This is a genomic window from Hoyosella rhizosphaerae, assembly GCF_014643175.1.
In the GTDB taxonomy this organism is placed as follows: domain Bacteria; phylum Actinomycetota; class Actinomycetes; order Mycobacteriales; family Mycobacteriaceae; genus Lolliginicoccus; species Lolliginicoccus rhizosphaerae.
In genome coordinates, this window is the sequence record NZ_BMJH01000001.1 from 1,384,117 (window position 1) to 1,776,402 (window position 392,286).

Consider the following 392,286-nt stretch of genomic DNA (forward strand, 5'->3'; position numbering starts at 1 on the left):
CCCAAGCGGCCAGAACTTGAGGTTCGCCCCGCCCATGATGTGGTTGCGGGGAAAATCATTGCGGGCGAGAAAATCATTCAGCACGAGTGCGTCTGCGTAAGACCTATGCGACGGGAGAAACACCAAGGGGTGCTTCCGGTTAAGCTGGCGAAGCGAGTCGAGTTGGGCGCTATCTGCGTGCACGGTCCACGCCGATGAATGCAAGGGCCGCATTGTTTGGGCAAACAAGTCAGTAGCGAGCTTGCTTTGCACAGCCACTAGTTCTTTCAGACAACTTCGAGCGCGCTGCAGCGCTTCTGGGTACGGAATGTCATTGGCACTTGAGATTTCTTTGAGCCGTGCCCTGAACGTGGCGGAGTCCATGATCTGTTCCACCACAAGTCGTGGGATCTTGTATCGATCACCAGTCACGACACGTTCGGCACGTTCTAGCGTCACGATCGCTGACCGGTGAATGTACCGCGCGAGCGAATCTGGGCTTGTGTCGCCGACTTCACGGCGATGGCGCCGCCTGAGGTCTTCGAGCAACGCTGGGGTGCCGAGCAGCACCTGGGCCCGCTCGGGCGATTCCTTAACGATCTTGCGTTGCGCGATAATGTTGGGGCTTCGAGGGTTGTTCAAAGTGAGAACGTCCGCCCATTTCACGTGCCGCCCGCCTTCGCGTTCGGGCGGTAGCCACGCGACGCGGACCGGTACCACAAGCGGGTTGTCTTGACGACCCGACAACGCACCGGCGATACGGGTGGCGTCAAGCAGCAACCGTGATGGTCGCTCCCCCGTTTCGCTGACGAAGTGGTCCGCGTTCCCCTCGTCGAGCCATTGAGTTATCAACTCACGCTCAATTTTGGAGCGGGCATCGGCAAGAAACACAACCGGTCCCATTGATGATTCGTTCTCGCCAGCACTATCCACAGTTTTCATTGTGCTTAATGCTCGCCGCGCTCGTGGGAGAACTAGTCTGACAATCGTGGAGAGTCAGCCGAACAAGAGTGACAAGCCTGCGAAGAACCCTTTTGACCGCGCCCCGGTAGGGCATGGGCACAGCCATGGCCACGATGGAGCGCCAGCGCCGCTAAGCCCAGTGGCGGCGCGCGTCGTTGTAGGACTCCTGGTCGTCATCGGCATCATTGTTGTTATTGGTGCTGCGCTTCTGTGGCCTGGTCAGCACCGCGTCGACATCCCGCTACCTTTCCAAAGCGCCACAGGTGAAGCGGTGCAGACTGAAGCCGGAACCGTGGTTGAGTCTGAACTAGGACCTTGCGGTTCACCATCGGCATCATTGGTATTCAGTGGCGCACCACAACCGCCACCAGGTGCCGGGTATGAGTGTTTTCGCAGCATCATCAGCATCGACTCCGGGCCGGACCAGGGCGCGTTCACCCTGCTCGAGCACGTATCAGGGCCTGGTCAACCAGACTTACAAGCTGGCGAATCAATCAGGCTCGTTCGGGGCACTGACGCCACAATGAACACCAGGTACGGGTTCTACGACTACGAACGTGGCGCACCGCTGGCAATCTTGGCGCTGGCTTTTGCCGCCACAGTCATCATCGTTGCCCGTTGGCGTGGCCTCCGGGCGTTGGTGGGCATCGTTCTCGCCTTCACGATTCTGGTGGTGTTCCTGTTGCCGGCGTTGCTGGACGGAAAACCTGCCGTCCCTGTGGCTCTCGTTGGTGGCGCATTAATCCTCTACGCCGCGTTATATCTCGCGCACGGAGTGAACTTGCGAACGAGTTCGGCACTCCTAGGCACCCTTGCGTCGCTGGTTCTCGCTGCGGTGTTGTCGTGGGTGGCGATCGAAACCGCCACCCTCACCGGTTTATCGGAGGAGGACAACAACCAGATTCAGCTGTACCTCGAACACATCAGCATTAGCGGGCTGCTGCTCGCGGGGTTCATCATCGGGTCACTCGGTGTGCTCAACGACGTCACCATCACCCAGGCGGCTACCGCATTCGAGCTCGCACGGTTGGAACCGAGCGCGAATCGGATGCAACTGTTCGGCGCGACGATGCGTGTTGGGCGCGACCACATCGCGAGCACCGTCTACACCCTGGTGCTTGCCTACGCTGGTTCAGCGCTGCCATTGCTGTTGTTGTTCTCGGTGGCGGGACGATCGTTAGGCGATGTGATTACCAGCGAAATTGTCGCTATCGAACTGGCGCGATCGTTTGTGGGCGGCATCGCGTTAACACTGTCAGTGCCGCTCACGAGCGCGATCGCGGTGATCCTGGCTCGTCCCCCGGGCTACACGAGTGTGGACCAGTAGTACCAGAATCGTTCCAGAATGAGGAGCAACACCGCGACGTACCACAGCGCGACGAGATTCCAACGCCACGCCACCAACCAGGCAACACCCCGGTAGTTCCGGGCGTTGGGAAACGCTGCTGACATCGCGACAACGGTGATCGGCAATTGCACAACCCACACGACCATGCAGTACGGGCATAGTGCGTTAATGGTGTACAAGCTGTGGAAGATCAGCCAGTGCACAAAGATGAGGCCGAGGGTCGAACCCGCCGCGAGCCCCAACCAGTACCACCTGGGCAAAACTGACCCGGCGAGAACCACGATCGCCGTGGTGACAACCACCGTGAAGGCAACCAAACCGAGCAACGGGTTGGGGAACCCGAACAGTGATGCTTGCGGGCTTTCCATCACCGAACCGCACGACAACACTGGGTTGATGCTGCACGACGGCACATGGGTCGGGTCAAGGAGAAGCAAAAATCGCTCGTAGGTGAGCGCTGCGGCGGCGGCAAGTCCCACAACGCCAAGGATGAGCAACGCCCACCCCGTGGCTGCGCGGCGCGGCGCAACCACGGGGTCGGTCGATGGCAACGTAGGTGTCACTGATCAGTTCCTAGGTTTCACTCAGTTGCGGCGGACACTGCGGCAAGAATGCCCGCAGGAGTGACATCTTCGAGTTTCTCACCGTTGACATGAACGGTCGGTGTCTGGTTTATGCCCTGCTGGCTCAGCTCGTTCGTATTCTGAATGACGAACCCCTGATAGGTGGCGTCAGTGATGCATTCTCTGAGTTCATCAGAGTCAGCTCCAAGCGATGCAGCGAAGTCCGCGATATCGGAGTTCGACATGCGGGCCCCGAGATCCTGCGGCTGGTCGGCATACATTCCTTCCTGGAAAGCAGGCCAAACATCTTTGTTGTATTCAGCTACGCAGACCGATGCTGATGCCGCGCGGCTTGAGTATTGAGTCGGTGAGCGGGAATCAAGAATTGTGATGGGGTGGTAGACCACCGTAGCCTGCTCAGAATCCGCGAGGTCACGCAGAGTTTCGCCCGACAGCTCTTCGAACGCCGCACACGCGGGGCACAAGTAATCCTCGTACACATCAATACGAACTGGACCGTCGGTAGCACCGAACGCAATACCGGCACCGTCTACGAAGGCATCCGACGGTGGTTGCGTGATTTCCGAATTCGTATCGTCTGTGTCGTTGCCCCGCTGCGACAGGACAAACATCACGCCAGCCACACCGACAACTACCACAATTGCAGTAATCACCACGCGAATAATGGTGGCGCGACGCTGATCACGCACTGTTTGTTGGGTCACAAACCCCGGTTTGGGTCGCTGACTCATTGGACTCCTCTTTCGTAAGTTCACAAGCCCGTTAACGGGCGGCCGATAAAGTCACCTTGCTCGCATCCGGGAGGTATCGCGAAGACCGCAGACCCCACGGGTGTCGTCCATTCATTGAGTACGTCAAATTCCGCAAGTCGCCGCTGAATCGGTAAAAACTGCTTCTCAATGTCAGCTTGGAAGGTCGCGAAAATTAGTCCGCTATTGCTCACCTGCCCTGGCGATGGCGGGTCGTCGTAGTTGTATGCCCGCCGAAAGAACTCTTCATCGGGGTGAAGCGCACGCGCTCGGGCAATGTGCGACGACGGCGGAATAACGGGTATTCCAAACCTGTCTTTCGCATCGAAATCAGGCTCGTCATGTTCGTCCTTCCCCGTCAACGGTGCACCGTTGACGAGAGTACGCCCCATCGACAATTCTCGGTCGTTACGACCAAGTTCGTCCCACGTATCGAGTTCCATTTCGATGCGCCGCACCACCATGGAAGTACCGCCGTTCAGCCACGCGTACTGGGTGCTGTTGTGCCACACCAACCGACCAAAATCAGGCTCCTTCGGAGACAGATTGTTGGTGCCATCGACCTGCCCCATGAGGTTTCGCATGGTCGCGCCTTCCGGCACACTTCCACGAGCATCTCGGAATCCTCGTTGCACCCACCGCACGGTTGCTCGCGTTTTTACACTGCGTGACAACACTCGGATGGCATGCGCCATGGGAACGGGGTCGTCCGCGCACACCTGGAGGAGAAGATCGCCGCCAGTGAACTTTTCATCAAGTTCATCGATGTCAAAAGAGGGCAACGGGGCGATCCACGGTGGTCTGTGCTGCTCCGTTCCAGTGACCGCAAATACTCGTGGCCCAAGCCCGATCGTCACCGTTAGACGTGACGGGTTGGCAGCGAGTTCGGGTTCAAGGTCCGCTAGTCCCGGTTTCCCTTGCGTCAATCGTGCAGCGTCCTCCGTCCAGGCTGTCAGCACACCAACCACGTCACCGCGCTGAGCCTGCGATGGCAGGTCAAACGCAACAAAGGTTCCCCATGCCTGCGGGGGTGTTGCAATACCTGCCTGGTGTTCGCCGTAGAACGGAACTGTTGAGGAACCCTGTGCGGTATCGACATCATTGGCACGTGCGACGACGTCCCGGGTTCCCCACCCCAGCCCCGCGGCACCGGCAGCCAGAGCTCCCGACGCTAAGATGTGTCGACGAGAAACCCCGGACGAGTAGCCGGGGTCACTGCGTCTCATGGTCGCTGTGATCCTCGGTAGTGCTGTGATCCATCGGCGCGTAGTTTTCGTTCCCGCCAGCAAAGTTACGCCCAGAGAATGACACATCTTGGGTAGATCCGTCATCGAACTCAAGGATGATGACAACCTGACTGCCGGGCGTAATAGGGTCACTCAGCCCCATCAGCATGAAGTGGTCAGAACCCGGCTCCAGTACGTGGGTGTGGCCTGCAGCGATCGTGATTCCGTCAGGTTTTTCTTGCATCACTGGTTGCCCCCCGAGGGTGACTACCTCGTGGATCTCAGCTACGGGACTCACCGTCGATGACACCCCAGTTATCTGAACGTCGTCACCGCCCTCGTTGGTCAATTCAGCAAAGGCGGGAACCATCCCGTCATCAGCGGCCCGCACCCAAGCATCAACAACAGTCACTTTGTCGGCATCGGTCGTGGCACCTTGTGTGACCGCGCTGTCTTCCCCAGTGGAACATCCCACCGCTGCGACGAGGGCCGTCGCAGCGAAGACTGAAATCGTACGAAAATTCCTCATGAAAACTTCCTGGTTGTGCGCGCAAAAACTGCACGCGGAGAAACCTCTGAGTGCGACTGCGGTCGCATCATTCAGAGCTAGGAACAAACGCCACTAGTGCGCGTGATGAAACGCGGCAACCGGCGGGCCGCGTGTCCCAGTTCCCGATACCAGGGTGAAGTTGCACCAGCGGTCTGAATAGTCCCGGTGCAAGAGCGGCAACACATTATGGTGGGCCGCTTGGGGTACGCAAAGCGAACGGAGCGCATTGTGCACCGCCGTCCGCACGCACCTGCAGCCTTGTTCGCCGCCATAGATTACAAGGGCGGCAACGACCACAGCGGTTGCGTGAGCCAACACCATTGCTCCGCTGTGATGCGATGAACTACTAAGTGAACTGTGCGCAGCATCCCCATGCAGAGACACCGGAGTAGCCCACATCAAGGCGACGTGCGCTACAACTTGCCCTGCTGCGAGAACACCGACCAGCGCCCGACGCCCCATAGTGCGGTTGTGGGCGGCAGCTGCACCGAATGTGCCCGCGATGAGAAGGATGAGCATCATCATCGCTGTGGGCGGATACCCACCTCCAGCCGTACCATGAGCGGCAATGGCGACACTCGCGGTAACTGCCCCCACACCAACACCACGAAGGCGCTGCGAGGTGGCAGTTGATGGCATACGAACCACGATAGCGCTGATCAGACACCTAAGTGTCAATCAGTTTCTGTGACAGCGCTCTCAGCTAAAGCCGTCAGTATCGGTATCGCGTCCGCAAGTTGGGTCCGAACATCATCATCGAGCATCGCAATTCGCTGTGAGAGCTGCGTTGCTTGGCTTTCTGCAACCGACCGCAATGCCGCCCGGCCCAACTTTGTTAGCGTCACCAAGATCGCGCGTCGATCATCCTCGTCTTGGATCCGCTCGACAAGGTTCGCATCCTGCAAGCTATTAACCACAGTGGTCGCGGTCGGTTGAGAACACGGAACGTAGGTGGCAAGTTCACCGATACGGGCTGCCCCGTTGTCTTTCAAGTAGGCAAGGATGACGAGTTGCGTTGGTGTCAACCCTCGTGTGGTCGACGAGCGCCGAATGCTCCGCACGAGTCGGTGCAACGCTATGACTAAGTCCAAAGCATCAGCATTGCTTGCTGATGACTGAGTGCTCACCTGCCACTACCCCCTGCTAGTACAACTTGCGCGGCCGATAGTTCGGTGCCTCACCCTTCATCCGTGCCTTGCGCGCTATTTTGCTGTTCTCACCGGTGAGCAGCCGAAGCTGAATTCGACGCTCGGTGGCGAAAGCCTGTGCGGGTGAACCCGACCACGCGGCATTGAAGATCTTTTTTGCACCCGCGACAGCGTCAGGTGACTGCTGCACAAGAATGTCGATCAGGTCCTGCGCGGCCGCCTCGGGGTCATCAGAGGCGTGGGTCACGAGACCGATGTCCTTGGCTTCCGTGCCACTGATCATTTTTCCGGTCATGGTGAGAAGTTTTGCGGTGTCGATACCGACGAGTTCCCGCAGTGTCGCGGTACCCGTCATATCCGGGATGATTCCCCATTTCGCTTCGAGGACCGAAAGTTCAGCGTCGGCAGCGGTAAACCGAAAATCGGCCGCAAGCGCGAGTTGCAGCCCGCCGCCGTAACAGTGGCCCTTGATGACGGCGACCACGGGCACAGGAAGTTCACGCCATGCCCAGCATGCACGTTGGAACATATTTGTTCCACGGCCCGGCAACGGCACAAACGATGGCACGGGGACGAAGTACTTCGCGATCCGTTTCGGTTCTTTCGTTGCGGAGGGGAAGTCAAGCCCTGCACAAAATGAAGACCCCTCACCGGTGAGAACTACCGCGCGCACATTGCGGTCTTGCTTGATCCTGCCCGCAATGTCGACGAGTTCCGCCAACATGTTGAGCGTCAGACCGTTGAGCTTGTCCGGTCGAGACAGCGCAACGTGCGCAACAGGGCCATCAACACGGTAGGTAACACTGGACTCCGACATGATGCTGATGCTAGCCGAAACCAACCCTCGATGCTTTTCACCGCACCCACCCGACCGTCGGATCGGGTGGGCAGGTCCTCAGCTTTGAGCGGATATGTGGCGTGCCAATAGCGGGCCGATGATATCGAGCGCGGCCGGTTCCACCATTTGCTGGTGCGTCACTGGAACTTCATGGACCACTAGTTCACCTGTGGTAATTGCTTCCCACTCCTGCGGTGTGCGCTCGTTTCCTGAAGGATCGACCGTGTTCTCCGCTGAGAAGAACACCAACTCGCCGTCAAACTCCTTCGGCGTGAACTCTGTAAGAATCCGCGCGGCGTCAGCGAATCCACCGTGAATGCGTTCCATATGCATTGCGGTGAGCCCTGTGGGCTGGCCGAAGGCATCATCAATCAACGATGCCGCGTCTTCGTAGGTGATTTCGTCGCTGGCGGGGAGGTCGACCCCAAAGCTGCGCACGAGTTCGCCGATACCTGGCACTTCCGTTTCAGCCACGACATAGCTGTCAAGAAGAGCGAGCGTGACAACTTCTTCACCCGCCTCGCGTAGTTGCACAGCCATCTCCTGCGCGATGACACCGCCGAGCGACCAACCCAGCAGATGATAAGGCCCCTGCGGTTGGATATCGCGAATGTGTCGAATGTAATCCTCAGCGAGAACTTCAATCGACTCGGCTGGTTGCGCCCCCGTCAGCGACGGCAATTGCAGTCCGAAAACAGGGTGGTCCTCTGGTATATGAGCGGTCAGGCCGGTATAGGCCCATGACAGCCCCACACCTGGGTGAACACAGAACAGCGGCGCTTTTCGGCCATGTGGTCGGAGGCGAATCACTGGTGCGAGCAGTTGCCCAGCAAGCTCGCTTGGCGCTTCGTCCGGACGCTGCATACGTTCAGCCAGCCCCGCCGGTGTCGGATTAAGGAACACAGCTTGCAGCCGGATTGTGCGCCCGGTCGACTTTTCCAGAGCGCCCACCAGTGTGGTGACGCTCAAGGAGTTACCACCAAGGTCGAAGAAGCTATCAAAAGCGCTCACTCGCTCGATGCCGAGGACATAGGCGAACGCGTCAGCAACGGCTTGCTCTAGCTCGCTACGCGGCGCAACGAATTCCTTTCGTAGCGATTCAAGGTCCGGTGCGGGCAGCGCCTTCCGATCAAGCTTGCCCACAGGTGTGAGCGGGACCTGATCGAGCAACATGATCACAGACGGCACCATGTAGCCGGGGAGGAACTCGCCCAGGTAAGCGGTGAGTTCTTCGGGCGTTGCTGTTTCGCCCTCGTGGAGCAGCACGTACGACACCAGGAGCGTGTCGCCATTAGCTCGCTGATGCCCTGTCGTCGTCGCGAAGCTGACGTTGGGGTGGCCCGCCAAAGCCGTATCAATCTCACCGAGTTCAATACGTAGGCCGCGGACCTTGACCTGGAAGTCAGAGCGCCCCACAAATTCGAGTTCGGGTTGAGGACCACGATCGACCCAACGCACGACGTCGCCTGTGCGGTACATCCGCTCGCCTGGTTCGCCAAATGGGTTGGCGACGAATCGTTCACTCGTTAGCCCTAGGCGGCCGCGGTAGCCGCGTGCCAGCGCAGGCCCTGCCAGGTAGAGCTCTCCGGCAACGCCAGCCGGCACCGGCTGGAGGCGTGCGTCGAGAACAAGGGCACTAAAGCCGCGCGTAGTTGCACCGATGGTGATGGGCTCGCCGACCTGCATGGGTGCGGTGATGCTGCTCATGATGGTGGTTTCTGTCGGCCCGTATGCGTTGACCATGGAACGGCCAGGGGCCCACCGAGCTACTAGCTCGGGCGGACATACGTCACCAGCGACGAGGATCGACTGAAGTTCGTCAATGCCGTCGTCCTCGACTGAAGCGAGAACCGCTGGTGTGAAGAAGGCATGCGTAATTGCCTTGTCCTTCAACAGTTCCGCCATGTCACGGCCGCCGTACACCGAAGGCGGAGCAACAACAAGTGATGCTGCAGAGCCATACGCCATCAGCATTTCGAACACCGAAGCATCGAAGCTTGGTGACGCCGAGTGGAGCACCCGAGATTCGGGGGTGACAACAAGGTGGTCACGCTCTTCGGCAGCAAGGCTGGCGAGGCCGTAATGCGTGACCTCGACGCCCTTCGGTAGACCGGTCGAACCAGATGTGTAGATGAGGTAGGCCGGGTTACCGAGTTGGAGCGGTTGTGTGCGCTCAGCATCCGTAATCGGCGCTGAGGACTGGCTGGCGATCGCCGCAGCGGTAGGTGCGTCATCGAGTTGGAGCCAGGTCACAACATTGGTCAACGTCGTTCGATGCGTTGAGATCGTGACACCCGCTACCGCCCCAGAGTCGGTGAGCATGTGCTCGATACGTTCAGGCGGGTAGTTCGGATCAACGGGGACAAACGCTGCCCCGGTCTTCGCTACCGCCCACACTGACAGCACCGATTCGAGCGAGCGTGACAGCCCGAGTGCAACAACCTTTTCCGGCCCCGCACCAAGTGCAATAAGCGCACGGGCGATCTTGTTCGATTGCTCGTCGAGTTGGCGGTACGTCAAGGACGTCTCACCGAACTCAACGCCTGTCGCATCTGGGTTGCGTTCCGCAGCGGCTTCGAGGATCGCTGGCAACGACTGAGGCAAAAGTCCTTCTGGGCCGTGGACCGGCGCAAACCGGTCGCGTTCGTCGGTGCTGAGGAGGTTGATATCGCCGACCTTGCAGGTCGGCTCAGCCACCACAACCTGGAGGATGCGGAGGAAACGATCCGCAAACTCGCGCACCGTCGACGCGTCGAAGAGATCCGTCGCGTAGGTGAATGCGGCTTCAAGGTCGCCATGTGCACTGCCATCGCCCGCGAGGATTAGTTCGAGGTCATACTTGGCCACTGCTGTGGGGAACTCCAGCGGCTCAACACGAACCCCATCAAGTTCCACACTGACATTGCCGAGGTTCTGGAACTCGATCGTCGCCTGGAAAAGCGGCGCATGGGCGGTCGATCGTTCAGGTTTAAGCACCTCAACGAGCCGTTCGAATGGAACATCGGCCTGCCCGAATGCCTCAAGGTCCACTTCTTTTGCTTGTGTCAGTAGACCTTCGAAGGACTGATCGCCGTCAACCTGGGTGCGCAGCACCAATGTGTTGACGAACATTCCCACGAGGTCGTCGAGCGCAGCTTCACCGCGCCCGGCGATCGGGGTGCCGATCGCGATATCACTGGTGCCCGATAGTCGCGACAACAGCACTGCAAGCGCGGCATGCAGAACCATGAAGGGCGTCGCGCCGTGGCGTCGAGCAAGTTGCTCCACATTCTGATGCAACTCTGCTGGGATCGTGAACCGAACATCGTCTCCGCGGAGTGTTTGTTGCGCGGGTCGTGGTCGATCGGTGGGTAGTTCAATGACATCCGGCAAGCCCGCAAGCGTGCGCTTCCAGTACTCCACCTGCGAGTATGCGACGCTGTTGGTGTCGGTGTCGTCGCCGAGCACTGTGCGCTGCCACAGAGTGTAGTCGGCGTATTGCACGGCCAACGGCTTCCAACCGGGTTGCTGCCCGTTGCACCGAGCGTGGTACGCCGTGACGATGTCGCGAGCAAGCGGCCCCATGGAGAAACCATCCGCTGCGATGTGGTGCACGACCACAACAAGAACATATTCAGTACGCGACTTCCGGAACAAACGTGCACGCACCGGCACCTCTGCTTGCACATCGAACCCAGTACCTGCAATACGGATGATCCGCTTGCGGAGCTCGGCTTCGTCGGCCACGTCCTGTGGAATCAGGTCGGGAACGACTTCCTCCGACGGCACAATGACCTGTGAAGGGCCTTCTTCTGACCGAGGGAACACTGTGCGTAGCGCTTCGTGTCGCTCGATTACGTCACGCAACGCCGCAGAAAACGCGGCCACATCTAGATCCCCGGTGAGCCGCACCGCAAGTGGCACGTTGTACGCCGGTGATGCGGTGTCGAACTGGTTGATGAACCACATGCGTTGTTGTGCCAATGACACGGGCACGTGCACTGGTCGTTCCTGAGGCTGCAGCGGTGCCCGGTCTGACAGTGCCTCTCCGGCGTGTTCGACACGCACCGCAAGGGACTCCACTGTCGGGGCTTCGAACAATTCCCGCACACCCAATGCCGTTCCCAGAGCGTCGTTAATCCGTGCGATGACCCTAGTGGCGACTAGTGAGTTGCCGCCTAGGTCGAAGAAGTTTGCGATGACGCTAACGCGGTCGTCCCCAAGGACTTCCGCGAAGATGCCCGCAATTGCCTCTTCGACGGGGTTACGTGGGCCGACGTACTCGGGCTCGAGTGCTGCCATGTCGGGAGAAGGTAGCGCCTTGCGATCAACCTTTCCTACCGGCGTCCGCGGCATTTCGTCGAGCGGAATTATCAGCGATGGAACCATATGCGACGGCAACGACTGTGAGGCGTGCTCAGTCAGCACAGCGGTGTCGATGACCGCCCCATCACGCGGTGAAACATAGGAAACCAACATGGTTTGGCCGTTTGCCCTCTGGTGACCAACGGTGACCGCGACGCCGACACTGCTGTGCGCGCCGAGGACCGCATCAATCTCACCGAGCTCGATGCGGAACCCACGTACCTTCACTTGGAAGTCCGAGCGTCCCACGTACTCGAGTTCTAGTTCATCGCCAGTCGCAGACGGTACCCACCGCACGACATCCCCGGTGCGGTACATTCGCTGGCCGGCTTCGCCGAAGGGGCTCGCGATGAATCGTTCAGCGGTGAGACCACTGCGATCGTGGTATCCGCGTGTCAGCCCAAGACCCGAGACGTACAGTTCACCCGCTGCCCCGATCGGCACTGGTTGGAGACGTGAGTCCAGTACAACTAGTTCTGTCGCACGTAGTACACCACCGAGCCTGACCGGTCCTTCCGCAGTCATCGGAGCACTGACAAGGACCATGATGGTTGTTTCAGTGGGGCCATACCCGTTGTAAAGGTTTCGGCCCGGCGCCCACGTTTCGACAACTGATTCTGGGACTGCCTCGCCGCCGACCGTCACGTTGCGGAGTTCTTCGAGACCGGCTGGGTCCATGGAGCCGAGCGCGAGAGGGGTGATGAATCCGTGTGTGACGCGCTTGTCTTTGAGGATGGTTGCGAGTTCGTCGCCGCCATAAATCTCGGGCGGAATGATCACCATCGTCGCGTGGGCGCCAAATGCATAAAGGAACTCCAGCACCGAGGCATCAAAGCTAGGCGAGGAGAAATGCATCACGCGTGAGTCGCCCGTAGTTCCGTATCGACTCTGAGCTGCGATGGAGAAGTTTTCCAACCCGCGGTGGGTCGCCAAAACACCCTTTGGTTTTCCAGTTGAACCGGAGGTGTAAATGATGTACGCCGCGGAGTCGATATAGACCTGACCGCGAAGTTCGTCCGCAGAAATCGGCGCGGTCGATTGCGCCAGCACTTCGTTCTTGAACTCGTCGCTGTCCAGTGCAATCCACGGGATCTCACCCGGCAGCGTGTTCAGCCTGCGGCTTGTCGTGATACCGAAGGCTGCGCCTGAGTCGGTGAGCATGTGCTCAATACGGTCACGGGGGTAGGTGGGATCGACTGGCACGTAGGCACCGCCGGTCTTGGTTACCGCCCAGATTCCCAGTATTGACTCAATCGATCGTGAAATACCCAGTGCCACAAATGCCTCGGGACGAACACCGCGTGAGATCAGAACTCGAGCGAGCTGGTTTGAACGCTCGTCAAGTTCTCGGTAGCTGATCTGGCGATCCCCGTCGATGACGGCGATTCGATCTGGATTGCTCGATGCTGCATCGGTGAGGATTTGCGCCAGCGTCCGCGTTGTGACGCCTGGAGGTCCTGCCACTGGCACCAAGGCGCTGCGCTCGTGCGCTGTCAGCACGTCGACTTGTGCGTACGGCTTTGAAGGCTCAGCGAGGATCTGCTTCATGATCTTCGCTAGGCGCTCCTGCAACGCAACCATGTCAGCGGCACCGAAGAGGTCTGGGAAGTACTTCAGCTTCAGATGCAGCGCATCGTCTACGTAGGCCACCAGCGTAATTGGGTAGTGGGCTGCGTCGACGCCGTCGAACCCTACGATGCGCATTCCGGCGAGATCGGTGTCTTCCGTAGCTCCCGCTGTGTCGACGGGATACGACTCGAACACCGCCAGCGTGTCAAACGCCGCCCCTGCGCCAACTTCGCGTTGGATGTCAGCGAGCTGCACATAGTGGTGATCGAGCATGTCCGCTTGTTCCCGCTGAATCCTGGTGAGAAGTTCAGTCAGAGTTTCGGTGGGGTCGAGACGCACTCGCACTGGCAACGTGTTGATGAACAATCCGACCATCTTTTCGACACCACTGATGTGTGGCGGCCGCCCAGATACGGTCGTTCCGAAAACAACGTCGTCACGAGAGGTAATGGTGGATAGCGCTACCGCCCACGCGGTTTGCACCATCGTGTTCAGTGTGACTCCGAGATTCTTCGCCAGCGCCGCGAATTCCTCGGACTCGGCCACGGTGAAGTCAAAGATCAGTTCCTGCGAAGCAACATCGTGCTGTCGTGAACGATCAAGCGGGGCGATCGTTGTAGGTTCGTCCACCCCGGCAAAAGCATCCACCCACGCTCGCAATGACGCTTGTGGGTCGGTGTTGCTGAGCCACGCGAGGTAGTCACGATAGGAACGCACTGGCGGCAGCATGGTTGCATCACCATCGAGCAGGTACAGCCCTACTAAGTCGGTGAGCAACAAGGGGGTCGACCAACCATCGAGCAAGATGTGATGGTTGGTGATGACAAATCGGTACTCGCCACCACCAAGGTTGATCAGCATGAACCGAATCAATGGCGGTGCGGCCATGTCGAATTGCCGTTGGTGATCATCAGCCAGCACTCGCTGTAGTGCCGAATCCTTGTCATCCTCACCGGCCAAATCGACTTCAGTAAACGGCAAGGCAACATCGTCGACTACTACTTGGACTGCCTGCCCTGAGTTGTCGACCGCGTAGGCGACACGCAAGTTCGGGTACCGCACGAGCAGCGAATGGAGCGTGCGACGCATTCGGTTGGCGTCAACCGTGCCACGGAGGTGCAGCACGAGTTGCACCATGTAAGCGTCAACGGTTTCCTCTGCGAGAACGGCATGGAACAGCAAACCAGACTGCAGCGGCGCCAATGGCCACACGTCGGATATCGACGGGTAGTGCTGTTCGAAGCGGTCGATCGCGGTTTGGTCCAACTGCACCAGGTCAAGATCCGATGGTGTGAGCCCACCGGCATCCGGCTGCGATACGTGCTTCGCGATCGCGATGAGCGCATCGCGCCACAGGGTGGCGAATTCCTCGACTTCCGCCTGCGTGAGCAGCCCCGTTGGGAATCCGATCGTTCCTCGCAACACCGGCCCGGACGCGGTCGCCGAGGTAACGGTGTTGATGTCAAGCACGGCCATAGCGGCCATGTCGTCATTCTGCCGAGCGGACAGGTTGCTGACGTCTTCGTTGTCGCCGACGGGGAGCCAGCCGAGCGCACGAAGATCGTCGGAAATCTCACCAGTGGTGAATCGACCTAGGTAGTTGAAACTCACCTGCGGTCGGCTTATTGGCCGTAGTTCGTCGGCGGTGCTGGGGTTAAGGTAGCGAAGTTGGCCGAAACCGATGCCGTTGTCAGGCAGCGACCGCAGCAGTTCTTTCACCCTCTTGATGACAGCACCAGTCGCGGCGCCACCGGCGAACGCCTCGTCAAGGTTGATGCCGTCGGTGTTGAAGCGTATCGGGACGATCGTGGTAAACCACCCGAGAGTGCGCGAGAGGTCGGCACCAGGTACGGCTGTTTCTTCACGGCCGTGCCCTTCAAGGCCAACCAGTGGCGTTGTAGCACCGCGCCATTTGGCCAGCGCAAGCGCTAGAGCGGCCAAGAGTCCGTCATTGACGCCGCCGTGGAATGCTTCCGGCACCCGCGTCAGGAGCGCATCGGTGACGTCCGTCGGCACGGTGACGTCGATGCGTTCGACGGTTCCGTTTGTGTCGATCGTGGGATCAAACGCACGTGAACCGAGGTTTGGTTCCTGGCCTGCCAAGAATCCTCGCCACACATCAAGTTCGGATTCCCGGCTCGCAGCGTTTTCGGCAAGCCCGTGCGCCCAACGTCGGAACGATGTGCTGTTTGCCTCAAGCTTGATTTCCTGGCCACTGGCGATGTGGTTCCATGCGGTGGCGAGGTCCGGAACAAGTACGCGCCACGTAACACCGTCCACGGCAATGTGGTGGATGGCGAGAATGATTCGACCAGCGACACCACTGCGGGGGGCTAGCCAGACCGCACGCAGCATCACACCGCCGTGAGGGTCGAGCAAGTCAGCCGCATCGTCGAGTGCACGTTCTGCGATGGCTGTGAATTCCGCTGTTCCGGGGTCCGCCTCGACGTCCACACGGGTGATGAGGCTGCTTGCGCTGACGGCCCCTGGTTCGGCGACGACAAGTTCGTGGCCATCAAGTTGCGCACGCAGCAAGTCGTGGTGGTCGATCACTGCCTGAAGGGTCGCTTCGATACCGGCTGCATCGATGGTGCCCGGCAATGTCAGCATGGCGCACTGCGCGTAGCGGTTGTATTCGCCACCGCGTTCGAGCATCCATTCCATGACAGGGGTGAGTGGCATACGACCAACTCCGCCGCCCGGCAATTCATTGAGAACGATCTCGTCCTCGCCGTCTGACAACACTGCTGATTGAGCGAGCGCTGCCACAGTGCGGAGGTTGAATACATCACGCGGGCTGATGTGAATTCCAGCTGCTTTCGCTCGAGTCACCAGCTGAATGGACATGATCGAATCACCGCCGAGGGCGAAGAACGAATCGTCTACACCGACGGTGTCGAGTCCAAGAACCTGCGCGAAGACTTCGGCGAGTTTTTCTTCGATTGGCGTGGCTGGGGCACGACTTTCCGTGACGAGCGCGGAGAAGTCTGGAGCTGGTAGCTCGCGGCGATCGAGCTTGCCGTTCGCGGTAAGTGGGAACGAGTCGAGGATGAGCACAGCGCTGGGCACCATGTGAGCTGCCAGCGTTTCGCTGAGTGCGTCAATGATCTCCTGGGGTTGAAGTTCGAGACCCATTTGAGGCACAACGTACCCAACGAGGCGTTCTGACCCTGGTCCAGTGTCAGCGCGCATAAGAACGGCGGACTGAGCCACTCCTGGGTACCGAAGTAGCGCTGCTTCGATTTCTCCCAATTCGATGCGGAAACCGCGTAGTTGCACCTGGAAGTCAGAGCGACCTAGGTATTCGAGTTGGCCGTTCTTGTTCCAACGAGCGAGGTCCCCGGATCTGTACATCGCCTCGCCTGGGGCCCCGTACGGGTCAGCAACGAAGCGTCCTGCTGTGAGGTCTGGTCGACCGAGGTATCCACGCGACAGTTGCGGTCCGGAAACGTACATTTCGCCGATGGTTCCCGGCGCCACTGGCCGCAGTCGTGCGTCAAGAACCTTCACCTGGAGACCCGGGAGCGCTTGGCCAATCACCGAGGCGGAAGCATTTGCAGCGAACTCTCGGTCGAGTTCGAGATAGGTGACGTGCACCGTCGTTTCGGTGATGCCATACATGTTGACTAGTCGCGGCGCCGTGTCGTTGTGCCGCGTGTACCAGCGATCAAGCTGCGCGAGGTCTAGCGCCTCGCCACCGAAGATCACGTACCGCAGCGCAAGACTGTCATCGGCTGTTTCGGCTAGTCGGTCTGTTTCGGCTAGTTGGTAGAACGCAGATGGCGTCTGGTTCAGTACGGTTACGCCTTCGCGTACTAGCAAGCCATGGAACTGCTCTGGACTTCGTGCGGTGAAGTAGTCCACCACTACGAGGCGTCCGCCGTACAGCAGTGGCCCCCACAGTTCCCACACGGAGAAGTCGAACGCATACGAGTGGAACATCGTCCACACATCGTTCTCATCAAAATTGAACTTGGCGTGGGTGTTGGCGAACAACGTCAGCACTGTGCGGTGCGGCACCGTTACGCCCTTGGGTGTTCCGGTAGACCCAGAGGTATAGATAACGTATGCGGTGTTATCCCAGCTCAGAGGCGCTAGACGGTCGGCATCGGTGATTGGCTCTGCGCTGAGGTTCGAGATGTCGTCGTCGAGATAAATCAGTTCCGCACTCACTGCGGGTAGGACGGCCTGTTCGCTTCGTGTGGTGAGCACTGATACCGGTGCACCGTCGGCGAGCATGAACTCGATCCGGTCCGCGGGGTACGACACATCGATGGGAAGATATCCGGCGCCGGATTTCACGACGGCAAGCAACGCCACGATGAGGTCGGCGTCGCGTGGTGCGGCTACAGCAACGAGCTTTTCCGGTCCGGCGCCCGATGCAATAAGTTTGCGCGCCAGTTGGTTCGACCGCGCATCAAGCTCCCGGTAACTCAGAACTGTCCGTACGTCGTCGAGTTCAGAGGTGACAGCGGCGCGGTCAGCGAACGTGAGAGCTTGGCGGGTGAAAACATCCACGAGCGTGCTCTCACTGATGTGGACACCTGGGTGGTTCCACGCGGTGAGCATTGTGGACTGTTCAGCATCCGACAGCAACGCGATGTCGCCCACCGGGGTTCCGGGTTCGCGCAGTACAGACTGGAGGATTCGTTGGAAACGATCCGCAAATGAGCGAACAGTGTCTTCATCGAAAAGGTCTGTGGCGAAGATGAATCCTGCTTCGATCCCGTTGGGATTTCCTTCAGCGGTGGCATTTTCGCGCACGGAAAGTTGCAGGTCAAACTTCGAAACGTGGTCTTCGAATTTCACTGGCTCGACGGTTAGGTCCGGGAGTTCGAGCCGCGCTTCAGGGTTGTTCTGGAATTCGATAAGAACCTGGAACAGTGGTGAATGCGCCGTGGAGCGGTCAGGGCGGAGAATCTCAACGAGCCGTTCGAATGCAACATCCGCATGTGTAAACGCAGCAAGATCAACATCCTTTACTTGGTTAAGGAAACCCGCGAAAGGAACATTTTGGTCGATCTCCGTGCGCAAAACGAGCGTATTGACGAACATTCCGACAATTCCGTCGAGTTCCGCTTCGCCGCGTCCCGCCACTGGTGTGCCGATAGCAAGATCATCTTTGCCAGACAGTCGTGAGACCAGCAGGGCCAAAGCGGCATGCATAACCATGAACATGGTGGCACCGTTGGCACGCCCAATGTCAGCGAGCGCACGATGTGTTTCTGCGTCAATATCGAAACGAACAAGACCACCATGTAGCGAGGCGTTTAGCGGACGTGGACGATCCGCCGGAAGGTCAACGACATCGGGAAGGCCAGCGAGCGTTCGCTTCCAGAACTCTGTCTGCTGGGCAAGTGCCGAGGTGGGGTCAGATTCCTCACCGAGTATCTTCCGTTGCCATATCGCGAAGTCGGCGTACTGCACTGGCAACGGCGCCCACGAAGGGTTATCGCCGTGGAGTCGTGCATGGTAGGCGACCATCACATCCGTTGCCAGGGGCGACATAGAGAAGCCATCGGCGGCGATGTGGTGAACGACGATGACCAGCACGTGCTCGTCCGGCGCAAGCCTCAGCAGTTGCGCCCGAACAGGAACATCCTTGGTGACATCGAAGCCTTGAGCCACATATTGCTCAATGGTCCTGACAAGATCGTGCCCGGCAGTGTCTATGGGCTTGAGGGCAAACACCATCTCGCCCGGCGGCAGGATTACCTGCGCTGGCGTGTCACCCACACTTGGGAAAACTGTCCGCAACGATTCGTGTCGTGACACCACGTCTTGGATGGCGGTGTTGAGGACCGGCAGATTGAGTTGGCCCGAAAGTCGAATCGCCATCGGCACGTTATATGCCGCAGACGCGGTATCGAACTGGTTGATAAACCACATACGCTGCTGCGCGGACGACAGCGGAATGTTGTCCGGCCGTTCCTGCGGCACCAGCGGCGGCCGATTGTCGGTTTGTCGGGAATGACCCGAGATGCGGGTGGCGAGCTCAGCGACAGTCGGTGCATCGAACAGTTCTCGGACACCAATCTTGGTACCGAGCGCCATGTTTGCACGGGCAACGACTCGTGTCGCGATGAGGGAGTTGCCACCGACGTCGAAGAAATTGTCATCAATGCTGACGCGTTCGAGTGCAAGCACATCCGCAAAGATTCCAACCAAAGTCTCTTCAATTGGGTTGGTTGGTGCGCGGAACTCCGTCGAAGACAATGTGAAGTCGGGCTCTGGGAGTGCCTTGCGATCAAGTTTGCCCGTGACGGCCAGGGGAATCACGTCAATCTCCATAATGACGGACGGCACCATGTACGCCGGGAGGAACTCGGCGATGTGCTCTGTTAGTGCGTCCGTATCGACGACATGACCTTCGGCTGCGCGAACGTACGACACCAGCATGGTGGCACCCGACGGGCTTGTCTTGCCCAGGGTGGCAGCAAAATTGAGGCTTCCGTGGCTAAGCAGCGCCGAGTCGATCTCGCCGAGCTCGATGCGGAAACCGCGCACCTTCACCTGGAAGTCAGAACGGCCAAGGTACTCAAGTTGGTAGTCATCTACCCACCGCACGACATCACCGGTGCGGTACATTCGTTCGCCGATTTCGCCGTAGGGGTTGGCGACGAAACGGTTTGAGGTGAGGTCAAAGCGTTCGTGATATCCACGGCCAAGACCGAGCCCGGAGATGTACAGCTCCCCTGCCACGCCCTTGGGTACTGGTTGCAGCCGTGTATCGAGCACAACTGCGGTCACACCATTAAACAGCCGACCAATGCGCACCGGCTGACCTGGCTGCATCGCATCACTCAGGGTGGCAACAATGGTTGCCTCGGTGGGTCCGTAACCGTTGTACAAGTTGCGCCCGTGCGCCCACTCGTTGACGAGTTCCTGCGGTACCGCTTCACCGCCCACAACGACAAACTCAAAATGGTCGACTTGTTCGCGGTCAACGGACGCAAGGCCTAGAGGCGTGATGAAACCGTGTGTGACACGGTGGTCCCGAATTACCGCGGTGAGTTCCTCACCACCGTAAACATGCGGTGGAACAATCACGATCGACGCACCAGCACCGAACGCCATCAGCACTTCAAGTAGTGACGCATCAAAGCTAGGCGACGCGAATGAGAGCACCCGTGAGTGTTGGGTGACCGATGGGTGCGCGACCATTGCTGGCGTGAAGTTGTCGAGCCCCCGGTGGGTAACCACCACACCCTTGGGCTTACCTGTCGATCCTGATGTGTAGATGAGGTATGCGGCATTCTCCAGCAGAATGGGAGCCCGCCGATCCGCATCAGCAATTGGTGCCGCCGAGGTACGAGCGAGCCGGTCCTGGAACTCTGGAGAATCCAGGAACATCCACGGCACAAGGTCCGTGAGCGAGTCCCGATTGGCTGACAAGCTCAGACCCGCAACGGCGCCTGAATCAGTGAGCATGTGCTCAATTCGATCGCGCGGATACGTGGGGTCGACAGGAACGAACGCGCCGCCCGCTTTGGTCACGGACCATAGCGACACTAGCCATTCAATCGAACGGGAGAATCCCATCGCGACGAAGTTTTCGGTGGTGACACCATCTTCGATAAGGATCCGGGCGATCTTGTTCGACAGCTCGTCAAGTTCCCTGTAGGTAATCTGCTTGTCGCCGTCGATGACTGCCGGCGCATCGTAGTCGCGGATTCCCATTGTGAGGAGGTCCGGCAACACTTCGATTCGATTACCCGGACCACCGGTTATCGACGTGATTTCAGCCCGTTCTTCCGGGGTAAGAATGTCGATGCGGCTGACTGGCAGGTGAGGATCGCGGGTGGCGTTGTCGAGCAGCATGACAAAGCGCTCAGCGACCCCCCGCACAGTCTGGGCGGTAAAGAGGTCGGTTGCGTAGCGGATTCCTGCGCTTATGCCAGCAGGTCCGCCATCGTACTTTTCGGACAGCACAAATTGGAGATCAAAGTTGGCGATCTCAATAGGTATCTCAACGAAGTCGACACTCAGATCCGGCAGATCTAGGCGTGGTTTTTCGTTGTTCTGGAATTCAACCATCACCTGAAAGAGCGGAGAATGAGCTTCGGACCGATGCGGGCTGAGTTGGTCAACCACTCGCTCGAACGGGACATCAGCGTTACTGAAAGCGCCGAGGTCGACAGTTCTGGCCTGGTTAACGAGGTCGACAAATGTTTCATCAAGATCGACATGGGTGCGCAGCACCAATGTGTTGACGAACATTCCCACGAGATCGTCGAGTTCAGCTTCCCCACGTCCCGCAATTGGGGTTCCCACTGCGATGTCTTGGGTTCCGGAAAGTTTGGCCAACAGCAACGCGATCGCTGCGTGCATCACCATGAACACACTGGTGTTGTGTGCACGCGACAGGTCGATAATGCGCTGGTGGAGTTCTGCGGAGATCTCCAACTCCTCCACAGCACCGTGAAGTGATTGCTTTGCCGGCCGCGGCTTATCAACAGGCAGTTCGAGGACATCGGGAACCCCCGCTAGGGTCCTTTCCCAGTATCCCAATTGGCTAGCTAGCAGCGAGCCATCGTCACCCTCATCGCCGAGTAGGTCTCGCTGCCACACAGCGAAATCCGTGTACTGCACAGGAAGCGGTTTCCAGTCCGGAGCCAATCCCGCTGCTCGGGCCGTGTAAGCAACGACAACATCGCGAGCGAGTGGGGCCAGCGAGAATCCGTCCGACGAAATGTGGTGCACAACGACGAGTAGGACGTGCTCGGTGGGATTGATGCGAAACAGCCTTGCCCGCAACGGAATATCCGCCGCAACGTCAAACCCTTCAAAGGCAAAAGCTGCAGCACGTGCCTGCATATCGGATTCGTCGTCAACCTGAACTGGTGTGAGGTCAATCTTCACATCATCGGCGGACATCACGACCTGAATTGGGCCGTCCGCGCTTTCCGGGTACACGGTGCGCAGAGTTTCGTGGCGTTCTACGACGTCACGCAGCGCGAGCTCTAGGGCGCGATCGTCGACTTTTCCGGTGAGGCGAACTGGTAGTGGTGAGTTGTACGCAGCGCTGTGTTTATCGAGTTGGTTGATAAACCACATTCGTTGCTGCGCCAGCGACACAGGAACGACCTCTGGACGCTCGATGCTAGTAATACGTGGTCGGGTACGCCCGGAGCCGCCTTCGGCTCGGACAGCGAGGGCGGCAACGCTTGGGGCGTCGAATAGGTCACGCACACCGAGGTTTGATCCGAGCGCATTGTTGACTCGCGCGATCAGCCTGGCCGCGATGAGGGAGTTTCCACCGATGTCAAAGAAGCTGGCTTGCACACTGACTCGGTCGAGCCCCAGAAGTTCAGCGAATACACCGCCGATGATTTGTTCGATGGGGCTTCGTGGCGCGACAAACTCGCTATCGGCAGCCACCCATTCGGGCACAACCAGAGCTTTTCGATCGAGTTTGCCTGTCGCTCCGAGTGGAAATTCGTCGAGAACCACGACTTGGCTGGGCACCATATAGGCCGGTAGCGCGTCGGCGGTTGCGGCGAGTAATTGCGGCACATCTAGTGAAGGGCCGCTGGGAACAACGTAGGCGATGAGCCGGTCCCCTGTGACGTCGTCGCGGTGCACAACAACAACGGCTTGCGCGACATCTGCACTGTCAAGCAGAACTGCCTCGATTTCTGGCAGTTCGATTCGGAGGCCACGTAGCTTGACCTGGAAATCTGTTCGCCCGATGTAATCGAGTTCGGTGCGGCCGTCCGCCATGACGCGCCACCGAACAAGGTCACCAGTGCGATACATTCGTTGACCTGCATCGCCGTATGGGTTTGCCACAAATCGGTCTGCGGTTAAGTCACCACGTTCGACATAGCCGCGGGCGAGTTGTACACCTGCGAGATACAACTCACCTGGCACACCAATCGGGGTGGGGCGGAGTCGACTGTCGAGCACAAACACTTCGGTGTTCCACACTGGGGCACCGATCGGGACTGCAACCCGATCATCAGGTGTGTACTCGTGATAGGTGACGTCCACGGACGCTTCAGTCGGACCGTAAAGGTTGTGAATCTTGGCATCGCTGAGTGCGCGGAAGTCCTCCGTCACTGCGGGCGGCAAAGCTTCGCCACTGCAAAACACTTGGCGCACTGACGACATGATGCGACGCTGCTCTGCGGACAAGGCCGAAGCAAAAGTGGCAAGCATTGACGGCACGAAGTGCAAGGTTGTGACACCCGCGGAGTGGATCAGTTCCGCAAGGTAGGCGGGGTCGCGGTGGCCATCAGGTTTGGCGATGACGAGGCGAGCACCGACCTGGAGTGGCCAGAAGAATTCCCACACCGATACGTCAAAGGTGTAGGGCGTCTTCTGCAACACAACATCGTATGCTGTGAGGTGATACTCATTCTGCATCCACGCTAGGCGGTTTGCGATCCCGCGGTGCGGCACAGACACACCCTTGGGCCTACCGGTTGAACCCGAGGTGAAGATGACATAGGCAGGATTGTCGGGACGTAGCGGCTGATGCCGATCGCTGTCTGTGATGGGTCCTGTTGAATACCCGTCGACAGCACTGTCACCGATCACGATGACTCGCGTGCCATTGTCTGGAGTGAAATCGGCGCGGTCAGAAACTAGCGCACATATCGGCTTTGCCAGATCGAGGACATACTGGTTGCGTTCCGCTGGGTTGTCGGGGTCGACGGGCACGTATGCTGCGCCGGACTTAACAATCGAGTACATGCCGACAAGCATTTCCAGCGACCTGCGCATGACGAGAGCAACATGCGTATCAGGTCCGGCACCGAGCTCGATGAGCTGCCGCGCCCCAGCATTCGTAATAGCGTCGAACTCTGCGTAGGTGAGCGTTTTGCCCGCGTACTCAATCGCTGGTGCTTCAGGCGTACGTTGTACCTGCTGCGCAAATACGTCCGTGAGAGTTGTTGCGTCAACGGAGACCGCAGTGTCGTTCAACGAATAGAGAAGCCGTCGACGTTCAGAATCGTCCATCAACGCCAGGTCGCCGATAGGTAGCTCCGGTCGTTCGGTTACCTGTTCGAGCACTCGCACGAACTGCTGAGCGAGACGAGCAATCGTCGCATGCTCAAAAATGTCGCTGGCGTAGGTTATTGACGCGTTCATGAGCCCGGGGGCACCATCGTCGTCGAATTGCTCGGTGAGGATCACCTGCATATCGAACTTCGCGGTGGCCGTTCCAAGCGGTCGCACGTGGACGTCGAGCCCTGGAAGTTCGACGCGAGCCTCGCCAAGGTTCTGGAATTCCAACATGACCTGGAACAGTGGCGGGTGTGCGGTAGATCGTTGTGGTGCTAGCTCCTCCACGAGGCGCTCGAAGGGCACATCTGCGTGGCTGAAAGCGCCGATGTCTACAGATTTTGCTTGTGCTAACAGGCTGGCGAAGTCGCTGTTCCAGTCGACGCTTGTACGTAGCACGAGGGTGTTGACGAACATGCCGACGAGGTCGTCGAGTGCCGCTTCACCGCGCCCTGCCACGGGCGTTCCGATGGTGATGTCATCCGAGCCAGATAAGCGCGACAGCAGAGCCGCCAAGGCGGAGTGGACCACCATGAACAGCGTCGAGCTGCTGTCTGCTGAGATGGATCGCAGTTTGCTGTGCAACTCGGCTGGTACGGAGAACTGGTAGTCAGCACCGCGGAGCGACTGAACTGCTGGCCGCGGACGATCTGTCGGCAGTTCCAACAACTCTGGCGTCCCGGAGAGGGTCTCTCTCCAGTACTCAAACTGTTGCGCAAGGATGCTGGTGGGGTCAGTTTCGCTGCCGAGGTACTCCTGTTGCCACAACGCGAAGTCGGCGTACTGAACCTCAAGCGGCGCCCAATCGGGCTCCGCCTTAGCCGCCCTATTGGTGTATGCCTGCACAAAATCGCGGGCTAGTGGCTGCAACGAGAAACCGTCGGCGGAAATGTGGTGGACAACCAGTACGAGTGTGTGGTGTCGGGCATCACGACGAAATAGTGCGCACCGCAGCGGCAACTGTTTGGTGACGTCGAATCCTTCGGCGGCGAGGGCCGTGATCTCTACCGTGAGTTCGTCAATGTCTTTGACCGGGCGCGGCGCCAGCTCAGGAACACTGTCATCGACGTTGTGAATGACCTGGTAAGCACCGTTGTCGCCCAGCGGGAATGTGGTTCGCAGAGATTCGTGGCGTTCGACGATGTCCTTCATCGCTTGCGCCACCGCAGCGGAGTCAAGGTCGCCGATGAGGTCAACGGCCATAGGCACGTTGTACGCGGGCGAAGACGTGTCGTACTGGTTGAGGAACCAGATGCGCTGTTGCGCGTGCGACAACGGAATGATGTCAGGTCGAGGTTTGGCTTCGAGTTTCAGTCGGGTGCGACCGCCGAGGCTGTGCAGTTCGGCCCGCTGGGCGAGTCCACTTGGGGTGGCATACTCAAAAAGGTCTCGGACGGTGATCTCGGAGTTCAGTGCCGCATTGATGCGGGACACCGCACGGGTCGCAACGAGTGAGTTGCCGCCGAGGTCGAAGAAGCTGTCATCGACGCTAACCGCGTCAATGCCGAGGATGTCGGAAAACACCGCAACGATGAGTTCTTCCATCGGGTTTGTGGGGGCCCGAAAGCGGGAGCGACCAGTTCCTGTGAAATCAGGTTCCGGCAGCGCTTTGCGATCCAGTTTGCCGACCGGGTTTAGTGGGACCTCGGCAATCGGCACGAACACAGTCGGCACCATGTGCGACGGTAGGAACTCTCCGAGGTGTTGTTGAAGATCCTCGGTGGTGCTGGTCTCCCCGTCGCGGTATTTCACGTATGCCACAAGCACGGTGTCACCGCTGGGGCCCTCTACGCCCAGAGTTGCAGCGAACCCGATGCTGGGGTGCGCCGAAAGTACCGCGTCGATCTCGCCGAGTTCGATGCGGAATCCACGCACCTTGACCTGGAAGTCTGATCGTCCAACGTATTCGATGGTCAGGTTGTTCGTACGCGGCGCGTGTGCCCACCGTGCGAGGTCGCCGGATCGGTACATCCGAGCACCTGCGGGCCCATACGGGTCGGCCACAAACCTGGTCGATGTGAGGTCAAAGCGTTCGTGGTAGCCGCGGGCAAGGCCAAGGCCACTGATGTACAACTCACCTGGCACTCCGAGCGGGACCGGTTGCATACGCCCGTCGAGGATGACCATTCGCGTTCCGCGAATTGGTCCACCAATGGAGATCGGATCGTCCGCAGTCAGGGGTTCGCTGATAGCCGTGACGATCGTTGTTTCTGTGGGCCCGTAAACATTGTGGAAGACGTGGCCTTCAGACCATTTTGCGAGCAACTCGCGAGGGAGTGCTTCACCGCCGACAGCGAGCTGACGTAGGTGCTCAAGGCCGCCGTGCTCGACGGAGGCAAGCGCAAGCGGGGTGATAAACGCGTGTGTGACCTGTTTGTCTTCGAGAATGGCGCGTAGATCGTCGCCACCATACACAGTCGTGGGAACGAGGATCATCGTCACGCCATTGCCGAGGCTGAACAGCATTTCGTGAAGCGAGGCGTCGAAGCTTGGCGACGACAAGGCCAGCACGCGCGATCCTGGTGTGACGTCGAACGAGTCGCGCTCTTCTGCTGCGTAGCTTTCGAGCCCGTGATGCGTTACGGCGACACCTTTAGGTTTGCCGGTAGAGCCCGAGGTGTAGATGACGTAGGCAACATTGTCGAGCCGAACTGGGGACGGCCGGTCAGCGTCAACGACGGCGTCTGTCGGGTAGTTCGCAATCTCAGTCGCTACAGCGGGGTCATCGACGACGATCCACTCGATTGTGTCTGGTAAACGATCACGCTGCGCTGCCACCGTAAGTCCCACGACGCAACCGGAGTCGTCGAGCATGTGCTCGACGCGGTCTTTGGGGTAATTCGGGTCGACCGGTACAAAACCTGCACCCGTCTTGGCGATCGCCCAAGTGCACGTTACGGACTCAACTGATCGCGAAACTCCCATCGCGACAAGTTGCTCCGCCTGAACACCAAACCGATCAAGAATGTATCGCGCGATTTGGTTTGCGTGGCTATCAAGTTGACGGTAAGTGACTGCGACGTCACCCGAAATGATGGCGTCTACGTCGGGGTTGTCAGCTGCAACGTCGGTGAAGAGCTGTCCAAGAGTCCGTGTTGTGCGCGAGTGCGGACCGTTGACCGGCGCGAGTAGTGCGAGTTCGTCAGCATCGAGTATCTGGTAGTCGCCGATTGCAGCGGCAGGGTTCTCGATCGACTTCGTCAGTATTGACGCAATCCTGCGGCCCACCGAGTCAGCGGTATGGGTGTCCCCTGCGACATCAACCGAGAGAGCTACTGCTGCATCGTCGAAGCGCACACTGACGACGACTGGCACGTTTTTCAGGCCCGCTGGCACGCTGGCCGCGCCGTGCGTAGTCACCACCGCGTGACAAGGAGGAACAGCCCAGCCGACCGTCTTGCTGAGTTGCGCTACGGGCAGGGCAAACTGCGCACCAGCACGTGCCGCTTCGTCGGCGACACGGGCAATTGCGGACAACTGGTCGCCCGTATCGACGCCAAGCCGAATGACGTACGCCGACGCGTCGCTCTCACCGTTATCAGCCGGGACTGTGGGATTTGCGATCGAAATATCCACTGCGTCGCTCAGTCGAGCTAGCGTCGCGGCCACAGACGCGTTGAGGAACGCTTGTGTATCAACGCCCGCAGCTGCTGCAGCGCTATTTAATGTTGACGTGGTGATTCCGTGGAGGGATACCTCCGTTGCGTTCCGCAGCGAAGCACTAGGGTCGCTGCCGGAGTTGATTCCGGGAATATCAACTACGTGCGCAAGTCCTTGCAGCGCTGAAGTCCAGTAGCGTTCAGCTGCCCGTTCTTGAGCTATGGCGACGCCCAAGGCAACTGATTCACGGTGGATTTCGGCAAGTGGCGTTTCAGGGTCCGCGAGGAGGAATTCTTCGAGGAATTCCATGAACCGCCCATGGTGTTCTGCGAGCAGTTCGTCGGTGTACAAATTTGGGTTTGCCCGAAAATCGACGTGCGTCCGCGCTTCCGCACCGTGCGGGTAAATGTTGATAAGCAGATCTTCGACAGGCCCCGATGTCAGGATTGTAAATTCACCTGTGGCATCGCCGAATTGAACATTCTGGTCAAACAACATCGGGTTGACGATGGGCCCCAGGAGACGCCGGGGCGAGTCAGCAAGCCCGATTTCATTCCTAATTTGCTCAACACTGAAGCGTTGGTGACGCAACGCACCTAGCTGCTCACGCAGCACCAGCTGGAACAGGTCCGCCATGGTCGCGCCGCTGTCCACCGCGAGCCGCAAGGGCACAATGTTGGCAAAGGTTCCGCCAGATGCCCGCTGTTGACGGTTGACTCGCCCAAGCATAGTTGTGCTGACAGTAATGTCGGCTTCACCGGTCATGCGCGCCAAATAGGCACCGAACGCTGCCGTCAAGACTGCAGCCGCCGAAACACCGAATGATTGATCAGCATTTTCGAGACGATCCGCGGCCTCCGGCGTGAGGGGTGCCGTTTCGAGCTTCGTCCGCGGGACCGCCTGCGCCGAGCCTTCGACCAGGCTGGAGATGACTTGCCAGTCCTTAAGTCGCTCGATCCAGAAGTCACGGTCGACCTCATACCGATTCGATGTTCGGTACGCGAGGTCGGCGTCGTAAAGACTACGCAAGGTCGCGAACGGTGGCGGTGGCGGCTCAGTACCGTCAAGGGCGCATTTGTACAGCTCAGCGGATCGATTCATCCACCTTGTAGCACCGTAACCGTCGAGGGCAATGTGATGGATTCTGCCGTACCACAGCAAATGGTTGTCGGCGAGGCGGATGAATACGCTTGTACCGAGAGGGCCGTCAGTGAGGGTGATCGGTTGACTGTAGTCGTTGTGCATCCACTCAAGCGCAACCGCGAATGGATCATCTTCATGTGAGAGGTCAAGGTGATAGATGTTGCGGTGGTCATGCGTATCCACAAACTGCATTGGGGTGCCGTCGTGTTCGGCAATCCGCAATACACCTGATCCGAGCTCGCATCGCGCCTGGTCAAGGCTGCGTTCAAGCAAGTCAACGTCTATAGGGCCGTGGAACTCCATGTACTGGGCAACAACAACAGGAACTTCAGGTTCGAGTTGTTGCGCGAACCACATTCCGTACTGTGCCTGCTGCAGCGGAAATGGCTCAAAAGAATCTTGTTGCCCCGCAAGCCATGCATCCCAGTCACGGCTCGAATCGTCCGCCACACTCACCTTAAACCCCCTGTAAACAACGACCTCCTGGAAACGCGGCACCCGCCCCCTGGTGCAACATGCACACTTCGTTCATCCCGCGAAGCGGACCTCAACTGCGAATCCTTCTCTCCACCCACGACACCTCTAACTATTCGCCTCAAGGAGAGCCGACAGTTGCCGTGCTTCGTCCCATCGTTTACGCGTGCTAGCAGTGAATATTCGACAATTTCCTAATGCTACTAGTTGCTACTGACGTTCTCCGAAGATCCACCACGTGACAATGTCACTATATGTCTTTCTACCAATTCGATACGCCAGGCAAACCAGATTGGCCGAAGCACAATCTACTTAGTGTTGCGCGTCTCATGCACGCGGGCGAACTGTGGTCAATTCGGTCCACCAACTAAGTGCGGTCAAGAACTTCCGACAGACCGAATACGCTGCGGTAAGGCACGCCCTCAGCCTCTATAACTTCTCGGGCTCCAGTGTTTCGATCGACGATCGTCGCGACGCCAACAACCGTGGCACCGGCCTCTCGCAGTGCCCGCACTGCCGTCAACGGACTGTTTCCAGTAGTGGTCGTGTCCTCCACAACTAGCACGCGCTTACCCGCCACTTCTGGGCCCTCAACCTGGCGCTGCATTCCGTGCGCCTTAGCTGCCTTCCGAACTACAAATGCATCGACTGGCCGACCCGGCGCGTGCATGATTGCCGCCGCGACAGGATCCGCACCAAGGGTGAGTCCACCAGCGGCCGAGTAATCCCAGTCTTCCGTGACCTGCCGCAAAAGGGCACCAATCAGAGGAGCAGCTGCGTGATGCAGCGTCACACGGCGAAGGTCAATGTAGTAGTCCGCTTCCTGACCCGACGACAAAGTCACCTTGCCGTGAACCACCGCAAGCTCACCAATGATGGTCGCGAGCGTCGACTTCTTCTCTACATCGATAGCCATTGCTACTCCTTCTATTCGCCGGAGAACACTATCCCCCGGCACCTCATTGACTGCAAACAGAGATCGTGCGGGCCCGCATGAACAGGACCCGCACGTCTCAACTATCAGTCGCGTCTAAGTGACAAAACGTCACGCCGAATACACCTCGACCGCATGCGCTGGGGGCAGCACCCGCATCATCTGCCCAAATTGATACAGCAGCGCCTCCACATCATCCCACTGCGCCCAACCCATTCCCTTGGGAAAGCTGGCCAGAACCCAGTCTGATTCAACCCATACGGTGTCAACGTAATCAGGAATTACGTCAAGGAACGCCACCAACCGCATGTCCGCCGCACGGCGCGCAGCCTCCGCGTTGTCAGAGTAGATCGTCCACTCACCGACTGTTGCCGCAGCGAAAGTTCCCTGGCATGCGCGCGCCAACGCGGGATTCGGGGTGCGACCTTCAGGGTCTGTGCGCGCCAACTCAAACGAAATCGCTGATTCCCAGGTGAGTTGTTGCGCCATGATCGTCGCAGCGTCTTCGAGGTCAAAAATGACGTGTTCCTGAGCCTCGTCCTGTGCCACACGAGGAATCCCTCGGACGACATTGAGGCCGTCGGTAAGTGAGTGCCTACCGATCATGCCAAATCGCCACTGCACCGCAAGTTGCGGTACCTTGCGCGTAAATTCTAGACCTCGGCGGGCACCCCAGATACTGCGCACTTTTCTCTGCCATGCCCGTCGGCGACCGTCTATGCGCAGCAAAACAAGGGCCCCTGCTAGGGCCAGTACTCCTAGTAAAAACCACACCACAGCCATCGCCGCAATACTAGTCGCAGGCCGCACCCTAAGTGCCTGTCAAACGCTCGCGTCGCAATACATTCGCGACTGATTTGATATCAAACACCTAGGATGCGGTGGGGAAACACCTACATCGGCCTGGTCATCCCAAGATGAGCGACTCCCCGTCGACCGATACGTTGACCGGTACGGCATCTCCATCGTGGACTACGCCAGACAACACAAGTTTGGCGAGTTGGTCCCCGATCGCCTGCTGAATTAGACGCCGCAATGGCCGTGCCCCATAGAGCGGGTCATATCCGCGCTTGGCCAACCATTCTTCAGCGTTGTCCGATACCACCAGGTCGAGTCGTCGGCCCGCGAGGCGACGACGCAAAAGGTCGAGTTGAATCCGCACAATCGACGTCAACTGATCCGGTCCAAGCGAGTCGAAAACGACGATGTCATCGAGGCGGTTCACGAACTCCGGCTTAAACGCAGACCGAACCGCAGCCATAACTTGGTCCTCGGTTCCACCTGAGCCGAGATTCGACGTCAGAATGAGAATCGTGTTTCGGAAGTCAACCGTTCGACCTTGCCCGTCGGTGAGACGACCATCGTCGAGCACCTGAAGGAGAATGTCGAATACGTCCGGGTGTGCCTTTTCGATCTCGTCAAACAAGATCACACTGTACGGTCGGCGGCGAACAGCCTCTGTCAGTTGTCCACCTGATTCATAACCGACGTATCCTGGCGGCGCACCGACAAGCCGAGCCACCGAGTGCTTTTCTGAGTACTCACTCATGTCGATTCGGATCATGGCGCGTTCGTCGTCGAACAAGAACTCTGCAAGAGCCTTCGCGAGTTCGGTCTTGCCAACACCTGTTGGCCCAAGGAACATGAAGGATCCGGTTGGCCTGTCAGGGTCAGCCACGCCCGCGCGCGCACGGCGAACTGCATCCGATACGGCCTGCACAGCCTTGTCCTGCCCGATGACTCGGTGCCGCAGTTCGTCCTCCATGCGGAGAAGTTTGGCAGTCTCCCCTTCTAGCAACCGTCCCGCTGGGATTCCAGTCCAGGCCGATACAACCCCAGCTACATCGTCAGGGCCCACTTCTTCCTTGAGCATGACATCGCCGCCGTTGTCGCCGCCGTGCGAGAGCTGCTCAGCCGAGGCCAGCCGCTTTTCCAGTTCTGGGATGCGTCCGTACCGAAGTTCGGCAGCACGCCCCAGGTCACCATCGCGCTCGGCACGTTCAGATTCTCCTCGAAGGTTTTCGAGTTGTTCCTTCACCTCGCGCACCGACTCGATGGCATTCTTCTCGTTTTGCCACCGTGCGGTGAGTTCCGACAACTTCTCCCGACCGTCAGCTAGTTCCTTGCGCAGTTTCTCTAGCCGTTGCTTGGAAGCATCGTCAGTTTCTTTGCTCAGCGCCATTTCTTCAATTTCAAGGCGACGAACGACCCGTTCGATTTCGTCGACCTCCACCGGGCGTGAGTCAATCTCCATCCGGAGTCGCGATGCGGCTTCGTCGACTAGGTCGATAGCTTTGTCGGGCAGAAATCGAGCGGTGATGTAGCGGTCGGACAGCGCTGCCGCTGCCACAAGCGCGGAGTCGGTGATTCGGACACCGTGGTGAACCTCGTACCGGTCTTTGAGACCACGCAAGATTCCGACCGTGTCTTCTACGGAAGGTTCACCGACGAGCACTTGCTGGAAGCGACGCTCAAGCGCGGCATCCTTTTCGATGTATTTCCGGTACTCATCGAGCGTGGTCGCTCCGACGAGGCGAAGTTCACCACGCGCGAGCATCGGCTTGATCATATTTCCAGCATCCATCGCCGATTCGCCAGTAGCGCCGGCGCCGACGATGGTGTGGAGCTCATCGATGAACGTGATGATCTGTCCATCAGATTTCTTAATTTCGTCAAGCACTGCTTTGAGGCGTTCTTCGAACTCGCCGCGGTATTTCGCACCCGCCACCATGGACCCGAGATCTAGGGCGAGGACAGTTTTCCCGCGGAGGCTTTCCGGCACGTCTCCTGCAATGACGCGCTGCGCAAGGCCTTCTACGATTGCTGTCTTGCCAACACCTGGTTCGCCGATAAGGACAGGGTTGTTTTTGGTGCGGCGGGAGAGCACTTGGATGACTCGGCGGATTTCGCTGTCTCGGCCGATGACGGGGTCCAGCTTTCCTTCGCGCGCACGCGCAGTGAGGTTGGTGCTGTACTTTTCCAGCGCCTGATAGGTCGCTTCGGGGTCTGGGGTTGTCACGCGTGCGTTTCCACGCACCGTTGTGAATGCCTCACGCAAGGCTTTTGGGGTTGCGCCGTGTCGCTGCAATAGTTGTGCGACATCGGATTCGCCGGTAGCTAGGCCGACGACGACATGTTCGGCCGAGACGTATTGGTCACCTATTTCGACTGCCAGCTTCTGGGCTGTCGTGATGGCGTTGAGCGCGTCGCGTCCCAGCTGTGGCGTTGCGGCTTGCCCGGATACCACGGGGAGTCGTTCTGCCAACGTGGCGAGTTCGGCGCGGATTTGGTCAGGGTCAACATTGACTGCTTTGAGCAGTGGTGCCGCAATTCCGTCGTTTTGTTCGAGTAGCGCTACGAGGATATGGAGAGGGCGAATGTCGGGGTTGCCTGCGGCTGCTGCGCTACTGGCTGCGGCAGACAGTGCTGCTTGAACTTTTGTGGTGGGAGAAAATGATTCCATACGATCACACCCTTTGGTCTTTCTTGTTGCTGTACGAAGAGAGGCATGAGTTCGCGCAGCTCACCTTCGCTACGCAATCCTACTTACATCAACAACAAAAAAGTTGAGTGTGTTCCACTCAAGGTGTGTTTTTTCGACTGTGCTGAACGTCACCCAGCGACGCGCATGGTTCCCAATCCGCGTTCCGCCCGCGCTTCTTCCACGAGGGAACTGATGATGGTGTCAAGGTGCCCGACTGGACTGTAAGCGTCAACGACCCCGGGCCACTGCTCGCCAAGCTGGCGCGCCAAGGGGCATTCCGGCTTTCCCTCGTCACTGCCGACCGCTAGCCACGAGGTGCCTTCAGCAGCCTGGACTGTCGCATTGTTGACACGCATCATCACGCTACCTGCGATGAAGTTCCACACCGCGACAAAGACCTGGTCCGCTTGCGCTGCCGTGAGTTCAAGGTTGCGTGCGGCGCACAAGAATTCTTCCACCAAGTTGAGCGCATCCCATCCGAGGGCGGCGCTTGAACCGAGAATCTCCAACGACCACGGATACTGGCTTAGGATCGAGTGCAGAATCGTCGCCGACTCCACCATTCGCGTTCGCGGGTCGTCCGACAGCACGGGTCGTGGCATTTCCGCGCACAACTGCTGCAATACCGCCGACAGCAAATCAGCGCGACCATCAACGTGATGGTAGAGCGCCATCGGCGAACTGTTCACTATGGTTGCGAGCCGACGCATTGAGAGAGATTCGGCGCCTTCAGCTTCGATCAGCTGGCGAGCCGCGAGGACGATTTCGTCGCGCGACAATTTGGCTACCGCTCCACGCTTAGCGCCTCTCCGGCCGAGAGTCTGATTATTGGTCACGTGGGTATTGTGCACTACACACCTCCATTTGCCCCCATTTCTAGGGGCATACTGGTGCGAGTTTAGTGACATTGTTAACACTTTTGCAACACTAAACGGGCAATCCGGTCATAAAGGTCGCCGTTTCCAGACAACTAGGGCATTGCTACGAGGCACCGGAACCAGCTCGCCCCGCGATGGGCGACGAGCTTTTAGGTATTCCACTTCGTTGAGCAATTCGCCCACTCGCGCTTGCAAAGCCTCCACTTGATTCGTCAGTTCAATGATGCGTTTGATGCCCGCAAGATTGACGCCCTCTTCTTGAGAGAGTCTTTGCACCTCTCGCAGAAGTTCCACATCGCGCCTTGAGTACCGTCGCCCTCCACCACTAGTTCGGTGAGGAGTTACAAGACCCAACCTGTCGTACGTTCGCAAAGTCTGCGCATGCATACCAGCGAGGTCAGCGGCAATCGAGATCGCAAACACCGCTGCAGCCATATCGTTCGAGTCACCAGCGCTGGGCCCACGCCGTGGGGCACCATCTTCGTGTCGATCGTTCATCATGAACCTGCCCATTTAGCACGCGGGTCAAACCCGCTATCGCGCTCATACTGAGCGTACTTCTCCAAGGCTTCTGTCGCCTCAGCACTCAGAGATTCAGGCACGGCGAGCACGAGAGATACCAGCAGATCGCCCACCGGCGCATTCTTCTTCTGCACGCCCCGACCACGGACCCGAAATGTTCGTGTGGGAGATGTTCCTGCTGGAATCTTCAGACGAACACGGCCATCGAGGGTCGGCACCGAAAGTGTTGTACCCAAAGCAAGTTCGCTGTACGACACAGGAACAGACACCGTGAGGTCATTTCCTGACCGTTCAAAAACATGGTGTTTGTCAACGTGCACAGTGACGAACAAGTCACCAGACTGTGCACCGCGAACTCCCGCTTCGCCTTGGCCCGCGAGTCGAATACGTTGCCCGTCCTCGACGCCCGCAGGAATCCGCACACTAATCGTCCGTGTCCTCGTCATGACGCCCGAACCAGCGCAATCGTTGCAAGGGGAATCAATTAGAGATCCAGTTCCGTGGCATTCTTCGCACGGTTCACTGAAGCCAAAGGCACCCTGATTACGGCTTGTGACACCACTGCCATTGCAATAGGTGCACATTCGTGGGCTTGTTCCCGGCCTGGCACCAGTGCCGTGGCACGTTGTACATGCCGACGGCGAGGTGATTTTCAATGGGACAACGGAGCCCAACGCGGCATCTCGAAACGTCAGTCGCGTTTCGAACTCGAGATCACGACCACGCCTTGGCCCCGCAGGGCTCCCCTGCCCTGGCTTGTTGAACAAACCGCCGAACAGATCACTGAAGCCACCGCCTGCACCGCCGCCAAACACATCTCCGAAGTCGAAGCCCGCATCAGCGCCGTGTGAAGGCCCTGGCCCTGGACCTCGACCTTGACCGAAGCCGCCCCGAAGCCCACTGCCGAAATACTTGCGAGCGTCGTCGTATTCTTTTCGCTTCTGCGGGTCCGATAGGACGCTGTGCGCTTCGGATACTGACTTAAAGCGTTCTTCCGACACCTTGTTGCCAGGATTTGCGTCTGGGTGCAGATCGCGAGCAAGTTTGCGGTACGCCTTCTTGATCGCTTCTTGGGACGCGTCCGGGGGGACGCCCAAGTCCTTGTAGAAGTCTTTTTCCAACCACTCTTGCTGAACCATTGGGCGCCCCCTCCTTTCCTCAGATAACCCTATTCTTCGTTGATATTTTCTTTGTCGACGCTGTCAGTTGCTACGTCGGCTGACTGAAGATCGACCTGATCAGCCTCGGCCGAGTCATCGCCATCGACAACAGACACCATTGCGTTTCTCAACACACGGTCCCCGAACTTGTACCCCTTGCGGAGCACAGCCCCAACAACCTGCACATGTCCGGTCCCCTCATGCTGGACCGCTTCGTGGAGCGAAGGGTCGAACGTGTCGCCCTCGACACCAAACGCTTCGAGGCCCACGTTGCCTAAGACAGTGTGCAACTTGTCAGCGACAGCTTTCATGGGGCCCGATTGCAGGTCACCATGCGAACGCGCACGATCTAGATCGTCGAGTACACCGAGCAACTCTCCAGCGATTGAAGCTTTGGCCGCTAACTTTTCAACCTCGCGATCGCGAACGACGCGGCGTTTGTAGTTTGCGAACTCAGCTTGCAACCGCTGCAGGTCAGCCGTGCGTTCGTCTAGCTGCGCAGTGACGGCATCGAGTTGCTCACGGCCCACCAGTTCACCTTCAACTTGGCCGCTGTGAACTTGGCCGTCGACAACATTCTCGCTGCCCGTCGACGGATCTTGACCATCGACGTCACCCGCCTGTTCCTCCCCAGTTTCGTAGGAAGGAACAACTTCGGGTTCAACGGGCCGGGCAGCGCCAGTTTCGGGGTCGATTTTCCGCTTATCGGTTATCGTCACCGGTTCCTGATCACGTGCTTCGGCTTCGCTCACTTGGCGTCCTTTTCGTTTGGTTCGTCGACAACTTCGGCGTCCACAACGTCATCGGGACCAGCTGAACCGGCAGCGCCGTCGGCTCCGGGAGCATCCTGGGCGGCGGCTTCGTACATTGCCTGCCCCATTGCTTGCGACTCGGTGTTAAGAGTCTCGACAGCGGCCTTTACAGCCTCTGTGTCGGTCCCCGCGAGAGCGTCCTTGACGCCCTTCACTGCATCTTCGACCTTGCTCTTCGCATCAGCCTGAAGTTTGTCCTCGTTGTCCTTGATGAACTTCTCGGTTTGGTAGACAAGCGACTCAGCCTGGTTGCGCACCTCGGCATCTTCGCGCCGGTTCTTGTCTTCCTCAGCGTGAGCTTCGGCATCCTTGATCATCTGGTTGATCTCGTCGTCCGAAAGGCTGGAGCCACCTTGAATCTTGATGGTGTTTTCCTTGCCTGTGCCCTTGTCCTTCGCGGTGACGTGGACGATGCCGTTGGCGTCGATGTCGAAGGTAACCTCGATCTGCGGCACGCCGCGGGGCGCTGGCGGGATGTCGGCGAGGTCAAACGATCCGAGAAGCTTGTTGTGACGTGCGATTTCGCGCTCGCCCTGGTACACCTGGATCTGCACTGATGGCTGGTTGTCTTCGGCCGTGGTGAACACTTCCGACTTCTTGGTCGGAATGGTGGTGTTGCGCTCAATAAGCTTGGTCATAACACCGCCCTTGGTTTCAATACCCAATGACAGTGGTGTGACGTCAAGAAGGAGAACGTCCTTCACTTCACCGCGCAGCACACCTGCCTGCAGCGCTGCACCAACTGCTACGACCTCGTCTGGGTTGACGCCCTTGTTGGGGTCTTTGCCGGAGAGTTCGCGCACAAGGTCAGATACAGCCGGCATGCGAGTGGAGCCACCCACGAGAACTACGTGATCAATTTTCCCGATTGCAACGCCCGCGTCCTTGATGACTTGCTGGAACGGCGCACGGGTGCGATCGAGAAGGTCAGCTGTGATCTTCTGGAACTCCGCACGAGTTAGTTGCTCGTCGAGGAACAGTGGGTTCTTTTCGGCGTCGACAGTGATGTAAGGCAAGTTGATTGTGGTGCTTTGACCCGATGAGAGTTCAATCTTGGCCTTTTCAGCAGCTTCACGTAGACGCTGCATCGCCATCTTGTCCTTGGTCAAGTCAATGCCGTTTTGCATCTTGAACTTGTTGACTAGCCAGTCCACGATGCGCTGGTCCCAGTCGTCACCACCAAGGTGGTTGTCACCTGCGGTAGCGAGCACCTCTACAACGCCGTCGCCCATTTCGAGGAGCGAGACGTCGAACGTGCCACCGCCGAGGTCGAAGACGAGGATGGTTTGCTCTTTGCCTGCTTTGTCGAGCCCGTAGGCGAGCGCAGCTGCGGTGGGCTCGTTAACGATGCGAAGGACGTTAAGGCCAGCGATCTGACCCGCTTCCTTCGTGGCCTGCCGCTGTGAGTCCTCGAAGTACGCAGGCACGGTGATAACAGCGTCGGTAATTTCTTCGCCCAGGTATGCCTCGGCGTCACGCTTCAGCTTCATCAGCGTGCGAGCGCTAATTTCCTGTGGCGTGTAGTTCTTACCATCGATGTCTGTTTTCCAGTCGGTGCCCATGTGGCGCTTGACGGACCGGATCGTGCGATCAACATTTGTGACGGCCTGGTTCTTCGCTGGCTGTCCAACGAGCACCTCGCCATTGCGCGCGAAAGCCACGACGGAGGGCGTGGTACGAGCGCCTTCTGCATTGGCGATGACCACAGGGTCACCACCCTCTAGTACTGATACAACCGAGTTGGTGGTGCCAAGGTCGATACCGACGGCTCTCGCCATAATTTCCTCCTCATATTCAGTGAAGCGTTCATCAGGATTGAGCGATCATGACTCAACCTTGAGGCTTCCACTAATCCTACTGTAACTAGTTGAGCCTTTGGCACTCAACCTCACACCAGGGTTAACGAGGCGATTGCGTGATTTGTTCCCGCCGTGATCACGATCGCATGACCTTTGTATCTACGTGCTGTTCACGGCCATAAACGGAACCTAAAGTTAAGCCTTGAGGCTTGCCTACCACTCTCTGTGCAGAACCGAGACGGGGCACCAAGAAAGGGCAACGAACCAACCTATGCGCACGCTCACAATTCGACGCGCCGCCATCACCGGAATCGCCGCGCTCACCATCGCCGCATCCAGTGCCACGGGCGCAATGGGGGAACCGACAACAAACCCGTTGGCCGACACCCCGTTCGCCGATGCACCATTGATCAATGCACTGCCCAGCGAACTGGTCGAAGCGCTCGAACGCGACCTCAACATGTCTGCCGAGCAGTTCATAGAAGAGTCCGACCTAGCTCAACAACTCGCAGAGATTGCCAACACCTTCCGAGCGGACTTCCCCGACGAGTTTGGCGGCGCATGGCTCAACAATGGCGTCCCCACCATCGCAGTCACCACCGAGTCACTCGGCCAACAGGTCCGCGACATCGGCTTCGAAGTGAAGAAAGTGTCGCGCACAGAAGCAGTACTGCGATCAGATCTCGCACAACTGCGTGACTGGATCAGCACCCTACCCGAGCCCCTGCACAGCATTTTCCGCGACATCATGGTGAATTTGAGCGACAACACCATCATCGTTGGCCTGGCTGACACAGCTGTTGGCGACGCAATCGATCTTCCATCAGTGCTAGAAAATGCAGGCATCGTCTTCACCCCGGCAAACGAGGTAATCCCCGGCGAAGACCGCATTATCGAAGAACCCCTCCCTGGCGGCACGGAGGAACAACCAGTCTTCCCGCCTGCGAGCGCTACAGTCCCGCCGAACTTTCAGGTCATGGGCGGCGATCCGTTCCTTTCAGGGAGCAACGCTTCCCTGCGCTGCTCCTTGGGCTTCAACGGGGTAGATAGTGACGGCAATGCAGTCAACATCACTGCCGGTCATTGCAACCCCGACGGTCCCGGCGCAACTGGTGCGCCAACGCGGTTTCTCGACGGCCCCCTCGCCGGACAGGTGTTTGGCACATTCACCGAAACCAACATGGACGATGTTGACTACGCCATCATCACTGTCGACGACTCGCACAAGGACTGGTTCAAGACCGCCGGTGTGCGCGGCGGCAGCGACCTCCACATCACCGGCACTGCCGATCCCGTGGTTGGAATGCCAGTGTGCAAATCAGGAGTCACCACAGGATTCAGCTGCGGTGTGGTCACGTCAACAAACCTGAAGCTTGAGGTTGGTAACCGCACCCTCGGCAACGCATTCACCTCAAACATCTGTGCGCTCCAAGGGGACTCCGGAGGCGCCATTATCAGCGGCACCCGCGCCGTCGGCGTCTCAAGCGCTTCTGACGTGGGCGACTTCACATCGTGCTCAGAGGCTGTCCGCCAAACGGCAATATTTGGGGACACCCCGCTGCTGTACGCGACACCGATCAACGACATCCTTAACACTTCGACATACGTGCGCCTGAACACCCAGTAGGCATGTCAATCACCGACGGGCTGGCCATTCCTTGGCCAGCCCGTCTTGTTTTTGCTGGTCATATCCAACTTCGAGCGAGGTTAGGTTCGCCTGTGCGAAAGCAGCAATCATGGCTCGTAATACCGTTAGAGCAGACGAGTGTGCGCACAATTCACCTCACGAGGGATCCGCTGACAACGCGGGGGCAACGGGAGGCGGCATTGTGCAGGCCTCGCCGCGACAAAACCACAGTTCACCGGTTGTTACTAGCGAGTAACATAGCAGGCATTACCGGCGAGTAACATAGGAGACCTGTGCGACGGCTTACGGCTGGCGGCACACACCGCCACGACAGAAAGGCCACGACGACATGAGCGACGTGACGCCCGTTACGCTGACGCTCGGCACTATCGCCGCAGTCGTCAGTATTCCTGCCTGGATCATCTTCTGGTCCGGCGCATGGCGAATGGTCCAAACCATCAGGCTTGGACAACCCGACGGAACACGCCTGTTCCCGGTGCTACCGCGACTCAAACAGCTCACAGTAGAGTTCGCCGCCCACACCCGGATGAACAAATTCCGGTCAGTGGGCTGGGCTCACTGGCTTGTCATGGTCGGCTTCATGTTGGGGTCCGCCGCATGGCTCGCCGCATACGGCGAGATCTACAACCCCAAATTCCACTGGCCACTCATCGGTAACACGTTCGCCTGGAGCTTCCTCATGGAACTCCTCGGCATCGGTACCGTCGTCGGCATCACCGCGCTGATCATCATTCGACAGCGCAACCACCCCCGCCGCCCAGATCGCCAGTCCCGCTTCAGCGGTTCATCATTCTGGCAGGCCTACTTCGTTGAAGCCGTCGTCCTCGTTGAAGGCCTCGGCGTCATCTTTGTTCGCGCCGCAAAATACTCCACATACGGCGGCAGCGACGTTGCCCACTTCTTCACCCGCTGGGTAGCTGAAATCCTGCCCTCTGACCCATTGCTTATCTCCATCTTCGCGATGGTCAAACTGTTCTCCGGCATGATCTGGCTGCTCATCGTCGGCCGCTACATCACCATGGGTGTCGCGTGGCACCGGTTCTCCGCATTCTTCAACATCTACTTCAAGCGCGAAGATGACGGCGGAGTAGCACTCGGTGCAGCAAAGCCCATGATGTCGGGCGGCAAGGTACTCGAACTCGAAGAAGCCGACCCAGAAACCGATGCCTTCGGCGCCGGAAACATCGAAGACTTCAGCTGGAAAGCACTCCTGGACTTCACCACCTGTACCGAATGTGGACGCTGTCAATCACAGTGCCCAGCTTGGAACACCGGCAAGCCCCTTTCGCCGAAGCTTCTCATCCTTTCCCTTCGCGACCACACGTACGCGAAGGCTCCGTACCTGCTCGCGGGTGGCAAGAAGGACATGGCAGGCGAAGAGGTCGGCCTCGTCGACGCTGACGGCAACCCAGACGAAGCCAAGCTCGCGAAGATCCCCGAAGCAGCCCGAATCGAAGCTGGACGCCCGCTTGTTGGCGAAACCACCGGCGACATCGCCACCGACGGCATCATCGACCCAGAGGTGCTATGGAGCTGCACCATGTGCGGTGCCTGTGTCGAACAATGCCCGGTTGACATCGAACACGTCGACCACATCATCGACATGCGCCGCTACCAGGTCCTTATCGAATCCGCGTTCCCATCCGAGCTCGCCGGACTCTTCAAGAACCTTGAAGTCAAGGGCAACCCTTGGGGCCAAAACGCACAAGACCGCCTCAAGTGGACCGAAGGGCTCGACTTTGACGTGCCCGTCTATGAAGGTGAATTCGGCGACACCGAATACCTCTTCTGGGTTGGTTGCGCCGGAGCGTATGAAGACCGCGCCAAACGCACCACGCGTGCCGTAGCGGAACTACTTCACATCGCTGGCGTCGAGTTTATGGTCCTGGGCACCGGAGAAACCTGTACAGGTGACTCCGCCCGCCGAGCAGGCAACGAACTGCTGTACCAAACTCTGGCTCAGCAAAACATCGAAACCATCGACGAAGTGTTCGACGGCCGCCCCGAAAAGCAACGCAAAATCGTGGTGACCTGCCCGCACTGCTACAACGCGATCGGCAACGAATACCCACAACTCGGCGGAAACTACGAAGTTGTACACCACACACAACTGCTGAACCGCCTCGTTCGCGACAAGCGACTCATCCCCGTCGCCGAACCCGCAGACGACACCACTTACCACGACCCGTGCTACCTCGGACGTCACAACAAGATCTACGAGGCACCACGTGAGCTCATCGGAGCAGCCGGTGCGAAACTCACCGAAATGCCCCGACACGGCGAACGCTCGCTGTGCTGTGGCGCTGGTGGTGCCCGCATGTGGATGGAAGAGCACCTCGGCAAACGAGTCAACGTCGAACGCACAGACGAAGCGCTCGACACCAACACCAAGAAGATCGCGACCGGTTGCCCGTTCTGCCGCGTCATGCTCTCCGATGGTGTCACCGCACGCCAGGACGAGGGCAAGGGCGAAGGCGTCGAAGTTATCGACGTAGCCATGATGCTGCTCGACTCGGTCAAGCGTGGACTCCCCGAAGGCGTGACCGTTGGCTCCAAGCGCTCACCAGCACGGGTGGGGGCCACAGCTACAGCAACGGCCACGAAACCCGCTCCCGCGGCAGCAAAGACTGCAACCGCCGAACCAAAAGCGGAGCCAGCGGCAGACAAACCTGCTGCGTCACCTAAAGCTCCAGCCAAGGGCGGCCTGCAAATGAAGGGCGCAGCGAAACGCCCCGGAGCCAAGGCAGCAGCACCAGCGGCTGACGCACCAACCGCTGACGCACCAGCCAAGGCTCCAGCTAAGGGCGGGCTGCAAATGAAGGGCGCAGCAAAGCGCCCGGGCGCTCAGGCAACAGCACCAGCGGCTCCTGCTACAACAGAGGAACCAACGGCTAAGCCAGCTGAGTCCGCACCGAAGTCCGAAGCGGCTCCCGCGAAAGCTCCAGCTAAGGGCGGACTGCAAATGAAGGCGGCAGCCAAGCGCCCCGGCGCCAAGGCTGCACCAGCTGCGGAAGCAAAACCGGCCACCGCGGCCGAAGCTCCTGCTGCGACTGAGTCAACAACAGCTGACACACCAAAGCCAGCTGAGTCCGCACCGAAGTCCGAAGCGGCTCCCGCAAAAGCTCCAGCCAAGGGCGGACTGCAAATGAAGACGGCCGCAAAGCGCCCCGGCGCCGCAGCGACCCAAAAGCCAGCAGCTCCAGAGAAGCCAGCAGCTGAAAAGGCAGAACCGGCACAACAAGAAACCACCCCATCGGCCTCCCCAGCACCAGCGAAACCCGCTGAACCTGAGACCGAAAAAGCGGCAACTGACGCACCGGCGAAATCCACCGAGCCCAGCGACGCTGACACTAAACCAGCAAGCGACGCACCTAAGCCCAAGGGCCTCGGAATGAAACCCGGCGCGAAACGACCTGGTCAAGGCGCCCAATAAAAGTCGCCGAGTAAGTTCGTAAGGCAGTGTGGGGCCGGGATTACAAATCCCGGCCCCACACTGCTGTTCAACGGACTTCGCTGAAGATCACTCCGGTGACGGCACCAACTTTGCGCCCCGTGCAATATTCACTAGACACAAGTGGCACGATAAACGTGTGAGCCGAAAAGATCCCCTGCACCTGCATCACTACCATCCCCGCGTCCTGCAGCAATCCAGCAAACTGCAGAACGTGCTGTATGAGATCCGCGGACCCGTGCACGCGCATGCTGCACGACTCGAAGCGGAGGGGCACCGGATCCTCAAGCTCAACATCGGCAACCCTGCACCATTCGGGTTCGAAGCACCTGACGTCATCATTCGCGACATGATCGCCGCGCTCCCCAACGCACAGGGGTACTCCGACTCCAAAGGCATCCTGTCAGCGCGACGCGCCATCGTCACCCGATACGAACTGGTCCCCGGCTTCCCTGAGTTCGATGTGGACGACGTCTACCTCGGTAATGGCGTGTCAGAGCTCATTGTGATGGTCATGCAGTCGCTGCTCGACAATGGCGACGAAGTGCTCATCCCAGCACCCGATTACCCACTGTGGACCGCAGCAACAAGCCTCGCAGGCGGCACACCCGTGCACTACCGGTGCGCGGAAGAAGACAGTTGGAACCCCGATGTTGCTGACATCGAGGCAAAAATTACCCCAAAGACAAAAGCCCTCGTAGTCATAAACCCCAACAACCCCACGGGCGCTGTGTACTCCGAGCATGTCCTGAACCAAATCGTCGCCCTCGCCCGCAAGCACCGCTTGCTGCTGCTCGCCGACGAAATTTACGACCGCATTCTTTACGACGACGCCAAACACATCTCGCTGGCCACACTCGCACCCGATCTGCTCACTCTGACGTTCAACGGCTTGTCAAAGGCATACAGGGTGGCAGGCTACCGCTCCGGATGGCTCGTTATCACCGGCCCCAAAGACCATGCAGTGAGTTTCCTTGAGGGAATCAACCTACTGGCTTCCATGCGACTGTGCCCCAACGTGCCAGCTCAACATGCCATTCAGGTCGCCCTAGGTGGTCACCAATCCATCAACGACCTAATCCTGCCCGGCGGTCGACTGCTCGAACAACGCGACACCGCATGGGAACGACTCAACACAATTCCAGGGGTTAGCTGCGTCAAGCCGCAGGGCGCCCTGTATTGCTTCCCACGGCTCGACCCCGAAGTTCACGAAATCTACAACGACGAACAATTCGTGCAAGACCTACTCCTGCACGAAAAGATCCTCGTCGTGCAAGGAACTGGATTCAACTGGCCAGACCCAGACCACTTCCGCATCGTCACACTCCCCCACTCACGCGACCTCACCGTCGCCATCGAACGGATCGGAAACTTCCTCGCCAGCTACTCGCAATAGTCGGCGAGGAAGTGTGGGGTCTCCGACGCTAGTCCTAGCCGAGATCTAGCGGGATTTCCACGATGTCTTCGTCCTCGGGGATTGGCAGCGAAGCCTGCATCCGCCCTGAGGCCTCACGTGAAGAACTCGATTCGCCATTTGCATCCGGGGTGTCATCGACCGTGACAACTTCCTGTGGCGGTGCCTCGACAGGAGTCGGAGCGCGCGGTGCTGGTACAGGTGCTGGTGCCACAGGAGGTGGTGATACAGCGACCGGTGGTGCCTGAATTGGCTCTGGTTCCGCCGGTTCCTCAACCACTGGCGGAGAAACTGGGCTGTCAACGACGGGAACGACAGGCTCCGGCGCAACGGGCTTCGCTGGAGGAACAAACTCCACCACTGATGGTGAATCAAAGTCCGGTGCCCCAGCTACCGTCGAGTCGTCGATCACACCAGCTGACAGGTGAACACCAAGGCCGACACCTGACAGTGCGGCAATTAGTGCTGCACACGCCACCAACCGTCGACTTGTGCGCGATCTGCCATATGGTGCGGTTCGCAATCGCCGCGACGGACGCTGCGGCGGCGAATAGTCATCAGAAGCACCCGGAATCGTGCCTGCCACCGTCGACCGCGATACCAGCATCGCCGCACCAATCGCAGCAATCGCAGATGGATCCTCCGCAACAACAATTGGCACTGTTCGATAGTTGCGCGCTATAGGCGCAATAAGGACCGCACACGTACCCAGAAGCACGATTGATGACGCGTCGTACCCAAAGCCACCCACCACGCCGAGCGCATTGCGGAAGGACCTGTTCGTATCAGCATCAACGAGCTCGGTTACCATCTCACGGTCCACCGTTGTACGACGGCTCAGCGACACAGACGGGCGGTCCACCAAACTGCGCCGCACGGAGTCCACATCAAACCGCGAGCCAACTATTCGGCCGATAGCATCGTCGATGCGGCTCAGCCCCATTGACGAATCACGAGCGCGAGCAATACACGCACCACGAGATGGATCAATCAAGCTGAAAACCGCGCTCGACTGCGCCTGCCCGTAGAGAATGACGTTCCCCGAAGGGGTATAGACACCAATCTCTTCCAGATAAGCCCACTGCGCTTCGGCGAAGTCCACGAACGTCACCGAAATACCTGAAACTGACTCCAGGGCACGATGAATGGCCTGATTGTGCGCATCTGATGCACACGCAAGGACAACTTTTTCGAACTTTCCCGCTCGACTTTTCGCTACCCATTCCTTCATGCTCGTCACCGCGGCGACGACGGCGCCCGCGATATCACCCCCGGAGATCTGAACGACTTGCTCGTCGCACGACCCATCGGGGTACCGCAGCGCGGAACGCACGTTTTCTGCGTCGACCGCAATTCCCAGTACTGAACCCACCTAGCGTCCCTTCCGTAATGGCCAGATCGGCCAGCACGAGCATCAGAGATGAGTCTGACGGCTGTAGCTAAGTCGGTGTTGTCAACTTGTGGGGTTCGCTGTCAAATCGCAATACATCAGACACCGAAACGAACCTCACCGTTATTGAGGAAGTACCGAGACACTCCTACCAAGCGCCCTAAATGTCCAGCCAGCATCGATCCAGGTGTGAGGATTCAGGCAGGTCCGGCCATCTGCGATAATTTTCTGTCGAACCACACCGTCAAGGATTTGCGGGTCCAGGTTGCGAAACTCGGGCCACTCAGTCAGCACGAGAACAATGTCCGCCTTTTCGCAGGCGTCCTCAATTGATTCCGAGTAGTTCAGCGTGGGGAACACCTTGCTGGAGTTTTCCATCGCTTTCGGGTCGTACACGCTCACTGCAGCTCCTTTGAGCTGCATCATCCCCGCTACGTTTAATGCAGGTGAGTCCCGCACGTCATCTGAGTCTGGCTTGAATGCGGCCCCTAAGACTGCAACATTTTTGCCAATGAGGGTGCCACCCACAGCTTCCGTTGCCACCTCGACCATCCGGCTACGTCGACGCATATTGATGCTGTCAACTTCACGTAGGAACGTCAAAGCCTGGTCAGCGCCCAATTCACCGGCGCGCGCCATGAATGCTCTGATGTCTTTAGGTAAACATCCGCCGCCGAATCCGAGACCTGCATTTAAGAAACGTCGCCCGATACGGGCATCGTGGCCAATTGCGTCAGCGAGTAGCGTGACATCGCCGCCGACAGCTTCACACATTTCCGCCATTGCGTTAATAAATGAAATCTTTGTCGCCAAAAAGGCGTTCGCGCTCACTTTCACAAGCTCCGCAGTGGCGTAGTCCATTACCAAGAATGGTGTACCAGTACTAAGAGCCTTGGCGTACACATCGCGCAAAATTGTCTCGGCCTTACCACCTGGCTTAACCCCGGCCACAATACGGTCAGGCTCCAGAGTGTCTTTTACCGCATACCCTTCACGCAGGAACTCTGGGTTCCACACCAATTCGACATCGTCACCAGCAGGTGCGATCTCAGAAAGACGCTTGGACAAGGCCTGCGCCGTACCCACCGGAACGGTCGACTTACCAGCGATGAGCGCCGGACGCTTGAGCAACGGACCCAATGTTTCAATAACAGCGTTGACGTACTTCAAGTCGGCACTGTACTCGCCGCGGCGTTGCGGAGTTCCTACACCAATAAAGTGCACATCACCGAACTCAGCTGCTTCTTCGTACGAAGTTGTAAATGACAATCGGCCAGCTTCGATGTTGCGCTTCAGAATCTCGGGTAAACCTGGTTCATAAAAGGGAACATCGCCCGCTTTAAGACGCTCAATCTTTGCCGCATCTACATCGACGCCAAGCACCTCATGGCCCAGCTCCGCCATGCACGCCGCGTGCGTAGCACCCAAATAGCCGGTACCAAAAACTGTCATCCGAATCGCCATGCTCACACACTATGCAAAATTAGTTAATCAAAAGCATCTAGTTAGTAAAGTTCGGACGCTTATTCCGCATGAGGTATCTCACTTGTGTTTGTCACACGACGAAGAATTCGCCGGAACTATACTGCACTTCACTGAAAGTTCAGGTATGCCTTTGACGGTGTGGGACCACGTTGCCCCTGGTACTTCGAACCAGTCTTCGCGCTCCCATACGGATGCTCCGCAGGACTCGACAAACGGATCAAGCACAATTGGCCGATTTTCATCCCCGGCCACAGCGTGATCGGCAGGTTGGCTACGTTCGACAACTCTAAAGTGATGTGCCCGTTGAACCCTGGGTCGATGAACCCGGCCGTGGAGTGCGTCAACAAACCCAAGCGGCCCAAGGACGACTTACCCTCGAGTCGACCTGCCAGGTCATCAGGTAGGCCACACACTTCCAGCGTTGACCCCAGGACGAACTCCCCCGGGTGCAGCACAAAGGGTTCACCTTCAACGGTTTCGACCAGTGATGTCAGCTCGTCCTGCTGCAACTTCGGATCGATGTGCGTGTACCGAGTGTTGTTAAAAACCCGAAAGACACTGTCGAGGCGAACATCAACGCTCGATGGTTGCACGAGTGAATCATCAAACGGATCAAGCAGGAGCCTGCCCGCGTCGACTTCGGCCCGGATATCGCGATCTGAAAGCAGCACGCCTAGAGGCTACAGCGTGCACGCCCTCTCCCCCGCCCACACACACGGAACATGCCACGAGCGACACAGAACCCGCGCCGCCACCTCGGGCACAAAACCTTGCTACACTCGCTTACCGCAGCAAGCGCTGCAACGCCGATGTAGTTCAATGGCAGAACATCAGCTTCCCAAGCTGAATACGCGGGTTCGATTCCCGTCATCGGCTCTCATAGTCGTTGTCAAGCGATCGCGTTAGGCCGGACCCTCGTTGTATTGGGGGTTCGGCTTTTTTATGTTGAATCCGCGAACGATCATGCATTTGACCCGCATTGGAGGTCGAAATGCAGGCTTCTTCACCCGAAACCCGCCAACTGCGTGCTACAGCTGCGGAATGACATGCCGCGCAAGGGTGAGTGCGAGCTGTGGCGGTACGGCGTTGCCGATCATGGTGCGGATGGCGCCCCAGGTTCCGGCGAATTGGTAGTCATCTGGGATTGTTTGGAGTCTCATGGCTTCACGGATGGTGAGTGACCTGGTGTATTGCGGGTGGACGTTCCGGGACGCGGAGATCATTCCGAAGGTTGTGCCGATGGTGGATGCTGGTTCGTCCCACCGGAGGCGCTTGTAGGTGGTGTTGTAACCGCTTGGTGGTCGAAGGGCTGGGTCCGCGTTGTCGTGCGCCGATTTGCCTTCGGGTACGTCGCGGAGCCATGAGAGTACGTGTTCGGGGTGGTCGACAGCCCAGTGGAGTGGGTCGTTGGGGCATGCTTGTCCTGCTTCAAGCGGGGGCAGGTCTGCGGTGGCATCGCGGAATGTGCGGTGCGGCATCAGGTTTGAGCCATGGCTGGCGGGCGGAAAGTGGATTGGGTTGACGCGGGTGGCGATGATGAAGATGCGTTCGCGGTGTTGCGGGACGCCGTAGTCCTGTGCGTTTACGGGGTTGACTGTTGCGGTGTATCCGCGCTGGGTCATGCTGTCGATGATTCGGTCGATGACGTACGTCCCGTTGGGGTCTTTCATGCTGAGGAGTAGCCGGACGTTTTCCATGACGATGACACGGGGCTGAACCACGTCGGCGAGAGATAAGAGGTGGTTGAACAGTTGGTTTCGCGGGTCATCGTGGTTGCGCTTGCCTGCGAGGCTGAAGCCTTGACATGGGGGGCCTCCGGCGAGGATGTCGATGTGAGTACCACCCAAGCCGGTACCGCGTAGCTGATCTTCGACTTCTGCGGGCTGGATGGTGGTGATGTCAGTGCCAATGCTGCGGGCGCCTGGGAAGTTCCGTGCGAAGGTGTCGCGTGCGTCGGAGTTGCTGTCGACATATGCCTGGATAGAGCAGCCCGCTGCCCGGAATCCTTCTGCCATGCCGCCGCAGCCGGAGAATGCCGCCAATACGGTGGGACCAGTTTGTTCGAGGTTGGGGACGACGCGGTGCGATCCGCCGACGTGTGGGGGTGGCTTTTTCCCAGCTTTCCCGTTTGTGCGCCGTTTGTTGGGGTGAAACGCACCTGCGACCTTGTGCGCCTCGAGTTCGCGCAACGCGGTGGACACTGCGGTGTGTACTGCGGGGCTTGGGGATTTTTTGTTGAGCTCCCAGGCGGAAAGCGTCGCGGAGGTGATACCTACGCGTTGGGCGAATTGGTATTGGCTGATGCCGATGTTCTTTCGTCGCTGACGCAGTTCTGAACCGGGGATCATGTGCCGACTACCGTGGTGCCTTCCGTGAGACGTACCGATTCGTCAGCATAGTGCGGTTGTCGGCGCCGTTGCGGCACATGACGGTTGGGGTGGCCAATACACTGGATGGGTGCCAACGAGCGGTTCTATGAAGTGGGAATTGTCGCCGACACTGACGGCTAGTGGTCTGCCGTCGCGTCGCGTGATGCCCGCTGACGCACTGGCATCGCTGGTGACGGGGATTTTTGGCGCGCTGTTCACTGTGGTGTTTTGGGTTGCGGCTGCGTTCTTGTTCGACGTGAGCGATGTCGGTTATGCCGGGGTGATGATCTCGGCTGCGGTTGGCGTTGCGACGCTGTCGAATTTGGGTATTGGTGTGTTGGTTTCTCGAATTTTGCCGTTTTCTGGCCCACATGCGTTGCGGTGGTTCTTTCGGGGCAATTTTGCGGTCTTCGCACTGTCGGTGCTCGTGGGCGCGGCCCTTGTTGCAGTCGCGCCACGGGACATTGTCTTTGAATATCCGTGGCAGATGTGGACGTTTCCCCTTCTGGTGGGTGTGTTAGCGCTTTTTACTGTTTATGATCCGACAGTTTCGGGGTTGGGGCGCGCGCGGTGGGGTGCATTTGCCACTCTTGTGCATGCGGCTGCGCGCCTCATTCTTCTTCCCATTTTGGCGCTGTTCTCGTTGGGTTCCACGGCAATTGTGTTGGCGTGGTTCCTTCCCGTTGTCTTGATTGTTCCGGTGCTCAGTGCGGCGATCATTCGACGGATCGGGGTAAGTAGTTTCTCGAGTTTCGCGCCTCATCGCATCAGCGGCAAGCAGGTGTGGAGCGGCGTAGTTAGGTCGCATGGCCCGGCGGCTGTGGGCGCGCTACCGGGGACACTGTTGCCGGTTTTTGTAATCGCTTATCTCGGCCCTCATTCGGCTGGGTATTTCATTGTCGCTTTTTCGATCATTTCGATGTTCATGGTGACGTTGAACAGCGCCCTGGGTCCGTTTGTCAGCGCCGCTGAGCAGAGCACGTGGGATCTAGCAGGATTGACGTATCGGTTCACATTCCTGTTGTCATTGCTTTCCCTGGCGTCTGTGATGTTTTTGGCCGTGATTGTTCCGACAGCGCTGGGGCTGATCTCGCATGGTTATCAGCAGAACAATACGATGCTGATTTACGCGGCTGCCGCAGCAATTCCGTTGCTTGCTTTGCAGGCTATGTACGGTGCGTTGTCACGTATTGCCAATAAGTATGGTCGCGTGCTGTTGCTTCAAGTTGGTAGCACAGCGGTGTTGCTCGCTGGTGCGGCGATATTTACCAGTGCTCATGGGCTTGCCGCGATTGGCTGGTCGTTGTTGGTATCTGTGGCGATTGTGGCAGTTGTCATCGCGGTGCCGATAGTGCGCGCGTTTCGCGCGGCGTTGGCTACCGGTAGCGCCGACTAACGCCCTGGGGTCGCGTGCTGTGTCGGAGTTCGCATTTACGGCTATTGGCATGCCCGCAATTTGGACGTAAACTAGCGTAAGTTACTGGCGAGTAGTTTGTGCGGTCGACGATCTTTGGGTTGCTACCACCGCCAACGCCGCCGGTAGGAAATCAGACGAACATCTCAACGGAGAGAGCGTAAGAATGGGCCACTACAAGAGCAATGTTCGAGACCTAGAGTTCAACCTTTTTGAATTCCTCGGTCTTGACGACGTCCTCAAGTCCGGCGAATTTGGCGACCTCGATGTCGACACCGCACGCGATATGCTCGGCGAGGTCGTGCGTCTCGCAGAAGGCCCCTTGGCCGAAGGCTTTGCTGATGCTGACCGGAACCCGCCAGTTTTCGACCCTGAAACCCACGAGGTAACACTCCCCGAGTCGTTCAAGAAGTCATTTAAGGCTTTGTGGGATGGCGAGTGGTACCGCATGGGATTGTCCGAGGAAATCGGTGGAATCCCCGCTCCCCGCACTCTCGTGTGGGCAATCGCTGAGATGCTCCTAGGTTCACAGCCTGCGGCGTTCATGTACCAGGCCGGACCTTCGTTCGCGAATGTTCTTTTCCACTTGGGCACCGAAGAGCAGAAGAAATGGGCTGCACACGCCGTGGACAACGGCTGGGGCGCCACCATGGTGCTCACCGAACCAGACGCTGGTTCTGACGTTGGTGCCGGTCGCGCAAAGGCGATCGAGCAGGCAGACGGCACGTGGCACATTGAGGGCGTTAAGCGCTTCATCACGTCAGCGACGTCTGATGACTTGTTCCCCAACATCATGCACCTCGTTCTGGCTCGCCCCGAAGGGGCAGGCGCTGGAACCAAGGGCTTGAGCTTGTTCTTCGTTCCCAAGTACCACATCAACGACTGGGACAGCGCTGAGTACGGCGAGCACAACGGCGTTTACGTCACGGGTGTTGAGCACAAGATGGGCTTGAAGGCGTCTGCGACATGCGAACTTACCTTCGGTCAACACGGCAAACCTGCTGTTGGTTGGCTTGTTGGTGAAGTTCACGACGGTATTGCCCAGATGTTCGAGGTTATCGAACACGCTCGCATGATGGTGGGCACCAAGGCCATCTCTACTCTTTCCACCGGCTACCTGAACGCACTGGCTTACGCGAAGGAACGCGTCCAGGGTGCCGACATGACGAAGATGACAGACAAGACTGCACCACGTGTCGCCATCACGAACCACCCTGATGTGCGTCGCAGCCTCATGACGCAGAAGGCGTACTCGGAGGGCTTGCGTGCCGTCTACCTTTACACTGCTGCGCATCAGGATGAGGTAGCCGCGAAGCTTGTTTCCGGCGCTGACAAAGACCTCGCGTACCGGGTGAACGATCTGTTGCTTCCGATCGTCAAGGGTGTCGGTTCAGAGCGCGCTTACGAGAAGCTCACCGAGTCGCTACAGACGCTCGGCGGTTCCGGCTTCTTGCAGGACTACCCCATCGAGCAGTACATCCGCGACGCGAAGATCGACTCGCTGTACGAGGGCACGACTGCAATCCAGTCGTTGGACTTCTTCTTCCGCAAGATCGCACGCGACAAGGGCGTTGCTCTCGCCCACGTTGCCGGTGAGATCAAGAAGTTCATCGACGACGCTGAAGGTGATGACCGCCTCAAGAACGAGCGTGAACTCCTCAACTCAGCGCTTGAGGACATTCAGGCAATTCTTGGCACATTCACTGGTCACCTGATGGGTGCGGCTGAAGAGATCACCGAGCTTTACAAGATCGGCCTCGGATCTGTGCGTCTCCTCATGGCTGTTGGCGACTTGCTCATCGGCTGGTTGCTGCTCCGCCAGGCGGAAGTTGCGCTGGCTGCACTAGACAACGGTGCTAGCGAGAAGGACAAGCCGTTCTACGAAGGCAAGGTTGCTGTGGCGTCGTTCTTCGCCAAGAACATGCTGCCGGAGATCAACGGTATCCGTAAGGTGCTGTCCAACATCGATCTCGACATCATGGAGCTTGACGAAGCAGCATTCTGATGCAGCGTCACTTCTGAAACACAATCACTAGGGTGGGCGTGCTGAGAGTTATTTCTCAGCACGCCCACTTTTTTGAGCGTCAACCCACACTCAAATAGGTGGGATGTCGCGTACCACTATTCTTGGACTTTCAACTCGCCAGTCGGTAATTTCAAACATCGAACTAACTCCTCACACATCAGCGGTAGTGTCCACAACACGACGTTGTAAAAATCACCGATCGGGAGAAGCAATAGATGGGATCGGACACCACCGACGCCGCACCAGAAGATCGAGAGCCAGCCATCAGCGCAGATTCTCTCGCCCTGAAAGGAACTCGCGGCCCTGTCTACGGTCCTCATACCTTCACCATTCCTGAGGGCGGCATCACCGTGCTGCAAAGCCCACCGGGAACGGGGAGGACAGCACTGCTCCTCACGTTGACTGGCCGTATGCGCCCCACGTCTGGGTCACTCACCATTCTCGGACTGCCCTACCCGAAACGTGGCCACCGAATCCGAAAGCACACATCGATAGCCGGTTTCAGCACCATTGACGACCTCGACGACGCACTCACGGTGGGCGACGCTATCCGTGAACGCGACACATGGGCCACACCCGCATACAGATTCGTTGGTCGCACCACCAATGACCGCGTAGACGAGGTATGCGCGCTCATGTTCGATGACCGCCCCATCCCCACCGCGAAGACGGTTGTGTGGGATCTCAGCCAACTGGATCGCCTTCTACTCCAGGTATCCCTCGCCCTTGTCGACGATCCGCACATCCTTGCCGTCGATGACCTCGCACAGGTGGAAAACCTCACCGACCGTGCACACCTTATCGACCGACTAGCCGCACTTACCCCGCATAGAACAGTCCTCACCACAGCTGTGGAACACGTGACCCAAGACCCAACCGTGAGCCATCTCGGGCTCGCCACCAGCCGCTGAGTCCGGAGACACACAATGGTTGCAGCACTCTCATTCGGCACCGAACTCAAAAGGTTCAGCCGCGAAACGCTCCCCCGCCTCGCTATCGTCGCGATCATCTTCTTGCCGCTGCTGTACGGCGCGATGTACCTCTGGGCATTCTGGAACCCGCTCGGCAAGGTCGACAAGATGCCAGTAGCCATCGTAAACAGCGATAGGGGCGCCACCGTCGATGGTTTTACGGTGCGGTTCGGGGAGCAAGTCACTCGTGAACTCATCCAGCGCGGAGACTTAGGATGGGAACGCGTGAGCCAGGCCGAGGCCGAACGCGGAGTAAATGCAGGTGACTACTACTTCGCCGTCGAATTCCCAGAAGATTTCAGCGACGCACTCACCTCACCCGCGGGCGACGACCCACAAAAGGCCGTCATCAATGTCACCTACAACGACGCAACTAACGCCATCGGAACCACCATTGCGCAAACCGCCATGGCCTACATCCTCAACGTCATGTCGGACACTATCGGCGCCGAATCCGTCGACCAAGTGCTTATTGCTTTGCAGGACGTCAGGGGTGGGCTCGTCCAAGCTGCCGACGGAGGTCAACAACTCGCCGACGGCACTGGGGTCCTTCTCGACGGCGTCACTCAGCTCGACAGCGGTACGCAATTGCTCGCCCAAAATCTTGGCGAAGCTCGTGATGGCGCAACAGCACTCGCCGCGGGCACGGACCAACTAGCCAATGGCCTGACACAGCTCACCGACGGAATCGTTCCACTTGCGGATGGCCTTGTTGAGCTTCAGGGCGGCGCACAGCAACTCGGTGCTGGCGCCGACCAGATCAGTGGTGCGATCAACCAACTCGTCGCCCAACTCAACATCCTTGCTGAGCAACAGGCCATCATCACCGGCAAAATTACCGCCAAGGCCGAACTCGTGCGTACGATCCCCCACCCCATCGCACACGATGTTGCCCGCGACCTTGACAACCTCCGCGCCGAGATCGACCGCCAAGGGTTTGGTCCCGGCACCCAATCGCAGCTGCAACAGCTCCGCGACGGTGCTGCACAACTTGCCTTCCAGCTCAACGATCCGCAAAGCCCATTCCGGGTGGGACTCGCTATCGCTGCTGACGGCGGCGGCCAACTCACGGCTGGAGCGACCCAGCTACGCGACGGCGCAACTGAAATCAATAACGGAGCCCAAGCTCTGGCCATGGGGCTGGGCCAACTCGCTGACGGCGGCGGAGTTCTGGCCACAAGCTTCGGCCAACTCACCGATGGTGTATCTCAACTAGACGGTGGCGCAAACCTGCTGGCCACTGAGCTACGGGCAGGTTCGCAACAAATCCCCGCATGGGATGAACAACAACGACGAGCCCAAGCTGAAGTCCTAGGCGGCCCGCTGTCGCTTGATCAGCAGCATGTCGCATTCGCTCCCAATTTCGGCACAGGCGTCGCACCGTTCTTCATCTCGCTCGCGATGTTCATCGGCGGATTCATCGTGTGGATGCTCATGCGCCCTCTCCAAACGCGCCCTCTCGCTGCGGCCCTCGGTGGTTTCAGGACCGTCCTAGCGTCGTACTGGCCCGCGATGCTCGTCAGTGTCGCGCAAGCGCTCGTCACGTTTGCCGTCGTCCGCTACGCCATCGGAATGGAACCGGCGAACTCAGCCGGGATGCTCGCCTTCCTCGTCCTTGTTGGGTTGTCATTCCTCGCCTTCATCCAGACGATCTTTGTTCTGCTGGGGTCGTCGACGGCCCGTGTGGCAGTGCTTGCGCTGTTGATGATCAATCTCGTGTCCGCCGGTGGCCTCTACCCACCAGAAACGACCGGTCGGCTGTTCGAGGTGATTCACCAGTTCGTGCCGATGAAATATTCCGTTGACGGGCTACGGCAACTCATCATCGGCGGAGCCGACGGAAGACTGTGGACAGCCGTTGCAGTACTCATTGGGTTGCTTGTTGTGTCCATCGCAGTGTCCGCATTGTCAGCACGCAAGCAACAAGAATGGTCGATGAAACGACTACACCCCCCTATACCTGCATAAGGGAGGTGCAGTCGGACCTCAGTTTGCCGATCTATTCGTCGTTCTCTTCAGCAGGCGGGTCATCCGCAGGCGGTGGAGGCGGCGGTGGTGCGTCGTCGTCCCCTCCGCTGTCCCGCTGATCTGAGTCATCGTCGTCATCGTCATCGTCATCGTCAGACGGGGGTGGCGGTGGAACCTCACACACCACATTCGGTTGCGCTACATACCGGACGGTGCGAGTTTCGCGCGTGATCTCACGGTCTGTCTCAGCATCTCGGATGATTCTGGTGTCGCTCGTGGTGAACCCTTGGCCACCGGCACTCGGCTGGCAGTTCGGGCCCGCACGCAGAGTTATGCGCTGCGGTTGGGTGTAATCCCAACGGCCGCCGTTCACCGATTCGACCTCGACCGTTTTGGTTCCCCACATCCGGACCGTGATCGACGATGCATCACCGAACGATTGAATGAGCACGCCAGTGTCGTATTGGTTGCGGAATTTGAGGTCAATAGAACCTTCAAACACCGTTGCTTCTCGGCCAGCGGGGTAACGCGAAATAAAGTAGCTGTGCTCTGTGTGCTCAACGTCTTCGAGACCAGCAAAATACGACGCGTTGTACAGGGTTGTTGCGAACTGGCTGATGCCACCACCAACGGCGGTCGACGGCCGACCTCCAAGGATGATCCCGGAGTCTACGTACCCTTGCGCGTATCCTCGGGGACCCGTGTGGCCATTGAGAGAGAAGGTTTCACCGGGCTTGACGATAGCGCCGTTGACCTGTTCCGCAGCACGACGAATGTTCACACCCGAACTGGGGGCGAATCCTCCGGTGGTGTATTCCGCGATCACTTCGTTGATGCCGAGTGCTTCTGCATCCTCAGTGCTGAATTCGGCTTCGGATACGGTGTATTCGGCCTCGACGATTCGATTGCTTGTCTGCACCATCAACGTGGGTAGATCCGCGAGAGTGGTATCCCAGTCGACGGTGCGCCCAGTCTGATCTGGCACCACCTCGGGACCATCATCACCTAGTCGCACGGTTGCGTCGATGGCTGGGGTTTCTGTCTCACGCAATTGTGGCGCAAGAATGTCACGTGCGGCATCGATGTCATAGTTTGGGGTGAGCCCGCCATCGCCGTCAGGCGTAAAGCTAAGCACGCCACCGACTTCTTCGGTAGGAAATGTCGCTTCCACCCCGTCGGTGCCCCTGACGGTCAATGTGGACGCAACAGCGGGTTCCGCAAACTCGCGCAGCGCCGCATTGAGTCCTTCTTCTGTGACGGTCACGGCGTCAATGTCGACAGGGAGTTCGACAGGCTCTGGGAACAGCCACCGCTCGACGATGGTATTGCGCGCATCATCAGTGATGAGTGACAAGCCGTTGCGGGGCTGAATGAGCTGAGGGGAAGCCTCAACGAACACAATGTCACCTTCAACAGCTTCGCGGTCAACATCACTCTGGATGGTCGCTAGAACTTGGTCAAGGCTGTTGCTATCCACGGTGCTGACGAAGCCGATCTCCCGCTCACGGAAGAAGGCAAGCAACCGCGTAATGGGGTTGATTGGCTGCGATTCCGCGCGGGCAACCGAAGCGGAAACGTCGAGTTCAAGCCCCGCGTCAACTGGGTTGACTTCGTACTCTTCGCCATCTGCGGTGGTTACGAATGGTTCAGTTGCCCGTGGGCCGAGTTCGCTGACGAGTCGCTGCTGCGCGGCGTCCGGGGTGAGACCCCCAATGTCGACGGCTGCGACTGTGACGTTGCGTGCGACTTTTCCACTCGAAGTGAACCAGTCAACGGCATACAGGACAACGCCAATAAGAACGACTGCGATGATCACCACTAGGGCCACAATTGCTGGCCGTTTTCCTGACTTTTCCGCCATGTTGCCTCCCGGCTCCAAGTGCAATGTTGGTCAGCACCTCGTCTAAGGGTATTCGCTCATCCTCTGAACTGTGGAACCGGATGCATCGCGACGCCTCAGCAGAGAATCCCGCGCAAAGAACCGGGTCGGGGTTCGGGTCTCTGCGCGGGACTATAGACATATCGCACAATTCATACACCGTGTTACAGCTGAAGCTGAGATGCGAAAACCCAGGCCGCCCAAAAGGATGGCCTGGGTTTTCAGGGTTTACGTGTGCTGTCAGCCTTCGACGATGGCTACTGCACCCTGTCCACCTGCGGCGCAGACGGACACTAGTGCCCGGCCGCCACCGTTTTCAGAGATCATCTTCGCTACAGAAGCGATGATGCGTCCACCGGTTGCAGCGAACGGGTGGCCTGCTGCAAGCGAAGAACCGTTGACGTTGAGTTTGCTGCGGTCGATCTTGCCCAAAGCAGCGTCAAGGCCGAGACGGTCCTTGCAGTACTCCTCTGATTCCCATGCCTGGAGCGTGCAGAGAACGACTGAAGCAAATGCTTCGTGGATCTCGTAGAAGTCGAAATCTTGCAGTGTGAGTCCATTGCGCTTGAGCATGCGTGGCACGGCGTAGGTTGGCGCCATGAGCAGGCCGTCAGGGCCGTGGATGAAGTCCACTGCAGCGGTTTCGTAGTCGCGCAGGTAAGCGAGGACGGGCAGGTTGCGCTCTGCAGCCCATTCTTCACTCGAAAGCAGCACTGCCGAAGCACCATCGGTGAGAGGCGTGGAGTTACCAGCCGTCATCGTGGCATCGCCAAGCTTGTTGCCAAACACGGGCTTGAGCTTCGCGAGCTTTTCAGCTGTTGAGTCGGGGCGAAGGTTGTCGTCCCGAGTCAGGCCGAGGTAAGGCGTGACGAGGTCGTTGAAGAAACCTGCATCCCATGCTTTAGCCATGTTCTGGTGCGAGGCTGCGGCAAGCTCGTCTTGGCCTTCGCGGGAAACACCAAATTCTTTGGCCGTGATGGCAGCGTGCTCACCCATCGACAGACCGGTGCGTGGTTCACCGTTGCTTGGGATAGCCGGAACAAGCTGGCTCGGACGAAGGTTGCCGAGCAGCTTTAGGCGCTGAGCAGCGGTCTTCGCGCGGTTGAGGTCAAGAAGGGTGGCGCGAAGCTCCTCATTGACAGCAATCGGTGCGTCGGAGGTGGTGTCGCTACCGCCACCGATGCCGGATTCGATGCGTCCCAGAGCGATCTGGTCGGCAACAATGCTCAATGCGGTGAGGCCGGTGCCACACGCCTGCTGCACGTCGACCGCAGGTGTGTAAGGCGAGAGCGCACTGCCGAGCACTGATTCACGAATGAGGTTGAAATCACGTGAGTGCTTGAGCACAGCGCCACCAGCTACGAGGCCGATTTGCTCGTTCTGCAGGTTGAATCGGCTCGCCAAACCATCCAGGGTTGCGGTGAACATGTCCTGGTTGGAGGCCTTGGAGTAGGCCTTGTTGCTACGTGCGAATGGAATGCGGTTTCCACCAAGGATTGCTACCGGTTTGGTCTTGCGACCTTCGGGGGCTTTGGCCGCGTCTTTCGAGGATGTCACTTCAGTCTCCAAACAATTCGGGAGTGTTGGACTACCGAGTATTCTTACTCACCGGTAAGTTAGTTGTCGATACCGTGCACTCCGGCGTATGTTCCGGCAGGATACAACGCGACAGACGGTGTTGGTCGGATGTCGGCCGTTTCGGCGGCGCGCCGCAGGTCAACACCTGTGCGGTTGGAACAACTGCGAGAAGCAAAACTGCGACGAGTGATTACACTCACGAGAGGTGACCCGTGTCAGGCAAAAAGGGAAGCTCCGATCTTTACTCCACTTTGATCTCTTCTGGGCCAGGAGCATTCCTGGCAGGCAAGGTGGGACTCCCCCAGCCCGAGGAACTACGCCGTTACAAGGAGGGCGAACCAGCCCTTCCCGGCCCACTGGTTGTTGGCGGTTCCGGCCGCTTGGTGGAACCCATCCGCGATCTACTCTCCGACTACGACTTCGGCGATGACGACACCGAAAAGTTCGGTGGCCTGGTGTTTGACGCCACTGGCATCACCACAATCGAAGAGCTAAAGCAGCTCTACATCTTCTTCCAGCCGTTGATGCGCAAGCTCCTACCATGTGCTCGCGTTGTCGTCGTTGGCACGACCCCCGAGCTCGTGAAGAAGGCCGACGAGCGCATTGCTCAGCGCGCACTAGAGGGCTTCACACGTTCCGTGGCCAAGGAAGTTCGCCGTGGCGCCACCGCCAACTTGGTGTACGTCTCGCCTAAGGCAAAGACGGACTTCTCCGGGTTGGCTGCACCACTGCGGTTCTTCCTTTCGGCGAAGTCCACCTACGTTGACGCACAAGTTGTGCGCGTCAACGAAAAGTCGACCGAAGCTCCCGCCAATTGGGACAAGCCACTCGACGGCAAGGTCGCACTCGTCACCGGTGCTGCACGCGGCATCGGCGCCACCATCGCCGAGGTTATGGCCCGCGATGGCGCCAAGGTGATCGTTGCTGACATGCCACAGGCTGGCGATGCACTGTCTGAGGTCGCGAACAAGATCGGCGGCGTTGCACTTGCATTGGACGTCACCGCTGCAAACGCACCGGAGAAGATCGCGGAAGCAGCTGAGCGCTTCGGCGGACTCGACATTGTCGTGCACAACGCTGGCATCACCCGCGACAAGTTGCTCGCCAACATGGACGCAGGTCGTTGGGACTCCGTCATCGCGGTGAACTTGATCGCACCGAAGAACATCACCGAAGGTCTTGTCGCGAACGGTGGCCTTAAAGAAGGCGGCCGCGTTGTTGACGTGTCCTCCATCGCCGGTATCGCCGGTAACCGCGGGCAAACCAACTACGGCGCATCCAAGGCCGGCGTTATCGGCATGGTCGACGCCGAAGCTGCCGAGCTTGGCAAGAAGGAAATCACGATCAACGCTGTGGCACCGGGCTTCATCGAAACTCAGATGACGGCCGCCATCCCTCTCGCCACCCGCGAGGTCGGACGTCGCCTCAACTCGCTGCTGCAAGGCGGCCAGACGGTGGACGTTGCGGAGACCATCGCGTTCTTCGCTAGCCCCGCCTCATCTGCTGTGACAGGCAACACCGTTCGCGTGTGCGGACAGAGCTTGCTGGGTGCATGATGGCGAAACCAGAAAACATTCAGATCCTCGAAAAGCAGAGCATGCTCAGCAACTACGCGAAAGCGGTTGCTGGGATGCTGCCACTGCCTGGGGCAAAGTCTGAGGCACTCCCCGATCGGGTTCTGCGCATCGAGAACGTCACCATCGACAGTGACGCTCTTGCCGCGTACAACCGTGTTTGTGGTCTGCGTTTGCGGAACACAGTCCCCGCCACCTACCCGTTCGTTCTCAGCTTCCCCGCTGTAATGAACTTGTTGGTTTCCAAGGACTTCCCGCTGCCTGCAATGGGCATGGTCCACATGTCCAACACGATCGAGCAGATCAAACCGATCGCCGTCAGCGACACCCTGACGATCGATGTTCATGCAGCTGACCTGCGTGAGCACCGTAGCGGTCTACTCGTCGACCTGGTGACCGAGATTACTGTCGAGGGTGAGCTCGTTTGGCGTCAGGCCAGCACGTTCCTGCGTAAGCAGAAGACGAGCCTCAGCGGCGGCGAGCGCCCTGAAAAGGTCGACAACGCACCGGGAGCAGACGGGGCCACTCCGGCCACCACGCTCAAGGTAACGCCAAAACTCATCGGCAAATACGCCGACGTCTCAGGCGACCGCAACCCCATCCACATTTCCAAGATCGGCGCGAAGGCCTTCGGCTTTCCGTCCGTCATCGCACACGGAATGTGGAGTGCAGCAGCCATCCTCGGAACCATCGAAGGTAGCGTCCCGGACGCTGTCAACTACACAGTTGACTTCGGCAAGCCTGTTGTTCTGCCAGCAAAGGTCGACGTTCACACGGCGAAGACTGACGCTGGGTGGGAAATCGCATTGCGCCACCCCAAGAAGGGCTACACGCACTTGACGGCGACCGTCACGGCTCGTTAGTCCACACCGCTCGTTAGCTCGACCGCTTTACATTTTGGCCCCGGCACCATTGGTGCCGGGGCCAATGTGTTGCATCAGCTATCGGGCCGCTTGCCGGCGAAGCCACGCCAGGACAGGCCTGTCAGCAGCGCCACGGCCGCCTCTGTGTCCACAGCACCATTTGCGATGAGGTCTGCGACCGCCTCACCTGCACCGATCAGCACCGTTGCCATGAGTCGGTATTCGTCATTGCTTCGTTCTTCACGACTACTCGACCGCAAAATCAAAGCCGCAAGCTCAACTGAGCGTTCGCGACTGCTCAACACAAGTTCCGCAAACTCTTTCTGATACATCGCTTGCCGGTACAGCACACTCCACGCAGTCCGATTGTCATGCACGAAGTTGAGGAAAACCCGAATGCCGTGTTCGAGTTGTTCCTTCGGCTTCAGGTGCGGATTCGCGGCCCCAGTGAGCGCGTCAAGAAATCGTGTACTTTCCCGCCTTATGCAGGCGGCGAAAAGTTCGTCCTTGGAACCGTAGTAGAGGTACAACATCGGTTTCGAAATCGACGCTTCGGCAGCGATAGCGTTCATGGAAGCACCGTGATAGCCATGCGCTGCAAAAACTTCAATGGCGGCATCGAGCATTTGCTGCTCGCGAATTGCCCGAGGCAATCGCTTCGTCCGACCACTCATTTCCGCCCTCACACGTAGAACTTACCCGCCGGTAAGTTTACGGTGCTTAGGGAGTGGGTGCGAACTTTCAGCAGTCAAAAATGCCTTTTGCCTCACCAATTCGGACAACTGAGGCGTCCACTGTCGACATCTCAAGTTCCCCGTCTGCAACTGCGCGTTCCAATCGATCAAGCACATCAGTCACTCTGTCAGTGGAAATCCACAGCGCGATGTCCGCTCCCGCTTGCAGCGACTTCAACACAGAATCCGTGATGTCGAACAGATCTGTCACTGCTCGCATACTTCCAAGGTCATCGGTGAAGATGAGCCCGTCGAAGGGTTCCGCGCCATAGCCGACGCCGTCGCGCAAAAGCGACATTGTTGCCGGGCTCAAGCTTGTGGGAAGCCCGGGTTCGGTAAGCCCGGGGACAGTGAGATGCCCGACCATCACAGCCACGTCAGGAGCTGCGAGTTCGCGATAGGGAACGAGGTCCCACTCCTGAAGATCAGACAACGGAGGTGTTGTGACGCCTTCCAAATGCGAATCACCTGTTGCCCTACCATGCCCTGGGAAGTGTTTAATGACCGGCATAACGCCAGCATCCCGGAGCCCACGGGCGTAGGCGCCTGCGTACTCCGTCACCTGCTCGGGGGTAGCTCCAAATGAGCGGTCGCCGATAACCTCATTGTCGTCGCGGTCACTGATATCCACGACCGGAGCGAAATCGACGGTGATGCCAAGTTCACGCATCGCTTCGCCGCGTTGCTTTGCAAGCTCGTACGTCTGCTCTGGGGTGCTTGTGCGGGCCAGCTGCCGTGCAGAGGGTGCGGTACCGATGACGTGCGCCGCGCGACTGACCCGGCCGCCTTCTTCGTCGATGGTCACCATGACGGGCACGGGCGATTCTGCCGCAACTTCGGCAACCCGCCCACTGGCGAGGAAACTGGGATCTGCCCAGCTTGTGACAAAGAACCCACCGATTTGTTCTTGTTCAATAATGCGGCGCGCATCAGCTTCGCCGGTGACACCAACATTGAGCATCTGAGCAAGCTTTTGGCGGGTTGTGAACTGCGCGAGAAAATCTTGATGAGTACACGCACCATTACCCGCGTCGACGGTGGGCGTGTGCGCGACGGGAGATGTCGCAGGTTGGCCGCCGTCGGGGCTATCGGTAGCTGTACAAGCGGCGAGCCCAACGCTCATCACGGCACCAGCAACCACTGCAGTTGCCCTGTTTAGCCACATCATCGCACTCGTTTCCTTCCGCAGACTGACCCGAATCTTACTGTTCTTGACCGAAACATCCGGGCAGCAACAGGCAGGCGAGGGTAGTCTCATAGATATCGCCGGATTTGTCCGACGCTAGATTTCGACTTCTAGTTCCGACATGCAATTCAGATATGCAGCGACCTCAGTTCCGTTGGGAGGCAGTCAATGACGTCGGGGGCTTCGGATGTAGTGCTCATTGCCTACGACGGTTCCGAGAATGCCAAACGCGCCATTCGGCATGCGGGGCATTTTCTCAGCGCAAGCCGCGCCGTCGTGGTAACTGCGTGGGAGCCACTCGCTCGTCAGGCTGCCCGAATCTCGGGACTGAGCGGAGTCATGCAACCGGGCTGGGTTCCTGATGTGTCAGCCGAAGACGCCGCCCTCGCGGACGCCAAAATGATTAACGAAGAGGGCATTGACCTTGCACAGAAAGCGGGCCTCCAAAGTGAGGGTCGCTGCATTGAGACAATCACAACCGTCTGGGCCGCCATTGTCGATATCGCCAACGAACTAGACGTCAACATCATCGTCACCGGAACCCGCGGGGCAACAGGGTTGCGCGCACTGTTGCACAGCAGTGTCGCCGATCAGGTGTTGAAGCATTGCCATCGGCCCGTGCTCATTGTTCCCCCGTGTGATGACTAGACCTGCGTGAGCGCACAGAGTTCACGACGGGAATACTCACTATCCGTGGAGCCACTGCCGTTCGTTTTATCTCGACCGCATCGCACCGTTGTCGCACGGGGCGCCAGCACGGAGTGGGCCGATGTTGAGCAGGCGCAGCGCGCGTTACGGAACGGGTCGACCTCGATCGTGGTGGGTGCGATCCCCTTCGATATCGCTGCTCCTTGCGCACTGCGTGCCCCGCTGTCCGCTACCTTCACTGTCGGCCCTATACGTCCTAACGAGGCGGACGCAGTCTTGCCCACTGTAACGACGGTGGTAGCGGACCCATCCGGTGATGAACATGTTCGTCGTGTCCGCCGACTCGTGGAGCGGATCAAGTCCGGAGAGCTCGACAAAGTAGTTGCCGCACGGTCATTGCTGGTGACGTGCGAGGACACAATTTCACCGATGGCGCTTTTGCATCAGTTGGTGGCGTTGGACCATGTCGGAAACGGTTTCAGCGTCGACCTCGCCCCGGCCGGGCCGCACTGGGAAGGTCGAGCGCTCGTCGGTGCCAGCCCTGAAGTGTTGATTCGTCGCGAAGGCAATGAGGTGTCCTGTTGGCCGCTGGCCGGCACAGCACCTCGGTCCCACGATCCCGCAATCGACGCAGAGCGCGCTGACACGCTTTTGCAGTCGAGCAAAAATCTGCACGAACACGCCTTTGTCGTTGACTGGTTGCGGGAACAGTTGTCGCCGCTGTGTGAATCACTAATTGTTGCGCCACAACCTACGTTGTTTCCGACTCCCGCCGTGTGGCACTTGGGCACGCCCATCCGTGGAACATTGCGCGCCCCATCGATTTCTGCGCTCGACGTGGCGTTGGCAGTGCACCCCACTCCTGCGGTCGGCGGAACCCCTCACCAGGAAGCGTTGCGGGCTATTCGCGAAATCGAAGGTGACCGTGGGTTTTACGCCGGTGCGGTGGGCTGGTGTAACGCCGAAGGTGATGGCGAATGGATGGTGGCGATTCGGTGTGCGGAGGTATATCGCAACACGGCACGGGCATTCGCGGGCGGCGGAATCGTCGACGGATCCGATCCAGACGAGGAGCTAGCCGAGACGAGCGTGAAGCTACGCACACTGCTCGCGGCGATGGGTGTCTCGGACGCCACTGTTCGATAACGTGTATGTGTTTGACAACACGACCCGCGATTCAAGCGAATAGATTGTGTGTGCTGCCCTAAGCGGGCTACCCTAAGCACGGACTACGTGATGTGTACAGGCGAGGAGAGTCCGGATGAAGTTTCTTATCCCTGGTGCCATTGCTGCATTCGCGGGCACCACTTTCGCCTTTGTGCTGGTGATTGCAGGTACAAGCTTCGTTGAGCAGAACACACGGCCAGACATTGACCGGGCCGAGCAGGCGCAGGTCGCGTTACTCAACCAGCCTGAGTACGGCAGCCGCTAATTCCCCGCTAGGTTGTCTCCGAGCACCTCACCAATAGATTGTCGCCCGCTCCCCAGAAGCGGGCTTTTTGTCGTTTTCGCCATCTCACTTCTAGCGAGCTTCGCGCAGGCGCCGGGACTTATCGTCGCGGACACAAAACTTGATCTCACTGTCGACCCGCGAGGGTTCCTCGAACGCGCCTCACACCTGTGGAGCAGCCTCGCACCGTTTGGCCAAACCCAAAACCAGGCGTATGGATACTTTTTCCCACAAGGTCCGCTTTTTGTTCTCACCGAGTTGGTCAACATTCCTGCGTGGATGGCGCAACGCCTATGGTGGGCGCTATTGCTTGCCGCTGGGTACTGGGGTGTTATTCGCGTAGCGGAAGCCTTGGGGATTGGTAGTCGCACCTCGAGGATCGTCGCCGCGCTAGCTTTTGCCTTGTCACCCCGCGCGCTGACAACACTGGGGGCGATTTCGTCAGAAACCACGCCCATGATGTTGGCGCCCTGGGCGCTGCTACCGGTCATCCTTGCCTTGAATGGCAACTCACGACGCCCACTCTGGCAACTCGCTGCAGGGTCGGCTTTTGCCATTGCGTGCATGGGCGCGATCAACGCTGTTGCCACGCTATTCGGCGCTGCCGTGGCAGGTTTGTGGTGGCTCGCGCATCGGCCTAACCGCCGATGGTGGATTTTTTCGGCCTGGTGGATTCCGTTCAGCCTCGCGGCGACAGCGTGGTGGGTGGTGCCACTTCTGATGCTTGGTGCGGTCAGTCCTCCGTTTCTTGACTACATCGAATCCGCTGGTACCACTACGCGGTGGATGTCGCTGGTGGAGGTCTTGCGAGGCACGGACAGTTGGACACCGTTTGTTTCGCCCGACCGCATCGCTGGGGCCATCCTGGTGACACAACCGGTCGCGGTTCTCGCAACGGGAATTGTGGCAGCCGCGGGGCTCACGGGCCTGGCCATGAAGTCCATGCCCGCCCGAGGGCGCTTGGTATTCATCCTCATGGTGGGGCTTGTGGGCATTGGCGCGGGCTATGCCGGCGGTTGGGGTTCACCGATCTCCGAGCCAGTGCGAGCGTTCCTCGACGCCGAGGGCGCGCCGTTGCGCAACATTCACAAGATCGAACCGCTGATCCGGCTCCCGATTGTCCTCGGCATCGCACACCTGCTGGCGCACGTTGCGCTTCCCGGGTCCGCCCCTCGGCGGGAGTGGCTACGTTCGTTCGCCCGACCGGAACGCAATCCGTTTGTCGCCGTGAGCACAGTGGTGCTGGTTTCTCTGCTTGTCGCAACATCGTTGGCATGGACAGGGAAGCTCGCACCACGTGGGGCTTACGCCGGCATCCCCGACTATTGGTCGCAGACGGCTGATTTTCTCGCTGAGCAAGGTGGTGAGGCCGAAGGTCTCGGCTCGCGGGCGTTAGTCATTCCTGCGGCCCCTTTTGGGTCGCAAGTGTGGGGGCTCACCCGCGATGAACCGCTACAGCCGTTGGCGCGCACGCCGTGGGGAAGCCGAGACGTTGTCCCCCTCATTCCACCCGGCGGTATTCGTGCGCTTGACTCGGTGCAGCGCCTCATCGCCGCCGGAAACACGTCCGCGGGTCTAGCGCCAGCCCTCGCGGCGCAGGGGGTTCGTTTTATTGTTCTGCGCAACGATCTGGACCCTGTGACATCACAATCCGTCGCACCGGCGATCGCACGGCAAACAGTGCTCGGATCACCCGGATTTGTGAAGGTAGCAGAATTTGGTGGACCAGTGGGGCCTGAACCCGACGGCAACACGGTGCCAAGCGCTGGTTTGCGACCACAGTTCCCCGCTATCGAAGTATTCGAGATCGACGCGACCGAACCGGCTTCCGGTGCGTACACCGTCGATGTTTCTCGTGTCCCTGTGGTCAACGGCGGACCCGAGGTGCTTGTTCGACTTCACGAGCGTCACAGCCGCGGGGCAGCAACTCCGTATCTTCTCAGCGCCGACGCAGAGGGCGCAGGAATCGTTCCTAGCGCGATCATCGCGACAGACACCCCCCTCGCTCGGGAAGCGGACTTTGGGCGCGTCGACTTCCAACGCTCGCATGTTTTGAGCCGCACAGATCCGCGCCGCACCCTCAACCGTGTGCCCGACTACTTCACAGCTGAAACGATGATTTTCGCCGAGTCAGCTGGCGGTTCAGTGCAGGTGTCATCGTCGGCTGGCGACGCAACACAACTTGGTGTCGTGCAGCCAGGGAGTGGCCCCGCCGCAGCGGTCGACGGTGACACAGCTACCGCGTGGTTGAGCAACAGCTTCGAAACCGCGGTGGGTCAATGGTTGCAGCTCAACTTCGACGAGGCAGTCGACCAAGCTATTTTGCGGATCACCACAAGCCCCGCAGCGTCTGGCCCACCGGTGCGTTTCATGGAGGTCACCACTGCTCACGGTTCAACGTCAGTGTTTGTACCAACACCTGGTGAGGAAGTCGTCGCAGCCCTACCTCTTGGCGCAACAGACTGGGTGCGCATTACAGCGCGTTCAACCGCAACAGGTGAGCGCGGTTCCCAGTTCGGTATTGCCGATGTTGCCGTACGTGCGCACGGCTCGGATGTCGATATGCAACGCCGCATCACGGTGCCTAGTGCCGACGCTGCAGTGTCGTCGTGGGAACTAGGCCAGGAGTACCCCGGGCGGCTGCCGTGTATCGACGGCCCCACCCAGGCTTTATGTTCACCAGATCTATACATTCCGCCTGAGGAACGAAACCAATTCGCACGCACAATCCATGTCAGCGAACCTGCCGAGGCTACGGCTCGACTGTTTGTGCGCGCACGGCAAGGCAATGCACTCGAAGAGCTCCTCGCTGACCAGTTGGGTGTGCACGCAACGGGCTCGACAAGCATCGGGGATAGCCGCGGTAGCGCGTTCGCAGCAGCCGACGGCGACCCACGAACGGTGTGGTACGCCCCAGCCACCTCGAGTGTCAGTGAACGCCAGTTCCCCCAATTGACATTGAACCTCGCCGAGCCGGACGAGGTGCGCGGGGTGCGACTCACCCTGCCGCAGGCTGAGGTCCCAGCCACCCCCACTCTTGTGCGGATCGACACCGGGGACTCGCGGAAGACGGTCGAGATCACCAAGCAGGATCGTGAACGCGGGTTTGTTGACGTTTCCCTTCGTCCGTACGAAACGGACACCGTATCGGTGACGTTGCTCGACTGGGAAATCGTCCGGACAAACGAAAGCTTCGGACTGTTCAACACAGTGCCGCCGGGCATTGGAGACATTGCCGTCACTACCCGCGGTGGCGTGTATCCCACACCCAGCGATACGACTGAGCCCCGCACCTTGATGATCAGTTGCGACGATGGCCCGGCCCTCACCATCGGAAATCAGACTGTGCAGGCGTCTGTCGAAATGACCGACATTGAGTTCCGCACCGGCGCCATCGTCGAGGCCACATTGTGCACGGACGAACCGTTTTCGCTCAGCCCTGGCGCGGTGGCCATCGACGCTGATCCGGGTTCATTTTTTCACATCGATGGGGTGTCGGTTGCGAACTCAGATTCGGCTCCCGCGCCGAACATCACTGTGTCGGAGACAATGCAATGGAACAACACCCACCGCGCCATCGACATCGCACCAACGGACGACGACCAGTTCCTTGTGGTTCCCGAAAGTTTCAACACTGGTTGGGTCGCGCGAACCGAAACGGGTGAAGAACTCACGGCGCTCCAGATCAACGGATGGCAGCAAGCCTGGGTAGTACCAGCAGGCACTAGCGGGGAAATCTCGCTGACGTTTCCGCTTGACCGCGGATACCGCATCGCACTATTCGGCGGACTAGCACTTCTGCTGCCACTCTTTGTGCTCATGGTGGCCCCCACCCGTCGGCGGGTGTCGCCTCTGCCTCCTTCGAGGCCGATAACTATGCCACTGCTCGCAGGCGGTGCCGTCGTGTCTGCTTTAGCGATCATCGCTGGCATTCCCGGAATTGCGACGGGGGCTGTGGTTTTCGGTGGCGCGTGGCTCATCGGCCGACGATTCGGCCCACACCTACGCAGCTCAGCATTTCCGGTTGTCGCAGGCAGTGGCATCGTCCTCGCCGCCGCGGCCCTCTCTACTGGCCCGTGGCGTTCCCCCACCGGCTACATCGGTGACAGCGCCGCTGTTCAGGCACTTGCTTTGGTCACAGTCGCGGCGGTAGCTGTTTCTGCGTTGCCATTCTGGCGGCGGTAGCGCTCAGCGCGGGCAGTTTCCCACCGGAGCAACGCACGACGCGCCGGCTCCTCCACCAGCGCGTAGCTCACAGATGCCACCGCCACACTCAACACCACGGTGAGAACCAGCACCGGGAACATGTACCCAGAGAACTGTGGGACGCCCAGAATCGGGAACGTCACCATGAGAACAGCAACATGCCACAAGAACAGCGCATACGACCATCGTCCGAGCATCAGCGCTGTAGGGCTTGCCAGAATGCGATGATGCCGCCCAGGTTCAGCAAGAACAATGGGCGCGAGGAGTGCGTAACCCATCACGGCCCCGCACAAGATTTTCACCGCGTATTCCAGCGGTTCCAAATCGACGAGGCCAGGCGGCCCGGCCAGCGGAGATGCTGCGATACCAATGGCGCACACGGCAACTATCGGCATGAGCATCGGGATGCGGGCTAGTCGCACCATGCGTGGTGGTGGAGCCGTCGCGAACTCGGCAAGAATCATGCCCGCCGCAAACCACGACAAGTACCCGGGCAGCCAGTTGTCGTGGTGCACACCGTCTGCCGTTGGCACAGGAATGTACTTCCAGGCCAAACTCAACACCGCAATTGTGACAATCACGGGCACACGCCAGCGAGCAGCCTCCCCGCGTAAGCGCCATAAACCCCAACCAAATAGTGGTAGCAGCAGGTAGAACGCCAGTTCGACGGACAAGCTCCACATCTGTGTAAGGCCCTCGACAAGCGAATAGGGCACAAAAACTTGCATCAGCGTCAAGTTTGCCCACCACACAGTCGCCGAAGCGCCTCGCGCTTCATGCAGCAGAAGAAGTACCGCGCACACCACCACTATGTAAGCGGGCATGATGCGCACAATTCGGTGCCGCAGGTATCGCCCCGTTGAAGGCGATGCGCTCAACCCTCGAGCTGCTCTAGCGTGCTGGCGCCACAGCAAGAATCCCGATAACGCAAAAAACAATGCCACCGCGAGGTCGAAACGTCCCCACACCCGGCCCCAGAAACTCTCTGTCACGGAACCCGTCTGAAATGCCACATGTGTGAGGAGCACCCCGAGCGCCGCCGCGCCGCGCATACCTTCGCAGCCCGGTAGAAACCCAGAACTCCCCGCAACTGCGAGTGGGACTTTCGGTTCAACATTCTTCATTGCATTTCCAGTGTGCCGTTTCTCTGACATTCACATTCGATTGTGGTGCACCAACACGCCAAAACTGTGCGTGCAAGATATGTATTCCATAACACCCCGCCTCGCCCACCACGGATTTGTAGGTTCCAACTGCTAGTGTCGGGCGCACCGGCCATGGTCGCCAAGTTCAGCATCGAAAAGGGCGATCGCGCTGCAAATATCGGAGGAGTATTCATGCCCGCACGAACACTGAGTTCAGCACGCATCGTCGCATCACTGATGGTGGGTCTCGGTGTTTTCCTGCTCGCACTCGCCGTCCTACTTCCGCTGTATACGCTACCGAAGTTGCAAAAGTTGCCTCTTGCCTTCGAAGCGGTCCAGGTCATGGAGGGCGAGGGCATGCTTCTCAACACAGGCAAATTCCTCGCTGGCGATGACGACGCCCTCGAAGAATCGGTACCACTGCGTACGCAGCGATTTGTCACGGTGGAAGACCCATCAGATGATCGCAACGCCACTTTGCAAGGCGGATTCACCTTCATGCGCGCCGACACAAGTCCTGGTCGCGGCCTGCTAGGTGCACATATTGACCGTGTGACTATCGACCGTGAAACTGCAGTGCCGGTGAATGAGCCGATTGCTTCGTTGCAGACCGATCGCGAAGCACCAGCAGCACAACTACCTCGCGACGGCCTGCAATACCAGTTTCCTTACGGCACGGAAAAACGTAGTTACCCGTTCTACGATCTGACTGCGCGAAGCTCATTCGATATTGATTTTGTTGAGGAAACAACGGTCGATGGAATGACCGTGTATCGGTTCCGCCACACAATCGAACCTGTTGATCTTTTTCGCGCTACTCGCGATCAAACGAACCGTATCGGGATGCCGAAGTCTGCATGGGGAATTGCGGACGGAGCAGCGGATGCGGATGAGATCGTCTTCATGAGCCGTCACTACACAGTTGAGCGCGACCTGTGGGTTGAACCTGCGAGTGGAATGATCGTGGATTCGCGCGAACGGGTGAAGCAATTCTTCGGAATGAACCCTACCGATGAGGCAGTCACCGTCCTCTCGTACGACCTACGATTCACAAACGACACCATCAGCGCATTGGCATCGCAAGCGCAAGCAGAGCGCGACCGGGTGCAGTTTGCTGTCAGCGCTGGTCCAGTGACGATTTCGGCGGCATGGTTGCTCGCAATTGCTGGTCTGATCACGCTCGTCGGCGGTATCGTGCTCGGCACTCGCAAACCTCGCACGGACAACGACTCCCCCAGCGACGACTCGAGCGACGACCCCAGCGACGACTCGTCCAGCGTGACCGAGCTCAGCGATGATCCTGCGGTGAACCTATACACCCAGACCTACGCGAACTCTGACTCTGGCTCACGCGGCTAATCAACCCGGGTTTCTAGGAGACTGGGGCTTGCTCGGTCTTCGGCCTACGCAGTGCCCACAACACCGCGGCACTAATAACGACGGCGGTCACTGATGACACCGCGAGAGCGCACACAATAAATTCGCGCAGCGTTGACGGCACCGTGAGCAGAACTGCGATTTCGACCGCGAGCGCGACCCACGCGATACCTGCGACCGCCGTCCGGTCGCGGGCTACCGCAGCGAAGAGAACGCCTTGCAGCAAGCTCAGGACCGCTCCATGCGCTGCGAACAACCACAGCATGCCTACGACGGGGCGGTAGTCCTCCGACACGATCACGGGAATGATCGGCGCCGCAAGTGCAGCCCCGACGACCATCACGGCTCCGAGTGTGCCCACTACGAGCACAATCCTCCGCACGGCGTTCTGCGTCCTGGCCGGGTTGGCCATCTCGGGATACAGCACGACTCCGACCGCATACGGCAACCAAAACGCTACTTTCGTCGCCACTGCCCCTAGCGCGTACAAACCTGATGACGACTCATCGAGGACGGCGCGTACGAGCATCAAATCAATTGAGGTCAACGCGATGATGACTAGTTGAACGTGCGATGCGCGCACAACGGACAGCACATTTGGGACGTGGGAGTTACCTGCGCGCTCCTGCCCAACAATGACTCGTCGGTTCACGACGAGCCTGGCCACCCCCGCTGCAAGGAAAGCCCCGGCGGCACCGGCAGCCAAAGCGCCCGCAGCTTCACCACCAGCACCGAGAACCACCACTGCGGGTAAGACCCGACAAACACCCACGCCGGCGAGGACCCCTGCGAGTTCGCCAAAACGCTGTTGCCCCTGCAGAAACCCTTGTTCAGTGGCAAGCAAAACCAAGGCGGGGGCAGTTAACAACGCCGCGCCGGCGGCCACCATTGAGGTTCCTAGGGTGCCCGCCACGACAGGTGTCAGGAGTACCGCGACCGCCGCGACAAAAACTGTGTTGGCGTACCCCAACCGCCTCAGCTCAGCCGTGCGTTCTGTGCCGTCGAGGGTCGCTCTCACTACCTCGCGGGCGATAACCATCTGCAACGCCAATGCGGGTACCGCGATCAGCAACTGGGCCGCGAGGAGTACGGCAAACTCTCCGTAGCCCGCAGGTCCTAGCCACCGACTCGCAGGCAGGTGCAGGAGGTACGCGGCGATATTCGCGACCATCGCCCCAGCAGTCACTTTGGACACGCCAGCAACCACGGTGCTGGGCCGGGCGTTCAAAGTCACGACACCATCATGGCGTGCGATAGGGGTTCTCGGCGAACCCGCCGCAGCCACGTATCGTTCCGCACATGGTCACCGCACTCACACTGCACCGCAAGTTGCACTGGTGTGCACCCATTTACGGCATTTTCCTCAGCATCATCATCCTCTCCCCATTGTTGCGCCCCGGGTATCTCTTGCACCGCGATGCGGTATCGACCCCACGGTCTTTCGTAACCGATACCGCGCTCGGACTCGGTGATACCGCACCGCGGGCAGTGCCACAGGACTGGTTTCTCGCCCTTGCCAGCCAGGTACTTGACGGCGGAATAGTCGTAACTGGGCTGATAGTTTTTGCACTGATCGCCGCGAGCTGGGGCGCGATAGCGCTTGTACGCACGGTTTGGGCCACGCCGACTGGTCCGCGAGTGGGCGCGGAATCCGTTGCGGTAACGCTCACGGTGTGGAACCCCTACGTCGCGGAGCGTTTGCTACAGGGGCATTGGAGCCTGCTTCTTGGGTACGCCGCCCTGCCGTGGGTGGTGGTTGCGGTGGTCCGCGCAGGACAGGGCACACCCGGTTGGTGGGGGTTGCTCGCCGTCAGCATCGCTGTCGCCGGATTCACACCCACTGGTTTGGTCCTTGCATTCATTACTGGCATTGTGGCGGCACTCGCTGTGTCATCGGCCACGCGGTGGCGAGTCATTGGCCTCCTAGCCGGAGTTTCTACCGTTGTTGCGTCACCGTGGTGGCTCGCGGCAACGCTGACAGGTGATAGCGGCACCAGTACCCTTCTGGGTGTTGAGGCATTCGCTGCGCGCGCAGAAACCGGTCTCGGCACTCTGGGCAGCCTCATCAGTCTTGGCGGCATCTGGAACGCTGATGCTGTTCCCCTGACCCGCACCGCTGGTTTGGGTGTGCTGGCCACACTGTGGATTTCGTTCATCCTCGTCGTGGGTGGGTGGCAGTTGTGGAAAACCACTTCTCGCCGACTACCGCTTGCGCTGGGCTTCCTGGCGGCATGCGCCGTGGTTGGCCCCGCCATTGTGGCGACCGGACCGGGCATGCGCGTCTTCGCGCACGTTGTCGCCACCGTTCCTGGTGGCGGACTGCTACGCGACACCCATAAATGGGTGGCGTTGGCGCTGCCGTTTTATATTCTTTGCGGGGCCGCAGCAACATTGTGGCTGTGCACCATTATCGGCCGCCGAATGGCACCGACTGTGCTGTGTGTGATGCTCATCGTGGTGCTTCCCGATGCAGCTTGGGGCGTCGGGGGTGCGCTGCGCCCAATTCAGTACCCGCCAGGTTGGGCGGAAGTCTCCGCGCACTTCGCGGAATCAGCGCAAAAAGGTTCTGTAGCAGTCTTGCCTGCGGGGATGTTCCGCCACTACTCATACGGCACCGGCGTAGTCGCTCTTGATCCCACACCGCGTCTGATCTCGCGGGACGTTTTTGCCAGCGGTGATCTCCATGTCGCCGGAAGTGTAATACCTGGCGAGGGTGAGCGCGCCCGAACTGTAGAAGCCACACTGCTTGCGGGCGCTAAACCAACACAGCTCGCTGACCTCGGTGTTCAATGGGTCATCGACCAACCGGCAACACCTGGGGTGCGAGGCGAAGCACAACGCACCTTGGATCAACTTTCCGTCGTCATCGACACGGAAGACGTCGTGCTCTATGCCAACCCAGAGGTAGCTACCGACTTGTCTGCGTCAACGGTCGACCGCTCGCTCGTCATCGCCGCGCATATCGCATGGCTGCTGGCGCTCGTGGCCGGTGGACTCGCCGCAGTATGGCCTGGGCTACGCAGACTGGCGGCGGGTCGAGAAATCAACAACTGATTCCTCACACGACGCACCGCCGACAAGACCACACACTGCTTTACCAGCGGCGGCAGCCGAAAGCACCTCGGCGACCCCGTCAGCGCATTGCTGCCACGAAAACTCCCGCGCGCGCACGCGGGCCTTCTCCCCCAGCGTCACCCGCTCAGAATGGTTCGTGAGCAACCGCTCGACAGCGTCAGTGAGATCCGCAGATGTATCGACTAGCTGCCCTGTCACTCCATCAATGATCGAATCCGTCAAGCCTTTCGAAGCCCGGTACCCCACCGTCGGTACGCCATGCTGGGCCGCCTCAATCACAGCGAGACCCCAACCTTCCTTGCGGGACGGCAACACATGCAACCAGCTTTGCGACAACAGTTCATGCTTGCGTTCTTCGTCGACGTGACCATGAAAAGTCACCGACGACTCGATGGCCAACTCACGGACTGTTTTCTTCAACGGTTGCATCCACCAGCCGTCACCAATGACGTCGAGTTGAATGTTCGGCATCGTGGGCCGCACTGCTGCGACCGCATGCAAAGCATCTTCGATCTGCTTGTGTGGCACCAGCCTCGACAACACGCACAGGCGTGGGGTTTCTGACCGAGTTGCTGCGCTTCCAACTTGGATACGGGGAGGAATTGCATCCGCCCCTGCCCGCACCACGGCAACACGCCCGGCATCCACACCGAGCGTGGCGAGTTCTTCTGCCGACGGTAGCGACACCGTCATGTACTGATTACGTCGATGCACGCGAGGTGACAACCACGACTCGATCCACCAACCGAATGCACCGAGCGCGCGTCCAGCGACGGGCCACTGTTCGCGGTGACAATGATGCACGAGCAGAATGACAGGAACCGCCGCGACGAGCCGCGCGAAGAACGGCACACCATTTTGGGTGTCAATGACAACGTCCGGACGAGTGCCCTTGAGCGGGCCAAATCCGAACCGTGCAGCGAGAATTGCGCCCAGGGCTCGTGGGTATACCGTGTACTTGCCGCCTCCACGGCTGATGCGCATGCCGTCCCTGAACTCGGTGCGGTCGGCACCCTTAGAGCGGGAAGTTCGCAGTGTCACGCGCACGCCGCTCGCAGCGAGGGCAGCCCCTACCTCTTCTAGGTAGCGCTCACTACCGCCCCCGAGTGGATGGCTCGTATCTCGCCAACACAACAGCAAAACTTCGCGCACACGATGCTCCCTACCTCACAACGCCCCCGCGGTGCGTGCGGTCAGACCGCACCACCACCTACGGCACTTCTGCCACACGATAGACCTGATCGGTTCGAGCTGCCACGACTCCTCGCGGTGATGTCCCAATCTGTAATAGTCCGTACTCTGTATCGATGTGCGCACGCTACTTGTTACTAGTCCAGCCGCCCGGCGCTTTGCCCGCCGCGCCACGTTCCGGCGGTCACTTTCACTTCTGAGCGACTTCAAGTACGAACAGGCTCGGCCTGACCTGTTTTATGGTGCGATAGCTCGCGACACCGCCACCATGCTTGACGATCTGCACCAACAGGTAGCCGGGCACTCGATACAGGGCACAACCATTCTCGATGTTGGCGGCGGGCCAGGTTATTTCGCTGATGTTTTCCATGACCGTGGTGCCCAGTACCTGTCGGTGGAACCTGATCCAAGCGAAATGCACGCGGCCGGAATTTCGTTTTCAGGTTCTGTTCGCGGAAGCGGCATGGCGCTTCCCATTCGTACGTCGAGTGTGGATATCTGCTACTCATCCAATGTGGCCGAACACGTGCCAACTCCGTGGGCAATGGCGGACGAAATGCTGCGGGTGACCAAACCTGGCGGGTTGATGGTGCTGTCGTACACATTGTGGTGGGGGCCATTTGGTGGCCACGAAACCGGGCAGTGGCACTTCCTTGGCGGAGAGTACGCAGCCCGGCGCTATGCGCGGAAGAACGGCAAAGAACCCAAGAATCGGTTCGGCACCTCGCTCTTCCCGATTACTGCATCGGCGGGGCTTCGATGGGCACGCCAAGCGACCGCTCCAGGGGCGAACGCTGAACTTGTCGCTGCGTTTCCGCGCTATAACCCGTGGTGGAGTTGGTGGGCAACATCAATCCCGATTTTGCGTGAGCTCATGGTCAGCAATTTGGTCATCGTTGTCCGCAAGAAGTAAACCTAGCGGGGAGTCCTAGCTGGGGTCATCGAGGCGGAACCCAACCTTCATCCCAACCTGGTAGTGGCCAACCTTGCCGTCGACGATGTGTCCACGGATTTCAGTAACCTCAAACCAATCGAGCCCGCGCAAGGTTTGTGACGCGCGTGTAATACCACCTGAGATGGCATCGTCGAGGCTCTCTTTGGACGTGCCAACGATCTCGGTGACCCTGTACGTATGGTCAGACATGTGAGCTCCTAATAGTTGGGTGCTCCTCATTGTTTCTGGTCTGCCCCTTTTGCCGCAGCGGTTTCCGTCTGTTCAGTCTGGGTAGATAAAGCACGCATGATCTCTACCCAGACTTAGCACTTGTGAGGATTCGGCGATGCGGCATCTCAACCAAGGCTTTGGTTACTGTTCATGGCCAGCGCGGGTGCCCGCATGTGCTGAAGTTTGCATCGCCGACCGTAGACTTTTCGATGCATTTTTCTGCACGTGCGCAACCGATCAGTCCGCTTCAGGTGCGCGGCGAACGCCATCGCGCACGCACCATGAGATAGCACCTAGACACGGCGCTCATCACGACCACACCGACGTCCGAATGGGGCCTATTCCCACACTGGGTGGGCCCAGACAAGCCAACCTAGACATACCTGTGCCATATCTACCTAGACAGCACAGCAGCGGTTTCCGCGGTTCGGCACAGCACAAAGAGAGCGGGGCTCACCACATTGTGGTGAGCCCCGCACGCTTTGATGAATTACTTATGTGTTGAGGCGATCTTTCAGAGCCTCGAACTCGTCGCGAATGCCGCTAGGTAGCTTGTCGCCGACGAAATCTAGCCATTCGTCAATCATGGGGATTTCGGCTTGCCAGTCTTCGACGTTCACTGCCAACGATTCATCGACATCGTTACGGTTAGCGTCGAGGCCCTCAAGGTCGAGGTCTTGTGCGGTTGGAACGTATCCGATAGGCGTTTCTTGCGCACCGCCCTTGCCTTCGATTCGTTCGACGACCCACTTGAGCACTCGGCTGTTTTCGCCGAATCCTGGCCACAGGAAGCGCTTGTCTTCTCCGCGGCGGAACCAGTTGACGTAGAAGATCTTCGGCAACTTGTCTTCGTCAGCATTCTTGCCAACATCGATCCAGTGCTGCAGGTAGTCACCGACGTGGTAGCCGAGGAACGGAAGCATCGCCATTGGGTCGCGTCGCACCGAACCAACCTGGCCTTCGGCAGCGGCTGTTTGCTCGGATGACATCGTTGCGCCCATGAAGGCACCGTGCTGCCAGTTGAAGGACTGATTGACCAGCGGAACTGTGTTCTTCCGGCGACCACCGAACAGGATCGCGGAAATCGGAACGCCCTTGGGGTCGTCCCACTCCGGAGCCAGCGTTGGGCACTGCGACATCGGTGTGCAGTAGCGCGAGTTGGGGTGCGCTGCTTTACGGCCGGAGTCCGGAGTCCAGTCATCGCCGAGCCAGTCAGTGAGGTGGTCCGGCATGTTTTCGAGGTCTTCCCACCACACATCGCCGTTGTCGGTCATCGCGACGTTGGTGAACACGGTGTTGCCCGCTGCGATTGTCTTCATCGCTGTTGGGTTGGAGCTCCAGTTCGTGCCTGGTGCCACACCGAAGAATCCGAATTCTGGGTTGACGGCATACAGACGGCCGTCTTCACCGAACCGCATCCATGCGATGTCGTCACCCAAGGTCTCAGCGCGCCAGCCCGGAATTGTTGGGTGGATCATCGCGAGGTTCGTCTTACCGCATGCGCTCGGGAACGCCGCAGCAATGTAGTAGACCTTGTCCTCAGGCGAAATCAGCTTGAGAATGAGCATGTGCTCAGCGAGCCAGCCTTCGTCGTGCGCCATTGCGGAGGCGATGCGAAGGGCGTAGCACTTCTTACCGAGGAGGGCGTTTCCGCCGTAGCCTGATCCGAAGGACCAGATTTCCCGGGATTCAGGGAAGTGGGTGATGTATTTGGTGTCGTTGCAGGGCCAAGGAACGTCGTCCTGGCCAGGCTCAAGAGGCGCGCCGACTGAGTGAAGTGCCTTAACGAACGGACGATCCTCGCCGAGGATTTCCAACACCTTGCTGCCCATGCGTGTCATCACACGCATGGAGGCCACGACGTATTCCGAGTCCGTGAGCTCCACACCGAGTTTCGGATCATCCGAGCCAAGTGGGCCCATGCAGAACGGGACAACGTACATTGTCCGGCCGCGCATGCACCCCCGGTATAGCCCACTCATGAGATCGCGCATCTCATCTGGAGCCATCCAGTTGTTTGTGGGGCCAGCGTCTTCTTCGCGGTCACTACAGATGAAGGTGCGCGACTCTACGCGAGCCACATCTGACGGATCTGACTGAGCGAGGAACGAGTTCGGCAAGTTGTTGTCATTGAGCCGGATGAAGGTACCAGCCGCTACGAGCTGGGTGGTCAGTCGCTCCCACTCATCGTCGGAACCGTCGGCAAATACGACGCGATCCGGCTGAGTAAGTTCCGCGACTTCGCGTACCCACGCAAGCAGTTCTGCATGCTTCGTCGGGACCGTATCGCCCGTTCCGTTCAGCCCTGGAATGGTCGCTGCTGTCATCAGCCTCTCCTGGTTCGGGATCGACTACCTACGCTACTTCACGTCGGCGGCAGTGCTGGTTGCCGTATCCACTCAGTGTGGTGCATACGTTCAACGGCGGACCGGATTCGAAATATTCCGGTCAACCGAAAACACATGCTCCGGGTGTCCTAATAAACAGGTTAACGCCGACGCGAGGGGTTGTGCGCCAATGGCCTAGTTTGGCGCTGCACAGAATCGTTACAGTGAGCCCTTTGTGAGAGCAGACTCACAGCATCGAATCGCTGCAAACTCGCGGTCGAGTGCGTGGTGGCAGCACCACGGTGTCTAGGCTAGCAGCCCATCGTCGCCTCGCTGCCATCGTTGATGTTCACTAGCTGGTAATTCGGATATTCTCCACGCCTCAAACGCGTTATCCACCCCGATCTGGGTGATCGCGTCAACGAAACCATCTCCATTTGTGTCGGAGGCAAGGATAACGCTCTCGCCCACCAGCAACCGGGCACTGTCCAATCTGCCGTCGCCGCTGATATCGAGTCCTGGATTAGCCAGCTCAGCCCGGCAATAGTCTGCGGGTGCACCATCCCACAGGTCAGCTAAGCAACCGCCACCGAGAAGTTCGTCGGGAGTCCACATGTAGCGATAGACGCAACGCAAGCACACACGGTTCCCCTTGGGCCTATTTCCCACCGTGCCATTTTCGTCACAGATTCCAGGATTTCGGCCCCGGCGTTCCGGCTTCGTAGTCTTCAAGCGGGGTGGTGTTTGCGCCCCAGGCTTGCTGAACTGGCTCGACGATCCGCCAGCATTGCTCTGCAACGTCCCCACGAATCGACAAGATGGGGTCTCCGTCCAAGATCCCGCTCAATACCTCGCCGTAGGGGGACAGTGCTCCTTTACCGAATTCGGCTGACATCGTCACTTGTTCGAGGTTGAACGGATCTCCAGCACCATTAATGTTCAGATCGAGGTGCAGCCGGTCCGGATCGAGGACCACACGCAACCGCGGCGGCGACGCACAGCCGGTCAACCCTGTGATGAGGTGCGGCACATTCTTGAACGTGATGATGATTTCTTTCCGGGCATTGCCTACGGCTTTACCTGACCGGAGGGTGAACGGTACGCCCGCCCATCGCCAGTTTTCGATCCCAATCTTCACCTCAGCGAGTGTTTCAGTGCCTCGCTGAGGATCGACGCCGGGCTCATCGACATAGTTGGGCAAAGTTCGCCCGTTGATGGAGCCGGTTGCATAGCGGGCTCGTCGCCCTGCGGTGGCAGCATCTCCTTGCCACGGACGCGCTGCTCGCAACACTTGAGCCATCGCTCCTCGGAGGTCGTCTGGATGCAGGCTTGACGGCGTCTCCATCGCCACGAGCGCCATCACGAGCAGAAGGTGCGATTGGATCATGTCGACCAAAGCGCCAGCTTTGTCGTAGTACCCCGCGCGTTGCTCAAGTCCAAGTTCTTCGTCGTAGTAAATCATCACGCTTTCGACGGAGTCAGCGTTCCAGATCGGTTCAAAGATCCGGTTGGCGAAACGCAATCCGAGAAGGTTGAGCACAGTCGACTTTCCAAGAAAATGGTCGACTCGGTACACCTGCGGCTCTGGGACCAAGGATGTGAGCAGTGCGTTGAGTTCTTCGGCTGTAGCAACACTTGTTCCGAAGGGTTTTTCCAACGCAAGCACAATTCCGGCTGGCAGATCAACGTCGCGCAGCGCAGTGCAGGCCTCTATCGTCACCGCCGGAGGCAGCGCGAAATACACCGCTGGGGACGTCGGGCATTGCGCGAGGACCGCTGCCAAGTCACGTGAAGTGGTGACATTCGCAGTGAGGTAGCGCGACGCCTCGGCCACTGCTTTTATTCGTTGCCGGGCCGCGCTGTCTGCTTCGTCAACTTCGTGGAGCATGGCCTTGGAGGCCCGGTCGAACCATGTCTGGTCTGACAGTTCCGTGCGTCCTGCACCGATGAGTGCAATGTCGAGTTCTGGGTCGGCAGCAATCAGGCGGCCCAGCCCGGGGAGAAGCAAGCGGTGGGTGAGGTCGCCATTGGCGCCAAGGATGAGGAGCGTGCGCGTGTTCACATCACTACGCTAGGACGATTCTTCCGGTTCCGCTCGGTCTCGTGGTCCTTGCAGCAATTGTGTGGAGCGTTCCACAGCAGCAGTGATGTCATTTATTTCCGCTGTCAGCACGGCAAGTTCGCTGTCCCGTTGCCCAGTCAAGGCCCGAATTTGTGTTTCGATTTGAGCCACCTGTCGGTCAGTATCCGCAATCTTTTCGTCGTAGATGCGGGATATTTCGGCGGCGAGTTGCTGTTCAGCGTTGACCAAGTGAGATGCGGTGTGCCTTTCCATGTGGGCTCGCGCGTGCGCCAACTGTTCAGCCGTCCACTCACGAAGGCGTCCACGTGCGGTGACGTGCCGCCGTACTCGCAGCATCCACAGCGCGACAACGATGCCGAGGATGAGGGTCAACGGAATGGTCAGTAGGTCCAGGGTGGGCATCAACGACAGTGGACCAAATATGAGTCGCCCTAGGCCAACGCCGGCTGAGGCTCCGACCAGCGCGAAAATATAGTCTTCGCTTCCGCGCTTGGGAATCAGTTGGGGCGGCGTAGCGTCATCCGATTGTTCGCGTTCGGCGACATCGGGTGCAGGCTTCTCAGGTGCAGGCAACGAACGCTTGTCAAAGAGTGTTCCGACGTATTTCTCGGTGCGGGAGTTGTTCTGTTCGTGGCCGACACGGGTGAGCGAACGAACTCGTGCTGGGTAGTCGCCCAGTGCGGCCCCATCGAGAGCGTCGATTTCGCTGCGTGTAAGCCCGGCCGTGGTGCGCGCCCATTCATTGATGCTGTGGCCTAGTTCCACACGACCACGTTGAATATCTGCACGTACCGCTGTCAGGTCGTCGCTCCGCCCGACACCACGTTTGCGTAGTAGTTCAGCTCGGATGCGGTGCAACTTGTTGATCTCGGGGTTGTTTTGGATGTCGCGCCCGATGCGTTGTCGAGTAGCCTGCGCCTCTTGCAGGGCGGCTGTAATTCCCCAGAGGACGTTGCGGGCTACGTAATCCGTACCTGGCGCTGGAATGTTCTCGAGCACAGCTGCGTGCAGCGCGTCGACACCGGCGGATTCAGCAAGTGCCTGCGCGGCGTGCGGGTCTGCGTCTCTGCGGTCGTTCGCGGCGTGCACCAGCGGCGTTGCAACGGGGTGGATTTCGGCGCCGGTAAAGCGAGGTGTGTGAATGGCAAGCAATTGAGCGTCGCGGTCGCGCACCTGCCGCCAGTTGAGGTGCATGTCGGTTTTCGTTATCGCAAAAACTACTTTGTCGACGCTTTTGTTGAGGCGCCTAAGTTCACCAAGTTCGGTGCTGCCAATCGGACCGGCTGCGTCGAACAGCATCAACACGATGGGCAGCATGATTCCGTTGTCGTCGTCATGGTCCCACTCCCGGAAAACGACTGGTCCGTGTGGGTTTATTGCGTTGAGCGCCTCAATGAGCCCTGATGTCCCTGAATTTGCGCGTCCGGTGACAACAACTTCGGTGGTTGATTGTCCACGCGGCGCACGGAGTGAGCGGAGCCCCGACAATGTTGCGGCACTAGTGGGCTCGTACGTTTCGAGTGTGCGAAACACCTCGTCACACAGCATTCGGGTGGCGTGCTTTCCACCTAGCGCGGTGCGTGTTGTGTCGTATGTGCTCACGAGGCGAGCTCCTCCGCTGCAGCAAGTAGGTGCCGGTAGTGTGCGTGGGCTGCTCGCGCCTCGGTCGCAGTCGCTGCAGCGACCGCTGTTGCGCGCACTTGTGCTGCGGTGGCGAGTAGGTCTGTTCGCGTTGTCGGGCCTTCCGGGGCGCGTTCAGGCGCCCAGGCAACGTTGATCTTGGCGTTGTGACGCGAGGAAGAATTGGAGGCACGTTGCGTGGACAGCGCCCAAAGGGCATGTTGCAGCCAACGGTGCATTGGCGCTATTCCGCTGTGGTGGTGCATCAACTCCCCCATCTTTTTGAGCGTCATCGTGGGCGACTTCCTCAAGGCTTCTATTGCGTGGCGCATTCCGGGTAGGTCCAGCAAATCTAGTAGTCGTTCGCTCTGCGCCGAGCTCAACACATCAGTGTTGCGTCGAAACAGATCTGCCGAGTACCACCGCACTGCCCGGTTTGTGTGTTCGGATGTGTCTGCTGCTTCTTGACGCGCCAGCGATCGAAGCGCATCAAGATCACTAGTGTTTAGTTTTCGCGATGCCTGGGCCAGCTTTGCGCTGACGGGAATCACTTCCATTGTGCGAGCAGGTAGGGGCGAATGGGTGCGTTGACGCGCCGAACTCGGCGAAACATCGGTGTCGTCACAATGGTGGGCAGCAATCACGTCCGCTCGCCCTTGAACCAGGAGCACGTTTTCCTCCTCGGGCAACGTCTCCCTCAATCGCTGCACCGCAAGAATCTCTTCCTCACGGGGAATTGTTCCGAGAACAAAAACTATGGCCGCCGCGGGCTCATCCGAGGAACCGGGTTTCCACGTAACCCCACCGAACACGTCGACGACGCCCTCGCGCACTTCGAGCGCCCACTCATTAGCACCGTGAGCCCAGTTTTCGGCGATTTCTGTGGCCATAACAGTGACGCCAACTCCAGGGCAACCAACAACGCCGACAACCAGCGATCCGTCCGCACACAGACCTGAAAAAACCATTTCATTCCCCCGAAAACAATCTCGCACCAGACCACCACTGGAAACAGGCCCAATAGCACCCGCAGCGGCGTTCCCTCCCAACCTCAGTGTGACGACTCACCGGGGCAAATCCCAAACTCTTCACCACACGCGCACGAGCGCAGATCTGGACCCGAATCGACTATTGCCACCCCAATCAGGGACCATAGGGAGGTGTCTACTGACCCCACTGCAGCGCCGGATGACGCCAACGGCAACACTGAACCCGAATCCGACAAGCGCCTATACCCCCGTGTGACGAGTTACCGAACCCGCACCGGAGTTCTCAAACCGTCCCGCCAAGGCGCTTGGGAACGCATGTGGGACGAGATAGGTCGCAACGTAGACGACGACATTATTGATGTAGAAGCGTGGTTCGGACGCAGAGCTCCACTAGTCGTGGAAATAGGTTGCGGAACCGGAACGGCTACCGCTGAGATGGCCATGGCCGAACCGAACGTCAACCTCATTGCGATCGACGTCTACAAACCTGGCCTCGCCAAGTTGCTGCAACTTATCGAACAGAACAACATCACCAACATTCGTGTGATTCGGGGCGACGCGGTCGCAATCCTCGAAAACATGTTGGCACCTGGGTCTGTCGACGGTTTCCGAGTGTTCTTCCCGGACCCGTGGCCCAAGACTCGCCATCACAAACGTCGGTTACTCAAGCCTGAGATGTTTACCCTCATGGCGACCAGGCTTCGGCCCCGAGGCGTAGTGCATGTCGCGACAGATCACGCGGAGTATGCTCAGTACATCGAGGAATCAGGAAATTCTGCACCCTTGCTTGGAATAGTTACCGGGCCCTGGCCCATGAGCAGCGAACGTCCCGAAACTAAATTCGAGGGCCGCGCCGCACGCATTGGTAACGCCATATCTGACTTTGCATGGGAGAGAATTACAGAATGAGCATCATCCCCGACGCGACGTCTGACACCGAAGCTGAGTTACTTTCGGGACCGAGCGTGAGCGGTCGCCGACGCCGTGCGCTACTCATCTGGGATGCTCCAAACCTTGACATGGGACTTGGCGCCATTCTCGGCGGACGCCCAACGGCCGCATATCGGCCTAGGTTTGATGCTCTAGGTCGCTGGCTTCTACAAAAAACAAGCGAGATCGAAAAGTCCGACGGAGCCAACGCCACCAGTGTTGAACCTGAAGCCACCGTCTTTACCAACATCGCACCGGGCAGCGCCGACGTCGTTCGACCGTGGGTTGAGGCACTACGAAACGTAGGTTTCGCAGTGTTCGCCAAGCCAAAAATCGACGAAGACAGTGACGTCGATTCGGACATGCTTCACCACATTGACCACCGGGTCGCCACCGACGGCCTCGCCGGATTGATGGTGGCCTCGGCCGATGGACAGGCGTTTCGCGAACCGCTGGAGGCGCTCGCAGAGCAGGGCGTCCCCGTCACCGTCATTGGATTCCGCGAGCACGCTAGTTGGGCCGTCGCGTCCACACTGCTCGATTTCGTGGACCTTGAAGACATCCCCGGAGTGTTCCGCGAACCACTACCGCGGGTCAGCCTTGAGTCACTACCGGACGAAGGCGCGTGGCTGCAGCCGTTCCGGCCCCTTGCGGCGTTGCTCACCATGCGCTGACAACGTGGCCCACTATCTGCCACTGTAGATGTCACAGCCATGGGTACGGTTCCCATGGCTCTTCGACGCTGCCCTCACCGAATAGGTGTGCACAGCAACGCTGGCGTGGTGCCAGCAGACAAGTGTTAGAAGGAGCGCACATTGTTCGCCAAGGCGGGACAGTTCGTCTTTCACGCGCGGTTCACGGTGCTCGCCGTGATGGTTGGACTTCTTGTCGCAGCAGGTGCGTACGGCATGGGTTTGGGCGACCGCCTCAGCCAAAGTGGATGGGACGACCCAGGTAGCGAATCAGTAGAAGCTGCGTGGTTGGTCAACGAAAACTTTGGGCGCGACAATCGTGGCGACGTCGTAGCACTGTTCACCGCCCCTGCAGGCAGCAGCGTCGATGACCCAGATTTCGCCGAGGCCGCACAGTCGCTGCTCTCTGACATTCGAGACAACAACCCAGACGAAGTCCATTTTGTCGACTCCTACTGGAGCTTGAACCTCCGCGCGATGGCCACACCTGACCGCCAACATGCCATTGCCAGCATTGGGTTGCTGGGCGCGAACGACACGGAAGTGCTCAGCAACTTCCAAAAGATCGAAAACCAATTCGTCTCAGATGAGATAGATGTCCAACTTGCAGGTCTCCAACCTGTCGCCAATGCCCTAAGCAAGGGCATGGAAGACGACATCAAACGCATGGAATTGATCGCGCTCCCCGCAGTCGCAGTGTTGTTGTTTTTCATCTTCCGTGGTGTCGTCGCAGCAGCGCTTCCTGTCATCACTGGTGTACTCACAGTCGCAGGCGCATGGGGCGTCACACGCCTCCTTACCCACGTCGTCGAGGTGAATGTTTTTGCCCAATCAGTGATCTCCCTGATCGGCCTCGGTCTCGCGATTGACTACGGTCTCTTTGTGGTGAGCCGCTACCGAGAGGAGTTGGCTGAAGGGTACGAAGTGCGCGATGCGGTGCGAAGAACCGTGGCCACAGCGGGACGCACCGTCGTCTTCTCGGCCACGATCATCGCTATCAGCCTTGGCGGGTTGCTGGTCTTCCCGCAGGGGTTCCTCAAGTCAGTTGCCTACGGCGCAATTGCGGCAGTGACCATCGCAGCCATCCTCGCCATTACCGTTCTTCCCGCAATGTTGTCGATCCTGGGGCGCCGAATCGACGCGCTAGGGTTCGCGAAGCTTCGCCCCACGCTGCCCGCGGACCAAATGCAACACACGTTCTGGGGACGAATCGCACAGTGGTCGATCAAACGTCCACTCCGGGTTTCGATACCCGTCATCGTTGGACTGTTGTTGCTGATGATCCCTTTCAGCAACATTCAATTTGGCGGCATGTCAGAGAACTACCTACCGCCAGACAACCAAACACGCGTAGCTCAGCAGGAATTCGACGAGCTCTTCCCCACTTTCCGCACCAAACCGATTCAACTTGTTGTCACAGGCGACCTCAGCGGCACTGGCCAAATATTGCGCCAGGCCAACGAGGTATCAGGGTTTACTGGCCCGTTCACGCTTGAGCAGCGCAACGGTGACGCTGTCATGCTCAGCGCAGGGTTGATCACCGAAGCTGGTGCCGGCGAGGCCATTAGCGATCTTCGTAGCATCAATGTTCCCGAAGGAACCGAGTTGTTCGTCGGCGGTGGTCCGGCCATCGAGCGTGACAGCATCGACGCAATGATTGACACGTTCCCGCTCATGGCGATGCTTGTCATTGTGTTCACCACAATCCTGATGTTCCTCGCCTTCGGTTCACTCATCTTGCCGTTGAAAGCCGTTGTCATGACGGCACTGAGCTTGGGTTCCACACTCGGTATCCTCACGTGGATCTTCATTAATGGTCACGGTGCGGAACTGTTGAACTTCACCCCAGGTCCCCTCATGGCGGCTGTCGTCGTGTTGATCATCGCGATCATCTACGGGCTGTCGACGGACTATGAAGTGTTCCTCGTGTCGCGAATGGTGGAAGCGCGCGCCAAAGGCGCCAGCACCAACGAAGCCATCAAGATGGGAACAGCCCAAACTGGCCACATCATCACCGCGGCGGCCTTGATTCTCATCGTCGTCACAGGCGCATTCGGATTGTCGGAAATCGCGATGATGAAATACATCGCGTACGGCATGATTGCCGCTCTGATTATCGATGCGACCGTTATTCGCATGCTTCTCGTGCCGTCAGTTATGACGATGCTGGGTGACGACTGCTGGTGGGCGCCACGTTGGATGAAACGAATCCAGGAAAAGATCGGCTTGCAAGAACACGAGCTAGTCGATGAATTGACGGCGGACACTGGCAACGCAACACCCACGATTGAGCCCGGCGAACTAGCCACCAAGGCCTAGCAGGGTTCGGCTTATGTTTCGAGGTCAGGGCCCCACAATTGCGGCCGTAGCCGCAGGTGGGGCACTCGGCGCTCTAGCCCGGTATTCCATCACCATTATCGGCGGCGGCGCAGGCAACGGTTTTCCGTGGCACCTTGTTGTGGTCAACACCGTGGGATGCTTTCTCATCGGGGTGCTCCTGGTGGTCGTCAACGAAGTTTTGACTGTTCACCCAATCGTGCGGCCTTTTATAGGTACTGGTGTGCTCGGCGGGTTCACCACGTTTTCGATGTTCGCGGAAGACACAGTCGAACTTGTTTCGGCCGGTAACGTCCTCGCGGCGGGCGCCTACGTTGGGTTCACCCTTGTTGGGGCTTTCGGCGGGGTGTGGGCTGCTATGCAGATAACACGACTGCTCGCACCGAGGCGGGGGTCAGCGTCATGATGTGGGTGCTCGTTGCTGTCGGCGCCGCAGTCGGAGCGCCTCTCCGATACCTCACAGACCGCTGGGTAGGAATTCGCTTTCCATCGGTATTTCCGTGGGGAACATTCGTCGTCAACATCACGGGCGCCGCCTTACTGGGGTTTGTCGTCGCCGCGGCAGCCGCAAACCAACACCTAGCGTCTGGGTTTCTCTTACTCTTCGCCACAGGTGTATGTGGTGCATATACGACGTTTTCTACCTTCGCCTACGAGACGATGTTCCTAGCGGAATCGGGGTCACGTACGCTCGCCGTGGCAAACGTGGTCGGTACTGTCTGCGCGGGTATTGCGGCGTTCGTTTTTGGGGCGAGCGCCTACTCGCTTTTTTAGGAGCCTGCGCTTCTTTAAGAGCCGAGCATCTTTTTCCAGGTATTGCGTAGTGAGTACTTCGCTTTGAGCGTGCCAAACCGTAGTTTTCCGCGCACAACAATGTGCAAGTGCCCTGGCGGAGGCCCGGTCTGCACCTTGGACGAGACACTGCTTGCGAAGGTTTCCACCCCGTTGAGGTCGACCGTTGTGTTTTCGTTGACTATGAGGGTGATGGAACTCATCGTGTCGTCCACAGTTACGTACACCACAGGCCCGTCCACAATTGCATGCGTGAAGTCCAGTTTTGCAGAACTGCACAGGGTCTTCACGGTTACTTCTGTCGGCACATGCCACTGGCCCTTGCGGGTCAGGTCGCCGAACCGATCCTTCAGCACAAGCGGCGCTCCAGAAGTCCGCGCGGGCATACGCGCCTCGGAATATCCCGGCGCCAACTCCGGATTCACCTGCATACCAGGAAGATCCGCGACGACTGCGTTGAGATCCCCCCGCGTGCGTGCGGCCATGGCCTGATCCATCCGGTCGCCGAACTCCGCAATCGAGATCAATCCAAGTCCCACTGCCCGCTGCAACAACTGGGCGATATGCTCGCGCTCCGCGTCAGAAACCCGCAAGTCTTTCTCGTCCATCGCTACCTCCGCGCAGGGGGAATCTGTTTCTCAGGAACCTCTCACTACCGTATCCGCCCACTACTGGTGTTGCAGCGGGGGATGTGGCAGTACCGTAATAGCGGTGAAGCTCATTCCGGGATCATTGTCACGGACACTCAGCGTGCGCTGGGTGATGTATGCGCTTTCCATGATGGTCGCCAATGGCGCTGGCGCAGCGTTTGTGTTCAGCTTCATACGCTACGTGCTGCCCACAACTCCGGGCCCGGGGTTGATTGTGGAAAGCAAAGTCAGCGAACTTGCCTTGGCCGTGTACCTCGGCTTTTCCGGTGTCGTCATCCTCGGAACTTCCATCGTCATTTTGCGGTACCTGCTGCGCTGGTACGTGCGTGGCGGCCCACCAACCAAGCGCGAACAATTTGTTGCGATGCGTGGCCCCCTACTCCAGGCGTTTGTGCACCTGCTTTTGTGGGCAGTGGGCGGCGTTCTGTTTGTTGTGCTCGTGGGGCGAGAAATGCCCGAACTTGTCGCGGCTACGTTCGTCACGGTCTTCCTCGCCGCAGTAGTCGTGTTCGGCCTGTCCTACCTCGTGGGCGAACAGGCCATGCGCCCAATTGCTGCCAAAGCCCTTGCACTCGGTGTTTTCGACCGGCGCTTTGCACCGAGTGTACGACTACGTATGTCGCTCGGATGGGTTACTGGCACCCTTGTTCCCGCAGTGGGCATCACGTTTTTGAGTGCCACACAGCTGTCGACCCCTCACATGTATGCGCCCAGGTCGTTTGCTTGGGCCGTACTGATCGTTTCGGTAGTGATGATGATGGCGGCTCTGCTCACCACCATGCTGCTCGCGGGCCAGGTCTCCACACCACTGCGAGAACTAACCAAGTCAGTCACCGACGCTCACCAAGGTGATGACGTGCAAGTCGATGTATATGACGGCAGTGAGGTTGGCCTTCTGCAGGTCGGTTTCAACCGAATGATGGCCGACTCCGCGGAACGCCGGGTCCTCCGCCAACTTTTCGGCCAGCACGTCGGTGAGGACGTTGCTCGCCAGGCGCTGCAATTCGGTACCGAACTCGGCGGTGAAACACGATTTGTGGCTGTGCTGTTTGTTGACCTCGTTGGTTCAACTAAGGCAGCGTCAACGATGCAGCCAGCCGAAGTGGTGGCCATGCTCAACCAGTTCTTCAACATTGTGATTGGCGTTGTGAAACGGCACGGCGGGTTCGTCAATAAGTTCGTGGGCGACGAAGCCCTCGCTGTTTTTGGTGCGCCCCTATATCGCGCAGATGCGCCCACAGCGGCTTTGTCAGCGGCACGTGAATTGCGTGCGGAGCTCGATTCCATGCCTGGCGTCCGGGTGGGAATTGGGGTGTCATCAGGGACCGTGGTGGCTGGAAACATTGGGTCAGCGGAGCGATTCGAATACACGGTAATTGGGGATCCAGTTAACGAAGCGGCCCGCCTCACTGAACTGGCAAAAAAGCGTCCAGGCAATGTTCTGGCTTCGAGTTTCACTGTGTACTACGCCAGCGAAGAAGAACAAGAGCAGTGGGAACTTGGTGAGTTGGTCGGTTTGCGCGGACGCACTCGCCTAACCCAATTGGCCTGGCCTAGAAATTCACAGTTTGGTCCTGGTCATGATGAATTTGATGGGCCGATGGACAGTTCTTCTTTCAGTGACGCACAGATGCGATAACAAACTGTCACCGTTACCCCAAACCGTACGTTTACTCGATACTCTGGCGACGTGACACCGTCCGCACCTGACTCCTCCGGGTCTCCACTACCCGGTTCAGGTGAAACTATGCACACCGAATCGGACAAAAGTGCGAAAAAGGAAAAGCGGGCCGGGCGGATAAAATGGCTGAGGATTGCCGGAGTTACCGTACTTGTCACTGCTCTCATCGTCCAAGGCGTAGTCCTGTGGCCAACATTTAGCGATTCTTTCCGTGCGTTGAGGGAACTCCATATCGGTTGGTTCGCCGCGTGTGTAGCCGCAATGGCAGTGTCAATGTCCGGCTTTGGCGGCGTGCAGCGCACACTTCTTCGTGCCGGAAATGTGGCGGTGTCGCAAAGACGCTCTGAAGCCGTGATTTATTCAGCGACATCCATGACGTTGACCCTTCCCGCCGGTCAGGTTTTCTCGGCGGCTTTCACGTACCGCCAGACGCGCCGATGGGGCGCAACTCATGTCGTGGCGTCCTGGCAGCTAGCTATGGCCGGTGTGATCGCCACAGCAACATTGGCAGTCGTGGGTGCTGTAGGTGCGCTAGCGGTGGGAACAACAATCAGCCCCGTCACTCTTGCGGTGTCGTTCGGTGGGATCTTCGCGATCGTATTGACCGCACGCTTCATCCAAAAACACCCGTCACGGTTGGAAGCGATCAGCCGACGAGGCCTGATAGTTGTGAATCGGTTGCGTCGCCGTCCCCGCAGCCAAGGCGTTCACCGCATTCGATCAGTCCTTGACCAGATCGAAGCTGTGCGCATGAACAAATGGGATGCGCTGAGGACTTTCTGGTGGTCCATCGTGCACCGCAGCGCCGACGTTGCATGCATGGGATTCGCGTGCCTGGCGGTCGGTGCCGAACCTCGAATATCCGGTGTCATCATCGCTTTCGCGGCAAGTAAGGCTGTCGGTTCGGTGCCGCTCGCTCCGGGCGGGCTCGGCACAGTGGATGCCACCCTCTTTGCAACGCTCACCATTTCAGCCGGATTACCTGCCTCGCAGGCGCTTGCAACAGTGTTTGTGTACCGACTTGTCAGTCTCGTCCTCGTCAATATCGTAGGGTGGATTGTGTTCTTCTTTCTTTTCCGTGCTGATCAGGCTGAAGATGCACAACTGGATCACGACTTTGCTGAACAAGCCGTGCAGAAGGCGGACGAAACCATTGCCGATACACCATTGTCGTGTGACGGCACTGATCCGAAGCGAAACGATGAAGATCGGTCCTAGCCCGGTGAGGAGTGCACCGCTGAGATGAACCGCTGGGATGTGCTACGCCAGCTCGCGCACCCTATTGTGCTGACCTATATCTTCAGCGTCCTCCTCGTAACCATGATTTCGGCCATGACGGCGCTAGTTCTCATCGGCATGGTCCTTCCGATTCCAGTGCTTGACGACGCCCAACGGATTTGGGAGACAAACGTCGGCTGGGTTTTCATAGGGCTGCCGCTCATCACATTCATCGCTCCCCTGGTTCATTTGAAGATGAGTTGGCCCAACCTTCAGTGGTTGGCCCGCGGAGGACTACCACGCCCCTACGAAGCGAAGGTGGCGCTGGGGCAAACCACTAGGCAGGTTTACATCGAGGTGTCCGCGTGGTTTGTCGCACTCGTGGGATTCGTCATCATCAACCTTCATGTGGGATCTGTAGAGCTCATCATTCTCATCATCATCGTGACAAGCCTTACTGGCGCGGTGTCGGTTGCGTTGAACTACCTCATCGGTGAGCGGATGCTGCGGCCGCTCACCGCAGTCGCCATGTCAGTGGAAATTCCTGAGGGAAGATTCGCGCCAGGCATCGGACCTCGCGTAGTGCTCATTTGGGGGTTGACCACAGCGATCCCAACAGCGGGCATAGTCATCGTTTCTGTCTCGCAGATGATCACCGGTGACGGGCAAGTTAACCCAGAATTGAACTCCGCCGTTCTTGTTCAATGCTTCATTGCGGTAAGCATTGGGATGATTGGCATTGTGGCCGTGTCCCGGTCCATTTCGGATCCGCTGCAGCAAGTCAGCAGCGCCATGTCTCGTGTCGAGGCAGGCGACCTCGCGACGCGCGTTTCGGTATATGACGGATCCGAGATCGGTGAATTGCAGGCCGGATTTAACCGAATGGTGCAAGGCCTATCGGAGCGGGAACGCCTCGCCGACCTGTTCTCCAAGCACGTAGGTGAGGCCGTGGCTCGGGCGGCAATTGAAGACGGAAACAGTCGAGGTGGCGCGCTCCGCGAAGTGACGGTGTTGGTTATCGACCTAGTTGGATCCACGGCACTGGCAACAACGGAGGAGCCTGAAGTGGTCGTGGCGTCACTGAATGAGTTCTTTGAGCAAGTAGTGGACAGGGTTGCTACTCACGGAGGTTTCGTCAGCAAATTTGAAGGCGACGCCGCGATTGCGGTTTTCGGGGCGCCCCTCGAAATCGACCTCCCCCAGGCCCACGCGCTGGCGTGTGCACGGGACCTTAAAACCGCTCTAACAAGCAGTATTCCGTTGGATTTTGGGATCGGGGTGGCAACCGGAACTGCATTGGCTGGAAATATTGGCGCGACAAGGCGATTCGAGTACACAGTCCTCGGCGCGCCCGTTCTCATGGCGTCAGAATTGTCCGATGTGGCGAAAAAGCATGGTAGTCGAGTGTTGGCGAACGCAGATACTGTCCACGCTTCGGGCGATGAAGCTGCGCAATGGCGCATATTCGCAGTCGGCGAGAAACAACTCGCCGAGCCACTGAACACGACAAGCTCCGCTACCACGTCCACCAGCGACCTCGAGGACGCACAATGACGATGGACACCCAACCGCCACAACACAGACTTGTAATTCAGCAGTGGATTCTCATCCTCAACCAGATATTCAAACCGCTGACCCTTGCTTACGGTGCGGCACTCGTCTTCGTGAACGTAATAGGAATCGTGGGAAGTTTCATACTTCTGCGCTACGTGATTCCGCAGCCAGCCAACGCTGTCATATCGCCTGAGATTCGCGCCTCGAATACCATGCTTATCTCCACGATGGTTCCTCTTGCAGTCCTCGTAGGGATCACCGTCTCATTATGGTACGCACGTCCCATCCTTTTGTGGATGGTAGAAGGCGGAGTTCCGAATCCCCGGCAGTACGCCATCATCGTGAGCGCACCCGCTAGACAAACCGCAGTTATTGGCCTTCTTTGGGTAGCAATAGCATTGGTGTTTGGTGTCAGCGTCTTACGCACAGGAAGTCCCCAGTTCACCGCGATGGTGGTGGCCACTTTCCTTTCCAACGCCATCATCTTTTGCGCACTGAGCTATTTCATCGCCGAACGCATCCTGAGGCGAACCATCGCCGAGGCTATGAGCGGCCGCAGCGTGGATACCCGCACTGCCACCACCGTCACGCTGCGCCTCATGATGATGTGGCTTGTCACCGCCGCGATCCCCTTGGTCTGGATCGCGCTTGTTGTGTCGTTCCGATTCTTGTCATCGTTCTTTCCTGACACCGAACAAACGGCAAGCGCCGTAGCGATTCTTGGCATCTTCACGATAGTCGTCGGCTTTGTCGGTATGACCGTGGTCGCGAGATCGATTGCAGACCCGGTAAAGCAGGTGAGTTCCGCGATGGCCGAGGTTGAATCTGGTGATTACAGCCGAGCCGTTCCGGTCTACGACGGTTCTGAAATTGGGCGTCTGCAGTACGGCTTCAATCAAATGGTCACGGGTCTCGCTGAGCGCGAAAGGTTGAGCTCACTGTTCGGTGCGAGAGTCGGCAAGGACGTGGTGCAAGAGGTTCTCGAACGTGGTGGTTCACTAGGCGGGGAATCTAAAGAAGTTGCCGTCATGTTCGTCGACCTCGTAGGTTCGACGAAACTAATCGAGACGTGGCCTCCATACCGAGTCGTGGCGATGCTTAACGAGTTCTTCGAGGTAGTCGTTGACACAGTGCATGCTCACGATGGGATGGTGAACAAGTTCACCGGCGACGCAGCGCTAGCAGTGTTTGGTGCCCCCGTTCCTCTCAAGAACTCGGCCACCGCGGCGCTGAGCGCTGCCAGGGAACTTCGATCCCGAATACCAGCCACCACGAAACTCAACTTCGGCATTGGGGTTTCGATTGGCCAGGCTGTGGCCGGCAATGTTGGTGCACGGGAACGGCTTGAGTACACGGTCATCGGAGATCCAGTCAACGAGGCCGCCCGACTCACTGATCTAGCAAAGTCGTGGACCGGCCGGGTACTGGCAAACTATGACCTCGTCCAACAAGCAGACCCAGCAGAAGCAGGGAGGTGGCAACCAGCGTCATCTGTCACTTTGCGCGGACGGCCAACTCCCACAATCCTAGCGGTACCGCGATAAGGCGCTACTGTGGAGAGGTGAATTCTCCACGGGCCGTTACTCTTGCTGTCGTTATTGATGTCATCGCTGTAGTCGCATTCGCCATCGCGGGACGAATGCACCACAACGAAGCAGCGACCGTGTTTGGCGTCGCTGAAACCGCTTGGCCGTTCCTTATCGGGCTTGCGGCCGGTTGGATTACCGTGCTGAAGGCTCTGCAAGTGAGCAATGTTTTTGCCATCGTCCCTGCTGGCATCGCCGTGTGGGCGTGGACCATGATCGGCGGAGTCGTGATCCGATTCCTCACTGAGGCCGGAACCGCGTGGGCCTTCATTCTTACGGCAACCCTCATCACCGGCGTACTTCTCCTTGGGTGGCGACTCGTTGCGCTGCTTATTTTGCGCCTACGCACGCCGCGCAGCGTCTAGTACCTGCGTCAAGGCCCTACTCGGCTTCAGCGTCCACATCGTCGGCGTCAATTAGGGGTTCTAGGAACCGGTCGGCCGCAGCCACGGCAGGTTCCGACGATCCCGCGCTACCCACGAACACGGCGAAGGCAAGATCGCCGTCGATCCCAATGAACCAGCCATGTGGGGCTTGATCGGAATCCACTTCGGCGGTCCCTGTCTTCCCGATAAGACCTCGATAGCGCGCAAGCTCAGAGGCTGTGCCGCGTTCCACCACGCCACGCATCAGGTGCTGAATTGACCGAGTTAATTCAGCGGGCAGCGGTGGAACAATCTGGTCTGATTCACCAGGTTCGCCTTGGAGCAACATCGGTGCCGGGGTACTACCCCGGGCAATCGTGGCCGCCAGAAATGCCATTCCAAACGGAGACGCAACATTGCGTCCCTGCCCAAGTGCCGCTTCGACTCGGTCAATGCTTGATGTGTTTACCGGAACATCACCGGTGACCATGGTGAGGCCCGGAACTCGAAAGTTCATCCCGAGGCCTGTTTGCATCCCAACGTCATGCAACGCTTCGTCACTGAGTGACAACGCCAGATCAGCGAAGGTGGTGTTGCACGACTGCGCGAATGCCTCGTCAAAGGCGATGTCCCCCAGATCGAGGCCGTCAATGTTTGGGATGTATCGACCAGCGTAAATCCCGCTCGGTGGGCACGGAACGACACTGTTTGGAGCTACCTCGTCGATCATCATCGCTGCCATCGACGTGATGGGCTTAAAAGCCGAACCCGGCGGATATAGGCCACTGAGCGCAATTGGCCCCTCCGCATCCGCGGCTGCGTTCTGAGCGACGCCGAGCACAGCGCCTGTGCTGGATTTGACTGCGACAATCGCCGCTGGTGTGTCCAGGTCCTCGATCGCTTTTTGTGCTGCGGTCTGCACCTCGAGGTCTATCTCCGTGCGCACGTCGGGCAGCGGAATGCCTGGGGACTCCGCGAGAATATGCGAAGCCTCCGGACCGACGATCTCAACGGCCCATCCGGCTGACTGCTGCTGGCGCTCGTCCCACTCGTCTTGTAGCTGCCCAAACAACGGGGATGCGAGTTCACGGCTGGTGCTGAGCATCCGGGATTGTTGTTGCACGCTGACACCGGGTATTTCCTCAAGCGCGGAGGCTACGCCGAAATAATCCGAATCTCGCAGCACGACAACAGTCACTGTTGTGCCCTGCCCGGCGTTGATTGAGGACAGCAGCGATGCCGCTGTGATCTGGGGGTCGATGGGCTGCAATAGCTCTGCAAGGGATTTGGCAACTTCCCCGTTGCTGCGCGCTCGCGCGGGGGTGACGGAGACCAGGTGGACGGGTTGCTCCGTCATTATTACTTCCCCGTTGCGGTCAACAATATCGGTGGGAGCGGGCGGTTGCGGACGGAAACGTACCGTCGTTTCGTCCGTCAAATGGGGTACAACAACGTCCGGGCGCCACACCACGCGCCAGCCATCTGAGCTCCGTGTTGCAGTTCCGCTAGTGGAAAATGCCCATTCGCGCGGTCCATACGCACTATCGCCAAGGTCCCACACTGCGCCAAGCGTGAAAGTGGCCCCCTCGTCGCCCACGCTGAGCCCTTGAACAGCGAATTGCGCCCCATCATGCGTGAGCGATTCGTAAATGCCCTCAAGGTCGTCACCAGCACGCGCAGGGTCATCGGTGAGCGCGGCGGCCCCGGGCAGATCGCCATCGGTGAGCGCCGCAGTGAAATCTCTGATGGTGCCAAGGGGTGACGATTCTTCGACATGCGATTGACACGCAGTTAGCATGGCCGCGCCCAGCACGCCAACGATCAGCAACACCGCTGTAGCGGATCGCCTCTGAAGCGTGTTTACGGACCGACTTTGATGCACAGCACCGATTGTGCCTGGCAAACCAGTAGGCGTGCAGGGCGGAGCGTGATTCTTAATCGAATCCCAGGTAAGCAAAAAGCCACAAACACCCCTATCCTTGCAGACGTGGCTACTCCAGATGATGATCGCACCCCAACCAGTGCAGACAAGATGCTCGCGGCATTCACCAGCTACATCACCGAGAAGCTCACCGGCGACAACTTTGTCGAGCTAATTCACAGCGAAGTGGATTATGCGCTCGCCTCTGCTGCTCAACTCACCCTCGGCGAGGTCATTACGTGTGAGCAAGTCACCGATGTTGCCCTCAAATACGCCTCTGAGTGGCGGATCAAGGGAGCAATTCCCGAACTAGCGGGCGAAATCGCCACCCGCGTATACAAACGCACAGTCAATGAGGCTGACGAACAGATCGCTGACGTTGTCGACGACCACCATTTCGCTGACTTCGCCGAAAAACTCACGAGCCTGCCCGCATTTCGCCACCTCGTAGAAGGTATATACGAGAGCCCACTCACTGCGAACTGGGTCGCCTGGTTCATGTACCGCTTTGCGATCGACACCTTGCGTCACCAGCGTGACGTCGCTCGCCGAATTCCAGGTCTGAGCTCGTTGGTGGACATCAGCGGTCGTATCGGGTCAAGGGTTGCACCGGGCGTTTCCGACGCCGCCGAGTTGCGTTTTCGCGAGTTCACAGAACGAGCAGCGCACTACTTGATTTCACAACGCAAGAGCGCCGATGGGACCGTCGATCACGAGCCTATTGTCGACGCTGCTCTGGAAATGTGGGACGAGCACTCTCATGACCCAGTCAAGTCGCTGATCGCCACAATCAGCACAGACGATATTGAGGACTTCCTCATTCTCGGGTTTGAGTTTTGGCGCGACTTCCGACGCACCAGCTACTTCAGGCAAATCGTGAGCGAAGGTGTGGGCTACTTTTTCGAGAAGTACTCCGACGCCACACTGGCTGAGATTCTCGACGAAGTAGGTGTCACACGGGACGACATGATTGAGGAAGCACTGCGCTTTGCACCACGAGTTCTCGAGGTCACTATCGACAACGGGATGCTGCGGAATCTAATAGAACGCCACTTCGCCCCATTCCTTGAACAGGACGAAGTGGCTCGTTTGCTCCGCTAGGGCGTCGCTACCGAATTAGCGAGCCTCGGTGCCAACCACTCCGTGAAGTCACCGAGCACTTGCTTCTTCTCCGGCTCGTTAAACAATTCGTGGTAGAGGCCTTCGTAGACGTGCAACGTGCATTCCGTTTCTGTCACTAGGTCAGGAATCATTCGGCTGCCGTCTACGTCGGTCAACTGATCAGCGTTTCCGTGCAAAACCAGCGTCGGGACCTTCAGTGACGGCAGACGCGAGGGAAACGATTCCATCGTCAGTACGAGATGGCGTGCAATCCCGGCAGGAATCATGCCGTGATGCACCATGGGGTCGGCCTCATACTTGCGCACAACTTCAGGGTCACGGGAAACTGCCGATGCATTAACTTTCTCCACCGGAATCCACGGCAAAAACCGGCCTAGGATCTTCCCCACCGTGACGACAATTTTGGGAGTGCCCGTCGCCAACTTCACGGCTGGCGCCGAAAGCACTAGGGCCTTGAGATGACTTCCCTTGTCGAGGGCATACGACAGCGCGATAGCCCCACCCATGCTGTGGCCCAGCAGAAACACAGGAACGTCAGGAACCTGCGCCCGCGCGATGTCCACAACGGAATCCAAGTCGGTGGTGAGATCGTCCCACGCTTTTAACGCCATTCTTGGGCCACCGGACTTGCCATGCCCTCGGTGGTCCGGGGCGTAGACCGCGATGCCGTGCTGCGTCAGTTCCTCCGCGACATGGGCGTACCGCCCCGCATGTTCCCCAATGCCATGAGCGATCACCATCACCCCAGTTGGGTTAGTGCTTGGCTTCCACACCTGATAGACGATTTGCGTTCCATGAACACCATTAAATGACGACTCTGAATGCTCCACGTGCCCGATTCTAGGCGCGAAAAGCGCTGGACTCGATTTGCCGCACGGTGAGCGTGTGCGCAGCGACCGGTATCATCGCAACCACGCGTCCTGTAGGAGGCAATAGTGGCACGTGCGATAGCAGTATTCGGCAGCGGCGACCGTTTCCACACATCAACGTCCTGGCTGGATTCTTGGCACTCGTTTTCCTTCGGCCCGCATTACGACCCGACCAATACGCACCATGGTGCGTTGCTCGTCAACAACGAAGAGCGCATAACTCCCCTTGCCGGTTACGACTCCCACCCCCATCAGCACAGCGAGATCCTGACGTGGGTGCTCGAAGGAACATTGGTTCATCAGGACTCCAACGGAAACAACGGGGTGGTGTATCCGGGGCGTGTTCAGCGGCTCAGCGCTGGGAGCGGTGTCCTGCATTCAGAGCGCAACGACCCGTGGCCGTCCGACGGCGAAGCACCAGAGCAACCAGTACGACTCATACAGATGACGGTCACACCGGATGAGACTGGCACTGCGCCGGACTACGCGCACGCCGATGTCGACGACCAACTCGACGCGGGTGGATGGGTTGCCCTCGCATCGGGCCAGCCCAAACACGTCGACGACGCTGGCGTTCGGATCCGTAATACAGGTGCCACGCTTTTCGCGGCAAGACTCACCGCCAATACAGGATCAACTAGTGCACAATTGCTGTGCCCCGAAGGCCCCTTCGTTCACCTTCAGGTTGTTCGCGGATCCGTCGATATGGAAGACGTCGGCGCACTTTCAGTTGGCGACACAGTGCGACTGACCAACACAGGTGGCCACGCGATTACTGCAACGAGCGACGCCGAAGTGCTCGTGTGGGAAATGCACCGAGGACTGTGGAGTTAACTCATGAGAGTCCTCATCGAACCCGACGAAGCTGCTGTGGCTCGCACCGCAGCGAACGCCGTCGCACCGCTGGTGCGGCACGCCACCTGCAACCTCGGTGTCGCAACAGGTTCGTCGCCTGTACCCACGTACCGCGAACTTGCCCGACGCTGCGCCAGCGGCGAGCTGAACTTCTCCGGCGTTCATGTTTTTCTCCTCGATGAATACGCCGGACTTCCGCAACAACACCCGCAGTCCTATTTCTCGACAATCCGACGAGATTTCACCACCGCCGTTGGGATCCCCGACGACCACATCCACGGCCCAGACGGATACGCTGAAAATGTGTTTGAAGAGGCCGCCCAGTACGACCGGCACCTCACTGAAGTCGGTGGAATTGATGTCCAAATTCTCGGCATCGGCAGGAATGGACACATCGGGTTCAATGAACCCATGTCATCGCTGGCGAGCCGAACTCACGTCGCGGTGCTCACAAACCAAACTAGGCAAGACAACAGTCGCTTTTTCGCCGCAATCGACGATGTTCCTCGCCGAGCAATAACCCAAGGCTTGGCCACCATTAGCGAGGCTCGCTCGATCGTGCTCATCGCGACAGGACCTGCTAAATCATCGGCCCTAGCCGCAGCAATAGAAGGACCCCTGAGTGCGCGCTGCCCGGCATCGGTGCTGCAATTGCACCCCAACGTCACTATCATTGCCGACGAAGAAGCCGCACAGGACCTCGAATTCGCCGACTACTACCGGCAGCGATCGGCCCACTAGGGGAACCGTTATGTCTCGGCTGAGCCGCGCACGCGACCGTATGCGCACAGCGCTTCAGCAACACCACGGCACCCGAGCTCAATCGCGTGGGACAGTCCCCACTCGAACTTGAATATGCCCGCCCCGCAGGCTGACTGAATCCACGTTCGTGCAGCGTTGCTCAAGCCTGGTCCACGGGTGCGCGTGAATATCTGCGCCTCCAGCCCGGCACGCAGCCCGTGCGAGCGGAGCCCACACCGCTGACCGCCCCGTCGGCACCTGCATGTCAACCACTGCAACGCGGGCACCTGGTTTACACGCAGCAACCATCGTGTCGAACGCTGCGCGCCAATCCGCCATCAGGGACAGCGAATAAGTGGCAATTGCGGCGTCGAACTTTTCACCACCGAGGGCTTCACACAGTGCCTCTGCAGTTGTCCTTGTTGCGTCGGCTGTTGCAAGACTGACGTTGCTCCACTCATTGACGTGCGCTTTCCTGCTTGCCTGCGTGATCATGTCAGAACTGAGATCAACGCCCACGAGCCAACCATCTGGGCCAATACGGTGCTGAATGTGCCCGAAGTTAAGCCCAGTGCCGCACCCCATGTCCAACACCTTCGCCCCGGCACGTAAGCGCATCAACTTCAGCGCCGCTTCCCGGCCCGCGCCGTACACCGGCCATTCAAACGAAATCGCGTCATAGAACTGCGCCGACGCGGTGTACTTTGCTGGCATAAAGTTCCTTAGTTTTCTGAGGAAGCAATCCGACGACTCACCGGGTTACTAGTCTGTGGACCGCACAGTGCCATAAGTCAACGGTGTCATAGCTCAACGACGGGAGGGAAACTCAAGCCGATGCTCAGTGACATCACTGTGGGCACGCCGCACCCTGCCACCAGAGTCGTCGATTCAGCGAATGCACAAAGTCGTCAACCAACTCGCACAAGGGGACATACAGTGACGCAGCCACAACCGTGGGATTTGCTCGTAGTCGGTGGGGGTTCAGCAGGAATTGTTTCAGCCAAAACTGCCGTTAAGCTAGGGGCAAGTGTGCTGCTAGTGGAATCGCATCGCACAGGAGGAGACTGCCTGTGGACAGGATGCGTGCCGTCCAAATCGCTCCTCGCTGCCGCCCATCACGTCGCTCACGCTCGCCGTGGGGCCGAAGTCGGTGTTCACGTCGGTGACATCACCGTGGATTTTGCAGCAGTGATGGCGCACGTGCGCTCAGCAATCAGCACGATCGAACCGATCGACACTCCTGAGGCTCTCGAAGCTGATGGCATTACGGTTGTGTCAGGCCGAGCCGTCTTCACCAGCCCTCACACCGCTGACGTCAATGGTAAATCGGTGAGGTTCCGCCAGGCACTGATTGCCACCGGAGCCGCGCCCATACTTCCGCCCATTCCTGGCCTAAACAATGCGCTTACAAGCGAAACCGTGTGGGATCTTGATGAGCTTCCTGCTCGACTCCTTGTGATCGGAGGCGGCAGCATAGGGTGCGAACTGAGCCAAGCTTTCGCCCGTCTCGGCAGCGATGTCACACTCGTCGAAGCTGGACCACGGGTGCTTCCGGCCGAATCACCGGCCGCCTCCCGCATCATCAACGATGTACTTGAACACGACGGCGTCACCATCCACACAGGCCAATCGGTATCCCACATCGAGGGAACTCGAGCGGTTCTAAGCAACGACGACACAGTCGAGTTCGACCAAGTGCTCGTCGCTGTTGGCCGTGCCGCGCGAACAGATAAACTTGGCCTCGATGCCGCCGGTGTGCGCGTCAACGACCACAAACAGGTGATGATCGACCGTCATCTTCGCACCACAAACCCGCGTATCTGGGCCGCCGGGGACGTAACCCCATTACCGCAATTCACTCACACCGCCGGAACCTTTGGCAGCCTCGCAGCGAGCAACGCAGTTTTGGGAATTCGCCGAAAAGTGAACACAGCGCTGATTCCTCGCGTCACATTCACAGACCCTGAGGTTGCGTCAGTCGGCGAATCCACGCCCACAGTGAATTCGCGACTGCGCGAACACACGGTCACCCACGACCACCTCGATCGAGCAGTCACCGAGAATTCCACGAGAGGATTCTCCAGCCTCGTATTCGACCGTAAGAGTCGCCTTGTCGGCGCAACAGTTGTCAGCCCACGCGCTGGGGAGACCATCGGTGAACTCACCCTCGCAATGAAACTTGGCCTTCGATCACGCGACCTTGCCGGCACGATTCACCCCTACCCCACCTACAACGACGGAGCATGGAATGCTGCCATCGCCGATACACGCGACCAGCTAGCGTCGCCTGCGGCGAAACGCACGTTCTCTGTGCTCACTGGCATACGGCGGAAATGGCTTAAAACAAAAAATAAGTCCGTATAAGCGGAATGTCCGAATCACGCAAGCGGGTTCCCAGAGCGTACGGAGACTTTCTGGCGACTGCCAATTCCGTGTGACGACATTTCTGCAAAGGAGAAATCATGACCACCCACACGCCACATAGTTCAGGCCATGCTGTCGCAACTGCGGGTTGGGGTAAATGGGCTGTCACTGGTGCCATCGCGGGCATCATCGCGTCATTAGCGATGGCAGCCTTTGCCATGATCGCCGCCGCCACCTACCAGGGCGTTGGGTTCTTCACCCCGCTCTATCACATTGCCTCGTCCGTGATTGACGGCGAAGCCATGATGCAGTCGATGGAAGCAGGGATGGCAGGAGACAACTTTGTCTTCATCGTCGGACCTGCCATTGTCGGCGCGCTAGTACACATGATGGTCGGCGCTGGTTACGGCATCGTTTTTGCTGTTATCGCGAAGCTCGCACAATTGCGTGGAGCTATCCTCGTCGCTGCAGGCGCGGTGTACGGATTCCTGGTCTTCGTCGCAAGCGCATGGGTGCTGCTCCCGCTGACCGCAACCATCCTCGGCGGCGGCGACCCGATCCGCGACATGGCAACGATGGTCGGATATCCCACGTTCATCGCCGAGCACATCCTCTTCGGCGTCGTTCTTGCGCTCGTGCTGATTCCTGTTGCTGCACGGCGCGCAGCTCACCGCTGAGGTCCCCAAAGAAACAGGCTAGGCGGCGGCCCGACACGCCGCCTAGCCTGTTTTGTGCTTTTTGCACCTTAAACTCGCAGAAAGTGAGTAATTCAGAAATTAATTGAAGGGTGCACTAAATGGGCTTTGGGTATCGCCATCGGGGAAAAATAGCAGTAGCGGGAACATGCGCTATCGCCCTCGCAGTGACAGGTTGCCAATCCGAATCAAACGACGCTGGTACTTCCTACGAAGTGTGGGGGCTCGACCAGGCAGATACCCGCGAGGACGGCGGCGGGCACCTTTACATCTGGGCAGGCGCCGACATCAGCGAAGGCTCCCCCGGTAACGCGACACCCACAATTATCGACCTCGGTGACGCAGCTGAAGCCGCCGGATGCGATGTCGCCAAGCGCCCTCACATGGCCCTGACAAACAACACTGATACCCCAACGCACGCGATCATCTCCAACGTCGCGTCGGGCGACACCCACTTCATGGACATCGACACCCGCGAGATCGTCGGGTGCATCAGCACTGTCGACGGCTTCAACGGTGCTGGCGGATCACACGCCGCGCATGCATCAGTCGCAACACCTGACGACAGTATGGTCATTGTGGCCGACATGAACCACGGCCCTGACTCCGGTTACCTTCACAAAATTCGCACCGACTACAGCGCCAACGATTTCGAGCTCGTCGAAACGCTTCCCCTAGCCGAATTCGCGGATGCGCTCGGCACCGACACCGTCCGGCCCATTTGTCACGAGTTCACCAACGACGGCAAATTCGCCTACGTCACTCTCGCGCACGGCGGACTCCTCATCGTCGACGTCGGCTCCGCGGACGCCGAAAGTCCGATGCAGGTCACTCATGTTCACGAAGCATCAACCATGCCTGGCGCAGGTTGTGGGGCATTCCCCATCTCCGATGACCTCATGATCACCAACGGTGAAAGCGGCGCCTCTGGCGGCGATGACTTCATGTTCTTCCACGACACATCCCGCATCAGCGACGGCGAATTCCCCACACCAGAAGTACTGGAGCTCCCCGGCGACGACACTCACGGCACAGCCTTCTGCACCTCCACAGACGGCCGCGAATACGCCCTGTCTTTGATGCGCGTGAGCAACGACATCAACATCATCGACCTCGAATCACGCGAAGTGGTCCATACCACCACGATGGCAACCGAATTCAGTCCCAACCCAGCGCCGGACCTGGGGTTCATCCGCGGAAACCAGATGTTCGTCAGCTTGCGAGGAGCACAACCACTCACCGCAATCAATGACCTCACGGATGCCGCCCGCACGCCTGGCATCGCTGTCCTCACAGTCAGCAACGATTGTCACTCCTTCACATGGGAGGAAAGCGACCTACTCGCGATGGACGCCAACCCCAACACCGTCGACGTTGATGGCGTCGAAGTGTCAGCGTCAGACCCACACGGCATGAGCATCATCGAACGGTGATCTCGGGGCGGCACGGACGTTTAAGGCACCAGCGTTTTGCCTGCTGAATGCGTCAGAACTCCGTGCCGCCTTGTCGCGCGCCACGAATCGCTGCGAAAAACTCGTGAACCTGCGCGCGCTCGCTGAGCGGCACAATCAACTCGGTATATTCGCCACGGTCACTGATCCCCCCGTTAGGCAACCGAACCCCCACCTTCAGCAACAAATCTGGCTCCTGGACATTCGCCTCCACGCCCACCTGAGACACATGCCACCTCTTCGCCGGACCGCGGGCATCGAAAATCTCCAGCACAAAGTGATCGAGTACCAGAATGTACCGATCAGCCAGCGCACATTCCCGATACGTTCGATTCATCATCGCTTCCCCCTTTTGCCTCACTGGCACTGTCCCAGTGTTTCACCATAACCAGATCCGCGACGGCAGGAACCCACGATGGGACGCAGCACCCGCAATATGGGTACAGCCGGTGGAGGTAGCGCAGGCACTCGTTCCTCATGGCAACTTATGGCGTGTTTGATACATCTGGTGTATCGAAATCACCATAAGTTTGCCCTAGGTCGTCATCGCAGCGCGTGGTAGCCCGCGATGATGCGGTGCGCTGCACTCGTCCCGACAACAATCGCCCACACCACGGCGATGTACCACCCCAGCATGGGAAATAGCAGCCAGAGGCTGTGCACAACAATGGTTTCTGCGCCTTCAGCGAGTCCACCGAGGAATGACAATGATCGCCCGTCGTCGAGGGTGCGGTCGTAGCGTTCGGCGATCGAGGAGAACGCCAGAAACGCCGCCCCGTTGATGTAGTAGGCCAGCAAGACAAGCAGAAACGGCCACATCGGTGCGTCGTAGGCGATCCCCACACCGATTGCTACACCTACAACGGTGCTGCCGTAGACGACAAAATCCGCTGTGATGTCGTAAAACCCACCGGCACCGCTACTGTGCCCTGTTCGGGCGGCACGGCGGCGAGCAAGCGGACCGTCGAGTCCGTCCGCGATGCGCGACGCTAGCCACAGCAGCAGGGCGATCGTCCACCATTGCAGAGCTGCAGTGACAGCACTGCCTAGCCCCAGGGTCAGACCAACGGTGGTGATGCGGTCCGGGGTGATCCAACTGCGGTCCAAGTAGGCGGCAACCACAGCGAGCGGTTGTTCCAGCTTTTCCCGAATCTGTGCGTCAAACACGGTCCGGTTCCTGTCGTGAGCTAAGTTCTGGGCGCTTGTTCTGCATTCTCCTCGCCGCATACCCGCCACCCACAGTGAGCACAATGAACGCGGCAATCGCTGCCGCAAATGGCCACGACAATGGTTGGGTGCCGAAAGCGCCCAACGCGACGTAGCTCATCACTCCTGGGATTATGCCGAGCGCTGTGCCGAGGAAATAATGCCGGAACCGGATTCCACTGATCCCGCCCGCGTAATTGACCAGCCAAAACGGGAAAAGCGGCACGAGGCGGACGATAAGAACGGAGGCAAACCCTCGACGGCGCAGAAAGAGCACTGCAGTGGCGGTTTTGGGGCCCCCGTAGCGGCTCAGCGCATCAGCGCCGAGGTGCCTGCCGAGAATGTAGGCCAGTGACGCCGAGAGCATTGCCGCAGCAAACACCGCAGCGATTCCCCCCGCGAACCCGAACAGCACTCCCGCCGCAATGCTGAGCACACTTGCCGGGGTTGGTGTGAGACTTAGCCCCGCGTAGGCGAGAACAAACACCAGGACCCCCACAAGTCCGGCGGCGGCCACCCGGGCACGAATTTCGTCAGCACTTGGAATATCGACAAACCAAGCGATGACGGCACCGATAATGAGCAATGCCCCCAGGATGGCGAGCTTCACCAGAGGTGACAGCTTGCGCTCGTTGACATCTTCTTCAGGCACTAAGTTCTCCTCGTAGGGTGAAGCGCTACGGAGCAAGTCGATAAACCAGTCTCGTATCGGGAAGGCTCCGAACTACCCATAGTGTTCCCGCTTTACCGTGTCTCTGGCCACAATAGGGACATTGCGCTCGAATTTACCGAGGGAGTGAGCATGACATCGGCGAGACGAACACAGCGGGCTTTTGCGGCGGTGGCAGCGGGTGCGGTGTTGCTCACCGCCTGTTCCGCACCTGGGTCCGATGCCCCAGTGCCTGTCGAAGCAGACTGGGCCGAAGTGGAAGCAGCAGCGCAAGGCCAGACGGTGTCCCTATGGATGTGGGGCGGCGACGACCAGGGCAATACCTACGTAGACGACGTTCTCGCACCTGCCGTAGCCGAGGCTGGTGTGACGCTGCGCCGAGTACCCATTGCCGATACTGGCGAAGCGATTAACCGCATTCTTGCTGAACGACAAGCCAACATCACCGACGGTGACGTTGATCTGGTGTGGGTCAACGGCGATAACTTCGGCACCGGGAAGCAGGCTGGCGCATGGCTATGCGACTGGACTTCCCAATTGCCCAACATGGAATTCACTGACCCCGAAGATCCGCTCCTGCTGTCAGATTTTGGTACACCGGTGGACGGGTGCGAAGCGCCCTGGCACAAAGCCCAGTTCACGCTTGTGTATGACGCCGACAAGATCCCTGACCCGCCCTCAACGCTCAATGAAGTTCTGGAATGGGCCGAACAAAACCCAGGCCGATTCACCTACCCCGCGCCACCAGACTTCACCGGATCAGTGTTTATCCGTGAAGTTCTGACCCGAGTGGCCGACGATGTGCCCTTGGAATACAGCCAAGACGCGTACGCACAACTAAGCCCGGCACTTTTTCAACGCCTCAATGAATTAGCGCCGTCATTGTGGCGGGAGGGTCGCACCTACCCGCAAACTAGCGAGGAACTGAACCAACTCTTCGCAGACGGCCAGGTCGACATGACCATGACGTATGGCCCAGCGACTCTCACTGATTTGGTTGATCGAGGGACTTTCCCTGCATCAACGCGCGTACTCACGCTCGAGGAAGGGACGGTCGGGAACGCGAGTTTCCTCGCCATCCCGTCAACATCCGGCAACACAGCCGGTGCGCGTGTTGTGGCGAACATTGCGTTGTCGCCTGAGCAGCAACTCGCGAAAGCACAACCGAATGTGTGGGGGCAATTCACCGTCCTCGACATATCGCGTCTAAACGCGGAGGACCGGGAAGCGTTCGAGAACCTCCCCGCTTCACCAATCGTGCCAAGTTACGAAGAACTGTCCCGCAACGCCCGCCCCGAATTGGGCACCGCATGGGTACCAGCGCTTGACGAAGGTTGGCGGCGCAACGTGCTCGCGGGACGATAACCCACGTGAACACAACGACGCGCGGGACGTTGTTGCTTCTCCCTGCGGTGATACCAACATTTGTGGTGATCACCGCAGGGCTCGGCACAGTGACGTTGCAAGCGTTTGGTCTCATGCCGCTCGTCGGTGATCCCGAACTGAGTTGGGCTTCATTCGACAAGCACGGCGCGGACATCGTCCGTGGCACGGCACTATCGCTAGGAATAGCGTCCGCATCAACCGTAATTTCGGCGATCGTTGGTATGGCCGCAGCACTGGCAATCCTCGCGAATAGTCGTGTCGTCGCCGCGCTCGCCGCCCTGACCATCCCCGTGCCGCACCTGATTGGGGCGGCAGCAATGGGGTTACTCCTCGCCGATGCTGGGCTCCTCACACGTCTATTTGGGATCGATTCCGCAGCGTGGCCGCAACTCGTCGGGGGCACCTGGTGGGTGGCTGTCATTGCTGAGTTTGCGTGGAAAGAATCAGCTTTCGTTGCCCTTGTCGTGGCGGGCACACTCGCCACACGCGTGCACCACTACGGCGAAGCAGCCGCAGTTCTTGGGGCTGGGCGCGTACATCGATTTCTGTACGTGACCCTGCCCCTCGCAGTTCCTGCACTTGCCGCGGCTTGTTTGATCACTTTCGTCTATTCGTTCGGTTCTTTCGAGGTAGCACGGCTCCTAGGCCGGCCTTATCCAGAACCGCTCCCAGTCATGGCGGTACGACTGTTCGCGTCGATAGACCTTGCAGCGCGCGCCGACGCCGCCGCCGTCGCATTCGTTTCAGCAACCTTGTGCGTAGCCACACTCGTTGTTGCCTTGCGCTTTCTCCGCAGGTCCACGCTATGGCGATGAAACCATCCAAGCGGTTCGGCCGCGCATTCCTCGTTGTATGGTTCGCACTACCTTTCGTTCCGCTGATCTTGTGGGCAATGGCAAACCAATGGTCGTTCCCGGCCATACTTCCGCAGCAATGGGGACTTAACGGTGCACGCACCGCGATTAACGCCGGCGCCGCTGATGCCTTCGTCGCCTCCACGGTGTTGGGGTTAACTGTGGCAGCGTTGGCGACGCCACTGGGCGTGCTCGCAGGCAGAGCGTTAGCTCTCTATTCGGTTCCGTTCCGCGGTGCGTTCGCCATCGTGCTTCTCACACCGCTCGCATTTCCACCATTCGCCGTCGCAATGGGGCTCGATGTACTGCTGTTGCGCGTCGGAGTACCCGGATTCGCCGGTGTGGTGCTCATCCTCACCGTCATCGCAATCCCGTACACCACCTACATCATGCGGGTCGGGTTCGGTGCCTACGATGTTCGGTACGAAGAAGAAGCGCAGACACTGGGAGCGTCAAAGTTGTTCCTCATGCGCCACGTCCAGTTGCCGCTGCTGGCACCACCGATAGCCACAGCAGCGTTCTCGGCATTTCTCGTCGGCTGGACCGATTACATCGTCACATTGCTGATCGGTGGAGGAAGGCTCGTCACCGTTCCCATTCTCGTTGGCTCGTTCGCGGCTGGAACTGGCAATCAAGCCGTCACCTCGGCGTTGTCCGTGGCGGCAATCGTCCCACCGTTGCTATTGCTCGTTGCGGTACTGAAGTTTCGAGGAAAGGCCGTAACCCGTTGAGCACCACACTCGAACTACGTGACGTAACAAAAACGTATGCCGACACCGTCGTCATCGACGCCATCAACCTCACTGTGAACGCCGGGGAATGCGTCGCAATCCTGGGACCGTCTGGCGTCGGAAAATCCACCATTCTTCGGCTCATTGCTGGGCTGGACGAGCCAACCGCAGGATCAGTACGCCTCGGTGAGACAACGATCGACACTCAACCCGCCGAGGAGCGAGGCGTCGGTCTCATGTTTCAACAACCACTCCTTTTCCCGCACCTCGATGCGATCGATAATGTCGCTTTCTCGGCCCGCGCCGCAGGGAAAAGTAGGCGCCAGGCGCGTGAACACGCCCAAAAATATCTTGACCTCGTCCAACTCGGCGGCTACGCCCACCGCCGATCCACAGAACTATCAGGTGGCCAAGCACAACGTGTAGCACTTGCCCGTGCACTCGCCGCACAACCGCGAGTGCTTCTGCTCGACGAACCATTCAGTGCTCTCGACCCGCAACTTCGAGCTGAGATGCACTCCTTGCTACGCACAATTCGCCGTGAGCTCAACCCCACCGTGCTGCTGGTGACCCACGACCAACACGAAGCATCCGTACTCGCTGACCGCATCGCAATTCTTCTCGACTCCCGCCTCGCGCAGGTAGCAGCACCCCACGAGATCTACAGCCGACCCGCATCCTTGGAAGTCCACCGCATGATGGGCGGACTTAACGTCATACCAGGCGACCACGACGGCACCTACCACCACAGCAGCATGGGACGGCTCGAAGTGCCCACCTGCGAGGAAAACACACCGTCAACTCTTGTTTTTCGCCACGAATCCGTCACCGTCACACCGCCCCCAGGTGATGTCACCGCCCAGATCACCGAAATAACACACATTGGTGCCCGCCAACGCCTCACCCTCCGCGCCAACAACACAACGCTGCACGCCGACACACCACCAACAACCTCCGTGGCAGTCGGCGACACCGTAGGCCTGCACATCCCACTCGACGCACGGCACACCATCCGAACCACGCCTTGATGCGGGAATAACCGCCCCGATAACCGGTACCGAGGGCTCAGGGTCGGGCAGTGCAATAAACTTAACGGCGCCAATGGTGCGCGCCCGACACGACCACACACTAAGACGCCCCTTCTAGCGCAGCATTCGATACACGGGAGATCGATGAAGAGATATCAACACCGCCGAATCATCATCTGGTCGTCAGCATTGGCGCTCTACGTAGCGTGCGTTGTCGGTGTTTTTCTCGACAATCAGATTCTTGTGTGGCTGCTGGTGATCGGCGTATTCATTCCGGTGGTCATTCTGTATGTGCTTCTGGTTCGCCGGGAACATAAGTATGAGAAGCGATGGCTGATGATGCCTATCGGCGCCTCACCATCTGAACGCGGCGGTCTCATTGCCGACTCAGCATCTGTGCTCTCCGGCGTCGAACCGCGTAAGCCACCGCCAAAAAGGATCATCAAGGACACAGTCGAGGCGCTCGCCGCTGTGTTCTTAGCGGTTATTCTCGCGATAGCGACACTTGTCTGGGTTCATTGGCACCCGGAGGACGCGAATGAATTTAGGGCGCTCTGGACGAGATGCGACCGCGATGCCTCCCAGGTCACCACACTGCCAGTGGACCAGAGCGTGACTGCTAGCGGCGCGACAGTAGTCGTGCATAGAGTGACCTATAACGTGCCGCAAACCTCCAGAAGGCCGACGAGTGACAGTCGCGGGTACCGCTGCGAGAAGGCAACACTCATTGAGCTATCAGTTCATGACCCATCGCCGGATCGATTCAACCTCAGCCGGTTCGTTTTCCAGACCGACGATGATCCAGCAACCCTGTCCCCACGGTACAAAACTGACGAGTACGACCACTACATCGAAACCGAAGACTTACCGCTCCTCCAGTACACCCTCAGCGGCGGAACGAACCAGGAGCGCAGATGGCTCGTTTTCGCAGTAGCCGAGGACAACTCAAACGTGGGAAGCGTGCTCGTCTTCAACGAATACGAGGAAGATTTGGAGAAAGCATCCATCGCGCTTCCAGATCCACCTGAATAGCATCACGACCGCACAGAAAGTGGGTTGGGGCGGTGCGCCGCTGACGCTGCCATCCCCGCAAAAAGTTCCGGAATACGTTAGGCGCCCCACCGGGTTCCCCAACCGACCGCTCCCACATCCACTGGTGGGTGATGCTCAGCCCCGAAACCTGGTGGCGCTACCTAAAATCCGCGTTCAAGGCTAGGCAAGGAAAAATCACCGGGCACCCACTCCAAGCTCCAGGGCTTGCGATCCTCGGACGGGACGGCACCATCAACTACCTCCACCGCGGCCACACCCTCGGGCACTATCCACCCATCAAGGATGTTCTCGCCACCGTCACCAGTTAGCCCGATAAATCAATGGTGGCGGGTTACATACCGAACTCCACCCGCCACCAACACCGCCAACACAGCAACACCCGTCACCACAAAAATCGCCACACCAGGGTTGTTGCGCGCCACCCCACCCGCAACCGCACCAACCGTCACGTAACTACCCACCCAACCCGTACTGCCCGCGCCCCACCACACAAATAACTTACGAAACCGCACACCCATCGCACCCGCAGTAAACGGCGTAATGGCAAACAACACCGGCACAAACACCGCCAACATCATCGTCGGGCCACCAGCACTGCCTCGCAGATACCGCTCAGCCCTGGCCCACCGTGCTTCCCCGACCCAACGGCCCACCGCCGTCCCCTTGATGCGCCACCCCACCGTGTGCCCCAACCAGAACGACAACGAGGCGCCAACTAAACACCCCACAACCCCAGCAACCACCACGATCGCCCACTCGCCGAGGCCGGAAACTGTCGTCCCAGCAAGGAGGACTGACACATCTCCGGGCAAAAGCAACCCAATCAAAAATGTGGTTTGGACTATCAGCAAAGCGAATAACACAGCCCCAACAACCATTGGGTTTTGGCCAGCGAGCACATCAAACATGTCCGCTATACGCTGGCCACCGAAACCCGTCATATCCCCAATGCTTACACGGATCTTCGCCACATGCGCGCGGGAATCTAGACCTCGGGCGGAGTAGAAAACTTCCTATTCCGCAGAGTTTGCTCGCAATGCCGCTTCGATTCCGCCTACGCGATCGGCAAGCAAACCAACGGCCCCGACCGCGCGCGCCATCGGGTCGTCTTCGGCACCACCCAACGCTTGAGCACGCAGATAGCCCGCCTTCACGTCCGCCCACCGCTGCTGTTGTTGGTCCGTCAGCCGACCTCGCAGTTCGCCCAGCTTGAGCAGGTTTGCTTCGGCTCCGGCGGTGAGTGTTTGGGCTTCGCCCAAATAGTGGTCGTCGATGATCGCTTCGAGCTCTTCTTGATTCAGCACTGGCGAAATGCGTTCGGCTAGCTTCGCCATGTTGCGGTAGGAACCTTGCAGCTGGAATGGCGGTTCGGTGCGGTTGGCTTCCGCTGTCGCAGCCGAGGCAATGTATGTCTGGTTGACGGCCAGCAACGTCTTTTGGACGTGGATCATTTTTTGGAGCACGGCCAGGATTTCGTCGAGTTCAGTTGCGGAGTACGGGTGAGCCAGCTGGTCTGGCTGCACGGTGGTGTCGCCCTGCGCAAGCCTGATGAGCAACCCTAGGTCGCCACGTTCACGGGTAGAAAGTGGAGTGAGTACGGGGTTTGATGTGAGGGCGTTTTCTAGGTAGCTAAGGGCGAAGAGTTCTTCTTTGCCAGAGAGGACGTCGCCGAGGTTCCAGACGTCGGCGCGGTTCGCGAGCATGTCGGGGATGCGGAAGCGTTTACCCTGCTCGGTGTAGGGGTTACCTGCCATGCATACCGCGAATCGCTTGCCCCGCATGTCATAGGTGCGGGTTCGACCGTTCCATACACCTTCCATTCGCCGCTGAGCGTCACAGAGGGAGATGAACTTTTGCAGCAGTTCTGGGTTGGTGTGTTGAATGTCGTCGAGGTAGAGCAATACGTTGTTGCCCATTTCGAGGGCAAAGTTGATTTTTTCGACCTCTTGGCGGGCAGTCGCGTTGGGTGCGTCGGCGGGGTCCACTGAGGTGACATAGTGCCCCAAGGCAGGGCCGTTGACCTTCACGAACACGACCCCGAGCCGATTCGCGACGTACTCCATCAGGGTTGTCTTGCCATATCCGGGCGGTGAAATGAGGAGAAGAAGCCCCGATTGATCGGTGCGGCGGCTGTCGCCTGTGGTGCCGAGCTGTTTGGCGAGGTTGTCACCGATAAGCGGCAAGTACGCTTCGTCGAGGAGCCTGTTTCGAACGAAGCCACTCATGACGGTGGGTTTGTATTCGTCGAGACGCAGTCTGCGACGTTCAGCGGCAACGAGCTCATTGCGTCGCTGCTGGAAGTGCCGGAACCCTGGGACGCGATGTGCACGGAAGCTTCGAGTGCGGGCGAGAAGTTCATCGAGCCTGAAGGTGAGTTTCCGGCTAGCTATACGCGGGTGTGCGCCGAGCATCGGTTCGGCGGTGCCGTCGAGTGAGGCCGCGGATTCGTATCTCTCAGTGCTGGTGCCGCATACTTCGATCGCGATGGCTTCAGCGAGGTCATGTGCGTGTTCCGTGTCGCCTTCGGAGGCAAGGTAGGCGGACAGCCATGCACGGACGAGTTGGAATCGCGCTGTGGTGTCGTCACCGAGTGCGCGCAGGTCTGCGTCGTAGTCGTGGCGTGACTTCGCTGCGGATCCGCCTAATGCCCGGTGGAACCTGTCGACGAGTGTGCGAGCGCCGACGCTGGTGACGAATCGTGCGGTGCCGCTGGCTAATTCTTCGAGGAGGTACTCGCCGATGAGTTCGGTGTCCAACGCGCTGTAGGGCAATTCTGAGTCGGCGATGAACTGTTGAGCTGCGGTCGCAAGTTCTGCTGCGAGGGCGTCGATTTCTTCGGTTCGTCCAAACATGGCGCGAGCACGTGAGAGTGACGCCGCCCGCCTGGTCCACCGCGTTTGTGCATCGCTTTGGGCGCCGTATGTCCAGAATATTTGGGCGGCTGCTCGCGCTTCCGGCGGGTAACGCAGTAGCCCAGCCCCCGCGTAGAGACGCATGATTTCGGCGAGGATGCGGGTGGTGTCGTGATCGTGGACGCCTCGCTCGTATCCTTCGTCATATCGAGTTTCTGCGGCTCGCCGAACGACGTTGGATAGTTCATTGTCATCCACTGCAGTTTCGATGAGGGTGTCGACTGTGCCCGCCGACACTGCCTCGGCAAGCAGCAGTGATGCCAAGTATTCGCCGCGGTATACCTGCGGCGTTTCGGAGACCAGCAGCTGGTCCCAGTACGGCTTGGTGGCGGCGAACTCTGGGTCACCGACATCGGAGCGGTAGTCGGTTCCGGTGACGGCAAAGGACATCGCGGTAGAACCATCGACGGTGTGTGGCACGAGCGTGAGGTCGATGGCTTGGGTGTTGACAGCGAACTGGTGTCGCCCAAGCTTGATGGTGTCCCCACCTGCGCCGTAAAGGTCCTGCCGATCGCGAAGTGCGCGGCCCGCTTCCTGCCGCGCAGCCTTAATGCGGCCGTCGATTTCCTCTGCTCGGACAGTGTCGCCGATTCCTCGGAGCTCTCCCGCGAGGCTTCGAAGTTTGGCGACCATAGGGTCTGATGCGAAGTAGGTATTGACCTCGTCGACGGTGTCCATTCCCGACACTCGACGGGTGACGGACCCGAGGATTCGTTGGGCCGAGTCGACGAGGCGATCTGCGCGGCGTGATCGATCGTCAAGCAGGGCCTGTTTGCGGGAGGAGAAAGCCTCGTAGACGTCTTCGCGTTTGGTGCTGAGTTCGTCGAGAAAGTCGTCGAACTCACTGAAGCGCGATTCGAGGTTCTCCAGCTGGAGAAGGAGTCGTCCCAGCTGCTCGTCACAGGCGTCCGGGGTGTCCGCGACGGCAAGCGCCCCGGTGATTGCTTGTCCGAGTAGGCCAAACTCCGCGGCGAATTCCGCGCGCCCTTCCCTGGTGAGGAGTTCTTTCCTGCGAGACTCAACGGTGGCGCGGGCACGGTTTACACCGGCAATGACTTCGCTGATGCGCTCAAGAATGTTTGTTCGTACAACGGCATCGCCGATATCGAGTGACGACACAATCTGCGTGACGACACTGAGCCCGTCGGACTGCGCGGCAAGGCGTTCGGTGACTGGTTTCGCTTCCGCGACCGACGAGATTGTGTCCGCTTCGTCTATTAGTTCGTCGATGTCTCGGTGAAAGCTGTCGAACGCGTCCTCGCTGCTAAAGAACTCAACCGCGCGGCGTCCGGAATCGTCCAACGCTTCTTGTAGCTGCTCATCGAGGGTGTCCAATTTGGTGGTATTGACGAATCGGAGATCTCGCAGCGTTACGACGTGGCCTTGCTGCTTCCGAAGGTCAGCGAGGAGCGTCACCCACCCGTCGGCGGTGCGGGGCGCGCTCCCCCGGCTCATCCTGATGAGTGAGGCAATTTCCTGTTCCGACTTCTCCACTTGCTGCGCCGCTTGCGCAGTGAGAGCGGATACTTTTTCGAATTCGTCGATGACTCGCTCAGCTGTTGCCCGCAACGCCGAGAGTGGTTCGCCAAGGTTCCCAAGTTCGGGTTCAGACACCCAATGGTGATTGTCCGCAGTGCGGGCACACGCGGAAATCATGGCCTCAAAAACTGCCGTAGCAGGAGCCATTTCGTCCACCATGCGGGTGAGTGAAAGACAGTCCGAAATTCCGCGAACAAGTTCAGCGTTGCCGATGCGTTCAAGCGGTCCGGTGCCAACTGGTTGAGCTGCTGCGTACTCGTCGGACTGGAACGGGGTGTTCCACACCTGCATGGGGTGCACCCTGGTGGGTTCATCCGACACTGCTCGGAAAATCACCAATGTGCCGTCGTTAAAGAGTGAGTAGCCGTGGCATGGCAGCGGCGTCGCTACCTCTTTGCGAATGACGTTGTACGGCAATAGAAGGGTTCGACCTTCCTTGCGTGCGTGGAAGACATAAACAACATCTTCCCCGTTGCTCGACCTGATGACGCGTTCGTATTCGAGATCGGCTGTTTCGGTGTCAAAAGTACGAGCAACACCGGTATCGAGGTAGTACCCGCCCGGGAAGATGATTCCGTGATCTTCGGGGAGCCGACGACATGCCTGCCCAATGCCATCGAGGCGTGCAATGTCATCTGTTCGCGTATTGAAAACCAGGTAGCGCCATGTTTTTTCGTTGTATGGCTTAATCTTCAGCAGTATCAGCGGGCCGACGGTGGCATAGTGCACATCGGCATCAGCGAGACTCTGCAAGGGCTCATCGACTGGCTCGCGATATATCCCCTCACCAGATTCGGTGTTGTCTTCAATTTTGATGGTGAGATACCCACCAAGAGTTTCGACGAAGACTTTGTCCTTGATCGAGATGTGTGGGTGTCGACCGAGTACGTGGTTATCACGTGTGGTTTCGATCCATTCAAAATCATGCTGGGCTGGGAACTGGTGATCCCGTTCACCGCGATTGTCGTGGTACTTCAAAGTGCCATCGCTGGCAATGTTCCAGCGCAGAACCCTGATGTCTTCGGTACGCGCCCCGGTCTGGAAAACAGCGAGAAGCTTTCCCTCCACTCGCCGCAATTGCATCAGCCGCGTTTCCCGGTAGTACCGGTAAAGCTCAGAGAAGTGTCGAATAAACGAAGGATCGTCTAGCAGCCCCGGCGCTTCGTTAGTCGCATCGCTGAAGCTAAAGGTGTCGCCGTCGCGTTCAAAACGGTGAAGCGAGAAAACGTCGCTGATGGTGGTTTCAGGTTTGAGGCCAATAAAAACGTTGTAGCCAAAAAGCATCACCCCACCGTCGGCAGCACCTTTTGCTGGTAAAGCGACGATGTCACGGGGGATGCAGTTGTTTTCGGTGCGGATACGTTCGGCACCGACAAGTGAGAAGTCACTGCCACCGAAGACCTCGATCCGGCGCGTGTTGAGCGCCTGAGCGCGGCGTGACAACTCTGCTGCGTGCTCTGCCAGCCGCCCCCGGAGGACCTCGTACGTGCCACCATCGAGATTCGCGCTGCTCTCGTTGCTGCTGTCCTCGGAGTTGCTGTGTGCCGAAGTCATGGCTTCTTAGTCGATAGCGGTGTGTCTGCCACCCCAAGCTTCCGGGCGCCCGCGAGTAGTTCTTCGAACTTTGCTTTTTCCGGCCCGCCCGACTTAATAAGCTTGGCGAGTAGCGCCGATACAGTGAGGTTCTTGATGTCCTCGGTACCGGCTGCCGAGATTGCTTGCGCCATGTCTTCCGAGAAGCTTTGTGACCCGTCGAGCCAGTCGTGGCCCAGTCGTTGCGCCACTTCAGAGTTGTTGACGAAACCGTCGACGCTCTTGCCCATAGCGATCGAGCCCATCAGACGGTCGAAGAAGACGCTTTCACCACCAACAATGCTGATGTTCGCTTCTTTCAGCCCTGCGACCAGCACTGCAGCCTGGTGCTCTGCAACTTGGCGCTGAACATCGATGCTCGCGAGTTGGATGTCCTTCTCCATCTCCAGCCGAAGACGGTATTCCTCGTGCTCACGGGTGGCAGCATCAAGCTTGGCCATAGCATCGGCCTTCTCCGTAAGACCTTCAGCTTCGGCTTTGAGCTTTTCGCGGACTGCATCCGCTGAGGCGAGGGCTTTCTCCCGGTCGACCTGCGCTTCCGCACGGCCCACTTTCTCAATGGCCTCGGCGTTTCGTTCGCGAACCTGGACATCAGCAAGGCCAGAAGCCGCGGTTTCAGCTTGCGTGCCTTCAGCGAGGCGGATCTTTGCGCGGGCTTCAAGTTCAGCGGATTGCTGCGCTGCCTCTGCGAGGGTGAGACGTTCCTTCGCTTTGTGCTTCGCCGCAACTTCTGCGGCTTCAGCCGACTTGATGTCCTTGACTAGATTTTGCTGCGCTTCAGCTTCAGCCCGAATGATGATGGCCTGGCGGTCACGTTCAGCCGCTTCCACCGCACGCAGTCGATTGATACTTTCTTCCTGCTCAGCAACAGTTTTGTCCACTGCAATGCGTTCGCGCATTGCTTCGGAAACCCCACGACGTTCTGTCTCGACCTCTCGGTCTTTCGCGATCCGTTGCAGTTCCGTCTCACGTTCACGGTTAATTACCTCAAGCAGACGATCCTTCTCAATCCGCTCGGACTCAACGGCAATAACACGTTCGCGGTTCTTCTCCGCAACCGCGATTTCGCGGAACTGGTTCTCGGCTTGAACGCCAACCTGCTCGTCGGTGCGGATACGTGCCGTTTCGGACTTGAGGCGCTCTTCGGCTTGAACTCGCTTCGTCTCAGCTTCTTCGCGCGAAATAACGGTGTTGATTTCACGTTGCTGCTTCGCTTCAGCATCAGCTTGCTGACGCTCTAGTTCGAGGATCGCCTCGCGGGCTTCTACGTCCTGGCGCTTGATTTCTTTTTCTTCGTTGCGCCGAAAATCGTTCGTGCGAACATTTTCGATGGCCGTAAGCTCAGTGATCTTTCGGATGCCCTGCGCGTCAAGAATATTCTTGGCATCGAGCTGCGACATCGGGGTCTGCTCGAGGTAATCGATGGCAGCGTCTTCGAGGCTGTAACCGTTGAGGTCAGTGCCGATAACCCGGATGATTTGGTCACGGAACTCGTCACGTTTGGTGTAGAGATCTTCAAAATCGAGATGCTTACCAACAGTTTTCAGAGCTTCGGAGAACTTTGCGTTGAACAGGGTCTGCATCGTATTTTGATCACTCGCACGTTCGGTGCCGATCGCTTGCGCAACCTTAATGACGTCCTCAGCGGTCTTGTTCACCCGCACGAAGAAGGTAATACGAATATCCGCACGGATATTGTCGCGACAGATCAGCCCGTCATGCCCAACACGATCAATCTCCATCGTTTTGACGGAGATGTCCATCGTTTCGGCCTTGTGGAGGATAGGCAGCACAACAGCACCGGTGAAGGTGACATCGACTGTGCGCAGCTTCGAAATGATGAGCGCGCTGCCCTGGGGCACCTTTCGGTACATCCGCGTCACCATGAACACCACGGCAAGAACGATGAGTAGGATCGCGGCAAAAACCACGCCCACACTGGTGGCTATCACGTCCACAACGGCCCCTTCGTTAAATTTGTCCCGCAAAAAGTTGGCACTTGTTTAAGTAAAGCGCCCCAACGCTGGGTCTCCCATAGCCGGATCCACTGGGCAGACCCAAAAGAACTCCCTGTCAAGATCGTAGTCGTACACCAGCGCTGACGCACCGGACCGCAAAAGTCCATGTACTGCATGCTCACGCGACTGCCGGACCTGAATGAGCGCGGATGAACCGTCAGGTGAGGTGATCTCCGCTTGCCCAAAATCTGGTGTGACCGTACTGGTGCGAATTATGCAGATTCGACCAACAAAGTCAGCTCTCGACGGTGGTGGGGTGTGGTGGAAAACGTGCCGCAGCGGTGCGGCGAGCATCCTGGTGATCAACACTCCGGCACCAATGGCAGCGATCAGCACGACGAACAATAACGCCGCTAGGCCCCCGCCCGATATGCCGACCGAATCCAGAAAAACGTTTCCAACGATGCTGGTCAGCCACGCAAACACGACGAACAACGACAGCGCGACCGTCACCGGAACACCTTCGAGGCCTATGGCCTTCAACGCTCCCCCGCCGTCACCCCCGTCATCCACGGGGTCGCCGTCAAGGAGGTCGAGTGCGGCCCCGCCGACGAGGACGAGGACCCAATAAACGACGACGACAATCAGGGCAAAAGTAAAAATCACTGCCGGGAAACGCAACGTAGCGTCAAGAAAGTCACCCATGCCGCGTGCCCACCCCCTGATTCCCAACACCAAATTGAGCCGTCGCCGTATAGCTGCTCAGCAAAACTGTTCCACAACTACTGTGGTCCCACAACACGTACGCGGAAGTCCGTACTGCCTCGAACTGGACTAGTCGTCCCCGTAGTCGCGGACCGGCTTCATAATGTTTGTCGTATTGGTGACAACGCGAATCCACAAGTAGGCGAGCGCAAGCGTGGCGCCAAATGCTATGTACAGCGCAACAGAAGGCGTGCGCGCTTGAGGATGGGCGGTGAGTTCAGCCCACAACGCGAACATTCCAAACAGCACCCCAAGGCCTTGGGAAAACATCGTCGCCCAGGCTGCGGCCCACCGGTGCGTCACCAACGCAATCAGCGACCCACCGATCCCACCGACCACTGCGAGGACAATAAAGATTCGGAGGAAGAAGCTACCCGGAGCGTCAGTGGTCACCTCGGCGGTGAGGATGGTCCACGCTCGCGCCGATTCAGCGAGCGGAAAGAGCATTGCTACGGCAAGTATCACGACGAGAATCGCGATGGTGACGGCTCTTCCTCCTGTGTTGAACTCACGCTGTACGCGGTGTTCGATCTCGTCGAAATCGTGTCGGTACGCATCGAACTCATCCGGCATCCCTTGATCGTCCTCCATCAGAACGACACCGGCAACGGGACCCCACACAAATGTCGGCGAGTGCGGGTATAGATGTAGAAGTGACTAGTGCTGTGAAATCTGGCATCGACTTAGCCCATCGTGATGACTCTGTCCGGCCCCAGGATGATTTGTTCGAATACCTGAACGGCCGGTGGCTTGCGGAGCACACTATCCCGGCGGACCGATCGCTCGACGGCGCATTTCGAACACTGTTTGATGCTGCCGAAGAGAATGTCCGCGCCATCGTGGAAGAGGCCGCTGCCAGCAACGCAGCCCCTGGTACTGATGCCCAACGCATCGGTGACCTATACGCAAGCTTCATGGATACCGAGCTGATCGAATCAACCGGACTCGCACCGTTGCATGAAGAATTGTCTCTCATATCCGCAGCTCAGAGCGTCGACGAATTAGCTGGCATCATGGGCCGACTCCAGCGAGACGGCACCGGGGGTGCGATCGCTTACTACGTGTATACCGATGCAAAACAAAGCGACCGATACCTCGTGTACCTGTCACAGTCCGGAATTGGGCTTCCAGACGAGTCGTACTACCGCGATGAAAAGTTCGCCGATCTGCGCGCGAAATACCGGGAACACATTGCCCGCATGTGTGAACTCACAGAAGCCGATGCGGACTCCGATGCTGTGTTCGCGCTCGAAGAAAAACTTGCATCGGGGCACTGGGATGTGGTGAAACGCCGTGACGCCGAACTGAGCTACAACCTCTTGACCTGGGACGACCTGATTGATCTTGCTCCATCGTTTCCGTGGGCCGACTGGATTACCGGTGTGGGTGGAACAGCGGAGCAGTTTGCTGAGGTTGTTGTCCGACAACCCGACTTTCTACGCACAATCAGCGCCCTATGGACGTCAGAATCGTTGGACACCTGGAAGTCATGGCTGATGTGGCGCGTGATCAACACGCGTGCCCCTTATCTTCCCGAAGCGGTTGTTCAGGCGAATTTTGATTTTCACGGCACAACGATGAGTGGGGCGGAAGAAATCCGCTTGCGCTGGAAGCGTGCCGTGTCGCTTGTCGAACATTTGCTCGGCGAAGCCGTCGGTAAGCACTACGTTGAACGGCACTTTCCGCCCGGGTCAAAAGAAAAAATGGATGTGCTAGTCAGCAACATCATCGAGGCTTATCGCCAGTCCATTTCCACGCTCGAGTGGATGAGTCCGCAGACCCGTGAGGCTGCGCTGGAAAAACTTGGCAAGTTCACCCCAAAGGTGGGGTACCCGGAGGAATGGAAAGACTACTCGGACGTCCACGTTGATCGCGCCGACCTGTATGGGAATGTCCGTCGGGGTTCAGCTGCCGACAACGACCGTGAGTTCGCCAAATTGGGTGGCCCAGTTGATCGGGGCGAGTGGTTCATGACGCCCCAAACGGTTAATGCCTACTACAACCCCGGTATGAACGAAATAGTCTTCCCGGCTGCGATTCTGCAACCGCCGTTTTTCGACGCCGATGCTGATGACGCAGCAAACTACGGCGGCATTGGTGCAGTTATCGGCCACGAAATTGGACACGGTTTTGACGATCAAGGTTCCAGATACGACGGAGAAGGAAACCTCGTGAACTGGTGGACCGATCAAGATCGTGAAGAGTTTGGTGCGCGCACGGCGGTGTTGATTGCCCAGTTCAGTGAGTTCGAACCGAAAGAACTGCCCGGCAAAAAGGTGAATGGTGAGTTCACTATCGGTGAAAACATCGGAGATCTTGGCGGGCTGGGGATCGCGCTGCGCGCATACGAGCTGTCACTCAATGGTGAGGAACCGCCGGTGATTGACGGCCTCACCGGGTTGCAACGAGTGTTTCTAGGATGGGCTCAGGTATGGCGAACCAAGGTTCGCACCGAGGAAGCGGAGCGGCGCTTAGCAACAGACCCTCACTCGCCACCGGAGTTTCGGTGCAACGGAATTGTCCGGAACCTTGACGAGTTTTATGAGGCATTCGACGTAAGCGAAGGTGATGGCTTATACCTACCACCGGAGCAACGCGTGAAAATCTGGTCTTAGTGCAGTGTGCGCCCAGTTTCTGGGCGCACTACTAGGACTTAGTCGCCGTGGACTTTGCCGCCGTGGACGTAGTCGCCGTGGACGTAGACGCCGTGCCACGGAGTTTGGGCGGAAGCTCAAACAACCACGTCAACCGGGCAGCCATCAGCGCCTTATGCACATACAACGCCAACATCACCGTAGCGACGGTGAGGACTACCGGCGCGATGAACTGAACAACAACAAGACCGCCGACAATCGGGGTTTTCATCAACCCAAACACCAAAACGGCGATCAGAATGTCGAGCATCAAGTACACAGGTAGCGTGTTGCGCCCGACCTTGTTCAACATCTCGCCCAACCAGGTGCGGACCAGCGCGGAAGCCACAAGCACACCAGCAAGAAGGCCGAACGTGGTGAGGACAATTTTCATCCCAGGAACGTCGATGCTCGTACCGCGCAGAACAGCAAAAACTGCTGCGTATGCGGCAATTGCGGCCAAGACCCACGGCACTGAGTTCCGGTTGCTTACCTTGATGATCACGCTTCGGGCATGCAACCCAAGCAGGAAGTACACAAAGTACTCAGCGAGGTTGTTCCACGACCAATGCACGATTGTGTAGTACTGGGAAAACACGCTGAGTGCGATGGCTGCGGAAAACTGAACCCACAACGGCAATTTGCTCATCAACTTTGCGGCCACGGCAAAAACAGCGAGCCCGTATATAAACCACAGAGCACTGTTGGGCATATAAATTCCGCCGACAATGTTCTGCCAGGACGCATATCCCCCGTGGCTGACTTCTTGCGGCAAAACATTATGAACCGCAAAAAACACCACGAGCCACAGCATGTATAGGTAAAACAGGTGAGCTACGCGGCTTCGCAACATCGTCGGCCATGCCATCGCGATCATGCCCTGCGCAAACAGTCCCGACGCCACAAAAAACAGTGGCATCCGCACTGGCTGCAGGTATCCATTGATGGTGCGCCACACTTCGGGTGTCATATCGCGGCGCACGAGCATGTCGACAACATGCAGAAGCACCACTAGGACAATGGTTAGCCCTTTTGCGATATCCACCCATTCAACGCGTGTCTTTCGCGGCGTTGATGTGATTTGAGCGGACGGCGTGACATCGGTGCGATCATCGCCTGGCGTGCGGGCGGCTGACGAACTCGTGAGTGCCGACCCTTCCCATGACGATGCTTGCATCTGGACAACTCCCTGGTGTTTGAACGAAAGCGACTGAACAAACGCCACGAATTTGCTGTGAATTCCGTTAACGCAGCGTTGCGCTCCTCCTCCGTAGGGTAAGGGGTTCGCGGCGAAAACGGAATAGGCGTGCAGCAAACGTCACATGATTACCTATGCACTTTCGAGTCCTAATTGTTTCTCAAGTGACACGAGAGCATCGTCGAGGAATGTCAGGAGTTTTTGTAGGTGCGGCACAGCTTTACGGCACCCCACAATTCCGAAATCCAAAGTTTCGGCGTTACTCGTCAAGGTGATGTTCAACGCAAGCCCATCCATAGCAATGGACAGTGGATAAATACCGTCGAGCCGAGCACCGTCCCAGTACAGCGGCTTACGTGGACCCGGCACATTGGAGATCACAATGTTGAAGGCAGGAGGGGTGTGCGACACAAAACCCGGAACTGGGGCGAGGGCGAGCGGTGAGACCATAAACGCACCTACCGCCATCGCCTGGTTTGGACTCAATCCGGTAAGCATCCGTTTCGCCTGCTGCATCGAATTCGTGACACATTCGAGACGTTCAAGGGCGTCCGCTCGGTGTGTCCCGAGGCTTGTAAGGACCGCGGTAACGGCATTTCCGCCGTTTCCATCCTCCACCATGCTGTGCAGCGACACTGGCACCATGGCGATGAGGGGATCCTCCGGCAGTGCATTCTGGCTTATCAGGTAGTCGCGTAACGCACCGCCGCACATCGACAGCACAACGTCATTCATCGTGCACCCCGATGCCTTGCCTACCGCCTTTATCCGCGCGATTGACCACGACTGTGCGGCAAACCGGCGGGCCCCACCAATGGGCACGTTGAAGATGGTTTTCGGCGCGCGGAGCGGAAGCACCATGTCGCGTTCACGGATGGCCTGCCACCCAATGCGCGCTGCGGCCGGCACACCACCTGCAACATCACCAGCGATCCCGTAGCCGTACTTAGCCAGGCCAACAGGGTTGAATCGCGATCGCTTTCCTTCGAGTGCGCGGCGTTGACGTGGCGCAAACGGGGCCGGGCAATCTCGCGCTTCTGGGTCGTCCGACAGAACCGCTTGGAGCGTTTTTAGGGCTGTGACGCCGTCTATTAGTGCGTGGTGCACCTTTGTATAGACGGCAAACCGGCCATCTTCGAGGCCTTCGACGATTCGCATCTCCCACAAAGGTCGGTGCCGGTCCAGGAGAGAACTGTGCCAACGTGACGTCGCCGAGAAAAGCTCTCGGATGCGGCCTGGTTGCGGGAGTGCGGTGAGTTGGACGTGGTAGTCGAGATCAATCTCGTCGTCGGTAGCCCACAGTAAATTTCGTGGAGTGTTAAATGGAGTTCCCGGGCGGCGGCGAAACTTCTCCCCCACTTCAGGGGATTCGATAAGTTGCTCGTAGCGCTCTCGGATAAACCCCGGTCCCGCACCCTCTGGAGGCGTGAACAACTCGAGCCCCCCGACGTGCATGGGATGTTCCCGGCTTTCGATCGCTAGGAACATGAGGTCCTGCGGCGCCATCAAACCCATCTGCGTTCCTCCCCTAGTGTGATGGTCACTTTGCACGCTTTTCTGTTGAAATCTTAATGAAACAACTGTGTAACAAAGTGCCGTACGTCACGATATATAGATATAGATTACTGTGTACTATCGCGAACTGAGCCGAGGGGAAGTGCGACACGATGGACCGCAACTTGCATCACACCCGCTCATTGCGCCTCGTCGGAAGTTCGAGCAGCGCAGCAATGGCGCTCGCCCACCCACAACCGCAATCCATCGTTCGCGAAAACTACCTCGGCGCCAGCTTCCAGTCTCAAATCCTCGCCACGTCACTGCGATACAGCGTCAAGCCACTGCTGTCAGTATGGGCGAAATGGCCACATCTCCCTTGGCCTACCGGCGCTGTGGATCTGGCTGGATCCATGCTTCCTGCGGTCCCCGGAACCCGCTACCGGACGGTGCAGTTGCCCCACTGTCGCGCGGAATGGATCAAAGCCGAAGAAGTCAACGCTCAACGCGTCGTTCTCTACCTACATGGCGGCGCATTCTTGACCTGCGGGTTGCGCACGCACCGACGCATGGTTTCGCTAATCTCCGCAGCGTCACGTACCCCCGTACTCAGCGTCGACTACCGGATGCTGCCCCGCTACACCATTAACGATTCCGTAGAAGATGGAATCGACGCCTACCGGTGGCTCCTTCGTCGCGGATACCGGCCCGACCAAATCGTCATCGGCGGCGACTCAGCAGGCGGCTACCTGGCCTTCATGGTGACTCTCGCACTTCGTTCACAAGGCATCCCGGTGCCCGCCGGAATCATTGCGCTCGCACCGCTGACAAACCTCAATCCAGCATCCAAAATGGCGCACAGCAACGCCAAGACTTGCTCACTGTTTTCGGCCGACGTTATGAACGTCTTCACCGAATACGCCGACCGCGTCGAACAGCGACTGATGATCAACGGAGCCCCGGGGCCCCGCGTATGCCCCGTAGACAGCGACCTAAGCGGCCTTCCACCGACGCTCCTCCAAGTAGGGTCCACCGAACTGCTGTTGCCGGACTCCGAAATGATCGCGGACCGACTGGCCCACTACGGTGTTCCCTGCCAGCTGCAGGTGTGGGACCGACAAGTTCACGTCTTCCAGGCGGCTGCTGGGATCGTCCCCGAAGCAACACGTGCCATCAGGGAAATCGGGCGTTTCGTTCAAGACGCAGTACCAGCATCGGCCCGCCACAACGCACGATCACTCGCGTAGTTCACGATCCCGGCCTGTTCACGACCCCGGCCTGATCACGATCCAGACAGCGCATCCAGTGCAGACTGCGCCTCCGCGAGCTCCTTCCGTAGATCGGCAACACGCCTTTCCGCCGCCTGGCGCGCAGCATTAAGTGCAGCTTGAGCTGCACGCAACGCCCCCGGGTGGTCAAGCTGCTCAATTGCACGCAAGACCGCATCTGGTGAAACACTGGCAGGCTTCAACGACAGGCCACCAGGGCGATCCACTTCAATTGACCACGCGCCATCCGCGTCGGCACGAAGTGAAATCGCGCACTCCGCCGACTTTTTTGCCGTCTTGCTGGGGGCCGTTTTGCTCGGGGCCGTTTCGACGCTCCTTTTGGGCGGTACCGGCGCTTTTCGAGCAGCCTCAGCAGGCGCGGGCTGAGGTGTTGGAGCGGGCTGGGTGGCTGGGACGGGCTTGGGCGCTGGTGTCTGCTTCTTAGGTGCTGGTGCGCGCGAGGTCGAAACACTCTTAGCGCGGGGCTTCCGCTTCGGCGGCTCGGGAGCCTTGCGTGTGCGCCTCAACTCATGAGCCTCAAACGGGATCTCATCATCAACACCAGCCGGTTTAACCAGCACGCTTGAACCATCGACGGAAATCACGCGAGCAGAAGCCCCTGCCGCAAGCCCAAGTCCGACAATCGGTTCCCGCAAGAAGACCGTGACGCGTTTCCCTTCGGCCAACCCCGCAGCGATTTGTGCCAATTCCTCGCCGGTCAGGTGCTCATATGTTGTAGCCATACCCCACATTGTCCGGGATTTTGTCGTGTCATATCGCTCACGACTCAGGTTTGTCACATTCAGGGACTATGTTCGTGCTAACAGTACGCGCACGGGAGAAGGGGAGGCACCACATGCACGCGCGCCCCGCACAGCTACGCACTCGCAACTTTTGTCCGCCCACGTGGGCACATGGCGCCCTACTCGTGGGCGCGGTTGGCGCTGTGCTTTTCCACATTTTTGTCGTGCCCTTTGGTGCGCAACATTGGGGCCTTTTCAACAACATGCTGGACGTCAATGTTTACGCAGCAGGTGGGCTAGCAGTACTTGAAAATCGAACACTCTACGCCGGACCGGTTTATGGCCCGATGCCATTCACCTACCCGCCGTTCTCGGCGCTTTTATTCACTGGCCTGGCCTTAATGGATCAAACAGTGCTGCAGATCCTCTGGACCGTCGCCACTGTCGCGGCGCTCTACGCCACGGTCGTGCTGTGCTGGAAATCCCTGGGTTACCGCATCGGTCAGTCTTTGCTGCTGGCGGCCGTGCCAATGACCATCATTGCCACCGTCCTCGAACCAGTGCGCACGACGCTGTGGTACGGGCAGATCAACATCTTTCTGATGCTGCTCATTGTCTGGGATCTCACCCGCCCGCAGGGAGGACTCCTGCGGGGCATTGGCGTGGGTATTGCCGCCGGGATCAAGCTCACGCCCGGATTCTTCTTCGTATATTTGGCGCTCACCCGCCAATGGCGCACCCTTTACGTTTCGATTGTCGCGCTGCTAGGAACGATCGTCGTCGCGGCTGCGGTAATTCCCCGCGACTCCTGGACTTTCTGGCGTGGAACCCTTTTCGAATCCGAGCGCATCGGTCAAATTAATGCCCCAGCAAACCAATCAATAACTGGAGTGTTGGCACAGATTTTTAACACCACAGAACCACCGAAAGCGATCGTCGGAATCGTCACCCTCGCGGTGCTCGTCCTTGCACTTGTCGCCATCTGGCTAGCTCATCGCGCTGATCAACACCTGCTTGCGATCACTCTCGCAGGTCTCACCGCTTCCATGGTGTCGCCGTTCTCCTGGGGGCACCACTGGGTGTGGTTCGTCCCCCTCATCATCGCGCTCTGCCATTATGCAGTGCTGTCGCAACGACTGTGGGTGTGGTCCGCACCGGTTCTTGTCGCACTTCCGGTGCTGTGTTGGGTACAGGTCTTCACTGATCCAACACAACCGTCTGGCAGGTTCTACGCAATAGGCACTTTCATGCTGCTACCGCCTGATGCTGAACTCGTGCTGCTCGTGCGATCAGCATTTCCGGGAACAATGTTGATCGTCACCCTCACGACCATCGCCGTACTCGGTTGGCGTGAACTCGGGCGCACTCAACGGGCGCATAGACTTGAGACAAACACCGCCCTCTTAGTCGCCGCACATCAGCCAGAAACTGCTTCAGGTGCCATGATCAAATGATGTCGGAACTGCTAAGCCGCCTCACAACGATCCTCGCCCCTGTAGACGAACTGCTGCAGGAGCGCTTTCCATCGGTGAGTCGACTTCACCAACCGCCGCACACCGTGTACGTCAGTGCGGCTGACGCCAATGAGCAGACCATCGATCACTGGCGAACTGCAGCGCTTTCCCTTCTCGACGCGCACCGCACCGAACTCGTCGCACTTGCCTCCCCTCAGGCCGTGGCCAGGTCCGAACAACGACTGCGCGAAAACCCCATCGCCGATATTCGTTACGACTTCGAAGACGGCTACGGGTGGCGCAGCGACGCCGAAGAAGATTCGCATGCGCGCGAGGTCGGAAACTTACTAGCTGCGACAGGGAAACAACCCCAGTCGTGTGGTATTCGCCCCAAAGGGCTAGCTCCACACGAGCGCGGACGCGCAATGCGCACCCTCGAACTCGTATTTGACGCAGCCGGTGGTCCGCCTCCGGGCTTCGTGATGACAATTCCGAAACTGCGGCACCCCACCCAGGTCCAGGCCGTAAACACCGTGTGTGAGCACTTCGAACGCGCCCACGGACTCGTCGAGGGGGCTTTGAAGTTCGAACTTCAAATCGAATCACCCCAGGCGGTCGTCGGCGTCGACGGCACAACCCCCATCCCAGAAGCCATCGAACTGGGGGGTACCCGCCTTACCGGACTTCACTACGGCACATTCGACTACAGCGCCGCGTGTGGAATAGCACCGCAACACCAGTCGCTTGACCACCCCGTCGCCGATCACGCAAAAGCCGTCATGCTCGCCGCAGCCGCTCAAACAGGAGTGTGGGTGTGCGACGGATCCACCAACATTGTTCCCACCGGCAGCCCACAACAACGATCCGCGGCCCTCAAAACCCACTATGACCTAGTCATGCGGTCACTCTCCCGGGGCTACTACCAAGGATGGGACATGCACCCCGGCCACCTCGTCACGCGATGGCTCGCCACATTCGTATTCTTTGACACGTCACTACACGTTGCTCTCCCCCGGATCGCAACCTACCTCAAGAATCGATCCGGCGACGTTATGGACGAACCGGCAACGGCCCAAGCGCTTGCAACCGTGGTTCTTCGCGGACTCCACTGCGGCGCATACGGCGACCACGACATCACTGCGCAACACCCCGAATGCACGCCCGCCGTACTAACCGAACTCGCAGCAAGAGTAATCCCGAACACCAGCCGCTGAGATTTCACACAACGGCAACGTGTGACCAGTACTTTGACAATGTGACCCAACCTCGCGACTTCACACAACTGCCCGACCTCGCAGCACGAGCCCTCGGAGGTTCGGTCATCTGGGCCAACGACGAATCGTTTGCCGAAAAAGAAAACCTCATCCGCAGCGGCGTACCAGGCCATTCGCCAGCAACATTCGGCCACAAAGGCCAGGTATACGACGGCTGGGAAACACGACGACGGAGAGCGCCCGGCTCTGATCACGCCATCATCCGACTAGGCACACCCGGGATCATTCACGGCGTCATCGTCGACACCTCCTGGTTCGTGGGCAACTATCCCCCAGAAGTTTCGGTAGAAGGCACAAACGTAGCCGGATACCCCGACCCAAACACCATTAACGACGCCGCGGAGTGGGAAACGCTCGTTCCGCAAACACGGGTGGACGGGAACCTACCGAACAAGTTCGACGTCAGTAACCGCGCCCGATTCACCCATGTGCGGCTCTCCATGCACCCCGACGGCGGTGTAGCTCGCCTGCGAGTGCACGGTTACGCAAAACCCGATCCAGCATTGCTCGCTGCTGGCCCACTCGACCTTGCAGCAGTGGAGAACGGCGCATATGTGACGGACTGTTCAAACTTCTTCTACAGCTCCCCTAACAACCTGCTCATGCCAGGGTTCGCTCGTAGTATGGGTGACGGGTGGGAAACCGCGCGACGCCGATTCGGGAGCGAATCCTGGGAAGCACACAATGACTGGGTTGAGGTCAAACTCGCCGCACCCGGCACGATCAGCATGGTCGAACTTGACACGACGTGCTTCCTCTACAACTCACCCGGAAGTGGCAGAGTCCAAGGCAGGAACGGTTCGGGTGCGTGGCACGAAATCCTTCCCCAGACTCCGCTAAGGCCGGACACTCGCCACCGATTCCCCGTCGTCGCGTCTGAACAAGTCACCGATGTCAGGCTCGACATCTACCCAGATGGCGGCATGAGCCGACTCCGCGTGTGGGGCCAACTCACCGCCGAAGGGCATCGAGTTTTGCAAGGCGGCGACGAATGACATCTCCGCGTGATTTCGTCGGCTATGGCTCCCGTCCTCCACACCCGCAGTGGCCAGACGACGCGCGAATCGCCGTCCAGTTCGTTCTTAATTACGAAGAAGGCGCTGAGAACAATGTTCTCGACGGTGATGCCGCATCAGAGACTTTCCTCTCCGATATTGTTCCAGCGGAAGCATTCCCCGCTCGTCACATGAGCATGGAATCACTCTATGAATACGGCTCACGAGCAGGCGTATGGCGTCTGCTGCGAATCTTCGAGCAACGATCACTGCCACTCACCATCTTCGCCGTAGCACGGGCACTGCAACGCAACCCCGAAGCCGCTGCGGCATTCACTGAGCTTGGTCACGAAATCGCCTGTCACGGGCTCCGCTGGATCAGCTACCAGAATGTTTCCCGTGAAACCGAGCGGGAACACATGCATGAAGCCGTAGAAATACTGCGGGGCATCACCGGATCAGCGCCGCAAGGGTGGTACACCGGGCGCGACTCACCCAACACCCGAGCACTTGTAATGGAGCATGGTGGCTTCATCTACGACTCCGACTCGTACGCTGACGACCTCCCCTACTGGGTACCCACCCCCACAGGATCGTCACACCTAGTCGTTCCTTACACCTTAGAAACCAACGACATGCGGTTCTCGTCCCCCGCAGGGTTCGCCAACGGGGAACAGTTCTACGCGCATCTCCGCGACAGTTTCGACGTGCTCTACCGTGAAGGACTCGCAGGGCGCCCCGCCATGATGTCCGTTGGATTGCATTGCAGAATCGCCGGACGCCCATCGCGAGCCGCAGCCATCGAACGCTTCCTCGACCACATCCAAAGCTACGACAAAGTCTGGATCACCCGACGCATCGACATTGCGAACCACTGGCACACCGTTCATCCTGCACCGTGACATCGGTGTCGCCTTTTCTTCCACCGGGTGGGCGCGCGCATGCGTACGCTAAGTGGCAACATCATCGTTGCGGGGAAGGGATCACGATGAACCGCTTGAGAAGTCACGTCGCACGCAGTACCGCTGCCCTGTCGCTTGTGCTCGTTGGGGCACTAGCAACGGCAGGGTGCACCGCTGGGAGCAGCGCGGACCAGTCCGGGGAGTCTGCAGGAATCACCATGAGCGGCACTGGGACTGTGTCGGGCACCCCTGACACCTTGCGGGCAACTGTCGCGGCGATGGTGCTGCGGGACTCTGTCGAGGAAGGTCTCGATGCGGCCAATGAGGTGGCGCAACGGCTTATCGATACCGCCCGCGACGGTGGCGTCGCCGACGAAGACATTCAGACAGAGCAGTTCTCCATCAATCCACGGTTCGAGTTCGACGAAGGTACGCGGTCGCGCTCGATTTCCGGGTACGAAGTCACCAACCGACTCACTATCAAGATCCGAGATCTTGATAGTGCAAGTTCCATCTTGGACGCACTCGGCCGCACCGGAGGCAATGACGCTGTGGTCAACAGCGTTGGGTTTTCACTCGAAGACAATGCGGACCTCATCCGGCAAGCACGGGAACGTGCATTCGAGGACGCACGACAGAGCGCCGATCAGTATGCCGGTCTCGCAGGGCGCGACCTCGGCGACGTTGTCAGCATTGTGGAAGAACTAGCGCCTACCCCTCAGCCTTTCCAAGCTGACGATATGCTGCAACGCGCCGAAGGCTCTGTGCCGCTCGAACCTGGCACAGAAAATGTGGAAGTCCGCGTAACGGTTCGCTGGTTGTTCAACTAGGCGTCGCAGGGGTATTGCTAGGTACTGCACCTCAATTTTCTGTGCCTCGATTTTCTGTGCCTAAACGTGATGCGCACGAGGCAATACCCAACCAGGTGTGCCGGTTACCTGCCCAGCAAAACCCCAACTTCGGCGCACGTTTACTAATCCATAGCCCCGGGACCCTGCGATCGCCACACCGTGACGCAGGGGTCTGAAGGCAATGGTTTTTCTCCAGCGAGGCCGGGAACTGAAGCAGGAACGCAAGCCCCTCATTAATTGTGAGGGGACTGCGGTGATCCTTCTCGAACGACGCCATTGCTTCGTCGGGCGTCCAGTTCCGTGTGTCATCGCCACGGTCAACATCACAAATGGCGTAGATGTCCCCGTCAGGCACGACCACGTCGTCGATGGGGGTGAATTCATCAATGTCCGCGGTGTCAGGTGAGACGAATCCCGCGTTTTTTCCCAAACGGACGTGGGCGATCAACGTCGAGGGTGTGGCGATGCTCTTGCTGGGAACAAGTACAAACGGCACTCGCGCCCTAGTAGGTTGAACCAGTTCCGACGAGTAATTGGCAAGGAGGCGCTCGGCAATGTCCGCGGGCACAACCAGGTCTGCCACCCCTGTCGCGGCACGAAGAACGTCAACCTGCCTGTCGATTTCCCGGCGTGGGTCGAACGCTTCACTCATCGGCTCACCGCTTTCTTGTAGCGATGGATTGCTAGTGGCACAAAAATCACCAAGATGACAACCGTCCATCCGAGGCTTGCCAACACTGGGTTTTGCAGCGGCCACGCTTCGGGAGCAGGCATCGCCGGGTGGGTGTTGCCAAATAATTCTCGCGTCGCTTGCGTCACGGCAGAAACGGGGTTCCATTCCGCCACATGCCGCAACGCTGTGGGGAAGTTATCGCTCGGTACAAATGTGTTGGCGATGAAGGTAATGGGAAAGATCACGATGAATGAGGCGTTGTTGAACACCTCCGGAGTGCGAATCCACAGACCCACTACAGCCATCACCCACGACAGTGCATAAGCGAAGAACAACAGGATGAGGAAACCGGCGAGTGCCTCAAAGAACGACGTATTGATTCGCCAACCCACTAGCAAGCCGGTAAGCGACATCACGAACAGGCTAATCACGTTAATGAACACATCACTGGTGGTGCGCCCGACAAGCACCGCCGATGGGGACATCGGAAGTGACCGGAACCTATCAATGATGCCTTTCTGCATGTCCTCAGCCATGCCCAAACCAGTCCATGTTGATCCGAAAATTACGGTCTGGGTGAAAATTCCTGCAATCAGAAACTCGCGGTAGGAAATACCAGGCAGATCAATTACTGAGCCGAAGATGTACGCAAAAACAAGCACGAACATGATCGGAGACAAGGCGGTGAAAACGATCAAGTCTGGAACGCGCCTGATCTTGATCAGATTTCGCTTGGTAATAGTGACGCCATCACTAATGGCATAAGTCAACGCACTCACTGCTGTGCCCCTTCACCCTCATCCGCACCCGACTCGCTTCCGGCCTCATGGCCCGTCAAAGTCAGAAAAACATCATCCAACGTGGGTCGACGCAAACCAACATCCCGCAACGTCACCCCGTTGTCCTTCAGGACACCAATAACTTCCACCAGCGCCGATGCCCCACCGGTAACTCCCACACTGAGCTTTCCAGTGGCTCGGTCAGCACGGACTTGGCCCGGTGCATACGAGTTCAACGCCGTATTCGCCACGGACCACTCACTGTCATCCGGGATGGCGAGTTCGACGCGTTCCCCGCCGATTTGATCCTTCAGTTCGTCAGCAGTCCCCTCTGCGATCACCTTTCCGTGGTCGATCACGGCAATCTTGTCGGCCAGCCGGTCGGCCTCCTCTAGATACTGCGTAGTCAGCAACAGGGTTGTTCCACCGGCGACAAGTTCGCTGATCACCTCCCACAGTCCCAAACGCGCTCGGGGATCAAGACCGGTCGTCGGCTCATCCAGAAACAACACCGGAGGGTCAGCAACCAACGCACCAGCAAGGTCAAGGCGGCGCCGCATCCCACCCGAGTACCCCTTGACCGGTCGATATCCGGCATCGGTCAGGTCAAAACGCTCCAACAACTCGCGCGCACGCGCTTTCGCCCGTTTCCGGCCGAGGTGGTACAAGCGCCCCACCATCTCGAGATTTTCAAAGCCCGTCAAGTGCTCATCGACAGCCGCGTACTGCCCCGAAGCGCCAATGCCCGAACGCAATGCCGCCGCATCATTGACAACATCGAGCCCTGACACCGTAGCCCGACCCTCATCTGGCACCAACAACGTCGTCAACACCCGAACCGCAGTCGTTTTACCTGCGCCGTTCGGTCCAAGCAACCCCATCACAGTTCCTTCCGGAACCGATAAGTTCAACCCGTCAAGGGCACGCAAAGACCCATACGTCTTTACCAATCCCTCGGCCACAATCGCATCGCTCACAGCATCGCCTTCCGCACTCATTGCCCGCACCTCACGGCCGCACCGCGCACTAGAAACACTGTGCCACCGAAGTCTGACACTTTCGAGTCGGTTTGTGTCGGGCTGTTACGAAGCCTGTATGTCTGCCAGGGGTACGCGGATCGAGCCCCGATGCGCACGCTCCCACTTTGTTCAAACGCTCCCGCTTTTACCGTGAAAAAGTGGGAGCAAACGCACAAAGTGGGAGCGTCAAACCCTAACCACCAAGCCCTAACCGTCAAACCCTAACCACCAACCCAGTCCTAGCGCAGCGCACGCCACACACGCACTGGCGTCATGGGTTGCTCGTACAGGCGCACTCCGGTTGCGTCTCGGATAGCGTTCGCGAGGGCGGGCGCGACGGGGTTGTAGGGGGATTCGCTCATGGATTTCGCCCCAAGCGGTCCGAGCTGGTCGTAGGTGTCGGCGAAGTAGATCTCGGTTTCGGGGATGTCTGCTAGCTGCGGAATGTGGTAGTTGCGCAGCGTATTGACCGTATTGGCTCCCCCTACAGTGGGAACTTCTTCCCACAGCGCGGAACCGATTCCCTGGGCGATACCGCCCTCAATTTGTCCCCGGCATTGCTCGGGGTTCAGCACTGTTCCGGCATCGGCGGCATGCACTGATTGGAGTATTCGGACGATGCCGGTGCGGGGGTCAACGGCTACCCGGAAGGCGTGGACGTTGAAGGCGACGGAGCGCGGTGAGCCGTCTTGGCGCGCATGCTCGGTGAGGGGGCCGTGTGCTGCTGCAACTTCGCCAAAATCACCGCCTAGCTGCGCGATGCGGCGGGCCAGCACTGTGGCGGCCGCATGCACAGCTTTGCCCGCCACGACGGTCCCGGCGGAACCGAACGCACCGGTGTCATGCTCGACAGCGTCGGTGTCTGATTGGATGATGCGGACCTCAGAGGGGTCGATGCCGAGGGCTTGGGCGGCGAGTTGGGCGTGGACGGTGGTGGTGCCGTTGCCGAACTCGGCTGTTCCAACGCGCACGGTGATGGTGGCGTCACGCTCGAGGGTGACTACAGCGTCGGCGATGTGTCCTCGGGGTGGGATGGTGGCAATCATGGCCACAGCCATGCCCTCCCCCACTTTTTCGTAAGTCGCAGCCTGCACGCCCGCCGTGCGCCCGCGCAGGAGAGCTTCTTCGGCTAGGTCTATGCATTGGTCGAGGCCGTAGCTACCGAAGGTGAGGTCGTCGTCGTGGGGCGCGGCGTCGACGAAGTTATCGCCGGGAACCACGACGTTGCGGCGACGGAGGTCGAATGGTGAGATGCCGAGCTTGTGGGCTAGTTCGTCGAGTGCTTGTTCGATAGCGAACATGAGTTGGCCGAGTCCGTAGCCACGGAAGGCACCGGAGGGTGGGTTGTTTGTGTAGACGGCACGGGCGTCGACTCGTTTGTTTGCGCACCGGTATTGGGCGACGGATTCGCTGCATCCGTGGAACATCACACCTGGTGTGTGGTTGCCGTAGGCGCCAGCGTCGGAGAGAACGTCAACGGCGAGTGCGGTGAGTTGACCTTCTGGATTTGCCGCTACAGTGACGTCGATTCTCATGGGGTGCCGGTGGGCGGCACGGTCAAACTCGTCGGAGCGGGCGAATTCGTACTGGACGGGTCGTCCTGTGCGGAGCACTGCGAGGGCGACGATGTCTTCGGTGAACATTTCTTGCTTGCCACCGAATCCGCCGCCGACGCGGGCGGTGTGGACGCGGATCTGTTCGCGGGGCATTGCGAGGATGCGGGCGAGTTCGTCGCGCACGAGGAAGGGAACCTGACTGCTGGTGCGCAGCACAAGCCTGCCGTCGTCGTCGGTCCAGCCGATGGTGGCGTGGGTTTCCATGTGGACGTTTTGGACGCGGGCGGTGCGCCACGTTCCACGAACTACGGCTCCGTTGGCGTCCTGTGCTGCTTGGAGTCCGTGTGTGATGCTGCCGGTTTCGCCGTGCAGTTCGGCGACGATGTTGTTCGGGCTAACGTCTGGGTGCAGCGCGTCTGCCTCGGTGGCGCGTTCTGGGTCATGCACTGCGTCTAGAAGCGTGTACTCAACAGTGATTGCGGCGGCTGCGCGGTGGGCTTCTCGTGGGGTCTCGGCGATGACTGCGGCGACTCGTTGCCCGACGAATCTCACGGTGGTGTCGAGGATTCGGGTGTCATCCGGGTCGTCGGTGTAGTGGTGGTGGCGTGCGGTGGAGTATCGCGTATTCGGGCTGTCTGCGTGAGTGAGGATGGCGATGACGCCCGGCATTGTCTGCGCTGTAGTGGTGTCGATGCGGTCGATGCGCGCGTGCGCGTGTGGGCTAGCAACTATGGCGAGATGCAGGAGACCTGGGATGGTGGTGTCGAGGGTGTAGGGCTCATTGCCGGTGACAACGCGGTCGGCGGCTGGTGGTAGCACCGTATCGGCCGCGACGGATTGACCGGTGAGGGCGTCCCGGATGGAACGGTAGCCGGTGCAGCGGCAGAGGTTGCCTTTCATCGCGCGGGGTAGGTCTGATTGTTGTTCGGCGGTGAGTGCGGCGGCGGTCATGACCATGCCGGGGGTGCAGTACCCGCATTGGAAGCCCATGGCATCGCGGAAAGCTTGTTGGCTGGGGTGCAGGTTTCCGGGCTGGCCCAGTCCTGCGGGGGTGGTGATCGTCGCGTCAACTACGTGGTGTGCCGGGACGATGCACGAGTGGTGTGGCTTTCCATCTATGTGGACGGTGCAGGCGCCGCAGTCCCCGCTGTCGCATCCCTTCTTGACGTCGTAGTGCTCGTGCTCACGTAGGTAGGTGCGTAGGCATTGGCCAGGTCGGGGCACTGTGGTGATGTCGTGGCCGTTGACGTGCATGGTTAGTCCTTTGCAAGTTCGGCGATGATGTCCTGAGCGAGCAGGGTGGTGACGTGTTGGCGCCAATCAGCTTCACCGTGTGGGTCGGTGTACCAGCGTTGCTGGGGAATCCCGTTGACGGCGGGTTGTGTGGCTCCAGGACTGCCAAGGCCGATGAGGATGGGTCGATCGGTGGCGGCGGTGATGGCGAGGACGTATCCGGTTTCGGTGGCGCGCCCGATGAGAAGCGCCCCCGATCTTCCTTGCGGGGCCTGGGAGATGCGGCGAAAGACGACATGTTGGCGCAAGGCAGCGGCAGGCAAGTGCACTGAGCGCAGAATTTCCCCCGGCTGCAGGGTTGTTTGCTGTGGTCCGGTGACAAATTCCGTGATGGTGGTGGTGCGGTCACTGCCGTCTGGCCGCCAGATTGTAAGCGTGCCCTCGAGTGCTGCTGCGAGGGCGATCATGGAACCGGCAGGGAGGGCGAGACAGATGTTGCCGCCGACGGTGGCGGTGTTCCAGACCTTGATTGAAGCTGCGAGGGCGTCGGCACACTGACGAAACATCTTGGTTGCACCCCATTCTGCAGGGTAATCCGCCGATATGAGTTGTTCGATGGTGCAGGTGGCGGCGATATCCAGGCCGTGCTCGGTGATGGTGAGGGGGTCCCACTTGAGTGCGGTGATGTCGATCAGTCGATTGATCGCGGGTTGGGGTTCGGAGTAAATCCAGGTTCCGCCGGCGAGGATGGCGGCGGCATCAACTGGGATGTCGGTGCGAGTGCGCGGCGACAGGATGTGATCGATTGTGTGTAGATCCACGGGTGGTGTTCCTATCCGCCGTGCCCTCGTGCCATCACGAGTTGAGCCGTGAGCACTACCTTTGCGGCCTTCTCGACGTCGACAGTGACGACGTGGTCGTTTTCCACAATCGCGCGCCCGTCAACGAACAGACGCTCGAGTGGCGGTGCTGATCCCATGACGAGTGCGACTACGGGGTCGGCGATTCCGGTGTGTGGGAGGGTGTCGAGCCGCCACAGAGCAAGGTCGGCCAGTTTGCCTACCTCGATGGATCCGATGTCGTTAGCTCGTCCGAGGACTTTGGCGCCGCCGATGGTGGCAAGTTCGAGAGCCTGCCGTGCGGTGAGAGCTTCAGCGCCGTCTCGGGCGCGAGCAAAAAGCAGTGCATGGCGGACTTCCTCGATAAGAGAGGTTCCTTCGTTGCTTGCAGCACCATCAACCCCGAGGCCAACGGTGACTCCGGCCCGCACCATGTCGCGGAGCCGGGCGATTCCCGCTCCAAGTCGGGCGTTTGAGGTTGGGCAGTGCGCCACGGCCGTCCGGGTTGCGGCGAGAAGTTCGATTTCCCGGTCTTCGAGGTGGACGGCGTGGGCGAACCACACATCGGGACCTGTCCAGCCAAGTTCAGCCACGTAGTCGAGGGGGCTGCCGCCGAGATTCTGGTGGCAGAACTCCACTTCTTGCTGCGTTTCGGCTAGGTGAGTGTGTAACCGGGCGCCGTAGTCACGGGCAAGGGATGCGGTCTCGCGCATGAGGTCAGCACTGGCAGAGAACGGAGAGCATGGCGCCAAGCCGATACGGAGCATCGATCCAGGGGAAGCATCGTGCCACTCCGTGAGTGCTTTTTCGCTGTCTGTGAGGATGTCTCGCAGCGGCTCAACCAGCTGGTCTGGCGGCAGGCCTCCGTTCGAGCGGCCAAGGTCCATTGAGCCTCTGGTGGGGTGAAACCGCAAACCCACTGCGGCGGCTGCGGTGATCTCACTGCCGAGCATGTCGGCGCGTTTGCCACGGTCCCCGGTTGGTGGAAAAACGTAGTGATGGTCTGCGGTGGTGGTACAGCCGGTGGCGGCGAGCCGCGACAGCGAAGCGATAGCGGCTGTGTAGACCGTGTCTTTGGTGAGGTCTTTCCACTTGGGATATAGGGTGACGAGCCAATGGAATAGCTCGAAGTCTGCAGCTAAGCCCCTGGTAATCCACTGGTACAGGTGGTGATGGGTGTTAACGAGCCCTGGTGTGAGTACGCAACCACGCCCATCGATGATGGTGGCTTTCTCCGGGAGGTCGTCGGGTTCTTCGCCTACCGCAATAATGCGGTTTCCTTCAAAGACAACGCTGCCGTCAAATTCTCGTTTCAGCGCATCCATGGTGACAATATGCGCATTTCGGATTACTTTCACGGCCGCCATACCTTCAAATGTAGTGAAGAGATATTGCACAGGGGTGACGTTCAGGCTGCAACTCAACGCCGCTGTCATATGGAGGTCACATGCATATGGAAAAGTATCGAGGGTGCATGTTTACCGTGGCCACTTGCTACATATTTCGGGCAGTCCGACTGCTTCGACCGCACACCTTTCGTTGGTGAGTGAACCCAACGGCGCTCTTGTTGTCGATACGCATGGGAAAATTGTCTTTTCAGGTGAATTTACCGAAGTTCCGGCGGAGTGCGCCTCTGCCACCGTCACAGATTTCAGGCCCGGTTTTCTCCTGCCGGGGTTTGTGGATGCACATGTACATTTTCCTCAAGTTTTCACTACTGATGCTTATGGGGGCGGCGAGTTACTGAACTGGCTGGATCGGTGCGTTTTTCCGGCCGAGGCTCGATTTTCAGATCCCGATTTCGCAAGGGAGGCAGCGCGCGCGTTTTGCGCTGCACGTGTTGCTGCCGGGACGACAGCGGCACTGGTGTTCGGGTCAGCTTTTCCGGTGGCACAAGACGCATTGTTTGAGGAAACGCAGCGGATTGGTTTGCGCATGGTGAGTGGTCGCGGTGTGCAAACACGGGGACCTAAGTCAGCCTCGGCGTTGATCACGGATGATGCGACCGCGGAGAAGTTGTGTCGCAAAGAAATCGAAAAATGGCACTGTGCCGATGCGCCGGGGCGCTTCGATGAGGCGATGCTACAGGTTGCTCTGGTGCCGCGGTTCGCATTGTCTGTGACCCCAACGACCTTCCATTGGATGGGCGTTTTGTATCAGGAATGGCGTGATCGCGGCTTGTACTTTCATACCCACTTGAGTGAAAACGACGCCCCGGGTGTGGGTGAAATTGATTCGGTTATTCGAGATTTCGACATACCCGATTACTTGAGTGCGTACGACGGACGATTCTTACCAGGAGGCGCGAGTGGTGCCGAGTCGCTTTTGGGGCGGCGCACAATTTTTGCCCACGCGGTTCATTGCAGTGCTGAGGAATTGAACCGGATTGCCGCGACGCGTTCGTCGATCGCCCACTGCCCTACTTCGCAATTATTTCTAGGGTCGGGCACGATGCCGTGGATGCAGATTGCCGCGCGGGGAATCACAATTGCTCTTGGGTCCGACGTTGGCGCTGGCGATGAGTGGTTAATAAGCCGCGTCGCAAACGACTGCTTTAAGGTGCATATGAGCACGAAGGCCCCTGATGCCACTGCTCTCGACCCCGCAGCGCTGCTGTTTAGTGCCACATTGGCTGGCGCAAGAGCCCTCGACATGGAAAGCCTCTTCGGCAATTTAGATAGTGGCAAGGATGCGGATTTTATTGTCGTGGACCCTGCACTGTGGCCGCCGTTGGAGCGGTCGCTGTCGGGTGTGACAGATGTGTCTGGGCTGGTGTTTAGCCTCTTGATGTCTATGCGTGAACCGGCGATTGCAAGGGTGTTTGTCCGTGGCGCGGTTGTCAGCACTTGAGGCTCTGCAGCTTGCGGTTCGGCTAGCTTTCGGGCCCGTATGCGAGCGTCAGCGACGAAATATATGTGTAGTGCTAGGGCGGTTCCGGCGAGGGCGATGAAGGCGAAGAGACCGCAGGCAACGACGGCGAAGATGAGCGCTTCCTGGCTGGAGCCGACGCTGGCGGTTTGTTGCGTCTTTAGCACCGGTTCACCTCCGCGGTCTATTGTCAGGCTTTATTGCCCTATCAATAGTTGTACGGGAAAGTGACACTGTGGCGGTAAACGCCACACCGCCTATGACGTGTAGTTAACCTCCCAGTCACACGCCATTAACTACAACGGCGCTGACTTTCAGACGAACTACACCAACCACCCCCGCTGAGGCACCCACGCACTCCCTGCGTCCGGCGCGTCATCACGCCCCACCGTTGCCTGAATTAACCCGTACGGGCGATCGTCAGCGTGGAAGACCTCGTTGGCGTTGCTAATCCCGAATCGTCCCAGGTCATATTCAAAGTGATGTTTGTTCGGCGCCGACATTCGAACCTCAACAACCTCGTCATGCTTCGCAAGAATGCGCTTTCCAATCTCGTACAGCGTCTGCTGTAAAGCCAACGAATGATGCGTCGCAAAGGTCTCCACCACAATCTGACGAATCGATGGATACACGGCATCCCACTCCACCGTCGTACCTGCAAACCGCCACTGCGCAACTAGCGACGTCGCCATCACCCTGTCTGCCGTCGGCTCAAGAACTGTGAACTTGTCCGTGAGAAAGCCGCGAAACTCCGACCCCGACGACTTCAGCACCACAAGGTCTTTCACCCCGCCAATCACCCATTCACGCCGGTCGTTCCCGACGCCCTCCACGGTTACGGCAACAGTCCGCACCTCGGGGCCCCTGCGCACCCATGCATGGTTGTGCTCAACCCCATCAACGACAACTCGGTCCCAGTCGTACTGCTCGATCTCGATGCGAGCACCGCCCACGGGCTCGGCGTTGTCGACAAAATGCCGCGCTAGCGCCAACCCGTATTCCTCAACAGATCCCTCTCCGTGAGTCTTGGCGAACGCATACACAGTCTGCTTTTGCGTATCCGTCGGCAAGACAACACTCTGATCACCCTCTGTGTGCGCGACCCCAAAATCACCCCGTAGTGCAGTAGACACATTCAGGTCTCGAATTTCATGCCGAGGCTCATCCCGGTAAATGCGCACCACCCGGTTTTCCGCCTTGCCGTACTGATTTGACCCCAGAACGATTCCCACTGCTTAAACCCTCTCGTCGCCGAACAAATTGCGCAGGCGAAACTCGGTGATCTTCGCCAGTTCTAGCCTGGTGTTGCGCCACTCCACATCCGTGTCATTCGACATTCGCCGTTTCAGCACGGCCACCAACTCCTCAGCGCTCCGCCCATGCGCGAACACTAGGTACACATGGCCAAACGTCGCCTCATACAGTTCATTGAGCGCGATCAACTCAGACAGCACCTGGTCGTCCGCCGCCGAAACGCGTGCCTGCTCGTCAGCAGAACGCCCGCTCACACTGCGATCGCCAATGCGCGGATGCCCGGCAAGCGCATCCCGAATATCCCCGTCACCGAGTGCCCTAATCTGTTCTCGGGCACAGTGCGTAAGGTCTGCAACCGCCTGAAACGGGCGATGCGCGACAACACGTCGAGCCCACTTTGCTGATGAGCACGCTGACTCCAACAGTTCACGTGCGCAATCAGAATCCATTGTGTTGAAGTCGTCGAGTTTCATCACCGCAGCCCTTCGAGGCGGGCGAGGTAAGAGTCCGACGCCGGGTTTGCATCCGCCACTAGATCATCAAACCGGTAATTCAGAATTTTGGCTACCTCAATGAGTGCGAAGGATTTTTCACTTGAATCAGCATTGTCTAGCCGTGACGTACCGGCACGCAATACCGAATCAAATCGATCGACCTCACGCGCACAAATTATGAGGGGAAAACCAAAATGCATGCGATAGGCAGTCGCCAACTTGATTACCGTAAGGTTCTCTTCCTCGCTGAGCGTTGACAATGCGACATGGTCTGCGGCGACAAGCTGTCCACTTTCATCTTCCGAACCCAAGTCGGGGAACGCCCTCAGTAACTCAAGTTTTTCCTCATCCGTCGCGGTAAGCATCGATTCTTGGAAGGCGACTCGGAGATCGTGCGCATCAGCAAAAGGGCGCTGCGCATACGCCCGGCGAGTTACCCATTCCACGCCGTGAACCAACTGCCCAAACGTGGCGTGGAACTGTTCCGCCGTCATGCTGTTGATGTCGCCGAGGCGAATAGTTCCCCCTCCCGCTACCGCGTGGCCGCCACGACTGGTGTGAAAGAAAACGATATTGAGGAAGATCGCGGAGATTGCACCCATCGTAATTCCCGTTGTGAACAGAATTTCAAGAAAACCGGGCACTGCAGTCTCGATTCCAGGAATGACGGTGCCGTCGCTTTCCCGCCTGGTCTGCGCATGTTCTACGTAGAGCGCCAGTCCGAGTGATGTGCCCGCGATGATGAGATTGCGTTGATCAGTGAAATCGACCTTGGACAGTGTCTGAATCCCCACTATCGCGACGGACGCAAACAAAGTGATGGAAGCGCCACCGAGGACAGGCGCAGGGATCGCTTCAACAATTTGGGCTGCTTTCGGAAATAGTCCCAGCGCAATCATGATTACTCCGGCCGCAGCAACCACCCACCGCGACTTGACCCCGGTTAGGCGCACCAAGCCCACATTCTGGTTGAACGCGGTGTAGGGGAACGAGTTGAACGACCCCCCAACGACGGTAGCTACCCCATCGGCGCGCAACGCCGCTGCGATGTCCTTTTTTCCCACGCGCTTCCCGACGATTTCACCGGCAGCAAGTACTGAACCAGTCGACTCCACAGAGGTGATCAGTAAAACAATAATCATCGACACTATGGCAACGGCACTAAATTGTGGCCAGCCAAAAGCGAAAGGCGGAACAAACCCCACCCAGTTCGCCTCTCCCACCTCATTAAACGACGCGTCGCCCAAAACCCAGGCCACTGCGGTGCCTGCTACGAGCCCCATCAGTACAGCGATCGTGCCAAGAAATCCGTGGAAGAAACGTCGCACCACCACGATCAGCGCGATAGTGCCGAGTGCGTACACCATCCACCGAACATTGCCGGGGTCTTGCTGGCCTGTGTTCGGGTTAGTTACCGCGTTATTGATGCCGACTGGCAGTAGGGAAACGCCGATGATGGTGATGACGCTGCCAGTCACAACCGGAGGGAAGAATCGAATTAGTCGGGCGAAATAGGGTGCAATTAAGAAGGTAAATACACCAGCGACGATGACGGCGCCATAAACGTAAAGCAGTCCTTCGCGGCCGCCACCGTTGTCGTTTGCAATCTTGATGACTGGGGCGAGACTTGCAAAAGTTACGCCCTGCACGAGGGGCAGCCGAACGCCGATCTTAAAAACCCCAACCGCCTGCAAAATGGACGCGATACCGCAGGTGAAAAGGTCCGCCATGATGAGCATGGTGAGCGCTTCACCGTCGAGCCCTATTGCCATCGCAATGAGCAATGGAACCAGGACCGCACCGGCGTAAAACGCCACCACGTGCTGTGCTCCCAACACCGCGAGCGTTTGCACAGGCAACACTTCATCCACCGGGTGCTTACTACCCCGTCGAGAATGGTGGTGGCGACGCAGAGACGCAACAATGGACATGGGCTAAGAATGCGCAGCTACTGTTGCGGACACATTTCCTTAAGTCCCGTAAGCGAAGGAGCGACGTTGGCCCTCAATATCGTGGGTGTGCTGCTCGCAGCCGGTGCTGGGCGACGTTTTGGTGGGCCGAAAATCCTCGCCCATGATGGTGCCTGGCTTACCCACGCAGCCGCATCGCTGCACCTCGGAGGATGTTCACGGGTGTTTGTGACAACTGGAGCGGCTCGCCCGCCAATGCCTATCGGTTGTGACGAATTGTGGGTGCCTCAATGGCGCGAGGGGGTCAGTGCTTCAGTTCGCGCCGCCATCCACTCTGTGAGCGCCGCCACCAGCGAAAACGGCGAACCAGACATACTTGTTTTACACACAATTGACACCCCAGATATCGGCGCCGAGGTCATCCGCCGAGTCGTCAACGCCGTGTCCGGGAAATCATCATTGGCGCGTGCAGTTTTTGATGGAATCCCCGGCCATCCCGTCGCCATCGGACGAGCGCACTTCGCAGGCTTACTCGCCACCGTGCATGGTGACGCCGGGGCACGCCACTACCTCCACCAGCACCACACAATGCACGTGGAATGCGGCGACCTCGCCACGGGCGCCGACGTAGACACTAAAGGGCCCGCTTAACTACTTGATCAACAATTCTATCCAGCGGCTTCGGTGCCTTCGCCAAACCAGCCCCGAGGCGCATCACGTAATCCGACATCACTGTGGGCGAGACGGCATCGAGCAACACCGAACCGATCGCGTCAGCGCCAACGAGGTAACGCGACCGCGGATGACGCGCCGTCAGTGCCCGACGGATTGTCTTAGCGACGGGAGTGGGCGCAGGAAAGTCGGCAGATTTACTTTCGATCTGATCCGCAAGAGCGTAGGCATCCTTGTACGCCGAACTCTCCCGGTCCGGCAATGTCGAAAAGGCGCTTTCCCATACCCCGGTGCCGAAACTGCCTGGCTCAATGAGCACCACTTTGATACCGAAACCTGCGACTTCACGGCGGGCCGCATCCGATACTGCTTCCAGCGCATACTTACTCGCTGCGTACCAACCGAGAAACGGTAGCGCTACCCGCCCAGACATGGACGAAATGTTGATGATCCGCCCATCACCACGTTCCCGCATAGCCGGTAGGACAAGCCGCATCAACTGAGCGGGGGCGAGAACATTCACCTCCATTTGCCGCCGAGCAAGGTCACCAGTGACGTCTTCGATCGCGCCAGGCTGCGCAAGGCCGGCGTTGTTCACCAGTGCCCAGGGCCCACCGCCAGTCATCCCCGCGATTTCATCAAAAGCCTTAGCGGTCTGCTCAGGGTTGGTGACATCGCACAGCACAGTACGAATGGAGACACCTGCTTCCGCCGCAGCATCAGCAACGGCACGTGCACTAGTTTCCGTGCGTACCGTGCCAATGACGTCAAAATCGTGCTGTGCAAGTTCGATCGCGGTAGCCAGGCCGATTCCGCCGTTCGCTCCGGTGATGACAACGCTTTTGCTCACGCTGCTCCAATCCTTCTTCCTAAGTAGTCCTTGTTGCTAAGTAGTCGCGGAAGTCAGTGGCGGGATGCCCTGTCAACGCGGGCACAGAGTCAGTGACAACATCCAGCTCGCCGGTCGCTGCAGCCTCGTATGACGTCACCCACCCATCCAGTTCCCATTGCGCTGCGCCGTAGGACTCGCGGGATTGGTAGGCCTCATCCAAGGTCTCGGCGTGGTAGGTGATTGGCCTCCCCAGCACCTCGGTCATCATCGCGGCCGCTTCCGTGAATGTGAATGCCCGCGGGCCAGTGAGGTCATACGTCTGTCCATCATGCCCGTGTGTGGTGAGCACCGCTGCCGCAGCGTCGGCCACATCGTCGCGCGTTACGGCCCCTACTTTTCCGTCGGCAGCAGGACCCCGGATGACGCCATCGTCCCCTGCGAACAGCGGGATTACATCCTGGTAGAGGTTGTCACGAAGAAAGGTGAAATCAAGCCCAGACGCTCGGATGGCTTGTTCGGTGTGCCAATGGTCGCGCCCGAACGTGAATGTGCAATCAGGTGCCGCAGAAACGAAAGATACGTAGACGATTCGCCGCACTCCTGCCTGCGCTGCCGCATCCACAACCCGCCGCTGCACGTCCGCGCGGTCCTTCGATTCAGGTGCAGAAACGAAGAAGAATGTGTCAACACCTACGAGCGCTTGTTCCAAGGTGTCCGGGTGATTGAAGTCGCCAAGAGCGACCTCCACGCCAGGGTCCCGCAGCTTTCCAGGATTGCGTACGATGAGCCGACTCGGCAACTCATGGTGTGCAAGCCGTTGCGCTACTCGGCCGCCAATTTGTCCCGTTGCCCCACTAATTGCGATCACTCCGGTCATGTCGCATGAGGCTACTCTTGCCTTTTCATTTGCGTGCACTAAGTGGCACCCAGAAGTCCCTCCACGTATCGTCACACGTAAGCATTTCAATTGCAGAAAAGGACAAGTGTGGAGCGACGTTCTCAGCCTTCAGTGGCCATCATCGGGGCCGGTTTTGGTGGTATCGGGATGGCTATCCAGTTGAAAGAAGCTGGGTTTTCTGACATCACCGTTTTTGAGAAGGCAAACGACGTAGGTGGGTGCTGGCGCGAGAATACCTACCCTGGTGCAGCATGTGATGTCCCGTCACATTTGTACTCCTACTCTTTTGAACTCAAGAGCGATTGGTCCCGGCGATTTGCTGAGCAAGAAGAGATCTTGACATACATCCGTCACTGCGCTGAGAAGTACCAAGTGTGGTCACATATTCGGTTCAACACCGAGGTGAATGCTGCAGAGTTTGATGACGATTCAGGGCAGTGGACGTTAACGCTTTCCGATGGAAACACCGCTGTCGCTGATGTTGTTATTCCGGCGTGCGGGCAATTAAGTCGGCCCGCCTACCCTCGCATCGAGGGATTGGATGACTTCCAAGGCGAGATTTTCCATTCGGCGACCTGGAACCACGACTACAACCTCGACGGCAAGAAAGTTGCCGTCATCGGCACCGGTGCGTCGGCGATTCAGTTTGTTCCTCGAATCGCTCCGGTCGTGAACAAGCTCACCCTCTTCCAGCGCAGCGCCCCGCATGTCATACCCAAGTCGGACTACGCGTACCCCAAGCGAGTGCAGGCCTTGTTCTCACGATTCCCGTCGACACTGCGGGCAAGTAGGTGGGCAACATACTGTGAGCTCGAACCGCGCGCGCTGATGTTTACTAAGTTTCCGCAGATTTCCACCCTCTACGAAAAAGTCTTCCTCCGGAATCTTCGTAAGTGTGTTGCGGATCCAGTATTGCGAGAAAAACTCACTCCGAAGGACCCGATTGGGTGCAAACGAGTTCTCCTGTCGAACGACTACTACCCTGCTCTCACGCGGGACAATGTGCATGTCGAGACCGAAGACATCTCGCGTGTCACCGCTTCGGGTATTGACACCGTCGATGGAACGACGCACCAGGTTGACGCAATCATTCTGGGAACTGGCTTTACTGCCACGGATTTCCTAGCACCTATGCGCATCTCGGGCCGAGGAGGTAAGAGCCTCAACGACGAGTGGCGCGCTGGTGCCGAAGCGTATCTCGGCATAACGGTATCGGGCTTTCCAAACATGTTCATGCTCTATGGTCCCAACACAAACCTGGGCCACAATTCGATCATCTTGATGCTCGAATCGCAGATGCGGTACGTGCTCGAGGCAGTGAAGAAACTCCACGACAACAGTCTTCGCTGGATAGATGTACGTGATGCCGCCCAAGGCAATTTCAATGACGAGATCCACAAGAGAGTTAGCGCAACTATCTGGGATCGTGAGTGTTCCTCCTGGTACAAGACCGCGGCAGGTAAGAACACAAACAACTGGCCAGGTTTCACTTTTACCTATAACGCGTTAACACGCAGTGTGAATCTCGATGATTACGACACCACGCAGTTAGTGTCATAGAGTGCTTCATCGACCTCATCTAAGTCCCGGCCTGATGCGTATCGGCGTAAAAACTGTGCTGCGCCCCATGTTGAATCCGCGCTGGCCCGTTGGCGTTCAACGCAGACTCATTGATGCGGCAGGCTTGGTATCAGTCACAGCTGCCGATACAACGCGTACTGCCGTAACTCTGGGTGGGCGCCCCGCCGAGCGCTACGTCAGCGATTCCGGTGAGGCGGACGGTGCTGTGTTGTACCTGCATGGCGGTGGCTATGTGGTCGGTTCGCCATCCACACATCGCCCGATTTGCTCCCACCTCGCCGCATCTTCCCAGTCAGAAGTGTTTTCCCTCGACTACCGACTCGCCCCCGAATTTCCGTATCCCGCGGCGCTCGACGACGTGGTATCCGCCTATCAGGAACTCCTCGACAACGGCATTCCCGCGTCGAAAATCGTGCTGAGCGGCGATTCCGCTGGTGGTGGTCTCGTGTTGTCTGCGATGTTGCGGATTCGCGAAGCTGGTATCGAACTACCGGCGGGCGCAGCCGTCATTTCACCGTGGGTGGATCTGAGCCTTGCACAAACGCACGAATGCGATAACGACCCGATGTTGCAAGTATCGTGGCTCCGCCAAAATGCGGAGCGATACCTCAGCACAAGTGCGATCACCCCCGACCTCGATCCACTTGCCGCTGACTTAAAGGGGTTTCCTCCGCTACTTATACATGTAGGCAGCGACGAGATCCTGCTCCGCGACGCTGAACGACTTGCCGAGCACGCACGCCAGTGCGGGGTTGCGGTGGAATTCACTGTGCTCACAGGTTTATGGCACGTCGTACACCTGCATGCCGGGCTGGTGCCGGAAGCAACGACAGCGGTAAACGACATGGGCCGGTTTATCCACGCCGTGAGGGCTACCGGCACTTCTAGCTGAAGTGCTTCTGATACCGCTCAACCAACGAACCCCAGTAAGCCTCGGGCTCAAGCGCCTGGGGATGCGCGGCAGATCCTAAAGCAAGCGCAAGGTCATCAAAGCAAAGGTGCCACCCCGCGGCCGCTTGAGCTGCGTCTTCAACGTCATTGAGTTGCTGAGTGAGGGTGATCAGGCACCCCTCGAGCGTGTCCTGCACGTCCCAATCAAGCCGTCCCTCGCCCCATTTGTGGCTCAGCGAACGTGGCGGGGTTGACGAAATTACCGTCGCATCCAGCGCCTCGTCATCTGGGTCTTCAGTGAATGCGGGGCCAATCTCGGTGAGATCCCGGTCAGGAACTACAGGAGACCATTGGAGAAGTAGCGCCGGTTCGGTGAGGAACGACCACACGGTGTCGGGCTGTGCAGCAACCTCAGCGCGGATGGTAAGAGAAGCTTCCCCACTTGAGTTTTCAAGATCCACTTCACGCAGCGCATTCGACATCGACTGGTTCTCCTGACCATAGGTGCAGCCATGATTGTACGGCCACATGCACGGCACTGATATGGTCGACGAGTCGTGGTGGACGGGAAATCGGTGCAGAACCGGTGCGGCCCTCGCCACTGTGATCGAGCAGCACACGTTCGTTTCGCATCATCGATGCGAAGTCACTGAGGTTTCATCACCTTGGGAAGGCAGAACGTGCGCACCTAGCTCGTCAGCCAGGAGACCGGCCACGACCAGCGATATCCGATTCCACGAGGACCTGGAAGGCGGTCACCTTGACCACCCGTAATTTCGCCTACCCAAAAGTAGGCGCGCTCATAGCAGCAGCAATCACGATTGCTGGCTGCTCCACTTCTGACAATAATTCCGGCGACGGCTCCGCTGCGGCGGGCGAAACGACGACCCGCGAAAACTGCGGTATCGATGTCGCAGTCACCGAACCTCCGCAGCGAATTTACGCCGCGTATCAGCCTGCGATCGAAGTAGCGCATTCGCTTGGTGTGAGCGACCGGCTTATTGGAACGGCATACCTCGACGCACAGGTGTTGCCCGAATACGCCGACGCTCAAGCCACCGTCGACTACGTCGAGTCACTGCCTAGCCGCGACGAACTTCTCGGCGAAAATCCAGACTTCGTGTTGTCCGGGTTCAATGGGGTTTTCTCAGAAACCGCATCGAGCAGTGTGGGGACGCGCGCAAGCCTCTCCGCCCTCGGAGTGCAAACCTGGATCCTGAGCCCCCTATGCCCCAGCGCCGATGGGCTTGCCGACGCGGCTATCGACCCAGCCAGTGTTCGCATAGAAAACATTTACAGCGACCTCCGCGACCTCGGTGCATTGTGGGATGTCGAAGAGAACGCCGAAGCAGTGATCGCAGAGCTCACCGCACGCTTCGAAGCTCTGGCCAACGCGGTCGGCGATGCTGAGAAACCACGAATCGCTGTTGTCACACCGCGTGCAGATGGGACGTTGAGCATCGCGAGCGGCACCGACTTCGTCACTCAAATCATCAACGCAGCCGGTGGCGTGAATGTCTTCGAAGACCTCACTGAATTGCGCAACATTCAAATCAGCGAGGAGGAACTCATCCAGCGCAATCCGGATATCATCCTGACCAGCAAATGCTGCGATGCCTCGTATACCGATGATGACGCGCTTCCCGACGTCGAAACAATCCGCACCAACCCAGCGCTCGCCAACATCGATGCGGTTCGCAATAACCAAGTGTATCCGTTTCTCTTCGCCGACCGTGCTGCCGGAGTTCGAGCCGCCCACGCTGCCGAGAAGATCGCCGCGCTCATTCACCCTGACCTTGTGAGTGAGTAATGATGGTGAGCGTCGCAGCGTCACGGCGACGCACAACGCGCACCGCACCACCGCAGGAGTTAGCCCGGCGGGGATTACCTCGCTGGGTGGGCATCATTGTTGGCATTCTGGTTCTCGCCGCCGCCTCTGTCGTGTCAATCATGGTGGGCAACCACCCGCTGAATCTTGATGAGGCAGTTTCTGCGCTAACTCAGTACACCGGCAGCGACACCGACCGCGTAGTGCGATACATCCGGGTTCCGCGCACGCTAACCGGAATTCTCGCTGGAATCGCTTTGGGGCTTGCGGGCGCTGTCATGCAGGGCCTCACGCGCAACCCACTCGCTGGGCCTGGAATCCTCGGTATCAACGCAGGTGCGGCGTTCGCTGTCGTCGTAGCCATGAGCGCGTTCGGGATCACCGCTCTCACTGGGTATATCTGGTTCGCCTTCCTCGGCGCTGCCGTTGCTGCCGTGTTCGTCTACATGCTCGGTTCGCTTGGCTACGGCGGCGCGACGCCAGTGAAGCTGGCCCTGGCCGGTGCTGCCTTCGGCGCCCTCATTGGGTCCCTCACCACTGCGATTAGCTTGCTCGACAGGGCTACGTTCAACGAATTTCGGTTCTGGGTCGTCGGGTCGCTCGGCCGTGCGGATATTGAGTCGCTCCTGACGGTGAGCCCCTTCATTGCGATCGGCGCGTTGGCGGCCGTTGGGGTGTCTCGGGCCTTGAACTCGATCGCGCTCGGCGACGACATGGCCCGCAGTTTGGGAGCTCGGGTCGTTGCTGTGCGCATCACCTGCGCAATCGCGGTGATCTTGCTAGCCGGTGCCGCCACAGCAATAGCAGGGCCAATCGCCTTCATCGGCCTGGTGGTGCCACACATCGCCCGTGCCCTGGTGGGACCGGACTACCGGTGGATCATGGCGTGGTGCGTCGTCCTCGCACCAACGCTGGTGTTGCTGGCGGACGTTCTGGGGCGAATCGCAACTCAACCGCACGAACTCCAAGTCGGTATCGTCACCGCGCTCGCTGGCGCGCCGTTCTTCCTATATCTCGTGCGTAATCGAAAGGTCGCCAAACTATGAGCGTCCTCCCCCGCGGGACCGCCGTCATCCGGTCTCGTGGCACCACATTTCGTGTTCACAAGCGATCTGTCGTGATCGCAGCCGCATTGCTTGTCGCTGTTGCCGGTTTCAGCCTGTGGTCACTCACCCTCGGGAAGTACGGACTCACCGCAAGTCAAGTAGTCGACATCCTTCAAGGCGGGGGCAACCTAATTGAACGTGATGTCATCATCGGCACTCGACTCCCCCGCGTGCTCGTAGCAGTACTCGCGGGGGCCGCGTTCGCAATGTCGGGCGCAATTCTGCAACGCATCGCAGCGAACCCCCTGGTCAGCCCCGACGTTATTGGTATCAACACGGGCGCAGCATTGGGGGCACTCGTGGTGCTGACCATTATCGGCGGTTCAGCCTTAAGCACCATTGTCGGAGCACTAGTGGGGGCGCTGACCACAATCGGGCTCATCCTTCTGATTGCTAACAAGCACGGAATTAGCGGCTACCGGCTGGTCCTTGTCGGCATCGGTATGACCGCCATGTTGTCATCGTTGATTTCATTCATCCTGACCAGGGCCAACATCTACGAAGCACACAATGCGGCCGTCTGGCTAACCGGCAGCCTCGCTAATCGTGGTTGGCTGCACGTCAGCATCATCGGCACAACACTCGTGCTTGCTCTTCCATTCCTTGTCGTGTGGGGCCGAAACTTGTCGCTCCTCGAACTTGGCGACGAGCTCGCTAGCACGTTGTCAGGCAACGCGGCGCAACACAGAATCAACCTGACCGTTCTCGCGTGTGTGCTTGCCGCCATGGCCACAGCAGCGGCCGGACCCATCGGATTCGTCGCGCTCGTGGCACCACAGATCGTGCGCCGCCTCCTGCATGAGCGCAGCCCCGGCCTCGTTCCGTCCGCCGCCGCAGGTGCTCTCCTAATTGTGACTGCAGATCTAGCTGCCCGAACACTGTTCCCCACCGAACTTCCAGTTGGTGTGCTCACGGCTGTTCTTGGTGCACCAGTTCTGATCTATCTCCTCGCCCGAGCTTCCAAGATTGGACACGCAGGATGAATCTCACCACCCTCAATGTCACGTTCGGCTACGGTTCCGAGCCGATTATTCGCGAACTCACCACCGCTATCCCTGCTTCTGGATTTACCGCGATTGTCGGACCAAATGGGTGCGGCAAGTCGACGTTGCTGCGCGGGCTCGCCAAGCTTCTCAAGCCGCAATCGGGTGCAGTTTTACTCGACGGCACGTCCATTGCGGACATTCCTGCGCGCAGTTTCGCGCAAAATCTCGGGATGCTGCCGCAGCAACCCATCGCGCCTGACGGCATTACCGTGGCTGATCTCATCTCGCGCGGACGTCACCCCCATCAGCGGTGGTTTCGGCAATGGAGCGACGACGACGAGCGCGCGGTGTTGACAGCTATGCAGGCCACAGGAGTCGCAGAACTTGGGGAACGCAATGTAGATGAATTGTCGGGCGGACAACGACAGCGAGTGTGGATCGCACTCGCTCTGGCGCAGAATCCCGACATCATGCTGCTCGACGAGCCAACGACGTTCCTCGACCTGGCTCACCAGGTCGATGTGCTGGATTTACTGCAGGATCTACACCGTGACTCAGGTCGAACAATCGTTGCGGTGCTGCACGACCTCAACCTCGCGGCCCGCTATGCCGACCATCTCATCGTGATGAAGGGCGGAAAGGTTGTGGCTGCAGGCGCACCATCAAACGTCGTCACGTCGGAGATAGTTGAAGCAGTGTTTGGACTTCCCTGCATAGTGATTGATGACCCGTTAACGGGAACACCTTTGGTGGTGCCCGCTCCCCGCGCAGCACGCTCGGACACACTCGCACAAGCCCAGAAGGGGGCGTAGACGATGCACCCGTACGTGATCCTGGTGGCCCGGCCAACCCCATCGGGGGTGGATCTCCCCTCGGTTGAACGCCTTGCACGCACTGTTGGGGCGAGGTTTGCGTTGCTTGACCAGGGCGAACCATCTATACATACCGAACTCGATCTCGCTGTCGCTGCGGAGCAAGTTCCTCTCCTCGTGCCATTGGCTGTTCCACGGGACCGGTATTTGGAGACATGGATGGCGCGTTCGGTGTCGCATTGGCGCGAATCCCGCAAGAGTGACTTAGACGTCAGAGTCACCCACAATATCGCTGGCCACACGAATCTTGTGGACGCCATTCGAGACGTCATTGACACCGGTGGGCGCCCGGTTACTGCGAGCGCTCGGGCTTTTCAAAGCCCGGCATGGTCGGAAATCCCGCAACACAACGCACAGGTGCTCGTGTGTCGTGGCCCGCGCTGCACCGCATACGGTGCGGGAGAGGTGATGCGTGCACTTTCGGAAACTTTGGCCGAGGATCCCGTCATGGTCACCCCGACGGGGTGCCTGACACCGTGCAACCTAGGACCGCTCGTGGTGAGCCACCCGGGTGGTCGGTGGCACCGGAACGTAACGGTAGACGGTGTCAGTGCCGTTGCAGAATATGTACGAGACTGCAGTAACACGGCTTAATTTTCCGACAATTGGTTATATTTAAACCGCATTGTTGCCCCGCGCTCCCTTTAGCTCAAGGCCTTTTAACAGACTCAATGTTACCTTTTTCGGCACGTTCTACTTAACCAACCAGAAAGCATTCAAGCCCGTCCGGCGATAGGAATGTCGTTGCAGCTCAGGGGCGCTGAAACACGTATTTTCTATATGCTTGTCGAAAAATTACTTCGCAGAAAACGGCCAACTTTACCCGTGTGCCAGCATGTCGCTTTTTGTTAATCTTAATATGTGTGGCGATTCGAACTAATCCATTGTCACATTCCTTGGGAGGTGAAGAATTACAACCGCCAGTTGGCTTGATGCCAAAAGATTCTTCGCAACAGGAGGAAATATCGATCATGACCACACGCAGGAAGAATCGCACTAGGGCGAGCGTTGTCGCTGCAGGTGCGGCCGCAGTACTGTTCCTCAGCCCCGCAACGGCACTAGCTAGCGGCTTCTCATTCGGTGGCGGTGGAAGCGCTGGCGGCGGTGGAGGTTTCTCCTTCTCATGCTGCACATCCTCGTTCGGCGGAAGCGCCAGCGTAGGAGGCTCCACCTCGAGCGGCAGTTCAAGCGCTGAAGGCAATGTCTCTGCGGGAGGATCCTTCGGTAAGCCCTCGTTCGGCTTTAGCGGCGGAACGGGCCTTTCCTTTGGCTTCAACCGCTAACCACAACCGCGATGGCTCGTGCATAAGCACGGGCTTTCGCGTTGCCTGCCCCTCTGCTAGCGCGCTCACGCGTCCCTCAGACAACATCCCTGAGACACTAGGGTGACAACGAATCCAAGGAGCGTCGTGACACCTAGTGAGCCCAACAGCACCGTTTCATGGCCGAGTGTGTGGCCGGTACCTCAGGCGACTACGCGCGAGAAGATCATCTACGCAGTGCTTGGCATACTCGGCGTAAGCATGCTCATCACCGGCGCGGTCGGCGCACTGAACGGCAAGCCAACATTCCTCATTTACGGCGGGCTTCTGGCAATACTGTTCGGCCTTGGAATTGTTCATTTTCGGCACCACACCCGACCGCAGTTCGACCGGAACGACATCTCCATAGGCACTGACCGTGACGGAAATCCGGTCACCGTTCTTCAACGATCCCCAGTACTTTTCAACCTTCGAACCGCAATGATGGCGGTTGCGACTCTGCTATTCATCGTTTCGGCTATCGACCACTACTTCGATGAAGGAACCGAAGGCATTTTCGGGGTCATTATCTACTCAATAATTGCGCTCTTTTTTGGTTGGTACTTGCTATCCGTAGCGACGGGGTCGCTGCAGCGTGGTCACGTCGAACTCTCGCCTACCGGCATCCGGTTTCGCGGATGGAGCGTTGAAGCGAACCTTACTTGGCGTGAAATCATCGCGGTCTACCCTGAATACGAAGATCGAGTACGAAAAGTCCTCGTAGTTGGCGATCCTGAGCGAACGTGGCAGTTCGACTACACCGTCAAACTCTGGCGAATCGACAGGCTAACCGTTGTTCCCATGCTGGACATCGACACGCGCAAGTTCAGACTCCCGCCCCAGTTGCTGCGCGCGATCTTTGCTCAGTACTGGGAAAATCCAAGCTCGCGAAATGAACTAGGAACCCAACGCTCACTCGATCGCATCCACTCGTTATGGGATCGCTCGACACGGTGATAGTCAGAATTTTTTCGCATCAAAACCTCACGTTTCCACGTCCTCACGCGTCTACCTAGTGATGAACAAGAAAACGCCCTTCGACCGAGTCGTGACAGATCACGGCAACACGGTGCTGCGCGTGTGCCTGGCTGTGCTCAGTTCGTTGAGCGACGCCGAAGATGCCTGGTCCGAAACCTTCATAGCCGCGTTGCGCGCCTATCCAGAACTTGATGAGAACGCGAATCTAGAGGCGTGGCTTGTCACGATCGCTCACCGCAAGGCACTCGATGTGTTGAGGTCCCGTTCGCGCCGCGCTGTTCCTGTTGGTGACGTTCCCGAACCAATTCGCGCACCGCTGGCCACTATCGAGCCGGGACAAGAAATTTGGGAAGACGTGGCTTCGCTGCCGCCTAAGCAACGCCAAGTCATTGCCTATCGCTTCATTGCCGGACTTTCATACGGCGAGATCGCCAACATCATTGGCGGTACGCCAGAAGCAGCACGCCGAGCTTCATCCGACGGTATTGCTGCGTTACGCGCTCAACTCACCTCATCATGTCTAGGACAGCAATCATGACCTCACCTCTTGAAGACGCATTGCGAAACGCCCTGCTCAACGCGGATATACCCACAAGCAACAGTGCACTTCACCAACAACTATCGAGCCGGGCTTACGAGGCCCACCTGGTCGATGTGGCATACAACATCATCGAGACCCCTATCGGACGTTTGCTACTTGCACGAACTTCTCGTGGCCTTGTACGTGTGGCATTCGACAACGAGAATCTCGACAGCGTCCTCGAATCCCTCGCGGCACAACTCAGCCCGCGCGTGATGCAAGTCCCCAGAAAGCTCGATGACATCGCTGATCAATTCAGCGAATACTTCGCGGGGAATCGCACGAAGTTTTCGGTGACGCTCGACTTCTCACTCTCAACTGGGTTCCGCCAACAAGTCCAACAACAACTCCCCACCATTGCGTATGGACACACACAATCGTATAAAGAAGTCGCAGCTTCCGTAGGGAACCCCAAAGCGATCAGGGCCGTCGGCACTGCCTGCGCTACCAACCCGCTGCCCATCGTGGTTCCGTGCCACCGCGTCGTGCGAAGCGATGGATCGCTCGGCGGCTACCTCGGTGGTCTTGACACCAAAAGGACACTGCTGGAACTCGAACACACCAAGGCAACGGCACAATGACTGACGAACACGACATGATCGTCGGAGACGACGGCCTCCTCCGGCCACCCTGGGCGGCTCGTGATGCGCTCATGCGCCACTACTACGACACTGAATGGGGCGTTCCAGTAACCACGGAACGAGGCATCTACGAAAAGCTCGTACTAGAGGGCTTTCAAGCCGGCCTCTCCTGGGCCACCGTACTGCGCAAACGCGAAGCATTTCGCGACGCTTTCGACCAATTCCACCCCAGCGCAGTCGCAACTTACACCGACTCCGATGTCGAACATTTGTTGACCAACACCGCAATAATCCGCAACCGAGCCAAAATACGATCCGCCATCAACAACGCACGCCGCACCCTAGAACTCCGTGCCGACGGCGGACTGGCTGCACTCATCTGGGCGCACCAACCCAGCCACACCCCACAGCCGCGCAACCTGCGCGACATCCCGAATCAGTCCCCGGAATCCCAACAACTCTCAAAAAACCTCAAGGAGCGCGGTTTTACGTTTGTTGGGCCAATCACGATGTTCGCGCTCATGGAATCCATCGGCATCGTCGACACACACCATGTCGACAGCCACCGCCGAGGCATCTCCAACCTGTGGAACAAAGACGGATCACGATCAGTAAAAATGCTGCAGTTCCCCAACCACGAACGATGAAGACACCGCTATCGGCCAAGGCGCCGCTCTAATTCCTCCATCCGCGCATTCATTGAGCGGAGCAAATCAAGCATCTCCTCTCGTTCAGCATGAGCTTGCTGCTCCTGCGCTTCACGTTCACCACGAATCTCCATCTCATGAACCTCTTGCGTGGCACTCACAATGATCGCAATGAACAAGTTTAGGACCATGAAACTCGAAATCAGAATGAACGGAACAAAGAACACCCAAGCATAGGGATATTCCGCCATGACAGGCCGAGCGATGCCCATTGACCAACTTTCCAGAGTCATAATCTGGAACAAGCTGTAAATGCTACGACCAAGCGTTCCGAACCACTCAGGGAACCGTTGACCAAAAAGCTCAGTTCCCATAACGCCAAAGATGTAAAACATCATCAACAGCAAAGCTGCCGTCCACCCAATTCCAGGTAACGCCTGCATGAGTGATTCCACCAGCATGCGCAGGCGCTTCACAGTGGAAAGCAAACGCAGCACGCGCAGAATGCGCAGCGTACGCAAAATCGCAAGAGGACCCGACGTGGGAACGAGCGAAATACCCACGATAAGGAAGTCGAAAATATTCCATCCCGACTTGAAGAAACGCGGACCAAAAGCAACCAACTTAATCAGAATCTCAGCCACAAAAACAGCCAAGATCACCTGATTGACGTTAGTCAGCACAACACCAATCGACTCGCGGGCGCCCGCAGACGTTTCGATACCCAGCACAACAGCGTTGATAAGAATGAGCGCAGTAATGACGCCACGCACACGCTTTGACTCAATCCACTCGCCAAGGTTGCGACGCCACGCCGCACCACCACTACTGGTAACTGACGCAGCCTCAGACACATCCACAGCCATAGTTTTTCCACCTCTCACCCGCGCGGAGTGTATCCGTTTCACACACCTACGGTCATGTTGTGCCCCTCGCGAGGTACAGCACATCACGACTAGCATCAGCGGAATGGACCACACCGTTCTCCGTGAAACCATTGACCAGCGGTGGCGTGCCGCACTACCAGCCCTGATGGACTTTGTACGGATCCCGGCATTGTCGCCAGCATTCGATCCACAATGGGCCGAAAATGGCCACATCGATGCTGCGGTGACGCATCTTCAAACGTGGATTTCGGGCCGAAACCTCCCCGGTGCAGACATATTTGTCGAACGACTACCAAACTTATCGCCCCTGCTTGTCGTCGACGTTCCAGCGTCCGCTGGTGCCACATCAACAAAAACCGTGTTGCTGTACGGCCACCTAGATAAACAACCCGGGCTTGACGGGTGGACACACAGCGACGGACCGTGGGACCCCACAATAAAAGGCGACAGACTATACGGACGCGGCGCAGTCGATGATGGTTATGCCGGGTTTTCGGCGGTGACAGCACTCGAATCACTGCTAGCAGCCAACGGTGAACACCCTCGTTGTGTGCTGCTACTTGAAACAAGCGAAGAATCAGGCAGCCCCGACCTCCCCGCATACCTCACACACCTCACCGACAGGCTTGGCGACGTATCACTCGTAGTCTGTTTGGATTCCGGCGCAGGAGACTACGAGCGGATGTGGCTGACGACGTCGCTGCGTGGGCTTGCCAGCGTCTCACTCACCGTTTCGACACTGAAGTCAGGCGTACATTCCGGAATGGCCGGAGGACCGGTGGCGAGTTCATTTCGCATCACCCGGCAGCTACTCGACCGAGTTGAGGACTCCGCTACAGGGCGCATCCTCATACCTGAATTGAATGTTCCCGTCCCCGCTGATCGTCTCAAAGAAACACAAGGTGCCGCAGAAACCCTGCCCGGTGCGTGGCGCTTCGTACTACCGCTGCAAGACGGTGTTGAACTCGACAGCGCGGATGAAGTGGAGCAACACCTGCTCAACACCTGGCGTCCCGCCCTAGAGATCATCGGCGCGGAAGGATTGCCACCCGTGGCCGATGCCGGAAATGTGCTGCGACCCTCCACAACGCTTCGCCTCAGCTTCCGCCTACCCCCTACTGTCGACGCCGATCGCGCAATCGAGACCATCGTTGCCACCCTCACCACCGATGTGCCCCGCGGCGCCGTCGTAACAGTCACCGACATTGAAGCCGCCAACGGCTGGAACGCCCCCACCACAGCACCATGGCTCCATGATGCTCTCACTGAAGTCAGTGACACCGTCTTCCACAACCCTTGGCGTGCGATGGGCGTGGGCGGTTCCATTCCATTCATGGGCCTGCTTCACGAGGCGAACCCAGACGCCCAATTCGTCATCACCGGAGCGTTGGGCCCAGACAGCAACGCTCACGTTCCCGATGAATCCTTGAACTTTGACTTCGCAGGAAGAATCACGGAAGGAATTGCTGTCATCCTGCACCGAGCTGCCCAGCAGCCGTGAACATGTGATGGCGCTTACGCTGCGGAGAATGTTGCGTCGCTGCAATCTTCGTGTCACCTAGCGGGGGCAGACTCTGCGAAGATCCTTAGTTCAAGGATATGGCAGTTCGGGGATGTGAAGTTTCCGGTTTGTGTCGGAGCAAGGAGAATGACTCGTGGGCAGATCACGCACCGCAGTGGCGCGCCGGAATGCGGACCAGTACTTCGGATTGTCCGCGGCTGGCACCACCGTGCGCACAGAAGTTGTCGGCGGTGTCACCACCTTCCTTGCCATGGCGTACATCTTGTTCGTCAACCCCCAGATCCTGGGCACAACCGGCATGGATATCTCGGCGGTGTTCGTCGCCACCGCACTCGCCGCAGCCCTTGGCTCACTCGTCATGGGCCTATGGGCGCGCTACCCCATAGCGTTAGCGCCAGGGATGGGTCTGAATGCGTTCTTCGCGTTCACCGTGGTGCTCGTAATGGGAATTCCGTGGGAGACAGCCCTGGCGGGCACGTTTGTGTCTGGCATTCTGTTTTTCATTCTCGCGGTAACCGGTGTGCGTGGGGCGATCGTTAACGCCATCCCTCTGCATTTGAAATTTGCCACTGGGGCGGGCATCGGTTTGTTCATTGCGTTTATCGGCCTGAGAAACGCTGGAATTGTCGTGGAGAGCGAAGCGACACTCGTTGGGCTGGGTGATTTGCGGCGGCCTGAAACATTGCTCGCAATTTTCGGTGTTTTGGTTACTGCCGCATTCCTCATTCGCGGATTCAAAGGCGGGGTCTTTTACGGCATGATTTTCACAGCGGCCGCAGGAGTGGTGACAGGCGTCATCGCTGCTCCGGCCGGTGTAGTGAGCGCTGTGCCAAGTTTGGCTCCCACCTTTGGTGCCGCATTTGGATCGATTGGCGAACTGTTCACCGCCCAAATGGCAGTTGTCATCCTGACGATGCTTTTCGTGGACTTCTTTGACACATCGGGAACTTTGATAGCCGTGGCCAACCAGGCGGGATTCTTGCGCAACGGGGAACTACCGCGGGCCAACAAGGCGTTAATGGCCGACTCGGTGGCAACCATGGGCGGCGCAGTTCTCGGCACATCGACTACTACGTCCTACATCGAGTCATCGGCGGGTGTTAGCGCAGGCGCGAGGACCGGCCTCGCTTCAGTGGTGACAGCGGTGCTGTTCGTGTTGTCAATCTTCTTCTCACCGCTGTTGGCGGTGGTGACACCGGAGGTTACGGCACCCGCGCTGATTCTTGTGGGCGTATTTATGGCGACGGCGCTCGGCGATATTGAGTGGTCAAAGTTGGAATATGCGATTCCGGCGTTCATGACAGTCGCCGCGATGCCATTGACATACTCGATTGCGAACGGCATCGCGTTCGGGTTGTTTCTGTATCCGATTCTTATGGTGCTTAAGGGACGATGGCGCGATGTTCACCCCATCACTTACGCCCTCTTCGTCGTTGTCACCGCATATTTCATCTGGCTCATGTGATGCGGGAGCTGCGGTGAACTAGCTTCGGTGCTCGATTTGGCAGTCAGCACCGGGGAACATCAACGATTCGTGGCCGTCATCGAATCGGACTCGGTATGGAGGTTCTCCTTGTTGCCCTTGCACTTCGACGATTTCGCCTTCGAGCTCATGTTGGCCGACAGTCGGGCTCTTGATGTGGACGTGGTCCCCCACTACTGCGTGCATTCGAACCTCCTGAAATTGTGATTGCCATCACACACCATTGTGGTTGGCGCTCCACGCGCAGCGCAATGCTTCCAACCACATTTAGTGGCATGACCAACGATTCGGCGGCACACTCGATAACGATGAAAAGAATCTGGATAGGCACGCTAGTGGCGCTAGCCCTCGGCGCTTCGGGGTGCGCAGGATTCCTAGACGATATCCGGGAGCATCCGGACTACTCGCCTGGGGCCGTGACGTCAGGTTTTAATGACGAGTACCGAGAGTGGATCGTTCGGGCGGCCGAGCAATGCGACGCCGTGACACCGGAATTACTTGCAGCGCAGATCGAAGCCGAGAGTAGTTTCCGAAGTGACGCGCTGAGTAATCGCGGTGCCATGGGTCCCTCGCAGTTCATTCCAGAAACGTGGGCAACGTGGGGTGTTGATGCTGACGGCGACGGGATTGCAAATCCATATAGCATTCCCGATGCTGTAACGGCACAGGCTGCGTTCATGTGCGAAAACATTCGACTATCACATGCGGGAGTGGCCGCAGGATCACTTGAAGGCGATCCTCTCAACCTTGCACTTGCGGCATACAACGCCGGGTTTGGGGCAGTTCAAAGATTCGGTGGGATGCCCGAGGGCGGCGAGTACAGCAGCCAGACGCAACCGTATGTCCAGAAGATTCTTGACCGCAAAGAACACTACCGCGAACTGCTATAACAATCCTGTTGTATTCCATTGGTTCGGTAGCGTGACGCGTTCAGATTGGTCACTGTGAGAAGTGCATCGCAAGCCGTCTGATGGCGCGCTGTTGCCGTAGCATCATAACCGGAATCAACCACTTGGCATGGAGGCCGCATGTTGTCTATTTTTGACCTTTCCACCGTTGGCGAAGACCAGCTTGGCTTTCCCCCGTCCGAGCTGTACGCCATGATCTTCGATGGCCTGCTCGCGGCGGCAGATTTCTTTGGCGGCATTATCAGCCTGCCTGGCCTCTGAGACAAAAACTAGTTGGGCCCCCGTGGAAACACGGGGGCCCAACTGGCATTTCTGGCCAACTAAGGACTCGGCTGCCGAATATCGCAACCTTCGATCGCTGGATTGACACCCATGTAGTTCAAGGGGCCAGCCACAACTGTCAGCGCCAAGGTCCCGATCCCAGCGCAGTCTGGGTCAGTGTTGGAGTAATAGCCACGTTGTCCTGCTGCGATTGCGCCGACGATGAGCCATATGATCACGATCAGGGTCAGCAGTCCGCCGATACCACGCATATCTTTCACCTTTCACTTGGACCAACCCCACAGAGAGAGAAACCCCAGGTGGGCTAATACCAGTACCTGCGACCACCAACTGGCCGACCGATGGAACCGAGCAGGAGCAGCACCAAGCCAACGACAAGTGCCACGATACCGATGGTCCACAGGATCTGGATTCCAGTGAGCCAACCAATGACGAGCAAAATAATCCCGAGCGCGATCATGAACATTCTCCTGTTCTTTGCGTCATACCTTGACGGCGCAGTGTCACGATCTCTTACCTTGCGAACACTGATTGTGACGCTGCATCAGTGGATTACCCACCCGGATGATGTTGTAAACATTGCGACGCTAGTCCCCCGCTAATTGCTCACGCAATGTTGCGAGGCCTTGAGTGAGTAGGCGTGAAACGTGAACTTGCGAAACTCCGATGGAATTTGCAATTTCTGTTTGCGTGAGGTCTTCCACAAATCGAAGGCGGAGTATGTAGCGGTGGCGGTCAGGAAGCTGCCCAATAACCTTTTCCAGCCACAGCCTCTCGTCTGACTGAGAATCAAAATTCGAATCGATGGGAAAATTTTGTTGGTGGATGTCGTCGAGGTCTTCTGCTCGATATACGTATCCGGCTGTCATAGCGTTGGTAATCTCATCGACGGGGACTCCCAGAGCCTCGGCGATGTCGCGTGGGCGGGGCGTACGCGCGAGCTTTTGAGTCAGGTCGGGTAATTCCATTGCGAGGCGAACGCGCAATTCTTGCAGGTTCCGGGGCACACGCATTTGGCCCACGTGGTCGCGGAGGTGGCGCCGAACTTCACCCATGATTGTGGGCACCGCAAAGGAAAGGAACTCGTATCCGGACTCGGGGTCAAATCGTTCGATCGCTTTGACAAGTCCCACTCGCGCTACCTGTAAGAGGTCGTCCGGATCTTCGCCGCGGCCTTGGAACCGTCGTGAAATGTTTCGGGCGAGGGGAAGGCAGCGAACGGTAATTGCGTCGCGCTCGTGCAGAAATTCGGCGGAACCTGGAGTTAGTGAGTTGAGCCGACTGAGAAGCGCTGGCACATCGGAGTAGTCGTCATCGGCCATTGTTACGCGGCACTGCAACGCTTGACGAATGAGATTGTGGCTGTGCCGCCAGCGCGGCCATTTGTGGTAGCTAGGTCGACATTGTTCACGACCGACGATAGGACATGCCAGCCGATCCCTACAGGGGAAATCGATTTTCCTGGTTCCGGGTTACCAGTAATCCCGACGCTTATGGCTTTGTCGGAAATATCGAACGTGCAATCAAGCTGACCGTTGGCGGTAGAAATATTTATCAGTTGCGTGCACGCCTCATCCACCGCAAGCCGTATGTCTTCCATGTCATCAACAGTGAAGTTCGTGTGTGATGCAAGAGCTACGCCCATCAGGCGACCAAGTTGAAGAAATTCAGGAGATGCCGGGATTCGCAACTCAATGCGACGAGGTTCGCTGTCTATTGTTGCGCTGTCCATGTGGGCTCCGTGGGTTGTGGCGCTGTGGGTTAGTTCTCAACCCTGTCATCTCGGAGGGTACCCACCATCGTCTCGTTCTAGCCGCCCTGCGGACAGTCACCTGCGATTGAGTCGCGAATAGGACATATCTCCGTTCCGGCTGATTTTATTATGAGGATTGGTGTGACGCAGGTAATATAAATATTGGTTGAGCCAACAGCCTGTGGGAAGCGCGCACTGACGTATCGCGGACCTGGTTGTTTCTAGATTCGATGATCAGCGCTCGCTCCCACCCATCTGTCAATGCAATGGGAGGCCGCAGCCATGAGTCACCGCTTCAACCATTCACCTGCTACATCAAGCATGTCACCTCTCCTTGTCACTAGCGAGCACACTTCGTACGGCGCCACAGTCGTTCGAATCACAGGGGACGTTGATATCGCCAGCGTCTCGTCGCTTCGTTCGCAACTCGAGTCTGATCTATTTCTCTCCGATGGTGTCTACGTTTTTGATCTGACAGCGGTGTCATTCCTTGGTAGTGCCGGGATTCGCGCCCTCGCCGACATCACTACACTCCTGCGCAAGCGTGGTGGACACAGTGCCGTTGTCGGAAACCCATCAGTCCGTCATATTCTGTGCGCCGTGGGCTTTGATGAAGAGTTAAATCTTCAGCGCACGGTGGCTGATGCAGTATTGTCGCTGTCCCAAAGCTTCGTACGAACGTAACGGTGCACCTTGGCTCTGAGGAGTTGTGTTGACGGATCTGCCACAACCGCGCGGTATTGCTGCCCGGCTTGCCGACGCGGCCTTGTCGATGGGGAGCGAACCCAATTTCGCGGCAACACTTGAAGCGATTGTGAGGGAAGCGCAGAAAAGCATCCCCGGCACGGATCATGCCGGACTATCCCTAATAGTTGATGGAAAAATTGAAACGGCTGCACCCACTTCGCCGCTGGTCGAGCAGATAGATGAATACCAGTACAAGTTCGGTGAGGGCCCCTGCGTTGACGCGATTTTTGAAGCTGAGGTGTACCGAACTGGCGATATGAGTGCAGAGCATCGCTGGCCGGACTTCTCCACAGCCGCCGCCGATGCGGGGGTTGCATCCATGTTGGCGTTCAGGCTTCACCTCGACGGGAGGACGCAGGGCGCCCTCAACTTGTATTCGTCACAGCATGATGCATTCGATGACGCTGCCGTTCATACAGGTCAGCCGTTTGCTGCACATGCCGCGATTGCGCTAGCGCATTCCAGGGAAAAGTTGCAGCTCCTTGATGCTCTTGACTCACGAGATGTCATCGGCATGGCGAAGGGGATCATTATGCAGAAATACTGCATTGATGATGAGCGGGCATTTAGCGTTCTCGTTGCACTGTCTCAACACGGTCAGGAAAAACTTCGCGACGTCGCAGGGCACATTGTCGAGGAGTGTCGCGCTGAGGCACGAGACTCACTGCCTAAGTCTTAACAAGATTGGGGGTTTCGTTTACGAAGACTTTGGGTATTGCTTCGTTTGAAGAAGGCACCGTCGTTTAAATGAGGCGCCATCGCCAAATCCACCATCGCAATAGTGAGGGAATAACATGAACCGACGTTTCCGTACCATCGCCGCGAGCATTGCCGTTGCAGCGCTACTCACCGTCCCGGCATGTGCCAACGGTGATGACGCGTCTGACGCATCAGAGACCACCACCAATGCGGCCGCTGGAGCTGTTGATGCACTTATTGACCTTGCGTTTGTTTCCGCGCTTCGCGGACAGTACCCCGACATCGCAGCTGACAAGACCGATGAAGAGTTAGTTTCAGGTGCCGAGTCCGTGTGCGAAGACGTGCGCGACGGTGATGACACCGACGACTTACGTGACTCTGTTCGCGATGAATTTGAATCCGATGGCGTGGAGATTGACGACGCTCGCGCTGATGCGATCCTCAACCTGATTCAATCCGCAGGTTGCTAACTCCTTTTACCAACTGAAGGCACCTCCTCAACCTCGTGGGAAAGTGCACAACTGGGCTGGTATTCGAGAAGTTTTGCTGTTGCATCTGAATCCTCAGGTTAATCTAGGGTTAATGCCAGTAAAGATGTCGTAGCCTGGTAGTACTTTCCATCGTGACGCCGAACTTACGCGTCGGGTTGCAACGCGAGGGAGGAGTGCCTGTGTCAACGAGTTCGCGGCTCATGAGTCCGCTACGGCGGCTCCGCGTGGCGATGAGTGCTGCCCTCCCAACGCGATACTCTTTTCCTTCCCTCGACGAAGTGCGCGAAATACTGTGGGCCGGAATAGGTCAACACCCAAGCCGCGGCAACAATGCACCCTCTCATGACCCCGCACGGCATTGGTATGGAGTTGTTCGAACGTTCAATTCCGAGGAACTTATTGGCGGAAAGCCTGAACCGGTTGCGTGTGCCATTGCTGTCATCAGTGACGGCTTCTACTCAGCGTTCCAGTTTTTCGTGAGGCAACAACACGACCAAACCCCTAAGCGACGTGAAGCGACCCTGAGCCTGGTCGGTGTGGATGCTTTCGAGTATCTGTATAAGACGGTGGAGGGACATCAGCGGACGTTGTCCGTGTACGTGCACCAGCCTCAGTTACGAAACCTTCTATTACCGTCCCTGAACGCGTTCCCACAATGCGCTGTAGACCTCGATCCTGTCGATGCCAGGCTGGCGAAGCTCAATGCCATCGCGGGTACCCAAATTGACTTGAAAGTTCATCGCCAGCAGGCCGAACTTGCCGGGTTGCCGCGCAAGGACACAGGACGCCTCGTCGTGGCGACCGACGCATCGCTTCGCTCACGTCATCGGGGTGCTGGAATTGCGTGCGTCAGCGACGAAGGTGTGGCGCAGTCGAGGTTCCGCGCACAGATTGGCCGCATTGACGTTGCTGAACTTGCAGCCATTGAGCTGGCACTTGATACGTTCAACGATGGCCGGTCGTTGCATATCCTCGTGGATAGCCGCGACGCATTGTCGTGCCTCGTTGCCACGAATCGGGTCGTACATCACGGCATCGCCGCGATCGTGGACCGCATCAATATGAAGCGCGCTTCCCGCCATGTGACCTTTGAGTGGGTGCGTGCGCACAACGGGCATCCGCTTAATGAAACTGCTCACCGACTGGCCGTTGCGGCCAGGCGGTGCTACACGAGCCAGGTCACACCCGATACGCAGCAGCGAATTGTGTCAGGAATCCTCGCAGATCTTGCCTGATTGCTCGTCTAGCCTGATTGGGCACTCATGTGGCGTACGAATCAGCTATCTTAAGCACCTGATCAAGGATTTCGAGCCCTTCACGAGCCTCATCCGCTGTGATTGTGCACGGTGGGGCTATATGAATGCGGTTTGACACCATCAGTGGCAGCATACCGAGTCGTTTGCATTCCGCCATCATTTCGACCATCGCTTGGCTGGTTCCCGCATAGGGAGCGAGAGGCGCTTTGGTGGATTGATTTTCCACCAATTCCACAGCCCAGAACACACCGCGACCACGCAAGTCTCCAACACTGCTGTGGCGTTGCGCCATTTCCCTAAGCGCAGGTTCAATGACCGTTTCCCCGATAATTCGAGCGTTGTCGACGACTCCGTCATCTGACATGGCGTTGATGGTCGCCACCGCCGCAGCGCACGCCAGAGGGTGGCCTGAATACGTCAAACCGCCAGGGTAAGGACGGTCATTGAATGTTGCGGCAATGTGCGGTGCGATAGCCACACCTCCGAGTGGCACGTAGCCGGAATTGACGCCCTTGGCGAACGTCAACAAGTCGGGCACTGTGTCGAACTCGTCGATCGCAAACCATCGGCCTGTTCGACCAAAACCGCACATCACCTCGTCTGCGATCATGACGATGCCGTGCTTCGTGCACAGTTCCCGCACTCCGCGAAGGTAGCCAGGTGGGGGCGGAATGATGCCGGGCCCGCCCGGCACCGTTTCCAAGATAAGCGCCGCAATTGTGGCGGGACCTTCAAGTTCAATTACCTGCTCAAGGTGCTCGAGTGCTCGCTGCTCTTCCTCCGCCTCGTTGGTGGAATGGAACGCCGAACGGTACAGGAACGGGCCAAAGAAATGAACAGCACCTTCCGTGCCTCGGTCATTTGCCCACCGCCGCGGATCACCCGTCACGTTGATCGCGAGCGCCGTAGCCCCGTGGTACGAGCGGTAGCGCGACAGCACCTTGTTTCGCCCGGTGTGCACCCGGGCCATGCGAATGGCATGCTCGACCGCTTCAGCACCACTGTTGGTGAAGAAAACCTGGTTAAGGTCGCCGGGGGTGCGCTCACTAATGAGCCGCGCCGCTTCGCTGCGCTGATCATTGACATGGTGCGGAGCGATTGTGGTGATTCGTTGCGCCTGCTCCACAATGGCCTGCACAACTTTAGGGTGCTGGTGTCCAATATTGGTGTTAACCAATTGGGACGAAAAGTCCAGCAACTTGTCACCGTTGCCGTCCCAAACGTAGGAACCTTCCGCTGCGGTCACCACCATCGGCTTGAAGGAACCCTGCGCCGCCCAGGAATGAAACACGTGTTTGCGGTCCAGTTCATACGCCCGCGCCGCAACAGCCTTGGCCTCATCAACGCTGGTGTAACCGGGGACTGTGTACTGCTCCACGTGGGTAATTCCTTCCGCGAACCTAAGGGGCAACCCGGTCACTGTATTACGGAAAACCACTCACCAATACTAATTCGCCATTGACGTGTTCCAATGTGCAGCTTTCACCGTCGGAATTGTGCAAACCAATCAACGAGTTCCGGTGAATCGACAGCGCTTCTATCTACCGCTCGGCCAGGATCACCGCCTTGCAGGATTTTCTTCAGAGGAACCTCAAGCTTCTTGCCTGTTCGCGTGTGCGGGATCGCGGGAGCCGCAATTATTTCGTCAGGGACGTGCCGTGGTGACAATTGCTCACGAATTGCTGAAACGATGCGGTGTTGAACTTCGTCGGTGAGTTCGACTTCGTCGGCGAGGTGCACGAAGAGCGGCATCCAGTACTCACCGTCTGGGAGTTCAACACCCAAAATGAGCGCTTCAAACACGTCCGGGATTTGCTCTACGACCTGGTAGATGTCTGCGCTTCCCATCCGCACACCGTGCCGATTCAGTGTGGAATCACTCCGGCCGTGCATGAGGATCGTGCCGTGGTCAGTTATTGAAATCCAGTCACCATGGCGCCATATGCCGGGGTAGGTGTCGAAGTATGCGTCGAGGTACTTGCTGCCATCAGGATCGTTCCAAAAAGCCACTGGCATTGATGGCATGGGGGCCGTAATGACTAGTTCACCCACACCGTTGCGCACTGAGTTTCCTGAGGTGTCGAAAGAATCAAGTGCGACCCCGAGGCACGGCCGGGTAATCTCTCCCGCCCACACGGGCGTGATGGGCGATGGTCCGACGAACGCTGACACGACGTCGGTGCCGCCGCTGATGGAACAAATTTGCACATCTTCACCGACGTGGCGATGCATCCACCAGGCTGATGATTCAGGCAATGTGGCGCCGGTGATTCCGACTGCCCTCAGCGCAGATAGGTCGTGGTCATGCCGTGGTGAACGTTCCGCTTTGGCGCAGGAAAGCACATAGCCGGGGCTCGTACCCACAACGGTGACGCGGTGGTCGGCCGCCAGCTTCCACACGGCATCGATGTGCGGTGATGCGGGGCTGCCGTCGTAAGTGACGACCGTGGACCCCACCATCAGTCCGGCGATGAGGAAATTCCACATCATCCAGCTCGGGCTGGTGAACCAGAAAAAGGTGTCATCGACACCGAGGTCAAGGTGCAACCCCACCTGCTTGAGGTGCTCGATGGCAACACCGCCATGGCCATGCACGATCCCTTTGGGTAGCCCAGTGGTCCCCGAAGAAAACACGACCCACAGCGGGTGATCGAACGGCACATCAGTGGGTGCCCATTCTGCCTCGTTGGCGATGGCAGCTGCCCAGTCCATCACTCCGTCGCGGGTACCTTCAGCCTGTTTATCTGCACTAGTACTATCTGCGCCGATATTGGGAACCAGAATTGTCGCAGTGATGCTCGTGAGCGCCGCGCTCAGTTCCTCGACCGTGGGCCGTTTGTCGTGGACTTTCCCGCCGTACCGGTAGCCATCAGCGGCGATCAGTACCACCGGGTTAAGTTGCGCGAGGCGAGCGACTGCGGCCGGCGCTGAGTAGTCCTGTCCGCAGGCCGCCCACACTGCGCCGAGACTGGCCGTCGCTAGAAACGCGATGATCGCCTCAGGAATGTTGGGGAGGTAACCCACAACCCGGTCGCCCGGTTTGACGCCTGCCTCACGCAACGTCGCTGCAAGTGCTGCGGTATCGCGCTGCACCTGGTCCCAGCTGATGTGTTTGGCTGGGCTGTCTTCACTGAGCGCCAGAATCGCGGGTCGCTCCGCCTGTGGGCGGCGCATCACCACGTTGGCATAGTTGAGGCGCACACCTGGAAACCACTGAGCCCCGGGCATCGTGCGGGACGCGAGTACAGGGCCAGGAATCTCGCCGAGATCAAAGTAGCGCCATAGGCTTCCCCAAAATGATTCGGGATTGTCCACACTCCACCGCAGGAGTTCGTCGTAGCTGTCCTGTGGTGCACCAGAGGTGCGAGCGAACCTCGCGAAGTCAGTGATGCGGGCTCGGGCAGCGCCGTCGGGCGTCGGTTCCCACATCGGTGCTGGCTCGTTCGTCATTGTTCGGCCCTTCCCGTCCGTCGGAGCACTGCTTCGGCATGCCGCAAAACTGGGGCATCCACCATTCGCCCCTCGAACGTAAACACACCACGTTCGCCTTTCGCCGCACTGAGAAGTCGTTGTGCCCAGTCGATCTCCTCTACCGTCGGCGTGAATACGTCGCGGATGACAGTTACCTGCGAGGGATGAATCGCAACCTTGGCATCGAACCCGATTGCGACACCATCGCGGGTTTCTGCGCGTAACCCGTCAAGATCAGCAATGTTGAGAAAAACCGAGTCCAAGGCAATTCGGCCATGGGCCTTCGCGGCCAGCAACGTGGTAGATCTGACGTGCTGAGCTACATGTCGATACGCCCCATCGTCGTGGCGACTTGCCGTTCCTCCCATGGCCGCGATCAGATCTTCCGCGCCCCACATCAGTGCGCGGACAGGAGCTGCCGAGGCGATGTCCGAGGCACGGAGCGCGCCGAGAGGAGACTCAACCAGCGCGATGACATCAAAGTTCGACAACGCTGCGGCATGGTCTGCGCCTTCACACTTGGACAACATCACCAGTGTGTAGGGAGTCTGCGCTAACGCTGCGAGGTCGAGATCGTGGTCTGGGGTTCCGTACGGATTGATCCGAACAACGGTCATGGCTGGGTCAAGGGCACTCGACACTAGAGCTTCGCGAGCGGCTGGTTTGGCCGCCGGAGCCACCCCATCTTCGAGGTCGAGGATGACAACGTCGGCGATGCTCGCTGCCTTGGCGAACCTTTCGGGCCGATCCGCCGGACAAAATAGCCACGCGGAGCCCGTTGGAAAACGACTGTTGCCCGTCATCACGCATCCGTCCTACGCCGCGCGGAGCCGGGAACTGGTGACAACATTGGCACCAGTTCCGCAGCCCACCGTCTGCAACGGGGATACGTGACATCGCTCTGGGTTAATCTATGCCCTTGTGAGAGGTACATCACGGTCATTATTGGACTCCTTATGGTGAAATTCGGACAAGATCGCATCCGAGCGATCACTTACCAGCCGCCGAGTCTTGCCGCCCGCCACGGCATCGAGGTAACGACGCTGCGCCACATGCGGGACCGCGTGGGACAAGCCGAGTTTGCCGACCCACAATGCCCCCACTTCCACCTGCTCACCCTTGTGACGGGTGGCAACGGCCGCCATGAGATCGACTTTATGTCGAGCGAATTCACCTCGGGTGCCGTGTGGTGGGTGCACCCAGGGCAGGTTCAACGCTGGGGCGATGTTTACGCTTACGATGCAACGGTTGTGCTGTTCGAAGACGCGGCTTTGGACTCGACCACGCAGAGTTTGCTGTCCACCAGCGAGGTGCACCGTCAATGCTGCTGGCATGAAGTCGACCCGTCGGTCTTGGCTCTCTTTGAACATCTGGCCTGGTCTTATGGCAACCAATCGAGTAGTCGGCCAGGAGCGTCGGCGGCGTTGCTGCGGCACAACCTCGCCACCATCTTGCTCACACTGCGGGCGCTCACCCCGGACGGAAAAGATCCTGCACGCGGACATGCGGACGCGTCCATTGTTGAGTTGTTTTCCGCGGCCGTGGAGCGCGGGTTTGCGACCACACGGTCGGTTGGCGACTACGCTCACGAAGTCGGATATTCGGAGAAGACCTTGACGCGATCCGTTCGCGCCGCGACCGGTTTCACGGCAAAGCAGTACATCGATGCGCGAGTGATGTTGGAGTCGAAACGACTCCTGGCTCACACCCGAAGCACCACGAGCAGCATCGCGACTCAACTCGGTTTTACTGACGTGTCCAACTTCGCCAAGTTTTTCGCCACACGTGCAGGGATGTCCCCTAGCGACTTCCGCACGAGCCTTGGTCGCACCAACCATTAGCTCAAGGAATCGTCTGGAGCCGTGTCACCGGTCGTTGGACGCATCCGCACCAGGGTTGAGCGTTCAGCGGTCGCAACAATGTCTCCGTGCTGATTGCGGCCAGTGTGTTGGAGGGTGACGATCCCCTCCCCTGGCCTCGACTTTGTTTCGCGCTTGCCCGCAATGAGAGTCTCGGCATAAAGCGTGTCACCGTGAAACATCGGTGCTGGAAAAGCGATTGCCGAAAAGCCCAAGTTCGCCACGATCGTGCCCTGCGTCAGTTGCGCCACCGACAATCCCACCAGAGTCGATAACGTCATCATCGAGTTGACGAGCCTTGCATGAAACGGCTCTTGCTCCTCGCTCCATGCAGCGTCAAGGTGCAACGCCTGCGTGTTCATCGTCAGGGTTGTGAATAGAACATTGTCGGTTTCGGTGATCGTGCGGCCGGGGCGGTGTTCATACACCGCCCCCACCTCAAACTCTTCGAACCAGAGGCCACGTTGGATAATCCGCCGCGCAGTCATCGCTATAACCCAAGTTCGCGAGAAATAAGCATCAGTTGCACCTCGGTGGTTCCTTCCCCAACTTCGAGGATCTTGCTGTCCCGGTAGTGGCGGGCGACGAGGTACTCATTCATGTAGCCGTATCCGCCGAATACCTGGGTTGCGTCGCGAGCGTTGTCCATCGCAGCTTCACTCGACACCATTTTTGCGATGGCAGCTGCCTTCTTGAACGGCTTCCCAGACAACATCAGTGCTGCAGCGTCATAGTAAGCGGCACGCGCGGAGGCTGCACGTGCCTCCATCCGGGCAATCTTGAACGCGATGGCCTGGTTCTGGCCGATCGGCTTTCCGAACGCCGTGCGCTCCTTTGCATACCGAACGCATTCGTCCACGCACCCCTGCGCGACACCAGTTGCCAGCGCCGCAATAGCGATGCGCCCTTCATCAAGAATGCGAAGGAAGTTCGCGTATCCACGTCCTTGCTGTCCAAGTAGGTTTCCCTCAGGGACGCGAACGTCGTCGAATGTCAGCGGATGCGTGTCCGATGCATGCCAGCCGACTTTCGAGTATCCCGGTTGGGCCGTAAAACCTGGGGTGTCGGCAGGCACGATGATTGTGGAGATTTCTTTCTTGCCGTTGCTGTCTACCCCTGTCACCGCGGTAGCAGTCACGAGCGCGGTGATGTCTGTGCCTGAGTTCGTGATGAACTGCTTGCTTCCGTTTATTACCCATTCGCCGTCGACGAGTTTTGCCGTGGTTTTCGTTCCACCGGCGTCACTGCCAGCACCCGCTTCGGTGAGGCCAAACGCGCCGATCCGTTGACCGCTGGCCAGTTGTGGCAGCCACTGTTGTTTCTGCTCTTCGGTTCCGAAACGGTAGATGGGCATCGCGCCGAGAGATACTCCTGCCTCCAGCGTGACGGCAACAGATTGATCGACCTTGCCTAGCTCCTCCAAGGCGATACAGAGGGCAAAGTAGTCGCCACCCATGCCGCCGTATTCCTCTGGAAACGGAAGCCCGAACAGTCCCATCTCCGCCATTCCGGCTACTACCTCGTATGGGAAAGTTTTCGTTTCGTCGTGATGGGCCGCGACCGGCGCAACGACGTTTTTGGCAAAGTCGGCGACTGAACGGCGTAGTTGTTCGTACTCGTCGGGGAGGTTTGCGCTTGAAAGAAAGGTTGTCATCGAAGAAAAGTCCTATTCTTGTGGTGTTTCAGCAGCAGTGATGCGCGCAAGAAGTTGATCTACGGTCACCTGATCGCCAGGTGCAGCATGAAGAATGACGGTGCCGTCAACAGGCGAGGTAAGCGTGTGTTCCATCTTCATTGCCTCGACGACGACCACCGGAGCCCCGGCTGCGACATCGTCACCGTTGGCGACATGGACGGCGATAACCGAACCCGGCATAGGGCTGGTGATGTCAGCGTCCCCTCGATGAGCCTCATGCTGCCGGACGCTGGCTTCACGGACTACCTGCACTGACCACGTTCCGTCTTCAGTTGTCACCCATACGTGGTGGTGGTCTTCGCTGACCGTCAATGTGAAGCGCTGCCCGTCGAGGGTCAATGCACATTCGGTTCCATCGACAACGATGCGCAATGAGCTTTCAGGTCCCTCACCCACGGATGCCTGCGCGTTGAGGGGGCTTCCAACCAGGTTCACGATTTCAGTTCGGTCGCCTCCGGTGAGCCGGACTCGATACGGAACGTGTTCGCCCGGACGCCATCCGTTGGGTACTTCCCACAGACTGTTTGGTCTGGTGGGCCAATGCCGCACCCACCGAAATGCTGCGGCAGCAATAAACACCACGTCTGGTACCGGTGCAGGGGCATAGTCCGGCAGTCGTCGATCAAGCAGATCAGTGTCTAACCGACCGGCTTGGACGTCTGGATCCGCCAGGAGGAACCGAAGGAACTCAACATTGGTCCCCACACCATGCACGGCTGTGGTTCCCAACGCACGATCAAGTTTGTCGAGTGCAGCTTCGCGGTCGTCGGCGTAAGAAATGACCTTCGACAACATCGGGTCGTAGTCGCTTCCCACAACTGTTCCGACGATGAGGCCCGAATCAACTCGGACACCGCGCGGTTCTTGCAGTGCCAACACGGTCCCACCGGTGGGGAGGAACCCTCGGCCTGGGTCTTCCGCGTAAACACGGGCCTCGATTGAATGCCCAGACATCGTGATATCGGACTGGGCGAATGCCAGGGGCTCACCTGCTGCCACTCGCACCTGCCACTCCACGAGGTCGATGCCGGTGACGCATTCGGTCACCGGGTGCTCAACCTGCAAGCGGGTGTTCATCTCCATGAAGAAGAATTCGTCGGGTTTATCTGCCGACACGATGAACTCCACCGTGCCTGCCCCTGTGTAGTCGACACTGCGCGCGGTGTTGCACGCTGCTTCACCGATCCGTGCACGGGTGGCCGCATCTAGCAGCGGCGACGGAGCTTCTTCGATGACTTTCTGGTGCCTGCGCTGCAGCGAGCATTCGCGTTCGCCCAGATGCACAACATTGCCGTGTTTGTCTGCTAGGACCTGCACTTCGATGTGACGTGGACGGGTGACAAAACGCTCGATGAACAGCGTGTCGTCGCCAAAAGCAGATGCCGCTTCGCGGCGCGCCGACCGCAATGCTTCCGGTAGCTCCGCAGGATCAGTGACCTTGCGCATTCCTTTACCGCCACCACCAGCGGATGGCTTGACCAGGACTGGGTATCCGATGTCGACCGCAGCAGCGATGAGCGCGTCATCAGATAGTCCCGGCTCCGCAATTCCGGGGACTACTGGGACACCAAATTCCGCGACCGCATTCTTCGCGGTGATCTTGTCACCCATGACTTCGATCGCGTGCGCGGATGGCCCGAGGAAGGCAATGTCGTTGTCCGCGCAGGCTGCCGCGAATGCCGTGTTTTCCGACAGGAAGCCGTACCCGGGATGGATCGCGTCGGCTCCCGCGCGCTTCGCGGCTTCGATGATCTTGTCGATCCGAAGGTAGCTCTCACGTGCAGCCGAAGGGCCAATGTGGACTGCGGTATCCGCTTCGTCAACATGGCGGGCATTTTGGTCCGCGTCGCTGTACACCGCGACTGTTCGAATGCCGAGCGCACGCAATGTGCGCATGACGCGGACCGCTATCTCGCCGCGGTTGGCTACCAAGATTGTGCTGAAACTAGTTGTGCTCAAAGGAGCCCCTCCACCCATGCCACTACGGATCAACTGTGGATCACCTATTTTAGGTTAATCGTCATTCACTGAGTTGTCTAGGTCACACCGAGCGTCGGGATAAAACCGATAGCACGAACAGCGCCACCGACTGCGCCCCACGTTGTGTCGAAAACCGCACCTACGGTGGCGTAATACTCCGCGCTATACCAAAATGTGAAGCAGTTCACGTCACACCCCTGGGGAGCCACGCAGATGTCACCGAGCACCGCGATCCACTCGTACGTCGCACTAGGCGACTCCTTCACCGAAGGGCTAGGTGACCCCCACCCCCAGTACCCCCGCGGCTGCCGGGGTTGGTCCGAACGTGTCGCTGAAGAACTCGCGGTACACAATCCACGGCTTCGATATGCCAACCTCGCCGTTCGTGGGCACCACATCGCTGACGTCAAAGCACGGCAGCTCCCCCAAGCGATCGCAATGAAACCGGACATCGTCACCATCTACGCCGGGTACAACGACCTTCTCACGATGCGCGTGAACTTCACCGAACTCGCAAAAGAGTACGATTCCGTCATCGCACGCCTCGTCGACTCCCACGCCGCTGTCATCATGTGGACAGCCCACGACATTGGGTGGGCACCTGTCCACCGCCACATGCGTGGACGCGCGGCCATCTACTCGGAAATTGTTCGCGAGATTGCCGATCGGCACGGCGCGGAGGTAGTCGACTTCTGGCGCATGAACGAATACAGAGACCTGCGTATGTGGAACCGCGATCGCATTCACATGTCACCGCTGGGCCACCAACGGATGGCTGAGGCAGTACTCGACACCATCGAGGCAGAACATTCCGTTCACACCACACCACTGCCCCCACCAAACCCATCCACTGCGCTGCACGAATACGCATCGACCCTAGAATGGCTAGGTAAATACGTTGCTCCGTGGCTTGGTCGACAAGTGCGGGGCAGATCCAGCGGTGACGGAATTCAGCCCAAACGCCCGGAGTTGAAGATGGTCAGACCTGCTGCGTAATCGCCGAGCACCATGGAGGTGGCAGGTGTGGGATCACGATGATGGCTGGCGGAATGGCACAGTGTCACCGTCACGAAGGTGGAACTGGCTAGTCGTCAGCGTGGCGGTCGGAGGAATCATCCTCAGCGGTTTTTTACTGTGGAGGGCAATGGTGGCGCTACCGACGGTTAAAGGGCAATTCCCCGCAGGCGAATCGACAACTGTCACATTGGAAACCGAGGGCATCACCGTCTTCGCTGACAGGGAAAACACCCGTTTTGACTGCATAATCACCGACCACCGCGGTCAAACAATCCCGTCGAGTCGACCCACAACGTCGGAGACCATCACAATCAATCAAGATTCGTGGCACGCGATACTTCGCTCCGATACGCCTGTTCGCCCCGGCACATTTACAGTGGCCTGCGCCGACAACGCTGGCACTGCGGTGTGGTTTGCCGTTGGCCCGCACGCCTCATTGTTCGGCTTTCTCGGAAACCTCTTCGGCGCAATCTTTGTGTTCATAGCCGGGATAGGCGGCGCGATCTTTCTCGCGATCGTCCTCAAGATAATGCGAGAGCGCAATCAAACCCACTGGGACAGCGCTTAAATCTGCCCGGCCGCCCGCTTGATGGCTTCCCGAATGCGCGGGTAGGTTCCGCAACGACACACATTCAGCATCTCGTCGATATCGGCGTCGGTAGGGTTTGGGTTTCGGCGCAGTAGGTCGACGGCTGCCATGATTTGCCCTGGCTGACAGTAGCCGCATTGGGCGACGTCGAGGTCAATCCATGCCTGCTGAACAGGGTGGAGCTGGTCACCATTAGCGAGACCTTCAATCGTGGTGACTTCACGGCCCGACACGTCTGCCAGTGTGGTGACGCAAGGTCGGATTGCCGCCCCATCAAGATGGGATGTGCACGCCTTACACACATCGATCCCACACCCAAACTTAGGGCCGGTGATGCCAAGTTTGTCGCGGAGTACCCAGATAAGCGCCAGGTCAGAATCGGCGTCAACAGTGACTGTCTTGCCGTTGACCTTGAAGGTGAAGTTCGGCACGAGGTACAACCTTTCATCTAGCGTCGCTACCTGGGGAATGGCTCGAAATCGACATCGAAGTTGATCGGGAATGACCGAGGCCTAGTGCCAGTGGCGCGCGCATACGCATTGGCAACGGCACCCGCCGCAGCGGGGACGCCTAGCTCGCCTGCCCCACCCGGGCGGTCCGACCCGGTGAGGATGTGAACTCGGACGTCGTGTGGAGTATGTGCTTGCCGCGTGTACTTAAACTGCGAATAGCTGCCTTCAAGCGGCAGCCCATCGACAATATGCAAACCCGCCTGCAGGGTGGTCGCGATGGCATCGCTGAGCGCACCATGCATTTGCGCTTCGAGACCGGTCGGGTTGATGACTTTCCCCACGTCGACAGCGATGACAGCCTTGGTCACCCGCGGCTTTTTCGGGTCCCGCGCATCGATCTCGACAAGGTAAGCCACGGCCGACAAGTACTCCTCGTGAATACCCACGCCTTGCCCGAATCCCGCTTGCATGGGGCGTCCCCAATTACCTTCCTGCGCAACGGTGTCTAGCACTGCACGAACACGGGAATCCTTAATAATGGTGCGCCGGTATTCGACGGGGTCGCGCCCGAGCTTCGCGGCGACCTCATCGATAAAGATCTCTTCGCAAGCCCGGGTGTTTCCCGAATAAACTCCCCGCCAGCTGGCCGTAGGCATCCGAAGCGGAATTTCGAAAAGTTCATGGGTTTTCGCCCCGACGTTGTAGGGCAGAAACTGAGTGAGGTGGAACAAAGTTTGGGCAAAAACAGGGTTTCCAACTACGGGTAATTGCGTGTACGCGGCGCTGAGGATCTCGCCGAGCCCATGTCTGAAATCCGTTTCCACAAAGCCAGCTCGGTGGTGGTAGGCAGCGACGGAGTTTCCGGCTAGTCGGGCACGAATACGGTGGTGGCTGGCCGGTCGGGCTCGCCCATGGCGCATATCGTCGATGCGGCTCCACATCAGCTTCACTGGCTTGTTCATTGCCCGCGACACCCGCGCTGCTTCGAGTGCACCGTCGTAATGCAAGCGTCGGCCGAAGCTCCCGCCCGCTTGAGTGACGTGAACGGTGACACGATCGAGCGGCAACCCCAGTTCTAGGGCTATGTGTTGCTGCGTCACGATTGGTGATTGCAGCCCGGACCAAATTTCTGCCCTGTCGTGTCGCACGTCCGCCACCGCACTATTGGTTTCTAGCGGGGCGTGGCTCACGAATGCGAAGCTATATTCGGCGTCGAAGACATCCGGAGTAAAGGGTGGATCGTCGAATCGCGGTACGGCCGCCTGCAGTTGCCGGTGAATATCGCTATCAGACATATTGTCGACAGTTCCCGCATTCCAGCGGACGGTTAGTGCTTGCGCCGCAGCATGAGCCTGACCGAAGGTCTCCGCCATCACCGCAACACCCGTTGAAATCATCGCAACATCGATGACGCCCGGCATTCTGCGTGCCGCGGCTTCGTCAAACCAGGCTGGGCTGCCGTTGATGGTTGGGGGTCGCCTGAGCATCACCGGCTTTGCCCCGGCGTAGTCGCCGTCGAGCGTGTATTTGAAGGTTCCCGTCACCATCGCTCGGGCATCGATTCGGCGCGTGGGTGTCCCCACTATGGTGTGGTTTGTTTTTGGGCGGGCAGTGACATCCGCGAGGGATGGGTTGGCGGCATCACGCGATAGTTCGCCGTATGTCAGCGACCGGCCTCCGGGGGCGATCACGCGACCGTTCTCGGTGCGCAGATCGGTAGGCAATACCGCGAGCCTTACCGCAGCCGCTGCAATGAGCCGAGCTCGCACCACTGATGCGACCGTACGCAGAGGGTCCCACAGGGATCGTATTGTGTTCGAGCTCCCGGTGAATTGATTGAAGAACAGTTCGGGTTTTGCTGGGGCTAGCCGCACATCAACGGAACTGACGGGCACGTCAAGTTCATCGGCGACAATCATCGCTGTCGCCGTGGTGATGCCTTGGCCTTTTTCGGCGCGCGGCAACTCGAAGCGGATTCTGCCATCAACCGTGACCTCGAGAGCCAAGATCAATGCGGTAGGGAGCCCAACCAGGATCAGTAAGTCGCCAATATCAACTACCTGCGCTAGTTCGGGGTTGCTCGGGATTACCGAGCCTTCGGGGTTCGCGTGGGCTGTTTGCGGATTACCTGCAACCCACTGAGCACCGACAGTGAGCACTGGCGCAGCGAGAAGAAAGGTAAGGAACTTGCGCCGACCAATGTCACTGCTCACGGATCACCTATGCCTTGTTGTGTTCAAAACGGAACACTAGCAATGTGATGGCGGTCACGTATGGAGTTTGCGAACCCCGAGGCGGCGGAGCTACATCCGGAATACCCCGTACGAAACTGGGTCGAGTGGGGCGTTGGCACATGCGGACAAAGCGAGGCCTAGCACGGTTCGAGTGTCCGCCGGGTCGATGATCCCGTCATCCCAAAGTCGAGCGGTTGAGTAATACGGGTTTCCTTGTGATTCGTACTGCGCACGGATTGGGGCCTTAAAGGTTTCCTCATCTTCGGCGGACCATTCACCGCCAGCCCCTTCGATCTGCTCCCGCCGGACGGTGGACAGCACCGATGCGGCCTGTTCACCACCCATGACGGAAATACGAGCGTTGGGCCACATCCAGAGGAAGCGCGGCGAGTAAGCGCGACCGCACATCGAGTAGTTCCCGGCGCCATAGGATCCACCGATCACCACTGTGAGTTTCGGGACTCGCGCACAGGCAACAGCGGTGACCATCTTGGCTCCGTGTTTGGCGATACCCCCTGCTTCGTAGTCGCGCCCGACCATAAACCCGGAAATGTTTTGCAGGAAGATCAGCGGGATCGACCGCTTGTCGCACAGTTCGATGAAGTGGGCGCCCTTGAGTGCCGACTCCGCGAAGAGCACGCCATTGTTGGCGATGATTCCGACGGGGTGACCGTGAATGTGGGCGAATGTCGTAACCAAGGTCTTGCCGTATTCGGCCTTAAATTCTTGGTGCTTGCCACCATCTACGATTCGTTCGATAACTTCCCGGACGTCGTATGGGGTGCGCGAGTCGACTGGGACTACGTCGTACAGTTCGGTTTGGTCCCGTTCCGGTCCGCTGTATGGCGTCAACGGCCACGGTTGTTCCGTCTTTGGGCCAAAGGTTGAGACGATGTTCCGAACGATCCGCAGAGCGTCTTGGTCGTCGTCGGCAAGGTGGTCTGTAACTCCGGACACCTTTGAGTGGAGGTCGCCGCCGCCGAGTTCTTCTGCTGTAACAACTTCGCCGGTTGCTGCTTTGACCAGTGGAGGGCCGCCAAGGAAAATTGTGCCCTGGTTGCGGACGATCACCGTTTCATCGCTCATGGCTGGGACATACGCACCGCCCGCGGTGCATGAACCCATAACTGCGGCGATCTGCGGGATGCCCCGGGCACTCATATTCGCTTGGTTGTAGAAGATGCGGCCAAAGTGCTCGCGGTCGGGGAACACTTCGTCTTGCTTGGGCAGGAACCCACCGCCCGAGTCGACGAGGTAAATGCACGGCAGGTTGTTCTGTGAGGCGATTTCCTGAGCGCGAAGATGCTTCTTAACGGTTATTGGGTAGTAGGTGCCGCCCTTGACCGTTGCATCATTGGCTAGAACTACGCATTCGCGCCCGGCGATTCGGCCGATACCCCCGATGACTCCTGCGCCAGGCGCGTCATTGTTGTACATGCCGTTTGCGGCGAGAGGCGCTATTTCAAGGAATGGGCTGCCGTGGTCGAGCAACCGGTTTACGCGCTCGCGTGGGAGGAGTTTGCCGCGTGCGATGTGTTTTTCTCGCGCTCGCTCGCTGCCTCCGAGGGCTGTTTCCGACAGCGTGCGCCGGAGTTCGCTGACGAGACGTTGGTGTTCTGCACGGTTCACTGCCCTATCGAAGGCCATCCCACACTCCAACTTGAGTTAATCGTGAATAACTGAGATGAGCCTAGCGCGAACGCGAACTGTTGTCTACATCACCACCGGGCCTGCCGCCAAGCCGCGAGAGAGACAGCACCGAATAACGGTTGCTGAGTTGAAACCCGAAAAAAACCAGCGCCACACCAATTTTTTACAACCTGACAGTTTTGCCGACCGAAGATCACAAAGGGGATTACGAAAGAAAACTACCGAAACCCCGAAAGGTGATCACCGCTAACACGGCCACCCGCGCGACAAGGGGAAACGGTGAAATTAAGGTCACACAACGCGTACGTTTAACTTTTTTTACGAAAACTGTAACAATCACAACTGGGTACGCGATGAAATATATGCCAGTTCAACACTGCAGAGTCTACGCCGAAGCTTTAATGGCATGAGACACTAGAAACAACTGATCACAAACAGTTCTCAGGAGGACTACAGAATGAAAGCTTTCAAACGAGCAGCAGCAGTTGTTGCGACCTCAGCTGCCCTCACCATCCCATTCGCGGGTGCTGCATCTGCACAAGAAGGTGACCTCAACCTAGGCGGCGGACTTGACCTCGGCAGCCTGAACCTCGGCGTTGACGGCGGAGCCGGCGGCGGATTCGACCTCGGCGCGTTTGACCTTGGCGCACTTTTCAACCTTGACCTCGGCGCTGGCGCAGAAGGTGGAGCTGAGCTCGACTTCAGCAGCCTCGACGCATTCTTCGGCGGCGGCGTCCAGTTCGAGGGCCCAACCTTCGACCTTCAGGCTGAAATCGATCGCATTGAAGCTGACTTCCAGGCATTCATCGAAGCCAACTTCGGTGGCGACGTTAACGGTGGCGGCGCCGGCGGCGAAGGCGACTTCACCTTTGAATTCAACGCTGAGCAGGCATGGGCCGACTTCGTAGCCCAGGTTGAAGCAGACATCGCAGCAGCCTTCGGCGGCGGCGCCGGTGGCGGCGTCGAAGTTGACTTCAGCAGCATCGAACTCATCCTCGGCGGCGGCGTCGGTGGAGAAGCTGGTGTCGGTGGCGACCTCGGTGGCGCACTGAACCTCGGCGACCTCTTCAACCTTAATGTTGACGGTGGCGCTGGCTTCGGCAGCTGAATTACCTGACGGTCACATGATCGTCACTTAAGAATTACGCCGGTGGGGTTGAGTTTTTTCTCAGCCCCACCGGTTTTTTTGGCACTAATTGCGACAAGTTCCGCAGCGACGGCAACCGCGACCTCTTCAGGGGTTGCGCTACCGATATTGAGACCCACCGGGGATGACAACGCACAAAGCCGCGCATCGGGCACCCCGCGTTGGCGAAGCAGGTTTCTCTTCCGCACTGCACTGGCTGGTGATGCGAGCGCGCCCACAAACTTGGGGACCCAACGCCCTCCCAACGCAAGTTCGAGAATCTCAAGGTCGACACCATCGCTGTGAGTCATGACAAGCACGACGGTGCGATCATCTACTTGGCCAGCAGCAAGTTCTCGGAGCAGGTATTCGACCGGTCGTGCCACAACAAGCCCGTGTGCGCCCGGCAACCGCTCGGGAGTTGTGAAGAGGGGGCGTTCGTCGCAGACAGTCACCGCATAGCCAAGCAACGCGCCCTGCAAAACCATTGCAGCAGTATGGGGGCTCGAACCGAATAGCAGCATGCGCGGGCGTGACGGTAAGTCAACGGTGAAGGCGGATACTAACTCTGGGCCGTAGTGGAGAATCCCTGATTGGGATCTGATTGTGGTACTCCTCATCCCCAATGCCGCACCGTCACCGATGCTGACGCTCGCAGATGCGGGAACGTCCGCTTCGACCGCGTCCGCAAGTTGCTGGAGCGCTGGAAACGACTTCGCAGTGACGGATTCGATGAGTACCGACAACTTCCCACCGCACGTTAACGACACAGCACCGAAAGACACGTCCGGCCCGTACGTCACGATTTCTGGCATTCCCGTATCTAGGACAAGCTGAGCTCGGGCGTAGACGTCTGCTTCGACACAGCCTCCAGAGAGGCCACCACGTACCTCACCACTACGTGCAACAACCAGCGAAGCGCCTGGTGATCGCGGTGCAGAACCGTGAGTAGCTACGACGGTGGCAAGGGCAGCGGTGCCATCTCGTTCCACACAATTGGCCAGCCAGCGCACAATGTCTCGCATATGGCCAGGGTAACCCGGTCATGGGACGCGCCACATCGGTTAATGTCGATTTACCAGTCAAAAGGTTGCGGAGGGCAAAATCGAATGATTAGTTCAGCTTCAACGGATCACGCGGCACTTACCCGCCGCAGCCAATTGAAAGCCGATCGCCGTCAACAGATTCTCACAGCGGCCGCATCCCTCATTGCTGACCGAGGCTTCAACGGAGTGCGTCTAGAGGATATTGGGTCCGCCGCGGGCATCAGTGGGCCTGCGATTTACCGCCACTTCGCCAACAAAGACGCTCTTCTCACGGAGCTCTTGACCGGGGTCAGCGACAAACTCCTCAACGGGGCGACCTTAGTTGTGGAGTCGACATCGGTACCGAGCGCCGCCGTAGAACAACTTATTGACTTCCATCTAGATTTCGCCCTGAATCAGTCGGACTTGATCCGTGTACAAGATCGCGATCTGCACAGTTTGCCGGAACAAGCGCGGCGTGAGGTCAGAAAGATGCAACGCCACTATGTCGAACTGTGGGTCAAGGCACTGATGAGACGAAACGCGTCCCTCGACGAAACAAGTGCGCGAACACAAGCCCACGCAGTTTTTGGACTCATCAACTCGACCCCGCACAGCCGAGGCGAGTCGCCGGCACGCACGCGAGAGTTGCTGCGATCCATGGCAATGTCCGCGCTGGATCTCTAAAGGCGCTGGGTCTCTAGCTTTGTTCCACGTGGAACAGTGCCAATAGCCTGGATCAGCGCCGCTGACCTGGGAAACGTGTCGAAGGTTACGCCTCTGAATGTGACCTAGCTGATACAGAATGTAGGGCGCGGAGAATTAAAGTTTCTTTATCCAAATCATTCACCGCCCACCCCGGAGAATTTAATGCCTGAATCAGTTGCTCACGTCGCCACAGACCGAGCTGATCGGTTTTTAAAGCAGCTTGTAAGCCATTTTGGTCAGCAGATTCCCGTGGTGCAAGAAGGGCCTCGTGCGGAATTCTTATTCGATTTGGGACACGGCGCATGCGAAGCGAAAAACAATAAGTTGAATCTGGCTGTGACTGCCCGATCAGCGGAAGATCTGAGCACGCTTCAGAAAATTTTCACACACCACATCGAACGCTTTGGGCAGCAAGAAAACCTTAGCGTGAGCTGGAAAACCAAGGCAACTGCGTAGCAAATAGCGCTAACCAGCAGCGAGTATGTGCGTTGAGCTAGACACGGTGACGAAAAGTCGAGGGGTCGATATCGTGTTTAGCTCACGCACATATCTCGCGTGCTCATCTAATGGATCACCACAGATTAGCGCCCATTAGGCACCCATCTGTTGAGTTGCTCGACTCAGGAACCAGTCGGCACCCGACTGTAGCTCCTATTTGTCGCATTTTAATGTGATGTGAATTTCACAACACAAATATGGTGAGCAGTCTCTCGCAAACATAATTGCTAGCTGAACAAAGTTTGCCTTGTCATTTCTTACACTCAAATAAGGAGAGCCACGGCCACGCCTCGGCGCAGAAGCGTGCGCATCAACGTGACACTGAACTCCGTCCCCACTGGAAAGGTCAACGTCGCTCTTTCTGAGAAAAGCCCCTGGTGCGGTTTCGATTCGAAACACGCCCCAGGGGCTCTTTTAGTCATCTCGTCATCGCCGACGGACCACACTGACGAAGGTATCCACGACGACAAACGCCACCAGCGACGCCCCGAACAGTGGCACTGCGTACCCAACGACAACAGCCGTCACAAGTACGGCACCAATCCCCACCGGCGGGAGCGAACGCAAAGCCCCCCGCCGAGGAGCCTTGCCCACCGCGTATCTCGATCCGCGAAGGGGGCGACGTTGCCACCACATCACATAGCCCCTAACAATTACGGTGACGAGCCCTATTGCTACGGCTAGCAGTGCAATTTGATTAGCTAAACCAAAAAGAGTGCCCATGTGCGCCCGAATGCCCCACGTAGTGAGCTTCGCCGCCACGGAGTAATCCTGTTGGAAGTTCACCGAATCGGTCACGGTCAACGTAGCCGGATCAACTGCGACAGAATCTCGTGTAAACCGCCAAGCACGAACAGATTCAGCGACAGCAACCGATTGCCCCGCCTCGGTGGGCAGCGTGACTTCTAGCGGTGCATTGATGCCTTCACTTTCTGCGACATCGATGATGGCATCCAAGTTCGGGACAGTCGTGGACCCGCCACCATGATCATGTGCATCTGCGGGGGCGCCAGTATCAAGTGCGGGTGTCGTCCAGTTCAAGGCACTACGCACTTCTCGGATGTTCTCCCCCGCATAGTTTGACCAGGTGAGACCGGTAGCCGACAGAAAAAGTAGCCCCAGGAGTATCCACACTCCGGTAACTCCGTGCCAGTTGACGTTTTTGCCTCTCCCCTGAGCAGACCGGTCGACGGTAAGAAACCGATTCTTTCGGCCTTTGCGAACGCGAGTGATCCACAGCGCAAGCCCCCCGAGCGCCACGATCCATAACCACGAGGCGGCAAGTTCACTGTAAAGCGCACCGGCATCCCCGAGGTGAAGGTTTTTGTGCATCGCGCCCAACCAGGCGCTAAGAGGCAGGGCCCCGTGATCAACGGTGAGGATGCCCACCACATCAGCCGAATACGGATCAACAAACACCGCTTGTTGCCCATCATCGGTGTTCATGATGATGCGCGTGGTGTCCCGTTCGGCGCTTCCTGTCACTACCGAGTGGACCGCGGAGTTGGGAATGGCCGCGACGGCGGCCGCGACCTGCTCGTCGACACTGGCAGGAAGTCCGTCGGGCTGAACGGCGAGGTACTCGCTATAGACGAACCTCTCGATTGTTGGCGCAATTGCGTAGGCCCCACCTGTGACGGCGGCTACCAGGAGAAACGGAGCAATAAAAATGCCTGCATAAAAGTGCAACCGCAACAACAACGGCAGAAATGACCGTTTGGATGCAGTGCGTCGACTGGGCGGTTGGCCTGCTCCAGGCACGACTGTGCCAGTAAATAGAGACACGGGAATCTACTTTCGTGTGTAGGAAATATGGAGCTGACCACCAGGCGAACGGGGCCTGGTGGTGTTAATGGCATTCAGGGAATGCGGTGCCTACACGGCGAAAGGTGGAGCTCTAGTCCCTACTGCGGTGATAAGAACACGGTCCGTCGCCCACAATCTGTACGGAGTGATGACGAGAATGGGCGGTTCGGAGTTGGCTGCGCGTACTAGCGCACATGTGGCCACCCGAAGGGCAGATGTGACGACGGAATAGGCGTGGTCTGCCGTCAAGATGACACTGGCAAGCAGCACCGCGGCAATAATGTGCGCGGCAAGCATCGGGAGAGCGGGAAATGTCGCGTGCCCACCCATGCCCACGACCATCGCCCCGTGGCCGACTATCTGCCCCACAACGAGAGTGCCAACCATCGGCGCATACGTTCGACTCAGTGCCGGTACGGCAGCCACGGTGGCTCCGAATCCAGCGCAAGCGATCGACACGAGTATCACCGCGGCAAACGGCAGGTGCGGTGTGGCAGCTACAGCGCCGTGGGCGGCAATGCTCGTAACTCCGGATACAGCGCCCACACACGCACCACGCCTATAGCGCTGGTGCACCTGTGGGCCTGTCATGGGAGGTGAGCTTACCTGCGCCATCGCACACTGCAGCGGCGGACTAGGGGGCACAATGAAGGTATGACCGAACCGACCCTCGACGACGATAGGCGCATCCACGAGGCCGGTGCGGCAGTTGCATGCGTTCCCGATCTGGATTACTGGGCCCTACGGTTCGATTTGTTGTCTGACGCTAATCGATTGCGGATTCTGCTGGCGATGCACAGAGCACCGGGCATCACCGTTAACGGGCTGGCCGAAGCGTTGGAGATGTCAAGCTCAGCTGTGTCGCACGCCCTGCGGCTACTTCGGCACCACCAGTGGGTCCGTGTGCAGCGCGACGGAAGGAATATGCGGTACTACCTAGACGATGCGGTCGTGCACACGATTCTGCATAGTATCGGCGGTACGCACGCAGAGCCGGGGCATGGCGATCACGACGTTTGAGGACTCATCGCGCTGGTTTCCCCGGGCACGAGGCTGCGGATTGCGTAAAACGCACGAGAGCTTTGGGTCGACAATGCAACAAGCACGGTCGTGGGTACGCCCGCGAAGGTTATGAGCGCCGCTAGTTCGGGAAGTATTTCCCACACAAATGGCCACACGTACGGCCCGTTGAGGAAGATTGAGGCGAGGAAGCTACCCAACCCAATCGCGATGAGGGATAGCGGGAGAGCCCAGTAGATTCGGTGTTCGCGATCTGCGAGTACTCCCACTGTCGCGACAACTGCGGCAAGAGCCAACACGCCGACGGCTAAGAACGTCACCGGCCCGTCAATTCGAGACCACACATCAGCCATCATGGCAATACCGTTCATGTCCTAATCCCAACCGTCACTAGATCTACTGTCTATGCAGGTCGACAGTAGTATTTGACTTTTGTTCTGGACATCGACCCAAGGTCTGATCTTGTTACCGCATTTGTGGTCCTATGGGATGAACGTCACGTTTCGTTATCCACCTTGGGGCGTACAGCGGCAAATGCGAGGCATACGAGGTTTTATCGTCGACCATGGGGAGGAACGTATTCTCGACAACACTCATCCACATGCAAGGGTTGCACTAGATGGCTTCGTTTGACGATCTCGCGCACGCGAATGCAAATGCGCCCACAGAGCCCCTGTTTATCCCGCCTCGGCGCACGAAGAGCGGTGATGAGACGACAGAGCCGCGCCCCCTCATCATGCGGCTCATCCAATCGGAAGTTGAGAAAACTCTGCTGGGCGAGGCCCGTCGATATACGCGCACTCAAGTCGCCGAACGTGCTGGTGTCAGCCCGGAATATGCGCAGACATTGTGGCGGGCACTCGGTTTCGCTACCGCCCCAAACGCTGATGCAGTGCTGTATACCGAAAGTGATATCAACGCCATTCGCACCCTTGCGGGCCTTGAAGCTGCGGGGATTCTCGACAAGGATCTTGCCGTGGGGATGACACGGGCAATGGGGCAAACATTCTCGCGCCTCGCTGAGTGGCAAGTTCCACTCTTGAACGAACGTGTCCTTGAACTCGTCCAGGTTCGGATGGCGGCTGATCCACCACTGTCACCGAGCGAGCTGCTTGACGATGCTGCTGATTTGGTTGCCGATTGGGTACCTGTAGTTCACGCGATGCAAACGTACGTGTGGCGGCGGCACCTTGCTGCCCGTGCGGGGCGGTATCTTGCAGGCCCCGACGAGGACACTTCAAGCCAATCCCTCGTTGTGGGTTTCGCCGATATGGTCGGCTATACCGACCTCACCCGCCTGAACAGCATTTCTGGTCTCTCCAGCTTGCTTAATACATTCGAAAATACCGTCACGTCGATCATTGCCGCACACGGCGGTTCGGTCATTAAAAATGTGGGCGACGAGGTGATGTTCTCTGTCGACCAACCTGCGGCAGGTGCCCGAATTGCATTGACGTTGCAGGAAACGATCAAGACTGATGACTCTTTGCCGTCGCTGCACATTGGACTCGCATACGGTGAAGCGTTAGCTCGGTTTGGTGACCTTTACGGAAACGTAGTTAATACAGCTGCGCGATTGACGAGCGCTGCGCCTGGTGGCGACATTCTTGTCGACGGAGCACTTGCCGATATTCTGCGCCGTCACCCCGCATTTGCGGTGAAGCCGGTGAAGTCAACGCGTTCGCGTGGTTTTTTGAAGTACAAGCCCCACGAACTGAAGCGTGCCACCCTTTCGTAAGCCCAACCCGTCATAGGTTGCAGCGCTAATCAATAAGCCCGAACTCAGCCACTTCTATCAATCCCTCTAGGGCGTCAGAGAGCACCTCAGCGCGTTCTTTCACTCCGGGGGCACTGAGCATGCGGTATCGATCAACTTCGCCAAGTGGGAGGCAGTCGGCAAGTTGGTAGAGGTGCAAGGCGGGCGTCTCAGACACTCCACCAAGGGTGGGTAGTTCCGGCACAGGCATGTCTTGTCTTCCCGCGAGCTGTTCAAGTAGCCCATATAGTTCTGCAATGCGTGCAGCGAAGTTGTGAAACCCCGGCTCTACCGGGCCGTCGTTGGTATCGGGCCACAATTCGATTTCTGCGCGCGGGTATGGATCGTCGTCTAACCAGTTAAGGATGCGGATCCGCTCTCTGCCTCGGCAGTCGAGCGCGTGCTGCCCCTGGCCCACTTCGACGTGCGCAACGATTTCAGCGAGTACACCGACGCCATGCCGAGTGTCGCCGCCGCCAACTTCCCTGCCCCGCGCGATGAGAACCTGGCCAAATTGTGGTGCTGAATCGCTGTTGAGGCAGTCGGTGACAAGTTGTTGATAGCGCGGTTCGAAAACATGCAACGGTAGGGCGCCCCCCGGCAGAAGTACTGAACCGAGGGGGAACATCGGCGTGATGGTCATTGTTCCAGCATCCTCTATTTCACGCTGCGAGCCCCACGTGAGCCCTCAATCTCATCCCAGGATGGAGTCGATGGCATCAAGCATAGGTTCACCCACAAGCATTGCGGGGTCGTTGTGGCCTACCCCTGGTAGCACAACTCGTGAGTGTAGGTTGCGGGTGGAATCTGCCACTTCGGCGCTCATCGCCGGCGGAACAACATCATCAGCAGTTCCGTACACAACGACCACAGGTGGAGTAATTCTGCGCACCGCGTCGCCCACCCTGAACCGGTCTCGCATGAGCCCGTGAACTGGTAGGTACGGATAGTGCAGCCGTCCGACGCTAGGAAGATCAGTGAACGGCGAGCGCAACACAACACCGCCTGGTGGGTACCTCAGCGCGAGGGCCGACACAACGCCACAGCCGAGGCTTTCACCGAAGTAGATGAGTCTCTCGGGAGGCACCCCATGATTGTTGCGCAAGTACCAATATGCCGCCCGGGCGTCGAGCTCTAGCCCTTCCTCTGACGGCGAACCTGGGTTGCCACCGTACCCGCGGTATTCGAGCAAGAGACTGTTGTATCCGCGATGCGCAAGCGCTGCCGCAAGGGGCGCTCGGTCGGCTCGGTTGCCCGCGTTGCCATGGGCTATCAGGACGGTGGCGTTTCGTGGTGGAACAGAATCAGCCGCAGGGACATACCAGGCATCGAGAACTAGGCCGTCATCGGTAGTGAACTGCACATCCTGAGCATTGGGGATTACAGAACCTGCACGTGGAACAGGCAAGCTGTCAGGATAGTAAATGAGCTTTCGTTGCATCGCCCACGCGACTGAACCTGCAGTTCCTGCCACCGCCAGACTGATGCCACCTACCGCGAGGCCTCGACTCCACAATCCACCTGATCGACCCACAGTTCTTCACCTTTCGGGTGCTAATACGCGCCTGTGTTGAACGTACACTGCACTGTAGGCAGTTACAGCAGCACTACGAACTAGGTTCAGGCAGACTGGGTTGCGTGGTACGCACAAGCCCGCTATCGACAGGTTTCCCTTCCCCGGAAAAGCTGTACGACTGTCTCGTAATCGGCGGTGGACAGGCAGGTCTCGCCTGTGGCTACTACCTACGCAAAGCTCATCTAACATTCGCGATCCTCGACGATCAGAATGAACCGGGTGGGGCCTGGCAACATACTTGGCCGTCCCTGACACTGTTTTCACCCGCCGGGTACTCTTCGCTTCCCGGTTGGATGATGCCCGAATACACCCAGGGTTTTCCGCCAAGCGAGCACGTCATTGCTTATCTTCGCGCCTACGAAAATCGGTATCAGCTTCCGGTGCACAGACCAGTGGCTGTCACAGAAGTGCACCACGATGGATCTGTATTCACAGTAAAAGTGACGCACGGCGGGAACTCCGAAGTCTTGCGCGCGCACAACGTTATTAGCGCTACCGGAACGTGGAGCCAACCACACTGTCCGTCGTACCCTGGGCTAGCTGATTTCACCGGCACTCATGTTCATAGCGCCCACTACCAGGGCGTAGACGGGTTTCGTGACCAACGTGTCGCAGTGGTGGGCGGCGGAAACTCCGGTGCGCAAATTGCTGCCGAACTGAGCGCAGTGGCGAGTGTGCGATGGCTGACAATGCGCACACCCAAGTTTCTGCCCGACGATGTCGACGGTCGAGTGCTATTTCAAGTGGCAACTCAGCATGCACGGCACCTGGCGGCGGGGACCACCAGCAGCGGAGGCATAGCGAGTTTAGGTGACATCGTTGCGGTGCCAGAAGTGCGTGAGGCTCGCGATTCGGGCCGTCTGTTCGCCGAGCCGATGTTCACAAGCCTTACGCCCAGTGGTGCCCAATGGGCCGACGGCACGACCGATACTTTCGACCAGATTGTGTGGTGCACCGGTTTTCGGCCAGCATTGCGTCACCTTCAGCAACTCCGCATTCGGGACGCCGCCGGACGGATCGGCACCAACGGCACTGCATGCGAAGCCATCGACGGGCTGTTCCTCGTGGGATACGGCGATTGGACAGGACCCGCGTCGGCGACATTGATCGGAGTAGGAAAAACGGCACGGGACACTGTGTACGCGATTCAATCGAGAATGAACTGACAACAGGAAGCAGACGAATGTCACTCAGAGTAGTTATTGCTGGTGGTCACGGAAATATTGCCCTGCATTTGACGAAGGAATTGTCAGGCCGCGGCGATACCGTTATTGGGTTGATTCGAAACCCAAGCCATGTTCATGATGTCCATACCGCTGGTGGCGAGGCATTGCTGCTCAATCTTGAGCATGCTCCTCAAGCAGACGTAGTGGAGGCTTTGGAAGGCGCTGACGCCGTCGTGTTCGCGGCCGGAGCAGGACCCGGTAGTGGTGCCGCCCGTAAGGACACTGTTGACCGGGGTGCAGCGGTGTTGCTCGCCGATGCTGCGGAAAAGGCGGGCGTGCGACGTTTCATTCAAATTTCGGCGTTTGGGGCAGGGGCACCTGTGCCCGACGGCGCGGACGAAGTGTGGGCCGCATATTTAACGGCAAAAACGGAGGCTGAGCAGGACCTAATGCAACGCGCCACACTGGATTGGACAATCCTTCGACCGGGTCTACTCACCAATGACGAACCGAGCGGTTTGGTCTCGTTGTCATCAGAATCCATCCCGAAAGACTCCGTGTCTCGGGCGGATGTCGCCGCAGTGCTCGCCGCTTTGCTGCACACAGACCACACTGTTAATCAGATTTTGCACCTGACGCAAGGCACCACTGAAATACCTGAGGCCGTGGCAAACTCAGCCTAGTGCCGTACTTGTCGGCATAGCCGAGGAAGGATTGCACACCGTGACGCCGGACTTCCGCATCTTCACTGAGCCGCAGCAAGGCGCAACGTATGACGACTTGCTTGCCGTTGCGAAGAAAACTGAGCAACTGGGATTTGATGGGTTTTTCCGATCAGACCATTTCCTGAAAATGGGTGGTGTCAGCGGTCTACCTGGACCAACAGACGCGTGGACAACGCTTGCTGGTTTGGCTCGCGAAACGTCAAGAATCCGTTTGGGCACCCTGATGACCTCGGCGACATTTCGCCATCCCTCAATCCTTGCCGTGCAGGTCGCGCAGGTCGACCAGATGTCCGGCGGGCGCGTCGAACTTGGCATTGGCTCTGGTTGGTACAAGGAGGAGCACACAGCGTTCGGGATTCCTTTCCCCACAAAATTGTTTGACCGCTTCGAGGAACAACTCGCCATCGTCACGGGCCTGTGGGACACCCCGAAAGGTGTCAACTTTTCGTTCAAGGGCGAGCACTACGAACTCACCGACTGCCCTGCGTTTCCGAAGCCGGTCCAGACACAACTACCGATCATCATTGGTGGTAGCGGACCAACGAGAACTCCTGCATTTGCTGCCCGTTTCGCCAACGAATACAACGCCGCGTTTCCGGCTCTCGACGGGCTAGCTCAGCGCTTCCAGACCATTCGCGACGCATGCGAAGAATACGAACGCAACCCTGCAGACTTGGTTCATTCGGCTGCTTTGGTGGTGTGCGTTGGCCGTGACGAGGCCGAGTTCAGACGGCGTGCCGAACGAATAGGGCGTAACCCTGGCGAATTGCGTGAGCACGGCATCGCAGGTACACCAACTGAAGCGATTGATCAGATCGGTCGGTTCAGTCGCGCCGGTGTGGAACGGTTCTATTTGCAGGTATTGGACCTGCATGATCTCGAGCACATCGAATTGATCGCCAGTGACGTAGTGGCACAGTTGTGACATGAGTTTTTTAGCGCCGTTCACGTCGATTGCGCTGTTGGCCACGGGTATTGCCTTGGTGCTCGGTGTCGTGAACGCGCGATGGCCGCAGACCAATGGCAGGCGAGTTGTAGCGAGTTGGCCCGCTGCGTGGCTATTCAATGAATTGACGTTGCACATTCTGGTTCTCAACGCGGCCGCGGTTGGCGTGCTGGCGCTGCTTGGTGGCCTGCTTGCCCCTGCTGGCTGGGTGGGACTCCTCCTCAGCGTTGCAGCGTGGGCATTCATGCTCCGGCTCTACGGTGCCTCACGAAAGACGACGATCTCACCAGACCCGAACTTTCCCCCACCGGAAGCAAAACTTTCCCAGGCATATCCGACTTCACATGTGTTTTTCCCCTGGCGTGCCTGGACTCGGTCAGACGTCATTCGGACCAATGACATCACCTATGCCACCATCGGGAATTTGCATCTCAAACTCAACGTCACAGCGCCGACGCAACCTGCGGCGGGATTACGGCCTGCGATCATTCAGGTCCACGGCGGCGGGTGGTCGATGGGCAGTCGCAGGGACCAAGGTGCACCGCTGCTCGGGCACCTAGCAACCAATGGGTGGGTTGGTTTCAATATCGATTATCGGCTCAGTCCTCGTGCGACGTGGCCGGACCACATCGTCGACGTGAAACGAGCAATCGGGTGGGTACGCAGCCACGCCGACACTTTCGGCATCGACCCTGAGTTCATTGCTATTACTGGTGGGTCTGCGGGTGGACATCTCAGCGCCCTTGCTGCACTCAGCCAAAATGATCCTGCGTTCCAGCCCGGATTCGAGGACGTAGATACGAGCATTTCTGCCTGTGTCCCGTTTTATGGCGTGTACGACCTGCTGGACGAGGACCGCCACCACTTCCCCCCTGTCCGGCATCTACTGCAGCGGAGTGTTTTCAAACATCGCCGATCCGACGCAGCAGACTCATTTCGCGCGGCTTCCCCATTCCATCGAGTCTCCGCCGACTCGCCCCCGTTCTTGGTTGTCCACGGCGACCTTGATTCCCTCGTCACAGTGGAAGAGGGCCGCCGGTTCGCTCAACGGTTACGCGATGTGTCTCACCAGCCTGCGCACTACGTCGAAGTTGTGGGAGGACAGCACGCTTTTGATGTCATTCCGTCGTGGCGCACACTACGAACCGTGGATGCGGTGAGTGAGTTTTTGGCGACGACATGGGCTACCCACAAAACTCGGCGATAGTCGACAGAGCAGTTGCGCGTACGCGTGCGGCATGGTGTGATCTTGAAGTCGGAAGGAAATAGATCGTGCCATACATCATGCTGGTCACATTTGTCGTGCTCGTTGCGTGCCTAATCGACATCATCCTGACCGATAACACCCGAGTGCGGAACCTGCCCAAACCACTGTGGATCTTGCTTGTGATCTTCCTGCCCCTCGCGGGGTCAGTAGTGTGGCTCGTCGCGGGCCGCCCATACAGTGACGATGCCCCTAGGCGCACGACAGGTTTCCCCGAATACGAACGTCCGGGCAGGCATATCGCTCAGCGTGCAGAGGACGACGACGAGTTCCTGCGCCAATGCCGTGCCCGCGCTGAGGAACAGCGCCGCCGCTACAAGCAGCAAAACAAGGACGACAACCCGGCGAGCTAGGCCTGTTTCGCCAGCGTCGCTTGATGATGTGTCTCGGCGAAAACACCCTCTAGAGAGTTGAGCATCGGCGGAAAATGGGTTCGGAAACGGCGCAGGTTGCGGTTGCCCTCAAAACCGCCGAACCAGTAGATGCCAGATGCGCCATTAGATTCCGGATCAAGGTCGCCGAAAGTGTCGATCCAATGATCGGTTTCTCCGAGCACAACCGCGTAGGGCAGCGATCTCGAGAAGACGGTTTCCCTGTCCTCTTCTGGGATGCTGTGCTCATCCACGGTGTGGAGGTAGTGCAACATTCCTCGAACATCGCTGACGAGTTGCTGCCCCTTGGCCGTGCGTGGCGGCAAGAATTGTGGTGCGACCACGGCCACAACACCAAGGAGCACTAAAGCTGCGCCGAGTACCGCGTGGCCAATCGTCAATGCCAGCACCGGAATCGCGATGACGCCGACTGCCGCTAGCGCTACGCCAGCCCACCACAATGGAGATTGTGTGTGTGAGTTGCGGAGCCACCCCTGCACACTCGCGTCATGACGCAGCGCTGCACGAACCGGTTCGAGGTTCAGGTCTGGTCTGCGGTGCAGTTCTGACATCGTCGTCGAGTCGGTGCCCTCCGGAAGCACAGCGGCAATAAGGCGACTCTCAAACTCATGCAGTGCGCTATCGGGGTCATTGCGGCGGCTTACCTGCCAGTCAGCCGTGTCATCTGGCCCGTCGACTTCAGACAGCCATAAGTACTGGCGAACCGCAAGGTCCACAACTGTCGAAGCAAGGTCAACGGGGTCCACAGTTTCGTCAAATACCACTCCCGCGTGCCCTGGGAGAATGCCGTCCGGGGAAGCAAACTCCACGGCTGTACCGGTGCGGATGAGCGTCCCTGAGAACGGAGCTTCGCTGTTCAACGCCGCCCTGTCTCGCCGACGAGCGCCCGCCACAGCAAGCGCCGCCACGATCGCAATCAACCCCACGATTCCCAGCCCGACCAGCACTGGTTGTGTGAACGCAAAGGCGCGATTGAATGTGAGAATGTCGCGGAATTCCGTATTCGCCGCGACGGTCCCAGTCGGCAGGGCCGTTACAAGTTCTATTCGCTGACCTGCATTGAGGTCGGTGTGCTGCGCCCGGATTCCGCCGGAATGTTCCACCCCAGCGAGTGTGCATCGTTGTGTCGATCCCGCGTTTCCGGCGTAGCAGTTAACAATGGCTTGTCGGGGCGACGGGGCCACAATCGTCGCCGAAAAGCGCTCGATCGGGCCCTCTGTTGTCCCTGAAATTGGCCACAAAACGAGCTGCTCTGCCGTCGCATCAGAGACGGCGCCGTGGAAGGAGTAGTACACGGTGGATTCGCCCGCAGTGGCCACGATGGTTGCCAGATCGCGGTCCACGTCCACCGTGACAGGACCGTCGGTGGTCACATTTGTGATGTCAAAACGGCGTTCTATATCGGCGGCAACCTGCGTGCGGAGCGGAATAGTTCGCGTTACCTGCTGCCCTTCGGGGACCGTCAGGATTTCCCGAACCGTGAGCACGCCACTACTGAGCACTTCTGCGTCCGCGTGGACAGCGATTCCACTGACAGGGGCTAACTCCCCGTGGTCATGTACCGGAGATTTAGGTGCCGACATGGCTGGCGCAGCAGTCGCTGCCACGAGGAAAAGGGCAACGAGGAGTAGAGCACTGCCCACGGACTTGAGTGCACCGATCACCATGATCGCTGACTTTAGACGATCAGCTAGCATTCCCACAGAGCGAATCGTCACCAGGGGAGGAACCGATCACTATGACGTACCCCCCGCATCGCTACCGACCGGTTCCGTCCGGAGGGTCTCCACTTCCCCCGCCCGCGCAGATGCCGCGGGATCCGCGACAGCAACGTGCATCGGGGTATGGGCCACCGCCTAGCGCGCAATTGCATATGCACCGCCAGAACCCGATGATGCACGCGCGCTCAGTACCGCCCTACAGCGCGGTATCGCCCTACCGATCGCCTTTACCTCCACCGCGGCGCCAACCGACAGCGCCACGCAAAAAGGGCGGCGGGCGCTCCTTCGTGTCGCTGCTTGCCGTCATCATCATCGGCTTGTTTCTGCTGAGGCTGCTCAATGAGTGGGCCGAAAATCTCGAAAGCGAACGCACTGCCGGCGGTGGATTCACCGCCATAGAACTCGATCCAGCTGGACCAGGAAGCACACCTGATGCGTCCACTCCCCCACCTCGCACCGACCCTGGCACTGCCCAACCCGTATACGAACTGGAAAGCCACCCACTATTGGCGACACCCAATATTGGGTTGCCCTCCGCGAGCTGTCCACTAGCCCCCTGGTCAACCGCACCGGAACAGGCCTTCGCGCACCTGGTTTCAGCATTCGAATGTTTCGAGACCATGTGGCAGCCAGTACTGCAAGCACGCCAACTACCCACCACTCCCGCTAACCTCACAGTGATCAGCGAAGCGTCTAGCGCTGTATCCCCGTGCACTAGTTCTGGGCAGGATTTTGCGGCGTTCTACTGCCCAGTCAACAATATGATTTACATGCCCCTCGACACTTTGGGTGTCGCTGTTCACGGTGACCGATTTGGCATCTACCTCGCTGTTCTGGCCCACGAGTACGGCCACCATGTTCAAAACGCAGCCGGCCTATTGGATGCCCAATGGCAACGACGCCAGAGCGTTGGACACAATTCCGCTGAAGCGTTGGAGGTGTCGCGCCGAACTGAGCTACAAGCGCAATGCTTCTCTGGCATGGCATTCGCATCCGCTCAAGAAGGCGGAACAATCTCGGTGCAGCGGGCGCAAGAAGCTGGAGCGTCAATGTATCGAAGCGGTGACAGCAATGGTCCTCGTACGCACGGAACTCCAAGCAACTATGGCAGCTGGTGGGAGCAGGGATACCAACTCAACAGCACCGCTATGTGCAACACGTGGCTCGCGGAATCGTCAGACGTGTCCTGAACAATCGCGCCTATGCCCACCGCTGATGAACTAATTAGCCCCAGCACTGTCCGTGACCTAGCCGGATGCGTCCAACGCACCGTTCGCAGTGACGCGCGTGCGTTACTTGACTGCGCGGCTTCGTTGGACGGACTGAGGTTTGGGGACCGCGTGCGGGCCGTCCGCGACGCTTTTCTCGCCGATGTTCCTGGTGGGTTCGATGAGCTGCAGGCGACGTTGCGCCTCGCTCTGCGGGATGACCGCTTTACCGGTTGGATGATCTTTCCCGTCACCGAGGCGGTGGCAGCCCGCGGCCTTGGAGAGTTCGAACCAGCCTTAGCACTGCTGGCGGAGCTGACGCCTAGGCTCACAGCCGAAACGGCAGTACGCCCGTTCATCATGGCCGACAGCACACGTGCATTAACTGTCATCGAGAAGTGGGTGCGGCATCCAGACGAACACGTTCGCCGACTAGCCAGTGAAGGCACCCGTCCGCGGCTGCCCTGGGCGCAACAAATTAAGGCTCTGATAGCAGACCCGTCGCCAGCCCTACCAATCTTGCATGCGCTGCACCGTGACTCGTCCGAATACGTCCGCAGGTCTGTGGCCAACCATCTGAATGACATAAGCCGGGACCACCCTGGGGTAGCCGTCGCCGTCGCACGGGAGTGGATGGATGATCCTGATGCAAACACCGTGCGCGTCGTTCGGCACGGTTTGCGCACGTTAGTCAAAGCGGGCGACCGCGACGCACTTGGGGTACTGGGTTTCAGCGCCAATGCGCAGATGTCAGTCACAGTCCCTGAGCTTGAAAACCCACTAGTAAATCTGGGGGCTGCTCTCGAGTTTCGTTGCACGGTGACCAACTACGGCGAGGCTGCAGCTGACGTCGCGGTGGACTACGTCATCCATCACGTCCGCGCCAACGGTTCGCGCACCCCGAAGGTCTTTAAGCTCGGTGTTCGCCAACTAGAACCCGGCGCGCAGTGGTGCATCACCAAACGTCATGCCATCAAACCCATCACCACCAGGCGCTACTACAGTGGTGAGCACCTACTGGAAGTTCAGGTAAACGGAGTCCGGTCCGCCGCGGTCCCCTTCATACTCACCACACCATGACCAATTCCGTAGTGACCGGCGGGGCTAGCGGCCGAACATTCGGGCGATGAAACTTCCTTGCCCTACGCCTTGGTCGGCGTGGCCTTCGCACCGTTCGTTCTTGGGGATCCCCCGCATGACCTGATCAACATGCATTCCGCATCCCGACCAGGTCGTTTTTCCGCATTGACGACAGTTGACTGGATAACACATGATGCCTCCTTCGTGGACTGAAACTCAATATACCCCCAGGGGTATAAAAGAGTCCACAGTGAACGCTCTTCATGGAAATTGCAGATACGACCTAAACGGCCCTATTCGGCGGCAAAAGTGACGTCAGTGCCACGCAACACGGGCGCACCAACAAGCGTGACCCAACCCGGGATGTCATCAGGCGCAAGGCCCGTCGTCGCCGAGTACACCATGCGGAGCGAATCAACTTCGTCTGCGTTACCGAACAAACCCCCGCCATGCCCAACGCTAGCTAGAGGTGAAGGCAACTCCTGCAGATTCTGCGGACCAGGATTGCGTGAAGGAACCGCATACGCACCTGTATTAAATGCCCCGCCTGGATGTTGCGGGAAGTTGCCATCAGCCGGGTGGACCGGTTCGTAACAGATCGGCCCACGTGTGTCGAAGAATCGAGCCTCATCCTGATTCGGAATGTATCCGCCCCGGGGGTTTGCGAGTTGAATAGTCAGATGCAACCCGGGACGATCTATCCCGCCACCGAAGACCCGGTCAATACGAGGTCCCATGTCAGCGAAATACTGTGCTGTGCACCCAAACATCGGCGAGTATTGCGCCAATAGTTCCAGGGTCTCTCGAGAGTCCGCGGCGATGCGCACAATGCGTTCGCCGTTGGTATCGAGAAAACCACGCATGTCCGCCGAGGCGAGACTCAGCGAATCAAGCATCCCGTCGACCGCCGAACGCGACTCGATCAATGTGGCATTCGTCGTGCGATACGTGTCTAAAGCCGCAACAAGGTCGGGCACAGCATCGGCATACACATCCGTCACGTCACCTAAATCACGCAACTGCTGTTCGAGGTTCGGGAGTTCGCTGTTAATCTCCTCCACCATCGGCCCAAAGCGATCAACCATGTTTCCGATGGCTTCCCCTCGCCCAGACAGGGCCTGATTGAGGGCACCTAAAGTGACGGCAAGATCTTGGGGCGGCACGGCGTCCAGAAGATCAAAGAAAACGTCATACATTCGAGCTGCGTCAATGGCGTTTCCCTCGTCATGCTCAACGATGACTGCACCTGCCGCAATGATGCCGACCGGGTTCTCGGGCGCCACGATTTCTACATATCGTTCGCCAAATAGGGTTTTCGGAATAATTCTGGCGGTTGCATTAGCCGGGACAAAATCAAGCCGATCAGATCGAAGTGCGAGCTCAATCTCTACGCTGCCGTCAGGCGCGAGTTGTAAGTCGCGAACTTCGCCAACAACTGCCCCACCTATTTTTACGTCGGCTTCGCGCGACAGCGAATTCCCCACCGTCTCAGTCACAAATGTGACGGTCGTAGTTGGTGTGAATTGCTTCTTGAACGACAGGATGCATACGGCGATCAACGCGGCGACAATCGCAACAAACGCAAGGCCGAGCAGGATGAGCTTTAGCGAATATTCTACTTCGATTTCGTCGTCATCCATGAGGGCTGCTCCTGTATGTGTCCCAGGCTTTAGCAAGCGCAGGGATGAGAAAAACGATCGCTACCCAGTGCCTACACTTGGAGCCCCAGCACACAGACTCAAGCACACAGAGCAGCGCCATCTCGGTCACCAGCGGACACCAGCAACCAGCGCCAAGCCCGACGGACCATACAAGGTCAACTTATGTGATACACCGCGGTCAACTTACTGCGCGGAATAGTAAGCAAGAACACCTAACTCACCATGTTTGATATAGAACACTTTTCTGCTCGAAAAATGAGGTGGATCCGCCACAGCAACGTGCGAATCAGACTTTTCCGACTTCTTTTGCGACTGGTTGGGCAACTACAGCTACCGGCCTAGGCGCCGATTCTGGCTTAGGCGCGACGCCTCGGATACGTGGGTGCAACTCGAACAAGAAGTTCATCCGCGCCTTCAAGAGCAGCGAGTGACCTTGGAGCGCAAGAGCGACCACCGCTGCCGTGACCACAAGTGGGAGAACGATTCCCACACCAGGCAAGCCCGTGAGCATCGGGACCTGCAGTAGTCCATACACAACAATGGCGATAAGGATGTCCATCATCACGTACACAGGAAGCGTTCGCGTCCCGATGGATTGGAATATGTTGCCCAGGTGACTACCAACGAGCCACGTCGCGACCAGAACACCGAGGCCAAGGCCGACAGTGGTGACGATGAGGCGCAATTCTCGAGCGTCAAAAACAGCGAATTTGACGATCGGAAAGTACACCGCAGCGTATATACCTAGCGCAATACCGATTCGCCAAATATTACTTAATTGACTGAACTTCACGATCAAAGGCCGGGCATGAACTGCGAGAAGGAAGTAGACGAAATACATTCCAAGGTTTCGCCAGCCAAATCCAACATCGGAGAACACCCCGTAGCGGCCATAAGCGGCGATTGACAACACTATCGCGAAAGAAAATTGCACACTCAGCGGAAGCTTGTAGATAAGCTTCGCGACGATTGCGAAAACAGCGAGGCCGTAGATGAACCAAAGGGCACTCGAAGGCATCCAGAGTCCCCGAATGACGTTCTCAAACTTGGCGTACCCGCCGTGGCGGACTTCGCTTGGGAGAAGGTTGTGCGCGATGAAGAACATCATGAGCCACACCACGTATAGGTAGGCCAAGTGCGCGACCCTACTGCGCAACATTGTGGTCCATGACATCGCGAGCATGCCCTGCGCAAATAGCCCCGATGCCACAAAGAACAACGGCATGCGAATCGGCTGAAGAAATGCGTTGATGTCCCGCCAGAAATCTGGGGATAGGTCCTTGCGGACGAGCATTCCTACTGCGTGAAGCAGCACCACAAGTGTGATGGTGAGGCCTTTTGCGAGATCCACCCACTCAACGCGCGGCTTGCCCTTAGCGGGCGTCGGCGTTAGTTGGTGTGTCGCAGTGCTCGGCTTCACGGTCACTCCCTGGTTGCGGAGAAGGGCGTACGGTGCGCCGCCTGCGGCAAAACTGTTCGTGCGCGATATTCGTTTCACGCGGCGCTGCGCTGGGTGGCGTCTCGAAGGTTGCCGATTCACCACTTTCCTGAGAAAAGGCTAAGTTGCGTTAATCAAGGAGTAAAGGTAGTTGAAACACACGTCACAACGCGACGTACGTCACATTCCGGCCATCACGGACAGAGAGGGCAGAATGGGGGGCATGAATTCCGCACGCGCCGCCCAACGCCGAGTTGACTGGACCGGTTTACTGTTCGGCGTCTTCATGCCATTCGTGGTGGCCGGCACTCTGCTGTGGCTCACTCGCATATGGGAGCCGCGCCTCCCCGAGAACGTCGTCGCACAGTGGAATGCGATTGGCGAGCCAAGCAGAATAACGCCGTTGTGGAGCAACACTTGGCTGCTCGCCACCCTCATGGTGGCAACCGCCTCTGGGCTTGGAGCGATCGCTGCGCTACGTCGAGCCCTCTTGTCGCTTCGCTTCCTTCTGCTTATTGTCAGCACAACGGTCACTGGCCTTTTTGCAGGACTGTGGGTTGGCATCCTGATCGGCCATATCAACGTCATCAACATCAATGACGCGACGCTCGTGGGATGGCCCATCGCCGCGGGTGTAGCACTCGGCGGAGTTACAGGATTTATTGCCGCCAACAAACTTCACGACGGCCGCATTGTCGGGAAGGCCACACGCCGACCCCCATCGCATTTGCCGCGCGCTGAGGCCAGTTCCTTCGACGAGACGGTAGTGGCGTCAAAACCGATGCAAATACTTCTCGTCGGAACCCTCATCGTTGTCGGTGGCGTAGTGGCGGCAGCATCGCGGTCATTGTGGCCATTGGCATTGTTCGTACCCCTGGCATTCCTCCTCGCCGCGGGCATGCGCGCGCACATTCACGCGGACGGGGCAGGGCTTGCCGTGCGAATCATGGGACACACCGCCTTTAACCTCAAGACCGGCGAGATCACCAAGGCAGAGATGTCGACAACATCACCCTTTGGGGAGTTCGGCGGGGTTGGTTTGCGTGTACGCGGCTCCGGCGACTACGGCCTCGTAATGCGCAAGGGCCCAGCAGTCGTCGTGTACACCGCAGGCGGACACAAGTTCACTCTCACAACTGACCAGCCAAGGCAGTTAGCCGGCATTCTGAACAGTGCGGCAGACGCGTCTCGGCCCGAATAGCCGAGAGTCGTGCAAAGGTATCGATATGGAGTTCGCAGGACTGACTGTAGTGCCGCACTGCGCACCGGTTCGAGACTTGCGCAGTGGCACGCTCGCCGCAGTTGATGTGCAATTGCGCGGCGAAGAGGGCGGGCCACTGGCTACATCGGCTGCGCTACGGACTGTGGCGCGGTCCATCAGTGAACAAGTTCAATTAGATGCTTTGACGGCCTCGGTCGCGGATCACTTGGAGGCACAAAGTGTGCCTCTTATGGTCTCTGTCGATGTTGGATCATTGTCCGAACTTCGCGCCGATTCAGGAGCAGCCGACAAGCACGAAGTAGTGATCATTACTGACCACGCCTTGATCACCGACCCATCCAACGTGCTGCACCTTATTGCCACCGCGCGGGCCGAAGGAAAGGTCATAGCGGTCGATGATGTCGGCAAGGTTGGGCGGTCCTTAGCGTTACTGCCCCTGATTGAACCGGAAGTTGTGATCCTCGCTGCCGAGTTGCTGAGCAGGCGACCCGACAGCCATGTCTCACGGGTTGCACATGCAATCGCCGCGCACGCAGAACTGACGGGCGCCGCGGTTATCGCACATGGAGTAGACAGCGACGAGCAGTTGGAACGCGCGCTTGCACTCGGCGCCGACTACGGGGTGGGTGAACACTTCCCCTCGTTAGAACCCCTGGCCACACTTTTCGAGGAACGATGCGTGCCGATCCCGTTTGGCACGGCACCCGTCAGGGAGGGTCGGTTGCCGTTCGACATCGCTGCAGAGGGTCGGCGTATCCACCGGAGCAGGAAACGACTGTTAGTCGAAATGAGTACCACGCTGGAGCGCCACGCCGAGGTGGCGGGACCCGACACAATTCTGCTGGGCACCTTTCAGCATGCGCATAACTTCACGAGCGGAACCCGGGACAGGTGGGAATCGATCGCCGCTCGGGTGGCGTACGCGGGTGTGTACGGGGTTGGGATGGGTCCATTCGTCGACGGGAATGTTCATCACGCACCGCTAGATCCTGCGGAACCGCTGGTGGATGAGTGGAATGTTGTGGTGCTCGCACCGCACTTTTGCGCCGTGTTGTCGGCTAAAGACATTCACCGTGGCGACCACGACGCTGATAGGGAGTTCGATTACGTCGTTTCCTACGAACGCTCCACGGCAGTGCGGTGCGCGCGCGCAATCTTGGACCGATTCGCCGAGGCTCCTGGGAACTCCTAGCAAGCTGCGTGCGTCGCCCCCGCTTTAACGAGGCGGAGATGTGCACGACTAGCTTCGTCGAGGAGAAGCCACGCATCGCGCAGCGTGGTGCACATGATCGTCTCATGTGCTTCATCCACCGTGTCGTACACGTTGGCGACTGAATGCGGTGCAACGATGACCAGGGTGGCGTCTTCGAGCGACGTGAGGGCATTGAGATCAGTGAGGGCGCGTAGAGCGGTCCTAGAAACGAACAGCGCCTTGCGGATGTCGATGACAACTTTTTCCGGTTGTGGGAGTGCACCCAACACTCTGAATAACCGCGGGAGCGCCATCGCATCGAGTTCGCCGCCAACACGGACCAACTGGGTATCGTCGTCCAGTTGCTCAATGCTGATCGTCACATGGGTGTCGAAGTACGGGTGTGTATTCATGATGCTTCCCTTCCCTGCAGCAACCGCGGAGTGTGAATGCGTTGTCATCGCAGCCAGGTGACAGTTTCGTGACATCCGGTGTGGGGCGGGGTTTTAGTCTTTCGAATCTGCCCCTGAGCTGCGATGACCCTTTTAACAATGCTGGTTGGACATCACACCGCTACAACCCGGAAGATAAAGAAGCGATAACTTACAGGTCACGAACAGATAACGCGCTATGCGGGGGTCGACAGCACTGCACGCTCATGGTGCGATGGTCGTATGCGCGCCCCACATCGACTCCTGCTCGCTAGCGTCCTCACACTGATCATGGTGGCAACATCGTCGTGCGCACTATTTACCAACGAAAGCCACGACACGCTGCGGGCCTTTGCCGACGCTATAAAAGTCGGTGACGTCGACGCCGCCGCAGCACTCACCACCGACCCAGCAACAGCTGCAGTCGATATTCAGTCAACCCTCGACGGGCTCGGCACCACACCTACCACGGTAAGCGTCGGATTGGACAGTAGCGTCCTTGAGTTGGTCGCGGTATGGGAACTCGGTAGCGGACGATTTCTCGAAACCCAAGGGACGGCCGAGTTCGCTGATACCGCCAACGGTCTGCGCATTCAATGGTCACCCAAGGTTCTCGACAAGCGCCTTGAACCCAACGGGCACCTGCTTTTCGCAGAACTATTGGACCGCGAAACCCCAGTGGTCGACCGCAACGGCGGTGAGGTGATGACGTGGCAAACCGTCACCACGATCTCACTGAATCCCAGCGCGATCGATAGCGCAGATGCTGTAGCGGCCCTGGTAAGCAATGCGGCACCGTCAGTAACGGGTGCTTCAATTCGCGAAGAGATGAGCGCCCTCAATGACCGGGACTACATTGTTGTTGCCCTCCGGGAAAGCGACTTCGCTCCGATCCGTGATGAGCTTTCCGCTATCGACGGCGTTGGCCTGAGCGAACATGGACAACTCCTCAATGTGGACCGCTCACTTACCTCACCAGCCTTGCGTGAGCTACCAGAGGCATGGGAGGAGATTCTGCACGACCACAAAGGCTGGTCCGTCTCGGCCGTTAATCCAGGTGAAACCATCGTTATCACCGGAGGGGAACCACTCGAGATCACCGACGTACCCACATCGCTTGACCTGCAAATTCAGCAGGCCGCACTCGATGCTGTGAGCAGCGAGGAGCAACCGGCAACGATCGTCGCCATCGACCCGTCCACAGGTGGTGTGCTCGCAGTAGCACAAAACTCGGCCGCTGACACCCAAGGCCCAATAGCCTTGACCGGCCTCTACGCGCCCGGATCAACATTCAAGATCGTCACCACGTCCGCCGCAATTAACGCCGGGATCACTTCACCGGACGACATCGTCCCATGCCCCGGAGAAGCCACCATCGAGGGTCGCGTTATTCCCAATGATTCGGGATTCGACCTCGGAAATGTCCCGCTGCATACCGCTTTCGCGCGGTCCTGCAACACCACACAGGGCCTACTTGCCGTTCAGTTAACAGCGAATGCGCTGCCCGCCACTGCAGTATCACTAGGTCTGGGTGTTGACTACGAGATCCCAGGGCTGACCACTGTGACGGGGCGCATCCCCACAACCGACGTCGGTGCCGCACGAGTAGAGGCGGCCATCGGCCAAGGTCAAGTACTCGCCAGCCCGTTCGGAATGGCAGTTGCTGTCGCGTCCCTCGCAAACGACGGACGCACGATCACGCCGACCTTCCTCGAGAACACTGAAACCCACTCCGACGATTCACCCACTCCCCTCCCACCTGACGTCGCCGATGCGATTCGCGACATGATGCGTGAAACCGTCACTAGCGGTACGGCGACTGCGCTCAACGACATCGCCGGGCTTGTCGGCAAAACCGGCACCGCCGAAGTCGATGGCGCAGCATCAAATGGTTGGTTCGTTGGCATTGTCGACGGAATGGCGTTCGCAACTTTTGTTGAGGGTGCACAGTCGTCGGCTCCAGCTATTGCCGCATCTGGCAGGTTCCTGCGAGCCATCACCGACTAGCTGCGGTTCATCAGGGGCCACCAACCGTTCATTCAACGGTGATGCGACCAACCTTCGGAGCGCTCACCGGGGCTTCGGGTGACGTGTTGGCATCCAGCCACTCACCGAAAGCATCGAGGTCGGTTTCACCAGTCAGGCGATTTGTGCCATCGGCAAAAGCGGTGAATCCATCACCACCATCAGCGAGAAACGAATTGACTGTGACGCGATAGGTTTCCGCAAGTTGCAGTGGCTCACCGTCAAGACGAACCGAGTCCGTGACGAGTTTGTCAGCACCATCGCGTGACTGCTCAATCGAGTAGGTAAACCCTTCCGAAACCTGCAGGATCAGTGGATTATCGGGACGGCCTTCCCACTGCTGACGGAGCGCCTCAAGGATCTGCTCACCCGTCAAATCCATAGTGACCAGGCTATTGCCGAATGGCTGCGTTTGGAACAGCGCTTCGTAAGTGATGGCACCGTTGTCCCCGAATAGCAGGTCATCGCGCACGCCACCTGGGTTCATAAAAGCGATCTGAGCTCCGCCCGTTTCGGGAGTGCTGGTGCGCGCTAGATGGACGTCAGCGATGAGGTTTCCGAGGGGGAATTCTTCTGCTCTTGTTTGCCCACGCATGATGTCTTCTGCGGCAAATCCGACTACTAGGTCACCGATTGCGCCGACGTACTCGTTGTAGCGGTCAATCAGTTCGACCTGATCAGGATCTGGAGCGATGAGCCGATCGACAACAATGTTGGAACCTTCAACGCCCGCACGGACGATATCGCCTGTTTCTAGGTCGTAGTCGGCCCGGATGTCGGTGTAGACACGACCGTAGCTTTCAGCGGACGTCACCAAGCGCGGCGTTCCCTCCGGATCGGGGATGCTGCACACGTACTCCTGGTGGGTGTGACCTGTAACGATGATGTCGATTCGGGGGTCGAGTTGCTCCGCAATGTTCACGATCGGGCCGGAGATTCCGGTATCCCCGTTGAAGGTGTTGCAGGCAAGATCGCCATTGTCGTCCGCTTCGGGGTATCCCCCTTCGTGAAGCAACACCACTATGGCATTGACGCCCTCGTCGGATAGTTCCTCCGCGTACTTGTTTGCTGTTTCTACTTCATCGAGAAACTCAAGACCTTCGATCCCGGAAGCGGCAACAAGGTCAGGAGTATCAGCCAGAGTCATTCCGATGAAGCCAATACGAACGTCGTCGCCAAAATCTTTAACCCAAGTCGGATCGAGCACCGGTTCACCTGAATTTGTGTCCACTACGTTCGCCGCAAGGAATCGGAAATCAGCGCCCGCAAACTCGTGGTTCGGCAGTTTGCAGCCGTCGGGGCCGCAGCCGCCATCGACGATCCGGAGCAGTTCATCGATACCCTTGTCGAACTCGTGGTTGCCCACAGACGACACCTCAAGCCCCAACGCCCCCATCGATTCCACTGTCGGTTCATGATCGAATGCCGACGACAGGAATGGGGCACCACCGATGAGGTCACCCGCCGCCACGCTCGTCGAGTGCGCTTGGTCGGCCCGGGCTTGCTGGAGGTGTGCTGCCAAATATGCCGCACCACCGGCGTCTATGTCGTCGCCCTCAAAGGTGACGGTCATTCCCTCTTCGGCTTGAAGTCGCCCGTGAAAATCATTAATCGCCAAAATTTGAATTGGTGCTGTTGCCGACGCCTCTGCTGTATCGGCGGGCGTGGAATTGGATGATTCTGGCTCGCTTGCTCCACACGCTGCCACAAGCACCGCCAGGGATCCCACTAACGCTCCAAAAACGAATTTTGTTTCGCGCACCGGCGCACTCCTCTACCTCAAGTTCAGCTTAAGAAAGCCTGCTTGATGGAAGTTTCCAGTGAGAAGACATTGGGTAATTGGAGTTTGAACAATCTAAGGAATTCCCGCCGACAACCCGGCGTGGGACCAACTAGCGAAGGGTGAAGCAACTGGCGAAGGGCGAACTAGACAAGTTCGGGCACGTGAAGGTGGGCTGACATGAGTTCGCATTCACACACCTCAACGACCTCCGCGTCCGCGTCCGCGATTGCTGTTTCACGAAGCTCTTCGGCGCGGGCGCGGCTTCGTTCCATCGCGGCGTAGTTGTCGTAGGCGACTGTCGCTACGGCAATCCCAGTCTCGCGATCAACCATGAGGCTGGCGCTACTAAAGCCGTCGAGTTCTTCAGCCGCGGGCATTACCCCGTGCTTGTAGATATCGATCGCGCGGTCCATGTTCTCCGGGTCAAGACGGAACCAGGTAATGCGCGCGCACGATCCCAACCTCGAATGGTGATTGCGGTGCAACGCTGCTATTTCCCATTCGTCGATTTGCGGGCGCCCGCCGAAAGCTTCGGCGGTTCTGTTCCGCGCGGGCCGCATTGCGGTTTCGCTGGCCTTCATGGCTTCCTGGGTTTGCCATGCGCTGGTGATGATGCAGCGTCGTGTTTTTCGATCAACGAGGACCGACAAGCCGACGAAGCCGTCCAGGTCTTGCAGCATTGGCATTAGTTCACGATCGATGTGCCGCATACCGGCATCGATGGAGTTTGGATGAGCGTTGACCGTTGTGGTTCGTGCGTACACAGTTTGACCCTTTTCCTTCGAGGCAGCGCCCCGGCGGCGCAACCGGTATCTTCAACTGTGCTCCTTTTTTGCAAAGGACGCATCCATTTCGGGATTTTGGCTACTCCGCCACGCTGATCACTACGTTTCCGCGCTTGCGTCGAGTTTCGACGTAGCGGTGTGCGTTGGCAATCTCGGTGAGTGGGTAGGTTCGATCTATTACGGGTGTGAACAGTCCTTTTTCAGCGAGTTCAGCGAGGAAGGCCAAGTCTTGCTTCCGGCCTAGTGCGACTCCGGGGATAACCTTCGTTTGTGTCGTCAAGGTGAGCCACGGGGCGATGATCAACTGCATTAGGGTTCCGTGGACAAGCAGCAGTCGTCCACCGCGGTTGAGGACGCTTTTGCTGCGCGAATAACCAGCGGATCCCACAGTGTCGACGATGACGTCGTAGGTTTGTTCAGTTCGGGTGTAGTCGGTCGTGGTGTAGTCAACAACCTCATCGGCTCCAAGCGACCTGACAAGATCGATGTTGGGCGAGCTGCATACTGCGGTGACGTGTGCGCCGAACTGTTGAGCTAGCTGTACGCAAGCTGTTCCCACGGAGCCCGAAGCGCCGTAAACGAGTACCCGCTCGCCTGGTTTGATACGCGCCTTGCGTAGGAAGTGCAGCGCCGTTGTGCCCCCGAAGGAGAGTGCTGCGGCTTGTTTGTAGCTGAGGTTTCTAGGTTTGCGGACAATCGATCCGTCTTCCGAAATGCAACGATATTGTGCATGGCAGCCCATTGCGGCGTCCCCGAATAGGACAACGGGATCGCCAACTGCAAATTCCGTTACCTTGGCTCCGATTTGGTCGATATCGCCGGACAGTTCAGTTCCAAGAATGGGTTGACGGGGCTTGCGGATGCCGAGAGCAAGCCGTGAGAGCAGGCCAAACCCGGCGGGCACGTTGTGACTTCGCACGCGGTAGTCCCCTGCCGAAACAGTGGTCGCGCGAACTCTGACGCGCACTTCGTCGGCCTTTGGGCGGGGTTTGGGGATCTCTGCCAACGTGACCACCTCCGGCGGTCCGTAGCGATTGCAGACGGCAGCGGTCATGGTTTCAGAAGACGTGGCTTCAGTGGAAGTACTGTCTTTGTGCATCATTACGAGCCTCCCCACTCAGTAGCCTTACTGTGTAAGGCATCATTCTTACATAGTAAGGTGTGCCATCGAGAACGACAATATGAGACGGGACGAACAATGCCTGAGGCACAACTGCGCCTAAGCCGGGAACGGATAATTGACGCGGCACAAAAACTCGCCGACACGAACGGAGCGCCCGCGCTCACGATGCGCAGCATTGCAAAATCCCTCGGCGTGGAAGCGATGTCGCTCTACCACCACTTTGCAAACAAAGACGAAATACTTGACGCCCTCGTTGACTCCGTATTCTCTGAAATCACCTTGCCGCAGAAAGGCGCACCGTGGGCAGAGGAAATGCGGGTGCGTGCGCAATCAGTCCGCGAGGTTCTGCTCCGCCACCACTGGGCCGTGGGCCTACTCGATTCTCGACGCAACCCTGGGCCCGCAACCTTGCGTCACCACGATCACGTCATCGGGTGCCTGCGCCAGGAAAACTTCTCTATCGAACAAGCAGCACATACATTCGCCACACTCGACAGCTACATTTACGGCTTTGTTCTGCAAGAAATCAGTTTGCCCTTCAACACAGCAGACCATGGCGCAGACATGTTCGCCGAAATCCTCAGCAACACCGCCGACGACTATCCGCACCTGACCGAAATGGCGACCGAATACACCGCTCGACTGGAGTACGACTTTGCCGACGAGTTCGAGTGGGGTCTATCGCTCATACTTGACGCGATTGCTCGCCGCCACACCTAAAGCGAAACTTTCACTGGCAGGGCGATCTGACAGGAGGATTGTGTGAACATTAGTGACATGACCGCGCCGAGAACGCACACAAACGATCCCGCCCTTATCCGACGCCTCCTCCTCACCCCAGCAACGTGGGCAGTGGTCGGACTTTCCTCCCACACAGAACGCACTGCCTATGGAGTCTCCGGTTGGCTCAAGAATCGCCTAGGTCATCGCATCATTCCGGTACATCCACGTGCAGACGAAGTATTTGGCGAACAGGGCTTCACCACGCTTGCCGAAATCCCAGATGGGGTGCACATCGAGGTTGTTGATTGCTTCGTCAATTCAAGCCGCGTTGGTGCCATTGTTGATGACGCAATCGACAATGCGGAAAGGCTTGGCATTTCAGCGGTATGGCTGCAACTTGGTGTCATCGACGAAGACGCAGCACAACGCGCCAAAGAAGCCGGACTCGACGTCGTGATGGACACCTGCCCGAAGATTGAATACCCAAGACTGTGAACCGTCAGAGGTTCTGAGCCTTCTGCAGCAAGTGGTTTCGTTGACGAACATTGGTAGTGAGGCTCGCTGCCTCAGCGAAGTCCGCCCGAGCCTCGTCCGCGCGTCCCACTTGGGCGAGGAGTTCGCCCCGCACACTCGGTAGCAGGTACGTTCCACGAAGTTTTCCGGCCGCACGAAGTTCGTCGACAAGTTTGAGGGCTTCGTGCGGACCTGCTGCCATTGATACCGCAACAGCGCGGTTGAGTGTCACCACCGGGTTTGCGGTAAGCGCTTCGAGCGCTTCATACAGGAGCACGATGCGGCCCCAATCAGTGACTTCAACGCTGGATGCATGTGCATGGCACTGCGCAATGGCCGCCTGAAGTGCATAGTTTCCGCGTCCCCGACCAAGAGCGTCCGCACGTCTTAGGGCTGCGTCACCTCGCGCGATCTGGCTGAAATCCCAGCGCGCCCTATCCTGGTCAGCTAGGACAATTGGGGTTCCGTCGAGTTTCGTCCGAGAAGCAAATCGGGATGCCTGAAACTCCATTAACGCTACAAGCCCATGCGCCTCAGGTTCGGTTGGCACCAATCCCGCCAGCATTCGCGCCAACCGCAATGCTTCGTTCGCGAGATCCACCCGAACCCACTTTTCGCCTGAGGTCGCCGCATATCCTTCAGTAAAGATGAGGTAGACCACCCCAAGAACGGCGCCGAGCCTGGTCGGCCAGTCGTGTGGTTCTGGAACTTCAAACGGGACGCGCGCCTCGGTTAGTGTCTTTTTCGCCCGCACTATTCGCTGCTGAATCGTCGAGCGCCCCACAACAAACAGGCGGGCAATTTCTTCGGTCGTCAGGCCACCCACTACCCGCAAAGTTAACGCAACTTGAGCATCCCGGCCCAACACTGGGTGGCATGCGGCGAAGATGAGACGCAGAACGTCGTCATCAATTGGTTCCCAGTCTTCAGCTGCCGTTTCATCAAGGTCGCGTGCGATCAATTCGTAGCGCTGATCAAGGCGTTCGCGTCGGCGCCAACCGTCGATCGCTTTCCGTTTCGCGACAGTGGTGAGCCAGGCGCCCGCATTGCGCGGAACACCTGACGTAGGCCACTGCGCGAGCGCGTCTGCGACAGCTTCTTGGGCGAGATCTTCAGCCAGCCCCACGTCACCCACCATCCGCGCGAGCGTGGCCACCACATGCGCGCCCTCAATGCGCCACACAGCATCTACCGTGCGACCAGTATCAGCAGCGCGACCAGAATCAACCACGGCGGCCGAATCCTATTCGGTACCCAATTCTTTGCGCCACCCTTCCTCTTTCTGAATGTATTCATTGTCCGTGAAATCTTCGAAGTCGCTTTCATCGGTCACCCTGCGCACTTCCAACCGTGCTCCAGGCCCCAATGGACAACGCTTCGCCCACTCCACAGCCTCTTCCTTCGAAGACACCCGAATGATCCAAAACCCGTTGAACAATTCGTGAGTCTCGCCGTACGGTCCGTCCGTCACGATGGGTTCGTCGCCGGAGAAATCCAGCACAAACCCTTCCTCGGGGTCCGACAGCCCTTCCCCAGCGAGCAACACACCCGCCTTCATCATCGACTCGTTGAAGGCACCCATCGCATTGATCACTTCTTCGAAAGGCACAGTCTTCGCGGCTTCCAATGCGGCATCTGTCATCCGCATGATCAGCATGTATTTCATCGTTAATCCTTCTCAGTCCGGGCGCCCTGGTGACGCCTTCTACTATGACGTCGACTGGGAATCAGTGGGATCGACATAAATGTTCGTCGATTTCGACAAAAAATGTCGCAACAACGATGAATCCCCCCGACTGAAGCAGTCAGAAGTACATGCGATATGACCTCACACCAGCAGCCCAGGAAATCACCCGCCTACTCGACGGCATCGCCTCCGACGACCTCGAGCGCCCAACACCATGCACCGAATACACGGTTGCCACTCTGCTCAACCACGTGAAAGGCCTTGCGTATGCCTTTCACCTCGCTGCCCCCGTGACACCCAAGGACGCACACGCACACGAACTACTAAAAAATCCACCGAGCCCCACTGCAGACGAACTCGACGCGAACTGGCGAGAAACTATTCCTCAGCACCTTCGAACCCTCGCAGAAACATGGCGCAACCCTGATGCATGGGACGGAGAAGCAACGGTTGGTGGCGTCACAATGCCTGCGAACATTACGGGCCTAGTGGCGCTCGACGAACTCGTGCTGCATGGGTGGGACCTAGCCCGCGCGACGGGCCAAGAATTTCACTGCGACGACGCCAGCACCAGCGCATGCCTAACATTCACACTCATGTCCGCCGCCCCCGGCGAGGAAGCTGGCAGGAAAGGCCTCTTTGGGCCCGTCATAGATGTTCCCGCAGATGCCCCGCCACTAGACCGGGCTGTCGGGCTATCGGGTCGAGACCCACACTGGCAGCCCTAGATCACAGCAAATACCGATGATGGATACCCGCATCGATCACCAAAATTACGCCAGCCACAATGAACACTGCGCGCACAGCGACCGGGCCGTACCGCGTTACAAAACGAACCAACGCTAAATAGCGCCGTCTCGACGCCGTTGATGTACGGGTCCCCATCGTCAACACAACGATCGGCGGAATCAGCGCAAACAGGCAATATCCGATCACTATTAGTGGCCACCATGGCGGAAGCGGCTGGTGAGCGACAATCATCGCGAGCCCCGCCACGTAAGGAACAGCAGTGGGAGCCTGAGCTAAGCCGATCAAGACCCCAACGCCCAATAGGAGCAGCGGATTTCTCCTCAGGCGCACCGCCCACGGAGGAACCTCCCGCTGTGACGACGGAAGCAACGCGACAATGATCAGCGTGATACCGATAATGAGTTCAGCCCGATAACGCATCGTCGGAGTCACAGTTAAATCGAAATGATCAGCCAAAAAACTGACGCCGAGAACAGTGAGCACTCCAAACGCCGTCGTCATGGCGAAAACACCAAGCAAAAACGCCAACCCGCCTGGCAGCGGAGATTTCCGCGCCAACCGGGCATCATAAATGACCGCTGTCATAGCAGCGACCAACAGCACATCCAGGGAATCGAGTAGTGCAAAACCCAAGAGTGCGAGCAACAGCGTCGTCATCAGCTTCCTAGACTAGATGCTTACTCAAATGTCGGGGCGGCCATTCAGTCCGACTTCTTGGCCTCTATCTCGTGCCTGCGTACACCCGATTCCGACAAACACAACACTGTGGCCACCAACGCTCGTCCTGGAGGAAGTATTCGGGCAGTAACCGTCGTACCTTCAGTTGCTTTTTCTAGCTCGCGAAGCAAAAGGGCTGTCATTCGTTGTCGGGTCAGCTCACGGTGCGATTCAGGCAAAGCGTCTACGCCACCGTCGTCGAGCAGTACCACTGTGACACCGCGCAGTCGTGCCTCCCGCACCGCATCCACCAGTGGCCCTCTGACGAGACCGCGGGCGCGAATCCGATCCCGCAGCTGCGCTTCAACAAGCGAAATTTCAATGCGATCAGCATCGCTAAGCGAATCGCTGTCCACAATCCTTTCCAGCAAAGGCCTAGCCGTCGCATTCAGATACACAAGTTCACGGTCGCGTTCCGCTGTCCGGGCCGCAGCAAGTTCTCGATGTATTTCTACCGACGCGGTAGTGTCTCGCAGTTCGTTAATGATGGTGACCTGCCGCCGCATCGCGACACCGAGCACGGTGCACACCGCCAAAAAACTGAGGTTCCAGGAAAACTCTTGTCCAGAATCTGTCACCTGGGACTCCACAGGCCCGGTGAGCCACCACCAAGACAGAACCGTCCCGCTGAGCAGTAATTGCCCAGCCCACGCCATTAGGGCGCGCCCCCGAAGGACAAGAAAACAGAGAATGATCGTTCCAACGGGCCACGTCCACATGTCATAAAGTCCAAAACTGCTGGGACTTTCAAGCATGGCAATATTCGTGAAGGCACCGAGAGTGGGCAGGCCAGCGACAAGCAACGTCGTCCGCATCGGCAGCGGATCCGTGGTCGGGCGCAGCAGCATCACTGAGCACACCGTCAAGGCGACAATCGACAACACCCACCACGCAGGCGCACGCGATGCCGCCCCAGTCACAATCGCTCGCACCGACTCCGTAAGTGTCCACACCCCGGCAATCACCAAAGCACCATAGGTGTGCAGCCCCACCAAAGCGGGTGTATTTACAGGAGCGCCGACTTTTTCAGTCATGCCGGTGCCACCTCAGCGAAACCGTGGTCCCCGTTCCGGGTGCGCTGTCAATAGTGATGCGGGCACCCGGGATGTGCGCAACGCGCCCCAACATTCCCACCCGAATGCCGAGGCGCCTCGGCGGAATATCGTCCGGAACGAAACCCACACCGTTGTCAGAAAAAACGACATGCACGGAGTCTGGAAGAACTGTGATCCGCAGTTCGCGTCGCGCATTTCCACCAGCATGGCGCATGCTATTTCTGGCTGCCTCCGCAATAACCTCCTGCAACATCCTCGCCACTTCGATCGGGTAGGTCGACGCTTCCGCCTCAGCGTGAATCTCAGTCGAAATGTCATCGCTAATGTCCGTGACGACCTGACGTAGTCGAGCAGTGAGTTCCTGCGCATCAACATAACTGTCACTGTCGTCTTCGTGAGTTAGCCGGTCCAGCGTTGCCAAACTTTGCCGTGCTGACTCCTGCAATGCAGCTAGAGGTGCCCGACTGTTGACTGCAACGAACGTCGACACGGTTGTGTCATGAATCAACGCATCAACACGTTCGCGTTCCTGACCAATCGCTGCTGCCCGCGCCCGCTGCATCGTCGCGTTGCGAAGAGTGTCAATTTCCTGGTCGATGAGGTGCGCGTTTCGTTCGACACTGCGAACAACTCCCGCGAAAATCACGCCGATCATCGCGATCGATACGCCATCACGGATGGCCCAACTCCATGTCACATCAAACTGTGTCCATGCAATCGCGATCCCGTGCATTCCCGCATAGACCGTTGCGAGCACGACGATGAAACGCATAGGTAGAACAAAAGAGGCCGTGATGATCGTTCCCGAACCCACCAACAATGGCCACGGAGAGTCAATAGGTGCTAGCCCTCGGTATTCGAATGCCACCGGAATCGTTGCCACAACAGGGAGGTACGCAACAGGAAACCACCCGCACAGTGCGCGAACAGCGCGCGCAGATCCCCGAAGCGCCGCCACTATCATCGCGCAATACATCCCGGGAACGACTATCACCGCAGGTATAAGCCACCACAGAGGGTTCCGCAGCATTTGCTCCGACACCACCGCGTATTCGATGCCGATAAACGCAATGCCAGCCAACCCCAACGCCAACCCCAATACGCGTGTAGTGCGCGCAACGGCAGAGCCTTCCTCCCTTACGTCCTGCCGATGCCACATACACCAGACTCTAAGGGAAACCGCATAACCATGACGCCTACAGTGCGGGAGATACTATGCGTACTGGACAAAAGCCAAGCACACTAGAACCATGACCGATTCATCTACTGCACCAACACAAGTCCGGGTCGACGTGTGGTTGTGGTCGGTGCGACTCGTCAAGTCACGGTCACAGGCGAGCGCCGCATGCCGCGGCGGGCATGTACGCGTCAATGGAACGCCAGCAAAACCGGCACAACCCGTTGGTAGGGGCGACGAAGTACGCATTTGGCAACACGGTTTCCACCGCATCGTCGAAGTTGTCACACCGCTGGCCAAGCGAGTGAGCGCACCCATCGCGGCAACAGCACTCATCGACCACAGTCCCCCGCCACCGCCCAAAGAAATCATTGCGTCGATTCCACGGCGTGACCGCGGCGCGGGCCGACCCACCAAACGCGAACGCCGCCAACTCGACCGGCTCAAGCACCAGCAAGAAGGCCCCGACCTGTGATCTAGAAGCGCTCAGCTCGCGCTACCCGGTGCCGTCAACGTCAAGCTCGCCCATCTTGTCCCACCCAGCCTTGCCTTCAATAGATGTGCTGACAATGTCAGGTGTGCGGCTCACAAGAGGACGGAAGTCCACCATTGCCTTCTGGAAGTGATCAGATTTCACGTGGGCTTCGGCGGCACCATCCTCGAAAGCCTCCACCAAAACGAAGGTGTTGGGATCGTCAACACTGCGCGACCACTCAAACCAAAGGTTTCCTGGTTCGTTCCTCGTCGCTTGAGTGAATCCGTCAACTCTCGACAGCCACTCCTCGGCGTACTCGGGCTTAACCGCAAACTTGACGACAATAAAGATCATGAACCCAATATAGGCACACCTCAGCCGTCGGCGCTGTGTCCGTCCGTTGCCCTGTCGAGCGTGACCACCTAGCCGCGGGCCATGTCCACAAATCGTGAGAAGTGCAGTTGGTGAGCGACCGTGATCGTGGCCGTTGGTCCAGCACGGTGCTTACCGACGATGATGTCGGCTTCGCCACCGCGCGGGTCATCGGGTTCGAACGCGTCGGGGCGGTGCAGGAGGATCACCATGTCGGCATCCTGCTCCAGCGATCCCGACTCACGAAGATCGGACACCTGTGGTTTTTTATCGGTTCGTTGTTCCGGTCCACGGTTTAGCTGGCTGATGGCGATGACAGGAACTTCAAGTTCCTTTGCGAGCAGCTTGAGGCTTCGGGAGAACTCCGAAACTTCCTGCTGACGCGATTCAGTTTTTTTGCCGGAACTCATAAGCTGCAGGTAGTCAAGGACGACAAGTTTGAGATCGTGCTTTTGCTTGAGCCGCCGCGCTTTCGCACGGATTTCCATCATGGTCAAGTTTGGTGAGTCGTCAATGAACAGTGGTGCTTCACTGATTTCACTCATACGACGCGCGAGCCTGGTCCAGTCATCGTCCGTCATGCGGCCGGACCGCATGTCAGCAAGCTTGATCTTTGACTCCGCCGATAGCAACCGCATGACGATTTCCGTCTTACTCATTTCTAGGGAGAAAATTGCGCTTGTCATGCCGTGCTTAATCGAGCATGACCGCATGAAGTCCATTCCCAAGGTGGACTTACCCACACCCGGTCGAGCGGCGATGATGATCATCTGGCCTGGATGCAGGCCGTTGGTGAGCTCATCGAGGTCGGCAAAACCGGTAGGCACGCCAAGTGACATTCCGCCGCGCGATGCGATGGAGTCAATTTCGTCCATGGTGGGCTGTAGTAGTTCCTCGAGGGCTACGTAATCCTCGGTGGTGCGCCGTTCGGTGACTTCAAAGATCTCCGCCTGCGCTCGGTCGACAACCGTTGCAACGTCTTGCCCCTCTCCCCCTGCATAGCCGTATTGGACGATCCGGGTGCCAGCTTCGACTAGGCGACGAAGCACAGCCTTCTCTGCCACGATTTCTGCATAGAAGCCAGCGTTGGCTGCGGTGGGAACAGTCGAGATAAGTGTGTGCATGTACGGTGCACCACCGATCCGTCGTAGGTCGCCGCGACGCTCAAGTTCAGCGGCCACAGTGACAGGGTCGGCGGGTTCGCCTCGGGCGTACAGATCAAGGATGCAGTCGTACACATTTTGGTGGGCCGGGCGGTAGAAGTCGTTGGGACGAATTTTGTCGATCACATCAGCGATCGCGTCTTTGCTCAGCAGCATGCCGCCAAGCACAGCTTGTTCAGCGCCAAGGTCCTGGGGCGGTTGACGGAAGTGGTCACCTGTCGCGCTGGCTGCCGGTGTGAAGGCGCCGCGTTTGGCAGGGGTGTTGGTCGAGTTGTCGTCGTAGGGTTCGCTGGGGATTCCCTGTTCGTCGACCGCCACAGTGTTTGCTCCTTGGGTGGATGTGTGTGCGTGTGCGTTCTTGTTCTACCTTGTGACTCCGACTTGCGCGAGGTCGACGCGCGTCTCGTGTAGGTCACAGCGGGGTTACCTGTGCACAGTTCTGTGCACAAAGGTGTGGATAACAGCCCTTAGCTTGTGCACTACCTGTGGACAGACTGGGGACTATCCGTCACAGTTTTTCATAACATCCAGTTCAGAACACATTTTTGCCCTGTGGATTCTGTGGATAGAGCTGTGTACGGCGTGTCGCCAATTGTTCATTTTTGGCGTGTTGCAGTGAAAAATGCGCTAGCTATTCACACACAGACTGTGAGTTATCCACATCACGGTCGAAAAATGCTGGTCCAGCACTCTTTGGCCGTTCTTCTGATCTTCCTCCCGCACGAAGGTTCCACAGGTACTTCGACGGCACTGCGTTCAACCGAATGGCAACACGCTGATTGTGCGGAAACTGACAAACACCTCTAGCCCCAGGTAAGAACCTGGGGCTAGAGGTGCTAGGTCAATCAGGCAGGTACGATGTGCAAGTTCAGCCGTGCAGTCACATCTGCGTGCAACTGAACTGAAACAGCGTATTTGCCGGTCGCCTTGATATGCGCTGAAGGGAGCTCGACGTTGCGACGATCCACTGCTGGTCCACCAGCAGCCTTGATCGCTGAAACAACGTCAGCGGCTGTAACCGAGCCGAAGAGTTTTCCACCGGCACCGGTACGAACCGGCAACGTGACGTTGGAAATTTCTTCTAGCTTGGCTTTACCGTCCTGAGCACCAGCGAGGTCGCGAGCCGCACGTGTTTCTTGTGCTTTGCGCAGCTCTTCAACTTGCTTTTCTGCACCACGAGTAGCGCGAATAGCAAGTCCTCGCGGAAGCAGGTAATTACGGCCGTAGCCGTCCTTGACCTCGACGGAGTCGCCAGGAGCGCCAAGGTGCTCAACTTCAGCGGTGAGGATGAGCTTCATTCTGTTTTCCTCCCGTTCCTTAGCGTGCCGTTGAGGTGTACGGCAGCAGGGCCATTTCTCGTGAAACTTTGACAGCGGCAGCGACGTCCATCTGATGTTGGACGCAGATACCGGTTACACGCCTTGCCCGGAGTTTTCCGTGATCGCTCACGTATTTCCCAAGCAATGCAGTGTCTTTATAATCAATGTGCACATCTTCATTGACGCAAAATGTGCACGTCTTGCTTTGTGTCTGACGCATATTTGCGTGTGACATTTTTGCTCTCCGTGTGATTCCTAATGCTGCTCGCAACGCGCACCCCCGCGTTATCAGTCGCACTAGGTGTCATTCGTCAGGTGGAAGCTAAAACATCAATTCTCGACAATTCAGATCAGAACGGCGGTTCGTCGTCCTGGCCTGCGTAAGAACCTGCTGGTGGCGCACTTCCCCACGGATCGTTGCTTGCTGCGGCAGCACCGCCACCGCTGAAGCCTCCACCGCGGTTTCCGCCGCCTTGCCCACCATCGCTGCGAGCAGCGCGGGTGACCTTAGCGGTGGCGTACTTCAGCGAAGGACCAACCTCGTCCACTTCAAGTTCAATGACAGTGCGCTTCTCACCTTCGCGGGTTTCGAAGCTACGCTGACGAAGTCTTCCGCTCACAACGACGCGAGTTCCTTTGGTAAGGGACTCAGCAACATTCTCAGCTGCCTGTCGCCAAATATTGCAGCGGAGGAACAACGCCTCGCCGTCTTCCCACTGACTTGTCTGTGAGTTGAAACGACGCGGTGTTGAGGCAACGGTGAATGTGGCTACCGCTGCGCCAGCCGGCGTGAACCGTAGTTCTGGGTCTGCAGTTAGGTTTCCGATCACCGTGATCACGGTTTCGCCTGCCATGAATTCCTCCTGATGTGGGTAAGGCTGTCCAGTCGTTCTTGCTTTGCGGAGCTTCAACACACAAGGTGCCTACTGTGATTGTCCTGTGTTCACACAGGAATACACGACAGCCCCGACATTGCATGTCGAGATTTACTGAATCAGCTGTTGCGCCGCAGGAGCTTGGTGCGCAGTACGGACTCATTAAGTCCGAGCTGACGGTCAAGTTCCTTTACCACCGCTGGCTCAGCGGTGACATTAACGACTGCGTAAATGCCTTCGCCATGCTTGTTGATTTCGTAGGCGAGTCGGCGCTTACCCCAAACGTCGACGTTGTCGACATTGCCGCCGCCCTGACGGACCACGTTGAGGAAAGTATCTAGTGAAGGGGCAACTGTACGCTCGTCCAGACGTGGATCGAGGATCACCATCATTTCGTATTGACGCACGGGACCTCATCACCTCCTATGGGCTTCAACGGCCACGGACGGTCCGTGGCAGGAGGGTCGTTACGTCAGTAACTCTGGAAAAATACCAGTTCGTTCACCTAATAGCGAATTGGTGCGCACCTCGTGACCGTGAATCCGCGGTGGAGATTGCGTGGTGGCACAGCTAAGATTCGCAATCTGGGTGACAATAGCTAGCGATGTCTAATTCGACGCGGCGCCTTCTAACGCCCACTCTCGCCGCACTCGCCGCGTCAGTGGCGCTGTTACTCGCATATGCCAATAAAGCCCGCTGTACAGGACCAACATTTGACGCCTGGGGCCGTAGCGAAAATTTTCATGCTTTAAAGAACCAGATCGTGTGCTACTCCGACATTCAGCTACTGTGGCTCGGCCGCGACATCAACACAAAGGTGTTTCCCTACATCTACGGCACGATCACGCCGGACGGTCGCCTTGAAGGTGGCACCGTGGAATACCCCGTGTTGTCTGGGGTCCTGATGTGGCTTGCGGCGTTACCTTCAGAAAACGATGCGGATTTCCTTTTCTACTCCGCGCTCATTCTCGCTCCCTTTGGGGTTGCAACGGCCTGGCTGCTCGGCAGATTGTCAGGTAGTCGCGCATTGATTTTCGCTGCCACACCGCCACTGGTCCTTTATGGATTCCACAACTGGGACCTACCGGTAGTGTTCACGGCCGTAGCAGCAATTTACATAGTTGTGGCATGCAACTCTTGGAGCGTGCGGCGGCGCGGAATCCTCGCCACAGCCCTGCTCGCTGTCGGTTTCTGTCTGAAAATTTACCCAGGGTTTTTTATCCTTCCACTCGCACTCTGGGTGCTAACTGGTGGGGACCGGGCAAACGGGAGGTTCGACTTCCGTGGCTTTTTCGCTGTTGTCGGCACGGCTGTGGGGACTGTCGCTGCCATCAATGCTCCGTTTCTGCTGCTCGGCTTTGATGGTTGGCGGGCATCAATCGTGTTTCAAAGTCTGCGGCGTGCAGACATCACCACAAACTCCCTCTGGTACTGGGGTTTGCGCCCCTTCCTGGATACCGACGCGCGGTATGACGAAGTAGTGGACTTAGCATCACCAGCCCTGGTGTTGACCACCTTCGCTGCGGCTGTAGCAGTCGGGTGGTGGATCTATTTGAAATCTGGAATATATCCGTGGATTCCGGTGTCGGCCGCAATGCTGTGTGGTTTCCTACTTTTCCACAAGGTCCATTCACCACAATTTGTGCTATGGCTACTCCCATTCTTTGTCTTACTGCGCGTCCCTTGGCTCCTAATTTGGGGGTACCTCATCGCGGATCTCGCCATCGGAGTGGGTGTTTTTCGCTACTTCTACGACTTAGGCGCCGGGATCGACCCTGCTGGCGGATCGCTTCTCGTCACACATATCGGCGTTTGGGGCCGCGTTATTCTTCTCATTCTGCTAGTTTTCGTATTTCTGCGCCCGAACGGCACCAATCGCAGCAATACACGTCCGCCGGATACACCTTCTGCCGCTAGTATGAACCCGCACATACGAGCTCAAAATGGCTCTTGATACCCGGCTTTGGATATTGTGAATGTAGGCATCCAAGAGGGGTGGAGGGATGTCGGCGTCACAAACGGTAGGAGCGGCATGGTTCAGGAACGTCGACGAATCGGGTTAGTTGAAGATCATGAATCGGTTGTGATCGGCTTATCAACAATCCTTGCCGACTATCCGGATCTCGAACTTATCGCGACGGCACCGACAGTCGACGGGTTATTGGAACAAACTGATGCACTCGATCTAGTAGTGCTTGATTTGCGATTAGGTGACGGTTCCGCACCTAAAAGCAACGTAAGCCGATTACACGCCAACAACATGCAAGTGCTTGCATTCACCGGTGCAGAGAATCCGTACTTAGTTCGATCTGCGGCACGGGCCGGTGTTTTGGGCGTAGTTCGCAAATCCGAACCCGCCCACGCCGTCGTTGAGGCGATACGCTCGGCCGCTGCGGGGCAGCAAGTGGTGACCACTGACTGGGCTGCAGCAATCGACGGCGACCCACAACTATCTGACGTAGGCCTCAGCCCGCGCCAACAAGAGGTCTTAGCCTTGTACGCTTCAGGCGAGAAGGCCACACGTGTTGCACACCTCACGGGTCTAGCTGAGCAAACTGTGTATGACTACCTCGCGCGCATTCGCCAGAAATACTCTGAAGCGGGCCGTCCAGCGCCGACCAAGACAGACCTGTTCAAACGCGCAGTAGAGGATGGTTGGCTTCCTGTTCCTGAGCGCCCACTTTCATGAGCGCGACTGCGCCTGCTGAGGCACAACCAACCGCAACCGTGAGCAGTGATGTATTGCGGACATCTTCATTTGAGCGAGTCTTTCGTATTTTCGCCTTATTGGTTGGGTTCGCGGGAGTCTCACTTGGATTCTTGAACCAGGCTCGAATTATCAATGAATCGGCGTTCATGGCTGCCTGGTGGAGCGTGCCTGCTGTTATCAGTGTTTTCGCGACATCAGCAATCCTTCTGGTTGGTTCTCACCTATTGCCGATTTCAGTATTGCGAGTGCTGCTGAGGATTCATAGTGTCGGGTTTGTTGTCGCGCTAGTGACATGGCCTCTGGCGTTTCCGGGGGTGGCACTCGACACACACTTCGCATCTTGGCTGTGGTCAGTGAATGCGCTGGCAGCAATGGCAGCAGCAGTAGCATGGCCCGCGCGCGTGGCACTAACCTATCTCGCTGTCGTACCCATGAGCAGTGTCTTCCTGAACGCATATGCGGTGACGACACCGCACTGGGGAACGATTATCGAAGACATCGCAATGGCGACCACGGCGGCCACCGTGTACGTTTCGATGGCGCTGATCAGTTTGCAGACTGGCCGAAGCTTGGATAACACCCGCTGGCATGCGTATTCACGGGCAGCGAATACTGCGGCGGCAATCGCGCGTAATCAGGAACGCGAACGTATCGATGGACTCATCCATGATGGCGTAATTTCGACGCTTCTGAATGCGTCGCGGGGTGGCGATACCCACGTCTTAGCACGCCAGGCTAGAAAAACAATCGACCAGTTGCACCTGATGCGCATTGGCCTTGAAAGCTCTGAACCGTTTCCCGTCGATGACGCGATTGCCTTTCTCCGATCCACTGCAGTGGACATATCGGAGGACATCCCCGTTGTCGTATCTTGCGCGCCCAAACAACAGGGCTCTAATTCTCTGATCCCAGCGACGGTGGTGCGCGCACTGTCGGCTGGCCTAGCGGAAGCATTAAGAAACAGTTTCCGACATGCAGCACCGAATGGAGAGCGCGTTCAGCGGTCCGTGACGATCACTGTTGATTCCCGTGGGTGCACAATCGTGGTCTCTGACAACGGTGTCGGTTTTTCCCTTAAAAATGTGCCAGAAAATCGACTCGGGTTGGCGGTGAGCATTCGAGGGCGCATGTCTCGTCTCGCCGGAGGCTTTGCCAACATAGATTCCGCCCCAAATTCGGGAACTACCGTAAAGATTGGGTGGATCCGACCGCGATGAACCACACCGACGAACAGTATCGTGACATCCCCACCATCCTTGGTTTACGCAGTCCAGCGGCATGGATGGTGGTGGTTTTTGTCCTCGCTGGCTATCTCGTACTCGCCTTCCGCCACGTAGGCCATCTGCCTAATCCGTGGGCTATGGTCATTGCCTTCCTGGGTATCACCCTTGGTGGATTCTTGATCATTCGAATTGAAGAAGATCCGTTGCCGATGCGCGCAGCACTCGCATTGGCGGGCATTTCCCCCGCGATTTCCTTACTGTTTGCCACACAGCTAATCCCTGGTGAATTAGCGAGAAACTCGACGTGGTTCATTTCAGCTGCAACATTCCTCATTTGTTTCACTGCGATTCGCGGAAGAATTGTTGTGGCTTGGGCAAGCATGCTGGCCGTATCGCTAATAATAGCCGGATGGGGATTCCTGCACGGACTGTCACTTAGTTTCGGTTTTTGGAAAATGGTTTTTCCTGTAAACCTTTTAATTCTGGCGACAATCCTTTCTGTGACGATGAGACCAGTTGCACAAAAGATTTTCGCGCTTCAGGAAGAAACGCTCCACCGAAAGGCTCAGCAGGCCTCAGTCTTAGCGGTTCTTGAAGAACGTGATCAGCAACTGCGTAAGCTAGATGAACTCGTCAAGCCGATGCTCGAGCGGATTGCGCAGGACTCCCCCCTCTCGGACGATGAGCGGCGTGAATGCCTCCTGCTTGAAGGGCAGTTGCGGGATTCTTTGCGTGCGCGTTCGTTGGCGATACCTGTAGTCCAGGATGCAACTCGATTTGCCCGTGACCGGGGCATTGATGTCGTTTTGCTCGACGATGGCGGCTTGAGTGGTGTCGACTCTACAACGGCGAAGACAGTATTTTCCACCCTCGCAGATGCTCTCAGTTCTGCGCGGGGCGGGAGCGTAATCGCGAGGATTCTTCCACCTGGTCGCCCCCTCGTAGCAACAATTTTGGGTTCGGATACTGACACGATTAGTCGTACGAGTATCGATCAGAATGGCAGCGTAGTTACCGACATTGAGGCAACTGGCTGAGACTCGAACTGGTGCCCCTAGTTATAGGGGCACTAGAATTAGGGTATTTCACATCCCCCCGAAGTAAAGTAATGTTACTTAAACGGTAAATGCTTGGAGTTTAGTGACATTTCTACAAACAATTGCTACGCCAATGAAGTGAGCACGGGAGGGGAAAAGTGCACGCAGTTGATGGATTTTTGAAATCTGTTCCACAGAATTACTCGCGGAGTGACGCGCACCATCGAGATCACCAAGCCAGAAAGCTGACTGTTGTACCTCAACTCCGCCGACCCGTGTTGTCGCCGCGTGAGGTCGACGTCATTCGAGCATGGTTCCATAGCGACTCGAAGATTATGGTCGCCGAGCAATTGCACTTGTCGGTCGGGACCGTAAATACACACCTGTCCCGGGTGCGCTCGAAGTACGCCGCTGTGGGTCGTTCAGCAACAACCAAGGCCGCACTTGTAGCGCGGGCCCTCCAGGACGGAATTGTCGCGCTCGAGGACCTGTAACTCTGCTCGCGGCCACGTGGACCCCGATGTCACCAAGTAGGCAACGTCACCAAGTAGGCAACGTCACCAAGTAGGCAACGTCACCAAGTAGGCAGGGGCTCACTTTCTTGGGCATTGCACGGACACTCAACAAGACCGTCTTCAAGTGCACACCGAAGAAGCCCAATCTTCCCACCCGCACCTCGACCGGCTGCTGCGTACTTGGCACGCGCGCGATCAAGGTGTGTAGACACAGTTGTCGGCGCCACACCAAGTTCGGCGGAAACCTCGCGGACTGTTCGCCCAAGCGCATACGACGCAACAACAGCACGTTCGCGCGATGAGAGCAGGGGGTTCGCGGCGCGCTGCGGTTGCCGAAATCCCAAATCTTGACCCGAGCTATCGATTGCTTCCCGAATCGCTGCAAACAACTCTGCCCGCGCGCAGTCCAAGGACAACCAGTGAGCGGAAGGCGCTGTGGAGGCTATGTCACGGTTCCACGGGCCGAGTATCAGCAGCGGGGTTTGGTCTTCGGCGAGCCGACGAATCTTAGTCGTGTCAGTCGCTGGCTCGTTTAGCCGAACAATTAGTAGATCGCACCGGTGCACCCGCAACTCGTGCTGGTACCTCAGTGTCGTGAATCCGGCACGACGCAGCACCAGATCTAAGCCATCATCAAGGATGCCGCCACTCCCGGAAATTCCGATCACAGTGCACCCATCCCCCGATTGCATTTTCGATCCCCTTCGTGGCCCCGAAGCCCTTGTTCTACTTGCGCCCGATTGTTGTGCCAGATTTTTGCACCTAATTGGCGGACCCAGATACGCAGCGAACTGCGATTGAGTCAGATCTATCGCACCCAAATTTTTATGCATTTTCACGATCCCTACAATCCCTAAAATCCACTGTCAGCTATTTGGACGACACTCGTATTCTTTTCCATTACTTCCAGTGCGGCCGACTGTGACGACCGCCTCACAATCGGAGCGATGATTGTTGATGAATCATCAACTAACATCTTGTTCCGCATCCGTTCATTTCGGTCACGTAGAACCGAATGAAGTCGCACCAGCGACAATCCGGGCTTGATAAAGTGATGTAGGCCACATTTATGTGCGGAGGATGATGTGCTGCGAGTGCAAAATGCCAGCTCAGCTTCAAATTTGGTCCGGGCCGCCAAAAGCATTTTCACTGCTGGAGCCGCAACTCTCTTAGCCACATTTGCTATCGGCCCCGCCCACGCACTCCCCTCCGTTGACAAAATCCAAAATGACCGTGCCCAGGGAACCGAATATCAACAGCTCGCAGTGACATGTGGGGCAGATCCCACTGTGACCTACGACGCAGCACGGGAACCCGTTCTACTTATTCCAGACCCCAATTTTTCTGAAGATAAAGATGCACTCATCGATGTATTGGTTAAAGCAGGCCACACGACATGCGTGGTCCACATTCCAAAAGATCAAAAAGTAAATAAAAGCTCGATCAACAAAGATATTTTCGAGATCATGCAAGCAATGGTTTCGGTGCACGGCGACAAGATAAGCGTCGTCACCATCAACGCCGGCGCACATTTTGGTCTAGCTGCACTAAACCAATCACGCTCAGCTGCACACGTAATCAAAGACTTCGTCGCAATCGCCCCAGACGAAGACCACCAGCTACACCACGTCGTCGAACAAACATTGCCTGCTGGTCTGGCTTACACAATGATCGTCAGCATGAGCGACCCTCAGTGGCTGAACTACTCACTTGTGTCGTCACTGACGGTCGGCGGCGCACCTCTCGACATCACCCGAGTTCAAGATGTGTGCGGAGCCTACCTCCCTGAAGTTCGCGCACTCGTCAACTCTGCATTCACAAGATCAGGGCCACTCGGCGTAGCGCCTGCACCCTTAGACGTGACGTCCATAAGCCCGCTGATGACGCTAGCCGCAGACCCAGTAGCTCAGGCCCTCACCCTTGATGCGTTAGCCCATGATGGCGGCGCACGGCCAAGTAGGGTCAACCAGCGGATCTGTCACACCGAACCGCTCAACTAGGTAGCTCCGCGGGCTTACGTTGCCACGCCTGAAATCCGCGGGGCAACAACCATCGAGGGAACCACTCGGGAGGACGATCTGCGGCGCGATCGAACGGGCCACCACAGGGATCGTCGACGCCGCGCTGACGTACGAGGTCCTCACCTGGCATATAAATCTGGCGGATAATCATTACGCAAATGGCGACGACCAAAACATCACGGACGAAAACCGTGGCGGTGAACCACTGCTCCGGGAGTCCCCCATTTTCCACACCAAGGTAGTAGAGCATCCTTGGCACCCAGACAAAGGCGTCGACAGTCATCCAGATCAGCAGCACGCGAAGGTGTGGGTAGGCCAGGACTGCTAGCGGAACCAGCCACAGCGAATACTGTGGGCTCCAAACCTTATTTGTCAGCAGGAACCCCGCAACGATGATGAACATCAATTGAGCTACGCGGGGGCGACGCGGGGCCGTTAAGGCGATAAATGCCACTCCGGCGCACACGGCCAGAAACAGACCGAGCGACACAAGGTTCAGGATTTGTGGTGTCTCGCCGTATTGAAGCGGACCATCAAAACCCGGCCAACCTGTGAATGACCGAATCACGTTGTAAATTGAGTCCGGATCCATTCCACGCGTGCTGTTCAAACGCAGGAATTCGTACCATCCGTCCCAGTACAAAGCCATGATCGGGACATTCACCGCGAGCCACACCGCGGCTGTAGTGGCAGCAACCTGACACCAGGCGCGCATGTTCGCCGTTCGTAGACACAGCACCAAAAGCGCGCCAAGCAGGAAAACTGGGTACAACTTGGCCGCCGCACCTAACCCAATGAATGCCCCTGCAAGCATTGGCCGTCGGCGCGCCCACGCTAGCAAGCCAACGGCGGCGAGTGCCGTGGCAATGGCATCGAAGTTCGTAAACAGGTGAACGATCACCAGCGGGGATATCGCAACGATGGCCCCATCCCAGACCCGCCTGCCAGCAAGTGTTGCAGTCGCCCACACGGTGATGATCCACATCAATGCCAAGCCAAGGGCCACAACATTGAAGTACACAACAACAGCGAGTGCTGATGGCACCCATCCTGTTTTGCCGACAGTAGACCAGGCGTTCGCAAGAACAGCGGAAACATACTGGTATAGCCCAGTAACGACGGGGTATTCCATGTATCGCGTCTGGACGGAACCATCGGGTCGGTCCTGCTGCCACGACGTCTTGTAGGGGAATGCGAGTTCGTTGAGCCTGTGCACCCCATACAGCGGGACAGTGTCGGAGTAGCACATAGCGACGTACTGGCGACCATCCCGCCAATCGAGAGCCATTTGCCCATCGGGGCCCCCGGGGTACTGCTGAATGCACGCAGCTTTGCTGAACCATCCCAGCGCGATTACCAGGATGGTCATCAGCACGATGACGCGCAAAGGGGTGAAAAACCGCGCCCGTCCGATAAGTGCGTGCCGCCCGACCGGTCCGCCAATAACTGAACTAGCTCGCGCTACTACCGGGTTTGTTCTAGATGGCAGATCACGATTCTCATCAGTTAGGCCGTCAGGGGCTCTGTGCGACACGCTTTACCTGTCACCCTGTCGGCGTGGAAGTTGGGGTGACTGATGTTGTTGTCGCGCGTTCAGGGTCGCTAATCGTTGCCGGACTGGTGCCGGTAACCGTCGGCGCCGTCGTCAGTTCAACTGTCTCCTGTTCGGAGTCGGATGTGCCTTGTCGACGTCGCTCTAGAAATCCTTGTCGAGGTTCGTCAGTGGGCGAGCTCGCTGGGTTCCGGCTCGGGTTCGCTGTCGGGCCACCGCCTACGCCTTCGTTCGGTGTAGTTCCGCCGGGTTCGCCGCCAGGTGTTTGTTCGGCGTCGCCGTTTCCTTCGGTGCCACCGTTGTTTCCGCCTTGGCCATTGGGAACAGGAACTTCAATGGTGAGTCCAGGAGCGACAGGGATCGTGACAGTGCCTTCCTCCTCTTCTTCTTCCTCTTCCTCCTCGTCCTCTTCCTCTTCTTCTTCAGTAGTCGGCGGTACGTAGACCGGGAGTCCCGCTACTCCGCCAATCGGATCTGGGGTAGGGAATGATTCCCATGCTGTGTTCACCAGCGCCCCGTCCATAGTGTTCTTCCAAATCGTTGACGGGAAGCCTGAACCGTAGATCTGACCGCCCCAGGAGGAAAGCAGCGGTTCGCCGTCAGCAGTTCCGACCCACACAGCTGTGGACAACGAAGGTGTGTATCCGACCATCCAGGCGTCTCTGTTGAAACCAGTATCGCCAAGCTGAGTGGTTCCAGTCTTGGCAGCTGAGGGTCGACCGCCTGCGAGGGCGTTTCCGTTTGAGTACGCTGCGATCGGTTCCATCGCGGCTGTGGCGTTATCAGCAACGGCTGCCCGAAGGCGGCGTTCCCCACTTGGTGTCCCTCGATCAAACAACACTGCACCGCTTGCAGTTTCCACGCGTTCAACAAAATAGGGCTCGTGGAAAGTTCCTGATGCCGCCAGTGTTGCGTAGGACGATGCCATATCGATTGGGCGTACTTGGTATTGCCCCAGCACAATGCCGTTATTGGGAGCTTCACCGCGTTCTGTCAGCGCCTCAAACCCCAGGTTGGGTATTTCTCGTGGGATTCCGGCCTTGTGAGCAGCCTCTTTGACATCAAGAGGACCGCGGTCGAGTGACAGCATGAGCCGGTAGAAGGAGGTGTTAAGTGACTGCTTGAGCGCTTCGGCGATGGAGCATCGCCCACAACTCGCGTTCCCAACATTTGTGATGTTGATTCCGTGCACAGTAACTGGGCTGCTGTCGAACGGCTGCGTGAGCGGGATTCCCTGCTCGAGAGCCGCAACCAACCCGAATGTCTTAAACGTCGAGCCTGTTTGCAGTGGCGCTTGTGCGTAGTCATAGCCAGCGCCGTCGGTCCCTCCGTAGTACGCACGAACAGCGCCAGTTCGGGGATCGACGGAAACCACGGCTGTCCGCAGATTTTCGGGTTGGCTCGACATCGTGTTGCGCACCGAGTTAACCGCTGCTTGCTGTGCAGTGGCGTCGATCGACGTCGTAATCTGCAAACCGCGCGTGTTGAGGGTCGTTTCAGTGATGCCGAGACTCTGCAGTTCATTGATTACCTGCGTGCGGATCAGACCGTTAGGCCCCGGAGTCACGTTCGCTGAATCCACGTCGTCGAGCGACCGAAATTCTGGGAAGGTAGCGGCGGAACGTTCCGCTGCACTCAAAGAACCGATTTCGACCATGCCGTCGAGAACATAATTCCAGCGACGTTCGGCGCCTTCCCTGTTGATTGCTGGGTCTAGTCGTGACGGCTGCTGCACAACTGCAGACAGGACAGCTGCTTCTTCAGGGGTGAGTTCAGATACGGACTTGCCGAAGTAGGAATCAGCAGCGGAAGCGACGCCGTATGCGCCTCGGCCGAAGTAGATCGTGTTGAGGTAAGCGACAATTATGTCGTCCTTGGACCATTCTCGGGACATCTTCGTGGCGATCACAAGTTCACGCATTTTGCGGGTGAGGGTTCGATCGTCACCGACGAGCGCGTTCTTTACATACTGCTGTGTGATTGTCGAGCCGCCGCCCGCATCGTCGCGCCCAAGGACGTTGTCCCGTACAGCACGGGCGAGTCCGGTTATCGAGAAGCCTGGGTTGGTATAGAAATCCCGGTCCTCGGCAGCGATGACCGCGTCCATGACGTGTTGTGGGATTTCGTCGATCGAAACCTCGGTCCGGTTACCTTCCGGCGGTACAACACGGGCAAGTTCCGTCTCACCATCATCCATGTAGATGACAGCCACTTGGTTGGTGGCAATGTCGCCGGGGCGTGGCACGCTTGCGGCGAGGTAGTACATCATGAAGGTCGCAATTGGCACCACTAGCATCAAAACGATGGCGATAGCAACGAGGCGCACGAACAATCCGAGGCGTGACTTCTTCTTTCGAGAAGCACGCCCTGACGGGGAGGTTCTTTTCGTCGAACTCACAGTGGAACTCCAGTCCTTGCGGGGTTGCTCATCATTCGCTTAGTCGCTCGCGGTACGAGCACTTGGCTGGGATGCTTTTCGGCGCGTTCGTTGTGGCCGCGCCCGTTTGGGAACGGCCTCTCCTAGCACATAGGATTGCACGAGGTGGTTCCAACCGCATGTGCGGCAGACTTCCACAATGTGCACGGTGAACTCCTCTTTGGCCAGGGCGAGCCTGGTGATTTCGTCCTCGCTCCGCGCCGAGCCTGAAATTGTTCCAAGCCTATCGCCGAATACCCAGGATACGAGGGTGAGGTGTTCCTTACGGCAAATCGGGCACACTACTTCGCTTGATTGTCCGTGGAATTTCGCAGCGCGCAGCAGATAGGGACTCGCGTCGCATACTTCTCCTACTCCAATCCTTCCGGCGTAAACGTCGGCGAGAACGGAGCGGCGTCGGAGCGCGTAGTCCACAATTTGCCGCGGGGATCGCACGTCTTCCAGAGTACGTGTGTCTACTTTGCAGGGGTTCACGTGGTGGCTCATTACACGGCACTCACGGCTATGTGACGCCCGTTATGCACAACATGCTCGTAAACGCATACGAGCGGCCCAGGTCAAGCTCGCGTCTTGACCTGGGCCGCCGATGTAAATTCACCGTTCCAGCATGTGACTTGAGTTAGCTTGCTTCGCTGATGGGAGTTGACTCATTCGCCTCGTCCATGCACAGGTTTTCGACTGCGACCATGGTGTCTGCCACATCCATTTCAGTTGGCGCTTCCTGGCCTTCTGATTCGAGGTGGTCAAGGATGGTCATACGCTGCTCCTCAGGGGCGAGCGCAACATACTCTCCACAGGTGGTGTCGCTTCCACTGCCGATGGCATCGTCGAACTGGTCGCCGAGGTCATCTCCCCATTCGCCCATTTGGTCACCAGCGTCTTGGCCCCACTCTCCGACTTGATCAGCGCCGTCGCCCATGGTGTCTTGGACGTCGTTGCCGTTATCTCCGCAAGCCGAAAGCGCGAGGGCGCCTACCGCTGCGAACGCAAAGATTGTGGTTTTTGGTCGCCGAGCGAATGCCATACATTTCCTCCTGAAGGTGTCTCAAATCTGCCGATGTGAGGCAACCGATGCCAACCATTGCGCCGTCGGCTGTCTCACATGCTTACCACTATGCCAACAAATAAAGATTCGTCAATTACCTTTTACAAATAAGCTGGTGAAAGCGATTAAATGCGTGTTGAAGTAAATAAGCTTAATGTTCGATTAGTTCCATTTCTCCTTGTTGGGAAATAGTTCGATAGATGGGGCCCACGCAGTCAATACATCCCACCTATTCACTTATCTAAAAAATTGAGTTTTAAACACACGGTCAGACAATCAATGCCAAGAGTGTTCAACGAGTACTTTTCTTGACTCATCGAATTTGGCTGCTGCACCCCGCCCCTATACCCCCGGCGACGCAAGGTCCTGCGCTCCCGAGCATCCCCACGCGCGCGTGATGGTTACCACAACATGACTACAAGGTTGCTAGACCACCAACATTTACGTGCGTTCTATATATCGGTGCGATACAGTGAAGCAACACATCAGGTGCACCTAGTGCGCCCTGTTTTGCACCAACAGCGAAAGGGGAGGAAGTGCTCGAGCTTGCAGTACTAGGCCTCCTCATCGAGTCCCCCATGCACGGATACGAGCTGCGCAAACGGCTCACCGGCCTCCTCGGCCCATTCCGCGCATTTTCCTACGGCTCGCTGTATCCCACGCTGCGTCGCATGCAAACCGAAGGGTTGATTGCCGAAGATACGCGCACCGACGGTGCCGGCCTTCGCCGCAGGGCTCGAAAGGTATACGAACTCACCGAAGCGGGAAAGATCCGTTTCGAGGAACTCGTCGCCAACACGGGACCACAGAACTACAGCGACGACGGTTTTGGTGTACACCTCGCGTTTTTCAATCGCACTCCTGCCGACGCCAGACTTCGAATCCTCGAAGGTAGGCGGCGCCAGGTAGAAGAACGTCGAGAAAGCCTGCGCGACACGATCGCACGGCTGGGTGGACACGATCGCTATACCCGCCAATTGCATCAGCTTTCGCTGGAATCCAGCGAGCGTGAAGTGCATTGGCTTAATGAATTGATCACGACTGAAGCTAACGCGCACCGCCGCAGCAGTTCACAAACGCCATCGAGCGAGCTTCACCAGAAAGAAGGAGAACCCGACCATGGGTGAAAAAAAGGTACGCGTCGCCATCGCAGGCGTGGGCAACTGCGCCTCCTCGCTTGTCCAAGGCGTCGAATACTACAAAGATGCCGACGCTAATGCGACCGTCCCCGGTCTCATGCACGTCCAGTTCGGCGAATACCACATCAGCGACGTCGAATTCGTTGCTGCATTTGATGTTGACGCGAAGAAGGTCGGCTTTGATCTAGCCGAAGCCATCTACGCCAGCGAGAACAACACCATCAAAATCGCCGACGTTCCTCCGACCGGCATCGTTGTACAACGCGGCCCGACACTAGACGGAATCGGCAAGTACTACGCCGAAACCATCGAGCTCTCCGACGCTGAGGCAGTAGACGTAGTCCAGGCGCTCAAAGACGCAAAGGTCGACGTCCTGGTCTCCTACTTGCCCGTTGGATCCGAGCAAGCAGACAAGTTCTACGCGCAGTGCGCAATCGACGCAGGCGTAGCGTTTGTTAACGCATTGCCAGTGTTCATCGCTTCCGACCCTATATGGGCCAAGAAGTTTGAAGACGCAGGCGTACCCATCGTGGGCGACGACATTAAGTCCCAGGTCGGCGCCACCATCACGCACCGCGTCATGGCTAAGCTGTTCGAGGACCGCGGAGTTCAGCTCGACCGCACCATGCAGCTCAATGTCGGCGGAAACATGGACTTCAAGAACATGCTTGAGCGCGAGCGCCTCGAGTCGAAGAAGATCTCCAAGACACAGGCCGTCACCTCAAACCTCAAGCGTGAACTCGTAGCAAAAGACGTCCACATTGGACCTTCCGACTACGTCGGTTGGCTCGACGACCGCAAATGGGCATACGTCCGCCTCGAAGGGCGCGCCTTCGGCGACGTGCCACTCAACCTCGAATACAAGCTTGAGGTGTGGGACTCCCCCAACTCTGCGGGCATCATCATCGACGCAGTTCGCGCCGCGAAGATCGCCCTTGACCGTGGCGTCGGCGGGCCAGTGTTCTCGGCTTCGTCCTACCTCATGAAGAGTCCCCCGCGGCAGCTCGCAGACGACGTAGCGCGGACACAACTCGAAGAGTTCATCTCCGGCGAATAATCCATACTGAGAATCCGCACTGGAAGCCAATCCAGTGCGGATTTTTAGTTTCGGGGCACCTACTCCCCTGCCTGCTGAACCTCCGCAGATACTCGCGCAGCAGCTTCGTCGGCCACCTGCGAGGACAGCACTCCGATCGTGACCATGTGGTTCAGTTCCTCCACGATGGCAATTTTGCTCAGCGCCTTCGCCTGCCTACGCCGCAACACACGTTCATCCAGACCACACGCCTCACCCATTCCATCCAAAGTTTCCGCAGCGCGGCTCTCCCAATGAGTGAAGAGAGCCTTTGCCTTGTCGACGTTATCGACGTCGACATTGGGCAAGGTTTTGAAGAGTTCCAGCTCTTCCGCTGCTTTGTGCGCAGCAAGCCTCCGGGCAGAGATTTCGATGTAGCTGACTTCGTTAAGGTCAGCGCCTAACGGCGGCGGCATTTTTCCCAATAGCCAACGGTGAGTAAGCGCATACCACGGCAGTTTTGCGCGCCGCGCATCGTCCACCCGCAAGGCGCCCGTCTCCACTTCCTCGATTTCGTCATCGATTTCCTGCATCAATGTTCGCGTGGCTATCGGCGGCAGAAGACCCGCATCACTCAAACTCTGGTACGTCTCCCGCTCGATATACAGGCCTCGCAGCATGAGGACATTGACTTGCTCCTCCGGATCAAGATGGGTTCGTGCCAGTTGATCTCGCGCATCCGCTTCAGCAACGTCGAGATGAGCGATGACGAGTTCGTCCTCGAAGTTCAATTCATCTAGCCGATCGCGTGCGGAACGAACCCCCACCATCCGCGCCAACGCTTCAAGATATTCATCGCTTCGGCTGGGCTTGTCCAAACCGAGAGCATGGACGAGGAAGGAAATAGTGGTGGCATTAATCAGCAAAGTCGCCAACACGACGCCACCAGTCATAGCGATGAACTGGTCTCGCAGTTCCCCCAGTTCCAACGGCAACGCGAGGGCAAGCGCGAGTGCTACGCCGCCACGCAAACCACCCCACACCATCACTGACGAATTTCGGTTACCCACCTTAGGGATCCGCGCGGCCCGTTCCAAGACAAGCACGACGGGCACAACCCCAAGGGGACGAGCAATGAGCACTGCGACGATGCCAATCAAAATGGCAGCCAAGTTGTCCCGGAGAAGTTGGAAATCGAGAGCGATTCCGATGAAAAGGAACAGCAGCGCGTTGGCCATATACCCCAAGGATTCCCACAGCTCGTGCAAAAGATCACGAGTGGCATGTTCGGCGCGGCTTTCCATCAGCCCACCCATCACAATGCCGGCTGCTACCGCGGCCATAACACCGGATGCCTGCAGAATCGCCTCGGCGAAAATAAAGGAACCGTAGGCGACTGCGATCGACATCGCGCCTGCTGCAAGCCGGTCAAGCAACGGCAGGAGCATGACGGAGAAGATTCCGAAGATTGCCCCGACAAAGATTCCTCCAGCGACGACGATGGCGAAATCGGCCGCTCCCCCGCCGACGGAAATGACACCGGTGATCGCCGCGACAGCAAGAATGTTGTACAAGACAATGGCGACACCGTCGTTGAGGAGGCTTTCTCCTTCAACGAGAGTGAGGAGTCGTTTAGGTACTCCAAGGTCGCGGAAAATCGCAACGACCGCCACAGGGTCCGTAGCGGAAATCAGAACCCCGAACAATAGCGCCGCAATGATGGGGATTCCGAGGAACGCCGTCAGGCTCAACCCCACCACAGCCGCGGAAATCACGAGGGCCACTGAAGCAAGCGCGCTAATCGCGAGCAGATTTCGCATAAAAATTCGTGTCGACAGCCCCAGCGCCGCCTCGAATATCAAAATGGGCAGGAAAAGATTGATCAGGAGTTCTTTAAAGCCCTCACCCGTGAGCAATGACGAGATTGCAAGATCAGCCCCGAGTTCGGTGGCGATCAGTCCTGCCATCGCTAGGACGACAGTGAGTTGAATGTGAATCCGCCGGGTAAGCAGGCTAATGAGGACTGCCGCTCCGAGGAGAAGTGACACCTCAAGGAGAGCGCGGGGAAGCTGCTCGACTAGATCATGTGGCATGCTGTCACCTCAGGTTTGGCCGATATTGATCTAACGCTTCTCCTCCAGATCATGCGCCGTCTACGCCGGAATTTTCCGACATTTCACAGAGATTGCCACCGGTACAATTCGGACATAAGGACGCACCGCGGAGACTTCTTGTCTAACAAGGGCCTTCACGCCAACGGTAAGTACTGGCACACTGGCGTTATGGAGCGACCTATTCGTATTGGTGTCCAAATTCAACCTCAGCACTCCCCCGACTACGCCTTGATCCGCGACGCAGTGGTGCGAATCGAAGACTCCGGCGCCGACGTCGTGTTCAACTGGGACCACTTCTTCCCGCTCTATGGTGAGAAGGACGGTCCGCACTTCGAATGCTGGACGATGCTTGCCGCATGGGCCGAGCAAACTGAAAACATTCAATTTGGCCCACTCGTCACGTGCAATGGCTACCGCAATCCAGACTTACTCGCCGACATGGCCCGCACCGTTGACCACATTTCTGGTGGTCGTCTCATTTTCGGAATTGGATCAGGCTGGTTTCAACGCGACTACGACGAATACGGATTCGACTTCGGGACCAAGGGATCACGCCTAAACCTACTCGCCGAGTATTTGCCGCGAATCGAGCGCCGATGGGCTGCGCTGAACCCTCAGCCCACTGGAAAGATTCCTGTGCTTATCGGCGGTGGTGGCGTCAAGAAGACATTGAAACTTGTTGCACGGCATGCCGACATTTGGCATTCATTCGGCGACCTCGACACATTCGTCTATAAGTCACAAGTTCTCGCGGAGCATTGCGCTCGCGAAGATCGAAATCCAGCGCACATCGAACGGTCGATCGAACTTCCAGCGCTTAACGAAGCACAGGAATTCGTCAACGCAGGCGCATCCCTCTTTACTGTGCCCATCAACGGACCGGACTACGACACTTCCCGCGTTGTTGAGGCAGTTCGGTGGCGGGACAGCATTAACGGTTAGGGCCTAGCAGCCTAGGGCCCGGCGCTGCCTTCGATGAGTATTGCTGCAATCTCGTCGGGGTCGTCAATCATTGGCACATGCCCAACCCACGGCAACACGATGAGCCGCGCCTGGGGGAACACGGTGCGAACCTTAGTTGCCTGGTAGACGGGCAAAATCAGGTCGCCGGCGCCCCATTCCACCGTCACGGGAAGGCTGGGGTCGACCGGGGTCGATAACGTCCAGTCCGCGTCGGTAATGATGTCGATCATCGTGTTAGTCGTCAACGACTCCATATCGCGTTCAGCATCAGCAAGGTCTACGCGCCAAGGCCGGGCAAAGAACACTGCTAACGCAAGGCTGCGGGAAATCCGATGGCGCATCGCTAAATCGCCAATGGGTCCCGCCGCGCGAGCGAACGCACGCAAGCCCAGGAATGTCGCGTTGGCCCTCTTCTGGTCTAGTTCATTGATAAAGAACCCACCCGGCGAAAGCGCTGTAGCGGATGCCACCGCACCGCGGGCCGCGAGTTCGAGCGCAAGCCATCCCCCGAGTGAGTTCCCAGCTACATGAGCATCCTCACCGTCAGGTGTAATAAAGGGAAGGAACTCTTCGACTTCATCAGCTAGTGCCTGGAGAACATTGTCTGCAGGGGGTAGTTGGGGCGATTCTCCATGACTCGGCAAGTCGATCGTGACGACTCGTCGGTGCTTAGCCAGCTTCGGAATCACGGGATCCCATGCACGCTGATTGTGCACAATCCCGTGAATCAGAATGAGGGTGGGACCACTTCCGAATACACGGTAGGAAAGTTGCATGGCCCCATCATGTCCTTTCGTGAATGCTGACGCTGCCCCGGGTCGCAATAATGTCGCTAACCCGACGCCACTTTCGGTAGGTCAACCAGGTCAGCGTCACGCAGACAAGCAATACGATCGACGGCCCTAGCGCTACCACGCCTTGAAAAATGCTGACAACTGCGCTGGCGAACGCAATAACGGTGAAAAAGCCCACGAAACCTAGAAGAACTTCGAGTCGTTGCTTCAGTCCAATCGGGTTCATCAGCTCTTCACACCGCCAGAGGTGAGGCCCGACACGATGCGTCGCTGGAAGACAAGCACCATGATCACCAAAGGAATCGTCACCAATGTCCCCGCTGCCATGATTGATGCATACGGCTGAACGAATGGGTTGTCCCCGCCGAATCGGGCAATCGCCACCGTGACAGGCTCAGTCGCCCGAGTGGAAAGCAAACTGGCGAGCAAGAACTCGTTCCACGTAAAGATGAAGGCAAGGATCGCGGTGGTGAACAGGGCCGGTGCGGCAAGTGGGAGGATAACAATCCGAAAAGCTTGCGACCGCGTAGCGCCATCAACCCGGGCAGCGTCTTCAAGTTCCCACGGTAAGTCGCCAAAAAACGACGTCAAGATATACACCGTGAGGGGTAGGACGAATGAAATGTTTGGAATCACCAAAGCCTGATAGGTGCCAATCCAGTTGAGGTCCGTAAACAGCTGGAAAAGCGGTGTTACCAGCGCAACCGTTGGGAACATTGAGGCACCCAGAATGATTCCGGTGACAACATACTTGCCACGGAAGTCGAGTCGAGCGAGCGCGTAGGCCGCAAAAATGCCTAAGGCAAGCGCGATCGCAGTTGTCGCCGCGCCGATGATGAGGCTGTTAATGATGGCGCCGAGAAAATCGTTGCCCGCCCGCGTCGACAATGCGTTCCGGAAGTTATCGAGGGTGACGTGGGTAGGCCATGGAGTGGTGTCAAAGGTATGGCGCACGTCGCGGAAAGCTGTGACCGTCATCCAATAGAACGGTGTTAGCCCCCAAATTAGAATGAGCCCCACGCCGAGGTACGTACGCGCCATGCGGGCACGTTGCTTCTTTCGCGCGACCCTTCGAGCGTCGCTGACTGGACTGTCGGCAGTGTGGGTCGCGCTACCCGTGCTTCCCATACCTACGACCTCTTCCCGTGCGCGTCGTCAGCGCGGATTGCGCTCGCACCCAGCCATTTGACCATGATGAACGCGACTCCGAAGATCATCAAAAACACCAAGGTGGACAGCGCAGAGGCGCTATTAAAGTTTCCTTGCCGAATGTCAGCAACCACCAAGATTGACACTGTTGTAGTCGGTGAAGCGCCGCCCGCGCCATGCAAAATTGCTGGTAGATCGTACATGCGAAGCACATCCAGGGTGCGGAACAGCACCGCCACCATAAGCGCCGGCTTCACCAAAGGAAGCGTGATTTGAGTGAAACGCTGCCAAGCAGTCGCCCCGTCAACCTTTGCTGCTTCGTATACGTCTTTGGGGATCATCTGTAATCCCGCCAGAATCAGCAATGCCACAAACGGTGTGGTCTTCCAAACATCAGAGATGATGACTGCGAAACGTGCTGGCCACTCGTCTGTGAGCCAGCCGATCCTGCTGCCGACAAGTTTGTTGGCGATACCCTGGTCAGCGAAAATGAACTTCCACAGAACTGCAGTGACAGCGGTGGGAATTGCCCATGGGATAAGGACGCTGGCGCGGAGTAGTGATCGCCCCGCGAATGCCTGACTCATGATGATCGCCATGAAGAACCCCAGGACTACCTCAATCGAGACGGTCACACCGGCGAAAAAGAAGGTAACCCCTACAGACTCCCAAAAGTTTGAACACAAAGTTCCGGGTGGGCAGGAGATCGTCTCCCCCAGCGACGTACTGGTCTGCTGAAAGATCCACTTCGTGTAGTGGCCAAGACCGTAGAATCCGCCGTCGATGAAGCGCCCCGTGTCTTGGTCAAAGCCCCTGTCGCTTTGAAAAGACAGGTAGACCGCTCGCAGAACGGGGTACGCAATGACCACGGCGAGTATGACCATGGAAGGGGCGACCAAGTAGACCGGGCGCCAGTCTCGCTTCTTCTGTGCGCGTGGCGACACCGAGGGTGCTTCATTCTCGCCAGGCAACACGGGGCCGGAGGTTGTTCCTCCGGCCCCTGTTGGTCGAACCAATCGATCTCTCCTTACATACGACTGACGCTGAGACTAGCGCCCCGCTGCGTCAATCGCTGCCTGCATGTCCGCGATCGCGTCGTCAACGGACTTGTCTCCACGGATCGCAGCATAAGCGTTGTCCCGGATAGCCTTCGAGATTGCCTCGTAGAACGGTGTAACTGGACGCGGCTGCGCGTTCTCGAGAGCTTCCTTCAACACTGGAAGGTAAGGAAACTCAGCTTCGAGCGTGTCATCGTCGTAGACGCTCGCGAGTACCGGCGGGAACGACGCAATCTCCATGAAGGAACGCTGGATTTCTGGAGACTGGATGAACTCGATGAATTCGCGTGCTGTGGCCTTGTTCTCGGAGAAGACGCTGATGGCGTTGTTGTAGCCACCAAGTGTCGACGCACCGACCGCATCTTTGCCAGGCAGTGGAGCGATTCCGAAGTTGTCCTTCACAGCGGAGTCGTCAGCATCGGCGTTGTTGTACATGTAGGGCCAGTTGCGAGCGTAGAGCGCTTCGCCGCCCACAAAGCTCAAGTTGGTTTCTTCTTCGGTGAAGCCCGTTGCGGCCATTGGGATGACACCGTCAGCAAATGCGTCGACCAGGGTCTGCAGCGCTTCACGAACCTCTGGGGTGTCTACAGTCGGCGTCTGCCCGTCTTCCCCGACGATGGCTCCACCAAATGCATTCACAGCTTCAGAAACATTGACGGTCAGGCCCTCATAGTTGCTGAACTGTCCGACGTAGCAGTTGATGCCTTCGTCAAACGCAGCCGGGCAACTTTCGATCAGTTCGGACCAGGTAGTCGGAGCGTTTTCAACCAGATCTGTCCGGTAGAACAGCATTGCGCCGTTTGTGTTTTGGGGTCCAGCGTAGAGGGTCCCACGGTAGGTGGCGCTGTCAACCGTCGCCTCAAGTAGACCTGAGGTGTCGAGCGCAAGCTCGTCCTCTAGCGGCTGCAGCCATCCATTTGCGGCGAACTCGGCGGTCCATACGACGTCGAGCGCCATAACGTCATATTGTCCATCCTGCGCTTGCAAGCTCTGGACCAGAGCGTTCCGCTGTTCGTCCGCTTCACCTGGAAGTTCTGCAAACGACACCTGCTCGTCCGGGTTGGCGTCGTTCCAGCGCTCGATGGCGGCGATCAGAACATCGGCATCGTTCTTGCCCATTGCGAACGTGATCGGGCCACGTCCGTCGAGGTTCTGTTCTGCCGCTTGATCAGCACTAAGCGGGTTGGAACATCCGGTGAGCAACAGCGCACCAGCTGCGGTCGCGGCGAGTAACGCGCGCGGGATGAAAGACATGTAGCACTCCAGTTCTATGAGGTACCGGCAATCCGGTCCACGACTTCACTCCAATACAGCAGGTGCCGTGTGGGTCGCGAAAAACAATGGCGGCACCATTGCAGACAGTCTGCCCTGTACTGGTCGGCAAACCCGGCATTTCGATCTCGAAACTGCATCGATGCCGCTACATCCGGGGTTACCGACGGACCTCTGTTTGGAGCTGCTGGTGCACTGGCAGCCAACCGCTGTGGCCGAAACACGTTGCGAACGATGGTGTTCCCACTGGAACCCAAGGACCTTCTACCCGGACCGTGGTGAAGCCGTGCATGCTTCCACCGATCTGGGGGAAGACTTCGCGGACGCAATCCATTACGAGGCGGTGCTCGCCGACACCCTCGAAACACAATGAAAGTCCCATAACTCCCATGGGCAATTGCTGACAGTTAATCGGTTGCGCTACAGCTGTTCCTGACGAGGCGACCACTCCGCCTACAGCCATCGCCGCCGCACAAACCCCAGTCGCGATCAATCGCCCAATTTTGTTCACGGAAAACACCCACTCCTTGCACGACGTGTCAACAACAGTCTGATCGTGGCATAGACGAGGAATTCGGAAGTGTTTCTTGGCCGTTCTGTGATCCTGGAGTTCTAGTACATGAGCGCAAAATAGGTACTGACAACGACGGGCAGGACTAGTGCGAGAATCATAATGAAAACAACCATCCCGCGGCGGGCCGCTTTGCGCTGGTAGTACGCCTCGTCAGATTCGTTGTTCCATTGATTTTCGTGCTCGTTCACTCGCAAGTCCTCTCGATTTTTTTCAGTCTCACCTATCGTCCTTGAACGACAGGCCCTATTCAAACGCTGTTGCCATCGAGGTCTACCGGGGCGAGCGCGTCGAAGACGTCACCGGGTCCGAGATTGTCGCCGTGGCTGCGTCCGCCAAACAGGCGTTGGACGCCCCACACTGCATTGAGAGCAGTCGTTACAGCGCCTTCTGCCCACCCAGCAGTGAAGGAGATGTCATCTCCGGCGAGGAAAATCCCCTGCTCCACAGCGGGTAGTTCTTGTTGCACGAAATGGTTGAACAACCGCCGTTGATACCGATAGTGGCCGGGTAAATTGTTCCCAAATGCCCCCATGAAGTTGGGATCACTTTCCCAGGAAACCGTGATGGGTTCCCCACGGATGTGCGATGCGATATCTACGTCGGGGTATATCTTCTGCAGCGAGTGGAGCATGAGTCGGACTCGCTCATGTGGATCGAGTGCGAGCCATTTCATAGCATCGTCATTCCAGGTGTAGCTCAAGCACAGTGATGCTGGGCGCCCGGGACCATCATCGAGCAGATACGTTGCGCGGGTTAATCGGTCGGTGAGTGTCATGCTCATGGCGTCGCGGCCGGTGTCTGGATCGGCGTCCCTCCAAAAGGGCCGGTCGACCATGACAAAAGTTTTTGATGATTGCATGTAGTGGCTTCGTTCCATGGCCGCCCACATCTTGTGGCTGAACAGTGCTTCGTCGCAGTCGATTCGAGCTGACAACAGCCATGTTTGACATGTCACCACCACGGCGTCGTAGTTGTCCTCATTGCCCAAGCGGTCCGTCACAGTGATGGAACCTTGCGGGTTCCTGTGGATCCTCGCTACACCTAAACGTGGCCCACCTCGATGCAAGCTTGCCAACGACGTCCCGCGAGGCCAGTGCGCGACGTGCGGCGGCTCCAACGTCCAGAGCTTCTTAGGTAGCTGTACGGCGCCACCGACGATTCGGTGGTGTTCGCTGTCTGCATCGGTGAAAACGACACGGAGAACTTCGAGAATCGAATTGGGGAAGTCGGTATCCCATCCGCCCGTACCGAAACCAACTTGGCCGAAAATCTCGCGGTGGTGAAACGGGAGATCCCGAAAACCTGGAGACCGAGCAAGGAAGCCATAAAACGACTCGTCGTCAAGCGAGGCAACTAGGGGGTCCCACAAGGCCTTGATGGTTGCGGTGTCGCGGTGTTTGATTGCGCGACGCATTTCGCCAATCTGAACGCTATCCATGCTGGTTCGCCACGCATTTGACACCTCGTGAAACACCGCGGGCAGGTCATCCATCGTTTTTGCGTAGAACTTCTCCCCCGCAAGTTCAATGACTGTGCTTGGTGTGGCACTGGTTAGCGGATTCGGAAACGGTTCGGTTTGAACACCGGCAGCGTTCGCGTAGTGAAAGAACGTGCGGCCCGACTGTGGAAACCGCATTGCGCCGAGGTCGGCGACGGGCGTGTCAACGCCGTCGAATGTGGCACTGCGCATCCGGCCACCTAGTTGCGATGACTCGTACACGACGGGGTGCGCGCCCAGCTTCATAAGTTCGTGCCCTGCCACCAGTCCGGCCATTCCTGCGCCAATGATGGCTACTTTGCGGCCATGGGAATTAGCTGGAATGTGTCCGAGTCCAGCAGGGTGCCGGATGTACTTGTCGTAGGAGAACGGAAAGTCCGGTATGAGCATGTTTGAGGTCACGGAATGTCCTCGAGGTATGTGTTGAGCGCCCGGCTGCTCTTGAGTTCTGCGAGTGTGACGTCGTCGTAGAAGATCTCGGCGTGATGCCCTGCGCCTGTCCGGACACCAAGTGGGCCGCTGACCATGCTATGACCGGAGAACTTGGGACGGGCATAGTTAGAATAGGCAATGAACAGCTGATTCTCTACTGACCGCGCGGGAACGAGCACCTCGGTCACCTGTTCGGACACCTGCCCGGGCATGCTAGCGGTCAGGGCAGTCGGAATGCACACCAAGTCAGCGCCCCGCATCGCCAACGAGCGAATAACCTCAGGGAACTCCACTTCGTAACACAACGCCAGCCCGACCATGAAGCCGTCGAAATTCGCCAACCCAGACTCCTCGCCGCCGGCGCCAAACCTCAACCGTTCGGCATCACCAAAGAGCACACGCTTGCGGTGATGAAGCAGCCGAACTCCCCGCCGATCACATAACGTCACAGTGATAAAAGGCTTCACCGCCTGACTATCCAACTCCGGAGTGGAGAAGACGAGTCCAACCTGATGTGCAGCAGCTATATTCGCGGCCTTGCTTCGGAGCTCGCTACCCCGCCACGCCTGACGGGCGGCCAACCTGGGCTCATACTGCGTGAGCATCAGTTCTGGTGTGACCAGCAAATCAATGCGTCTCTCCGCAGCCTCTGCAGTGATGGACGACAACACTTCAAGATTCGCGTCGAGGTCATCGCAGAGCGAGTCCGCGTCAATTTGCGCAATACCGACACGCATCGTTCCTCCTCACACCATCGTAAGCGGCTCCGGCCCGCGTGGTTCCGCCTCGATCCACTACGTCACAAGTCGTTGTGCAAACTTGTTCGTGGTGAAACTCAGTAGCTTTTCCAGCGGCCCCTGGTCAAAGAACCGGAACCACAGCGTGGCTGCGACTACAGGTACCACCAAGAACAGCGTGAACTGCCACGTACTCAACGTCAGTAGGTCCGTCAGGTAGAGCACACCTAGCACCACGATGTGACCGGCATACACCGTCAACGGCATACGCCCGAGAGATGCCAACGGAATCAACAACACCGGTATCGAGCGCGCCAAAAGTAGCGCAAGACCGACCACAACCAGTGCGACTCCTCCACTACCAATGATTTCGAAGGGAGTTCCGGAATGCGGGGCGGCTGTGAACAACCACGCCCAGTGTGAAGTTGGGACCGTACCGAAGAACCCGTTCTGAGTGAAGAACTCATACATCTCAGACCCCGACAGATCCGGAATCGCATCGAACTCCGCAATAAGCACACGTCGCAACCCGAAGATGTTCATTGCAATCCACGAAGCTCCATATCCAACCATTGCAAGAACAATTCCAACGGCGCTCATCGTCCACCCCGCAGTCCTACGACCAACCCCCCACCGGGCGATTGCCAAACCCATCAGCACGAATGGAACCCACGAAAGAACCGGGTACGTCCCATCGATAAATGTCATTCGTACCGCTGCAACCCAACCGTCCACACTAAAAAGGTCGAAAGGTGAAGCAACTCCACCGATTGTGTTTGTTTCCGGTAGCACGGAAGCTCGAACTACAAACGACACCACAGGAGCAGCGACTGCCCAGACCGCAGCAACTGTTGCAAGCCTCCGCCACGTCCACGAAAGCGCTGGCAGGGCGATCCAGAAAAGCACGGCATAGGTGACGAGGATGACCATCACTGAACTCGGCACCACCGCCAGCAACAACCCCAGAATTAGAAGTAGGCAACCACGCATCGCAATGTTGCGCCGATCCATTCGCAGTCGAACCCCGGTGTGCACTCGCGATCCGCCTGACAGCAACCCAAGCGACAAACCCGCAAGCACGGCGAACAGAATTGCTGAACGCCCGCTAAACGCCCACGTCACAGTGGGATTCACCACCAAAGCACCGGTATGAACAACGATCATTCCCAGCACTGCAACCGCACGAGCAACGTCGACGCCCATTAACCGACGGCTCGCGGCTCCAGCGACTAGAGACTCGTCACCATCCACGGCCTCGCCTGTATTGATTCTCTTTAGACCAGAACTCATAGCTCTTACGCTAGGGCGAAAGCAGTGGTGATACGTCGGGCCAAAGGGTGATCTTCTGTCATCCCGTAGGGGGACCGTTCACCGTAACTACCATCGGCAACTAGGGTGTAGGCATGCCTTCAGCATTAATCACGGGAGCTAGCCGAGGACTCGGTGCAGCGATTGCGCAAGAGATCGAATCAACACACCACATCTTGCTTGGCGGTCGCGACGCGGCGGCACTGCACCCTCTCGTCGATCACCTTCCAGATGCTGAACCGTGGGTAGCTGACCTCACTGATTTTGATGCAGTCACAGCCGCTGCGGAGAGCATTGACGAACTATCTGTACTTGTTCACAATGCTGGCCGCGCGACTATAGGGCGAGTTGACAGCACTCCCCTATCCGAGTGGAAAACAATGTTTGACCTCAACCTTTTCGCTGCTGTGCACCTCACACAGCAACTGCTCCCTGCGCTCCGCAAAGCTGGTGGTCACGTCGTCTTTATTAATTCTGGTGCCGGCTTGCGAGTCAATGAACAGTGGAGCGCGTACGCCGCAAGCAAGTTCGCCCTGAAGGCGTTTGCCGACGGACTTCGCGTCGAAGAACCAGGATTACGTGTCACATCCATATTTCCTGGCAGAATCGACACTGATATGCAAAGAAGCATCGTGGCCTGTGAGGGGCAGGAGTACGACCCCGACCGCTTCCTCAAGCCCGCCACCGTGGCACGAGCAGTGGGGCACGCCATCCGAACACCGGAAGATGCGCACCCCACAGACGTGATTTTGCGGCCATTCAACAAGTGAAAGGCACTCGCTTCATTGGGACCCGAGGCTAGCTGAGTTCTGAGCTCAACGCAGCAAATGGATCAGGGTTCACATCGTCAATCGTGAACAGTTCCAGCACAGGCAGGATGCCTGATATACCAATGCATGCCACGTAGATATCGAATGGCTCCGACGTCGCTGGTGTCGGAATAATAATGGTTGTTCTACCGTCCTCGACGGTGCCGGGTGTCCCAGGCAAAAGGCCAGCCAGCCCCGTTACTCCCGCCGCCAAGATGGCGGCAAGGTCAATGGCCAACGGATCATTGGCGGCGCCGCACAATTGCGCATCCGAACCGGAGACACTCACGACAGTAATTCCGACAAAAGGCACCACAAATGCGTTTCCGCTCGGTGCTGCAGCAGCTACACCTGCTCCAGCGAGCATTAGTGGGGCGACTGCAGCCGATGCAATTGCGCCTCGAATTACATTCTTCTTCACGGGATTCTCCAGTTCGTGGATGAGAAAATCGAACACTGTGTGATCTTCCTCATCTTGGCACGAAGAAAGCACCCGCAGAATGGAATTCAAAAACCTGTAGTCGACCGGTTTGTTCGACTCAGATGACGATATTCACCATCTTCCCTGGGATCACAATTACCTTTCGCGGCGCCTTACCATCGAGGGCCGCAGCAATCTTTGTGGCCTTGAGTGCGGCGTCTTGAACTTGCTCCCGGGTCGCATCGGCCGCAACGGTCACACGATCACGGACTTTCCCGTTGACCTGAATGGGATATTCCACCGTGTCATCCACAAGCCACCGTTCGTCGGTTACTGGGAACGGACCATGCGCCAAGGATTCGTTGTGACCAATACGTGCCCACAACTCTTCGGCAACGTGCGGTGCCAACGGCGCAAGCATCAGTACCAGTGGCTCCACTGCTGCTCGCGGCGGGCTGTCGGGGAAGTTCTTTGTGAGGAAATTAGTAAACTCGATGAGCTTTGCCCCAGCGGTGTTCATGCGCAGCCCGGCGTAGTCATCTGACACTCCCGCGATTGCCTTGTTCAGCGCACGCAGAGTGTCCTCATCCGGTTCAGCGTCAGAAACCTTCACCGCTCCAGAATTTTCGTCGATAACCAGTCGCCATACACGTTGAAGGAAGCGGTGAGCACCGATCACGTCCTTTGTTGCCCACGGGCGAGAAGCATCCAGTGGACCCATTGACATTTCATACACACGGAGGGTGTCTGCCCCAAAGTTCTCTGCAATCTCATCAGGAGTTACGGAGTTCTTCAGGCTCTTACCCATTTTTCCGTATTCCTGATGAACCTCAACCGTGTGGCCTTCGGGGTTCGTCCAGCTAAATGCCCCATCTTTTTCTTCCACTTCGTCGGCGGGAACATAGGCGCCACGCTCATCGGTGTAAGCGAACGCTTGGATGTATCCCTGGTTGAACAACCGCCTGTAAGGCTCACTTGAACTCACATGGCCGAGGTCGTGGAGAACCTTGTGCCAGAACCGGGCATACAGAAGGTGCAAGACAGCGTGTTCGACACCGCCAACGTAGAGGTCGACGCCACCTGGGTCGTTTGGACCATGGACTTGAGGCTGTGGTCCGACCCAGTATTTTTCGTTCTCTCGTGCACAGAACTCATCCTTGTTGGTCGGATCGACGTATCGAAGTTGGTACCACGATGATCCAGCCCATTGAGGCATGACATTTGTGTCACGTCGATATGTTTTTACGCCGTCTCCGAGATCAAGCTCGACTGTGACCCAGTCAGTTGCTTTGGCGAGCGGTGGTGAAGGTTCGCTTGACGCATCATCTGGGTCAAATGTGACCGGAGCGTAGTCCGTTAGGTCTGGCAGTTCGACTGGCAACATCGATTCTGGGAGCGCATGTGCAACCCCGTTTTCGTCGTAGACGATAGGGAATGGTTCGCCCCAGTAGCGTTGCCGAGCAAAAAGCCAATCGCGGAGTTTGTACTGGACTGTCCCACGACCAAGTTCATTACGCTCGAGCCATTCGATGGTTGTGGATTTCGCATCGGCCACTGATAAACCATTGATGTCGAGACCGGACTCGTTGGACGAGTTAATTGCCAGCCCGTCGCCAACGTAAGCCTCGCCTTCCGGAGGTGCTTCACTCCCCCGCGGCGCAACGACTGGGACGATGTCGAGACCGAAAGTTGTTGCAAACTCGAAGTCACGCTCGTCGTGAGCAGGCACCGACATAATCGCACCGGTGCCGTACCCCGTTAATACATAGTCTGCGATGAAGACTGGGATCGCGTGTCCGTTAACCGGGTTCACGGCGTACGAACCGAGGAAGACGCCAGTCTTTTCCTTGCTCTCTTGGCGCTCGAGGTCCGATTTTGAGGCGACGGCTGCCCGATAGGACGCAACCGCGGCTGCCGGGTTGGAATGGCCGCCAGTCCACCGGGCATCAACGCCTTCGGGCCAGGCTTCAGCAATCAGACTGTCCACCAGTGAATGTTCTGGCGCAAGAACCATGTAGGTCGCACCGAAAAGGGTGTCGGGTCGGGTCGTGAAGACCTCAATCGGAGTTCCGACATCAGTACCGAAAAGGACGTTTGCGCCGCGTGAACGTCCGATCCAGTTGCGTTGCATTGTTTTGACCTTGTCGGGCCAATCGAGGCCGTCGAGATCATCGAGCAGGCGATCGGCGTAGGTCGTGATCCGCATCATCCACTGCTTGAGGTTCTTGCGGAACACGGGGTAGTTGCCCCGCTCGCTCTTGCCGTCGGCGGTGACTTCTTCGTTGGCTAGAACTGTTCCGAGTCCCGGGCACCAGTTGACCATCGCTGCGGAATGGTAGACCAAGCGGTAATCCTCGAGCATGCTCTGCCGCTCGACCTCGGTCATGCTTGACCAGGACTTTCCTCCGGACACCTGCCGGTCACCTGACTCAAATTCACTGATGAGTTCATCGATGTGACGTGCCCTGCCTTGCGACTCGTCGTACCAGGCGTTGTAAATCTGCAGGAAGATCCACTGGGTCCAGTGGTAGAAATCGGTATCCGTGGTAGCTACGCGACGCCTCTCATCGTGTCCTAAACCGAGGCGGCGGATCTGCGCGAGATAGCGTTCAATGTTCGCTTCAGTCGTGGTTCTCGGGTGGGTGCCCGTTTGCACAGCATATTGTTCGGCCGGCAGACCGAAGCTATCGAAGCCCATAGTGTGGAGAACATTGTGCCCTTGCATGCGGTGGAACCTCGCGTACACATCGGTCGCGATAAAGCCCAGGGGATGTCCTACGTGTAACCCTGCCCCGGAGGGGTATGGAAACATGTCGAGGACAAAAAGCTTGTCGTCAGGAACATCGCCTGCGAGTGGCCCAGTCGGGTTAGGTGCATGGAATGTTCCACGCTGGTCCCACTCCCCTTGCCAGCGTCGTTCTATCTCACCAGCTACATCAGAGTTATAGCGGTGCGCGGGCATTGCGTCACGGGCGGGGCTGCTCGAATCAGTCACTGTGGGTATCTACCTACTGCTCGAAGACGTATGGAACTACCCTCGACAAGGGCGGTGGCATTGCAAAGTGAAACGCCGATATAAGACTAGTCGTTTAGTCATCCAAATTACGACGAGGCACCGTACGAACGTATGCTAGTGAGTGTGCTCGCCATTGCCATAATCCTATTCTTGTTTGCCACAGTGTTCTTGTTCGCCGGAATCGCTGGCCTAACAGGCAAACTCCGCCGGAATCGCTTCTTTGGGGTCCGGTCCCCTGAGACCCTGCGTGACGATGAAGCGTTCCGTGTAGCTAATCGAGTAGCTGGCCCGACGACGACTGCAGCCGGTGCGATCCTGGCGCTTGGAGGCGTAGCTGCTCTTGCTGTCAACGGTTGGTTTGCGCTAATCCCGGCCGTCGTGTCATTGATTGCAGCGGTGTTCTTTGCCGGTTTTGGTGCATCTCTTGGGATTCGTGCAGCCGAAGCGTCACCTGCTGAAGCCGCCGGTCCGTGCAGCACGTGCAGTGGTTGCTCTATTGCTGAGGCATGTGCGCCCGAGGGCCAGTAGTTTCACACACATAGGGTGTCCGTGGACATGTCCGCTGAGATGCTCCGCTAGCGCTATTCCGCATCCGCCCTGTTCAAAGGCCTGATCGCGAACATGCCGGGCGGGTGTCCCATGCCTAGCCCACCTGCACTGGGACCCTTTCCAGGAACTTTCGTCACGTGACACATTGAGGTGTTGGCGGGAACACAGGTAAATGACTGTCCCCCAATCGATCTGACACATACTATTACTCAGGTGCAGAGGCTTTCACGGTACGGAATCGACGGATTTATCCTCGCCATCTTTGGCGCCGTCCTCGTGGCTAGCGTGTTCCCGGCCACGGGCGTAGGAGAAACAGCCATCACATGGGCAACCAGGATTGGCATTGCGCTTCTCTTCTTCCTCTACGGCACACGGATCGCACCTTCTCAGGCCATCAAGGGGCTCGCCCATTGGCGCCTCCACTTGGTAGTGCTCAGCGCAACATTTATCCTCTTCCCAGTGCTCGGGGTCATGCTCGGACTACTGCCCGATCGCGTGCTCGGACATGAACTGTATATTGGCCTACTCTTTCTGTGCCTCCTACCCTCGACCGTCCAGTCGTCCATTGCTTTCACCTCAATAGCGCGAGGAAACGTAGCAGGAGCCATTGTCAGCGCCTCGGCCTCCAACCTGATCGGTGTATTCCTAACTCCCCTGCTCGTGATCATGCTCATGAACACGACCGGGCATGCTCAAGTAGATCCGTCGGCGATTCTGAACATTGTCCTGCAGATTCTTCTACCCTTCATTGCAGGACAAATAGCCCGTCAATGGCTGATCGTGTTCTTGAGTGAGCATGCCCAGGGCACGCGATTTGTTGATCGAGCGTCGATCGTACTCGTGGTCTATGCGGCTTTCAGCGAGTCGATGCGCGAGGGGATCTGGGAGATTGTGGGCCCCCAAGAGGTCATATCACTCATATTTATTAGCAGTGTGCTTCTCGCAGTAGTGCTCATCGTCACCGCTCTCGTGGGACGACTATTGAACTTCTCCGTGGACGACAGGATCGTGATCGTCTTCTGCGGTTCGAAGAAGTCACTTGCCAGCGGACTTCCGATGGCGACCGTGCTCTTCAGCGGCGCATCCGTGGGCATGATCGTTCTACCGATCATGATCTTCCATCAGATCCAACTCGTCGTGTGCGCAATACTTGCCGCGCGCATAGGTCATGCTCGCGATACAGGCGGTAAAACCCAATGAACTGGCATTATCTAACTCGGTCAGGTAACCGATTGCTCAATCGCAGTGCCCGGGCATGACAGCGGACACCTGTCAGACGACGATGTTCACGAGCATGCCCGTTACGATTCCTGGGGATATTCGTCAAGGCGCGTCTAGCATGGGGAGATGGTGGCACCGAATCAGGTTCACAATATTCTGAGTCAATCCATACTTGCTGACGGATTCGACATCGTTCTAGATCTCGTGCGGTCGCACGGATCCTGGATCGTCGATGCCCGCGATCAGTCCGCCTATCTCGACATGTTTAGCTTCTTCGCATCGTCTGCACTAGGAATGAACCATCCAGCCCTCGTTGACGACGTCAGTTTTCGCGCCGAACTCCTTGAAGCCGCAATAAACAAACCATCCAACTCAGATATGTACTCCATGCCGTTTGCTGAGTTTGTTGCAACATTCCGGCGCATACTCGGAGACCCTGAGCTTCCGCACCTGTTCTTCATCGATGGGGGAGCTAACGCTGTTGAGAACGCGCTCAAGGTGGCTTTTGACTGGAAGAGTCGCCACAACGAATCTCTTGGAATCTCGCCTGCACTCGGTGGTCGAGTCCTCCATCTCACCGACGCCTTCCACGGCCGCAGCGGTTACACACTGTCTCTGACAAACACCGAGCCCATCAAGACAGCGCGGTTTCCGCAATTTAACTGGCCACGCATCCGGGCACCCTACCCGGGCACTGACCGCAGCGGGCATGCCCGCAACATGCCTGAACTGGAAAAACTCTCGTTGAAACAAGCCCGGTCAGCCTTTCTTGAGCGCCCGAACGACATCGCTTGCTTCATCGCTGAACCAATACAGGGGGAGGGGGGCGATCACCATCTCAGTAGTCAGTTCCTCCAAGCAATGCAGGAACTGTGTCGTGAGAACAATGCGCTTTTCGTCGTCGATGAAGTTCAAACGGGATGTGGTTTCACTGGCACCCGTTGGGCGTACGAACAACTCGGTATCGCCCCTGACGTAGTGGTCTTCGGCAAGAAAACACACATCTGCGGAATCATGGCGGGGAGGAGAGTCGATGAAGTAGAGGACAACGTCTTTCGGGTGAGTTCTCGCATTAACTCCACATTCGGTGGGAATCTCGCCGACATGGTTCGGGCACGGAAGATACTTGAGGTGATCCATCGCGACGGATTGATTGACGCTGCCCGAGAAAAAGGCCACCATTTGCTGCAGCTACTTCAACGCCTCGCAAACAAGCATCGTGTAGTGAGTGATCCGCGAGGGCGAGGCCTCATGTGTGCGGTGACTCTGCCGACCAGGGAGGTCCGTGACACCGTCATCCAGAAGATGAAGTCCGACCACCATGTCCTCATTCTCGGGTGCGGCGAACGCTCCCTCAGGTTTCGTCCGACGCTCACAGTCACCGAGGATGAACTGAATGCCGCAGTGGATGCACTAGACGCTGTACTCAGCAGCGACCCCATATAACACAGGTGACATGACCGGTCGCGAGTTCGGACATCCTCCCGGGCACCGGTCGAGCACCCTGATTACAACGCGCATTTACAAGTTAGTCGCGCATTCATGATCAGCCGGGATCACTACCTTTTACGCCTGTCAAACCTAATTTCGCTCAAGCTCAATGGGGTGCGTGGCGAGCATGGAAAGTTTACCTTCCTGCCGCCGCAGAATCCTTGCCCACAAATCTATTCGGGCATGTGCGAGCACGTCCGCGGTCAGGCTAGGGAACACCATCCAGTCACCCCGCGCTATTTCGGCATCCAATTGGCTAGCCGACCAACCCGCGTAACCCACAAAGATCCGAACACCCTGCAGTAGGGGAGCGAGAAACTCCGCGTCGGCGTCGAGGTCGATCATGACCGTTCGCCCCTCCACTTGACGTAGGCCTTTAACGCCGTCAGCGCTGAATCCGGGCCGGACCGTACCAAGGCACAGAGCCGCCTCACGATTCACAGGACCGCCTATATACAAGACATGAGGTTGTGCAGTTAGGGGTGCCCACAGAGGAAGAACATTGTGTACCGCAGTTTCGCTAGGACAATTAAGGACTACGCCGAGACTTCCTGAGTCATTGTGCTCCACCACGTAGATCACTGTGCGACGAAAAGTCGGTTCGAGCAGGTTGGTGGATGCCAACAGCAAGGATCCCGGGCGCACAGTACGTTGGAATCGTGCTCGTTGGTCCTCAGATTCATCCCAGGTCGCCACGCTCTCTATCATGGCACCGGTGGGGGAGTGGAGTCCCCACGATAGCGACCTAGCTGTCATATTTCCCGCACCAAATAACTAAGGCTGGATGTGAAACGTCGTACGCGAGAGTTCTCGCAGGCTGTTCGGCAATCGCCTGGGCTCATCCGGCTCACGGTTGTTCGGTGGACTAACCAGTTCGGCGACGGGTTTTTTCAAGCTGCCCTAGGCGGTGCGATCTTGTTCAACCCTGAGCGGCAATCCGATCCACTAGCGATCGCCGTGGGGTTCATGGTCCTGTTGCTACCGTACTCACTCGTCGGACCGTTTCTCGGAACCATGCTTGATCGCTGGGACCGGAAAACCGTACTGGTTTGTGCATCTGTCATCCGTGCCGTTCTTACCATCGGTGCTGCTGTCGTCCTTCTGAACAGCATCGAAGGACCCGCTCTCTTGCTGATCGCACTTGCAGCGGTGGGGGTAAGTCGGTTCATGCTCGCTGGGCTGTCCGCGTCACTTCCCAATATTGTCGCGCGGAACCACCTCGTTCCCACCAATTCGATCCTGGTGACGATCGGTGCCGGCATTACCGGGCTGGGCGCCGCACTGTCGATCGTTGTGGTGACCGCGCTAGGGGAGGGGGACTTCGGGTCCGGTATAGCTGCAACCATCGCTGTCGCTGCTCCTGTAGCAACTGGGCTCGCGGCGTGGGGGTTCGTGCCACACGCACTGGGACCACGTCAGGCTCTCGGGCGTATCACCAAACGCAGTTACCGTGCCGAGATCCGCGCCGTTGCTGGAGGCTTAGCCGCCGGCAGTCGGGCTGTATGGCATTCGCAGGGTGTCACAGCAGCACTTACAGGTCTCGCTGCCCATCGGATGGTGTTTGGCCTCAACACACTCATCATGGTGTTGGTGCTGCGCACCGCAGACGATTCAGTCCGCCTGCCTGGAGGTTTAGCTGGCTTCGGACTCGCGATCGCGGTGGCTGCGGCGGGCATGTTCACAGCGGCCGCCTTAATGCCCTTTGTGATTCCGCGAATTGGGCGCACCCCAACGGTGGTGTGCGGAGTTCTCATCGGATTAACCACCCAGTTGCTACTCGTTCGGATGCTCGATCATCACGCACTGATAATTGCGGCGTTTTTCCTCGGAGTTGCAGGTCAGACAATCAAACTGACGGGCGACGCCGCGATGCAGATGGAGATCCGGGACAGTGAACGCGGAAGGGTTTTCGCACTACAAGACATGGTCTTTAATGCCCTGTTCGTAGTGGCGATTGGCCTTGGGGCACTAGTGATCCCCATCGATGGGCGGTCGCTGCCTCTCGTTCTCGCGGGTGCGGCCGCATACGGAGTCGCTCTGCTGCTCATCTTCCTCAACAGTCGGCGAAAACTACCGCCTCATCGAGCGATTATGCGATGGCTACGACAGCGCATCGGCTATAGCGGTTGACCACTAGCTCGCCTTACTCACGTCAATTCTTGCTTTTCCACCATGTCAACAGGGCTTCTTCCGCTTCGTCGCGGGGGAGTGGGCCTCTGTCGAGTCGAAGCTCCTTCAGGAACTTCCACGCAGCGCCCACATCGGGCCCCGGCCGTATACCAAGAAGTTCCATGATGGCGTTGCCGTCAAGGTCGGGTCGCACTCGAGCTAGATCTTCCGCTTCTTGGATCTCAGAAATTCTCTGTTCCAAGTCGTCGTACGCGCGTTGCAAAGAGAGCGCACGCCGTCGATTGCGCGTGGTGCAGTCTGCACGGACAAGTTTATTGAGCTTGTCCAGGAGGGGACCAGCATCAGTCACATAGCGACGAACGGCCGAATCAGTCCATTGTCCCTTGCCGTATCCGTGGAAACGGAGATGTAGGTAAACGAGACGCGAGACGTCTTCAATCATGGCTTTGGAATACTTCAGGGTCCGCATTCGGCGACGTGTCATTTTTGCGCCTACAACCTCGTGATGGTGAAAACTCACCCCACCACCGGGTTCATTTCTCTTGGTAGGCGGCTTCCCGATGTCGTGTAGGAGCGCTGCCCAACGGAGGACGAGATCGGGACCATCGTCCTCCCGGTCAATCGCTTGCCGAAGCACAGTCAATGAGTGTGTGTAAACGTCTTTGTGTTGATGATGCTCGTCGATTTCAAGGCGCATCGCTGGCACTTCAGGGATGGTGTGGTCAGCAAGACCGCTGTTGACGAGCGCTTCGATGCCGGCGATGGGATCTTTGCCACCCATCATCTTGTCGAGTTCCAAGCGCACTCGTTCTGCCGTGATTCGCCCAATTTCGGCGGCCATGCTTTCCATCGCATTCCACACTCGGGGAGCGATGGTGAACTGGAGTTGTGACACGAACCTCGCGGCGCGCAACATGCGCAAAGGGTCGTCACTGAAGGACATTTCGGGAGTACCGGGTGTGTCTAGTTGCCGCATAGCGACGTCTTCAAGCCCGCCAAGCGGATCTATAAAAGATCCGATTCCTTCGGATGTAATCCGAACTGCCATGGCATTCATCCGGAAATCACGACGTACTAGGTCATCTCGCAGCGAGGTGCCGTAACAAACCTCAGGATTACGTGACTGCCCGTCGTACTTGTCAGACCGAAATGTTGTGATTTCGATCTGGACTCCGCCGCGTAGTGCACTGATCGTGCCGAAATCAATGCCTGTGTCCCACTGATGATCGACGCAGTCAGTCAGCAACTGTTGCACATCCTGGGGGAGCGCATTTGTGGTGAAGTCGAGGTCTGTCCCAAGCCTGCCTAAAATTGCGTCTCGTACTGACCCGCCCACCAGATACAACTCAAAACCGGCTTGCTCGAAACGCTGACCTAGCAGCACAAGGGTTTCTTCGTGCTCGCGTAACGCAATAGCAGCCGCGGCAAGTAGCGGCGTATGTTGACCCTCAGAAGACTGTGATACCACGCCGGTATACCCTACCCGTCGCCCGTGCTTTGCTCGCATTTCGGAACTGATTCACGTGATCTGAAGGTCACATACCGCTATGTTATGAGAGGCAATGCGCCACTTGCGGCTACCATGACTAAGTGTCCCCTGACGATCGTTTACCCCAGCGTCGCCGTCGCCCACGGCCTCGCAATGGGCAAGTGCGATCTGATGCTGCATCTCCGACGCATTCGACGAATAGTCGAAACGCCTCCGAAACTGGTCAAACATCCAATTCCCGTAAGGCGGGGGCGAAGCCTGAATCTGGACACCACCCCCGAAGACGCCGCATGCGGACAGTGAAAGAGACATCCGCCGGGGGCCTTGTCATCACCGGATGGGAAGGTGGCCGCGAAATGCTTCGCGCAGCGCTCATCGGGCGTCTTGATCGCCGAGGTCGACTCCTGTGGTCTCTACCCAAGGGGCACATCGAGAGCGGCGAAACGGCAGAAGAAACGGCAATGCGTGAAGTAGCCGAGGAGACTGGTATCCAGGGCCGGGTGCTCGCTTCGCTTGGCAGCATCGATTACTGGTTCGTCACCGAAGGTCGGCGCGTACACAAGACCGTCCACCATTACCTCATGCGCTTTCTCGGCGGCGAGCTTTCTGACGCCGATATGGAGGTAACAGAGGTAGCGTGGGTGCCGCTATCTGAACTCGATTCGCGGCTCGCGTATGCGGATGAACGTAAGCTCGCCCGAATGGCAGCAGAGCTTATTGCCGGGATGAAGGATCTTTTTGATTCCACCCCTGAGACCGCTTCGCCACACACCCCATCTGGGCCCTCGGATACGTACAACGATCGAGGCATGGCCGCGGGGGAGAGCCGCGATCCAGAAGCACGAGACACACCAACACGATGAGATCACCCGCCATGACGGCAGTGCCGCTTGTAGCGCTAATGATGCTGATGCTCGCAGTGGTTGGTTACCCCTCGCAACTACCTGCGTCAGCTCAAACGACGCCCCCCACGTCGTTGACGGACCACGAGCTGCAAGTCACCCTCGACGGAATCAACCCCACCATAGTGACCTCAGGATCAGCACAAACGCTGACCGTTTCGGGGACCGTAACCAACAACACGTCATCGCCGGTCAGCGCCGTCAATATTCGTATGCAACGTGCAGCCCCCGTCAAGAGCCAAAACGAACTGAGAACTACGGACACGCTCAGCGAGGCTAATTATCAGATTTTCACGCCCAACAGCCGAATTGCTGACACGTTAGACGCAGGCGAGACCACTGCATTTTCTGTGTCGTTTCCGTTCCGTGGAGGAACCGGAGACTCACTCCACTTCCGAGAATCCGGAGTTTTTCCAATCCTGGTGAACGCGACGGCTACTACGTCGACTGGCTTTAATGTCCAGGATCTTTCAGCGCGGTTTCTGCTGCCTGTACTCGACTTGCCTGCCCTGCCGGACAGCGAACCCACCGATGATGAAGGCGATGATGCTCCCGAAGCCACCGAGCGGCAACCAGTACCCCTAACGCTGGTGTGGCCCCTCGTGGATAAGCCGCGAGTTGCACCCGGTTCAACTGGGGACGCGCAAGTCCTTCGTCTCCTAGACGACGACCTTGCCGAATCGCTATCAGCCGGCGGCCGTCTCGATCAGGCCCTCACCGCGGTGGAACGCGCAATCGCACCCGAGATCCCCGGTTCGCAGCTACTCGCCTCAGCACTGTGCCTCGCGATTGACCCGGACCTAGTCTTGACGGTCCGCGGTATGCAGTCTGGATATCAAGTTGTTCTCGACCCCGACGACCCCACCGGACCGACAACTGTCGGCACTGGAAGCGTCATCGCTGGTGTTTGGCTTGATCGGCTACGAACTCTTGCAGAACAACTTTGCACCGTCGCTACACCCTCTGCGCAAGTCGACTTAGAGGCGCTAGCACGTATCCAGCAACCAGCGATCGCGCACCGGGCATTGGTTGCCTCCACCGAAGCGCTCAGCACAATCCTCGGAACAACTACTTTGGGAGGAATTGCCCTTCCAGATAGTGCGGTCATCAGCAACCAAAGCGCGAGCATGATCGCGGACACCCCGCTTAGAACCGCGCTGATTGCTAGCAACAACGCTGCTACAGACTCTTCGGAGCCATACCGTGAGCGATTCGCGAACATCTCCATAGACGATGCTCGGTCAGCTGATCGGACACTACCGGTGATGCTCTTTGACGCAACGGTAGGAGAACTTATCGCGGCAGCAGGGGAGCAGCCGATTCCGGTCAACTATGCCTCGGCGACACCAAACGGCGATGTCACAAAGGACAGGGTTGCACGGTCTCAAGACGCCGTAGGAGCACTATCGTGGGCAGCGCTGGCACCGCGCTCGGACAGCGACGAACCACTCTCTGATGCGCCGTCCTCAATCGTGATTAGTCCACCACCACACTGGGATGTCACCAGCGTCGAAGGGGTCCAGTTGTTTACGGCCGCAACTCAACTCCTCGAGTCAGGCAAGGCCCGCCCTGAGCCACTGGCGGCGCTCATCACTGAGGCGACACGGTCGGACCGGGACCGCCCCAGCGGCATCCTCCAATACCCTCAGTCCCACGAAGACGTGCGGGTGCCAGAGGCTCTCCTGGAACGGGCCGGGCGCGCTTCGTTGGAGGTCGAAGAGTTTCGGACAGCTCTAGCCGACGATCCGAGCATTGCCCTTACTCCAGACGCATTCCTGGCACCGCTTCGCAACGACATCATCCGCGCATTATCGATGTCGGGGAGAGTCAGTCCGATTGGGACGTCAAATGAGGCACAAGACGAACCTGACCGCATGGGGCGCAAACGTATCAAGTCGGTCGAAAACAGCGTGGCGTTCCTCCACGAACAGGTCACGGTGCTCAACCCCGGCGGCGTACACACACTGGCATCAGCACAAAGCCCGTTGCTGCTCGTCGCGCGCAACAATCTCCCCATTCCCGTCCGGGTGCGCCTCCAAGTCGACGCCCCTGTGGGAGTCTTCTTCGAAGATATTGGTGTGCAACAGCTGCCCCCACGCGGGTCACGGCAACTGTCAATACCCACCGAGGTCAGCTACAACCGTCAGTTTGCGGTAGACCTCCAGTTAACGACTCCCGATAACCACGTTCTAGGCGAGGCTATTCGCATTTCAGTGCGCTCCACGGCATATGGGCGCATAATGACGATCCTCACCGCGACAGCAGGATTCATATTGCTACTCCTCGCAGGACGCCGACTTTGGCACCGGTTCCGAGGACAACCAGACCCAGCGGACGAAGGTCACGAACCCACATGACGGACGGCACGGACACTCCCGACGACTCACCACCCCCGTCGAGTTCGGAACCAGCAAACGAACCGGTTGTGACTAAGCGAGCACCGTGGGAACGGTATCCGGCAGCACTCCACCGCACGGCCCGACCTCGGAAGCAGGCACCACGCCCGCCACGACTGCGCCCTAAGGTAGCCCCCCAATCCTCGACCGGGGCTATGACCGCGCCCATGACCGGGCATGCGGTCGGGCATGCAGTCGGGCAGCAGGCTCCACCTATCGTTCCAGTTCAAGGCGTAACCGGGAGCATGACCACGGGCCGGACCGGGGTACCTGCGGGTGCCACGGCGCCCGGAATAACAACTCCGGGCGCAACGGCAACAGCGTCAAAACATGATCAAGCTGATTCGGGCTTGATGAAAAACACCGGGTCGATGGCGCTCCCGACGATGATCAGCCGAATCTCGGGCTTCTTCCGAACAGTGCTGTTGGCTGCCGTTCTTGGAACGTACGTTGGCGACGCATTTACCATCGCCAATGTTCTTCCGAACCTTGTCGAGCAACTTGTACTGGGTGCCGTCCTCGCCGCAATCGTGGTGCCCGTCCTAGTGCGGGCTGAACGCGAAGATGCCGACGGGGGAGCGCGGTTTACCCGCCAACTCGTCACGATGGCAAGCACCATTCTGATCGGTGCCACCGTCATCGCGCTTGTGTCTGCTCCGTTGCTCGTAACAATCATGCTCAACCGCGGAGATTCGGTGGTTGATCGCGATCTCACGGTCGCGTTCGCGTACCTACTGTTGCCTCAGATCCTGTTCTACGGCTTGACCGCCGTGTTCGCGGCAATCCTCAACACGCGAGGAATTTTCGGCCCCGGCGCGTGGGCTCCAGTTGCAAACAATGTCATCGCGATCTCGACGCTCGGCCTTTATTTCTTCATCTGGCGTGATCCCTCAGACTTATCCAACGCGGAGATTCTGTTCCTCGGCATCGGCACCACGTTGGGTGTGGTGGCCCAGGTGCTTGTACTTCTCCCGAGCATCAGACGAGCAGGCGTATCACTCAAACCGCTGTGGGGACTCGACGCGCGTTTTCGGAAGTTCGGCAACATGGCGTTGGCCATCGTCGTCTATGTGGCTATCAGCCAAGTGGGCTTCATCGTTACCTACAACGTGGCATCCGGATCCAGCGAGGGTGCAGCGCTGATCTACAACATCGTGTGGTTACTGCTGCAGGTTCCTTACGGCGTACTGGGCGTCGCCGTGCTCACGGCGATCATGCCGCGGATGAGCCGAAACGCCGCTGACGGCAATAACAGGGCCGTTGTAGACGACCTCACGATGGCGACACGCATGACCATGGTCGCCCTAATCCCAGTCATCGTCCTCATGACAGCCGCGGGGCCAATGATCGCCCAGGTGTTATTCGCGTATGGAAACTTTTCTACTGACGACGCCTCTGTACTTGGCGGTGCGCTGTCACTAGCTGCGTTCTCCTTAGTCCCGTACGCGCTCGTGCTGCTTCATCTTCGAGTGTTCTACGCCAGCCACGACGCATGGACACCCACGTTCATCGTGGTTGGAATCACCGGCGTAAAAGTGGGACTCTCGTTGCTTGCACCACGGCTCGCCAACGACGAGACCCAGGTAGTTGCGTTCCTCCACTTCGCCAACGGCGCAGGATATGTCGCCGGAGCGATCGTTGGAGCGATGCTGTTGCGGTATCGCATCGGACCGCTGAGACTCCGTTACACATTCAGCTCAATGTTCATGGTGTTCACGGCCTCCGTAGTGGGGGCGATCGGATACCTGGCTTATCTGATAATCCGAGTCAACGTGGGACGCGCCGAAAGTTTCGGTCGGCTCAACGACTGGATTGACCTGTTCGCGGCCACTGTCATCATTCTCGGACTTACATACGCCATCCTCTACAAGCTGAAGGTTCCTGAGGTTCAGCTTGTGTTTGGTGCATTCTCACGGCTCACCAATCGGCTGCGTCGCAAACCAGTGACAACGCTCACACCACCGGCAAGTTCACAAGAATCGCCGGACGCTCCGAATCAGCACCCGAGCAAAGGCACATACCTGCCGTACGCTGGCCCGGAACACACTTTGTCTCGCGAGGTCCGCGATGACACCGGCGACGTGTCACCTGGTGTGGCTGAAGGAAAGAGAATGAAAGACTCATCGGATGTAGTGACCGATTCGAACAAGGGCCACGGTTCAGAAACGCCGGCCCACGACTCGGCTGCCCCTATCGACGCCACAAACAGCGATGCCACCAGCACTGAGGGTGAGCAACGTCCACCTCTCACCGGTGAGAGGAAGCCGCGTCTCACTCCGGGCACAATCGTCGCCGGTGGGCGGTATCGCCTTGTCGAGGAACACGGCCAAGCGCGCGGACTTCACTTCTGGCAAGCGCAGGACCTTAAGCTCGAGCGCGATGTTGCGCTGACCTTCGTGATGGCCGGTAGTGCGGAATTACAGCAGGACAGCGAGTTGGAGAGCCATGAGGTATTGCTCTCTCGTACTCTTCGTCTTGCCCGGATTGATTCCCCTGGTGTGGCTCGTGTTCTCGACGTGGTCAAGGGCCGTGCGGGCGGGATCGTCATTTCAGAATGGACGCCAGGCCAGCCGCTGCGCGAGATTGCAGAAACCAAACCGTCTGCGGTGGGTGCTGCTCGTGCAGTTCGCGCACTTGCCGCTGCCGCGGAGGCAGCGCATCGCGCTGGCACCGCACTGTCGATTGATCACCCTGACCGTATCCGTATCAACACTTCAGGTGATGCCGTCCTAGCGTTCCCGGGAACGGCAGCCAACGCTGATCAAGCGCATGATGTGCATGGCCTAGGCGCGGCGCTGTACGCACTCGTGACAGGTTTGTGGCCGCTAGCTGAGCCTGGGCATGCACTTGTCGATACGGGGCGCTCACAGAGCTCGGTGCGTTATGCGCGCCCGGGCGAAGTCGTTGGTGGGCTCACCGCCCCTAACCTTGATGATGAAGGGCGTCCGGTTGATCCGCGGACAATTCGAGCAGGCTTGCCATACGAGATTTCCGCTGTAGCACTGAGGGCCTTGCACCCTTCCAGCGGAATTCGAACGGCCGCAACAGTCCATCAGATCCTCGATCAGGCAACTATGGCGGATCAGTCGACGGACATGATTCCTGTCATTCGGGCCTCTCAGGCAAACGTCCGTCCGCGTGCGGTTCGGATCAAGCCACAATCGGTTCTCATGACGCCAGAGGAACGTCGAAAGCGAGCGCGCAGGGTTGTCGCAGTTCTTTCGCTGCTTGCGATCGCGACGGTGATCATTCTGACAATCGCCGCTTCGAAGATCACTCAACTTCTGATGACGGGCTCCAACACCCCTCCTGCTCGGCAGCCGCTTGGTTTCACCGCAGAATCGCAGATGCCGGGCCCGGCCCTCGACCAAGCTGACGGGGGTCGATCGGTGTCGTTCACGCTGACTCCGTCCGACGTGACCGTGTACTCGCCTGAACAACAACCAGATAATCCAGGTGACGCGGGCCGTGCCATCGATGGAAACCCCGACACCGCTTGGGCCACTTCCGAGTACATGCAGCAGTTGCCTGCATTTAAGAATGGTGTCGGCCTAATCCTGACATTCAATGGGGCATATAACTTTTCAGAGATCGATATCGAAACATCACGACCTGGTTCACGGGTGGAAGTTCGCCTCGCGGACGACACGAGCCCAGAACTTGACGACACCGTCGTGATCGGAAATGCCGAACTCGAAGACGGAGTGACAACCATTCCTCTCAATGCTGGTGAGGAGTCGGAACACCTGTTGATCTGGATTGATCGGCTTAGTGAGGCTGACGGTCGAATACAGGGAAGCATTTCGTCCATCAAGGTCACCGCTCAGCAATAAGCCTGGGAAGAGGGGGTGTTTGTTGTGAAATTCGCAACAAACACCCCCCTTTAGGATTGGTAAAGACTTTTTCAATTCGTAATCCATGTCACGTCGGGTTATTCTTTACACGTGCGACAGACCAGGGGGGTCGCCACAGCCGAATTGACGGACTCGGAACTCATTGCCGCTCACGTGTCGGGGGACACTCAGGCTTTTTCCGAACTTGTTCGTCGTCATCAACGGTATTTGTGGCGAGTAGCGAAAAGAACATGTTATAGCGCTGAAGACGCTGCCGACGCGTTGCAGGAAGCACTGCTTTCCGCGCATCGTATGGCAGAGAGCTTCCGTGCTGATGCAGCAGTCAGAAGCTGGCTTCACCGCATTGTGGTGAATGCCTGCCTCGACCGCATGCGGCGAAATCGCGTGAGGGCGACTGTTCCACTTGAGCCGGCAGTGGCGGACCACGTTGCCGTATTCGAGGATGCCATCGAGATGAATGACGTGGCTTTCGATGTGGAAGAGGCCCTGCGGTTGCTACCTGAAGATCAGCGCCAAGCCATCGTCGCGGTCGATATCGAAGGCTATTCGGTAACTGACGCAGCTGAGCTTCTTGGGGTTCCAACGGGAACAATAAAGTCGCGCTGTTCGCGAGGAAGATTGAAGTTGGCAAAAAATCTTCAACATCTGCAGCGACGAGGGAACCAAGCTGACACCCAGCGCGTCAAAACCTAATGTGCCAAGCAAACCGGAGCAGTACAACGACAGCCTAAGAATAGGGGGTGCTGTGCCTGTGTCGTGGCGGCGACACCATTCGCGGAGCGACGGCGGTCCTCCTGAGCCGCCGTATAGCCCAGAACTTGTCGCCGATTTGCATGCTGGTCTTCTCAGCCCATCAACAGAGCAGAGTGTGCGTAGTCGGCTACACGAGGACACAGAGGCGCAGGACCTTCTGCGGGCCCTCGATGTTGTTCACCGTGAACTTGATGCGTTGGCCCACGACGATGAAGGCGAAGATCTTCCTCCTGAGCTTGCTGCGTCCATCGACTCCATGTTTGCACCCAACCGGCCTGACAACACTGTGGTGTCCATTGGCGCACGAAGGATTCAGAGCTCGCGGCGTGCAATTATCCTTGCGGCGGCTTCCGTTGCGGCTGTATTCGCCGCTGTGGCGACTTTGTTGACAGTTGAAGGCATTTACGCAGAACCTCGTGACTCGGTGCGTACTGAGGCTCTGATTGATCGCAAGCCAGAAATCGCGGCGGAGCGTCCGTTAGGTTTCCGCGGCGGTAGTTCAGCGTTGATTGCTGAACCGCAATTGAGTCGTTGCCTCAGCGCTCATGGATTTTCTTCAGATGCACAGTTGCTTGGGGTAGTTCCGATCGAGGAACAAGTTAATCTTCCACCGAATTTTTCTTCTGACGAAAAACTCGCTCGAATCGTGGTCGCTGACCACCATTTGGGGGGCATAACGTCGCTGGTAGTGGGCATAAATTGTGATTTAGATCGCCCCTCTTTAGTCTCTAGAACTACCGTAGGCAACAGGTAGGCAACCCCTTCTCGACCCGCACCTACGGGCAAACTATGCCGGATGAACAGGCATTTTGCTGTAATCTGTTACCTGTGACACGTTCCGTTTCCCAAGAGGGACCCGCACCACGCGACTTCGTCGATGACGACGCCACCGACGGCCGTAGCGTTGACGACGCTAGGGTCGACGATTCAGCGCCAGCCGAGGTGGCAGACAAACCACGCCGCAAACGTGGGCGGCCGGCGATTGTCACTGCGGAGATGATTCGCGAGACCGCGCTGGAAATGGGCGTAGCAACAATCACAATGACTTCGGTCGCCGCTCGACTCGGTGTTAACCACGCGACCCTGTATCGCTATGTATCAAGCCGTGATGACCTGGTCAAACACGCGCTCGACTTGGCATTGGAACGCTCCGAGTATCCGGCGGCTGGCAACGACTGGCGAGAATTTCTCTATGACACGGCTATAGCGACGCAAAGGATGTGCGAGAACCACCCCGGTGTTGCTACTGAGCTGGCAGGGGGGACATTCTCGCCCAACATGCTGCAGCGTGGCACCGAAGTGATGGTCAGCCTCGTCCACTTAGGGTTCAGCCCAACAAATGCGGTGCTTGCGCTCGACCTCGTCATTGACCTTGTCATCGACCACTGCCGTCGCACAGAGCAGATGGATGGTCGGGTGCCATCACCATCGATGCCTTCACGTGAAGCATTCGCCACCACCTGGCCACAAAGTGATCCCGATGCTGCGCCGGAGTTCCAAGACACCGTTCAAGCCGGCCGGGAAGCGATCGACACAGATCCGAGCCAGTGGCTAGACCGTAAACTCACGATTGCGCTTGCTGGAATCGCACAGGAAATCGCACCCCGCTGACGACCTAAATAGCGCTCACGGGAACAACGAGCATTACCCTTGTGTTACCACACTACGAGTGCTTCACACCGGGTGAACCACTGTGACTGCAACAAGGGGAAGACCTGTATGACTACCGCCGACCGCAGTAATCGTGACGCCACCAGCGAGATTCATGACGTCATAATTGTTGGCTCTGGACCTGCCGGGTACACAGCCGCTATCTACACTGCGCGCGCGCAACTGAATCCTCTCCAGTTTGAAGGTTCGCAATTCGGTGGGGCGCTCATGACCACAACCGAGGTTGAGAACTTCCCAGGATTCCGCGAGGGAATCATGGGTCCAGAACTTATGGACGAAATGCGCGAACAAGCGAAACGCTTCGGCACCGATATTCGTAGCGAAGACGTCACCAGCGTCGACCTCGAAGGCGAAATCAAAACGGTCACGGTCGGTGACGTCGAATACAAGTCTCGCGCTGTCATCCTCGCGATGGGCGCCGCGGCTCGCTACCTAGGCGTGCCAGGGGAGGAGCGACTCCTTGGCCGCGGCGTGAGCTCATGCGCCACCTGCGATGGTTTCTTCTTCCGAGACCAAGACATCGCCATCATCGGTGGCGGAGATTCAGCGATGGAAGAGGCAACCTTCCTCACCCGATTCGCTCGCAGTGTCACCATCGTTCACCGTCGAGACGAGTTCCGTGCTTCCCGAATCATGCTTGAGCGGGCAAAGAGCAACGAGAAGATCCGCTTCATCACAAATGCACGCGTTGATGAAGTACTTGGCGAGAACAGTGTCGCCGGTCTCCGAATCACAGACGCCGTCACGGGCGAAACACAAGATCTCCCTGTGACCGGAATGTTTGTCGCAATCGGTCACGACCCCCGCAGTGAACTCGTTCGGGGTCAGGTCGACGTTAACGAGGCCGGCTATGTAAAGGTCGATTCACCATCGACTTACACTTCTCTACCAGGTGTTTTCGCTGCTGGCGATCTCGTCGACCACACGTACCGTCAAGCCATCACTGCTGCCGGCACCGGATGTGCCGCGGCTATCGACGCTGAACGCTGGCTCGCCGACCAGGTGTCTGACAGCTCTAACTCGGACAGCGCCCACTCCAACGACGCTGTTACTTCGCTAGTTTCATAAGCGCGCCAAAAGAAAGAGGATTGAGCCCAATGTCGACTATCACTGTCACCGACGATTCATTCGCCGACGATGTGTTGAAGAGCTCCAAACCAGTACTCGTAGATTTCTGGGCAACGTGGTGTGGACCATGCCGCATGGTCGCACCCGTGCTCGAAGAGATCGCCGCTGAGAAGCCCGAACAGCTCACCATCGCCAAGCTAGACATCGATGCCAATCAAGCTGTCGCACGCGATTTCCAGATCCTATCGATCCCCACAATGATCCTGTTTAAGGACGGAAAGCCTGTAACGACGATTGTGGGAGCCAAGTCAAAAGCCGCTCTGCTCAAGGAAATCGAAAACCACCTCTAGGAACTAAAATCAGCAGCAAACAAGTAAGATAACCCGCGAGAGACTCAACTTGATTCTCAACGGTTTGCTGCTGACCGCGCTACGGACTGGCGTCGGAGTGAGAGTCTTCCGTCGCCAGTCCGGCACAATCCCCAGAAAGAGGCCTGCGGTATGCAATTCCTTCAGCTAGGAGATTCTGGTCCTGCTGTCGCTGAAGTGCGATCTCGGCTCATAAGTCTTGGATTTCTCCACGACGATGACGACATTACCGAGGCCAGTTCAGAGTTCGACTCCGCGCTCGATACAGCCATACGTGGATTTCAGCAACAGCGAGGCCTCCTAGTTGACGGCATTGTTGGTAAAGCAACTCACAGGGCACTACAAGAGGCTGGCTACCGGCTGGGCGCACGCATCCTCGCTTACCACGTCACCGCCCCGCAGTATGGGGACGATGTCGCTGCTCTTCAGACGCGATTGCAAGACCTCGGCTTCTACACCGACCTCATTGACGGGTTTTTCGGACCAGGGACACACACCGCGCTGAGTTCGTACCAGCGTGAGTCCGGGCTCAACGTCGATGGCATCTGCGGGCCGTCAACTCTGCGAGCGTTGGAAATGCTCGGTGCTCGGGTAACTGGGGGATCGCCGCACGCAATCCTTGCTGAGGAAGTCGTTCGGCAATCGGGCCCAAAGCTTCGTAATAAACGCATCATTATTGATCCAGGCCTTGGTGGACGAAACAGCGGTGTGATTGTTCCTGGTCCACGCGGCCCTATTTCGGAAGCAGAGATTCTTTGGGATCTTGCGAACCGCATCGAAGGACGCATGGGGGCTACAGGAATGGAGACGTTCCTTAGCCGACCTCGCAATAAATGTCCGTCAGTGGTTGAACGTGCTGAGATGGCGAATGACCTCAACGCCGATCTCATGATCTCGTTGCAATGTGGCCACAGCGAATCATCAGTCGCCCACGGTGTAGCGACCTTCCACTACGGAGTGCCCAACGGGTCCGAGTCAACCATCGGGGCAGTCCTGGCAGGATTTTTACAGCGCGAGATCGCAGCGCGTACTGGTTTGTTGGACTGTCGATCACACGGACGCACGTGGGACGTCCTTCGCCTGACCAGAATGCCAACTGTGCAGATTGATATCGGGTACATCACCAACGGCAACGACGCCTCGCTGCTCGCCGACCCAAAGATGCGTGATGTGGTTGCCGAGGCGATTCTTGTCGCAGTGAAACGGTTGTACTTGCTCGGTAAGGACGATCAGCCAACAGGAACTTTTACTTTCGCTGAACTGCTTGCTCATGAACTTGCCGTTGAAGGCCGCCGCGAAAAATAGCCCAGACAACCCTATGGCTGGTACTGAATCCGTTCAGTACCAGCCATAGCTGTCTAAATCGCCCTCAGATCGAATCTAACGACCGTAAGTACCTTTTCGGTATCAACCACCCACGGAGACCTTTCCTGGTTCAGCAGGGGGCGTCATGGTCAGGCTCGCAGACTCGAGAAGTCGAGTTAAAGCGGACTCCACATCGGCCTTCCAACCGTGATCGCTGTCCAACTCGATACGAAATCTCGGAAACTCCGGATGCGGAGCAACTTCAATAAAGTCGGCATCACGGAGTCGTGCCGCACTGATCATGCAGGTGTGTGGCCGACAGTCCCCGGCTCTCTGATGAACAGCGTGAAAATCCCGCCAACTAATCTCGCCATCGCGTTCATGGCCGAATGCTTCGATGGCACGTACACCCCGCCGAACAAGATCAGCGACAACCGCTTGAATGAGTGTTTGGTGAAATCCCTCAGCTTCAGCGAATCCGTCAACGTACAGAGTGGTCAAAAGAATCGCATCGGCGCTCACGGGGGAGGTTGGAAATACCTTGGCGCGCGGGACCACATTGGGTGGTGCATAGATTGCGCAGCCGGCTACATACTCACTGTTGGTCTCAGCATTGTCTAAAAACAAAAACTGTCCGCACGATCCCCAGCCGAGAAGTACCGAGGAAATCCAGGCTTCCTTCTCAAAAGCAGAATCACACACATCATGTGACTTCGACATGGCATCTGGGTCGATCTCCCAGAACAGGCATCGACTTGTATGTGGTGGCAACTGATGCACAGTATCGAGAGTGAGCGGTTCAACCCGAATAGACACCTCGTTGGCCGTCCTCCATGTGTGGACTTGCCTATAACAAGCCGTCAACGAACAGGGCGAGAGCAGGAGCTCCTACGGCAACAATACTCGCCTAAACTGTCAACGAGGATGATCTGAGCACGATCGACCGTAGTCGATCGTGTCACACCCTCTCTGCGTTGATTCAGTTCGCGGTGCCCATTAGGGACACGATTCTTTCCAGGTCCTCCACCGAACCGAACTCGACAACGATCTTGCCTTTTCGCTTTCCTAGGCTCACTGTCACTTTCGTATCAAAGCTGTCCGACAAGTGGTGTGCGACTGTGTCTAGTTCAGGGCGGGGTTGCGATGCCGGTTTTTTCTGGTCGTGGGGGAGGGGCTGCTCCGTTCCACGGTTGAGAAGTATTACTGCCTCTTCTGTGGCCCGAACTGAAAGTCCTTCAGCAACAATGCGAGCCGCGAGGTTCTCTTGAGCTTCAGCACCACGCGTCACACCCAACAACGCCCGCGCATGGCCAGCCGACAATACACCTGCGGCAACACGCCTTTGGACCGCGATAGGTAGCTTCAAGAGGCGGATCATGTTTGTCACAACTGGACGGGAACGACCAAGTCTTCCCGCCAATTCATCGTGGGTAACGTCAAACTCTTCGAGCAGCTGTTGGTACGCCGCCGCTTCTTCTAGGGGGTTGAGTTGAACCCGATGGATATTCTCCAGTAGGGCATCCCGGAGAAGTGACTGGTCTGCAGTTTCGCGGACGATAACCGGAACCGTTGAAAGCTGTAGGGCCAATCCAGCTCGCCAACGTCGTTCACCCATGACGAGTTGGAACCGCTGACCATGCGGACGAACCACGATGGGTTGCATCATCCCGAATTCTCGAATTGAGTGGATCAGCTCATCAAGGGCGTCTTCGTCAAATACTTGACGGGGCTGCTTCGGGTTTGGATCAATGAGCCCGGGGTTGATCTCCCGGTACACCGCGCCAACTTGTGGCACTTCGTGGTCCACACCGCGGGGCGATGATTCTTGTTGCAATGTTTCATGTGAAACATCGACCAACGGGTCAGCATGCGCAACAAGGGGAGTGGCTGCCCTCGACTCTCCGCCAATAATAAGATCGGCGGCCGCATTGCCTAGCTGAGGCGCGTTAGTAGGTCCGGTTGGGATCAGCGCTGCCAAGCCTCGCCCAAGGCCACCGCGTCGATTCTGGTTCATACTGTTACCTTCGCAGATTGCTCATTGTTCGGAGTGGTGGCGGCACGTTCAGCTATTTCTCGGCCGGCATCGAGATAGCTCATAGCCCCTCGCGAACCTGGGTCGTATTCAATGACGCTCATTCCATAGCCTGGCGCCTCAGAAACCTTGACACTGCGGGGGATGACATTGCGGAGAACCGCACTACCAAAATGTCCCCGAACCTCGTCAGCGACTTGTTCTGCAAGTTTGGTTCGAGCGTCGTACATGGTGAGCAAGACAGTCGAAATGGCTAGTTGGGGGTTCAGATGCGAGCTGACCAGTTGTATGTTGCGAATGAGTTGTCCAACGCCCTCGAGTGCATAATATTCGCATTGAATGGGGATGAGGACTTCGTTCGCAGCGACCATCGCGTTCAATGTCAGAAGACCAAGTGACGGCGGGCAATCGATCAAGATGTAGTCAAAGGCGAGTTTCTTGATGGCTTCTGATTCGATCGCGGCCCTCAGTCTGTACTCACGTTGTTCGAGCGACACTAGTTCAATTTCCGCGCCGGCTAGATCAATCGTGGCCGGAATACACTTCAGATTCTCGTTAAGTGGACAATCCTGGATTGCTTCATCCGGACTGATTTCACCAAGCAGGAGTTCGTATGTGGAGGGGGTCCCTGAACTATGGGGAACCCCCAAAGCAGTACTGGCGTTGCCTTGCGGATCAAGGTCAATGACAAGTACCCGCAATCCATGAATGGAAAGTGCAGCTGCTACGTTCACCGTCGTTGTTGTTTTTCCGACGCCACCCTTCTGGTTGGCTACGGTGAAGATACGCTGACGGCTGGGTTTTGGCAGTTTGTCGGCGCCTGAATGTAAGACCTTGGTGGCGCGCTGGGCAGCCGCTGCGATAGGGGTTTCATTCATAATTTCGTCGATAAACTGCTGCGAAATTCCATCGTCGGAATCATTCGCTACCGAAGTTTTAGGCAACGTGGACAGCAGTGTTTCACGTGAAACGTCGCGTTGATTGTCAGGTGACATGCTCAACTCCTCTTCTGTTCGCGATGACGACTGCGCTGTCGCTGCTCTTTTCTAATACGGACGACCGTGGTCGGAACATCGAGTACGTCTGCTCCACACTGAACAATCTCGACGTCACTGACACCTAGACTTCTGAATCCTTTGCGATCACGATCGATCTCGTCCTGAACGCTTGCTCCCTTGATTGCTACAACCTCGCCGCCAGGGCGCACCAGCGGAAGTGACCAACGTAGAAGTTTCAGAAGGGGAGCCACGGCTCGGGATGTCACTACATCAGCGCCGCCGGCGTCTTGGACAATCGTCTTGTCTTCTGCTCGACCTCGCAGGACGGTCACATCGAGCCCCGACTTTTCGACGAATTCCGCAAGGAATACGGTGCGCCGCAACATTGGCTCAACCAAAGTCACATGCAAGTCGGGGCGGGCGATCGCAAGCGGTATACCGGGCAGGCCACCTCCACTACCCACATCGACCACAGTGGAGCCTTCAGCGATCATTGATTGAATTACGGCACTGTTGAGAATATGACGATCCCAAAGTCGTTCGACCTCGCGGGGGCCAATGACGCCTCGCGTAAGACCTTCGGTCGAAAGGAACTCATGATAGAGCTCCGCTAAGTTGGTTCTGTTGCCAAAGATTGTGGACACCGCGTCGAGCAGGTGATCCGGAATCTGTTTCACGTGAAACATCCAGGGGCAGAAGGTACGGGACAAACCACAAAGGTGTAGTTCGTAACAAGTGTAGGTCACTACTTCTCTCCGGGAGTCGACCACACTCCACTACCCATCACGTTTCACGTGAAACACAAAAAATTCATCTTCATCAGACTCCACTGCCACCAAGCCACCACACGCGGCTATTACGTCACAGTGATGTAATACCTCAACCGGTGCTGCAACTGTGGAAGGGCGCCCAAGGTTCGCGCAACTCAGCGAGGCAGAAATTTAAGCACGATGGCAACGATTGAATCATCAACCATAAAACCTTGATGAAGCCAAGACGTGAAGAAGCGAGAGAACTACGGGATGAAGTGAAAAAAGGCGCTTGACTGAACAATTTCAGTCAAGCGCCTTTCACAATCTGAAACGTCACTCGGGGAGTACGACAACTCGCCTTTGTGGTTCTTCGCCTTCGCTTTCGCTTCTGACGCCGCTCACGAGCGCCACTGCATCGTGAACGATCTTCCGCTCAAACGGGGTCATCGCCTTCATGGATTCCTTCACGCCTGTGTTCTTCACACGCTGCGCAACAGTGGATCCCAAATCTGAAAGTTCTTGACGCCGCGCAGCCCTCCAGTTGGCGATATCGAGCATCAAGCGTGAACGATTACCCGTGCTTTGCTGAACAGCAAGCCTGGTTAGTTCCTGAACAGCATCAAGGACTTCGCCGTGTTTACCAACCAACTTGTTGAGATCGTCACCGCCATCGATCGCCACAATCGCGCGGTCGCCCTCAACATCAAGATCGATATCGCCGTCGTAATCGAGGATGTCGAGCAGCTGCTCTAGATAGTCCGCAGCGAGCTCTCCTTCTTCAACAAGACGCTCTTCAAGATTATCTGGGTCTGGCGCTAACTCAGCTTCCGCATTCGTCACGTCCGTGCACTCCTACTGTAATTAGTATCGGGAAATTAACAGATTTAGCGCCGACGCTTCTTCCGCTTTTTCGCTTTAGGGTTACGAGGGCGAGGATTATTTGGCCGCATACCCACCTGAGGTGTGGATCGCGCGGCAGTGGGGGAGGGGCTAGCGTCAGCAGTATCGTCATCAGCTTCGCCTTCTACCGAGGCGTCAGCCGAATCACCACGCTTCACAGCGGACGGTTTAGCACCAGGCCGCGGAGCATATGAATCACGTCGTTCGATCGCCTCTTGTCGTTTCGCTTCTTCTTCACGATCGATCTGGTTGTATACGATCTTCTGCTGGCCCAGGGTCCAGGCGTTGTTAGCCACCCAGTAAAGAAGCACTGCGACCGGCAGGAAGGGACCACCGACGAGAACACCGAACGGGAAGATATATAGCGCTAGGCGGTTCATGATTGCGGTTTGTGGCTGCTCCGCCACTTCCGCAGTCTGGCGCGATATCGAGTGTCGAGCATTGAGGTGCGTCGCAATAGAAGCGACAATCATCAACGGAATAGCAACGAATGCAACAGCTGTCCGGCTGGGGATACCATTCACAAGCTCAGGGACACCAAACGCCAGGTACAAGTCTTCACTGTGCGCAATGGCCGCGGAAAGTGGAGAACCAAATAAGCGTGCGTCCAGGAACGACTGGACATCGTCGACGCTAAAGACGTAGTTAGGCTCGCGAACATTCTGCTCGGGAGTCATATTCAATCGGCCAGGACCAATGCCGCCGGTGCGGTTGAACGACATAAGTACGTGATAGAGACCGATAAAAACTGGGATCTGAGCAAAGATCGGCAAACAGCCAAGGAGCGGATTAAAACCATGCTCGCGCTGTAGCTTCTGCATCTCCATCGCCATCCGCTGGCGGTCCTTGGAGTACTTCTTCCTCAAAGCCTTGATCTGAGGTTGCAACTCTTGCATCTTGCGAGTTGTACGGACCTGCTTTACGAATGGCTTGTAAAGCAACGCTCGGATGGTGAAGACGAGGAAGATCACCGACAGCGCCCACGTGACACCGTGATCCGGCCCGAGGAAGGGCAGATACCCAAAGACCTTGTGCCAGAACCACAAGATTCCGGAGACGGGGTAGTAGATGAAATTGAGCACTGCTCTAGGTACTCCTGTTCACTTCGTCGCTAGCCTCACGAGCATACCTAGGTGTATGCCGAGTGGGCGCATTCCGTTCCGGTACTGGGTCCCAGCCGCCTTTATGCCATGGACCACATTTCGCAAGGCGCACGATAGCGAGAAACGCCCCCTTAGCCGCTCCATGCTGTTGGAGCGCCTCAGCTGCATACTCACTGCACGTTGGGCTAAACCGACAGGTGGGCAGGCGGTAGGGAGATATCCACGTGCGATAAAACTGGACACACCAGATCAAGATGCGAGACGGGATCTGGCGCAGAAACAGGAAAAACTGGCGCACTGCGGAGTCTGAATGCGATCCATTCACACTATTCACAGTGCTACCGTCCCCTTGCCTTGGTGACCTGGTGCAAAGCTCGTTGCAACTGCGCTGCCAATTCGCTTGTAGACGCCTGCCTCGCGCTTGGAAAGGCTCTAATTACTACGTCTACGTCGCTATTCACATCATCGGATACATACAGAATCGCGTGTCGCAGTTGTCGCGACACGCGATGACGATCCACAGCTGATCCGAGCGCCTTATTCACAATAAGACCAAATCGCGGTCCTCCCCAACGGACAAACGGTGCATCGTCCGGGGAGTGACCTGTTGCGGGGTGAGACAAGAAGTAAACAACGAAACATCTCTGGCGCACTTTTTTGCCGCTACGAAGCACTAATGAAAACTCATGGTGGCTGCGCAAGCGCTGCGACTGTGGTAGCACCGTCATTGCCTCACTGGAACAACTAGCCCCTACACAGCGAGCTCGGCACGGCCCTTACGACGACGAGCGGAGATAATGCTCCGGCCGGCGCGAGTACGCATACGAAGACGGAAGCCGTGAACGCGCGCCCGACGGCGATTGTTAGGCTGGAAAGTCCGTTTGCCTTTCGCCACGGTCAACACTCCTCTTATAGATTGCATCGTTGCGATGCAGGTGATTTAACTACGTTTGGTGACTGCACGAGACTACTCAGGTTCTTGCGTGTGGTCAAACTCGAACAACTCCAGCTAGCAATTTGGGAGCATGTTCGGGAGATTTGCTGAACTGAACACGTGCTGAACTGGAATAATGACAAAACTATTGCGTCGATGCGCTATCTATTGTTAGCGTCTCAGCTCAGATGCACGTTTCGAAGACTTTGCCCTGCGGTGAAGTGCAGATGGAAAGCACGTAAATCCTAGCGACGCGACGACACTTAAATACGAGCGCCAGTATCTGTGGCACGGTGGTGCACTTCGCCCTTCCAGGGGTGTAGTGTACTAGCTTCCACACACTTCTCCACAGCTGTGGATAAGTGTGTGGATAATTTTCCTTGAGCGATACGCGGCGGCTTCTTCGACCTCACGAATGTTCGTATGGATGTCGCGCATCGGTTTCAGATTGCACGCCGAGGGTGGGGTAGTGAGATTGATTCCTATAGGAGCAGCGGAAGGGTTGGATCGTGGAGAATGATCCACGGACTCTGACGGAGATTTGGACGAAAGTAGTTGAAGAGCTAGTCGAAGGCCACGGTCAAGCCGGCCAGTCACAGCTCCTCAGTCGTAAAGACAGAGCCCTACTTCCGCTAATCAAACCGCTCGACTTCTCCAACGGGTTCGCACTTCTTGCAGCACCAACTGCATTTGCAAAGAAGGCCATTGAAAGTAACCTTCGACATATAGTCACTGAGACTCTAAGCCGGCACCTCGGGGAACCAGTCGAACTTGCGGTGCGCGTGAACGCCACGGACGAGTTCACGGGGGACACAGGTCCAGCCACTGAAAACGGTTCTGGCGGTATCGGCGAAGCGATGCAGAGCGATACGTTCGGGACTGTTGACCCGGAATCTTCTGAAGGTTCTGACACTTTCGACAACCCGCACCCCGGTTGGCCGCTTTATTTTTCGCAGACTCCAACGCCGCCACGACCAGTCTCCTCTAAGTCAAGCCTCAATCCGAAGTACACGTTCGATACGTTTGTCATTGGCGCATCAAACCGGTTCGCACACGCAGCTGCAGTTGCCATCGCTGAGGCGCCGGCACGCGCATACAATCCGCTTTTCGTTTGGGGTGAGTCCGGCCTCGGCAAAACACACTTGCTCCACGCGACTGGGCACTATGCACAAAAGTTGTTCCCAGGGATGCGCGTCAAGTACGTGTCCACTGAAGAATTTACGAACGACTTCATTAACAGTTTGCGCGATGACCGCCGCGTTGCATTTAAGCGCCGCTACCGCGACATCGATTTGCTTCTGATCGATGACATCCAGTTCATCGAGAACAAAGAAGGTATCCAGGAAGAGTTTTTCCATACCTTCAATACGTTGCACAACGCCAACAAGCAGATTTTGATCTCGTCTGACCGGCCGCCGAAGCAATTGGCGACGTTGGAAGAACGCCTACGCACACGATTCGAGTGGGGCCTCACGACTGATGTCCAACCACCTGAGCTGGAGACGCGGATCGCAATCCTCAGCAAGAAGGCGCAGATGGACCGACTTCAGGTGCCTGATGATGTACTTGCCTTCATTGCAAGCAGAGTAGAGCGCAATATCCGCGAGTTGGAAGGTGCACTGATCCGTGTCACCGCATATGCATCGCTCAATCAGCAACTGATTGATTTGCGGCTAGCGGAGATCGTGTTGAGAGATCTAGCTCCAGACTCCCGCAGTCTTGAGATCACCGCAGCAACGATCATGAACGCTGTTGTTGAGTACTTCGGTGTCAGCATGGACGAATTGTGTGGCCCTGGGCGAACCAGATCTGTCGCACAGGCTCGCCAAATCGCCATGTACTTATGCAGGGAGCTCACCGATCTGTCGCTACCTAAGATCGGACACACGTTCGGCCGAGATCATACGACAGTGATGCATGCTGACCGAAAGATCCGCTCTGACATGAACAGCAATCGCAGCGTGTACGAACAGATTCAGGAGCTCACCGCTCGCGTTAGACAGCGATCCAAAATTTAGACAGGCGTGAAAAGGCTCGGGGTGGGACCACATGTGGTCCCACCCCGAGCCTTTTCACGCTCTAAGCACTAGTGAAATCAGGATCCGAACCGTCGACACGAGTCGTCGACACGCCGTCAATTTATAGTACATCCGTACTACTTTTGCTGAGGAAATCAGTCCACACAACATGTGGACAACAGTGTGCATAACTGTGAATAGCTGTGGAAAACTCAACTACTTACACACAGGGCTGGAATCTATCCACAATCGGGGGCCGGCTATCCACTTGTTGTTCAACCACCCATCCCCAAGCTAGCGGAGCTGTAACCTGCGAACTCAAGCCCCTGTCCACAGAATCCACACCACCTATTACTACTACTTATTTCTCTTAATAGATAAAAGAAAAAAGTAGAGACTGTGGACCATTCACCGTTCGCACGGTCCAACCACAACGTCCCCCTGCCGGCTCGGCTCAGACGTAGAGCGAAAAGTTGCTCCACCGCTCCTACTCTGGCCCTCAATGCATTACTGTGGGGAAGCGCTAACGACTGAGATCCCACACACATTGGTTGTTGAGGCACCACACTTTCGAAGCAGTGAGAGGACATGTCCGACCCATGGAACTTACGAACTTGAAATTTCGCGTTGTACGCGACGATTTCTCTGACGGTGTTACCTGGGTCGCACGCAACCTTCCGAGCCGACCGACAGTTCCAGTCCTGCAATGCGTCTTGTTGGAAACATCTGAGGCCGGCTTGACAATCTCAGGGTTCGACTACGAAACGTCGACCCAGATCAATGTGCCGGCTGAGGTTTCTGGAGCCGGTCGAGTCTTGGTTTCAGGCAGATTGCTTGCCGACATCACAAAATCGCTGCCGGCTCGGCCCGTGGATGTCGAAGTTGATGGAACTCGGGTACGCATTCTCTGCGGAAACGCCAAGTTCAGCCTTCCAATGATGTCCGTCGAGGATTACCCGCAACTCCCCGCGGTGCCGGCCGTTACAGGGTCTTTGACTGGTGATGTATTCACCGAAGCGATTTCCCAGGTAGCGATAGCCGCTGGCAAAGATGACACCTTGCCGATGCTGACTGGAATTCGCCTCGAGATTTCTGGGTCATCAGTAGTTCTCGCAGCCACAGATCGATTTCGACTCGCAGTCCGATCAATTGATTGGATTCCTGAGAAGGCAGATACCGAGATATCCGTCCTTGTGCCGGCGAAAACGCTGTCAGAAGCGGGTAAATCGGTTGGGGGATCAGGCAATTCGATTGTGAAAATTGCGCTCGGTGAGGGGCACTCGCTCGCCAGCGAAGGCCTACTGGGGATCATCAGCTCCACGAGACGAACCACATCGCGACTGCTTGATGCCGAGTTCCCGAAGTTCCGTCAGCTATTGCCTAAGACGCACACAGCGATGGCCGCACTCGAGGTCGCTTCTCTGATCGAGGCAATCAAACGTGTTGCATTGCTCGCAGAGCGTGGCGCACAAATCCGGATGGACTTTTCGCACGACGGACTTCAGATCTCCGCCGGCGGAGATGATGCAGGTCAAGCCGAGGAAACTTTGCCAATTGAGTTTCGGGGTGAACCACTAGTCATTGCGTTTAATCCTGGCTATCTCATCGACGGGTTGAACTCGCTGCACACGGATAAGGTCGTCTTCGGTTTCACCTTGCCGAGCCGGCCCGCCGTTCTGCAGCCGGCGGATTCCGATGTCGAACTTCCAGACGGTGAAGACGGAGCCTTTGCTGCTCGGGACAGTGAGTACACCTACTTGCTCATGCCTGTCCGTCTCCCAGGCTGAGAACTTGTGTACCTTCGCCATCTCGCACTTCGCGAATTTCGGTCTTGGCATCAGCTAGCAATCGATCTCAGGCCAGGTTGCACCCAATTTCTGGGCCCGAACGGCCACGGGAAGACCAACATTCTTGAAGCGATTCAGTACCTAGCTAACTTGTCCTCGCATCGTGTTGCGCAGGACCTGCCGCTAATTCAGGAAGGTTCATCTGCCAGCAGAGTTACAGGAATCGTTGTCAATGTTGGCCGTGAGTTGCAGCTCGACCTGGAATTACATGCCGGCAAGGCAAATCGAGCGCGAATAAATACTTCTCCGGTTCGTCGCCCGCGAGAGATTCTTGGGATCGTTCAGACAGTGATGTTTGCTCCTGAGGATCTGTCCCTAGTTAAGGGCGATCCATCAGAGCGACGAAAATACCTCGACGAACTGCTGACCACGCGGCGTCCAAGCATCGCCTCGCTTCGCTCGGATTATGAGCGTGTAGTTCGTCAACGATCTGCACTGCTGAAAACGATTGGAGTTCGGCGGCGCGGCTCGGATGACAGCACTTTGGATACTTTGGATGCCTGGGATGCGCAACTCGCCCTCTATGGGGCGCAGTTATTGCAGTTCAGGCTGGAGATTGTTGCATTGCTTGATCCGCTAGTGCACGGAGCGTATGCGACACTCGCCCCAGATTCGCGGCCGGCGCATATCCGATATCGGAGTAATTTGGGGGATGAGGCTGATCTCGCCGGCGACGTAGCGGACATAGAAGCGCTGTTCTTAGCGACCCTCCGCCGTGAGCGAAATAGGGAGATCGAACGAGGTGTCTGTCTGGTTGGGCCTCACCGTGATGACCTCGAGTTGACGCTAGGGCAGCAGCCAACCAAAGGGTATGCCAGCCAAGGCGAAAGCTGGTCAGTGGCTCTGGCACTACGCCTCGCTGCGCTGGAATTGCTGCGCGCTGATGGTGGTGAACCGATCTTGATGCTTGATGACGTGTTTTCTGAGCTGGATCGGAATCGCCGAAAAGCGCTGGCAGGGATCGCTGAGAACACCGAGCAGGTGCTGATTACGGCAGCCGTTGCGGAGGATGTTCCAGAGAACTTGGTATCTCGGGTGGTCCGCGTATCAGCGAGTTTGTCGGACATCGAAGGTAGTGTGAAGAGACGAGTTTCACAAGTTTTTGAACCGATTGTCGAAACGCAGGAAGGGGACTCGCAGTAATGGTCGAGGATCTCCCCACGAATGAAGATTCTGCTGCGGAGCCGATTCCTGAAAAAGGCATTGACCTTGTGCGGAGCGTGCTTGCCCAAGCTCGTGCCATGTCCGGAACGAAGGCTGATTCATCTCGCGCACTTCCGTCACGGCGCACTTCCGTTAAGCCGCGAAGGACTCGCGGTGGTTGGTCCGGCGCTCGCCCAGATGATCGTGATCCACAGCTACTCGGATTCCTCACACAACAGGTAGCTCGGCGGCGCGGATGGTCTGAAAAGGTCTCCGTGGGAACAGTCTTGGGACTGTGGCCGAGTGTAGTAGGGGATGACATCGCAGAGCATGCGCATCCAACTGGCTTGGAAGACGGGGTTCTTATCGTCCAAGCAGAGTCCACAGCTTGGGCAACGCAGCTTCGATATATGCAGTCGCAGATACTCGCACGCATAGCGTCGTCAGTCGGTAATGGAGTAGTCACTAAGCTACGAATATTGGGACCTGTGAGGCCGAGCTGGCACAAAGGTAAGCGGCACATCAGTGGCCGTGGTCCTAGAGACACGTACGGTTAAAGCCGCAGCCCTAATTGCACCGCGCCGATCTTGGCTGAGATCGGTGCTAGCTGACGCGGTGCGACTAAGATAGAAAATTGATCATCCGCCACTCCCGACCCGCTTGCGGGACGGTGCTGATTCTGTAGAAGGAGAGCTACCTGACCGTGGCTGCTCAAAAGTCCGGAAAGAATAGTGGCGCCCAGAATAACTACGGCGCGTCATCCATTACCGTCCTCGAGGGCCTTGAGGCGGTACGTAAGCGTCCCGGAATGTACATCGGTTCAACCGGTGAGCGGGGACTTCACCATCTCATCTGGGAAGTGGTGGACAACTCTGTCGATGAGGCGATGGCAGGGTACGCATCAGAAGTATCGGTGCGCCTGCTCGCTGACGGCGGTGTTGAGGTTCGTGACGACGGTCGCGGTATCCCAGTCGAGATGCACTCAACGGGGCAACCAACGGTTGAAGTCGTGCTTACCCAGCTTCATGCTGGCGGTAAGTTTGACTCAGACTCGTACGCAGTATCCGGCGGCCTGCACGGTGTTGGTATCTCTGTGGTGAATGCACTGTCTACGCGTCTCGAAGTAGAGATTGACCGTGATGGCAGGCACTGGACGCAGACTTACAACTATTCAGTTCCTAGTGAATTGGTCGACGTCGGCCCGACAACACATCGCGGGACCGTGGTTCGGTTTTGGGCCGATCCCGACATTTTTGAGACAACCGAGTACAACTTCGAAACCGTGTCTCGTCGGCTCCAAGAGATGGCGTTCCTGAACAAGGGGCTTACCATCAAAATTGCTGATGAGCGGGTTACAGCGGTTGAGGTTGTCGACGACGATGTCAGTGAGATCGCCGAGCCTGCCAAGCATCAAACTAATGTTGATGCGGCTCCCCAGCACAAGGTCAAGGAACGAACGTATTTCTACCCAGGTGGACTTGGCGACTTCGTCAAGCACATCAACCGCACGAAGCAACCCATACATTCCACGGTTGTGTCGTTCACAGGTAAAGGTGAAGGACACGAAATTGAAATTGCTATGCAGTGGAACAATGGTTACTCCGAGTCGGTGCACACCTTCGCAAACACGATCAATACGCACGAAGGTGGAACACACGAAGAAGGATTCCGGGCGGCACTTACCACTGTTGTCAACAAGTATGCCAAGGACAAGAAGCTCCTAAAGCCAAAGGACCCGAACCTCAGCGGTGAGGATATTCGCGAAGGTCTCGCTGCGGTTGTATCGGTGAAGATCAGCGAACCGCAGTTCGAGGGGCAGACAAAGACCAAGCTTGGCAATACTGAGGTTCGTTCGTTTGTTCAGAAGTCTTGTAACGAGAACCTAGGCCACTGGTTTGAAGCCAATCCGAATGAAGCCAAGGTCATTATCAACAAGGCTGTGTCGTCGGCGCACGCCCGAATGGCAGCACGTAGGGCCCGCGAGCTTGTACGGCGGAAATCAGCAACTGATCTTGGTGGTCTACCTGGCAAGCTAGCTGATTGCCGATCAAATGACCCGAGCAACTCCGAACTCTACGTGGTGGAGGGTGACTCGGCCGGTGGCTCAGCAAAATCCGGTCGAGACTCCATGCACCAGGCGATTCTCCCGTTGCGCGGAAAAATCATCAACGTCGAAAAGGCTCGCATTGATCGTGTGTTGAAAAATACTGAAGTCCAGGCGATTATCACCGCGCTTGGTACCGGTATTCACGAAGATTTCGATATTTCGAAGCTTCGCTACCACAAGGTCATCTTGATGGCTGACGCTGACGTTGACGGTCAACACATTTCGACACTTCTACTGACACTCTTGTTCCGATTCATGCGCCCGCTCGTGGAACAGGGCTATGTCTATCTCGCGGCTCCTCCGCTCTACAAGCTCAAGTGGAGCAAGGGCGAACCTGATTTCGCATACTCGGACCGAGAACGCGACGCGTTGCTAAAAATTGGTCTCGAAAAAGGCCGTAAGCTGCCCAATGATGGTGTTCAGCGCTACAAGGGTCTCGGCGAGATGAATGCCAAGGAACTGTGGGAAACCACCATGGATCCCGCGGTTCGCGTGCTGCGCCTCATTACCCTCGATGACGCTGCTGCGGCCGACGAACTCTTCTCCATCTTAATGGGGGAGGACGTGCATGCCAGGCGGAGCTTCATCACCCGCAATGCCAAGGATGTGCGATTCCTTGATGTGTGACGCCACTAGCGGCACCCTCGCGGCGCTGCAGAATGACGCCTTCGTGGCAAGGTTGGTGGGCCACCGCGCACCGACGGAGAGAAGAAGGAGCAAATGACCGACACGACATTGCCGCCGGACGAAACCCCCGGCGACCGCATCGAACCGGTCGATATCCAGCAGGAGATGCAGCGGAGCTATATCGACTACGCGATGAGCGTGATCGTCGGTCGCGCGCTCCCTGAAGTTCGCGACGGGCTCAAACCGGTGCACCGCCGCGTCCTGTACGCCATGTTCGATGCAGGATTCCGACCTGATCGAGGCTACGTCAAGTCCTCCAGAGTCGTCGGTGAAGTGATGGGTAACTACCACCCACACGGTGACTCGTCGATCTATGACACAATGGTTCGCCTCGCACAGCCGTGGTCCATGCGTTACCCACTGGTCGATGGGCAAGGTAACTTCGGTTCTCCGGGAAATGACCCCCCAGCTGCAATGCGTTACACCGAAGCGCGCCTTACGCCGCTCGCGATGGAAATGCTGCGGGATATTCGGGAAGACACCGTAGATTTTGTTCCCAACTACGACGGCAAGACAAAAGAACCGGTCGTTCTTCCCAGCCGGATCCCTAATCTGCTGATCAATGGTTCTGGTGGTATCGCGGTCGGTATGGCGACCAATATTCCACCGCACAACCTGCGCGAAGTGGCCGATGCGATCTTCTGGTGCCTCGAAAACTACGAGGCGGAGGAGGACGTAACCCTTGCCGCAATTATGGAACGGGTCAAGGGCCCAGACTTCCCCACGTCCGCGCTGATTGTCGGATCAGACGGAATCAAGGATGCTTACACGACTGGTCGCGGTTCGATCAAAATGCGTGGCGTCACGGAAATTGAGGAAGACAACCGTGGCCGCACCCAGATTGTCATCAAGGAACTGCCCTACCAGGTAAACCCCGACAATCTGATTACATCGATTGCTGAGCAGGTGCGCGACCAAAAACTTGCCGGAATTTCGGAGATTCAAGACGAATCATCAGACCGAATCGGCATGCGCATCGTCATCACAGTTAAGCGTGATGCTGTAGCAAAAGTGGTGCTAAATAACCTCTACAAGCACACACAGTTGCAAACAAGCTTCGGTGCGAACATGCTATCGATTGTCGACGGTGTCCCGAGGACATTGCGCATCGACCAGATGATCCGCCTATACGTAGCTCACCAACTCGATGTCATCATCCGCCGAACGAAGTTCAGGCTGAAAGAGGCCGAAGATCGGGCCCACATCCTTCGTGGTCTCGTTAAGGCGCTCGATGCGCTCGATGAAGTGATTGCGCTTATTCGTCGATCACAAACGGTTGATATCGCTCGCGAAGGGCTTATGGACCTTCTCGACGTAGATGAGATCCAGGCTGATGCAATCCTTGCGATGCAACTCCGCAGGCTTGCAGCCCTTGAACGCCAAAAGATCGTCGACGAACTCGAGAAGATTGAACTTGAAATCGCAGATCTCAAGGACATCCTGGCTAAGCCTGAACGTCAACGAGCAATTGTTCGTGACGAACTACGTGAAATTGTCGACAAGTTTGGCGATGAGCGCCGGACGCGCATCATTGGTGGCGAAGGTGATGTTTCAGACGAAGACCTAATTGCCCGCGAAGACGTCGTCGTCACCATCACCGAAACTGGCTACGCAAAGCGCACTCGTACTGATCTCTACCGAGCTCAACGGCGCGGTGGAAAAGGCGTGCAAGGTGCCGGCCTAAAACAAGACGACATGGTCAAGCATTTCTTCGTGACATCAACCCACGATTGGATGCTCTTCTTCACAACCAAGGGCCGCGTCTACCGCGTCAAGTCTTACGAGTTGCCCGAAGCGAGTCGAACTGCTCGCGGTCAACACGTAGCGAATCTGCTTGCCTTCCAACCAGGTGAGAAGATCGCTCAGGTTATGGCGCTCAAGAGCTACCAAGATGCCCCATATCTCGTGCTAGCAACGAAGAACGGTTTGGTAAAGAAGTCACGTCTCGAAGACTTCGACTCAAACCGGACTGGTGGCATCGTCGCGGTGAACCTCCGCGAAGGCGACGAACTTGTCGGTGCAGTTTTGTGCTCGAGTGAAGATGATTTGCTCCTAGTTTCACAAAAGGGACAAGCCATTAGGTTCTCCGCCACGGATGAGGCACTGCGTCCTATGGGACGTGCTACCTCCGGTGTGCAGGGAATGCGGTTCAATTCTGACGACGAACTCTTGTCGCTGAACGTCGTGCAAGAAAACATGTTCTTGCTGATCGCGACCGCTGGGGGCTACGCCAAACGTACGCAGCTCGACGAGTACCCAGTTCAGAACCGCGGCGGTAAGGGCGTACTGACACTTCAATATGATCCACGACGCGGCATCCTTGTTGGTGCCATCATTGTGGACATTAAAGATGAGTTGTACGCGATTACTTCCGGTGGTGGTGTCATTCGCACAGCGGCGAGCCAGGTGCGAAAGGCTGGGCGGCAAACTAAGGGAGTTCGCCTGATGAACTTGGGCGATGGAGCGACTCTTCTCGCTATTGCCCGGTATGCAGACGAGCCTGAAGAAATTGACAACACCGTAGAGGAGTCGTAAGTGGCACCCACTGAGAACTCGCCCGAAGAAAAGTCAGAAGGCGAAGCCGTAACGACACGTAAGTCCTCCGCCGCGGCCTCTACTTCGTCGTCAGAGTCGGAAAAGCGGGCGGGTGGTGCAAGTGTCACCGCTCCGCCGCGGCGTCGCCCTCCTGTGACAGTGACTGCGAAATCCGCACAAGCGGGGTTACGCGCTAGCGTCCAGATCAGGGAGATCGACCCGTGGTCGACACTCAAACTGTCCTCCATCATTTCAGTCGCGTTGTTTTTCGTCTGGATGGTTGCAGTAGGGACGCTCTACCTCATCCTTGACTTCATGAACGTGTGGGAGCGCCTAAATAGCGCATTCACGGAGATCATTGATGACGGAGCGGTCGGCGAGATCATTAGCGCAGGCCAGATCTTCGGCTGGGCGGCAGCAATCGGGTTCGTCAACCTCATTCTGTTCACTGCGTTGTTGACGTTGGCCTCGTTCATCTACAACCTCGCGGCCGACCTCGTTGGCGGTGTCGAAGTAACCCTCGCGGATCGCGATTGATCCGTAACCGAGAAGGGTGCAATGAGCAGCAGTTTTGCAAGTTTGATGCTCAGTAAGGTAATGTCCCTTCTCGGTTCACGGGCCTATAGCTCAGGCGGTTAGAGCGCTTCCCTGATAAGGAAGAGGTCGGAGGTTCAAGTCCTCCTAGGCCCACTCCGGTAAGGTCTTCGACATGCGTATGATGAAGATGCTCGCCGCGGCAGGAATCGGCATAGTTGTTGGTTTGAGCGTGATGAAGTACTTTAAGTCACGCGACGAAGACTACGAAGCTGAAACTTGGCACAATCTGGAAACTGCTTACGCAGCGTCTAGAACATAAGGGGCCATAGCTCAATTGGTAGAGCACCGCCTTTGCAAGGCGGGGGTTAGGGGTTCGATTCCCCTTGGCTCCACAGTAAACATCCCAGGCACAAATGCCTGGGATGTTTTTTTGTTGTGGGACAGTGCTATCGAAAGCGCGTCAACCAGCCCTCTATATGCCACTATTTGCATGAGTAGATGAACTCGTCGGGGGTGGTCGATATGGTGCGGGCAGCAGTTTTATTTGACATGGGTCGAACTCAGCCTTTTGTTGATTCCCAACCACTTGCAATTACTGATGTGGTCCTCGATTCACCTGGAGTGGGTGAGTTGTTGGTAAAAATTGAAGCCGCAGGGGTATGTCACTCTGATTTGTCAGTGGTGACGGGTCAGCGTCCACGGCCCATGCCGATGGTGCTTGGCCATGAGGCCTCAGGCGTCGTAGAAGCGATCGGTCCGGACGTGAGTGGCATCAAACCTGGGGATCACGTCGTTCTTGCGTTCATGCCGCAATGTGGGCGGTGTTCGTACTGTGTGTCAGGGCGAACCACTCTGTGTTCCGCTGGAGCCAAGTCGAATGGTGCTGGAACTCTGCTTGGTGGGGGAGTGCGTATCAGAGATGGTCATGGTGCCCCGATCCAACATCACCTTGGAGTGTCTGCGTTTAGTGAATACGCCGTTGTGCATCACTCATCAGCGGTGGTGATTGACTCCGATGTCCCCCTCGATATCGCGGCCTTGTTCGGTTGTGCGATGTTGACGGGCGTGGGTGCTGTTTGGAACACCGCAGGAGTTTCCGAGGGTGACGGCGTTGCCGTGATTGGTCTGGGTGGTGTGGGTTTGGCCGCAATAATGGGTGCGGCGGTTTCTGGCGCGTATCCGCTTGTTGCTGTGGATCCCAGTCCGGAGAAACGGGCGTTGGCGCGAGAACTGGGGGCTACGCACGATTTCTCCGTCAGCGAAGCTGACGAGGGGGTCAAAGGTCTTGGTGGCGTTCGGTTTGCGGTTGAAGCTGCGGGAGTTGTTCCTGCGTTGGAACAAGCGTTTAGGATTTTGGAGCGTGGCGGTACGGCGGTTTCGGTGGGGCTGCCCGCGCCGAGCGCAACTATCACGCTGCCTGCGTTGTCGTTCGTGGCGGAGGCGAAAGGAATTGTTGGTTCGTACATGGGTTCCTGTCGGCCTGGTCGAGATATCCCCAAGATGATTTCGCTGTGGCGGGACGGTCAACTGCCGGTGGAGAAGCTCTTGGACGGTGAGGTGTCGTTGAGCGACATCAATGGTGCCCTGGACCGACTTGAAGCGGGTGCGGCGGTCCGTCAAATCGTGCGTCCGAACCTGTAGGGGTGTTGTGGAAAACTCAACTGAAATTGTTACTGCGGAGCAGTTCCCGGTCTTGTGGCCAGTGCCCACGCGCTGGTCAGATAACGACCACTATGGGCATGTCAACAATGTTGTCTACTACTCCTATTTTGATACGGCAGTTAACGCTTGGTTGATTGACGCGACGGAGTCTGACATTCGGTCGTTGCCTGCGATTGGTGTTGTAGCGGAGACGTCGTGTCGGTATTTATCTGAACTGTCTTTTCCGGAGGAGGTAACGGTAGGTATTTCCTGTGAGCGGCTTGGTTCGCGCAGCGTGACGTACAAACTTGCAATCTTTCGCGCCAACGGTCAGGTGCTCGCTGCGATCGGCAGGTTTGTCCATGTTTACGTTGATGTACACACGCGTCGTCCTGTGGAAGTCCCCGGTGCGATTCGACTTGCCATCACCAGAGATCTGTTGAACTAGATCGTGGCGAAAGTTGTTTCACGTGGAACGTCCGGCTCGCGAACAATTGCGCATTGCATGGGGACGTGATGAGGTGACTCCATGAATCGCACATGGACTGTGTCTGAATCGATCGTCGTTGATGTCGATCCGTTGGCTGTGTACTCAGTGATCAGCAACCCGACTCGTACGGCTGAGTGGAGTCCAGAAAACACTGGAGCTGCGGTGGAGGACCCTCGGCCTGAGGCGTACGTTGGCATGGCTTTCGATGGAACGAATCGCCGTGGCCCTTTCAGGTGGGTAACCCGTTGTTATGTGACGGACGCAGAGCCCGGCAGCAGGTTCCGTTTTGAGGTTCGTCGATGGGGCGTTGGAAAGCCACTGCTCAAAGTCCCAGTCGCGTCCTGGGATTTCCAGTTAGAACCCGTGGCAAATGGAACAAAAATTACAGAAACGTGGACAGATGACCGGCGCAACTGGCCTGACCTGCTGTGCCGTGTTGTAGACCCACTGTTGACGTCTCAACCGTCGTTCGCCGACTTTAACCGGCGCAATATACAAACTTCGTTGCGCCGCCTTAAACGTCAGCTCGAGTCAGATAGCTAGGAGTAATCAACCTCCGTAAATGCGCAATGGCCCCTCATAATCCCACCAAAGGTGGAATACGAGGGGCCATGCTAAGCCTGCAAACTGCTATTTAGCGCGTTGTTGCACGAACTGCACGGTTCGTGTGCGAGCGGCCGCCCTGTCTGCCTGAGCTCTGGCGGTCACCGCCTTGCCAGCTGCTGCCGCTGCGGGATGCACCTGAGCGTGAACCTACGGAGCGCCCGCGGGGGCTGTGGCGAACATGTGGTGCCCGGTCGCCGCGGCGCACTTCCGGAGAAGGCGGTGCCGGGGTTACGTGTGGTGCCAGCTCGCCGACGAGGTTGGCTACCGGTGCACTTGACGCAGTGACGCGTTGCGCTTGTGCGTTGATGTCAGCCTTGCGGAGCAGTCGGCGAAGATCCTGACGCTGATCGGGAAGAACAACGGTGACTACATCGCCACTTTGGCCGGCGCGTGCTGTCCGACCGGAACGGTGCAGGTAGGCCTTGTGCTCAACCGGTGGGTCAACATGGACAACGAGTTCGACGTTGTCGACGTGCACGCCTCGAGCAGCGACGTCAGTGGCGACGAGAACACGAATTCCGCCTTCACCGAATGCATTGAGGTTTCTGTCACGCTGAGCTTGTGACAGGTTTCCGTGTAGATCAACAGCAGGAATGCCCTGCTCAGTGAGGTGTTTCGCGAGACGCTTTGCGTGGTGCTTGGTACGCATGAAGAGAATGCGGCGACCAGTGCCGGCCGCTAGCGCGTTGATAAGGCGTTTCTTCTCGTCAGCCGAATCGACTTCGAAGATGTGGTGCGTCATGGCTGCGACGGGCGAATTGGCCTCATCGACAGAGTGCATGACGGCGTTTTTGAGGAATCGCTTCACCAAGGTGTTGATGCCGTTGTCGAGCGTTGCTGAGAACAGCAGTCGCTGACCATCTGACGGAGTTGCCGTCATGATGCGGGTTACACCTGGGAGGAACCCGAGGTCGGCCATATGGTCGGCCTCATCGAGGACGGTGATTTCGACAGCATCGAGTGAGATGTGACGCTGCTTCATGAGGTCTTCGAGCCGGCCTGGGCATGCGACGACGATGTCGACACCGCGCTTGAGGGCGCCGACCTGACGGCCCTGTGGGACGCCACCGAAGATTGTGGTCACTCGCAAACCGGTGACGATAGCGAGGGGCTCAAGCGTTGCTGCGATTTGTGTGGCTAGCTCGCGAGTTGGCGCCAGAATTAGGCCACGTGGTTTGCCTGGTACCCGCCGTGATGCCCCAGCTTGCAGGTGCGTAACCATGGGGATAGCGAACGCGAGGGTTTTCCCGGATCCGGTCTTTCCGCGGCCAAGGATGTCGCGGCCCTGTAGCGAATCGGGAAGGGTGTCGACCTGAATGGGAAACGCGTCTGTTTTCCCATCTGCGGCGAGAGCGGAAACGATGTTTGCGGGCACGCCAAGGTCAGTGAAGGTGGTGTTGCTCATATTGCCTTTCGGGCATAGGCCACCGTGTGCCAACCCTCCATCAAAAGGAGTGCTGAAAATCGCGCATCACTGGTGGTATGTGGCGAACGCGCCGTCGAGCGCATCCGTTCGCCGTATGAAGAATCTTCGACCCCGGCTATTGCGACAACTAGTTGTTGCGTGGTGCTCGGGGGAGAGAGGAAGTCGTCTACGACGTAAAGCGGTATGCACGCTTAAGGCTGTGCGCACCGGCTTCTGATGAGTAGTCTAACCCACGTTCAGTTGACCTTGTAACAGGCAAACCGTTGGGCACGACGCGCAATGGGTGCCCAACGGTGTCCAAACAACCGCGCTTTAGCGGTTGTCAATCACTTCGTTTTCCTCGATGACCGTTGTGTTTGCGGTTGAAGTTGGTTGGCTCGTCGACTCACCGTTTGGTATGTCAATGGGGGCTTTGCGGTCTTCCCACCATTCGCGGAATGATCGGCGACGTTCCCGTCGACGATGGCGTGCGGCAGAGATATATACAGTCGTCGGCTGCCCCTGTTGTTGGGGTTGCGCCGGCGGTGTATCAGTGGGTGTTTGGGGCTTTGCGGCTTCGAGCATTCGCAGTGCTGAGCGCAGGTCAGAGACCCTTTCTAGCCGCTCCTGGGCCAGTACTTCCGCGGCCGTCCGGCGAGCGGCTTCGCTCTCCGCTCGCGTCTTGGTGACGAGCAGTTCTGTTTCAAGTTCCTGGACACGAGCTGTGAGCTTAGACACTTCAGTGGTGTCACTCGACTCGGAAGGCTTATTTGCTTCCGATTTAGTCGTTTGATCTTCGGGCGGTGATGGTCTGTCTGGTTTGAATCCAGCAGCAAGAAGGTCTTCGAGCGGAATTTGCCACCCGTCTTCTGTCTTGACTGCGCCAGGTAGTCGACCTCCGTCGAGTGCGCGCTGAATTGTGGCGCGCCCCACACCGCAGCGGCGAGCAGCTTCTGCGGCCGACCATCGTGGCCGGGTACCGGTTGTTGCTTGTTCGGTCATGCTCGAAATACTGCCCGGTAGGGTGACCGGAGGGTAATCGGACACGCCCGAAACACATAAATTTCACATTGAAATCACTGAAAATTAGCAGTGAGTGGGCACTATTTCTGAACGGTCAGGGGGTGCCCACGTGAGTGTGTTGGTGCTGTTTGAGCGACACGCAGGACCTGAATTGCGCGGGTTGGCTTCGCTTCAGTGAACTAGACTCGTGTGACGCTTGTCACTCTCAAGCGTTGTGGGTGACGCAACGTCGTATTGAATTCACCCTCGAGGTGAGAGCACACTGGGAATGTTGTCGACCGAAGGGGTGAGGCCTGTTAGCGCACAACAAGTGCCACATGTTTCGCTGACGCAGAATCACGGCAAAGTCAGGCGTCGCGAGGGCTATGTCTTGGTCGATGGGGTCCGTCTTGGCATTACCGAGTTCGGTTCCGGTGGACGACTAGTCATCCTTGCGCCCTCTTTGCTGCTCTCACGTCGTATGCAAGAACCATGGGCGCGCGAACTCGCTGAGCGTGGTTTCCACGTTGTATGCATGAACAACGTGCTGGCCGCCAAAAATGGACCCGCTGATCTAGATGATTACAGCGCTGAAGCTATTGGTCGTCGAATGGTGGGGCTTCTTGACGCAATAGGCGGTGAAATAGCGGTTTTCGGTGGCACATCGCTTGGCGCTAACGCCGCTCTTGAGGCAGCGGTTCTCGATCCGAACCGCACAGCCGGAATCATCGTTGAGGCGCCGATCCTCGATAAGAGCGTCGTCATCATCGCGCCGATCCTCACCTTGGCGTACGAGTTGTTCACATTGGGACGCCCCGTTCTGTGGTTCGCTCGTCGATTCGCGGGAATGTTGCCATCCAACAACCTGGTGACGCGGTTGATCTGGGACTTCCTTTCAGCGTCGCGTGTTGAACAAGCTGCACTCGTGCAGGGGCTGATGCTCGGACGGATTGCCCCGCCTCGAAAATTGCGCAGATCGATTGCTGTACCGGCGCTCATTCTGAGTGTGAACCGAGACCCATTTCATGTGGCGGCGGATGCTGAACAGCTTGCCGAGGACCTCCCAGACTCCCAACTGCACCAGGTGTCATCTGCGTGGACACTACGGTCGCGGGTTCGGGCGGTTTCGCCTGCCATTGTCAGCTTCCTTAATGAAGCGTTTGCAGCGCCGTGGGTTATATCGCGCACAATATTCACCCCCAATATCGGCGACTCGCACTTGAACTGAGGGCTCCTATGTCCAGGTAGTCTGACCATCGTGTGGTGGAACAGCAGAAGTGAAGTGACAGTCCATGGCGACGTCGACGACGCCTACGGTCCAGTAGTAGACGCATTCCGCAGGAACTTCACCCATCACAACGAATTAGGCGCTGCCCTCGCCATCTATCGCGATGGTGTACCAGTAGTTGACATTTGGGCCGGCAGACGAGACCTTCAACGAAATCTTTTGTGGGAGCGGGACACAGTTGTGCCCGTCTTTTCGACAACTAAGGGCATCACCGCGTTGGTGTTCGCTGTCGCAGTCTCACGTGGGATCTTGTCCTACAGCGACGCCGTAAGTACGTGGTGGCCCGAATTCTCTAGCCACGGGAAGCAGTCGATCACGATACGTCAACTTCTCGACCACGAGGCCGGATTACCAGCGATTTCAGTTCCACTCAAAACTGAGAACTTGCACGACCTGGACTTCCTCGCCGGCATTCTCGCTAACGAGAAACCACGGTGGAAGCCAGGCACGCGGCACGGTTACCACCCTATGTCCCTCGGGTTCTATCTCAATGAGGTGTTTCGTCGAGCCGATCCACTGCGACGGACGATTGGACAGTTTCTTCAACAAGAAATTTCCACCCCTCACAACCTGAACGTGCATATTGGAGTTCCGAAAGATTTCGACTTCAACACGGTGGCGAAGCTGGAAAAAGCGACACCGAGCGTACTTGCCGACAATATTCGAGATATCCCATGGCGGATGGCGGGGGACATAGCAGTTCACACAAGGCTCAAGCGCCCTCAGTTATCTGTCGAGAGTTTAAACAACCCTCGAGTGGGGTTGCCACAGTTTGCGAGTCGGCCCTCTTACCTGAACCCAGAGATGCCGTCGTGCAATGCAGTCGGAACTGCGCGGTCGATTGCGGCACTATATTCCGCTGCCGCAACGTCGAGCACAACTCCGCTGTCAGAGTTGTGGTCACAAGACGTACGAAATCAACTAGCTGAGCCTTCGCACGAGGGCGCGGCACCGGACCAAGACGTCACCCTGCATGTCCCAAGCCGCTACCACCTCGGTTTTCGCAAACCACACCCGAGCTTCCCTTTCGGGACGCCGTCGCCGGATAGTGCGTCCGATGGTCGAGCTTTTGGCACCACCGGAATTGGTGGGTCAATGGGATACGGCGATCCGGACACGGGTATCGGCTTTGCCTACGTGATGAACCAGCTTGGGGTTGCGATGCTCGACGATCCGCGTAACCGCCGGATTCGCGCGGCCCTGCAGCGGGTAGTGCACAACTAGAAGCTCCTCCGCATTGCCTTAGCGGGAGAAATGTTCTTCGGTGTCGTTCATCAACGATTTGAATGCCAGGCCCAAAACTGGTCCAGCTACGAGAAGTCCAGGCTTTAGGAGAAGCTGTCCTTCAATAGCGAACTTCCATGTGAAACGGGTGCCAGTCGGCGTTTTTTCGAGCAGAGTGTATTCGCCGAATCGCTTCAATCCTGGTGCACTGGACTTCACAACGGAGAACGCGTTTTCATACCGTTCGCCCGGTTTTTCGTTCCAGAGGAAGTACCGCTCCTCAACCGTGGCAAGGCCTGGCATGAGAGTTAATCTGCGACGGGTTCCGAGGCCAAAGGGGCGCTCTGTGATGTACTGCGCGCTCTTCACCAACTTGCACCATGACAGCGGTGCTTCACCGCCCAGTTCGGACCACATCTCGTCGATGTCGACTGGAATTTCTGCACTGAACGAATAACGATGCGGTGCAGAATCAAAAAACTCGAGGTCAACCTCGGTGAGATTAAAGATTGGTCGCATGGTGTTATATCAACTTCCGAGTTATCAGATCAGAATGAGCCGTCGTAGTCAGCTAGGCGTGGTGGCCGGGGTGCCGGTTCGTCAACGGCTTCGCCACGGCGCATGAACATCCGCACTCCACTTGCTATACCGGCGATTACTGCAACCCCAGCAATAGATTGAAACAACACACGGTTCCGGTGTGAACCTTCCGCGGCCATATAACCCCTCCTTGAGATTGACGAAACCAGCAACGGTTCCTGCGCACAACTGTAGTGCGCGGACACCATTTATGGATAGGGTGGGGCCTCCTGCCGCCATGATCGCTGTGAAGATGGCACCATAGGGGGCGTGACTTCACCTCATCAGACTGCAGTGGCCACGTTGCACACCAACCGTGGCGATATCAAAATCGCACTTTTCGGCAACCACGCTCCCAAGACCGTCGCGAACTTCGTGGGCCTTGCGACCGGAACCGCCGAATACAACGACAAGAACGCATCAGGTTCTAAAGAAGGCCCGTTTTACGACGGTTCGATCTTTCACCGTGTGATCGACGGTTTCATGATCCAGGGCGGGGACCCCACAGGTACCGGTCGCGGCGGACCGGGTTACCGGTTCGGCGACGAGTTCCATCCGGAACTTCAGTTTGACCGCTCCTACCTCTTGGCGATGGCGAATGCCGGCCCCGGAACGAATGGCTCGCAGTTCTTCATCACTGTTGGCAAAACCCCGCACCTGAACATGCGGCACACAATCTTCGGTGAGGTTGTGGACGCCGACAGTAAGGCCGTTGTCGACGCTATTGCGACCACAAAAACCGATCGTGGAGATCGCCCTGTCGATGACGTGATCATCAACAGCATCACCATCTCGGAATAAAGCGCGAGGAAATACGATGTCTCACCCCGGCTGGCCCACTGATAACCCAGTTCCCCAGCCGGGGTGTACTCGTCACCCTGGCCGTGTCACGGGGTTGCGCTGCAACCGCTGCAACAAGCCTTACTGTCCCGAGTGCCTGCGCGAAGCTGCTGTGGGATACCAGTGCGTTACGTGTGTGGCCGAAGGTGCCCGCACTGTTCGCCAAGCTCGCACGATTGCAGGAGCACCCCTTCAGATGACAAAAACCCGACCAACTGTGACGTTGTCGCTGATTGCCGTCAACGTGGTTGTTTTCCTGCTCACGGCTGCGCAAGCCGGCAATATCGCAGTGAATTACCGTGGTTCCGGGATCTTCGACGCATTCGTTCTGTTTTCGCCACTCGTCGCATTGGGCGAGTTTGAGCGATTGGTCGGGTCTGGTTTCTTGCATATTGGACCGTTGCACCTCGCGGTCAACATGTTTGCGCTGTATATCGTCGGCCGCGAGGTCGAAATAGTTTTAGGTAAGTGGCGGTACATAGCGGTTTACGGGATTTCGCTGCTCGGTGGCTCTGCTGCAGTCATGTGGATGCAAGCTGCGGTGCCAACCGCGGGCGCCTCAGGAGCAGTTTTTGGTCTATTCGGGGCCCTTGCAATCATCTTGTTGCGGCTACGCCAGAACGCCACGGGCGTCTTTGTCATTATTGGCATCAATATCTTCATTTCCGTCACCATCCCAGGTATTTCGCTGTGGGGTCACCTTGGTGGTCTAGCGACTGGTGCTGTTGCGGCCGCAGGGCTGCTGTACGCACCCGGGTGGATTTCACGCAAGGGATCTTTGACAGCGGAACGGGCGAGCCGCATCGGGATCATCGCACTCGCCAGCGTTGCGATAGTTGTTCTCGCGAGTATTGCGGTGAGGATCTTGGAATTACGCGGCCTGATGGCTAATATTTACGGCGCGTGAACCCTACGCTCCACAGAATGTCTGCAACCTGATCAGGTTCAGTCCCGAGATCCCATCTACTGAGGATGATGAGTCGGTCTTCGGGTTCATTCAGTTCGATTTCTAGCATCGGTACTCGTCGGCCAAGTCGCGGGTAGCGAAGCACTCTAACTTCCACGACGTGACGTGGCTCAAGGACGCATTCTCGACCGAGGAAACTCCGAAACCTAATCCGCGGCCCATGGTGTGGGTGGGGACGCAGTACGGCTAGTCGCGGAGTCGCGCGGTAGCCGCAAAATGCAACGAATAACAGCAGGAATGCCGCGGTGCCGGCCAATAGGCTCCCCGCCGGTTCAGACCGCACGATGTAGGTGACGTAGCTGAGAATGACTCCACCTATCGCGGCGACCCACAGGGCCGCCGGCTGTGGTGACCATTCCCAACTATCCCCACCCTGTGTATAACTCGGGTCGTTATGCACAGGGTTTATCCACAGTTGGGGAAAATGACATTGATGTAATTACCCTCGTCAACGCCATTTCAGCGTCATAACTAGCCCAACAATCCACAGACCGAACCCAATAAGGAAGTTCCAGGCTCCAAGTTCGTTGATCAAAGGGATCTCGGGACCGGCAAGGTAATACACCACCAGCCAGATCAGCCCGGCTAGCATGAATCCCAGCATTACCGATACGTACAGCGTGCTCGATGGGCCTTTAACCTTTACTGGGGTACGGCTTACCGGTGTGTGGCTCGCCGAACTTGGAACGTCGGAGCCCAAAGTGGCTCCCGTGGCTCCACTCGTCTTCTTGGATCCATGATCCTTCTTACGTACACGTGACTTCGGCATATTTCCTCGAACAATCTCCACCAGAGTTCGGACACGGACCGGAACACAACTGTGAAGTCCTGACGGTCGGGGCTCGCCATCTTGTGGACAACACAAAGTTCCCTAACTACACGCTAACCTAGCTTTACACGGTCGAAAACCAGACAAGGTCCATCATGCGAGGTTCCACAGCATCCGAACCCACCACCAGATCAGCTTGGAAAATCGCTGTTCCGGTTGTGTGTGTCCTAGCTGGCGTCATGCTTGCGACGGCGCACTCGGCTTCGCAAGGCGGCGAACTGCGCAGTCTAACCCCGTCACGTTTGCCCAATCTTGTCCGTGAAGTTCAGCACAACACTGAGCATATGCAATTGAGGCGCGACGAACTTGCGGCAATCATTTCCGAGACGCAAGCCGATATCGGAATGACAGACGTGGATGTTGCACAAACTCTCAGCGATATCCGAGCACTTCGCGAGCCAGGCGTATTTAGTGCACAGCAAGGTTCAGGGATTGTTGTCACACTGACAGATGCCGCCCGTGACCAGCAGGGAAACTATCCGTCGGGTGCTTCGCCTGATGATCTCGTAGTGCACCAGCAAGATATGCAAAGCGTTCTCAACGCGCTGTGGGCGGGCGGTGCGACCGCAATCCAAGTGCAAGACCAACGGCTCACTGCGTGGAGCGCACCACGCTGCATCGGCAACACACTGCTACTTCACGGACGGGCATACAGTCCGCCATATGTCATTTCCGCCGTCGGTGATCCAGACAGCCTGGGTGAGGCCCTCGATGCGGCGCCAGGTGTCCGCCTCTACCGCCAATACGCAGCTCGCTACGGACTCGGTTATGACGTCAACGAATCCGAAGATCTCACCATCGTTGCCCACGAAGAACCGTTGAGGCTGCGTTACGCATCGCCGCTCGAACCTCAGTAGCCGGTACTCTACCCATATGCGGATTCTCGTCGTCGACAACTACGACAGCTTTGTGTTCAACCTCGTGCAATACCTTGGCCAACTTGGTGTTGAAGCTGATGTATGGCGCAATGATGACGAGCGGCTCCGCGAACGTGCGCAACTGCACCAGCACGCTCGAAGCTACGACGGGATTCTGCTCAGCCCAGGCCCAGGCACACCCCAGCGAGCCGGCGCAACGATTCCGTTTGTGGAAGTCGCTGCGGAGGAGCGCACGCCGCTCCTCGGAGTGTGCCTTGGACATCAGGCCATCGGTGCTGCTTTTGGCGGTGTCGTGGAGCGTGCTCCTGAGTTGTTGCACGGCAAGACGTCGCTAGTAAACCACAATGGTCGCGGTGTTCTAGCCGGGCTTCCCAACCCATTTACCGCCACGCGCTATCACTCGCTGACCATTCGCCCTGACACGGTTCCTGACACTCTGGAAGTGACCGGCACGACGGATACCGGAATCATCATGGGTGTCCAGCACAAAGAATTGCCCATCCATGGTGTTCAATTCCACCCCGAATCAGTGCTTACTCAAGGTGGTCACCGAATGCTTGCTAACTGGTTGACGATCTGTGGTGAGAGCCCACGCGACGGATTGGTTGAGCAGCTTGAAGCTGACATGGTGACAGCGCTTGGATCGGCACTTTCGCACACCTGATCGGTTAGCGGGGGATTCCGAGTTCGCCAACCTCGACGGAAATTGGGTCATTACGGCCGATAGTTGACCCCGGCGATTGCTGCTGCGACATGATGCGGCCAACTTCAGCTGGGTTCAGGGTTGGTCGCCGGGTTTCGATCAAGCCTTCGCCCGACCACCCCGCTCCACGCAATGCCTGGAGCGCCTCGGCTGGCCTACTGCCCATGAGGTTAGGCATCTGCATCTGCGAGCCATTCGACACCTGCAAAGTCACCGTTGTCCCCAGCGTGGCTTGAGTTCCGCCCGTTGGTGCCATTTCCACGACTGTATTGACCGGTGAGTCGGAGTCAATCTGGTCAACAGAGACTTCGAACCCTGAAGCCCGAAGGTTTGCGACAGCAATCTCCTCATTCTGCCCGGTGACGTCGGGGACTCGGACGAGATCAGGACCCGTCCCGACAGTTACGCGAACAGCCGCCCCGACCGTGACGCTGACCTCAGGTGATGGATTCTGCCGAATAATCAAATCACGCTCAGCATTGGACGACGATGCGAGTTCAATTTCGTCGACGAGTTCGAGACCCGCGTCGCGCAATAATTCTTCAGCTTCGTCAATTGTTAATCCCACAAGGCTGGGTACAGGGACCCGTCCAGGACCGCTAGAAACGAACACTGTGATCCTAGTGCCGGCCTCCACCTCGGCCCCCGACGGTGGTTCCGTGCCGATGACTGCGCCCTCAGGCACAGACACATCTGGCTGCGCCTCGGTGTAGACGTCGAACCCTAGCTGCCTCAGCTGGTTTTGAGCATCCGCTGACGACAGACTCACTACAGCTGGCACCGTCACCATATCGGTTTCTGCAGTCTCGCTTGCCCACCAAAAGTACGATCCCACAGCTGCAAAAGCCAGAAGAAGAAGGAGAATCAGGGCGATCCAGCCGCCTCGTTGTCGGTGCTCACGATCCTCAGTGGGAATGAATTCGCTCATTCCAGGTTCTGATAACCCGATGATGGTGGTTCGTTCCGCATCCGTCATTATTGTCGGAGCGCTAGTTTTTCGCCCCTCCAAAGCATTGAGCAAATCGGTACGCATCTCGCCGGCGTGCTGGTATCGGTTGGCGGGATTCTTGCTCATCGCCTTCAATATGATGGCGTCGAGGGCTCGCGGAACCGACGGATTCACCTTTGACGGCTGAACTGGGTCTTCTTTGACGTGTTGATAAGCAACCGAAACTGGAGTGTCGCCGGTGAATGGCGGTTCACCGGTCGCTACCTCGTAGAGCACGCACCCTAGTGAGTAGATGTCAGATCGAGCATCTACTTTCTCCCCGCGTGCCTGTTCAGGCGAAAGATAATGTGCGGTGCCGATGACGGTAGCGGTCTGAGTAACCGAATTCGTCGCATCAGATATTGCACGGCTAATACCGAAGTCCATGACCTTCACAGCGCCAGAATGCGACACCATAATGTTTGCGGGCTTTACGTCACGGTGGATGATTCCGTTGGTGTGGCTGAACTCCAATGCGGTGCACACTTCAGCAATGACGCGCATTGCGTAGTCAGGTTCCATCGGCCCGCTTGCGCGTACTAGATCGCGAAGAGTGTCGCCTTCGACGATTTCCATCACGATATAAGGCAAAGGACCTAGGTCGGTTTCTGCCTCGCCGGTGTCATACACTGCGACAATCGTCGAGTTGTTCAGCGATGCAGCGTTCTGCGCCTCCCGACGAAACCGCAGGTAGAAGGTTGGATCGCGGGCAAGGTCAGGTCGCAGAACTTTAATTGCGACGTCGCGTTGGAGCCGGCGATCGTGGGCTCGATGAACCTCGGACATTCCTCCGAAACCGATGGTTTCGCCGAGTTCATACCGCCCAGACAACTCCCGTGGAGTGATCATGGTTCGGGGACTTCCGGAGCCTCAGGCAATAGCGTTTCGTCAATTACAGGGATTTCGTCTGGGAAAATGCGGTTGGCGCTGTTGCCGCGACCGGGGAGGATCCGCGATAGGGGACCGTTCTCGGTGGTGACATCGTTTGTCGGTTCGTCAGGCTCGGTGGTCTCGTCAGGTTCGTCGGGCTCCGTGGTCTCAGGCGGGGTCGTTACCACCGGTTCAGTCGTGGGATCTGGAGTCTCAACTGGGGGTTCCGGAATGGGTTCTGGTTCCACAGTTTCCACGGGTGGTTGCGTTGGCGGAGCGACTGGTACCCGGTTATCGAGCATGTTGCTTACCAGCAGAATTGCAGTGGTGATGCCGACAAGGACGAAGATTGCGGCAGCTCCCCATGCGAGGATTTTCTGCCCTGTGGAGAAGCCAGTCTCGGGCGGCGGTGCGTAAGCGTAAGAATTCGCACCGTAAGAATTCGCGCCATAGCCTCGGTAGGCGACCGTTTGGTTGGCAAGCTGAGGCCGTTGTGTGGTCGGCAAGACCTGGGTTGATGCCGGTGTTGCCATGGGAACAATCGCCTGAAAACCCCCGCTTTTAGCGCCCCTTGGGTCATCTGGTTGTCGTCCAGCGCGGGCATCAGCAACCGCTGCCGCGAAGCTACCACCGTCTTTGTACCGAGTCTTTGGATCCTTAGACAGGGCGACGTCGATGAGTGTTCGCACTTCCTTTGGCACATCACCCGGAAGCGGTGGTGGTGTCTCGTGAATGTGCTTCATCGCCACGGTGAGTACGCCTTCGCCAACAAATGGCCGCCTACCGGCGATAGCTTCGTACCCGACAATTCCGAGGGAATAAACATCGCTAGCTGAAGTTGCTGGTTGACCCGAAGCTTGTTCGGGCGAAATGTACTGCGCGGTACCCATCACATGGCCTGTACGAGTTACAGGCGCAGCGTCGACTGCCTTCGCAATGCCGAAATCCGTGATCTTCACTTGACCTGACGGCGTGATAAGGATGTTTCCAGGCTTTACATCTCGGTGTACCAAGCCGGCGTCGTGTGCGACTTGTAGTGCTTTGCCTGTCTGCTCCAGCATGTCGAGGGCGAGTGGAAGTGGGATACTTCCCATTCGTGCAAGGACTGTATTGAGTGGTTCCCCGTTGACGAGTTCCATCACTAGGTAGGCAATTGCACGATCGTCATCGTCGTGAGTTTCGCCGTAGTCGAAAACACTTGCGATGCTCGGATGGTGAAGCTGCGCGGTCGTTTTTGCCTCAGCCCGGAACCGTATGAGAAATTCAGAATCCGACGAGACCTCGGGTTTGACAACCTTTACCGCAACACGACGATCGAGGCGAGTGTCGAGTGCTTCCCACACTTCACCCATGCCGCCGCTGGCGATAAATCGTTGTAGCCGATAACGATCGGCGATGATCGTCCCACTGTGAAGTGTCATGCTTAGCCCCCCTGCAACGCGGCCCGTATCACAGCCCGTCCGATTGGCGCCGCCACAGAGCCACCGGTAGCGGCCAGTGATCTATCGCCACCGTCCTCCACTATGACAGCAACTGCTACCCGCGGATTCTCAGCGGGCGCGAAGGCAATGTACCAGGCGTGTGGTGGTGTGTTCCGAGGGTCAGTGCCGTGTTCGGCTGTTCCGGTTTTTGATGCGATCTGTACCCCTGGCACCGCACCGGCACCTGTTGTATTGAGCTCTGATGCAATCATCATTTGCGTCAGTGTCTCAGCTATTGCTGGGGAAATCGCACGCTGCACTTCGGTGGGTTGCGCTGAGGACAATACTGACAAGTTGGGACCCTGCAATTGATGCACCAGTTGCGGTTCCAACCGCATGCCGCCGTTTGCCACTGTTGCTGCAATAACAGCATTCTGTAGCGGTGTAAGCGCTACGTCGCGTTGACCAATGCTTGATTGGCCGAGCGCTGCTGAATCGTCAATTTCTCCCACTGTGGAGGGAGCGACCCGCAGGGGTATATCCCACTCGCCGCTGTCGATACCGAAAGCAGAAGCGGTGTCCTTCAACGCCGAAGTTCCTGTTGCGATTCCCATTTCGACGAAAGCAGTGTTGCAGGACAAGCGGAAGGCGTTAAACAGTGTCGTGGACGCGCCACCGCCGCAGGTGGCACCGCCGTAGTTTTGCAATGTCGTGTTTGTGCCGGGAAGCGTGTACTGCGCGGCGGCGGTGAACTGATCGTTCGGCGTCACTCCTGAAGCAAGTGCGGCAGCGGTCGAAACGACTTTGAACGTCGACCCGGGCGGATACGTGCTCTGCGCCGCACGATTGAGCATCGGGTTTCGGGGATCCGCCTGTAGTTCGTCCCACGCCCCTTGGCTGATGCTTGAGTCATGGTTAGCGAGCGGATTCGGGTCGTAGCTTGGCGCGCTAGCCATGGCTAAAATTTCGCCAGTCGATGGCTCGATCGCGACAACCGAGCCGGCGTAACCACGACTAGCCAGTTCGTCGTACGCCACCTGCTGTACGAACGGTTGAAGTGTTGTTACGACGTTCCCGCCGCGTGGATCACGGCCCGTGATCAAGTCGAGCAATCTTCTGCCGAAGAGTTGATCGTCCGATCCATTGAGAATGGAATCTTCTGCATTCTCAAGTCCAGACGTTCTGAACTGCATCGAGTAGAACCCGGTAATTGGGGCAAATGCTTCTGGACTATTCGGATTACCGGGTTGCGCCGGATATGTCCGCTGATAGCGGAAGCGAGAATCAATGGGTATGGACGATGCCAGTACCTGTCCGGCCGCGGAGATTTGTCCCCGATGGCGCGCGAACTCGTCGAGCAACACCCGCGAATTGAACGGGTTAGCTCGTAGTTCGTCAGCCTTAAAAACCTGAACATACGCGGCGTTGCCGATGAGTAGAGCGACCATCACCATTACCGCTAGAGCCGCGCGCTTGAGTGGGGTGTTCATAGCTTCTTCACCATCGCTGTCGGTGCATCAGCTAGTGGGGGAGGAGTGGCCTTTTTCTTGGTTTCACTGTGTGGTGCTCGTGCTGAATGGGAAATGAGCAACAAAATGGCAACCAGAATGTAGTTGGCGAGCAGGGACGAACCTCCGTACGACAAGAATGGTGTGGTCAGCCCCGTGAGCGGTATTAGTTTGGTGACGCCACCAACGACAACAAAAACCTGCACCGCCAAAATGAACGAGAGACCGGCGGCAAGGAGTTTGCCAAAGCTGTCTCGAACAGCGATGGCCGCACGGAAACCTCGAATAGAAATGATCAAGTACATCAGCAATACAGCGGTGACTCCGATGAGCCCGAGTTCCTCGCCGATCGTGGCGACGATGAAATCAGTTTTTGCGAACGGCACTGAGTCCGGTCGTCCGCTTCCGAGTCCAGTTCCCGCTAGTCCACCAGTTGCCAGGCCGAACAGTGAGTTCGAAATTTGAAAGCCGGTAGAGAAGTAGTCGTCGAAGGGATCTAGCCAGGTGTGGACACGAATCCTGACGTGTCCGAAAAGGAAATATGCGCAGGTAGCCCCCACCATGAAGATGGCCGCACCAATGACTACCCAGCCGACGCGTTCAGTCGCGATATACATGAGGACCAGGACTGTTGAGTACAACAGGAGCGACATACCGAGGTCTGTTTGAAAGACAAGGATCGCGAGCGCTATTCCTGCCGCCGCGACAACTGGTGCGAGGTCTCGCAGTCGCGGAAAATCCATCCCCAGAACGTGCTTCCCAGCAGTGGTGAATAGTTCACGCTTGGCAACGAGCAGGCTGCAGATGAAAATTATGAGCAGGATCTTGGAAAACTCTGCGGGCTGGATGCTAATGAACGGCAATCGGATCCAAATTTTGGCGCCATTAACTTCAGAGATGCTCGCTGGTAGAAAAGCTGGAAGCGCAAGGAAAACAAGACCGAAAAGCCCCACGGTGTAGCTATATCGGGCAAGCCGACGGTGATCTCGCAGCAGGAATAGCACCGAAATGAAGACGATGATACTTACCGTCGTCCACAGGATTTGTTTTGCGGCATCTGGCGCAGGTACCGGGATTCCTGCCATGCGCGCAGCCTGCTGTTCAGCGAGATCAAGCCGGTGTATCAACACCAAACCCAACCCATTCAACAGCGCAACGATTGGCAAAATAACAGGATCGGCGTAGGGAACAAAAATGCGAACTGCTGTATGTGCGATACCGAGAAGTACTAAGTATGCAGCGCCGTATTTGAAGAAGTCGATGGTGACCGACTGCTCCATACTTGCCTGAACCAAAATGAACGCTACCGCCACGATCGACGCGGCAAGGATGAGCAATCCGAGTTCGGCGTTCCGACTGTCGCGGCTACGCCGGTCAATTACGCCGCTGTCGGGCGAATTCGTCTCAGAAGTACCCATCAACTACTGGTCCTACACGTTGAACCTGGAATCTGCAATTGGCTAAGTTCCGGCAGGCCTATGGTGCTTTCTTCGTCTGTTTCTGTTTCGTCGTCGACACTTGGCCCCGTGGGCGCTGTCGGTGCTTGGCACAGCGGTAGCAATTCGTTGCTCAGCAACTGGTTAAGTTGCTGTTCAGCTTCGTCACGTTTTCCGGCCGGCAGCCCGATACGTACCTGCTCACGCGCTGATGGAACGAGGTCATTCAGCGTAAGAATCGAGCAGTCAACTCCGGGCGGAGCAGATTCGCCAGGGGAGACATGCGTGATGTCACCCTCGCTGTCCACACATCCGAGAGTGTCCACTTCCTGGAGCGGAATTCCTAGAAACGAACCTGACACTCCCCGCATGATAGCGACGTGCTCGTCGGATTCGCCGACATAAAAGTTGGAACGAATAACTGTGCGGGCGACAATAACGCCAGTGACCAGCAGTATGAGGACGGCCGCTAGGGAAACCCAACGCCAAAGACGGTTCGACCTTTTTGGTTGCGTGCCATTGGGGGTCGAGCTTTCCGTAACTGTGACACGGCGTGGTTCCGCTTTTGGCGGACGCATCGCTGCTGCGCGTCCTGCCGAGGTATTAGGGAGGGGAGTGTCCTCATTTTTTCCGGACACTGCACCCGCCAGAATCGGACGGCTTTGTCCGTAGTCAACGTCAATAACGTCGGCGACGATGACTGTCACGTTGTCTGGACCACCGCTGCGGAGCGCTAGCTCGATGAGGCGATCGGCTGCCTTATTCTGATCCCCTTCGCTAAGGGTGTTGGCGATAGTTTCTTCGCTCACAACGTCCGATAAGCCGTCGGAGCACAACAGGTATCGATCGCCCACCCGAACTTCACGCACTGTGAGAGTGAGTTCAACATCGTTGCCTGTAAGGGCGCGCATGATGAGCGACCGTTGTGGGTGGCTATGTGCCTCGTCAGCCGAGAGTTTTCCGGCGTCAACAAGTGATTGAACGTAGGTGTCATCGCGGGTTATCTGCGTTAGCGAACCATCGCGCATGAGGTACGCACGCGAGTCTCCGACGTGCACCAAACCGAGTTTTGAACCACCAAAAAGTATCGCGGTCAGCGTGGTGCCCATGCCTTCAAGCTCGGGCTCTTCCTCAACCTGCTGTGCGATCGTTTCATTGCCTGCCCGAGTCGCTGCTGCGAGCTTCCCGATGAGGTCGCCGCCGGGTTCATCCTCATCGAGATGGGCGAGCGTTGAAATGATCAGCTGGGACGCAATTTCGCCGGCTGCGTGTCCTCCCATACCGTCAGCGAGAGCGAGAAGTCGCGCACCTGCATAAACGGAGTCTTCGTTGTTGGCGCGGACAAGCCCCCGGTCACTCCGGGCCGCGTATCGGAGGACTAGGGTCACGGTCTCAGCTCAATTGCGGTTTTGCCCACACGGATCGGTGTGCCGAGCGGGACTCTGACGGGCGTGGTCACTTTTGCACGATCGAGGTAGGTTCCATTCGTCGAGCCAAGATCCTCCAGATACCAATCACTACCCCGCGGCGATATTCGCGCATGCCTATTGGAGGCGTAGTCATCGGTGAGGACGAGAGTGGAGTCGTCAGCGCGTCCGATCAAGATGGGGTTCTGGTCGAGAGTGATGCGCGTTCCCGCAAGTGCTCCGTGGGTGACAACTAATGTGTGGGCAACTTTGCTTCTTCCCAGCAATCCCCGTGACCGCTTTTGTCGTGGCGGCCGACTTGGCGCTCGAAGACCAGCACCGGCATAAATGTCGGCGCGCAAAACCCGCATTACAGCGAGGACAAAAAGCACCAGGAGAAGCAGGAAGCCGCCCCGTGTTAGTTGCAGGATAAGACCCTGCATGAGCACACACCTCCTCTCAGCAGTTCATTGTTCGTGTGCAAAAGCCTCGCTGTCGCTCACTTTACCGACGACACAGTGCAATCACACCGCGTTGGTGGCAGTGATTCGTATGTCCCATTGTCCACAGAACAGTCGAGCGCGGAGGTGAGACGCTTGTATCAGCTGATACGTACGATTATTTCGGAGTGTCCGACACGAATTACGTCGCCGTCCGCGAGTTGCCAGACGGTGATGGGAGATCCGTTGACAGTGGTCCCGTTTGTGGACTTTAAGTCAGATACAAGGGCGAGTTGGCCGTCCCACCGAATTTCGGCATGACGACGTGAAACACCGGTATCGGGCACTCTGAACTGTGCTTCTTGGCCACGACCAATCACCGTTGCGCCTGGGCGAAGCGTCAGTGTCCGACCGCTGCCGTCGCTAAGTTCGAGGACGGCAGTCAGTGGTTGGTGAGCCCAGGTGCTTGGCCGGTGACGTGGGGGTTGCTGAATTGCGGTTTGGTCGAAGTACGTTTCCTCAGCGAAGTCAGCATCATCGTAAGTCGCGTCACCGTGGTCGGGTTCGTAGTAATTGTTTGGGTTGTGAGCCGATGCGCCGGTCGTCCTTCGAGGGGACGGATAGCCTGCACTGTCGTGCGGGCGGGCGCGACGCGAACCAAACAATTGTCGACCAAAGTTACGGACGACGTCACTTTGAGGCGTCATAGATTCTTCTCCTGATTGTTGCTGCACTTCATTTGCGGGAGCGTCGGCGTCGTACGGTGAATCAGCGTGGTTCGGTGAATTGTCGTGGTTCGGCGACCCCGGCATTGGCCACACCGAACTACTGGTAGATGAACGGTCGACATCGGGATCGCTGCTACCTGTCGCGCGGAACTGCCCGGTGTACATATCGTCGGACATTTCAAATCGCACGCGAACACCGGCGCAGGTTTGCCAGCCCTGCTCAGTGATGTACTCACCGAGATGGCGTGCGAAAACGCGTTCGGTGAGGTCCTGGTCACTAGTGAGCCGCTCGTGATCAGATGCTCCGATTGTGACGACGTAATAGTTTGGTGCCAGCGCGTAGCCGCCATCAAGGAACTTGAGGCCATCTCCTGCGGCGCGTTGTAATGCTGCCTGAATTTCCTGCGGGACAATTTCGCTACGAAATAGTCGAGCGAAGGCATCGCCGACGGCCTCTTCGAGTTTGCGTTCAAAACGGTCGAGCAATCCCACCGAGACCTCCCTTCAAAGCACATGCCTACGTTTCACTCAATCGTAGAGGTTCGTGTACGGCATTAGGGAGGGCAAACGAGGCTCTTGGCCGAGACGTGACACACTATGGCCCGATCGTGACCTGCTGTTTATCGTTCATGGGTGATCCGTGCTACTCTGTGCCGGTTACTCGGGCGAGTGGCGGAATGGCAGACGCGCTGGCTTCAGGTGCCAGTGTCCGTAAGGACGTGGGGGTTCAAGTCCCCCTTCGCCCACTGCGTTGGTCGTAGTTAGATGCCGATCGCTGCGACCAACGACTAAAAACCTGTGGGTTCATGCCCTCATGTGTTGTGAAGCGATTAGCGAGAGTCAACCTCCGAACGTCTGACTGTTTGTGTCGCGTTTTCGGTGAGGCATTTCATAAATTAAATATGAGCGCTCGCAATATGTGCAGGTCAGAAGCTTGTGAAGATACCCTAACTTGATCTGACAGTGGTCATCTGACGTATCGTTGACGTTTGAGCGAGAAGCAACGATGCGACCAGCTCAGTACATGGCCGTGCAAAAATGCACCGTCACCCTAGACGCTTACTGCTAGTGGACCATCCTCACCGTAGCGTGATCGTCAGTTTTGCTCACGCACTTTAAGTCCTACAGGATTTTTGTGCGCGAGGTAGATGTCCCGTATCCCAGCCGCGAAAGCGACCTATGAAGAAGATGCCCGGCCGGAATGGCCTATACGACCCCGCTCACGAGCATGACTCGTGTGGTGTGGCCTTCGTCGTCGACATGCATGGTCGGCGCAGTCGCGACATCGTCGAAAAGGCGATCACAGCGCTGCTTAACCTCGAACACCGAGGAGCTGCAGGCTCAGAACCCAACAGTGGTGATGGTGCCGGCATCCTCATTCAGGTTCCTGACCGTTTTTACCGTGAAGTCGTCGACTTCGACCTACCAGAGCCGGGAACGTACGCCACGGGCATAGGGTTCTTCCCTCAGGGCGCATGGTCGGCCAAGAAAGCTCGCAGCGGCTTTGAGAAGCTTGCAGGCGAAGAAGGCCTGAAGGTATTCGGCTGGCGCGAAGTGCCTGTCGACGCTTCGGAACTAGGCCGCATGGCGCGCGATGCCATGCCGAGCTTCTGGCAACCGTTTATTGGCACTGATGACAACTCGCTCACGGGCATGGACCTCGAGCGTCGCGTTTACGTGCTGCGCAAGCGGGCCGAACACGAACTTGGCACAAGCGGTGCCGGGCAGGACGGTCCTGGACAGGAAACCGTCTACTTCCCGAGCCTGTCGTGCCGCACGATTGTCTACAAGGGCATGCTCACCACGCCGCAGCTCAAGGAGCTCTACCTCGATCTGCAAGATGATCGGGTCGAAAGCGCACTGGGCATCGTGCACTCACGATTCTCCACAAACACTTTCCCGTCCTGGCCGTTGGCGCACCCATTCCGCCTTGTCGCACACAACGGTGAGATCAACACCGTAAACGGCAACGAAAACTGGATGCGCGCCCGGGAAGCGCTTATTAACAGCGATGTTTTCGGCGCGGATGCGCTTGAGAAGATCTTCCCGGTCGCGACCCGCGGTGCTTCCGATACAGCCCGGTTCGACGAGGTCCTAGAGCTCATCCATCTTGGTGGCCGCAGTCTGCCGCACTCAGTGTTGATGATGATCCCTGAGGCGTGGGAACGTCACGAGTCGATGGACCCAGCCCGCAAGGCGTTTTACCAGTACCACTCATGCTTGATGGAACCGTGGGACGGTCCTGCATCAGTCTGCTTCACTGACGGCACACTGGTAGGCGCTGTTCTCGACCGCAATGGTCTGCGCCCATCGCGTATTTGGGTAACCGACGATGGTCTTGTTGTGATGGCGTCCGAAGTGGGCGTACTCGACATTGACCCGGCACGGGTTGTCAAGCGTATGCGCCTGCAGCCAGGCCGCATGTTCCTCGTCGACACGAACGAGGGACGCATCGTCAGCGACGATGAAATCAAGGCTGAACTCGCTGCGGAACACCCTTACCAGGAATGGTTGGACAAGGGCCTACTGCCGCTGGACAAGCTGCCAAAGCGCATTCATGTCCACATGCCGCATAAGCGTGTGCTTCTGCGTCAGCGCGTATTTGGGTACACGCAAGAGGAAGTCAACATCCTCATGTCACCCATGGCCAAGACCGGCGCTGAGGCGCTCGGTTCCATGGGTACCGACACCCCGATCGCAGTATTGTCCTCGCGGTCGAGGCTGCTATACGACTACTTCCAGCAGCTGTTCGCGCAGGTCACCAACCCGCCGCTCGACGCTATTCGAGAAGAACTCGTTACGAGCCTCGGCGGCACAATCGGACCTGAGGGCGATCTCCTCAACCCGACCGCTGACGCATGCCGCCAGATTGTGCTCCCGCAGCCGATCCTCGACAACGATGACTTGGCAAAGCTCATCCACGCGAACGATGACGGCACGCTTCCGGAGTTCCGCTCCGTTGTCATCTCAGGTCTATTCAAGGTCTCTGAAGGTGGCGAAGGCCTGCGCAAGGCAATCGCGGAAATGCGTCGCCAAGCATCCGATGCCATCGAAGGTGGCGCACGCATCATCGTGCTGTCGGACCGTAACTCGAATGAGTACTACGCTCCGATCCCCGCACTGCTGATGACGTCAGCTATTCACCACCATCTAGTACGTGAGAAGACGCGCACCAAGGTCGGGCTGATCGTCGAAACCGGTGACGCTCGCGAAGTACACCACATGGCATTGCTCGTGGGATACGGCGCAGCTGCAATTAACCCTTACATGGCGTTCGAAACCATCGAAGACCTCGTCGAACGGGGCCAACTCGGCGGTATCGAGTTCGACAAGGCTGTGGCTAACTACATCAAGGCCGCAGGTAAAGGTGTCCTCAAGGTCATGTCCAAAATGGGCATTTCCACGCTGTCGTCCTACACCGGCGCTCAACTCTTTGACTGCATCGGTGTTTCGCAGGAGACCCTTGACGAGTACTTCACCGGCACACGTTGTGCCATCGAAGGAATCGGGCTCGACGAAATCGCCAATGACGTTCGGCGACGCCACGAAATTGCCTACCTGGATCGTCCGGAAGAGCTCGCACACCGCGAACTCGAAATTGGCGGCGAGTACCAGTGGCGGCGCGAAGGCGAATACCACCTCTTTAACCCAGAAACGGTATTCAAACTTCAGCACGCTACACGCACCGGCCAGTACAAGGTCTTCAAGGAATACACGCAGCTTGTTGACGATCAATCTGCGCGTCTCGCATCGCTCCGCGGCCTGTTCAAGTTCCGTGATGGTATCCGCCAACCGGTACCCATCGACGAGGTTGAATCAGTCGAATCGATCGTCAAGAGGTTCTCGACCGGCGCGATGAGCTACGGCTCCATTTCCGCTGAGGCGCATGAAACCCTCGCCATCGCGATGAACCGACTCGGTGGCCGCTCCAACTCCGGTGAGGGTGGCGAAGACATCAGCCGCTTTGAACCTGAGGAGAATGGTGACTGGCGTCGTTCAGCCATCAAGCAGGTTGCATCTGGGCGTTTCGGTGTCACATCGCACTACCTCAGCAACTGCACCGACATTCAGATCAAGATGGCGCAAGGCGCTAAGCCAGGTGAAGGTGGTCAGCTGCCAGGGCACAAGGTCTACCCTTGGGTCGCTGAAGTACGACACTCAACTCCTGGTGTGGGCCTCATTTCGCCGCCTCCGCACCACGATATCTACTCTATCGAGGACCTCGCGCAGCTTATCCACGACCTGAAGAACGCCAACCCTCAGGCGCGTATTCACGTCAAGCTTGTGTCCGAAATTGGTGTCGGCACCATTGCTGCTGGTGTATCAAAAGCACACGCTGACGTAGTGCTCATTTCCGGGCACGACGGTGGAACAGGTGCGTCCCCGCTGACGTCACTGAAGCACGCTGGTGCTCCGTGGGAACTCGGCTTGGCTGAAACCCAACAAACTCTGATCATGAACGGCCTGCGCGACCGGATCGTTGTTCAGGTTGACGGCCAGATGAAGACGGGCCGCGACGTCATTATCGCGACGTTGCTTGGCGCTGAGGAGTACGGTTTCGCAACCGCACCACTGGTCGTATCTGGCTGCATCATGATGCGTGTCTGCCACCTGGACACGTGCCCTGTTGGTATTGCTACGCAGAACCCAGCGTTGCGGAAGAAATTCGTCGGAAAAGCAGAATTCGTCGAAAACTACTTCCGCTACATCGCAGAAGAGGTCCGCGAATATCTTGCGGAACTCGGCTTCCGCAGCATTGAAGAAGCTGTCGGCCAGGTTCAGATGCTTGATCTGACTCCTGCCCTGGACCACTGGAAGGCTGCAAAGCTCGATCTCAGCCCCATCCTGGTTCAAGCCGAATCCTTCTTCGATGGCCAAGCACTTCACCAAACAGAAGTGCAAGACCACGGACTCGACAAGGCGCTGGACAACACCCTTATCGAACAGGCGAAGGCTGCACTGACCGACGGCACACCTGTGACCATCGATACCAAGGTCAGCAACGTCAACCGAACCGTCGGAACCATGCTCGGCCATGAGTTGACGAAGCGCTTCGGCGGCGACGGCCTGCCCGATGACACAATTTCGGTGACTTTGACAGGCTCAGCGGGCAACAGCTTCGGCGCATTCTTGCCGAAGGGGATAACGCTGAAACTCATCGGTGACTCGAATGACTACATCGGTAAGGGCCTATCGGGTGGTCGGATTATTGTCCGGCCAACTCCTCACGCCCCAGCCGAGTTTGTCGCAGAAGACAACATCATTGGCGGCAACGTCATTCTCTACGGTGCGACAAAGGGCGAAGTTTATCTCCGCGGCATCGTCGGTGAACGCTTCTGTGTCCGTAACTCGGGTGCGACCGCGGTTGTCGAAGGCGTGGGTGACCACGGATGTGAGTACATGACCGGCGGTAAGGCTGTCATTCTCGGCAAGACGGGACGTAACTTCGGTGCCGGTATGTCTGGTGGCGTCGCGTACGTATACAACGCCGATCGGGACTTCGAAATGAACGTCAACCCTGACATGGTCGACGTGGAAGACCTCGAACCGGATGATGTCAAGGCACTGCACGGGATCATTTCCCGTCACTACGAATACACCGACTCCGGGGTTGCCAAGCAAATCCTGAACAACTGGTCACAAGAAGTAGGCCACTTCGTCAGGGTCATGCCGCGCGACTACAAGAAGGTCCTACAGGCAATCGAAACCGCCAAGAGGATGGGAACTGACGTGAACGAAGCGATCATGGAGGCCGCTCGTGGGTGATCCAAGAGGCTTCCTCAAGCACGGCCGGGAACTTCCCGTCCGCCGTCCAGTTGCGTTGCGCCTACTGGACTGGCATGAGGTATATGAGCCATTCGACAAGAACCTTCTGCAAACGCAGGCAGGGCGCTGCATGGATTGCGGTATCCCGTTCTGCCACCAGGGTTGCCCTCTGGGCAACATCATTCCCGAGTGGAATGACTTGGTCTACAAGGACCGCTGGAAAGAAGCAATTGATCGGCTTCATGCCACCAACAACTTCCCTGAGTTCACCGGTCGCCTATGCCCGGCCCCTTGTGAAGCCGCATGTGTCCTCGGTATCAACGAGCCTGCAGTCACGATCAAGCAGGTTGAAGTTGAGATCATCGACCACGCTTTCGATCAGGGCTGGGTTGAGCCGGTACACCCACGGCGCACAACCGGGAAGTACGTGGCGGTTGTCGGATCAGGTCCGGCTGGACTAGCTGCCGCACAGCAACTCACACGTGCAGGACACGCAGTGACGGTCTTCGAGCGTGCCGATCGTATCGGTGGACTGCTGCGCTACGGCATCCCCGAGTTCAAGATGGAAAAGCGCCACATCGACCGCCGCATCGCCCAGATGGAAGCGGAGGGAACCATCTTCCGCACGGGCGTCAATGTTGGAGTTGACCTTCCTATTGAGCAACTCCACTCTGACTTCGATGCAGTTGTACTAGCTGGGGGAGCGACGAAGGGGCGCGACCTTCCGATCCCAGGTCGCGAACTCGAAGGTATCTACCAGTCAATGGAGTACCTGCCGCTAGCCAACCGGGTTCAGTTCGGTGACTTCGAAGAACCCAGCATCTCGGCAAAGGGCAAGAAAGTCGTCATCATCGGTGGTGGTGACACAGGTGCTGACTGTCTTGGAACAGCCCTTCGCCAGGGTGCTGAAGTTGTTCACCAGTTCGAGATCATGCCACGGCCCCCGGAAGAGCGTCCGGACGCAAACCCGTGGCCGACCTACCCCATGATCTATCGCGTGTCGTCAGCCCACGAAGAGGGCGGCGATCGCGTGTACTCGGTCAATACCGAGGAGTTCATCGGGAAAGACGGCAAGCTCACTGGGCTTCGTGCGCACGAAGTGGAAATGGTCAACGGCCGTTTCCAGAAGGTCGAAGGCAGTGACTTTGAACTTGAAGCCGACCTTGTCTTCCTAGCCATGGGGTTCGTGGGTCCTGAAACCGAGGATTTGCTCGACAAACTTGGTGTGGATTACACGGATCGCGGCAATGTTGCCCGTGACACGAACTGGGGAACCAGCGTTCCTGGAATCTTCGTCGCTGGTGACATGGGCCGTGGACAGTCCCTCATTGTGTGGGCGATCGCAGAAGGACGCGCGTGTGCGTCATCTGTGGATGTCTTCCTTGAAGGCGCAACCGCACTTCCAGCGCCGGTGGAAACAACGTCAATGCCGATGAAGTAACGGATCTTAAATATGGCCCTGCACCCAGATTCTTGGGGTGCAGGGCCATATCTGTTTATGGGCAATTGCGCTTAAAGGGGCTAAGCGTCTGCACCTTCAGGCGGTAGTGATCGTGGTTTTGCACGCAGTAGTTCCTGGGCCTCGACAGCTTTCTTCAGTATCTGCCGAAGGGCGCTGGCGGCATTCAGTGACCGGTCCATTTGCGCCACAGTTATGTGAGACGTGGAACCGGCTTGCAATAGTTGCTGACGTAATACGCGGTAGGACCGATCCGTTTCTTCAGTTGTCAATTGTGGCTCGGATATTGGCAACTCAGGTTGGGCCCGCCCGAGCAGGGTTCGGGCTTGTGTAACGAATGGGGCTTCGCCAAGTTGGCTGTCGGGAAACGGGATGAGAGGTTCCCATTGGTGCGCGATGGTCTCGTAGCAACGCTTTGCGCGGAGTACGTCGGCTAGTTCGATGGAGGCGTCGTCAGCGAGTTCGTTGCGGTGTAGGGAGTTGACGAAGTCGTTCATCGTTTCCCCTAGGTCGCTGATCGACTGTGTGGTGGCCGCTGCTGTGGGTCGGGAAAGGCCCCCGTTGAGTGTGGCCAAGGTTGTCTCGATTGCAGTTTTTCCGGCTCGACTGACTTCGCAACGCAATGCGTTGATGCCTAGTTCGGGGACTTCTGCGGCCGTATCGTCGAGGAATTGTGGCTTCACGAGGGTGTTGTCTTGCGCGGTAAATTGCCTCCCAAGCCAGCGAGCCATCCATCCTGCGATCGGAATCATCAACAGGACCCCGATGGCATTAAACGTCGTGTGGAATAGCGCTAATGAGATGGTGGGGTTTGTGTTGCCTGTGGTGGCTTCTTGCATTCGGATGAGGGCAGGCAACAGTAGTGGCAGCGTGAGTACTGCGAAAAGTCCCGTGATGACGTTGAAGAGGATATGAGCGCCTGCGGTGCGTTTCGCGTTGCTTGTAGCCCCAACTGCGGCGATGGCTGAGGTGACCGCGGTGCCGATGTTGACGCCGATGGCGACGTACGCAGCACTGGTGATCGGGAGCACTCCCGTCTGGGTGGCGGTGAGGGTGATGGCGAGAGCCGCGCTGGATGACTGCATGATGAACGTCATCAGCACGCCGAAACCTAGCAGGTAGACGATGACGATAGCGCCGTCGCCGGTGGGAATGGTGATGTTCGCAGATACGTCGGAGAAGGCTTCCTGCAGTAAATCAATTCCGATGAATAGCACGCCAAACCCTGCGATGGCTGTGCCGAATGCACCTCGCCGGGTTCCGCTGCCGCTGATCTTGAGCGCGATTCCGATACCTATCAGCGGGAGAGCGAGGGCTTCGATCTTGACGTTGAATCCTATTGTGGCAACGAGCCATCCAGTCATGCTGGTGCCGAGGTTGGCGCCGAAGATGACCCATAGCGTCTGGGCGAAGCTCAACAACCCGGCGTTTGCGAACCCGATGAGCGTCACTATGACGGCGGTGGAGCTTTGCACAACGCCGGTCACAAGTACACCGGAGAGCAAACCTCGTATCGGGGTTTGGGTGAACTTCCGCAAGATTGTCTGCAGTAGTGATCCGGCGGCAAGTTTGAGGCCGTCGGTCATCATGATGACGCCGAGCAGGAATAACCCGAGTCCGCCTAATAAGGTGCCGACTGAGGCGAGGTTCATGGTTTGGACATGCTCAGGGCATCGGCGGTGAGTTCACTGATTGAGGAATGCCCGCTGAGTCCGAGGGTGAGATCGAGTTCTGCGATGATGTTGGCAATGACGTCACGTGCGCCGTGCTCGCCGTTGATGGCAAGCCCCCACACGTAGGGCCGCCCAATAAGTACTGCGTCGGCCCCGAGGGCGAGCGCTGTGAATACATCAGCCCCAGTGCGTATTCCACTATCAAACAGCACGGTCATGTCGCCGGCGGCCGCAGCCGCTGCCGGTAGCGCGTCCAATGCCGCTACCTCATTGTCGATCTGACGTCCGCCATGGTTTGAGACGACAATTCCGTCGATGCCCAGGTCCGCAGCTTTACGGGCATCGTCGGGGTGGAGAATACCTTTGAGCACAATCGGAAGAGTGGTTCGATCTCGCAGGGTGGCGATGTTGTCCCAGGTCAGCGATGGTCGCGAGTAGATGTCGAGGAAGGTTTCGACCGCTGTTCGAGGTTGCGCGGAAAGCAGGTTGGGAAGAAATTTTCCTGGGTAGTGCTGGGTCATGTTCAGCAGGGTCCGGACTGTGTCCCGGGTGATTTTTACGTCAGGTTTGCCAACAGGTTGGCTCACAATTCGCTGTTTGACGATGCGTTGGAATACCGGGTCGCTGGTGTATTGGGCGATGCCTTGCCCTTGACTGAATGGCAACGACCCGAGGTTCAGGTCTCGGGGGCGCCATCCCAGCATGGTGGTGTCGAGCGTGACGACTAGTGCGTGTGCTCCGCAAGCTTCTGCGCGTGTGATGAAACTGTCGACCAGGTCTTCCGAGGTGGACCAGTAGAGCTGAAACCAGCGTGGTGAATCGCCCATGGCATCGGCGCAGTCTTCCATGGGTACCGAAGCTTGGTTGGAGAAGATCATGGGAATTCCATGTGTGGCCGCTGCTCGGGAGGCAGCGAGGTCGGCGTCATTGTGAGCTAGTTCTAGGACACCGATCGGGGCGAGCGCTACTGGCGCCGGGTAGGTGTGGCCGAACAGGTTCACTGACAAATCTCGTTCAGAGACGTCGCGCAACACCCGGGGGACGATTGTTCTGCGCTGAAACGCTTCGCGGTTGGCGCGCATGGTCTGCTCGTTCCCAGCTCCACCGGCCAGGTATGCGTGCGCTCGTTCTGGCAGAAGTTCAGTAGCTGCTTTCTCGAGGTTCAGCGGGTCGGTCGGGATGTGTGGCACCATCCCGGCCACTCCGTCGCGGTAGATGTGATTCTGGCGCGCACGCCCGGGGGACATCCGATTCTGTTCGGTCACAGTGTGATTGTATTCACTGTTCCGTCGTTGGGGGGTGGCCAAACCGGTGATTGTAGTCGTCGCGTTCTTGCTGTTTGCGCAGTTGTTCTCGCGTGGAAAGTAGGTTCGGGTCAAGCCCGTGGCTGAGGAGTCGGTGGCGCCTATAGACGTAGGTGAGGGCCACGAGAAAATATGCGTAGGGGATGAGTAGCAGCAGCACCATCGACGCGATTACCCAGATTGGGCCGGGAATGATGAAGAAGACCGCTAACAGCGGTATCAGTGGCAGCATTCCCCGCACGAGGTACCGCCGTGTCGCTCCAGGGCCAGTCAAGTCCTGCGCCACCCATGGGTGTAAATGTGGGGGGAGCGACCGACCGCTGACGTAACGGATGCGTTCACCAAAGCTTGGTTTCACGGGAAACATTGGCGTTAGGTAGTCGTCGGCACGCACCGCATCCGTGACTCGGTTCTGGTCTGGATCGAGCTTTGGGGCTTCAAACTTTGGGCGCCGGGCCCTTCGGCCGAACATCGTTAGTCAGGAGTTACTGCGACTATGCCGTCGTCATCGCTGTAGACGATGTCACCAGCGTTGAAAGTCACTCCGCCGATGGTGACGGGAATGTCGCGTTCACCCGCATTGGTTTTTGTTGACTTGCGAGGATTGCTACCTAGCGCCTTGATGCCGATGTCGAGGGTTTTTAGCACGGAGGCGTCTCGCACCGCGCCGTTGATGATGATTCCGGCCCAACCGTTGCTGCGGCCGAGTTCCGCGATGATGTCACCGACGAGTGCGGTGTGCACACTGCCTTCGCCATCGATGATCAGTACACCACCGTTGCCCGGTTCACTGAGAATGGACTTCAGCAACGCATTGTCCTGGAAACACTTCACTGTCGAGGCGATGCCCGAAAACTTCGAGCGCCCACCGTATTGGGTGAACTGGGTGTCACAGCTACGAATGTCAGGACCGATCTCGTCGGCTAGATCTGCAGTCGAGGTGAAATCCACTGTGCTCACAAATGCCCCTTCGCAGTCCTATAGCAATCTTGGTGTCGTCCACTACTACCGTAGTACAGCGGCGAAGCGCTGTGGACTTAGGTCTGGGTAGCAGATAGCTGAACCTAGCTTTGCCTTGGAGGATGGCCGTCGAGAATGCGGCAGGGTGAACTCCAAACTGGACACAGGCGAGTAACCTAAGAACTGATTTCCCACCAATCTCCGAAGCGAGGAGAAGTAGATGGCTGCTCCGTCAGCTGAGACGTTCGCTCGTCTCGCCAAGCTTGTTGCAATTGATGATCCAGATGCGCGACCCACCCGTACGGTCTATGAGACGTTCACAGGACGCGAGCTCGCGACAATTCCTGTAGCTACCGCAGAGGACGCCATTGCTGCTGTTGAACGTGCCCGTGTTGCACAGAAGGAGTGGGCAAAAGTTCCAGTCGCCGAGCGGGCGAAGATTTTTCACAAGTACCATGACCTGGTCCTTAGCCGCCGCGATACGCTTTTAGATCTCGCCCAGGCTGAGACTGGCAAGTCGCGTGAATCCGCGCTTGAAGAAGTGCTCGATATCGCTATGACGGCGCGTTACTATGCCCGAACTGCGCCTAAGTTGCTCGAAAAGAAGAGCGTTCAGGGGCTGTTTCCCGCGCTGACGAAGACGTCGGTGAACTACCGTCCCAAGGGCGTTGTCGGGATGATCACCCCCTGGAACTACCCGATGACATTGGCTGTGTCCGATGCAATTCCCGCGATCATCGCTGGTAATGCCGTGGTGATGAAACCAGACAGTCAAACGCCGTACTGCGCGCTTGGTGTGGCGGAACTGCTTTATGAAGCTGGTCTGCCTAAGGAATTGTTCGCTGTTGTCCCCGGTCCGGGCTCGATAGTGGGTACCGCCCTTGTCGAAAACACCGAATACATCATGTTCACGGGGTCCACGGCAACGGGCAGGCTCCTCGCTGAACAGTGTGGACGTCGACTAATCGGGTTCTCCGCAGAGCTCGGCGGTAAGAACCCGATGATCGTCACGAAGGACGCCAACCTCAACCACGTCGTCGATGCCGCAACACGAGCGTGCTTCTCGAACTCGGGGCAACTGTGCATTTCCATCGAACGCATCTACGTCGAGGATGCCGTTGCGGATGAGTTTATTGAGAAGTTTGGTGAAAAAGTTCGCAGCATGACTCTCAGTTCTGACTACGAACTGGGTTCAGACATGGGCAGCTTGATCTCAGAATCTCAGGTTAAAAACGTGAAAGCGCACGTTGATGACGCTGTAGCCAAGGGTGCCACCGTTATCGCTGGTGGCAAGCCGCGACCGGACGTCGGCCCATTGTTCTTCGAACCCACGGTCCTCACCGACGTCACTGAAAAAATGGACGTGTACCGCTCGGAGACCTTCGGCCCACTCGTCTCGATCTACCGTGTCAAAGACGTCGACGAAGCAATCGCTGAGGCTAATGACACCGAGTACGGCCTCAATGCGAGCATCTGGGCTGGAAGCGAAAGCGAAGGCGAGAAGATCGCCGAACGAATCAACTCCGGTACCGCCAATGTGAATGAAGGCTACGGTCCCGCTTGGGGAAGCCTCGGCGCACCAATGGGTGGAATGGGAGTGTCCGGCGTTGGTCGCCGACACGGACCTGAAGGGCTCCTGAAATACACCGAGGCTCAAACAGTCGCCGTACAGCGACTCATCGACCTCGGGGGGCCAAGCTGGCTCGACTCGAAGTACTTCTCACAAGCACTACCGTGGGGCGTCAAAGCGATGAAGTTCATCCCCGGCCGGTAGGACCTGAGCTGGGTGTACGAAACCTAAAAGAAGCGGGCGGTGAGTTCCTCAGGAACTCACCGCCCGCTTGTTAAGTGCGGCGTTACTAGCGGTTGCGGACCGCGCGAACGACGAAGAACAAAACAATTGCGGCGACTACGGCGGCGACAGCTGCTCCAGCTTTGCGCGTATCACCTTCGTCGAGTTCTGATAGTGAATCAAATGTTGCTCGACGCAACTCGGCAACCTTATCTTCAACAGTCGTGCGAGCTTCAGTTGCTGCTGCACGCCCTTGTGTCAACGCTTCGTTTGTCTTTTCTTTCACAGAAGCTGTCACCTCTGATGCTTTATGTGCGGCATCGGTCGCAGCGGCCTTCGCGCTGTCTCCAGCTTCGGTGGCCTTGGTCTTGGCGACCTCTGCGGCATCCTTGACGGAATCTTTCGCATTTGCCTTAGCCTGCTCGGCTTGGCCCTCGCTCTTCAGCGAGTCGTCACCCGTGACCGAACCTGCGGCCTCTTTAGTGGCGCCCTTAATCTTGTCAGCGGTGTTTTCGAGATCTGCCATTTATTTTCTCCTTCACGTAGGGATTGTTGTGCAACCCCCGATCTGGGGACAGGGTGTAGGCCAACTCTATCGCGGATGACTCCTGCCCGTCCGAACACACGATCCCATCATGCCCGTTGTCAACGAGTTATACGACCGTTACTCGCGAGAACGGCGTGTTCCGAGGACAATGCCGACAATTAGGGAGAGGGTGCCGAAAACAGCGAGAATCCAGGGAAGCCTGACAGTAACGGGGCCCAAATCTGCTTGCATCTGTATGCGATTCTTGCTGGCTTCTGCTGCAGCTACGCGGTCCGTGACGGTAGCTTCGTTCAGCTCGGCGTCATAACTCAGCACTGTGAGCGCAGGTTCATCGGGAGTTGTCCCGAAGTACTGGCGAATTCGTTCGTTTCCGGACACGATAATCCCGGTCACTGGTTCCACGAAAACATTGCGTGTGTTGGCGTAGTACCGACTCATGAAGACAATTTCGTCCGCATCGTCTGCATCTGCCTCGGACAATCCCCAAACGGACTTGGGCAAGCCGAGTCGATTGGCCTGGTCACGGGTGACGCGGAAAAGGTCGACTGGTTCGATGGTGTGACTGAACTGATAGACCGGAAGCCCATCGATTGTTATTTCGTCTACGAAGTCAATGTCGATGGTGCTGCGCGCGTTGATGTCGAAGTATGGATAAGACTTCTTTTCGACATCGAAGGGAAACTTGTACTGCAAGCCTTCCCTGGGCAGTTCGATCGCGGGTTGATCTGCTGCGACCTGCAACGATCCTGGCGGGTCCGTGACGGGCATTGCCGTAACGCGATCAGTTGTTACCCGATCCACCGTGGCGTTGAGCAATCCCTGGGCCCCGCGACGATCAGTGCGCGACAGGGTGAATCCCGCCTGGATAGTGACGATGCGGGCGTCAGATGGGTCTTCGACGGTGACAAACCGCTGTGCCCTTAGGGGGACGTCATCCTCGACAGCGTCGGGGTTTCCTGAGAGGAACTGCGCAATGTTCAGGACAGAGCCGGAACCTTCGGACACTGTTGTGATTTCCAGATCCAGTGGTGTCTTTTTCAACTTGGATGTGGCATATGTGGGCAGAAGTATTGCGGCCACGAGGAGAAACGCGCCAAACCCAATGAGGAATATCGCGAGAATATTGCGAGACCCACCTGAGAGACCTGGCATGACATTTTCCTTACAGTAAGTCGAACTCTGAACAACGATAACAGTGACACAGTGTGTTATTTAGTGACAGTAGTCGGCTCCACAGTTAATGCGAGCACGGCCGCGAAGCCAATCGCTAGGACCATCACCGCGATTTCGATCGCTGAGCGACGAATCGTCACCACCGAGTCGACCTTGTGTCGCGACACTGGCTCAATCCAGTGTTTGCGCCACCACCAACCGCCCAGCACAAGACTTACTAGCAAGAATGCCTTGGCAAGTACGACTCTGCCATAGCCACTCGCCACAAGAGCCGCGAGGGAATCAGACAACAAAATGGCAGATCCCACACCACTCAGAGCAACGATGAGAACACACCATCCGGCGACCTGCGAAAATCGCGGCAATCCAACAGCCCACTCTATGCGCGAACGAGCAGTCGCTGCTAGAGCAGCTAGCAGCCCGCACCACAATGCGGCTGCTATCACGTGAACGGCAACGAAACCGCTTGTCACTGACTCGTGCGATCCGTGACCGGAAAGGGGAACCGCAATAAGGGACAGGATCGATATGCACACAGCCGGAACTGCCCACTTCATTGATGGACGAATAATCGACGCAACTGCCATTCCTGCCACGACACATGCGCCGAAAATCACAATGAGGAGTGCGCGCCCCAAACCAACTTGAGAAATGAAGATACGAAACTCAGTCAAGGTGAGCGCCAAAATTGGTTCACCAGTGATTACAGAGGCACTAGATACCGCATAGACGAGCGCCAATGCGGCCCCCAGGATTGCTGACAATGCTAGGTAACGCCACTGGCGGCTGTGAAAATTCTGTCGCCGGGAGGCACTCAGGAGCCTTGCTCCGCGGTTAGTGGAATCTTCGCGAAGAAGCCATCCCACCGCGCTGAAACCCACAGTGGCAACGAGAGCCGTCAGCATCCCGGCGCGAGCAAACGCTGCCACATTGGTCGGTTCGACTCCCGAAACTGTGACTCCCGAAACCAGGAGCGCAATAGTCACGCCAAGAACAGAAGTTGCGGCGACCAACCCGACGACAAACCAGCTGCCGAACGATGTAGTGGAAACTGATGTCGAACGGGACCGATTCAACGGCGTACGACTACTAGTTGCGACGGGTGGCGGCACGCGCCACTACAGCAATGCCAATACCCACGAGCACGAGCACACCTGCGACAAACGGCCACACAGGAAGTGAGGACTCAGAGTTGTCGAGCGCGTCAGTCGATTCTGTGATCGCTGGCGTGTCCTCAACACTGTTATCACCAGAAACAGTGAATTCGATCGTGCCGCTAACCGGGTGACTGTCTGCTGAAATCACTCGGTAAGCAATGGTGTACGTTCCCGCCGGTCCACCACTGGTGGTCGAAACAACTACGCTGCGGTCATCAACAACGACGTCGTCACCGGACCACAACTCACCGTCGGGGCCAACCACCGTCAGTGCAGAAAATTGGTCCTGCAAGGGCTCATTGAAAGTAACCGAAACCTGTGATGGAACGGACTCGACAACACTCCCAGCAGTTGGGTCGCTTCCGACCATGGCAGCGTGGGCCCACGCTGCCCCGGGAACACTGAGGACTGCCACGCCACACGCCGCGACAAGTGCAATCACCGCACGGCGAAAACGAACTAGCATCAACGAACTCCTCACGACGTTGCCGAACCGATAAACGGTCCGGCAACACAACGACTGATGGTTCTACCGTAGCCGCATTTAACGAACGCCGAGACGAGCAAGCAAGTCAGCCTCAATGCCGTCCAGCTCAGTGCCAATCGCTTGATGTGCCGCACGGCGCCGCGCAGGTGCCATACGTTCAGCTGCGCGCACAGCCATATTGAGCTCTTCGAGGCGCTTGTTGATCGCTTCGGTGAACTGCTTCACTTCAGCATTCTTAGGGTCTCGGTCGTACACCTCACGCGTGGAGGCCTCAGCACCAGCAATACGTGCCGACAGCTTTGCCCCGTATCCAGTGAACTTTCCAAGCTCCTCAAGCGGAATGCCGAAGCTTTGCGCGCGCTTGGAATCGAGATAGCCACGCACTGCAGTCACACTTCGATACAGAACCGGGACCAGGACGGGAGCAAGGATTCGTGTTACCCCAACGATGCGTCGTGCACGAGTTACCGTCATCTTGCCTTCCGCCGCAGCCTGCGCCTGCTGTTGTGCAATCTTGACCTCGTTTTCCGAGATCTTCATCTGCGCCTTTTCTGCACGGCTGCGGGCCTTGTCCGCTTGCTTGGCGAGCTTCTGTTCAAACTTCAAAGCCTTATTGGCGTTCTTGGAGTTCTGCTTTGCTGCTAGCTTCGCTTCAGTCTTAGCTTTGACCTTCAGGGCCTTAGCTTCGGCCTTCCGTGTCGCGCGACTGGGTTTCTTGCTGAACAAACCCATCCGAGTTTCCTCCCTAACGGCGCCGTTATCCGTAATGTTCGCTTGTGGACGACAATGACCAATATTCGCTTCTACCCTAGGACAGGGAATAGGGTTCGTCATCGTGATCTCGAAGTCTGGTGCCCGCATGTTGCTTGATGCGAACGCAGTGTCCCGTTGCCGCCACCGCGTTTTTCTCGACGCGGCGGTGAAAACTGGCCACATTACCGATGTTGCACGCCGTCCTATCCCGCCCGGCGTGCGACAGCGGCAGGAAGCCGCGGCACTTCATCGAAAATCTGTGTACGAAGCGATGTTCTCATTCCATCATGCTCATTGGGCAACGATTGACGCGGATCAACCAACGTCGCATCGAGCACTCGACACAGCAAACGCCCTCAATGAGGGAATTGGTTGGGTCTGGGGTGGCATGCTCCCTACCGATGCACACGGTCGTCGTGGTGGCGCCGAAATACTAATGAGGGACCTTGAACAGGGTGGATACATCCCGATCATTGTGGTCAACCACAAAGTAACCGACCAGGGGCGGGGGATCACGACGTCACCGTTGCACGAATTCGCACCGGACACCGATGACACTCGAAAACTCCGCAGCCAACCGCGGGATCAGTTCAGATTGGCGCACCTATACCGCATGCTGGAATCAGGTGGATGGGCGTCGCCACGCAGAATCGGTGGCGTCATTGGGTATGACGCGGACTGCATTTTGATTCACGATCTCGACCGCGAAGTACCGAGCTACGACAACAGCCTGCTCGGTGAGTATGACGCCCGTTTCGAGGACCGAGTGGCCCTAGTTAACGGTGGTGCACCGTCAACACCCAACCGCATCGGCGAGTGCAAGATGTGTGAATTTTGGCCACACTGCGAGAAAGTGCTCGAGGAAAAACACGATGTGTCGCTCGTCGTGAACGGAGGACATGCCACGCTTCTGCGGGAGGCCGGTGTCAACACCGTTGATGAACTCGCGGCGTGGCACGGTGACGATCCCGAAGAGTGGCACGGGGTTCCATTCGCCGAGGTTCAAGTTTTTGCCAAAGCGTGGTTGCACGATATTCCGCTCATTCGCAGGGTCGACAGCTTGCATGTCCAACGCGCCGATGTCGAGGTTGATATTGACATGGAAAGCTATCAAGACCACGGCGCCTACTTGTGGGGAACGCTACTAACGGAACCTGGGAAAGAGCCTGTCTATCGGCCCTTTGTCACATGGGACCCCTTGCCTACGCGTGACGAGGGTCGGATGTTCGCTGAGTTTTGGGGCTGGCTCACGGAGGTGCGCCGCATGGCACTTCAACGCGGGTTGTCCTTCGCCGCTTACTGCTATTCGAAAAGTGCCGAAAATAGGTGGCTCATCGATTCGGCAAAACGCTTTCGTGGGATGAACGAAATGCCAGCCCTGGAGGAAATTAATCACTTCATTGAATCCGATGAATGGGTTGACATGTTTGATGCGGTGAAGGACCAGTTTCTGTGCCCCCACGGACGCGGATTGAAGAAGATCGCCCCCGCCGCTGGATTCTCTTGGCGTGACCCAGAGGCAGGGGGCGAGGCATCGATGAGTTGGTATCGCGATGCTGTGGGCTATGAGGGTGATCCGGTGCACGATCAGCGGGAACGAATCCTTCGCTACAACGAGGATGACGTGTGGGCGACACGTGTGTTGCGCGAGTGGATGTCGTCACCGCAGGCACTGGAAGTTCCTGATGTTGCGCAGCTAGACCAGATCTTCCGTGGAGAGAATGGGCCTGCCTGAGTAGTTTTGGTGCGGTCGCTACTTGCGCACCGGTTGGGCGCGTTCAGTCAAGAACGCGAACATGAACCCGAGCGTGAGCCACAACGTCAGTTGAGTGACAAACGATGCAACGCGGAAATCCCACAGCAAACTGGCGGGAAAATCTGCCCCGACTTCGTCGATCGACGGCAGCATCACATAGCCCAGGCTGACGACAGCCGCGAACACAACCGTTGGTGTAGCAATGTTGGCGATGGACGACCGGTGACGGACCCAAACTCGTGAAACGAGCGCCGCCGCGATGGCTACGAATCCGAGAACGACGGTCGCCAACCACAACCATGTGCGTTCGTTTATGGTTTCTGGGTCGCCCACAGCGGGCGGGTTAGCTGGATATTTAACGAACGGCACGGCTTCGAACGCCAACCAGCCGCACAAGGCGATTCCAAGAACCAGGGACGTCGCGGACGCTGCCACAAATCGCGTTGCATGATGCGCGACGGTAGCAAGGATGAGGCCGAATGCGAGTCCGACAAGCGTGGTAGCGAGTATTAGCCCGATTTTTTGCCCGAACCGGCTGACCAGTTCGTCATGGTCGTGGGCGTGGTTACCCGCGTGTGCTGCGGCTTCCTCGATGGCGATTGCGTCGTCGATGAGCGATTCACCCAACCCGAATGCGACTGCGCCCGCCACAAGCCCTGCAAGAATGCCGGCGATTGCGCCGCGTTTGAGAAGCTGAGCCAGGGAACCCGTTAACGGCTGCGTAGCCGAGGGCGCCTGCAGCTTTGTGTCCGCTAGTGGCATGGCACACCCATTAGGTGGCGACCGTCGTGCATGAGTTCGTGCATGAACATGCCAGTGCGGCTGATTGCGCCCTGGTCAAAACCAACGATGTACAGCACAAGAATGGCCGCACTGACGATTGCAATCGTGAGCAGCAGGCCTGCGGCTGATACGGATGATTGTTCAACTGCGTGGGTTTGTGACATGTAAACCTCCTGGGAATGGCGCGTCCCATTGATGAATAACGCCTGGTGGTGCTGACGAGGTCTGGCTTCCTGCCCACGAGGTGTAGCAGGTAACAGTGGCGCGACCGCCCCGGATTTTCACCGGGTTCCCGTCAGCATTTGAAGCATGTGCGCAGGGTGAGATTACCCCGGTATTCAGTTACAAACAGCGCCGAAGGAAGCGGAACCAACGAGTTTGACGTATTTAGCGAGCACACCGCGCTCATAGCGTGGAGGCAGAGGCTCCCAATCCTGTTTGCGGCGTTCGAGTTCGGCTTCGTCCACCAGGAGGTCGAGTTGTCCGTTGGCGACATCGAGTCGAATCTGGTCGCCATCTTGAATGAACGCGATGGGGCCAGCGTCGACTGCTTCAGGCGCTATATGGCCCACACAAAGCCCGGTTGTGCCACCCGAGAAGCGCCCATCGGTGATCAGAAGGACATCTTTGCCGAGGCCAGCGCCCTTAATTGCGCCGGTGATGGCGAGCATTTCGCGCATTCCTGGACCGCCTTTAGGGCCTTCGTAGCGGATTACGACAACATCGCCAGCTGTGATCGTTCCATCTTCAAGGGCATCCATTGCGGGCCGTTCGCGATCAAAAACCCGAGCCGTTCCAGTGAAAACATCCGTGTCGAACCCAGCCGATTTCACGACTGCGCCTCCTGGCGCGAGGCTGCCGCGCAAGATGGTGATGCCGCCACTCGGATGAATTGGGTTTGCCAGGTATCGAAGAACCTTGCCATCGGGATCAGGGGGGTTGATACCCGCAAGGTTCTCTGCGACTGTTTTGCCGGTGACGGTGAGGCAGTCGCCGTGAAGTAGGCCCGCATCGAGCAGAGTCTTCATCACAACAGGGACGCCGCCGATTTTGTCGATGTCCGTCATCACGTACTGCCCAAAAGGTTTGACGTCTGCAAGGTGTGGCACCTTTTTGCCAACCCGCGCGAAGTCGTCGAGTGTGAGTTCGACCTGAGCTTCGTGTGCGATGGCAAGGATATGGAGCACCGCGTTGGTGGAACCGCCGAGCGCCATGACCACTGCGATGGCGTTTTCGAATGCCTCTTTTGTCATGATGTCTTTTGTTGTGATTCCACGTTGCAGCATCGCTACCACGGCTTCACCGGAATGACGAGCAAAACCATCCCGGCGGCGATCTGTCGCTGGTGGAGCGGCGCTGCCCGGCAGCGACATACCCATCGCTTCGGCGGCGCTGGCCATGGTGTTGGCCGTATACATTCCGCCACATGCACCTTCACCAGGGCAGATAGCGCGTTCGATGGCATCGACGTCCTCGCGACTCATGAGACCGCGTGAACATGCACCAACGGCTTCAAAAGCGTCGATGATGGTGACTTCTTTTTCGGTTCCGTCAGAGAGCTTCACCCAACCCGGGAGGATTGACCCTGCGTACAGGAACACCGACGCAAGTTCGAGTCGAGCGGCAGCCATCAGCATGCCCGGCAGGGACTTGTCGCACCCAGCTAGCAGGACAGATCCGTCGAGGCGTTCGGCGGACATGACGGTTTCAACACTGTCTGCGATCACTTCGCGGGACACGAGGGAAAAGTGCATCCCTTCGTGTCCCATCGAAATGCCGTCTGACACCGAGATAGTTCCAAACTCCATTGGGTATCCAGCAGCAGCGTGAACGCCATCCTTTACCGCCTTGGCGAGGCGATCAAGGGAAAGGTTGCATGGAGTAATTTCGTTCCATGACGAGGCCACACCAATTTGTGGTTTTGCGAAGTCGTCGTCGCCCATACCGATCGCGCGGAGCATTCCACGTGCGGCAGCGCGTTCGAGGCCGTCGGTGACGTCCCTACTCCGTGGTTTGATGTCGACTTTATCGTCACCTGGCGTCATCATTACTCCTCAAAAACTGCTTAGAAAACTCGCTATGGGTGGGGCTATCAGCCATTGTTCGCTACCGGCGACAGGCCTGTGCAACAGGGTCTAGCGCGGGGCCATTCGGAGTGCGCCGTCCATGCGGATTGTTTCACCGTTGAGGTAGTCGTGTTCGACAATCATCTTGGCGAGCTGCGCAAATTCAGCTGGTAGTGCGAGGCGCTTGGGGAACGGCACACCTTCGCTGAGGCCCTTGCGGTACTCCTCCGTGACCCCGGCAAGCATGGGGGTGTCAACGATGCCGGGTGCGATTGTGTTCACGCGGATTCCGAACTGTGCTAGGTCGCGCGCAGCGGGAATGGTCATTCCGTGCACGCCGCCCTTGGATGCACTGTAGGCAATCTGCCCGATCTGACCTTCGAATGCAGCGACGGACGCGGTGTTGATAACGATGCCGCGTTGTCCGTGCTCGTCGACAGGGGCCGTGTCGGCCATTGCCTGAGCGGCAAGCCGCATCACGTTGAAGGAGCCGAGCAGGTTCACCGTGATGACGGTGCGGAACAGTTCAAGATCATGGGGACCATTCTTGGACAAGATGCGGCCCGCCCAGCCGACACCAGCGCAGTTGACGACAATGCGGAGGGGCTTGCCGCCACTCACTACGGTGTCGACGGCGCTCTGTACGTCGGTGTCGCTTGTGACATCAGTTGGGATCATGGTCACACCGGCGGGTGCGGAATCGCCCGCCCGCTCGATGGAACTAGCGAGGTCGAGGCCGTAAACTGTCGCACCACTTGCCTGGAGAAGTGTGGCTGTCGCGGCGCCTAACCCGGATGCTGCTCCGGTTACGATCGCTGCGCTTCCTGAGATGTCCAATGCACGTACCTTTCCTCAACGGGTGCTCGCTACAAGTAAGCGAGATAGTGTGACTAACACTAGTCTTTTCGGTGAGGAAAACCGTGGTTTTTACGCGGCGAGCAGCATTGCCAGCACCGCGGTGTCAGGGTCTTCATTAGGGTCGATACCGACTTTGCTCACGAGATTTGTCACGGTTCCATCGAGGTCGGCTTCCACCCAGGACGCTCGATGGTCGAGGCCAAGGTGCGGGATCCCTGGCAGTAGAAGACAACCAGATGCGGCTGATGCGCACTCTGGAAGAGTGGGTCGTGTTTCGGACGGAGGATGCAACATCAACAGCGCTGGAGGGCACTCATTAGCGAAAGCGCCAGGGTTGAGAGCTTCGTCACCAAGAATCGTTCCGGCCGCAAGTAGTAAACCAACAGCGTTGGGGACAAGGCTGTTCGGGTGGTCTTCACGCGCATCAAACACTGTCGTGGTGGGGAGTAGGCCGGGAAGGGAAGCGATGCGAACCGCAAGAATAAGGAGTTGCGCCCACTCTGTGGTGGATTCGGGCCACCGGCCACTCAACATAAAGCCACGTAGTGTGCCATTCTGCTCAAATGGAGATAGTTCAACTGATTCGCGGTACATCGTGACCTCCTGTCACGCGAACACGGCCTATCATGCGGATTGGCGTTAGACCCGTGTTTAGGACTATGAACAATTATCGCGCTAGCACACAAGATCAGTCGAGTGCCAGAGCGTTTGCCTGCAGTACACAGAGTGGACACGTGACGGTGTCAGAGTGTGAATAATCGTTGGGGGCAGATGTCCGCAATCGCAGAGAGGGGAGTCGTGTGATCACTGAGGATCTTGACACGGCAATTACTGGGTGGCCCGACCGTCTGCGTGAAGGTGACTTAGCGGCGGTTGGTCGCGAAGCGGCCGACATGGCTTTGCCAGATTTGGTGTGGGTGCTCGAACGTTTGCGCGTTCGAGATCGAGCGATCGTGTTCCGACTCCTCCCCAAGGGCTTAGCCCACGAAGTTTTTGAACGATTCGATGAGGGCTTGCGCGCCGAGTTGTTCACCAGTTTGCGCGACGACCAAGTGGTAATGCTGTTCGGTGACCTAGACCCGGACGATCGCGTGCACCTCATGGACGAACTCCCTGCGAGTGTCGCCAAAAAACTGTTGCAGGGTTTGTCTAAGCATGAGCGCGAACTCACTGCGCCGATCCTCGGATACGAGCGCGGCTCTATTGGTCGTCGCATGAGCACCGAGTATGTTCGGGTGCTTGATTCGCAAACTGTGCTTGAAGCGTTGACGCAGGTTCGCCACCGAGGGCGCGATGCGGAAACTATTTACACAGTGCCAGTGACGGACTCGGCAAAAGCCCTTGTCGGTGTCGTGAGCTTGCGGGATTTGATGCTGGCGGACACAGGTAAACCCGTTGGTCAAATCATGAACGAGGCGATCAGTGTTTACGCCAGCGAGGATGCCGAGGATGCGGCACGTCGCTGTCTCGACTCTCAGGTACTCGCGCTTCCTGTGGTGGATAAAGAAGAGCGGCTGGTCGGAATTCTTACCGTCGATGACGCGGTCCGCATTATTCGGCAGGCGGAAGAAGAGGATGCCGCCCGTGCAGGTGCGGTGGAGCCACTTGGGCGACCGTATTTGTCGACACCTGTGCGTTCCCTTGTACGTTCGCGTGTGGTGTGGCTGTTGTTGCTCGCGGTTTCCGCTGTAGCGACTGTGGGCGTGCTTGACCACTTTGAAGATGACCTCGCAACTGTGGTGACCCTTGCGGTATTCATTCCGTTGATTATCGGTACGGGGGGTAACACCGGGTCGCAGGCGGCGGTGACGATTACGCGTGCAGTGGCGCTCGGCGACGTTCGTCCTCGCGACGTGGGAATTGTGCTGTTACGGGAAATCCGAACTGGAGCTGCGCTTGGAGCGTTGCTTGGTGCGCTTGCGCTCGCCGCGATTTCCACGGTGGCGTTCTTCTTCGACGGCTACACTGCAGAGTTGGGTGTAGTGGTGGCGGCGTCGATGCTTGCGATTTGTACGTTGGCCGCATCGGTCGGTGGCGTTATCCCGTTGTTCGCGAAGGCCGTCAAAATTGACCCGGCTGTGATGTCGACTCCGTTTATTGCAACCTTCGTTGACGCAACAGGGCTCATCATCTATTTCTTGATCGCCAAGGTCGTGCTGGGGATTTAACGGTGGTGTTCGGTGCCACCAATCCCGTCTAGTAGGCATTTCAATGCGAAGGCGGCAGCCTGGGACGTTTGACCGGCGTGAACTAGTTCGCCAGATCGGAACTGCACTCGGCCGAGACATTCCGTTCATCGAAGTGTCCCGCGAGGAAGCGATCGAGCAACTTACTCCAGCGATGGGAGACCAAGCGGAATGGTACGTCGACATTGATGCCGAAATGGTCGAGTCGCCCCAGCAGGCCAACCGCATCGTGGAAGAGCTCACGGGACGTCCCGCGACAACATTCGCTGAGTGGGCGCTCCGGAATGCCCACCGTTTCACATGAAGGAGTATTCAAGTGGGGGGTCCGGGGGGGTGCGTCATTCGTCGACGGCCACCTGACTGTCAAAGTGCTCCCGCTGCGCCGGGTAATAGTCGGCGAAATTCGGCTGGGGGGTTCCCTCGCGGGCGGAAACCAGCATGTCGAGGTAGTACTCCCAACCTGCTCCAATATCCCCGAGATTGATGCCCGGGTCGATCCGGTGGGCCAAGGCGAGGGTAGTGAAGCCGGTCGTCTCGGTTAGCGTGAGGCTGACATGCCAGGCGGCCGATTCGTCCGCTCCGGCGAGCAGCGCGAGATCGAGCCTGTGTGGGGCCTCGCAGAACTCAATTCGTGCATCGCACCAAGGCTGGCCGTCCTCGAACAGCATGTGCACGCTGATGGACGAACCTGCTGTCGGGTTATCCCCGCTGGTTGTCCTCCATGGGCCATACCACTGGGCGGTTTTTTCACTGTCGGTGATGCTCGACCACACGTCGTGGATCGAAGCTGGAAACGTCCGCTTGATGACGAGATCGGTGCGGTGGGCTGACCGCACTAGCCGCCCAGTAGGGGTAGGTGCCATATCGGTGTCCTCCATCGGAATTAACGCGTCTAACCCGGTATACCTCGATCTGGTCAAGGCTATTCATGAAATGTGAGGACTATACTACTTCTCATACTTGAGATAGTATGTGTGCTATCTAAGTGAGTACTCAAACTATGGGAGGGGCTCCATGGCAGATCCAGTGCCCGAGCGCACGCCAGTCATAGAGGTCCGCGATCTGCGGATGCGGTACGGGACAGTTGATGTGCTTGACGGCGTGACGTTCTCAGCTCACCGGGGAGAAGTCCTCGTGCTTTTGGGCCCCAACGGAGCAGGTAAGACGACCACAATCGAAATCCTCGAGGGTTTCCGCGTCCGGTCAGCAGGCGACGCAACCGTTCTTGGGATCGACCCCGCGGTAGGTAATGAGGACTGGCGGGCGCGTACGGGCGTCGTGCTGCAATCGTGGCGCGACCACTCGCGATGGAGAGTCCGCGCTCTACTGGAGAATCTCGGACGCTTCTACGAGCCCTACGCTACCGCCGACAAAACCCGCCCCTACCAAGTTGATGAACTCCTTGAAATGGTCGGGCTAACCGCGCATGCGAGCAAGAAAATCGGCACGCTTTCCGGTGGTCAGCGGCGTCGCCTCGATGTCGCGATTGGCATCGTAGGACGGCCCGAAGTGCTCTTTCTCGACGAGCCAACCGCAGGCTTTGACCCGCAGGCCCGCCGCGAATTCCATGAGCTCATCCACCGGCTCACCGACTTCGAAGACACTACGATTCTGCTCACCACCCACGACCTTGCCGAAGCAGAGAAGCTTGCAGACCGGGTTCTCATCCTCGCCGGTGGAAAAATCGTGGCAGACGGGACACCCGAACAGCTCGCTCGATCCGTCGCAGGAAAGGCAGAGATTCGGTGGACACGCCGCGGCGACCACTTCGTACACGCCACATCGGAACCCACCCGCTTTGCGCGTGAGCTCTTCGACCAATGGGGCGACGAAATCGAAGACCTCGAAATTCGGCGCACAAACCTCGAAGACACGTACCTGACAATGGTCCAGAAACACGAATCTGGCGCACCAGCTGCACAAACTGACTTCGCGCAGATCGCTCAGGAGACATCATGAACCCGCACCTCCACGCAGTACGAGCAGGCTTAGGTCGTGGCTGGATCGAGTTTCTCAACAGCCTCCGAAGCCCACAAGATTTGGGCTACTACCTGTTTTTCGGATCGGGCGTGCTCATCTACCTGCTCTTCAACCGCAACACCACAGTTGAGGGCACTGAACTGCTTTATCCCGCAGTCGCGCTACCGGGCATCTTGGGCGCGCTCATAGCCTTCGGTGCATACATCGGCCCCATGTACGCGCTCGCAGTCGAACGGGAAGACGGCACCCTGCTGCGCGCCAAAGCGACCCCACACGGCATGACCGGGTACGTGAGCGGTCAGGTGCTTTTCCAGTCTGCCAGCGCACTACCTATGCTTGCGATCCTCATAATTCCAGGGCTCTTCCTGTTCGACGGGTTCGCCGCACAGGGTTTGGGCTCCTGGCTGGCCGTCCTCGGTCTCATCGTGCTTGGTCTGCTCGCAGTGCTGCCAATCGGCATCGTCGTCGGATCCTTGATTAAGAGTCCAAACAAGATCGGCACCTGGGGCATGCTTCCCATGATCATCATGTTTGGTATCTCCGGGATCTTTTTCCCACTCCAGGCCTTATGGGGTTGGGTACAGGTCGTCGCGCAATTTCTGCCCATGTACTGGCTTGGGCTAGGTATGCGCTCGGCCCTGCTTCCTGGTGACGCTGTCGCTCTTGAGATCGGCGAATCGTGGCGCACACTCGAAATGATTGGTGTGCTCGGCGCCTGGGCTATTGTCGGCCTGTTGCTAACCCCAATTGTTCTGCGCCGAGTAGCACGGAGACAATCAGGGTCAGCCGTAGAGGCCGGAAAACAGCGCGCAATGCAGATGTATCAGTAAGGGGCAGACGATTACCGCCGTGAGTGACACCATCTACAACCGCATTGCCGTACTCCGTGTGGAGCGGGGCATCTCCCGGCGCGACCTCTCCGAAGCGCTGGGCGTGCACTACCAGACCATCGGGTATCTCGAGCGCGGCGAGTACAGCCCGAGTCTGCATTTAGCCCTCCGCATCGCGAAGTTCTTTGACGTCCCAGTGGAGGTCGTTTTTTCCACGGAGCCGTTCCAGCGGATCGGGCAATAATCGAACTGGCAGTAGGCGTATCACGCGAAAATGCCCCGGAGTCTGCGAGAGCAGAGCCGGGGCATTGCGCGTATGGAGGTCAGGCGGGGACGATAAGCCCGTTGCCTGCGGAGCGTGCGCGGTCGAAGCGTGCGGCAACATCGTTCCAGTTGACGATGTTCCAGAAAGCGTTGACGTAGTCACCCTTGACGTTCTTGTACTGCAGGTAGAAGGCGTGCTCCCACATGTCAAGCATGAGCAGTGGCACTAGGCCGATAGGGATGTTGCCCTGCTGGTCGTACAACTGCACGATGAGTGGGCGCTGGCCAATGGTGTCGTACGCAAGGATGGACCAGCCGGAGCCCTGAATGGCGTTGGCATTGGCGTTGAAATGCGCGCGGAATTTATCAAACGAGCCGAAGTACTCGTCGATCGCAGCGGCTAGTTCACCTTCTGGCTTGTCGCCACCGTCTGGTGACAGGTTGTTCCAGAAGACGCTGTGGTTGGTGTGGCCGCCTAGGTGGAACGCAAGGTTCTTTTCGTGCAGGTTGACGACTGGGGCGAGAGCGTCACTGTCGCGGAGTTCCGCGAGTTTTTCCAGCGCTGTGTTTGCGCCGGTGACGTAGGCCTGATGGTGCTTTGAGTGGTGCAGCTCCATGATCTGGGCCGAAATGTGGGGCTCAAGTGCGGAGTAGTCGTAAGGCAGTTCGGGAAGCGTATAGACAGCCACGAGCATCCTTTCCTAGATGGACTTAGGCTTGCCGGTGGGCAAGCTCAGCCTGAGGTGCGGACAAAATTTTCACTACAGCCCCAACTCTTATGCATGGGGCTACTTTCTGCAACAACTTCGCGCTGAGCGAATTCCACAATTTATTGAGTTCGAATAGACGAAATTAAATCTTCTGCTCATCTAAATGTTCTACCTTGGGGAAATCTCGCGTTCTGGTCAGCGGCAGGTATTCGACTTTCCGCGTAGCATTTTCGGTATGTCTTGGTTCGATGACGTCACTGGCAGACGCAAAACAGCCATGATCACACCCGACCAGGCGCTGCCCGGCCGCACCACGCCGAGGCGCATCAGCGGGATCCACGCAGTGAATGGCCACCGCATGACACCGCCATTTCCCGCTGGAATGGAAACTCTCGTCGTCGCCGAAGGCTGCTTCTGGGGTGCTGAGCGAGGATTTTGGCAAACGGAAGGCGTCTACTCGACGGCTGTCGGTTACGCCGGGGGATACACGCCAAATCCAACATACGAAGAAGTGTGCACGGGCATGACCGGGCATACAGAGGTTGTTCTCGTGGTTTTTGATCCCGCTGCAGTTGACCTTGAGCGGATCCTCCAGAAATTCTGGGAATCGCACGATCCAACGCAAGGCATGCGCCAAGGCAACGACGTCGGTTCGCAATACCGTTCCGCCATCTACACCGTCGGCGACGATCAACACGAAGTGGTCGCAGCCAGTGCGGAAAAGTATCAGCACGCCCTCACCTCAGCGGGACTCGGAACCATAACGACCGAAATCGCCCCACTTAAGGCGTTCTACTATGCCGAGGAATACCACCAGCAGTACCTTCACAAGAATCCGGGCGGATACTGCGGCATCGGGGGGACCGGAGTGAGCTGCCCTACCGGGTTCAGTGTCTGACTGGAACTTGAGCTTCACGTTGCCGCACCGTCGTCGCAAGATTTCCTCATCCAATGCATCCGCGATAACCCGAGCGCGATACGCGAAGCGTCGGCTGCGTCGGTTATCCCGTGTCGAAAACGACCTGACCGACCTGCAATGGAGCAGCCTTCGCGAGGCATGGGGCGGGTGCGCCTACTGCGGCGTAACCGGGTCAGCACTGCAGCGCGACTGCATCCAGCCGATCTCCCGCGGTGGCCGCTATACGCTCGAGAACGTCGTGCCTGCATGCGCCTCGTGTAATGCGAGCAAACACAGAGACGAAGTCACCGCGTGGCTGCGCCGCAAGAAGCTAGACGAGCAGACGTTTTTGCTTCGGCACGTACAGGTGCTGCGCGCTCTAACGCAGGCGGCCAGCGAATCCTAAAGCCGGTCCAGCAATTCCTTCTTTTTGGCAGCGAACTCTTCGTCTGTGAGGATCCCCTCGGCGTGAAGCTTTCCAAGTTGACGGATTCGTTCGTAAATTTGCTCGGAATCGACGCTGCCAGTTCCAGCCGAGGCGGGAGAGGTAGGGGCTGGGGCAGCTTCCTGCATTCCACGGCAGTGAGCAGTGATGGTGGCTGCCATCAGTAACAACCGTGCTTCGTCCTCACCGTCGTGTCCGAGTAGGCAGTGCAGGTCATTGCGCGGGCTTATGCCTTCACTGGGCCGATCTTTTAGCACTATTCGCAAGAACGCGTCGACACCGTCATCGCGGGGCACCCACTCCGCTCTGGCGATTGAATCCAATGCGAACTCGCGGCGCTGGTGCAACCGTTTCGGCGACGGAATTCTCGCTCCCGGCCACGTCAAAGTTACCGAGTTAGCATCACACGACGCAGCGCCTTCCCAGGTTTGAATGTGGAACGGTATGCGCGGTACGAGCTCAACGATTCGTTCGCCGGATGGTTTTGCCTCACTTCGAGCAAACTCAGCTGCTTGCATGATGGCGTCAGCGTGGAACTGCGCTAGTAGTTGATCAGACCCTGGCTCGCCGACAAGGAGAAACGGCTGCTTTGATGCCGACAAGGCGGCACCTACAGTGGCAAACGGGTCTAACCCTGGCAACAGCGTCAGCTGCATTCGCCAGCCCTCCCTGCGGCCGCCGGACGAAACTTGAACTGAGCTGATGAACGGCACAGGAACACGAAGATGTGAGAGCGCCCGAAAGAACGGATCAGATCGTCGATCCGTGTGAAAACGGATCTCCACGGAATCTGTATCGATCTGCCACACTGCCTGTTTGCCCTGCAACTCGTACATGATGATCGATGGTAGGTGGCATGCGTCATACTTCGCTATCTGCACCTTGTCGGAGTTGGGTCTTACTCTGGCTTCATGACGAAGTTGTCGATGACTTTTCCGAAACAGTTTTCTTCTAAGTTGCCCGCTGTGCTTGGTGGTGACCATGGCGGTGTAGTTGCTGCTGTGCGAATCCAAGGGATGATTGCGCCGCACGGTGGCGGCATTGGTCGTCATGTAGTCACTGCAGAGAGCGTTGATGAGCAATTGGTGCGTGCGTTCACCACCGATCACGTTAAAGCGGTTGCACTTGTGATTAATTCCCCCGGCGGTTCCCCTATGCAGAGTGAGGCGATTGCCTCCCGGGTGCGGGGTTTGGCGACAAAGCACAAGGTTCCAGTTTTGGCGTTTTGCGAGGACGTCACGGCGTCCGGCGGCTATTGGGTGGCGTGCGCTGCAGACGAGATTTATGCGGCCGCTACGTCGATGGTTGGTTCTATCGGTGTGATTTCCAGTGGCTTTGGATTTGTGGATTTGATGAACCGGGTGGGTGTGGAAAGGCGGGTTTACACATCGGGAACGGAAAAGGCACGGCTGGATCCGTTTCTGCCTGAGCAATCCGAAGACGTCGAATGGTTGTCTGGCCTGCAGAGTTCAATGCATGAATTGTTTCGCGACTGGGTTACCGAACGCCGCGGTGCGAAGTTGGACACGACCAATGACTTGTTCAATGGGGATGTGTGGCTGGGGGCGCAGGCGCACAAACTGGGGTTAGTTGATGGCGTTGGTGGCGTGCGAACGGTTATTGACGAACGGTTCCCCGGCGCTGAGATCGAGTTTGTAACCCCCAAACGACCGCTCTTTGCCCGATTGGGAATGCCGTTTCCTGACCCATTTGGGATGGATGGCGTCGTTTCGCGCTTGGCGTGGGCCAGATTCGGCTTGTGAGGCTACCAAGTTAACAGGTGGAATCTGCATGAACTACGCACAAAGAACTCTGCACAGCCTGGTGACAACTCCCGTTGTGGATTACACCCAGTCTGTGGATAGTTTTGGGTTAATGCAGGCCACAAGCGGTGCAAAGTGTCGAGTTATCCACGAAATCTGTGGATGAACCTGTGGACAATGTGGATAACTCGACAGTTTTTGTGTAACGCACGCCACATCTGTGGATAACTTTGGCTGTTCTGTGGACGGTGTTAAAACCGTGCACGTGAAAGGTGGCAAGCCGACGCGCAGACATGTCACTATCGAAGCGTGACAGAACCGGTGCACTCAATTCCCGTAACCAGCGTTCCCGACCCAGCCGCTGACAGGGTCGTCGTAGTCGACGTCCGCGAACAGGATGAATGGGACAAAGGCCATGCGCCCGGAGCTGTCCACATACCCATGGCAGACATTCCAGCTCGCCTAGACGAACTGGACCCGGACGACGAATTATTCATCGTGTGCCGTAGCGGCGGTCGAAGCTTTCGTGTAATCCAATGGCTGAACACGGTCGGCTACGACGCCACCAATGTCACCGGCGGAATGGTGGCGTGGCAAAAAGCAGGACGCACAGTCGTGGACTCCGCCGGCGCCCAAGGTTCCATCTACTAGATGAGTGATCCGCATGGCTAATAAACCCAATTACGGGCCACTTCACCCGGTGCTTCGTCGGCCAATGAACTTCCGGTGGACTGCGAAACCACCACCCAGTGCTACCTCCGAGAGTGGGAACACTATCGCCCAGTCCGCCACCCAACTGTCAGCGACCCCGCGATACCGCTCACATCCACACTGGGGACTCGAACAACACCCAGTCGAGCCAGCACCCGCGCCGAAGACAACGCAACACGTCGTCGCGTCCTACGCCACATACTTGCTTGCCTTCACGGCAGCGCTCTACGGAGCGGCGGCAGTCGCTGAACTCATTCGGTACTTCACTCTCCTATACAACCGGACTCGGTTGATCCCGCTGCCGATCGCCTACACCACAGACCTCCTCGTGGTGACGGCCAGTATCGCCGCCTTGGTGTTTGCTTTCCTTACCGTCATCAGCTGCGCTAGTTGGCTTATCAATTTTCGCAATGAAATGTGTCACAGATACGGGTTGCGTGAAACACGATCCACTCGTTGGCAATTTATCGCGACGGTACTCCCACCAATGTCCTGGTTTTATCCCCCCACGCTGCTAGCTGAATTGATTCAGAACCCACGTGTGCAATCGGTTCGAAATCCTGCCGAACTCCACAATGTTTTAAGCCGAATAAAACAATGGTGGACGCTGTGGGTGCTTACCTGGCTTTTCGCCGGCGCAAGTATCATCTGGCGTACTGCTGACACAGTGCAGGCACAAGCAAATAGCGTGCTCTTCGCAGTGATAGTCAATGTCGTCGCATCCACGTGTGCATTGCTGGCCTGGAACGTCATTCGCGTTTGCTCAAAGTTGGTGGACGTGACGCAGCCCACCGATGAAGAAAATAATTCACCTAAACGCTGGATCGTCGCCTCGTCGCCGTAATGTTTAGCTCTTGCGCTAGACGCTTTAGTGCGAAACTATGGTGGTGTGACCAGCAGTATTGGTGTTAGTCGAAGCCAGCCGACGCAACCTGGCACGCCACCACTCGTCGTGGCGCACCGGGGAGCTTCAGGGGAGCTACCGGAGCACACTCTCGCAGCGTACGACCTCGCCCTCCGGCAGGGCGCTGATGGGCTTGAATGCGACGTTCGCCTGACGCGCGACGGAAAACTAATCTGCATGCACGACCGCCGAATTGATCGCACATCTAATGGCAGCGGCACAGTGAGCGCAATGACGTTGGATGCATTGCGAGCGCACGATTATGGAAGTTGGCATGCAGAAATGGCGTCCCGTCAACGCGCAGCTGCTGCACTTGGTGACCCTGATGTTGATAATAAAAACATTGAACGCTACGCCGAACCGACGTCTGTATTGACGTTGCGGGAATTGTTAACTCTTGTTCTTGACTGGGACAGGCCTCGAACACTATTTATTGAAACTAAACACCCCGTTAGATACGGCGCCCTTGTAGAAATGAAGCTCATCGCTGAATTGCAGCGATTCGGCCTAGCGAAACGACCTCCAAGTGCGACGCCGCCCGTCGTGATGATGTCGTTTGCCCCGTCAGCGGTGTTTCGGATTCGTCGCTCCGCGCCCAACCTCCCCACAGTGCTCCTGGGCGAAAATTCTCGCTATCTTGGCTACGCGCCGACCACGAGTGGTGTTCCCGCCGCGATTGGACCCTCAATCGAAATGCTTAGGGAACACCCGAAAGTGGTCGAAAGGGCACGCGCTTCAGGGCGCGCCACATACGTCTGGACAGTAGACGAGAAGGCAGACGTCGAATTGTGTCGCGATCTAGGTGTGCGATGGATAGCGACCAACTATCCCGCCCGCACGAAACGCGTGTTCGAGAGCTGAAAACCACACAGCTCACGGGTAAGTTTGCAGGGTGGGAAAAAGAAGCAAACGAAATTCAGGTCCCCGTGAGGGAAGTCGGCGTGCGGAAAAGATCGCACAGAGAAATGAGCGGCTCGCAGAGTTGCCGCCGAAGCGCCCATTTGAGGGCCTCGCTGCTGAATGCGACCTAGTCGCGCTGCGGGAGTTTGTTCCCTCAGCCACAGCTCCGCTTCCCCTCGTTTCGAATGAGGCAGGCCGTTCGGTAACGCTTGCGACGGTCCTGCCAGGTGCTGTGGCCGCCCTCGTGCGAGACCAGTCAGGCGATACGCCACCAGAGTGCTTCGTGGGGTTGCAACTTGCGGTGCATTCAGGGAACCCGGCTCGCGATGTGGCTGTCGCCACGGAATGGGTGACGACGGCAACTCCAGGAACATCACTTTCGCAGGCAACAATCGACGCCGAATCACCCAACATCGCTGACGTGATCGCCGCTGACAAGTTGCTGGACATTGAGGTGCATGGTGATTTCAACTGGTGGCTCGCAAATGGTTCTTCAACCGGTGAGCTTCCAGCTGCCGTTCAGCGCGCCAACGAACTAATCATGCCGTCAGCACGGCTCGACGCCGACGGCATTGTTGCCGCCTGGTGGGTGGACGCCGGTGAAAAGGCGCATCTACGTTGGGTGCGCCCAGAAGATGAAGACTCGCTCATGCGAGCAATGGCAAGACTGCACGCCCGCGAGCACCTCACGCTAGGGGAGGGTTCGCGGTTTGCGGGTTCCTTCCGCACTCACGGTCTGTTGGTTCCTGTGTTTGACCTTGACCCTGACCGTCATCATGAAGAGTGGGTTTCAGCCGCGTCGACGCTGCAGGAACGGCTTGAAGAGGCCCTGAACGACGACTCCGCTTTCACGTTGGCGGAGCGGCGCGCTCGAGACGGAATTATCGGGCGCCAAGTCACCCTGCGCTAATTTTTTGCCCTGCGCCGGTTGTCACCCTGCGCCGAAAATGAATGCCCCGGATGGAGATCCATCCGGGGCAAGTTCAGCTTCGGGGCAATTAGATTGCGCCACCAGCGGCTTGCGGAGCGGTGCTGTCGCCACTCGCGACCTTCATTTCGCGGTCAACGAAGGTTTCAAGGTCAAACAGATTGTCGCCGGCGCGCTCAGCAACAGTGAGGAGTGTGCTCATTGTGGCCACTTCCTCGACCTGCTCCTTGAGGAACCACTGCATGAACTGTTCGCCTACGTAGTCGCCGTCGTCGCGCGCTGTGCGTGCAAGCTCGACAATCTCGTCCGTTACTTCGCGCTCCTGCTTCAGCGCAAGCGCGATTGCTTCGCGGACGCTCGCGAACTCGTTGATTACGGCCCCGGTCGCGGGAATTTCAACGCGCTTATCGCGGTCGAGGAAGTACTGCACCATCATCATCGCGTGGTTTCGTTCTTCGTTCGCCTGCGAGTAAAAATGCTGTGCAAGTTGTGGGAGATCTTCGCCATCAAAGTACACGGCCACCGCGATGTATTGCTGTGATGCTGTGAACTCGTTCCGGACTTGTTCACGAAGCAAGGTGAGGAACTTTGATTCGTTCTTGGTATCTGCGGTCATGACAAAACAATAGTGAATCTCAGCGCGTTTGTCATCAAAGTATAGGCTCACTAAAAATAGATGAACCTTACTTAGGATCTCCGAACCTAAATTGCGAATGTCAGACCAATATCTGTGAAATCACCAGCCGTGTCGCATCAATTCCGAAGGGATTGGTTCTCCACGTGCGATCGCAGCCCAGAAACGTGGCGCCGCATTGGCATCCCAGTACACTACATTTCCGCTACCTGGAACATCGCCGAAGCCCCCGACTGGAACAGTCGCAGTCGGCGTTTCTCCTCGCAATGCCCAGCCCAGGAGCGCTAGATTCCACAAGTGGTCATCGCGGTCGACCGTGACGGTACGGCCAACCGCGCGGGCTAGTGGAATCGAACGGAGGGGGTTAAGAATTGTGCTGGGCCTGGTCGCCTTCTCGGCCAAAGCGGACATGAATTGTCGCTGATTATTCATTCGGTCCAAATCAGCGCGGGGAGTTGCCCGTGTGCGAACAAAGCCGAGCGCTTCACGCCCAGATAATTTCTGACAACCCGATTCGAGTTCTATTCCCGCAAGAGGGTCAAAGATTGGTGCATCTAAACACATTTCTACACCACCAATTGCTTCAGTTATATCAGCAAAGCCGGTGAATCCAATTTCTACGTAACGGTCAATTCGGACGCCCGTAGCTTCCTCGATGGTTCGCACGAGGAGAGGTGCGCCGCCGATCGCGTACGAAATGTTGACCTTGTCTTGCCCGTGCCCCGGAATAGGAATGTATGAGTCGCGGGGAATGCTGACGAGAACTGGATCGCCGCCGCTGGGAACATGCAGAAGCATGATGGTATCGGTGCGAATCGGACCGGTGTCACCACCAGTCGCCAACTCTTGCTGCTGTTCGGGCGTAAGACCTTCCCTGCTATCGGTTCCAACAAGCAAATAATTGGTTCCTGGTGTAGCCCCGATACGCCCGGCGTAGTCCTGCGTTGCGTCAATTCGAGTGATCATGCGATCGATGCCGAAGGCGGCGACGCCCACAATCACGAGCAAGATGAGCAGGAGGAGGAACAGTTTCCGGAAGGGACGTCGACGCTTTCTCTGGCGCGGTGGGTGCCGCTGGGGAACTTGGCGCTGGGGAATTTGGCGCTGGGGAATTTGCCGCGCCTGTGGATCCCTAGCTTGGGCGCCCCAACTTGGATCGCCCCTGCGTTGTTCTGGCCTGCGTTGTTCTGGCCTGGGTTGCTCTGGCCTGTACTGCTCAGCCCTAGGGCCGTGGCGTCGATCGTCGCCGGTGGGGCCTTCCCCGTTGCGGTCACCCTGCATAGCCAAACTCTACGCAATCCGGTCGCGCACCGAGGGCAGCTAGCGCCTAGGGCGTCGGTTTTTTGAAGAATTGTGGGCTCGGCGCAAATTTTGCCGTACCGGCTTCTTCTCCTTCTTCGGCGCGCTCACTTCTTTAGTCGCTGCGCTAGTTCCACGGCTCGATTGTGCTGTTCGACCACGAACGATGCCGACAATTGTGTCGAGCAAAGGGTCATCGTTGGTGGAGCGCTCCGCCAACCATGCAATGCCAACGGGTGCCTCCGGGCCATCTTGCAGAGGACGGAAAGTGACGTCCTTTCGGTGATGCAGCCGAGCGAGTGAAAGAGGGAGTATCACCACCCCGGCGCCAGTGGCCACAATTTCTATCGCGTCACCAGCGCCCTGGGGTGGTGTGTATTCGGCATATGCGGGCGCAGTCCCGGGGCGGGTATCGTCTCGCCAGTGAAGCGGATCGTCAGCGCTTTGCCACAGGGGCTCGTCATGCAGATCGTCGCAGATGAGATCTTCTGCCGCGCTGAGGTAATGGTCAACGCTCATTGCGACGACGCTGGTTTCGCGATAGAGCGCGATCATGCTGAACATCTCCCATTCATCATGTGGTGTTGCTGGGAGCCGGACAAGGGCTGCGTCGACCTCCTTGTCGAGAAGTGCCTCACGCTGGCGTGCAAGCGGGAGTTGTACCAGTTCGAGTGGCGTGCGAGTTTCTCGCTCAGCCCATCTGCTCGCCCATTTAGCAGGCATGACGCCAGGTACGTAGCCAAGCCGAAATGCATTCACTGGATTTTCCGATCTACGTGGCCAAGGCTGCGGTCTGGGGAAACTATGTCTCGAACCCGCTGCTTGAGGGTGCTGATATCAGGGAATCCTTGGTCGGTTTCACGGTCCCACACAATGGTTTCGTCGACATCGATTCTGAACTGGCCGCTCTTGCCTGGGCGAAGCGCAACCTCGCTGATGTCGGCACTAAATGTTGTGAGGAGTTCTTGGGCCATCCATGAGGATCGCAGGAGCCATCCGCAGCGAACGCAGAACGTGATGGTGATGCGCGGCGAGGAACTCATGGATTTAGTATCGCCCGTGAGCCGTTAGGTTCCGAAATGACTTGTTCCGAATTGTCATTGTAGAAGGACTGTGTACCCGACGAAGGCGACGACATCAATGACGGCGTGAGCGATGATTAGGGGCCACATGCGGCCGGTGCATTGAAAGTAGCGCGCGAAAATCAAACCCATAATGATGTTGCCGCCGAATGCGCCGACACCTTGGTAGAGGTGGTAGGTGCCGCGGAGAACGGCTGAGACGAGCATTGCGGTTTGTGCCCCGACCCCAATCTGTTGAAGCCGTATGAGCAGGTACGCGACGACGATGATTTCTTCAGCTGCTGAGTTTGCGATGGCTGAAACGACGAGGGCTGGGATCTGCCACCAATGATCGTCTAGGGCGGCGGGAACGATCTCGATAGTGATCCCGAGCGTCCGGCCGAGGTGGTAAAGGCCGAGCCCAGGTAGCCCGATAAGTGCCGCTAGGGCTATGCCGTGGAGGAAATCTCGACCGCTCAGTGCCAATTTTGATCGAAGCCACGCTGTTATTCCGCTACGCCACAGCAAGTACGTTGCTAGCGCGGCCCAGGCGAATAGTCTCAGCGCGCCGAGGAGTTGCCGTGTGAGGTCAATGTATTCGGATCGTGACCGACTGACGTTGAGTGCTACGGACTGCTCGGACAGAGGGGTGGGTGCGAGTAGCAACTCGGCAAAGCTTGTAAGGCTGTAGAGCCCTTGTAAACCGAGGGTGACGAGCAGGACAATGGCGACCTCTACCACCAAGAGGCGTCGCTCGCGAGGGTTCTTAACTGGTGGCGGAAAGCCGCGCAGTTTAGGAGAGCGCCATGAAGGACTGGTCACGGAGCCTGAAGGTATCAGGTGCGCGTCCCATTGAAATGGGGACACCCCACCAGAATGCGCATGGCGGCATTGAGTTCATCTGGTGTGTTCACAGGTTGGGGAAACGCGATGCGGATGTCTTTGTCGTGGTCCTCGCGTTCGATTCTCAAACGGAGGCCGTAGCGGTCCAAACCAAGAAGACGGAGTCGGCCTTCGCGGACGGACGGTGGGAGTTTACTGATGATGCTGTCGAGGAGGTCCGCGTGCTCGCTTTCAAGGTGGCGTAACCAGCGAGTTTCCATTCTGCAGAACGGATCAGGGTGGGCACCAATAAGGGTGTGTAGGGGGACGATTTCTGCGCCTGAGGCGTCTGCGACGACTACGGATGCTGGGTCGAGGTGGAGGAGGCTCGTTGTGTGGCCGAGGTCTAGCAGGGCTTCGTTGGGGTTGGTTGCGGCGATTTCGATCGCCGTGTCGGCGACATCGTCGGTGTCAATGGGGGTGAGTTGGCCACGAACCCAGATCAGTGAGCGGATTGGCTCTCGGAGATCGAGGGGTGCTGCGTCGGTCAGTTCGAGAACAACCGGGAGACCGACTGGTCCGGCTTGCCATGCGAGGGCCGCCGCTGCGCAGTCTTCGGGAACCCCGATGAGGATTCCTCCGAAGCAATCGAAGTGGTGGAGTGTCGTGGCAATGGGGTTGGTGCCGTCGATGGCGAGCATGGAGCAGTCGGCGCGCATGAAAGCTGATCGCACGCGTTCAGCGATTGTCGGCAGGGTATAGGTACTTTGGGTCGTCATTGGCTTCACACCTTCCAGTAATAATTAAGGTAAGGCTAACCAATCGAAATCCATTGGGGAAGGGCCAACTTACGAAAGTTCTTCTCTCGGCGAGTCCTCACTCCTACGCGACGCAGACCAATGCAACGTAGTCTCATACCTGTGCTGCGCATCGCCTACTTCGGTCCCGCCGGAACTTTTACCGAAGCCGCGCTCGAAAGTATGGAGCGCAACGGGACCATCAACGAACCCGTCACACGTATCTCTGCGCCCAGCCCGCCAGCTGCGCTCGACATGGTGCGCAACGGCGTGGCGGATCAAGCGTGCGTACCCATCGAAAGCTCAGTTGAAGGCCCTGTAATCCCGACCCTCGATTCGCTCGCCACACACCAGCGTCTGCAGATAGTCGCTGAGATCGAACTACCCATCACCTTCACCATCGCGGTGCGCCCAGGAACTCCAGTCGAAGCCATCAAGACGGTGGCCGCATACCCCGTAGCCGCGGCTCAAGTAGCGCAATGGATAGCCAAAAACCTCCCCGAAGCCCACATAGTTGCAGCCACATCCAACGCGGCAGCAGCAGACGATGTCTGCGAGAATGAGGCAGATGCTGCCGTCACCACCGCAATTGCAGCCGACCAACGAGGCCTGCAGAGGTTCGCCGATAAGGTAGCTGACGTCGAGGGCGCATCAACAAGCTTTGTGCTCGTCCAAGCCCCTACAGCGCCACCCGCCCGAACGGGCAGCGACCGCACCTCAATAGTTCTTGGCCTCCCCAATAAGCCAGGCTCACTCGCTGCGGCCATGAATGAGTTCGCGTTACGCGGCATTGACCTCACCCGTATCCAATCCCGGCCGACACGAACTGGGATGGGCACGTACCGGTTTTACATCGATTGCCGCGGGCACATCGACGACACCGCTGTCGGAGAAGCCCTCAAAGCGCTGCACCGCAACGGTGCAGACGTGCGATACCTTGGTTCCTGGCCGACCACCGTAACCGACGCGTCATCACCACCCGATGACAGCGCCGAGACCGCATGGCTAGCTGCGCTTCGTCAGGGGGAAGATCACACATGACCGCCCGCTTACTCCTGGTGCGACATGCCGAATCCGAATCGAACATTCTCCGCAAACTCGATACCAAACCGCCAGGCGCTGCCCTCACCAAAACTGGTCACAAACAGGCGCGCAAACTCGCTGAGCTACTTGCGCTCACCGACGACGACATCCTGGTCTCGTCCATTGCTGTGCGCGCCCAACAAACCGCCATGCCAATTGCAGAATCACTCGGCCGCAGCGTCACCACCGTTGAAGGCATCCACGAAATTCAAGCAGGCGATCTCGAACTCCGGTCCGATCATGAAGCACATCGGATCTACGTCGCTACGTACACGGAGTGGCTGCATGGCAACGACTCCGCCCGCATACCCGGCGGCGAAAGCGGTCACGACCTTATGGACCGGTATCTACCGGTGATATCAACCTTGCGAACCGACTACCTCAAGCACACCTCAGGTCGGATCGTTGTCGTCAGTCACGGCGCTGCTATCCGCGCAATCGCTGCGAAACTAACTGGCATCGACCCGGGATTTGCGCTGCGCCACCGTCTGGAAAACACGGGTGGAGTAGAGCTTGCCCCGACTGCAGCCGGGGGCTGGGATCTCGTTCGGTGGGGTCACGTCGTTTCGCATTCACCGGGAGAGGCTCACATTGCTCGCGATGTGATGGGATAAGCCCGCCGACGGCGGAGCCCACAGCGAAGCCAAGGCACGTTCAAGTCGAGGTGGGACTCCAGCACACACAGTCAACCAGGGATTGTCTTGGTCGGTGGCAGTTGAATTATCAGGGATCGTAATGAACCGTCCCGCGTCCGTATCGAACACGGCGACTGCGTTCGCGCCACTGGCTGTCACCTCGGCTATACGACTAATCGACGTGAATGCTGTTCCGTACGTGGCGGCAACGCGCGCAGGAACACCGTGCTGGCGCAACGCCAACACCGCTGCATTGACATCATGATCATTTCCGAGCGCTTCAACGAGGGTTGAGCGTCGAATCCGCATCTCGGGTGCTTCAGGATTCGCCGGATTTGCGTGGCTGAGAACGTGCGCGAGGAACCCGGCGTGCCCGTTCTCAACAACCCCCACTCGGACAATGTCACCTCTGCGCATTGCTCCAATAGATGCGGGGTGGTGCCCACCTCGCGCCAGAACAGTTCGCTCAGTGGGCAGGGATTCATCGCACGCCGGGCCTGGCACAATCCTCACACTCACAAGGTGGGCAGGGTCTGCAAGGGTGCACAGCATGCTCCGCACCACTGGGCTGACCTGGCCATCGACAAGAAATCCTCGTGCGCTCAGCGCCTCTCTCGAATGAAAATCGCCTGCCGCAAGTGGGATCTGCAATGCGACGGGAAGCTCGTCGAGCCCACAACGCTCCTGCAGATATGCAAGCTCCGAAACCGAGACCGAAAAACTCTTCACCTGGTCGAGGCCCCGATTATTGGAGGGCATACGAGCTGGCCAGCCGGGCCGGTATCGAACTGCTTTTGCGGCTGATCTTGTCGCTTCTTTGAACCGGCGCTTTGCTCATCGTCATCGCCGGGGCGATTACCTAGCATTGGCGCACCCATCGGGCCCATCGAAGTTCGTGCCTCCGACATCGAGGCCATTCTTTCGCCACCTGACAGTTGCCGTGCGCCCGATCGGGAGTTGTCGCTAGCAATTGGCGACATCTGCGACCCCGCTACCCCGCGATCACCAACTGCGGACGGTCCTCCCGCTAGACCACTTGCAGGACCCAACAACGCCGGAGCAGTCAGTGGACCTCTATTCGTGGGGAGTGAAGTCGACCCAGCGCGTGCGTGGGACCCACCGCTCGGTGCGCTCGATGATCCTGCACTGTGGCCGGGAAGGCTACCCATAAGTGACCGCGCTGCATCAGCGCCCATTGTTGCTATCCGACCAACTGCGGTGGACACGATAGGCGCAACTGCACCGGCACCGGACAGACCCACCGGCGATACACCCGGAGCGCCAGCAGTACCTGCGAATGCCGGTGTCGACGGTATCGACGCGGGAGTGGTCACACCAGCGGCCGTCACTTGTGGCGAACTCCCGCTGGTTGGTGACATGGTCGTTGAGCCACCGGTGAACGTAGCTTCGCGTGCCGACGACAAGGTCGTTTGAGCAGACTGGTCGTCGGACTGATGAGCCTCACCGTGCGTCGTCATCGACCGAGGTGGCTGGATTTCTGTCGGCACCGCACATCCGCTGCAGGCTTGCTCGTAGGTCGTCATGGTCGAAACCGCGCGAAGGTCAAGCATCCGCTCCGCCGCCTCTGCCGCAGCAATACCTCCAGTAGCAGCTGACGCGGCGCCCGCGACCTTCATAGCCTGGACGGCAGCGATCTCGATAGGTGTCGGCATCGTCAGCCGCGCTACCGAATACGCCGTAGCCGCGATACTTGCAACGGCCGAAACGTGGGCCGCCTTGGGTGCTGTGGCGGTCAACCACTGTGCCGCTGATGTGAGCGAAGCGCGAGATTTGTCGCTAGCGCTACCTCTCCAGCCGGCTTCGAGCTGACCAACCGCATTGGTGATGTGAGCCGCAGCGTCCCCAAGTGCCATGCCCAACTCGCCCCACCGTTGCGCCGCCAGCGCCACCGATTCTGGGCCGAGGCCAGTGTGAATCGGTGGGCTCAACTGCACGGCCTTGCGAAGTCCCCACACGACATACGTAAATCCCATAATCTCCCCCAGAATGACTGATGAACGTCTAACCGTGTTGACTTAGTGCACCGCTGAGTGCGGCATCTTGGCTCTGGTAGACGTCGGCCTGGCGCCGTAGTGCAGCTGCTGCCCCGTGAAGCTCCTGCACAGCGGTTGCGAGATGGGGTGCACAGTGATGGAACGAATTAGCTAGCCACCGGACAACGCCAACCGAGACCTCATCATGTCCAGCAGGCCGCGGCGCAACTATGCCGCGAATGGCCGCTAGGCCCCGGTTTACTGCTTGTGCTGCGTCGTCCAACGATTTCGCTGCTCCTCGCAGCGCGTCAGGATCAACGATGAGTTGCTGTCCCACGAGAATGCCCCCTCTGCCAGCGTGGGCGTAAGTTACCCACACGAACAGGTACGACGCACCTCGTGATTGTTTGGTTCCGCCCGCAGAAAAAATTTTATAAATTTTCCGCACGCACACTGCTGGCAGTGAAGTATTGCCTGCTAGTGGCTACTATCCCCAGCCGAGTTCGTGCAGTCTGGCGTCGTCGATTCCAAAATGATGAGCAATTTCATGGATCACCGTCACCGCCACTTCGTGGATTACCTCGTCTTCCGAGTCGCACATGTTAAGCAGAGGGTCGCGGTAGATACTGATCATGTCGGGCAATGATCCCGCGTAAAACGAATCACGATCAGGCAATGCGACACCGTGGTAGAGCCCGAGGATCTCTGGTTCATCCTCGTTGTGTGGCTCTACGCGGATTACGACGTTGTCGATGGCGCGCGCAAGCTTTTCCGGAACAGCATCGAGTGCGTCTGCGACAAGTTCTTCGAACCGCTCATCGGACATGACAACTGGCATGGCGGAATCTAGTTTCCGGGAATGAGGGCTGGAGCGCCAGGCACACGAGGTGGTTCGGGAAGAGCAATTTCACTTGGCCGCTGTCCATCGATGGTGATATCACCGCGGGCTGAACCGACGATGGCCGAGAAGCCGCCGCCTGCTCCTGTTTGAGCGCCGATGGAACAATTCACCAATCGGCTGCCCGCGAGCCAACTCGATAGCGAGCGAGTATCCCAAAATGCGGTCAGTCGCTGTTCGGTGAGGCGCTCGGGGGAGCCAAGGTAATCGGCCGCGAGTTGCCGACACCTATCGTCGAGGAATCGGTCCTGTTCGGCGACTGGCGGATACCCGTCACCAAAGTGTTCACCCAGGTCGACAGTCCCCACTACCTCATAGGCGTGTGGCTCCTCGCAGGGCACCGGATCGGTTGGGGCTTCAAAATTGATACCGATGCAGAAGCCGTCATCCCAGACGACTGACTGATCCTGCTGCCCAGCCTGGCCAACCATGGGGAACACCGCGCCCGTGACACCGACGTGCTGAAGGCCGCAACGAATGGTGCGTTCGCCTTCCTGCCACCCATCTTGACCAGGGTTGATGAGGTTTATGCTGTACCGACCCCGTGGATCGTAGCGGGCGCCCATGTAGCGGGTAACCGCTGGTTCGCAGATTTCCGTGCGCAGTTCAGAGAACCGAATTTCTGTGGGGTACTCGGCTTCTGGCCCAAATTCAGAGCCCGGGAACGAACTGAGATCAACGACCGCGCCGACCTCGAATCGGTGCTCGTCGGCGCAGTCAACTTTCGTTAGGTCCGATGCATCGGGTGATGACCAGTGCAAACATTCGCCAACGGCGGCAGTCCCATAGGCCTCGCCTGCAACGGCGCCAGTAGTGGGTGCGGAAATCGTCTCCCATGCTGGTGCGTCTTCTTCATCCTCACCGGACTGACTGACGATCAGCATTGTTACGCCACCGCTGATGAGCAACAGCAATATGAGCAGCGCTGCGATTCGCTTCTTCCCTCCAAAGCCCCTGGAAGAGTTCGTCTCTGCGGGTACCGCAGATGAGCCAGATTCGGGCTGGAGTCCGCTCGACTCTGCGTTCGGCTCTGCGGCGTCATGTTCGTTCGTCATCGGTACCAATGATGCACCGAAAGTGCGCGTAAGACGACCTAGAATCCGATTTGTTTTACGGGCAGTACCGTTGGAGGGCATGACACAAGGAGATGACGACGCTGAACTCGTGGAATTTGCGACGAAGCTCTTTGGCTTTGCCCGATCCGGTGAGACCGAGAACTTGGTCAATTATGTCGACGCCGGGGTTCCAGTGAACCTCACCAATGAAAACGGCGATACGTTGCTGATGCTCGCGTCGTATCACGGCCATAGCGAGACCGTTTCTGCCCTAGTCGCTCGCGGCGCGGACGTTAATCGGCCTAACGATAGAGGGCAGACTCCGCTTGCAGGGGCAGTATTTAAGGGTGAGGATGAAGTCGTCCGCATTCTGGTGGAGGCTGGGGCGAACCCGACATCCGGTTCACCGACCGCGCTAGCTGCGGCTCACATGTTTGGCAGAGATGACTACCTCGCACTGCTCCAGCAAACTCTGGGGGAGTGAGGGGATGGCGTCGTTTGGTCTCAAGCACAGTAGGGTGTACTCGTGATTGACCTGAAATTCCTTCGTGAAAACCCCGATGTAGTGCGGGCCTCGCAGCGTGCGCGCGGCGAAGATCCCGAATTGGTGGACGCGCTTCTGAGCGCTGATTCGACGCGCCGAGCCGCGGTGGCATCGGCTGATTCATTGCGGGCTGAGCAGAAGGCGCTTGGCAAACGAATCGGGCAAGCTAAACCGGATGAGCGCGCGGAGTTGCTCACCGGTGCTTCTGCTCTGGCGCAGCGTGTCAAGGACGCCAACGCTGCGGAAACTCAGGCCAATGAGCAGCTCTCCACGGCGCATCGCGCCATCTCCAATGTTGTACACAGCGCAGTTCCTGTGGGTGGCGAAGACGACTTTGTCGTCTTGGAAACTGTTGGTACCCCGCCCGCGATCGCTGCGCCCAAAGATCATCTTGAACTTGGCGAGTCACTCGGTCTCATCGACATGGAACGTGGCGCAAAAGTCTCAGGCTCTCGCTTCTACTTCCTCACCGGAAACGGCGCGCTACTTCAGTTGGGGTTGCTGCAACTAGCAATTCAGAAGGCCGTCGCTGCAGGTTTCACACCGATGATTCCGCCGGTGTTGGTCAGGCCCGAGATCATGGCAGGAACGGGGTTCCTTGGGGCCCATTCGGCCGAGGTATATCACCTTGCGGATGACGACCTTTATCTCGTAGGCACGTCGGAGGTGCCACTTGCGGGCTATCACTCGGGTGAAATTATTGACTTGACCAACGGGCCATTGCGGTACGCGGGGTGGTCATCGTGCTTCCGCCGGGAAGCGGGCAGCTACGGCAAGGACACGCGCGGCATCATCCGGGTGCACCAGTTCGACAAAGTAGAGATGTTCTCGTTCTGCGATCCTGCCCACGCGGAGGAAGAGCACCAGCGTTTGCTTGGCTGGGAGAAAGACATGCTCGCCGCTATTGAGGTTCCTTACCGCGTGATCGATGTGGCATCGGGCGATCTCGGTGCCTCTGCTGCACGTAAATTCGATTGTGAAGCGTGGGTACCGACTCAGCAGACCTACCGTGAGCTGACATCTACGTCGAACTGCACCACTTTCCAGGCTCGTCGCTTGGGTATTCGCTACCGGGACGAGAATGGTAAACCGCAGATCGCTGCCACGTTGAATGGCACTCTGGCGACAACTCGTTGGTTGGTTGCGTTGCTAGAGAACCACCAGCAAGACGACGGAAGCGTTCGCGTTCCCGCCGCCCTGGTGCCCTTTGTTGGGCGTGAGGTGCTCGAACCTAAACGGTAGGTTGTTCATTCTTTTGCGGGAAACAGCATGCACCGGGTTGTGGCCGTAGCGATTAACCGGTCGGTTGAGTCGCGTATTTCGCCAAGCGCTGTCGCTGTGGTTTTACCGGTGTGTTGAGCAGTGCCGGTTGCTGTGATGGTGCCTGTGCTTTCTGTTACTGCGCGAATGAATTGAACAGTGACGTCAAGTGAGGTGTAGCCCACGCCGGGCGGCAATGTGGTGCTGATCGCAAACCCCATTGCGGAGTCGAGGATTGACGTCAAGATTCCGCCATGGACTGAGCCGACCGCGTTGTAGTGGTACTCGCTTGGAGTTAGGTCGATGGTTGCGGAGCCGGACTCGGCTTTGGTGACGCGGAAGCCGAGGGTGTGCGCGGCGGGAGAATGGTCTATTTCTCCTCGAGCGAGGCTCGAAATAAAATCGAGTCCACTAAGTGAGACATGCTGTCCATGTGTGGCGTGTGGATCGCTCCAGCTGTACTGGCGTTGGCGACTTTTTTCGGCCATGACTGTTCTCTCCTCGGCGACATTGTCGTCTTTCCCCGTTACGCTGTGCCTGTGGAACCTGTGTATGCACCAATTGTTGCTTTCGCGAAAACACTCTTTGCGGTTGAAGGTCTCAAATTCACAGTAACCGGCACCGATCACATTCCGAAGACCGGCGGGGCAGTAATTGCGGTAAACCACACCGGATACCTCGACTTCGCCTACGCAGGAAAAGCTGTGCTGCCAGCTAAGCGGTACATCCGCTATATGGCGAAACACGAAGTTTTCGAACACAAAATCAGCGGCCCTCTCATGCGCGGATGCAAGCACATCCCTGTGGACCGAGTGTCGGGGGGCGGGGCGTACCAGGCGGCAGTAGATTCGCTGAAGAGCGGCGAACTCGTTGGGGTATACCCAGAAGCCACGATCAGCCGCAGCTTCGAGATCAAAGAGTTCAAGTCTGGCGCCGCACGCATGGCTATCGAGGCCGGTGTCCCGATCATCCCCATTATTGTTTGGGGCGCCCAGCGTGTGTGGACAAAAGGTTTTCCCAAACGGCTCGGTAGAACAAACACGCCAATCTCGGTCGCAGTGGGAACACCGGTTCAACCATTCGAGCCCGCCGCGGATCTGACTGCGAAACTTCGGGCAGACATGCAGCAGCTGCTGCTCGAAGTGCAAGACAACTACGGGCCCCACCCGGCGGGCGAATTCTGGGTGCCGAAACGTCTCGGCGGAAGTGCGCCGTCGCTCGAAGAAGCCACCGAACTTGATCGTCAAGACGCGGAAGCTCGTATCGCAGCTCGCAGGGCGCGAGAACAAGCCGACAAGTAATGGTCGCCGGCTTCCTGCTCAAAGTTGGTTACGCCCTACTCGCGATCATCGCGCTGCTCATGCGTAGCTACCAAGGCGTATCGATGCGCGTCGACAACGCTGACAGGATCCCCCGCAAACGTGGAGCGGTGCTCGCAATCAACCACATCAGCTATGTGGATCCTGTGTACGTAGCCTTGGCGACACTGCGCGCGCGTCGGCGCGTTCGTTTCATGGGCAAGGCGGAATTATGGGATTCCTTTGTTACGCGCTGCCTTGCGACAGTCGCCAGGGGGATCCCGGTGGACCGGAAGGCTGGTGCTTCCTCGTACTTTGCATCAGTTGAAGCGCTCCGAAGTGGTGACCTAGTTGGCATCTTTCCGGAAGCCACCATTAGTCAAAGTTTTGAACTCAAAGACTTCAAGTCGGGGGTAGCGCGAATGGCCCTAGACGCTGAGGTGCCCATTGTTCCGGTGGTCGTATGGGGGACACAACGAATCGCAACGAAGGGGCAGCCCAAAGAACTACATCGCAAGAGGCGAAAAGTAGTGGTGAAAGTGGGCGATCCAATTTCGCCGATGGGTACTGTCGACGAGCTTCTCACTACGGTGAAGGCGTCAATGAACGAGTTGCTGCACCAAGTGCAAGACAGCTACGGGCCCCACCCCGTTGGAGAATACTGGGTGCCCGCCAGGTTAGGTGGCTCCGCACCCACCCTCGCCGAAGCAAATATGCGTGATAAACAACGCTGAAAGTGCCAACCGGACTGGGGGAAGGCACGATGGAGTAGTGACAGACTCTTCGCAGTTCCTACTTCCACGACCCGCCTTCGTCTGTTCCGACGTCGACGGCACCCTTATCAATGATCACGACGCCGTCAGTGCGCGAACAAAAGCCGCCATCGAAAATCTCACTTCAGACGGTGCGCATTTTGTCTTGGCGACAGGTCGCCCACCGCGGTGGATCGATCCCATCACGAGCCAACTTGGCCATGCGCCTCTTGCCGTTTGCGCTAACGGTGCGGTGATTTACGACAGCAACTCCGACAAAGTGCTGCATTCAGAGTCATTGAGCGTAGAGACGCTTGTCGCGCTGGCGGATCTTGTACGCCGCACACTGCCCGGAAGTGGGCTCGCAGCGGAACGCGTTGGTCAATCAGCACACGATGCTGCGACGCCTCAATTTGTGAGCTCGCCGGGGTACAAGCATGCGTGGCTAAATCCCGACCATGTGGAATTGTCCGTTGAGGAGGTTCTCGCTGCACCGGCAATCAAGCTGTTAGTTCGTCACGGTGGAATGTCTAGTACCCACATGCGCAACGTACTGGCCCCGCTAGTGGGGGAGTTGGCGCACATTACCTTTTCGACTGACAAGGGACTAGTGGAGTTGTCCGCGCCAGGTATAACTAAGGCGTCCGGGCTCGCGTGGGTGACTCAGCACCTGAACTCGGCGCCACACCACGCCGTTGCATTTGGTGATATGCCGAACGACATTGCGATGCTCGAGTGGGCTGGCCATGGGGTAGCAATGGGTAATGCACACCCAGAAGCCCGCGATTCCGCGAACGAAGTGACGTCGTCGAACAATGATGATGGAGTTGCGGTCGTGCTGGAGCGTTGGTGGCTTTAGTTTTGAAACGAAAAAGGTGGGCTGCGCTGTAATCAGCGCGGCCCACCTTATTGTTAAACGTCAGCCAACCACAATTGGTGCGTCCTGAATCTCAACACTGAGGCCACCGGTGGCGGTGTCGAACAGAATGTAACCGTTCTGGAAGTCGGCCCTGATGCCTTCGGGAACGCTGTATTCCTCGTTCACGGGCATCCCGAGGGGGCCGTTTTCAGCTCCCATTGTTAGCCACTCTTCGCCGATGGCGCCCCAGATTCCTCGTGCACCTGTGCTGGGGGACCAGTAGATGGTGCCGTTGTCGAAGCGAGCGAAACGTACTGCATCGTTGATGGTCTGAATAGGTTCAACGATGTTGCCCAGCACGCCTTCAGTTCCTCCGAGCGTGTACCAGCGCTGTGCTACTGCTTCATCTACCTCGTCAGCCGCGGCTACTGCATTGTTACGTAGAGCGCCGAGGAGTCGTGGCAATTGTGCGCCGAGCCCCTGCAGTTCGCTTGAGCTCCATGACGTGCGGGGCGCTGGTTCTGAAGGCGCTGGGTTAGTAGGAGCAGGGTTAGTGGGTGCGGGGTCTGTCGGGGTTGGGTCAGTGGGAGCGGGGTCAGTCGTATCGTCGTTGTCTGATCCGCCACCGGTTCCGGCGCTGGCCTGGTATTCGGCAGCCATGCTGCGAATCAGGTTCATCTGCTGGTACCCGAGGTGACCTGGGCAGTCGGTGTAACCAACGTCGCGGTGGGCGAAAATGTTGGTGAGACGAATCGGCTGGCCCTGGGGAATCCAGGTGAACGAAGTTCCTTCGGAGTAATGGGTGGAGGACCCTGTCGGCGAAAGGTCTTCGAGTGCGAGACGCCAGCCAGCGAGCTTGGCGATGGATTCAAGTTGGGCGCGTGGTGGCGTGACGTTGTTGTAGTGCCCTAGCATCGCGTAGCCAGCGGTGTTGATGTTGAATCCACCGGTGTGTGCACCCTGAAGATCGCGTTCCATGCCACCGAAGCGACCTTCGAAGATTGTGCCGAACTTATCGACCAAGCCGTGGTACCCGACGTCGCACCAGCCGAGCGTTTGGGCGTGGTAGGCGTAAATGCCGCGAACGATCTGGGCGGATTGGTCCTGCGTGTAGTTGTTGTTGCCCGCAGTGTGGTGCACTACGACTGCTCCGAGGCCGCCGTTTTCGCGCGGCTGTCGGCAGCGAATATTCTCGTTCGCGCCCCACTGTGCCCGTGTAACCACGTTCGGTTTAGCGGGAACGCCGGCAATGTCGGACACTTCACCCGAGATGTCGCTCGGTTCGTCGAGGATGGGCGCCTTGCTCGGGCGGACGATGATTGCGGTGAGGTTCTCGGCTGTGCCGTTGCGCTCGGGCGCAGGCGGCTGGTAGATAAGGGGCCGCGAAATATCGGAAGGTTCGCCGACGGGGGCGGCTTCCTCTGGGGCAAGCGGCTTCTCGGGGTCGGTGTCGCCGCTGAGCACTGGGCTCACCTTGCCGCCGATGCTGATTTGCACCGTGGTTGTGTCGCCTACGAACACGACGTCACTGGCCTGGCGTGATGTGTCCGCAATGTCGCTGTCGCTGTCGATTGGTTCTAGATCGAACCATTCTGACCAAGTATCTTCGTCGAGTTTGGCGCGGACATAGGCTTGGGGATCGCCTTCGCCGTCCCAGGTGAGCCCGAACATGTTGAACGGCATCTCTTGGGATACTTCGCGAACGATGGGCTCGTCGTCCGACTGGATGTTGCGTGGCGGGTTAGCGATGTCGGTGGGAACTGCCGTCGAGTCGAGGGCAAGCGCTACCTCGTCGATGGAGGTGGGGGCGTATTCGGATTCGTCAGTGGCGTAGGCAATGTCAGTGGACGTGGCGTTGAGGCCAATGAGTGATCCGGCTGCGGCGACGCCGACGGCGACACTCAACGTCAGGAAACGTCGGGGATGGTGTTTCGGCAACGGAGTGGCTCCCTAGGTGTGCGGTTTAGTGCTGTATTCGATGTTTAAGCAGTGAAGCGACGACCCATGAGTTAACTTTTGTATCTTTGAGTAACACTGGTACGTCTAATCACTCCATTGACGATAGGCATGCAAGAGCCACAAGTAACGCACTGAACGGTCTCTATGTGGTTAAGAGTTGGACAACCTCACAGTGATGTATACGCGGACGTTGTACCTGACATTGTTTGATGTGGCGAAAATATCTTCACCTGATTTGCGCCATGCGCGACGTCAACCGCCGCCCCGCGTAACTGGTCCGATAGGCTGACGGCGAGTCGTCGTTAATGTAGCCAGCGGATAAAAATTGGGGTGAAAAGTGAGTTCGGAAAGCCAAGGCCAAGGTGCCTATGACCTCATCGTGGTCGGATCCGGATTCTTCGGACTCACCGTCGCCGAACGGGCTGCGACTCAACTTGGTAAGCGAGTTCTTGTGCTTGATAGGCGCCCGCACATCGGGGGCAACGCCTACTCGGAACCAGAGCCGCAAACTGGGATTGAAGTGCACAAATACGGCGCACACCTATTCCACACCTCAAACGAGCGCGTGTGGAAGTACGTAAACAAGTTCACGAAGTTCACGGGCTATCAGCACCGGGTATTCACCCTGCACAAGGGGCAGGTCTACCAGTTTCCGATGGGTCTGGGACTTGTCTCCCAGTTCTTTGGTCGCTACTTCACCCCAGACGAAGCACGTGAACTCATCGCGGAGCAGTCGAGTGAGATCGACACCAACGATGCCCAAAATCTCGAAGAAAAGGCGATCTCGCTGATCGGTCGCCCCCTCTACGAGGCATTTGTTCGGGACTACACAGCTAAGCAATGGCAAACTGACCCAACGCAACTTCCCGCGAGCACCATCGCGCGTCTGCCAGTGCGGTACACATTCGACAACCGGTACTTCAACGATACTTACGAGGGTTTGCCCGTCGACGGCTACACGAAGTGGCTCGAAAACATGGCCGCCGACGAACGAATCGACGTCCGACTGGACACCGACTATTTCGACGTCAAGGACCAGGTGCGCGCCGAATCCCCAGACGCCCCGGTCGTGTACACGGGACCGATCGACCGCTATTTCGACTACGCAAAAGGTCAACTTGGTTGGCGCACACTGGATTTCGAATTGGAAGTACTCGGCACGGGCGATTTTCAAGGGACACCGGTGATGAACTACCCGGACGCCGAAGTGCCGTATACGCGCATTCATGAGTTCCGGCATTTTCACCCCGAACGCTCCTACCCGGCGGATAAAACCGTCATCATGCGTGAATTCTCGCGAGCTGCGGAAAGCAGCGACGAACCGTATTACCCCATTAACACCACTGAGGACCGCGCACGCTTGACTGCTTACCGCGAACTTGCGCGTGAAGAAAGCGAACGAAACAAAGTCCTCTTTGGCGGCCGTCTCGGAACATACCAATACCTCGACATGCATATGGCTATCGCTAGCGCACTCAACATGTTCGACAACATTCTCGAACCGCACTTCGTGAGCGGGGCCCCGTTGAATTCCCGCCCCGCGGGCGACTAGCCCAATACTGCTGGGCCCGAGAATTAGGAATCGAAAGGCACAACGAGTCGTGACAACAGCTCAATCTTCACTTGCACAGGCGCGCTTGCAGCGGATACTGCTACCCAGGGCGGGTGAACCGCTCGACGTTCGGCGCCTCTACATTGAGGAAGATCCCAGCAACCCACGCCGGGTTCACCCCACGTCACGTACGTCGGCGCGCATCGCCGCTGAATCCGAAGTGTCGCTGTGCACATACTTCAACGCGTTTCCCGCGAGCTATTGGCGCCGCTGGAGCATCCTGGACTCGGTCGTGCTCAAGATCGAAGTGACCGGTCGTTGTCGTGCTGACGTGTACCGGTCCAAGGCTGATGGCACGCGAATTCAGGTTGGTAGCGCCGAAACGACTGAGTCCTCGGGACTGCTCGAACTAGTTCTCGACCTTGCTCCGTTTGAGGACGGCGGATGGCTCTGGTGCGACCTGAGCGCAGAGGACGATGTCGAGATCCTCAACGGTGGTTGGTATGCCCCAATCCCTGCTCCAGGTGAAGGTCGCGTAGCGGTTGGAATTCCCACCTTCAACAGGCCAACCGACTGTGTGAAAGCGCTCACTGCCCTCGGTTCGGACCCGGACGTCCTTGCTGCCATCGACGCCGTCATCATCCCGGACCAAGGGACGAAAAAGGCCGCTGACGAGCCAGGATTCGAGGAGGCAGCGGCGCAACTGGGCGACCGGCTGCGGATCCACAACCAAGGCAACATCGGTGGTTCCGGTGGATATTCGCGCGTGATGTACGAGGCGCTGCGCACCACGGATAGCCCCTACATCCTCTTTATGGATGACGACATCGAGATCGAACCAGACTCGATCCTCCGCGCGATCGCTTTTTCTCGCTTCGCGCGTAACCCCCTCCTCGTCGGTGGGCAGATGCTTAACCTGCAAAACCGCGCTCACCTGCACGTCATGGGGGAGGTTGTTCGGTTTGGTGAGTTTGTTTGGGGACCCGCACCGCACACCGACTACGACCATGATTTCGCAGCAAACCCCTTGTCAGAATCGCCAGAACTGCACCGTCGAATCGACGTGACCTACAACGCGTGGTGGATGTGCCTCATCCCACGCCAGGTCGCTGAGGAGATCGGCCAACCACTGCCGCTATTCATCAAGTGGGATGACGCCGAATATGGTCTCCGGGCAGCGGCTGCGGGCTACCCAACAGTGACACTGCCCGGCACAGCGATATGGCACATGGCCTGGTCAGACAAAGATGATGTTATTGACTGGCAGGCCTACTATCACATGCGCAACAGGTTGATCGTGGCTGCGTTGCACAAACCAGGCGGGGCACGAGCACTCGTCAAATCCACGATGAAACCGCTGCTCAAGCACTTGCTGTGCCTCGAATATTCAACGGTGGCGTTGCAGAACCAAGCAATCGAAGATTTCTTGGCGGGCCCTGACATCCTCTTCAACGAACTGCCGACCTCGCTAGGGAAGATTCAGAAGATTCGTGCGGAGTTCCCCGATGCCGTGGTTGCTGGGTCCGCGACCGATCTCCCATTGCCGTCAGGCGCCGATGTAGGCGATGTGAGTCTGCCAACTAACGCACCTGCGAAGCTCAAACGGTTCGGCAAAGCAGTCATCCACAATCTTCGGCCGACCAAGGATCAACACCACGAGCGGCCGCAACTAAATGTTGCGACGCTTGATGCGCGTTGGTTCCTCCTGTCGCAGGTCGACGGCGTGACGGTCACAACAGCAGACGGGCGCGGCGTCGTATATCGCAAGCGCGATAAGAAGCTTGCCGCCCAACTTTTCAAAGATGCCCTTCGGCTCCGGCGTGAGCTAGGACAGCGCTTCCCCGAGATGCAAAAGCAATACCGAGCAGCAGCACCAACGCTGACCAGTCGGGAACGGTGGGGCGAGTTCTTTGCTCAATACAACTGAGGGACACCATGACTTTTAACGACGCCGTGCCGCGCAGCTATGGCCCACCGCAAGGTGAAGAAGCCATCCTGGTAGCGGTGCAACACGCAATTGCGGATAAGCCAGGCGTACTCGCCACAACTCGATTGATGTCCCACTTCGGTGAGCACGCACTCGGGTGGGTAGCTGTCGCAGGAATTGGCGCTTTACTCGACGCGCCTCAGCGCCGCCGGTGGGGGGCAGTTGCAATTGGGGCTGTCGGGGCACATGCGGCATCGATTGCGATCAAGCGGGTTGTCCGGCGACGGCGCCCACATCACCCAGATATTGTGGTGAATGTTTCAACACCGAGCCAACTGAGCTTCCCGTCATCTCATGCAACGTCTAGTACCGCGGCAGCGATTCTCATTGGAAGGCTCACCGGATTGCCAATCGCGGCAGCGGTGGTTCCCCCGATGTTGCTATCGCGGCTCGTGCTTGGAGTTCACTACCCGTCCGATGTGCTTACCGGCGCAGCGGTGGGTGCTGCATCTGCCGCTGCGGTGGCGTTGACCGAACAAAAGCTTGGGTGGGCATAAGCTACACACGGTGCTCACCCGAGGCACCACTAAACATGACTAGAAATGGTCGAGAGGGGTAACAATGAGCGATCTGGTCGAGCCTGAGGACCCGACTCGCGCCAGAACGCGCAAGCCACCGTCAAACCTTGCCGACGGAATCATCAAGGCGATGAGGCCACGGCAATGGATTAAGAACGGTCTCGTTCTCGCCGCGCCACTCGCCGATGGTTCCATCGGGCAAGGGCCAGTCCTGACATCGGTTGCTCTTGCGTTTGTGGTCTTTTCACTGGCGGCGTCGGGGGTCTACCTCGTCAACGACGCGCAGGACGTTGATGCAGACCGCGCCCATCCGACAAAGCGGTTTAGGCCGATTGCGGCGGGCGTAGTTCCTGTATCGCTGGCATACACCCTGGCCGTGGTGCTTTTTGTTGCGGCGATTGGTCTTTCCACCTTGGCCAACACCACGCTTGCCGTGGTGACAGTTGTGTACATCATCATTCAGCTTGCGTACTGCTTTGGGCTTAAGCACCAGGCCGTGCTCGACATTGTGATTGTGTCGTCCGGCTTCCTGCTACGCGCTGTCGCTGGAGGTGTCGCCGCTGGTATTCCACTGTCGCAGTGGTTCCTTCTCGTCGCTGCATCCGGCTCACTCTTTATGGCTGCGGGCAAGCGTTATGCGGAACTGAAGCTCGCCGAAGAAACTGGCGCAAAAATCCGTAAATCGTTGGAAAACTACACGTCAACGTACCTGCGATTCGTGTGGACAGTCTCCGCGACGGCCGTAATCATCTTCTACGCACTCTGGGCCTTTGAACAGGACAGCGGTGGAACCGGCGAAGTCGCCGTTGACAGCACAAACCTCGGATTGTTCGTTTTGTCGATGATTCCGTTTACAATCGCGATTCTGCGGTATGCCGTTGACATCGATGGCGCACAAGCAGGCGAACCCGAAGAAATCGCATTGGGCGATCGGGTTCTTCAGTTCCTCGCGATTGCATGGATTGGAGTCGTCGGTGTCGCGGTTTACATCGCGTGACACAGGTATTCGACGTACGTCGGCACCTCGTGTCGTACTGATCGCTGGCGCGGTCATAGTTTCGCTGATTTTGGCGTGGGGCGCTTGGCAGCGCAGGTGGATTTCAGATGACGGTCTCATTGTTTTGCGGACCATTCGGAATCTTCTTGCCGGAAATGGGCCCGTATTCAACGCGGGGGAAAGGGTGGAAGCAAACACTTCCACCCTGTGGACTTACCTGGTCTATCTAGCGTCGCTCATTCCCGGTACGAACCCGGAAATAGTCGTTCTTGTGCTGGCACTAGTGCTTAGCGTCTGCGCTGTGGTTCTTGCAGTGCTTGGTGGTGCCCGGCTATACGCCAACTCCACCATGTACCTGGTACCCGCCGGTGTAATCGCCTACATAGCGTTACCTCCTGCCCGTGATTTCGCGACCTCGGGCTTGGAATCAGGCCTTGTCATCGCCTGGATTGCCCTCTTGTGGTGGTCGCTTCTGGGGTGGGCGCGCACTTCAGAGCATGTCGCTCGCTCGACCCTGGGTATTGCGTTTATTGCTGGTCTGGGGCCGCTTGTTCGCCCTGAACTGGCCGTTATCGGTGGGCTAGCGATCATTTTGCTCCTGCTACCGCGAGCATCATGGCATTTCAGGGGTGCAATAGTTCTGTTTGCGGGAGCCATTCCGGTCCTGTACCAGATTTTCCGAATGGGCTATTACGGGCTGCCGTACCCAAACACGGCGGTGGCGAAAGACGCTGGGGGAGCCAAGTGGGATCAGGGCTGGGTATATCTGCTTGATTTGTGGAATCCGTACTTGTTGTGGCTTCCGCTCGTAGCGCTAGCAATCGCCGGAGTTTTGGGATGGTGGTCGCTCCGCGCTTCGAACGGCGCCGCGAAGGTAGCTGGGTCTGTGATTGCTGGAGCGGAGAGTGAGGAGCCGACGAAGCGGAGCATTCGTTCTGCGACCACTGTCGTTGTCTTTTTTATCGTCAACGCCATCATCTTGGGTCTGTATGTGGTGCGGGTCGGCGGCGACTTCATGCACGGTCGAACATTGCTACCTGTGCTGTTTATGTTGTTGTTGCCCGTTGCCGTCGTCCCAGTCGCAATTTCTGGGGGAGTGCGCGCGGTAGGAAAGCGCGCAACTGTCGCGACAACCGCCGCCATAGTGCCGTTGCTGGTGGTTGTTGTGTGGTCAGGCGTGATTGCTGCAACGGTGAAATCTGAGGCGGTCGAATACATTCCAGAAGATGGAATAATCGACGAGCGCAGTTTCTATCGCGCAAAGACGGGCGTCGACCATCCGATTCGCGCCGTTGACTATTTGGACTATCCACGCATGCGGTCGATGCTTCTCGCGCTCGAGACTGCCCCGAATGGTTCGGTACTTCTGCCGACAGCGGATGAAGGCACGTGGTTTTTTGTACCTTTGAAACCTGAAGCGGTGCAAGCTGAGCAACCTCGGGCGACGGTTTTCTATGCGCAACTTGGTATGTCAAGCATGCTGACGCCGCTCGACGTTCGAAACTTGGATTCCATCGGACTGTCGTACCCGCTCGCCGCGCATACCGAGCGAATCGAAAACGGGCGGATCGGTCACGATAAGCATCTATACCCCGACTGGTTGATTGCAGATGCTGGCGCAGTAGATACCTGGGAAGCCGGAATGGTCCGATTTTTGGACCCGGAGTGGGTGGCGAACGCTCAGCGAGCACTCGAGTGTCCACAGACTGAGAATCTGTTAGCTGCGTATCGTGGGCCACTTACGGTTCGAAAATTCGTCCGAAACATTGTTAACGCAGTCCCTCGATCGTCATATCGGATTGACCGAAATCCCGCCGACGCGATCGAAACTTGTTTCGGCAAACGTGAGTAGCGTGGTCTAGCCACTTCTTCCTGCGAATAGCCCACATTTGATCTTGACTGATCAGATGTGGGCTTTTCTGTGTGCGTCGGCGATCCTCGCGGTACCGTTAGCGAGATCCATCGGTATCGATAATGTGATAAGTCCGGCGTGTAACAGTTATGGTGTCTTAGCCGATCTACACAGCAAGCTCTCAGGAACTTGTCAGAGTCGCTGCTTCCAAACCGGAGCGCGACGCTGGTGACGGGAGGGTCACACTGTGCAGCCGCTGCGATACCCGACATTGCAATGGCACCACAGTGATGAACACGAGAAAAGGGAGATTATCCATGCGATTCGCTACACCGCGACTGTCTAACAAGTGGAGGCAGCGGATGCTCGCTGCGGGTGCCGCAGCGCTAGTAGTTCCGATGGCCGCAGGCCTAGTTGGCGGCGCTGTCGCTTCAGCATCACCTGCAACCGCTGCGCAGGCCGAATTGGTCCGCGTTAACCCGAGCCCCTGGGGTGACCGTTACCAGCGTCACCAGGTCTTCTCGCCAGCTATGGGCATCAACATCCAGGTGGATGTTCTTCGCTCGTCAGCCGGTGGCAGTGGCGCCGTCTACTTGCTTGATGGCTTGCGTGCACGCGATGACGTCAGTGGATGGCAGCTTGAGACCAACGCACTGGAAATGTTCGCTGACAGCAACGTCAACGTCGTTCTTCCTATCGGTGGCCGTTCAAGCTTCTATGCAGACTGGTACGGACCGAGCAGCACCAACGGCCAGCCATACACATACAAGTGGGAAACCTTCCTTACCTCGGAACTCCCCGCATACCTGAGTGGTCTGGGAATCCGTAGCACCAACAACGCCATCGCCGGCCTTTCCATGGCGGGCAGTGCAGCGCTGAAGATTGCTGCTGACCACAAGCCGATGTTCACGCACGCATCATCGTTCTCCGGGTACCTGAACCTGTCTGCTCCAGGCATGGCGTCACTTATCCGCCTCGCCCTGCTTGATGAGGGTGGCTACAACGTGGACGACATGTGGGGACCGCCCTGGGATCCAGCCTGGGCGCAGCACGACCCGACTGTCTTCGCCGGAAACCTATCTGGCGTGAACCTCTACATCTCTGCCGGTAGCGGACTTCCCGGCCAGCACACGCGCCTAGAGCAGCCGATTGACTACTTCAACACTGCTAACGCTATGGGCCTTGAGGTTGTCTCCTTGCTCAACACCCGTGCATTCCAGGGCCGCGCAGACGCCCTCGGATTGAACGCAACCTACAGCTACCCACCCACCGGTGTTCACGCTTGGGGTTACTGGCAAGACGAGCTCACCCGCGCGAAGGCTGGAATTCTCGCAACAATTGGTGGCTAATCACCCCCACGCGGTCTGACAGAGCGTAGATCTCGCACTTCTCCCGCACCAGCATTGTGGCCCCCCACTCAGAAATTGAGTGGGGGGCCATTTGGCGTAAAAACGGCCCGCAAACCCGTGTCGGTAACTACCCTGCGCACATCGAGTAACAATTCCCTCACGCATGGCATGGCGCCCCTCGTGCAACACGGGTGGTCACGGGTATGAATGAGAGACGCACGTGAACTGACGTGCACGCTCAGTCAGAATCACCTGTGCCACAGCGCCACCACATCGAAGAGGAGAGCTCATGCGGCCACTGCTGCAGCGCGGCGACGAAGGATCCACCAGCCGGAGACTCCCCGCCCGCCAACGTCGTCGTCAATTCGCAATGTGTGCAGCCCTGCTGCTCGCGCCCATGACCTTGGCGACTACAGTTGCTCCCTCAGCAATGGCAACACCTGCGGCGCACTACGCGCAGGCGCCAACATTGCAACCGATGAACCCAAGCCCGGTTCCGGGCGTTAGGGTGGAACGCGTCGATCGATTCACTGATCGCCACGTCGCATTGTGGATCTACTCGCCTTCGATGGACACGTCCATTCAGGTGCAGCTGCTCCTTGCGCGTGACTATCACGCAGAACCGCAATGGACCTTCCCAGCCCTCTACTTGCTTGACGGTCTGCGCGCCCGCGATGACCAAAACGGTTGGACGTTGGAGACCGACGCCATCGACTTCTTCCGCGACAAGAACGTCAACGTCGTACTTCCCGTTGGTGGCGAGTCGAGCTTCTATGCAGATTGGCTTGAGCCCAACAACGACAAGAAGTACATGTGGGAGACATTCCTCACCAAGGAACTTCCCCCGATCCTCCACAACGACTGGCGCGTGAACGACACCAAGGGCGTTCTCGGGCTGTCAATGGGCGGAACAGCTGCCATGTTCCTCCCGGCTCGGAACCGAGGAATGTTCCAGTTCGCAGGCTCATTGTCCGGATACTTGAGCACCACCTCATATGGAATGCAAAGGGCAATCAAGGCTGCTGTATTCGATGCTGGTGGCTACAACTCCGACGCGATGTGGGGAACGCCGGACAACTCACTGTGGAAAGAGCACGATCCATACCTGTTGGCGCGCAACCTTCGTGGAGTCAGCCTTTACCTTTCAGCGGGAACTGGAGCGCAGGGGGCGCATGACCGGGCAGGGTTCATGCCGGGAATCCCCGACAACTCAGCGGGAATGGCGCTGGAAGTCTTGTCACGCCTGACGACTCAGAACTTTGCTTCGCGCTTGAAAGACCTTAAAATCCCCGCATCGGTGCATTTCCGTAACACCGGAACGCACTCGTGGCCATACTGGCAGTCGGAGCTGCACGCCGCTTGGCCGCAAATCGCCAGCGCACTGAATGTTGATTCGGTAGGCCTGAACCGGCCAGTCGCACCGTCGGTGCTCGACGACCCCACGTGTGAAGTTGAAGGCGCGATCGGTGAACTTGCGCAGGCGCGCGGTGACCTCGGTGTGTGCCTTACTGATGAACGGACCCTGCGTGGCGGTACCAAGCGCCAAGAGTTCCAATACGCAACGGCGTACTGGTCACCCGATACTGGTGCACACATGGTTAAGGGTGAAATCGAAAAGGTGTACAGCGCGAATACTCGCGACCTCGGTATGCCCACGACGAGTGAGACCACTACCCCAGATGGGCGCGGCTCGTTCAACCACTTCGAAAACGGGTCGGTGTACTGGACGCAACAGCATGGCGCACGCATGGTTGTTGACGGATTCCGCGACCTGTGGGCAGCGCAAGGATGGGAATCTGGCCCCATGGGTTACCCCGTCAGCGATGTCGAGAACACAGGCGACCGGAAGGGCCGACTCCAACGGTTCGAAAATGCTGGCATCTTCGCCACAAATCGCGGCGGGCCACAACTCGTGGTGGGCGAAATCTGGCGCCACTACCAAGAACTCGGTCGTGAGACCGGTGAACTTGGGTGGCCGGTGTCAGACGAACACGTTATTGGGGAAGGCCGGTTCAGCGAATTCGCGAACGGCAATATCTACTGGTCACCCGAAACAGGTGCGTGGGCGGTTCTTAAGGGAGAAATTCAGGACGCTTGGGCCGAAACTGGGCACGAAACCGGCGTTCTTGGCTACCCCGTGGGTGATGCTCACGAAACCCCAGAGGGGCTACGGCAGAACTTCCAACGCGGCCACATCATCGTTGTTGATGGTGAAGCCGAGGTGGTAACAGGCTAACGGCGTACTTCCCCAGAAACGCCGTTAAGTGCGGGCTGTGACGTGGACCATATGGTTGCGTCACAGCCCGCAACTGCTCTGTAGCCTTGTTGTGTACTAGGCGTCTTGAGTACTGGGCGTCGCACAAGTAGCGCAGAAATCGCGGAGGAAATTTTCGGTGGCAGGCCAAATCGTGGGCAAAAAATCCCTTGGAGTAACCATCCTGTTCGCGGCAGCATTTCTTGCTGGTTGTGGTGGCGAGGCAGTCGTGGAAGGTACGCCATCATTGCCGGTCGCCACGCCGACAACGTCTGTCGTAGTGGAACCGGAGTCAGACTCCGAAGGCGATGACTCCACTGGTGATGCGGACGCAGATTCGAACGGCGCAGAGACAGACGACGGCAGTGCGGACGGCGCTGTGATTGGGGAACCCGCAGAGCGCTACTTGGGCGAATTGCGACGGGCCGGTGTCCAACCGGTTGGGGACGGCACCTACGCGCTCAGCACGGCAGACTACGTATGTGCGGCTCAGGCCGACGGTGTGCCGCGGGACGTGATGCTTATCAATGTCATGGCTATGGTGGGATTAGAGCAACAGCGCGCCGGGAACAGCGAACCGGGCAATGATGTTGCTGACACATACATTGACGTTGCCGAACGTCACTACTGTGATCGGTGAGTGAGTTGGTATGACGTGGGCAAAGCAGACTTCGAAGAACAGCCGAGGTAGGCGTCGCGGAAAGCCCCGGCGATCACGGGTACTCGTGTTTTTGCTCGTAGTTGCCGTGATTGTGGCGCTACTGGTGGTCCTGATAGCGCTCCTCGTTGATCGCGTGCGCTTGCCGTTTCCCGGGGTGCCGCTGCCACCGACAACACCTCCGACGGCGGAGCCCACGCAGCCTGCTTCATGCCCGGATGTCCAAGTAATTGCGATCCCCGGAACGTGGGAATCATCTGCTGGAGACGATCCATTTAATCCGACTGCCAATCCGCAGTCGTTGCTATTAAAAGTAACGAACCCGTTGGCGGCAGAATTTTCAGGTGATCGCGCAGAAATATATACGCTCCCATACCCTGCAGAGTTCCGCCGCCCTGGTGGGCCTCCGGAGATGTCCTACGACGAAAGTCGTGCGATTGGTATTTCTGAGGCACGTGATGTCATGGCAGCGCGGCACGCGGAATGCCCGTTGACGACATATGCGCTGATTGGTTTTTCGCAGGGTGCGGTAATAGCTGGAGATATTGCGGCAGAAATTGGCAACAATAATGCCCCGGTGCCGGAGGACCGCATGCTGGGTGTGGCACTTCTCGCAGATGGTCGACGTGATCCTGATGCCGCCCCAACAGTCGGCCCTGCGGTTGCTGGTGTCGGACTAGAAGTGTCGTTGGCCGGGTTGCCTGTCATTCCTGGGGCAACTTTATCCGGGAAACGCCCCGGTGGTTTCGGTGAATTGGCGGACAGGACCGTGCAGTTGTGCGCACCCAACGACTTGATCTGTGATGCCCCTCTTCTCACCGATCTTGTGCTCGCATTCAACCGAGTCGTCAACGACTACTTGAACAACCCGGTTCATGCGTTCTATGACAGCTTTGTCGTCGACGATAGTGGGCTAACGGCGACCCAGTGGACCGTCAACTGGGCTAGGGATTTGATCAACGAAGCACCCACTCCAGCCCATTCATGATCCACTCTGTCTCAGAAAAAGTGTCATTCGTGACATTTTGGCGTAACAGCACCATCACGAATTGCCAGCCATTCTGCACCGTCACGGGGTGTATTACACACACGTGTGGGGCAGGAAATAGCAGGTCAATTATGAAATGTGCGGCATAAGTACGGTTTGGTGTGGGTAGCATCAGAATTGTGTAACCAATCGATGCGGTTAGTCACTCATAGTGCAACCGTCTGTAACATACTGATTGCTTGGCACGACAGGCTTCAAGGTCGGACACAACACGTGTTCGCCCGACGGCGTACAAAGCGGTACATCGGTCATGGTGAGGACAAGCGAGCGTTCTGCCGGGATAGGTGGAATCGCTGGTTCACACCTGCACATTGAGGGAGAGGCATGGACGAGTTCTACAACGAGGCCGGTGAGGTGGCACTCACGCCAGAGGCAACTCTTGTAAACTGCGTCGAGCAACACTCTCGTTCTAACTCCGAGGATCTTGCTTACCGGTATATCGACTATTCGCGGGACCGTGATGGTGAAGTGCACGAACTCACCTGGGAGCGATTCGGTGTCCGTGTCCGGGCAATTGCTGGGCGACTGCAGCAAGTTGCGCAACGCGGTGACAGGGTAGCCATTCTGGCTCCTCAAGGTCTTGACTATGTTGTTTCGTTCTTCGCCGCGATCCATGCGGGCACTATCGCTGTGCCCCTCTTCGATCCCGATGAACCAGGCCACACGGACCGGCTTCATGCCGTGCTCGGCGATTGTGAACCCGTTGCGATCCTCACAGGCACAAAATCCGCTGCTGGTGTTCGCCAATTTTTCCGTTCCCGCCCGGCGAGTGAACGCCCACGCATCATCGCTGTAGATGCCATCCCGGACACTGTTCAAGAGTCGTGGACGATGCCGCATCCGTCGCTCGACGACATCGCTTACCTGCAATACACCTCAGGCTCTACCCGCGTACCTGCCGGTGTGGAGATCACCCATCGCGCCGTGAGCACCAACGTGTTGCAGATGTGCGCTTCACTCGGACTCACCGAGGAATCCCGCGGCGTTACGTGGCTGCCCCTTTTCCACGACATGGGTCTTCTCACCGTGATTCTTCCGGCGTTTGGTGGTCGCTACATCACCATCATGTCGCCCCGCGCGTTCGTGCAGCGGCCTTACCGGTGGATCAAGGAACTTGCTGCTGAAAGTGACGGTGCTGGGACATTTGCTGCAGCACCAAACTTTGCCTTCGAGCACGCGGCACTTCGTGGATTGCCGAAGGAGGGCGAGCACCTCGACTTGAGCCACGTGATCGGGCTTATTAACGGCAGTGAACCCGTCACACCATCGTCTATGCGGAAGTTCAACGACGCGTTCGGCCCATATGGTCTACCGAAAACCGCCATCAAGCCGTCGTACGGCATGGCAGAGGCGACGCTATTCGTTTCGACACCTCATCTCGACGACGAGCCGCACGTTATTTACGTTGATCGCGTAGAGCTCAATGCTGGTCGCATCAAGCGCGTTCGCTCCGATGAACCAAATTCCGTCGCCCAGGTTTCGTGCGGGCATGTATCTGTGAGCCAGTGGGCCGCGATCGTTGATAGCGATTCCGGCGAAGAAATGCCAGATGAGCGAGTCGGCGAAATCTGGTTGCACGGTGACAACATTGGCCAGGGCTACTGGGGGCGCGACGCTGAAACGGTGGAGACCTTCCACAACAAGATCATCAAGCGACTGTCTGAAGGAAGCCACGCCGAAGGCACCTCGGAAGACGCACACTGGATGCGCACCGGCGACTACGGCGTATACATCGACAACGAATTGTTCATCACTGGTCGCGTGAAAGACCTAGTCATCGTTGACGGACGAAATCATTACCCGCAGGACCTCGAGTACTCCGCACAGGAAGCGAGCGCTTCGTTGCGCCCCGGATTTGTTGCCGCATTCTCGGTTCCTGCCAACCAGCTTCCAAGCGCAGTCTTCGATAACTCACACAGCGGCTTAACCTTCGACCCTGACGACTCGTCGGAACAGCTTGTCGTAGTTGGTGAGCGGGCACCTGGAGCCGGCAAAGCAGAGCCAGGCCCCATCGCGGACGACGTCCGAACGGCGATTGCCACACGACACGGTGTGACAGCGCGCGACGTGCTGCTTGTCCCCGCAGGGTCCATTCCTCGTACCTCCAGTGGCAAAATCGCGAGGCGAGCATGCAAAGCAAGCTACATTGATGGCACCCTCCGAGGTGGCCATGTCCAGACAGCATTCCCCGACACTGTGAGCGAGTGACGTTGACAGCACAGCAGATGACCGTTGCCCAACTTGTTGACTGGCTCCGACAGTGGGTGTCCAGTGCCACGGCGGTACCGGTGGATCAGATTTCTGCTGAGCGTCCGATGGAAGAATTCGGATTGTCGTCGCGCGACGCGGTCGCGCTCAGCGGCGAAATCGAAGAACTTCTCGGCATCGCGCTAAGCGCCACGATTGCATACGAGAACCCAACAATTGGTGCTCTCGCCAAACGCATCATTGAAGGCCCGCCGATCGTGGAAGACGACGGCGATGACGAGCAGACTTCACGCCCAAGCCTTGACGGTGGGGGCGACATCGCTATTGTCGGCCTTTCAGCAAGGTTCCCCGGTGGAGCGCACGACGCCGACTCGATGTGGAATTTGCTCGCTGAAGGTCGCGATGCGGTGAGTGACCTCCCACCCGGTCGGTGGCAAGAATTTACTGGCGACCCGATCATTGCGGCAGCACTTGACGCGACTTCAACTCTGGGTGGGTACCTCGACGACGTCAAAGGATTCGATCATGAGTTCTTTGCCATGTCGCCACTGGAAGTTGAAAATGTTGATCCTCAACAAAGGATCGCGCTTGAGCTCACGTGGGAGGCACTCGAAAACGCGCGCATCCCCGCCAATGAACTTAAAGGCGCCCAGGTCGGTGTCTTCATCGGCAGTTCGTCCAATGACTACAGCCTTCTCACCGCGAGTGATCCGTCCACTGCGCACTACTACGCGCTGACGGGCACCGCATCGAGCATCATTCCGAACCGTGTGTCCTACACGTTTGATTTCCGTGGACCCTCGATGTCGATCGATACTGCATGCTCGTCCTCCCTCGTGGCGGTTCATCAAGCTGCGCAAAGTCTGCGACTCGGAGAGTGCGACCTAGCGGTGGCAGGCGGCGTAAACATGCTGCTTTCGCCCGCCGCTACGCTCGGGTTCGGGGCTAGCGGCGTGTTGTCACCCACCGGCAAGATAAAAGCGTTCTCTTCCGACGCCGATGGCATTGTGCGCGCTGAGGGTGGCGGCCTTGTAGTCCTCAAGCGGCTCGCGGACGCTGAGGTTGCGGGTGACACCATCCTTGCCGTGATCAAGGGATCAGCGGTTAACTCTGACGGCCGTTCAAACGGCTTGGTAGCCCCCAATCCTGAGGCTCAGGTCGCGGTTCTTCGCGCCGCTTACCGCAATGCGGGAATCGCTCCCTCTCAAGTTGACTACGTGGAGGCGCACGGCACGGGAACTCTCCTCGGCGACCCCATTGAAGCCGACGCTCTAGGTCGCGTTCTGGGCGCCAAACGAGACGCTTTGCTTCCGACCCTATTGGGCTCAGCGAAAACCAACTTCGGCCACCTCGAATCAGCGGCTGGCGCAGCGGGTCTCATCAAAGTGGTCCTGGGTATGCAGCACGATCTCATCCCGGCCACCATCAACTTCGCTGGACCGAATCCGTACATTCCATTTGACGACGCCAAACTCGAATTGGTCGAAGACATTCGTGAATGGCCGCGATATTCGGGCAAGGCCACTGCCGGTGTTTCGGGCTTCGGTTTTGGTGGAACAAACGCCCACGTCGTTGTTCAAGAGTACGTACCGGCCGCACAACCCGACGCGGGCCCAAGCGACGAAGCTATTCTGTCGGCAGGGCCATACATCTTCCCTGTGTCAGGTGGGCTGCCATCGCGTCGTAGGCTCGCGGCGAAGGAACTTCTGCAATGGCTCGAAAGTGGGGCCGGTGCGAATGTTGCGCTTGATGACCTCGCTCGGAGCCTCGCCAAACGGAACCATGGACGTTCGCGCGCCGCAATTGTGGCCTCGACGAGGGAAGGCCTCATCGATGGCCTGCGCGCCGTAGTCGAAGGCAAACCACGTCCCGGTGTCTTCTCGGCCGACGCACCTGCTTCGAGCGGTGCGGTATGGGTGTTCTCCGGATTCGGATCTCAGCACAAAGGCATGGGCAAAGCGCTCTACGAAGCGAGTCCCGTCTTTGCAGCCAGGATCGACGAAATCGACGAACTCCTCATCGACGAGTCCGGCCACAGTGTGAAAGAGATGTTCTTTGACGAGAACATTCGGTACGGCGTGGAGACCGCGCAACTGTCGATTTTTGCGATCCAAGTTGGTTTAGCTGCGACACTTCGCGAAGCCGGGGCGGACCCCGTAGCCGTTCTTGGCCACTCGCTTGGAGAAGTGGCGGCTGCGGCAGTATCTGGTGGTCTCGCCCTCGACGATGCTGTCCGTGTCATTGCGGCACGCGCACGACTTATGGGGGAAACCGAAGCTGCCGTCACCGACGACAACATTCGTCGCATGGCCATCGTCGAGTTTTCTGCAGACGAACTTGCGGCCATGGCGCCGCAGTACCCCGGTATCGAGATCTGCGTCTACGCAGCACCGAACCAGACAGTCATCGGTGGCCCAGACGTCGAAGTGCAGGCCATCGTTGCCAAGGCCGAAGCGGAACAAAAACTTGGTCGAGTACTCGATACGCGAGGCGCCGGCCACACAGCCCAAATGGACCCCATTCTCGGCGAACTTATTGCCGAGATCGCCGGAATCGAACCGCGCAAGCTGGAGTGCGGAGTCGCATCATCGGTTCACGAAGGCACCCTCTTTCCCCGCGGGCACGCCCCCATCCATGGCGAAGACTATTGGACAAAGAACATGCGGTACACCGTGTTCTTCACCAATGCTGTCCAGTCTGCTGTCAGTGCTGGGCACAGCACCTTCATCGAACTGGCACCGCATCCAGTTGCACTGATGTCGGTTGCCGCCTCAACATTCGCCGCCGGGGTGGTCGACCCTCAACTCATTTCCACACAGAACCGCAAGGAAGACAGCGCCGCAACATTTGCAGGGGCTATTGCACAACTGTATGTCCACGGCCATCGCGTGAACTTGCTTCGCGTAGTGGGCTCCGGACCGTTCGCCAACCCTCCACGCACACCGTGGATTCGGCGCGAACACTGGACAGCAGCCCGCGCGAGTAGCGGAGGCGACCAACGCATTCCCGGCGCTCACGTTTCGCTACCTGACGGCCAACACGTGTGGGAAGTTCACGCTGAAGCAGTCAGCGATCTTGATGGTCTGATTTCGGCCGCAGCGAAGGAAGTGCTGTACGAAGTTGACCTCGGTGCAGTGATTTACCATGCCGAATTACCGTCGGTCGGAACTGTCACCACGATGATGCACCCACATCCAGGTGGCGCCTCATTCCGCGTCTTTGGCAAGATCGGTGAGGAATTCACCTTGCTCGCCGACGCCGTTGTCACCGCAGATGGCCCGCTGAACGCTCCGGAAACTTTCGTTCGGCCAGCCCCACAGGCGAAGCCAGTCGAAGTCGAAGCGCAACCGAAAACTGCGCTTCCGCAAGGCGATCAATGGACCGCAGACAGTGGCGAGAGCTCACGTGATCGCCTCACTCGAATCATCGCCGAGGCCATGGGCTACGCACCAGAAGATCTCCCCGGCGAGATGTCGCTCATCGAACTCGGACTTGACTCACTGATGGCGATTCGAATCAAGAATCGGGTGGAGTACGAATTCAATATTCCGCCAGTGCAAATTCAGGTTCTGCGCGATGCCAGCCTCGACGACATCGACAAGTACTTGACGTTCGCCCTGGAAAACCCTGACAAGGTCGCTGATATCGCAGTCGAACAGTCAGAGGGCAATGCAGCCCCCGTCGATCCGAGCGCGATCGATGTGTCCGAAGCGCCTGTGACGCCCACATCCCCAACCGACGATACGGCTCGTCAAGACAGCGCCGCTGGTCAAGACAGCGCCGCTCGTCAAGACAGCACAGCCGTGGATCAACAAGCGATTGCCGACGCCGCAGGATTAGATGTGCCGCCGCGCGACGCAGCCGAACGACTCACATTCGCGCAGTGGGCAACACTCACCGGAAAATCGGCGGGCGGCATTTTCAACCCGCTGCCCGAGCTTGACGACACCACAGCAGCGACACTGGCAACAAAACTGTCAGAACGCGCTGGTGGCGAGATCACTGTTGATCAAGTTCGCTCCGCACCCACAATCGAGCGACTCGCAGACCTCGTTCGCAACCACCTTGAGGGAGACGTCGGGCTCGTCCGCACCCTCCGAGCACCCCAAGGCAACCGGATACCGGTGTTCGTTTTCCACCCAGCCGGTGGTTCGACAGTGGTTTACGAGCCGCTCACCAAACGTCTCCCAAGCGACGTGCCTGTGTACGGCTTCGAACGGGTCGACGGGCCACTCGACGATCGCGTCGACGCCTACATGCCTTTGTTGCGCGAACTTCAACCCACCGGCCCGTACGTCCTTGCCGGATGGTCTTTCGGCGGCGCGCTGGCATACGCCATGGCGCAACGCCTCCGCGGTGAAGGCGAAGAAGTTGCACTGCTCGGACTCCTCGACACCGTGTTCCCCTCCGAACCAATCCCCGACACACCGGAGGAAACAGCAGCGCGGTGGAAACGATTTATGGACTTCGCTGCCGTGAACTACGGATTCCAAGTCGAACTGCCCATCGATGAACTCATCACCCTCGATGACGCAGGTCAGATACATAAAATCCTGTCGATGCTGAAAGACACCAACCACAGCATCAGCGGCGGCATCATCGAGCACCAGCGCGCATCATTCCTCGACAACAGGGCAGTGCAGACGCTGCAGCCAAGAAAGTACGATGGCGACGTCGTACTCTACAAAGCTGAACGCATGCATGACGGTGCTATCCAACTCGAACCCCGCTACGCTCAAATCGAACCTGACGGTGGATGGGGACGAGTTTCGGACCGACTTGAAGTGGTCCAACTCACTGGGGATCACCTGGGTGTAGTTGACGAGCCCGTTATTGCTCGCATTGCGGCCCACATGTCTAGCAAACTCGACGAAATTGAATCACAACGCCCGACGAAATAAGTCCCTGACGACATTGGTCCCAGGCACATGAGTCACAGTGAGGAGCCACTGCGCGTGAACACGACCGCAGAGAAGCTCGCAGACCTCCGGGAGCGCCTCAACAAGGCTGCTGAACCGGGAAGTCCCCGAGCGATCGAGAAACGCAACGCGCAAGGGCTCCCGTCGCCACGCGAACGAATTATGGCACTGCTCGACCACGGCAGCTTCGTGGAAATCGGTGCGCTCGTCAAGGCACCTGGCTCTCCAGACAACCCCTACGGCGACGGTGTCGTCGTCGGGCACGGGCTCATAGATTCGCGGCCCGTTGTTGTCTTCTCCCACGACCAAACCGTGTTTGGCGGCAGCCTCGGCGAAATGTTCGGCCGAAAAGTGTGTGCCGCACTCGATTGGGCGATCAAGGTCGGGTGCCCAGTAATCGGAATCAACGACTCCGGTGGCGCCCGTGTTCAAGAAGCCGTGACATCACTGGCCTTCTACGCCGAAATCGGGCGTCGCCAAATCCAGCTTTCGGGCCTCGTGCCCCAAATTTCCATCATGCTAGGAAAATGTGCTGGAGGCGCGGTCTACGGCCCCGCCATCACCGACTACATTGTCGCTGTTGAAGACCAGGCCTACATGTTCATCACTGGACCCGAAGTGATTCGCGCCGTCACCGGTGAGGACATCTCCGCTGAAGACCTTGGCGGTGCCCGCAAGCAGGCAGAATACGGAACAGTGCACCACGTCGCACAAACCGAAGCGGACGCGTTCACATGGGTGCGAAACCTCCTCAGCTACTTGCCGACCAACTGCAACGAACCTGGTCCTATCGTCAACCCGGATCTCGAGCCAGAAACCACAGAATCCGACCTCGCACTCGACGCCTTCATGCCTGACGCAGACAACTCTGCGTACGACATGCATGACATCTTGCGCAACATCTTTGACGATGGTGAGTTCCACGAAATCTCCGCCGATTTTGCACGCAACATCATCGTTGGATTCACCCGTATCGATGGGCGAACAGCCGGTGTGCTGGCCAACCAGCCACTCTCGCTGAGTGGGGCACTAGACATTGACGGCTCCGAAAAGGCATCCCGGTTCATCCGTTTCTGCAATGCGTTCGAGATTCCGATCGTGTGCGTTGTGGACGTACCAGGCTTCTTGCCGGGGCTAGAGCAGGAACGCAACGGAATCATTCGCCGCGGAGCCAAGATTCTCAATTCGTACCTCGAAGCAGACGTACCAAAAGTCACTGTCGTCGTCCGGAAAGCGTACGGGGGCGGCTACGCCGTCATGGGTTCAAAGAACCTTGGCGCCGACCTCAACTTCGCATGGCCCACCGCCCGCATCGCCGTGATGGGCGCTGAAGGCGCCGTAGTGCTCCTCAAGCGCAAGGAACTCGCGGCGGCAGGGGACAAGGCGCCAGAGGTGCGAAGGAAGTTCATCGAGTTCTACAACGAATTCATCGCCACCCCGTACATTGCGGCCGAACGTGGATACATCGATGCCGTAATTAAGCCTTCGGCGACCAGACTGGAACTACGGCGGGCGCTACGAGCATTGCGGGATAAATCGGTCGCGCGCCCACCGAAGAAGCACACGCTGCACCCAGGCTAGATCGGTCCACTGCGCAGTTTCAGCATCAGCGGCAGTTTGTTTTACCTCTAAAAACGTTTGCCCCAGGCGGAGTAAATCCACCTGGGGCAAACGCCTATGTACGGCGGTTCTTGATCAGTTACGGAATGATCGGACCGGGTGACCACCAGCCAGTTCGTACTTGCGTGGTGTGTTCGATGTCAGCAGGCACAGCGTCGGTCACATACCGTTCGTATTCGATGAGCTCGCCCCAGTCGCGGCGCCAATCATCATTCAAATACGTCGCCATTGTGGTCCCACGGCTGACCGTATTGGTGAGGCCGAGCGAACCGCCAGCGAATGGGCTTTGCCACGAGTTCGCACCAGCAATCACACCGCGATCCGGGGTGATGCGGTATTCCGATACCTGCGCAACACCGTTAATATGCAGGTAAGGCTGTTGGCAAGGGAAGTGAAGTCCGACAGTCCAATCCAGCAGTACTGGCGTTTCAGATCCCACAAAATCTTGTACTGTGCTCAGCTCTGCTATCCGTGGCGGTGTGAAAGCCAACCACTGACGTGCTTCGAAATCCTGATCGCGTGCAACAAGTCGCACTACATCCGCGTCTTCCGGAATAGAGGACATAGGAACGCGCAAGTTTCGCCACATGGGTGACGGCCCCGGGTCAATAGGCGTAACTTGGCCCATCACAACAAAATCGTCGCCGTCAATGCGGCCGTACTCTACTTCGAGTGATTGGCCGTACTGGCGGATTCCATCACGGTCAACAGAGTCGATCCGTCCGGACGCAGTGATGACCATGATGGGTGATGCTTCGGATCGTTCTGGAAGGGTGTACCAATCTGTTTGAAGCTCGGCGACCTCGGTTTGATTGCTGCTGAAGGTGCCAAGCACTGGAACTCGGTTCGAATCGAGGCCAAATGGCAGCGGTATGAGTGACCCGTTAATGCCTGGTTCGTCGAGGAACTCGGCGGCGAGTGATGCGCCACCAACCCGTGGTCCATCAGGATTGATTGTTGTCGGACCTGTGCCATTGACGTCAATATCTTCAGGCGCCAAGTCAACGCGAATGGCGTTCGAATCAAATCCAGTGTTGAGTTGACCGCCGAAGGCCTCAACAGCGTCGTCCGTCGATACTGGATCGAGGAAACCGGAGTTAGAGTCTGTCTCCACCAAAACATCTTGGGCAAGCCCGCAAGGTTGGCCGCGGAGCGAATCAATGTTTGAGCGGGCGATGGAGTACGCGGGGTACTGCGAGATCGCACCCTTCGCGAGTGATGCGATGGCAAACAAAACGACCGCCATACCAAGAATCGCGATAGGCGCGGAGAAGGGCATCAGAATCCACTTCCGCAAACCACGAGCTTCGGAATGCCGAAGATACATAAATGCACCAACGAGCAAAAGCAGCAAACCGATCGCTAGCACGCCGGACGCAAGCACGTGCCCTTGAATGGACGGGCGCTTGTCCCACCATGGAACCCCGAAACTACCGACATACCAGTACGCATTCGGGCCCGTCGCCGCATAAGCGGTAATGACAACTACTACTCCGCCGTACAGCACCTTGTTGCGCGGAGACTGATACAACGCTGTCGTTAACGCCACCGCACCCAGAGCGGCTACTGCAGCACCAATACCTGCGAACGCGCCAAAGTGGTGAACCCACTTAGTTGGTGTCACAGCGAGGAAACCAAACGACATCACGGCGACGGCAAGCAAGCGAAGTGATGGACCGCGCGCCATTCGGCTCTTAGAGGCGTGATGGATGATCGCCGCAGCAGCCGTGAATATACACAGCACCATGATCAGTACTGGGAAGCGCCGGGCAATCGACCCATCAGCGGTTTGGCTGAACAACTCCGAGTACCGGAAGAACTCGTTATACCAGCTCAGTGATGGTCCGATGGCGGTGCGGAGTCGGGAGGCTTCGGAGACTGCGGCGAGTGTTTGGTCGTAGAAGATGATGAAGAGG

340 protein-coding genes, 4 tRNA genes and 1 riboswitch (1 of these 345 only partly in view) are annotated in these 392,286 nt (G+C 57.8%); of the genes, 170 read left to right on the plus strand and 174 right to left on the minus strand.

The features are described from left to right. Positions 1-921: the 5' portion of a glycerol-3-phosphate 1-O-acyltransferase gene (locus tag IEW73_RS06480; RefSeq protein WP_188671744.1), read on the minus strand. It extends 1,452 nt beyond the left edge of the window; only the first 921 of its 2,373 coding nucleotides appear in the window; its start codon is at positions 919-921; its stop codon lies beyond the left edge, outside the window. A 160-nt stretch (positions 922-1,081) separates the two neighbouring features. Between IEW73_RS06480 and IEW73_RS06485 the strand changes: the two genes are divergently transcribed. Continuing rightward, the gene (locus IEW73_RS06485) at positions 1,082-2,269 is read left to right on the plus strand and encodes a YibE/F family protein (protein ID WP_229675863.1); all 1,188 of its coding nucleotides are present in this window, start codon (positions 1,082-1,084) and stop codon (positions 2,267-2,269) included. On the opposite strand, the gene IEW73_RS06490 is transcribed toward IEW73_RS06485, so the two are convergent. The 16 genes from IEW73_RS06490 to dnaK form a co-directional block, all read right to left on the minus strand. Beyond that, positions 2,248-2,853 (minus strand): vitamin K epoxide reductase family protein, encoded by a 606-nt coding sequence (locus tag IEW73_RS06490; protein WP_188671749.1) that lies wholly within the window; start codon positions 2,851-2,853, stop codon positions 2,248-2,250. The two genes, IEW73_RS06485 and IEW73_RS06490, sit on opposite strands and share 22 nt — an antisense overlap. Positions 2,854-2,870: 17 nt before the next feature. Continuing rightward, on the minus strand, positions 2,871-3,605 hold the full coding sequence (locus tag IEW73_RS06495; RefSeq protein WP_188671751.1) for a DsbA family protein: 735 nt from the start codon (positions 3,603-3,605) through the stop codon (positions 2,871-2,873). A 20-nt stretch (positions 3,606-3,625) separates the two neighbouring features. Next, entirely contained in the window at positions 3,626-4,849 is a 1,224-nt protein-coding gene (locus IEW73_RS06500) for a Dyp-type peroxidase (RefSeq protein WP_188671753.1), read from the minus strand. Continuing rightward, positions 4,836-5,378, minus strand: a complete 543-nt coding sequence (locus IEW73_RS06505; RefSeq protein ID WP_188671755.1) for a copper chaperone PCu(A)C — start codon at positions 5,376-5,378, stop codon at positions 4,836-4,838. The genes IEW73_RS06500 and IEW73_RS06505 overlap by 14 nt, the downstream gene beginning before the upstream one ends. Before the next feature lie 93 nt (positions 5,379-5,471). Further along, entirely contained in the window at positions 5,472-6,038 is a 567-nt protein-coding gene (locus IEW73_RS06510; protein ID WP_188671757.1) for a hypothetical protein, read from the minus strand. Between the two features lie 35 nt (positions 6,039-6,073). Then, positions 6,074-6,526, minus strand: a complete 453-nt coding sequence (locus IEW73_RS06515; protein ID WP_188671759.1) for a MarR family winged helix-turn-helix transcriptional regulator — start codon at positions 6,524-6,526, stop codon at positions 6,074-6,076. Between the two features lie 16 nt (positions 6,527-6,542). Beyond that, positions 6,543-7,364: a crotonase/enoyl-CoA hydratase family protein gene (locus IEW73_RS06520; protein WP_188671761.1), complete on the minus strand. Its 822-nt coding sequence runs from the start codon at positions 7,362-7,364 to the stop codon at positions 6,543-6,545. Between the two features lie 78 nt (positions 7,365-7,442). Next, a complete protein-coding gene (locus IEW73_RS06525) occupies positions 7,443-29,507 on the minus strand; it encodes a non-ribosomal peptide synthase/polyketide synthase (RefSeq protein ID WP_188671763.1) in 22,065 nt (7,354 codons plus the stop codon). Positions 29,508-29,892: 385 nt separating this feature from the next. Beyond that, positions 29,893-30,441: an orotate phosphoribosyltransferase gene (gene pyrE, locus IEW73_RS06530; protein ID WP_188671765.1), complete on the minus strand. Its 549-nt coding sequence runs from the start codon at positions 30,439-30,441 to the stop codon at positions 29,893-29,895. 129 nt (positions 30,442-30,570) lie between these two features. Continuing rightward, positions 30,571-31,242 carry a TtfA family protein gene (locus IEW73_RS06535; protein ID WP_188671767.1) on the minus strand — a complete coding sequence of 224 codons (672 nt, stop codon included), beginning with the start codon at positions 31,240-31,242 and terminating at the stop codon, positions 30,571-30,573. A 124-nt stretch (positions 31,243-31,366) separates the two neighbouring features. Continuing rightward, positions 31,367-33,922 carry an ATP-dependent chaperone ClpB gene (gene clpB / locus IEW73_RS06540; RefSeq protein WP_188671769.1) on the minus strand — a complete coding sequence of 852 codons (2,556 nt, stop codon included), beginning with the start codon at positions 33,920-33,922 and terminating at the stop codon, positions 31,367-31,369. Between the two features lie 149 nt (positions 33,923-34,071). Further along, the gene (locus IEW73_RS06545) at positions 34,072-34,779 is read right to left on the minus strand and encodes a TetR/AcrR family transcriptional regulator (RefSeq protein ID WP_188671771.1); all 708 of its coding nucleotides are present in this window, start codon (positions 34,777-34,779) and stop codon (positions 34,072-34,074) included. A gap of 108 nt (positions 34,780-34,887) precedes the next feature. Continuing rightward, on the minus strand, positions 34,888-35,319 hold the full coding sequence (locus tag IEW73_RS06550; protein ID WP_188673052.1) for a heat shock protein transcriptional repressor HspR: 432 nt from the start codon (positions 35,317-35,319) through the stop codon (positions 34,888-34,890). Beyond that, a complete protein-coding gene (dnaJ, locus tag IEW73_RS06555) occupies positions 35,319-36,482 on the minus strand; it encodes a molecular chaperone DnaJ (protein WP_188671772.1) in 1,164 nt (387 codons plus the stop codon). The genes IEW73_RS06550 and dnaJ overlap by 1 nt, the downstream gene beginning before the upstream one ends. A gap of 29 nt (positions 36,483-36,511) precedes the next feature. Next, complete coding sequence (grpE, locus tag IEW73_RS06560) at positions 36,512-37,255, minus strand: nucleotide exchange factor GrpE (RefSeq protein WP_188671773.1); 744 nt, start codon at positions 37,253-37,255, stop codon at positions 36,512-36,514. Next, on the minus strand, positions 37,252-39,093 hold the full coding sequence (gene dnaK, locus IEW73_RS06565; protein WP_188671774.1) for a molecular chaperone DnaK: 1,842 nt from the start codon (positions 39,091-39,093) through the stop codon (positions 37,252-37,254). Before dnaK ends, grpE begins: the two co-directional genes overlap by 4 nt. Before the next feature lie 292 nt (positions 39,094-39,385). Here dnaK and IEW73_RS06570 point away from each other — a divergent pair, with 292 nt between their 5' ends. The 3 genes from IEW73_RS06570 (at position 39,386) to IEW73_RS06580 (ending at position 45,609) form a co-directional block, all read left to right on the plus strand. After that, positions 39,386-40,741, plus strand: a complete 1,356-nt coding sequence (locus tag IEW73_RS06570) for a S1 family peptidase (RefSeq protein WP_188671775.1) — start codon at positions 39,386-39,388, stop codon at positions 40,739-40,741. A gap of 349 nt (positions 40,742-41,090) precedes the next feature. Continuing rightward, on the plus strand, positions 41,091-44,195 hold the full coding sequence (locus IEW73_RS06575) for a heterodisulfide reductase-related iron-sulfur binding cluster (RefSeq protein WP_241012566.1): 3,105 nt from the start codon (positions 41,091-41,093) through the stop codon (positions 44,193-44,195). 157 nt (positions 44,196-44,352) lie between these two features. Then, complete coding sequence (locus tag IEW73_RS06580; RefSeq protein ID WP_188671776.1) at positions 44,353-45,609, plus strand: pyridoxal phosphate-dependent aminotransferase; 1,257 nt, start codon at positions 44,353-44,355, stop codon at positions 45,607-45,609. A 34-nt stretch (positions 45,610-45,643) separates the two neighbouring features. Here the strand turns inward: IEW73_RS06580 and IEW73_RS06585 are convergent, their stop codons facing one another. From IEW73_RS06585 to dcd, 3 genes are all read right to left on the minus strand, one after another. Then, the gene (locus IEW73_RS06585; RefSeq protein ID WP_188671779.1) at positions 45,644-46,999 is read right to left on the minus strand and encodes a hypothetical protein; all 1,356 of its coding nucleotides are present in this window, start codon (positions 46,997-46,999) and stop codon (positions 45,644-45,646) included. Between the two features lie 141 nt (positions 47,000-47,140). Next, positions 47,141-48,481, minus strand: coding sequence for a UDP-glucose dehydrogenase family protein (locus IEW73_RS06590; protein WP_188671782.1), 1,341 nt, complete (start codon positions 48,479-48,481; stop codon positions 47,141-47,143). Between the two features lie 128 nt (positions 48,482-48,609). After that, positions 48,610-49,173, minus strand: a complete 564-nt coding sequence (gene dcd, locus IEW73_RS06595) for a dCTP deaminase (RefSeq protein WP_188671786.1) — start codon at positions 49,171-49,173, stop codon at positions 48,610-48,612. Between the two features lie 134 nt (positions 49,174-49,307). Here dcd and IEW73_RS06600 point away from each other — a divergent pair. Continuing rightward, a tRNA-Gly gene (locus tag IEW73_RS06600) sits at positions 49,308-49,378 on the plus strand. Between the two features lie 152 nt (positions 49,379-49,530). Here IEW73_RS06600 and IEW73_RS06605 read toward each other — a convergent pair. Further along, positions 49,531-50,850, minus strand: coding sequence for a DNA cytosine methyltransferase (locus tag IEW73_RS06605; protein WP_188671789.1), 1,320 nt, complete (start codon positions 50,848-50,850; stop codon positions 49,531-49,533). Between the two features lie 109 nt (positions 50,851-50,959). On the opposite strand from IEW73_RS06605, the gene IEW73_RS06610 reads away from it, so the two are divergent. The 4 genes from IEW73_RS06610 (at position 50,960) to IEW73_RS06625 (ending at position 57,250) form a co-directional block, all read left to right on the plus strand. After that, positions 50,960-52,267: a polysaccharide biosynthesis protein gene (locus tag IEW73_RS06610; RefSeq protein WP_188671792.1), complete on the plus strand. Its 1,308-nt coding sequence runs from the start codon at positions 50,960-50,962 to the stop codon at positions 52,265-52,267. A gap of 184 nt (positions 52,268-52,451) precedes the next feature. Beyond that, on the plus strand, positions 52,452-54,290 hold the full coding sequence (locus tag IEW73_RS06615) for an acyl-CoA dehydrogenase (RefSeq protein ID WP_188671795.1): 1,839 nt from the start codon (positions 52,452-52,454) through the stop codon (positions 54,288-54,290). A gap of 236 nt (positions 54,291-54,526) precedes the next feature. Further along, the gene (locus tag IEW73_RS06620; protein ID WP_188671798.1) at positions 54,527-55,222 is read left to right on the plus strand and encodes an ATP-binding cassette domain-containing protein; all 696 of its coding nucleotides are present in this window, start codon (positions 54,527-54,529) and stop codon (positions 55,220-55,222) included. A 15-nt stretch (positions 55,223-55,237) separates the two neighbouring features. Next, positions 55,238-57,250, plus strand: coding sequence for a YhgE/Pip domain-containing protein (locus IEW73_RS06625; protein ID WP_188671801.1), 2,013 nt, complete (start codon positions 55,238-55,240; stop codon positions 57,248-57,250). A 31-nt stretch (positions 57,251-57,281) separates the two neighbouring features. On the opposite strand, the gene IEW73_RS06630 is transcribed toward IEW73_RS06625, so the two are convergent. From IEW73_RS06630 to IEW73_RS06640, 3 genes are all read right to left on the minus strand, one after another. After that, positions 57,282-59,111 carry a VanW family protein gene (locus tag IEW73_RS06630; RefSeq protein ID WP_188671804.1) on the minus strand — a complete coding sequence of 610 codons (1,830 nt, stop codon included), beginning with the start codon at positions 59,109-59,111 and terminating at the stop codon, positions 57,282-57,284. Positions 59,112-59,369: 258 nt separating this feature from the next. After that, positions 59,370-60,686: an acetyl-CoA C-acetyltransferase gene (locus IEW73_RS06635; RefSeq protein ID WP_188671807.1), complete on the minus strand. Its 1,317-nt coding sequence runs from the start codon at positions 60,684-60,686 to the stop codon at positions 59,370-59,372. A gap of 59 nt (positions 60,687-60,745) precedes the next feature. After that, positions 60,746-60,907: a hypothetical protein gene (locus IEW73_RS06640; protein WP_188671810.1), complete on the minus strand. Its 162-nt coding sequence runs from the start codon at positions 60,905-60,907 to the stop codon at positions 60,746-60,748. Positions 60,908-60,919: 12 nt separating this feature from the next. Here IEW73_RS06640 and IEW73_RS06645 point away from each other — a divergent pair, with 12 nt between their 5' ends. Together IEW73_RS06645 and IEW73_RS06650 are read left to right on the plus strand one after the other, a co-directional pair. Continuing rightward, positions 60,920-62,263: a 3-oxoacyl-ACP reductase gene (locus IEW73_RS06645; RefSeq protein ID WP_188671812.1), complete on the plus strand. Its 1,344-nt coding sequence runs from the start codon at positions 60,920-60,922 to the stop codon at positions 62,261-62,263. Continuing rightward, complete coding sequence (locus IEW73_RS06650) at positions 62,263-63,144, plus strand: MaoC/PaaZ C-terminal domain-containing protein (RefSeq protein ID WP_188673058.1); 882 nt, start codon at positions 62,263-62,265, stop codon at positions 63,142-63,144. Before IEW73_RS06645 ends, IEW73_RS06650 begins: the two co-directional genes overlap by 1 nt. A gap of 74 nt (positions 63,145-63,218) precedes the next feature. Here IEW73_RS06650 and IEW73_RS06655 read toward each other — a convergent pair whose 3' ends face one another. Both IEW73_RS06655 and IEW73_RS06660 read right to left on the minus strand, forming a co-directional pair. After that, positions 63,219-63,818 carry a TetR/AcrR family transcriptional regulator gene (locus IEW73_RS06655; protein WP_188671816.1) on the minus strand — a complete coding sequence of 200 codons (600 nt, stop codon included), beginning with the start codon at positions 63,816-63,818 and terminating at the stop codon, positions 63,219-63,221. Positions 63,819-63,885: 67 nt separating this feature from the next. Further along, complete coding sequence (locus tag IEW73_RS06660; protein ID WP_372433627.1) at positions 63,886-65,043, minus strand: glycoside hydrolase family 3 N-terminal domain-containing protein; 1,158 nt, start codon at positions 65,041-65,043, stop codon at positions 63,886-63,888. A gap of 189 nt (positions 65,044-65,232) precedes the next feature. Between IEW73_RS06660 and IEW73_RS06665 the strand changes: the two genes are divergently transcribed. The 4 genes from IEW73_RS06665 to IEW73_RS06680 all read left to right on the plus strand — a co-directional run bounded on the left by IEW73_RS06665 (position 65,233) and on the right by IEW73_RS06680 (position 71,347). Then, complete coding sequence (locus tag IEW73_RS06665; protein ID WP_188671822.1) at positions 65,233-65,712, plus strand: universal stress protein; 480 nt, start codon at positions 65,233-65,235, stop codon at positions 65,710-65,712. 45 nt (positions 65,713-65,757) lie between these two features. Then, positions 65,758-66,858 carry an isochorismate synthase gene (locus tag IEW73_RS06670; RefSeq protein ID WP_229675793.1) on the plus strand — a complete coding sequence of 367 codons (1,101 nt, stop codon included), beginning with the start codon at positions 65,758-65,760 and terminating at the stop codon, positions 66,856-66,858. A gap of 115 nt (positions 66,859-66,973) precedes the next feature. Then, complete coding sequence (locus tag IEW73_RS06675) at positions 66,974-67,144, plus strand: DUF2613 domain-containing protein (RefSeq protein ID WP_188671828.1); 171 nt, start codon at positions 66,974-66,976, stop codon at positions 67,142-67,144. Positions 67,145-67,156: 12 nt separating this feature from the next. Then, positions 67,157-71,347 carry an alpha-(1->3)-arabinofuranosyltransferase gene (locus IEW73_RS06680; protein WP_229675794.1) on the plus strand — a complete coding sequence of 1,397 codons (4,191 nt, stop codon included), beginning with the start codon at positions 67,157-67,159 and terminating at the stop codon, positions 71,345-71,347. Here IEW73_RS06680 and IEW73_RS06685 read toward each other — a convergent pair. Beyond that, entirely contained in the window at positions 71,281-72,492 is a 1,212-nt protein-coding gene (locus IEW73_RS06685; protein ID WP_188671830.1) for an acyltransferase family protein, read from the minus strand. The two genes, IEW73_RS06680 and IEW73_RS06685, sit on opposite strands and share 67 nt — an antisense overlap. 213 nt (positions 72,493-72,705) lie before the next feature. Here IEW73_RS06685 and pgfA (IEW73_RS06690) point away from each other — a divergent pair, with 213 nt between their 5' ends. Beyond that, positions 72,706-73,872 (plus strand): cell envelope lipid trafficking protein PgfA, encoded by a 1,167-nt coding sequence (pgfA, locus tag IEW73_RS06690; RefSeq protein ID WP_188671832.1) that lies wholly within the window; start codon positions 72,706-72,708, stop codon positions 73,870-73,872. A gap of 13 nt (positions 73,873-73,885) precedes the next feature. On the opposite strand, the gene IEW73_RS06695 is transcribed toward pgfA (IEW73_RS06690), so the two are convergent. Further along, on the minus strand, positions 73,886-75,124 hold the full coding sequence (locus IEW73_RS06695) for a lipopolysaccharide biosynthesis protein (protein ID WP_229675795.1): 1,239 nt from the start codon (positions 75,122-75,124) through the stop codon (positions 73,886-73,888). A gap of 65 nt (positions 75,125-75,189) precedes the next feature. Here IEW73_RS06695 and IEW73_RS06700 point away from each other — a divergent pair, with 65 nt between their 5' ends. Further along, positions 75,190-76,944 (plus strand): MmpA family trehalose lipid delivery protein, encoded by a 1,755-nt coding sequence (locus IEW73_RS06700; protein WP_188671835.1) that lies wholly within the window; start codon positions 75,190-75,192, stop codon positions 76,942-76,944. Here the strand turns inward: IEW73_RS06700 and IEW73_RS06705 are convergent. Continuing rightward, entirely contained in the window at positions 76,906-78,117 is a 1,212-nt protein-coding gene (locus IEW73_RS06705; protein ID WP_188671836.1) for a glycosyltransferase family 4 protein, read from the minus strand. The genes IEW73_RS06700 and IEW73_RS06705 overlap by 39 nt on opposite strands. Positions 78,118-78,274: 157 nt before the next feature. Here IEW73_RS06705 and IEW73_RS06710 point away from each other — a divergent pair, with 157 nt between their 5' ends. Next, positions 78,275-79,069: a class I SAM-dependent methyltransferase gene (locus IEW73_RS06710; RefSeq protein WP_372433624.1), complete on the plus strand. Its 795-nt coding sequence runs from the start codon at positions 78,275-78,277 to the stop codon at positions 79,067-79,069. A gap of 15 nt (positions 79,070-79,084) precedes the next feature. Here the strand turns inward: IEW73_RS06710 and IEW73_RS06715 are convergent, their stop codons facing one another. From IEW73_RS06715 to IEW73_RS06740, 6 genes are all read right to left on the minus strand, one after another. Next, complete coding sequence (locus tag IEW73_RS06715) at positions 79,085-79,300, minus strand: dodecin (RefSeq protein WP_188671838.1); 216 nt, start codon at positions 79,298-79,300, stop codon at positions 79,085-79,087. A 515-nt stretch (positions 79,301-79,815) separates the two neighbouring features. Further along, positions 79,816-81,648, minus strand: coding sequence for a phosphoenolpyruvate carboxykinase (GTP) (locus IEW73_RS06720; protein ID WP_188671840.1), 1,833 nt, complete (start codon positions 81,646-81,648; stop codon positions 79,816-79,818). Positions 81,649-81,954: 306 nt separating this feature from the next. Beyond that, positions 81,955-82,263 (minus strand): DUF6802 family protein, encoded by a 309-nt coding sequence (locus IEW73_RS06725; protein ID WP_188671843.1) that lies wholly within the window; start codon positions 82,261-82,263, stop codon positions 81,955-81,957. Between the two features lie 67 nt (positions 82,264-82,330). Further along, complete coding sequence (locus IEW73_RS06730) at positions 82,331-83,710, minus strand: glucose-6-phosphate dehydrogenase (protein WP_188671846.1); 1,380 nt, start codon at positions 83,708-83,710, stop codon at positions 82,331-82,333. Between the two features lie 9 nt (positions 83,711-83,719). Continuing rightward, positions 83,720-85,333, minus strand: a complete 1,614-nt coding sequence (locus IEW73_RS06735) for a hypothetical protein (protein WP_188671849.1) — start codon at positions 85,331-85,333, stop codon at positions 83,720-83,722. Next, positions 85,330-86,319 carry a hypothetical protein gene (locus IEW73_RS06740; protein ID WP_188671852.1) on the minus strand — a complete coding sequence of 330 codons (990 nt, stop codon included), beginning with the start codon at positions 86,317-86,319 and terminating at the stop codon, positions 85,330-85,332. The genes IEW73_RS06735 and IEW73_RS06740 overlap by 4 nt, the downstream gene beginning before the upstream one ends. Positions 86,320-86,493: 174 nt before the next feature. Between IEW73_RS06740 and trmB the strand changes: the two genes are divergently transcribed. From trmB to crcB, 5 genes are all read left to right on the plus strand, one after another. Further along, entirely contained in the window at positions 86,494-87,249 is a 756-nt protein-coding gene (gene trmB / locus IEW73_RS06745; RefSeq protein WP_372433626.1) for a tRNA (guanosine(46)-N7)-methyltransferase TrmB, read from the plus strand. Then, entirely contained in the window at positions 87,246-87,944 is a 699-nt protein-coding gene (locus tag IEW73_RS06750; protein WP_229675797.1) for an NYN domain-containing protein, read from the plus strand. Before trmB ends, IEW73_RS06750 begins: the two co-directional genes overlap by 4 nt. Before the next feature lie 141 nt (positions 87,945-88,085). Then, the gene (locus IEW73_RS06755) at positions 88,086-90,281 is read left to right on the plus strand and encodes an MMPL family transporter (RefSeq protein ID WP_188671858.1); all 2,196 of its coding nucleotides are present in this window, start codon (positions 88,086-88,088) and stop codon (positions 90,279-90,281) included. A 13-nt stretch (positions 90,282-90,294) separates the two neighbouring features. Beyond that, entirely contained in the window at positions 90,295-90,705 is a 411-nt protein-coding gene (locus IEW73_RS06760) for a fluoride efflux transporter FluC (RefSeq protein ID WP_188671861.1), read from the plus strand. Next, positions 90,702-91,073 carry a fluoride efflux transporter CrcB gene (gene crcB, locus IEW73_RS06765; RefSeq protein ID WP_188671865.1) on the plus strand — a complete coding sequence of 124 codons (372 nt, stop codon included), beginning with the start codon at positions 90,702-90,704 and terminating at the stop codon, positions 91,071-91,073. Before IEW73_RS06760 ends, crcB begins: the two co-directional genes overlap by 4 nt. Positions 91,074-91,087: 14 nt before the next feature. Here crcB and IEW73_RS06770 read toward each other — a convergent pair whose 3' ends face one another. Beyond that, positions 91,088-91,699, minus strand: coding sequence for a DUF1707 SHOCT-like domain-containing protein (locus IEW73_RS06770; protein ID WP_188671868.1), 612 nt, complete (start codon positions 91,697-91,699; stop codon positions 91,088-91,090). A gap of 169 nt (positions 91,700-91,868) precedes the next feature. On the opposite strand from IEW73_RS06770, the gene IEW73_RS06775 reads away from it, so the two are divergent. From IEW73_RS06775 to IEW73_RS06795, 5 genes are read left to right on the plus strand one after another with little or no spacing between them, the layout of a single operon-like run. Beyond that, positions 91,869-93,380, plus strand: a complete 1,512-nt coding sequence (locus tag IEW73_RS06775; protein WP_188673073.1) for an adenylate/guanylate cyclase domain-containing protein — start codon at positions 91,869-91,871, stop codon at positions 93,378-93,380. A gap of 51 nt (positions 93,381-93,431) precedes the next feature. Next, positions 93,432-94,640: a lysylphosphatidylglycerol synthase transmembrane domain-containing protein gene (locus IEW73_RS06780; protein ID WP_229675798.1), complete on the plus strand. Its 1,209-nt coding sequence runs from the start codon at positions 93,432-93,434 to the stop codon at positions 94,638-94,640. 24 nt (positions 94,641-94,664) lie between these two features. Further along, entirely contained in the window at positions 94,665-96,194 is a 1,530-nt protein-coding gene (locus tag IEW73_RS06785; protein WP_188671871.1) for an adenylate/guanylate cyclase domain-containing protein, read from the plus strand. Beyond that, positions 96,191-97,738 (plus strand): adenylate/guanylate cyclase domain-containing protein, encoded by a 1,548-nt coding sequence (locus tag IEW73_RS06790; RefSeq protein ID WP_188671874.1) that lies wholly within the window; start codon positions 96,191-96,193, stop codon positions 97,736-97,738. Before IEW73_RS06785 ends, IEW73_RS06790 begins: the two co-directional genes overlap by 4 nt. Positions 97,739-97,755: 17 nt before the next feature. Continuing rightward, complete coding sequence (locus IEW73_RS06795; protein WP_188671877.1) at positions 97,756-98,145, plus strand: DUF3054 domain-containing protein; 390 nt, start codon at positions 97,756-97,758, stop codon at positions 98,143-98,145. Positions 98,146-98,161: 16 nt separating this feature from the next. Here the strand turns inward: IEW73_RS06795 and IEW73_RS06800 are convergent, their stop codons facing one another. Beyond that, on the minus strand, positions 98,162-100,027 hold the full coding sequence (locus IEW73_RS06800) for a penicillin-binding transpeptidase domain-containing protein (protein ID WP_188671879.1): 1,866 nt from the start codon (positions 100,025-100,027) through the stop codon (positions 98,162-98,164). 105 nt (positions 100,028-100,132) lie between these two features. Here IEW73_RS06800 and IEW73_RS06805 point away from each other — a divergent pair, with 105 nt between their 5' ends. After that, positions 100,133-101,167, plus strand: coding sequence for a hypothetical protein (locus IEW73_RS06805; protein WP_229675799.1), 1,035 nt, complete (start codon positions 100,133-100,135; stop codon positions 101,165-101,167). Here IEW73_RS06805 and IEW73_RS06810 read toward each other — a convergent pair. After that, positions 101,164-102,018, minus strand: a complete 855-nt coding sequence (locus IEW73_RS06810) for an alpha/beta hydrolase (RefSeq protein ID WP_229675800.1) — start codon at positions 102,016-102,018, stop codon at positions 101,164-101,166. The two genes, IEW73_RS06805 and IEW73_RS06810, sit on opposite strands and share 4 nt — an antisense overlap. A 102-nt stretch (positions 102,019-102,120) precedes the next feature. Here IEW73_RS06810 and IEW73_RS06815 point away from each other — a divergent pair, with 102 nt between their 5' ends. Both IEW73_RS06815 and nagB read left to right on the plus strand, forming a co-directional pair. Further along, positions 102,121-102,891 (plus strand): pirin family protein, encoded by a 771-nt coding sequence (locus IEW73_RS06815; protein WP_188673078.1) that lies wholly within the window; start codon positions 102,121-102,123, stop codon positions 102,889-102,891. 3 nt (positions 102,892-102,894) lie between these two features. Continuing rightward, positions 102,895-103,653: a glucosamine-6-phosphate deaminase gene (nagB, locus tag IEW73_RS06820; protein WP_188671884.1), complete on the plus strand. Its 759-nt coding sequence runs from the start codon at positions 102,895-102,897 to the stop codon at positions 103,651-103,653. Between the two features lie 78 nt (positions 103,654-103,731). On the opposite strand, the gene IEW73_RS06825 is transcribed toward nagB, so the two are convergent. Then, on the minus strand, positions 103,732-104,367 hold the full coding sequence (locus tag IEW73_RS06825) for a class I SAM-dependent methyltransferase (protein WP_188671888.1): 636 nt from the start codon (positions 104,365-104,367) through the stop codon (positions 103,732-103,734). 222 nt (positions 104,368-104,589) lie between these two features. On the opposite strand from IEW73_RS06825, the gene IEW73_RS06830 reads away from it, so the two are divergent. The 3 genes from IEW73_RS06830 to IEW73_RS06840 all read left to right on the plus strand — a co-directional run bounded on the left by IEW73_RS06830 (position 104,590) and on the right by IEW73_RS06840 (position 108,145). Next, positions 104,590-106,017, plus strand: coding sequence for a dihydrolipoyl dehydrogenase family protein (locus IEW73_RS06830; protein ID WP_229675802.1), 1,428 nt, complete (start codon positions 104,590-104,592; stop codon positions 106,015-106,017). A gap of 98 nt (positions 106,018-106,115) precedes the next feature. After that, positions 106,116-106,694, plus strand: coding sequence for a hypothetical protein (locus IEW73_RS06835; protein WP_229675803.1), 579 nt, complete (start codon positions 106,116-106,118; stop codon positions 106,692-106,694). Positions 106,695-106,813: 119 nt separating this feature from the next. Then, complete coding sequence (locus IEW73_RS06840) at positions 106,814-108,145, plus strand: YncE family protein (protein ID WP_188671894.1); 1,332 nt, start codon at positions 106,814-106,816, stop codon at positions 108,143-108,145. A gap of 52 nt (positions 108,146-108,197) precedes the next feature. On the opposite strand, the gene IEW73_RS06845 is transcribed toward IEW73_RS06840, so the two are convergent. The 3 genes from IEW73_RS06845 to IEW73_RS06855 form a co-directional block, all read right to left on the minus strand. Next, on the minus strand, positions 108,198-108,503 hold the full coding sequence (locus IEW73_RS06845) for a hypothetical protein (protein ID WP_188671897.1): 306 nt from the start codon (positions 108,501-108,503) through the stop codon (positions 108,198-108,200). 203 nt (positions 108,504-108,706) lie between these two features. Next, positions 108,707-109,330: a CDP-alcohol phosphatidyltransferase family protein gene (locus IEW73_RS06850; protein ID WP_188671900.1), complete on the minus strand. Its 624-nt coding sequence runs from the start codon at positions 109,328-109,330 to the stop codon at positions 108,707-108,709. Further along, positions 109,323-110,021, minus strand: coding sequence for a TVP38/TMEM64 family protein (locus IEW73_RS06855; RefSeq protein WP_188671903.1), 699 nt, complete (start codon positions 110,019-110,021; stop codon positions 109,323-109,325). Before IEW73_RS06855 ends, IEW73_RS06850 begins: the two co-directional genes overlap by 8 nt. Before the next feature lie 150 nt (positions 110,022-110,171). Between IEW73_RS06855 and IEW73_RS06860 the strand changes: the two genes are divergently transcribed. The 6 genes from IEW73_RS06860 to IEW73_RS06885 all read left to right on the plus strand — a co-directional run bounded on the left by IEW73_RS06860 (position 110,172) and on the right by IEW73_RS06885 (position 115,399). Further along, positions 110,172-111,404 carry an ABC transporter substrate-binding protein gene (locus IEW73_RS06860; protein ID WP_188671906.1) on the plus strand — a complete coding sequence of 411 codons (1,233 nt, stop codon included), beginning with the start codon at positions 110,172-110,174 and terminating at the stop codon, positions 111,402-111,404. Positions 111,405-111,409: 5 nt separating this feature from the next. Next, on the plus strand, positions 111,410-112,240 hold the full coding sequence (locus tag IEW73_RS06865) for an ABC transporter permease subunit (protein WP_229675804.1): 831 nt from the start codon (positions 111,410-111,412) through the stop codon (positions 112,238-112,240). Further along, positions 112,237-113,010, plus strand: coding sequence for an ABC transporter permease (locus IEW73_RS06870; RefSeq protein ID WP_229675805.1), 774 nt, complete (start codon positions 112,237-112,239; stop codon positions 113,008-113,010). Before IEW73_RS06865 ends, IEW73_RS06870 begins: the two co-directional genes overlap by 4 nt. After that, on the plus strand, positions 113,007-114,038 hold the full coding sequence (locus IEW73_RS06875; RefSeq protein WP_188671913.1) for an ABC transporter ATP-binding protein: 1,032 nt from the start codon (positions 113,007-113,009) through the stop codon (positions 114,036-114,038). Before IEW73_RS06870 ends, IEW73_RS06875 begins: the two co-directional genes overlap by 4 nt. Positions 114,039-114,182: 144 nt before the next feature. Next, on the plus strand, positions 114,183-115,070 hold the full coding sequence (locus IEW73_RS06880; protein ID WP_188671916.1) for a hypothetical protein: 888 nt from the start codon (positions 114,183-114,185) through the stop codon (positions 115,068-115,070). Positions 115,071-115,201: 131 nt separating this feature from the next. Beyond that, entirely contained in the window at positions 115,202-115,399 is a 198-nt protein-coding gene (locus tag IEW73_RS06885) for a hypothetical protein (protein WP_188671918.1), read from the plus strand. 9 nt (positions 115,400-115,408) lie between these two features. Here IEW73_RS06885 and IEW73_RS06890 read toward each other — a convergent pair whose 3' ends face one another. From IEW73_RS06890 to IEW73_RS06910, 5 genes are all read right to left on the minus strand, one after another. Beyond that, positions 115,409-116,032, minus strand: a complete 624-nt coding sequence (locus IEW73_RS06890) for a DedA family protein (RefSeq protein ID WP_188671920.1) — start codon at positions 116,030-116,032, stop codon at positions 115,409-115,411. 72 nt (positions 116,033-116,104) lie between these two features. Next, a complete protein-coding gene (locus IEW73_RS06895) occupies positions 116,105-121,096 on the minus strand; it encodes a DNA repair ATPase (RefSeq protein WP_188671922.1) in 4,992 nt (1,663 codons plus the stop codon). Continuing rightward, positions 121,093-123,093: a flotillin family protein gene (locus IEW73_RS06900; protein ID WP_188671925.1), complete on the minus strand. Its 2,001-nt coding sequence runs from the start codon at positions 123,091-123,093 to the stop codon at positions 121,093-121,095. The genes IEW73_RS06895 and IEW73_RS06900 overlap by 4 nt, the downstream gene beginning before the upstream one ends. A gap of 45 nt (positions 123,094-123,138) precedes the next feature. After that, positions 123,139-123,798, minus strand: a complete 660-nt coding sequence (locus IEW73_RS06905; RefSeq protein WP_188671927.1) for a hypothetical protein — start codon at positions 123,796-123,798, stop codon at positions 123,139-123,141. 129 nt (positions 123,799-123,927) lie between these two features. Next, complete coding sequence (locus IEW73_RS06910) at positions 123,928-124,449, minus strand: Rv2732c family membrane protein (protein ID WP_188671928.1); 522 nt, start codon at positions 124,447-124,449, stop codon at positions 123,928-123,930. Positions 124,450-124,511: 62 nt separating this feature from the next. On the opposite strand from IEW73_RS06910, the gene IEW73_RS06915 reads away from it, so the two are divergent. Further along, entirely contained in the window at positions 124,512-126,473 is a 1,962-nt protein-coding gene (locus IEW73_RS06915) for a M13 family metallopeptidase (protein ID WP_188671932.1), read from the plus strand. Positions 126,474-126,504: 31 nt separating this feature from the next. On the opposite strand, the gene IEW73_RS06920 is transcribed toward IEW73_RS06915, so the two are convergent. Continuing rightward, positions 126,505-127,668: an acyltransferase family protein gene (locus tag IEW73_RS06920; protein ID WP_188671935.1), complete on the minus strand. Its 1,164-nt coding sequence runs from the start codon at positions 127,666-127,668 to the stop codon at positions 126,505-126,507. A 153-nt stretch (positions 127,669-127,821) separates the two neighbouring features. After that, a complete protein-coding gene (locus IEW73_RS06925) occupies positions 127,822-129,204 on the minus strand; it encodes a WS/DGAT/MGAT family O-acyltransferase (RefSeq protein ID WP_188671938.1) in 1,383 nt (460 codons plus the stop codon). Positions 129,205-129,356: 152 nt separating this feature from the next. On the opposite strand from IEW73_RS06925, the gene IEW73_RS06930 reads away from it, so the two are divergent. Beyond that, complete coding sequence (locus tag IEW73_RS06930) at positions 129,357-130,430, plus strand: alpha/beta hydrolase (RefSeq protein ID WP_188671941.1); 1,074 nt, start codon at positions 129,357-129,359, stop codon at positions 130,428-130,430. A 35-nt stretch (positions 130,431-130,465) separates the two neighbouring features. Here IEW73_RS06930 and IEW73_RS06935 read toward each other — a convergent pair whose 3' ends face one another. Next, on the minus strand, positions 130,466-131,194 hold the full coding sequence (locus tag IEW73_RS06935) for an NADH-quinone oxidoreductase subunit E (RefSeq protein ID WP_229675872.1): 729 nt from the start codon (positions 131,192-131,194) through the stop codon (positions 130,466-130,468). A 113-nt stretch (positions 131,195-131,307) separates the two neighbouring features. On the opposite strand from IEW73_RS06935, the gene IEW73_RS06940 reads away from it, so the two are divergent. The 5 genes from IEW73_RS06940 (at position 131,308) to IEW73_RS06960 (ending at position 136,649) form a co-directional block, all read left to right on the plus strand. Beyond that, positions 131,308-132,648 (plus strand): glycosyltransferase 87 family protein, encoded by a 1,341-nt coding sequence (locus IEW73_RS06940; RefSeq protein WP_188671944.1) that lies wholly within the window; start codon positions 131,308-131,310, stop codon positions 132,646-132,648. Next, entirely contained in the window at positions 132,645-133,862 is a 1,218-nt protein-coding gene (locus IEW73_RS06945) for a DUF6986 family protein (protein ID WP_188671947.1), read from the plus strand. The genes IEW73_RS06940 and IEW73_RS06945 overlap by 4 nt, the downstream gene beginning before the upstream one ends. A gap of 41 nt (positions 133,863-133,903) precedes the next feature. Further along, positions 133,904-134,917 (plus strand): allantoicase, encoded by a 1,014-nt coding sequence (gene alc, locus IEW73_RS06950; protein WP_229675806.1) that lies wholly within the window; start codon positions 133,904-133,906, stop codon positions 134,915-134,917. Further along, positions 134,914-135,819 carry an allantoinase PuuE gene (gene puuE / locus IEW73_RS06955; RefSeq protein WP_188671953.1) on the plus strand — a complete coding sequence of 302 codons (906 nt, stop codon included), beginning with the start codon at positions 134,914-134,916 and terminating at the stop codon, positions 135,817-135,819. The genes alc and puuE overlap by 4 nt, the downstream gene beginning before the upstream one ends. A gap of 86 nt (positions 135,820-135,905) precedes the next feature. Further along, positions 135,906-136,649, plus strand: a complete 744-nt coding sequence (locus IEW73_RS06960; RefSeq protein ID WP_188671958.1) for an SIMPL domain-containing protein — start codon at positions 135,906-135,908, stop codon at positions 136,647-136,649. A gap of 31 nt (positions 136,650-136,680) precedes the next feature. Here IEW73_RS06960 and IEW73_RS06965 read toward each other — a convergent pair whose 3' ends face one another. From IEW73_RS06965 to IEW73_RS06990, 6 genes are all read right to left on the minus strand, one after another. Next, complete coding sequence (locus tag IEW73_RS06965) at positions 136,681-137,322, minus strand: DUF5701 family protein (RefSeq protein WP_188671961.1); 642 nt, start codon at positions 137,320-137,322, stop codon at positions 136,681-136,683. Then, entirely contained in the window at positions 137,319-138,122 is an 804-nt protein-coding gene (locus IEW73_RS06970; protein ID WP_188671965.1) for an ABC transporter permease, read from the minus strand. Before IEW73_RS06970 ends, IEW73_RS06965 begins: the two co-directional genes overlap by 4 nt. Then, positions 138,119-139,099 (minus strand): ATP-binding cassette domain-containing protein, encoded by a 981-nt coding sequence (locus IEW73_RS06975; RefSeq protein ID WP_188673090.1) that lies wholly within the window; start codon positions 139,097-139,099, stop codon positions 138,119-138,121. The genes IEW73_RS06970 and IEW73_RS06975 overlap by 4 nt, the downstream gene beginning before the upstream one ends. A gap of 281 nt (positions 139,100-139,380) precedes the next feature. Continuing rightward, positions 139,381-141,951, minus strand: coding sequence for a molybdopterin-dependent oxidoreductase (locus IEW73_RS06980; RefSeq protein WP_188671969.1), 2,571 nt, complete (start codon positions 141,949-141,951; stop codon positions 139,381-139,383). 2 nt (positions 141,952-141,953) lie between these two features. Beyond that, on the minus strand, positions 141,954-142,751 hold the full coding sequence (locus tag IEW73_RS06985; protein WP_188671972.1) for an FAD binding domain-containing protein: 798 nt from the start codon (positions 142,749-142,751) through the stop codon (positions 141,954-141,956). Positions 142,752-142,762: 11 nt separating this feature from the next. Next, positions 142,763-144,136, minus strand: a complete 1,374-nt coding sequence (locus IEW73_RS06990) for an 8-oxoguanine deaminase (protein WP_188671975.1) — start codon at positions 144,134-144,136, stop codon at positions 142,763-142,765. A gap of 175 nt (positions 144,137-144,311) precedes the next feature. Here IEW73_RS06990 and IEW73_RS06995 point away from each other — a divergent pair, with 175 nt between their 5' ends. Beyond that, complete coding sequence (locus tag IEW73_RS06995) at positions 144,312-145,619, plus strand: amidohydrolase family protein (protein ID WP_229675807.1); 1,308 nt, start codon at positions 144,312-144,314, stop codon at positions 145,617-145,619. Positions 145,620-145,960: 341 nt separating this feature from the next. Here the strand turns inward: IEW73_RS06995 and pucL are convergent, their stop codons facing one another. From pucL to IEW73_RS07010, 3 genes are read right to left on the minus strand one after another with little or no spacing between them, the layout of a single operon-like run. Then, complete coding sequence (gene pucL, locus IEW73_RS07000; protein WP_188671981.1) at positions 145,961-146,869, minus strand: factor-independent urate hydroxylase; 909 nt, start codon at positions 146,867-146,869, stop codon at positions 145,961-145,963. Positions 146,870-146,872: 3 nt separating this feature from the next. Then, positions 146,873-147,364, minus strand: coding sequence for a 2-oxo-4-hydroxy-4-carboxy-5-ureidoimidazoline decarboxylase (uraD, locus tag IEW73_RS07005; protein WP_188671984.1), 492 nt, complete (start codon positions 147,362-147,364; stop codon positions 146,873-146,875). Further along, on the minus strand, positions 147,364-149,316 hold the full coding sequence (locus tag IEW73_RS07010) for a solute carrier family 23 protein (protein ID WP_188671987.1): 1,953 nt from the start codon (positions 149,314-149,316) through the stop codon (positions 147,364-147,366). Before IEW73_RS07010 ends, uraD begins: the two co-directional genes overlap by 1 nt. A 66-nt stretch (positions 149,317-149,382) precedes the next feature. On the opposite strand from IEW73_RS07010, the gene IEW73_RS07015 reads away from it, so the two are divergent. Then, entirely contained in the window at positions 149,383-149,946 is a 564-nt protein-coding gene (locus IEW73_RS07015) for a nucleotidyltransferase family protein (protein ID WP_229675808.1), read from the plus strand. Here IEW73_RS07015 and IEW73_RS07020 read toward each other — a convergent pair. Both IEW73_RS07020 and IEW73_RS07025 read right to left on the minus strand, forming a co-directional pair. Next, the gene (locus IEW73_RS07020) at positions 149,930-150,817 is read right to left on the minus strand and encodes an SDR family oxidoreductase (protein WP_188671992.1); all 888 of its coding nucleotides are present in this window, start codon (positions 150,815-150,817) and stop codon (positions 149,930-149,932) included. The two genes, IEW73_RS07015 and IEW73_RS07020, sit on opposite strands and share 17 nt — an antisense overlap. Positions 150,818-150,836: 19 nt before the next feature. Further along, positions 150,837-151,676 carry an SDR family oxidoreductase gene (locus tag IEW73_RS07025; RefSeq protein WP_188671995.1) on the minus strand — a complete coding sequence of 280 codons (840 nt, stop codon included), beginning with the start codon at positions 151,674-151,676 and terminating at the stop codon, positions 150,837-150,839. 108 nt (positions 151,677-151,784) lie between these two features. On the opposite strand from IEW73_RS07025, the gene IEW73_RS07030 reads away from it, so the two are divergent. Then, positions 151,785-153,257 carry a flavin-containing monooxygenase gene (locus IEW73_RS07030; RefSeq protein WP_188671998.1) on the plus strand — a complete coding sequence of 491 codons (1,473 nt, stop codon included), beginning with the start codon at positions 151,785-151,787 and terminating at the stop codon, positions 153,255-153,257. Between the two features lies 1 nt (position 153,258). Continuing rightward, the gene (locus IEW73_RS07035) at positions 153,259-154,170 is read left to right on the plus strand and encodes an alpha/beta hydrolase (RefSeq protein WP_188672001.1); all 912 of its coding nucleotides are present in this window, start codon (positions 153,259-153,261) and stop codon (positions 154,168-154,170) included. On the opposite strand, the gene IEW73_RS07040 is transcribed toward IEW73_RS07035, so the two are convergent. Continuing rightward, complete coding sequence (locus IEW73_RS07040; protein WP_188672004.1) at positions 154,163-154,651, minus strand: SRPBCC domain-containing protein; 489 nt, start codon at positions 154,649-154,651, stop codon at positions 154,163-154,165. The two genes, IEW73_RS07035 and IEW73_RS07040, sit on opposite strands and share 8 nt — an antisense overlap. Before the next feature lie 59 nt (positions 154,652-154,710). Further along, positions 154,711-154,900, plus strand: a riboswitch (cobalamin riboswitch). A 29-nt stretch (positions 154,901-154,929) separates the two neighbouring features. Here IEW73_RS07040 and IEW73_RS07045 point away from each other — a divergent pair. The 10 genes from IEW73_RS07045 (at position 154,930) to IEW73_RS07090 (ending at position 163,048) form a co-directional block, all read left to right on the plus strand. Then, positions 154,930-155,979 (plus strand): ABC transporter substrate-binding protein, encoded by a 1,050-nt coding sequence (locus IEW73_RS07045; protein WP_188672006.1) that lies wholly within the window; start codon positions 154,930-154,932, stop codon positions 155,977-155,979. Next, positions 155,979-157,043 (plus strand): FecCD family ABC transporter permease, encoded by a 1,065-nt coding sequence (locus tag IEW73_RS07050; RefSeq protein ID WP_229675809.1) that lies wholly within the window; start codon positions 155,979-155,981, stop codon positions 157,041-157,043. The genes IEW73_RS07045 and IEW73_RS07050 overlap by 1 nt, the downstream gene beginning before the upstream one ends. Next, positions 157,040-158,086: a FecCD family ABC transporter permease gene (locus IEW73_RS07055; RefSeq protein WP_188672010.1), complete on the plus strand. Its 1,047-nt coding sequence runs from the start codon at positions 157,040-157,042 to the stop codon at positions 158,084-158,086. Before IEW73_RS07050 ends, IEW73_RS07055 begins: the two co-directional genes overlap by 4 nt. After that, positions 158,083-158,901, plus strand: coding sequence for an ABC transporter ATP-binding protein (locus IEW73_RS07060; protein WP_188672013.1), 819 nt, complete (start codon positions 158,083-158,085; stop codon positions 158,899-158,901). Before IEW73_RS07055 ends, IEW73_RS07060 begins: the two co-directional genes overlap by 4 nt. 3 nt (positions 158,902-158,904) lie before the next feature. Then, a complete protein-coding gene (locus IEW73_RS07065) occupies positions 158,905-159,555 on the plus strand; it encodes a (2Fe-2S) ferredoxin domain-containing protein (RefSeq protein ID WP_188672016.1) in 651 nt (216 codons plus the stop codon). 377 nt (positions 159,556-159,932) lie between these two features. Next, the gene (locus tag IEW73_RS07070) at positions 159,933-160,244 is read left to right on the plus strand and encodes a hypothetical protein (protein WP_188672019.1); all 312 of its coding nucleotides are present in this window, start codon (positions 159,933-159,935) and stop codon (positions 160,242-160,244) included. A 126-nt stretch (positions 160,245-160,370) separates the two neighbouring features. Further along, on the plus strand, positions 160,371-161,219 hold the full coding sequence (locus tag IEW73_RS07075) for a hypothetical protein (protein ID WP_188672022.1): 849 nt from the start codon (positions 160,371-160,373) through the stop codon (positions 161,217-161,219). 61 nt (positions 161,220-161,280) lie between these two features. Beyond that, positions 161,281-161,778 (plus strand): RNA polymerase sigma factor, encoded by a 498-nt coding sequence (locus tag IEW73_RS07080; protein ID WP_188672024.1) that lies wholly within the window; start codon positions 161,281-161,283, stop codon positions 161,776-161,778. Then, the gene (locus tag IEW73_RS07085) at positions 161,775-162,401 is read left to right on the plus strand and encodes a methylated-DNA--[protein]-cysteine S-methyltransferase (protein WP_188672026.1); all 627 of its coding nucleotides are present in this window, start codon (positions 161,775-161,777) and stop codon (positions 162,399-162,401) included. Before IEW73_RS07080 ends, IEW73_RS07085 begins: the two co-directional genes overlap by 4 nt. Beyond that, a complete protein-coding gene (locus IEW73_RS07090; protein ID WP_188672028.1) occupies positions 162,398-163,048 on the plus strand; it encodes a DNA-3-methyladenine glycosylase I in 651 nt (216 codons plus the stop codon). Before IEW73_RS07085 ends, IEW73_RS07090 begins: the two co-directional genes overlap by 4 nt. Positions 163,049-163,056: 8 nt before the next feature. Here the strand turns inward: IEW73_RS07090 and IEW73_RS07095 are convergent, their stop codons facing one another. Beyond that, complete coding sequence (locus IEW73_RS07095) at positions 163,057-163,914, minus strand: ion transporter (RefSeq protein WP_188672030.1); 858 nt, start codon at positions 163,912-163,914, stop codon at positions 163,057-163,059. A gap of 103 nt (positions 163,915-164,017) precedes the next feature. Here IEW73_RS07095 and IEW73_RS07100 point away from each other — a divergent pair, with 103 nt between their 5' ends. Both IEW73_RS07100 and IEW73_RS07105 read left to right on the plus strand, forming a co-directional pair. Beyond that, positions 164,018-165,436, plus strand: coding sequence for a M20/M25/M40 family metallo-hydrolase (locus IEW73_RS07100; protein ID WP_188672033.1), 1,419 nt, complete (start codon positions 164,018-164,020; stop codon positions 165,434-165,436). A 154-nt stretch (positions 165,437-165,590) separates the two neighbouring features. Further along, positions 165,591-166,922 (plus strand): NCS2 family permease, encoded by a 1,332-nt coding sequence (locus IEW73_RS07105; RefSeq protein WP_188672037.1) that lies wholly within the window; start codon positions 165,591-165,593, stop codon positions 166,920-166,922. A gap of 18 nt (positions 166,923-166,940) precedes the next feature. Here IEW73_RS07105 and IEW73_RS07110 read toward each other — a convergent pair whose 3' ends face one another. Continuing rightward, positions 166,941-167,126, minus strand: coding sequence for a DUF1918 domain-containing protein (locus IEW73_RS07110; protein ID WP_188672040.1), 186 nt, complete (start codon positions 167,124-167,126; stop codon positions 166,941-166,943). A gap of 89 nt (positions 167,127-167,215) precedes the next feature. Between IEW73_RS07110 and IEW73_RS07115 the strand changes: the two genes are divergently transcribed. Beyond that, complete coding sequence (locus IEW73_RS07115; RefSeq protein WP_229675810.1) at positions 167,216-167,830, plus strand: lytic transglycosylase domain-containing protein; 615 nt, start codon at positions 167,216-167,218, stop codon at positions 167,828-167,830. Between the two features lie 138 nt (positions 167,831-167,968). Continuing rightward, complete coding sequence (locus IEW73_RS07120; RefSeq protein WP_188672043.1) at positions 167,969-168,109, plus strand: hypothetical protein; 141 nt, start codon at positions 167,969-167,971, stop codon at positions 168,107-168,109. Between the two features lie 59 nt (positions 168,110-168,168). Here IEW73_RS07120 and IEW73_RS07125 read toward each other — a convergent pair whose 3' ends face one another. The 4 genes from IEW73_RS07125 to IEW73_RS07140 form a co-directional block, all read right to left on the minus strand. Next, on the minus strand, positions 168,169-168,381 hold the full coding sequence (locus tag IEW73_RS07125; RefSeq protein ID WP_188672046.1) for a hypothetical protein: 213 nt from the start codon (positions 168,379-168,381) through the stop codon (positions 168,169-168,171). Positions 168,382-168,434: 53 nt separating this feature from the next. Further along, entirely contained in the window at positions 168,435-168,590 is a 156-nt protein-coding gene (locus tag IEW73_RS07130) for a DUF6131 family protein (protein ID WP_188672049.1), read from the minus strand. A gap of 127 nt (positions 168,591-168,717) precedes the next feature. Continuing rightward, positions 168,718-169,452, minus strand: coding sequence for a sigma-70 family RNA polymerase sigma factor (locus tag IEW73_RS07135; RefSeq protein ID WP_188672052.1), 735 nt, complete (start codon positions 169,450-169,452; stop codon positions 168,718-168,720). Positions 169,453-169,454: 2 nt separating this feature from the next. Continuing rightward, positions 169,455-169,862: an ATP-binding protein gene (locus IEW73_RS07140; protein ID WP_188672055.1), complete on the minus strand. Its 408-nt coding sequence runs from the start codon at positions 169,860-169,862 to the stop codon at positions 169,455-169,457. Positions 169,863-170,165: 303 nt separating this feature from the next. Between IEW73_RS07140 and IEW73_RS07145 the strand changes: the two genes are divergently transcribed. The 4 genes from IEW73_RS07145 (at position 170,166) to IEW73_RS07160 (ending at position 173,055) form a co-directional block, all read left to right on the plus strand. Continuing rightward, entirely contained in the window at positions 170,166-170,567 is a 402-nt protein-coding gene (locus tag IEW73_RS07145; RefSeq protein ID WP_188672058.1) for an STAS domain-containing protein, read from the plus strand. Between the two features lie 28 nt (positions 170,568-170,595). Next, positions 170,596-171,309 carry a GAF and ANTAR domain-containing protein gene (locus IEW73_RS07150; RefSeq protein WP_206050455.1) on the plus strand — a complete coding sequence of 238 codons (714 nt, stop codon included), beginning with the start codon at positions 170,596-170,598 and terminating at the stop codon, positions 171,307-171,309. A gap of 115 nt (positions 171,310-171,424) precedes the next feature. After that, positions 171,425-171,799 (plus strand): hypothetical protein, encoded by a 375-nt coding sequence (locus IEW73_RS07155; protein ID WP_188672061.1) that lies wholly within the window; start codon positions 171,425-171,427, stop codon positions 171,797-171,799. A gap of 200 nt (positions 171,800-171,999) precedes the next feature. Further along, positions 172,000-173,055, plus strand: coding sequence for an RNase H family protein (locus IEW73_RS07160; RefSeq protein WP_188672064.1), 1,056 nt, complete (start codon positions 172,000-172,002; stop codon positions 173,053-173,055). A 25-nt stretch (positions 173,056-173,080) separates the two neighbouring features. On the opposite strand, the gene IEW73_RS07165 is transcribed toward IEW73_RS07160, so the two are convergent. The 3 genes from IEW73_RS07165 to IEW73_RS07175 form a co-directional block, all read right to left on the minus strand. Further along, a complete protein-coding gene (locus IEW73_RS07165; RefSeq protein WP_188673103.1) occupies positions 173,081-174,463 on the minus strand; it encodes an aspartate aminotransferase family protein in 1,383 nt (460 codons plus the stop codon). A gap of 95 nt (positions 174,464-174,558) precedes the next feature. Continuing rightward, on the minus strand, positions 174,559-176,526 hold the full coding sequence (locus IEW73_RS07170) for an acetoacetate--CoA ligase (RefSeq protein WP_188672068.1): 1,968 nt from the start codon (positions 176,524-176,526) through the stop codon (positions 174,559-174,561). Further along, the gene (locus IEW73_RS07175) at positions 176,523-177,350 is read right to left on the minus strand and encodes an HpcH/HpaI aldolase/citrate lyase family protein (protein WP_188672071.1); all 828 of its coding nucleotides are present in this window, start codon (positions 177,348-177,350) and stop codon (positions 176,523-176,525) included. Before IEW73_RS07175 ends, IEW73_RS07170 begins: the two co-directional genes overlap by 4 nt. Before the next feature lie 153 nt (positions 177,351-177,503). On the opposite strand from IEW73_RS07175, the gene IEW73_RS07180 reads away from it, so the two are divergent. Next, positions 177,504-178,388, plus strand: a complete 885-nt coding sequence (locus IEW73_RS07180; RefSeq protein ID WP_188672074.1) for a helix-turn-helix domain-containing protein — start codon at positions 177,504-177,506, stop codon at positions 178,386-178,388. On the opposite strand, the gene IEW73_RS07185 is transcribed toward IEW73_RS07180, so the two are convergent. The 3 genes from IEW73_RS07185 to IEW73_RS07195 are packed head-to-tail and all read right to left on the minus strand — an operon-like array spanning position 178,385 to position 182,079. Further along, the gene (locus IEW73_RS07185) at positions 178,385-178,894 is read right to left on the minus strand and encodes a MaoC family dehydratase (RefSeq protein ID WP_188672077.1); all 510 of its coding nucleotides are present in this window, start codon (positions 178,892-178,894) and stop codon (positions 178,385-178,387) included. The two genes, IEW73_RS07180 and IEW73_RS07185, sit on opposite strands and share 4 nt — an antisense overlap. A gap of 2 nt (positions 178,895-178,896) precedes the next feature. Further along, complete coding sequence (locus IEW73_RS07190) at positions 178,897-180,060, minus strand: acyl-CoA dehydrogenase family protein (protein WP_188672079.1); 1,164 nt, start codon at positions 180,058-180,060, stop codon at positions 178,897-178,899. A gap of 12 nt (positions 180,061-180,072) precedes the next feature. Continuing rightward, a complete protein-coding gene (locus tag IEW73_RS07195; RefSeq protein ID WP_188672083.1) occupies positions 180,073-182,079 on the minus strand; it encodes an acetyl/propionyl/methylcrotonyl-CoA carboxylase subunit alpha in 2,007 nt (668 codons plus the stop codon). A 216-nt stretch (positions 182,080-182,295) separates the two neighbouring features. Between IEW73_RS07195 and IEW73_RS07200 the strand changes: the two genes are divergently transcribed. Together IEW73_RS07200 and IEW73_RS07205 are read left to right on the plus strand one after the other, a co-directional pair. Continuing rightward, positions 182,296-183,078, plus strand: coding sequence for an SGNH/GDSL hydrolase family protein (locus IEW73_RS07200; RefSeq protein ID WP_188672086.1), 783 nt, complete (start codon positions 182,296-182,298; stop codon positions 183,076-183,078). A gap of 25 nt (positions 183,079-183,103) precedes the next feature. Further along, the gene (locus IEW73_RS07205) at positions 183,104-183,667 is read left to right on the plus strand and encodes a hypothetical protein (RefSeq protein ID WP_188672089.1); all 564 of its coding nucleotides are present in this window, start codon (positions 183,104-183,106) and stop codon (positions 183,665-183,667) included. On the opposite strand, the gene IEW73_RS07210 is transcribed toward IEW73_RS07205, so the two are convergent. The 3 genes from IEW73_RS07210 to IEW73_RS07220 all read right to left on the minus strand — a co-directional run bounded on the left by IEW73_RS07210 (position 183,664) and on the right by IEW73_RS07220 (position 188,021). Then, positions 183,664-184,119, minus strand: a complete 456-nt coding sequence (locus IEW73_RS07210; protein ID WP_188672091.1) for a (2Fe-2S)-binding protein — start codon at positions 184,117-184,119, stop codon at positions 183,664-183,666. The two genes, IEW73_RS07205 and IEW73_RS07210, sit on opposite strands and share 4 nt — an antisense overlap. Before the next feature lie 26 nt (positions 184,120-184,145). After that, on the minus strand, positions 184,146-186,353 hold the full coding sequence (locus tag IEW73_RS07215; RefSeq protein WP_188672094.1) for a xanthine dehydrogenase family protein molybdopterin-binding subunit: 2,208 nt from the start codon (positions 186,351-186,353) through the stop codon (positions 184,146-184,148). 90 nt (positions 186,354-186,443) lie between these two features. Then, positions 186,444-188,021 carry a carboxyl transferase domain-containing protein gene (locus IEW73_RS07220; RefSeq protein ID WP_188672096.1) on the minus strand — a complete coding sequence of 526 codons (1,578 nt, stop codon included), beginning with the start codon at positions 188,019-188,021 and terminating at the stop codon, positions 186,444-186,446. Positions 188,022-188,481: 460 nt separating this feature from the next. On the opposite strand from IEW73_RS07220, the gene IEW73_RS07225 reads away from it, so the two are divergent. Next, positions 188,482-189,132: a hypothetical protein gene (locus IEW73_RS07225; protein WP_188672099.1), complete on the plus strand. Its 651-nt coding sequence runs from the start codon at positions 188,482-188,484 to the stop codon at positions 189,130-189,132. Positions 189,133-189,155: 23 nt separating this feature from the next. Here the strand turns inward: IEW73_RS07225 and IEW73_RS07230 are convergent, their stop codons facing one another. Then, complete coding sequence (locus tag IEW73_RS07230) at positions 189,156-190,175, minus strand: XdhC family protein (protein WP_188672102.1); 1,020 nt, start codon at positions 190,173-190,175, stop codon at positions 189,156-189,158. A gap of 84 nt (positions 190,176-190,259) precedes the next feature. Here IEW73_RS07230 and IEW73_RS07235 point away from each other — a divergent pair, with 84 nt between their 5' ends. Both IEW73_RS07235 and IEW73_RS07240 read left to right on the plus strand, forming a co-directional pair. Beyond that, the gene (locus tag IEW73_RS07235) at positions 190,260-190,862 is read left to right on the plus strand and encodes an SACE_7040 family transcriptional regulator (protein WP_188672105.1); all 603 of its coding nucleotides are present in this window, start codon (positions 190,260-190,262) and stop codon (positions 190,860-190,862) included. A gap of 183 nt (positions 190,863-191,045) precedes the next feature. Continuing rightward, entirely contained in the window at positions 191,046-191,339 is a 294-nt protein-coding gene (locus tag IEW73_RS07240; RefSeq protein WP_188672108.1) for a DUF2218 domain-containing protein, read from the plus strand. A gap of 468 nt (positions 191,340-191,807) precedes the next feature. On the opposite strand, the gene IEW73_RS07245 is transcribed toward IEW73_RS07240, so the two are convergent. Both IEW73_RS07245 and IEW73_RS07250 read right to left on the minus strand, forming a co-directional pair. Then, positions 191,808-193,166 carry a PepSY-associated TM helix domain-containing protein gene (locus IEW73_RS07245; protein ID WP_188672113.1) on the minus strand — a complete coding sequence of 453 codons (1,359 nt, stop codon included), beginning with the start codon at positions 193,164-193,166 and terminating at the stop codon, positions 191,808-191,810. A gap of 90 nt (positions 193,167-193,256) precedes the next feature. Beyond that, positions 193,257-193,778, minus strand: coding sequence for a hypothetical protein (locus tag IEW73_RS07250; protein ID WP_188672116.1), 522 nt, complete (start codon positions 193,776-193,778; stop codon positions 193,257-193,259). 63 nt (positions 193,779-193,841) lie between these two features. Here IEW73_RS07250 and IEW73_RS07255 point away from each other — a divergent pair, with 63 nt between their 5' ends. Beyond that, positions 193,842-194,207: an ArsR/SmtB family transcription factor gene (locus tag IEW73_RS07255; protein ID WP_188672119.1), complete on the plus strand. Its 366-nt coding sequence runs from the start codon at positions 193,842-193,844 to the stop codon at positions 194,205-194,207. On the opposite strand, the gene IEW73_RS07260 is transcribed toward IEW73_RS07255, so the two are convergent. Then, positions 194,195-194,578, minus strand: coding sequence for a hypothetical protein (locus IEW73_RS07260; protein ID WP_188672122.1), 384 nt, complete (start codon positions 194,576-194,578; stop codon positions 194,195-194,197). The genes IEW73_RS07255 and IEW73_RS07260 overlap by 13 nt on opposite strands. 248 nt (positions 194,579-194,826) lie before the next feature. On the opposite strand from IEW73_RS07260, the gene IEW73_RS07265 reads away from it, so the two are divergent. Then, positions 194,827-195,945 carry an adenylate/guanylate cyclase domain-containing protein gene (locus IEW73_RS07265; protein WP_229675811.1) on the plus strand — a complete coding sequence of 373 codons (1,119 nt, stop codon included), beginning with the start codon at positions 194,827-194,829 and terminating at the stop codon, positions 195,943-195,945. Between the two features lie 25 nt (positions 195,946-195,970). Here IEW73_RS07265 and IEW73_RS07270 read toward each other — a convergent pair whose 3' ends face one another. Together IEW73_RS07270 and IEW73_RS07275 are read right to left on the minus strand one after the other, a co-directional pair. Next, on the minus strand, positions 195,971-196,606 hold the full coding sequence (locus IEW73_RS07270; protein ID WP_188672126.1) for an LON peptidase substrate-binding domain-containing protein: 636 nt from the start codon (positions 196,604-196,606) through the stop codon (positions 195,971-195,973). Positions 196,607-196,657: 51 nt separating this feature from the next. After that, positions 196,658-197,404 (minus strand): alpha/beta hydrolase, encoded by a 747-nt coding sequence (locus tag IEW73_RS07275; protein ID WP_188673109.1) that lies wholly within the window; start codon positions 197,402-197,404, stop codon positions 196,658-196,660. A 197-nt stretch (positions 197,405-197,601) separates the two neighbouring features. Here IEW73_RS07275 and IEW73_RS07280 point away from each other — a divergent pair, with 197 nt between their 5' ends. From IEW73_RS07280 to IEW73_RS07300, 5 genes are all read left to right on the plus strand, one after another. Then, positions 197,602-198,705, plus strand: a complete 1,104-nt coding sequence (locus tag IEW73_RS07280) for an ArsO family NAD(P)H-dependent flavin-containing monooxygenase (RefSeq protein WP_229675812.1) — start codon at positions 197,602-197,604, stop codon at positions 198,703-198,705. Positions 198,706-198,722: 17 nt separating this feature from the next. Further along, on the plus strand, positions 198,723-199,388 hold the full coding sequence (locus tag IEW73_RS07285; protein WP_188672129.1) for an SDR family oxidoreductase: 666 nt from the start codon (positions 198,723-198,725) through the stop codon (positions 199,386-199,388). A gap of 40 nt (positions 199,389-199,428) precedes the next feature. Beyond that, positions 199,429-200,355, plus strand: a complete 927-nt coding sequence (locus IEW73_RS07290) for an LLM class F420-dependent oxidoreductase (protein ID WP_188672132.1) — start codon at positions 199,429-199,431, stop codon at positions 200,353-200,355. 1 nt (position 200,356) lies between these two features. Then, a complete protein-coding gene (locus tag IEW73_RS07295) occupies positions 200,357-201,583 on the plus strand; it encodes an alpha/beta hydrolase (protein ID WP_188672135.1) in 1,227 nt (408 codons plus the stop codon). 65 nt (positions 201,584-201,648) lie between these two features. Next, positions 201,649-201,993, plus strand: coding sequence for a PLD nuclease N-terminal domain-containing protein (locus IEW73_RS07300; RefSeq protein ID WP_188672138.1), 345 nt, complete (start codon positions 201,649-201,651; stop codon positions 201,991-201,993). Here IEW73_RS07300 and IEW73_RS07305 read toward each other — a convergent pair. After that, positions 201,990-203,699: a DUF2207 family protein gene (locus IEW73_RS07305; RefSeq protein WP_188672141.1), complete on the minus strand. Its 1,710-nt coding sequence runs from the start codon at positions 203,697-203,699 to the stop codon at positions 201,990-201,992. The genes IEW73_RS07300 and IEW73_RS07305 overlap by 4 nt on opposite strands. 71 nt (positions 203,700-203,770) lie before the next feature. Here IEW73_RS07305 and IEW73_RS07310 point away from each other — a divergent pair, with 71 nt between their 5' ends. Both IEW73_RS07310 and IEW73_RS07315 read left to right on the plus strand, forming a co-directional pair. Beyond that, positions 203,771-204,943: a neutral zinc metallopeptidase gene (locus IEW73_RS07310; protein WP_188672145.1), complete on the plus strand. Its 1,173-nt coding sequence runs from the start codon at positions 203,771-203,773 to the stop codon at positions 204,941-204,943. 12 nt (positions 204,944-204,955) lie between these two features. Further along, complete coding sequence (locus IEW73_RS07315; RefSeq protein WP_188672148.1) at positions 204,956-206,041, plus strand: DNA alkylation repair protein; 1,086 nt, start codon at positions 204,956-204,958, stop codon at positions 206,039-206,041. A 24-nt stretch (positions 206,042-206,065) separates the two neighbouring features. On the opposite strand, the gene IEW73_RS16760 is transcribed toward IEW73_RS07315, so the two are convergent. The 3 genes from IEW73_RS16760 to IEW73_RS07325 all read right to left on the minus strand — a co-directional run bounded on the left by IEW73_RS16760 (position 206,066) and on the right by IEW73_RS07325 (position 209,122). After that, entirely contained in the window at positions 206,066-206,233 is a 168-nt protein-coding gene (locus IEW73_RS16760) for a DUF8730 family Cys-rich protein (RefSeq protein ID WP_504739201.1), read from the minus strand. Between the two features lie 101 nt (positions 206,234-206,334). Next, the gene (locus IEW73_RS07320) at positions 206,335-207,681 is read right to left on the minus strand and encodes an MCE family protein (RefSeq protein WP_188672151.1); all 1,347 of its coding nucleotides are present in this window, start codon (positions 207,679-207,681) and stop codon (positions 206,335-206,337) included. A gap of 307 nt (positions 207,682-207,988) precedes the next feature. After that, a complete protein-coding gene (locus IEW73_RS07325) occupies positions 207,989-209,122 on the minus strand; it encodes an acyltransferase family protein (protein WP_229675813.1) in 1,134 nt (377 codons plus the stop codon). Positions 209,123-209,363: 241 nt separating this feature from the next. Here IEW73_RS07325 and IEW73_RS07330 point away from each other — a divergent pair, with 241 nt between their 5' ends. After that, entirely contained in the window at positions 209,364-210,341 is a 978-nt protein-coding gene (locus IEW73_RS07330) for a hypothetical protein (RefSeq protein ID WP_188672154.1), read from the plus strand. Between the two features lie 25 nt (positions 210,342-210,366). Continuing rightward, positions 210,367-211,554, plus strand: a complete 1,188-nt coding sequence (locus IEW73_RS07335) for an EAL domain-containing protein (protein WP_188672157.1) — start codon at positions 210,367-210,369, stop codon at positions 211,552-211,554. On the opposite strand, the gene IEW73_RS07340 is transcribed toward IEW73_RS07335, so the two are convergent. Then, entirely contained in the window at positions 211,551-211,967 is a 417-nt protein-coding gene (locus tag IEW73_RS07340; protein ID WP_188672160.1) for an STAS domain-containing protein, read from the minus strand. The genes IEW73_RS07335 and IEW73_RS07340 overlap by 4 nt on opposite strands. Before the next feature lie 261 nt (positions 211,968-212,228). Between IEW73_RS07340 and IEW73_RS07345 the strand changes: the two genes are divergently transcribed. Then, complete coding sequence (locus IEW73_RS07345) at positions 212,229-213,992, plus strand: penicillin-binding transpeptidase domain-containing protein (protein ID WP_188672163.1); 1,764 nt, start codon at positions 212,229-212,231, stop codon at positions 213,990-213,992. Positions 213,993-214,020: 28 nt separating this feature from the next. Here the strand turns inward: IEW73_RS07345 and IEW73_RS07350 are convergent, their stop codons facing one another. The 3 genes from IEW73_RS07350 to IEW73_RS07360 all read right to left on the minus strand — a co-directional run bounded on the left by IEW73_RS07350 (position 214,021) and on the right by IEW73_RS07360 (position 217,680). After that, entirely contained in the window at positions 214,021-215,772 is a 1,752-nt protein-coding gene (locus tag IEW73_RS07350) for a bifunctional metallophosphatase/5'-nucleotidase (RefSeq protein WP_188672165.1), read from the minus strand. A 164-nt stretch (positions 215,773-215,936) separates the two neighbouring features. Next, positions 215,937-216,557: a hypothetical protein gene (locus IEW73_RS07355; RefSeq protein ID WP_188672168.1), complete on the minus strand. Its 621-nt coding sequence runs from the start codon at positions 216,555-216,557 to the stop codon at positions 215,937-215,939. 100 nt (positions 216,558-216,657) lie between these two features. Beyond that, positions 216,658-217,680, minus strand: a complete 1,023-nt coding sequence (locus tag IEW73_RS07360) for an NAD(P)-dependent alcohol dehydrogenase (protein ID WP_229675814.1) — start codon at positions 217,678-217,680, stop codon at positions 216,658-216,660. A gap of 96 nt (positions 217,681-217,776) precedes the next feature. Here IEW73_RS07360 and IEW73_RS07365 point away from each other — a divergent pair, with 96 nt between their 5' ends. Further along, positions 217,777-218,421, plus strand: coding sequence for a TetR/AcrR family transcriptional regulator (locus IEW73_RS07365; RefSeq protein WP_188672170.1), 645 nt, complete (start codon positions 217,777-217,779; stop codon positions 218,419-218,421). Positions 218,422-218,478: 57 nt separating this feature from the next. Beyond that, positions 218,479-218,919, plus strand: a complete 441-nt coding sequence (locus tag IEW73_RS07370) for a CoA-binding protein (protein WP_188672187.1) — start codon at positions 218,479-218,481, stop codon at positions 218,917-218,919. A 4-nt stretch (positions 218,920-218,923) separates the two neighbouring features. Here the strand turns inward: IEW73_RS07370 and IEW73_RS07375 are convergent, their stop codons facing one another. Both IEW73_RS07375 and IEW73_RS07380 read right to left on the minus strand, forming a co-directional pair. Beyond that, the gene (locus IEW73_RS07375) at positions 218,924-220,168 is read right to left on the minus strand and encodes an RNA polymerase sigma factor (protein WP_229675815.1); all 1,245 of its coding nucleotides are present in this window, start codon (positions 220,166-220,168) and stop codon (positions 218,924-218,926) included. A gap of 12 nt (positions 220,169-220,180) precedes the next feature. After that, the gene (locus tag IEW73_RS07380; protein WP_188672191.1) at positions 220,181-220,603 is read right to left on the minus strand and encodes a YciI family protein; all 423 of its coding nucleotides are present in this window, start codon (positions 220,601-220,603) and stop codon (positions 220,181-220,183) included. A 149-nt stretch (positions 220,604-220,752) separates the two neighbouring features. Between IEW73_RS07380 and IEW73_RS07385 the strand changes: the two genes are divergently transcribed. Beyond that, positions 220,753-221,352 (plus strand): TIGR03086 family metal-binding protein, encoded by a 600-nt coding sequence (locus IEW73_RS07385; RefSeq protein WP_188672194.1) that lies wholly within the window; start codon positions 220,753-220,755, stop codon positions 221,350-221,352. 1 nt (position 221,353) lies between these two features. Here IEW73_RS07385 and IEW73_RS07390 read toward each other — a convergent pair whose 3' ends face one another. The 3 genes from IEW73_RS07390 to IEW73_RS07400 are packed head-to-tail and all read right to left on the minus strand — an operon-like array spanning position 221,354 to position 224,305. Beyond that, positions 221,354-222,031 carry a GAP family protein gene (locus tag IEW73_RS07390; protein WP_188672198.1) on the minus strand — a complete coding sequence of 226 codons (678 nt, stop codon included), beginning with the start codon at positions 222,029-222,031 and terminating at the stop codon, positions 221,354-221,356. 44 nt (positions 222,032-222,075) lie between these two features. After that, the gene (locus tag IEW73_RS07395; protein ID WP_188672202.1) at positions 222,076-223,125 is read right to left on the minus strand and encodes a DUF8320 family protein; all 1,050 of its coding nucleotides are present in this window, start codon (positions 223,123-223,125) and stop codon (positions 222,076-222,078) included. Next, positions 223,118-224,305 carry a sensor histidine kinase gene (locus tag IEW73_RS07400; RefSeq protein ID WP_188672205.1) on the minus strand — a complete coding sequence of 396 codons (1,188 nt, stop codon included), beginning with the start codon at positions 224,303-224,305 and terminating at the stop codon, positions 223,118-223,120. Before IEW73_RS07400 ends, IEW73_RS07395 begins: the two co-directional genes overlap by 8 nt. Before the next feature lie 91 nt (positions 224,306-224,396). Between IEW73_RS07400 and IEW73_RS07405 the strand changes: the two genes are divergently transcribed. After that, positions 224,397-224,798: an RNA-binding S4 domain-containing protein gene (locus IEW73_RS07405; RefSeq protein ID WP_188672209.1), complete on the plus strand. Its 402-nt coding sequence runs from the start codon at positions 224,397-224,399 to the stop codon at positions 224,796-224,798. Positions 224,799-224,819: 21 nt separating this feature from the next. Here IEW73_RS07405 and IEW73_RS07410 read toward each other — a convergent pair whose 3' ends face one another. The 6 genes from IEW73_RS07410 to rpsF all read right to left on the minus strand — a co-directional run bounded on the left by IEW73_RS07410 (position 224,820) and on the right by rpsF (position 228,934). Next, positions 224,820-225,152, minus strand: coding sequence for a putative quinol monooxygenase (locus IEW73_RS07410; protein ID WP_188672212.1), 333 nt, complete (start codon positions 225,150-225,152; stop codon positions 224,820-224,822). A 68-nt stretch (positions 225,153-225,220) separates the two neighbouring features. Next, entirely contained in the window at positions 225,221-226,630 is a 1,410-nt protein-coding gene (gene dnaB, locus IEW73_RS07415; protein ID WP_188673124.1) for a replicative DNA helicase, read from the minus strand. A gap of 548 nt (positions 226,631-227,178) precedes the next feature. After that, positions 227,179-227,631 (minus strand): 50S ribosomal protein L9, encoded by a 453-nt coding sequence (gene rplI, locus IEW73_RS07420; protein WP_188672215.1) that lies wholly within the window; start codon positions 227,629-227,631, stop codon positions 227,179-227,181. A gap of 19 nt (positions 227,632-227,650) precedes the next feature. Beyond that, positions 227,651-227,887 carry a 30S ribosomal protein S18 gene (rpsR, locus tag IEW73_RS07425; RefSeq protein ID WP_188672219.1) on the minus strand — a complete coding sequence of 79 codons (237 nt, stop codon included), beginning with the start codon at positions 227,885-227,887 and terminating at the stop codon, positions 227,651-227,653. A 115-nt stretch (positions 227,888-228,002) separates the two neighbouring features. Further along, complete coding sequence (locus tag IEW73_RS07430; protein ID WP_188672221.1) at positions 228,003-228,506, minus strand: single-stranded DNA-binding protein; 504 nt, start codon at positions 228,504-228,506, stop codon at positions 228,003-228,005. A 140-nt stretch (positions 228,507-228,646) separates the two neighbouring features. After that, on the minus strand, positions 228,647-228,934 hold the full coding sequence (rpsF, locus tag IEW73_RS07435) for a 30S ribosomal protein S6 (RefSeq protein ID WP_188672223.1): 288 nt from the start codon (positions 228,932-228,934) through the stop codon (positions 228,647-228,649). A 197-nt stretch (positions 228,935-229,131) separates the two neighbouring features. Between rpsF and IEW73_RS07440 the strand changes: the two genes are divergently transcribed. The 5 genes from IEW73_RS07440 (at position 229,132) to IEW73_RS07460 (ending at position 233,991) form a co-directional block, all read left to right on the plus strand. Beyond that, positions 229,132-230,481, plus strand: a complete 1,350-nt coding sequence (locus IEW73_RS07440) for a glycosyltransferase family 87 protein (RefSeq protein WP_188672225.1) — start codon at positions 229,132-229,134, stop codon at positions 230,479-230,481. Between the two features lie 78 nt (positions 230,482-230,559). Continuing rightward, complete coding sequence (locus IEW73_RS07445; RefSeq protein ID WP_188672228.1) at positions 230,560-231,216, plus strand: response regulator transcription factor; 657 nt, start codon at positions 230,560-230,562, stop codon at positions 231,214-231,216. Further along, entirely contained in the window at positions 231,213-232,454 is a 1,242-nt protein-coding gene (locus IEW73_RS07450; protein WP_188672232.1) for a sensor histidine kinase, read from the plus strand. The genes IEW73_RS07445 and IEW73_RS07450 overlap by 4 nt, the downstream gene beginning before the upstream one ends. Beyond that, on the plus strand, positions 232,451-233,497 hold the full coding sequence (locus IEW73_RS07455) for a DUF8320 family protein (RefSeq protein ID WP_188672235.1): 1,047 nt from the start codon (positions 232,451-232,453) through the stop codon (positions 233,495-233,497). The genes IEW73_RS07450 and IEW73_RS07455 overlap by 4 nt, the downstream gene beginning before the upstream one ends. Positions 233,498-233,655: 158 nt before the next feature. After that, positions 233,656-233,991, plus strand: a complete 336-nt coding sequence (locus IEW73_RS07460; protein ID WP_188672238.1) for a LuxR C-terminal-related transcriptional regulator — start codon at positions 233,656-233,658, stop codon at positions 233,989-233,991. Between the two features lie 80 nt (positions 233,992-234,071). Here IEW73_RS07460 and IEW73_RS07465 read toward each other — a convergent pair whose 3' ends face one another. After that, a complete protein-coding gene (locus tag IEW73_RS07465; protein WP_188672241.1) occupies positions 234,072-234,704 on the minus strand; it encodes a helix-turn-helix transcriptional regulator in 633 nt (210 codons plus the stop codon). 402 nt (positions 234,705-235,106) lie between these two features. Here IEW73_RS07465 and IEW73_RS07470 point away from each other — a divergent pair, with 402 nt between their 5' ends. Beyond that, entirely contained in the window at positions 235,107-236,012 is a 906-nt protein-coding gene (locus IEW73_RS07470) for a hypothetical protein (RefSeq protein ID WP_188672244.1), read from the plus strand. Here the strand turns inward: IEW73_RS07470 and IEW73_RS07475 are convergent. From IEW73_RS07475 to IEW73_RS07490, 4 genes are all read right to left on the minus strand, one after another. Further along, positions 236,005-237,567 (minus strand): glycosyltransferase family 87 protein, encoded by a 1,563-nt coding sequence (locus IEW73_RS07475; protein ID WP_188672247.1) that lies wholly within the window; start codon positions 237,565-237,567, stop codon positions 236,005-236,007. The two genes, IEW73_RS07470 and IEW73_RS07475, sit on opposite strands and share 8 nt — an antisense overlap. Before the next feature lie 10 nt (positions 237,568-237,577). Further along, the gene (locus IEW73_RS07480) at positions 237,578-239,881 is read right to left on the minus strand and encodes a transglycosylase domain-containing protein (RefSeq protein WP_277395864.1); all 2,304 of its coding nucleotides are present in this window, start codon (positions 239,879-239,881) and stop codon (positions 237,578-237,580) included. Positions 239,882-240,022: 141 nt separating this feature from the next. Then, entirely contained in the window at positions 240,023-240,457 is a 435-nt protein-coding gene (locus tag IEW73_RS07485; protein ID WP_229675817.1) for a DUF5318 family protein, read from the minus strand. Between the two features lie 184 nt (positions 240,458-240,641). Next, positions 240,642-241,046 carry a hypothetical protein gene (locus IEW73_RS07490; protein WP_188672253.1) on the minus strand — a complete coding sequence of 135 codons (405 nt, stop codon included), beginning with the start codon at positions 241,044-241,046 and terminating at the stop codon, positions 240,642-240,644. A gap of 557 nt (positions 241,047-241,603) precedes the next feature. Between IEW73_RS07490 and IEW73_RS07495 the strand changes: the two genes are divergently transcribed. Both IEW73_RS07495 and IEW73_RS07500 read left to right on the plus strand, forming a co-directional pair. Continuing rightward, positions 241,604-242,194 carry a PadR family transcriptional regulator gene (locus tag IEW73_RS07495; protein WP_188672256.1) on the plus strand — a complete coding sequence of 197 codons (591 nt, stop codon included), beginning with the start codon at positions 241,604-241,606 and terminating at the stop codon, positions 242,192-242,194. Next, on the plus strand, positions 242,187-243,263 hold the full coding sequence (locus IEW73_RS07500) for an inositol-3-phosphate synthase (RefSeq protein ID WP_188672259.1): 1,077 nt from the start codon (positions 242,187-242,189) through the stop codon (positions 243,261-243,263). The genes IEW73_RS07495 and IEW73_RS07500 overlap by 8 nt, the downstream gene beginning before the upstream one ends. 59 nt (positions 243,264-243,322) lie before the next feature. Here IEW73_RS07500 and IEW73_RS07505 read toward each other — a convergent pair whose 3' ends face one another. After that, the gene (locus tag IEW73_RS07505) at positions 243,323-245,314 is read right to left on the minus strand and encodes a cation:proton antiporter (RefSeq protein WP_188672262.1); all 1,992 of its coding nucleotides are present in this window, start codon (positions 245,312-245,314) and stop codon (positions 243,323-243,325) included. A 189-nt stretch (positions 245,315-245,503) separates the two neighbouring features. Here IEW73_RS07505 and IEW73_RS07510 point away from each other — a divergent pair, with 189 nt between their 5' ends. Then, on the plus strand, positions 245,504-246,277 hold the full coding sequence (locus IEW73_RS07510) for an LLM class F420-dependent oxidoreductase (protein ID WP_188672264.1): 774 nt from the start codon (positions 245,504-245,506) through the stop codon (positions 246,275-246,277). A gap of 11 nt (positions 246,278-246,288) precedes the next feature. Here the strand turns inward: IEW73_RS07510 and IEW73_RS07515 are convergent, their stop codons facing one another. From IEW73_RS07515 to IEW73_RS07535, 5 genes are read right to left on the minus strand one after another with little or no spacing between them, the layout of a single operon-like run. Then, positions 246,289-247,074 carry an alpha/beta fold hydrolase gene (locus IEW73_RS07515; protein ID WP_188672267.1) on the minus strand — a complete coding sequence of 262 codons (786 nt, stop codon included), beginning with the start codon at positions 247,072-247,074 and terminating at the stop codon, positions 246,289-246,291. A 7-nt stretch (positions 247,075-247,081) separates the two neighbouring features. Continuing rightward, entirely contained in the window at positions 247,082-247,318 is a 237-nt protein-coding gene (locus IEW73_RS07520; protein ID WP_188672270.1) for a hypothetical protein, read from the minus strand. Further along, positions 247,318-248,220: a carbohydrate ABC transporter permease gene (locus tag IEW73_RS07525; RefSeq protein ID WP_188672274.1), complete on the minus strand. Its 903-nt coding sequence runs from the start codon at positions 248,218-248,220 to the stop codon at positions 247,318-247,320. The genes IEW73_RS07520 and IEW73_RS07525 overlap by 1 nt, the downstream gene beginning before the upstream one ends. 2 nt (positions 248,221-248,222) lie before the next feature. Further along, positions 248,223-249,257, minus strand: a complete 1,035-nt coding sequence (locus IEW73_RS07530) for a carbohydrate ABC transporter permease (RefSeq protein ID WP_372433623.1) — start codon at positions 249,255-249,257, stop codon at positions 248,223-248,225. 33 nt (positions 249,258-249,290) lie between these two features. Next, positions 249,291-250,553, minus strand: a complete 1,263-nt coding sequence (locus IEW73_RS07535; protein WP_188672277.1) for an ABC transporter substrate-binding protein — start codon at positions 250,551-250,553, stop codon at positions 249,291-249,293. Positions 250,554-250,569: 16 nt separating this feature from the next. Here IEW73_RS07535 and IEW73_RS07540 point away from each other — a divergent pair, with 16 nt between their 5' ends. Next, positions 250,570-250,944, plus strand: coding sequence for a hypothetical protein (locus IEW73_RS07540; protein WP_188672280.1), 375 nt, complete (start codon positions 250,570-250,572; stop codon positions 250,942-250,944). 239 nt (positions 250,945-251,183) lie between these two features. Here IEW73_RS07540 and IEW73_RS07545 read toward each other — a convergent pair whose 3' ends face one another. Genes IEW73_RS07545 through IEW73_RS07560 form a run of 4 tightly spaced genes read right to left on the minus strand, consistent with a single transcriptional unit; the run spans position 251,184 to position 255,102 of the window. Next, positions 251,184-251,333: a hypothetical protein gene (locus tag IEW73_RS07545; protein ID WP_188672283.1), complete on the minus strand. Its 150-nt coding sequence runs from the start codon at positions 251,331-251,333 to the stop codon at positions 251,184-251,186. Between the two features lie 59 nt (positions 251,334-251,392). After that, the gene (locus tag IEW73_RS07550) at positions 251,393-253,033 is read right to left on the minus strand and encodes a flavin monoamine oxidase family protein (protein ID WP_188673128.1); all 1,641 of its coding nucleotides are present in this window, start codon (positions 253,031-253,033) and stop codon (positions 251,393-251,395) included. Between the two features lie 8 nt (positions 253,034-253,041). Continuing rightward, positions 253,042-253,812: a nitrilase-related carbon-nitrogen hydrolase gene (locus IEW73_RS07555; protein WP_188672286.1), complete on the minus strand. Its 771-nt coding sequence runs from the start codon at positions 253,810-253,812 to the stop codon at positions 253,042-253,044. A 57-nt stretch (positions 253,813-253,869) separates the two neighbouring features. Then, positions 253,870-255,102, minus strand: coding sequence for a DUF418 domain-containing protein (locus tag IEW73_RS07560; protein ID WP_188672289.1), 1,233 nt, complete (start codon positions 255,100-255,102; stop codon positions 253,870-253,872). 113 nt (positions 255,103-255,215) lie between these two features. Between IEW73_RS07560 and IEW73_RS07565 the strand changes: the two genes are divergently transcribed. Then, entirely contained in the window at positions 255,216-255,890 is a 675-nt protein-coding gene (locus IEW73_RS07565; RefSeq protein WP_188672293.1) for an SDR family oxidoreductase, read from the plus strand. 28 nt (positions 255,891-255,918) lie between these two features. Here the strand turns inward: IEW73_RS07565 and IEW73_RS07570 are convergent, their stop codons facing one another. Together IEW73_RS07570 and leuS are read right to left on the minus strand one after the other, a co-directional pair. Continuing rightward, positions 255,919-256,386: a hypothetical protein gene (locus tag IEW73_RS07570; RefSeq protein WP_188672296.1), complete on the minus strand. Its 468-nt coding sequence runs from the start codon at positions 256,384-256,386 to the stop codon at positions 255,919-255,921. An 82-nt stretch (positions 256,387-256,468) separates the two neighbouring features. Further along, positions 256,469-259,345, minus strand: a complete 2,877-nt coding sequence (gene leuS / locus IEW73_RS07575) for a leucine--tRNA ligase (RefSeq protein WP_372433622.1) — start codon at positions 259,343-259,345, stop codon at positions 256,469-256,471. A gap of 132 nt (positions 259,346-259,477) precedes the next feature. Here leuS and IEW73_RS07580 point away from each other — a divergent pair, with 132 nt between their 5' ends. The 3 genes from IEW73_RS07580 to lat all read left to right on the plus strand — a co-directional run bounded on the left by IEW73_RS07580 (position 259,478) and on the right by lat (position 262,582). Next, on the plus strand, positions 259,478-259,894 hold the full coding sequence (locus IEW73_RS07580; protein WP_188672299.1) for an SdpI family protein: 417 nt from the start codon (positions 259,478-259,480) through the stop codon (positions 259,892-259,894). 234 nt (positions 259,895-260,128) lie between these two features. Further along, on the plus strand, positions 260,129-261,115 hold the full coding sequence (locus IEW73_RS07585) for a bile acid:sodium symporter family protein (protein WP_188672303.1): 987 nt from the start codon (positions 260,129-260,131) through the stop codon (positions 261,113-261,115). Positions 261,116-261,262: 147 nt separating this feature from the next. After that, positions 261,263-262,582 (plus strand): L-lysine 6-transaminase, encoded by a 1,320-nt coding sequence (lat, locus tag IEW73_RS07590; protein WP_188672306.1) that lies wholly within the window; start codon positions 261,263-261,265, stop codon positions 262,580-262,582. 135 nt (positions 262,583-262,717) lie between these two features. Here lat and IEW73_RS07595 read toward each other — a convergent pair whose 3' ends face one another. Beyond that, positions 262,718-263,335 carry a YqgE/AlgH family protein gene (locus tag IEW73_RS07595; protein WP_241012560.1) on the minus strand — a complete coding sequence of 206 codons (618 nt, stop codon included), beginning with the start codon at positions 263,333-263,335 and terminating at the stop codon, positions 262,718-262,720. Positions 263,336-263,413: 78 nt separating this feature from the next. Between IEW73_RS07595 and IEW73_RS07600 the strand changes: the two genes are divergently transcribed. After that, positions 263,414-264,757 (plus strand): MFS transporter, encoded by a 1,344-nt coding sequence (locus IEW73_RS07600; protein ID WP_229675820.1) that lies wholly within the window; start codon positions 263,414-263,416, stop codon positions 264,755-264,757. A 22-nt stretch (positions 264,758-264,779) separates the two neighbouring features. On the opposite strand, the gene IEW73_RS07605 is transcribed toward IEW73_RS07600, so the two are convergent. Further along, entirely contained in the window at positions 264,780-266,225 is a 1,446-nt protein-coding gene (locus IEW73_RS07605) for a CCA tRNA nucleotidyltransferase (protein WP_372433621.1), read from the minus strand. A 182-nt stretch (positions 266,226-266,407) separates the two neighbouring features. On the opposite strand from IEW73_RS07605, the gene IEW73_RS07610 reads away from it, so the two are divergent. From IEW73_RS07610 to IEW73_RS07650, 9 genes are all read left to right on the plus strand, one after another. Then, positions 266,408-267,109, plus strand: a complete 702-nt coding sequence (locus IEW73_RS07610; protein WP_229675870.1) for an NUDIX hydrolase — start codon at positions 266,408-266,410, stop codon at positions 267,107-267,109. Then, positions 267,106-269,505 (plus strand): glycoprotein, encoded by a 2,400-nt coding sequence (locus IEW73_RS07615; RefSeq protein ID WP_188672320.1) that lies wholly within the window; start codon positions 267,106-267,108, stop codon positions 269,503-269,505. The genes IEW73_RS07610 and IEW73_RS07615 overlap by 4 nt, the downstream gene beginning before the upstream one ends. Further along, positions 269,502-273,377 (plus strand): murein biosynthesis integral membrane protein MurJ, encoded by a 3,876-nt coding sequence (murJ, locus tag IEW73_RS07620; RefSeq protein ID WP_188672323.1) that lies wholly within the window; start codon positions 269,502-269,504, stop codon positions 273,375-273,377. The genes IEW73_RS07615 and murJ overlap by 4 nt, the downstream gene beginning before the upstream one ends. A 111-nt stretch (positions 273,378-273,488) precedes the next feature. Next, complete coding sequence (sigM, locus tag IEW73_RS07625; RefSeq protein ID WP_188672327.1) at positions 273,489-274,091, plus strand: RNA polymerase sigma factor SigM; 603 nt, start codon at positions 273,489-273,491, stop codon at positions 274,089-274,091. A 52-nt stretch (positions 274,092-274,143) separates the two neighbouring features. Further along, a complete protein-coding gene (locus tag IEW73_RS07630; RefSeq protein WP_188672330.1) occupies positions 274,144-274,905 on the plus strand; it encodes an RsmA family anti-sigma factor in 762 nt (253 codons plus the stop codon). A 74-nt stretch (positions 274,906-274,979) separates the two neighbouring features. Beyond that, positions 274,980-275,762, plus strand: a complete 783-nt coding sequence (locus IEW73_RS07635; protein ID WP_188672333.1) for a TetR/AcrR family transcriptional regulator — start codon at positions 274,980-274,982, stop codon at positions 275,760-275,762. Positions 275,763-275,870: 108 nt separating this feature from the next. Continuing rightward, positions 275,871-276,890, plus strand: a complete 1,020-nt coding sequence (gene trxB, locus IEW73_RS07640) for a thioredoxin-disulfide reductase (RefSeq protein WP_188672336.1) — start codon at positions 275,871-275,873, stop codon at positions 276,888-276,890. Between the two features lie 29 nt (positions 276,891-276,919). After that, the gene (gene trxA, locus IEW73_RS07645) at positions 276,920-277,240 is read left to right on the plus strand and encodes a thioredoxin (RefSeq protein ID WP_188672340.1); all 321 of its coding nucleotides are present in this window, start codon (positions 276,920-276,922) and stop codon (positions 277,238-277,240) included. A gap of 150 nt (positions 277,241-277,390) precedes the next feature. Next, positions 277,391-278,563 (plus strand): N-acetylmuramoyl-L-alanine amidase, encoded by a 1,173-nt coding sequence (locus tag IEW73_RS07650; protein WP_188672343.1) that lies wholly within the window; start codon positions 277,391-277,393, stop codon positions 278,561-278,563. A 102-nt stretch (positions 278,564-278,665) separates the two neighbouring features. Here IEW73_RS07650 and IEW73_RS07655 read toward each other — a convergent pair whose 3' ends face one another. The 9 genes from IEW73_RS07655 to rpmH all read right to left on the minus strand — a co-directional run bounded on the left by IEW73_RS07655 (position 278,666) and on the right by rpmH (position 285,243). Then, a complete protein-coding gene (locus tag IEW73_RS07655) occupies positions 278,666-279,379 on the minus strand; it encodes a GNAT family N-acetyltransferase (protein WP_188672346.1) in 714 nt (237 codons plus the stop codon). A gap of 163 nt (positions 279,380-279,542) precedes the next feature. Then, positions 279,543-280,577 carry a ParB/RepB/Spo0J family partition protein gene (locus IEW73_RS07660; protein WP_188672349.1) on the minus strand — a complete coding sequence of 345 codons (1,035 nt, stop codon included), beginning with the start codon at positions 280,575-280,577 and terminating at the stop codon, positions 279,543-279,545. After that, a complete protein-coding gene (locus IEW73_RS07665; RefSeq protein ID WP_188672352.1) occupies positions 280,574-281,590 on the minus strand; it encodes an AAA family ATPase in 1,017 nt (338 codons plus the stop codon). Before IEW73_RS07665 ends, IEW73_RS07660 begins: the two co-directional genes overlap by 4 nt. 2 nt (positions 281,591-281,592) lie before the next feature. Continuing rightward, positions 281,593-282,279 carry a 16S rRNA (guanine(527)-N(7))-methyltransferase RsmG gene (rsmG, locus tag IEW73_RS07670; protein ID WP_188672355.1) on the minus strand — a complete coding sequence of 229 codons (687 nt, stop codon included), beginning with the start codon at positions 282,277-282,279 and terminating at the stop codon, positions 281,593-281,595. Positions 282,280-282,678: 399 nt separating this feature from the next. Further along, on the minus strand, positions 282,679-283,185 hold the full coding sequence (locus IEW73_RS07675) for a Jag family protein (protein ID WP_188672358.1): 507 nt from the start codon (positions 283,183-283,185) through the stop codon (positions 282,679-282,681). 44 nt (positions 283,186-283,229) lie between these two features. Further along, positions 283,230-284,327 carry a membrane protein insertase YidC gene (yidC, locus tag IEW73_RS07680; RefSeq protein WP_188672361.1) on the minus strand — a complete coding sequence of 366 codons (1,098 nt, stop codon included), beginning with the start codon at positions 284,325-284,327 and terminating at the stop codon, positions 283,230-283,232. Positions 284,328-284,331: 4 nt separating this feature from the next. Further along, positions 284,332-284,682: a membrane protein insertion efficiency factor YidD gene (yidD, locus tag IEW73_RS07685; RefSeq protein WP_229675821.1), complete on the minus strand. Its 351-nt coding sequence runs from the start codon at positions 284,680-284,682 to the stop codon at positions 284,332-284,334. 4 nt (positions 284,683-284,686) lie between these two features. Further along, positions 284,687-285,076, minus strand: coding sequence for a ribonuclease P protein component (gene rnpA, locus IEW73_RS16710; protein WP_188672365.1), 390 nt, complete (start codon positions 285,074-285,076; stop codon positions 284,687-284,689). 23 nt (positions 285,077-285,099) lie between these two features. After that, a complete protein-coding gene (rpmH, locus tag IEW73_RS07695; protein ID WP_013809365.1) occupies positions 285,100-285,243 on the minus strand; it encodes a 50S ribosomal protein L34 in 144 nt (47 codons plus the stop codon). Between the two features lie 548 nt (positions 285,244-285,791). Here rpmH and dnaA point away from each other — a divergent pair. From dnaA to IEW73_RS07760, 13 genes are all read left to right on the plus strand, one after another. Beyond that, the gene (gene dnaA, locus IEW73_RS07700; RefSeq protein ID WP_188672368.1) at positions 285,792-287,300 is read left to right on the plus strand and encodes a chromosomal replication initiator protein DnaA; all 1,509 of its coding nucleotides are present in this window, start codon (positions 285,792-285,794) and stop codon (positions 287,298-287,300) included. Positions 287,301-287,899: 599 nt separating this feature from the next. Beyond that, on the plus strand, positions 287,900-289,087 hold the full coding sequence (gene dnaN / locus IEW73_RS07705; protein ID WP_188672371.1) for a DNA polymerase III subunit beta: 1,188 nt from the start codon (positions 287,900-287,902) through the stop codon (positions 289,085-289,087). Positions 289,088-289,093: 6 nt separating this feature from the next. Beyond that, a complete protein-coding gene (gene recF, locus IEW73_RS07710) occupies positions 289,094-290,290 on the plus strand; it encodes a DNA replication/repair protein RecF (protein WP_188672374.1) in 1,197 nt (398 codons plus the stop codon). Next, positions 290,290-290,847 (plus strand): DciA family protein, encoded by a 558-nt coding sequence (locus IEW73_RS07715; protein WP_188672378.1) that lies wholly within the window; start codon positions 290,290-290,292, stop codon positions 290,845-290,847. Before recF ends, IEW73_RS07715 begins: the two co-directional genes overlap by 1 nt. Positions 290,848-290,993: 146 nt before the next feature. Continuing rightward, positions 290,994-293,024: a DNA topoisomerase (ATP-hydrolyzing) subunit B gene (gene gyrB, locus IEW73_RS07720; protein ID WP_188672381.1), complete on the plus strand. Its 2,031-nt coding sequence runs from the start codon at positions 290,994-290,996 to the stop codon at positions 293,022-293,024. Between the two features lie 93 nt (positions 293,025-293,117). Further along, complete coding sequence (gene gyrA, locus IEW73_RS07725) at positions 293,118-295,619, plus strand: DNA gyrase subunit A (protein ID WP_188672384.1); 2,502 nt, start codon at positions 293,118-293,120, stop codon at positions 295,617-295,619. Beyond that, positions 295,620-296,156: a DUF3566 domain-containing protein gene (locus IEW73_RS16715; RefSeq protein ID WP_372433619.1), complete on the plus strand. Its 537-nt coding sequence runs from the start codon at positions 295,620-295,622 to the stop codon at positions 296,154-296,156. It begins immediately after the preceding gene. Between the two features lie 79 nt (positions 296,157-296,235). Further along, positions 296,236-296,309 (plus strand) — tRNA-Ile (locus IEW73_RS07735). A 19-nt stretch (positions 296,310-296,328) separates the two neighbouring features. Beyond that, complete coding sequence (locus IEW73_RS07740; RefSeq protein WP_188672387.1) at positions 296,329-296,475, plus strand: hypothetical protein; 147 nt, start codon at positions 296,329-296,331, stop codon at positions 296,473-296,475. Further along, positions 296,476-296,548: transfer RNA gene (locus IEW73_RS07745), tRNA-Ala, on the plus strand. A 106-nt stretch (positions 296,549-296,654) separates the two neighbouring features. Further along, positions 296,655-297,797 (plus strand): alcohol dehydrogenase catalytic domain-containing protein, encoded by a 1,143-nt coding sequence (locus IEW73_RS07750; protein ID WP_229675822.1) that lies wholly within the window; start codon positions 296,655-296,657, stop codon positions 297,795-297,797. A gap of 7 nt (positions 297,798-297,804) precedes the next feature. Next, complete coding sequence (locus IEW73_RS07755) at positions 297,805-298,245, plus strand: acyl-CoA thioesterase (protein ID WP_229675823.1); 441 nt, start codon at positions 297,805-297,807, stop codon at positions 298,243-298,245. A gap of 81 nt (positions 298,246-298,326) precedes the next feature. Then, positions 298,327-298,830 (plus strand): SRPBCC family protein, encoded by a 504-nt coding sequence (locus tag IEW73_RS07760; protein WP_188672392.1) that lies wholly within the window; start codon positions 298,327-298,329, stop codon positions 298,828-298,830. Between the two features lie 91 nt (positions 298,831-298,921). Here IEW73_RS07760 and IEW73_RS07765 read toward each other — a convergent pair whose 3' ends face one another. Both IEW73_RS07765 and IEW73_RS07770 read right to left on the minus strand, forming a co-directional pair. Beyond that, complete coding sequence (locus IEW73_RS07765; protein WP_188672395.1) at positions 298,922-300,298, minus strand: DEAD/DEAH box helicase; 1,377 nt, start codon at positions 300,296-300,298, stop codon at positions 298,922-298,924. Between the two features lie 333 nt (positions 300,299-300,631). Then, positions 300,632-301,300: a helix-turn-helix domain-containing protein gene (locus IEW73_RS07770; RefSeq protein WP_188672397.1), complete on the minus strand. Its 669-nt coding sequence runs from the start codon at positions 301,298-301,300 to the stop codon at positions 300,632-300,634. Positions 301,301-301,631: 331 nt separating this feature from the next. On the opposite strand from IEW73_RS07770, the gene IEW73_RS07775 reads away from it, so the two are divergent. Together IEW73_RS07775 and IEW73_RS07780 are read left to right on the plus strand one after the other, a co-directional pair. Next, positions 301,632-302,528 carry an alpha/beta fold hydrolase gene (locus IEW73_RS07775; protein ID WP_188672400.1) on the plus strand — a complete coding sequence of 299 codons (897 nt, stop codon included), beginning with the start codon at positions 301,632-301,634 and terminating at the stop codon, positions 302,526-302,528. A gap of 30 nt (positions 302,529-302,558) precedes the next feature. Further along, positions 302,559-303,812 carry a serine hydrolase domain-containing protein gene (locus IEW73_RS07780; RefSeq protein ID WP_188672405.1) on the plus strand — a complete coding sequence of 418 codons (1,254 nt, stop codon included), beginning with the start codon at positions 302,559-302,561 and terminating at the stop codon, positions 303,810-303,812. A gap of 18 nt (positions 303,813-303,830) precedes the next feature. Here the strand turns inward: IEW73_RS07780 and IEW73_RS07785 are convergent, their stop codons facing one another. Further along, on the minus strand, positions 303,831-304,331 hold the full coding sequence (locus tag IEW73_RS07785) for an SRPBCC family protein (protein WP_188672408.1): 501 nt from the start codon (positions 304,329-304,331) through the stop codon (positions 303,831-303,833). A gap of 29 nt (positions 304,332-304,360) precedes the next feature. Continuing rightward, positions 304,361-304,531 carry a hypothetical protein gene (locus tag IEW73_RS07790; RefSeq protein ID WP_188672410.1) on the minus strand — a complete coding sequence of 57 codons (171 nt, stop codon included), beginning with the start codon at positions 304,529-304,531 and terminating at the stop codon, positions 304,361-304,363. A 130-nt stretch (positions 304,532-304,661) separates the two neighbouring features. Here IEW73_RS07790 and IEW73_RS07795 point away from each other — a divergent pair, with 130 nt between their 5' ends. Continuing rightward, a complete protein-coding gene (locus IEW73_RS07795; RefSeq protein WP_188672413.1) occupies positions 304,662-305,192 on the plus strand; it encodes a peptidylprolyl isomerase in 531 nt (176 codons plus the stop codon). A gap of 16 nt (positions 305,193-305,208) precedes the next feature. Then, positions 305,209-306,138 (plus strand): rhomboid family intramembrane serine protease, encoded by a 930-nt coding sequence (locus IEW73_RS07800; RefSeq protein ID WP_188672416.1) that lies wholly within the window; start codon positions 305,209-305,211, stop codon positions 306,136-306,138. Here the strand turns inward: IEW73_RS07800 and IEW73_RS16530 are convergent. Both IEW73_RS16530 and crgA read right to left on the minus strand, forming a co-directional pair. Continuing rightward, complete coding sequence (locus IEW73_RS16530; protein WP_229675871.1) at positions 306,119-306,295, minus strand: PH domain-containing protein; 177 nt, start codon at positions 306,293-306,295, stop codon at positions 306,119-306,121. The genes IEW73_RS07800 and IEW73_RS16530 overlap by 20 nt on opposite strands. Positions 306,296-306,646: 351 nt before the next feature. Then, positions 306,647-306,967, minus strand: a complete 321-nt coding sequence (gene crgA / locus IEW73_RS07810; protein ID WP_188672422.1) for a cell division protein CrgA — start codon at positions 306,965-306,967, stop codon at positions 306,647-306,649. Between the two features lie 155 nt (positions 306,968-307,122). Between crgA and IEW73_RS07815 the strand changes: the two genes are divergently transcribed. Next, positions 307,123-307,884: a DUF881 domain-containing protein gene (locus IEW73_RS07815; protein WP_188672425.1), complete on the plus strand. Its 762-nt coding sequence runs from the start codon at positions 307,123-307,125 to the stop codon at positions 307,882-307,884. A 16-nt stretch (positions 307,885-307,900) separates the two neighbouring features. Next, positions 307,901-308,569 (plus strand): aminodeoxychorismate/anthranilate synthase component II, encoded by a 669-nt coding sequence (locus IEW73_RS07820; protein WP_188672428.1) that lies wholly within the window; start codon positions 307,901-307,903, stop codon positions 308,567-308,569. Between the two features lie 4 nt (positions 308,570-308,573). On the opposite strand, the gene pknB is transcribed toward IEW73_RS07820, so the two are convergent. From pknB to IEW73_RS16655, 7 genes are all read right to left on the minus strand, one after another. After that, entirely contained in the window at positions 308,574-310,445 is a 1,872-nt protein-coding gene (pknB, locus tag IEW73_RS07825; protein ID WP_188672431.1) for a Stk1 family PASTA domain-containing Ser/Thr kinase, read from the minus strand. Further along, a complete protein-coding gene (locus IEW73_RS07830; RefSeq protein WP_188672434.1) occupies positions 310,442-311,887 on the minus strand; it encodes a serine/threonine-protein kinase in 1,446 nt (481 codons plus the stop codon). Before IEW73_RS07830 ends, pknB begins: the two co-directional genes overlap by 4 nt. Before the next feature lie 2 nt (positions 311,888-311,889). Next, positions 311,890-313,377 (minus strand): peptidoglycan D,D-transpeptidase FtsI family protein, encoded by a 1,488-nt coding sequence (locus IEW73_RS07835; RefSeq protein ID WP_188672437.1) that lies wholly within the window; start codon positions 313,375-313,377, stop codon positions 311,890-311,892. Then, positions 313,374-314,813: an FtsW/RodA/SpoVE family cell cycle protein gene (locus IEW73_RS07840; protein ID WP_188672439.1), complete on the minus strand. Its 1,440-nt coding sequence runs from the start codon at positions 314,811-314,813 to the stop codon at positions 313,374-313,376. Before IEW73_RS07840 ends, IEW73_RS07835 begins: the two co-directional genes overlap by 4 nt. Continuing rightward, complete coding sequence (locus IEW73_RS07845) at positions 314,813-316,219, minus strand: PP2C family protein-serine/threonine phosphatase (protein WP_188672442.1); 1,407 nt, start codon at positions 316,217-316,219, stop codon at positions 314,813-314,815. Before IEW73_RS07845 ends, IEW73_RS07840 begins: the two co-directional genes overlap by 1 nt. Next, the gene (locus IEW73_RS07850) at positions 316,216-316,680 is read right to left on the minus strand and encodes an FHA domain-containing protein FhaB/FipA (protein WP_188672445.1); all 465 of its coding nucleotides are present in this window, start codon (positions 316,678-316,680) and stop codon (positions 316,216-316,218) included. The genes IEW73_RS07845 and IEW73_RS07850 overlap by 4 nt, the downstream gene beginning before the upstream one ends. A gap of 158 nt (positions 316,681-316,838) precedes the next feature. Further along, positions 316,839-317,897, minus strand: a complete 1,059-nt coding sequence (locus tag IEW73_RS16655) for an FHA domain-containing protein (protein ID WP_188672448.1) — start codon at positions 317,895-317,897, stop codon at positions 316,839-316,841. 171 nt (positions 317,898-318,068) lie between these two features. Between IEW73_RS16655 and IEW73_RS07860 the strand changes: the two genes are divergently transcribed. The 3 genes from IEW73_RS07860 (at position 318,069) to IEW73_RS07870 (ending at position 324,612) form a co-directional block, all read left to right on the plus strand. After that, positions 318,069-318,151: transfer RNA gene (locus tag IEW73_RS07860), tRNA-Leu, on the plus strand. Between the two features lie 433 nt (positions 318,152-318,584). After that, entirely contained in the window at positions 318,585-323,171 is a 4,587-nt protein-coding gene (gene gltB / locus IEW73_RS07865; RefSeq protein ID WP_188672451.1) for a glutamate synthase large subunit, read from the plus strand. After that, the gene (locus tag IEW73_RS07870; protein ID WP_188672454.1) at positions 323,164-324,612 is read left to right on the plus strand and encodes a glutamate synthase subunit beta; all 1,449 of its coding nucleotides are present in this window, start codon (positions 323,164-323,166) and stop codon (positions 324,610-324,612) included. Before gltB ends, IEW73_RS07870 begins: the two co-directional genes overlap by 8 nt. 80 nt (positions 324,613-324,692) lie before the next feature. Here IEW73_RS07870 and IEW73_RS07875 read toward each other — a convergent pair whose 3' ends face one another. Genes IEW73_RS07875 through rraA form a run of 4 tightly spaced genes read right to left on the minus strand, consistent with a single transcriptional unit; the run spans position 324,693 to position 328,567 of the window. Beyond that, a complete protein-coding gene (locus tag IEW73_RS07875; protein WP_188672457.1) occupies positions 324,693-326,282 on the minus strand; it encodes a Na/Pi cotransporter family protein in 1,590 nt (529 codons plus the stop codon). Continuing rightward, positions 326,279-327,550, minus strand: coding sequence for an alpha-hydroxy-acid oxidizing protein (locus IEW73_RS07880; protein ID WP_188673144.1), 1,272 nt, complete (start codon positions 327,548-327,550; stop codon positions 326,279-326,281). The genes IEW73_RS07875 and IEW73_RS07880 overlap by 4 nt, the downstream gene beginning before the upstream one ends. A gap of 31 nt (positions 327,551-327,581) precedes the next feature. Beyond that, complete coding sequence (locus tag IEW73_RS07885) at positions 327,582-328,079, minus strand: DUF5313 family protein (protein WP_372433618.1); 498 nt, start codon at positions 328,077-328,079, stop codon at positions 327,582-327,584. Between the two features lie 2 nt (positions 328,080-328,081). Next, positions 328,082-328,567, minus strand: coding sequence for a ribonuclease E activity regulator RraA (gene rraA, locus IEW73_RS07890; RefSeq protein WP_188672459.1), 486 nt, complete (start codon positions 328,565-328,567; stop codon positions 328,082-328,084). 220 nt (positions 328,568-328,787) lie between these two features. Between rraA and IEW73_RS07895 the strand changes: the two genes are divergently transcribed. Continuing rightward, positions 328,788-330,341, plus strand: coding sequence for a succinic semialdehyde dehydrogenase (locus IEW73_RS07895; protein ID WP_188672462.1), 1,554 nt, complete (start codon positions 328,788-328,790; stop codon positions 330,339-330,341). Positions 330,342-330,426: 85 nt separating this feature from the next. Here IEW73_RS07895 and IEW73_RS07900 read toward each other — a convergent pair whose 3' ends face one another. The 5 genes from IEW73_RS07900 to IEW73_RS07920 all read right to left on the minus strand — a co-directional run bounded on the left by IEW73_RS07900 (position 330,427) and on the right by IEW73_RS07920 (position 334,455). Then, complete coding sequence (locus IEW73_RS07900; RefSeq protein WP_188672465.1) at positions 330,427-330,885, minus strand: CsbD family protein; 459 nt, start codon at positions 330,883-330,885, stop codon at positions 330,427-330,429. Between the two features lie 138 nt (positions 330,886-331,023). After that, the gene (gene pgfA, locus IEW73_RS07905) at positions 331,024-332,058 is read right to left on the minus strand and encodes a cell envelope lipid trafficking protein PgfA (RefSeq protein ID WP_188672468.1); all 1,035 of its coding nucleotides are present in this window, start codon (positions 332,056-332,058) and stop codon (positions 331,024-331,026) included. 56 nt (positions 332,059-332,114) lie between these two features. After that, positions 332,115-333,065 (minus strand): CopD family protein, encoded by a 951-nt coding sequence (locus tag IEW73_RS07910; RefSeq protein ID WP_188672471.1) that lies wholly within the window; start codon positions 333,063-333,065, stop codon positions 332,115-332,117. 103 nt (positions 333,066-333,168) lie between these two features. Further along, the gene (locus IEW73_RS07915) at positions 333,169-333,702 is read right to left on the minus strand and encodes a copper resistance CopC family protein (RefSeq protein WP_188672473.1); all 534 of its coding nucleotides are present in this window, start codon (positions 333,700-333,702) and stop codon (positions 333,169-333,171) included. A 78-nt stretch (positions 333,703-333,780) separates the two neighbouring features. After that, positions 333,781-334,455, minus strand: coding sequence for a DUF6474 family protein (locus IEW73_RS07920; protein WP_188672477.1), 675 nt, complete (start codon positions 334,453-334,455; stop codon positions 333,781-333,783). Between the two features lie 127 nt (positions 334,456-334,582). Here IEW73_RS07920 and IEW73_RS07925 point away from each other — a divergent pair, with 127 nt between their 5' ends. Beyond that, positions 334,583-336,211 (plus strand): TM0106 family RecB-like putative nuclease, encoded by a 1,629-nt coding sequence (locus IEW73_RS07925; RefSeq protein ID WP_188673150.1) that lies wholly within the window; start codon positions 334,583-334,585, stop codon positions 336,209-336,211. Positions 336,212-336,229: 18 nt separating this feature from the next. Here the strand turns inward: IEW73_RS07925 and IEW73_RS07930 are convergent, their stop codons facing one another. The 5 genes from IEW73_RS07930 to IEW73_RS07950 all read right to left on the minus strand — a co-directional run bounded on the left by IEW73_RS07930 (position 336,230) and on the right by IEW73_RS07950 (position 340,533). Further along, positions 336,230-336,994, minus strand: a complete 765-nt coding sequence (locus IEW73_RS07930) for a CbtA family protein (protein WP_188672480.1) — start codon at positions 336,992-336,994, stop codon at positions 336,230-336,232. Continuing rightward, positions 336,985-337,179 (minus strand): CbtB domain-containing protein, encoded by a 195-nt coding sequence (locus IEW73_RS07935; protein ID WP_188672483.1) that lies wholly within the window; start codon positions 337,177-337,179, stop codon positions 336,985-336,987. The genes IEW73_RS07930 and IEW73_RS07935 overlap by 10 nt, the downstream gene beginning before the upstream one ends. A 174-nt stretch (positions 337,180-337,353) precedes the next feature. Then, the gene (gene ilvD, locus IEW73_RS07940) at positions 337,354-339,060 is read right to left on the minus strand and encodes a dihydroxy-acid dehydratase (protein WP_188672485.1); all 1,707 of its coding nucleotides are present in this window, start codon (positions 339,058-339,060) and stop codon (positions 337,354-337,356) included. Between the two features lie 90 nt (positions 339,061-339,150). After that, positions 339,151-339,918 carry an SDR family NAD(P)-dependent oxidoreductase gene (locus IEW73_RS07945; RefSeq protein ID WP_188672489.1) on the minus strand — a complete coding sequence of 256 codons (768 nt, stop codon included), beginning with the start codon at positions 339,916-339,918 and terminating at the stop codon, positions 339,151-339,153. Between the two features lie 90 nt (positions 339,919-340,008). Continuing rightward, positions 340,009-340,533 (minus strand): peptidase, encoded by a 525-nt coding sequence (locus IEW73_RS07950; RefSeq protein WP_188672491.1) that lies wholly within the window; start codon positions 340,531-340,533, stop codon positions 340,009-340,011. A gap of 206 nt (positions 340,534-340,739) precedes the next feature. Between IEW73_RS07950 and mgtE the strand changes: the two genes are divergently transcribed. After that, positions 340,740-342,107: a magnesium transporter gene (mgtE, locus tag IEW73_RS07955; protein ID WP_188672493.1), complete on the plus strand. Its 1,368-nt coding sequence runs from the start codon at positions 340,740-340,742 to the stop codon at positions 342,105-342,107. Positions 342,108-342,150: 43 nt separating this feature from the next. Continuing rightward, the gene (locus IEW73_RS07960) at positions 342,151-342,429 is read left to right on the plus strand and encodes a Rossmann-fold NAD(P)-binding domain-containing protein (RefSeq protein WP_188672495.1); all 279 of its coding nucleotides are present in this window, start codon (positions 342,151-342,153) and stop codon (positions 342,427-342,429) included. A 34-nt stretch (positions 342,430-342,463) separates the two neighbouring features. On the opposite strand, the gene IEW73_RS07965 is transcribed toward IEW73_RS07960, so the two are convergent. After that, entirely contained in the window at positions 342,464-342,988 is a 525-nt protein-coding gene (locus tag IEW73_RS07965; RefSeq protein WP_188672497.1) for an SRPBCC domain-containing protein, read from the minus strand. Between the two features lie 151 nt (positions 342,989-343,139). On the opposite strand from IEW73_RS07965, the gene IEW73_RS07970 reads away from it, so the two are divergent. From IEW73_RS07970 to IEW73_RS07980, 3 genes are read left to right on the plus strand one after another with little or no spacing between them, the layout of a single operon-like run. After that, positions 343,140-344,084 (plus strand): ABC transporter ATP-binding protein, encoded by a 945-nt coding sequence (locus IEW73_RS07970; protein ID WP_188672499.1) that lies wholly within the window; start codon positions 343,140-343,142, stop codon positions 344,082-344,084. Continuing rightward, on the plus strand, positions 344,081-344,935 hold the full coding sequence (locus tag IEW73_RS07975) for an ABC transporter permease (protein ID WP_188672501.1): 855 nt from the start codon (positions 344,081-344,083) through the stop codon (positions 344,933-344,935). Before IEW73_RS07970 ends, IEW73_RS07975 begins: the two co-directional genes overlap by 4 nt. Before the next feature lie 19 nt (positions 344,936-344,954). Further along, positions 344,955-345,179: a helix-turn-helix transcriptional regulator gene (locus IEW73_RS07980; RefSeq protein ID WP_188672504.1), complete on the plus strand. Its 225-nt coding sequence runs from the start codon at positions 344,955-344,957 to the stop codon at positions 345,177-345,179. A gap of 79 nt (positions 345,180-345,258) precedes the next feature. On the opposite strand, the gene IEW73_RS07985 is transcribed toward IEW73_RS07980, so the two are convergent. Then, positions 345,259-345,888 (minus strand): superoxide dismutase, encoded by a 630-nt coding sequence (locus tag IEW73_RS07985; RefSeq protein ID WP_188672505.1) that lies wholly within the window; start codon positions 345,886-345,888, stop codon positions 345,259-345,261. A gap of 256 nt (positions 345,889-346,144) precedes the next feature. Here IEW73_RS07985 and msrA point away from each other — a divergent pair, with 256 nt between their 5' ends. Then, positions 346,145-346,807: a peptide-methionine (S)-S-oxide reductase MsrA gene (gene msrA, locus IEW73_RS07990; RefSeq protein WP_188672507.1), complete on the plus strand. Its 663-nt coding sequence runs from the start codon at positions 346,145-346,147 to the stop codon at positions 346,805-346,807. A gap of 64 nt (positions 346,808-346,871) precedes the next feature. Then, positions 346,872-347,213 carry an HNH endonuclease gene (locus tag IEW73_RS07995; RefSeq protein ID WP_188673153.1) on the plus strand — a complete coding sequence of 114 codons (342 nt, stop codon included), beginning with the start codon at positions 346,872-346,874 and terminating at the stop codon, positions 347,211-347,213. On the opposite strand, the gene IEW73_RS08000 is transcribed toward IEW73_RS07995, so the two are convergent. Then, a complete protein-coding gene (locus tag IEW73_RS08000; protein ID WP_188672509.1) occupies positions 347,210-348,088 on the minus strand; it encodes a DUF4429 domain-containing protein in 879 nt (292 codons plus the stop codon). The two genes, IEW73_RS07995 and IEW73_RS08000, sit on opposite strands and share 4 nt — an antisense overlap. A 75-nt stretch (positions 348,089-348,163) precedes the next feature. On the opposite strand from IEW73_RS08000, the gene IEW73_RS08005 reads away from it, so the two are divergent. From IEW73_RS08005 to IEW73_RS08025, 5 genes are all read left to right on the plus strand, one after another. Next, positions 348,164-349,015, plus strand: a complete 852-nt coding sequence (locus IEW73_RS08005; RefSeq protein ID WP_188672511.1) for a S49 family peptidase — start codon at positions 348,164-348,166, stop codon at positions 349,013-349,015. 309 nt (positions 349,016-349,324) lie between these two features. Continuing rightward, positions 349,325-349,666 carry a rhodanese-like domain-containing protein gene (locus IEW73_RS08010; RefSeq protein ID WP_372433617.1) on the plus strand — a complete coding sequence of 114 codons (342 nt, stop codon included), beginning with the start codon at positions 349,325-349,327 and terminating at the stop codon, positions 349,664-349,666. Between the two features lie 13 nt (positions 349,667-349,679). Further along, the gene (locus IEW73_RS08015; RefSeq protein WP_188672514.1) at positions 349,680-350,570 is read left to right on the plus strand and encodes a DUF4328 domain-containing protein; all 891 of its coding nucleotides are present in this window, start codon (positions 349,680-349,682) and stop codon (positions 350,568-350,570) included. 45 nt (positions 350,571-350,615) lie between these two features. Next, positions 350,616-351,491, plus strand: coding sequence for a glycerophosphodiester phosphodiesterase (locus IEW73_RS08020; protein ID WP_229675824.1), 876 nt, complete (start codon positions 350,616-350,618; stop codon positions 351,489-351,491). 31 nt (positions 351,492-351,522) lie between these two features. Continuing rightward, a complete protein-coding gene (locus tag IEW73_RS08025; RefSeq protein WP_188672517.1) occupies positions 351,523-352,440 on the plus strand; it encodes a DUF5926 family protein in 918 nt (305 codons plus the stop codon). Between the two features lie 88 nt (positions 352,441-352,528). On the opposite strand, the gene IEW73_RS08030 is transcribed toward IEW73_RS08025, so the two are convergent. The 6 genes from IEW73_RS08030 to IEW73_RS08055 form a co-directional block, all read right to left on the minus strand. Next, entirely contained in the window at positions 352,529-353,074 is a 546-nt protein-coding gene (locus IEW73_RS08030) for a ferritin (protein WP_188672518.1), read from the minus strand. 120 nt (positions 353,075-353,194) lie between these two features. After that, complete coding sequence (locus tag IEW73_RS08035) at positions 353,195-354,373, minus strand: LCP family protein (RefSeq protein WP_188672520.1); 1,179 nt, start codon at positions 354,371-354,373, stop codon at positions 353,195-353,197. Positions 354,374-354,412: 39 nt separating this feature from the next. After that, entirely contained in the window at positions 354,413-355,150 is a 738-nt protein-coding gene (locus IEW73_RS08040) for a LysR substrate-binding domain-containing protein (RefSeq protein ID WP_188672522.1), read from the minus strand. After that, positions 355,147-355,434: an Rdx family protein gene (locus tag IEW73_RS08045; protein ID WP_188672524.1), complete on the minus strand. Its 288-nt coding sequence runs from the start codon at positions 355,432-355,434 to the stop codon at positions 355,147-355,149. Before IEW73_RS08045 ends, IEW73_RS08040 begins: the two co-directional genes overlap by 4 nt. 54 nt (positions 355,435-355,488) lie before the next feature. Beyond that, positions 355,489-356,274 carry a CPBP family intramembrane glutamic endopeptidase gene (locus IEW73_RS08050; RefSeq protein ID WP_188672526.1) on the minus strand — a complete coding sequence of 262 codons (786 nt, stop codon included), beginning with the start codon at positions 356,272-356,274 and terminating at the stop codon, positions 355,489-355,491. A 14-nt stretch (positions 356,275-356,288) separates the two neighbouring features. Further along, complete coding sequence (locus IEW73_RS08055; protein ID WP_188672529.1) at positions 356,289-357,053, minus strand: DUF2470 domain-containing protein; 765 nt, start codon at positions 357,051-357,053, stop codon at positions 356,289-356,291. Between the two features lie 120 nt (positions 357,054-357,173). Between IEW73_RS08055 and pheA the strand changes: the two genes are divergently transcribed. After that, entirely contained in the window at positions 357,174-358,112 is a 939-nt protein-coding gene (gene pheA / locus IEW73_RS08060; protein ID WP_241012557.1) for a prephenate dehydratase, read from the plus strand. After that, the gene (locus tag IEW73_RS08065; protein ID WP_188672534.1) at positions 358,109-358,768 is read left to right on the plus strand and encodes a histidine phosphatase family protein; all 660 of its coding nucleotides are present in this window, start codon (positions 358,109-358,111) and stop codon (positions 358,766-358,768) included. Before pheA ends, IEW73_RS08065 begins: the two co-directional genes overlap by 4 nt. Here the strand turns inward: IEW73_RS08065 and IEW73_RS08070 are convergent. The 5 genes from IEW73_RS08070 to IEW73_RS08090 all read right to left on the minus strand — a co-directional run bounded on the left by IEW73_RS08070 (position 358,727) and on the right by IEW73_RS08090 (position 362,736). Continuing rightward, a complete protein-coding gene (locus IEW73_RS08070; protein ID WP_188672537.1) occupies positions 358,727-359,518 on the minus strand; it encodes an ESX secretion-associated protein EspG in 792 nt (263 codons plus the stop codon). The two genes, IEW73_RS08065 and IEW73_RS08070, sit on opposite strands and share 42 nt — an antisense overlap. Beyond that, positions 359,515-360,783 (minus strand): PPE domain-containing protein, encoded by a 1,269-nt coding sequence (locus tag IEW73_RS08075; protein ID WP_188672541.1) that lies wholly within the window; start codon positions 360,781-360,783, stop codon positions 359,515-359,517. The genes IEW73_RS08070 and IEW73_RS08075 overlap by 4 nt, the downstream gene beginning before the upstream one ends. Before the next feature lie 28 nt (positions 360,784-360,811). Next, entirely contained in the window at positions 360,812-361,120 is a 309-nt protein-coding gene (locus tag IEW73_RS08080; protein ID WP_188672544.1) for a PE family protein, read from the minus strand. Positions 361,121-361,270: 150 nt separating this feature from the next. After that, on the minus strand, positions 361,271-361,621 hold the full coding sequence (locus IEW73_RS08085) for a metallopeptidase family protein (RefSeq protein WP_188672547.1): 351 nt from the start codon (positions 361,619-361,621) through the stop codon (positions 361,271-361,273). An 8-nt stretch (positions 361,622-361,629) separates the two neighbouring features. Continuing rightward, positions 361,630-362,736: a septum formation family protein gene (locus IEW73_RS08090; protein WP_188672550.1), complete on the minus strand. Its 1,107-nt coding sequence runs from the start codon at positions 362,734-362,736 to the stop codon at positions 361,630-361,632. A gap of 79 nt (positions 362,737-362,815) precedes the next feature. Here IEW73_RS08090 and IEW73_RS08095 point away from each other — a divergent pair, with 79 nt between their 5' ends. Next, a complete protein-coding gene (locus IEW73_RS08095; protein WP_188672554.1) occupies positions 362,816-363,220 on the plus strand; it encodes an ankyrin repeat domain-containing protein in 405 nt (134 codons plus the stop codon). 42 nt (positions 363,221-363,262) lie between these two features. After that, entirely contained in the window at positions 363,263-364,522 is a 1,260-nt protein-coding gene (gene serS / locus IEW73_RS08100) for a serine--tRNA ligase (RefSeq protein ID WP_188672557.1), read from the plus strand. A 5-nt stretch (positions 364,523-364,527) separates the two neighbouring features. Here the strand turns inward: serS and IEW73_RS08105 are convergent, their stop codons facing one another. Next, positions 364,528-365,028 carry a PaaI family thioesterase gene (locus IEW73_RS08105; RefSeq protein ID WP_188672560.1) on the minus strand — a complete coding sequence of 167 codons (501 nt, stop codon included), beginning with the start codon at positions 365,026-365,028 and terminating at the stop codon, positions 364,528-364,530. A 51-nt stretch (positions 365,029-365,079) separates the two neighbouring features. On the opposite strand from IEW73_RS08105, the gene IEW73_RS08110 reads away from it, so the two are divergent. Genes IEW73_RS08110 through IEW73_RS08120 form a run of 3 tightly spaced genes read left to right on the plus strand, consistent with a single transcriptional unit; the run spans position 365,080 to position 367,449 of the window. Further along, a complete protein-coding gene (locus tag IEW73_RS08110) occupies positions 365,080-365,841 on the plus strand; it encodes a lysophospholipid acyltransferase family protein (protein ID WP_188672563.1) in 762 nt (253 codons plus the stop codon). Further along, the gene (locus IEW73_RS08115; protein WP_188672565.1) at positions 365,841-366,572 is read left to right on the plus strand and encodes a lysophospholipid acyltransferase family protein; all 732 of its coding nucleotides are present in this window, start codon (positions 365,841-365,843) and stop codon (positions 366,570-366,572) included. The genes IEW73_RS08110 and IEW73_RS08115 overlap by 1 nt, the downstream gene beginning before the upstream one ends. Before the next feature lie 37 nt (positions 366,573-366,609). Beyond that, the gene (locus IEW73_RS08120; RefSeq protein ID WP_188672567.1) at positions 366,610-367,449 is read left to right on the plus strand and encodes an HAD family hydrolase; all 840 of its coding nucleotides are present in this window, start codon (positions 366,610-366,612) and stop codon (positions 367,447-367,449) included. A gap of 60 nt (positions 367,450-367,509) precedes the next feature. Here IEW73_RS08120 and IEW73_RS08125 read toward each other — a convergent pair whose 3' ends face one another. Then, complete coding sequence (locus tag IEW73_RS08125; protein WP_188672570.1) at positions 367,510-369,387, minus strand: N-acetylmuramoyl-L-alanine amidase; 1,878 nt, start codon at positions 369,385-369,387, stop codon at positions 367,510-367,512. Positions 369,388-369,745: 358 nt separating this feature from the next. On the opposite strand from IEW73_RS08125, the gene glf reads away from it, so the two are divergent. The 12 genes from glf (at position 369,746) to IEW73_RS08185 (ending at position 390,331) form a co-directional block, all read left to right on the plus strand. After that, positions 369,746-370,960, plus strand: a complete 1,215-nt coding sequence (gene glf / locus IEW73_RS08130) for a UDP-galactopyranose mutase (RefSeq protein WP_188672571.1) — start codon at positions 369,746-369,748, stop codon at positions 370,958-370,960. A 49-nt stretch (positions 370,961-371,009) separates the two neighbouring features. After that, positions 371,010-372,887: a glycosyltransferase gene (locus IEW73_RS08135; RefSeq protein ID WP_188672573.1), complete on the plus strand. Its 1,878-nt coding sequence runs from the start codon at positions 371,010-371,012 to the stop codon at positions 372,885-372,887. An 8-nt stretch (positions 372,888-372,895) separates the two neighbouring features. Then, complete coding sequence (locus IEW73_RS08140; protein ID WP_188672576.1) at positions 372,896-373,444, plus strand: phosphatase PAP2 family protein; 549 nt, start codon at positions 372,896-372,898, stop codon at positions 373,442-373,444. A 64-nt stretch (positions 373,445-373,508) separates the two neighbouring features. Beyond that, the gene (locus IEW73_RS08145) at positions 373,509-374,462 is read left to right on the plus strand and encodes a decaprenyl-phosphate phosphoribosyltransferase (protein WP_188672579.1); all 954 of its coding nucleotides are present in this window, start codon (positions 373,509-373,511) and stop codon (positions 374,460-374,462) included. Further along, a complete protein-coding gene (locus IEW73_RS08150) occupies positions 374,353-376,314 on the plus strand; it encodes an arabinofuranosyltransferase AftB family protein (RefSeq protein ID WP_504739202.1) in 1,962 nt (653 codons plus the stop codon). The genes IEW73_RS08145 and IEW73_RS08150 overlap by 110 nt, the downstream gene beginning before the upstream one ends. Before the next feature lie 317 nt (positions 376,315-376,631). Beyond that, the gene (locus IEW73_RS08155) at positions 376,632-377,663 is read left to right on the plus strand and encodes an alpha/beta hydrolase (RefSeq protein WP_188672582.1); all 1,032 of its coding nucleotides are present in this window, start codon (positions 376,632-376,634) and stop codon (positions 377,661-377,663) included. A 289-nt stretch (positions 377,664-377,952) separates the two neighbouring features. Then, complete coding sequence (locus IEW73_RS08160) at positions 377,953-379,899, plus strand: alpha/beta hydrolase-fold protein (protein ID WP_188672585.1); 1,947 nt, start codon at positions 377,953-377,955, stop codon at positions 379,897-379,899. Positions 379,900-380,056: 157 nt separating this feature from the next. Further along, positions 380,057-380,557, plus strand: coding sequence for a DUF732 domain-containing protein (locus tag IEW73_RS08165; RefSeq protein ID WP_188672587.1), 501 nt, complete (start codon positions 380,057-380,059; stop codon positions 380,555-380,557). A 10-nt stretch (positions 380,558-380,567) separates the two neighbouring features. Further along, complete coding sequence (locus tag IEW73_RS08170; RefSeq protein ID WP_188672590.1) at positions 380,568-381,563, plus strand: cutinase family protein; 996 nt, start codon at positions 380,568-380,570, stop codon at positions 381,561-381,563. A 384-nt stretch (positions 381,564-381,947) separates the two neighbouring features. After that, entirely contained in the window at positions 381,948-383,831 is a 1,884-nt protein-coding gene (fadD32, locus tag IEW73_RS08175; protein WP_188672593.1) for a long-chain-fatty-acid--AMP ligase FadD32, read from the plus strand. Between the two features lie 17 nt (positions 383,832-383,848). Further along, the gene (gene pks13 / locus IEW73_RS08180) at positions 383,849-388,732 is read left to right on the plus strand and encodes a polyketide synthase Pks13 (protein WP_188673162.1); all 4,884 of its coding nucleotides are present in this window, start codon (positions 383,849-383,851) and stop codon (positions 388,730-388,732) included. 27 nt (positions 388,733-388,759) lie between these two features. Next, entirely contained in the window at positions 388,760-390,331 is a 1,572-nt protein-coding gene (locus tag IEW73_RS08185; protein WP_188672596.1) for an acyl-CoA carboxylase subunit beta, read from the plus strand. Between the two features lie 118 nt (positions 390,332-390,449). Here IEW73_RS08185 and IEW73_RS08190 read toward each other — a convergent pair. Beyond that, positions 390,450-392,286: arabinosyltransferase C-terminal domain-containing protein (locus IEW73_RS08190; protein WP_188672599.1), on the minus strand; the 1,837-nt coding region annotated here is incomplete at its 5' end.

Coding starts and splice junctions, on each gene's coding strand:
- IEW73_RS06495 (WP_188671751.1), bottom strand. CDS start 3,605: ATGAGTCAGCGACCCAAACCGGGGTTTGTGACCCAACAAACAGTGCGT.
- IEW73_RS06500 (WP_188671753.1), bottom strand. CDS start 4,849: ATGAGACGCAGTGACCCCGGCTACTCGTCCGGGGTTTCTCGTCGACAC.
- IEW73_RS06505 (WP_188671755.1), bottom strand. CDS start 5,378: ATGAGGAATTTTCGTACGATTTCAGTCTTCGCTGCGACGGCCCTCGTC.
- IEW73_RS06510 (WP_188671757.1), bottom strand. CDS start 6,038: ATGCCATCAACTGCCACCTCGCAGCGCCTTCGTGGTGTTGGTGTGGGG.
- IEW73_RS06520 (WP_188671761.1), bottom strand. CDS start 7,364: ATGTCGGAGTCCAGTGTTACCTACCGTGTTGATGGCCCTGTTGCGCAC.
- pyrE (WP_188671765.1), bottom strand. CDS start 30,441: ATGGCTATCGATGTAGAGAAGAAGTCGACGCTCGCGACCATCATTGGT.
- IEW73_RS06535 (WP_188671767.1), bottom strand. CDS start 31,242: ATGGCTGTGGTGTGGTTTTTACTAGGAGTACTGGCCCTAGCAGGGGCC.
- clpB (WP_188671769.1), bottom strand. CDS start 33,922: ATGGAATCATTTTCTCCCACCACAAAAGTTCAAGCAGCACTGTCTGCC.
- IEW73_RS06550 (WP_188673052.1), bottom strand. CDS start 35,319: ATGAACGATCGACACGAAGATGGTGCCCCACGGCGTGGGCCCAGCGCT.
- dnaJ (WP_188671772.1), bottom strand. CDS start 36,482: ATGGTTCAGCAAGAGTGGTTGGAAAAAGACTTCTACAAGGACTTGGGC.
- dnaK (WP_188671774.1), bottom strand. CDS start 39,093: ATGGCGAGAGCCGTCGGTATCGACCTTGGCACCACCAACTCGGTTGTA.
- IEW73_RS06570 (WP_188671775.1), top strand. CDS start 39,386: ATGCGCACGCTCACAATTCGACGCGCCGCCATCACCGGAATCGCCGCG.
- IEW73_RS06575 (WP_241012566.1), top strand. CDS start 41,091: ATGAGCGACGTGACGCCCGTTACGCTGACGCTCGGCACTATCGCCGCA.
- IEW73_RS06590 (WP_188671782.1), bottom strand. CDS start 48,481: ATGGCGATTCGGATGACAGTTTTTGGTACCGGCTATTTGGGTGCTACG.
- IEW73_RS06605 (WP_188671789.1), bottom strand. CDS start 50,850: ATGATCCCCGGTTCAGAACTGCGTCAGCGACGAAAGAACATCGGCATC.
- IEW73_RS06615 (WP_188671795.1), top strand. CDS start 52,452: ATGGGCCACTACAAGAGCAATGTTCGAGACCTAGAGTTCAACCTTTTT.
- IEW73_RS06620 (WP_188671798.1), top strand. CDS start 54,527: ATGGGATCGGACACCACCGACGCCGCACCAGAAGATCGAGAGCCAGCC.
- IEW73_RS06625 (WP_188671801.1), top strand. CDS start 55,238: ATGGTTGCAGCACTCTCATTCGGCACCGAACTCAAAAGGTTCAGCCGC.
- IEW73_RS06630 (WP_188671804.1), bottom strand. CDS start 59,111: ATGGCGGAAAAGTCAGGAAAACGGCCAGCAATTGTGGCCCTAGTGGTG.
- IEW73_RS06650 (WP_188673058.1), top strand. CDS start 62,263: ATGGCGAAACCAGAAAACATTCAGATCCTCGAAAAGCAGAGCATGCTC.
- IEW73_RS06655 (WP_188671816.1), bottom strand. CDS start 63,818: ATGAGTGGTCGGACGAAGCGATTGCCTCGGGCAATTCGCGAGCAGCAA.
- IEW73_RS06660 (WP_372433627.1), bottom strand. CDS start 65,043: ATGTGGCTAAACAGGGCAACTGCAGTGGTTGCTGGTGCCGTGATGAGC.
- IEW73_RS06665 (WP_188671822.1), top strand. CDS start 65,233: ATGACGTCGGGGGCTTCGGATGTAGTGCTCATTGCCTACGACGGTTCC.
- IEW73_RS06675 (WP_188671828.1), top strand. CDS start 66,974: ATGAAGTTTCTTATCCCTGGTGCCATTGCTGCATTCGCGGGCACCACT.
- IEW73_RS06685 (WP_188671830.1), bottom strand. CDS start 72,492: ATGAAGAATGTTGAACCGAAAGTCCCACTCGCAGTTGCGGGGAGTTCT.
- pgfA (WP_188671832.1), top strand. CDS start 72,706: ATGCCCGCACGAACACTGAGTTCAGCACGCATCGTCGCATCACTGATG.
- IEW73_RS06700 (WP_188671835.1), top strand. CDS start 75,190: ATGGTCACCGCACTCACACTGCACCGCAAGTTGCACTGGTGTGCACCC.
- IEW73_RS06715 (WP_188671838.1), bottom strand. CDS start 79,300: ATGTCTGACCATACGTACAGGGTCACCGAGATCGTTGGCACGTCCAAA.
- IEW73_RS06720 (WP_188671840.1), bottom strand. CDS start 81,648: ATGACAGCAGCGACCATTCCAGGGCTGAACGGAACGGGCGATACGGTC.
- IEW73_RS06725 (WP_188671843.1), bottom strand. CDS start 82,263: ATGTGGACTCCCGACGAACTTCTCGGTGGCGGTTGCTTAGCTGACCTG.
- IEW73_RS06740 (WP_188671852.1), bottom strand. CDS start 86,319: ATGGTTTTTTCAGGTCTGTGTGCGGACGGATCGCTGGTTGTCGGCGTT.
- IEW73_RS06750 (WP_229675797.1), top strand. CDS start 87,246: ATGAGCATCATCCCCGACGCGACGTCTGACACCGAAGCTGAGTTACTT.
- IEW73_RS06760 (WP_188671861.1), top strand. CDS start 90,295: ATGTTTCGAGGTCAGGGCCCCACAATTGCGGCCGTAGCCGCAGGTGGG.
- crcB (WP_188671865.1), top strand. CDS start 90,702: ATGATGTGGGTGCTCGTTGCTGTCGGCGCCGCAGTCGGAGCGCCTCTC.
- IEW73_RS06770 (WP_188671868.1), bottom strand. CDS start 91,699: ATGGACGAGAAAGACTTGCGGGTTTCTGACGCGGAGCGCGAGCATATC.
- IEW73_RS06775 (WP_188673073.1), top strand. CDS start 91,869: ATGATGGTCGCCAATGGCGCTGGCGCAGCGTTTGTGTTCAGCTTCATA.
- IEW73_RS06785 (WP_188671871.1), top strand. CDS start 94,665: ATGAACCGCTGGGATGTGCTACGCCAGCTCGCGCACCCTATTGTGCTG.
- IEW73_RS06790 (WP_188671874.1), top strand. CDS start 96,191: ATGACGATGGACACCCAACCGCCACAACACAGACTTGTAATTCAGCAG.
- nagB (WP_188671884.1), top strand. CDS start 102,895: ATGAGAGTCCTCATCGAACCCGACGAAGCTGCTGTGGCTCGCACCGCA.
- IEW73_RS06825 (WP_188671888.1), bottom strand. CDS start 104,367: ATGCCAGCAAAGTACACCGCGTCGGCGCAGTTCTATGACGCGATTTCG.
- IEW73_RS06835 (WP_229675803.1), top strand. CDS start 106,116: ATGACCACCCACACGCCACATAGTTCAGGCCATGCTGTCGCAACTGCG.
- IEW73_RS06840 (WP_188671894.1), top strand. CDS start 106,814: ATGGGCTTTGGGTATCGCCATCGGGGAAAAATAGCAGTAGCGGGAACA.
- IEW73_RS06845 (WP_188671897.1), bottom strand. CDS start 108,503: ATGATGAATCGAACGTATCGGGAATGTGCGCTGGCTGATCGGTACATT.
- IEW73_RS06860 (WP_188671906.1), top strand. CDS start 110,172: ATGACATCGGCGAGACGAACACAGCGGGCTTTTGCGGCGGTGGCAGCG.
- IEW73_RS06870 (WP_229675805.1), top strand. CDS start 112,237: ATGAAACCATCCAAGCGGTTCGGCCGCGCATTCCTCGTTGTATGGTTC.
- IEW73_RS06880 (WP_188671916.1), top strand. CDS start 114,183: ATGAAGAGATATCAACACCGCCGAATCATCATCTGGTCGTCAGCATTG.
- IEW73_RS06885 (WP_188671918.1), top strand. CDS start 115,202: ATGCTCAGCCCCGAAACCTGGTGGCGCTACCTAAAATCCGCGTTCAAG.
- IEW73_RS06890 (WP_188671920.1), bottom strand. CDS start 116,032: ATGACGGGTTTCGGTGGCCAGCGTATAGCGGACATGTTTGATGTGCTC.
- IEW73_RS06895 (WP_188671922.1), bottom strand. CDS start 121,096: ATGACTTCGGCACACAGCAACTCCGAGGACAGCAGCAACGAGAGCAGC.
- IEW73_RS06905 (WP_188671927.1), bottom strand. CDS start 123,798: ATGGGTGACTTTCTTGACGCTACGTTGCGTTTCCCGGCAGTGATTTTT.
- IEW73_RS06910 (WP_188671928.1), bottom strand. CDS start 124,449: ATGGAGGACGATCAAGGGATGCCGGATGAGTTCGATGCGTACCGACAC.
- IEW73_RS06920 (WP_188671935.1), bottom strand. CDS start 127,668: ATGCAAGCATCGTCATGGGAAGGGTCGGCACTCACGAGTTCGTCAGCC.
- IEW73_RS06925 (WP_188671938.1), bottom strand. CDS start 129,204: ATGGGTTTGATGGCGCCGCAGGACCTCATGTTCCTAGCGATCGAAAGC.
- IEW73_RS06930 (WP_188671941.1), top strand. CDS start 129,357: ATGGACCGCAACTTGCATCACACCCGCTCATTGCGCCTCGTCGGAAGT.
- IEW73_RS06935 (WP_229675872.1), bottom strand. CDS start 131,194: ATGGCTACAACATATGAGCACCTGACCGGCGAGGAATTGGCACAAATC.
- IEW73_RS06940 (WP_188671944.1), top strand. CDS start 131,308: ATGCACGCGCGCCCCGCACAGCTACGCACTCGCAACTTTTGTCCGCCC.
- IEW73_RS06945 (WP_188671947.1), top strand. CDS start 132,645: ATGATGTCGGAACTGCTAAGCCGCCTCACAACGATCCTCGCCCCTGTA.
- puuE (WP_188671953.1), top strand. CDS start 134,914: ATGACATCTCCGCGTGATTTCGTCGGCTATGGCTCCCGTCCTCCACAC.
- IEW73_RS06960 (WP_188671958.1), top strand. CDS start 135,906: ATGAACCGCTTGAGAAGTCACGTCGCACGCAGTACCGCTGCCCTGTCG.
- IEW73_RS06965 (WP_188671961.1), bottom strand. CDS start 137,322: ATGAGTGAAGCGTTCGACCCACGCCGGGAAATCGACAGGCAGGTTGAC.
- IEW73_RS06980 (WP_188671969.1), bottom strand. CDS start 141,951: ATGCACGTCAACGGCCACGACATCACCACAGTGCCCCGACCTGGCCAA.
- IEW73_RS06990 (WP_188671975.1), bottom strand. CDS start 144,136: ATGGCGGCCGTGAAAGTAATCCGAAATGCGCATATTGTCACCATGGAT.
- uraD (WP_188671984.1), bottom strand. CDS start 147,364: ATGAAACTCGACGACTTCAACACAATGGATTCTGATTGCGCACGTGAA.
- IEW73_RS07010 (WP_188671987.1), bottom strand. CDS start 149,316: ATGTCCATTGTTGCGTCTCTGCGTCGCCACCACCATTCTCGACGGGGT.
- IEW73_RS07025 (WP_188671995.1), bottom strand. CDS start 151,676: ATGACCGGAGTGATCGCAATTAGTGGGGCAACGGGACAAATTGGCGGC.
- IEW73_RS07040 (WP_188672004.1), bottom strand. CDS start 154,651: ATGTCGAATGCGCTGCGTGAAGTGGATCTTGAAAACTCAAGTGGGGAA.
- IEW73_RS07050 (WP_229675809.1), top strand. CDS start 155,979: ATGATGGTGAGCGTCGCAGCGTCACGGCGACGCACAACGCGCACCGCA.
- IEW73_RS07055 (WP_188672010.1), top strand. CDS start 157,040: ATGAGCGTCCTCCCCCGCGGGACCGCCGTCATCCGGTCTCGTGGCACC.
- IEW73_RS07060 (WP_188672013.1), top strand. CDS start 158,083: ATGAATCTCACCACCCTCAATGTCACGTTCGGCTACGGTTCCGAGCCG.
- IEW73_RS07065 (WP_188672016.1), top strand. CDS start 158,905: ATGCACCCGTACGTGATCCTGGTGGCCCGGCCAACCCCATCGGGGGTG.
- IEW73_RS07070 (WP_188672019.1), top strand. CDS start 159,933: ATGACCACACGCAGGAAGAATCGCACTAGGGCGAGCGTTGTCGCTGCA.
- IEW73_RS07080 (WP_188672024.1), top strand. CDS start 161,281: ATGAACAAGAAAACGCCCTTCGACCGAGTCGTGACAGATCACGGCAAC.
- IEW73_RS07085 (WP_188672026.1), top strand. CDS start 161,775: ATGACCTCACCTCTTGAAGACGCATTGCGAAACGCCCTGCTCAACGCG.
- IEW73_RS07090 (WP_188672028.1), top strand. CDS start 162,398: ATGACTGACGAACACGACATGATCGTCGGAGACGACGGCCTCCTCCGG.
- IEW73_RS07095 (WP_188672030.1), bottom strand. CDS start 163,914: ATGGCTGTGGATGTGTCTGAGGCTGCGTCAGTTACCAGTAGTGGTGGT.
- IEW73_RS07100 (WP_188672033.1), top strand. CDS start 164,018: ATGGACCACACCGTTCTCCGTGAAACCATTGACCAGCGGTGGCGTGCC.
- IEW73_RS07110 (WP_188672040.1), bottom strand. CDS start 167,126: ATGCACGCAGTAGTGGGGGACCACGTCCACATCAAGAGCCCGACTGTC.
- IEW73_RS07115 (WP_229675810.1), top strand. CDS start 167,216: ATGACCAACGATTCGGCGGCACACTCGATAACGATGAAAAGAATCTGG.
- IEW73_RS07120 (WP_188672043.1), top strand. CDS start 167,969: ATGTTGTCTATTTTTGACCTTTCCACCGTTGGCGAAGACCAGCTTGGC.
- IEW73_RS07125 (WP_188672046.1), bottom strand. CDS start 168,381: ATGCGTGGTATCGGCGGACTGCTGACCCTGATCGTGATCATATGGCTC.
- IEW73_RS07130 (WP_188672049.1), bottom strand. CDS start 168,590: ATGATCGCGCTCGGGATTATTTTGCTCGTCATTGGTTGGCTCACTGGA.
- IEW73_RS07135 (WP_188672052.1), bottom strand. CDS start 169,452: ATGGCCGATGACGACTACTCCGATGTGCCAGCGCTTCTCAGTCGGCTC.
- IEW73_RS07140 (WP_188672055.1), bottom strand. CDS start 169,862: ATGGACAGCGCAACAATAGACAGCGAACCTCGTCGCATTGAGTTGCGA.
- IEW73_RS07145 (WP_188672058.1), top strand. CDS start 170,166: ATGAGTCACCGCTTCAACCATTCACCTGCTACATCAAGCATGTCACCT.
- IEW73_RS07155 (WP_188672061.1), top strand. CDS start 171,425: ATGAACCGACGTTTCCGTACCATCGCCGCGAGCATTGCCGTTGCAGCG.
- IEW73_RS07170 (WP_188672068.1), bottom strand. CDS start 176,526: ATGACGAACGAGCCAGCACCGATGTGGGAACCGACGCCCGACGGCGCT.
- IEW73_RS07175 (WP_188672071.1), bottom strand. CDS start 177,350: ATGACGGGCAACAGTCGTTTTCCAACGGGCTCCGCGTGGCTATTTTGT.
- IEW73_RS07180 (WP_188672074.1), top strand. CDS start 177,504: ATGGTGAAATTCGGACAAGATCGCATCCGAGCGATCACTTACCAGCCG.
- IEW73_RS07185 (WP_188672077.1), bottom strand. CDS start 178,894: ATGACTGCGCGGCGGATTATCCAACGTGGCCTCTGGTTCGAAGAGTTT.
- IEW73_RS07190 (WP_188672079.1), bottom strand. CDS start 180,060: ATGACAACCTTTCTTTCAAGCGCAAACCTCCCCGACGAGTACGAACAA.
- IEW73_RS07195 (WP_188672083.1), bottom strand. CDS start 182,079: ATGGGTGGAGGGGCTCCTTTGAGCACAACTAGTTTCAGCACAATCTTG.
- IEW73_RS07200 (WP_188672086.1), top strand. CDS start 182,296: ATGTCACCGAGCACCGCGATCCACTCGTACGTCGCACTAGGCGACTCC.
- IEW73_RS07220 (WP_188672096.1), bottom strand. CDS start 188,021: ATGGCCTTCGATAGGGCAGTGAACCGTGCAGAACACCAACGTCTCGTC.
- IEW73_RS07225 (WP_188672099.1), top strand. CDS start 188,482: ATGAAAGCTTTCAAACGAGCAGCAGCAGTTGTTGCGACCTCAGCTGCC.
- IEW73_RS07230 (WP_188672102.1), bottom strand. CDS start 190,175: ATGCGAGACATTGTGCGCTGGCTGGCCAATTGTGTGGAACGAGATGGC.
- IEW73_RS07235 (WP_188672105.1), top strand. CDS start 190,260: ATGATTAGTTCAGCTTCAACGGATCACGCGGCACTTACCCGCCGCAGC.
- IEW73_RS07240 (WP_188672108.1), top strand. CDS start 191,046: ATGCCTGAATCAGTTGCTCACGTCGCCACAGACCGAGCTGATCGGTTT.
- IEW73_RS07250 (WP_188672116.1), bottom strand. CDS start 193,778: ATGACAGGCCCACAGGTGCACCAGCGCTATAGGCGTGGTGCGTGTGTG.
- IEW73_RS07255 (WP_188672119.1), top strand. CDS start 193,842: ATGACCGAACCGACCCTCGACGACGATAGGCGCATCCACGAGGCCGGT.
- IEW73_RS07260 (WP_188672122.1), bottom strand. CDS start 194,578: ATGAACGGTATTGCCATGATGGCTGATGTGTGGTCTCGAATTGACGGG.
- IEW73_RS07265 (WP_229675811.1), top strand. CDS start 194,827: ATGGCTTCGTTTGACGATCTCGCGCACGCGAATGCAAATGCGCCCACA.
- IEW73_RS07270 (WP_188672126.1), bottom strand. CDS start 196,606: ATGACCATCACGCCGATGTTCCCCCTCGGTTCAGTACTTCTGCCGGGG.
- IEW73_RS07275 (WP_188673109.1), bottom strand. CDS start 197,404: ATGCAACGAAAGCTCATTTACTATCCTGACAGCTTGCCTGTTCCACGT.
- IEW73_RS07285 (WP_188672129.1), top strand. CDS start 198,723: ATGTCACTCAGAGTAGTTATTGCTGGTGGTCACGGAAATATTGCCCTG.
- IEW73_RS07295 (WP_188672135.1), top strand. CDS start 200,357: ATGAGTTTTTTAGCGCCGTTCACGTCGATTGCGCTGTTGGCCACGGGT.
- IEW73_RS07305 (WP_188672141.1), bottom strand. CDS start 203,699: ATGGTGATCGGTGCACTCAAGTCCGTGGGCAGTGCTCTACTCCTCGTT.
- IEW73_RS07310 (WP_188672145.1), top strand. CDS start 203,771: ATGACGTACCCCCCGCATCGCTACCGACCGGTTCCGTCCGGAGGGTCT.
- IEW73_RS07315 (WP_188672148.1), top strand. CDS start 204,956: ATGCCCACCGCTGATGAACTAATTAGCCCCAGCACTGTCCGTGACCTA.
- IEW73_RS16760 (WP_504739201.1), bottom strand. CDS start 206,233: ATGTGTTATCCAGTCAACTGTCGTCAATGCGGAAAAACGACCTGGTCG.
- IEW73_RS07320 (WP_188672151.1), bottom strand. CDS start 207,681: ATGGATGACGACGAAATCGAAGTAGAATATTCGCTAAAGCTCATCCTG.
- IEW73_RS07330 (WP_188672154.1), top strand. CDS start 209,364: ATGAATTCCGCACGCGCCGCCCAACGCCGAGTTGACTGGACCGGTTTA.
- IEW73_RS07335 (WP_188672157.1), top strand. CDS start 210,367: ATGGAGTTCGCAGGACTGACTGTAGTGCCGCACTGCGCACCGGTTCGA.
- IEW73_RS07340 (WP_188672160.1), bottom strand. CDS start 211,967: ATGAATACACACCCGTACTTCGACACCCATGTGACGATCAGCATTGAG.
- IEW73_RS07345 (WP_188672163.1), top strand. CDS start 212,229: ATGCGCGCCCCACATCGACTCCTGCTCGCTAGCGTCCTCACACTGATC.
- IEW73_RS07360 (WP_229675814.1), bottom strand. CDS start 217,680: ATGATGCACAAAGACAGTACTTCCACTGAAGCCACGTCTTCTGAAACC.
- IEW73_RS07365 (WP_188672170.1), top strand. CDS start 217,777: ATGCCTGAGGCACAACTGCGCCTAAGCCGGGAACGGATAATTGACGCG.
- IEW73_RS07370 (WP_188672187.1), top strand. CDS start 218,479: ATGACCGCGCCGAGAACGCACACAAACGATCCCGCCCTTATCCGACGC.
- IEW73_RS07380 (WP_188672191.1), bottom strand. CDS start 220,603: ATGAAATACATGCTGATCATGCGGATGACAGATGCCGCATTGGAAGCC.
- IEW73_RS07385 (WP_188672194.1), top strand. CDS start 220,753: ATGCGATATGACCTCACACCAGCAGCCCAGGAAATCACCCGCCTACTC.
- IEW73_RS07390 (WP_188672198.1), bottom strand. CDS start 222,031: ATGACGACGCTGTTGCTCGCACTCTTGGGTTTTGCACTACTCGATTCC.
- IEW73_RS07395 (WP_188672202.1), bottom strand. CDS start 223,125: ATGACTGAAAAAGTCGGCGCTCCTGTAAATACACCCGCTTTGGTGGGG.
- IEW73_RS07400 (WP_188672205.1), bottom strand. CDS start 224,305: ATGTGGCATCGGCAGGACGTAAGGGAGGAAGGCTCTGCCGTTGCGCGC.
- IEW73_RS07405 (WP_188672209.1), top strand. CDS start 224,397: ATGACCGATTCATCTACTGCACCAACACAAGTCCGGGTCGACGTGTGG.
- IEW73_RS07410 (WP_188672212.1), bottom strand. CDS start 225,152: ATGATCTTTATTGTCGTCAAGTTTGCGGTTAAGCCCGAGTACGCCGAG.
- rplI (WP_188672215.1), bottom strand. CDS start 227,631: ATGAAGCTCATCCTCACCGCTGAAGTTGAGCACCTTGGCGCTCCTGGC.
- rpsR (WP_188672219.1), bottom strand. CDS start 227,887: ATGTCACACGCAAATATGCGTCAGACACAAAGCAAGACGTGCACATTT.
- IEW73_RS07430 (WP_188672221.1), bottom strand. CDS start 228,506: ATGGCAGGCGAAACCGTGATCACGGTGATCGGAAACCTAACTGCAGAC.
- IEW73_RS07440 (WP_188672225.1), top strand. CDS start 229,132: ATGTCTAATTCGACGCGGCGCCTTCTAACGCCCACTCTCGCCGCACTC.
- IEW73_RS07445 (WP_188672228.1), top strand. CDS start 230,560: ATGGTTCAGGAACGTCGACGAATCGGGTTAGTTGAAGATCATGAATCG.
- IEW73_RS07450 (WP_188672232.1), top strand. CDS start 231,213: ATGAGCGCGACTGCGCCTGCTGAGGCACAACCAACCGCAACCGTGAGC.
- IEW73_RS07455 (WP_188672235.1), top strand. CDS start 232,451: ATGAACCACACCGACGAACAGTATCGTGACATCCCCACCATCCTTGGT.
- IEW73_RS07465 (WP_188672241.1), bottom strand. CDS start 234,704: ATGCAATCGGGGGATGGGTGCACTGTGATCGGAATTTCCGGGAGTGGC.
- IEW73_RS07480 (WP_277395864.1), bottom strand. CDS start 239,881: ATGCTAGTGGTGCCAATTGCGACCTTCATGATGTACTACCTCGCCGCA.
- IEW73_RS07490 (WP_188672253.1), bottom strand. CDS start 241,046: ATGGCATTCGCTCGGCGACCAAAAACCACAATCTTTGCGTTCGCAGCG.
- IEW73_RS07500 (WP_188672259.1), top strand. CDS start 242,187: ATGGGTGAAAAAAAGGTACGCGTCGCCATCGCAGGCGTGGGCAACTGC.
- IEW73_RS07505 (WP_188672262.1), bottom strand. CDS start 245,314: ATGCCACATGATCTAGTCGAGCAGCTTCCCCGCGCTCTCCTTGAGGTG.
- IEW73_RS07510 (WP_188672264.1), top strand. CDS start 245,504: ATGGAGCGACCTATTCGTATTGGTGTCCAAATTCAACCTCAGCACTCC.
- IEW73_RS07515 (WP_188672267.1), bottom strand. CDS start 247,074: ATGCAACTTTCCTACCGTGTATTCGGAAGTGGTCCCACCCTCATTCTG.
- IEW73_RS07520 (WP_188672270.1), bottom strand. CDS start 247,318: ATGAACCCGATTGGACTGAAGCAACGACTCGAAGTTCTTCTAGGTTTC.
- IEW73_RS07525 (WP_188672274.1), bottom strand. CDS start 248,220: ATGGGAAGCACGGGTAGCGCGACCCACACTGCCGACAGTCCAGTCAGC.
- IEW73_RS07535 (WP_188672277.1), bottom strand. CDS start 250,553: ATGTCTTTCATCCCGCGCGCGTTACTCGCCGCGACCGCAGCTGGTGCG.
- IEW73_RS07540 (WP_188672280.1), top strand. CDS start 250,570: ATGAGGTACCGGCAATCCGGTCCACGACTTCACTCCAATACAGCAGGT.
- IEW73_RS07550 (WP_188673128.1), bottom strand. CDS start 253,033: ATGCTCATACCGGACTTTCCGTTCTCCTACGACAAGTACATCCGGCAC.
- IEW73_RS07555 (WP_188672286.1), bottom strand. CDS start 253,812: ATGCGTGTCGGTATTGCGCAAATTGACGCGGACTCGCTCTGCGATGAC.
- IEW73_RS07560 (WP_188672289.1), bottom strand. CDS start 255,102: ATGAGTTCTGGTCTAAAGAGAATCAATACAGGCGAGGCCGTGGATGGT.
- IEW73_RS07565 (WP_188672293.1), top strand. CDS start 255,216: ATGCCTTCAGCATTAATCACGGGAGCTAGCCGAGGACTCGGTGCAGCG.
- IEW73_RS07580 (WP_188672299.1), top strand. CDS start 259,478: ATGCTAGTGAGTGTGCTCGCCATTGCCATAATCCTATTCTTGTTTGCC.
- lat (WP_188672306.1), top strand. CDS start 261,263: ATGGTGGCACCGAATCAGGTTCACAATATTCTGAGTCAATCCATACTT.
- IEW73_RS07595 (WP_241012560.1), bottom strand. CDS start 263,335: ATGATAGAGAGCGTGGCGACCTGGGATGAATCTGAGGACCAACGAGCA.
- IEW73_RS07615 (WP_188672320.1), top strand. CDS start 267,106: ATGAGATCACCCGCCATGACGGCAGTGCCGCTTGTAGCGCTAATGATG.
- murJ (WP_188672323.1), top strand. CDS start 269,502: ATGACGGACGGCACGGACACTCCCGACGACTCACCACCCCCGTCGAGT.
- trxB (WP_188672336.1), top strand. CDS start 275,871: ATGACTACCGCCGACCGCAGTAATCGTGACGCCACCAGCGAGATTCAT.
- trxA (WP_188672340.1), top strand. CDS start 276,920: ATGTCGACTATCACTGTCACCGACGATTCATTCGCCGACGATGTGTTG.
- IEW73_RS07650 (WP_188672343.1), top strand. CDS start 277,391: ATGCAATTCCTTCAGCTAGGAGATTCTGGTCCTGCTGTCGCTGAAGTG.
- IEW73_RS07660 (WP_188672349.1), bottom strand. CDS start 280,577: ATGAACCAGAATCGACGCGGTGGCCTTGGGCGAGGCTTGGCAGCGCTG.
- IEW73_RS07665 (WP_188672352.1), bottom strand. CDS start 281,590: ATGTCACCTGACAATCAACGCGACGTTTCACGTGAAACACTGCTGTCC.
- rsmG (WP_188672355.1), bottom strand. CDS start 282,279: ATGTTTCACGTGAAACAGATTCCGGATCACCTGCTCGACGCGGTGTCC.
- rnpA (WP_188672365.1), bottom strand. CDS start 285,076: ATGACGGTGCTACCACAGTCGCAGCGCTTGCGCAGCCACCATGAGTTT.
- dnaN (WP_188672371.1), top strand. CDS start 287,900: ATGGAACTTACGAACTTGAAATTTCGCGTTGTACGCGACGATTTCTCT.
- IEW73_RS07715 (WP_188672378.1), top strand. CDS start 290,290: ATGGTCGAGGATCTCCCCACGAATGAAGATTCTGCTGCGGAGCCGATT.
- gyrA (WP_188672384.1), top strand. CDS start 293,118: ATGACCGACACGACATTGCCGCCGGACGAAACCCCCGGCGACCGCATC.
- IEW73_RS07740 (WP_188672387.1), top strand. CDS start 296,329: ATGCGTATGATGAAGATGCTCGCCGCGGCAGGAATCGGCATAGTTGTT.
- IEW73_RS07750 (WP_229675822.1), top strand. CDS start 296,655: ATGAACTCGTCGGGGGTGGTCGATATGGTGCGGGCAGCAGTTTTATTT.
- IEW73_RS07760 (WP_188672392.1), top strand. CDS start 298,327: ATGAATCGCACATGGACTGTGTCTGAATCGATCGTCGTTGATGTCGAT.
- IEW73_RS07765 (WP_188672395.1), bottom strand. CDS start 300,298: ATGAGCAACACCACCTTCACTGACCTTGGCGTGCCCGCAAACATCGTT.
- IEW73_RS07770 (WP_188672397.1), bottom strand. CDS start 301,300: ATGACCGAACAAGCAACAACCGGTACCCGGCCACGATGGTCGGCCGCA.
- IEW73_RS07785 (WP_188672408.1), bottom strand. CDS start 304,331: ATGCGACCAATCTTTAATCTCACCGAGGTTGACCTCGAGTTTTTTGAT.
- IEW73_RS07790 (WP_188672410.1), bottom strand. CDS start 304,531: ATGGCCGCGGAAGGTTCACACCGGAACCGTGTGTTGTTTCAATCTATT.
- IEW73_RS07800 (WP_188672416.1), top strand. CDS start 305,209: ATGTCTCACCCCGGCTGGCCCACTGATAACCCAGTTCCCCAGCCGGGG.
- crgA (WP_188672422.1), bottom strand. CDS start 306,967: ATGCCGAAGTCACGTGTACGTAAGAAGGATCATGGATCCAAGAAGACG.
- IEW73_RS07815 (WP_188672425.1), top strand. CDS start 307,123: ATGCGAGGTTCCACAGCATCCGAACCCACCACCAGATCAGCTTGGAAA.
- IEW73_RS07820 (WP_188672428.1), top strand. CDS start 307,901: ATGCGGATTCTCGTCGTCGACAACTACGACAGCTTTGTGTTCAACCTC.
- pknB (WP_188672431.1), bottom strand. CDS start 310,445: ATGATCACTCCACGGGAGTTGTCTGGGCGGTATGAACTCGGCGAAACC.
- IEW73_RS07830 (WP_188672434.1), bottom strand. CDS start 311,887: ATGACACTTCACAGTGGGACGATCATCGCCGATCGTTATCGGCTACAA.
- IEW73_RS07835 (WP_188672437.1), bottom strand. CDS start 313,377: ATGAACACCCCACTCAAGCGCGCGGCTCTAGCGGTAATGGTGATGGTC.
- IEW73_RS07840 (WP_188672439.1), bottom strand. CDS start 314,813: ATGGGTACTTCTGAGACGAATTCGCCCGACAGCGGCGTAATTGACCGG.
- IEW73_RS07850 (WP_188672445.1), bottom strand. CDS start 316,680: ATGCAGGGTCTTATCCTGCAACTAACACGGGGCGGCTTCCTGCTTCTC.
- gltB (WP_188672451.1), top strand. CDS start 318,585: ATGAAGAAGATGCCCGGCCGGAATGGCCTATACGACCCCGCTCACGAG.
- IEW73_RS07875 (WP_188672457.1), bottom strand. CDS start 326,282: ATGAACCTCGCCTCAGTCGGCACCTTATTAGGCGGACTCGGGTTATTC.
- IEW73_RS07880 (WP_188673144.1), bottom strand. CDS start 327,550: ATGTCCCCCGGGCGTGCGCGCCAGAATCACATCTACCGCGACGGAGTG.
- IEW73_RS07885 (WP_372433618.1), bottom strand. CDS start 328,079: ATGTTCGGCCGAAGGGCCCGGCGCCCAAAGTTTGAAGCCCCAAAGCTC.
- IEW73_RS07895 (WP_188672462.1), top strand. CDS start 328,788: ATGGCTGCTCCGTCAGCTGAGACGTTCGCTCGTCTCGCCAAGCTTGTT.
- IEW73_RS07900 (WP_188672465.1), bottom strand. CDS start 330,885: ATGGCAGATCTCGAAAACACCGCTGACAAGATTAAGGGCGCCACTAAA.
- pgfA (WP_188672468.1), bottom strand. CDS start 332,058: ATGCCAGGTCTCTCAGGTGGGTCTCGCAATATTCTCGCGATATTCCTC.
- IEW73_RS07915 (WP_188672473.1), bottom strand. CDS start 333,702: ATGCTAGTTCGTTTTCGCCGTGCGGTGATTGCACTTGTCGCGGCGTGT.
- IEW73_RS07920 (WP_188672477.1), bottom strand. CDS start 334,455: ATGGGTTTGTTCAGCAAGAAACCCAGTCGCGCGACACGGAAGGCCGAA.
- IEW73_RS07925 (WP_188673150.1), top strand. CDS start 334,583: ATGTTGCTTGATGCGAACGCAGTGTCCCGTTGCCGCCACCGCGTTTTT.
- IEW73_RS07930 (WP_188672480.1), bottom strand. CDS start 336,994: ATGCCACTAGCGGACACAAAGCTGCAGGCGCCCTCGGCTACGCAGCCG.
- IEW73_RS07935 (WP_188672483.1), bottom strand. CDS start 337,179: ATGTCACAAACCCACGCAGTTGAACAATCATCCGTATCAGCCGCAGGC.
- ilvD (WP_188672485.1), bottom strand. CDS start 339,060: ATGACGCCAGGTGACGATAAAGTCGACATCAAACCACGGAGTAGGGAC.
- IEW73_RS07950 (WP_188672491.1), bottom strand. CDS start 340,533: ATGTACCGCGAATCAGTTGAACTATCTCCATTTGAGCAGAATGGCACA.
- IEW73_RS07960 (WP_188672495.1), top strand. CDS start 342,151: ATGCGAAGGCGGCAGCCTGGGACGTTTGACCGGCGTGAACTAGTTCGC.
- IEW73_RS07965 (WP_188672497.1), bottom strand. CDS start 342,988: ATGGCACCTACCCCTACTGGGCGGCTAGTGCGGTCAGCCCACCGCACC.
- IEW73_RS07970 (WP_188672499.1), top strand. CDS start 343,140: ATGGCAGATCCAGTGCCCGAGCGCACGCCAGTCATAGAGGTCCGCGAT.
- IEW73_RS07975 (WP_188672501.1), top strand. CDS start 344,081: ATGAACCCGCACCTCCACGCAGTACGAGCAGGCTTAGGTCGTGGCTGG.
- msrA (WP_188672507.1), top strand. CDS start 346,145: ATGTCTTGGTTCGATGACGTCACTGGCAGACGCAAAACAGCCATGATC.
- IEW73_RS08000 (WP_188672509.1), bottom strand. CDS start 348,088: ATGTACGAGTTGCAGGGCAAACAGGCAGTGTGGCAGATCGATACAGAT.
- IEW73_RS08005 (WP_188672511.1), top strand. CDS start 348,164: ATGACGAAGTTGTCGATGACTTTTCCGAAACAGTTTTCTTCTAAGTTG.
- IEW73_RS08015 (WP_188672514.1), top strand. CDS start 349,680: ATGGCTAATAAACCCAATTACGGGCCACTTCACCCGGTGCTTCGTCGG.
- IEW73_RS08030 (WP_188672518.1), bottom strand. CDS start 353,074: ATGACCGCAGATACCAAGAACGAATCAAAGTTCCTCACCTTGCTTCGT.
- IEW73_RS08035 (WP_188672520.1), bottom strand. CDS start 354,373: ATGCAGGGTGACCGCAACGGGGAAGGCCCCACCGGCGACGATCGACGC.
- IEW73_RS08045 (WP_188672524.1), bottom strand. CDS start 355,434: ATGAGTTCCTCGCCGCGCATCACCATCACGTTCTGCGTTCGCTGCGGA.
- IEW73_RS08055 (WP_188672529.1), bottom strand. CDS start 357,053: ATGACGACCCAAAGTACCTATACCCTGCCGACAATCGCTGAACGCGTG.
- pheA (WP_241012557.1), top strand. CDS start 357,174: ATGCAACGTAGTCTCATACCTGTGCTGCGCATCGCCTACTTCGGTCCC.
- IEW73_RS08065 (WP_188672534.1), top strand. CDS start 358,109: ATGACCGCCCGCTTACTCCTGGTGCGACATGCCGAATCCGAATCGAAC.
- IEW73_RS08075 (WP_188672541.1), bottom strand. CDS start 360,783: ATGGGATTTACGTATGTCGTGTGGGGACTTCGCAAGGCCGTGCAGTTG.
- IEW73_RS08085 (WP_188672547.1), bottom strand. CDS start 361,621: ATGCCAGTTGTCATGTCCGATGAGCGGTTCGAAGAACTTGTCGCAGAC.
- IEW73_RS08090 (WP_188672550.1), bottom strand. CDS start 362,736: ATGACGAACGAACATGACGCCGCAGAGCCGAACGCAGAGTCGAGCGGA.
- IEW73_RS08095 (WP_188672554.1), top strand. CDS start 362,816: ATGACACAAGGAGATGACGACGCTGAACTCGTGGAATTTGCGACGAAG.
- IEW73_RS08105 (WP_188672560.1), bottom strand. CDS start 365,028: ATGGCCGAAAAAAGTCGCCAACGCCAGTACAGCTGGAGCGATCCACAC.
- IEW73_RS08115 (WP_188672565.1), top strand. CDS start 365,841: ATGGTCGCCGGCTTCCTGCTCAAAGTTGGTTACGCCCTACTCGCGATC.
- IEW73_RS08140 (WP_188672576.1), top strand. CDS start 372,896: ATGACTTTTAACGACGCCGTGCCGCGCAGCTATGGCCCACCGCAAGGT.
- IEW73_RS08145 (WP_188672579.1), top strand. CDS start 373,509: ATGAGCGATCTGGTCGAGCCTGAGGACCCGACTCGCGCCAGAACGCGC.
- IEW73_RS08150 (WP_504739202.1), top strand. CDS start 374,353: ATGGCGCACAAGCAGGCGAACCCGAAGAAATCGCATTGGGCGATCGGG.
- IEW73_RS08155 (WP_188672582.1), top strand. CDS start 376,632: ATGCGATTCGCTACACCGCGACTGTCTAACAAGTGGAGGCAGCGGATG.
- IEW73_RS08160 (WP_188672585.1), top strand. CDS start 377,953: ATGCGGCCACTGCTGCAGCGCGGCGACGAAGGATCCACCAGCCGGAGA.
- IEW73_RS08170 (WP_188672590.1), top strand. CDS start 380,568: ATGACGTGGGCAAAGCAGACTTCGAAGAACAGCCGAGGTAGGCGTCGC.
- fadD32 (WP_188672593.1), top strand. CDS start 381,948: ATGGACGAGTTCTACAACGAGGCCGGTGAGGTGGCACTCACGCCAGAG.
- pks13 (WP_188673162.1), top strand. CDS start 383,849: ATGACCGTTGCCCAACTTGTTGACTGGCTCCGACAGTGGGTGTCCAGT.
- IEW73_RS08185 (WP_188672596.1), top strand. CDS start 388,760: ATGAGTCACAGTGAGGAGCCACTGCGCGTGAACACGACCGCAGAGAAG.